This window comes from Streptomyces sp. GL_148, assembly GCF_057834205.1.
In genome coordinates this window covers 2,040,465-2,493,822 of sequence record NZ_CM174396.1, presented here as the reverse complement: position 1 = coordinate 2,493,822, position 453,358 = coordinate 2,040,465, and the positions used below count along the sequence as shown (strand labels likewise).

General features: G+C 71.8%; 402 protein-coding genes, 1 tRNA gene, 7 pseudogenes and 2 riboswitches (3 of these 412 cut by a window edge). Of the genes and pseudogenes, 239 read left to right on the top strand and 171 right to left on the bottom strand.

Annotated features, from left to right (window positions below; genetic code table 11):
* Window position 1, top strand: partial view of a metallophosphoesterase gene (locus AC3IYI_RS11390; protein WP_489410068.1) — a 1-nt sliver only. Its footprint begins 809 nt before the window's first position; a 1-nt sliver of its 810-nt coding sequence is all that appears in the window; the start codon falls outside the window, past its left edge; only part of the stop codon is in view: it crosses the left edge, with 1 base visible at window position 1.
* Window positions 1–549: the 3' portion of a hypothetical protein gene (locus AC3IYI_RS11385; RefSeq protein WP_489410067.1), read on the top strand. Its footprint begins 3 nt before the window's first position; 549 of the gene's 552 nt are visible here — the last part of the coding sequence; its start codon lies off the left edge, out of view; its stop codon occupies window positions 547–549. Before AC3IYI_RS11390 ends, AC3IYI_RS11385 begins: the two co-directional genes overlap by 4 nt.
* Window positions 546–2,540, top strand: coding sequence for a ribonucleoside-triphosphate reductase, adenosylcobalamin-dependent (gene nrdJ, locus AC3IYI_RS11380; protein ID WP_489410066.1), 1,995 nt, complete (start codon window positions 546–548; stop codon window positions 2,538–2,540). Before AC3IYI_RS11385 ends, nrdJ begins: the two co-directional genes overlap by 4 nt.
* A gap of 71 nt (window positions 2,541–2,611) precedes the next feature.
* Entirely contained in the window at window positions 2,612–3,136 is a 525-nt protein-coding gene (locus AC3IYI_RS11375; protein WP_489410065.1) for a hypothetical protein, read from the top strand.
* A gap of 75 nt (window positions 3,137–3,211) precedes the next feature.
* The gene (thyX, locus tag AC3IYI_RS11370; RefSeq protein ID WP_489410064.1) at window positions 3,212–3,919 is read left to right on the top strand and encodes an FAD-dependent thymidylate synthase; all 708 of its coding nucleotides are present in this window, start codon (window positions 3,212–3,214) and stop codon (window positions 3,917–3,919) included.
* Between the two features lie 245 nt (window positions 3,920–4,164).
* Window positions 4,165–4,659: an SAM-dependent methyltransferase gene (locus tag AC3IYI_RS11365; RefSeq protein ID WP_489410063.1), complete on the top strand. Its 495-nt coding sequence runs from the start codon at window positions 4,165–4,167 to the stop codon at window positions 4,657–4,659.
* Between the two features lie 65 nt (window positions 4,660–4,724).
* Window positions 4,725–6,464 (top strand): DNA polymerase, encoded by a 1,740-nt coding sequence (locus tag AC3IYI_RS11360; protein WP_489410062.1) that lies wholly within the window; start codon window positions 4,725–4,727, stop codon window positions 6,462–6,464.
* 9 nt (window positions 6,465–6,473) lie between these two features.
* A complete protein-coding gene (locus tag AC3IYI_RS11355) occupies window positions 6,474–6,740 on the top strand; it encodes a hypothetical protein (RefSeq protein WP_489410061.1) in 267 nt (88 codons plus the stop codon).
* The gene (locus AC3IYI_RS11350; protein ID WP_489410060.1) at window positions 6,737–7,030 is read left to right on the top strand and encodes a hypothetical protein; all 294 of its coding nucleotides are present in this window, start codon (window positions 6,737–6,739) and stop codon (window positions 7,028–7,030) included. Before AC3IYI_RS11355 ends, AC3IYI_RS11350 begins: the two co-directional genes overlap by 4 nt.
* 157 nt (window positions 7,031–7,187) lie before the next feature.
* Window positions 7,188–7,631 (top strand): deoxycytidylate deaminase, encoded by a 444-nt coding sequence (locus tag AC3IYI_RS11345; protein ID WP_489410059.1) that lies wholly within the window; start codon window positions 7,188–7,190, stop codon window positions 7,629–7,631.
* Between the two features lie 33 nt (window positions 7,632–7,664).
* Here the strand turns inward: AC3IYI_RS11345 and AC3IYI_RS11340 are convergent, their stop codons facing one another.
* Together AC3IYI_RS11340 and AC3IYI_RS11335 are read right to left on the bottom strand one after the other, a co-directional pair.
* Complete coding sequence (locus AC3IYI_RS11340) at window positions 7,665–9,194, bottom strand: recombinase family protein (RefSeq protein ID WP_489410058.1); 1,530 nt, start codon at window positions 9,192–9,194, stop codon at window positions 7,665–7,667.
* Between the two features lie 20 nt (window positions 9,195–9,214).
* Window positions 9,215–9,505 (bottom strand): annotated as a pseudogene (locus tag AC3IYI_RS11335) (hypothetical protein); the annotation flags it as partial.
* A gap of 60 nt (window positions 9,506–9,565) precedes the next feature.
* Between AC3IYI_RS11335 and AC3IYI_RS11330 the strand changes: the two are divergent.
* Window positions 9,566–13,294: an AfsR/SARP family transcriptional regulator gene (locus AC3IYI_RS11330; protein ID WP_489410057.1), complete on the top strand. Its 3,729-nt coding sequence runs from the start codon at window positions 9,566–9,568 to the stop codon at window positions 13,292–13,294.
* 69 nt (window positions 13,295–13,363) lie between these two features.
* Here AC3IYI_RS11330 and AC3IYI_RS11325 read toward each other — a convergent pair whose 3' ends face one another.
* The 3 genes from AC3IYI_RS11325 to panB all read right to left on the bottom strand — a co-directional run bounded on the left by AC3IYI_RS11325 (window position 13,364) and on the right by panB (window position 16,213).
* Window positions 13,364–14,215 (bottom strand): ABC transporter permease, encoded by an 852-nt coding sequence (locus AC3IYI_RS11325; protein ID WP_489410056.1) that lies wholly within the window; start codon window positions 14,213–14,215, stop codon window positions 13,364–13,366.
* A complete protein-coding gene (locus AC3IYI_RS11320; RefSeq protein WP_489410055.1) occupies window positions 14,212–15,243 on the bottom strand; it encodes an ATP-binding cassette domain-containing protein in 1,032 nt (343 codons plus the stop codon). Before AC3IYI_RS11320 ends, AC3IYI_RS11325 begins: the two co-directional genes overlap by 4 nt.
* Before the next feature lie 109 nt (window positions 15,244–15,352).
* A complete protein-coding gene (gene panB / locus AC3IYI_RS11315; protein ID WP_489410054.1) occupies window positions 15,353–16,213 on the bottom strand; it encodes a 3-methyl-2-oxobutanoate hydroxymethyltransferase in 861 nt (286 codons plus the stop codon).
* Window positions 16,214–16,498: 285 nt separating this feature from the next.
* Here panB and AC3IYI_RS11310 point away from each other — a divergent pair, with 285 nt between their 5' ends.
* Together AC3IYI_RS11310 and AC3IYI_RS11305 are read left to right on the top strand one after the other, a co-directional pair.
* Window positions 16,499–17,527, top strand: a complete 1,029-nt coding sequence (locus AC3IYI_RS11310) for an endonuclease/exonuclease/phosphatase family protein (protein WP_489410053.1) — start codon at window positions 16,499–16,501, stop codon at window positions 17,525–17,527.
* A gap of 65 nt (window positions 17,528–17,592) precedes the next feature.
* Window positions 17,593–18,489 carry a hypothetical protein gene (locus AC3IYI_RS11305; protein WP_489410052.1) on the top strand — a complete coding sequence of 299 codons (897 nt, stop codon included), beginning with the start codon at window positions 17,593–17,595 and terminating at the stop codon, window positions 18,487–18,489.
* Window positions 18,490–18,564: 75 nt separating this feature from the next.
* Here AC3IYI_RS11305 and AC3IYI_RS11300 read toward each other — a convergent pair whose 3' ends face one another.
* The 4 genes from AC3IYI_RS11300 to AC3IYI_RS11285 form a co-directional block, all read right to left on the bottom strand.
* Window positions 18,565–20,319, bottom strand: coding sequence for an NAD+ synthase (locus AC3IYI_RS11300; RefSeq protein WP_489410051.1), 1,755 nt, complete (start codon window positions 20,317–20,319; stop codon window positions 18,565–18,567).
* A 70-nt stretch (window positions 20,320–20,389) separates the two neighbouring features.
* Window positions 20,390–21,691: a DUF4352 domain-containing protein gene (locus tag AC3IYI_RS11295; RefSeq protein WP_489410050.1), complete on the bottom strand. Its 1,302-nt coding sequence runs from the start codon at window positions 21,689–21,691 to the stop codon at window positions 20,390–20,392.
* 175 nt (window positions 21,692–21,866) lie between these two features.
* Complete coding sequence (locus AC3IYI_RS11290) at window positions 21,867–23,546, bottom strand: multicopper oxidase family protein (protein ID WP_489410049.1); 1,680 nt, start codon at window positions 23,544–23,546, stop codon at window positions 21,867–21,869.
* Between the two features lie 90 nt (window positions 23,547–23,636).
* On the bottom strand, window positions 23,637–24,104 hold the full coding sequence (locus tag AC3IYI_RS11285) for a DUF6153 family protein (RefSeq protein WP_489410048.1): 468 nt from the start codon (window positions 24,102–24,104) through the stop codon (window positions 23,637–23,639).
* Between the two features lie 216 nt (window positions 24,105–24,320).
* Here AC3IYI_RS11285 and AC3IYI_RS11280 point away from each other — a divergent pair, with 216 nt between their 5' ends.
* Both AC3IYI_RS11280 and AC3IYI_RS11275 read left to right on the top strand, forming a co-directional pair.
* Window positions 24,321–24,983: a DUF998 domain-containing protein gene (locus AC3IYI_RS11280; protein WP_489411504.1), complete on the top strand. Its 663-nt coding sequence runs from the start codon at window positions 24,321–24,323 to the stop codon at window positions 24,981–24,983.
* Window positions 24,984–25,132: 149 nt separating this feature from the next.
* Window positions 25,133–25,975 carry an alpha/beta fold hydrolase gene (locus tag AC3IYI_RS11275; RefSeq protein ID WP_489411503.1) on the top strand — a complete coding sequence of 281 codons (843 nt, stop codon included), beginning with the start codon at window positions 25,133–25,135 and terminating at the stop codon, window positions 25,973–25,975.
* Here AC3IYI_RS11275 and AC3IYI_RS11270 read toward each other — a convergent pair.
* The 4 genes from AC3IYI_RS11270 to AC3IYI_RS11255 all read right to left on the bottom strand — a co-directional run bounded on the left by AC3IYI_RS11270 (window position 25,960) and on the right by AC3IYI_RS11255 (window position 28,590).
* Window positions 25,960–26,379, bottom strand: coding sequence for a CBS domain-containing protein (locus tag AC3IYI_RS11270; protein WP_489410047.1), 420 nt, complete (start codon window positions 26,377–26,379; stop codon window positions 25,960–25,962). The genes AC3IYI_RS11275 and AC3IYI_RS11270 overlap by 16 nt on opposite strands.
* Before the next feature lie 378 nt (window positions 26,380–26,757).
* A complete protein-coding gene (locus AC3IYI_RS11265; RefSeq protein WP_489410046.1) occupies window positions 26,758–27,423 on the bottom strand; it encodes a DUF305 domain-containing protein in 666 nt (221 codons plus the stop codon).
* 26 nt (window positions 27,424–27,449) lie between these two features.
* Window positions 27,450–28,103 (bottom strand): thioredoxin-like domain-containing protein, encoded by a 654-nt coding sequence (locus AC3IYI_RS11260; RefSeq protein ID WP_489410045.1) that lies wholly within the window; start codon window positions 28,101–28,103, stop codon window positions 27,450–27,452.
* Window positions 28,104–28,176: 73 nt separating this feature from the next.
* Window positions 28,177–28,590 carry a hypothetical protein gene (locus AC3IYI_RS11255; protein WP_489410044.1) on the bottom strand — a complete coding sequence of 138 codons (414 nt, stop codon included), beginning with the start codon at window positions 28,588–28,590 and terminating at the stop codon, window positions 28,177–28,179.
* Window positions 28,591–28,762: 172 nt separating this feature from the next.
* Here AC3IYI_RS11255 and glnA (AC3IYI_RS11250) point away from each other — a divergent pair, with 172 nt between their 5' ends.
* Entirely contained in the window at window positions 28,763–30,124 is a 1,362-nt protein-coding gene (gene glnA / locus AC3IYI_RS11250; protein WP_214952336.1) for a type I glutamate--ammonia ligase, read from the top strand.
* 81 nt (window positions 30,125–30,205) lie between these two features.
* Here the strand turns inward: glnA (AC3IYI_RS11250) and AC3IYI_RS11245 are convergent, their stop codons facing one another.
* The 3 genes from AC3IYI_RS11245 to AC3IYI_RS11235 form a co-directional block, all read right to left on the bottom strand.
* Window positions 30,206–30,448: a TM2 domain-containing protein gene (locus AC3IYI_RS11245; RefSeq protein WP_489410043.1), complete on the bottom strand. Its 243-nt coding sequence runs from the start codon at window positions 30,446–30,448 to the stop codon at window positions 30,206–30,208.
* A 127-nt stretch (window positions 30,449–30,575) separates the two neighbouring features.
* A complete protein-coding gene (locus tag AC3IYI_RS11240) occupies window positions 30,576–31,031 on the bottom strand; it encodes a DUF2752 domain-containing protein (RefSeq protein WP_489410042.1) in 456 nt (151 codons plus the stop codon).
* 92 nt (window positions 31,032–31,123) lie between these two features.
* Window positions 31,124–33,217: a PIG-L family deacetylase gene (locus AC3IYI_RS11235; RefSeq protein WP_489410041.1), complete on the bottom strand. Its 2,094-nt coding sequence runs from the start codon at window positions 33,215–33,217 to the stop codon at window positions 31,124–31,126.
* A 419-nt stretch (window positions 33,218–33,636) separates the two neighbouring features.
* Between AC3IYI_RS11235 and AC3IYI_RS11230 the strand changes: the two genes are divergently transcribed.
* Window positions 33,637–36,624, top strand: coding sequence for a bifunctional [glutamine synthetase] adenylyltransferase/[glutamine synthetase]-adenylyl-L-tyrosine phosphorylase (locus AC3IYI_RS11230; protein WP_489410040.1), 2,988 nt, complete (start codon window positions 33,637–33,639; stop codon window positions 36,622–36,624).
* Between the two features lie 63 nt (window positions 36,625–36,687).
* Here AC3IYI_RS11230 and AC3IYI_RS11225 read toward each other — a convergent pair whose 3' ends face one another.
* From AC3IYI_RS11225 to AC3IYI_RS11215, 3 genes are all read right to left on the bottom strand, one after another.
* Complete coding sequence (locus tag AC3IYI_RS11225; protein ID WP_489410039.1) at window positions 36,688–37,185, bottom strand: hypothetical protein; 498 nt, start codon at window positions 37,183–37,185, stop codon at window positions 36,688–36,690.
* A gap of 100 nt (window positions 37,186–37,285) precedes the next feature.
* Window positions 37,286–38,248, bottom strand: a complete 963-nt coding sequence (locus tag AC3IYI_RS11220) for a hypothetical protein (RefSeq protein ID WP_489410038.1) — start codon at window positions 38,246–38,248, stop codon at window positions 37,286–37,288.
* On the bottom strand, window positions 38,245–38,769 hold the full coding sequence (locus tag AC3IYI_RS11215) for a SigE family RNA polymerase sigma factor (protein WP_489410037.1): 525 nt from the start codon (window positions 38,767–38,769) through the stop codon (window positions 38,245–38,247). The genes AC3IYI_RS11220 and AC3IYI_RS11215 overlap by 4 nt, the downstream gene beginning before the upstream one ends.
* 297 nt (window positions 38,770–39,066) lie before the next feature.
* On the opposite strand from AC3IYI_RS11215, the gene AC3IYI_RS11210 reads away from it, so the two are divergent.
* Window positions 39,067–39,612 carry a hypothetical protein gene (locus tag AC3IYI_RS11210; protein WP_489410036.1) on the top strand — a complete coding sequence of 182 codons (546 nt, stop codon included), beginning with the start codon at window positions 39,067–39,069 and terminating at the stop codon, window positions 39,610–39,612.
* A gap of 22 nt (window positions 39,613–39,634) precedes the next feature.
* Here AC3IYI_RS11210 and AC3IYI_RS11205 read toward each other — a convergent pair whose 3' ends face one another.
* Window positions 39,635–39,976 (bottom strand): hypothetical protein, encoded by a 342-nt coding sequence (locus AC3IYI_RS11205; RefSeq protein ID WP_489410035.1) that lies wholly within the window; start codon window positions 39,974–39,976, stop codon window positions 39,635–39,637.
* A 214-nt stretch (window positions 39,977–40,190) separates the two neighbouring features.
* Here AC3IYI_RS11205 and AC3IYI_RS11200 point away from each other — a divergent pair, with 214 nt between their 5' ends.
* Window positions 40,191–41,885, top strand: coding sequence for a hypothetical protein (locus AC3IYI_RS11200; RefSeq protein WP_489410034.1), 1,695 nt, complete (start codon window positions 40,191–40,193; stop codon window positions 41,883–41,885).
* 23 nt (window positions 41,886–41,908) lie between these two features.
* On the opposite strand, the gene AC3IYI_RS11195 is transcribed toward AC3IYI_RS11200, so the two are convergent.
* Window positions 41,909–42,376, bottom strand: a complete 468-nt coding sequence (locus AC3IYI_RS11195; protein ID WP_489410033.1) for an ATP-binding protein — start codon at window positions 42,374–42,376, stop codon at window positions 41,909–41,911.
* 109 nt (window positions 42,377–42,485) lie between these two features.
* Here AC3IYI_RS11195 and AC3IYI_RS11190 point away from each other — a divergent pair, with 109 nt between their 5' ends.
* The 3 genes from AC3IYI_RS11190 (at window position 42,486) to AC3IYI_RS11180 (ending at window position 44,819) form a co-directional block, all read left to right on the top strand.
* On the top strand, window positions 42,486–43,343 hold the full coding sequence (locus AC3IYI_RS11190) for a helix-turn-helix domain-containing protein (RefSeq protein ID WP_489410032.1): 858 nt from the start codon (window positions 42,486–42,488) through the stop codon (window positions 43,341–43,343).
* Window positions 43,340–43,597: a DUF397 domain-containing protein gene (locus tag AC3IYI_RS11185; protein WP_489410031.1), complete on the top strand. Its 258-nt coding sequence runs from the start codon at window positions 43,340–43,342 to the stop codon at window positions 43,595–43,597. The genes AC3IYI_RS11190 and AC3IYI_RS11185 overlap by 4 nt, the downstream gene beginning before the upstream one ends.
* A gap of 157 nt (window positions 43,598–43,754) precedes the next feature.
* Window positions 43,755–44,819, top strand: a complete 1,065-nt coding sequence (locus AC3IYI_RS11180; RefSeq protein ID WP_489410030.1) for a DUF418 domain-containing protein — start codon at window positions 43,755–43,757, stop codon at window positions 44,817–44,819.
* On the opposite strand, the gene AC3IYI_RS11175 is transcribed toward AC3IYI_RS11180, so the two are convergent.
* Entirely contained in the window at window positions 44,806–45,537 is a 732-nt protein-coding gene (locus tag AC3IYI_RS11175) for a response regulator (RefSeq protein ID WP_489410029.1), read from the bottom strand. The genes AC3IYI_RS11180 and AC3IYI_RS11175 overlap by 14 nt on opposite strands.
* 28 nt (window positions 45,538–45,565) lie before the next feature.
* The gene (locus AC3IYI_RS11170) at window positions 45,566–46,735 is read right to left on the bottom strand and encodes a sensor histidine kinase (protein WP_489410028.1); all 1,170 of its coding nucleotides are present in this window, start codon (window positions 46,733–46,735) and stop codon (window positions 45,566–45,568) included.
* Window positions 46,736–46,978: 243 nt separating this feature from the next.
* Here AC3IYI_RS11170 and AC3IYI_RS11165 point away from each other — a divergent pair, with 243 nt between their 5' ends.
* Window positions 46,979–49,081 (top strand): FG-GAP repeat domain-containing protein, encoded by a 2,103-nt coding sequence (locus AC3IYI_RS11165; RefSeq protein WP_489410027.1) that lies wholly within the window; start codon window positions 46,979–46,981, stop codon window positions 49,079–49,081.
* A gap of 19 nt (window positions 49,082–49,100) precedes the next feature.
* Here the strand turns inward: AC3IYI_RS11165 and AC3IYI_RS11160 are convergent, their stop codons facing one another.
* Window positions 49,101–49,976 carry an NAD(P)H-binding protein gene (locus AC3IYI_RS11160; RefSeq protein ID WP_489410026.1) on the bottom strand — a complete coding sequence of 292 codons (876 nt, stop codon included), beginning with the start codon at window positions 49,974–49,976 and terminating at the stop codon, window positions 49,101–49,103.
* Between the two features lie 110 nt (window positions 49,977–50,086).
* Between AC3IYI_RS11160 and AC3IYI_RS11155 the strand changes: the two genes are divergently transcribed.
* Window positions 50,087–50,491 (top strand): winged helix-turn-helix transcriptional regulator, encoded by a 405-nt coding sequence (locus AC3IYI_RS11155; RefSeq protein WP_489410025.1) that lies wholly within the window; start codon window positions 50,087–50,089, stop codon window positions 50,489–50,491.
* Window positions 50,492–50,552: 61 nt separating this feature from the next.
* On the opposite strand, the gene AC3IYI_RS11150 is transcribed toward AC3IYI_RS11155, so the two are convergent.
* The 3 genes from AC3IYI_RS11150 to AC3IYI_RS11140 all read right to left on the bottom strand — a co-directional run bounded on the left by AC3IYI_RS11150 (window position 50,553) and on the right by AC3IYI_RS11140 (window position 52,757).
* The gene (locus AC3IYI_RS11150) at window positions 50,553–51,347 is read right to left on the bottom strand and encodes a PP2C family protein-serine/threonine phosphatase (protein WP_489410024.1); all 795 of its coding nucleotides are present in this window, start codon (window positions 51,345–51,347) and stop codon (window positions 50,553–50,555) included.
* A gap of 44 nt (window positions 51,348–51,391) precedes the next feature.
* Window positions 51,392–52,054, bottom strand: a complete 663-nt coding sequence (locus tag AC3IYI_RS11145) for a hypothetical protein (RefSeq protein ID WP_489410023.1) — start codon at window positions 52,052–52,054, stop codon at window positions 51,392–51,394.
* A gap of 70 nt (window positions 52,055–52,124) precedes the next feature.
* Window positions 52,125–52,757 carry a TetR/AcrR family transcriptional regulator C-terminal domain-containing protein gene (locus AC3IYI_RS11140; protein ID WP_489410022.1) on the bottom strand — a complete coding sequence of 211 codons (633 nt, stop codon included), beginning with the start codon at window positions 52,755–52,757 and terminating at the stop codon, window positions 52,125–52,127.
* A gap of 121 nt (window positions 52,758–52,878) precedes the next feature.
* On the opposite strand from AC3IYI_RS11140, the pseudogene AC3IYI_RS11135 reads away from it, so the two are divergent.
* Window positions 52,879–54,352: pseudogene (locus AC3IYI_RS11135) on the top strand (APC family permease).
* 62 nt (window positions 54,353–54,414) lie between these two features.
* Window positions 54,415–56,016, top strand: coding sequence for an amidohydrolase (locus AC3IYI_RS11130; protein ID WP_489410021.1), 1,602 nt, complete (start codon window positions 54,415–54,417; stop codon window positions 56,014–56,016).
* Window positions 56,017–56,028: 12 nt separating this feature from the next.
* Here the strand turns inward: AC3IYI_RS11130 and AC3IYI_RS11125 are convergent, their stop codons facing one another.
* From AC3IYI_RS11125 to AC3IYI_RS11115, 3 genes are all read right to left on the bottom strand, one after another.
* Entirely contained in the window at window positions 56,029–56,934 is a 906-nt protein-coding gene (locus AC3IYI_RS11125; protein WP_489410020.1) for a phosphatase PAP2 family protein, read from the bottom strand.
* A 126-nt stretch (window positions 56,935–57,060) separates the two neighbouring features.
* Window positions 57,061–58,101 carry a LacI family DNA-binding transcriptional regulator gene (locus tag AC3IYI_RS11120; protein ID WP_489410019.1) on the bottom strand — a complete coding sequence of 347 codons (1,041 nt, stop codon included), beginning with the start codon at window positions 58,099–58,101 and terminating at the stop codon, window positions 57,061–57,063.
* A 26-nt stretch (window positions 58,102–58,127) separates the two neighbouring features.
* A complete protein-coding gene (locus AC3IYI_RS11115; RefSeq protein ID WP_489410018.1) occupies window positions 58,128–59,831 on the bottom strand; it encodes a glycoside hydrolase family 13 protein in 1,704 nt (567 codons plus the stop codon).
* Between the two features lie 220 nt (window positions 59,832–60,051).
* Here AC3IYI_RS11115 and AC3IYI_RS11110 point away from each other — a divergent pair, with 220 nt between their 5' ends.
* From AC3IYI_RS11110 to AC3IYI_RS11090, 5 genes are all read left to right on the top strand, one after another.
* Complete coding sequence (locus tag AC3IYI_RS11110; RefSeq protein WP_489410017.1) at window positions 60,052–61,329, top strand: extracellular solute-binding protein; 1,278 nt, start codon at window positions 60,052–60,054, stop codon at window positions 61,327–61,329.
* A 7-nt stretch (window positions 61,330–61,336) separates the two neighbouring features.
* Complete coding sequence (locus tag AC3IYI_RS11105; protein WP_489410016.1) at window positions 61,337–62,395, top strand: carbohydrate ABC transporter permease; 1,059 nt, start codon at window positions 61,337–61,339, stop codon at window positions 62,393–62,395.
* A 41-nt stretch (window positions 62,396–62,436) separates the two neighbouring features.
* Entirely contained in the window at window positions 62,437–63,285 is an 849-nt protein-coding gene (locus AC3IYI_RS11100; RefSeq protein ID WP_489411502.1) for a sugar ABC transporter permease, read from the top strand.
* 76 nt (window positions 63,286–63,361) lie between these two features.
* A complete protein-coding gene (locus tag AC3IYI_RS11095; protein ID WP_489410015.1) occupies window positions 63,362–64,978 on the top strand; it encodes a glycoside hydrolase family 13 protein in 1,617 nt (538 codons plus the stop codon).
* Window positions 64,963–65,982, top strand: a complete 1,020-nt coding sequence (locus AC3IYI_RS11090; protein ID WP_489410014.1) for a LacI family DNA-binding transcriptional regulator — start codon at window positions 64,963–64,965, stop codon at window positions 65,980–65,982. The genes AC3IYI_RS11095 and AC3IYI_RS11090 overlap by 16 nt, the downstream gene beginning before the upstream one ends.
* A gap of 279 nt (window positions 65,983–66,261) precedes the next feature.
* On the opposite strand, the gene AC3IYI_RS11085 is transcribed toward AC3IYI_RS11090, so the two are convergent.
* Entirely contained in the window at window positions 66,262–66,813 is a 552-nt protein-coding gene (locus AC3IYI_RS11085; RefSeq protein ID WP_489410013.1) for a putative immunity protein, read from the bottom strand.
* 837 nt (window positions 66,814–67,650) lie between these two features.
* Between AC3IYI_RS11085 and AC3IYI_RS11080 the strand changes: the two genes are divergently transcribed.
* The 3 genes from AC3IYI_RS11080 (at window position 67,651) to pulA (ending at window position 76,647) form a co-directional block, all read left to right on the top strand.
* Window positions 67,651–69,210: a flavin monoamine oxidase family protein gene (locus AC3IYI_RS11080; RefSeq protein WP_489410012.1), complete on the top strand. Its 1,560-nt coding sequence runs from the start codon at window positions 67,651–67,653 to the stop codon at window positions 69,208–69,210.
* A 265-nt stretch (window positions 69,211–69,475) separates the two neighbouring features.
* Window positions 69,476–71,236 (top strand): carbohydrate-binding module family 20 domain-containing protein, encoded by a 1,761-nt coding sequence (locus AC3IYI_RS11075; protein WP_489410011.1) that lies wholly within the window; start codon window positions 69,476–69,478, stop codon window positions 71,234–71,236.
* 41 nt (window positions 71,237–71,277) lie between these two features.
* The gene (gene pulA / locus AC3IYI_RS11070) at window positions 71,278–76,647 is read left to right on the top strand and encodes a pullulanase-type alpha-1,6-glucosidase (RefSeq protein WP_489410010.1); all 5,370 of its coding nucleotides are present in this window, start codon (window positions 71,278–71,280) and stop codon (window positions 76,645–76,647) included.
* Window positions 76,648–76,668: 21 nt separating this feature from the next.
* On the opposite strand, the gene AC3IYI_RS11065 is transcribed toward pulA, so the two are convergent.
* The 7 genes from AC3IYI_RS11065 to AC3IYI_RS11035 form a co-directional block, all read right to left on the bottom strand.
* Window positions 76,669–77,214 (bottom strand): GNAT family N-acetyltransferase, encoded by a 546-nt coding sequence (locus AC3IYI_RS11065; protein ID WP_489410009.1) that lies wholly within the window; start codon window positions 77,212–77,214, stop codon window positions 76,669–76,671.
* Between the two features lie 39 nt (window positions 77,215–77,253).
* A complete protein-coding gene (locus AC3IYI_RS11060; protein ID WP_489410008.1) occupies window positions 77,254–78,012 on the bottom strand; it encodes a TetR/AcrR family transcriptional regulator in 759 nt (252 codons plus the stop codon).
* 35 nt (window positions 78,013–78,047) lie between these two features.
* The gene (locus tag AC3IYI_RS11055) at window positions 78,048–79,097 is read right to left on the bottom strand and encodes a PDR/VanB family oxidoreductase (RefSeq protein ID WP_489410007.1); all 1,050 of its coding nucleotides are present in this window, start codon (window positions 79,095–79,097) and stop codon (window positions 78,048–78,050) included.
* The gene (locus AC3IYI_RS11050; RefSeq protein WP_489410006.1) at window positions 79,094–79,996 is read right to left on the bottom strand and encodes a metal-dependent hydrolase; all 903 of its coding nucleotides are present in this window, start codon (window positions 79,994–79,996) and stop codon (window positions 79,094–79,096) included. The genes AC3IYI_RS11055 and AC3IYI_RS11050 overlap by 4 nt, the downstream gene beginning before the upstream one ends.
* A 111-nt stretch (window positions 79,997–80,107) precedes the next feature.
* Entirely contained in the window at window positions 80,108–82,036 is a 1,929-nt protein-coding gene (locus tag AC3IYI_RS11045; protein WP_489410005.1) for a hypothetical protein, read from the bottom strand.
* A 65-nt stretch (window positions 82,037–82,101) separates the two neighbouring features.
* Window positions 82,102–82,917, bottom strand: a complete 816-nt coding sequence (locus tag AC3IYI_RS11040) for a tyrosine-protein phosphatase (protein WP_489410004.1) — start codon at window positions 82,915–82,917, stop codon at window positions 82,102–82,104.
* Window positions 82,918–82,997: 80 nt separating this feature from the next.
* The gene (locus AC3IYI_RS11035) at window positions 82,998–83,630 is read right to left on the bottom strand and encodes a rhomboid-like protein (protein ID WP_489410003.1); all 633 of its coding nucleotides are present in this window, start codon (window positions 83,628–83,630) and stop codon (window positions 82,998–83,000) included.
* 66 nt (window positions 83,631–83,696) lie between these two features.
* Here AC3IYI_RS11035 and AC3IYI_RS11030 point away from each other — a divergent pair, with 66 nt between their 5' ends.
* Both AC3IYI_RS11030 and AC3IYI_RS11025 read left to right on the top strand, forming a co-directional pair.
* Window positions 83,697–84,461 carry a hypothetical protein gene (locus AC3IYI_RS11030; protein WP_489410002.1) on the top strand — a complete coding sequence of 255 codons (765 nt, stop codon included), beginning with the start codon at window positions 83,697–83,699 and terminating at the stop codon, window positions 84,459–84,461.
* 79 nt (window positions 84,462–84,540) lie between these two features.
* Window positions 84,541–86,034, top strand: coding sequence for a PepSY-associated TM helix domain-containing protein (locus AC3IYI_RS11025; RefSeq protein WP_489410001.1), 1,494 nt, complete (start codon window positions 84,541–84,543; stop codon window positions 86,032–86,034).
* Window positions 86,035–86,111: 77 nt separating this feature from the next.
* Here AC3IYI_RS11025 and AC3IYI_RS11020 read toward each other — a convergent pair whose 3' ends face one another.
* The 3 genes from AC3IYI_RS11020 to glnII form a co-directional block, all read right to left on the bottom strand.
* The gene (locus AC3IYI_RS11020; RefSeq protein WP_489410000.1) at window positions 86,112–87,923 is read right to left on the bottom strand and encodes a serine/threonine-protein kinase; all 1,812 of its coding nucleotides are present in this window, start codon (window positions 87,921–87,923) and stop codon (window positions 86,112–86,114) included.
* A gap of 154 nt (window positions 87,924–88,077) precedes the next feature.
* Window positions 88,078–88,695, bottom strand: a complete 618-nt coding sequence (locus AC3IYI_RS11015) for a winged helix-turn-helix domain-containing protein (RefSeq protein WP_489409999.1) — start codon at window positions 88,693–88,695, stop codon at window positions 88,078–88,080.
* 541 nt (window positions 88,696–89,236) lie between these two features.
* A complete protein-coding gene (gene glnII, locus AC3IYI_RS11010; protein WP_422522132.1) occupies window positions 89,237–90,256 on the bottom strand; it encodes a glutamine synthetase in 1,020 nt (339 codons plus the stop codon).
* A gap of 280 nt (window positions 90,257–90,536) precedes the next feature.
* Here glnII and AC3IYI_RS11005 point away from each other — a divergent pair, with 280 nt between their 5' ends.
* Window positions 90,537–91,466 carry a Gfo/Idh/MocA family protein gene (locus tag AC3IYI_RS11005; RefSeq protein WP_489411501.1) on the top strand — a complete coding sequence of 310 codons (930 nt, stop codon included), beginning with the start codon at window positions 90,537–90,539 and terminating at the stop codon, window positions 91,464–91,466.
* A gap of 61 nt (window positions 91,467–91,527) precedes the next feature.
* On the opposite strand, the gene AC3IYI_RS11000 is transcribed toward AC3IYI_RS11005, so the two are convergent.
* A complete protein-coding gene (locus AC3IYI_RS11000; RefSeq protein WP_489409998.1) occupies window positions 91,528–92,118 on the bottom strand; it encodes a hypothetical protein in 591 nt (196 codons plus the stop codon).
* A gap of 241 nt (window positions 92,119–92,359) precedes the next feature.
* Between AC3IYI_RS11000 and AC3IYI_RS10995 the strand changes: the two genes are divergently transcribed.
* From AC3IYI_RS10995 to AC3IYI_RS10985, 3 genes are all read left to right on the top strand, one after another.
* A complete protein-coding gene (locus AC3IYI_RS10995; protein WP_489409997.1) occupies window positions 92,360–93,067 on the top strand; it encodes an NADPH-dependent F420 reductase in 708 nt (235 codons plus the stop codon).
* Window positions 93,064–93,990: a 2-dehydropantoate 2-reductase gene (locus tag AC3IYI_RS10990; protein WP_489409996.1), complete on the top strand. Its 927-nt coding sequence runs from the start codon at window positions 93,064–93,066 to the stop codon at window positions 93,988–93,990. The genes AC3IYI_RS10995 and AC3IYI_RS10990 overlap by 4 nt, the downstream gene beginning before the upstream one ends.
* A gap of 214 nt (window positions 93,991–94,204) precedes the next feature.
* A complete protein-coding gene (locus tag AC3IYI_RS10985; protein WP_489409995.1) occupies window positions 94,205–95,320 on the top strand; it encodes a serine hydrolase domain-containing protein in 1,116 nt (371 codons plus the stop codon).
* Between the two features lie 18 nt (window positions 95,321–95,338).
* Here the strand turns inward: AC3IYI_RS10985 and AC3IYI_RS10980 are convergent, their stop codons facing one another.
* Window positions 95,339–95,710 (bottom strand): ArsC/Spx/MgsR family protein, encoded by a 372-nt coding sequence (locus AC3IYI_RS10980; RefSeq protein WP_489409994.1) that lies wholly within the window; start codon window positions 95,708–95,710, stop codon window positions 95,339–95,341.
* 106 nt (window positions 95,711–95,816) lie between these two features.
* Here AC3IYI_RS10980 and AC3IYI_RS10975 point away from each other — a divergent pair, with 106 nt between their 5' ends.
* Window positions 95,817–96,080, top strand: coding sequence for a hypothetical protein (locus tag AC3IYI_RS10975; protein WP_243329786.1), 264 nt, complete (start codon window positions 95,817–95,819; stop codon window positions 96,078–96,080).
* Here AC3IYI_RS10975 and AC3IYI_RS10970 read toward each other — a convergent pair.
* Together AC3IYI_RS10970 and AC3IYI_RS10965 are read right to left on the bottom strand one after the other, a co-directional pair.
* A complete protein-coding gene (locus AC3IYI_RS10970; protein WP_489409993.1) occupies window positions 96,061–96,324 on the bottom strand; it encodes a hypothetical protein in 264 nt (87 codons plus the stop codon). The two genes, AC3IYI_RS10975 and AC3IYI_RS10970, sit on opposite strands and share 20 nt — an antisense overlap.
* Window positions 96,321–97,502 carry a PP2C family protein-serine/threonine phosphatase gene (locus AC3IYI_RS10965; RefSeq protein ID WP_489409992.1) on the bottom strand — a complete coding sequence of 394 codons (1,182 nt, stop codon included), beginning with the start codon at window positions 97,500–97,502 and terminating at the stop codon, window positions 96,321–96,323. The genes AC3IYI_RS10970 and AC3IYI_RS10965 overlap by 4 nt, the downstream gene beginning before the upstream one ends.
* Window positions 97,503–97,578: 76 nt before the next feature.
* On the opposite strand from AC3IYI_RS10965, the gene AC3IYI_RS10960 reads away from it, so the two are divergent.
* The 3 genes from AC3IYI_RS10960 (at window position 97,579) to AC3IYI_RS10950 (ending at window position 100,883) form a co-directional block, all read left to right on the top strand.
* On the top strand, window positions 97,579–98,301 hold the full coding sequence (locus tag AC3IYI_RS10960) for a VIT1/CCC1 transporter family protein (RefSeq protein WP_489409991.1): 723 nt from the start codon (window positions 97,579–97,581) through the stop codon (window positions 98,299–98,301).
* Between the two features lie 227 nt (window positions 98,302–98,528).
* Window positions 98,529–99,422 (top strand): TIGR01777 family oxidoreductase, encoded by an 894-nt coding sequence (locus AC3IYI_RS10955; RefSeq protein WP_489409990.1) that lies wholly within the window; start codon window positions 98,529–98,531, stop codon window positions 99,420–99,422.
* Window positions 99,423–99,632: 210 nt separating this feature from the next.
* Complete coding sequence (locus tag AC3IYI_RS10950) at window positions 99,633–100,883, top strand: FAD-dependent oxidoreductase (RefSeq protein WP_489409989.1); 1,251 nt, start codon at window positions 99,633–99,635, stop codon at window positions 100,881–100,883.
* Between the two features lie 286 nt (window positions 100,884–101,169).
* On the opposite strand, the gene AC3IYI_RS10945 is transcribed toward AC3IYI_RS10950, so the two are convergent.
* Complete coding sequence (locus AC3IYI_RS10945; RefSeq protein WP_489409988.1) at window positions 101,170–102,669, bottom strand: NsdA family TPR-like regulatory protein; 1,500 nt, start codon at window positions 102,667–102,669, stop codon at window positions 101,170–101,172.
* A gap of 173 nt (window positions 102,670–102,842) precedes the next feature.
* On the opposite strand from AC3IYI_RS10945, the gene AC3IYI_RS10940 reads away from it, so the two are divergent.
* The 5 genes from AC3IYI_RS10940 (at window position 102,843) to AC3IYI_RS10920 (ending at window position 106,270) form a co-directional block, all read left to right on the top strand.
* Complete coding sequence (locus AC3IYI_RS10940) at window positions 102,843–103,184, top strand: hypothetical protein (protein ID WP_489409987.1); 342 nt, start codon at window positions 102,843–102,845, stop codon at window positions 103,182–103,184.
* Between the two features lie 88 nt (window positions 103,185–103,272).
* Entirely contained in the window at window positions 103,273–104,070 is a 798-nt protein-coding gene (gene lipB, locus AC3IYI_RS10935) for a lipoyl(octanoyl) transferase LipB (RefSeq protein WP_489409986.1), read from the top strand.
* Window positions 104,071–104,180: 110 nt separating this feature from the next.
* Window positions 104,181–105,128, top strand: a complete 948-nt coding sequence (gene lipA / locus AC3IYI_RS10930) for a lipoyl synthase (RefSeq protein ID WP_254383412.1) — start codon at window positions 104,181–104,183, stop codon at window positions 105,126–105,128.
* Window positions 105,129–105,363: 235 nt separating this feature from the next.
* Window positions 105,364–105,561 (top strand): SCO2195 family GlnR-regulated protein, encoded by a 198-nt coding sequence (locus AC3IYI_RS10925; protein WP_243329800.1) that lies wholly within the window; start codon window positions 105,364–105,366, stop codon window positions 105,559–105,561.
* Window positions 105,562–105,571: 10 nt separating this feature from the next.
* Complete coding sequence (locus tag AC3IYI_RS10920) at window positions 105,572–106,270, top strand: DUF4191 domain-containing protein (protein ID WP_489409985.1); 699 nt, start codon at window positions 105,572–105,574, stop codon at window positions 106,268–106,270.
* Between the two features lie 113 nt (window positions 106,271–106,383).
* Here the strand turns inward: AC3IYI_RS10920 and AC3IYI_RS10915 are convergent, their stop codons facing one another.
* Entirely contained in the window at window positions 106,384–106,851 is a 468-nt protein-coding gene (locus AC3IYI_RS10915; protein WP_489409984.1) for an RDD family protein, read from the bottom strand.
* 184 nt (window positions 106,852–107,035) lie between these two features.
* Here AC3IYI_RS10915 and glnA (AC3IYI_RS10910) point away from each other — a divergent pair, with 184 nt between their 5' ends.
* Window positions 107,036–108,445 carry a type I glutamate--ammonia ligase gene (glnA, locus tag AC3IYI_RS10910; protein WP_327307083.1) on the top strand — a complete coding sequence of 470 codons (1,410 nt, stop codon included), beginning with the start codon at window positions 107,036–107,038 and terminating at the stop codon, window positions 108,443–108,445.
* Between the two features lie 101 nt (window positions 108,446–108,546).
* A complete protein-coding gene (locus AC3IYI_RS10905; protein WP_489409983.1) occupies window positions 108,547–108,864 on the top strand; it encodes a MazG-like family protein in 318 nt (105 codons plus the stop codon).
* A gap of 9 nt (window positions 108,865–108,873) precedes the next feature.
* Here AC3IYI_RS10905 and AC3IYI_RS10900 read toward each other — a convergent pair whose 3' ends face one another.
* Window positions 108,874–109,527 (bottom strand): TetR/AcrR family transcriptional regulator, encoded by a 654-nt coding sequence (locus AC3IYI_RS10900; protein ID WP_489409982.1) that lies wholly within the window; start codon window positions 109,525–109,527, stop codon window positions 108,874–108,876.
* A gap of 86 nt (window positions 109,528–109,613) precedes the next feature.
* Here AC3IYI_RS10900 and AC3IYI_RS10895 point away from each other — a divergent pair, with 86 nt between their 5' ends.
* Complete coding sequence (locus tag AC3IYI_RS10895; protein ID WP_243329970.1) at window positions 109,614–110,384, top strand: SDR family NAD(P)-dependent oxidoreductase; 771 nt, start codon at window positions 109,614–109,616, stop codon at window positions 110,382–110,384.
* A 16-nt stretch (window positions 110,385–110,400) separates the two neighbouring features.
* On the opposite strand, the gene AC3IYI_RS10890 is transcribed toward AC3IYI_RS10895, so the two are convergent.
* Entirely contained in the window at window positions 110,401–110,919 is a 519-nt protein-coding gene (locus AC3IYI_RS10890) for a DUF4240 domain-containing protein (protein ID WP_405493664.1), read from the bottom strand.
* 123 nt (window positions 110,920–111,042) lie between these two features.
* Between AC3IYI_RS10890 and AC3IYI_RS10885 the strand changes: the two genes are divergently transcribed.
* Window positions 111,043–112,239, top strand: a complete 1,197-nt coding sequence (locus AC3IYI_RS10885; protein ID WP_489409981.1) for a protein kinase domain-containing protein — start codon at window positions 111,043–111,045, stop codon at window positions 112,237–112,239.
* Between the two features lie 108 nt (window positions 112,240–112,347).
* Here AC3IYI_RS10885 and aceE read toward each other — a convergent pair whose 3' ends face one another.
* From aceE to AC3IYI_RS10860, 5 genes are all read right to left on the bottom strand, one after another.
* Complete coding sequence (gene aceE / locus AC3IYI_RS10880) at window positions 112,348–115,032, bottom strand: pyruvate dehydrogenase (acetyl-transferring), homodimeric type (protein WP_489409980.1); 2,685 nt, start codon at window positions 115,030–115,032, stop codon at window positions 112,348–112,350.
* A 244-nt stretch (window positions 115,033–115,276) separates the two neighbouring features.
* A complete protein-coding gene (locus AC3IYI_RS10875; protein WP_243330441.1) occupies window positions 115,277–115,900 on the bottom strand; it encodes a GntR family transcriptional regulator in 624 nt (207 codons plus the stop codon).
* A 301-nt stretch (window positions 115,901–116,201) separates the two neighbouring features.
* Window positions 116,202–117,953 (bottom strand): 2-oxoglutarate dehydrogenase, E2 component, dihydrolipoamide succinyltransferase, encoded by a 1,752-nt coding sequence (gene sucB, locus AC3IYI_RS10870; RefSeq protein WP_489409979.1) that lies wholly within the window; start codon window positions 117,951–117,953, stop codon window positions 116,202–116,204.
* A 54-nt stretch (window positions 117,954–118,007) separates the two neighbouring features.
* Window positions 118,008–119,396 (bottom strand): dihydrolipoyl dehydrogenase, encoded by a 1,389-nt coding sequence (lpdA, locus tag AC3IYI_RS10865; protein WP_250742547.1) that lies wholly within the window; start codon window positions 119,394–119,396, stop codon window positions 118,008–118,010.
* Window positions 119,397–119,692: 296 nt separating this feature from the next.
* Window positions 119,693–121,231 (bottom strand): leucyl aminopeptidase, encoded by a 1,539-nt coding sequence (locus AC3IYI_RS10860; protein WP_489409978.1) that lies wholly within the window; start codon window positions 121,229–121,231, stop codon window positions 119,693–119,695.
* 344 nt (window positions 121,232–121,575) lie between these two features.
* Here AC3IYI_RS10860 and AC3IYI_RS10855 point away from each other — a divergent pair, with 344 nt between their 5' ends.
* The 5 genes from AC3IYI_RS10855 (at window position 121,576) to AC3IYI_RS10835 (ending at window position 128,392) form a co-directional block, all read left to right on the top strand.
* The gene (locus AC3IYI_RS10855) at window positions 121,576–123,600 is read left to right on the top strand and encodes a hypothetical protein (protein WP_489409977.1); all 2,025 of its coding nucleotides are present in this window, start codon (window positions 121,576–121,578) and stop codon (window positions 123,598–123,600) included.
* A gap of 122 nt (window positions 123,601–123,722) precedes the next feature.
* Complete coding sequence (gene pelF / locus AC3IYI_RS10850) at window positions 123,723–125,237, top strand: GT4 family glycosyltransferase PelF (protein ID WP_489409976.1); 1,515 nt, start codon at window positions 123,723–123,725, stop codon at window positions 125,235–125,237.
* The gene (locus AC3IYI_RS10845) at window positions 125,234–126,832 is read left to right on the top strand and encodes a hypothetical protein (RefSeq protein WP_489409975.1); all 1,599 of its coding nucleotides are present in this window, start codon (window positions 125,234–125,236) and stop codon (window positions 126,830–126,832) included. Before pelF ends, AC3IYI_RS10845 begins: the two co-directional genes overlap by 4 nt.
* A gap of 19 nt (window positions 126,833–126,851) precedes the next feature.
* Window positions 126,852–127,547 (top strand): spherulation-specific family 4 protein, encoded by a 696-nt coding sequence (locus tag AC3IYI_RS10840; RefSeq protein WP_489409974.1) that lies wholly within the window; start codon window positions 126,852–126,854, stop codon window positions 127,545–127,547.
* Window positions 127,544–128,392, top strand: a complete 849-nt coding sequence (locus AC3IYI_RS10835; protein ID WP_489409973.1) for an endo alpha-1,4 polygalactosaminidase — start codon at window positions 127,544–127,546, stop codon at window positions 128,390–128,392. The genes AC3IYI_RS10840 and AC3IYI_RS10835 overlap by 4 nt, the downstream gene beginning before the upstream one ends.
* A gap of 83 nt (window positions 128,393–128,475) precedes the next feature.
* Here the strand turns inward: AC3IYI_RS10835 and AC3IYI_RS10830 are convergent, their stop codons facing one another.
* The 6 genes from AC3IYI_RS10830 to AC3IYI_RS10805 all read right to left on the bottom strand — a co-directional run bounded on the left by AC3IYI_RS10830 (window position 128,476) and on the right by AC3IYI_RS10805 (window position 135,745).
* The gene (locus AC3IYI_RS10830) at window positions 128,476–129,657 is read right to left on the bottom strand and encodes a sensor histidine kinase (RefSeq protein ID WP_489411500.1); all 1,182 of its coding nucleotides are present in this window, start codon (window positions 129,655–129,657) and stop codon (window positions 128,476–128,478) included.
* A gap of 71 nt (window positions 129,658–129,728) precedes the next feature.
* Entirely contained in the window at window positions 129,729–130,472 is a 744-nt protein-coding gene (locus AC3IYI_RS10825) for a hypothetical protein (RefSeq protein ID WP_489409972.1), read from the bottom strand.
* Complete coding sequence (locus tag AC3IYI_RS10820; RefSeq protein WP_489409971.1) at window positions 130,469–132,385, bottom strand: phosphatidylglycerol lysyltransferase domain-containing protein; 1,917 nt, start codon at window positions 132,383–132,385, stop codon at window positions 130,469–130,471. The genes AC3IYI_RS10825 and AC3IYI_RS10820 overlap by 4 nt, the downstream gene beginning before the upstream one ends.
* An 81-nt stretch (window positions 132,386–132,466) precedes the next feature.
* Window positions 132,467–133,528, bottom strand: a complete 1,062-nt coding sequence (gene cobT, locus AC3IYI_RS10815; RefSeq protein WP_489409970.1) for a nicotinate-nucleotide--dimethylbenzimidazole phosphoribosyltransferase — start codon at window positions 133,526–133,528, stop codon at window positions 132,467–132,469.
* 50 nt (window positions 133,529–133,578) lie between these two features.
* The gene (locus tag AC3IYI_RS10810) at window positions 133,579–134,505 is read right to left on the bottom strand and encodes a DMT family transporter (protein WP_489409969.1); all 927 of its coding nucleotides are present in this window, start codon (window positions 134,503–134,505) and stop codon (window positions 133,579–133,581) included.
* 34 nt (window positions 134,506–134,539) lie between these two features.
* Window positions 134,540–135,745, bottom strand: a complete 1,206-nt coding sequence (locus AC3IYI_RS10805; protein ID WP_489409968.1) for a bifunctional adenosylcobinamide kinase/adenosylcobinamide-phosphate guanylyltransferase — start codon at window positions 135,743–135,745, stop codon at window positions 134,540–134,542.
* 104 nt (window positions 135,746–135,849) lie between these two features.
* Here AC3IYI_RS10805 and AC3IYI_RS10800 point away from each other — a divergent pair, with 104 nt between their 5' ends.
* Entirely contained in the window at window positions 135,850–136,062 is a 213-nt protein-coding gene (locus tag AC3IYI_RS10800; RefSeq protein WP_250742535.1) for a hypothetical protein, read from the top strand.
* Window positions 136,063–136,150: 88 nt separating this feature from the next.
* On the opposite strand, the gene AC3IYI_RS10795 is transcribed toward AC3IYI_RS10800, so the two are convergent.
* Window positions 136,151–136,873 (bottom strand): class I SAM-dependent methyltransferase, encoded by a 723-nt coding sequence (locus AC3IYI_RS10795; protein ID WP_489411499.1) that lies wholly within the window; start codon window positions 136,871–136,873, stop codon window positions 136,151–136,153.
* An 89-nt stretch (window positions 136,874–136,962) separates the two neighbouring features.
* The gene (locus AC3IYI_RS10790; RefSeq protein WP_489409967.1) at window positions 136,963–137,562 is read right to left on the bottom strand and encodes a DUF3043 domain-containing protein; all 600 of its coding nucleotides are present in this window, start codon (window positions 137,560–137,562) and stop codon (window positions 136,963–136,965) included.
* Window positions 137,563–137,803: 241 nt separating this feature from the next.
* Here AC3IYI_RS10790 and AC3IYI_RS10785 point away from each other — a divergent pair, with 241 nt between their 5' ends.
* Together AC3IYI_RS10785 and pspAA are read left to right on the top strand one after the other, a co-directional pair.
* On the top strand, window positions 137,804–138,598 hold the full coding sequence (locus tag AC3IYI_RS10785) for a PspA/IM30 family protein (protein WP_489365544.1): 795 nt from the start codon (window positions 137,804–137,806) through the stop codon (window positions 138,596–138,598).
* A 13-nt stretch (window positions 138,599–138,611) separates the two neighbouring features.
* Complete coding sequence (gene pspAA / locus AC3IYI_RS10780; RefSeq protein ID WP_351376001.1) at window positions 138,612–138,890, top strand: PspA-associated protein PspAA; 279 nt, start codon at window positions 138,612–138,614, stop codon at window positions 138,888–138,890.
* A 121-nt stretch (window positions 138,891–139,011) separates the two neighbouring features.
* Here pspAA and AC3IYI_RS10775 read toward each other — a convergent pair whose 3' ends face one another.
* Window positions 139,012–139,776: a hypothetical protein gene (locus tag AC3IYI_RS10775; RefSeq protein WP_489409966.1), complete on the bottom strand. Its 765-nt coding sequence runs from the start codon at window positions 139,774–139,776 to the stop codon at window positions 139,012–139,014.
* A gap of 70 nt (window positions 139,777–139,846) precedes the next feature.
* Here AC3IYI_RS10775 and AC3IYI_RS10770 point away from each other — a divergent pair, with 70 nt between their 5' ends.
* From AC3IYI_RS10770 to AC3IYI_RS10760, 3 genes are all read left to right on the top strand, one after another.
* Window positions 139,847–140,668 (top strand): adenosylcobinamide-GDP ribazoletransferase, encoded by an 822-nt coding sequence (locus AC3IYI_RS10770; protein ID WP_489409965.1) that lies wholly within the window; start codon window positions 139,847–139,849, stop codon window positions 140,666–140,668.
* Window positions 140,669–140,704: 36 nt separating this feature from the next.
* Window positions 140,705–141,421 carry a response regulator gene (locus AC3IYI_RS10765; protein WP_489409964.1) on the top strand — a complete coding sequence of 239 codons (717 nt, stop codon included), beginning with the start codon at window positions 140,705–140,707 and terminating at the stop codon, window positions 141,419–141,421.
* Window positions 141,422–141,640: 219 nt separating this feature from the next.
* On the top strand, window positions 141,641–144,772 hold the full coding sequence (locus tag AC3IYI_RS10760) for an efflux RND transporter permease subunit (RefSeq protein ID WP_489409963.1): 3,132 nt from the start codon (window positions 141,641–141,643) through the stop codon (window positions 144,770–144,772).
* Between the two features lie 91 nt (window positions 144,773–144,863).
* On the opposite strand, the gene nadA is transcribed toward AC3IYI_RS10760, so the two are convergent.
* Complete coding sequence (nadA, locus tag AC3IYI_RS10755; protein WP_489409962.1) at window positions 144,864–146,066, bottom strand: quinolinate synthase NadA; 1,203 nt, start codon at window positions 146,064–146,066, stop codon at window positions 144,864–144,866.
* 329 nt (window positions 146,067–146,395) lie between these two features.
* Here nadA and AC3IYI_RS10750 point away from each other — a divergent pair, with 329 nt between their 5' ends.
* On the top strand, window positions 146,396–146,752 hold the full coding sequence (locus AC3IYI_RS10750; protein ID WP_489409961.1) for a HesB/IscA family protein: 357 nt from the start codon (window positions 146,396–146,398) through the stop codon (window positions 146,750–146,752).
* 126 nt (window positions 146,753–146,878) lie between these two features.
* Here AC3IYI_RS10750 and AC3IYI_RS10745 read toward each other — a convergent pair whose 3' ends face one another.
* Window positions 146,879–148,363: a hypothetical protein gene (locus tag AC3IYI_RS10745; RefSeq protein ID WP_489409960.1), complete on the bottom strand. Its 1,485-nt coding sequence runs from the start codon at window positions 148,361–148,363 to the stop codon at window positions 146,879–146,881.
* Between the two features lie 90 nt (window positions 148,364–148,453).
* Window positions 148,454–148,648 carry a hypothetical protein gene (locus AC3IYI_RS10740; RefSeq protein ID WP_489409959.1) on the bottom strand — a complete coding sequence of 65 codons (195 nt, stop codon included), beginning with the start codon at window positions 148,646–148,648 and terminating at the stop codon, window positions 148,454–148,456.
* 131 nt (window positions 148,649–148,779) lie between these two features.
* Here AC3IYI_RS10740 and AC3IYI_RS10735 point away from each other — a divergent pair, with 131 nt between their 5' ends.
* A complete protein-coding gene (locus AC3IYI_RS10735; protein ID WP_489409958.1) occupies window positions 148,780–149,757 on the top strand; it encodes a carbohydrate kinase family protein in 978 nt (325 codons plus the stop codon).
* Window positions 149,758–149,983: 226 nt separating this feature from the next.
* On the opposite strand, the gene AC3IYI_RS10730 is transcribed toward AC3IYI_RS10735, so the two are convergent.
* On the bottom strand, window positions 149,984–151,366 hold the full coding sequence (locus AC3IYI_RS10730; RefSeq protein WP_489409957.1) for a cysteine desulfurase/sulfurtransferase TusA family protein: 1,383 nt from the start codon (window positions 151,364–151,366) through the stop codon (window positions 149,984–149,986).
* A gap of 294 nt (window positions 151,367–151,660) precedes the next feature.
* On the opposite strand from AC3IYI_RS10730, the gene ctaC reads away from it, so the two are divergent.
* The 4 genes from ctaC to AC3IYI_RS10710 all read left to right on the top strand — a co-directional run bounded on the left by ctaC (window position 151,661) and on the right by AC3IYI_RS10710 (window position 156,143).
* Window positions 151,661–152,635, top strand: coding sequence for an aa3-type cytochrome oxidase subunit II (ctaC, locus tag AC3IYI_RS10725; RefSeq protein WP_489409956.1), 975 nt, complete (start codon window positions 151,661–151,663; stop codon window positions 152,633–152,635).
* On the top strand, window positions 152,632–154,362 hold the full coding sequence (gene ctaD, locus AC3IYI_RS10720; RefSeq protein ID WP_489409955.1) for an aa3-type cytochrome oxidase subunit I: 1,731 nt from the start codon (window positions 152,632–152,634) through the stop codon (window positions 154,360–154,362). Before ctaC ends, ctaD begins: the two co-directional genes overlap by 4 nt.
* On the top strand, window positions 154,359–154,757 hold the full coding sequence (locus AC3IYI_RS10715) for a cytochrome c oxidase subunit 4 (RefSeq protein ID WP_489409954.1): 399 nt from the start codon (window positions 154,359–154,361) through the stop codon (window positions 154,755–154,757). The genes ctaD and AC3IYI_RS10715 overlap by 4 nt, the downstream gene beginning before the upstream one ends.
* Window positions 154,758–154,895: 138 nt before the next feature.
* The gene (locus tag AC3IYI_RS10710; RefSeq protein WP_489409953.1) at window positions 154,896–156,143 is read left to right on the top strand and encodes a L,D-transpeptidase; all 1,248 of its coding nucleotides are present in this window, start codon (window positions 154,896–154,898) and stop codon (window positions 156,141–156,143) included.
* A gap of 123 nt (window positions 156,144–156,266) precedes the next feature.
* On the opposite strand, the gene AC3IYI_RS10705 is transcribed toward AC3IYI_RS10710, so the two are convergent.
* Entirely contained in the window at window positions 156,267–156,668 is a 402-nt protein-coding gene (locus AC3IYI_RS10705; protein ID WP_250742508.1) for a DNA-binding transcriptional response regulator, read from the bottom strand.
* 200 nt (window positions 156,669–156,868) lie between these two features.
* Here AC3IYI_RS10705 and ctaE point away from each other — a divergent pair, with 200 nt between their 5' ends.
* The 6 genes from ctaE to AC3IYI_RS10675 all read left to right on the top strand — a co-directional run bounded on the left by ctaE (window position 156,869) and on the right by AC3IYI_RS10675 (window position 164,275).
* Window positions 156,869–157,489, top strand: coding sequence for an aa3-type cytochrome oxidase subunit III (gene ctaE, locus AC3IYI_RS10700; protein WP_179172919.1), 621 nt, complete (start codon window positions 156,869–156,871; stop codon window positions 157,487–157,489).
* 76 nt (window positions 157,490–157,565) lie between these two features.
* The gene (gene qcrC, locus AC3IYI_RS10695) at window positions 157,566–158,375 is read left to right on the top strand and encodes a cytochrome bc1 complex diheme cytochrome c subunit (protein ID WP_489409952.1); all 810 of its coding nucleotides are present in this window, start codon (window positions 157,566–157,568) and stop codon (window positions 158,373–158,375) included.
* On the top strand, window positions 158,372–159,430 hold the full coding sequence (gene qcrA / locus AC3IYI_RS10690) for a cytochrome bc1 complex Rieske iron-sulfur subunit (RefSeq protein ID WP_489409951.1): 1,059 nt from the start codon (window positions 158,372–158,374) through the stop codon (window positions 159,428–159,430). The genes qcrC and qcrA overlap by 4 nt, the downstream gene beginning before the upstream one ends.
* Complete coding sequence (gene qcrB, locus AC3IYI_RS10685; RefSeq protein WP_489409950.1) at window positions 159,427–161,055, top strand: cytochrome bc1 complex cytochrome b subunit; 1,629 nt, start codon at window positions 159,427–159,429, stop codon at window positions 161,053–161,055. Before qcrA ends, qcrB begins: the two co-directional genes overlap by 4 nt.
* 218 nt (window positions 161,056–161,273) lie before the next feature.
* The gene (trpD, locus tag AC3IYI_RS10680; RefSeq protein ID WP_489409949.1) at window positions 161,274–162,338 is read left to right on the top strand and encodes an anthranilate phosphoribosyltransferase; all 1,065 of its coding nucleotides are present in this window, start codon (window positions 161,274–161,276) and stop codon (window positions 162,336–162,338) included.
* Between the two features lie 115 nt (window positions 162,339–162,453).
* A riboswitch (SAM riboswitch) is annotated at window positions 162,454–162,570 on the top strand.
* A gap of 274 nt (window positions 162,571–162,844) precedes the next feature.
* Window positions 162,845–164,275 carry an aminotransferase class V-fold PLP-dependent enzyme gene (locus AC3IYI_RS10675; RefSeq protein WP_489409948.1) on the top strand — a complete coding sequence of 477 codons (1,431 nt, stop codon included), beginning with the start codon at window positions 162,845–162,847 and terminating at the stop codon, window positions 164,273–164,275.
* A 436-nt stretch (window positions 164,276–164,711) separates the two neighbouring features.
* Here the strand turns inward: AC3IYI_RS10675 and AC3IYI_RS10670 are convergent, their stop codons facing one another.
* Both AC3IYI_RS10670 and AC3IYI_RS10665 read right to left on the bottom strand, forming a co-directional pair.
* Window positions 164,712–164,993: an Lrp/AsnC family transcriptional regulator gene (locus tag AC3IYI_RS10670; protein ID WP_243330042.1), complete on the bottom strand. Its 282-nt coding sequence runs from the start codon at window positions 164,991–164,993 to the stop codon at window positions 164,712–164,714.
* Window positions 164,990–165,712 carry a rhomboid family intramembrane serine protease gene (locus AC3IYI_RS10665; protein ID WP_489409947.1) on the bottom strand — a complete coding sequence of 241 codons (723 nt, stop codon included), beginning with the start codon at window positions 165,710–165,712 and terminating at the stop codon, window positions 164,990–164,992. The genes AC3IYI_RS10670 and AC3IYI_RS10665 overlap by 4 nt, the downstream gene beginning before the upstream one ends.
* 147 nt (window positions 165,713–165,859) lie before the next feature.
* Here AC3IYI_RS10665 and AC3IYI_RS10660 point away from each other — a divergent pair, with 147 nt between their 5' ends.
* From AC3IYI_RS10660 to AC3IYI_RS10630, 7 genes are all read left to right on the top strand, one after another.
* A complete protein-coding gene (locus tag AC3IYI_RS10660) occupies window positions 165,860–166,099 on the top strand; it encodes a hypothetical protein (RefSeq protein ID WP_008738811.1) in 240 nt (79 codons plus the stop codon).
* Between the two features lie 40 nt (window positions 166,100–166,139).
* Entirely contained in the window at window positions 166,140–167,504 is a 1,365-nt protein-coding gene (locus AC3IYI_RS10655; RefSeq protein ID WP_489411498.1) for an NYN domain-containing protein, read from the top strand.
* Window positions 167,505–167,757: 253 nt separating this feature from the next.
* Window positions 167,758–168,789, top strand: a complete 1,032-nt coding sequence (locus tag AC3IYI_RS10650; RefSeq protein WP_489409946.1) for a C40 family peptidase — start codon at window positions 167,758–167,760, stop codon at window positions 168,787–168,789.
* 287 nt (window positions 168,790–169,076) lie between these two features.
* On the top strand, window positions 169,077–170,129 hold the full coding sequence (locus tag AC3IYI_RS10645) for a C40 family peptidase (RefSeq protein WP_489409945.1): 1,053 nt from the start codon (window positions 169,077–169,079) through the stop codon (window positions 170,127–170,129).
* 81 nt (window positions 170,130–170,210) lie between these two features.
* Window positions 170,211–171,398 (top strand): hypothetical protein, encoded by a 1,188-nt coding sequence (locus tag AC3IYI_RS10640; protein WP_489409944.1) that lies wholly within the window; start codon window positions 170,211–170,213, stop codon window positions 171,396–171,398.
* Between the two features lie 337 nt (window positions 171,399–171,735).
* The gene (locus AC3IYI_RS10635; protein WP_489409943.1) at window positions 171,736–172,878 is read left to right on the top strand and encodes a glycosyltransferase family 4 protein; all 1,143 of its coding nucleotides are present in this window, start codon (window positions 171,736–171,738) and stop codon (window positions 172,876–172,878) included.
* Between the two features lie 202 nt (window positions 172,879–173,080).
* Complete coding sequence (locus AC3IYI_RS10630; RefSeq protein ID WP_489409942.1) at window positions 173,081–174,697, top strand: GMC oxidoreductase; 1,617 nt, start codon at window positions 173,081–173,083, stop codon at window positions 174,695–174,697.
* Between the two features lie 36 nt (window positions 174,698–174,733).
* Here the strand turns inward: AC3IYI_RS10630 and AC3IYI_RS10625 are convergent, their stop codons facing one another.
* Window positions 174,734–176,530, bottom strand: a complete 1,797-nt coding sequence (locus AC3IYI_RS10625) for an AMP-dependent synthetase/ligase (protein WP_489409941.1) — start codon at window positions 176,528–176,530, stop codon at window positions 174,734–174,736.
* 227 nt (window positions 176,531–176,757) lie between these two features.
* On the opposite strand from AC3IYI_RS10625, the gene AC3IYI_RS10620 reads away from it, so the two are divergent.
* From AC3IYI_RS10620 to AC3IYI_RS10595, 6 genes are all read left to right on the top strand, one after another.
* Entirely contained in the window at window positions 176,758–177,552 is a 795-nt protein-coding gene (locus tag AC3IYI_RS10620; RefSeq protein ID WP_489409940.1) for a metallophosphoesterase family protein, read from the top strand.
* A gap of 83 nt (window positions 177,553–177,635) precedes the next feature.
* Window positions 177,636–178,088: an SRPBCC family protein gene (locus AC3IYI_RS10615; protein WP_489409939.1), complete on the top strand. Its 453-nt coding sequence runs from the start codon at window positions 177,636–177,638 to the stop codon at window positions 178,086–178,088.
* A 658-nt stretch (window positions 178,089–178,746) separates the two neighbouring features.
* Window positions 178,747–179,895, top strand: a complete 1,149-nt coding sequence (locus AC3IYI_RS10610; RefSeq protein ID WP_489409938.1) for an ArsA family ATPase — start codon at window positions 178,747–178,749, stop codon at window positions 179,893–179,895.
* 128 nt (window positions 179,896–180,023) lie between these two features.
* Window positions 180,024–180,542: a DUF5304 domain-containing protein gene (locus AC3IYI_RS10605; RefSeq protein ID WP_489409937.1), complete on the top strand. Its 519-nt coding sequence runs from the start codon at window positions 180,024–180,026 to the stop codon at window positions 180,540–180,542.
* Window positions 180,543–180,603: 61 nt separating this feature from the next.
* Window positions 180,604–181,545 carry an ROK family glucokinase gene (locus tag AC3IYI_RS10600; protein ID WP_489409936.1) on the top strand — a complete coding sequence of 314 codons (942 nt, stop codon included), beginning with the start codon at window positions 180,604–180,606 and terminating at the stop codon, window positions 181,543–181,545.
* A gap of 79 nt (window positions 181,546–181,624) precedes the next feature.
* Entirely contained in the window at window positions 181,625–182,389 is a 765-nt protein-coding gene (locus AC3IYI_RS10595; protein ID WP_489409935.1) for an endonuclease/exonuclease/phosphatase family protein, read from the top strand.
* Between the two features lie 619 nt (window positions 182,390–183,008).
* On the opposite strand, the gene AC3IYI_RS10590 is transcribed toward AC3IYI_RS10595, so the two are convergent.
* A complete protein-coding gene (locus AC3IYI_RS10590; protein ID WP_489409934.1) occupies window positions 183,009–183,623 on the bottom strand; it encodes a hypothetical protein in 615 nt (204 codons plus the stop codon).
* Window positions 183,616–184,395, bottom strand: coding sequence for an alpha/beta hydrolase (locus AC3IYI_RS10585; RefSeq protein WP_489409933.1), 780 nt, complete (start codon window positions 184,393–184,395; stop codon window positions 183,616–183,618). Before AC3IYI_RS10585 ends, AC3IYI_RS10590 begins: the two co-directional genes overlap by 8 nt.
* A gap of 163 nt (window positions 184,396–184,558) precedes the next feature.
* Between AC3IYI_RS10585 and AC3IYI_RS10580 the strand changes: the two genes are divergently transcribed.
* The 6 genes from AC3IYI_RS10580 to AC3IYI_RS10555 all read left to right on the top strand — a co-directional run bounded on the left by AC3IYI_RS10580 (window position 184,559) and on the right by AC3IYI_RS10555 (window position 189,995).
* Window positions 184,559–185,323: a lysophospholipid acyltransferase family protein gene (locus tag AC3IYI_RS10580; protein WP_489411497.1), complete on the top strand. Its 765-nt coding sequence runs from the start codon at window positions 184,559–184,561 to the stop codon at window positions 185,321–185,323.
* Between the two features lie 38 nt (window positions 185,324–185,361).
* Window positions 185,362–186,570, top strand: coding sequence for a MacS family sensor histidine kinase (gene macS / locus AC3IYI_RS10575; RefSeq protein ID WP_489409932.1), 1,209 nt, complete (start codon window positions 185,362–185,364; stop codon window positions 186,568–186,570).
* A gap of 77 nt (window positions 186,571–186,647) precedes the next feature.
* Window positions 186,648–187,292, top strand: coding sequence for a response regulator (locus tag AC3IYI_RS10570; protein ID WP_266913160.1), 645 nt, complete (start codon window positions 186,648–186,650; stop codon window positions 187,290–187,292).
* Window positions 187,293–187,464: 172 nt separating this feature from the next.
* Complete coding sequence (locus AC3IYI_RS10565; RefSeq protein WP_489409931.1) at window positions 187,465–188,493, top strand: 6-phosphofructokinase; 1,029 nt, start codon at window positions 187,465–187,467, stop codon at window positions 188,491–188,493.
* A gap of 122 nt (window positions 188,494–188,615) precedes the next feature.
* Window positions 188,616–189,617: a 2-hydroxyacid dehydrogenase gene (locus AC3IYI_RS10560; protein WP_489409930.1), complete on the top strand. Its 1,002-nt coding sequence runs from the start codon at window positions 188,616–188,618 to the stop codon at window positions 189,615–189,617.
* A 93-nt stretch (window positions 189,618–189,710) separates the two neighbouring features.
* Window positions 189,711–189,995, top strand: a complete 285-nt coding sequence (locus AC3IYI_RS10555; RefSeq protein WP_489409929.1) for a hypothetical protein — start codon at window positions 189,711–189,713, stop codon at window positions 189,993–189,995.
* Here the strand turns inward: AC3IYI_RS10555 and AC3IYI_RS10550 are convergent.
* Window positions 189,992–191,911, bottom strand: a complete 1,920-nt coding sequence (locus AC3IYI_RS10550; RefSeq protein ID WP_489409928.1) for an anthranilate synthase family protein — start codon at window positions 191,909–191,911, stop codon at window positions 189,992–189,994. The two genes, AC3IYI_RS10555 and AC3IYI_RS10550, sit on opposite strands and share 4 nt — an antisense overlap.
* A gap of 300 nt (window positions 191,912–192,211) precedes the next feature.
* On the opposite strand from AC3IYI_RS10550, the gene AC3IYI_RS10545 reads away from it, so the two are divergent.
* Entirely contained in the window at window positions 192,212–193,576 is a 1,365-nt protein-coding gene (locus AC3IYI_RS10545; RefSeq protein WP_489409927.1) for a class II 3-deoxy-7-phosphoheptulonate synthase, read from the top strand.
* A gap of 162 nt (window positions 193,577–193,738) precedes the next feature.
* Entirely contained in the window at window positions 193,739–194,005 is a 267-nt protein-coding gene (locus tag AC3IYI_RS10540) for a (2Fe-2S)-binding protein (protein WP_489409926.1), read from the top strand.
* Between the two features lie 15 nt (window positions 194,006–194,020).
* Here the strand turns inward: AC3IYI_RS10540 and bfr are convergent, their stop codons facing one another.
* On the bottom strand, window positions 194,021–194,497 hold the full coding sequence (gene bfr, locus AC3IYI_RS10535) for a bacterioferritin (protein ID WP_112446344.1): 477 nt from the start codon (window positions 194,495–194,497) through the stop codon (window positions 194,021–194,023).
* 173 nt (window positions 194,498–194,670) lie between these two features.
* On the opposite strand from bfr, the gene AC3IYI_RS10530 reads away from it, so the two are divergent.
* Window positions 194,671–195,303, top strand: coding sequence for a sulfite oxidase-like oxidoreductase (locus AC3IYI_RS10530; protein WP_243330094.1), 633 nt, complete (start codon window positions 194,671–194,673; stop codon window positions 195,301–195,303).
* An 8-nt stretch (window positions 195,304–195,311) separates the two neighbouring features.
* Here the strand turns inward: AC3IYI_RS10530 and AC3IYI_RS10525 are convergent.
* From AC3IYI_RS10525 to thiO, 6 genes and pseudogenes are all read right to left on the bottom strand, one after another.
* Window positions 195,312–195,455: pseudogene (locus AC3IYI_RS10525) on the bottom strand (DUF4396 domain-containing protein); the annotation flags it as partial.
* 17 nt (window positions 195,456–195,472) lie between these two features.
* Window positions 195,473–196,348: a deoxyribonuclease IV gene (locus AC3IYI_RS10520; RefSeq protein WP_489409925.1), complete on the bottom strand. Its 876-nt coding sequence runs from the start codon at window positions 196,346–196,348 to the stop codon at window positions 195,473–195,475.
* Window positions 196,349–196,357: 9 nt separating this feature from the next.
* Window positions 196,358–198,301, bottom strand: coding sequence for a Stk1 family PASTA domain-containing Ser/Thr kinase (gene pknB / locus AC3IYI_RS10515; RefSeq protein ID WP_489409924.1), 1,944 nt, complete (start codon window positions 198,299–198,301; stop codon window positions 196,358–196,360).
* A gap of 113 nt (window positions 198,302–198,414) precedes the next feature.
* The gene (locus AC3IYI_RS10510) at window positions 198,415–199,227 is read right to left on the bottom strand and encodes a thiazole synthase (RefSeq protein WP_489409923.1); all 813 of its coding nucleotides are present in this window, start codon (window positions 199,225–199,227) and stop codon (window positions 198,415–198,417) included.
* Window positions 199,228–199,231: 4 nt separating this feature from the next.
* Entirely contained in the window at window positions 199,232–199,432 is a 201-nt protein-coding gene (thiS, locus tag AC3IYI_RS10505) for a sulfur carrier protein ThiS (protein WP_243330100.1), read from the bottom strand.
* Window positions 199,429–200,628 (bottom strand): glycine oxidase ThiO, encoded by a 1,200-nt coding sequence (gene thiO, locus AC3IYI_RS10500; RefSeq protein WP_489409922.1) that lies wholly within the window; start codon window positions 200,626–200,628, stop codon window positions 199,429–199,431. The genes thiS and thiO overlap by 4 nt, the downstream gene beginning before the upstream one ends.
* A riboswitch (TPP riboswitch) is annotated at window positions 200,626–200,738 on the bottom strand. It overlaps the preceding gene by 3 nt.
* A gap of 158 nt (window positions 200,739–200,896) precedes the next feature.
* On the opposite strand from thiO, the gene AC3IYI_RS10495 reads away from it, so the two are divergent.
* From AC3IYI_RS10495 to AC3IYI_RS10475, 5 genes are all read left to right on the top strand, one after another.
* Window positions 200,897–202,144 carry an NAD(P)/FAD-dependent oxidoreductase gene (locus tag AC3IYI_RS10495; protein ID WP_489409921.1) on the top strand — a complete coding sequence of 416 codons (1,248 nt, stop codon included), beginning with the start codon at window positions 200,897–200,899 and terminating at the stop codon, window positions 202,142–202,144.
* Between the two features lie 318 nt (window positions 202,145–202,462).
* A complete protein-coding gene (locus tag AC3IYI_RS10490; RefSeq protein WP_327252328.1) occupies window positions 202,463–202,828 on the top strand; it encodes an Rv2175c family DNA-binding protein in 366 nt (121 codons plus the stop codon).
* An 88-nt stretch (window positions 202,829–202,916) separates the two neighbouring features.
* The gene (gene thiE, locus AC3IYI_RS10485; protein WP_489409920.1) at window positions 202,917–203,567 is read left to right on the top strand and encodes a thiamine phosphate synthase; all 651 of its coding nucleotides are present in this window, start codon (window positions 202,917–202,919) and stop codon (window positions 203,565–203,567) included.
* A 112-nt stretch (window positions 203,568–203,679) separates the two neighbouring features.
* Window positions 203,680–204,594, top strand: coding sequence for a methylenetetrahydrofolate reductase [NAD(P)H] (gene metF, locus AC3IYI_RS10480; RefSeq protein WP_489409919.1), 915 nt, complete (start codon window positions 203,680–203,682; stop codon window positions 204,592–204,594).
* A gap of 50 nt (window positions 204,595–204,644) precedes the next feature.
* The gene (locus AC3IYI_RS10475; RefSeq protein WP_489409918.1) at window positions 204,645–205,553 is read left to right on the top strand and encodes a hypothetical protein; all 909 of its coding nucleotides are present in this window, start codon (window positions 204,645–204,647) and stop codon (window positions 205,551–205,553) included.
* A 13-nt stretch (window positions 205,554–205,566) separates the two neighbouring features.
* Here the strand turns inward: AC3IYI_RS10475 and AC3IYI_RS10470 are convergent, their stop codons facing one another.
* The 5 genes from AC3IYI_RS10470 to AC3IYI_RS10450 form a co-directional block, all read right to left on the bottom strand.
* On the bottom strand, window positions 205,567–206,970 hold the full coding sequence (locus AC3IYI_RS10470; RefSeq protein ID WP_489409917.1) for a phytoene desaturase family protein: 1,404 nt from the start codon (window positions 206,968–206,970) through the stop codon (window positions 205,567–205,569).
* Window positions 206,971–206,980: 10 nt separating this feature from the next.
* Window positions 206,981–207,595, bottom strand: coding sequence for a DUF4126 domain-containing protein (locus tag AC3IYI_RS10465; protein WP_489409916.1), 615 nt, complete (start codon window positions 207,593–207,595; stop codon window positions 206,981–206,983).
* A gap of 118 nt (window positions 207,596–207,713) precedes the next feature.
* Window positions 207,714–208,115, bottom strand: coding sequence for a DUF3040 domain-containing protein (locus tag AC3IYI_RS10460; RefSeq protein WP_489409915.1), 402 nt, complete (start codon window positions 208,113–208,115; stop codon window positions 207,714–207,716).
* A gap of 283 nt (window positions 208,116–208,398) precedes the next feature.
* On the bottom strand, window positions 208,399–209,157 hold the full coding sequence (locus AC3IYI_RS10455) for a class I SAM-dependent methyltransferase (protein ID WP_243330119.1): 759 nt from the start codon (window positions 209,155–209,157) through the stop codon (window positions 208,399–208,401).
* Between the two features lie 70 nt (window positions 209,158–209,227).
* Window positions 209,228–209,725, bottom strand: a complete 498-nt coding sequence (locus tag AC3IYI_RS10450) for an SAV_6107 family HEPN domain-containing protein (RefSeq protein ID WP_489409914.1) — start codon at window positions 209,723–209,725, stop codon at window positions 209,228–209,230.
* Window positions 209,726–209,959: 234 nt separating this feature from the next.
* Between AC3IYI_RS10450 and AC3IYI_RS10445 the strand changes: the two genes are divergently transcribed.
* Genes AC3IYI_RS10445 through AC3IYI_RS10435 form a run of 3 tightly spaced genes read left to right on the top strand, consistent with a single transcriptional unit; the run spans window position 209,960 to window position 213,680 of the window.
* The gene (locus AC3IYI_RS10445) at window positions 209,960–210,955 is read left to right on the top strand and encodes an ATP-binding cassette domain-containing protein (RefSeq protein WP_489409913.1); all 996 of its coding nucleotides are present in this window, start codon (window positions 209,960–209,962) and stop codon (window positions 210,953–210,955) included.
* Window positions 210,927–213,011 (top strand): YhgE/Pip family protein, encoded by a 2,085-nt coding sequence (locus AC3IYI_RS10440; RefSeq protein WP_489409912.1) that lies wholly within the window; start codon window positions 210,927–210,929, stop codon window positions 213,009–213,011. The genes AC3IYI_RS10445 and AC3IYI_RS10440 overlap by 29 nt, the downstream gene beginning before the upstream one ends.
* Window positions 213,012–213,047: 36 nt before the next feature.
* The gene (locus tag AC3IYI_RS10435) at window positions 213,048–213,680 is read left to right on the top strand and encodes a TetR/AcrR family transcriptional regulator (protein ID WP_489409911.1); all 633 of its coding nucleotides are present in this window, start codon (window positions 213,048–213,050) and stop codon (window positions 213,678–213,680) included.
* 349 nt (window positions 213,681–214,029) lie between these two features.
* On the opposite strand, the gene AC3IYI_RS10430 is transcribed toward AC3IYI_RS10435, so the two are convergent.
* The 4 genes from AC3IYI_RS10430 to AC3IYI_RS10415 form a co-directional block, all read right to left on the bottom strand.
* Window positions 214,030–216,459, bottom strand: coding sequence for a transglutaminaseTgpA domain-containing protein (locus AC3IYI_RS10430; protein WP_489409910.1), 2,430 nt, complete (start codon window positions 216,457–216,459; stop codon window positions 214,030–214,032).
* Window positions 216,456–217,865, bottom strand: coding sequence for a DUF58 domain-containing protein (locus tag AC3IYI_RS10425; RefSeq protein ID WP_489409909.1), 1,410 nt, complete (start codon window positions 217,863–217,865; stop codon window positions 216,456–216,458). Before AC3IYI_RS10425 ends, AC3IYI_RS10430 begins: the two co-directional genes overlap by 4 nt.
* Window positions 217,865–218,875 (bottom strand): AAA family ATPase, encoded by a 1,011-nt coding sequence (locus AC3IYI_RS10420; RefSeq protein WP_489409908.1) that lies wholly within the window; start codon window positions 218,873–218,875, stop codon window positions 217,865–217,867. The genes AC3IYI_RS10425 and AC3IYI_RS10420 overlap by 1 nt, the downstream gene beginning before the upstream one ends.
* Window positions 218,876–219,031: 156 nt before the next feature.
* On the bottom strand, window positions 219,032–219,619 hold the full coding sequence (locus tag AC3IYI_RS10415; RefSeq protein WP_489409907.1) for a beta-class carbonic anhydrase: 588 nt from the start codon (window positions 219,617–219,619) through the stop codon (window positions 219,032–219,034).
* 305 nt (window positions 219,620–219,924) lie between these two features.
* On the opposite strand from AC3IYI_RS10415, the gene rsmH reads away from it, so the two are divergent.
* The 16 genes from rsmH to AC3IYI_RS10335 all read left to right on the top strand — a co-directional run bounded on the left by rsmH (window position 219,925) and on the right by AC3IYI_RS10335 (window position 238,289).
* Complete coding sequence (gene rsmH, locus AC3IYI_RS10410; RefSeq protein WP_489411496.1) at window positions 219,925–220,854, top strand: 16S rRNA (cytosine(1402)-N(4))-methyltransferase RsmH; 930 nt, start codon at window positions 219,925–219,927, stop codon at window positions 220,852–220,854.
* Window positions 220,851–221,372 (top strand): cell division protein FtsL, encoded by a 522-nt coding sequence (gene ftsL / locus AC3IYI_RS10405; RefSeq protein ID WP_489409906.1) that lies wholly within the window; start codon window positions 220,851–220,853, stop codon window positions 221,370–221,372. The genes rsmH and ftsL overlap by 4 nt, the downstream gene beginning before the upstream one ends.
* Before the next feature lie 282 nt (window positions 221,373–221,654).
* Window positions 221,655–223,667, top strand: a complete 2,013-nt coding sequence (locus AC3IYI_RS10400; RefSeq protein ID WP_489409905.1) for a peptidoglycan D,D-transpeptidase FtsI family protein — start codon at window positions 221,655–221,657, stop codon at window positions 223,665–223,667.
* 46 nt (window positions 223,668–223,713) lie between these two features.
* Window positions 223,714–225,414, top strand: coding sequence for a UDP-N-acetylmuramoyl-L-alanyl-D-glutamate--2,6-diaminopimelate ligase (locus AC3IYI_RS10395; RefSeq protein ID WP_489409904.1), 1,701 nt, complete (start codon window positions 223,714–223,716; stop codon window positions 225,412–225,414).
* Window positions 225,411–226,829 carry a UDP-N-acetylmuramoyl-tripeptide--D-alanyl-D-alanine ligase gene (locus tag AC3IYI_RS10390; protein WP_489409903.1) on the top strand — a complete coding sequence of 473 codons (1,419 nt, stop codon included), beginning with the start codon at window positions 225,411–225,413 and terminating at the stop codon, window positions 226,827–226,829. The genes AC3IYI_RS10395 and AC3IYI_RS10390 overlap by 4 nt, the downstream gene beginning before the upstream one ends.
* Window positions 226,826–227,896 carry a phospho-N-acetylmuramoyl-pentapeptide-transferase gene (gene mraY, locus AC3IYI_RS10385; protein ID WP_327252309.1) on the top strand — a complete coding sequence of 357 codons (1,071 nt, stop codon included), beginning with the start codon at window positions 226,826–226,828 and terminating at the stop codon, window positions 227,894–227,896. Before AC3IYI_RS10390 ends, mraY begins: the two co-directional genes overlap by 4 nt.
* Window positions 227,878–229,347: a UDP-N-acetylmuramoyl-L-alanine--D-glutamate ligase gene (murD, locus tag AC3IYI_RS10380; RefSeq protein ID WP_489409902.1), complete on the top strand. Its 1,470-nt coding sequence runs from the start codon at window positions 227,878–227,880 to the stop codon at window positions 229,345–229,347. Before mraY ends, murD begins: the two co-directional genes overlap by 19 nt.
* 212 nt (window positions 229,348–229,559) lie before the next feature.
* The gene (ftsW, locus tag AC3IYI_RS10375; RefSeq protein ID WP_489411495.1) at window positions 229,560–230,873 is read left to right on the top strand and encodes a putative lipid II flippase FtsW; all 1,314 of its coding nucleotides are present in this window, start codon (window positions 229,560–229,562) and stop codon (window positions 230,871–230,873) included.
* A gap of 6 nt (window positions 230,874–230,879) precedes the next feature.
* The gene (gene murG / locus AC3IYI_RS10370) at window positions 230,880–231,974 is read left to right on the top strand and encodes an undecaprenyldiphospho-muramoylpentapeptide beta-N-acetylglucosaminyltransferase (RefSeq protein ID WP_489409901.1); all 1,095 of its coding nucleotides are present in this window, start codon (window positions 230,880–230,882) and stop codon (window positions 231,972–231,974) included.
* Window positions 231,975–232,005: 31 nt separating this feature from the next.
* Window positions 232,006–232,881 (top strand): cell division protein FtsQ/DivIB, encoded by an 876-nt coding sequence (locus AC3IYI_RS10365; RefSeq protein ID WP_489409900.1) that lies wholly within the window; start codon window positions 232,006–232,008, stop codon window positions 232,879–232,881.
* 280 nt (window positions 232,882–233,161) lie between these two features.
* Window positions 233,162–234,361: a cell division protein FtsZ gene (ftsZ, locus tag AC3IYI_RS10360; protein ID WP_243330151.1), complete on the top strand. Its 1,200-nt coding sequence runs from the start codon at window positions 233,162–233,164 to the stop codon at window positions 234,359–234,361.
* On the top strand, window positions 234,358–235,089 hold the full coding sequence (gene pgeF / locus AC3IYI_RS10355) for a peptidoglycan editing factor PgeF (protein WP_489409899.1): 732 nt from the start codon (window positions 234,358–234,360) through the stop codon (window positions 235,087–235,089). The genes ftsZ and pgeF overlap by 4 nt, the downstream gene beginning before the upstream one ends.
* Window positions 235,090–235,092: 3 nt before the next feature.
* Window positions 235,093–235,812: a YggS family pyridoxal phosphate-dependent enzyme gene (locus AC3IYI_RS10350; RefSeq protein ID WP_243330180.1), complete on the top strand. Its 720-nt coding sequence runs from the start codon at window positions 235,093–235,095 to the stop codon at window positions 235,810–235,812.
* Between the two features lie 151 nt (window positions 235,813–235,963).
* Complete coding sequence (locus tag AC3IYI_RS10345) at window positions 235,964–236,575, top strand: cell division protein SepF (protein ID WP_489409898.1); 612 nt, start codon at window positions 235,964–235,966, stop codon at window positions 236,573–236,575.
* A 60-nt stretch (window positions 236,576–236,635) separates the two neighbouring features.
* On the top strand, window positions 236,636–236,932 hold the full coding sequence (locus AC3IYI_RS10340) for a YggT family protein (protein ID WP_030707331.1): 297 nt from the start codon (window positions 236,636–236,638) through the stop codon (window positions 236,930–236,932).
* Window positions 236,933–237,014: 82 nt separating this feature from the next.
* Complete coding sequence (locus tag AC3IYI_RS10335; protein ID WP_489409897.1) at window positions 237,015–238,289, top strand: DivIVA domain-containing protein; 1,275 nt, start codon at window positions 237,015–237,017, stop codon at window positions 238,287–238,289.
* Window positions 238,290–238,646: 357 nt separating this feature from the next.
* Here the strand turns inward: AC3IYI_RS10335 and ileS are convergent, their stop codons facing one another.
* Entirely contained in the window at window positions 238,647–241,793 is a 3,147-nt protein-coding gene (ileS, locus tag AC3IYI_RS10330; RefSeq protein ID WP_489409896.1) for an isoleucine--tRNA ligase, read from the bottom strand.
* A gap of 586 nt (window positions 241,794–242,379) precedes the next feature.
* Between ileS and AC3IYI_RS10325 the strand changes: the two genes are divergently transcribed.
* From AC3IYI_RS10325 to AC3IYI_RS10305, 5 genes are all read left to right on the top strand, one after another.
* A complete protein-coding gene (locus tag AC3IYI_RS10325; RefSeq protein ID WP_489409895.1) occupies window positions 242,380–243,162 on the top strand; it encodes a TraR/DksA family transcriptional regulator in 783 nt (260 codons plus the stop codon).
* Between the two features lie 218 nt (window positions 243,163–243,380).
* On the top strand, window positions 243,381–243,944 hold the full coding sequence (gene lspA / locus AC3IYI_RS10320; protein ID WP_489409894.1) for a signal peptidase II: 564 nt from the start codon (window positions 243,381–243,383) through the stop codon (window positions 243,942–243,944).
* Window positions 243,945–244,020: 76 nt separating this feature from the next.
* Window positions 244,021–244,962 carry an RluA family pseudouridine synthase gene (locus AC3IYI_RS10315; RefSeq protein WP_489409893.1) on the top strand — a complete coding sequence of 314 codons (942 nt, stop codon included), beginning with the start codon at window positions 244,021–244,023 and terminating at the stop codon, window positions 244,960–244,962.
* Window positions 244,959–245,450, top strand: a complete 492-nt coding sequence (locus AC3IYI_RS10310) for a GNAT family N-acetyltransferase (RefSeq protein WP_489409892.1) — start codon at window positions 244,959–244,961, stop codon at window positions 245,448–245,450. The genes AC3IYI_RS10315 and AC3IYI_RS10310 overlap by 4 nt, the downstream gene beginning before the upstream one ends.
* Window positions 245,451–245,683: 233 nt before the next feature.
* A complete protein-coding gene (locus AC3IYI_RS10305; RefSeq protein ID WP_489409891.1) occupies window positions 245,684–247,276 on the top strand; it encodes a Na+/H+ antiporter in 1,593 nt (530 codons plus the stop codon).
* A 214-nt stretch (window positions 247,277–247,490) separates the two neighbouring features.
* Here AC3IYI_RS10305 and AC3IYI_RS10300 read toward each other — a convergent pair.
* Window positions 247,491–248,350, bottom strand: a protein-coding gene (locus tag AC3IYI_RS10300; RefSeq protein ID WP_489409521.1) for an IS5 family transposase whose coding sequence is annotated in 2 segments (ribosomal slippage) — window positions 247,491–248,002 and window positions 248,002–248,350 — 861 coding nt in all. Because the reading frame shifts where the segments join, the coding sequence is not laid out codon by codon here.
* Between the two features lie 79 nt (window positions 248,351–248,429).
* Between AC3IYI_RS10300 and AC3IYI_RS10295 the strand changes: the two genes are divergently transcribed.
* Window positions 248,430–248,753: a hypothetical protein gene (locus AC3IYI_RS10295; RefSeq protein ID WP_489409890.1), complete on the top strand. Its 324-nt coding sequence runs from the start codon at window positions 248,430–248,432 to the stop codon at window positions 248,751–248,753.
* A gap of 16 nt (window positions 248,754–248,769) precedes the next feature.
* On the opposite strand, the gene AC3IYI_RS10290 is transcribed toward AC3IYI_RS10295, so the two are convergent.
* Entirely contained in the window at window positions 248,770–249,786 is a 1,017-nt protein-coding gene (locus tag AC3IYI_RS10290; protein WP_489411494.1) for an SDR family NAD(P)-dependent oxidoreductase, read from the bottom strand.
* A gap of 29 nt (window positions 249,787–249,815) precedes the next feature.
* Window positions 249,816–251,018 (bottom strand): UDP-N-acetylglucosamine--N-acetylmuramyl-(pentapeptide) pyrophosphoryl-undecaprenol N-acetylglucosamine transferase, encoded by a 1,203-nt coding sequence (locus AC3IYI_RS10285; protein ID WP_489409889.1) that lies wholly within the window; start codon window positions 251,016–251,018, stop codon window positions 249,816–249,818.
* A 72-nt stretch (window positions 251,019–251,090) separates the two neighbouring features.
* Here AC3IYI_RS10285 and AC3IYI_RS10280 point away from each other — a divergent pair, with 72 nt between their 5' ends.
* Both AC3IYI_RS10280 and AC3IYI_RS10275 read left to right on the top strand, forming a co-directional pair.
* A complete protein-coding gene (locus tag AC3IYI_RS10280) occupies window positions 251,091–251,777 on the top strand; it encodes a response regulator transcription factor (protein WP_489409888.1) in 687 nt (228 codons plus the stop codon).
* Window positions 251,774–253,183 carry a sensor histidine kinase gene (locus tag AC3IYI_RS10275; protein WP_489409887.1) on the top strand — a complete coding sequence of 470 codons (1,410 nt, stop codon included), beginning with the start codon at window positions 251,774–251,776 and terminating at the stop codon, window positions 253,181–253,183. Before AC3IYI_RS10280 ends, AC3IYI_RS10275 begins: the two co-directional genes overlap by 4 nt.
* A gap of 101 nt (window positions 253,184–253,284) precedes the next feature.
* On the opposite strand, the gene AC3IYI_RS10270 is transcribed toward AC3IYI_RS10275, so the two are convergent.
* Window positions 253,285–254,118 carry a PIG-L family deacetylase gene (locus tag AC3IYI_RS10270; protein ID WP_489409886.1) on the bottom strand — a complete coding sequence of 278 codons (834 nt, stop codon included), beginning with the start codon at window positions 254,116–254,118 and terminating at the stop codon, window positions 253,285–253,287.
* A gap of 246 nt (window positions 254,119–254,364) precedes the next feature.
* Entirely contained in the window at window positions 254,365–255,357 is a 993-nt protein-coding gene (locus AC3IYI_RS10265; protein WP_489409885.1) for a ScbA/BarX family gamma-butyrolactone biosynthesis protein, read from the bottom strand.
* 384 nt (window positions 255,358–255,741) lie between these two features.
* Here AC3IYI_RS10265 and AC3IYI_RS10260 point away from each other — a divergent pair, with 384 nt between their 5' ends.
* The 4 genes from AC3IYI_RS10260 (at window position 255,742) to AC3IYI_RS10245 (ending at window position 259,219) form a co-directional block, all read left to right on the top strand.
* Complete coding sequence (locus tag AC3IYI_RS10260; protein WP_489409884.1) at window positions 255,742–256,437, top strand: HAD family phosphatase; 696 nt, start codon at window positions 255,742–255,744, stop codon at window positions 256,435–256,437.
* A gap of 79 nt (window positions 256,438–256,516) precedes the next feature.
* Entirely contained in the window at window positions 256,517–257,284 is a 768-nt protein-coding gene (locus AC3IYI_RS10255; protein WP_489409883.1) for a glucose 1-dehydrogenase, read from the top strand.
* A gap of 145 nt (window positions 257,285–257,429) precedes the next feature.
* Complete coding sequence (locus tag AC3IYI_RS10250) at window positions 257,430–258,191, top strand: ScbR family autoregulator-binding transcription factor (protein ID WP_489409882.1); 762 nt, start codon at window positions 257,430–257,432, stop codon at window positions 258,189–258,191.
* 245 nt (window positions 258,192–258,436) lie between these two features.
* A complete protein-coding gene (locus AC3IYI_RS10245) occupies window positions 258,437–259,219 on the top strand; it encodes an AfsR/SARP family transcriptional regulator (RefSeq protein ID WP_489409881.1) in 783 nt (260 codons plus the stop codon).
* Between the two features lie 181 nt (window positions 259,220–259,400).
* Here AC3IYI_RS10245 and AC3IYI_RS10240 read toward each other — a convergent pair whose 3' ends face one another.
* Entirely contained in the window at window positions 259,401–259,661 is a 261-nt protein-coding gene (locus AC3IYI_RS10240) for an ArsR/SmtB family transcription factor (RefSeq protein WP_489409880.1), read from the bottom strand.
* A gap of 6 nt (window positions 259,662–259,667) precedes the next feature.
* Between AC3IYI_RS10240 and AC3IYI_RS10235 the strand changes: the two genes are divergently transcribed.
* The gene (locus AC3IYI_RS10235) at window positions 259,668–260,438 is read left to right on the top strand and encodes an FAD-dependent monooxygenase (protein ID WP_489409879.1); all 771 of its coding nucleotides are present in this window, start codon (window positions 259,668–259,670) and stop codon (window positions 260,436–260,438) included.
* Window positions 260,439–260,526: 88 nt separating this feature from the next.
* Here AC3IYI_RS10235 and AC3IYI_RS10230 read toward each other — a convergent pair whose 3' ends face one another.
* A complete protein-coding gene (locus AC3IYI_RS10230) occupies window positions 260,527–262,224 on the bottom strand; it encodes an FAD-binding oxidoreductase (RefSeq protein WP_489409878.1) in 1,698 nt (565 codons plus the stop codon).
* 141 nt (window positions 262,225–262,365) lie between these two features.
* A complete protein-coding gene (locus AC3IYI_RS10225; protein WP_489409877.1) occupies window positions 262,366–262,653 on the bottom strand; it encodes an amidohydrolase family protein in 288 nt (95 codons plus the stop codon).
* Between the two features lie 725 nt (window positions 262,654–263,378).
* On the opposite strand from AC3IYI_RS10225, the gene AC3IYI_RS10220 reads away from it, so the two are divergent.
* From AC3IYI_RS10220 to AC3IYI_RS10205, 4 genes are all read left to right on the top strand, one after another.
* Window positions 263,379–263,936 carry an isochorismatase family protein gene (locus tag AC3IYI_RS10220; protein ID WP_489409876.1) on the top strand — a complete coding sequence of 186 codons (558 nt, stop codon included), beginning with the start codon at window positions 263,379–263,381 and terminating at the stop codon, window positions 263,934–263,936.
* Entirely contained in the window at window positions 263,933–265,810 is a 1,878-nt protein-coding gene (locus tag AC3IYI_RS10215) for an anthranilate synthase family protein (RefSeq protein WP_489409875.1), read from the top strand. Before AC3IYI_RS10220 ends, AC3IYI_RS10215 begins: the two co-directional genes overlap by 4 nt.
* On the top strand, window positions 265,798–266,136 hold the full coding sequence (locus AC3IYI_RS10210) for a hypothetical protein (RefSeq protein WP_489409874.1): 339 nt from the start codon (window positions 265,798–265,800) through the stop codon (window positions 266,134–266,136). The genes AC3IYI_RS10215 and AC3IYI_RS10210 overlap by 13 nt, the downstream gene beginning before the upstream one ends.
* Window positions 266,137–266,544: 408 nt before the next feature.
* Window positions 266,545–267,675 (top strand): IS701 family transposase, encoded by a 1,131-nt coding sequence (locus tag AC3IYI_RS10205; RefSeq protein ID WP_489411493.1) that lies wholly within the window; start codon window positions 266,545–266,547, stop codon window positions 267,673–267,675.
* Window positions 267,676–267,718: 43 nt separating this feature from the next.
* On the opposite strand, the gene AC3IYI_RS10200 is transcribed toward AC3IYI_RS10205, so the two are convergent.
* Together AC3IYI_RS10200 and AC3IYI_RS10195 are read right to left on the bottom strand one after the other, a co-directional pair.
* Window positions 267,719–269,662 carry a helix-turn-helix domain-containing protein gene (locus AC3IYI_RS10200; RefSeq protein WP_489409873.1) on the bottom strand — a complete coding sequence of 648 codons (1,944 nt, stop codon included), beginning with the start codon at window positions 269,660–269,662 and terminating at the stop codon, window positions 267,719–267,721.
* A 146-nt stretch (window positions 269,663–269,808) separates the two neighbouring features.
* A complete protein-coding gene (locus tag AC3IYI_RS10195; RefSeq protein ID WP_489409872.1) occupies window positions 269,809–270,837 on the bottom strand; it encodes a mechanosensitive ion channel family protein in 1,029 nt (342 codons plus the stop codon).
* A gap of 50 nt (window positions 270,838–270,887) precedes the next feature.
* Here AC3IYI_RS10195 and AC3IYI_RS10190 point away from each other — a divergent pair, with 50 nt between their 5' ends.
* Window positions 270,888–271,457, top strand: coding sequence for a dienelactone hydrolase family protein (locus tag AC3IYI_RS10190; protein ID WP_489409871.1), 570 nt, complete (start codon window positions 270,888–270,890; stop codon window positions 271,455–271,457).
* A 101-nt stretch (window positions 271,458–271,558) separates the two neighbouring features.
* On the opposite strand, the gene AC3IYI_RS10185 is transcribed toward AC3IYI_RS10190, so the two are convergent.
* From AC3IYI_RS10185 to AC3IYI_RS10165, 5 genes are all read right to left on the bottom strand, one after another.
* A complete protein-coding gene (locus AC3IYI_RS10185; RefSeq protein ID WP_489411492.1) occupies window positions 271,559–272,497 on the bottom strand; it encodes a zinc metalloprotease in 939 nt (312 codons plus the stop codon).
* A gap of 222 nt (window positions 272,498–272,719) precedes the next feature.
* Window positions 272,720–274,405 carry an alkaline phosphatase D family protein gene (locus AC3IYI_RS10180; RefSeq protein WP_489409870.1) on the bottom strand — a complete coding sequence of 562 codons (1,686 nt, stop codon included), beginning with the start codon at window positions 274,403–274,405 and terminating at the stop codon, window positions 272,720–272,722.
* A gap of 111 nt (window positions 274,406–274,516) precedes the next feature.
* A complete protein-coding gene (locus tag AC3IYI_RS10175) occupies window positions 274,517–275,314 on the bottom strand; it encodes a DsbA family protein (RefSeq protein ID WP_489409869.1) in 798 nt (265 codons plus the stop codon).
* A 65-nt stretch (window positions 275,315–275,379) separates the two neighbouring features.
* Entirely contained in the window at window positions 275,380–276,069 is a 690-nt protein-coding gene (locus AC3IYI_RS10170) for a hypothetical protein (RefSeq protein ID WP_489409868.1), read from the bottom strand.
* Window positions 276,070–276,119: 50 nt separating this feature from the next.
* Window positions 276,120–277,445 carry a DUF2252 domain-containing protein gene (locus tag AC3IYI_RS10165; RefSeq protein ID WP_489411491.1) on the bottom strand — a complete coding sequence of 442 codons (1,326 nt, stop codon included), beginning with the start codon at window positions 277,443–277,445 and terminating at the stop codon, window positions 276,120–276,122.
* A 158-nt stretch (window positions 277,446–277,603) separates the two neighbouring features.
* On the opposite strand from AC3IYI_RS10165, the gene dnaE reads away from it, so the two are divergent.
* Window positions 277,604–281,149 carry a DNA polymerase III subunit alpha gene (dnaE, locus tag AC3IYI_RS10160; RefSeq protein ID WP_489409867.1) on the top strand — a complete coding sequence of 1,182 codons (3,546 nt, stop codon included), beginning with the start codon at window positions 277,604–277,606 and terminating at the stop codon, window positions 281,147–281,149.
* A gap of 106 nt (window positions 281,150–281,255) precedes the next feature.
* Here dnaE and AC3IYI_RS10155 read toward each other — a convergent pair whose 3' ends face one another.
* Window positions 281,256–281,426, bottom strand: coding sequence for a hypothetical protein (locus AC3IYI_RS10155; protein WP_489409866.1), 171 nt, complete (start codon window positions 281,424–281,426; stop codon window positions 281,256–281,258).
* A 228-nt stretch (window positions 281,427–281,654) separates the two neighbouring features.
* On the opposite strand from AC3IYI_RS10155, the gene AC3IYI_RS10150 reads away from it, so the two are divergent.
* The 5 genes from AC3IYI_RS10150 (at window position 281,655) to AC3IYI_RS10130 (ending at window position 286,977) form a co-directional block, all read left to right on the top strand.
* Entirely contained in the window at window positions 281,655–283,010 is a 1,356-nt protein-coding gene (locus AC3IYI_RS10150) for an NYN domain-containing protein (protein WP_489409865.1), read from the top strand.
* A 28-nt stretch (window positions 283,011–283,038) separates the two neighbouring features.
* Window positions 283,039–284,079: an ABC transporter ATP-binding protein gene (locus tag AC3IYI_RS10145; protein WP_489409864.1), complete on the top strand. Its 1,041-nt coding sequence runs from the start codon at window positions 283,039–283,041 to the stop codon at window positions 284,077–284,079.
* The gene (locus tag AC3IYI_RS10140) at window positions 284,076–284,888 is read left to right on the top strand and encodes an ABC transporter permease (protein ID WP_489409863.1); all 813 of its coding nucleotides are present in this window, start codon (window positions 284,076–284,078) and stop codon (window positions 284,886–284,888) included. Before AC3IYI_RS10145 ends, AC3IYI_RS10140 begins: the two co-directional genes overlap by 4 nt.
* A gap of 51 nt (window positions 284,889–284,939) precedes the next feature.
* On the top strand, window positions 284,940–285,635 hold the full coding sequence (locus tag AC3IYI_RS10135) for a hypothetical protein (RefSeq protein WP_489409862.1): 696 nt from the start codon (window positions 284,940–284,942) through the stop codon (window positions 285,633–285,635).
* Between the two features lie 73 nt (window positions 285,636–285,708).
* Window positions 285,709–286,977 carry an IS30 family transposase gene (locus AC3IYI_RS10130; protein ID WP_489409861.1) on the top strand — a complete coding sequence of 423 codons (1,269 nt, stop codon included), beginning with the start codon at window positions 285,709–285,711 and terminating at the stop codon, window positions 286,975–286,977.
* Between the two features lie 47 nt (window positions 286,978–287,024).
* Here AC3IYI_RS10130 and ybaK read toward each other — a convergent pair whose 3' ends face one another.
* From ybaK to AC3IYI_RS10115, 3 genes are read right to left on the bottom strand one after another with little or no spacing between them, the layout of a single operon-like run.
* Window positions 287,025–287,513 (bottom strand): Cys-tRNA(Pro) deacylase, encoded by a 489-nt coding sequence (ybaK, locus tag AC3IYI_RS10125; protein ID WP_489409860.1) that lies wholly within the window; start codon window positions 287,511–287,513, stop codon window positions 287,025–287,027.
* A gap of 13 nt (window positions 287,514–287,526) precedes the next feature.
* On the bottom strand, window positions 287,527–288,264 hold the full coding sequence (locus AC3IYI_RS10120) for an LON peptidase substrate-binding domain-containing protein (protein ID WP_489409859.1): 738 nt from the start codon (window positions 288,262–288,264) through the stop codon (window positions 287,527–287,529).
* A gap of 34 nt (window positions 288,265–288,298) precedes the next feature.
* The gene (locus AC3IYI_RS10115) at window positions 288,299–289,903 is read right to left on the bottom strand and encodes an oxidoreductase (RefSeq protein WP_489409858.1); all 1,605 of its coding nucleotides are present in this window, start codon (window positions 289,901–289,903) and stop codon (window positions 288,299–288,301) included.
* Between the two features lie 183 nt (window positions 289,904–290,086).
* Here AC3IYI_RS10115 and hisD point away from each other — a divergent pair, with 183 nt between their 5' ends.
* From hisD to hisF, 8 genes are read left to right on the top strand one after another with little or no spacing between them, the layout of a single operon-like run.
* Complete coding sequence (gene hisD / locus AC3IYI_RS10110; protein WP_489409857.1) at window positions 290,087–291,409, top strand: histidinol dehydrogenase; 1,323 nt, start codon at window positions 290,087–290,089, stop codon at window positions 291,407–291,409.
* Window positions 291,406–292,575: a histidinol-phosphate transaminase gene (locus AC3IYI_RS10105; protein WP_489409856.1), complete on the top strand. Its 1,170-nt coding sequence runs from the start codon at window positions 291,406–291,408 to the stop codon at window positions 292,573–292,575. The genes hisD and AC3IYI_RS10105 overlap by 4 nt, the downstream gene beginning before the upstream one ends.
* Window positions 292,572–293,165 carry an imidazoleglycerol-phosphate dehydratase HisB gene (gene hisB, locus AC3IYI_RS10100; protein ID WP_215035049.1) on the top strand — a complete coding sequence of 198 codons (594 nt, stop codon included), beginning with the start codon at window positions 292,572–292,574 and terminating at the stop codon, window positions 293,163–293,165. Before AC3IYI_RS10105 ends, hisB begins: the two co-directional genes overlap by 4 nt.
* 1 nt (window position 293,166) lies before the next feature.
* On the top strand, window positions 293,167–293,334 hold the full coding sequence (locus AC3IYI_RS10095) for a hypothetical protein (protein WP_250743789.1): 168 nt from the start codon (window positions 293,167–293,169) through the stop codon (window positions 293,332–293,334).
* Between the two features lie 5 nt (window positions 293,335–293,339).
* Window positions 293,340–293,999 (top strand): imidazole glycerol phosphate synthase subunit HisH, encoded by a 660-nt coding sequence (hisH, locus tag AC3IYI_RS10090; RefSeq protein WP_489411490.1) that lies wholly within the window; start codon window positions 293,340–293,342, stop codon window positions 293,997–293,999.
* A complete protein-coding gene (gene priA / locus AC3IYI_RS10085; protein WP_489409855.1) occupies window positions 293,999–294,733 on the top strand; it encodes a bifunctional 1-(5-phosphoribosyl)-5-((5-phosphoribosylamino)methylideneamino)imidazole-4-carboxamide isomerase/phosphoribosylanthranilate isomerase PriA in 735 nt (244 codons plus the stop codon). Before hisH ends, priA begins: the two co-directional genes overlap by 1 nt.
* Complete coding sequence (locus tag AC3IYI_RS10080; protein WP_489409854.1) at window positions 294,730–295,146, top strand: RidA family protein; 417 nt, start codon at window positions 294,730–294,732, stop codon at window positions 295,144–295,146. The genes priA and AC3IYI_RS10080 overlap by 4 nt, the downstream gene beginning before the upstream one ends.
* The gene (gene hisF, locus AC3IYI_RS10075; RefSeq protein WP_489409853.1) at window positions 295,143–295,898 is read left to right on the top strand and encodes an imidazole glycerol phosphate synthase subunit HisF; all 756 of its coding nucleotides are present in this window, start codon (window positions 295,143–295,145) and stop codon (window positions 295,896–295,898) included. The genes AC3IYI_RS10080 and hisF overlap by 4 nt, the downstream gene beginning before the upstream one ends.
* A gap of 563 nt (window positions 295,899–296,461) precedes the next feature.
* Here hisF and AC3IYI_RS10070 read toward each other — a convergent pair.
* Entirely contained in the window at window positions 296,462–297,094 is a 633-nt protein-coding gene (locus tag AC3IYI_RS10070) for a TIGR03085 family metal-binding protein (protein ID WP_489409852.1), read from the bottom strand.
* Window positions 297,095–297,178: 84 nt separating this feature from the next.
* On the opposite strand from AC3IYI_RS10070, the gene hisI reads away from it, so the two are divergent.
* From hisI to lgt, 11 genes and pseudogenes are all read left to right on the top strand, one after another.
* The gene (gene hisI / locus AC3IYI_RS10065) at window positions 297,179–297,568 is read left to right on the top strand and encodes a phosphoribosyl-AMP cyclohydrolase (protein WP_243330280.1); all 390 of its coding nucleotides are present in this window, start codon (window positions 297,179–297,181) and stop codon (window positions 297,566–297,568) included.
* Window positions 297,569–297,599: 31 nt separating this feature from the next.
* Complete coding sequence (locus tag AC3IYI_RS10060; protein ID WP_489409851.1) at window positions 297,600–299,090, top strand: anthranilate synthase component I; 1,491 nt, start codon at window positions 297,600–297,602, stop codon at window positions 299,088–299,090.
* Window positions 299,091–299,104: 14 nt separating this feature from the next.
* On the top strand, window positions 299,105–299,788 hold the full coding sequence (locus AC3IYI_RS10055) for a TIGR02234 family membrane protein (protein WP_489409850.1): 684 nt from the start codon (window positions 299,105–299,107) through the stop codon (window positions 299,786–299,788).
* Window positions 299,789–299,939: 151 nt separating this feature from the next.
* Window positions 299,940–300,191 (top strand): HGxxPAAW family protein, encoded by a 252-nt coding sequence (locus AC3IYI_RS10050; RefSeq protein WP_489409849.1) that lies wholly within the window; start codon window positions 299,940–299,942, stop codon window positions 300,189–300,191.
* A 63-nt stretch (window positions 300,192–300,254) separates the two neighbouring features.
* The gene (locus AC3IYI_RS10045) at window positions 300,255–300,725 is read left to right on the top strand and encodes a DUF2752 domain-containing protein (protein ID WP_489409848.1); all 471 of its coding nucleotides are present in this window, start codon (window positions 300,255–300,257) and stop codon (window positions 300,723–300,725) included.
* 162 nt (window positions 300,726–300,887) lie between these two features.
* Window positions 300,888–301,697 carry an indole-3-glycerol phosphate synthase TrpC gene (gene trpC, locus AC3IYI_RS10040; RefSeq protein WP_243330285.1) on the top strand — a complete coding sequence of 270 codons (810 nt, stop codon included), beginning with the start codon at window positions 300,888–300,890 and terminating at the stop codon, window positions 301,695–301,697.
* A 177-nt stretch (window positions 301,698–301,874) separates the two neighbouring features.
* On the top strand, window positions 301,875–302,090 hold the full coding sequence (gene trpM, locus AC3IYI_RS10035; protein ID WP_489409847.1) for a tryptophan biosynthesis modulator TrpM: 216 nt from the start codon (window positions 301,875–301,877) through the stop codon (window positions 302,088–302,090).
* Window positions 302,091–302,285: 195 nt separating this feature from the next.
* A complete protein-coding gene (gene trpB / locus AC3IYI_RS10030; protein WP_489409846.1) occupies window positions 302,286–303,542 on the top strand; it encodes a tryptophan synthase subunit beta in 1,257 nt (418 codons plus the stop codon).
* Window positions 303,539–304,351, top strand: coding sequence for a tryptophan synthase subunit alpha (trpA, locus tag AC3IYI_RS10025; RefSeq protein ID WP_489409845.1), 813 nt, complete (start codon window positions 303,539–303,541; stop codon window positions 304,349–304,351). The genes trpB and trpA overlap by 4 nt, the downstream gene beginning before the upstream one ends.
* 122 nt (window positions 304,352–304,473) lie before the next feature.
* Window positions 304,474–305,259: pseudogene (locus tag AC3IYI_RS10020) on the top strand (DsbA family protein); the annotation flags it as partial.
* A 330-nt stretch (window positions 305,260–305,589) separates the two neighbouring features.
* Window positions 305,590–306,624, top strand: a complete 1,035-nt coding sequence (gene lgt / locus AC3IYI_RS10015; protein WP_489409844.1) for a prolipoprotein diacylglyceryl transferase — start codon at window positions 305,590–305,592, stop codon at window positions 306,622–306,624.
* A 73-nt stretch (window positions 306,625–306,697) separates the two neighbouring features.
* On the opposite strand, the gene AC3IYI_RS10010 is transcribed toward lgt, so the two are convergent.
* The 7 genes from AC3IYI_RS10010 to AC3IYI_RS09980 form a co-directional block, all read right to left on the bottom strand.
* Window positions 306,698–307,519, bottom strand: coding sequence for an HpcH/HpaI aldolase/citrate lyase family protein (locus AC3IYI_RS10010; RefSeq protein WP_489409843.1), 822 nt, complete (start codon window positions 307,517–307,519; stop codon window positions 306,698–306,700).
* Window positions 307,516–308,733, bottom strand: coding sequence for a CaiB/BaiF CoA transferase family protein (locus tag AC3IYI_RS10005; RefSeq protein WP_489409842.1), 1,218 nt, complete (start codon window positions 308,731–308,733; stop codon window positions 307,516–307,518). Before AC3IYI_RS10005 ends, AC3IYI_RS10010 begins: the two co-directional genes overlap by 4 nt.
* On the bottom strand, window positions 308,730–309,758 hold the full coding sequence (rbsK, locus tag AC3IYI_RS10000) for a ribokinase (protein WP_489409841.1): 1,029 nt from the start codon (window positions 309,756–309,758) through the stop codon (window positions 308,730–308,732). The genes AC3IYI_RS10005 and rbsK overlap by 4 nt, the downstream gene beginning before the upstream one ends.
* Window positions 309,755–311,068, bottom strand: a complete 1,314-nt coding sequence (locus tag AC3IYI_RS09995) for an ADP-ribosylglycohydrolase family protein (RefSeq protein ID WP_489411489.1) — start codon at window positions 311,066–311,068, stop codon at window positions 309,755–309,757. Before AC3IYI_RS09995 ends, rbsK begins: the two co-directional genes overlap by 4 nt.
* Window positions 311,069–311,958: 890 nt before the next feature.
* On the bottom strand, window positions 311,959–313,167 hold the full coding sequence (locus AC3IYI_RS09990; protein WP_489409840.1) for an ADP-ribosylglycohydrolase family protein: 1,209 nt from the start codon (window positions 313,165–313,167) through the stop codon (window positions 311,959–311,961).
* On the bottom strand, window positions 313,164–314,909 hold the full coding sequence (locus AC3IYI_RS09985; protein WP_489409839.1) for an ADP-ribosylglycohydrolase family protein: 1,746 nt from the start codon (window positions 314,907–314,909) through the stop codon (window positions 313,164–313,166). Before AC3IYI_RS09985 ends, AC3IYI_RS09990 begins: the two co-directional genes overlap by 4 nt.
* On the bottom strand, window positions 314,906–315,892 hold the full coding sequence (locus AC3IYI_RS09980; RefSeq protein WP_356515378.1) for an ADP-ribosylglycohydrolase family protein: 987 nt from the start codon (window positions 315,890–315,892) through the stop codon (window positions 314,906–314,908). The genes AC3IYI_RS09985 and AC3IYI_RS09980 overlap by 4 nt, the downstream gene beginning before the upstream one ends.
* Window positions 315,893–316,160: 268 nt before the next feature.
* Here AC3IYI_RS09980 and AC3IYI_RS09975 point away from each other — a divergent pair, with 268 nt between their 5' ends.
* The 3 genes from AC3IYI_RS09975 (at window position 316,161) to AC3IYI_RS09965 (ending at window position 323,262) form a co-directional block, all read left to right on the top strand.
* The gene (locus AC3IYI_RS09975) at window positions 316,161–316,892 is read left to right on the top strand and encodes a VIT1/CCC1 transporter family protein (protein WP_489365761.1); all 732 of its coding nucleotides are present in this window, start codon (window positions 316,161–316,163) and stop codon (window positions 316,890–316,892) included.
* A gap of 378 nt (window positions 316,893–317,270) precedes the next feature.
* The gene (gltB, locus tag AC3IYI_RS09970; protein WP_489411488.1) at window positions 317,271–321,809 is read left to right on the top strand and encodes a glutamate synthase large subunit; all 4,539 of its coding nucleotides are present in this window, start codon (window positions 317,271–317,273) and stop codon (window positions 321,807–321,809) included.
* Window positions 321,802–323,262, top strand: a complete 1,461-nt coding sequence (locus AC3IYI_RS09965; protein WP_489409838.1) for a glutamate synthase subunit beta — start codon at window positions 321,802–321,804, stop codon at window positions 323,260–323,262. Before gltB ends, AC3IYI_RS09965 begins: the two co-directional genes overlap by 8 nt.
* A 125-nt stretch (window positions 323,263–323,387) precedes the next feature.
* Here AC3IYI_RS09965 and AC3IYI_RS09960 read toward each other — a convergent pair whose 3' ends face one another.
* Window positions 323,388–324,170, bottom strand: coding sequence for a GntR family transcriptional regulator (locus AC3IYI_RS09960; RefSeq protein ID WP_489409837.1), 783 nt, complete (start codon window positions 324,168–324,170; stop codon window positions 323,388–323,390).
* Complete coding sequence (locus AC3IYI_RS09955; RefSeq protein WP_489409836.1) at window positions 324,167–324,715, bottom strand: GntR family transcriptional regulator; 549 nt, start codon at window positions 324,713–324,715, stop codon at window positions 324,167–324,169. The genes AC3IYI_RS09960 and AC3IYI_RS09955 overlap by 4 nt, the downstream gene beginning before the upstream one ends.
* 148 nt (window positions 324,716–324,863) lie before the next feature.
* Here AC3IYI_RS09955 and AC3IYI_RS09950 point away from each other — a divergent pair, with 148 nt between their 5' ends.
* From AC3IYI_RS09950 to AC3IYI_RS09940, 3 genes are all read left to right on the top strand, one after another.
* Window positions 324,864–325,253 (top strand): ATP-binding protein, encoded by a 390-nt coding sequence (locus AC3IYI_RS09950; protein WP_489409835.1) that lies wholly within the window; start codon window positions 324,864–324,866, stop codon window positions 325,251–325,253.
* A 197-nt stretch (window positions 325,254–325,450) separates the two neighbouring features.
* Window positions 325,451–328,015, top strand: a complete 2,565-nt coding sequence (locus AC3IYI_RS09945) for a molybdopterin-dependent oxidoreductase (protein ID WP_489409834.1) — start codon at window positions 325,451–325,453, stop codon at window positions 328,013–328,015.
* Window positions 328,012–328,992 carry an FAD binding domain-containing protein gene (locus AC3IYI_RS09940; RefSeq protein WP_489409833.1) on the top strand — a complete coding sequence of 327 codons (981 nt, stop codon included), beginning with the start codon at window positions 328,012–328,014 and terminating at the stop codon, window positions 328,990–328,992. The genes AC3IYI_RS09945 and AC3IYI_RS09940 overlap by 4 nt, the downstream gene beginning before the upstream one ends.
* Window positions 328,993–329,036: 44 nt before the next feature.
* Here the strand turns inward: AC3IYI_RS09940 and AC3IYI_RS09935 are convergent, their stop codons facing one another.
* On the bottom strand, window positions 329,037–329,579 hold the full coding sequence (locus AC3IYI_RS09935; protein WP_489409832.1) for an ArsR/SmtB family transcription factor: 543 nt from the start codon (window positions 329,577–329,579) through the stop codon (window positions 329,037–329,039).
* Window positions 329,580–329,636: 57 nt separating this feature from the next.
* Here AC3IYI_RS09935 and AC3IYI_RS09930 point away from each other — a divergent pair, with 57 nt between their 5' ends.
* The 4 genes from AC3IYI_RS09930 to AC3IYI_RS09915 all read left to right on the top strand — a co-directional run bounded on the left by AC3IYI_RS09930 (window position 329,637) and on the right by AC3IYI_RS09915 (window position 333,505).
* On the top strand, window positions 329,637–330,542 hold the full coding sequence (locus tag AC3IYI_RS09930; protein WP_489409831.1) for a S41 family peptidase: 906 nt from the start codon (window positions 329,637–329,639) through the stop codon (window positions 330,540–330,542).
* Window positions 330,543–330,652: 110 nt separating this feature from the next.
* Window positions 330,653–330,859 (top strand): hypothetical protein, encoded by a 207-nt coding sequence (locus AC3IYI_RS09925; protein WP_489409830.1) that lies wholly within the window; start codon window positions 330,653–330,655, stop codon window positions 330,857–330,859.
* Window positions 330,856–331,941, top strand: a complete 1,086-nt coding sequence (locus tag AC3IYI_RS09920; RefSeq protein ID WP_489409829.1) for a hypothetical protein — start codon at window positions 330,856–330,858, stop codon at window positions 331,939–331,941. The genes AC3IYI_RS09925 and AC3IYI_RS09920 overlap by 4 nt, the downstream gene beginning before the upstream one ends.
* Window positions 331,942–332,068: 127 nt before the next feature.
* Window positions 332,069–333,505: a DUF1906 domain-containing protein gene (locus AC3IYI_RS09915; RefSeq protein WP_489409828.1), complete on the top strand. Its 1,437-nt coding sequence runs from the start codon at window positions 332,069–332,071 to the stop codon at window positions 333,503–333,505.
* A 1-nt stretch (window position 333,506) separates the two neighbouring features.
* On the opposite strand, the gene AC3IYI_RS09910 is transcribed toward AC3IYI_RS09915, so the two are convergent.
* The 3 genes and pseudogenes from AC3IYI_RS09910 to AC3IYI_RS09900 form a co-directional block, all read right to left on the bottom strand.
* Window positions 333,507–334,028, bottom strand: coding sequence for a pyridoxamine 5'-phosphate oxidase family protein (locus tag AC3IYI_RS09910; protein WP_489409827.1), 522 nt, complete (start codon window positions 334,026–334,028; stop codon window positions 333,507–333,509).
* 78 nt (window positions 334,029–334,106) lie between these two features.
* Window positions 334,107–334,914: pseudogene (locus AC3IYI_RS09905) on the bottom strand (IS5 family transposase).
* A 125-nt stretch (window positions 334,915–335,039) separates the two neighbouring features.
* Window positions 335,040–335,309 carry a transposase gene (locus AC3IYI_RS09900; protein WP_489409826.1) on the bottom strand — a complete coding sequence of 90 codons (270 nt, stop codon included), beginning with the start codon at window positions 335,307–335,309 and terminating at the stop codon, window positions 335,040–335,042.
* 29 nt (window positions 335,310–335,338) lie between these two features.
* Here AC3IYI_RS09900 and AC3IYI_RS09895 point away from each other — a divergent pair, with 29 nt between their 5' ends.
* Window positions 335,339–336,553 carry an RNA-guided endonuclease InsQ/TnpB family protein gene (locus tag AC3IYI_RS09895; protein WP_489409825.1) on the top strand — a complete coding sequence of 405 codons (1,215 nt, stop codon included), beginning with the start codon at window positions 335,339–335,341 and terminating at the stop codon, window positions 336,551–336,553.
* Between the two features lie 61 nt (window positions 336,554–336,614).
* On the opposite strand, the gene AC3IYI_RS09890 is transcribed toward AC3IYI_RS09895, so the two are convergent.
* Genes AC3IYI_RS09890 through AC3IYI_RS09880 form a run of 3 tightly spaced genes read right to left on the bottom strand, consistent with a single transcriptional unit; the run spans window position 336,615 to window position 340,170 of the window.
* Entirely contained in the window at window positions 336,615–337,343 is a 729-nt protein-coding gene (locus AC3IYI_RS09890) for a vWA domain-containing protein (protein WP_489409824.1), read from the bottom strand.
* Window positions 337,340–338,524: an acyl-CoA dehydrogenase family protein gene (locus AC3IYI_RS09885; protein WP_489409823.1), complete on the bottom strand. Its 1,185-nt coding sequence runs from the start codon at window positions 338,522–338,524 to the stop codon at window positions 337,340–337,342. The genes AC3IYI_RS09890 and AC3IYI_RS09885 overlap by 4 nt, the downstream gene beginning before the upstream one ends.
* Complete coding sequence (locus AC3IYI_RS09880) at window positions 338,521–340,170, bottom strand: FadD3 family acyl-CoA ligase (RefSeq protein WP_489409822.1); 1,650 nt, start codon at window positions 340,168–340,170, stop codon at window positions 338,521–338,523. The genes AC3IYI_RS09885 and AC3IYI_RS09880 overlap by 4 nt, the downstream gene beginning before the upstream one ends.
* 97 nt (window positions 340,171–340,267) lie before the next feature.
* Between AC3IYI_RS09880 and AC3IYI_RS09875 the strand changes: the two are divergent.
* A pseudogene (locus tag AC3IYI_RS09875) lies at window positions 340,268–340,681 on the top strand (flavin reductase family protein); the annotation flags it as partial.
* A gap of 47 nt (window positions 340,682–340,728) precedes the next feature.
* On the opposite strand, the gene AC3IYI_RS09870 reads toward AC3IYI_RS09875, so the two are convergent.
* A complete protein-coding gene (locus tag AC3IYI_RS09870) occupies window positions 340,729–341,388 on the bottom strand; it encodes a helix-turn-helix transcriptional regulator (protein ID WP_489411487.1) in 660 nt (219 codons plus the stop codon).
* Between the two features lie 128 nt (window positions 341,389–341,516).
* Here AC3IYI_RS09870 and AC3IYI_RS09865 point away from each other — a divergent pair, with 128 nt between their 5' ends.
* From AC3IYI_RS09865 to AC3IYI_RS09850, 4 genes are all read left to right on the top strand, one after another.
* Complete coding sequence (locus tag AC3IYI_RS09865; protein WP_489409821.1) at window positions 341,517–342,647, top strand: LLM class flavin-dependent oxidoreductase; 1,131 nt, start codon at window positions 341,517–341,519, stop codon at window positions 342,645–342,647.
* 3 nt (window positions 342,648–342,650) lie between these two features.
* The gene (locus AC3IYI_RS09860) at window positions 342,651–343,397 is read left to right on the top strand and encodes an SDR family NAD(P)-dependent oxidoreductase (protein ID WP_489409820.1); all 747 of its coding nucleotides are present in this window, start codon (window positions 342,651–342,653) and stop codon (window positions 343,395–343,397) included.
* Window positions 343,394–344,290, top strand: a complete 897-nt coding sequence (locus tag AC3IYI_RS09855; RefSeq protein ID WP_489409819.1) for an alpha/beta hydrolase — start codon at window positions 343,394–343,396, stop codon at window positions 344,288–344,290. Before AC3IYI_RS09860 ends, AC3IYI_RS09855 begins: the two co-directional genes overlap by 4 nt.
* Before the next feature lie 149 nt (window positions 344,291–344,439).
* Window positions 344,440–344,778: a hypothetical protein gene (locus AC3IYI_RS09850; RefSeq protein ID WP_489409818.1), complete on the top strand. Its 339-nt coding sequence runs from the start codon at window positions 344,440–344,442 to the stop codon at window positions 344,776–344,778.
* 189 nt (window positions 344,779–344,967) lie between these two features.
* Here AC3IYI_RS09850 and lepB read toward each other — a convergent pair whose 3' ends face one another.
* The 5 genes from lepB to AC3IYI_RS09825 all read right to left on the bottom strand — a co-directional run bounded on the left by lepB (window position 344,968) and on the right by AC3IYI_RS09825 (window position 349,689).
* A complete protein-coding gene (lepB, locus tag AC3IYI_RS09845; protein WP_489409817.1) occupies window positions 344,968–345,732 on the bottom strand; it encodes a signal peptidase I in 765 nt (254 codons plus the stop codon).
* Between the two features lie 113 nt (window positions 345,733–345,845).
* Window positions 345,846–347,003 (bottom strand): acetyl-CoA C-acetyltransferase, encoded by a 1,158-nt coding sequence (locus AC3IYI_RS09840; protein WP_489409816.1) that lies wholly within the window; start codon window positions 347,001–347,003, stop codon window positions 345,846–345,848.
* Between the two features lie 46 nt (window positions 347,004–347,049).
* A complete protein-coding gene (locus tag AC3IYI_RS09835) occupies window positions 347,050–347,685 on the bottom strand; it encodes a TetR/AcrR family transcriptional regulator (protein WP_489409815.1) in 636 nt (211 codons plus the stop codon).
* Window positions 347,686–347,725: 40 nt separating this feature from the next.
* Window positions 347,726–348,544: an SDR family oxidoreductase gene (locus AC3IYI_RS09830; protein ID WP_489409814.1), complete on the bottom strand. Its 819-nt coding sequence runs from the start codon at window positions 348,542–348,544 to the stop codon at window positions 347,726–347,728.
* Complete coding sequence (locus AC3IYI_RS09825) at window positions 348,541–349,689, bottom strand: acyl-CoA dehydrogenase family protein (protein ID WP_489409813.1); 1,149 nt, start codon at window positions 349,687–349,689, stop codon at window positions 348,541–348,543. Before AC3IYI_RS09825 ends, AC3IYI_RS09830 begins: the two co-directional genes overlap by 4 nt.
* A 47-nt stretch (window positions 349,690–349,736) precedes the next feature.
* Here AC3IYI_RS09825 and AC3IYI_RS09820 point away from each other — a divergent pair, with 47 nt between their 5' ends.
* From AC3IYI_RS09820 to AC3IYI_RS09810, 3 genes are read left to right on the top strand one after another with little or no spacing between them, the layout of a single operon-like run.
* On the top strand, window positions 349,737–350,618 hold the full coding sequence (locus AC3IYI_RS09820) for an enoyl-CoA hydratase (protein ID WP_489409812.1): 882 nt from the start codon (window positions 349,737–349,739) through the stop codon (window positions 350,616–350,618).
* Window positions 350,609–351,754 carry an acyl-CoA dehydrogenase family protein gene (locus tag AC3IYI_RS09815; protein WP_489409811.1) on the top strand — a complete coding sequence of 382 codons (1,146 nt, stop codon included), beginning with the start codon at window positions 350,609–350,611 and terminating at the stop codon, window positions 351,752–351,754. Before AC3IYI_RS09820 ends, AC3IYI_RS09815 begins: the two co-directional genes overlap by 10 nt.
* Window positions 351,754–352,749, top strand: coding sequence for an acyl-CoA dehydrogenase family protein (locus tag AC3IYI_RS09810; protein WP_489409810.1), 996 nt, complete (start codon window positions 351,754–351,756; stop codon window positions 352,747–352,749). The genes AC3IYI_RS09815 and AC3IYI_RS09810 overlap by 1 nt, the downstream gene beginning before the upstream one ends.
* Window positions 352,750–352,806: 57 nt before the next feature.
* Here AC3IYI_RS09810 and AC3IYI_RS09805 read toward each other — a convergent pair whose 3' ends face one another.
* Complete coding sequence (locus tag AC3IYI_RS09805; RefSeq protein ID WP_489409809.1) at window positions 352,807–353,592, bottom strand: class I SAM-dependent methyltransferase; 786 nt, start codon at window positions 353,590–353,592, stop codon at window positions 352,807–352,809.
* A 62-nt stretch (window positions 353,593–353,654) separates the two neighbouring features.
* On the bottom strand, window positions 353,655–354,308 hold the full coding sequence (locus AC3IYI_RS09800) for a response regulator (protein WP_489409808.1): 654 nt from the start codon (window positions 354,306–354,308) through the stop codon (window positions 353,655–353,657).
* A 228-nt stretch (window positions 354,309–354,536) separates the two neighbouring features.
* Here AC3IYI_RS09800 and AC3IYI_RS09795 point away from each other — a divergent pair, with 228 nt between their 5' ends.
* The 4 genes from AC3IYI_RS09795 to AC3IYI_RS09780 all read left to right on the top strand — a co-directional run bounded on the left by AC3IYI_RS09795 (window position 354,537) and on the right by AC3IYI_RS09780 (window position 359,225).
* Window positions 354,537–355,706, top strand: coding sequence for a peptidoglycan DD-metalloendopeptidase family protein (locus AC3IYI_RS09795; RefSeq protein WP_489409807.1), 1,170 nt, complete (start codon window positions 354,537–354,539; stop codon window positions 355,704–355,706).
* A 168-nt stretch (window positions 355,707–355,874) separates the two neighbouring features.
* Complete coding sequence (locus tag AC3IYI_RS09790) at window positions 355,875–357,080, top strand: sensor histidine kinase (protein ID WP_489409806.1); 1,206 nt, start codon at window positions 355,875–355,877, stop codon at window positions 357,078–357,080.
* 127 nt (window positions 357,081–357,207) lie between these two features.
* The gene (locus tag AC3IYI_RS09785; protein WP_112447913.1) at window positions 357,208–357,411 is read left to right on the top strand and encodes a cold-shock protein; all 204 of its coding nucleotides are present in this window, start codon (window positions 357,208–357,210) and stop codon (window positions 357,409–357,411) included.
* Between the two features lie 122 nt (window positions 357,412–357,533).
* On the top strand, window positions 357,534–359,225 hold the full coding sequence (locus AC3IYI_RS09780) for a DEAD/DEAH box helicase (RefSeq protein WP_489409805.1): 1,692 nt from the start codon (window positions 357,534–357,536) through the stop codon (window positions 359,223–359,225).
* A gap of 158 nt (window positions 359,226–359,383) precedes the next feature.
* On the opposite strand, the gene AC3IYI_RS09775 is transcribed toward AC3IYI_RS09780, so the two are convergent.
* From AC3IYI_RS09775 to AC3IYI_RS09755, 5 genes are read right to left on the bottom strand one after another with little or no spacing between them, the layout of a single operon-like run.
* Window positions 359,384–360,316 carry a tyrosine-protein phosphatase gene (locus tag AC3IYI_RS09775; protein ID WP_489409804.1) on the bottom strand — a complete coding sequence of 311 codons (933 nt, stop codon included), beginning with the start codon at window positions 360,314–360,316 and terminating at the stop codon, window positions 359,384–359,386.
* 31 nt (window positions 360,317–360,347) lie between these two features.
* Complete coding sequence (locus AC3IYI_RS09770; RefSeq protein ID WP_489409803.1) at window positions 360,348–361,454, bottom strand: NAD(P)H-dependent flavin oxidoreductase; 1,107 nt, start codon at window positions 361,452–361,454, stop codon at window positions 360,348–360,350.
* A gap of 4 nt (window positions 361,455–361,458) precedes the next feature.
* A complete protein-coding gene (locus tag AC3IYI_RS09765) occupies window positions 361,459–362,211 on the bottom strand; it encodes a CoA-transferase subunit beta (RefSeq protein ID WP_489409802.1) in 753 nt (250 codons plus the stop codon).
* Complete coding sequence (locus AC3IYI_RS09760; RefSeq protein WP_489409801.1) at window positions 362,208–363,059, bottom strand: CoA transferase subunit A; 852 nt, start codon at window positions 363,057–363,059, stop codon at window positions 362,208–362,210. Before AC3IYI_RS09760 ends, AC3IYI_RS09765 begins: the two co-directional genes overlap by 4 nt.
* Complete coding sequence (locus AC3IYI_RS09755; RefSeq protein WP_489409800.1) at window positions 363,056–363,835, bottom strand: enoyl-CoA hydratase family protein; 780 nt, start codon at window positions 363,833–363,835, stop codon at window positions 363,056–363,058. The genes AC3IYI_RS09760 and AC3IYI_RS09755 overlap by 4 nt, the downstream gene beginning before the upstream one ends.
* Window positions 363,836–363,891: 56 nt before the next feature.
* On the opposite strand from AC3IYI_RS09755, the gene AC3IYI_RS09750 reads away from it, so the two are divergent.
* The 9 genes from AC3IYI_RS09750 (at window position 363,892) to AC3IYI_RS09710 (ending at window position 371,938) form a co-directional block, all read left to right on the top strand.
* Window positions 363,892–364,665 (top strand): SDR family oxidoreductase, encoded by a 774-nt coding sequence (locus AC3IYI_RS09750; protein WP_489409799.1) that lies wholly within the window; start codon window positions 363,892–363,894, stop codon window positions 364,663–364,665.
* A 1-nt stretch (window position 364,666) separates the two neighbouring features.
* The gene (locus tag AC3IYI_RS09745) at window positions 364,667–365,575 is read left to right on the top strand and encodes an SDR family oxidoreductase (RefSeq protein WP_489409798.1); all 909 of its coding nucleotides are present in this window, start codon (window positions 364,667–364,669) and stop codon (window positions 365,573–365,575) included.
* A 252-nt stretch (window positions 365,576–365,827) separates the two neighbouring features.
* Window positions 365,828–366,454, top strand: coding sequence for a hypothetical protein (locus AC3IYI_RS09740; RefSeq protein WP_489409797.1), 627 nt, complete (start codon window positions 365,828–365,830; stop codon window positions 366,452–366,454).
* 183 nt (window positions 366,455–366,637) lie between these two features.
* Window positions 366,638–367,420, top strand: a complete 783-nt coding sequence (locus AC3IYI_RS09735; RefSeq protein ID WP_489409796.1) for a 2-keto-4-pentenoate hydratase — start codon at window positions 366,638–366,640, stop codon at window positions 367,418–367,420.
* 4 nt (window positions 367,421–367,424) lie between these two features.
* A complete protein-coding gene (locus AC3IYI_RS09730) occupies window positions 367,425–368,372 on the top strand; it encodes an acetaldehyde dehydrogenase (acetylating) (RefSeq protein WP_489411486.1) in 948 nt (315 codons plus the stop codon).
* A complete protein-coding gene (dmpG, locus tag AC3IYI_RS09725) occupies window positions 368,369–369,424 on the top strand; it encodes a 4-hydroxy-2-oxovalerate aldolase (RefSeq protein WP_489409795.1) in 1,056 nt (351 codons plus the stop codon). Before AC3IYI_RS09730 ends, dmpG begins: the two co-directional genes overlap by 4 nt.
* Window positions 369,425–369,475: 51 nt before the next feature.
* Window positions 369,476–370,615 (top strand): 3-ketosteroid-9-alpha-monooxygenase, oxygenase component, encoded by a 1,140-nt coding sequence (locus AC3IYI_RS09720; protein ID WP_489409794.1) that lies wholly within the window; start codon window positions 369,476–369,478, stop codon window positions 370,613–370,615.
* A complete protein-coding gene (locus tag AC3IYI_RS09715) occupies window positions 370,615–370,845 on the top strand; it encodes a ferredoxin (RefSeq protein ID WP_489409793.1) in 231 nt (76 codons plus the stop codon). The genes AC3IYI_RS09720 and AC3IYI_RS09715 overlap by 1 nt, the downstream gene beginning before the upstream one ends.
* Window positions 370,838–371,938, top strand: coding sequence for a 2Fe-2S iron-sulfur cluster-binding protein (locus tag AC3IYI_RS09710; protein WP_489409792.1), 1,101 nt, complete (start codon window positions 370,838–370,840; stop codon window positions 371,936–371,938). The genes AC3IYI_RS09715 and AC3IYI_RS09710 overlap by 8 nt, the downstream gene beginning before the upstream one ends.
* Before the next feature lie 98 nt (window positions 371,939–372,036).
* Here AC3IYI_RS09710 and AC3IYI_RS09705 read toward each other — a convergent pair whose 3' ends face one another.
* The gene (locus AC3IYI_RS09705; RefSeq protein ID WP_489409791.1) at window positions 372,037–372,918 is read right to left on the bottom strand and encodes an IclR family transcriptional regulator; all 882 of its coding nucleotides are present in this window, start codon (window positions 372,916–372,918) and stop codon (window positions 372,037–372,039) included.
* Window positions 372,919–373,173: 255 nt separating this feature from the next.
* Between AC3IYI_RS09705 and hsaA the strand changes: the two genes are divergently transcribed.
* From hsaA to AC3IYI_RS09680, 5 genes are read left to right on the top strand one after another with little or no spacing between them, the layout of a single operon-like run.
* Entirely contained in the window at window positions 373,174–374,343 is a 1,170-nt protein-coding gene (gene hsaA / locus AC3IYI_RS09700) for a 3-hydroxy-9,10-secoandrosta-1,3,5(10)-triene-9,17-dione monooxygenase oxygenase subunit (protein WP_489409790.1), read from the top strand.
* On the top strand, window positions 374,340–375,200 hold the full coding sequence (hsaD, locus tag AC3IYI_RS09695) for a 4,5:9,10-diseco-3-hydroxy-5,9,17-trioxoandrosta-1(10),2-diene-4-oate hydrolase (RefSeq protein ID WP_489409789.1): 861 nt from the start codon (window positions 374,340–374,342) through the stop codon (window positions 375,198–375,200). The genes hsaA and hsaD overlap by 4 nt, the downstream gene beginning before the upstream one ends.
* A 32-nt stretch (window positions 375,201–375,232) precedes the next feature.
* Window positions 375,233–376,138 (top strand): VOC family protein, encoded by a 906-nt coding sequence (locus AC3IYI_RS09690; RefSeq protein WP_489409788.1) that lies wholly within the window; start codon window positions 375,233–375,235, stop codon window positions 376,136–376,138.
* Window positions 376,126–376,695, top strand: a complete 570-nt coding sequence (locus AC3IYI_RS09685) for a flavin reductase family protein (RefSeq protein ID WP_489409787.1) — start codon at window positions 376,126–376,128, stop codon at window positions 376,693–376,695. Before AC3IYI_RS09690 ends, AC3IYI_RS09685 begins: the two co-directional genes overlap by 13 nt.
* A complete protein-coding gene (locus AC3IYI_RS09680) occupies window positions 376,692–378,383 on the top strand; it encodes an FAD-dependent oxidoreductase (protein ID WP_489409786.1) in 1,692 nt (563 codons plus the stop codon). Before AC3IYI_RS09685 ends, AC3IYI_RS09680 begins: the two co-directional genes overlap by 4 nt.
* 22 nt (window positions 378,384–378,405) lie before the next feature.
* Here AC3IYI_RS09680 and AC3IYI_RS09675 read toward each other — a convergent pair whose 3' ends face one another.
* Together AC3IYI_RS09675 and AC3IYI_RS09670 are read right to left on the bottom strand one after the other, a co-directional pair.
* Window positions 378,406–379,089: an HAD family acid phosphatase gene (locus tag AC3IYI_RS09675; protein WP_489409785.1), complete on the bottom strand. Its 684-nt coding sequence runs from the start codon at window positions 379,087–379,089 to the stop codon at window positions 378,406–378,408.
* Window positions 379,090–379,213: 124 nt separating this feature from the next.
* Window positions 379,214–380,041 carry a hypothetical protein gene (locus tag AC3IYI_RS09670; protein ID WP_489409784.1) on the bottom strand — a complete coding sequence of 276 codons (828 nt, stop codon included), beginning with the start codon at window positions 380,039–380,041 and terminating at the stop codon, window positions 379,214–379,216.
* A gap of 209 nt (window positions 380,042–380,250) precedes the next feature.
* Here AC3IYI_RS09670 and AC3IYI_RS09665 point away from each other — a divergent pair, with 209 nt between their 5' ends.
* From AC3IYI_RS09665 to pepN, 7 genes and pseudogenes are all read left to right on the top strand, one after another.
* Entirely contained in the window at window positions 380,251–381,033 is a 783-nt protein-coding gene (locus AC3IYI_RS09665; protein ID WP_489409783.1) for a serine protease, read from the top strand.
* A 268-nt stretch (window positions 381,034–381,301) separates the two neighbouring features.
* The gene (locus tag AC3IYI_RS09660) at window positions 381,302–381,961 is read left to right on the top strand and encodes a response regulator (RefSeq protein ID WP_489409782.1); all 660 of its coding nucleotides are present in this window, start codon (window positions 381,302–381,304) and stop codon (window positions 381,959–381,961) included.
* Between the two features lie 76 nt (window positions 381,962–382,037).
* The gene (locus AC3IYI_RS09655) at window positions 382,038–383,264 is read left to right on the top strand and encodes a sensor histidine kinase (RefSeq protein WP_489409781.1); all 1,227 of its coding nucleotides are present in this window, start codon (window positions 382,038–382,040) and stop codon (window positions 383,262–383,264) included.
* Window positions 383,265–383,347: 83 nt separating this feature from the next.
* Entirely contained in the window at window positions 383,348–383,932 is a 585-nt protein-coding gene (locus tag AC3IYI_RS09650) for a DUF2975 domain-containing protein (protein ID WP_489409780.1), read from the top strand.
* Window positions 383,932–384,153: pseudogene (locus AC3IYI_RS09645) on the top strand (helix-turn-helix domain-containing protein); the annotation flags it as partial. The gene AC3IYI_RS09650 and the pseudogene AC3IYI_RS09645, both read left to right, overlap by 1 nt.
* Before the next feature lie 109 nt (window positions 384,154–384,262).
* A complete protein-coding gene (locus tag AC3IYI_RS09640) occupies window positions 384,263–384,610 on the top strand; it encodes a chorismate mutase (RefSeq protein WP_489409779.1) in 348 nt (115 codons plus the stop codon).
* Between the two features lie 31 nt (window positions 384,611–384,641).
* Window positions 384,642–387,182: an aminopeptidase N gene (gene pepN, locus AC3IYI_RS09635; RefSeq protein ID WP_489409778.1), complete on the top strand. Its 2,541-nt coding sequence runs from the start codon at window positions 384,642–384,644 to the stop codon at window positions 387,180–387,182.
* Window positions 387,183–387,293: 111 nt separating this feature from the next.
* Here the strand turns inward: pepN and AC3IYI_RS09630 are convergent, their stop codons facing one another.
* Window positions 387,294–388,232 carry an AraC family transcriptional regulator gene (locus AC3IYI_RS09630; RefSeq protein WP_489409777.1) on the bottom strand — a complete coding sequence of 313 codons (939 nt, stop codon included), beginning with the start codon at window positions 388,230–388,232 and terminating at the stop codon, window positions 387,294–387,296.
* A gap of 89 nt (window positions 388,233–388,321) precedes the next feature.
* On the opposite strand from AC3IYI_RS09630, the gene AC3IYI_RS09625 reads away from it, so the two are divergent.
* The 3 genes from AC3IYI_RS09625 to AC3IYI_RS09615 all read left to right on the top strand — a co-directional run bounded on the left by AC3IYI_RS09625 (window position 388,322) and on the right by AC3IYI_RS09615 (window position 392,701).
* Complete coding sequence (locus AC3IYI_RS09625; RefSeq protein WP_489409776.1) at window positions 388,322–389,296, top strand: NADP-dependent oxidoreductase; 975 nt, start codon at window positions 388,322–388,324, stop codon at window positions 389,294–389,296.
* A 598-nt stretch (window positions 389,297–389,894) separates the two neighbouring features.
* Window positions 389,895–391,295 (top strand): pyridoxal phosphate-dependent decarboxylase family protein, encoded by a 1,401-nt coding sequence (locus AC3IYI_RS09620; protein ID WP_489409775.1) that lies wholly within the window; start codon window positions 389,895–389,897, stop codon window positions 391,293–391,295.
* On the top strand, window positions 391,292–392,701 hold the full coding sequence (locus AC3IYI_RS09615; RefSeq protein WP_489409774.1) for a lysine N(6)-hydroxylase/L-ornithine N(5)-oxygenase family protein: 1,410 nt from the start codon (window positions 391,292–391,294) through the stop codon (window positions 392,699–392,701). Before AC3IYI_RS09620 ends, AC3IYI_RS09615 begins: the two co-directional genes overlap by 4 nt.
* Before the next feature lie 25 nt (window positions 392,702–392,726).
* Here the strand turns inward: AC3IYI_RS09615 and AC3IYI_RS09610 are convergent, their stop codons facing one another.
* Window positions 392,727–394,538, bottom strand: coding sequence for a bifunctional metallophosphatase/5'-nucleotidase (locus AC3IYI_RS09610; protein ID WP_489411485.1), 1,812 nt, complete (start codon window positions 394,536–394,538; stop codon window positions 392,727–392,729).
* A gap of 138 nt (window positions 394,539–394,676) precedes the next feature.
* Here AC3IYI_RS09610 and AC3IYI_RS09605 point away from each other — a divergent pair, with 138 nt between their 5' ends.
* Together AC3IYI_RS09605 and pyk are read left to right on the top strand one after the other, a co-directional pair.
* Entirely contained in the window at window positions 394,677–395,378 is a 702-nt protein-coding gene (locus tag AC3IYI_RS09605) for an SIMPL domain-containing protein (RefSeq protein WP_489409773.1), read from the top strand.
* Between the two features lie 146 nt (window positions 395,379–395,524).
* On the top strand, window positions 395,525–396,952 hold the full coding sequence (gene pyk, locus AC3IYI_RS09600) for a pyruvate kinase (RefSeq protein ID WP_489409772.1): 1,428 nt from the start codon (window positions 395,525–395,527) through the stop codon (window positions 396,950–396,952).
* Window positions 396,953–396,968: 16 nt separating this feature from the next.
* Here pyk and AC3IYI_RS09595 read toward each other — a convergent pair whose 3' ends face one another.
* Entirely contained in the window at window positions 396,969–397,541 is a 573-nt protein-coding gene (locus tag AC3IYI_RS09595; RefSeq protein WP_489409771.1) for an RBBP9/YdeN family alpha/beta hydrolase, read from the bottom strand.
* Between the two features lie 94 nt (window positions 397,542–397,635).
* Here AC3IYI_RS09595 and AC3IYI_RS09590 point away from each other — a divergent pair, with 94 nt between their 5' ends.
* Window positions 397,636–398,253 carry a TetR/AcrR family transcriptional regulator gene (locus tag AC3IYI_RS09590; RefSeq protein ID WP_489409770.1) on the top strand — a complete coding sequence of 206 codons (618 nt, stop codon included), beginning with the start codon at window positions 397,636–397,638 and terminating at the stop codon, window positions 398,251–398,253.
* Between the two features lie 25 nt (window positions 398,254–398,278).
* Here the strand turns inward: AC3IYI_RS09590 and AC3IYI_RS09585 are convergent, their stop codons facing one another.
* Window positions 398,279–399,055, bottom strand: coding sequence for a helix-turn-helix domain-containing protein (locus tag AC3IYI_RS09585; protein WP_489409769.1), 777 nt, complete (start codon window positions 399,053–399,055; stop codon window positions 398,279–398,281).
* Window positions 399,056–399,141: 86 nt separating this feature from the next.
* Window positions 399,142–399,225 (bottom strand) — tRNA-Leu (locus AC3IYI_RS09580).
* 93 nt (window positions 399,226–399,318) lie between these two features.
* On the opposite strand from AC3IYI_RS09580, the gene AC3IYI_RS09575 reads away from it, so the two are divergent.
* Window positions 399,319–399,978, top strand: a complete 660-nt coding sequence (locus tag AC3IYI_RS09575) for an ANTAR domain-containing response regulator (RefSeq protein WP_250744985.1) — start codon at window positions 399,319–399,321, stop codon at window positions 399,976–399,978.
* Between the two features lie 75 nt (window positions 399,979–400,053).
* Here AC3IYI_RS09575 and AC3IYI_RS09570 read toward each other — a convergent pair whose 3' ends face one another.
* The 9 genes from AC3IYI_RS09570 to AC3IYI_RS09530 all read right to left on the bottom strand — a co-directional run bounded on the left by AC3IYI_RS09570 (window position 400,054) and on the right by AC3IYI_RS09530 (window position 410,325).
* Window positions 400,054–400,770: an ABC transporter ATP-binding protein gene (locus tag AC3IYI_RS09570; protein ID WP_250744986.1), complete on the bottom strand. Its 717-nt coding sequence runs from the start codon at window positions 400,768–400,770 to the stop codon at window positions 400,054–400,056.
* Window positions 400,767–401,681: an ABC transporter ATP-binding protein gene (locus AC3IYI_RS09565; protein WP_489409768.1), complete on the bottom strand. Its 915-nt coding sequence runs from the start codon at window positions 401,679–401,681 to the stop codon at window positions 400,767–400,769. Before AC3IYI_RS09565 ends, AC3IYI_RS09570 begins: the two co-directional genes overlap by 4 nt.
* 4 nt (window positions 401,682–401,685) lie before the next feature.
* A complete protein-coding gene (locus tag AC3IYI_RS09560) occupies window positions 401,686–403,521 on the bottom strand; it encodes a branched-chain amino acid ABC transporter permease (protein WP_489409767.1) in 1,836 nt (611 codons plus the stop codon).
* On the bottom strand, window positions 403,518–404,447 hold the full coding sequence (locus tag AC3IYI_RS09555; RefSeq protein ID WP_489409766.1) for a branched-chain amino acid ABC transporter permease: 930 nt from the start codon (window positions 404,445–404,447) through the stop codon (window positions 403,518–403,520). Before AC3IYI_RS09555 ends, AC3IYI_RS09560 begins: the two co-directional genes overlap by 4 nt.
* A 139-nt stretch (window positions 404,448–404,586) precedes the next feature.
* Window positions 404,587–405,816: a branched-chain amino acid ABC transporter substrate-binding protein gene (locus AC3IYI_RS09550; protein WP_489409765.1), complete on the bottom strand. Its 1,230-nt coding sequence runs from the start codon at window positions 405,814–405,816 to the stop codon at window positions 404,587–404,589.
* A gap of 300 nt (window positions 405,817–406,116) precedes the next feature.
* On the bottom strand, window positions 406,117–406,752 hold the full coding sequence (locus AC3IYI_RS09545; protein ID WP_489409764.1) for a Tat pathway signal sequence domain protein: 636 nt from the start codon (window positions 406,750–406,752) through the stop codon (window positions 406,117–406,119).
* Complete coding sequence (locus AC3IYI_RS09540; protein WP_489409763.1) at window positions 406,749–407,189, bottom strand: hypothetical protein; 441 nt, start codon at window positions 407,187–407,189, stop codon at window positions 406,749–406,751. Before AC3IYI_RS09540 ends, AC3IYI_RS09545 begins: the two co-directional genes overlap by 4 nt.
* A gap of 310 nt (window positions 407,190–407,499) precedes the next feature.
* Window positions 407,500–407,982: a PaaI family thioesterase gene (locus tag AC3IYI_RS09535; protein ID WP_489409762.1), complete on the bottom strand. Its 483-nt coding sequence runs from the start codon at window positions 407,980–407,982 to the stop codon at window positions 407,500–407,502.
* 54 nt (window positions 407,983–408,036) lie between these two features.
* Window positions 408,037–410,325, bottom strand: coding sequence for an FdhF/YdeP family oxidoreductase (locus AC3IYI_RS09530; protein ID WP_489409761.1), 2,289 nt, complete (start codon window positions 410,323–410,325; stop codon window positions 408,037–408,039).
* Window positions 410,326–410,508: 183 nt separating this feature from the next.
* On the opposite strand from AC3IYI_RS09530, the gene polA reads away from it, so the two are divergent.
* Window positions 410,509–413,232 carry a DNA polymerase I gene (gene polA / locus AC3IYI_RS09525; RefSeq protein ID WP_489409760.1) on the top strand — a complete coding sequence of 908 codons (2,724 nt, stop codon included), beginning with the start codon at window positions 410,509–410,511 and terminating at the stop codon, window positions 413,230–413,232.
* 38 nt (window positions 413,233–413,270) lie between these two features.
* Here the strand turns inward: polA and AC3IYI_RS09520 are convergent, their stop codons facing one another.
* Window positions 413,271–414,122, bottom strand: a complete 852-nt coding sequence (locus tag AC3IYI_RS09520) for a DUF4184 family protein (protein WP_489409759.1) — start codon at window positions 414,120–414,122, stop codon at window positions 413,271–413,273.
* A gap of 187 nt (window positions 414,123–414,309) precedes the next feature.
* On the opposite strand from AC3IYI_RS09520, the gene AC3IYI_RS09515 reads away from it, so the two are divergent.
* The 3 genes from AC3IYI_RS09515 (at window position 414,310) to pgfA (ending at window position 416,980) form a co-directional block, all read left to right on the top strand.
* Window positions 414,310–415,680, top strand: coding sequence for a lytic transglycosylase domain-containing protein (locus AC3IYI_RS09515; protein ID WP_489409758.1), 1,371 nt, complete (start codon window positions 414,310–414,312; stop codon window positions 415,678–415,680).
* 167 nt (window positions 415,681–415,847) lie between these two features.
* The gene (locus AC3IYI_RS09510) at window positions 415,848–415,988 is read left to right on the top strand and encodes an SPW_0924 family protein (RefSeq protein WP_489409757.1); all 141 of its coding nucleotides are present in this window, start codon (window positions 415,848–415,850) and stop codon (window positions 415,986–415,988) included.
* A gap of 14 nt (window positions 415,989–416,002) precedes the next feature.
* Entirely contained in the window at window positions 416,003–416,980 is a 978-nt protein-coding gene (pgfA, locus tag AC3IYI_RS09505; RefSeq protein WP_243338280.1) for a cell envelope lipid trafficking protein PgfA, read from the top strand.
* Here pgfA and AC3IYI_RS09500 read toward each other — a convergent pair.
* Both AC3IYI_RS09500 and AC3IYI_RS09495 read right to left on the bottom strand, forming a co-directional pair.
* Window positions 416,970–419,660: an ATP-dependent RNA helicase gene (locus tag AC3IYI_RS09500; protein WP_489411484.1), complete on the bottom strand. Its 2,691-nt coding sequence runs from the start codon at window positions 419,658–419,660 to the stop codon at window positions 416,970–416,972. The genes pgfA and AC3IYI_RS09500 overlap by 11 nt on opposite strands.
* Window positions 419,661–419,679: 19 nt before the next feature.
* On the bottom strand, window positions 419,680–420,528 hold the full coding sequence (locus AC3IYI_RS09495) for a class I SAM-dependent methyltransferase (protein ID WP_489409756.1): 849 nt from the start codon (window positions 420,526–420,528) through the stop codon (window positions 419,680–419,682).
* A 358-nt stretch (window positions 420,529–420,886) separates the two neighbouring features.
* Here AC3IYI_RS09495 and rpsA point away from each other — a divergent pair, with 358 nt between their 5' ends.
* The 5 genes from rpsA to AC3IYI_RS09470 all read left to right on the top strand — a co-directional run bounded on the left by rpsA (window position 420,887) and on the right by AC3IYI_RS09470 (window position 425,935).
* Window positions 420,887–422,404: a 30S ribosomal protein S1 gene (gene rpsA / locus AC3IYI_RS09490; RefSeq protein ID WP_489409755.1), complete on the top strand. Its 1,518-nt coding sequence runs from the start codon at window positions 420,887–420,889 to the stop codon at window positions 422,402–422,404.
* 203 nt (window positions 422,405–422,607) lie between these two features.
* Entirely contained in the window at window positions 422,608–423,546 is a 939-nt protein-coding gene (locus AC3IYI_RS09485; protein ID WP_266909595.1) for a PAC2 family protein, read from the top strand.
* A 106-nt stretch (window positions 423,547–423,652) separates the two neighbouring features.
* Entirely contained in the window at window positions 423,653–424,261 is a 609-nt protein-coding gene (gene coaE, locus AC3IYI_RS09480) for a dephospho-CoA kinase (RefSeq protein ID WP_489409754.1), read from the top strand.
* 284 nt (window positions 424,262–424,545) lie between these two features.
* Entirely contained in the window at window positions 424,546–425,481 is a 936-nt protein-coding gene (locus AC3IYI_RS09475; protein ID WP_489409753.1) for an alpha/beta hydrolase, read from the top strand.
* Window positions 425,482–425,539: 58 nt separating this feature from the next.
* Window positions 425,540–425,935: a tetratricopeptide repeat protein gene (locus AC3IYI_RS09470; protein ID WP_489409752.1), complete on the top strand. Its 396-nt coding sequence runs from the start codon at window positions 425,540–425,542 to the stop codon at window positions 425,933–425,935.
* 73 nt (window positions 425,936–426,008) lie between these two features.
* Here the strand turns inward: AC3IYI_RS09470 and AC3IYI_RS09465 are convergent, their stop codons facing one another.
* Together AC3IYI_RS09465 and AC3IYI_RS09460 are read right to left on the bottom strand one after the other, a co-directional pair.
* The gene (locus tag AC3IYI_RS09465) at window positions 426,009–426,266 is read right to left on the bottom strand and encodes a DUF6343 family protein (protein ID WP_489409751.1); all 258 of its coding nucleotides are present in this window, start codon (window positions 426,264–426,266) and stop codon (window positions 426,009–426,011) included.
* An 85-nt stretch (window positions 426,267–426,351) separates the two neighbouring features.
* Window positions 426,352–426,999, bottom strand: coding sequence for a hypothetical protein (locus tag AC3IYI_RS09460; protein WP_489409750.1), 648 nt, complete (start codon window positions 426,997–426,999; stop codon window positions 426,352–426,354).
* A 147-nt stretch (window positions 427,000–427,146) separates the two neighbouring features.
* Here AC3IYI_RS09460 and AC3IYI_RS09455 point away from each other — a divergent pair, with 147 nt between their 5' ends.
* The 3 genes from AC3IYI_RS09455 to AC3IYI_RS09445 all read left to right on the top strand — a co-directional run bounded on the left by AC3IYI_RS09455 (window position 427,147) and on the right by AC3IYI_RS09445 (window position 432,943).
* Window positions 427,147–428,460 (top strand): helix-turn-helix domain-containing protein, encoded by a 1,314-nt coding sequence (locus AC3IYI_RS09455; protein ID WP_489409749.1) that lies wholly within the window; start codon window positions 427,147–427,149, stop codon window positions 428,458–428,460.
* 398 nt (window positions 428,461–428,858) lie between these two features.
* Window positions 428,859–431,738, top strand: coding sequence for a DEAD/DEAH box helicase (locus tag AC3IYI_RS09450; RefSeq protein WP_489409748.1), 2,880 nt, complete (start codon window positions 428,859–428,861; stop codon window positions 431,736–431,738).
* A complete protein-coding gene (locus AC3IYI_RS09445) occupies window positions 431,735–432,943 on the top strand; it encodes an SWIM zinc finger family protein (protein WP_489409747.1) in 1,209 nt (402 codons plus the stop codon). The genes AC3IYI_RS09450 and AC3IYI_RS09445 overlap by 4 nt, the downstream gene beginning before the upstream one ends.
* Here AC3IYI_RS09445 and AC3IYI_RS09440 read toward each other — a convergent pair.
* The gene (locus tag AC3IYI_RS09440; RefSeq protein ID WP_489409746.1) at window positions 432,924–433,469 is read right to left on the bottom strand and encodes a hypothetical protein; all 546 of its coding nucleotides are present in this window, start codon (window positions 433,467–433,469) and stop codon (window positions 432,924–432,926) included. The genes AC3IYI_RS09445 and AC3IYI_RS09440 overlap by 20 nt on opposite strands.
* A 163-nt stretch (window positions 433,470–433,632) precedes the next feature.
* On the opposite strand from AC3IYI_RS09440, the gene AC3IYI_RS09435 reads away from it, so the two are divergent.
* Window positions 433,633–434,349: a chaplin gene (locus AC3IYI_RS09435; RefSeq protein ID WP_489409745.1), complete on the top strand. Its 717-nt coding sequence runs from the start codon at window positions 433,633–433,635 to the stop codon at window positions 434,347–434,349.
* On the opposite strand, the gene AC3IYI_RS09430 is transcribed toward AC3IYI_RS09435, so the two are convergent.
* The gene (locus tag AC3IYI_RS09430; RefSeq protein ID WP_489409744.1) at window positions 434,342–435,016 is read right to left on the bottom strand and encodes a DUF2293 domain-containing protein; all 675 of its coding nucleotides are present in this window, start codon (window positions 435,014–435,016) and stop codon (window positions 434,342–434,344) included. The two genes, AC3IYI_RS09435 and AC3IYI_RS09430, sit on opposite strands and share 8 nt — an antisense overlap.
* A gap of 140 nt (window positions 435,017–435,156) precedes the next feature.
* Here AC3IYI_RS09430 and AC3IYI_RS09425 point away from each other — a divergent pair, with 140 nt between their 5' ends.
* A complete protein-coding gene (locus AC3IYI_RS09425; protein ID WP_489409743.1) occupies window positions 435,157–435,546 on the top strand; it encodes a cupin domain-containing protein in 390 nt (129 codons plus the stop codon).
* Window positions 435,547–435,621: 75 nt separating this feature from the next.
* Here the strand turns inward: AC3IYI_RS09425 and AC3IYI_RS09420 are convergent, their stop codons facing one another.
* Window positions 435,622–437,067 (bottom strand): WGR domain-containing protein, encoded by a 1,446-nt coding sequence (locus AC3IYI_RS09420; RefSeq protein ID WP_489409742.1) that lies wholly within the window; start codon window positions 437,065–437,067, stop codon window positions 435,622–435,624.
* A gap of 92 nt (window positions 437,068–437,159) precedes the next feature.
* On the opposite strand from AC3IYI_RS09420, the gene AC3IYI_RS09415 reads away from it, so the two are divergent.
* Both AC3IYI_RS09415 and AC3IYI_RS09410 read left to right on the top strand, forming a co-directional pair.
* Window positions 437,160–437,846 (top strand): nucleoside/nucleotide kinase family protein, encoded by a 687-nt coding sequence (locus tag AC3IYI_RS09415; RefSeq protein WP_489409741.1) that lies wholly within the window; start codon window positions 437,160–437,162, stop codon window positions 437,844–437,846.
* 190 nt (window positions 437,847–438,036) lie between these two features.
* Window positions 438,037–438,675 (top strand): hypothetical protein, encoded by a 639-nt coding sequence (locus AC3IYI_RS09410; protein ID WP_489409740.1) that lies wholly within the window; start codon window positions 438,037–438,039, stop codon window positions 438,673–438,675.
* A 38-nt stretch (window positions 438,676–438,713) separates the two neighbouring features.
* On the opposite strand, the gene AC3IYI_RS09405 is transcribed toward AC3IYI_RS09410, so the two are convergent.
* Both AC3IYI_RS09405 and AC3IYI_RS09400 read right to left on the bottom strand, forming a co-directional pair.
* Window positions 438,714–439,661, bottom strand: a complete 948-nt coding sequence (locus tag AC3IYI_RS09405) for a carbohydrate kinase family protein (RefSeq protein ID WP_489409739.1) — start codon at window positions 439,659–439,661, stop codon at window positions 438,714–438,716.
* Window positions 439,658–440,620, bottom strand: coding sequence for a pseudouridine-5'-phosphate glycosidase (locus AC3IYI_RS09400; protein WP_489409738.1), 963 nt, complete (start codon window positions 440,618–440,620; stop codon window positions 439,658–439,660). The genes AC3IYI_RS09405 and AC3IYI_RS09400 overlap by 4 nt, the downstream gene beginning before the upstream one ends.
* 82 nt (window positions 440,621–440,702) lie before the next feature.
* Here AC3IYI_RS09400 and AC3IYI_RS09395 point away from each other — a divergent pair, with 82 nt between their 5' ends.
* Both AC3IYI_RS09395 and AC3IYI_RS09390 read left to right on the top strand, forming a co-directional pair.
* Entirely contained in the window at window positions 440,703–441,500 is a 798-nt protein-coding gene (locus tag AC3IYI_RS09395) for a class I SAM-dependent methyltransferase (RefSeq protein WP_489409737.1), read from the top strand.
* 73 nt (window positions 441,501–441,573) lie between these two features.
* On the top strand, window positions 441,574–441,963 hold the full coding sequence (locus tag AC3IYI_RS09390) for a cupin domain-containing protein (protein ID WP_327252156.1): 390 nt from the start codon (window positions 441,574–441,576) through the stop codon (window positions 441,961–441,963).
* On the opposite strand, the gene AC3IYI_RS09385 is transcribed toward AC3IYI_RS09390, so the two are convergent.
* The 3 genes from AC3IYI_RS09385 to AC3IYI_RS09375 all read right to left on the bottom strand — a co-directional run bounded on the left by AC3IYI_RS09385 (window position 441,957) and on the right by AC3IYI_RS09375 (window position 445,087).
* Entirely contained in the window at window positions 441,957–443,252 is a 1,296-nt protein-coding gene (locus AC3IYI_RS09385; RefSeq protein ID WP_489409736.1) for an MFS transporter, read from the bottom strand. The genes AC3IYI_RS09390 and AC3IYI_RS09385 overlap by 7 nt on opposite strands.
* Window positions 443,253–443,567: 315 nt before the next feature.
* Window positions 443,568–444,128, bottom strand: a complete 561-nt coding sequence (locus tag AC3IYI_RS09380) for a methylated-DNA--[protein]-cysteine S-methyltransferase (RefSeq protein WP_489409735.1) — start codon at window positions 444,126–444,128, stop codon at window positions 443,568–443,570.
* A gap of 74 nt (window positions 444,129–444,202) precedes the next feature.
* Window positions 444,203–445,087 carry a glycerophosphodiester phosphodiesterase gene (locus tag AC3IYI_RS09375; RefSeq protein ID WP_489409734.1) on the bottom strand — a complete coding sequence of 295 codons (885 nt, stop codon included), beginning with the start codon at window positions 445,085–445,087 and terminating at the stop codon, window positions 444,203–444,205.
* Between the two features lie 242 nt (window positions 445,088–445,329).
* On the opposite strand from AC3IYI_RS09375, the gene uvrB reads away from it, so the two are divergent.
* The 5 genes from uvrB to AC3IYI_RS09350 all read left to right on the top strand — a co-directional run bounded on the left by uvrB (window position 445,330) and on the right by AC3IYI_RS09350 (window position 452,846).
* The gene (gene uvrB / locus AC3IYI_RS09370; protein WP_489409733.1) at window positions 445,330–447,489 is read left to right on the top strand and encodes an excinuclease ABC subunit UvrB; all 2,160 of its coding nucleotides are present in this window, start codon (window positions 445,330–445,332) and stop codon (window positions 447,487–447,489) included.
* A gap of 87 nt (window positions 447,490–447,576) precedes the next feature.
* On the top strand, window positions 447,577–448,155 hold the full coding sequence (locus AC3IYI_RS09365) for a TerD family protein (protein WP_385369842.1): 579 nt from the start codon (window positions 447,577–447,579) through the stop codon (window positions 448,153–448,155).
* A gap of 121 nt (window positions 448,156–448,276) precedes the next feature.
* A complete protein-coding gene (locus tag AC3IYI_RS09360) occupies window positions 448,277–450,280 on the top strand; it encodes a TerD family protein (RefSeq protein WP_489409732.1) in 2,004 nt (667 codons plus the stop codon).
* Window positions 450,281–450,547: 267 nt separating this feature from the next.
* A complete protein-coding gene (locus tag AC3IYI_RS09355) occupies window positions 450,548–451,531 on the top strand; it encodes a TerC family protein (protein WP_489409731.1) in 984 nt (327 codons plus the stop codon).
* A 91-nt stretch (window positions 451,532–451,622) separates the two neighbouring features.
* Entirely contained in the window at window positions 451,623–452,846 is a 1,224-nt protein-coding gene (locus AC3IYI_RS09350; RefSeq protein ID WP_489409730.1) for a serine hydrolase domain-containing protein, read from the top strand.
* Between the two features lie 32 nt (window positions 452,847–452,878).
* Here the strand turns inward: AC3IYI_RS09350 and AC3IYI_RS09345 are convergent, their stop codons facing one another.
* Window positions 452,879–453,358 carry the 3' portion of an MFS transporter gene (locus AC3IYI_RS09345; protein WP_489411483.1) on the bottom strand. 837 nt of this gene lie beyond the right edge of the window, so only the last 480 of its 1,317 coding nucleotides appear in the window; the start codon falls outside the window, past its right edge; its stop codon occupies window positions 452,879–452,881.

Below are 453,358 nucleotides of genomic sequence, written 5' to 3'. Positions count from 1 at the left end.
ACCGTTATCGACTGGGCGCATGTTGGCGATATTGCTGACAAGGCTGCCCGTTCCATCGCTTCGGCTTGGAGTGTGGTGGAAAAGGACGACGTGAAGCAGGAGATTCTTCTTCACGCCTACGAGCGTCGCACTTACCTTGAGCAGCACTACGAGGACCAGTTCCTCTGGATGTTCTGCAAGAAGGCCGGCACTCAGTACGCCTCCAAGGAACGAGACGCTCGGGACGTAGAAGACGGGAAGTATTACTACACTCCCGAGGAGGCTAAGGCTGCTCTCTCGACCTTCCTCTATTCCGATGAGGAACTTGGTCAGATGCTCGGCCGCAGAGATGACCTCCTTGCCTGCCGCATCACCGATGCTCTGATGTCCGCTCGCATGGATGCATCGCTGGCACTGAACCGCCTGGCCAAAACACAGCGGGACATTGTGTTGCGTCGATACGTCTACGGACTTCCGCCAAAGGACGATACCGAGCGCAAGGCGAGCAACCGCGGACTGGATGCTCTGGCCCGCCAGATGAACCGGGACCTACGAAAGGTGACTGCATGACTTTTCCAACCGAGACGGCCAAGACCGTATACGAGCGCACCTACTCTCGGGTGAAGCCGACTGGTGAGCAGGAGACTTGGGCTGAGACTGTTCAGCGCGTGGTGGACGGCAACCTTGCGCTCGTAGCCGAGCGGTACGCAGAGGAGGGCGAACGCGCCGCTCTGCTAGACCTGATCGAGTCCTTTGCGGTGTTGCCGGCGGGTAGACACCTGAAGTCGAGTGGCGTGAACCCCTTCGCCCTCAATAACTGCTGGGCCGCTGGCTGGGATCCCGCACGACCAGAAGAGCACTTCACCTTCAGCCTGTTGCGGCTGGCAGAGGGGGGAGGCGTCGGAGCCAACTACAGCAGCCGGTACTTCGAAGGCTTCCCTGAGCTGGTCATCCCTGTAGAGGTGCACATCGTGTGCGACCCCTCCCACGCTGACTATCTCGACCTCGTAGAGGCCGGGCTGATCTCCACCGAGTACAGCCACGAGTGGGCAGGCGCCTATCAGGTCCAGGACAGCCGTGAGGGCTGGGCGGAAGCCCTGGGAGACCTGATCCGAACCGCACACGCCCCTGACACGCGCCATACGGCCCGGGTGTACGACGTGAGCCGCGTACGAGCCAAGGGGGCGCCGCTGAAGGCCTTCGGAGGTACAGCCAGCGGTCCGGCTCCCTTCGGCCAGATGCTCAAGGCCGTGGGCCAGGTGCTCAAGGACGGCGAAGGCCGTCCGCTCCACGGCATCGACGCCATGCGCATTGATCACGAGATTGCTCAGTGCATCGTCTCCGGAGGCGTCCGGCGATCCGCCCGCATGTCGATCATGCATTGGCGGGATCCACTCATCTGGACCTTCCTGCGAATCAAGGCGGAAGGAGGGCACTGGACAACGAATGTCTCGGTCGAGATTGACGCGGACTTCATTGACCTGCTCGGCAAGATGTCGTCACCCTCCATGCCGATCCTTCGGGAGATCGCAAAGGGCATGCTACGAAACGGCGAGCCGGGGATTTGGAACTCGTCGCTGACTGCGGTGGGTGAGGTTGACGGGACCTACACCACTAACCCGTGTGGTGAAGCCACGCTCACCCCCTGGGAGCCCTGCAACCTTGGATCGGTGAACCTTGGCGCCTTCGTGGATTCGGATGGAGTCGTTGACTACCCGGGCCTGGCGAAGGCGCACCGCTACCTGACGCGGTATCTGATCAGGGCGACGTTTGCGGAGGTAGCTGATCCGAAGTCGGCTGTAGCCATCGCCAGATTCCGGCGAATCGGCGTAGGGCATCTCGGGTTCGCTGACTTTCTGGTGAAGCAGGGAATCAGGTACTCGGAAGCTGCTGAACTCGGCTTTGTAGGTTGGGATCTTGCCGACCTGGCTTACGAGGTTGACAAGGAAGCCGCGGCGTACGCAAACCTCTTGCGTATCCCTGTCCCGATCAAGAAGCGCGTCATTGCCCCAACTGGGACGACTTCCAAGTTGGCCGGCACGTCGGGGGAGGCGGTACACGCCCCCTTCGCCGGCTACTTCAAGCGCCGGATCAGGTTCAGCGATCTGGAGCCCACAGAGCGGGCGCAGGTAGAGGAGTACCGACAGAAGGGGTACGACGTTGAGCCGGACAAGTACGCGGCAAACACGAGCGTCGTCACGATCCCGACCAAGGACCCGCTTGCTGATGTGGGGGACTCCTTCGAGCACGCAGGAGAGCTTTCCCTGACGGACATGCTCTCGGTTCAGGCGCTCTATCAGGAACATTGGGCCGATCAGGCAGTGTCTTACACGGCTAATGTCGACCCCAAGGCTTATACGGTTGACGACCTGGTCAATGCCCTGATTCCGTTCCTGCCGAAGTTGAAGGGGACCACCGTGTTCCCGGAGATGTCCTTTGAGCAGCCTCCCTATGAGCGCATCACCAGGAAGGAGTACGAGGAGCTAGCGGCAGCGGTGGGTGTTGAAACTGCTGACACCTCGTACGACGAGATCTGTTCGTCAGGCGCCTGTCCAATCTAGGCGCCTTTCTTTTTGCCCAACAACTTGCTTCCCGTGATAACGGGGTGTGGGTTCATACCGCTGGAGAGCGAATGAGCTTCCCCAATCCATTTGATGGTGCCTCCCCGTGGGGCGAAACCAACACACCAGCCCCAGAGCCTCAGGAGGCCGCCTCTATGACCAACGTTCCAGTCACGTCCCCCAATGGCTTCAAGCTCGGAATGACCCTTAAGGGTGCCGCTGGCTATGACGCTGAGTGGCTCACTCCATGCGTTTACGGAGCTACCGCAGATGAGACGGCACAGCGGGCCGTAGAGCTTATCAAGGCCCTCGCAGATCGAGGCGTGATCGAGCTGGTGTCTCACGCCGCAAAGAAGGTGCGAGAGACGCACCAGCCCACCGCCGGCAAGGGCGGGAACTTGGCGCCTAAGACCTTCCAGGGCGGCAAGGTCCAGTCCGCTTCCCCGGCGGCGCCTGCTGGGGATTCCTGCCCGCACGGTCGAACGCTTCGCTCGGGCCAGGGGTCAAAGGGCGAATGGGCGGCGATGTTCTGCAATGCCCCCAAGGGGTCCAACTGTGACCCGCTGTGGCGGCAGAAGGATGGCTCTTTCTCGTAAGAGCTAGCGGGCTTTAGTAGGCACCTCGCAGGGGGCCGGGGATTCCTCGGCCCCCTTTTTCTATGGAGTCATTCAGTGGCAGGCGTCCAGTTCAGGTCTGACGTAACCGTCAAGCTTGTAGATATTTCGGCCAACGATGCAATGGTCGCCAAGGCGGCAAGGGTCTCGACTGTCGGTAAGCAATCCGCAGTCGATGACATGCCCACCGAAGCACTTATCAACTTCCTGGTACGGGACCGCCACGGTTCCCCCTTTGAGCATACGCACTTCACTTTCCTGGTAGAGGCTCCGATCTTCGTTGCCAGAGAGCACATGAGGCACCGTGCCGGCTGGTCGTACAACGAGGAAAGCGGCAGATACAAGGAGCTTGCGGGGGTCTTTTACCAACCCGACGAGCAGCGCCCGCTAGTTCAGGTGGGAAAGCCCGGGGCGTACACCTTCGAGTCAGGTACCCCCGCCCAGTACAAGGCGCTCAAAGAGGGCTTTTACTCGGCATACACCTGGGCCTATCAAGCGTACCTATCCCTCCTGCGGCGGGGGGTTGCCCGGGAAGTTGCTCGAATGGTTCTGCCGGTCGGGACCTTCACCTCCTACTACGCAACATGTAATGCCCGGTCCCTGCTGCACTTCCTGTCGCTCCGAACGATCTCGGAAGCCTCACGCTTCCCCTCATTCCCGCAAAGGGAAATTGAGATGGTCGCAGAGCGGATGGAGCGAGAGCTTTCCGTGGTGATGCCGCACACCTATGCAGCGTTCGTCAAGAACGGGCGGGTGGCGCCGTGAACGTGAACATCGACCTGTCGAGCCCCTATTTCTGGTTTGGCCTGTGCTGGTCCATAGCCCTCTACGGATTCTTCGGCGGCTTCCGCCGTCGCCGATAAAGGGGGTGGGGGATTCTTAAGGTACTTGACCTCTACTGCTGCCAAGGAGGAGCAGGCAAGGGGTATCGAGATGCGGGATTTGACGTCGTCGGAGTCGACATTGCTCAGCAGCCCCGTTATCCATTCGAGTTCGTTCAGGCCGAAGCGATGCAGTTTCTTCTGACCTACGGCCACCGATTCGACTTCATACACGCATCACCGCCGTGCCAGCTCTACAGCAAGACGCAGCGGATTCGACAGAACGATCATCCGGACCTCTTGGGTCCAACTCGTGAAGCACTGAACGCCGTTGGCGTTCCGTGGGTCATCGAGAACGTCATGGGTGCCGAGCCTGAGATGAGGAGCCCAGTCATGCTCTGCGGCGACTACTTCGGACTCCACACTTACAGGCACCGCCTCTTTGAGGCTGGCGGCTGGACGCTTCCGCAGCCGGCGCACCCGGCTCACGTAAAACGCCAAACGAAAATGGGCCGCCGTCGACTTCCCGGAGAGATGGGAATTTACGTCGGAAACTTCATCGGGGTGGACGGCGCCAAGGAAGACCTGGGGGTGCCCTGGATGTCTCGCGAGGGCATCCGGGAGTGCATCCCTCCCGCCTACACGGAGTACGTAGGTACGGAGTACATCAAGCAACTTGAATAGATGAGGGAAGGCTCTTGCAGCATCTCAGTTACCGACTCAAGGGCCAACCGATATCGCTTCGAGTTGTGGAGACGGAGAGCGACCTGGACCAGTTCCGAGATTTCGTCTCTCGGCACCGCATCCTCGGTTTTGACACTGAGACAACCGGGCTCGACTATTGGGCAGAAGGCTTTAGGTGTCGGCTGGCTCAGTTTGGGACCGGGTCCGAGGCCTGGGTTATTCCGGTGGAGAAGGGCCCGGCCTTCGCGGAAGCGGTCCGCTGGGCTCTCCACCGCCTTGAGTGGCTAGTAGCGCACAACGCCAGCTATGACTTGCACGTTGTTGAGTCAACGCTCGGGATACCCATGGAGGAGCTTGCTCCGAAGGTATGGGATACCAAGCTTCTTGCTCACCTGGTCGATCCGCGGGCAGTCAAAGAACGTGGACCTGGCCTGAAGCTGGAAGAACTGACCAAGTTCTACATCTGCGAGACCACCGCTGAAGAGGTCAAGGGCTCGATTCGGGAGCTGGCTAAGAAGTACAAGACCACGAAGGAAAAGATCTGGAAGCTCGTTGAGCTTTTCGATCCGGACTTCTTGCTCTATGCGGGTATGGACCCGGCCCTTGCCTACCGTCTCTTTCAGCTCCTCTACCGGCTGGTGCCGGCACGCTCCAAGTCCCAGGGACTCATCGGGTGGGAGCACCAGCTAGCCCACGTCACAGCCAAGATGGAGCGTAACGGCTACCTCCTGGATGTCGAGTACGCCGAGCGTCGGTGCGAGGAGCTTTCGGCAGAGCAGCAGCGGCAGGAACTCATTGCCCGAACGTTCGGCGTTGAGAACGTCAACAGTAATCAGCAACTGATCGACGTTTTCACTGACCTCGGGGTAAGGCTGACCAAGCGGACCCCCAAGGGAAATCTGTCGATAGATGACGACGTGCTGTCAGCTATCAGCCACCCCCTAGCCGCTGCCGTGGTCCAGGCTAAAAAGGCTGGCAAGTGGCGGAAGACCTGGTTTGAGCGGGCGTTGAACGGGCGGGACGCAGACAATCGCGTACACGCCTCGGTGAATAGTCTGATGGCCAGAACATCCAGGATGTCAATTTCGGGAAGCATTCCGGCGCAGACGTTCCCGTCAGGGGACGGCTATGTACGTCACATGTTCCTAGCCGATGAGGGCCACGTCAGTTGCTCTATCGACTTCGGCAACATGGAATTGAGGTATCTGGCTGCGTTCTCTCGTGACCCCACGATGCTGAACGCATTCATCAAAGGCTTGGATCTTCACCAGATTACGGCTGATGCTGCGGACGTTGCCCGCAAGATCGGCAAGATGGCGAATTTTCTTACGGTGTACGGCGGAGGCTGGGCGGCTCTTATGGAGCAGGCCCATGTAGACGAGGCCACCGCTAGAAAGGTGCTCGAAGCCTTCGCCCGAACTTACCCGGGAGTCGGCGCCTTCGGTAAGCGCCTAGCGGACGAAGCGAAGAGAACCGGGTACATCTACACGGCTACAGGAAGGCGCCTGCCGGTTGACCCCGGTAAGTGGTTCCGGGCGCTGAATTACTTCGTCCAGGGCGGCAGTCGAGATGTAACGGCTAGGGCCATTCTGGAACTCGACAAAGCTGGGTTTACGCCCTACATGCGTCTTCCTATCCATGACGAGATCGTATTTTCCTTCCCTGAGGAGAAGGCGCCTGAGCTGGCACGCGAGGCGGCGCAACTAATGCAGTTCTCTGTCCAAGGGCTCTTGATCCCTGCTGAGGCTGAGATCGGTCAGCGTTCTTGGGGCAGCGTGTTGGAACTCGAAGCAAGCAAGCACTGAGGAGACGTGATGAGCGAGAACGAGAATGAAGAGTCCGGCTCTTTCGAGGAGCTGATTTCCGGCATCGAGACGGAGATGAACGCTGAGCGGCTTCACAAGCAGGCGGCATATGCAGTCACGGCAGCTCGCATAGCTGGAACGGTCCTCACTGAGGCTGTAGCCGCTGGGGTTCCTTACGAGCTTTCCAGGGAAATGGCTGCCGATACGTGGAACTCGCTTATGGGGTATCAGTCGATCATCCTTGACGAGACCGAGAGCGGGGAAGCAGTCGGATGACCCCCATGGAAGAGCGCTGCGAGGGGCCGCGGAAGGGCCTCGCCGGCATGCCGTACGCATCCATCGTGCCCACCCGGACTCCCGCCTTGAAGTATCACGTGGGACTTGGACGAGCTAAGGCGGCAGTCGCTTGGGAGCTGTCCAACCGGTACAACTACGAAACCCGAAGGTTCGAGTACCAAGGCGTTCGGGGCGGAGAGGTCTACAAGCGCGATGGCGACTCTTGGAAACTTCTCTACCGCGTCGAAGCGGGAACGATTCCGGAAGATCTCCCCTGGAAGGCGGAGTAGTGATGGACTGTGAGTAGGGCGAAGCAGAGCGAAGCTCAGCGGGGATTCCTGCGAGACCTGAACGACCTCGTGAAGCGGTACGGCCTCTTTGTTGAGTCTGCCGGCTGCTGCGGCGAACTCCTCCTTCTGGGAGGGAAGGTGCCGGTTGACGTCCGATATGACTACGACGACGAGGCCTATCGGGCCTTCTGAGCGCCCGACTTGGGATGAGTGGGCTCTTGGCATAGCTGACGCTGTGGCGCCACGGGGGGACTGCACCAGGTCGCGTGTCGGCGCGGTCCTCCTGGACCGCAGGCGGCGCCTGGTGATGTCCGGCATGAACGGGGTCCCCTCCGGTGAGAGAGGCTGTCTCGTGGGCGAGTGTCCGCGCGGGCGGGCAACGTACGAGGAAGTTCCCGCCGGCAGCGACTACGGGGACTGTATCGCCATTCACGCGGAGGAAAACCTTCTTATCCATGCGCGGCGTGAAGATCTCGAAGGCGGAACCGTGTATGTGACCCGTGCGCCGTGCTATCGGTGTCTTCCCCGGCTGAAGGCCGCTGGTGTCTCTCGTGTGGTGTGGCGTACGGACTCGGGTACGGATGCACTGACGTTGATATAGGAAAAGCCCCCTCCCAATGGGAGGGGGCTTTCGTTATGCCATGATCTTCGCGAATCGCTGTTTCACATCCTCGGGGACCTTTAGGATATGCCCGCCCTTGTCTCGGGGATGGCACTCCACCGTGATCCCGGCCTTTACCAGGTCATCCGTGATCTGAGGAATACCCTTCTCGAACCAGCGTTCACCGAAGGTCATGCCTAGTTCCTCATACTCCCATCGAGACTCTCCCGCAGCACCTAGGGACGACAGCCGTTCGTACTCTTCATTGAGCCCTGCCAGTGTCCGAGCGGCCTTGTCCCGAAGGATGCCCTTACTGTAGACACCTCCAGGTGTCATCTGGGCCATGTGGTAGTTGATGGACTCTTCCAACTCTTCGAGCTTGGCAGCCGTTCCGTCACCTTCCACGTACACACGTCGCACTACAGGCTCGTTACCGAGTTCTTCAAGCAGGGTTCGCATCACAGGTCCGACGATCTCGGCCTCTGGGACAAAGGCATAGCCGGGGCAGGCAGGTGACTTCGGGCGCGACAAGCAACGAATCTTGTGTGTCTCCCGGTAGGTGTCATCCTTGCGCTTCTTCTTTGTCGTGTGCCATTGAAGGTTCTTGCCGCAGCCGCCGCACTTGATCACGTCAAGAAACGGAGTCTTGGGCTCAGGTCCTCGAACTCCCGATGCCGGCGCAGCAGTTTCAATCAGGACCTTCTGAAGCTGCTTCCACTCCTCCTCTGTGATCAGAGGTTCGGCCATCTTGATCCGGTGGCCCTTCTCGTCATAGACAAGAACCGTCTTGCCGTACTTCTTGCCAGGCACGAGGTCGGTGCGAGTCTTGAAGCCCATGAGCGTAGGACTGGTCAGGATGCTCTTAAGAGTCTTGGGATACCAGGGAGCGGCTGATTCCCTCTTGCTCGTCTTGTAAGTGGACGAGGGAGAAGGGATGTTGCGCTCGTCGAGGTCCCGACAAAGGGCATTGAGGGGCTCCCCGGCAAGCACTCGCATGACGATCTCTCGCAAGGTCGGCAGCGTGGCCGGATTGGGGACCAGGTAGCGCCCGCCGTTGCGCTCCTCCGTCATGTAGCCGTACGGAGGGCTTCCGCCTCCCCAGCGGTCTGAAGTGAGGAGATGCTGACGCATAGACGTGACCCGCTCAGAAACAGCTCGGGCTTCCATGCGAGCGAAGGCCGCGATCATGGTTGCCATGACCTCTCCGAACGGGTCCGTGAGGTCGAATGGCTCCGTGGCAGAGACAAGGCCCTTGCCGCCGTGGTTTTCCGCCCATTCGATCATGGTGTGCAGGTCGCCGACCTTGCGCACGAAGCGGTCAAGGCGCCAAAACACCACGTTGTCGAACTCGGGAGCACGGTCTAGCCATGCCGCCAACTCAGGGCGCTGCCAGGGCGCGTAGCGCGTAGCTGAGATGTCAAGATCCTTAGCCACACCCACGACATCCCACCCGCGACGGTCACAGAAGGCCATGCACTCCTCAAGCTGCCGTTCGGGGCTGGTCGTGCTGTCTGTGTCTATGGACAGACGGACGGCGATGAGCACTCTCGGTCTCCTGGTCATGAGAGGAGGCTAACAGGCAGGTACTTAAGTGGGTTCAGTGTCAGGTAGCCCTTCGCGCCGACGCTGAGGTCGCCGCTGTGCAGGGCGGTGCGGGCGTGCGCGTACTCGTGCAGGCACAGGGAGACGATCCACGCCGCCGTGACGAAGAGGAACACGGCCAGCCCGGTGCTGGTGGAGTACCCCGTCCACACGGCCCACCCGGTCACCGCCATCACGGCGAAGATGCCGATGAACACGGGACTGATCTGCCGGTCGCCGCGGTCGTGAGTGCTGCGGTAACGGCTACGGTTCTGACTGCCCTGGGGACCCATACGGCGAACCTATCCCGGAGGCGGCGCCCGGGGGAGCTCCGGGCCGGAGACAATGGGCCGGTGCGTTACGCGATGCTCGGCACCACCCAGGCCATCCGCGACGACGGGAGCACCGTACCCGTCGGCGGAGCGCGGCTGCGCGCGCTCCTGACCGCGCTCGCGCTGCGGCCGGGGCGGGCGGTGCCGGTGGCCTCGCTCGTCGAAGAGGTGTGGGACGGCGACCCGCCCGCGGACGGCCCCGCGGCGCTCCAGGCGCTGGTGGGGCGGCTGCGGAGGGCGCTGGGGCGCGAGGCGGTGGGGTCCGGGGAAGGCGGCTACCGGCTCGTCGCCGCCCGGGACGACATCGACCTCTACCGCTTCGAGCGGCTCGCGCGGGCGGCGGCGCAGGCCTCCCCGGCGGAGGCGGCCGCCCTGTACGACGAGGCCCTCGCCCTGTGGCGGGGCGAGCCGCTGAGCTCCCTGCCGGGTTCCGGGCCGGAGGCCGCCCGTTGGGAGGCGCTACGGCTGGACGCGCGCCGGGGCCGCCTGCACGCGGCGCTGGCGCTGGGGGAGGCGGAGCGGGTCCTGCCGGAGCTGACCGCGCTGTGCGCGGGGCTGCCGCTGGACGAGTCCTTGCAGGCCCTGCGCATCCGCGCGCTGCGCGACGCGGGCCGCCCGGCGGAGGCGCTGGCCGCTTACGAGGAGGTCCGCCGCGACCTGGCCACCCGCCTGGGCACCACCCCGGGCCCCGCCCTCCGCGCCCTCCACAGGGTCCTGCTGACTCCGATTCCCCCCACACCCCGGGCGCCGGGCGGGCCGGGCCGGACCGGGCCGACGGCGGACCCCGGGCGCGGCGAAGCGGGGGTCGGCCCCGGGCACTCCGAGCCGGCTTCCGGGACCGGCCGGACCGGCGGCCCTACGCGGACCGGGCATCCCGGAACCGGTCCTGACGGCGTGCCCGGCCGCCCCGCCGAGCCGCACCTGTCCCTCTCGGTCCCGCCCGGTTCCGATGGGGCGGAGTCCGGTGACACCGCCGGACCTGACGAACGGGACTCCGGCCACAGCGCCGGACCTGACGGACCGGGCTCCGGCCACACCACCGGTCCGGGCGGGTCCGGTCCCGGCGGCCCCGGGAGCGGGGACCCGTACGGGGCCGGGGCGGGGTACGTGCCGCCCGGTCCGGGCACGGGCAACCTGCGGATGCGGCTGACCACCTTCGTCGGGCGGGAGGAGGACATCCGCGTCATCGGGGACGACCTCGCCCGGTCGCGGCTCGTCACCCTGCTCGGACCCGGCGGCGCCGGCAAGACCCGGCTGTCGCAGGAGGCCGCCGAGGCACACGCACGGGCCGGCCGCGGTGCTGCGGACGCACACCCCGCCACCCCGGGCACCGGCACCCCTCAGGGGAGGTTCGGCGTCGCGAGCGGCCCCGGCTCCGCCCCCGCCTGGGCCGACGGGGTGTGGTTCGTGGAGTTGGCTCCCGTGGACGATCCGGAGGATGTCGCCGAGGCCGTGCTCGCCGCGCTCGGGGCGCGGGAGACCAAGCTGCGCGGCGGCTCCGCCGAAGAGATGCGGGTACTGACCGAGCGCGGCGGGGACCACCCCCTCGACCGCCTCGCAGAGCATTGCGCGCGGCGCCGGATGCTGCTGATCCTCGACAACTGCGAGCACGTCGTCGACGCCGCCGCCCGCCTCGCCGAGGAAGTGCTCGCACGCTGCCCCGGCGTACAGATCCTGGCCACCAGCCGTGAACCCCTCGGCGTGCCCGGCGAGACGCTCCGCCCGGTGGAGACGCTGCCCGACCCCGTCGCGCTCCGGCTGCTCGGCGACCGCGGGGCCGCCGCCCGGGCGGGGTTCACCGTGGACGAGGACCCGGCCGCCGCTGTGGAGATCTGCCGCCGGCTCGACGGGATGCCGCTCGCCATCGAGCTGGCCGCCGCCCGGCTGCGGCTGCTCACACCCCGCCAGATCGCCGACCGGCTGGATGACCGGTTCAGGCTGCTGACCGGCGGCTCGCGCACGCACCTGCCCCGCCAGCAGACCCTGCGCGCGGTGGTCGACTGGTCCTGGGACCTCCTCGACGAGCCCGAACGGGCCGTCCTGCGACGGCTGTCGGTCTTCGCCGGCGGCTGCGACCTCGACGCCGCCGAGGCCGTCTGCGCGGACGGGGGATACCTCGATGGCGCGGACGTCGCCGACCTGCTCGGATCCCTCGTGGACAAGTCCCTCGTCGTCGCTGCCCCCGACGGCCCCGACGGCATGCGCTTCCGCCTCCTGGAGACCGTCGCCGAGTACGCGGCCGACCGCCTCGCCGAGGCCGGCGAGGACCGGGCGCAGACCGAGCGCCGCCACCTCACCCACTACCGCGAACTCGCCCGCACCACCGAGCCGCTGCTGCGCGGCCACGGCCAGCGCGCCGCCGCCGACCGGCTGGCCACCGAGTACGAGAACCTGCGCACCGCCCTGCGCCGCGCCGTCGCCGCCAAGGACGTGGGCGAGGTGCTCTGCCTCGTGCACTCCCTCGGCTGGTACTGGCACATGCACGATCTGCGCGCCGAGACCCGCCACTGGGCGAGTGCCGCCGCAGCCCTCGGCCCGGACCCCTTCGCCGCGCCCGTCGTCCCCGCCCCACCCGTCTACGAGCAGATCGTCGACACGCCCCCGCCCTACGAGGGCGAACTGCTCACCGAGGCCTGGCGCGGCATACAGCTGTTGTGTCTGGTCGCCCGCGACCAGATCAGCTCCACCTGGTCCACCCCCGAGGTCCGCGCCCAGGCCGAGGGCGTGGTCGCCGCCTACCGCCCGGGGCTGCCGCAGACCTGCCGGGCCCCTTCCGTCATGTGGATCTACGCCGTCATGATCTCCGGGGACGCCGAACTGCTCCACCGCGTCACCGAGGAGACCGTCGAGACGGCCCGCGCGCTCGGCTACCGCTGGGAGCTGGCCTCCGCCCTCCAGCTCCGGGCCAATGTCCTCGCCAACCGCGCCGACGGGGCCGGCAACGCGTCGCGCGACGCCGAGGAGAGCCTCGCCCTCTACGCGTCCCTCGGCGACGACTGGGGCTGCGCCGAAGCCCTCTCCGCCCGCGCCGAGGCCCGGGAGAAGCGCGGGGAGTACGCCCTGGCCGCCCAGGACTACCGCGCCGCGATCGAGTACGCCCGGCGGCTCGGGGCCAAAGCCCAGGTCATGGTGTTGCAGGTGCGGATGGCCGGGAACCTCACCGAGGACGGCCACCTGGAGGAGGCCGAGGAGCTCCTCACCGGCCTGCTCGCCGGCGCCATCCACCAGTTCGGCAACGAGGCCGTGCCCGCCGCCCAGATGTTCCTCGCCTCCATCTACGGCCGCACCGGCCGCCTCCCCGAGGCCCGCGCCCAGCTCCAGTCCCTGCGCGAGGAGTTCCCCGTCGGCGCGTTCGCCATGTTCGAAGGCTTCCTGCTCGGCATGCTGGCCTGGCTCGACAACGAGGAGGGCAAGTACGAGGACTCCCTCGTCCTGCTCCGCCAGGCGATGGAAGCCGTCCTCGACCCGCTCTCCATGATGTTCGTCCCCCACCTCCCGGCCGCGTACCTGATCACCGGGGCCCGCTCCCACGTCCAGCTCGGCGGCCGGGAACGGGAGTACGACGCCGCGCGGCTCATCGGCGCCTACCACGCGCTGCTGCCGCCCGCCCACTTTCCGGTCACCGTCGAGCGCGCGGACGCCGAGCTGGCCGAGCGCCTGGCCCGGGCCGCGCTCGGCGACGCCGCGTACGAGGCGGCGTACGCCGAAGGCGGCGGCCTCACCCTGGAGGAGGCCACCGCCCTCGTCTGACCCGGTGGTCGCCCGCATCGACGACGTGGGCCCGCCCGGGACGCGATCCGGAACGGACCGGTCCGCGGATCAGGTCTTCTGGCGGAACTTCCGCACGGCGAGCGGCATCGTCACCAGCGTGATGCCGACCGACCAGGCCAGCGTGATCCACACGGAGTTGCCGAGTGGGGTCCCGTTGATCAGGGACCGGGCCGCGTCGGCCAGGTTGGACAGCGGGTTGACGTCGGTGAAGCTCTGCAGCCAGCCGGGCATCGTCGTCGGCGGGGCGAAGATCGAGCTGCCGAACTGCAGCGGCATCAGGACCAGCATCGCCATGCCCTGGACGGCCTGGGGGGAATTCATGGTGAGACCCAGCAGGATGAAGATCCACATCAGCGAGGCGCCGAAGACCGCCGACAGCCCGATGGCGAGGAACAGGTCGAGCACCGAGGACTTGATCGACAGGCCGAGCAGGAAGCCCATGCCGAGCAGGATGGTGATGGCCACCATCATCCGGCCGAGCTCGACCACGATCTTGGCGATGAGCACCGAGGAACGGGCGATGGGCATGGACCGGAAGCGGTCCATCACGCCCTTCTTGAAGTCGTCGTTGACCCCGGTCCCCACACCCATGGCGATGTTCATGCCCATCATCGCCATCAGGCCCGGGACCACGTAGTTGACGTACTCGTCCTGGTTGCCCTTGCCGGAGATCGCGCCGCCGAAGACGAAGACGAACAGCAGCGTGAAGATGACCGGCATGAACAGGACGTCGAACATCGACTCCGGGTCCTGCTTGATCTGCAGGACGTTGCGCCGTGCCAGGGCGCCGATGTGGCGCAGGTTGCCCCGCAGGCCGATCCGGCCGTCGTCCGCGAGGACGGGCCCGCCGGCCGGGGCGGCCGCGGTGGGGCTGGGCTTCGTCGTGGTTACGGTGCTCATGCCGCGACCTCCTCGGTCTGCTGGTGGGGGATGGAGTCCTCGGGGGCGGGCTTCTGTCCGGTGATGGACAGGAACACCTCGTCCAGGCTGGGCAGGTAGGTGCTGATGTCGGAGATCGCGTACCCGCGGGCCGCCAGCAGGCCCACCACCGCGGTCAGCTGCTCGTCGGCCAGGATCGGCACCAGCAGGGCGCCCTCGTCCGGGACGGCCTGGGAACCGGCCACCCCGTCCAGACCGGCCTCGGCCAGGGAGCGGGCCATGCCCGGCAGGTCGGCCGGGTCGGTGGGACGGATCCGCAGGGTCCGGCCGCCGACGCGGGCCTTCAGCTCGTCGACCTTGCCGTTGGCGATGACCTTGCCCTTGTCGATGACCGTCAGCTCGTTGGCGAGCTGCTCGGCCTCCTCCATGTACTGGGTGGTGAGCAGGACGGTGGCCCCCTCGGCGACCATCCGCTGCACCTCGTCCCACACCTCGTTGCGGGTGCGGGGGTCCAGACCGGTGGTCGGCTCGTCCAGGTACAGCACGGCCGGGCTGCCGATCATCGAGGCGGCCAGGTCGAGCCGCCGCCGCATGCCGCCGGAGTAGGTCATCACGGCCTTCTTGGCGGCGTCCGTGAGGGAGAACCGCTCCAGCAGCTCGTCGGCGCGGCTCCGGGCGTCCTTGCGGGGCAGGTCCAGCAGCCGGCCGATCATGTAGAGGTTCTCCCAGCCGGAGAGCTTCTCGTCGACCGAGGCGTACTGGCCGGTCAGGCCTATGGTCCGGCGCAGCTGCCGCGGCTGGCGGACCACGTCGAAGCCGGCGACCCGGGCGGTGCCGGCGTCGGGGGTGATCAGGGTGGAGAGGATGCGGACCAGGGTGGTCTTGCCCGCGCCGTTGGGGCCGAGGACCCCCAGGACGGTTCCCTCGCGGACATCGAGGTCCACACCATCGAGGGCTTTGGTCTCGCCGTAGTGCTTGACCAGCCCCCGGACCTCTACGGCGTGCGAGCCGTTCAGGGGATTCTTGTCGTTTCGCGTCATGTCCACCATGGGACCAGAGGCCACTGACAAACCACCGACAAGCCGCCGACAAGCCGCCGACGGGCGACCGACAGCCCGCCCGCGGGATCCGCAGGCAGGCCGTCGGCCGGCCATCCGGCTAGTGGAAGGCGTGCGCTTCCTGCGGGAACGTTCCGCCGACCACGTCCTCGGCGAAGGCCTTCGCCGCGTCGCCCATGGTCGCGCGGAGGTTCGCGTACTGCTTGACGAACTTCGGCATCTTCCCGCCGGTCAGCCCCATCATGTCCGTCCACACCAGCACCTGCGCGTCGCACTCCGCGCCCGCGCCGATGCCGACCGTCGGAATGTGCAGCGACCGGGTGACCTCGGCGGCCAGCTCGGCCGGGACCAGCTCCAGCACCACCGCGAAGGCGCCCGCGTCCTGCGCCGCCTTCGCGTCGCGCAGCAGCTGGTGCGCGGCCTCGTCGCCGCGGCCCTGCACCCGGTAGCCCATGGCGTTCACGGACTGCGGGGTCAGGCCCAGGTGGGACATGACCGGGATGCCCGACTGCACGATCAGCTCGGTCTGGCGCAGCGAGCGCTCGCCGCCCTCCAGCTTCACCGCTCCGACCCCAGCCTCCTTGACGAGCCGGGTGGCGCTGCGCAGCGCCTGTACGGGGCCCTCCTGGTAGGAGCCGAAGGGGAGGTCCCCGATGATCAGGGCCCGGCTGGTGCCGCGCACGACGGCGGCCGACAGCATGGTCATCTCGTCCATCGTCACCGGGACGGTGGTCTCGTAGCCGAGGTGACAGTTGCCCATCGAGTCGCCGACGAGCATGACCGGGATGCCGGCCTCGTCGAACACGGACGCCGTCATGGAGTCGTAGGCGGTGAGCATGGGCCACTTCTCGCCGCGTTCCTTGGCGAGGGTGAGGTCGCGGACGGTGATGCGCCGGGTGCCCGAGCCTCCGTACAGGGTGGGGGAGGCGGCTTCGCGGGCAGGCGAAACGGCATGCGTCATTGCAACTGCTCCTTGATGTTCATCTCGAGGCGCCCTTACGGCGTCCCCGGACTCACCACCATGGTGGCACTCTCCGGGCCGTGGCGGGAAGTGGCACGAGGTCCGGTTCGTCACGGCGGCCGTGCCACGGGGCAATGTGCGCGTTTGGTGACAAGCGGAACCCCGACCGCTCGACCGTTCGTCCTCCCGGACGTACGGCCGAGACAATCGGCGCGGAACGCTCCGTGCATCGCCTAGGGTCAAGAGGCGGGGACGGAGCGCGAGCACGGCAGTGAGGGCAGTGGTATGGCACAGGCGTACATGACGGAGACGGGGAGCGACGGTTCGGAGCCCGAGCCCTCCCGAACGGGTCTCCGGCGCCGGCTGGCCGAGCTGCGCAGGGATCCGGGCATCTGGCGCCGCGGGATCCTGCTCGCCGCGCTCGCCGTGCTGATCTCGCTCGTCATGATCTTCCACGCCGAGCTGCCCAACGACATCGGCAACTTCGGCAGCCTCACCGAGACCTTCCTGCCCTGGCTGGGCCTGGCCGTCCCGGTGCTGTTCGCCGCCGCGCTGTTCCGCACGTCCGCGACCGCGCTGATCGCGATACTGCTGACCGCCGCGGTCTGGGTGAACCTCTTCGGCGGCCTGGTCACCGACAAGGCGCACACCGGTGGCAACCTCACGGTCGCCACCCACAACGTCGACGCCGACAACACCGACCCCGCCGGCACCGCCGCCTCGGTCGCCAAGGCCGGGGCCGACGTCCTGGCCCTGACCGAGCTCAAGGGCAGCGTGGTCCCCGTCTACGAGAAGGCCCTCGCGGGTACGTACAAGTACCACTCCGTCGAAGGCACCGTCGGGCTCTGGAGCAAGTACCCGCTGGTCTCCAGCAGGCCCGTCGACATCAAGATGGGCTGGACCCGGGCGATGCGCGCCACCGTCAAGACGCCCTACGGAGAGGTGGCCGCCTTCGTCGCCCACCTCCCGTCGGTCCGCGTGAAGCTCAACGCCGGATTCACCGCCAACCAGCGCGACAACAGCGCCGACGCCCTCGGCGCCGCGCTCGCCGCCGAACCGCTGCACCGGGTCATCCTGCTCGGCGACCTCAACGGAACCGTCAACGACCGGGCCCTGTCCGAGGTCACCTCGCAGCTGCGTTCCACCCAGGGCGCGTCCGGCGACGGCTTCGGCTTCAGCTGGCCCGCGCAGTTCCCGATGGCCCGCATCGACCAGATCCTGGTCCGCGGGGTCACCCCCGAGGCCTCCTGGACCCTGCCCCGCACGGGCAGCGACCACCTGCCCATCGCGGCCCGGGTCACCGTCAAGCCGTAAGGCAGCCCCTGCGATACTCCCCTGACGTTTTTCGAATCGGGGGCGGGATCATAGTGCTGACCTGGGTGGTTCGTTCGTTCACTGTGCTCTCCTGGCTGGCCTTCATGGCAGCCGGGCTCTGGGCGCTCGGGCTGCACCGCGGTGCGCTGCCGCCGTACACGGGCCTGCTGGTGCTCGGCTGGATCGGTGTGGCCGCCCTCTGGGGGCGGGCGCTGGCGGTGTGGGCGCTCCGGCGGGGGACGAGCCGGGCGGCCGAGGAGCCGGCGCCGGCCGAATTCGCGGACGCGGGCATGGTGTGGCTGCGCCAGTCGGCAGCGCTGCTCCTGCTGATCGTGGCCACGGCGGCGGTCACCGTGATCGGTTCGGCGAGCGGTGACGGCACGGTCCATGCCGTGAAGAAGGCAGGGCCGGAGGTCACCACCGGGACCGTGGTCGAGGTGACCGAGACGCGCGTCCGTTACGAGCGGAAGACGCCGAGGGGATTCAAGTCGACGCTGCTCCTCCAGACCCCGGACGGGACCATGATCACCGCCCGGGGGGTCGACACCGTCGCGGAACCGCACCCCGGCAAGACGTACGAGGTGCTCTGGGCGCCGTCGGCGCCGGAACTCGGCGGGTTCGCGGATCCCCAGTTCGGCGTGTCGAAGTACCTGGACGACCGCTTGGGGTGGACGGCCGCCTCGTGGGTGTGGCTGGGCGGGTCCGCCGTGTTCATCCTGGGCATCATGCTGCCGACCCTGTTCGTAACGGGCGCGCCCGTGTTGCACCAGCTGGCCTGGCGGCCGCTGTTCGTGTTCGTGCAGGCGGTGGTGGTGACGCTGATCTTCGTGGGCCTGCAACGGGTGTTGACCGGCGCATCGGACCTGAACCTGGCGTCCTCGCCGCTCGCGGGGCTGGCGTTGATGGCGACGGCCATGACCTCGATGTTGGCCGCCCGACGGCGGAGTCGCGCCGAGGGGTAGGCGGACGGCCGTACGAACACCGGCCCGGCCGTACGTACGGCCGGCCCCGGCGCCGCGTCACCGCGCGGGCGGGCGTTACGCCTGCTCGCGCCAGCCGTTCGTGATGGGCAGCCGGCGGTCCTTGCCGAAGCCCTTCGCGGAGATCTTCGTGCCCGGCGGGTACTGCCGGCGCTTGTACTCGGCGGTGTCCACCATGCGCAGGGTCTTCGCGACGAGCTCGCGGTCGTAGCCGGCCGCGACGACCGCCTCCAGGCCCTGGTCGCGGTCCACGTACAGCTCCAGGATCCCGTCGAGCACGGGGTAGTCCGGCAGCGAGTCCGTGTCCACCTGCCCCGGGCGCAGCTCGGCGCTCGGCGGCTTGACGATGGAGTTCTCCGGGATCGGCGGGCTCTCGCCGCGCTCGGCCGCCGCCCGGTTGCGGTATTCGGCGAGGCGGAAGACGTCCGTCTTGTACACGTCCTTGATGGGGCCGTACGCGCCCACGGAGTCCCCGTACAGGGTGGAGTAGCCGACGGCCAGCTCCGACTTGTTGCCCGGGGCCAGCACGATGTGGCCCTCCTGGTTGGAGAGCGCCATCAGCAGGGTGCCGCGCAGCCGGGACTGGAGGTTCTCCTCGGCGAGGCCGGTCAGGCCCAGCGCACCCATGCACGCGTCGAACATCGGCTCGATGGGCACGGTCCGGAAGTTCAGGCCGGTCCGCGCCGCCAGCTCGGCCGCGTCCCCCCTGGAGTGCTCCGAGGAGTACTTGGAGGGCATAGAGACGCCGTACACGTTCTGCGCGCCGATCGCGTCGCAGGCGATGGCGGCGACGAGCGCGGAGTCGATGCCGCCGGAGAGGCCGATCAGGACCGAGCGGAAGCCGTTCTTGCGTACGTACGCGCGCAGACCCACGACCAGCGCGTCGTAGATCTCCTCGTCGTCGTCCAGCCGGTCGGCGTAGCCGCCCGTCACGACCGGCTCGTACGGCTCCACCGGCTCCTCGGTGAGGATCACGCGGTCGATGCGCAGACCGTCGTCGACGGTGCCCTCGACCGGGGTGGCCGAGGCGGCCGGCAGGTCCAGGTCGACCAGGACGCAGCCCTCGGAGAACTGCGGGGCGCGGGCGATGACCTCGCCCGCGGAGTCGACGACGATCGAGTCCCCGTCGAAGACCAGCTCGTCCTGGCCGCCGATCATCGCCAGGTAGGCGAGGGTGCAGCCGGCTTCCTGGGCGCGTTTGCGCACCAGCTCCAGGCGGAGGTCGTCCTTGTTGCGCTCGTACGGGGAGGCGTTGATCGAGATCAGCAGCCCGGCCCCGGCGGAGCGGGTGGCGGGGACGCGCCCGCCCTCCTGCCAGAGGTCCTCGCAGATGGCCAGGGCCACGTCCACGCCCCGCACCCGGATCACCGGCTGGGTGTCGCCCGGCACGAAGTACCGGAACTCGTCGAAGACTCCGTAGTTGGGGAGGTGGTGCTTGCCGAAGCGCAGGACGACCTGCCCGCCGTACAGCACGGCGGCCGCGTTTTCCGGGGAGCCCGCCGGGCGGCCGAGGCGGGGCGCGGCCTTCTCCGTACGGTCGAGGTAGCCGACGACGACCGGGAGGTCCCCGAAGCCCTCGGCCGCCAGGCGCTGCGCGAGTTCCAGCAGTGCCCGGCGGGACGCTTCGACGAAGGAGCCGCGCAGGGCGAGGTCCTCGACGGGGTACCCGGTCAGCACCATTTCCGGAAACGCCACCAGGTGGGCGCCCTGTTCGGCGGAGTGCCGGGTCCAGTGGACGACCGAGTCGGCGTTGGCGGCGATGTTGCCGACCTGCGAGTCGATCTGATTCAGAGCGAGGCGTAGTTGAGGCACGCGGCCCAGTCTAATCGTCTTTCTGACGCGATGTCCTGGGAGTTGCCCGAGTCGCCGGAGTCGCGCCGGTTCAGCCGCCGATCGGGCCGCTCCAGATCGCCTCGTCGTACTCGACGCCGGGCGCGATCTCGAAACGCAGGCTCTTGGTGCCCTCGGGCACGATGAAGGCGAAGGTGCCGTTCATCGACTCGCCGGCCAGGACCGAGCCCGTGAACATCTTCGGCACGGAGCCGTCGAAGACCATCTCGGCCTCCGTGCCCTGGTCGTCGCGGGCGTGCGGCAGGGACAGGCTGACGTCGAGCGCGGACCCCGAGTTGTTGACGATCTTCACCTTCACCTTGACCACGTTGCCGTTGCGGGCCTCGTCCGGGATGGCCGTCGAGGACGGCTTGTACGGGACCGCGCTCTGCACGGTGACCTGGACCCCGTCCTCGTAGGTGTAGGGCTTGCCCCAGGCCAGGGCCGAGGTCCTGCCCGGGATGTCGGAGGGCGAGGGCTTGGGCGTCGGGGTCGCCGGGGCGCCGGGGGTGGACAGGTCGTCGCTGTCGTAGTTGTAGTCGTAGTCGCGCGAACGGTCGGAGACGTTCTCGTCGATCTTGTCGATGACGCTCGTGGTGATGAACCAGCCGCCGACGGAAGCGCCGAGCCCGAGGAGGCTGAGGGCGGTGCCGACCGCGGCCAGCGTGGCGCGGGGGGCGCCGCGGCGGGACTTGAGGACGGCGGCGATGCCGATGCCGATGCCGGTGAGGGCGAGGAGGGCGCCGGCCCAGAAGAAGAAGGGGACGAGGCCGACGAAGATGCCGAACAGGCCGAGGAGCAGGGCGGCGACCGCCAGGCCGTTTGAGGCCGCCGGGGGCGGCGGGAAGCCGGGCCCCTGCGGGCCGCCGGGGTAACCGCCGGCGTATCCGCCGGGGGGCGCGGCCCAGGGGTTGGCGGGTGCGGGGGCGCCCCATGCGGGCGCCGGGGGAGCGGTGGCGGCCACCGGGGCGGGGGTGACCGGAGCGAAGGAGCCGGTCGGGGCCGGGGCCGGGGCAGCGGGCTGCGCCGCGGGGGCGGCCTGCGGGGCCGCTGCCGGTACGGCTGCTCCGAAGCCCGCCGGGACCGCGTCGGCGGGCTCGGCCGGGGCGGCGTCCGCACGCGCGGCCGGGGCGGCTGCCAGGGGCGCGTCCGCGGGCTGCGCGGGGACCGGTGCCGGGGTGGATGCCGACGCCGTGTCCGCGGGCTCTGCCGGGGCCTCGGTCGGTGCCGGGGCCTTGTCGAGGGACAGGGGCTGGGCGGGCGCCGGTATGCGAGCCGCCTCGGGTACGGGGGTTCCCGCGGGCTCCGTCGGCGGGCCGGACGGGGTGCTGGGCGGGTTCGGCGGGGTGCTCATACCGGCGGGAATTCCTTCAGATCGCAATCGGCGCGTGACGATCACCAGCCTGTCATGGAAATCAGACTCCCCGCCGGGCATTTCGGCCCCCCTCGCGGGCCCCGCGGCAGCCCCCCCCGGGCCGGCGGCACGCGGAGGAAGGCGCGCCGCCGGCCCGGTCCGGGGCGGGATCCGGCTAGCGCCGGTAGCCGAGCACGGTCATCATCCCGGCCTCCGCGTGGAAGACGTTGTGGCAATGGACCATCCACAGACCGGGATTGTCGGCGTCGAAGTCCACCGTCAGCTTCCCGTTCGGCAACACCACCGCCGTGTCCTTGCGGGCCCCGCCCGGCCGGCCGCCGAGGGCGAAGGTGTGCCCGTGCAGGTGGAGCGGGTGCCACATCGTCGTGGAGTTGTCGAACTCCAGCCGGACCCGTTCCCCCGCCTTCACCGGGTGCCGCTGGTCCGGGGCGTACGGCTTGCCGTCGAAGGCCCAGTCGTACTTCGCCATCCCGCCGGTCAGCCTGATCCGCACCGTGCGGTCCGGTTCGCGCGAGGCCAGCGCCACCGGCTCGGCCGCCTGCAGGGCGTCCGCGGTCAGGGGCCGCCCGGTCAGCTCGGCGGGCCGGGTCGCGGCGGTCGGCGCCGCCCCCGTACCGGTGCGCAGCACCGCGAGCGCCGACGCCGAGTCCCCCTTGCCCTCGGCGAGCGCGGTCAGCGGGAACACCCCGTCGCCCGCCGTCACCAGGACGTCGTAGCGCTCGCCCATGCCCAGCAGCAGGGAGCGGGCGGTGGCGTGCTCGACGGGGAAGCCGTCGGTGTGGGTGACCGTGAGCTCGTGGCCGCCCAGGGCGATCCGGAAGGCGGTGTCCCCGCCCGCGTTGATGATCCGGAGCCGGATCCGGTCGCCGGGGCGGGCGGTGAAGACCGAAGGGTCCTCGGGGATGCGGCCGTTGACCAGGTAGTGCGGGTACGCGACATCGCCCGGGTCCTTGCCGAGGACCTCGCTGACACCGCCCATGAGGAGGCGGGACGGTCCGCCGCTCGTGGCGGGTGCGGGAGTGCCCACGGCTCCGGAACCAGAGCCAGAGCCAGAACCAGAGCCGTGGCCCGAATGGCCGCCGCCGCTCGAGCTCATGTCCATGCCCTTGCGGAGTTCGGCGAGCACGGCGTCGGGCGTGGAGCCGTCTACCCCGTCGAGCCAGTCGTCGAGTACGACCACCCACTCCTTGTCGTAGGAGAGGGGCTCCTTGGGGTCCTCGACGATCAGCGGGGCGTACAGGCCGCGGTCCTGCTGGACCCCGGAGTGCGGGTGGAACCAGTACGTCCCGGGGTGCGGGACGGCGAACTTGTACGTGAACGAGCCGCCCGGGGCGATGTCCCGCTGGGTCAGCCCCGGTACCCCGTCCATGTCGTTGCGCAGCGCCAGGCCGTGCCAGTGCAGGGAGGTGGCCTCGGGGAGGTTGTTGGCCAGGGTCAGGGCGAGGGTGCCGCCCGCGGTGACCCGTACCTCCTGGCCCGGGAGCTTGTCCCCGTACGCCCACGAGCGGACGGAGCGGCCGGCGCCGAGGTCGAGCGGGGTGGCGGTGGCCGTCAGCCGGACCTCGGTGAGCGGGCCGGTGGCCTTGCGGGCGGCCTCGGCGGCCTGCACCTCGGCGCCGGCCGGGTCCACGTAGCCGCCGGGGGCGGGGGAGGCGGCCCCCTTGCCCGTGGCGCCGGCGCCGTGGTCCATGCCGGCCATGCCGGAACCCGAGCAGGCGGCGAGCAACCCGGAGCCGGCGAGGGCGGCGCCGGCACCGAGAACGGCGCGGCGGGACGGCGAGGAGGGAGAGGGGGAGGGGGAAGGAGAGGGGGAGGGGGGAACGGAAGAGCGCATGGTGGAACACCTCGTGATGGTGTGAGGCAGGCAGGTGGGCACCGTCTGCCGCCGCCCCGAAGGCATGCGGGGGCGACGACGGAGCCCGGCCTATACGCGCAGCACCGTCAGCAGGGTGAGGAGTTCGCGGGGCGGCGGCGGGTCCGGACCGCCGGACCGGCCCGGCGCGCGTGCCGCGCCCCCGAGCGGCGCGGCACGGCGCGGGCCGGCCAGTCCGGCTCCGAGGACCAGCAGGGTGAGGGCGCCGAGCACGGCGAGACACACGGACATGGGGTCCATGCCGGTGTGCTGCGGGCGCGGGGCCTCGAAGGTGGCCACCGTGGTGGTGGTGACGGCGGTGGTGGTGGCGATCGCGGCGGCAGCGGCGTGCGCCTCCCCGGACGGCGGATGGCCGCCCCGGGGAACGAAACGGACCGACGGCACGTCCTCCATGGCGTGGGCCGGAGTCGGATGGCCCAGCGTGTGCATGCCCGCGATGCCCAGCAGCAGCGCGGCGAACAGCAGCAGCCGGGGCCACCGGACTGCTGGGCGCTGCGTGCGCGAGGCTGGGCGGGTCATGGGCGGAACCCTACCCGGGGTGGGTATCCGATCGGAGGACCGGGCCCGGCCGCGTTTAGGATTAGTCACACTATGTCCACAAAAGGCCTGCCGCTGAACCCCCGGAACCCCCTCACACACTTGAGACCCGTCGAGTCCCGGAGATCCTGGAATTCCGTGAACAGCCCCTCCACCGCGACGGGTCCCGCCGTCACGGCCGGGGCCGGGGCCCGCTTCGTGGCCCTCCTCATAGGGCTCGGCGCCGCCGCCTACACCGCGTGGGTCCTCGAAGTCGTCCTCTCCACGGGGCTGAACCCCATCGAGACGTACGTCAGCGAGCTCGCGGCCCAGGACCAGCCGCTCGGCGGCCTGTTCCGGGCCACCGACTTCACCGCCGGCCTCCTCGTCTTCTTCGGCGGCGTCCTGGCCCTGGTCCGGCTCGCCAGACACGTCGAACCCCGCCGCCTCCGGTCCGTCGCCGGCTGGTCCGGGATCACCCTCTTCGGCGCCTCCACCGCGGCGGACGCCTGGCTGCCGCTGAGCTGCACGCCGACCGTGGACCCCGAATGCGCGGCGCGGGAGACCGCCGGGCTGGTCCCCGCCACCCATCAGGCCCACGCCGTCAGCAGCAGTCTGGCGATGACGGGAGCGCTCGTCGGGATCGTGGCCCTCACACTGGCCGCCCGCCGCTACGGCCGTCTCGCCCCCCTCGCGCGGTACGGGCCCGTGCTCGTCGTACTCGAACTGCTCGCCACCGCCTGGACCCTGGTCTCCATCGCCCTGTTCACCGCCGGGCACGGCACCTGGGCGCTCGGCGCCGGGCAACGGCTCCAGGTGCTGTTCGTGGCGGTCTGGCTGGGCCTGCTCGCGTACTCCGTCCACCGGGAACGCCGCACGTGAGCGGATCCGGGGGCGGATCCGAGACCGGGGCCGGATCGGGGACCGAGGCCGGGACCGAGGCCGGGACCGCGGCCGCACCCGGGACCGAGGCCGGGACCGCGGCCGCACCCGGGAGGTTCGTACGCCTCCGGGCCTCCGATGGAGTACCGCTGCACGTCCTCGTGGAGGGTTCCGGCCCTCCGGTCGTCCTCAGCGCCGGGCTCGCCATGGCCTGGTTCGACTGGGACGCCGTCGCGGAGCTGCTCGTCGCCGCCGGCCGTACCGTCGTCCGCTTCGACCGTCCCGGGCACGGGCTGAGCGCCCCCGCCGTGCGCCCGCCGAGCGCGGCCGGGGAGGCGCACCGGATCGCCGGGCTGCTGGACGCGCTGGGGCTGGGCGCCGAGCGCGTCACCGTGGCCGGGCACTCCGTCGCCGGGTTCCACGCCGAGGCCTTCGCCCGGCTGTACCCCGGGCGCACCGCGGCCCTGGTGCTGGTCGACGGCAGCGTGGAGGAGCGGCCGCCCCGTACGGTCCTGCCCGCCGGGCTGCGCACCGGCGCCGCCCGGGTGCTCGGCCGGGCCGTGACCGCCGCCGGGCTGCCGGCCGCGCTGGGCCCCCGGGCCCGGCGGACCGCCGTACGGGCGGCATCCCGTGCGGGTGGTCGGGACCCGGCCGCGCGGGACCTCGTACGCCGCTGCTACCGGACCGGCCGGGTCTGGCGCGGAGCCCTGCTGGAGAACTCCCGCTACCCCGACACGGCCGCCGAGGTGCTGGCGCTGCGCGCGGAGCTGCCGCTGGCCGTGCCCGCCACCGTCCTGGCCGCCCACGACCCCGGCGCACGCCGCCCGGACCTGGGCTGGCTGGGCCGTCAGGCGGCGCTGGCCGAGGCGCTGGGCGCGCGGTTCGTGGTCGCGGAGCCGGCCGGGCACCTGGTCATGCTGGACCGCCCGCACCAAGTGGCGCGGGCGGTCCTTGGTGCAGCCGAATCCCCCAGAGGTCAGGCCTTCGCGTAGACGCTGGAGGTGAAGGCCGCCATCTGCTTGTCCGTGAGGTGCTGGGCCAGGTCGGCCTCGCTGATCATGCCGACGAGCCTCTTGCCCCTGATCACGGGGAGACGGCGGATCTGGTGGCTCTGCATCTCCTCCAGCACCTCGGAGACGTCGGCGCTCGCGTCGATCCAGCGCGGGGTGCCCTGGGCCATGTCGCCGGCGGTGACCTTCGCCGGATTGTGCCCCTTGGCCACACAGCCCACCACGATGTCGCGATCGGTCAGGATGCCGCAGAGCCGTTCGGTCTTGTCGCTGATGGGCAGGGCGCCCACGTTGAGCCGGGCCATCAGCTGAGCGGCCCGGTCCAGGGTTTCGGTGGCGGGGATCCACTGAGCCCCGGGGTGCATGATGTCTCCGGCGGTGGTCATCGCGTAAACCTCCTGAGCACGCCGTAGCGGCCTGGCGCGGGTGCGCCCGCCTCGGCGTCCTCATCCTCATTCGGCCGTTCGGCCCCCGCGACCCGGCAGGGGCCGGAGGGGGCCGTACGGGTGACCCCGCGCGGGCGCGGCCGTTCGGCGCGGGGGCCCTGTGGGGCTGTCCCCCACCCGCCCTTCCACCGTTCCCCGGGGCTGCGCCCCGGACCCCCTGGGGCTCCGCCCCAGACCCCGCGCCTCAAACGCCGGCGAGGCTGGATTTCGCTCGGCGGGGCTGGATTGCCCGTAGGGCAATTTCAGCCCCGCCGGCGTTTGAGGCGCGGGGGTCCGGGGGCGGAGCCCCAGGCGACGGCGCCGCACGCGGACAACGGGTTACCCTGCGGCCCGCTGCTTGAGCATGTCGGCCATCAGCTGGAGCTCCGACTGCTGGGCTTCCACCATGCCCTGGGCCAGCGCCCGCTCGGCCGGGTTCGCGCACTGGGTGGCGCACCCCTGGGCCATCCCGACGCCGCCCTTGTGGTGGTCGGTCATCAGCCGCAGGTACAGCACCTCGGCGTCCCGGCCCTCGGCGGAGCCGAGCCGCACCAGCTCCTCCTTGGTGGCCATGCCGGGCATCAGCGCGCCGGGCTTGGTGACGACCCCGCCCATGTCGTGGCCCCCGGCGCCGTGCCCGCCGCCGCCACCGCTCCCCATCCAGGACATCGGCGGTTCGTCCGCCACCGTCTTGGGCAGGCCCCACATGTCCAGCCAGCCCAGCAGCATGCCGCGCTGATTGGCCTGGGTGTTGGCGATGTCGTAGGCGAGGCTGCGTACCGCCTCGTCCTTCGTGCGGTCGCGCACGATGAAGGACATCTCCACCGCCTGCTGGTGGTGCACCGCCATGTCCCGGGCGAAGCCCGCGTCCGCGGAGTAGATCCCCGGCGTACGGGAGGACGCGGGAGCGGAATCGGCTCCCCCCGCGGTGGCGACCGTCGCCCCCACCGCGAAGAGCAGCGCGAGGCCGACGGCCGAACCCGCGACCCAGTACGTACGGGTCACGGAGCCCCTGCCGGTCGTACGGGGGGTCACTTCTCGGCCAGCCCGTTCGTGCAGGCCGCGCCCGGCTCGGGGGTCTGCGGGCCCTGCACGTACTTGGTGAAGAACTGCGCCACCCGGGCGTCGTCCGCCTTGTCCACGGTCAGCTGCTTGCCCCACGCGCTGAGCATGATCGCGCCGGACTGCTCCTTGACGGGGCTCATCAGCGTGAACGGGGTCTTGGCCACCGTGGCGGCGAGCTTCTCCACGTCGGCCGGGGCGGCCTTCTCGTTGTACGTCACCCACACGGCGCCGTGCTCGATCGAGTGGACGGCGTTCACCTCGGGGATCGGGTTCTTGTAGACGTCGCCGTTGCAGTTCATCCACCGGGGGTGGTGGTCCCCGCCGACCGGCGGGTTCATCTCGTACTTCACCGGGGTCTCGACGTGCTTGCGGCCGAGGTTCTTGGCGTCCCAGGTCTGCTCGCCGGCGACCGGCGCCTTGGCGGCGGCCTCCTTGGCTTCCTTCTTGTTCTGCTGGTCGATCATCACCCACGCGCCGAAGCCGATGAGCGCGGTGACGATGGCGGCCGACGTGGTGATCGCGATGGCCTTGTTGCGCCGGTCGCGCGACTTGTCCGCGCGGCGCATCTCGGCTATCCGCGCCTGGCGGGAGTTGTTGGTTTCGGAGTTCCTGCTGGCCATGGCCCTGAATCCTTCTTGCTGAGGGGGGTGGGGTGGAGAACGCGCTGCCTGAGCGCCGCCGGACCGGGACCGGTCAGGTCCGCAGCACTCGGAGGGCGTACAGGTCGGGGCCGCGTGCGAGCGCCGAAGGCGGCCGGATCCCCGCCGCGGGCGCGGGGCGCACGGCGGGTGCGGGCGTCCCGCCGGCCACCAGGGCCGCGGGCGGCGCCTGGGGCAGGAGTCCGGGGAGAACGTGCGAGAGCGGGGAGCAGCCGGGCCGGTCGTACGGCGCCACGCAGGCGACGTGCTGCGCGCCGGGCGCGTGGGCGGTGTGTCCGGCCCGCGCGACCGTCCCCGAAGCGGGCGGCTGCCCGGTCCCGGTCCCGGCCCCGGCCGTCCGGCACAGGAACGCCGCGCCGGCCAGCACCCCGAAGGCCATCAGGAGGACGGCATGGCGGAGCAGCGGACGTCTCCGACGTCCCTGCTCGTCCTGCGCATGGCCCCCCATGGGCGCCGATGGTAATGCTCATGACCGGCCCAAGGTCAGTCCGGGGGTGTCACCGGCTTTCCGGGGTGCGTAATCTGGCGGAAACCACCGCTGGCGATACTGGGCCGGCCCGACTGTGCCCCTGCCCTCGCGGCAGTGGTGCACAGGCCGCCTGAACTGCGAGGATGAAGCCATGGACAAGCAGCAGGAATTCGTCCTCCGGACGCTCGAGGAGCGCGACATCCGCTTCGTGCGCCTGTGGTTCACCGACGTACTGGGCTTCCTGAAGTCCGTAGCGGTCGCGCCGGCGGAGCTGGAACAGGCCTTTGACGAGGGCATCGGATTCGACGGCTCGGCGATCGAGGGGTTCGCACGGGTCTACGAGTCCGACATGATCGCCAAGCCGGACCCGAGCACCTTCCAGATACTGCCGTGGCGCGCGGAGGCCCCCGGCACGGCGCGGATGTTCTGCGACATCCTGATGCCGGACGGCTCGCCCTCCTACGCGGACCCGCGGTACGTCCTCAAGCGCATCCTGAACAAGACCTCCGACCTGGGCTTCACCTTCTACACCCACCCGGAGATCGAGTTCTTCCTGCTGAAGGACAAGCCGCTGGACGGCACCCGGCCCACCCCGGCCGACAACTCGGGCTATTTCGACCACACCCCGCAGAACGTCGGCATGGACTTCCGCCGCCAGGCGATCACGATGCTCGAATCCATGGGCATCTCGGTCGAGTTCAGCCACCACGAGGGCGCCCCCGGCCAGCAGGAGATCGACCTGCGCTACGCCGACGCCCTCTCGACGGCCGACAACATCATGACCTTCCGCCTGGTCATGAAGCAGGTCGCCCTGGAACAGGGCGTCCAGGCCACCTTCATGCCGAAGCCGTTCTCGGAGTACCCCGGTTCGGGCATGCACACCCACCTGTCCCTCTTCGAGGGCGACCGCAACGCCTTCTACGAGTCGGGCGCCGAGTACCAGCTCTCCAAGGTCGGCCGCTCCTTCATCGCGGGCCTGCTCAAGCACGCGGCGGAAACGGCCGCCGTGACCAACCAGTGGGTCAACTCCTACAAGCGCATCTGGGGCGGCTCCTCCCGCACCGCCGGCTCCGGCGGCGAGGCCCCCTCGTACATCTGCTGGGGCCACAACAACCGCTCGGCCCTGATCCGCGTCCCTATGTACAAGCCGGGCAAGACGGGCTCCTCGCGCGTGGAGGTCCGCTCGATCGACTCGGGCGCCAACCCCTACCTCACGTACGCCGTCCTGCTGGCGGCGGGCCTCAAGGGCATCGAGGAGGGCTACGAGCTCCCGGCCGGCGCCGACGACGACGTCTGGGCCCTCTCCGACGCGGAACGCCGCGCGATGGGCATCGAACCCCTCCCACAGAACCTCGGCGAGGCCATCTCCCTGATGGAGCGCAGCGAACTGGTCGCCGAAACCCTCGGTGAGCACGTCTTCGACTTCTTCCTCCGCAACAAGAAGCAGGAGTGGGAGGAGTACCGCAGCGAGGTCACGGCCTTCGAGCTGCGCAAGATGATGCCGGTCCTGTAGGGCCAGGTCGGCAGCGCGCATACGGGAACGGCCGGCCCCCTCAGTCATGAGGGGGCCGGCCGTACGGCGTTACTGGGCACGTCAGGCGCGCAGCACGCGGCCCGCCTTGTCGGTGCGGTCGTCCTTGACGAGGAACAGGATGCCGTCGATCAGGGCCCAGAAGCCGAGGCCGCCGCAGGTGAGCAGCTGGGCGATGGCCATGCCGGTGTGGCCGGTGTAGAAACGGCCGATGCCGAGACCGCCGAGGAAGATCTGCAGCAGACCGGCAACCAGCTTGGACTTGTCGGAGTACTGCTGACCGTTCGGGGCGATGTTCTGAGACATGCAAAAGCTCCTAGTGAAACTGCTGTTCAGTGGGGACGTGTGCTACGACCGTGGGTCGTAGCGGAACTACTGACCTGCGACGGTTGTGCATGGTTGCCCTGCGGCCGGCAACGTGATCAACTCGTGATCACGTGACCGCATTTCGAACCACTGCCCAGGTCAGGGCAACCCCAACGATCGCAGCCTGTCCCCGGATCCCGATCACCGGGTGGTACTTCCGCCCGCGGAGGCCTTCGGCGACCCAGCGGGCATAGAGGAAGAGGGCGAGCGGCAGCCCCAGCAGGAACAGCACCGCGTTGTCGTGGAAGGCCGCGACGAAGTCGCCGTGCAGGATGTCGAAACACATCCGGGTGGCGCCGCAGGCCGGACAGAGCACGCCCGTCAGCCAGTTGACGGGGCAGCGGGGAAGCCAGTGGCCGGGCTCATGCGGATTGGTGCCCCAGAGGTACGCGGCTCCCGCGCCCAGCACCGCGAGCGAAGCGAGCGGGGCCGCCGCCGGACGACGGAGCAGGGACGTGTGCGGCTGTGGCCCGCCGCGGGAACTCCGGTCCCGTCCGCAGGCGTCCGGCAGGTCGGCCGACATGGGTGCTTCCTCCTTGATGTACCCGCACGTGGTCGTGTGCGGGCAACCGGAGGTCATCTTCGCACCGGGGCCCCGCGCCGCCCGCGGGCGGGCTACGCCGGCGGGACCGCCCGGTGCCAGGTGGCGCGGGTGGAGGTGGGGAGGGAGGTGGCGACGTGGAGTTCGGCGTCCAGGCCCAGCACGACCGCCGTCACGGCGCCGCCTGATTCCTGGATGGCTGCGGGGGCGCCCGCGTAGAGGATCCGGGACTCCGTCCACGCCGGCGGGCCGCCGAGGCCCGTGGCGGCGACCGTGCCCGAGTCGGCGCGGCCCGCTATGAGGCGGCCCGCCACGCCCACCGCGCCGTAGCCCGACCGGCCGCCGGCCTCCGTGACGCTGGAGACCACCGGCAGCGCGCCGCCGGCCGAGGCCGTGACCACGGCGGTGCGGACGACTCCCGAATCGGGGCGCCGGAAGTAGAGGCGGACGCCCGCCCCCTCCGGGGCGGCGGTGAGGGGGACGGTGGTGGCCGGGAGCCCGGTCGGGAAGGGGCCGGCCAGCGGGGCGCCCGGGGCGGGCTGGATCCAGACCACCACCGACTTGGTGGTGGCGGCGTAGACGTGGCGCCGCCCGGCGGAGTCGGTGACCGCCACCGGGTCGGACTGGAGGTCGGTGCCCCCCAGGTGCTGCCAGCCGCCGAAGGCCCCCGAGGGCGCCTGGGTACGGGCGAGCAGCGCGCGCCGGGAGTCGCGGACGTACACCGTGAGGCGCCCGTCCGGATCGCAGACGGCCGTGGGCGCGCTGATCCGGGAGGTGCCGGGCTCGTCCCCGGTCTCCGGGGTGCCGAGCGCGACCCACGCCCCGAACGGACCGCCGGCCACGGACTGGGCGGCGTAGACGATCTCGCGCCGGTAATCCCCCGGCCGGTCGCCGAAGACGGTACGGGTGGCGAGGACGGCGACGCGCCCGTCGGGGAGGCGGGCGGTGGTCGCGCCCGAGTCGATGCCGGTGCCCGGCAGCAGGACCGGCCCCTGCCAGGCGGCGCCGGCGCCGGTGCCGGCCCCGCGGCTCCAGACGGCCATCTGGCCGTCGAGGACGGCGAAGGCGTACAGCCGGCCGGTCGTGCCCTGCACCAGCCAGGTGGAGTGGTCGCCGCGTGCGTAGCGCAGGGAGTGGGCCCAGTTGCTGGTGGCCGGGCTTCCCCCCACCTTGCGGTCGCCGCAGCCGGAGGGCGAGCCGCAGTAGTCCCGCTTGTCGTGCCAGCCGTACGTCTTCAGGTAGCCGATCTTCGTCTGGACCGTCTGGGGGTCCAGGGTGTGCGGCAGCGCGCTGTTGAGGTAGCCCAGGTAGTTCTGGACAGTGAAGCGCGGCCGCTGTCCGACCGGGACCCGCGCGGCGTACGCAGCGGCCCCGGCCTGCGCGAACCGCGCCGCGTACATGTGGTCCTGATGGTCGGTGAGGCTGCCGGAGCCGGGGTACCGGCCCGGCGTCGGGTCCTGCATCCGTATCGTCGTCGGCTTGTACCGCTCCAGGACCCCCGATATCGCCGCTATCACCTGGTCCTTGGTGAAGGTGGGCTGCTGTCTGACCGGAGTGCCTGCGGTGAGCTGCGGGGCGAGTGCCGGTATCCGGCCGTTCCACAGGCCGCGCAGGCTGTGCGGGCTGTCGGAGCGGGCGGAACGGGCCTCGCGCATCTGCAGCCAGACCAGGTTGATCTGGGGCTTCGCTATCAGGACGTTGAGCTCGGCGTGGCCGCCGCCCACGGTGGGTATGGCCGTACGACGCCACGGGCTGGTGCGGTCACCGGTGGCCATCTGCGCGTAGGCGGCGCGTATGCCGTTCTGGCGGGCTTCCGCGTAATGGCCCCGGTCGATGGGCTGCTCGGGGTCCTTGGCCTCGGGGCCGTTGGCCTGGTTGCGGCCGTCGGCCTCGCCCGAGGTGAGGTACAGGGTGGTGAGCGGGGTGCCGGACGCGAGGGAGCGGCTGAGGTCCGGGTTCATGAAGAACAGGTCGTCGTCCGGGTGGGCGACGATCTGCACGACCGAACCGGCGGCGGCGCTCACGGGGGGAACGGCCGGGGAGTCGGTTCCCGGGACGGCCTCGGCCGCGGTCTGCTGGCCGGAGGCAACGGCGAGCGCACCGGTGACCCCGATGGTCAGCATCGGGACCACGGTCGCGAGGAGGAATCGTCGGCGGGATACGGGCATCGGCTACGCCTTGAGGTCGTTCCGGCAGGAAAGGCCGCGTGAAAATGTCGGTCAGTCAGTGAGAGTCCGATCCGGGCGCGTTGGTTCACCCGATGCGCCGATGACTTCCCGATTTGGTGAAATGGCCGCCCGGGACGCCGTCTTGTGGGCGTTTCGCACGTGTCCCCGGTCACGCCGCGCGGCCTCCGGGCCCCTCCCGGCCGGTCGGCGCGGCGAAGCGCGCCCCGCCCCCGTCGCAAATCTGCCGATAATCCGGCAATCCATCCCACCGTGCTCGCGGTGAGTCGAACGCCTGCTCCGGCTAGGCTCTCCCCGGGCGGACGCGCGGACCCTCCCGACGGCGACACCGCCGAAGGCGACGTCCCGCGCAACCGCCCGGCCAGGGCAAGGGCAGGCCGACGTACGCGGGAGGCGGCGGGATGACAGTCCCGGGACGCAGGAGCAGTACCTTCAGCCGGCTGCTGCGCAGCGGGTTCACCGACCCCTCGGCCGCGGCCCGGCTGCTCGACACCGACGCGCTGGCCGCCGTACGCGCCGATCCGGTGCTCCTCGACGCCCTCGGGCACACCGCAGATCCCGACCTCGCCCTCCTCGGGCTGGTCCGGATCGCCGAAGCGCAGACCCCCGAGGAGCTGCCCGTCCTCCTCGACACCCTCGTCAGCGCCAAACCCCTGCGCGACCGCCTCCTCGGCGTCCTCGGTGCCTCCGAGGCCCTCGGCGACCACCTCGCCCGCCACCCCCGGGACTGGCAGGCCCTCGTCACCTACGAGGCCGCCGATCTGCACCCCGGGCTGCCCGAGTTCGAGCAGGGCCTGTCCGGCGCCCACGACCCCGTCACCCTGCGCGTCGCCTACCGCCGCTGCCTGCTCTCCATCGCCGCCCGCGACGTGTGCGGGACCATAGACGTAGCCCAGACCGCCGCCGAACTCGCCGACCTGGCCACCGCCACCCTCCGCGCGGCCCTGCGCATCGCGACCGCCGCCGCCCCCCAGGACGCGGCGCTCTGCCGGCTCGCCGTCATCGCCATGGGCAAGTGCGGCGGCAACGAGCTGAACTACGTCTCCGACGTCGACGTCATCTTCGTCGGCGACGCGGCCCCCGGCGCCGACGAGGGCAAGGCCGTCCAGGCCGCCGCCCGCCTCGCCTCCCACCTCATGCGGATCTGCTCCGAGACCACCGTCGAAGGCACCATCTGGCCCGTCGACGCCAACCTCCGCCCCGAGGGCAGAAACGGTCCGCTCGTCCGCACCCTCGCCTCACACCTCGCCTACTACCAGCGCTGGGCCAAGACCTGGGAGTTCCAGGCCCTCCTCAAGGCCCGCGCCGTCGCGGGCGACGAGGCGCTCGGCGCCGAGTACATCGCCGCCATAACGCCCCTCGTCTGGCAGGCCGCCGAGCGCGAGAACTTCGTCCCCGACGTCCAGAAGATGCGCCGCCGCGTCGTCGACAACATCCCCGCCGCCCAGGTCGAGCGCGAGCTGAAGCTCGGCCCCGGCGGCCTGCGCGACGTCGAGTTCGCCGTCCAGCTCCTCCAGCTCGTGCACGGCCGCTCCGACGCCACCCTGCACTCCGGAACCACCCTCGACGCGCTCACCGCCCTCGCCGCCGGCGGCTACGTCGGGCGCACCGACGCCGCCCAACTGCACGACGCGTACCGCTTCCTGCGGGCCATGGAGCACCGCATCCAGCTCTACCGGCTGCGCCGCACCCACCTCGTCCCCGAGGACGAAGCCGACCTGCGGCGCCTGGGCCGCTCGCTGGGCCTGCGCACCGAACCCGTCGCCGAGCTCAACAAGGCCTGGCGCCGGCACGCCTCCGTGGTCCGCCGCCTGCACGAGAAGATCTTCTACCGGCCGCTCCTCGACGCCGTGGCCCAGCTCGCCCCCGGCGAGACCCGGCTCTCCCCGCGCGCCGCCGGCCAGCGCCTCGAAGCCCTCGGATACGCCGATCCGGCCGCCGCCCTGCGCCACCTCGAAGCCCTCGCCTCCGGCGTCACCCGCGCCGCCGCCATCCAGCGCACCCTGCTGCCGGTGCTCCTCGGCTGGTTCGCCGACTCCGCCGACCCGGACGCGGGCCTGCTGAACTTCCGCAAGGTCTCCGACGCCCTCGGCAAGACCCCCTGGTACCTGCGCCTCCTGCGCGACGAGGGCGCCGCCGCGGAGAACCTCGCCCGGGTGCTCTCCGCCGGACGCCTCGCCCCCGACCTCCTCCTGCGCGCCCCCGAAGCGGTGGCCCTGCTGGGCGACCCCGAGGGCCTGGTTCCCCGTACCCACGAGGCCCTGGAACAGGAGGTGCTCGCCGCCGTCGGCCGCGCCGAGAACCCGGAAGCCGCCGTGGCCGCCGCCCGCGGCGTCCGCCGCCGCGAGCTGTTCCGCACCACCGCCGCCGACATCATCGGCTCCTACGGTACGGAGGACAGCCCGGCCGAGGAGGACCACGGAGCCCTGGTCGACCGGGTCGGCCGCGCCGTCTCCGAACTCACCGCCGCCACCATCGCCGGGGCCCTGCGCGCCGCCGTCCAGGGCCACTGGGGCGACACCCTGCCCACCCGCTTCGCGATCATCGGCGTGGGCCGCTTCGGCGGGCACGAGCTCGGCTACGGCTCCGACGCCGACGTCCTGTTCGTCCATGAACCGCGCGAGGGCGTCGACGAACAGGTCGCCGCCAAGGCCGCCCACAGCGTCATCGCCGAGATGCGCAGGCTCCTCCAACTCCCCACCACCGACCCGCCGCTGCTCATCGACGCGGACCTGCGCCCCGAAGGCCGCTCCGGCCCCCTGGTCCGCACCCTGCCCTCCTACGCCGCCTACTACCGACGGTGGGCCCTGACCTGGGAGTCCCAGGCCCTGCTGCGCGCCGAACCGGTGGCCGGCGACCTCGAGCTCGGGCAGCGCTTCATCGACCTGATCGACCCGCTGCGCTACCCGATGGAAGGCCTCGGCGAGGACGCCGTCCGCGAGATCCGGCGCCTGAAGGCCCGGATGGAATCCGAACGCCTGCCCAGGGGCGCCGACTCGACCCTGCACACCAAGCTGGGCCGCGGCGGCCTCAGCGACGTCGAGTGGACCGTCCAGCTGATCCAGATGCGGCACGCCTGGGCGGAACCGGGCCTGCGCACGACCCGCACCCGCGAGGCGCTGGCCGCCGCGCACGCGGCCGGCCTGATCCCGACGGAGGAGGCGCAGATCCTGGACGAGGCCTGGGTCCTGGCCACCCGGGTCCGCAACGCCGTGATGCTGGTCCGCGGCCGCGCGGGCGACACCTTCCCCTCGGAAGCCCGCGAACTGGCGGCGGTCGGCCGCTACCTCGGCTACGCGGAGGGCACGGTCGGCGACATGCTGGAGGACTACCGCCGCATCACCCGCCGCGCACGGGGCGTGGTGGACGAGCTGTTCTACGGGGGCTGACCGGCCGCGGCGCCGCCGGACCGGCCGCGGCGCCGGCCGGACCGGCCGCCCACCGGTCCCCGGTCAGGACATGTCGAGTTCCGGCAGGGAGAAGAAGCCGGAGACCGCGCTCACGATCCGTTCCTCGCTGTCATCACCGTCGACATCCCCCTGCGGCCCGGCCAGACGCGCCGCCGTGAGGGCGGGCAGCAGCAGATCGGGTTCCTCGCCCACCGGGTCGTCCGGACTCTCGAAACTGAAGCCGGTGATCAGACGTCCGTCGCGGTAGTACTCGAACCAGGGACCGTGGGCCTTCCCCCAGCAGGGCTCCGTCACGAAGACGGCCAGTTCACCGCCCTCCGGGCACAGCCGCCCGTAGTGGGTGAGGCCGTCGTCGTCGCTGTCCCAGCTGGACATGTCGTGCATCATCAGCCCCCAGCCGGTCCCCTTGCCGTAGGCGAGCGGCATGCGCTTCAGATCGAGCAGTCCCCGCGTGAGCGCGTCCAGGGACGGGCCCCTGAAGAAGACGACGTTGGTCTCCTCGTGGTGCGGGAGCGCGCGGTGTATCCAATGCCTGGTCATACGGGAACCGTAAAGGGACCCACTGACATGGCAGGCAGGCAAGCCGGTGAGTGGCGGGGCCCCGCCGCCGACCCCTGTACGGCGGCGGGGACCCACGTTCCTAGGGGAGGGACTTCTCGTACCCCTTGTCCTGGTCGGAGTCGTAGACCTGCTTGCCCTGGGCGTCGTAGCCCTTGACCCGCGGGGCCTTGGTGACGGCCCGGTCCAGGAGCCCGGTGGCGGCGAACCAGCCGTGGTCCACGGCGCCTTCGAAGGTGGCGCCGCCGTAGCTGACGGTGACCCGGGTGACACCGGGGTCGACCGTGCCGATGCTGCCCCAGCGGTAGGGCAGCTTCCAGGAGCCCTCGGAGCTCAGCTTCTGGAGGTAGAGCTTGCCCCCGTTGATGTCGGGGCGGACGGGTCCGCTGTCGGGGTTCCCGGCCTCGCCGACGGAGGTGTTGAGGCCCTGGGCACTGCCGTCCTTGATGAGGCAGATGAGCCGGGTCTGCCGCGGGGCCTCCTTGACGGCGACGATGTACCGGCCGTCCCCGGGGGAGTTGTTGTTGCCGGTGCTGCGGTGCGCCAGCAGGATCCGGTACTCGGAGGCCTTGCCGAGGTCCGACCGCTGGAACCCCGACGGATCGGGGTGCTGCCGGTCGTAGGCGAGGCACAATCCGAGCCCGTCGGCCGCCTCCTGGAGGGTGATCCCATCGGCGAGCTGCCCGGGCGTCGCGGGTGCGGCCGGTCCCGGGGGCGCCTGGGGGGTGGGCGGCGCCGCGCTCGGCGTCGGGCCGCCGCCCGCCACCGGCACGACCGCCGCACCGCCGCCGGGGCCGTTCCCGGCGAAGACCAGGGCCGTGACCGGGACGACGGCCAGCGCGACCAGGGCCGCCCCCGCCGCCGCGAGCCTGCGGTTCCGCCGCTCCGCGCGGCCCTGCCGGACGATCTCCGGATACGGCACGGCGGCGGGCCGCACCGCCTCGGTGCCCCGGGCCATCCAGTCCCGCAGGTCCCGCTCGAACTCCACGACCCCCTCGAACTCCTCGAACTCGTCGCGCTGCCCGCCGTTGTCCTGCCCGTTCACAGCACCGCCCCCTCGCTCCTCGTCGCGATCCGTCCCAGTCCGGGCCAGGCGCGCAGTTTCGCCAGCGCCTTGGAAGCCTGGCTCTTGACGGTGCCCTGGGAGCACCCGAGAACATCGGCGGTCTCGGCCTCGGAGAGGTCCTCCCAGTACCGCATCACCACCACCGCCCGCTGACGGGCGGGCAGTTGGGCCAGCGCCTCCATCAGCGCGCCGCGCTCGTCGGCCCACTCGGCGGCCCGGTCGCCCACCGAGGTGTCCGGCACGCTGTCCGTCAGGCGCTCGGCGACCCGCCGCTTGCGGAACCGGTCGCTGTTGCACGTGACCAGCATCCGGCGGACGTACGCCTCCGGGCTGTCCATGCGCGCCACGCGCCGCCAGGACCGGTACGCCTTCGCCAGCGCGGCCTGGGTCACGTCCTCCGCGTCGTGCGGATCACCCGTCAACAGGTAGGCCGTGCGCACCAGATGGTTCCAGCGCGCGGCGACGAACGACTGGAACTGAGCTTCTTCCTCGGCCTGCATCGGCACCTCCTCGCCCCCTTGACCACCACCCGCCCCGATCCGGTTGCCCGGAGGGGCGATCGAATTTTTCGCGGGCGGTCGGAGCAGGTGTCCTGTGCCGTCGAACCTTCACCGAATGTCAGCGAAGTTTGACCACTGGCAGTTAATGTCACCGCAGTTTGACCGCCATCCATCACCGGGGTGCGGGGAACGAAATCGGTCGGCATCCCACCGGGCAGAGGTGCCCCGGGTGGGCAGGGGGCGGTCGGCCGCGGAGCGATGAGCGTGCGGCATCGGGAAACTGGTCGAGGAGTAGATGTGGCTCTGTTGGATCAATTGCCCGCTCTGATGGGCGTCGTGGTCGGTTCGCTCGGCTCCTATGCCGTGCAGAGCTCGACTGAGCGTCGGAAGTGGAAGCGGCAACGGGAGGAGCGGTGGGACGAGAAGCGTTTCGAGACCTACGGCGGCTATGCCAATGCCCTCAAGGCCCAGCTTCGTCTCGCCCAGCGCATCGGCGCCGCCCTCGGATTCGCGGATGTGGCCGACCCGTTGCCGCCGGCCGACGGTCTGCCTCTGCTTGCCGACGCGGAGTCCCACCGCGCGACGGAGTGGGAGTCCGTCCTGCTCGTCGGGGACGCAGCGACGATCGCAGCGGCCCGGCGCTGGCACGAGACGATCTGGACCATCGAACTGCTGATACGCGAGGGACCGGTCGACGCGGAGAAGTGGACGAAGGTCCATCGGCTGGCGAGTGCGGCGCGTGACGCGTTCTACGAGAGCGCGCGGCGTGACCTCGGAATCAACGGAGCTCCGCCGCCGTCGGGGCAGTGGCCACGGCAGTGGCGGGCCGAGCTCTCCGGGTGAGTGCTCCAGGGCCCGTACCAGGTCAGGCGGCTTCGGCCGCCGTGCAGGAGGCGCAGTTGCCGGGTTCGGGGGCGCGGAAGACGCGGTTGCAGCCGCCTTCGCAGTTCTGGAACGGGTGGATGACCGTGTCCGGGGGCAGGACGCCGCCACCGCCGGCAGGCCGCTCCGCCAGCCGGGGCGGCCGCAGCACCCTGATCCGGTACGCCAGCAGCCCCGCGGGCGACTCGATCGGCCCGTCGGGAAGACAGCCCGCCAGCGTGGCGCTCACGGCGGCCCGGCTCAGCCCGAGCTCCAACCAGCCGGTGAGCGCGGGGGCGAGCCGGTGCACGTCCCGCTCCGACAGCATCAGCCGCGGATCGCGCACCCGCAGCCGGGCGAGCTAGCCCGTGCTCTTCCAGTTCGTTCAGGTCGGCGGCGATGCGGGCAGCCAACTGTTGACTTCGATTGTTGGTCGTAGGTGGTCATCGGATAGCTCGTATGGGTGAACGTAGGGTCCCATCGGCACGCCGTCTTGGTGGAGACGCCAGTGTCGGTGGAGAACGTTGGGCCGTTGTGGGGGATGGAGAGGGGGGGGGCTGGTGGCGCGTGATGGGGGTCGGCGGAAGCGTGCACTGCGGACGCTGGCTGTTCCGTTCACGGTGTCGGCGCCTGCGGGTGCCCGTATCCGGGATCGTCTGCGCCTGTCCGCTCCTGATGCCGAGGTTTTGCGGCTGGTCGGTGAACATCTGGGCCGGTTTGCCCGCGCCGATCTGGCTGAGCGGGTCCGTATCGGCAGGGTGTCGGTGAAGGAGAATAGGCGGGCGGATCGTAAACGTGCGCTGACGAGGGTGTCGTCGTCTCGGTGGGCGGGCGCGATGACTCGCGTGTCGGAGAATCAGTACCAGCTGTCCCTGCGGTGCCTGTTCGATGAGCGGACCTCGCTGCGCCGGGCCATCGCGAAGATCGGCAAGCGTCTGGCCGTCCCCTGCGGCCAGCGTGTGCAGGGTGTCCGGGGATATCCGAGCCGGGCCGAGCGGGCACAGAAGCAGCGCCGGTCGCAGGTCCTAACCGCGCGCCTGGCCGGGGTGGAACGACGGATCGAGGCAGGACATCCAGCGATCGTAGTCGGCGGCCGCCGCATGGCGAAGGTCCGGCACAACCTGGTCGACGCCGGGCTCACCGAGGCCCAGTGGCGAGAACGCTGGGACGCGCAGCGTATGTTCCTGACCGCCGACGGGGAGTCTGGTGCGCCGCACGGGAATTACACGATCACTGTGGACCCGGCCGACGGCACGGTCACGATCGTCCTGCCCGAACTGCTCAGGCACCTCGCCAACGCACCCCGGGGCCGCTACCAGCTCGCCTGCACTGTCAGCTTCAACCACCGCCAAGGCGAGTGGCTGGACCTGATCACCGCCAACCGGGCCGTGCGCTACGACATCGTGCGCGACCCGGAACGCGGCCGCTGGTACCTCGACGCGTCCTGGTCCACCCCGACAACGCCGCTCCCGACCCCTGCCGAACTGGCCACAACCGGTGTCCGGCTGCTGGCCGTGGACCTCAACGCCGGCCACCTCGCCGCCTGCATCGTAGACACCCACGGGAACCCCACCGGCCAGCCGATCACCGTGCCCACCGACCTGACCGGCCCCACATCCCAGCGCGACGGGCGCCTGCGGCAAGCGATCAGCGAACTCATCCGCCTCGCGACACTCCATGGCTGTGCTGGTCTGGCCATCGAGAACCTTGGCTTCAGCGATGCCCGCGCCACCGGCCGCGAGACGATGGGCCGGGGCAAACGCGGCAAGGCGTTCCGCCGCACCGTCGCAGGCTTGCCGACCGCGCGCTTCCGCGACCGGCTGTCCGGCATGGCCCACCACGCCGGACTGATCGTCGTCGCGGTCGACCCCGCCTACACCTCCCGCTGGGGTGCCCAGCACTGGAAGCAGCCACTCCAACGGCAATCCAAGACCATGATCGTTGCCGGCCACCATGCGGCCGCGGTGGCGATCGGCAGACGCGCCCTCGGACACGGGACACGGCGTCGGCCAGGTGTGACCGCACACGACCAGAGGATCGTCGCGCGGAGAGCTACCGGCCAGACCGTCACCGTACCGAGGGCACGCGGGACCGCGAGCCCGCCAAGGACCACAGGCACACCCCACCCGGGTGACGAGACCTGCCGGGACCGAAGCGACCAGCTCGCGCTGTTCCCCGTCTCCCAAGACCGTTCGGGGAGACAACCGGCCAGCCCGGTGTACAGCGATGCGGCCAGCAGTGGCCAACATCGCTAGGAACGGTTATTTCCCTAGGTTCTTTATTGGTTTACGTTCCGAGTCGCCGGACCGCCGCCCACCGGAACCCGGAAGCCCGGATCCGGTGATCCAGGTCCCGGTGGTCCGATTTCCGCCCAGACGGTCTTGATCGGAACGGGGCCGACGGAGATGCCCCAGCGGTCCGCCAGCGCCGCGACGAGTGCCAGGCCCCGGCCGGACTCCGCGTCGGGGGACGGGAAGTCGGTGACGGACGGCGGCGCGCACTCGGCCCGGGTATCGCTCACCTCGATACGGAGCGTGGCCCCTGCTGCGGTCAGTGCGAGCCGGAACCTCCTTCCCGGGACCCGACCGTGCGTGACGGCGTTGGCCGCGAGTTCGGCGACGACCTGGGCTGCATCAGGGAACGGAAGCCCCCAATCCGCGAGTTGCGCGGCGGCCAGCTGTCGCGCGGAGCGGGCGCCGTGCGGGGTGGCGGGGAGCGTGGCGACGAAGGTGATTTCGTGATTCACGTGACTGAGCGTGGCGAGCCGTGCGTAACCTGAACAGGGAAGCGCCCGTCGTGTACGGCGACTGTCCCGGGGTGTCCAACCCTGTCCCGCCTGTCCCTTGGGGGTGGTTGTGAACGCAGACAGCACCGATGAGTCGAGCGAATCCAGTTGGGAACTCGACCCGGAGGACGAAGCGGGGGCGGTAATCGCCACCGTGGGCCGCCAACTGAAAATGTGGCGGGAGGCGGCCGGTCTCGACCGAACGCAATTCGGTACGCGGATGGGATACGGGCCGAACCTCATCTACAAGATCGAGCGCGGCGCGCGAATTCCGCGCCCTGAGTACTTGGACAAGGCGGACGAGATCCTCGGCGCGAGCGGCAAGATCGCCGCGATGAAGGTGGACGTGGAGCGGGCCCGCTACCCGAAGAAGGTCCGGGACCTGGCGAAGCTGGAGTCCGACGCGGTGGAGCTGGGCGCGTACGGGAACCACAACCTGCACGGCCTGCTCCAGACCGAGGAGTACGCGCGGGCGCTGTACGAGATCCGGCGGCCGGCGTACTCGCCGGACGTGGTGGAGCGCTATGTCGCTGCGCGCATGGCGCGGCAGGAGATGTTCCACCGGCAGCCGTTGCCCGCGCTGACCTTCGTGTTGGAGCAAGGCACTTTGGAGCGTCCGATCGGAGGACGGGACGTGCTCCGCCGACAGTTGGAGCACCTGCTCGAAGTGGCAGCCTTGCGCAACGTCGAGATCCAAGTGATGCCGACGAACTGCGACGATCACGCGGGCATGGGCGGTCAGATCGACGTCTTGAAGCTCAGGGACGGATCGACCATTGGGTACCTCGAAGTCCAGTTGATCAGCCGCCTGATCACCGACCCGAAAGACATCCAACTCCTGGAACTCCGGTATGGGATCATCCGATCACAGGCCCTCAGTCCACGGCAGTCGCGGGCCTTCGTCGAGAAAGTGCTGGGAGAGACATGAGCATCAAGCCCTCGGTCGGCGACCTTTCCGCACTGATCTGGGTCAAGAGCAGTTTCAGCGCCAGCAGTAGCAACGAGTGCGTTGAGGTCGCCTGGGTCAAGAGCACTTACAGCGCCAGCAACAGCAACGACTGCGTAGAAGTGGCGGTCCCCCCCGAGTCGATCCTCATCCGGGACTCCAAGGACATCGCCCGCGCCCCCCTCGCCGTGGCCCCCGCCACCTGGGCCGGGTTCGTGCGGTACGCGGCCGGCTGAACGCGCGGACCTACTCCAGGACCCGGTCCGGGCCCCCGCACGGCCGCCCCGCGGAGCCGTACTTTAGTACGGGCGGGATACGCCCCCGGGGCGACGACCGGGCACCCGGCGGCTTCGTAGCGTGAGGGAGACCCCGTCCCCCGCTCCAGGAGCACCCTTGCACTCCCCGATCCCCCCGGCCCCCGGCGCGCTCAGCGCCCCCACCCCCCGGCGACGCATAGCCGCGCTCGACGCCCTGCGGGGCTTCGCGCTCTGCGGCATCCTGCTGGTGAACATCCCGCAGATCACCGGCATGATCGGCTACTGGGTGCCGGGGGAGCTGCTGCCCGTCCGCGAGGTGCTGGACCTGGCCGTCCAGCACCGGTTCTTCCCGCTCTTCTCCTTCCTCTTCGGGCTGAGCTTCGTCCTCTTCTACGAGAGCGCCACCGCGAAGACCGCGAGCCCCCGCCTGGTGCTGCTGCGCAGGCTCCTCGCCCTCGGGGTGCTCGGCGCCGGGCACCAACTGCTGCATCCCGGGGAGGCGCTGACCCCGTACGCGATCTTCGGGCTGCTCGTGCTGCTGCCCTCCACCTGGCTGCCGCGCTGGGCCGTCCTCACGGCCGGTCTGCTCGCCACGGGCGCCGGGGTCACCCTGGCGGGCGGCGGGATGGCCGTCATCCCCGGACTCTTCCTGCTCGGGTCCGCGACCGCCCGCTACGGCATCGCCGACACCCTGGAGGGCCGGGGCCGGCAGATCGCGGTGCTCTTCGCGGTGTCCGCGCCCGCCGCCGTCGCCGCGACGCTCTGGCAGCGGGACACATGGCTCGACACCGTTGCCACCCGCTCCGCCGCGATCGCCGGTCTGCTGGCCGCGACCGCCTACGTCTGCGGCTTCCTGCTCCTGCTGCGCAGCCCGCTCGGCCGGGCCGTGGAGTCCGTGTTCGCACCGCTCGGTCGGCTCGCGCTGACGAATTACGTCGGCGCCACCCTGGTCGTCGTCGCCCTCTCCCCGGTGCTCGGCCTGGACGGGTCCAGGCGCTGGACCGCCGCCCTGCTGCTCGCCGCCGCGATCCTCGTCCTCCAGGTGATCGTCGGCCGGATGTGGCTGAAGAGCTTCCGCTACGGGCCGCTGGAGTGGGCCTGGCGCTGCGTGACCTGGTGGGAGTTCGTCCCGATCCGCCGCTCGGGCCAGGGCGCGGGCGGTGCGCACCGGGCCGGCGCCGCGCGGGTCAGCGGGGCGTGACCAGCCCGTTGGCCCAGGCCCAGGAGGCGATCTCGACGCGGTTGCGCAGCCCGAGCTTGGCCTGCACCCCCGTCATGTGGGTCTTCACGGTCGACAGGGTGATCCGCAGCTCGTCCGCGATCTCCTGATTGGTGTGCCCGCGCGCGGCCAGGCGGACCACCTCCACCTCCCGTTCCGAGAGCTTCCCCCGGCCCGGTCCCGATGCGGGGCCGGGCCGTCCGGCGAGGGGGTTGGCGTCCTGGGCGCCCAGGTGTTTCAACAGCCGCAGCGTCACCGAGGGCGAGACCAGCGCGTCGCCCCGGGCCGCCGAACGGACGGCTTCGAGGAGCAGCTCGGGCCCGGCGTTCTTGAGCAGGAAGCCGACGGCGCCGGCGCGCAGGGCCCCGTAGAGGTAGTCGTCCTGGTCGAAGGTGGTGACGATGACGACCTTGAGCGGGTCGGCGATTCCGGGTCCGGCGAGGGCGCGGGTCACGTCGAGGCCGTCGAGCTTGGGCATCCGGACGTCGACCAGGCAGACATCGGGCCGCAGTCGCCGGGCCAGCTCCACGCAGGCGGCGCCGTCCGCGGCCTCGCCGACGACCTCCAGGTCGGGCTGGGCGTCGAGCATCAGCCGGAAGCCGAGCCGCACCATGTCCTGATCGTCCGCGATCACCACGCGGATGGGCCGTGCGACCGGGAGGGACGGGGCGGCAGGGGCCGGGGGAGGAGCACTGCTCATACGGGCCATTCTCGCGCAGGGCTCGGGCTCAGCTCCCGCCCCGGACCGGCAGGGTGGCCGTGAGCCGCCAGCCGCCCGTGGGCAGCGGTCCGGCGTGGAGGGTGCCGCCGACGGCTTCGACCCGCTCGCGCAGGCCGATCAGGCCGAAGCCGCCCCGGCGGCCGATGAGCGGCGGACGGGCGGAGGCGCCGGGGCCGTTGGAGACGGTCACGCGCAGCACCCCGGCGGCCCCGCTCTCCGCCTCCTCCGCCTCCTCCGGCTCCTCCGCATCGACCTCAACTTCGACCTCGACTTCGACGGTCGCGGCGTCCGGCGCGTGCCGTCCGACGTTGGTCAGCGACTCCTGCACCACCCGGTGGACCGTGGTCTCCACCTCGGGGTCCAGGACGGCGGCGCGGGCCCGCGCCGAGACGGTCAGTCGGGCCACCGGACCGTGGCCGTCCCGGCCGGACCGGGCGACCAGCAGGCCCAGTTCCGCGAGCAGATCACCCGGCCGGACGGTCGCGGCCCCGTCCTCGCGCAGGACCCGTACCAGGCGGTGCATCGAATCGAGGGTCTCGTTCCCGGCGGTCTCGATGGAGCGCAGCAGCGGGTCGAGCTGCTCCGGGGAGCTCTCCCGGATGATCCGGGCCGCCTGGGCCTGGACGACCATGCCGGTGACGTGGTGGGCGACGAAGTCGTGCAGGTCGCGGGCGAGCCGCAGCCGCTCCCGTTCGCGGACCTCGACCACGGTCCAGGTGCGCCGTTCGTCGAGGGTGCGCAGGTACCAGCCGAGTCCGGCGGCTCCGCCGGCCGCGAGGGTGAGCAGGAAGGCGAGCGAGGTGCGCTCGGAGGCGTGGCCCATGCGCAGCGGAGCGGTCGCGACCGCCGCGGCCAGCAGCAGGCAGAGCCCGAGGGCCGGCGGTCCGGCCCGGCCGCGGCGGGCCGTCCGGGTCAGCAGGGTCAGGAGTACGAGGACTTCGCCCAGCCCGAAGCCCACGGTCCCGCCGCGCAGCGTGAGGAAGAGGGTGGTGGCCCCGGAGAGCAGCACGGCCGCGGCGGCCCGCCCTTCGACGGGTACGCGCCTCCCGCGCGGGGCGGGCAACAGAGCCACGAGGGCCACGGCCGCGCCGGTGGCCAGCAGCAGCGGGACGCCGTAGGGGCGGGCGCTGAGCAGGTCGAGGAGCCAGAGGAGGAGGAACGCGGCGCCCGTGAGCATCACCGCACCGTGGCGCCCGAGCCGCCCGGCCGGGGGAGGTCCACCCGGTCTGCTTCCTCCCGGTTCACCTGTCGCGTCCATGAGGCGAACGTACCGGCCGGGGGCCGGTGTCCTCGGCTTTGATGCACTGCCGGCGACCTCCCTCAGCGGTGATCATGGCCTGATATACGCTGCGCGAGCGTGCATCCCGTCCATGCACCTCGCACACCTCATGCGTCTGATGCCCGGGGGGGCTCTCTCCTTATGACTTCGCATTCCCGCACCATGTTCGGCGTCGCGCTCACTCCCGTCCTCGCGCTCGCGCTCGCCGCGCCGGCCGCCTTCGCGGCGCCGACGGCGGTCGCGTCCGCGCCGGGCCCCGCCCAGGACGCGTCCACCGCCGCGGCCGCGGCCCCGCAGCTCGGTCCGTGGACCAAGCCCACCCGGCTGGACGAGTCGATCGGCGGCACGGTGACGGCCAAGAACGGCACCGTGCTGGCGGTGTCGGGCGACAGAGTGCTGCGGCGTCCCGCCGGGGCGACGGGCTGGATCACCATGAGCTTCAACCAGTCGGCGGAGTACAGCCAGGTAGGCCTCACGGCGCTGCCCGACGGCTCCGTCCAACTGTTCGCCACCACCAAGGACAGCACGTCCTGGACCGCGATGCTCGCGCCGGGTGCCACGGAGTTCTCGGCGCTGCAGATCCTCGAGAGGTACTACACCACCCGCATCGCGGGCAGCGCCTCGGGACACGTCGTCGCCGCCTGGTTCATGGACGGCAAGGTCTACGCCGTCGAGCGGACGGCGCAGGGAACCTGGTCGGCTCCGGTCGTCCTGAACGGGCCGGAGGCGCCCCCCGCGAGCGGCGACATGTCCCTCGCGGTGGCCAACGACGGTACGGCGCTGGTGTCCTGGGTCGTCGAGCACGTGGACGAGGACGGCGGCCCCACGGTCCGTCAGTACCAGACCGCGGAGAAGGCCGCCGGCGCCGCGCAGTGGAGCGCGCCGCGCGATCTCGCGCTGACCGGCGACGAGCCCCAGGCCGTGCAGCTCTTCGCGCGGGTCAAGGGCGGATTCCACCTGGTGTGGAACGGTGGGAACAAGCGCGAGCTGTCCTACGCGCGGCGGCAGGCCGGCGCCACGTCCTGGAGTCCCGCCGCGCCCGTCGGCCCGTGGGACGCCCACCGCGTCAACGCACCGATCGATCTGCCCAACGGCGATGTCTTCCTGGTCGGTGTGACGATGTTCGGGGCACCCTGGTCCAGCGTGCGCTCGGAGGCCAAGGCCACCTGGGCGGCAGGGCAGCGCTTCCCGGCCGCCCAGGTCGATTCCTGGTCGGTGCAGAGTGTGCTCGCCGCCAACGGCACTGTGGTCGTCGCCTGGAGCCGGGACGGCCGTGCCCTGGTGTCCACGTTCGCGGGCGGTACCTGGGCGGCCCCCACGGTGCTCAGCGAGTCGAATGGCGGGGGCTTCGAGATGAGCTCCGACGCCCAGGGTCGCCCGCTCGTGGTGTTCGGCCAGGACGAGCCGGACGCCGAAGGCGTCAACCGCAGGGTCAGGTACCTCACGACCACCGCTTCGCGCAAGCTTCCCGTACGGCGCGATCTCACGGGCGACGGCAAGGCCGATGTCCTCGGGCTCTCGACCGCGGGCAACCTCAAGCTCGTCTCGGGAGCCGGTCTCACCAAGGCCCCGTTCGTAGTGCCCGGCTGGGACCCGGCCGCCGAGGTGCTGCCCTTCGGGGACCTGAACGGCGACCGCTGCAACGACGTGTTCGTCCGGCTGCCCGGCGGCGAGGCCCGCATGTACACCCCGGTGTGCGGCGGACTCCCGTCGCCCGGATCGGCGTACAAGAAGATCGCCTCGGACTGGAAGGCCTACAACTCCTTCTCCGCTCCCGGCGACCTCACCGGTGACGGCCGCACCGACCTGCTGGCCCGTGATGCCGCCACCGGCAGCCTCTACCTCTACGCCGACAACGGCGCGGGCGGCTTCGCGGCCCGGGTCAAGGTCGGCACGGGCTGGAACGGGTACAAGAAGATCATCGGCGCGGGTGACCTCACCGGTGACGGCAAGGCCGACCTGCTCGGCCTCGACGCCTCCGGCGAGCTGTGGCGCTACAACGGCACCGGAATCGGCACCGGCACCGGCGTCTTCAAGAGCCGCGTCCTGGTGTTCAAGGACTGGGGCGGCAGCTACAAGGACGTCGTCGGCGCCGGGGACCTGAACGGCGACGGCAAGGCCGACCTCCTGTCCCGCGACACCGCGGGCCGGCCGTGGCTGAACCCGGGCAACGGCTCCGGCGGCTTCGGCAACCGGACCGCCATCGGCACCGAGCCGATCTGGCAGTACACGAAGATCTCCTAAGGCCCGCATGCGGTGGTTTTTAGCCCGCGCTCCGGGCGGTGGCCACCGCCTCCGCCACCGTGTGCGCCATCGGCGTCGTAGGACGGCCGATCAGGCGGGACAGGTCGCCGGAGGTGCCGGCCAGCCGGCCGCGCTCGATGGCGAGGTCCACGTCGACCAGGATCGCGGCGAACGGCGCCGGGACTCCCGCGCCGGTGAGGACCGCCTGGTGGGCCTCGGGGGTCACGGCGTTGTACGTGACCTCCTGCCCGGCGGCCTCCGCCACCGCCGCCGCGTACTCCGCGAAGGACCACGCCACGTCGCCGCTCAGCTCGTACGCCCGGCCGAGGTGGCCCTCCCCGGTCACCACGGCCGCGGCCGCCGCCGCGTAGTCGGCCCGCGCCGCCGAGGCCACCCGGCCCTCGCCCGCGTTGGAGAGGACCGCCCCGTGCGCGAGCACCGGAGCCAGGTTGCCGGTGTGGTTCTCGGTGTACCAGCCGTTGCGCAGGAAGGTGTACGGCAGGCCCGAGGCGAGGATCAGCTCCTCGGTCGCCCGGTGCTCGGCGGCCAGGTCGAAGTCCGCGTCGGGCCCGCCCAGGATGCCGGTGTACGCGAACTGCGCCACCCCGGCCGCCTTCGCCGCGTCGATCGCGGCGGAGTGCTGGGGCACCCGCCGTCCGACCTCGCTCCCGGAGATCATCAGGACGCGGTCGCCGGAGCGGAAGGCTCCGGCGAGGGTCTCGGGCGCGCTGTAGTCGGCGATGCGCAGTTCGACGCCCAGTGCGGCGAGCGGGGCGGCCTTCTCCTTGTCGCGGACGACGGCGGCGATGGCGGCGGCGGGGACGCCCTGGGCGAGCAGCTCGTCGATGACGAGACGGCCGAGGGCTCCGGTGGCTCCGGTGACGACGATGCTCATGGCGGGTTCACTCCTGGGTCTGGACCTTGCTCCCCGTTTCCGGGCTGTGCACTCACCGTACGGTGGGCGCTAACTAAACGGCAGTACCCACTTTGGAGTAAGGTACTGGCATGGGAGTAAGTGAGAAGTGGACCGTGGTCGAGGGCATGTGCCCGCAGCGGCTCGTCCTGGAGCACGTCACCAGCCGCTGGGGCGTCCTCGTACTGGACGCCCTGCTCGACCGCTCGTACCGGTTCAGCGAACTGCGCCGGGGGATCGCGACGGTCGCCAAGGTCAGCGAGAAGATGCTGGCCCAGACCCTCCAGACGCTGGAGCGCGACGGCTTCGTGCACCGCGACGCCAAGCCCGTCATCCCGCCCCGCGTCGACTACTCGCTCACCCCGCTGGGCCGCGAGGCCGCCGAGCGGGTGCGGGCGCTCGCCCACTGGACCGACCTGCGCATGGACGACGTGCAGCGGGCGCGCGAGGCGTACGACGAGTCGAAGCGGCAGGCCGCGGCCGCGGCCCTGAACTAGCGGGACCTTCCGTAGTGGGACCTTCCGTAGCGGGACCTCACGCGCCTGAACCAGCGGGACCTCATGCGCCGATGCGTACCAGCGCGAGCGAGATGTTGTCGGGGCCCCCGGCCTCGATGGCGGCCCTCCAGAGCTCGAACGCGGCCTTGCCGTCGTCGTGCGTCCGCAGCACCTCGTCGATGGCCTCTTCGGGCACCGGGTCGGTCAGTCCGTCGGTGCACACCAGGTAGCGGTCACCCGTGGACAGCGGGAAGGCCGCCACGTGCGGGGTGAGGACGTGCTCGGCGCGGCTTCCGCCGAGGGTCTGCGTGACGGCCGACGTGGTGCGGTGCCCGGGCAGCGGCGGCGGGCTGTCGTCCACGCTGACCTGGCGCAGCCCGCCATCGGCCGCGTGGAACACCTTGCTGTCGCCGACGTTGAACGACAGCAGCGACTCCGACAGGACCAGGGTGCCGGCGACCGTGGTCCCCATGGCGGTCAGCTCCGGACGGCCGTCGGTGGCGGAGTGCACCGCACGGTTGCAGAGGTTCAGCGCGTCCTCGATGGCCTCGGCACCGTCCAGCGTGGGGCCCAGCAGGGCGAGTTCGCGGACGACCAGCTCGCTGGCGACCTCGCCGGCCGGCTGCCCGCCGAGCCCGTCGGCCACGGCGACGACGAGCGGTCTGCCGAGGGGGAAGAGGAGCGTCTGAGGGCTCCGGGTCGTGGTCCCGCACAGCGTCCAGGGCCCGACGACCAGGCTGTCCTCGTTGTGCTCGCGGACCAGCCCGACATGACTCAGGGCGGTCACGGCTATGTACTCGGCCACGAGGTGCCGCCTCTCCACGACGCAGATGTGTCCCTTCCTCGTCGCCACCATTGTCCCGCCGCCGGGCGAGCGGCGCGTGTCCGCGGCTCCGGTGGTCAGTACTGCGTCCCTCCGGCCGTGAACGGGCCGGTCACGGGGGCCACGCACTTGTCCATGGCGGCGATCTCCTCGCCGCCCACCGACCCCTCCAGGCACAGCCGGCCGCCCTTCTCGCGCAGGTCGAGGAAGAACCGCGTGGTCACGCCGGACTGCTTGAGGTCGTGGATGCGCTCGTCGGGGTAGCCGAGGCCGTTCAGGATCGTCCTGACCTTGGCGGGAGTGGGGTCCACCAGCTCCCAGAGGGCCTCGGCGATGCGCTGCTCGTGGTGGTTGCTCGCGCACCAGTCGCGGGCGTTCAGCTCCACCATCGGGCCCGCCGTGGGCATGGCCGGCTCGACCGTGCCGGCCGGAGCCTCCGCGCCGGGCGGTGCCGCCTGCGGACTCGGCGGCCCCGCCTGGGGGGTGCCCGGAGCCGGGCACGTCTGCGCGATGTACTCCTGTATCTCCGCGAGGGCCGGGGAGGACAGGCTTCCCATGGGCTTCGCGGGCACGGCGGGCGCGGCGGGCGCGGCCGCCGCGGCCGGCTCGCCTCCGCCGGTCGCCTTCGCGGTGCCGCACGCGCCGAGTGCCAGGACGGCGAGGGCCGCAAGGGCGACGGTGAGCAGCGGGCGGCGCGAGGAGCGGGCGAACGTGCCGGTGGAGCCATGGGTTGGGGTCATGCGCCCAGTCTCTGATCATGCCGAGCCCGGCGCGTGAGTACGCGTACTCACCTGGGCCGGGGGTACTTGCTCAAACCTTGTCCGCCTCCACGGCCGCCCCCGCCCCGCCGCGCAGCCCCCTCGCGTACGCCAGGAACGCCGTCAGGCCCACCTCGAAGGCGGCCTCCGCGCGGCCCGGGCCCTGCGCGGCCAGGGCGCGGGCGAGCAGCGGGGTGCCCGGAGTCGGCTCCCACATGGCGTCCGGGGCCGCGAGGTCCAGGGCCGAGCCCAGGACCAGGTTCTCCAGGCCCGTGAGCAGCGGCATCACCTGCTCCGCGGCGAAGCCGGCCCGCAGGAGCAGGGCCACGGCCCGTTCGTACTGCTCGAGCACCGCGGGCGCCCGGACCGGGGTGGTCATCAGCAGCGGGATGGCCCGCGGATAGGCGGCGAAGGCGGCCCGGTACGAGCGGGCCCAGGCCTCCAGGGACCGGTCCCAGGGCTCGGGTGAGGACAGCGTGCCGCCGTCGATCCCGGCGCACACCCGCTCGCGGATCAGCTCGATCACCCCGGCCCGCCCGTCCACATGGTGATACAGCGACCCGGTCTGCACCCCGAGCGCCCGGGCGATCTGGGGGACGCTGAACTCGCCCTGCTCGGCCAGCAGTTGCAGGGCGGCAGCGCCGATCCGCTCCCGGTCGAGCAGTGGGGTGCGCGGCCGCGCCATCGTATTTCTCCCGCCGTCAGGTCTTCCCGTACGTCAAAACCGGAGGCTACATTGCCGCAAACCGAAAGCCTTTAGGTTTTTGCCTCCCCGCCGCCTGCCGTTCGCAGAAGGGTGCTCCCGCATGCCCGAAACGCCCGAGCCGCCAAGAACGAGTACCGACCTGCGCCGCGGCGCGCTCGGTACCGCCGACATCTCCTTCTTCGTCGTCTCCGCCGCCGCCCCGCTCACCGTCATGGCCGGCGTCGCCCCCGTCGCGATCCTCCTCGGCGGCATCGGCGCCCCCGCCGGCTACCTCCTCGCCGGCCTCACCCTCGCGGTCTTCGCCGTCGGCTTCACCACCATGAGCCGCCACGTCCGCAGCGGCGGCGCCTTCTACGCCTACATCGCCCGAGGCCTCGGCAAGCGCGTCGGCATCGGCGCCGCCCTGCTCGCCCTCATCGGCTACAACGGCATGGAGATCGGCGTCTACGGGCTCCTCGGCACCACCACCGCCGACACCGGGCGGGCCCTCGCCGGCCTGGACATCCCCTGGCTGCCCGTCTCCCTGGCCGGGCTCCTGCTCATCTGGTTCGGCGGCGCCAGACTGCCGGGGGGTCGCGCTCGTCGCCGATTCTCGATTGCTCGCCCTGCTCGGGAGCTTTGGCGTGGAGCTTCGCAACTCTCTGCTACCGTTTGAACACCCGGTGCCGATAACCAAGTTGCCGGAATATGGCGGGTCATCGACCTGCCCGGCGGTCGGGAGGATCGTCGCCGGACGGACATAAGTGCTGTCAAACCCACCGGGGCAACCCAGATGGGAATCTCCCGCCTTACAGGCGGGAGAGAGCTCCAAGCCTTCGTCGTCTGGACTCATCCAGGCATTCGGCGCTGGGGGTCCTGCGGCCGCAAACCCGGGACCCCGGTGGCGCTTCTTCACCGCCATCACCACCTACGTGGGCCCCTGGGCGGCCGACCTGATGCACGTCTTCATCGTCACCAGCGTCATCGCCTCCCTCCTCGCCTTCCACAACGCCATCAACCGGTACGCGCTCGCCCTCGCCGAGGAAGGCGTCCTGTCCGCCGCCCTCGGCCGGATCCACCCGCGCCACGGCTCCCCGTACGTCGCGGGTGCGGCGCAGACCGCCCTCGGCGCCGTGATCGTCCTCGGCTTCGCCCTCGCCGGAGCCGACCCGTACCAGCAGCTCCTGCTCTGGGTGAACACACCCGGCATGATCGGCCTCATGGCCCTGATGCTGCTCGCCGCCATCGCCGTACCCGTCTACTTCCGCCGCGTCCGGCACGACGAGGGGCCCTGGCGGACCCTGATCGCGCCCGTCACCGCCGCGGTGCTGCTGGCCGTCGCGATCTGCCTGGTCGTCTCCAAGGTGGCCCTCTTCACCATGGCCTCCACCACCGTCAACACCCTCCTCGTGGCCCTCGTGCCCGCCGTCTTCCTCGTGGGGCTCGCCCTCGCCCAGCGCCTGAAGACCCGCCGACCCGAGGTCTACGCCCGCTTCGCGGAGGAGCCGGCCGGGGCAGCCGCGCCCTCGGCACCCGCAGTGCCCGCAGCGCCCGCAGCGCAGGGGGAGTCCGCGGCACCCGTAGCGTCCGCATAGCCCGCAGCACCCGTACAGCCCGACCAGGCCGACCAGCCCGAAGCCCCACAAGGAGCAGAGCCGTGCCCGCTGCCGACACCGTCCTCACCGGAGCCCGCGTCCGCACCCTCGACCCCGCCCGCCCCGAGGCCCGCGCGGTAGCCGTCCTCGGCGGCGAGATCGTCGCCGTCGGCGACGAGGCCGACGTCCGCGACTGGCGCGGACCCCGCACCGAGACCGTCGACCTCGGCGAAGCCACCCTCACCCCCGGCCTCACCGACGCCCACAGCCACCCCGTCTGGGGCATCGAGATGGCAGAAGGCACCGACCTCTCCGCCGTCACCGACCTCGACCAGCTCCGCGCCGCCCTGCGCACCGCCGACCGGGGCCCCGGCGGCTGGGTCACCGGCTTCGGCCTCGACCACAACGCCTTCGGCGGCCGCCCCGTCGACAAGGCCCTGATCGAGGAGGCCCTCGCCGGAGCCCCCGCCTTCCTGCGCCTCTACGACGGCCACTCCGCCCTCGCCTCCGGCGCGGCCCTGGCCGCCGCCGGGATCACCGGACCGCGCGCCTTCGCCCAGCGCTCCGAGATCGTCTGCGACCCCGACGGGCGGCCCACCGGCCACCTCGTCGAGCACGCCGCCATGGCCCTGGTCGGCTCGCTCGCGCCGAAGCCCACGTACACCGAACGCCGCGAACGCCTCATGCGGCTGCTCGGCGACATGGCCGCCACCGGCCTGACCGGCGCCCACGTCATGGACCTCGGCGACGGGGACGTCCCCGCCCTGCTCGCGACCGCCGAGTACGAGGGCGACCTGCCGCTGCGGCTGAACCTCTCGCCCTGGTGCATGCCCGGCGCCACCGGCGAGGACCTGGAGGAGCTGATCGAGCTCCAGCGGCTCGTGGGCCGCCACTGGAAGGTCGGCGGGGTGAAGTTCTTCATGGACGGCACCGTCGAGGGGGGCACCGCCTGGCTGGAGCACGCCGACTGCCACGGCCGGGGCACCGAGGCCTTCTGGCCCGACCCGCAGGCCTACGCCGAGGCGGTACGGGTCCTCGACGCGGCCGGGGTGCGCACCGCCACCCACGCCATCGGCGACGCGGCGGTCCGGCACGTCCTGGACACCGTGGAGTCGCTGGGCCTGCGGGGCCGGATGCGGCACCGGATCGAGCACATCGAGACGGTCCCGGACGGCCAGCTGAAGCGGTTCGCGGAGCTCGGGGTGATCGCCTCGATGCAGCCGCCGCACACCGCGTACACCCGGGCCGACCACAGCGACGAGTGGTCCAAGCGGCTGGGGGAGGAGCGGGCCGGCCACGCCTGGCGCTGCCGGGACCTGCGCGAAGCCGGCGCGGTGCTCGCCCTCGGCTCGGACTGGCCCATCGCCCACTACGACGCCCGCCAGGTCCTGGCCACCGCCCGCGACCCGCGCGGCGCGGCCTCGGCCGGTACGGGGGCCTGGACCGGGGCCGCCCTGAGCGGGCTGATGGCCCTGGAGGGCATGACCTCGCACGCCGCGCTCGCGGCGGGGGAGGGAGCAGTGGCGGGCCGGATCGCGGCCGGCTTCCGGGCGGACCTGACCGCCTTCGGCCTGGACCCGGTGGACGCTCCGGCGGGCGAGCTGGCCGGGGCGCCGGTACGGCTCACCATGTCGGGGGGCCGGATCACCCACAGGGAGGGGTGAGGGGGGCCCGGCTCAGCGCTGGAAGCGGGCCAGCGCCGGATGGTTCAGGACGGCCGCCGTCACCGGGTGGCGGCCGGTCTCCTCGGGCCGGCGCGGCAGCCGGTGGGGGAGGGACCCGTACCAGGTGCGGGAGACGGCGTAGCCGAAGGCCAGGCAGAGCATGCCGCCGACGGCGTCGAGCCAGAAGTGGTTGGCGGTGGCCACGATCACGACCAGGGTCGCCGTCGGGTAGAGCAGGCCCAGGATCCGGGCCCAGGGGGCGGAGGCGACCGCGAAGATCGTCAGCCCGCACCAGAGCGACCACCCTATGTGCATGGACGGCATGGCCGCGTACTGGTTCGACATGTGCTTGAGGTTGCCCGAGGCCATCGAGCCCCAGGTGTTGTGGACCAGCACGGTGTCGACGAAGTTCTGCCCGTTCATCAGCCGGGGCGGCGCGAGCGGATAGAAGTAGTAGCCGACGAGGGCCACGCCCGTGGTGGCGAAGAGGACGAGCCGCGTCGCCGCGTAACGCCCGGGATGAAAGCGGTAGATCCAGACCAGCACGCCGATGGTCATGACGAAGTGGAGCGTGGCGTAGTAGTAGTTCATGCCCACCACGAGCCAGGTCACCGAATTGACGGCGTGGTTGACCTTCTCCTCCACGGCGATGCCGAGCGCCTGCTCCGCCTTCCAGATCCAGTCGGCGTTCGCGAGCGCGGCCGCCTTCTGCTCGGGCACGGCGTTGCGGATCAGCGAGTACGTCCAGTAGCTGACCGCGATCAGCAGGACCTCGAACCAGATCCGGGGTCGCCGGGGGGCGCGCAGCCTGGAGAGCAGTGCGCGCTCGGACGACTCCGGACGGTCCTTGCTCTCGGTCACGGGGGGTGACGAGACGTCCGTCCGGGTATCCAGTGTCTTCACGCTCGCTTCACCCATAGGAAAAGAGTCTGCCAGATGCGGACTCTCCTTCGATCATCCCTTGGGACGGTCTTGGCCGCAGCTCCTCCACCTCCGGGACGAGCAGAGGCCGTGCGCCCCTAAGGGAAACGACAGGGGCGCGCCTCAGGGGCGCGCGGCTCCGCGGCCCTGCTGCGGGCCCGAAGCGGTCGATCCGCGGACCACGAGCTCGGGGAGGAACACGAACTCGCTGTGCGGGGCCGGCGTACCGCCGATCTCCTCCAGCAGGGTCCGTACCGCGGCCTGGCCCATGGCCTGCACGGGCTGGCGGATGGTGGTCAGCGGCGGATCCGTGAACGCTATGAGCGGCGAGTCGTCGAAGCCGACCACCGACACGTCCTGCGGGACCCTGAATCCCTGCTGCCGGGCCGCCCGGATCGCGCCGAGCGCCATCATGTCGCTCGCGCACACCACCGCCGTGCAGCCGCGCGAGATCAGCGCGGCCGCGGCGGCCTGGCCGCCCTCCAGCGTGTAGAGGGAGTGCTGGATCAGCTCCTCGACCTCTTCCTCGCCGAGCCCGAGCCGCTCCTTCATGCCGAGGCGGAAGCCCTCGATCTTGCGGAGCACCGGCACGAACCGCTTGGGCCCGACGGCCAGCCCGATCCGGGTGTGCCCGAGCGCGGTCAGGTGGGTCACCGCGAGCTGCATCGCGGCCCGGTCGTCGGGGGAGACGAAGGGGGCCTGCACCTTGTCGGAGAATCCGTTGATGAGGACGTACGGGACGCCCTGTCCGCGGAGTTGGTCGTAGCGGCCCATGTCGGCCGTGGTGTCCGCGTGCAGCCCGGAGACGAAGATGATCCCGGAGACCCCGCGTTCGACGAGCATCTCCACGAGCTCGTCCTCGGTGGACCCGCCGGGCGTCTGCGTGGCCAGCACCGGGGTGTATCCCTGCCGGGTCAGCGCCTGGCCGATGACCTGGGCGAGCGCCGGGAAGATGGGGTTGTCGAGCTCGGGGGTTATCAGGCCGACGAGTCCCGCGCTGCGCTGGCGCAGGCGTACGGGGCGTTCGTAGCCGAGCACGTCGAGGGCGGCCAGCACGGATTCACGGGTGCCTGCGGCCACACCGGGCTTGCCGTTGAGCACGCGGCTGACTGTGGCTTCGCTGACCCCCGCCTGGGCTGCGATGTCGGCTAGCCGTGCGGTCACGGGATTGGACTGTACCGGTCGGACGTTCACAATGACCACCACGTGCACGAATCCGGGGGAAGCCGGACGGTGCGGCCGTCCGTCTCCACCGGGGCGCTGGACAGGACGGGGCGTCCGGGCGCGGGCAGTTCGACCACGGAGGGCCGGGTGTTGAGGGTGCAGACGAACCCGGGCCGGGTGAAGAGCAGCACCCCCTCGGGCGCGGGCAGCCACTGCATGCCGGTGGCTCCGCCGGAGGCGTCGGCCCCGGCCTCCGGCGCCCCGAGGCCCGGCAGGGCGTGGCGCAGTTCCAGCGCGGCGCGGTAGAGCTCCAGGGTCGAGTGCGGGTCGCCGGTCTGGGCGGCGACGCTGAGCCCTGCCCAGCCCGCCGGCTGCGGGAGCCAGCTGCCGGCCGGCCCGAAGTCGTACGGGGGCTCCTGCCCGGACCAGGGGATCGGCACCCGGCACCCGTCGCGCAGCCCCTCCTGCCCGGCTGCCTCGGAGGCGGCGCCGGGCGCGGCCCCGGCCCCGGCGGCTGCGACCCCCACGTCCGGCTCCCGGCGCCCACGGCGGTACGCCGGGTCCTGGCGGGCGGCGTCCGGGAGGTCGGTCACCTCGGGGAGCCCGAGCTCCTCGCCCTGGTAGACGTACGCCGAACCGGGCAGCGCCAGCATCAGCAGCGCGGCCGCCCGCGCCCGGGCCAGGCTGCCGTAGCGGGTGCGGTGGCGCACGACGTCGTGGTTGGACAGCACCCAGGTGGTCGGGGCGCCGACGGAGGCGGTGGCGGCGAGGGACTCGTCGATGACGGTGCGCAGCGCGAGGGTGTCCCACGGGCATTCCAGGAAGCGGAAGTTGAAGGCCTGGTGCAGTTCGTCGGGGCGGACGTACAGCGCGAGCCGCTCGGAGGTGGGCGCCCAGGCCTCGGCGACCCCGATGCGCGGGACCTCGTAGGAATCGAGGAGCCGCCGCCAGGAGCGGTGGATCTCGTGGACGCCGTCCTGGTCGAAGAAGGGGAGCGGCTCGGTGCCGATCAGCGTGGCCTGCGCGCCGCGGCCGATGTCCGGCATGCCCGGAGCCTTGACCATGCCGTGCGCCACGTCCACCCGGAAGCCGTCGACGCCGAGGTCGAGCCAGAACCGCAGGACGGCGGAGAACTCCTCGGCGACCTCCGGGTTCTCCCAGTTCAGGTCGGGCTGCTCGGGGGCGAAGACGTGCAGGTACCAGGCGCCGTCCGGGGTCCGGCTCCAGGCGGGCCCGCCGAAGACCGACTCCCAGTCGTTGGGCGGGAGCTCCCCGGCGGGCCCCCGGCCGGGGTGGAAGTGGTAGCGCTCGCGCGCTCCCGGCTCCCCGGCCAGCGCCGCCCGGAACCAGGAGTGCTGCTCGGAGGTGTGGTTCGGGACCACGTCCACGATGACCCGCAGCCCCAGCGCGTGGGCGGCGCGGATGAGGTCGTCGGCGTCGGAGAGGTCCCCGAAGAGCGGGTCGACGGTCCGGTAGTCGGCGACGTCGTAGCCGCCGTCGGCCTGAGGGGAGAGGTAGAAGGGGGTCAGCCACACCGCGTCGACCCCGAGCCGGGCCAGGTGGGGCAGGTGCTCGCGGACCCCGCGCAGGTCCCCGATCCCGTCGCCGTCGCTGTCCGCGAAGGAGCGTACGTACACCTGGTAGATGACGGCATCGCGCCACCAGCCGCCGCTCGCGGTGGCGTTGCTGGAAGCGCTTGCAAGCCGGGAGGCGGTCAACTCGTGGGTCATATCGGGTCAACGCGTGTACGCACCCCCTGGTTGCGGGCCCGGACACTCGAAGAAGGTTCGAACTAACAGCAAGCTGCGGCAACCGTACGGACACGCGGATGTAACGATCACCTCTTCTTGCAGAAAGTTCCCGCAAGGTCTTTCGGTCGGCTTTCAGGCTTGTTACGTTCTCGGCAACTCGGGACCGCGAGGCGCGGCCGGGATCATCGAAGGAGTTCATATGCGGCGTGGCATAGCGGCCACCGCGCTGGTCGCGGCTCTGGCGCTCGCGGCGACGGCTTGCGGCGGTGACACCAAGGACGGCGGCAACAGCGGCGCCAAGGCCGACGGGGAGCTCTCCGGCACGGTCACGTGGTGGGACACCTCGAACGACGCCGAGAAGGCGTCCTTCCAGAAGATCGCCGAGGCGTTCACCGCCAAGCACCCCAAGGTGACCGTCAAGTACGTCAACGTCCCGTACGGCGACGCGCAGAACAAGGTCAAGAACGCCTTCAGCAGCGGCTCCGAGGCCCCCGACGTGATCCGCGCCGACGTGGGCTGGGTCGCCGACTTCGCCTCCCTCGGCTACCTCGCCGAGGTCCCGGCCGACACGGCCAAGAAGGTCGAGGCCGAGTTCCTGCCCCAGGCCGCGGCCAGCGGCAAGTACGAGGGCAAGACCTACGGCGTCCCGCAGGTCATCGACACCATGGGCCTCTTCTACAACAAGAAGATGCTCGCCGACGCCGGCGTCGAGCCCCCCAAGACGCTGGAAGAGGTGAAGACCGCCGCCGCCGCCATCAAGGCCAAGACCGGCAAGGCCGGCCTCTACCTGCGCGGCGACGACTCCTACTGGTTCCTCCCGCTCATCTACGGAGAGGGCGGCGACCTCGTCGACGCGAAGACCAAGACGGTCACCGTCGACAACGCGGCGGGCGTCAAGGCCTTCAAGGCCGCCCGCGACCTGGTCACCTCGGGTGCGGCGATCACCAACGCCACCGACGGCTGGACCAACATGCAGACCGCCTTCAAGACGGGCGAGGCCGCAATGATGATCAACGGCCCCTGGGCCGTGGCCGACGCCTACGCGGGCGACCAGTTCAAGGACAAGGCCAACCTCGGCATCGCCGCGGTCCCGGCCGGCTCCGTCAAGGCGGGCGCCCCGCAGGGCGGCCACGACCTCGCCGTCTACGCGGGCTCCAAGAACATCGCCGCGGCGAACGCCTTCGTCGACTACATGACCTCGCAGGAGGTGCAGGTCCAGTCCGCCAAGGAGCTGAGCCTGCTCCCGACCCGGATCGCCGCCTACGAGCAGCCCGACGTGAAGTCCAACGAGATGGTCACCTTCTTCAAGCCGGCCGTGGACAAGGCCGTCGAGCGCGCCTGGATCCCGGAGAACGGATCCCTCTTCGAGCCGCTCAAGGTCGAATACACCAAGGCGATCACCGGGGCGTCGAGCCCGGAGGACGCGGCCAAGGCGGCCGGCGCCGAATTCCGCAAGATCCTCAAGGGCTGGAAGTAACGAAGAGATGGCTGCTCACACCAGCCAGTCGGTGGCGAAGGCCGCGGGCGGCGAGACCGGTCCTGACGCCGGTCCCGCCGCCCGCGGCCGGAGCCGCAGGACTGACAACAGGACGGGTCGCGGGACCGGCGGGAGCAACCGCCCCGGGCTGAAGCGGGCCCTGGCCACCCACTGGTACGCCTGGGCCATGATCACCCCCGTGGTGCTCGTGCTCGGCGTGATCATCGGCTGGCCGCTCGTCCGCGGCGTCTACCTGTCGCTGACCGACGCCACCGAGCGCAACGTCAGCCGGACCATCGGTGTCAACCACATCGAGGCGACGTACCAGTTCGTCGGACTCGACAACTACGCCGACGTCCTCGCCGACCCGGTGTTCCTGCAGCGGCTGGTGTGGACGGTGCTGTGGACCGTCGCCTGCGTGTCGGTCACCTTCGCGCTCGGCCTGGGCCTCGCCACCGTGCTCAACCGCGAGTTCAAGGGACGCGGCGCCTACCGGATGGCGCTCATCCTGCCCTGGGCCGTCCCCGGATTCGTCTCCGTCTTCGCCTGGCGGTTCCTCTTCAACCGCGACAACGGCATCCTCAACAAGATCCTCGAAGGCGGCGGCATCTCCGCCGTCCCGTGGCTCGACGACCCGACCTGGGCCAAGATCGCGGTCATCGCCGTCAACGTCTGGCTCGGCGTCCCCTTCATGATGGTCGCCCTGCTCGGCGGCATGCAGTCCATCCCCGGCGAGCTCTACGAGGCGGCCGAGATGGACGGGGCGAGCCCCTGGCAGCGGTTCCGCCACATCACCCTGCCGGGACTGCGCACGGTCAGCATGACCGTGATCCTGCTCTCCACCATCTGGACCTTCAACATGTTCCCGGTGATCTTCCTGCTCACCCGGGGAGGCCCGGGCGACTCCACCGAGATCCTGGTGACCCAGGCCTTCCGCGAGGCGTTCGTGACGAGCCCGCGCGACTTCGCGGTCTCGGCGACCTGGGGCGTACTGATCCTCCTGCTGCTCACGATCTTCGCGCTGGTCTACCGGCGCTCGCTGCGCAAGCAGGGAGAGGTGTGGTGACCGTGACGACCAACTCCGAGACCGTAGCCAAGGCGGGCTCCGTGAAGGCGGCCTCCGTCCGCCCCCGCGGCACGCGCTCCCCGCTCGCCTCCGCCGGGCTGCACGCCACCCTGGCCGTCGCCGCCGTGATCGCCGTCTTCCCGGTGCTGTGGGTCCTGCTGACCTCCCTGAAGCCCGCGAAGCACGCGATCTCCACGGACTTCGTCAAGGAACCGACCCTCGACAACTACAGCTACCTGCTGGAGTCGACCTCCTTCCTGACCTGGTTCGGCAACTCCGTCCTGGTCGCCGGCATCACCACCGTCCTCGGGGTGTTCATCGCCGCCACCACCGGATACGCCGTCAGCCGCTTCAAGTTCCCCGGAATGAAGCCGCTGATGTGGACCCTGCTCATCACGCAGATGTTCCCGATGGCCATCCTCATCGTCCCGCTCTACAACCTCATGGGAGACCTGGGGCTGCTGAACCAGCCGCTCGGCCTGGTGATCACGTACCTCACCATCGCCGTGCCGTTCTGCGCCTGGATGATGAAGGGCTTCTTCGACACCATCCCGGTCGAGATCGACGAATCCGGCCGCGTCGACGGGCTCAACCCCTTCGGCACCTTCTGGCGCCTCATCCTGCCGCTCGCCAAGCCCGGCCTCGCCGTCACCGGCTTCTACGCCTTCATCACCGCCTGGGGCGAGGTCGCGTACGCCTCCGCCTTCATGGTCGGCGACGAGCACCTCACGCTGGCCGGCGGCCTGCAGACCTTCGTCACCCAGTACACCTCCAACTGGGGTGCGATGAGCGCCGCTTCGATCCTCATCGCGATCCCCGCGGCCTTCTTCTTCCTCTTCGCCCAGCGTCACCTCGTCGCCGGGATGACGGCAGGCGCGACCAAGGGCTGACCCGCCCGCGCGCGCACGGGCCGACCACCCGGTGCCTGCCCCCTCTCACCCCCGGCCCGACCCATTCAAGGACGACATGACCCAGCACCTCGCCGCCGAACCCTCCCTGGACGGCCTCCCCACCTCCACCGGCACCCAGCCCGGCTGGTGGAGAGAAGCGGTGATCTACCAGGTCTATCCGCGCAGCTTCGCCGACTCCAACGGAGACGGCATGGGGGACCTCGAAGGCATCCGCAGCCGACTGCCCTACCTCAAGGAACTCGGCGTCGACGCCGTGTGGCTCAGCCCCTTCTACGCCTCCCCGCAGGCCGACGCGGGCTACGACGTCGCCGACTACCGGGCCATCGACCCGATGTTCGGCAGCCTCCACGACGCCGACGCCGTGATCCGCGAAGCACATGAGCTGGGCCTGCGGATCATCGTGGACCTGGTTCCCAACCACTGCTCCGACCAGCACGAATGGTTCAAGCAGGCACTGCGCGAAGGGCCGGGTACGCCGCTGCGCGAACGGTTCCACTTCCGCGCGGGGCGGGGCGCGGACGGGGCGGAGCCCCCGAACGACTGGGAGTCCATCTTCGGCGGACCCGCCTGGACCCGGGTCGCCGACGGGGAGTGGTACCTGCACCTCTTCGCACCCGAGCAGCCCGACTTCAACTGGGAACACCCGGCCGTGCAGGACGAGTTCCGCTCGATCCTGCGCTTCTGGCTCGACCTCGGCGCCGACGGCTTCCGCATCGACGTGGCCCACGGCCTGGTCAAGGCCCCCGGCCTGCCCGACCTCGGCCGCGGCGAACAGCTCAAGCTGCTCGGCAACCAGGTGCTCCCCTTCTTCGACCAGGACGGCGTCCACGAGATCTACCGCTCCTGGCGGAAGGTGCTGGACGAGTACGCCGGCGACCGGATCGGCGTCGCCGAAGCCTGGACGCCGAGCGCCGACCGGACGGCCATGTACCTGCGGCCCGACGAACTGCACCAGGCCTTCAACTTCCACTACCTGAACACCGGATGGGACGCGCAGGCACTGCGCGCCACCATCGACGAGTCCCTGGACGCGATGCGCCCGGTGGGCGCGCCGACGACGTGGGTGCTGTCGAACCACGACGTGGTCCGTCATGTGACGAGGTACGGGGGAGGGGTGGAGGGTCTGGCGAGGGCGCGGGCCGCCGCGCTGCTGATGCTGGCGCTTCCGGGGTCGGCGTACGTCTACCAGGGCGAGGAGCTCGGCCTCCCGGAGGTCGTCGACCTCCCGGACGCCGTCCGCCAGGACCCGGCCTTCGCCCGCGGCGCCGGGCAGGACGGGCTGCGCGACGGCTGCCGCGTACCGATCCCGTGGTCGGGCACCGAAGCCCCGTACGGCTTCGGCGACGGCGGCAGCTGGCTGCCGCAGCCGGCCGACTGGGCGGGCCTGAGCGTGGCCGCGCAGACCGGCGACCCGGCCTCCACCCTGGAGCTCTACCGCGCGGCGCTGCGCCTGCGCCGCTCGCACCCGGAGCTGGGCGCGGGCGACGCGGTGGAGTGGCTGGAGGCCCCGGCGGGCGTCCTGGCCTTCCGCCGGGGCGACTTCACCTGCACGGTCAACACCACGGCGGAGCCGGTACGGATGCCCGCGCCGGGCACCGTACTGCTGGCGAGCGGGCCCCTGCCCGACCCGTCGGAGCTGCCGGCCGACACGGCGGTGTGGTGGCGGGGGTGACCACCCCCCTGCGGCTGACGGACATCGCCGCGCAGGCCGCGGTCAGCGAGGCGACCGTCAGCCGCGTGCTCAACGGCAAGGCGGGCGTGGCGTCCGGCACCCGGCACAAGGTGCTGGCCGCCATGGACCTGCTGGGCTACGAACGCCCGGTCCGGCTGCGCCGGCGCAGCAACGGCCTGGTGGGCCTGCTGACCCCGGAGCTCACCAACCCCATCTTCCCGGCGTTCGCCCAGGTCATCGAGCAGACCCTCGCGGGCCACGGCTACACCCCGGTGCTGTGCACGCAGACCCCGGGCGGGGCCACCGAGGACGAGCTGGTGGAGCAGCTGGAGGAGCGCGGGGTCACCGGCATCGTGTTCCTGTCGGGGCTGCACGCGGACTCCTCGGCGGATCCTTCGCGCTACCAGCGGCTCGCGGCCCGGGGCGTCCCGTTCGTGCTGATCAACGGCTTCAACGAGCAGGTCCAGGCCCCCTTCATCTCCCCGGACGACCGCGCGGCGGCGGAGATGGCGGTCCGCCACCTGGAGGACCTGGGCCACCGCAGGATCGGCCTGGCCATCGGCCCGACGCGCTACGTCCCGTCGGCGCGCAAGGAGGCCGGCTTCGTCGCCGCCCTCCCGAAGGCGGCGGCCGACGGGCTCATCCAGCGCACCCTGTTCACGGTGGAGGGCGGCCACGCGGCGGGCGGAGCCCTCCTGGACCGGGGCTGCACGGGCATCGTCTGCGGCAGCGACCCGATGGCGCTCGGCGTCATACGGGCCGCCCGCGAGCGGGGCCTGCGCGTCCCGGAGGACATCTCGGTGGTCGGCTTCGACGACTCCCCGCTGATCGCCTTCACGGACCCCCCGCTGACGACGGTCCGCCAGCCGGTCCGCGCCATGGCCACGGCAGCGGTCGGCGCCCTCCTCGAGGCGGTCGCCGGCACCCCGGTCCAGCGCACGGAGTACGTCTTCCAGCCGGAGTTGGTCGTGCGGGGGTCTACTGGGCAGGGGCCGGGGGCGTAGGGGCGGGCGCGGACCGCTGTCGGGCGGGTCGGGGGGGGGGGGGGGGGGGGGGGGGGGGGGGGGGCTTGTGCTGCGGGCCGGTCCAGCGGCCTGCTCTGAGATGCGCAGCCCCCTCCGGTCGATGGTCATCTGGACACGGCCCCGGCAGGGGCGAGTGAGGGGGCGAGCGGGACCGGAAGCGAAAGCGATAAACGATCACTTCTCGGATCCTGAGGACGAGATGGTCGTCTTTCGGCGACCTCAAGGATCGGTCTGAGCGGCCGTGGTCCTCCGACGGCCTCAGGGATCGGTCTGGGCAGTGGGTCGCAGGGCGGTGTCGAGCTCGCGGATGAACTCTCCTACGCGGCCGCCTCCGGCGGGTGGGGCGGGCATGCGGCCGAGTACGTGGGAGACCGCCGGGGGTGCGTGATGGCGCGCCCATTCAAGGGTCTGGGCAGCGATCTGCTCGTTCGATCCGGATGCCAATTCTTCTGCCCGCGCTGTGTGCGCTGCGGCACCGAGAATGTGCTTGATCTGATGGGCACTTGCCTTCGGATGAAGGTACGCGGCACTGGCCGCATGGCTCGCCGCTCGTGCCGCGTCGATCGCCGCAGGCGAATCGGCTTCCTGCGCCGCCTTGTAGGCCGCCCACCCGCACTGCCGCAAAGCGGCTGTCCGCCGCCCACCCCCGGCAAATACCTCTGCGGCCTCGATGGCCTCACGAGGGCGGGCATCGCCCGGGTGGTCCTGCTCGAAGATCGACAGGACCCTACGCGCGCAATCAGCCGCGTAGCCCGTGATCTCACGCAGTTCGTCTTCGCTCAGCTCGATCTCGTCCGACTCACTTGGCATGGCCCCATCCTCCCGTCCGCTCGATCACCTCACGAATCCCATTTGCTCCTCCGCCCACTTGCCGCAGTCGCTGAGCCGAGTGGGATGGGAACTGGTCGTGTCCGGCCTATGTCCAGCCAGAGACGGTCGGTAGCCGGGAAGCTGACCCGTGAGCGGGAGGAACACTTCCGGCGCATGGATCAAGGTGTGAGCAGCCGGGAGGCGTGCCGGATCGTCGGCATCAACCGGCTACTGGCAAGCGGTGGCGCAACGGCACTGCCGCAACGAAAAACAGACCCTCTCAGCCCGCACACAGAGTGCGGGCTGAGAGGGTCGTTTCGGCGTCTCGGTACCTCATCCCTGTTCCTCCGCTGAAGGAATGGGCCGCCTTCTCGCCGCAGTATCTTCGGCGCAGTCCGAATCTGATCCAGCGCACACGAACGACCTACGAGACGGGCTCCCTGCGCCGGCATTACCCGGATCAGGTACTGGGGGTCGCCTTCCGGTCTTCCGACCTTCCGGCCTCTCAGCCCGACCGTCGACGTCGGCCCCGGCGGCCTCAAGCTCTCCGCCAAAGTCGGCTACGCCGGTTGAACTCCCTCGCTCATCCCGCAGGCCTGTTCTCCAGGATAGCGCTCCAGAGGCCGGATGGAAGGGTCATATCAACATCTTTTGCCTCCCTCGCCGGACCTGCCTCCAGGCTCTTCACGTCGTGACCATTTCGGCGAGAAGTTGCTCCGCGTGTGGTGTCGCGTACGGCTCTCGGGCGCCAAATAGGCAGAATTGCGCAGAAATATTTCGGTTCTTGCCGAATTCATCATTCTCTTTCTGTGCCACCACCGCCTAGAAGGAAGAGCCATGGCCCGCACGCCGCTTGCCCAGTCACTCCAGGATCTGGCCGCCACGCTGAGCGTTCCGCGCGGGCTGACGCGGCGGGGGCTGCTTCGAGACGCGGGGATACTCGCACTCGGCGCCGCGGGCGCGAGTTCTCTGGGGTGGCTGGCTCCGACGGCGAATGCGGCGACCGCCCCGCGGATCGTGGTGGTCGGCGCGGGGCTCGCCGGTCTGACCGCGGCCTACCGGCTGAAGCAAGCCGGCCACACCGCGCAGGTGTACGAGGCCTCGGACCGGGTGGGCGGTCGCTGCTGGACCCTGCGCGGGGCGTTCGCGGACGGACAGCTGGCCGAGCACGGCGGCGAGCTCATCGATCAGGGGCATACCGCGATCCGCCACCTCGCGCAGGAACTCGGCCTCAGGCTGGACAATCTCCTGGCTGCGGAGCAGAACGGCACCGAGTCGCTCGGCTTCTTCGACGGCGCCCCCTACACCTTCGCGCAGGCGGCCGCCGACCTGCGGCGGGTCTGGAGGAAGCTGCACTCGGACGTCGTGGCGGCCGGCTATCCGACGCTCTACACGAGCAGTACCCCGCGCGGGCGCCAGCTGGACCAGATGTCGGTCGTCGACTGGATCAACGAAAGCGTGCCCGGTGGAGTCGGTTCGAAGCTCGGGCAACTGCTGGACGTCGCCTACACCATCGAGTACGGGGGCGATTCGACCCAGCAGAGCGCGCTCAACCTGCTCTATCTGCTCGGCTATCACGGGCAGGGGCAGCTGCACATCTTCGGCGCCTCGAACGAGAAGTACCACGTGTCAGGGGGCAATGATCAGATCCCGGACCGCCTCGCGCAGGCCTTGCCGGGGCAGATCACGCTCGGCTCCGAGCTCATCGCCATCAAGCTGAACACGGATGGCACCTACACGCTCTCCTTCCAGCAGGGGATCGGCGTCCAGGACGTCACGGCCGACAAGGTCGTACTCACGCTGCCGTTCTCGATCCTCCGCTCCTCGGTCGACGTGACGCAGGCCGGGTTCAAGGCCCTCAAGCAGACGGCGATCGCGGAGCTGGGCATGGGCACGAACTCGAAGCTCCACCTCCAGTTCAGGACGAGGCACTGGGAAGGTCTCGGTTCCAACGGCGAGACGTTCGCCGACACCGGCTACCAGAGCAGCTGGGACGTGAGCCGCGGCCAGACGGGGGCCTCCGGCATCCTGGTCGACTACACAGGCGGCATGATCGGGGCGAGCTTCGGCGCCGGCACGCCCCAGAACCGGGCGCGTCGGTTCCTGCGCCAGATCGAACCCGTCCTGCCAGGGATCGGCGCGCAGTGGAACGGTCTCGCGACGATCGACTTCTGGCTCGGCCACCCGTGGACGAAGGGGTCGTACTCGTACTGGCAGGTGGGTCAGTACACGAAGTTCGCGGGGGTCGAGCGCGAGCGGGAGGGGAACTGTCACTTCGCCGGCGAGCACACCTCGGTCGATTTTCAGGGCTACCTGAACGGGGCCGTCGAAACGGGGGAGCGAGCCGCCGCTGAGGTCCTGGCGGACTTGGTCAGCCTGGGTAGCCCGATCGCGTAGGGCTTCCGGCGTTGTGTGGGCTCCCACGGCGTGGGAGCCCACACGCATGTGACGAGCACCAACGCGGGCTGTGGGTCGTCGCCCGCGAAGATCTGGGCGCCGGTCCGGCGAGGGGTTCGGCAAGACACCTGACGGAAACGATTCTGCAATCTCTTGCGCAAGGTCTTGCAGTGGTCCCGCCGGGGACCTACGGTCGCTGCAATCCCCAACTCGGCCGTGACCGGCCCCACCCGGTCCTGTGCCTCTCCGCCAGGAGGAACACCGCATGCCCACCCGTGCCCGCGCCGCCAGAGCCGCCGCCGCGCTGCTTTCCGTATCCGCCGTCACCGCCGTGGCCGCCTTCGCCGTCGTCGGCGGGCCCGCCCCCGAGGCGCGTGCCGCCGCCCCAGGTGAGAAGGACGTCACCGCCGTCATGTTCGAGTGGCGGTTCGATGCCGTGGGCAAGGCCTGCGGGGAGAGCCTCGGGCCCGCCGGGTACGGCTACGTCCAGGTGTCGCCCCCGCAGGAGCACGTCCAGGGGGCCCAGTGGTGGACCTCGTACCAGCCCGTCAGCTACAAGATCGCCGGGCGGCTGGGTGACCGTACCGCCTTCAAGGCCATGGTCGACGCCTGTCACGCCGCCGGCGTGAAGGTCGTCGCCGACTCCGTCGTCAACCACATGGCGGCGGGGGATGGGGTGGGGACGGGGGGTAGTTCGTACACGAAGTACAACTACCCGGGCGTCTACTCCGGCGGCGACATGGACGACTGCCGGTCCTCGATATCGAACTACGGCGATCGCGGGAACGTCCAGAACTGCGAGCTCGTACAGCTCGCCGACCTGGATACGAGTGAGGACTACGTGCGTGGCCGCATCGCCGGTTACCTCAACGACCTGCTCTCCCTCGGTGTCGACGGCTTCCGGATCGATGCCGCCAAGCACATGCCGGCCGCCGACCTCGCCAACATCAAGTCGCGGATGTCGAACCCGAATGCCTACTGGAAGCAGGAGGCGATCCACGGCGCGGGGGAGGCGGTCTCGCCGAGCGAGTACCTCGGCAACGGCGACGTGCAGGAGTTCCGGTACGCGCGGGACCTGAAGCGGGTCTTCCAGAGCGAGAACCTCGCCTACCTGAAGAACTTCGGGGAGGCGTGGGGGCACATGCCCTCCGGGCAGTCCGCCGTCTTCGTCGACAACCACGACACCGAGCGCGGCGGCGACACCCTCAGCTACAAGGACGGGTCCTCCTACACGCTCGCCAGTGTCTTCATGCTCGCGTGGCCCTACGGTTCGCCCGACGTGCACTCCGGCTACGAGTGGACCGACCGGGATGCCGGACCGCCCAACGGCGGCGCCGTGAGCGCCTGTTACGCCGACGGGTGGAAGTGCCAGCACGCCTGGCGGGAGATCTCCTCCATGGTCGGCTTCCACAACTCCGCGCGCGGCCAGGCCGTCACCGACTGGTGGGACAACGGGGGAGACCAGATCGCCTTCGGTCGCGGGGCCAAGGCGTACGTGGCGATCAACCACGAGGGTTCGGCGCTGACCCGGACGTTCCAGACCTCCCTCGCGGGCGGCGACTACTGCGACGTGCAGAGCGGCCGCACGGTGAGCGTGGACTCCGCCGGGCGGTTCACCGCCACCCTCGGGGCCGGGACGGCCGTCGCCCTGCACGTCGGCGCCCGCGGGTGCGGCGCCACCTCCACCCCGAGCCCGACTCCGACCTCGACGCCCACCCCGACTCCCACCGCCACCGCCGGTGCTTCCTTCGCCGTCAGCGCCACCACCGTCGTCGGCCAGAACATCTACGTCACCGGCGACCGCGCCGAGCTCGGCAGTTGGAACACCGCCGCCGCGCTCAAGCTCGACCCGGCCGCCTATCCCGTCTGGAAGCTCGACGTCACGCTCCCGCCCGGCACGGTCTTCGCGTACAAGTACGTCCGCAAGGACGCCGCCGGGAACGTCACCTGGGAGAGCGGAGCCAACCGCTCCGCCACGGTCCCCGCCAACGGCAAGGTCACGCTGACCGACACCTGGCGCAACTGACCCGCCCGCCCCACCCCGTCCCGCACCCGAGGAGATCCGCCTTGATACGCCCCGCCCTCGCCGGCGCCGCGGGAGTGCTCGCCGCCACCCTGGCCGTGACGCTCCTGCCCGCCCTGCCAGCCGCCGCGGCGGCCGCCGCCAAGGCGCCACCGGCCCCGCCGTCCGACGCCAAGCTGGCCGCCGAGTCCGCGCGGCACGACCTGACCCGGGAGCAGTTCTACTTCGTGCTCCCGGACCGGTTCGCGAACGGCGACCCGCGCAACGACCGGGGCGGGCTGACCGGCTCCCGGCTGGAGACCGGCCTGGACCCGACGGACAAGGGCTTCTACCAGGGCGGTGACCTCAAGGGGATCACCGACCGGCTGGACTACATCAAGGGGCTCGGCACCACCGCCATCTGGATGGCGCCGATCTTCAAGAACCAGCCGGTGCAGGGGACGGGCAAGGACGTCTCGGCCGGCTACCACGGCTACTGGATCACCGACTTCACCCAGGTCGACCCGCACTTCGGGACCAACGCCGATCTGGAGCGGCTGATCGACAAGGCGCACGGGAAGGGAATGAAGGTCTTCTTCGACGTCATCACCAACCACACCGCCGACGTCGTCGACTACCGGGAGGCGTCCTACGGGTACCTGTCGAAGGGCGCCTTCCCCTACCTGACCAAGGGCGCAGAGCCGTTCGACGACTCGGACTACAGCGACGGAAAGGGGAAGTTCCCGAAGACCGACGGCGACTCCTTCCCCCGCACCCCCTTCGTCCCGGCGGCGAAGAAGAACCTGAAGGTCCCCGCCTGGCTCAACGACCCGACGATGTACCACAACCGGGGCGACTCCACCTTCGCCGGGGAATCCTCCGACCAGGGCGACTTCTTCGGCCTCGACGACCTGTGGACCGAGCGTCCCGAGGTGGTGGAGGGGATGGAGAAGATCTACGAGAAGTGGGTCGAGGAGTTCGACGTCGACGGCTTCCGGATCGACACCGTGAAGCACGTCGACACCGGCTTCTGGACCCAGTGGGCCACCGCCCTCGACGCGTACGCCGCCCGGCAGGGCCGCAAGGACTTCTTCATGTTCGGCGAGGTCTACTCCGCCGACACCGCGATCACCTCCCCGTACGTGACGCGGGGCCGACTGGACGCCACCCTCGACTTCCCGCTCCAGGAGGCGATCCGCTCGTACGCCGCCCAGGGCGCGGAGGCCGGGCGGCTGGCCTCCGTCTTCGGCGACGACTACCGCTACACCACCGACAAGGCAAACGCCTACGAACAGGTCACCTTCCTCGGCAACCACGACATGGGCCGATTCGCTCACTTCCTGAAGCAGGACCGGCCGGGGGCGGGGGAACAGGAGCTGCTGGACCGGTACCGGCTGGCCAACGAGCTGATGTTCCTCTCCCGGGGCAATCCGGTGATCTACTCCGGAGACGAGCAGGGCTTCACCGGCGCGGGCGGGGACAAGGACGCCCGCCAGCCCCTCTTCGCCTCCCGGGCGGCCGACTACCTGGACGACGACCAGCTCGGAACAGTGCGCACACATGCGAGCGATGCTTACGATCCGGAGCACCCGCTCTACGAGCAGATCAGTGCTCTCGCGAAGCTGACCAAGGACCACCCGGCCCTCCGGGACGGCGTCCAGAGTGAACGTTTCTCCGACGGTTCGGCCTACGCCTTCGCCCGCACCGACACCCGCACGCGCACCGAATACCTGGTCGCGGCCAACAACGCCACCGAGCCCCGCACCATCGACCTCGACGCCCCGGCCGGCGTCCAGTACGCCGCCCTCTACGGCGGCACGGCCACGCTGATCCGCTCCTCCGCAGCCGGCAAGCTCACCGTCACCCTCCCGGCCCTCGGCTCCGTGGTCCTCCAGGCCACCACCCCTACCGCCAAGCCCACCACCAAGCCCGCCCTCACCCTCAAGGCCCCGGCCCCCGGCGCCACCGGCACCGTCGAGCTCTCGGCCGAGGTCACCGGCGACCCCCTGAGCCGGGTCGTCTTCGCCGCCCAGACCGGCACCGGCACGTGGCAGGTCCTCGGCTCCGCCGACCACGCCCCGTACAAGGTCACCCAGTTCATCGGCGCCGACGTGGCCGCCGGCACCCCGCTGCGCTACAAGGCCGTGGTCGTCGACTCCGCCGGCCGCACCGCGAGCGCCCTCGCCGCATCGGCCACCGGCCAGACCCCGCCCGCCGAGGTCCCCACCGCCACCCAGCGCGACTACGCGATCGTCCACTACAACCGCCCCGACGGCGACTACACGAACTGGCGCCTCTACGCCTGGGGCGACCTCGCCGAGGGCGAAGCCACCCCCTGGCCCGCCGGCCACGACTTCACCGGCCGCGACGCCTACGGCGCCTTCGCCCACGTCAAGCTGAAGCCCGGGGCGAGCAGCGTCGGTTACCTCGTCATCGACAAGGACGGCACCAAGGACGTCGCCGCCGACCGCACCATCGACGTGACGAAGACCGGCGAGATCTGGCTGGAACAGGGCAAGGAGCCCGCCCGCACCGAGCGCCCCGCCTACCCGCCGCAGGACCAGTCGAAGGCCGTCCTGCACTACCAGCGCCCCGACGGCGCCTACGAGGGCTGGGGCCTGCACGTCTGGACCGGAGCGGCCACGCCCACCGACTGGTCCAAGCCGGTGCTCCCCACCCGCACCGATTCCTACGGCGCCGTCTACGAGGTCCCCCTCGCCGCCGGAGCCACCAGCCTCAGCTACATCCTCCACAAGGGCGACGAGAAGGACCTCCCCTCCGACCAGTCCCTCGACCTGAAGAGCAACGGGCACGAGGTGTGGATGCTGGGCGGCAAGGAGAAGTACCTCCTTCCGCAGCCCGCCGGCAGCGCCGCCGCCCTGGACCTCACCAAGGCCCAGGCCGTGTGGATCGACCGCGACACCGTCGCCTGGAACGCCCCGCCCGCCGCTGCCTCCCTCCAGCTCCTCGCCTCCCGCGAAGGCGCCGTCAAGGCGGAGAACGGCACCCTGACCGGCCGGGCCCAGTGGCTCCGGCTGGCGAAGACCGAGCTGAGCGCCGCCCAGAAGCAGAAGTACCCGCACCTGGCCGCGTACGCCGCCTACACGGTCGACCCGCGCGACCGGGACCGCGTCCGCGACGCCCTGCGCGGCCAGCTCGTGGCCAGTGCCCGCGCCGCCAACGGCGCCGTCCTCGCCGCCACCGGGGTGCAGCTCGCCGGGGTCCTCGACGACCTGTACACGACCGGCTCCGCGCTCGGCCCCGTCTTCAAGGACGGCCGCCCCACCCTGTCCGTATGGGCCCCGACCGCCCAGCAGGTCGCCCTCGAACTCGACGGCCGCACCGTCCCGATGCGCCGCGACGACGCCACCGGCGTCTGGTCGGTGCGCGGCGACCGCGACTGGACCGGCAAGCGCTACCGCTACGCCGTCACCGTCTGGGCCCCCAGCACCGGCCAGGTGGTCCGCAACCTGGTCACCGACCCGTACTCCACCGCCCTGACCACGGACTCCGCGTACAGCCTGGCCGTGGACCTCGCCGATCCGAAGCTCGCCCCGCCCGGCTGGCGCGAGCTGAAGAAGCCCGCGCCCGTCCCCTTCACCTCCGCGCAGATCCAAGAGCTGCACATCCGCGACTTCTCGGTCGCCGACCGCACCACCACCCACCCCGGCCAGTACCTGGCCTTCTCGGACACCGGCTCGGCGGGCATGCGCCACCTGCGCGACCTGGCCGCCGCCGGCACCTCGTACGTCCACCTGCTGCCCGCCTTCGACATCGGCACGATCCCCGAGAAGCCCGGGGACCGCACCGAACCCGCCTGCGACCTGTTGGTCTACGCCCCCGACTCCGAGGAGCAGCAGGCCTGCGTGGCCGCCGCGGCCGCGAAGGACGCGTACAACTGGGGCTACGACCCGCTGCACTACACGGTCCCCGAGGGCTCGTACGCGAGCGACCCGAACGGCACGGCCCGCACGGTGGAGTTCCGCCGCATGGTGCAGTCCCTGAACGGCGCGGGCCTGCGCACGGTCATGGACGTGGTCTACAACCACACCGTGGCCGCCGGCCAGTCCGACAAGTCGGTGCTCGACCGCATCGTCCCCGGCTACTACCAGCGGCTGCTGGCCGACGGCTCCGTCGCCACCTCCACCTGCTGCGCCAACACCGCCCCCGAGAACGCCATGATGGGCCGCCTCGTCGTCGACTCGGTGGTCACCTGGGCCAAGCAGTACAAGGTCGACGGCTTCCGCTTCGACCTCATGGGCCACCACCCGAAGGCCAACATCCTGGCCGTGCGCGCCGCCCTCGACGCGCTGACGCCGCAGAAGGACGGGGTCGACGGGAAGAACATCGTCCTCTACGGGGAGGGCTGGAACTTCGGCGAGGTCGCGAACGACGCCCGCTTCGTGCAGGCCTCGCAGCAGAACATGGCCGGCACCGGGATCGCCACCTTCTCCGACCGCGCCCGCGATGCGGTCCGCGGCGGCGGCCCCTTCGACGAGGACCCGCGCGTCCAGGGCTTCGCCTCCGGCTTGTTCACCGCCCCCAACGCCTCCCCGGCGAACGGCACCCCGGAGCAGCAGCGCGTCCGGCTCCTCCACGACCAGGACCTGATCAAGGTCGGGCTGACCGGCAACCTCGCCGCGTACGCCTTCACGGACTCCACCGGCCGCAAGGTCAAGGGCGCCGAGGTGGACTACAACGGGGCCCCGGCCGGGTACGCGGCGGCCCCCGGCGACGCGCTCGCGTACGTCGACGCCCACGACAACGAGACGCTCTTCGACGCCCTGGCGTTCAAGCTCCCGGAGGGCACCCCGGCGGCCGACCGGTCCCGCACGCAGGTCCTGGCCATGTCCGTGGCCGCCCTCTCCCAGGGCCCGGCCCTCTCCCAGGCGGGCACGGACCTGCTCCGCTCCAAGTCCCTGGACCGCAACTCCTACGACAGCGGGGACTGGTTCAACGCCATCCACTGGGACTGCAAGGACGGCAACGGCTTCGGCCGCGGCCTGCCCCCGGCGGCCGACAACCGCTCGAAGTGGCTTTACGCGAAGCCCCTGCTGGCCGCGCCCGCACCCGGCTGCGCCGAGATCGGCGGCGCCTCGGCCGCGTACCGGGACCTGCTGAAGATCCGTACGACGGAACCGGCCTTCGCCCTCACCACCACCGAGGCGGTCCAGGCGAAGCTGGCCTTCCCCCTCTCGGGATCCGAGGAGACCCCGGGCGTGATCACGATGACCCTGGGCGACCTGGTGGTGGTCTTCAACGCCGCTCCCACCGCCCTGACCCAGCGGGTCCCGGCCCTCGCGGGCACGGCCTACGCCCTGCACCCGGTCCAGGCCTCGGGCGCGGACCCGGTGGTCCGGCAGGCGGCCTACGACCCGGCGAAGGGGGAGTTCGCCGTCCCGGCCCGCACGGCGGCGGTCTTCAAGCGGGGGTGACCCGTCAGGGCGGGGTGCGGGTCAGGCCGAGTTGACCAGAGTGAGCTGGTCCAGCCGCTTCTCCAGCAGGATCACCCCGTACACCCGCCCGTCCTTGCCCTCCTTGTGGGGGAACTCCCCGACCACCCGGTAGCCCGCGGACTGGTAGTACGCGACCAGCCGGGGGTTCGTGGAGACGCAGTCCAGCCGCGCCCGTTCGCGGCCGGCCTTGGCGATGCGCCGCTCGAAGTGTTCGAGCAGCCGCCGGCCGGCCCCGGCGGGCGCGGCCTCGCGTTCGACCATGAGCCGGTGCACGTAGCCGGCCACGGGCGGCTGGACGCCCCAGGCGTCCTCGTCGGACCACCACAGCTCGTACGCCCCGACGGCGTGCCCGTTGCCGTCCGAGGCGATCCACACCTCGCCCCCGCGCATGACCGCCCGGAAGTGCGCGGGGTCCTTCTCGCCGGGCTTCCACTGCTCGATCCCGTGCGCGGCCATCCAGCGGGCGGCCTGGTCGTAAAGCGCCACCAGCGTGCCGGCGTCCTTCTCCTCGGCCTGCCGGAACACGATCCCGTCGTCAATGATCACGCGGGCATTATTGCGCACCATTCGATCAAGGACGGTCCGTCACCGCGGACCGGGCACCGAGGGGCCGGATCCCGTGTGGCCGGATCCCGTGGGGCCGGGTCCTTGGGGGACGAGGGCCACCAGCCGCCCCACCAGTTCCCCGAACGGCCCGTCGGCCGGCTCGTCCACGAGGATCCGTACGAGGATCCCCGCCATCTCCGCGTCGTAGGCGGCGCTCACCGCGGCCAGCGCCGCGAAATCGTGCACCAGCTGCAACTCCAGCTCGGCGCGCGGGATCCGCCGGCCGTCCAGCCAGATCAGCGCCGTCGACTCGGCCAGCGACACCCACGAGCGCACCACGAGCTCCAGCCGGGCGGGCGGAGCCTTCAGGCCGACGCCCAGGTGCGTGAGGATCTGCTCGTACGCCGCCTGGCGCACCTCGTCGATCATCGCGTTGGCCCGGCTGCTGCCGACCGCAGGACCGCCCCGCATCAGCGCCGAGAAACCGGGCCCGTGCTCGTCGACGAAGGCGAAGAACCGCCCCATGACCCGGAGCAACCGCGCCCCGAGCGGCCCCTCCCGGGGCTCCACGAACCGCAGCGCGAGCTCGTCGGCCGCCCGCCGCAGCGCAGCCTCGTAGAGGCTCAGCTTGCCGGGAAAGTAGTGGTAGACGAGCGGCCGCGATATCCCCGCGGCCGCCGCGATCTCGTCGATGGACACATCGTCGGGCGACCGGTGGCTGAACAGCTCCAGCGCCACCCCGATCAGCTGCTGCCGCCGCTCCTCGACACCCATCCTGCGCCGCACCCCGGTTGTCATGCGGACACCCTACTGCGCACCCCCGCAGGGGCCCCCTACAGGTCCAGGACGAGGCGGTCCGAGGCCGCGCGGGAGACGCACAGGAGCATGGAGTCCTCGCGTTCGCCATCCGTGAGGAGGGTGTCGCGGTGGTCGACGTCCCCCGCCAGGACCCGGTGTTGGCACGTGCCGCAGAAGCCCTGCTCGCAGGAGTACGGGGTGTTGGGGAGCTCCCGCCGCACGGCGGTCAGCGCGGATTCCGTCGCCGCCACCTCCACGACCCGGCCCGATCGGCGGAGTTCCACCGTGAAGGGCTTCGCGTCCCCGCCCGCGGCCGCCGGGGCGAACCGCTCCAAGTGGACCGGGGTGCCCGACGGCGCGGCCGCTTCGACCGCCGCCATCAGGGGGGCCGGGCCGCAGCAGTAGACCGGGGTCTGCGGGCCGAGCGCGCCGAGCACGCTCAGGTCGGGGAGGCCCGCCTCGTCCTCGGGGACGACCGTGACCCGGTCCCCGTACCGCGCGAGTTCGGCCAGGAAGGGCATCGAGGCCCGCGAGCGGCCCCCGTAGAGCAGGGTCCAGTCCGCGCCGGCCGCCGTCGCCGCCCGGAGCATCGGGAGGACCGGGGTGATGCCGATCCCGCCCGCGACGAACGCGTAGGACGGGGCCGGGACGAGGGGGAAGCGGTTGCGGGGCGGGCGGACCGGGAGCTCCGCGCCCTCCACCAGCTGGGCGTGCACCTCGCGCGAGCCGCCGCGGCCGTCCTCCACGAGCCGGACCGCGATCGTGTAGCGGCCCCGGTCGGAGGGGTCGCCGCACAGGGAGTACTGGCGGACCAGCCCCGAGGGGAGCTGCACGTCCAGGTGCGCGCCCGGGGCCCACTCCGGGAGTTCCGCCGATTCCAGCGTCAGGGACAGCACCCCGTCCGCCGGCTCGGTACGGGAGACGATCAGCGCCGGGATCCACCGGCGCGGCGAGTACCCCGAGACCGGGGTCTCCAGCGCGGGCAGCGGCCACAGCGGCGATCCGGAGTCGATGCGCCGGCCGATCGCCCGCTTCGCCAGCCATGCGGCGCCCGCGAGCGCGGTCACCGTGAGGGCGCGCCTCATCGGTGGCCACCGCCGTTCGCGCCGGGGGAGGAGGCCAGGTAGGCGACGGCCTGCGCCGTGGAGCCCTCCTGCGAGGGGTGGTAGGTGCGCGAGAGGTACGTCGGGATCGACTTCAGCATCGCGCCCGTGGACGGCAGGGTCCCCTTGCGGCCCGAGCGGTAGAACTGGCGCACCGATGCCTTGGACCCGGGCGGGAGTCCGGGATCGTGTTCCATGAAGTAGCGCGATCCGCGCTGCCACAGGAAGACCAGCGCCGTGAAGGCGGTGGCCCAGGTGCGCGCCCGGCGGCGGTAGTTGCCGTCCAGGTGCATGAACAGGTCGAAGGCCACCGACCGGTGCTCGACCTCCTCCGCGCCGTGCCAGCGCAGCAGGTCCAGCATCACCGGGTCCGCGCCGCGCCGGTCCAGCTCGTCGGCGTTGAGCACCCAGTTGCCCAGGAAGGCCGTGTAGTGCTCGATCGCGGCGATCATCGCCACGCGCTCCATCAGCCACCACTTGCGGGCCGCGCCCGGCGGCAGCGTCCGGTCGCCGAGCAGCTTCTCGAAGAGCCAGTCGATCTGCGCCGTGTAGGGCGTCGGGTCCAGACCCAGCCGCTTGAGGTGGGGGAGCACGTCGTCGTGCGCGCTCGCGTGCATGGCCTCCTGGCCGATGAACCCGACGACGTCCTCGCGCAGCCGCTCGTCCGTGATGTACGGGAGCACCTGCTTGTAGACGTGCACGAACCAGCGCTCGCCCGCCGGGAGCAGCAGGTGCAGCACGTTGATGGTGTGGTTGGCGAAGGGGTCGCCGGGCAGCCAGTGGAGCGGGGTGTCCTCCCAGGAGAAGGACACGTTCCGGGCCTTCAGATCTATGTGCTCCGACGCCACGGGGGCGGGCGACGCGGGCGGCGTATTAGACATGGCGTCAATGTACTGATGGGTAGAGGGGAGGGAAACCCCTCTACCACCACTTCCTGCGGGCCCTGTGCGGGCCGGCCGGGCCGGGTCAGGCCGGGTCGGGCGGGGCCGGGGCTACCTCAACACCCCTGCCTTCGAGCCGTCCGTGAGCTTGCCCGTCAGCTCCACCTGCGCCCCCGCCGGAGCCTTCACCGCCAGCCGGTTGCCCACCGCGACCCCGCTCACCTGGCCGCCGCCCACGGTCAGCGAAGCGAACTGCGCGCTGCCCGCAGCCAGTACGTACCACTGCCCGGCCTTCGACTTCCACAGCACCCCGGCCAGCACCCGCGGCTCCCGCGGCCCGCACGCCGGCGAGCCCTCGGCCTTCGCCGCCTGCGCCGCCAGCGGCGCGCCCGGCGCCAGGAACTGCGCCTGCACCCGGTCCGCCGTGCCCTGCCAGGTCTCCGCCCGGGTGCACAGCCAGGTCGCCGTGCCGTCGCCCTCGGGCAGCGGCTGCTTCGCGTACGTCCACGCGTTCACCGTGCGCACCCCGTGCGAGCGCACCGAAGGCAGCAGGCACGCGATCCGCGACCAGTCGCCCAGCTCCGCGCCCTCCGTCACGTTCCGCTCGGCGCCCGGCGCCCCCGAGGTCAGCCGGGCCGGGGTCAGCTCGCCCAGGTCGGTGATCAGCCGGGTCGCGCCGTCACCGGTCAGGGCCAGGGCGTTCCAGCTCGTACACGTGCCGTCCGGGGCGGGACTCGGCACCGGCGGAGTGACCCCCTCCGCCGTCAGCTCGAGTCCCGTCGGGGCGTCCCCCGGCTTCAGCAGGTCCCGCCGCGTCGCGCCCGTCACCCACGGCGCCGCCAGGTAGCGGACGTTGCCGTCGACCCGGCTGAGCACCAGGGCCGCCGCCGTGTCCGCCGAGGCGCCGTCGGTCCGGGCGAAGTCGAGGGCGGCGATGTCGGTGCCGGAGCGCGGTTCGGCGTACCGCGCCACGCGCAGGCCGTCGTAGAGCAGGACCACGACGGCCTGGTCCACGGTCCCGGCGAACAGCAGCTGCGGGGGCCCCATCGGCGGCCCGGACGGGGTGCCGGGGGTGGCCGAGACCACGACCGAGCGGCCCGGCCGGGCCCAGACGGCCAGCGCCCGCCGCAGCAGCGCGGCATCGTCGACGCGGTCCCCGCGCGCGGGCCAGCCGGAGTAGTCGGTCCGCGAGGACGTGCCCCAGACCGTGGGCGCGACCCGGACCAGCTGCCCGGGATCCAGGGCCTGCTCCGCCGCCGCGTTCCTCGCGTAGAGCGGAGCGGCGGCCCCGTCGGCCCCCCACCCGCCGCCGGGCAGCGCGAGCAGCACCCCGCACACGGCGAGGGCGGCCCCGGCGGCGATCCCGGCCCGCACGAGCCGGCGGCGGCGCAGCAGGTCGGTGGGCCGGGCCTGCAGCACGCAGGGGTCGAACTCGGGGGAGGCGAACAGCTCGTCGGTCGACGGATCCCCCGACTCCGCGACGGCGGCGGCCGGATTGGCCACCCCCGCCTCGGTCAGCACCCGCAGCACCTCCGGCTCGGGCAGCCGCTCCAGCGCCCGCAGGACGCACGCGGCCCGGCCCGGCCCGTCGAGGGTGGCCAGCCACTGGTCGAGCGCCAGCTCCTCGGCCCCGCCCGAGCGCGGGAACAGCCGCAGCCCCCACACCTGGGGCAGCAGCGGCGGCAGCTGGGCCCGCCGGGGCAGCGCGCGGAACGTCACCGGGATCCCGGCTTCCAGGGCGGACCGCAGCACGCGCAGCCGCACGTACGCATACCCGGACTCGGCCCCCGCCCCGCCCCGCTGCCCCGGAACCCCGCCCTGCACCGCGGCCTGCGCGGCGGCCGTGCCGTCCCGCCGCCCGCGCGGCAGGGCGCGCTGGGCCAGCGAGTGGGCGGTGAGCACCCGCCGATGGCGGCCGAGGGCGGGCGGCAGCACCAGATAGGCCAGCCGCACCAGCCGGGGATAGTGCTCGACGATGGCGGCCTCGGCCTGCTCGACATCGGGCGGGAGGGGGCGGGTGGCGGTATCCGGCGCAGTCACGTTCAGCAGAACGAGCGAATGGTCGGATGGTCACCCGGTCCCAGCGCGCGCGTTCGGATCAATCCCTACGCGATCAGGCGGGCGCGCAGCGCCTCGACCGTTTCGTCCGGGACGCCGAGGCCCTCGCGGACGTACTTCTCCATCGAGCCGTAGCGCGTGTTCACCTCGTCCAGCGCGGCCTCCAGGTAGGAGGGGAAGACGCCGATCAGCGCCAGCGCGATGTCCGGGTCGCCGCCGGCCGCCGTGAAGCCCTCGATCATCGGGGCGAAGGCGATCCGCACCGCCGGGTTGACCGACAGGTACTCGCTCATCAGCGTCTCGTCGTCGGCGCCGAGCAGCGACAGGACCACGGTCGCGCCCCAGCCCGTACGGTCCTTGCCCGCCGTGCAGTGGAAGAGCACCGGCCCGGACTGCGGGTCGGCGAGCTCGGTGAGCAGCAGCCGGTACGCGGCCTGCGCCGAGGCGGAGCTCACCAGCGAGCGGTAGATGCCGGCGAACAGGGCCTGCGCCTTGCCGCCGCCCAGGTGCTCCTCGGCGACCACCGGGTCGGACAGGAGGTCCTTGAGCTGGGCGGCGGGGATCTTCCCCGGGCCGCCGTTGCCCGGGCTGTCGGCGGACATCTTGTCGGCCAGGGCGTCGGCTATGAGCAGCCGGGCGCCGGCCGGTACGCGGTCGGGGTGGTCGCCGCGCTCGGCGCCGGAACGGAAATCGATGACGGTCCCGATGCCCAGCGCGGCCACCGCGCGGTCGACGTCGAGGTCGAGCCGGTCGAGCTGGCCGGAGCGCAGCGCCAGGCCCGTGCGGACGCGGCGGCCGTCGGCGAGCGGGGTACCGCCGAGGTCCCGGAGGTTGGCGACGGTCGTGGCGGGGGTGGCGGTCATCGTGGCGGCTCCAACGTGCTCAGAGAAGTGTGCTCAGAGAAGTGTGATCAGAGAATCGAATGATCCGAGAAGGGGACGGATCAGGACGAAGCACGCTGGATGACGCGTGTCATCCCTATGATTTTCGGAGATTTCGCTCCGGAAAGGTAATCGGCGGCCAGCGAGACCCCGAGGCCGAGCCCCAGGGCCACCAGGTGCCCGGCGTCGGTGAAGGTCCGCTCCCGCCGCAGCACCGGCCGGACGGCGAGTGCCAGCAGCCCGACCCGGGCGGTGGTGCGCACCGGCCCGCGCGGGAGCGCCGAGGTCAGCGCGCCGAGCACGGTGTTGAACCCGTAGCTGGTGCCCACGTCCACCGCCCGCCGGGTCCGGGGGTCGGCCGTCCGGCGGAGCACCCCGTAGACCAGAAGGGTGGCCGTCACGTGCCCGAAGAGGAAGGCCGCCGCCGTCCACCAGGCCCCGTAGGCGTACTCGGCGTACCCGAGGACGGCCGCCAGCAGGAGCGCGTACGGCAGCGGCATCGGCTCCTCGACGAGGAAGGCGCTGGCCGGCAGGGTCTCCCAGCGGCCGGCGTCCAGGTTGTCGGCGTTGGTGGAGCAGCGGCGCAGCAGCCGCTCCCGCACCGCAGGATCCAGCCGCTCCAGGGCGTGGGCCCCGAGCTGGACCGTGCCCGCGTACACCGCGCTCAACGGGACCGTCAACGGCAGGGGGCTCATCGGACCATGATCGGCCACGGGGGCGCCGTTCGGCGAGGCGGGGGGCCGTGGCAGCATTCCCAGGTCATGACACACAGCCCCGCGCCGATGCGCGCCACGCGGGCCGCGCTCTTCGCGGCGGTGGCCGTCGCACTGGGTGCGGTGGGGCATTCGTACATGTCCGGTACGGACCTTCCGGCATTGGTGCTTCTGTCCGCATTCGGGCTGACCGGAGGGCTCGCCTGGCTCTCCGCCGGGCGCCGGCGCGGACCGCTCTCCATCGCAGCGGCGCTGCTCGCCGTACAGGCGGTCCTGCACCTCCTCTTCTCCGCCTCGGCGGGCGGCCGTCATCAGGCGGGTGCGGGGGCGGGTGCGGGCATGGGCATGGGCGCGGATGCCGGCATGGAGGGCGCGGCCGCCGACGCCGTGCACGGCATGCACGCCATGGACGGCATGAGCGGCATGGAGGGCATGCGCGCCATGGACGGCTTGGCCGGGATGGGTGAGATGGCCGCCGGTCACGCCCATGACGGGCTCGGCATGGTCGCCGCGCACGCCCTCGCCGGGCTGTTCTGCGCGCTCTGGCTGGCCTGGGGCGAGGCCGCCGTCTTCCGGCTCGCCGCCGCCCTCGCGGCCGGGGCGCTGCTCGCCGCCCGGCCGCTCTCCCGGGTCCTCGCCCTGCTCCGGGCGCGCGGGATCCCCGTACCGCCGTCGAGGGCGCTGCGGCCCGCCCGGTACGAGCGACCGCGCACCCTGCGCGGTGCCGTGCACGCGCACACCGCCGAGCGGCGCGGGCCGCCCGCGCGCGGACGGATCCGTATCACGGCCCCCGGCCGTCCTGCCCGCGCCTGACCGAACGGCGCACTCCCCGGAAAGGGGGGCGAGACCTGGGGCCGCTCACCCATGTCTTCGCCAACACCTAGGAACACCCATGTCTCTCGACGAGGCCGTCGTCCGCGCAGCGGACCCCGACGCACCCGAAACCGAAACCGAAACCGAAACCGAAACCGGAACCGATTCCGGGTCCGCCCCCGCCCACGCGCCCGGCACCTGGGCCGCCCTGCGGCCGCTGCTCCTGCGCCTGCACTTCTACGCCGGGCTGCTGATCGCCCCGCTCCTGCTCGTCGCCGCCACCACCGGGCTGCTCTACGCGGGCTCCTGGCAGGCCGAGAAGATCCTCTACGCCGACCAGCTGACGGTCGACCGCGTCGGCGCGAGCGCGCAGCCGCTCAGCGCCCAGGTCGGCGCGGCCGCGAAGGCCGCGCCCCAGGGCACGGTGACGGCCGTCTGGCCCGCGCCCGAGGCGGATGCCACCACCCGGGTGATCATGGAGAGCCCGGGACTCGCCGAGGGCGAGACCCTCACCGTGTTCGTCGATCCGTATACGGCCGAGGTCCGCGGGAAGCTCACCACCGTCGGGGACGCGCTGCCGTTGCGGGCCTGGCTGAGCGAGTTCCACGCCAGCCTCCACCTGGGGGAGTTCGGCCGGAACTACAGCGAGCTCGCCGCGAGCTGGCTGTGGGTGGTCGCGCTCGGCGGGCTCGCGCTGTGGACCGGCCGCAAGCGCGCCCGTAAGGCCGCCCTCGTCGTGCCGGAACGCACGGCGACGGGCCGCCGCAAGACCCTGTCCTGGCACGGCTCCGTCGGCGTCTGGATCGCGGTCGGCCTCGTCGGCCTCTCCGCCACCGGCCTGACCTGGTCGAGGTACGCCGGCGAGAACATCGGCGAACTCAAGGACGGCCTCGGCGGGGGCACCCCGGCCGTGGCCGCCAAGCTCCCCGGCGCCCCCGCCGCCGACGCGGGCGGCGAGCACGCCGGGCACGGCGCGGCCGGCGGAACCCAGCAGGCGGTGCCCGCCCCGGCGGCGCCGGTCGATGTAATCGGCCTCGACGGAGCGGTGGCGGCGGCCCGGTCCGCCGGGGTCACCGAGTCGCTGCGGATCACCCTGCCCGCGCAGGGCAAGGGGTACGTGGTCAAGGAGCAGGACAAGCAGGTGCCGGTGCACCTGGACGCGGTCGCCGTGGACCCCGCCGACGGCCGGGTCATGGACGAACTCCGCTTCGCCGACCACCCGATGCTCGCCCAGCTGACCCGCTTCGGCATCGACCTGCACATGGGCCTGACCTTCGGGCTCGCCAACCAGCTGGCCCTGGCCGCGCTGGCGGTCCTGGTGATGTTCATGGTCGTCTGGGGCTACCGCATGTGGTGGCTGCGCCGCCCGACCAAGGAGCGCGCCCTCTCGGCCGGCCGCCCCCAGCCGCGCGGTGCGTGGCGGAAGCTGCCGGTGACGCTGCTGCTCCCGCTGGCCGCGGCGACGGCCGTCGTGGGCTGGTTCCTGCCGATGCTCGGCATCAGCCTGCTGGTGTTCCTGGCGGGCGACCTGGTGCTGGGCTTCGCCGCGTCGCGGCGCACGGCGAAGGCCTAGGAGCCAGCGCCGGCGCCGAGGTCTGGATCACCGTCCGTGGGCCCGGGCCTCCTCCTGAGGAGCCCGGGCCCACGGCGTCAGCCGATCTTCCAGAGGGTGAGTGCGGTGACGTAGTCGGGTACGGGGCGGAAGCCCCCCTTGTGGGGCACCACCTCGGTGATGCGGAGCATCGCCAGGTTCCCGTCGCTGGTGACCGTGCACAGCACGGTGCCCTTCGTGAGCTCCTTGCCCTGCTCGAGCTGGTCACTTGTCAGCTTGGAGGCCAGGGCGTTGGTGGCGACGGCGTCCTTGCACTCCTCCGGCGTGCTGCCCGGGCTCTTGCCCGTGGCCGTCTGGAAGACCAGGCCCGCGTCGCTCCAGTCGTGGTAGGTGAGCTCCATGTCCCGGTCCTCGCCGATCTCCCCGTTGGGAACGACCTTCGGAGCGTCCAGGTCGACGTGGGTTCCGGTGCTGGAGGAGGGCGCGCGCAGGGTCAGGGGCTTGTCCTGGAAGACCACCGTGTACGCGGCCTTCGGCGCGGCGGAGGCCGAGGCCGAGGTCTTCGGCGCGGAGGAGGCCTTGGCCGGGTCCGGTGATCCGGACGCGGGCGCGGCCGGCGTCTCCTGCCGGGCGGCGGGCGCCTTCGCGTCGTCCTTGGAGTCGTCCTCGTCCAGCAGCCAGACCGTGCCGGCTCCCGCGAGGACGGCCGCGACGAGGGAGGCGGCGACGAGCCCGCCCCGGAACCCCTTCGGAGCCGGAGCCGGGGCCGAGACCGGCGGTACGGACGTCGGGTGGCTCGGCCGCGGCGGCTGCGGCTGAGGCTGCGGCTGCCCCGGCGGCCCGGCGGGCCGGGGCGGTGCGAACGCCGTGTCCGCGTCGTGGACCCGGGCGGCGGCGCCGGATGAGACCCCGGTCCCCGCTCCCGTACCGGCCGGGCCGAACCCGCCGCCGGCCGCTGCGGCACCGGTGTCCGCGACCGTGGGCGCCGGCGGGTTCGCCGCGGCCCGTACCCGGCGGGCGATCTCCTGCCCGACCGGCTCCGGAAGCCAGTCCGAGAAGTCGCCCAGCGGCCGTCCGGCGGCCAATTCACACAGTGCGGCGAGCTCGTCCGTGCCGATCCGCTCCGCCGGGTCCGCCGTCAGGCAGCGCTCCAGCAGCGGCCGCAGTTCGGCCGGGTAGCCGCTCAGGTCCGGAGGCAGCCGGTCGGTGTTGGCGATCCGCACGCCGAGGGCCGTGGCTCCGCCGGTCCCGTAGGGATGCCGCCCGGTGGCCGCGACCGCGGCGATGAGCCCGACCGCGAACAGGTCGCTCGCGGTGGTGACCTCGGCGCCCAGAGCGTGTTCGGGGGACATGTACTGCGGGGTGCCGATGACACCGCCGGTGCGGGTGAGCTGCGTACTGTCGGCGGCCCGGGCGATCCCGAAGTCGATGACGTACGGCCCGGCCGCGCCGAGCAGCAGGTTGGCGGGCTTCAGGTCCCGGTGCACGACCCCCGCGGCGTGGATGGAGCCGAGGGCCCGGGCCGTGCAACCGATCAACTGGAAGACCGTGCTCAGCGGAAGCGGACCGTAGGCGCTGAGGGCGTCGTGCAGCGACAGCCCGGGTACGAACTCCGAGGCGAGCCAGGGCAGGGCGCCCGTGGTGTCGTGGTCGAGGACCGGTACGAGGTGGTAGCCCTGCACCCGGCGCGCGGCCCGCACCTCCTGCTCGAACCGGCTGCGGAAGTCCGGGTCCTGCCCGAACTCCCGGCGGATCAGCTTCAGTGCGACCGGCTGCCCGCCGCGCGTGTGCGAGAGGTAGACGGTGCCCATGCCGCCCTCGCCGATCCGGGCGATCAGCCGGTATCCGGCGGTCTCGCGGGGGTCCTGGGGCTCAAGTGGGGCAAGTACGCTGCCGGTTCCGATGGTCACGACGGAAAAGCCTACGACAGGAACGGGGCCTGATCAGCACGGATGTGCGAGGAAGTCCCCTTTGCGGCAGGTCGAGTTGATCAATCCGTCCACCCGCCGCCCGGACGGGCCCGCACTCCCACTCCCTCGCGTGAGCACGGGCCCGCCGTCCCGGTCAGGGGGCGTACTTGTACCCCACCCGGCGTACGGTCTGGATGGCTCCGCGGTGGGCGGCGCCCAGCTTGCGGCGCAGCCGCGCGACGTGGACGTCGACCGTGCGGCCGTCGCCGACGTGGCCGTAGCCCCAGACGGTGGTCACCAACTGGTCGCGGCTGTGCACCCGGTGCGGGTGCGCGACCAGGTGGGCCAGCAGCTCGAACTCCAGGTAGGTCAGGTCCAGGACCTCGCCGTCCACCTCGGCCGTGCGCTGCGCGGGGTCGATGCGGACCAGGGCGTCGCCGGTGACGGCCGCCGCGCCGGGCGCGGGGGCGGAGGGGGCGGAGGGGACGGAGGCGGCGGGAACGGACCGCGGGGAGAAGGCGGTCGGCGGCTGCTGATCGGCCGGTACGAGCACCAGGTAGCCGATCATCGGAGGCTGGCCCGGCAGGGTCGGCAGGGTGTGCGGGGGAGCGGGCAGCCAGGTGGCGCCGGGCGGCAGGAAGTCAACGACGCGGGCCACCTCGTCGCGGTCCACGGCCCGCAGGCGGTGGCGCGGACTGGGCGGGAACGCCGGGTAGGTCAGGGGAGGGGTCGCAGCGGAGGCGGCAGAAGCGTAGGAACGGGTGTTCGCCATGAGTGGTCAGCTCTTTCACGCGGAGTGGTCGGCAGGAGACGTACGTAAAGGCGTCGTCTTGTGTCGTACCGCGCAGACCGAAGGCCTCGGGGAAGGTCGGTTGGAGTCCCGGAGGCTTTAGAGGGCCGGCGCGTTCTTCGCGCGGCAACACACCCGGTCGAAATCATGATCCTGACGGGAAGGCCAGAACGGCTCGAGGTCGCTGCGACCGGTCGAGGTGTGCGGGTAGCTGGCCATGACCCCATTCAAGCAGATGCGGGGGCGCCGGGGCAGGCCCCGTCTCACCTGATGGAGCGGAATCCCATATTCCGTGATCATGCCCTGAACGCACCATGGCAATCCCGACAAACCGTCACCCGCCCGGCCGCCTCCTCCAGTCCGTCTCCATCGCCCGTATTGCATCGTGGGCGGATCCGTCCCACAGATCCGTCCCACGGATCCGTCCCACGGAAGCGCCGTCGGGCGCCACCGACAGCACGGCGCCCGCCCTCCCGAGGGGGAGGACGGGCGCCGGGATGGTGTCAGGGGCGGCCGGCCGGGATCAGACCAGGCCGTCCTTCTCCAGGGCGGTGCAGCAGGTGTCCGTGATGAGGCGGGTCACCACGTACGGGTCCACGTTCGCGTTCGGGCGGCGGTCCTCGATGTAGCCCTTGCCGTCCTTCTCGACCTGCCACGGGATGCGGACGGAGGCGCCGCGGTCCGAGACGCCGTAGCTGTACTCGTTCCACGGGGCGGTCTCGTGCAGGCCCGTCAGGCGCTCGTCGATGCCGGCGCCGTAGTTCTTGACGTGGTCCAGCGGCTTGCTGCCCTCACCGAGGGACTCGGCCGCGGAGATGATCGCGCGGTAGTCCTCGCGCATCGCCTTCGTGGAGAAGTTGGTGTGCGCGCCCGCGCCGTTCCAGTCGCCCTTGACCGGCTTCGGGTTCAGCGTCGCGGAGACGTTGAAGTCCTCGGCGGTGCGGTAGAGCAGCCAGCGCGCGATCCACAGCTGGTCGGAGACCTCCAGCGGGCCGACGGGGCCGACCTGGAACTCCCACTGGCCGGGCATGACCTCGGCGTTGATGCCGGAGATCGCCAGGCCCGCCGCGAGGCAGTGGTCCAGGTGCTTCTCGACGATGTCGCGGCCGAAGATCTCGTCCGAGCCGACGCCGCAGTAGTAGCCGCCCTGCGCGGCCGGGAAGCCGTTGACCGGGAAGCCGAGCGGGCGGGCGCCGTCGAAGAAGGTGTACTCCTGCTCGATGCCGTAGATCGGCTCCTGAGCGGCGAACTTCTCGGCGATCGGACGCAGCAGGGCGCGGGTGTTCGACTCGTGCGGGGTCATGTCGATGTTCAGGACCTCGCACAGGACGAGGACGTTGTCGCCGCCGCGGATCGGGTCCGGGCAGGTGAACACCGGCTGCAGTACGCGGTCGGAGGCGTGGCCCTCGGCCTGGTTGGTGCTCGAACCGTCGAAGCCCCAGATCGGCAGCGCGTCGCCATCCGCCATGATCTTGGTCTTGGAACGCAGCTTCGCCGTCGGCTCGGTTCCGTCGATCCAGATGTACTCAGCCTTGTAGCTCACGGGCCCCATCCTTCGGTGCGTCGCTCCGGCGCAGACTCTGCGGGTGCTGCGCTGCGTCCTGCGGATCGCGTACGGCGGTTCACGTCCCTGTGGCTCGCGTACTGCGAAATTCGTTCTGCGGTGTAGACCGCAGCGTGCACGCTCGCGATTTCTCTTCCGTTGCCCGTGTGTGAACCCCGTGTTACCGAGGTTTGCGCCGCAGGTGGGCGTGGTCGAGAGGGTTGGCGTCGGGACACCCGTCCGGGTGGGGCAGACTGGGCGGGTGAGCATTTCGTACGATTTGACGTCCGCCGGAGATGCCGCCGCAGAGGCCGCTCCCGGGCCCCGCCCCCGGGTCGGGCTGCTGGGCACCGGCCCCTGGGCCCGCCGCACGCACGCCCCCGCCCTCGCCGCGCACCCCGGCTCCGAGTTCGCCGGAGTCTGGGGCCGGCGCCCCGAAGCCGCGGCCGAACTGGCGCGCGAGTTCGGTGTGAAGGTGTACGAAGACCCCGACGCGCTGTTCGCCGACTGTGACGCCGTGGCCTTCGCGCTCCCGCCCGACGTGCAGGCCCCGCTCGCCGTGCGGGCCGCCGCCGCCGGCTGCCATCTGCTGCTCGACAAACCCGTCGCCACCACACCGGCCGACGCCCGCGCGGTCGCCGAGGCCGTGGCCGAGCACCGGGTCGCCTCCGTCGTCTTCCTCACCCTGCGCTTCGCCGAGCCGACCGCCGGCTGGGTCGTGGAGCAGGCGGAGCGCACGGGCTGGTTCACCGCCGCCGCACACTGGCTCGGCGCGGTCTTCCCGCCCGACGGCGAACCGAGCGCCTACGCCGACTCGCCCTGGCGCAAGGCCAAGGGCGGGCTGTGGGACGTGGGGCCGCACGCCCTGTCCGTACTCATTCCGGTCCTCGGCGACGTCACCGAGGTGAGCGCCACCCGCGGCCCCGCCGACGTGGTCCAGCTGGCCCTGCGCCACAGCTCCGGCGCGGCCAGCACCGCCGTGCTCAGCCTCAGCTCCCCGCGCGCGGCCGCCGGGGTCGGGCTGGAACTGCGCGGGACCGCCGGTGTCTTCGGCCTGCCGGACTGGAACGACGTCCAGGGCGCCTACGGGCGCGCCCTGGACGCGCTCCTCACCTCGGCCCGCACCGGGGTGCCGGACGTACGGGGGGCGGAGTTCGGGGCCCGGCTTACGGAGATCCTGGCGGAGGCGGAGGGCCAGCTGCTGGAGTGAGGCGGGCGGGCGTGGGCCCGTATGCGCTCCCGCTCCGTGGTCCCTGAGGCTGCGGTCACCGTCACTTGATGACCGCGTTGGCAGCGATGATGGCCAGCCCGATCGTGGCGTCGGCGACCCCGATGAGCAGCGCCGAGGCGAGCTTGTAGCCGACCCGGAGGGCCACGAAGGCACCCCAGGCGAACAGCATCGCGGTGTTCACGCCGAGCCCGACGGCCGTCACCCCGTGCGAGTCCCAGTCGGTGAGCCCGGCGACGAGCAGGAGCAGCACCGTGGGCAGGGTGGCCGCGATCATGGGCCACTCGTTCCACAGCGCCCGCCCCAGGATCCGCCACCGATGGCCCGCGGAGCCGGCCTGATGGGTGCTCATGTGGTGCGAGTACCCGTGCGCGAGCCCGGCCGTGGCGGCGGTGACGAGCACCCAGCTGGCGTCGTAGAAGGGGGTGTACTCCCCGCCCTTCTGGTCGAGCGCGGCCAGCAGCCCGGACGCGAGGACGGTCCCGTACACCCCGCCGAACATCCAGTCGGCGCCGCGCCGGGGCGGGGGGAGCGGGGGGAGCACGGACACCGGGAGGCCCGGCGGAGCCGGAGGTGTCGGCGGCACCTCCGGCTCGCCGGGCGTGGTGGGCCTCGGGTGCTGCTGCTCGTTCACGACGGATCCTTTGGTGCGGTACGTCCCCTTTGCGCTGGCCCCACCCTACGAGGCGCGGGGTGGGGCCGAGGTGAAGGCCCGTGGCGGGGGCGGTGACGGCGAAGGGCGGCGAGGGGGCGGTGAGGGGGCGGCGAGGGTGAGGTGAGGGTGAGGTGAGGGTGCGGCGACGGCGGTGGGGTGGCCTCGTCCCCCGGTGGCGCAGCGGCGGAATACCGTGGATCGCGGGCGACTTGAACCCCGCATGGCAACTCTTGGACTCATCGGAAGCGGCAACATCGGAAGCACCCTCGCGCGGCTCGCCGTGGACGCGGGGCTGGACGTGGTCCTCAGCAATTCCCGGGGACCGGAGACACTGGACGCCCTCGTCGCCGAGCTCGGCCCGCCGGCCCGGGCCGCCACCCCGGCCGAAGCGGCCGCGGCCGGCGACTGGGTCGTGGCCACCATCCCCCTCAAGAACTACCGAGAGCTGCCCGCCGACGCGCTGGCGGGCAAGGTCGTCCTGGACACGCTCAACTACTACCCGCAGCGGGACGGGATCTTCCCCGCCCTGGAGGCGGAGGAGACCACCACCAGCGAGCTCGTCCAGGAACACCTGGCCGGGGCGCAGGTCGTCAAGGCGTTCAACAACATCTACTTCAAGCACCTGCTCTCCCTCGCCCGCCCGGCCGGCTCCCCGGACCGCTCGGCCCTGCCGATCGCGGCCGAGGACCCGGCCGCCCGCGCGTCCGCCACCCGCCTCCTGGACCTGCTCGGCTACGACGCGGTCGACGCGGGGACGCTCGCCGAGAGCTGGCGCTTCCAGCGCGACACACCCGTCTACGTCCTCCCGTACGCCGAGGACACGGCCGGTCCGGGGGGCTTCTCCGAAGCCCCGGGGGCCGTCGCCGGCGCCGCGGCCGTCCGCGCCGCCCTGGCGAAGGCCGTCCGACCGGCGGGATCGGCCGGATGAGGATCCTGACGGTCGGGGCCGGCGCCGCGGGCGGCTACTTCGGAGCGCGCCTCGCCCGGGCCGGCCGGGACGTCACCTTCCTGGTGCGCCCGCGGCGCGCCGAGGCCCTGCGGGCGCGCGGGCTGCGGGTGAGCGGGCCGGGGGAGGAGATCGCCCTCGCCCCGCAGCTCGTCACCGCCGACGCGCTGGCGGAGACGTACGACCTCGTCCTGCTGTCCGTGAAGTCCACGTCCCTCGAAGCGGCCACCCGGGACCTCGCCCCGGCGGTCGGCCCCGGGACGGCGATCCTGCCCCTGCTCAACGGCATGGCCCACCTCGACCACCTCGCGGACCGGTTCGGGGACGCGGCGGTGCTCGGCGGGGTGGCCAAGGTGGTCACGACGCTGAACGAGCACGGCGACATCCTCCGGCTGGCCCCGCCCGCCGTGGTGCTCACCGGCGAACGCGACGGCCGTCCCTCGGCGCGGGTGGACACCGTGCGCGAGGTGCTGGCCGGGGCGGGGATCGACACCCCCGAAGTGCCCGACATCATCGGCGCCATGTGGCACAAGTGGGTCTTCATCACCACCCTGGCGGCGGTGACCTCCCTGGCGCGCGGAGCTGTCGGCGAGGTCAACGCCGTGCCCGGCGGGACCGAATTCGGCCTCGCGGTCCTCGCGGAGGCGGCCGCCGTGTCGGCCGCCGCCGGGTACCCCGTACCGGAGTCCGAAGTCGCCTTCACCGCCCGGACGCTGGCCGCGCCGGACTCGCCGCTGACCCCGTCGATGTACCGGGACCTGGTCGCCGGTCACCCGACCGAGGTCGAGCACGTGCTCGGCGACCTGTCCGCCCGGGCCCGCGGCCTCGCCGTCCCCACCCCGCTCCTCGATCTCGCCGCCCTTCAACTGCGGGTCCACCAGCGGCGGGTGGTGGTGGGGGAGTAGGGCGGCTGCCGGCGGCTGCCGTCCCCTTTCCGGCTGCCTCGGGCGGGCGGCGGCGGGAAGGTGACGGCAGGCCTCGGGGTTCGCCCCCAGGCCCCTTCGGGGTGGCCTCGGGGTCCGGTCAGGGTGATCACCGATGGGCAACGCGCGGTGGGTGGCGGAGTGTTGGTGTCAGAGCCCAGACCGCCCACCGAGTCGCCTTCTCCAGGAGCCACCGATGAACGCACGCCCCCGCACCTTCCGCCGGATCGCCGTCACCGGCATCGCCCTGGCGGTCCTCGCCGTGGGTGCGGGCGCCCCGGCCGCACTGGCCTCGACCGGCGGGTCCGGCGGGTCCGGCGCGTCCGACGGCTCCGCCGCGACGACGTTCCACGCCCAGTGGGCGGCCGCCCACGACCCCGCCGCGCTGCGGTCCTTGCTGGCCTCCCTGCCCGACGGCGTTTCGACGGGGGCCCTGGCGCGGCTGTCCGGCGAGGGGCTGCGCACGCCGTGGACCGGGACCGGGGGGCCGGTCGCCGCGGACGCGGAAGTCCCGATCGGCAGCGTCACCAAGCTGTTCACGAACGCCCTGGTGCTGCGGCTCGTCGCGGAGCACCGGATCGAGATCGACGCGCCGGTGCGCCGCTACCTGCCCGACCTGATACCCGGCGCCTACGCCGAAGTGACGGTCCGGCAGCTCATGGACCACACCGCCGACCTGCCGGTGGTCACCAGCGAGTCCGCTGATCCACGTACCGTCGTGCTCGAGACGTTCGCGGCGGACGCGGACGCCCGCCCCGGCCGCATACCCGCCCCGGGCACGGCCCAGCAGTACAACGGGACGAACACCCTCGTCGCCGGCCTGCTCGTGGAGCGGATAACCGGCCGGACCTACGTGGAGGAGCTGCAGCGCCGCATCGTGCACCCCCTGGGGCTGCGTCAGACGCGGATGTCGACGGATCCGCGGATGGCCAGGTTCTGGGCGGAGGGCGGCCTGGTCTCCACCGCGGCCGACCTGGACCGCTTCATGGCGGCGCTGCTGGGCGGCCGGCTGCTGCCGCCCGCACAGCAGCGGCACCTGTACGAGGTCCCGGACGTGCCCAACGCGAAGGAGAACGCCTGCCTGTCGCCGAGGGCCTGCTTCAGCGCGGCCGGCCTGATGCGCCACGAGACGGCCGGCACCGTGGTCTGGGGCAAGACGGGCTCCGGCCCCGGCTGGTCGACCGGGGTGTTCGCCACCGAGCAGGCCGGCCGCCGGCTCGTCTACGCCCACAACCCGGTGCCCGGCACGACCAAGAAGCAGCAGATCGGGCGCGTCGTGGAGTTCGTGAACGCGGGCGTCGCGACCCGGTGAACCTTTCCGGTCACAGCACTAGACCGTGCGGGAGAGGGCTTCGCGGACGGCCTCCTCCGAGCGGGCCACCACCGCCGTGCCGTCCTCGGCCGTGATGATCGGGCGCTGGATCAGCTTCGGGTGGGCCGCCAGGTGGCTGATCCAGGCCCCGCGGGCCTCCTCGGTCTCCTCGCGCGGCAGGTCCGGTACGCCGGTCTCCTTGGCCAGCGGGTCCGAGGTGCGGGTGATGTCCCAGGGCTCCAGGCCCAGCCGGCCCAGGACCTCGCGGATCTCGGCCTCGGAGGGCACGTCCTCCAGGTAGCGGCGGACGGTGTACTCGGCGCCCTCCGCATCCAGCAGGGTCAGGGCGCTGCGGCACTTCGAGCAGGCGGGATTGATCCAGATCTCCATGCCCGAAAGCTTAGCGAGGTGCTGTCTGGCCAGGTCCTTTGTCAGTGGTCGCCGGTAAAATTCAAGGAGAAGGACAGGACGCCAACTTGCCTTTGGGAGGCTGTAGATGGCCACTGCCATGACCCTGCACACCATCGGGCCCGTCAAGAAGAAGCCGCTGCCGGCGGGGCTGCCCCGCGAGTGGTACGAGAGCCACAACCGGCGGCTGAAGGCGATGCGGCTGGCGATATCGCTGCTCGACTCGGGCACGTATGACGCTCAGCGCGCCACCAACCGCAAGATCCGCACGATGGCCGTCCGGACGGGCATCCGGCGGCCGTCGAACGTGACCTGCAAGCTGGTCCGTTCCTTCATCCGCGACGCCGGGTAGGCCTCAGCCCGCCTCGGGGACCTTCGGGAAGCTGAAGCCGTAGCCCTTGCTCCTTGAGCCACGGCAGCAGCTTTTCGAGGGCCTCGACGGACTGGGAGCGTTCGCCGCCCCCGTCGTGCATGAGGATCGTCGGAGTCGCCGGGTCCGGGCCGTCGTCGAGGGTGAGGGTGACGACCTTGCCCCCGTCCTCGGCGGCGCGCGTCAGGGCCGAGTCCACCTGGAGCGGGGCCGGGAGCATGGTCACCGCGCGCCGGGGCCGGCCTTCTTCCCGCCGCGCGCCCCGCCGTGCGCACCGGCCTGCGCTCCGCCCCGCGCCCCCTCCCATGCCCCGTCCCGCTCCGGGGACAGGGACAGGGACAACACCAGCAGGGCCACGTCGTCGCGCGGCCCGCCCCCGGTGAAGGAGCGCAAGTCGCGCCACACCGCCGGGGCCAGGCCCGCCGGATCCGTCGCCAGGACGGGCACGCGCGCGGCCAGCGGGTAGAAGTTCCCCGCCGCGTCGCGGGCCTCGGTCACACCGTCCGTGTACATCACCAGCCGGTCCCCGGGGAGGATCCGCAGCTCGGCCGGCGCCGCCGGGGTGGGGCCGGCCAGGCCCAGGCCCAGCGGAGGCCCCGGGTCCACGTCGACTTCCGAGACCGTGAAACCCCGTAGCAGCAGGGGCGGGGGATGCCCGCACGACACGATCCGTACGAGGTCCAGTCCGGGCGGGAACTCCAGCAGCACCGCCGTCGCGAAGAGCTCCGGGTGCGCCACCGACTCGGCCGCCGAGTCCGCGAGCAGCCGCCGGTCCAGCCGGGCCGCCACCGTCGTGAGCTCCGCGTCGTCCAGGACCCCCTCCCGGAAGGCGCCGAGCAGCGAGGCCACGGTGCCGACGGCGGCCAGGCCGTGGCCCTGGACGTCGCCGACCAGCGCGCGCACGCCGTAGGGGCCGATCCGTACGTCGTACAGGTCGCCGCCGACCAGGGTGCCGTGCTGCGCCGCCCGGTAGAGGCCCGCGCAGCCGACCGCGCCGACCCGTTCGGGGACGGGCGGCAGGACCGCGAGCTGCGCCGCCTCCGCGACGGTGCGCACGCTCACCAGCTGGGCGTCGCGGCGTTTTCGGACCCAGGCGACCACCACGCTGAGCAGGCCGATCACCGCGACGGTCGCGAGGTCGGAGCCCCGGGCGTGGGCGATCCCGAGCGAGGGCAGACCGATGAGGACCAGCACCACTCCGGCGAAGACGGCCGTCCCGGCGGCCCCGTAGGCGAAGGCGGCCACCGGGGGGAGCCCGGCCAGGAAGTAGCCCAGCTCGACGTCGCCCGGGGTGATGCGCTGCACGAACACCAGCACGACAAGGGCCACCGCGGGCGCGAGGCGTGCCCAGCGCGGCGGCGGCGCCCCGCGCAGCCAGCCCGGCTCCTCGCGTCGGCGTCTCACCCCTCCACCCTGATCCCGGCGCCGAAGGCGCGCACGCCGGGTGGCTCCTTCCGGCGGCTGCCGCGACAGTGGTGGCGTGACGGAAGCGGACGGTACGGCGGAGCGCGGCGCGGCGGAGCAGAGCGCTGCGATCAGTACCCGGCTGAACTGGCTGCGCGCGGGGGTGCTCGGCGCGAACGACGGGATCATCTCCACGGCGGGCCTGGTCGTCGGCGTCGCGGGGGCCACGACCTCGCGGACGGCGATCCTGGCGGCGGGCGTCGCCGGGCTGCTGGCGGGCGCGCTGTCGATGGCGGCGGGGGAGTACGTGTCGGTCAGCTCCCAGCGGGACTCGGAGAAGGCCGCGCTGGACGTGGAGCGGCGCGAGCTGGAGGAGTCGCCGCAGGAGGAGCTGGAGGAACTGACGGGGCTGCTGGTGGGCAGGGGGCTGAGCGAGTCCGTGGCCCGGGAGGCGGCCGAGCAGCTGACGGAGCGGGACGCGCTGCGGGCGCACGCGCGGGTGGAGCTGGGGATCAACCCCGACGAGCTGGCCAACCCCTGGCACGCGGCGGCGGCGAGCCTGGTGGCGTTCACGGTCGGGGCGCTGCTGCCGCTGCTGGCGATCGTCCTGCCGGGGGCGTCGGAGCGGGTCCCGGTGACCGTGGTCGCGGTCCTGCTGTCCCTGACCCTGTGCGGGGTGCTCAGCGCACGGCTGGGCGGGGCGCCCGCGGCCCGCGCGATCCTGCGCAACGTCGCCGGCGGGGCCCTGGCGATGGCGGTGACCTACGCGGTCGGCACGTGGCTGGGCGCAACCACCTGACGCGGCCGCCGCCTTTGGGCCCACCGGGTGAGGGGTCTGCCGCCTGACTGGCTGTCCGGCCTCCTGACGGGGGCTCGCCATCTGACGGCCTGCCGCCGCCGGAGGGGCTTGCCGCAGACTCCGGCCCGCTGCCGGTGCCCCGGCCCGCCGCCGCCCCCCCCGGCGTGCCCCCGCGCCCGCGTGGTCCGGCGCCCCCGTCGTCGTGGGCCCGCTGCCAAGATGGGGCCATGCGTATCGCAGTCACCGGTGCCACCGGGCTCATCGGCAGCGCCCTCGGGCGGTCACTGAAGGCCGACGGACACGAGCTCGTCCGCTTCGTGCGGCGCGAGCCGGCCGGACCCGGCGAGGCGCGGTGGGACCCCGCGCGGGGGTACGTGGACCCGGCCGGGCTCGCCGGGTGCGAAGCCGTCGTGCACCTCGCCGGGGCCGGGGTCGGGGACCACCGCTGGACGGCCGCCTACAAGCGGGAGATCCGCGACAGCCGGGTCAAGGGCACGGCCGCCATCGCCTCGGCCGTCGCCGCCATGGACGAGCCGCCCGCGACACTCGTCTGCGGATCCGCCGTCGGGTACTACGGAGACACGGGAGACCGGGCGGTCGACGAGGGCTCCCCGGCCGGCGAGGGGTTCCTCCCCGAGGTCTGCGTGCAGTGGGAGGCCGCCGCAGCGCCCGCCCGCGACGCCGGGGTCCGGACCGTGTTCGCCCGTACCGGACTGGTCGTCGCCGCCGAGGGCGGGGCCTGGGGGAAGCTGTTCCCGATCTTCAAGGCGGGCATCGGCGGCCGCCTCGGCAACGGCCGCCAGTACTGGTCGTACATCTCGATGCACGACGAGATCGCGGCCCTGCGCCACATCATCGACACCCCCGCCCTGGCCGGGCCGGTGAACCTGACCGCCCCCGAGCCCCTGACCAACCGCGAGGTCACCGCCGCGATGGGCCGGGTCCTGCACCGCCCGACGGTGTTCGCCGTGCCCGCGCCGGTCATGCGCGTGGTGCTCGGGGAGTTCGCCCAGGACGTGCTGGGCAGTCAGCGGGCGCGTCCCGCCCGGCTGCTGGAGTCCGGGTTCGTCTTCCGGTACCCGGGGATCGAGGAGTCGATCAGGGCCGCGCTGGAGGCCTGAAACGGCCCGGGCCGCCGGGCCTGAAACGGCCCGGGGCTCTAGGGGGAGCGCCCCGGCGCACACGTGCGACCATCCGTGAGCCGAATGCGACCGCCGTGCGACCGGAGTTGACCGCATTACCCGTAATGGCACACCCAACTCGGGTTCCGCTGGAGCCGGTTGGGGGAAGGAGGTTCCCCACACAGCCGGGCCGACCTCGGGGAGGGGCACGTGCTCAACAGCGCACACGCACACCATGCGGACGTGGTCATCGTAGGAGCCGGAGTCTCCGGACTCGCGGCAGCGCACCACCTGATCGCGGCCGGAGTCACGGTCATCGTCCTGGAGGGCGCCGACGACCCCGGCGGCCGGATGGCCACCGAGACCGTGGACGGCTTCCGGCTCGACCGGATCGGCCAGCTCCTCAACACCGCCTACACCGAACCGGCCCGCACCCCGGGCCTGGAAGGCCTGGTCCTCAAGGCCTTCGCACCCGGCGCCCTCGTGCACAGCGACGGCAGAACGCTGCGCGCCGGCGCCCTCACCCGCGCCCGCGCCCTGACCAGCGGCTCCCTCGACCAGGCCCGGATCGGCGCGGCACTCGCGCGCCTCGCCGCACTGCCCGAGGAACGCCTCCTGGCCCGCCCCGAGCGCACCGCGCACGCCGCGCTGAGCTCCAGGAGCCTCGGTACGACGCTGCGCCCGCTCCTCGCCGCGCTCCTGCGCGACCCCGCACTCACCACCTCCAGCCGGGTCGCCGACCTGGCCCTGCGCACCTTCGCGCGCGGCCGCCTCGCCGTACCCGAGGGCGGCGCCGCCACCCTGCCCGGCCTGCTCGCCGCCGCGCTGCCGCCCGGCACGGTACGCACCGGGGTCCGGGTCCGCTCCGTCGCCACCAACCTGGTCACCACCGAGGAACACGGCGACTTCAGCTGCCGCTCCGCGGTCCTGGCCACCGGAGCCCGGGCCGCCGCCGAACTGCTCCCGGGCCTGCGCGTGCCCGCCTTCCACCAGGTGACCGTGATGCACCACGCCACCACCACCCCGCTCGCCTGGGACGGCTCGCTGCTCCTGGACGGGGACCCGGACTGGCCCGTCGCCTACACCGCGGTGATGAGCGCGGTCGACCCGACGCGCGCCCCCGCCGGCCGCAGCCTGGTCACCACCACCGTGCTCGGCCCGCCGCCGCCCACCCGGACGGTCGCCTCGCGCCTGGCCCGGCTCTACGAGACCGCGACCCGGGACTGGGAGCTGCTCGCCGTCCACCACACCCCCGAGGCCGTCCCCGCCATGCCGCCGCCGCAGGACACCCGGCGCACCGTCCGGGTCCTGGCCGGGCTGTACGTGTGCGGCGACCACCGGGACACCAACACCGTCGAGGGGGCCCTGCGCTCGGCCCGCCGCGCCGCGGCCGCCCTCCTGCGCGACTTCGGCATCCCCGTCCCGTCCCCCCGGGAAGCAGCCCTCCCGGTGGCGGCCTGAGCCAACCACCCACCGAGCCCGCGGGGCCGCGCCGCCCCGCGGGTCACAACCCACCTCGGAGTCGCCCCGCGGGTCACAACCCACCTCGGGGCTGGTTGCCCGCAGGGCAAAATCAGCCCCTCCGGCGTTTGAGGAGCGGGGTCCGGGGCGGAGCCCCGGGAGCCGACCCGCGGGGACACCACGGCGCAGCCACCGCCGGGCCCCGGGGGCACAGCCCGGGGGCACAGCCCGGGGGCACAGCCCGGGGCCACAGCCCGGGGCCACAGCCCCCGGCCGACCCGCAGGGTCAGGACAAGGCGGCCACCCGGTCCCGATACCCCCGCACCGCCGACGCGTCCCGGTACGGCTCCAGCCGCCGCTCGAAGTCCCGTACGTACTCCACCGCCCGCACCGACCGCATCTCACTCGCCTGCTGCGCCGCCTCCGCGCCCAGCGCGCACGCCTGGTCCAGCTCGCCCAGCCCCAGCCGCGCCGTGGCCAGCACCACCCGGCAGAACAGCCGTGAGCGCGCGTACGAGGGCGCCCGCAACTGCAAGGACCGCTCCGCGTGCTGCGCCGAGGCCCGGTACTGCTGCAGGTCCCGGTGGCAGTGCCCGAACTCGTCCGCGAGCTGCGCCTCGTCGTAGTCCCGCGCCCAGTGCGGTACGTCGTCCCCCGGCCGGGCCGCGCCCAGCGCCCGCTCGGCCCGCACCAGCGAGGCCGTCGACGCCCTGACCTCCCCGAGCACCGCGTGCCCGCGCGCCTCCGCCGAGTGCAGCAGCGCCTGAACCACCGGCGGCGGCCCGGAGCCCACGCCCTGCTGGGCCACCCGGGCCAACTGCACCGCCTCCCGGCCGTGGCCCAGGTAGACCGCCTGCCGACTCATCGTGATCAGCACGTACGCCCCGTACGGCCGGTCCCCGGCGGCCTGGGCCAGGCGCAGCGCCTGGACGAAGTACCGCTGGGCGAGCCCGTGCGCGGCGATGTCGTACGAGGTCCAGCCCGCGAGCCGGGTCAGATCGGCGGCGGCGGAGAACAGCCGGCGCCCGGTGGTCTCCCCGTAGGTGCCGCGCAGCATCGGCTCGGCCTCGTGTTCCAGGTACCGGACCAGGGCCTGGCGGGCATGGCCGCCCCCGTAGGCGTGGTCCAGGGTGCGGAACAGCTCGCCCACCGATCTGAGCGCCGCGATGTCGCCGCCCGTCACCCGTTGCCCGGGCCCGCGGTCGATCTGCCGCTGCCGGGGCACCGAGGCCCGGCCGGGCAGGGGACGGTTCTGCTCGGGACGGCTCTGTTCGTGGCGGCCCTGCTCGGGACGGCCCTGTTCGGGAACGCGCGCGCCGGCCTGCTCCGCGCCCCGGCCGACCCGCTCGTCGGCGCGCCCGATCAGCCAGTCGCGGCTGGGCACCACCAGCCCGGCGGGGGTGAAGGCGATCTTGCGCAGCTCGGCGTGCGAACCGGAGTCCTTGCGCCAGAGCCCGCTCGCGATGTCGACGGCCTCCTCGGGGGTGGCCGCGAACTCCAGCCCCGCGTACACCGGGGCACACGCGTCCAGGCCCAGGTCCTGGGCCGAAAGCCGCCGCCCCAGGCGCCGGGTGAACACCTCCGCGATCAGCGCCGGCGTGGTGCCGCGCGGCTGCTGCCCGCGCAGCCAGCGAGTCACGGAGGTCTTGTCGTACCGCAGATCGAGACCGTGCTCCAGACCGAGCTGGTCGACACGGCGGGCGAGCCCGGCGTTGGAGAACCCGGCCTCGGCGATCAGTGCCGAGAGCTGCCGGTTGGGGACACGCTGGGCAGGTCGTTCCGTCATCGGCTCCACGGTCTCCTGACGCGACGGACCGGAGTCCCGGCCCTGTGAACGGCGTGAATGTAGCGGCGAACCTCGCCCGTACCGCCCTCTCTGTCCCACATTCATCCGATCGTGTGCAGAACCGGTGGGTCTCTTTACGGACCGACCCCCTCCACCCGCGTACGCTGCGGCCCATGACCCGCCGGCACACCGGGGAGCCTCACCCCGGCAGCTGCGAGCGCCCCGACGGCGACGGCAGCCACGCAGAGTCCACGGACCCGCCGCACGTACCCGAGCTGGCCGCGCCCGAACTCACCGAGGCGGAGTGCCGGCGGTGCGGGACCTACATCGCGGGTCTCGACGGGCGCTACGCGTGCGGGGTCTGCGGCTGGGTGAACGACCACTCCGAGGGCCACCGCCGGCTGCCCCGGGCGGATGAGGACCCGGACCGGCCGCCGAAGGGCCGCAGGCGGCCGAAACAGCTCCCGGGACCCCCGGATCCCGGGCCTTTGGCGGTGTCCGGGACGGGCGGCTGACGGGGCCCGCGGGGGCCGCCGTACCCTTGCCTGGTGCGATAGGTGCACACAGCAAGTTCGTCGGCAGGTTCAACGAGGAGGCGCCGCGGTGGCTGAGCTTGGGTTTGTCCGCATGGGCTTCGGCCCGGAGGCCGTCGAGTACACGGTGGCCTGGGAAGAGCAGCGCCGGGTGCACGCGGCCCGCTTCGCGGACGAGATCGAGGACACCTGCCTGCTGCTGGAGCACCTGCCGGTCTACACGGCCGGCCGGCGCACCGCCGACAGCGAGCGCCCGCTCGACGGCACGCCCGTCGTGGACGTGGACCGCGGCGGCAAGATCACCTGGCACGGACCGGGCCAGCTGGTCGGCTACCCGATCATGAAGCTGCCCCGCCCCGTGGACGTGGTCGCCCATGTCCGCCGCCTGGAGGACGCGCTGATCCGCACGGCCGCCGAGTTCGGCCTGGAGACCACCCGCGTCGAGGGGCGCAGCGGGGTCTGGGTGCTCGGAGACCCCGTGGAGGAGCGCCCGAAGATCGGCGGCCTCTCGCTGGACTTCGACCCGAGGCTGCACGACGAGGAGTTCGACCCCCGGCTGAACGGCCCCGAGTACGCCCCGTCCAACGCCGGCCAGCGCCGCGAGGACCGCAAGCTCGCCGCCATCGGCATCCGGGTCGCCAAGGGCGTCACGATGCACGGCTTCGCGATCAACGTGAACCCCGACAACACCTGGTTCGACCGGATCGTCCCCTGCGGGATCCGCGACGCCGGTGTGACCTCGCTCTCCTACGAGCTGGGCCGCGAGATCACCATCGCAGAGGTGCTGCCGGTGATCGAAGGACACCTGAAGGACGTACTGGAGCAGGCGGAGCCGAAGCCACGGGCGATAGAGCCCGCCGCGGGCTAGTACGCGGGGGAATGGGTCGGACCGCCCGCAGGTTGGCCGACGTAAGAGCGTATGAAATTACGGGCGTACCCTGGTGGGCGCCGAAGAATCGAAGTCACAGGGAGCCGGTCGTGTCCGCAGTCGCACCCGACGGACGCAAGATGCTGCGCCTAGAGGTCCGTAACGCCCAGACGCCCATCGAGCGCAAGCCCGAGTGGATCAAGACGCGGGCGAAGATGGGCCCCGAGTACACCAAGATGCAGGCCCTGGTGAAGGGCGAAGGACTGCACACGGTGTGCCAGGAAGCCGGCTGTCCGAACATCTACGAATGCTGGGAGGACCGCGAAGCCACCTTCCTCATCGGTGGCGACCAGTGCACCCGGCGCTGTGACTTCTGCCAGATCGACACGGGCAAGCCCGAGGCGCTGGACCGCGACGAGCCCCGCCGCGTCGGCGAGTCCGTCGTCACGATGGACCTGAACTACGCCACCATCACGGGCGTCGCGCGCGACGACCTGGCGGACGGCGGAGCCTGGTTGTACGCGGAGACCGTGCGCCAGATCCACCAGCAGACGGCGGGCCGCGAGAGCGGGCACACCAAGGTCGAGCTGCTCGCCCCGGACTTCAACGCGGTCCCGGAGCTGCTGGAAGAGGTCTTCGCCTCCCGGCCCGAGGTCTTCGCCCACAACATCGAGACGGTGCCGCGCATCTTCAAGCGCATCCGCCCCGGCTTCCGCTACGAGCGCTCGATGGACGTCATCACGCGGGCGCGGGCCTACGGCCTCGTCACCAAGTCCAACCTGATCCTGGGCATGGGCGAGGAGCGCGAGGAGGTCAGCCAGGCGCTGAAGGACCTCCACGAGGCGGGCTGCGAGCTCATCACCATCACGCAGTACCTGCGGCCCTCGCCGCGCCACCACCCCGTCGAGCGCTGGGTGAAGCCGGCCGAGTTCGTGGAGCTGGCGCAGGAGGCCGAGGAGATCGGTTTCTCCGGAGTCATGTCCGGCCCGCTGGTCCGCTCCTCGTACCGCGCGGGGCGCCTCTACCAGCAGGCGATGGAGAAGCGCGCGACCGTCTGAGGCGCGTGATGCGGGAGGTATGTGAACTCGCGCACAAAGTCTTACTTACGGGTAACACCGCACCGATGCGGCCCCTAGGCTCTTTCTAGCGAGAGTCCTGGTGGGCCGCATCAAGGTTTCATCACTGTTTGACGAGCCGGTCATGCCCTGGTAACACCAGTCAGTGACGATTGTTCGACGCACCGCACACACGCTTGGCAACCCCCGACGTGAGCTCCGTGAAAGGGTCGACACCATGCAGGCCGCGCCCGTACGCGCCATCGCCATTCCGTCCCTCACCGACGCCGTCCGCGGCCTGGAGTCGCTGCTCATGAGCGGCGCCCGCCGGAACGCCTGGACGGCGGTCCTCGAAGACCGCCGCAGGGCCCAGGACCGGGTCGAAACCGAGCACGTACTCGAGGCCGCGGCGACCCGGACCGAGAAGGCCACGTAAACTTCGCTGCATGGCGAGGAAGTCAAACGCAGAGACTGCTGCGAACCCCGGGCGACTGAAGCAGATCGCCCTGACGTACAAGATGACGCGCAAGGCCGACCCGAAGGTCGGTCTGATCGTCGCGGGCGTGGGAATCGTCACCTTTGGTGTCTTTCTTGCGATCGGCTTCCTGATCGACCACCCGGTCTACCTGGGCATCCTGGGCTTCCTGGTGGCGTTCCTGGCGATGGCGGTCATCTTCGGACGGCGAGCCGAGACGGCCGCCTTCGGACAGATGGAGGGACAGCCGGGCGCGGCCGCGGCCGTACTGGACAACGTGGGCCGGGGCTGGACCACCACCCCCGCCGTCGCGATGAGCAAGCAGCAGGACATCGTCCACCGTGCCGTGGGCAAGGCCGGCGTGGTCCTGATCGCCGAGGGCAACCCGAACCGGGTGAAGCCGATGCTCGCGAACGAGAAGAAGAAGCTGGCCCGGATCATGCCCGACATCCCGGTCCACGACTTCATCGTGGGCACGGGCGAGGGCGAGGTGCCGCTCAAGAAGGTCCGTACGACCTTGATGAAGCTGCCCCGCGTGCTCTCCGGACCCCAGATCACCCAGGTCAACGACAAACTGCGGGCCATGGGCGACTTGCTGAGCAACATGCCGATCCCGAAGGGCCCGATGCCCAAGGGGATGCGCATGCCGCGCGGCGGGAAGATGCGCTGATCCGCTTTTCGTATACGACACAGAGGGGCGCCCCGGGCCGATGGCCCGGGGCGCCCCTCTGTTCTTGATCCGCTGTCCGATCCGGTCTGCGACCCGGTCTTCGATCCTTCGTCTCAGATCCTGACCTGTACGGCGCGGCTGAGACGGTCGTGCAGCCCGCGGCCGTCGCGGTCCCAGACGAGGGCCGGGATCAGGAGGGCGAGCAGCGCGGTGCGCACCACCACGCGGCCGAAGCCGAGCCGGCCGCCGTCCTGCGAAACGACCCGGAGGCCCAGGATCCGCTTCCCGGGGGTAAAGCCCACGGTGCCGACGGTCAGGACCACCAGGGTGACGAACACCGCCAGCGTCCAGTTCCCCGCGCCGTTCCAGTCACGGCCCGTGATCAGGCCGTACGCGATCAGCTGGCAGCCCATCCAGTCGATGGCCACGGCGCCGAGCCGACGGCCGAAACGGGCCACCGAGCCGGGCCCCTGCTGCGGCAGGCCCAGCTGTTTGCCGGGGTACCCGAAGTCGGCACCCATCTCCTCGGCGGCCTCGCGGGGGCCGGAGAGCCAGGATCCGATTGCTTGCCTCTTGTCCACGCGAACACGGTACCCGTGCCGCTCGACGCCGTTCCGGCGGGACCCTGGTTAACTTGTGCGAAACAAATGGGTCATGCTTGAGAAACCCCGTCTGCTTATGGTCGGGTCAGCGTGCGGCACCGCACTGACGCACCACTAGCTATAAAGCCCGCCCTGCCCCGGGGTCGGGAGTAGGAGGAGTTGGATGTTCAAGAACGCCGACGAAGTGACGCAGTACATCCAGGACAACGACGTCAAGTTCGTAGACGTCCGCTTCTGCGACCTGCCTGGTGTGATGCAGCACTTCACCATCCCGGGGCGCGTCTTCGACCCGAACGAGGAGCTGGCGTTCGACGGCTCCTCGATCCGCGGCTTCCAGGCGATCCACGAGTCCGACATGGCGCTGCGTGCCGACATCACCACCGCGCGCCTGGACCCGTTCCGCAAGGACAAGACGCTCAACATCAACTTCTTCATCCACGACCCGATCACGGGCGAGGCCTACAGCCGTGACCCGCGCAACGTCGCGAAGAAGGCCGAGGCGTACCTGGCCTCGACCGGCATCGCCGACACCGCGTTCTTCGGCCCCGAGGCCGAGTTCTACGTGTTCGACAGCGTGCGCTTCGCGACCACCGCGAACGAGAGCTTCTACCACATCGACTCCGAGGCCGGCGCCTGGAACACCGGTTCCGAGGAGAACAACCGTGGTTACAAGGTCCGCTACAAGGGTGGTTACTTCCCCGTAGCCCCGGTCGACCACTTCGCCGACCTGCGCGCCGAGATCTCCCTCGAGCTGGACGCCCAGGGCCTCCAGGTCGAGCGTCAGCACCACGAGGTCGGCACCGGTGGCCAGGCCGAGATCAACTACAAGTTCAACACGCTGCTCGCCGCGGCCGACGACCTGATGCTCTTCAAGTACATCGTGAAGAACGTCGCGTGGAAGAACGGCAAGACCGCGACCTTCATGCCGAAGCCGATCTTCGGTGACAACGGCTCGGGCATGCACGTGCACCAGTCGCTGTGGGCGAACGGCGACCCGCTGTTCTACGACGAGACCGGTTACGCGGGCCTGTCGGACATGGCGCGCTACTACATCGGCGGCATCCTCAAGCACGCCCCGTCGCTGCTGGCGTTCACCAACCCGACGGTGAACTCCTACCACCGCCTGGTCCCGGGCTTCGAGGCGCCGGTCAACATGGTGTACTCGCAGCGCAACCGCTCCGCCGCGATGCGCATCCCGATCACGGGCTCGAACCCGAAGGCCAAGCGCGTCGAGTTCCGCGCCCCGGACCCGTCCTCGAACCCGTACCTGGCGTTCTCGGCCCTCCTGCTGGCCGGCCTCGACGGCATCAAGAACAAGATCGAGCCGATGGAGCCGATCGACAAGGACCTCTACGAGCTCTCCCCGGACGAGCACGCGAGCGTCCCGCAGGTCCCGACCAGCCTCGAGGACGTCCTCAAGGCCCTGGAAGAGGACCACGAGTACCTCCTGGCCGGCGGTGTCTTCACCCCCGACCTGATCGAGACCTGGATCGACTACAAGCGCACCCACGAGATCGCCCCGATCGCGCTGCGCCCGCACCCGCACGAGTTCGAGCTCTACTTCGACCTCTAAGCCGTGCCGTGCTGACGCACTGATCGAACGAAGCCCCGTCCCCTTCTCCAAGAGGGGGGCGGGGCTTCTGCGTTGCGGCGGCCCCGCGCTAGCTTCGGGGGATGGACGACACGTGGAAGACCATCGGCGCGCTCGTGGCGCGGTTCGACGCGCATGACCGGGAGCGCGGGGTGGCGCACGAGGAGAGCGTGACGCTGCAGATCCTGAAGATCGGGGAGGAGTTCGGGGAGGCCGCGCAGGCCGTCATCGGGGCCAAGGGCACGAATCCCCGCAAGGGGAACTCGCACACCTGGGGGGACGTGGAGGCGGAGGTCGCCGACGTCATCGTGACGGCGATGGTCGCGCTGGCCCGGATGCGGCCCGACGCCCCCGCCTTCTTCGCGGAGCACTTGAAGGAGAAGTCCGCCCGGTTCCTCTGACGGGTGTGCTCAGCGCATCAGGGGCATCGCGCCCGTGAGGTCGCGCAGGCAGCGGACCGCCAGTTCCGCGGGGGAGCCGGGGCCCGAGGGCGGGGTGTCCGTGGTGGACCAGAGTTCCAGGGAGATGCGGATCGAGTCCGTGGCCGCCGCCGCGAGGAGCCGGACGGCGAGGGGTTCGGCGTCGGGGCCGGCGAGCCGGGCGACGACCGGGACCAGGCGCTCCTCGGAGTCCTGGTTGACCCGGTACCAGACGGCCCGCAGGGCCTCGTCGGTCGCGGCGGCGCGCAGCAGGCCGCGGGTGACCTCCAGGCCCTCGTCGAGGGCCTGGGGGCCGGCGAGGGAGCGGGTGACGGCGCGCTCCAGGGCCTCGGTGAGGGGGGTGCCGGGATCCTCCTCGGCGAGCAGCGCGCGCCAGGCGTCGCCGCCGCCCGCGAGCAGGGGGGCGACGGCCTCCTGCTTGTTGCGGAAGTAGCGGTAGAACGTGCGCAGTGCCACGCCCGCGCGGTGGGCGATGTCCTCGGCGGTGGTGCCGTCGGGGCCGTGCTCGGCGAAGAGTTCGCAGGCGGCGCGGGCGATGTCGAGCTGGGTGGCCGCCTTGCGGCGCTCGTTCAGCGACTGGGCTCCGGGGCCGGCCTGGGGAGAGTACGGACGAGGGGATCTCACCGGGGAAGGATACCTCGCCCCTCAGGTGCAAATGCATGTTTTGACAGGGTGGCAAAACGTGTCATCGCGGGAGTACGCTCCCCCTCATGAACCGTTACGAAGGACGTCGCGTCCTCATCACCGGCGGCGGCTCCGGCATCGGCCAGGCCACCGTCCACCGCATCCTCTCCGAGGGCGGCCGCGTCCACACCGTGGACGTCAACGAAGCCGGCCTCAAGGCCACCGCCGACCAGGCGGCAGCCGACGGGCACGCGGACCGCCTCACCACCGCGGTCCTCGACATATCCGACGAGGCCGCCGTCAAGGCGGGCGTGGCCGCCGCGGTCGACGCCCTCACCGGGATCGACGTACTGGTCAACGCGGCGGGGATCCTGCGCTCCGCGCACACCCACCAGACCACGCTCGAGTTCTGGAACAAGATCATCGCGGTGAACCTGACCGGTACGTTCCTGGTCATCCGCGAGTCGCTCCCGGCGCTGCTGGCGGGCGACCAGCCGGTCGTCGTCAACTTCAGCTCCACCTCGGCGTCCTTCGCCCACCCCTACATGAGCGCCTACGCGGCCAGCAAGGGCGGCATCCAGTCCATGACCCACGCGCTGGCCGCCGAGTACAGCAAGCAGGGGCTGCGCTTCGTCGCCGTCGCGCCCGGCTCCATCGAGAGCGGCATGACCACCGGCACCGGCCCCGGCCTGCCCGAGGACACCGACTGGAGCCTGTTCGCCAAGCTCGCCCCGGCCCTCGGCCAGGGCTTCGCCGGCCCGCAGACGGTCGCCGGCGTCGTCGCCATGCTGGGCTCCGAGGACGGCGCCTTCATCACCGGCACGGAGATCCGTATCGACGGCGGCACGCACTACTGACGCAACGGCGGGGCCGTCAGCCCCTGAAGCGGTCCCACAGCCGGGGGAAGCGCTCCGCGAGCACGGCTTCGTTCTCGAAGTCCAGCGCAGCGCCCTCCGGCTCCGCCGCCTGCAGCGGGATCCCCAGATCCGGCGCGACCGACCCGGTCAGCTGCTCGTACGCCTCGTCAGCCGCGTACCCCAGCTCCTCGCCGTCCCCGTCGATCTCCTCGTCGAACTCGTCGAGGAGCTCCGCGAGCTGGTCCGGATCGTGCACCCCACCCTCGAAGACCTCCCGGCCCTGGCCGATCAGCCAGCACCGGAAGTAGTCGAACGCGTCGTCGCTGGCCCCGTCGAGCAGCACCCACGCCGCACCCCACAGGTCCCAGGTGTACGCCCGGTTGTACCGCGACTCGAAGTGCCGGGCGAAGTCCAGGACGGAGTCCGGGTCGAGCTGCGCCAGCCGCTCCACGAGCAACTCGGCGTGTTCCTCGGGGTCGCCATCGGCGGCCTCGCGGGTACGGTCGACCATCTCCCAGAACTCCGTCTCGTCCATCACCGCTCAAGCATCACGGGTACACCCCCTCGCCGCCACCGCGCGTGCCGCGAAAGGCCGGTCCGAGACCCCCGCACGGCCGCATACTCAGACTGGGAACGGGCGGAGGGAAGGGGCACGGGGATGCGGGGGGAATTACTCGGGGGCCGTTACCGGCTCGGGGAGCGCCTCGGCGGGGGCGGCATGGGCGAGGTCTGGGCCGCGCAGGACGTGCGCATGCGCCGGCCCGTCGCCGCCAAACTCGTCGACGCCGTACCCGGCCGGTACGCGGACCAGGTCGAGCGGCGCTTCGTCCACGAGGTGCGCTCCGCGGCCAACCTCCCGCACCGGCACACCGTGACCGTCCACGACTGCGGCGAGGACGTGGTGGCGGGCCGCCGGACCCTCTACCTGGTCATGGAACACGTCGACGGCCGGGACCTGCGGGCCGTCTTCCACTCCGGCCCGCGCCCGGCCTGGCACGAGGTCGCCGACTGGGCCGGCCAGATCGGTTTCGCGCTCGTCGCCGCGCACGCGCACGGCATCCTGCACCGGGACATCAAGCCCCAGAACGCCATGCTCACCGGCGAGGGCGTGGTCAAGGTGCTCGACTTCGGCCTCGCCAAGATCCTCCGCGACAGCCTGCGCCTCGGCGAACTCACCGCGAGCGGCACCGCGCTGGGCACGCTCCCCTACATGTCTCCCGAGCAGTGCCGCGGGGACCGGGGCATCGACCACCGCACCGACCTCTACAGCCTCGGCTGCCTGCTCTACGAAGGCTTCACCGGGAGCCCGCCCTTCACGAACCCGGCCCCGCACGCCCTGCTCCGGCAGCAGCTCTACGAGGCTCCGCGCCCGCTCACCGCCCACAACGCGCCCGGTGTCCCGCCCGGCATCGCGGACCTGGTGGCGAGCCTGCTCGCCAAGGACCCCGCGCACCGCCCGCCGGACGCCGCCACGGTGGTGGCCCGGCTGCGCGCGGAGCTCCCGGGCGCGCGTCCGGGGGCGAGCACGCGGCCCCGTACGGCCCCGGCCGACGAGGAGGCCGCCGCCGAGCTGCTCCGCCGGACCGAGCAAAGGGCCGGGGAGCTGCGCGCGCAGATCGAGCGGGACGTCCGGCACGTGCGCGAGCAGGCCGCCGAGGACGTGACCAGGGCCCGGGCGGCCGCCCAGAGACTGCTCGACGAGACCCGGGCGGCTGCCCGGACGGTGCTGGACGATGCGAAGGCGCGGGCCGACGTGATCGTGCGGGAGGCGGAGGAGGAGGCCCTGCGCCTGCTCGACGAGGCCCGGGCACGCGCCGACCGGCTCGCGTCCTCCCCGGCCCGGCCGCAGCCCTAGGGTCGCAGCCGTAGAGCAGGAGCCGTAGAACGCCGAAGGCGGCCCGCCCCCGAAGGAGCGGACCGCCTCACGGTCGTTCAGAGAGCCGGCCGTCCGGGCCGCCGGGGCCTACAGGCCGTAGCGCTCCCGGGCCTCCTTGATGGAGGACGCCGGGACCTCGCCGCGGCGGGCGAGCTGGGCCAGCGCGGCCACCACGATCGACTGGGCGTCGACACCGAAGTGGCGGCGGGCGCCCGCACGGGTGTCGGAGAGGCCGAAGCCGTCCGTGCCCAGCGAGGTGTAGTCCTGCTCGACCCACTGGCTGATCTGGTCCGGGACCTGACGCATCCAGTCGGAGACGGCGAGCACCGGGCTGGTGACGCCCTCCAGGGCGCGGGTGACGAACGGGGTGCGCATCTCCCCGCGCAGCAGCGCCTCGTCGCACTCCAGCGCGTCGCGGCGCAGCTCGCCCCAGGAGGTGGCGGACCAGACGTCGGCGGCCACGTTCCAGTCGGCGGCGAGCAGCTTCTGCGCGTCCAGCACCCAGTGGATGGCCGTACCGGAGGCCATCAGCTGGATCTTCGGGGCGTCGGCGGCCGGGGCCGCCTCCGCGAGGTCCGCCGCCGTGTTGAAGCGGTAGAGACCGCGCAGGATGCCCTCTTCCACGCCCTCGGGCATGGCCGGCTGCGGCTTCGGCTCGTTGTAGACCGTCAGGTAGTAGAAGACGTCTTCCGGCTTCTCGCCGTACATCCGGCGCAGACCGTCCTTGACGATCACCGCGATCTCGTACGCGAAGGCCGGGTCGTAGTTGAGCGACGCCGGGTTCGTGGACGCGATCAGGTGCGAGTGGCCGTCCGCGTGCTGCAGGCCCTCACCCGTCAGGGTGGTGCGGCCGGCGGTGGCGCCGACGATGAAGCCCTTGCCGAGCTGGTCGGCGAGCTGCCACATCTGGTCGGCGGTGCGCTGCCAGCCGAACATCGAGTAGAAGATGTAGAACGGGATCATCGGCTCGCCGTGCGTCGCGTACGACGTACAGGCGGCGATGAAGTCGGCCATGGCGCCGGCCTCGGTGATCCCCTCGTTGAGGATCTGGCCGTCCTTGGCTTCCTTGTAGTACATGAGCTGGTCGCGGTCGACCGGCTCGTACGTCTGGCCCAGCGGCGAGTAGATGCCGGCCGACGGGAAGAGGGACTCCATACCGAAGGTACGGGCCTCGTCCGGGACGATCGGAACCCAGCGCTTGCCGGTCTCCTTGTCCCGCATCAGGTCCTTGACGAGCCGGACGAAGGCCATGGTGGTGGCCATCTCCTGCTTGCCGGAGCCCTTGAGCAGCGGGGCGAAGGAACGGTCCGCCGGAGCGGGCAGGGCCACGTGCTTGACCTTGCGGGCCGGGGCCGGGCCGCCGAGCGCCGCGCGGCGCTCGTTCAGGTACTGCACCTCGGGGCTGTTCGCGCCCGGGTGGCCGTACGGGACCTGGCCGTCGGCGAAGGCGCTGTCCGGGATCGGGAGGCCAAGGAGGTCACGCATGTCCTTGAACTCGTCGATCGTCAGCTTCTTCATCTGGTGGTTCGCGTTCTTCGACTCGAACCCGGCGCCCAGCGTGTAGCCCTTGACGGTCTGCGCGAGGATGACCGTCGGAGCACCCTTGTGCTCCAGCGCGGCCTTGTACGCGGCGTAGACCTTGCGGGGCTCGTGGCCGCCGCGGGAGGTGTGGAAGCACTCGGCGATCTTCGCGTCGGAGAGCACGCCGGCCAGCTGCACGAGCTCGGCGTTGGCGCCGAAGAAGTGCTGGCGGATGTAGGCCACGTCGCGGGTCGCGTACGTCTGGAACTGCGCGTCGGGTACCTCGCGCAGGCGGCGCACCAGGGCGCCCGTGGTGTCGAGCTGGAACAGCTCGTCCCAGGCGGAGCCCCACAGCGACTTGATGACGTTCCAGCCGGCGCCGCGGAACTGGGCTTCCAGCTCCTGCACCACGCGGAAGTTCGCGCGGACCGGACCGTCGAGGCGCTGCAGGTTGCAGTTGATGACGAAGGTCAGGTTGTCGAGCTGCTCGCGGGAGGCCAGGGCCAGGGCGGCGGTCGACTCGGGCTCGTCCATCTCGCCGTCGCCCAGGAAGGCCCAGACGTGCGAGTTGGCGGTGTCCTTGATGCTCCGGTTCTGCAGGTAGCGGTTGAAGCGCGCCTGGTAGATCGCGGAGAGCGGGCCGAGGCCCATGGAGACCGTGGGGAACTCCCACAGCCACGGCAGGCGCCGCGGGTGGGGGTAGGACGGGAGGCCGTTGCCGCCGGCCTCCTGGCGGAAGTTGTCGAGCTGCTGCTCGGAGATCCGGCCGTCGAGGAAGGCGCGGGCGTAGATGCCGGGGGAGGCGTGGCCCTGGATGTAGAGCTGGTCGCCCGATCCGTCGGCCTCCTTCCCGCGGAAGAAGTGCTGGAAGCCGGTCTCGTACAGCCACGCGGCGGAGGCGAAGGTGGCGATGTGGCCGCCGACGCCGTACTTGGAGCCGCGGGTCACCATGGCGGCCGCGTTCCAGCGGTTCCACGCGGTGATCCTGGCTTCCATCGCCTCGTCGCCGGGGAACTCCGGCTCGGCGGCGGTGGGGATGGTGTTGACGTAGTCCGTCTCGAGCAGCTTCGGCAGCGCGAGACCGGCGGCCTCGGCGTGCTGAAGGGTGCGACGGAGCAGGTACTCGGCGCGGCGCGTACCGGCGGCCTTGGCGACGGCGTCGAGCGAGGCCGCCCATTCGGCGGTCTCCTCGGTGTCGCGGTCCGGGAGCTGGTCGAGCTCGCTCGGAAGCTTTCCTACGGGGTCGGACATCGGTGTGCGCCGCCTTCCGGACAAAGGAGAGGTGGTGAAGAAATCCCTGACGGGCAGGACAGGGTCGTTGGACCCGGGTGGGGTCCGCGGATGACTGTAAGGCGCTGATCGATGATCGATCAAATGAAAGTGACGAAGAAACGTCAATCTGACAAAAGTCGGCACCGGGTGCCATGAATATGGGCACCCAGTGCCGGGCAAATCGGGACGAGACGGGCGGTCGAGCACGTCTCGAAGGGCGAGATCAAGCCCGCGGCGCGCACCCCAGAACGTGCCGCTTCACGAGCAGACCGATGTCGGGGTCCTGATTGCGGAAGGCGTCCACCAGGGCTTCGTGCTCTTCGGCGTAGGACTTCTGGACGGTTCCCAGCCAGCGGATGGACAGGGCCGTGAAGACCTCGATGCCCAGGGACTCCCAGGTGTGCAGCAGCACGCTGTTCCCGGCGGCCCGCACCATCTCCCGGTGGAAGCCCACGGTGTGCCGCACCTGGGCCGTGCCGTCCGCGCTGCGGTCGGCCTCCCACAGGGCCGCCACGTGCGGTTCCAGGGCCGAGCAGTCGGCCGCCAGCCGGGGCGCGGCCAGCTCGGCCGCGATCTGCTCCAGGCCCGCCCGGACCGGGTAGATCTCCTCCAGGTCCGCCGCCGACAGGTTCCGTACGCGCACGCCCTTGTTCGGCGCCGACTCGATCAGCCGCAGCGTCTCCAGCTCGCGCAGGGCCTCGCGCACGGGTGTCTGGCTTACCTCCAGCTCCACCGCGATCCGGCGCTCCACGATCCGCTCGCCGGGCTTCCAGCGCCCGCTGACGATCCCCTCCACGATGTGCTCGCGGATCTGCTCGCGCAGCGAGTGCACGACGGGTGGGGTGATCATCGGGGCTTCATCTCCTGGGGAGTGTGCAGGGGCATGCGGGGCCTTGATGCGTAGACAATACGGCGGAGCCGCTCGTCGCGATGCGTTCCTGGTCAGAGGCGCAGCGTGAGGCTGGTTACAGGCGTGGCGCGAGGCGGGGCGCGGGCGCGGCGCGAGGCCGGGAGCGAGCGTCCGTGGGCGGCTTCCGCGGCGGCGTCCGGGGCAGGGCCCAGCGTACGACGACGGCGCCCCCGCCCGGGACGTGCATCCCGGGCGGGGGCGCCGTGGCGACAGTGGTGAACCGCTGTCGCAGAGGGCCTTACAGGCCGAGCTCGACCTCGAACTCGCCGGCCTCGAGGATCGCCTTGACGGCCGAGAGGTACCGGGCCGCGTCCGCGCCGTCCACCAGGCGGTGGTCGTAGGACAGGGTCAGGTACGTCATGTCGCGGATGCCGATGTTCGTGCCCTCGGCGGTCTCGATGACCACCGGGCGCTTGACCGTCGCGCCGATGCCCAGGATGGCGACCTGGTTCGGGGGCACGATGACCGTGTCGAACAGCGCACCGCGCGAGCCGGTGTTGCTGATGGTGAAGGTCGCGCCCGACAGCTCGTCCGGCGTGATCTTGTTGCCGCGGACCTTGGAGGCCAGGTCGGCGGTCGCCTTGGAGATGCCCGCCAGGTTGAGGTCACCGGCACCCTTGATGACCGGGGTCATCAGGCCCTTCTCGGAGTCCACGGCGATGCCGATGTTCTCCGAGTCGAAGTAGGTGATGGTGCCCTCGTCCTCGTTGATCCGGGCGTTGACGACCGCGTGGGCCTTCAGCGCCTGGGCCGCGGCCTTGACGAAGAACGGCATCGGGGACAGCTTGACGCCCTCGCGGGCGAGGAAGCCGGCCTTGGCCTTCTCGCGCAGCTTCATGATCTTGGTGATGTCCACCTCGACCACGGAGCTGAGCTGCGCCTGCGAGTGCAGGGCCTTCATCATGTTGTCGCCGATGACCTTGCGCATGCGGGTCATCTTGACGGTCTGGCCACGCAGCTCGGAGACCGCGGCGGCCGAAGCCTTGGCGGCCGGAGCGGCAGCAGCCGGCGCCGGGGCGGCAGCGGCGGCCTTGGCGGCCTCGGCGGCGGCCAGGACGTCCTGCTTGCGGATGCGGCCACCGACACCGGTGCCCGAGACCGCGGACAGGTTGACGCCGGACTCCGTGGCGAGCTTGCGCACCAGCGGGGTCACGTAGGCACCCTCGTCACCGGCGGAAACCGGGGCGGCGGGGGCGGCGGGGGCGACCGGAGCCGGAGCGGCGACCGGAGCCGGAGCGGCCACGGGAGCCGGAGCGGCAACCGGGGCGGCGACGGGCGCCGGAGCGGCCACGACCGGAGCCGGGGCGGCCACGGGAGCCGGAGCGGCAACCGGGGCGGCCACCGGAGCCGGAGCAGCGGCGGCCGGAGCGGCCGCGGGAGCCGCGCCCGCCGCGCCGATGACGGCCAGACGTGCGCCGACCTCGGCGTTCTCGTCCTCGGCGACCAGGATCTCCAGCAGGACGCCGGCGACCGGGGCGGGGATCTCGGTGTCGACCTTGTCGGTCGAGACCTCGAGCAGCGGCTCGTCGGCCTCGACCGACTCGCCGACCTGCTTCAGCCAGCGGGTGACGGTGCCCTCGGTGACGGACTCGCCCAGGGCGGGGAGCACGACGTCCGTGCCGGCGGCGGCCGGAGCGGCAGCGGCCGGAGCCGCGGGGGCCTCGGCGACGGGGGCCGGAGCGGCCGGAGCCTCGGCGACCGGGGCCGCGGGGGCCTCGGCGGCCGGAGCGGCGACCGGGGCCGGCGCGCCCGAGCCGTCGTCGATGACGGCCAGCTCGGCGCCGACCTCGACGGTCTCGTCCTCGGCGACCTTGATGGAGGCCAGGATGCCCGACACGGGGGACGGGATCTCGGTGTCGACCTTGTCGGTCGAGACCTCGAGCAGCGGCTCGTCGGCCTCGACGCGCTCGCCCTCGGCCTTCAGCCAACGGGTGACAGTGCCCTCAGTGACGCTCTCACCGAGCGCCGGAAGGGTTACGGAAACCGACATGGTTTCAGTTGCTCCTAACGAATGTGCGGAAGTGGTCGTCGCGCCCAGTGACGATTAGTCGTGTGCGTGCAGGGGCTTGCCGGCGAGCGCCAGGTGAGCCTCGCCCATCGCCTCGTTCTGCGTGGGGTGCGCGTGGATGAGCTGCGCGACCTCGGCCGGCAGTGCTTCCCAGTTGTAGATCAGCTGGGCCTCGCCGACCTGCTCGCCCATCCGGTCACCGACCATGTGGACGCCGACCACGGCACCGTCCTTGACCTGGACGAGCTTGATCTCGCCCGCGGTCTTCAGGATCTTGCTCTTGCCGTTGCCCGCCAGGTTGTACTTGAGGGCCACGACCTTGTCCGCGCCGTAGATCTCCTTGGCCTTGGCCTCGGTGATGCCGACGGAGGCGACCTCGGGGTGGCAGTACGTGACGCGCGGCACACCGTCATAGTCGATCGGCACGGCCTTGAGGCCGGCCAGACGCTCCGCGACCAGGATGCCCTCGGCGAAGCCGACGTGCGCGAGCTGGAGGGTCGGGGCGAGGTCACCGACGGCCGAGATGGTCGGCACGTTGGTCTGCATGTACTCGTCGACCACGACGTAGCCGCGGTCCATCGCGACGCCCTGCTCCTCGTAGCCCAGACCCTGGGAGACGGGGCCGCGGCCGATCGCGACCAGCAGCACCTCCGCCTCGAAGGTCTTGCCGTCGGCCAGGGTGACCCGCACACCGTTCTCGGTGTACTCGGCCTTGTCGAAGAAGGTGCCGAGGTTGAACTTGATGCCCCGCTTGCGGAACGCGCGCTCCAGCAGCTTGGAGCTGTTCTCGTCCTCGACCGGCACGAGGTGCTTGAGGCCCTCGACGATGGTGACGTCGGTGCCGAAGGACTTCCAGGCCGAGGCGAACTCGACGCCGATGACGCCGCCGCCCAGGACGATGGCGGACTCCGGCACGCGGTCCAGGACCAGCGCGTGGTCCGAGGAGATGATGCGGTTGCCGTCGATGTTCAGGCCCGGCAGCGAGCGCGGCACGGAGCCGGTCGCCAGGAGCACGTGGCGGCCCTGGATGCGCTGGCCGTTCACGTCGACGGACGTCGGCGAGGAGAGGCGGCCCTCACCCTCGATGTAGGTCAGCTTGCGGGAGGCGACCAGACCCTGCAGGCCCTTGTACAGGCCCGCGATGATGTCGTCCTTGTACTTGTGCACACCCGCGATGTCGATGCCCTCGAAGGTGGCCTTGACACCGAACTGAGCGGCCTCGCGAGCCTGGTCCGCGATCTCACCGGCGTGCAGCAGAGCCTTCGTGGGGATGCAGCCGTTGTGCAGGCAGGTGCCGCCGAGCTTGTTCTTCTCGATCAGGGCAACGTCCAGACCCAGCTGGGATGCGCGCAGTGCCGCGGCGTAACCGCCACTGCCGCCGCCGAGGATCACTAGGTCGAAAACGGTGCTGGCGTCGTTCGCCACGTCACGTCCTCCATGCATGTGCGCCGAGCACCGGTCCTCTGTGACCGGGCGGCGGCTGGTATACGGCCGCTTTTTCTTCGGCCCTGTGGTGGGGGCCCTGTCCTGCCGAGAACCCATCTTCGCATTTGTCGGCGCAGCGCGGGACGCCGGGCCTGCCCTGGGGCAGGTCGTTCTGCCCGAACCGGGGGTTACCGCAGCGTAGAAACCTACGGATTTCGTTGTCAGTGAACAGGCCCCGGCCATGATCAGAAAATCTGATCATGGCCGGGGCCTGCGTGGAGCCCGTCTGCGAGGCGTCAGCCCAGGTCGCCCGTGGCCGTGCGCTCGGCCAGGCGGACCAGGGTGCGGACGGCGGAGCCGGTGCCGCCCTTGGGGGTGTAGCCGTACGGGGCGCCCTCGTGGAAGGCGGGGCCCGCGATGTCGAGGTGGGCCCAGGTGATGCCCTCGCCGACGAACTCCCGGAGGAAGAGGCCGGCCACCAGGCCGCCGCCCATCCGGACACCCATGTTGGCGATGTCGGCGGTGGGGGAGTCCATGGACTTGCGCAGGTCCTCGGGGAGCGGCATCGGCCAGGAGGCCTCGCCGACCTCCTCGGCGATCTCGTGGATGGTGGTGCGGAAGGCGTCGTCGTTGGCCATGATGCCGAAGGTGCGGTCGCCCAGCGCCATCATCATGGCGCCGGTCAGGGTCGCCACGTCGACGATCGCGTCCGGGTTCTCCTCGGAGGCCTTGGTCAGCGCGTCGCCCAGGACCAGGCGGCCCTCGGCGTCCGTGTTGAGCACCTCGACGGTCTTGCCGCTGTACATGCGCAGCACGTCGCCGGGCTTGGTGGCCGAGCCCGAGGGCATGTTCTCGGCGAGCGCGAGCCAGCCGGTCACGTTGACCTGGAGGCCGAGCTTGGCGGCCGCGACGACGGCGGCGAAGACGGCGGCGGCGCCGGCCATGTCGCACTTCATCGTCTCGTTGTGGCCGGCCGGCTTCAGGGAGATGCCGCCGGAGTCGTAGGTGATGCCCTTGCCGACGAAGGCGAGGGTCTTCTCCGCCTTGGCGTGGGTGTAGGAGAGCTTCACCAGGCGCGGCGGGTTCTCGGAGCCCTTGCCGACGCCCATGATGCCGCCGTAGCCACCCTTGATCAGGGCCTTCTCGTCCAGGACCTGGACCTTGATGCCGTTCTCCTTCGCGGTCGCGCTCGCGACGGCGGAGAAGGCCTCGGGGGTGAGGTCGTTCGGCGGGGTGTTGACGAGGTCACGGGCGATGTTGATCTCGGTCGCGACGATCACGGCGCGCTCGGCCGCGGCCTTGTGCTCCTTGTCGCGTGGCTTGGCGCCGAGCAGGGCGATCTCGGCGAGCGGCTGCTTCGGGCCGCTGTTCTTGCCGCCGTCCGAGGCCTTCTTCTCGCCGCCCTGGTACGCGGTGAACGCGTACGCGCCCAGCAGTGCGCCCTCGGCCACGGCCGTGACGGCGGAGGCGTCGTCCAGGGGGAGTGCGAAGGCGGCCTTCTTGGCGCCGTGCAGGGCACGGGCGGCGGCGCCGGCGGCGCGGCGCAGCGCCTCCTCGTCGTAGGACTCGTCCGCGTCGGGAAGGGCGCCCAGTCCGACCGCCAGTACGACCGGGACCTTGAGGCCGTCCGGGGCCGGCAGCTTGGTGGTCTCGCCTTCGGCGCCCGAGGCACCGAGCGCGTCGAGCACGGCGGCGAGCTTGCCGTCGTACGCCTTGTCCACGGCCTCGGCGCCCGCGGCGACGACGGGGCCCTTGGGGCCCTTCGCCACGCCGACGACGAGGGCGTCGGCGCGCAGCGTCGCCGGTCCGGCAGTGCTGAGAGTCAGAGCAGTCACGGTGGTGAATTCTCGCTTCCGTTTTGATGATGTGGGCCGAGTGGGTGGACGGCCATCCGTAGCGATCGTATTCGGGCCCGCTGGCCGCCGGAAATGAGCCTACGCGCACGCACTCGTCCGCACGCCACTCGAAGGTTTGGCAAGTTGTTCGATCGCGAGCCGGGCAGGTTCACCCATCTGTGGCTTCTGCTCCAGGTTTGCCTCTTCGACCTGACGAGGTCCGAAACACTCGGACCACTCACGCAAGGGGACGCGGGGTTCCTTTGCATCATTTCCACAGAGCCTCCCCGGTGTGGCCCAACGCCACAGGCCGAAGTCGAGGATCTGCGGGGGGAAAGGCCGAAATGGTCCACAAGAACCGGATGAACAGGCTCGCCGCCGTCTGCCTCGCGGCCGCCATAGCATCCGTCGCGGTACCCGGAGCGGCCGCGCAGGCGGCTCTCACTCCGCGCATCGACCTGCGGGTCCTCGTCGTCGACGACGGCGGGAGCTCGGTCGAGGCGATCACGGCGGAACTCCGCGACACGGGGGTTCCGTACACCCGCGTCGACCTGGGCAGCGGCAGCCGTCCGGTCGTCAACGCGGCGTTCCTCGCCGACACGGTCGACGGCCGGCCGCGCGCCAAGTTCCAGAGCGTGGTGCTGCCGAACGAGAACCCGTTCGGGGCGGGCTCGGCCGAGATGGCCGCGCTCACCGCGTACGAGACGACGTACGGGATCCGCCAGGTCGACGCGTACACCTGGGCGCACCCGGGCGTCGGGCTGGAATACACCGACAACGGCGGCTACAGCGGCACCCTGGACGGCACCCAGGCCGCCGTCACCGCCGCCGGCAAGGCGGGCCCCTTCGCCTACCTCGGGGGGCAGGTGGCCTTCGAGGACAACTCGGCGCTGATCCCCGAGAGCTACGGGTACATGGCCAAGCCGCGGACGGGCTACACCAGCTACCTCGACGCCCCGGTCGGCTCCGGACGGGCCTCGCTCGTCGGCGAGTACACCCACGACGGGCGCAGCGAACTGGTCGTCACCTTCGGCTACAACCAGTACCAGCAGCAGTTCCGGCTGCTCGCCCGGGGCATCGTCGAGTGGATGACCCAGGGCGTCCACCTCGGCCAGGAGCGCAACTACTTCGCGGTCCACGTCGACGACGTCTTCGCCCCGGACGCCCGCTGGGACAAGGAGCTCAACTGCACCCCGGGCGACTACGCCTGCGCCGGCGGCGAGGGCCAGGAGTCCACGATCCGGATGACGGCCGCCGACGCCGTGTACGCGGCGCAGTGGCAGACGTCCAAGAACTTCAAGCTCGACATGCTCTTCAACGGCGGCGCCGGTGAGGAGTGGAAGGCGGAAAACGGCGGCGTCGACGCCCTGACCGCCCAGCTCGTCGCCGACCGGGCGAAGTACCGGTGGATGAACCACACCTACACCCACCCGTTCCTCGGCTGTGTCCAGGACACCACCACCGTCCCGTGGACCTGTACGAAGAACACCGCCGGCGCGATCAACTGGATGAGCCGTGCCGAGATCTCGGCGCAGATCCGGGACAACAACAACTGGGCGGCCTCCAAGGGCATCACCACCGACCGCACCGAGCTCGTCACCGGTGAGCACTCCGGCCTGAAGACCAACCCGCAGCAGGCCCAGGACAACCCCAACCTGGCCGGCGCGTTCGCCGACAACGGCGTGAAGTGGGCGGGCAGCGACAACTCCCGCGAGCCCGCGCAGCGGGTGGTCGGCGCCGCGCTGACCGTGCCCCGGCACCCGATGAACGTGTACTACAACACGGGCACCAACGCCGAGATGGCCGACGAGTACAACTGGATCTACACCAGCCGGGCCGACGGCGGCAGCGGCATCTGCGAGGACAACCCCGCCACCTCCACCTGCCTGCCGGCCCCGCTCGACGCGCAGACGGGCTACCTGGACCACATCGTCCCGGCCGAGGCCAGGACCGCCATGCGGCACGTCCTGAACAACGACCCGCGCCCGCACTACGTCCACCAGACCAACCTCGCCGAGGACCGCACCCTCTACCCGGTGCTGAACCAGGTCCTCGACACCTACCGCACCCTCTACGCGCCCTCCGCGCCGATCGTGAACCAGAGCATGAAGGACACCGGCGTCGAGCTCCAGCGCCGCGCGGCCTGGAACGCCGCGGTCGCCGCCAACCAGGTCACCGCCTACCGCATCGGCAAGGTCGTCACCGTCAAGGCGCCCTCCGGAGTCGTGGCCCCGGTCACCGCGCCCGCCGGCACCAAGAAGCAGTTCCTGCTGGGCACCGCGGACTTCGGCACCGCCTACGCCGGCTCCCGCTCCACCTGGACGGCTCCCGAACTGCTCCAGAGCGCCGTCACGCTGAACATGCCCTGACGCTCCGCCTGCCCTGATCAGCCGGGCACGCACGTACAAGACAGCCACGCGCACCACCTAGCGCCGGCGCTCCGCGAACCACGGGCGCCGGCCCCTTTTCCGTCCTTGGGGGGACACACCGCATGAGCCATGGGCGCCATGTCACCATGCTCACCGAAGGCACGTACCCGCACGTCCACGGGGGCGTCAGCACATGGTGCGACCAACTGGTCCGCGGCATGCCGGAGGTCGACTTCAACGTCATAGCCTTGACCGGCTCCGGACGTGAGCCGGTCACCTGGGAGTTGCCGCGCAACGTCTACCGCCACACCAGCGTTCCCCTCTGGGGTGCTCCGCCGGCCCGCAGACTCCGCTCCGGTCTGCGGGGCAAGGCCCGGCGCGGTTTCGCCGAGACCTACGAGACCTTCCTGCTCTCCCTGCTCGACCCCGCGCGCGGCGGATTCTCCGAATCCCTGCGCGAGCTGGCCGCTCTGGCCCGCGCCGGGCGGCTCGCCGCGGCCCTGCGCTCGGAATCGGTGCTGCGCCTGCTGATGACCGTCTGGACCCGCCCCGGCCTGGTCACCGCCGCCGCCGAGCCCACCATCCACGACGCGCTCACCGCCACCGACCTGCTGGAACACGCACTGCGCCCGCTGTCCGTGCGGATCCCGCCCGACAGCGTCGCGCACGCCGTCAGCAGCGGACTGGCCACCCTCCCGGCGCTCGCCGCCAAGTACCTCGACGAGGTGCCCTTCCTCCTCACCGAGCACGGCATCTACCTCCGCGAGCGCTACCTCGGCTACCGCAGCGCCGAACAGCGCTGGCCCGTCAAGGCGCTCATGCTCGGCTTCTACCGCGAGCTCAACAGCGAGGGCTACCGGCAGGCCGACCTGATCACCCCCTGCAACCAGTACAACCGCCGCTGGGAGGAGCGCGGGGGCGCCGACTCCGAGCGGATCCGCACCGTCTACAACGGCGTCGACCCGCACGCCTTCCCCGAGGCCGGTCCCGAACCGGAGGTCCCCACCCTCAGCTGGTGCGGCCGCATCGACCCCATCAAGGACCTCGAAACCCTCGTCCGCGCCTACGCGTTCATGCGCGAGGAGCTCCCCGCCCTGCGGCTGCGCCTCTTCGGCCCGGTCCCGGCGGGCTGCGAGGAGTACAAGCTCAAGCTGGAGAAGCTCGCCGCCGAGCTGGGGGTGAGCGACGGGATCTCCTACGAGGGCCGCATCACCGAGGTCGCCAAGGCCTACGCGGCCGGCTCCATCGTGATGCTCTCCTCCATCAGCGAGGGCTTCCCCTTCTCCATCATCGAGGCCATGTCCTGCGGCCGCACCACCGTCTCCACCGACGTGGGCGGGGTCCGCGAGGCCGTCGGCGACACCGGCCTCGTCGTCCCGCCGCGCGAGCCCGAGACCATGGCCCGCGCCACCCTCGCCCTGCTCCGCGACGACGAACGCCGCGCGGAACTGGGCCGGATGTCCCGCAAGCGGGTGGTGGAGAAGTTCACGCTCCACCAGTCCGTGGACGGCTTCCGCCACATCTACCGCGAGCTCGCCGGCCAGCCCGTCCTGCCCGTGCACGTGGGCGACGAGTGGACCCAGCGCCTCGCCGACCCCTGGTACAAGGAACTCGCCGCCGACGGGAGCCTGTGGTGAGCGGATCCCTCTGGCTCAAGCCGCCCGGCCCGGACGGGACCTGGGTGGCCGTCGCCCACGCCGCGGCCGCCGGGCGCGGTACGGCGCCCGCCGCGGACGCCGCCGACGCCCTGCCCGGCATTCCCCGGCCGCGCCGCGAAGGCCCGGCCGCCGACCCGATGGACGAACTCGCCGAGCGCCTCGACGTGTTCATCGCCGCCGCCGTCCACCCCGACGAGATCGCCGCCGTCCTGGAATCCGACGGCATGACCGACGAGCACATCCGCCTCGCCTACGGGCGCCAGGACTCCTTCGGCCTCGCCGAGGAGCTCTACGCCCGGGTGCCGCGCTCCTTCCCGGAGCCCGAACGGGTCCCCGACCCCTGGAAGGTCCCCCTCACCGCCTGCCTCCTGCGCGGGGTGATCTTCGCCCTCCCCGGGCTCGCCTATCTGCTGGGCGCGCCGCTGCTGGACGGCCCCAAGGACCGGCTGGGGCTGCCCGCCGGGACGCTCACCCTGCTCGCCGGGGCGCTCATCGGCTGGGTCTGGGACCAGACCCTGTCCCACCGGGCGTACTCCTGGCTCGGCCTCGGCGACCGGGCCGCCGCCGGGCGGACCCTGCTCGCCGGAGCCCCCGCGGGGGCCCTCCTGGGCACCGCCGCCGCGCTGGCGGTACCCGGCGGGCCCCCCTTCTCCTACGCCTTCGCCGCCGGTCAGGCCCTGTACGTCGGGGCCGCCACCGTGCTGCTCGTCCTCGGGCGGGAGCGGCTGCTGCTGGCCGCGCTCGCACCGATGGCCGCCGGGGCGCTGCTCACGCTCCTCGTGGAACTGCCCGTCCCGGTCCGGGTGTTCCTGCTGACGGTCTCCCTGCTGGCCGCCTGCGCCCTGGCCGTACGGGAACTGCCGCTGGCCGACGGCGTACGGGCCCTCGTGCTCCGCGTCCGCGGCTGGACGGAGCACCGGCCGGGCGAACGGGGTCCGGTGCGCTGGCAGATGCTGCGGGGCGCCGAGGAGGAGTACGGGCCGCGCGGACCCCGGCTCGGGGACTCCGTCCCGTACGGGGTGTTCGGCCTGGGCACCGGGCTGCTCGTGCTGTACGCCGCCCTGGGGGAGGTGCTCGCCGGAGGCCCCGCCGAGGCGGTCGCGGCCCCCTCCGCGGTGGCGCTCACCCTCAGCATGGGCCCCGCCGAATGGCTGCTCCACCGGTTCCGCAGCGGCAGCCTCGCCGGCCTGCGCGCGGCCCGCTCGCCCCGGCAGTTCTGGCTGCGGATGTTCTCCACCCTGGCCCGGTGCCTCGCCGTCTACCTGGTGGTGCTGCTGGCCCTCGGCGTCACCGGAACCCTGCTCTGGCCCGGCGCGCCCGGCCTGACCGGGGTCCGGGTCGCCACCCTGCTGCTGCTCGGGGCCGTGATGTGGACCGGGCTGCTCCTGCAGTCTTTCGGGGCGGTCCGGCCCGCCGCGGTCGTCTGCGCCTCGGCCGCCGTCGCGCAGAGCCTGGCCCTGCTCCTGGGACTCGGCGAGCCGCGCGCCGTGCAACTGGCCGTCGCCGGAGCCGCCGCCCTCGCGCTGGGCACGCTGGTCTGCCTGCTCCTCGGCCGCGCCACCGCCCACCGCTGACCCCCGCCCCTCATCGCCGATGCACGTGACCCCGTACGAGAAGAAGGACCTCATGCTCCTGGTGCCCCTCTACGAGCACCCCGCCGACCGCCCCGAGTACTGGGAGCGGCTCATCCGCTCCGCGGGCCGGCTGCACTCCGTGGTGCTCAACCCCGCCAGCGGGCCGGGCGAGGCCCCCGACGAGCGGTTCGCCGCCGTCGCGGAAAGGCTGCGCGGGGCCGGGGTGCCCGTCCTGGGGTACGCCGACACCGACTACGGGCGGCGCCCGCACGCCGCCGTGGTCCAGGACCTGCTGCGCCACCGGGACTGGTACGGCACCGACGGGACCTTCCTGGACCAGGCCGCGTCGGGCCCGGAGTTCCTGCCGCACTACCGGCGGCTCGTCGTCGCGGCGCGGGCCGCCGGGGCCCGTACCGTCGTCCTCAACCACGGAGTGCACCCGCACCCGGGCTACGCCGAACTCGCCGACCTGCTCGTCACCTTCGAGGGGCCCTGGGACGCCTACCGGGACGCGGCCGCCGTTCCCCCGTGGACCGCGGACCACCCCGCCCACCGGTTCTGCCACCTCGTCTACGCCGTCCCGCCGGGCGCCTCTGCCGCCGAACTCGCCGAGCGGCTGGCGGCCCAGCGGGGGGCGGGGGTGCACTGCGCGGTCCCGGGGACCGGCGCGCACCCGTGGGGGACCCTGCCGTACGCCCTGGAGGCCGCCGGATGAGACGCCCGCCCACCCGCCCGGCGGGCCGCCGCCTGCTGCTGGTCCTCCTGCCCGTGCTGCTGCTCGCGGCCTGCACCTCCGGACCGGACCCGGACGAGGACGAAGAAGCCCGGCCCGACGACCTCTCGCCCGCCCCCGCGCCCGGGGAGCGCTGGCAGCCGGCGCCCGGGGTGAGCTGGCAGTGGCAGCTCACCGGGAAGCTCGACACCTCGGTGAGGGCGGCGGTCTACGACATCGACGGGTTCACCACCACCAAGGAGCAGGTCGCCGAGCTGAAGGCGGCCGGCCGGCGGACCATCTGCTACCTCTCCACCGGCGCCTGGGAGGACTTCCGGCCGGACGCCGGGGCCTTCCCGCCGTCGATGCGGGGGGAAGGCAACGGCTGGGAGGGCGAGCGCTGGCTCGACATCCGGAGGCTCACCGAACTGGAACCGCTGATCGCCAAGCGGTTCGACATGTGCCGGGACAAGGGCTTCGACGCGGTGGAGCCGGACAACATGGACGCCTACCGCAACAGGTCCGGCTTCCCGCTCACCGGCGGCGACCAGCTGAACTACAACCGGCTGATCGTGCGGCTCGCACACGACCGGGGGCTGTCGGTCGGGCTGAAGAACGACCTGGACCAGATCCCGGAGCTGGTGGGGGACTTCGACTTCGCGGTCAACGAGCAGTGTGCCCAGTACGACGAGTGCGAGCGGCTGACGCCGTTCATCGCGGCCGGGAAGGCGGTCTTCCACGTGGAGTACGAGCTCCCGACGAGCCGCTTCTGCGCGGGTACGCGTGCGCTGGGGCTGAGCTCGCTGGAGAAGAAGCCCGAACTGGGGGCCTGGCGCCGCTCCTGCTGACCCCCCCCCAGGAAACCCGGCTCCGCCGGGCACCGGGCTCTGCCCGGACCCCCGTCTCAAACGCCGGACGAGGCTGAAATCGCTCAGCCCACCGGGAGGATCGCGTGCACCCGGTAGCCGCCCCCGAAGCGGGGCCCGGCGAAGCAGGAGCCGCCCAGGGCCACGGCCCGCTCGCGCATGCCGAGCAGGCCGTGCCCGCCGCCGGGATCGCGGGGCTCCGCCGAGGGATCCGCCCCGGAGCCGCCGTCGTCCAGCACGGTCACCTCCACCGAGCCGCCCACCCGCACCACGCTGACCTCGGCGCCGGCCCCCGGACCCGCGTGCTTGCGGACGTTGGTCAGCGCCTCCTGGATCACCCGGTACGCCGCCAGGTCCACGGCGGCGGGCAGCGGCACCGCGGCGCCCGGGCCCAGCTGGAGCATCACCTTCACCGGGAGCCCGGCGTGCTGGAAGGTGCCCACCAGGTCGTCGAGGACGGCCAGACCGGGCGCCGGTTCGGTCGGCGCCTCCGGGTCGCCGGACTGGCGCAGCAGCCCGACGGTGGCCCGCAGCTCGTTCAGGGCCGAGCGGCTGGCGTCCCGTACGTGCGCCAGGGCCTCCTTGGCCTGGTCCGGGCGCTTGTCCATGACGTGCGCGGCCACCCCCGCCTGCACGTTGACCAGGGCGATGTGATGGGCCACCACGTCGTGGAGGTCCCGGGCGATCCGTAGCCGCTCCTCGGCGACCCGGCGCCGGGCCTCCTCCTCGCGGGTCCGCTCGGCGCGCTCGGCCCGCTCCTGGATGGCGTCGATGAACGCCCGCCGGCTGCGCACCGCGTCCCCGGCGGCCGCGGCCATGCCGGTCCAGGCGAAGATGCCGAGGTTCTCCTGCGCGTACCAGGGCAGCGGTCCCGCCAGCATGGCCACCCCCGTCAGCCCGGCCATGGTGAGCAGGCCGAGCTTCCAGGTGGTGGGCCGGTCGGTGCGGGAGGCCACCGTGTACAGCGCGATCACCGTGCACATGGCGACGGGCGTCCGCGGCTCCCCGGTGGTGAGTTCCAGCAGCGAGAGCCCGACGGTCACGGCCAGCACGGCACGGGGCCGCCGGCGCCGCAGCACCAGGGCGCCCGCGCCGAGCACCATGAGGACCAGCGAGAACGGCTCGGGGGTGCGGGTTCCGAAGGTCGGCCCGTGCGGCCCGTGCGGGTCGGCGAAGGAGCCGACGACCATGGCGACGAGCGCCCCGAGCGCCAGTGCGGCGTCGGTGGCGAGCGGATGGTCCCGCATCCACTGCCGCGTGGGAGCGAGCGGCCCGAGGTGTGTCGTCACCCCGATACGGTACGGCCCCGAGCGCGTTCTCAGACCCGGGGCGGCGGGACGGGAGGCGTCCCGGGCGGGGCCGGGGGCGGCGTCGCGGCCGGGGGCCCGCTGAGCGGGGCGCGGGAGCGCTCCGGGCCCAACTTGGCGCGGACCAGGCAGATCAGCATCACCGAGGCGATGGCGGCCAGGTGTTCCTTGCCCGCGAGGTTGTCCTTGAAGAGCAGCTCGCCGATCATGACCAGGATCACGACGGAGCCGGTCACGTACGCCCGGTAGCGCCAGCAGACGTACACGGCGAGCCCCACCACCGCCGCCGAGGGCCCGGTGTCGTTGACGATCCTGTCCGACGTGGGCAGGCCGAAGGGGTGGTCCGGGCCCAGCGCGAGCCCGATCCGCGCGTACGTGGTCCCGGCCAGGGTGGCCACGTAGCCGATGACCAGCGTGCGCCACCAGCCGATGCAGATCTCCGCGATCCCGAAGACGAGCAGGATCTGCGCGAGCGCGCCCCACACCGGCAGGTCCAGCGCCGGGACGAACAGCGACAGCGGGGTCCGCAGCAGGGCCAGCCACAGCGGGTCGACGGCCTTGACCGACCCGAGGTCCTGCACCGGCTGGAAGCCCCACGAGGTCTGCTGCACGATCTGGAAGACCGCGGTCAGGCAGACCGCGCCGAGGGTCATCGGGATCGCCCGCCACGTGTCGCGGACGAGCGCGTCCCGAACCGTGCGGTACAGGGGCCCCCACTCGCGGCGGGCGAACCGCCGCAGTGAGCCAGTGCTCAACGCTTGCTCTCCAGATGTCTGCGGTGCATCCACTTCGGCAGCCCGGGTGCTTCCAGGAAGCCCTCGGCCCGGCCCGCCGCGATCCCGATCCGCAGCAGGTCCGAACTCTTCTCGAAGAGCATGAACCGCGGTTCCCAGATCGGCCGGTATTTGGCGTTGGCCCGGTAGAGGGACTCGATCTGCCACCACCGCGAGAAGAAGCTCAGCAGCGAGCGCCACAGACGCAGCACCGGACCGGCGCCGAGCTTCGACCCGCGCTCGAAGACGGACCTGAACATCGCGAAGTTCAGCGAGACCTGTGTGACCCCGATCTCCTTTGCGCGCTCCAGGAGTTCGATGACCATGAACTCCATCAGACCGTTCTCGGAATCCCGGTCACGGCGCATCAGGTCCAGCGACAGGCCCTTGGGCCCCCAGGGCACGAAGGACAGCACGGCGCGCAGATCGCCGTCGCCGTCGAAGCACTCCAGCATCACGCACTGGCCGTCGTCGGGATCGCCCAGGCGGCCCAGTGCCATGGAGAAGCCGCGCTCGGTCGCGCCGTCGCGCCAGTCGTCGGCGCGCAGCAGGAGCACGTCCATCTCCTCGGCCGGGATGTCGGCGTGGCGGCGGATGCGGACGGTGTACCCGGCCCGCTTGACCCGGTTGTACGCCTGGCGGACGGTCCGCATGGCGCGGCCCTCCAGGGTGAACTCGTCGGTCTCGACGATGGCCTCGTCGCCCAGCTCCAGCGCGTCCAGTCCGTGCCGGGCGTAGATCTGCCCGGCCTCCTCGCTCGCGCCCATCACGGCCGGGACCCAGCCGTGCTCGCGGGCCTCGGCCAGCCAGGGCTCGATGGCGCCGGGCCAGGCCTCGGGGTCGCCGATCGGGTCGCCGGAGGCCAGCGAGACCCCGCCGACGACGCGGTAGGTGACCGCGGCCTTGCCGGTGGGGGACCAGATGACGGACTTCTCGCGGCGCAGCGCGAAGTAGCCCAGCGAGTCGCGGTCGCCGTGCCGGGCGAGCAGCAGGCGCAGCTTCTCCTCGTCCTCCTCGCCGATCGGGTCCACGGCGCGGCGCGAGCGGAAGGCCGCGAACAGCACGGCGAGCAGCAGCAGCGTCGACATGACGTTGATCGTGACGTCCACCCAGCCCGGGGTGGTGATCGTGTGGTACGCCTTGTCGCCCGGAGCCAGGGTGACCAGCCGCATCACGCCGTACCGCCAGCGGGCCAGGAAGGTGGCGTCCGCGGCGTCCGGGGCGGTGTTGGTCGCGCCGACGAGCAGGGCGGCGACCAGCGAGGTGACCAGCAGGCCGACGGAGGCGACCAGGCTGGCCAGCAGCGGGTTGGAGCGGTCGCCCTTGGCGTAGAACTCCCGGCGGCCCAGCAGCAGCGAGCCGACGAAGAGCGCGGTCAGCCCGAAGGCCACCCAGTTCTGGGCGTGGACGCGGAACTCCGGGTAGCAGAACTCGTACGAGCTCCCCGAGCACGGTGTGAAGGAGGCGACGGCGGCCATGGCGAAGGCCGCCAGGAGCAGCCCGCTGAGCACGAGGTTCAGGATCCAGGCCGCGCGTTTGCGGCGGCCCATGGTGACGGTGAGCAGCAGCGAGAACGCCGCGGAGGCGAAGCCCGCCGTGAGCAGGTACGGAGTGTAGAAATCGGCGGTGCTGTGCCGGCGCAGGTCCTGGCCGAGCGAGAACCACACCGCGCTGAGCAGGTTGACGAAGGTGACGGCGCGCAAGTACCACACCGCGAAGGTGGCGCTGCGCCGCGAGCGGACGCTTCCCCGGCCGGTTCCCTGGGTGCTGGCCTGAGGGTTGGCCTGGGCGTTCCCCCGCCCGCCCCCCGGATTGTTTCTGCCGTTCGGATCCCCACCGGTTCCTCGGTCGGTCTTCCGATCGGTCTCTGCGCTGGTCAAACGGACCTCTCCCATAAAAAGCGATGATATGGGGCATCGCGGTCCGTGCTTCGCTCCGGAGAACCGCGGCCTGGTCAGGCGCGGACCTCAGGTGACTCAGCCGGTGGGCTCGGCCGCCCGCTCGGGGAGTTCCGCCGCGAGTGCGGCGGCCGCCTGGACGAGGGGAAGAGCCAGCAGCGCCCCGGTTCCTTCTCCCACAGTGACGCCGTGGTCGAGCACGGGGTTGAGTGCCATCCGGTCCAGTGCTTTCGCCTGGCCGGGCTCCCCGCTGGCCTGTCCGGCCAGCCACCAGTCCGGGGCCCGGAAAGCGGCCCGCTGGGCCACCAGCCCGCAGGCCGCCGAGACGACCCCGTCGAGGATCACGGGGGTGCGGCGCACCGCGCACTGGAGCAGGAAGCCGGTGATCGCGGCGACGTCGGCGCCGCCGACGGCGGCGAGCAGCGCGACCTGGTCCCCGAGGACGGGCCGGGCGCGTCGCAGCGCGTCGCGGATCGCCGCGCACTTGCGCATCCAGGTCAGGTCGTCGATCGGCATGCCGCCGCGGCCGGTGACCACGGAGGCGTCCGTGCCGCACAGGGCGGCGACGAGGGTCGCGGCGACGGTGGTCCCGCCGACGCTCAGGTCGCCGAGGACGACCAGGTCGGTCCCGGAGTCGGCCTCCTCGTCCGCGATCCGCATGCCGAGCCGCAGCGCGTCGGCGGCCTCCTCGGCGGTGAGCGCGTCCTCCACGTCGATCCGCCCGCTGCCACTGCGGATCCGGTGCCGGGTGATCTCCTCCGGCAGCAGCGCCGGATCGCACGCCAGGCCGGCGTCCACGATCCGTACGGAGGCACCGAGCCGCCCGGCCAGGACGGCCACCGGGCTCCGTCCGTCCAGGACGGCCCGCACCAGCTCGTGGGCGCTGCCGGCGGGACGTACGGAGACTCCCTCGGAGGCCACCCCGTGGTCGGCGGCGAACAGTACGACGCGGGGCCGCTCGATCGGCTTGACCGGCACCCGCCCCTGCGCGGCGGCGAGCCACTCGGCGAGTTCGTCGAGCCGTCCCAGCGCCCCGACCGGCACGGCCAGCCGTTCACGGCGTTCCTCGGCGTCACGCCGGACGCCCCCGTCGGGGCGCTCGATCAGATCGGAGAAGTCGTCGAGATTCAGCGTGGTCATTTGCCAGAGGGTACAGCGGGTGATGCCCTGCCCAAGCTCCTCCCAGCCCCCTATCCATGGTCCGCGGGGGCCTTGGGCGGCCTCTCCAGGCCCGGCCGCAAGGCGCCGAGATGGACGCCGAGGAAGACGAGCGGGGCACCCAGCAGCAGACTCGCCGTCAGCTGCTCCTCGTCGAGCCAGGCGGAGAGCACGATCGTGATCACCGGGATGACGACGAAGACGTACGCCGCCCGCGACCCGCCCCAGCGCCGGACCACCATCAGATAGAGGACGAAGGTCAGCACCGAGCCCGCCACGACCAGGTAGGCCAACGCCCACCAGGTCGCCGCCCGCTCCGGCATCCGCCAGGTGTCGCCCGCGGCGAACGAGCCCGCGAACAGCAGCACCGAAGCGGCCGTCATGCCCACCGCGTTCATCGTCACCGGGTGGACCGGCGGCAGGCGGTGCACGAGTACGGCCGCCTCGGCGAAGGACAGTACGGCGCCCAGCACCGCCAGCAGGGACAGCAGCGGCACATCGTCCTGCAGCGGTGCCCGCGAGGCCAGGGCGACCCCGGCGGCCGCGAGGAGCGAGCCCGCCAGCGCGGACTTCCGGAAGGGTTCCTGACGCTGCGCCACCACCAGCAGGAGCGCCACCAAGGGGACCAGGGCCAGCAGGGTCTGCCCCAGACCCGCGTGGATGCGGACCAGCGCGTAGTAGGCCAGGGCGAAGGTCACCCCGAAGTTGAGCACCCCGTACAGCACCGCGCCGGCCAGGGCCCGCCCGCGGGGCAGCGCCAGGCGCATGACGGCCATGACCGCCAGCAGCACCGCGGCCGCCGCGCCGAACCGCAGCGCGGCGCCCCACAGCGGATCCAGCTCGCGGTTGCTGAACCTGACCCCGACCGCGTTGCCGCCGCCCAGGAGCGAACAGCAGACGAAGGTGGTCAGCCCGGCCCGATCCCGGCTCGGATTGCCGGAAGCGCTTGAGGATTCCACGGGATCACCTCGTCCGTTCCCCGGCTGTGCCCGGCTATTCCTTGAGGATCACGGCCTGACCCGCGACGACGAGGAGGACGTGTTCGCACTCGCCCGCGACCTGCGCGTTCAGCCGCCCCAGCTCGTCCCGGAACCGGCGGCCCGACGCGGTCGCGGGGACCACGCCCGAGCCGACCTCGTTGCTGACCAGCACCACCGGCCTGCGGGTCGCGCGGACGGCGGCCACGAGCTCCTCGGTCCGTTCCCGCAGCTCCGTGGCGCCCTTCTCCGCCCAGACCGCGTCGTCCCAGGCCCCGGCCCGGTCCATCGCGTCCGTGAGCCACAGCGCCAGACAGTCGATGAGCAGCGCCGGGCCCTCCTGCTCCAGCAGCGGCACCAGATCGCAGGTCTCCACCGTCCGCCAGGACGCGGACCTGCGCTCGCGGTGGAGCCCGACCCGCGCGGCCCATTCCGCATCGCCCTCGCGCGTACCGCCCGTGGCCACGTAGACGACCTCCGGGTAGCCGGTCAGCCGGCGCTCGGCCTCGTACGACTTGCCCGACCGGGCCCCGCCCAGGACCAGGGTCCGCCGCGGCAGCTCCGGCGCCGGCCGGTACTCCCCGGCCGCCACCGTGGTCCCGTCCGCCACCGTCCGGGCGCCCGCGGCCGCGCACCGGCGCTCCAGCTCCGCTCCCGGCGGGGTGTCGTGGTCCAGGTGGACGGCGATCACGTCCGTCGCCGGGCCGACCGCCCCGCTGGCCCGCAGCCGCGCCAGCGCCTCCGGCCGGCCGAGCACGTCCGCGAGGACCACGTCGTACGTGCGCCGCCCGCTGGTGCCCGAGGTCCCGGCCGGGGCGCCGCCCGGCGGCAGGTACAGCATCCGGGCGCCGTCCGGCCCGGTCACCTCGTACCCGGTGCCCGGCGCGTCCATCGGCACGGCCCGCACCCGGTGCCCGGAGATCACCGCGAGCTCCCGCCCGTCCGGCACCCGCCCTGCTGCCGGCAGCCCCGGCGGCAGCTCGACGGCGGGACCGTCGTGCGGGTGGGTCAGCAGGACCTGCCGTACGGCGGCCAGCGAATGCCCCGCCCGGGCGCCGGCGAGCACCGCCCCGGGGGTCAGGTCCAGCAGCAGCGCCCCGTCCACGAGCACGGAGGTGGCGGCGCGCGCCCGGGGCCCCACGGAGAGCGCGCAGGCGGCGCAGGGACAGCCGGGGCGGGGCAGTCCTTCGGGTGTGCCGGTGCCGAGCAGAGTGAGTTCCACAGGATGATCCTCCCGCGTCGCCGGGACTGCTGCGCGCCCGGTTAGTCTGCGGGCACACTCAAGGCGAGAAGCGTGTGAGAAGCGGACGAGCAACGGAGGCGGACATGGCGTGGACGTGGCGGTTCGAGACGGCCGACGGCAGTGAGACGAGCCCGTCGGTGGTGCCGGAGGAGTTCACCACGCAGGGGGACGCCGAATCCTGGATCGGCGAGTACTGGAAGGACCTGCTGGAGGGCGGCACCGAACAGGTGAAGCTGTCCGACGACAACGGGGTCCAGCTCTACACGATGAGCCTGCGCGAGGCCGCCGAACTCTAACCGGCGCCGACCGGCTCGGCCCGGGTACGCGGAAGCCCGGACCCCTCAGGGGGTCCGGGCTCTGCCGTGCACAGGGGTGCTCGGGCGCTCAGCCCCGTACGCCGCACAGGTGCAACAGCGCGGCGACCCCGCGGTAGGGGTCGGTCCGCCCGGCGCGGTCCTCGGCGGCGAGCAGCGCCTCCAGTTCCGCGTCGGAGGGGAGCTTGTCCCCGGCCTCGGTGCCGTCGGTGAAGACGCGTACGCCGTACCAGGTCTGCAGCGGGGCGCCGATCCCCGACAGGGTCGCGGTCAGTGCGGCCAGCCGGTCGGCGCGTACGTCCAGGCCCAGCCGGTTCGTGTAGTCGACGCCGTCGAAGGCCGCCAGCGCGGCCGTCCAGTCGCCGTGCAGGCCGGGCCGCATCGCGAGGGCGTCGCCGTTGCGCACCAGCAGGGACAGCAGTCCGCCGGGGGCCAGCATCCGGGCGAGCCCGGCGAGCATGGCGTCCGGCTCGGGCACGTACATGAGGACGCCGTGGCAGAGCACGACGTCGAAGCTGCCCGGCAGGAAGTGCGCGCCGGTCTCCCGGCCGTCGCCCTCCATGAGGCGGACGCGGTCCTGGATCCCGGGGGGCTCGGCGGCCAGCACCTCACGGGCGACGGCCAGCATGGCCGGGTCCTGCTCCAGCCCGGTCACCATGTGCCCGGCGCGGGCCAGGCGCAGCGCCTGGGTGCCCTGGCCCATGCCGACGTCGAGGACGCGCAGCCGCTGCCCCACGGGGAAGTGGTGCGCGATCTGCTCGTCGACCTGACGGCCGACGAGCTCTTGGCGCACCACGTTGCGGAGCCCGCCCAGGCCTTCCAGCCACAGGCGGGCCCCGTCCGCGAAGCCACCCCCGCCGAACGCTCCGGGCGTTCCTCGGCTCAGGGCCGTTCCCCGCGCTTGACCTGCGGCTTCGGCAGACGCAGCCGGCGCATCTGGAGGGTGCGCATCAGACCGTACGCGACGGCGCCGCGCTTGGGCTCGTCCGGGAAGCGCAGGTTCAGGGCCTTGCGCAGGCGGATGAACATGCCGACGGAGTCGACGATGATCAGTGCGATCACGCCGAGCCACAGCAGGAGCGCGATGTTCTGGATGGACGGAACCCGCACCATGCTCAGCACCAGGATGATCACGGCCAGCGGCAGGAACATCTCCGCGACGGAGAAGCGGGAGTCCACGAAATCGCGTACGTACCGGCGCACGGGACCCTTGTCGCGGTTGGGCAGATAACGCTCGTCGCCATTGGCGAGAGCCTCGCGCTGCTTGGTCATCTCGACCCGGCGGCGCTCACGAGCTCGTTTGGCATCCTCCTTGCGGTTGCCGGTCGAGGCCACCACGGCCTTGCGCTGCGACTGGGCCACAGCACGCTTCGGCGTCGGGCGGCCCTTCGGGGCCTGAGGGTCACGGGACTGCGAGAGGTCGGCGCTCACCTTGTCGGTGGCGGCGTCCTTCTCTTCCTTGGAGGATCGGCTACCAAACACAAACCCAAGGGTACGTGGTTGAGGGCACGCGCCCCATCCCGCCGGGGAACGATCCGGCAACGGCGGGCGTCCTTCCTGAGGGGAGCACCTACTCCTTACGCCTGACACGGCGGACGAGCAGTCGTCCTGGAGGAGGAGCGCATCCCCGCTCGAACAGTGCGGTAATAGAGACAGGGCCCGTACTGTGGGTCTTGTTGGTGACCTGGAGCACAGTCCGTCTAGAAGGGGGCGCGCGAAGCCCATGAGCGGTGTCATGAAGCGTATGGGGATGATCTTCCGCGCGAAGGCGAACAAGGCCCTGGACCGGGCCGAGGACCCGCGCGAGACCCTCGACTACTCGTACCAGAAGCAGCTCGAACTGCTTCAGAAGGTGCGCCGCGGCGTCGCCGACGTGGCGACGTCCCGCAAGCGCCTGGAGCTGCAGCTGAACCAGCTCCAGGGCCAGTCCAGCAAGCTGGAGGACCAGGGCCGCAAGGCGCTGGCCCTGGGCCGCGAGGACCTGGCCCGCGAGGCCCTGTCCCGTCGCGCCTCGCTGCAGCAGCAGGTCAGCGACCTGGAGGTGCAGCACCAGACCCTCCAGGGCGAGGAGGAGAAGCTGACCCTCGCCGCGCAGCGGCTGCAGGCCAAGGTGGACGCCTTCCGTACGAAGAAGGAGACCATCAAGGCCACGTACACGGCCGCCCAGGCGCAGACGCGGATCGCCGAGTCCTTCTCCGGCATCTCCGAGGAGATGAGCGACGTCGGCCTCGCCATCCAGCGCGCCGAGGACAAGACGGCGCAGCTCCAGGCCCGCGCCGGCGCGATCGACGAGCTGCTCGCCTCCGGCGCGCTCGACGACCGGAGCGGCCTCGGCTCCAAGGACGACATCCAGGCCGAGCTCGACCGCCTCTCCGGCGGGACGGACGTGGAGCTGGAGCTCCAGCGCATGAAGGCCGAGCTGGCGGGCGGCCCCTCCGCCCAGCAGTCGGCCATCGAGGGCGGCGCCCCGGGCGCCGGCCAGCAGCCGCAGACCCAGCACCGGTTCGACAAGCAGTAGGACGGGGCCCGTCGTGATTGTCCGCATCATGGGGGAAGGTCAGGTGGAGCTGGCGGACAGCCACTTCACCGAGCTCAACAAGCTGGACGACGAACTGCTCGCGGAGATGGAGAGCGGTGACGAGGAGGGCTTCCGGCGCACGCTGGGCGAGCTGCTCGCCGCCGTGCGGCGGCTCGGCGAGCCGCTGCCCGACGAGGCGCTGGAGCCGTCCGAGCTGATCCTGCCCGCCCCCGACGCCTCGCTCGACGAGGTGCGGGAGATGCTCCGCGACGACGGGCTGATCCCGGGCTGACCCGGGCTGACTGCGAACAGGCGTAAGGGAGAGGGCCCGCCCCCCACGGGGGCGGGCCCTCTTCGCCGTCAGTGCAGCTCCTTGGTGCAGCTCCTTGGTGCAGCTCCTTGGTGCAGCTCCTTCAGTGCGGTTCCTTCGCAGGGATCTGTTCCTCGTCCGGGGTCCCGCCGATGAAGTTCTCGAACCTGCGCCGCGGCGAGGACCACCGGCGGTCGTGGTGGAAGGCGCGCAGCTTGGCCTTGGCCCGTGCCTTCGGGCGGTTCGCGTAGAACTTCTTCGCGTACGGGGAGCCGGGCCGGGCGAGGCGGATCGCGCCGATCAGCGCGACGAAGGGGATGACCGTGCCGAAGAAGGCGGTGCGCGCCTTGCCCTTCCACAGGGCGATCAGGGCGAGGAAGAAGTTGGTCGCCGTGTTCATGGCGACCAGTCCGCGGTTGTGCCGCTCGTCCTCGGTGAGGTCGTTGACCCCGAACGGCAGGAAACCGCCCAGCACCAGCGCCACGACCGCCGCCGTCAGGACGACGATCTCCACGCTCTTGCGCCCCTGCTCGCTCCAGTAGACGTCGTCCAGGTGCAGGATCAGCGCGAACTCGTCCATCACCAGCCCCGCCCCCAGCCCGAAGATCACGGCTGACAACCCCGCCCCGAAGCTGTGCCTTGCGCTGCCGATCGCTCCGAAGCCGCCGATGATCACGAGGATCACACCGGGGACCACGTGGTGGATGTGCATCCCGCCCGGGGTGACGTTCTTGAAGGGCCCCCGGCCCGCCCGGATCATGCGGGTGATCATGCGGGTGACCAGGAAGGACAGGACGAAGGCGACCAGCGCGAGGAGCAGCGGGAGCTTCCCCGGCTCCACAATGTTGCGATACCACCAGTGACCCATGCCACCACCTCCCGGTTTGGGGCGTTATCGGTAACTTACCGGTCCCGACGAGCGGGTAGCGTTCGCGCCGATGACAGATTCGTACGACGGCCCGCCCCTGACCCCGCCCCCGGACCGGGCCTCCCTGCTCGACGGGGTCCGATTCGCCTTCGGCACGCTCACCGCGCTGCCCGCGCGGATCACCCGCTGGGACCGTCCCGCCGCCCGCACCGGCATGGCCTGCGCCCCGCTCGCCGGGCTCGTCGTGGGCCTCCTCGCCGCCGTGCCCGGGGTGCTCCTGCTGCTGTGCGGCGGCGGTCCGCTGCTCGCCGCGGCCGTCACCGTCGCCGTCCCGGCGGCCCTGACCCGCGCCCTGCACCTGGACGGCCTCGCCGACACGGTGGACGGACTGGGCAGCGCCAAGCCCGCCGACGCCGCGCTGCGCATCATGAAGCAGTCCGACATCGGCCCCTTCGGGGTGGTGGCGCTGGTGTTCGTGCTGCTGGTCCAGGTCGCGGCGCTGGCCGACGTGTACGCCGACAGCTGGAACCGGGGTGCGCTGGCCGCCGTGGCCGCCGCCGTCACCGCGCGCCTCGCCATGACCCTGGCCTCCCGCGACGGGGTTCCCCCGGCCCGCCCCGAGGGGCTGGGCGCGGCGGTCGCCGGAGTCGTCCCGCGCCGGGCGGCCGCCGTGGTCGCCGGACTCGTGGTGGTCCTGTCCGCCGCCGCCGCGCTGCCCCTGGGCCTGCCGGCCGCCGCGCAGCACGCGGTGGCGGTCCTGGCCGCCCTGCTGGCGTCGGAGGCCCTGCTCCGCCGCTGCGTACGCCGCTTCGACGGGGTCACGGGCGATGTCTTCGGAGCCCTGGCCGAGGTCTCGGCGACGACGGCCCTCGTCGTACTGGCCCTGGGCTAGGCCCCCCCGCTGCGCGGGGCGACGTAGGGTCAGGGCGTGGAAACGACCCCGAACCAGGCCCCGACGCCCATCCGGGTGCTCCTCGCCGACGATCAAGCCCTGCTGCGCAGCGCGTTCAAGGTGCTCGTCGACTCCGAGGCCGACATGCGTGTCGTCGGGGAGGCCTCCGACGGGGCGCAGGCCTTCGAGCTGGCCCGCACGGAGCGGCCCGACGTCGTGCTCATGGACATCCGGATGCCCGGCACCGACGGCCTCGCCGCCACCCGGCTGATCAGTGCCGACCCCGAACTGGCCGACGTGCGCGTGGTGATGCTGACGACCTTCGAGGTGGACGAGTACGTGGCGGCGGCCCTGCGGGCGGGCGCCTCCGGGTTCCTCGGCAAGGGCGCCGAGCCCGAGGAGCTGCTCAACGCCATCCGCGTCGCGGCCGCCGGCGACGCACTGCTCTCCCCGGCCGCCACCAAGGGGCTCATCGCCACCTTCCTCGCGCAGGGCGGCGGCGAGGGGGACACCCCCGCCGCGGGCGCCGCCCACGTACAGCGCCTGTCCGCGCTGACCGGACGCGAGCGCGAGGTCCTCGTCCTCGTGGCGGCGGGCCTGTCCAACGACGAGATCGCCCGCCGGCTGGAAGTCAGCCCGCTCACCGTCAAGACCCACGTGAACCGGGCCATGTCCAAACTCGGCGCCCGCGACAGGGCGCAATTGGTGGTCATCGCCTACGAATCGGGACTGGTCCGGCCCAGGGCCGAGTAGGCGCAGCGGGTTGGCAGTGGGTTGGCTGTGGGTTCGCAGCAGTTCGGAGTAGCCCCGTCTACTGCGGACGCGGTATGCCCCGGATAAGGACGGGACCTGGGGGCGACGTCGGCGTGCCCCTGCGCAGGAGAGGCTGAGGGGCCCCGCGCGTGCCCGAAGGCACGGCTCCGTCATGCCTCGTAGACGTCACCGCGTCCCTGCAGAGAGATCCCCATAGCCATGTTCCGGCTGTCCCGCTTCAGCCTCGCCCAAAGGGCGCTGGTCGGCCTCGTGTCGCTCGTCGCGCTCCTCTTCGGCGCCATTGCCATCCCGCAGCTCAAGCAGCAGCTGCTGCCCTCCATCGACCTGCCGATGGTGTCCGTCCTCGCGCCGTACCAGGGCGCCTCGCCCGACGTGGTGGAGAAGCAGGTCGTCGAACCGATCGAAGCCATGCTCAAGGGCGTCGACGGGATCACCGGCATCACCTCCACCGCCAGCGAGGGCAACGCCCTCATCATGGCGACCTTCGACTACGGCGACGACGGCACCAAGCAGCTCGTCGCCGACGTCCAGCAGGCCGTCAACCGGGCCCGCGTACGGCTGCCCGCCGAGGTGGACCCGCAGGTGATCGCCGGTTCCACCGACGACATGCCGACCGTGGTCCTCGCCGTCACCTCCGACAAGGACCAGCAGGCGCTGGCCGACCAGCTGACCCAGTCCGTGGTCCCCGTACTGGAGGACATCGCGGGCGTCGGCCAGGTCACCGTCGACGGGGTCCGGGACCTCCAGGTCACCGTCACCCCCGACGACGCCAAGCTCGCCGCCGCCGGCCTCGACGGCGCGGCCCTGGCCCAGGGCCTCCAGGCGGGCGGCGCCACGATCCCCGCCGGCTCCTTCGACGAGGCGGGCAAGAACCGCACCGTGCGCGTCGGTTCGGGCTACACCTCGCTCGCCCAGCTGGAGGGCCTGCGCCTCACCGCCGGACCGGGCAAGCCCGCCGTCCGCCTCGGCGACGTGGCGAGCGTGAAGCAGGAGCCCGCCAAGGCCGACTCCCTCACCCGCACCAACGGCAAGCCCAGCCTCGCCCTGGTCCTCACCATGGACAAGGACGGCAGCGCCGTCGCCATCTCGGACGCGGTCAAGGACAAGCTGCCCGAGCTCCGCTCCACCCTCGGCTCCGGCGCCGACCTGGCCGTGGTCAGCGACCAGGGCCCGGCCGTCGCCAAGTCCATCTCGGGCCTGACCACCGAGGGCCTGCTCGGCCTGGTCTTCGCGGTCGTCGTGATCCTGGTCTTCCTCGGCTCGCTGCGCTCGACGCTGGTCACCGCGGTCTCCATCCCGCTGTCCGTCGTCCTCGCGCTGATCGTGCTGTGGACCCGCGACCTCTCCCTCAACATGCTGACGCTGGGCGCGCTCACCATCGCCATCGGCCGGGTCGTCGACGACTCGATCGTGGTCCTGGAGAACATCAAGCGCCACCTCGGCTACGGCGAGGAGCGACAGCACGCGATCATCACCGCGGTCAAGGAGGTGGCCGGCGCGGTCACCTCCTCCACGCTCACCACCGTCGCCGTCTTCCTGCCGATCGCCTTCGTCGGCGGCATGGTGGGCCAGTTCTTCGGCCCGTTCTCCATCACCGTCACCGCGGCCCTGATGGCCTCGCTGCTCGTCTCCCTGACGGTCGTCCCGGTGCTCTCGTACTGGTTCCTGCGCGCGCCGAAGGGCGTCAGCGAGGGGGACGCCGCGAGCATCGAGAAGGCCCGCCGCGAGGCCGAGGAGAAGGAGTCCCGCAGCAAGCTCCAGCAGTTCTACGTACGGGCGCTGGGCCTGGTCACCCGCCGCCGGGTCGCCACCCTGATCGTCGCCGTCGTGGTGTTCGTCGCGACGCTGGGCATGACCCCGCTGCTCAAGACGAACTTCTTCGACCAGGGCGAGCAGGAAGTCCTGAGCATCAAGCAGCAGCTCCCGCCCGGCACCTCGCTGGCGGCCGCCGACGAGGCCAGCCGCAAGGTCGAGAAGGTTCTGGACGGGACCGACGGGGTCAAGGACTACCAGGTCACCGTCGGCTCCTCCGGCTTCATGGCCGCCTTCGGCGGCGGTACGGGCTCCAACCAGGCCTCGTACCAGGTCACGCTGGAGAGCTCGGAGAAGACCGAGCCCGCCAAGAAGCACATCGAGACCGCCCTGAAGGGGATCGACGGCATAGGCGAGACCACCATCGCGGCCGGTGACGGCTTCGGCAGCCAGAACCTCAGCGTCGTCGTCAAGGCCGGTGACGGGGCCGTCCTCGCCCAGGCCGCCGAGCAGGTCCGCGCCGAGGTGGCGAAGATCGAGGACGTCACCGACGTCCAGAGCGACCTGTCGCAGTCCGTGCCCCGGATCTCGGTCACCGCCACCCCCAAGGCCGCGGAGTTCGGCCTGAACCAGGCCGCGCTCGGCGCCATCGTCGGCCAGGCCGTACGCGGCAACCCGGCGGGCAAGGCCGTACTGGACGACACCGAGCGGGACATCGTCATCAGGTCCGCGCAGCCGGCCGCCACCCTGGCCCAGCTGCAGGCGCTGCCCGTCGGCCCGGTGAAGCTCGGCGACATCGCCGAGGTCAAGGAGGTCCCCGGCCCCGTCGCGATGACCCGGATCGACGGCGCCCGCGCCGCGACCATCAGCGCGAAGCCGGTCGGCGACAACACCGGCGCCGTCAGCTCGACCCTGCAGTCGAAGATCAAGGCCCTGGACCTGCCCGCGGGCGCCACGGCCACCATCGGCGGCGTCGGACAGGACCAGAGCGAGGCCTTCGGCCAGCTGGGCCTGGCCATGCTCGCGGCCATCGCGATCGTGTTCATGCTGCTCGTCGCGACGTTCCGCTCGCTGGTCCAGCCGCTGATCCTGCTGGTCTCGATCCCCTTCGCGGCGACCGGCGCGCTCGGCCTGCTCCTGGTCACCGGCACCCCGCTCGGCGTCCCGGCGCTGATCGGCATGCTGATGCTCATCGGCATCGTCGTGACCAACGCGATCGTCCTGATCGACCTGGTCAACCAGTACCGGGCCCAGGGCTACGGCGTGATCGAGGCGGTCGTCGAGGGCGGCCGCCACCGTCTGCGCCCGATCCTGATGACGGCACTGGCGACGATCTTCGCGCTGCTCCCGATGGCGCTGGGCGTCACCGGCGAGGGCGGCTTCATCTCGCAGCCGCTCGCGGTGGTCGTCATCGGCGGTCTGATCAGCTCCACGCTGCTGACCCTGCTCCTGGTGCCGACCCTCTACACGATGCTGGAGCTCCGCAAGGAGCGCCGCAGCGCGAAGAAGACGGCCCGCCTGACCGTGGTCCCGGCCCCGTCCGCCCCGGCGCAGGACGAGAGCCCGGTCAAGGTCTGACCCGCGGGGGAACCCGTACAACCCGTACACGCCGAAGGGCCGCCCCTCGCAGGAGGGGCGGCCCTTCGGTCGTCGTGGCTGTGGGACCGGGTTACGGAAGCGCGAGCATCCGCTCCAGGGCGAGCTTGGCGAAGCTCTCGGTCTCCTTGTCGACCTGGATCTGGTTGACGAGGTTGCCCTCGGCCAGGGACTCCAGGGTCCACACCAGGTGGGGGAGGTCGATGCGGTTCATGGTCGAGCAGAAGCAGACCGTCTTGTCGAGGAAGACGACCTCCTTGTCCTCCGAGGCGAAACGGTTCGCCAGGCGCTGGACGAGGTTCAGCTCGGTGCCGATGGCCCACTTGGAGCCGGCCGGGGCCGCCTCCAGCGCCTTGATGATGTACTCGGTGGAGCCGACGTAGTCAGCGGCCGCCACGACCTCGTGCTTGCACTCGGGGTGGACCAGCACGTTCACGCCGGGGATGCGGGCGCGCACGTCGTTGACGGAGTCGACCGAGAAGCGGCCGTGCACCGAGCAGTGGCCGCGCCACAGGATCATCTTGGCGTTCCGCAGCTGCTCGACGGTCAGGCCGCCGTTCGGCTTGTGCGGGTTGTACAGCACGCAGTCGTCGAGGGTCATGCCCATGTCGCGGACGGCGGTGTTGCGGCCCAGGTGCTGGTCCGGGAGGAAGAGCACCTTCTCGCCCTGCTCGAACGCCCACTCCAGGGCCTTCTTCGCGTTGGACGAGGTACAGATCGTGCCGCCGTGCTTGCCGGTGAAGGCCTTGATGTCGGCCGAGGAGTTCATGTACGAGACGGGGACCGTGGCTCCGGCGATACCGGCCTCGGTCAGCACGTCCCAGCACTCCGCAACCTGCTCGGCGGTGGCCATGTCGGCCATCGAACAGCCCGCGGCGAGGTCCGGCAGGACCACCTTCTGGGCGTCCGAGGTGAGGATGTCCGCGGACTCGGCCATGAAGTGGACGCCGCAGAAGACGATGTACTCGGCCTCCGGCCTGGCGGCCGCGTCCTTGGCGAGCTTGAAGGAGTCACCGGTGACGTCGGCGAACTCGATGACCTCGTCACGCTGGTAGTGGTGGCCGAGGATGAAGACCTTGTCCCCGAGCTTCTCCTTGGCGGCGCGGGCGCGCGCCACGAGGTCCGGGTCCGACGGCGAGGGCAGGTCGCCGGGGCACTCCACCCCGCGCTCGCTCTTGGGGTCGGCTTCGCGGCCGAGCAGCAGCAAGGCAAGGGGCGTCGGCTGGACGTCCAAAGGCTGGTTGTCCAAAGGCTGGGCGGTGGTCACGACACGCACCCTTTCTGTTCTGCGACAAGGGACTTCTGAAGCCATCGCTTCGACTTCTCGTCTATTTGACGCTATCTATCATAACTGCTTCATGTCACTTTGACGATGCCGATAGTGTCGATGTGACGCATTCGCCCGCCGGGCACCGGGACCTCGCGGGGATCTCGCGCAGACCTCGCGGGGACCCACCACCGCGCAGCGGTGTGCGAGCATGGAATTTCTGAAAGACGCGTCGGGTCCCGGAATGAATCCGCGGTCCCGCTCGTTGCCACCGACGGCAAGAGTCCGACGTTTCCCCGCTCCCGGCGGGGAGCCGCCCACTTCGGGAGTGAATGCAGATGTCCGTACAGGACGAAAAGACCACCGTGAGCGACGGCATCCTCCTGTCCGACGCCGCCGCCGAAAAGGTCAGGACCCTGCTGGGGCAGGAAGGCCGCGATGACCTGGCGCTGCGCGTCGCCGTCCAGCCCGGTGGCTGCTCGGGCCTGCGCTACCAGCTCTTCTTCGACGAGCGCTCCCTCGACGGCGACGTCGTGAAGGACTTCGACGGTGTGAAGGTCGTCACCGACCGGATGAGCTCCCCGTACCTGCACGGTGCGTCCATCGACTTCGTCGACACCATCGAGAAGCAGGGCTTCACGATCGACAACCCGAACGCCACGGGCTCCTGCGCCTGCGGCGACTCGTTCAACTAAGCCCCGACGGCCCGGCCGGCTCGTAAGGGCCGGCCGAGCTCGCAGGGCACACGAGAGGGGCCCGCCCGCGGACATCCGCGGACGGGCCCCTCTCGCGCGTCCCGGCGCCTGCCGGCGTCCCGGCGCCTACTGGCGGGGGACGGCCTTGCCCGTGGTGGCGTCGATCACCTTGCGGTCGCCGAGCGGCTGCTGGAGCGCACCCGTCACCGTCATCTCCTGCGCCAGCATGATGCAGGCCTGCCCCGGCTTGTTCGGGGTGTCCGTGATCCTCACCATCACCGACTCCGGCTGCTCACGGACCTCCAGGGCGTACGTGCTGCACACCCCGCCCCAGAAGTTCACGGTCAGCGTCCGGTCGGCCGAGGAGTACGAGAAACCGGGCACGGTCTGTCCCTTCGCGGGCGGGTCGACCGGGGTGGGCAGGTCGACCGGGGGAGTCTCCTCGGTCAGCCCCGCCGGCTGGGCCACCGTGTGGCCCGGGCCGCCGCCCTTGCCGGCCACCTCGAACAGCCAGGCCGGCACGAGGCCGCGGGCCCCGTCGACCGTGCCAGGGACCAGCCCGAGCTCGGCGGCCCGCACCGACTCCGTCCGCGGCGGCTTCATCGGCCGGGGCTCCGGGTTGCACGGCAGCGTGTCCGTGGCGCCGTCCGGGGTGTCCGGGGTCAGCGGGACGCTCGTGGCGCAGCCGCTCGGGCCCGGGTCCGTGGCGCCGGAGCCCCGGGACTTGTCGTTCAGCCGGGCCAGCGCGTCCACGGCGCCGATCACCGGCTGCTCGGCGGCCCGCACCGGAACCTTCAGCTCGCCACTGCCCGACACCACCCGGGAGTCCGTCCCGACGCCGATCCTGGTGGACCAGCCCTGCGTGTGCAGGCCGCCGACCACCGGGTCGGCCGTCACCAGGCGTACGGAGCCCTGGGCGATCCGGGCGTCGAGCGCGGCCGAGCCCTGGCCCACGGCCGCCAGCACGGGCGCGGCGGCGGCCTTGGCGGCCTCCTCGGAGACGGGTGTCCCGGCGGTGCCACCGTGCTCCTGACCCAGGTCCTGGGGGAGGGTGGCGGGGCCGCAGGTGTCCTTGCCGCGCACGCAGTCGTCCCCGGTGCCGCCGACCTGGAAGCGGGAGAAGTTCCAGGTCCCGGGAGCCTTGAGGTTCACCGTGAGCCGGGGCCCGGAGCCGTCCGCGCTCTCCCCGGCCTGCCAGGTCTCCCCGGCGAGCCGGGGCGCGCCGGAGATCCCGAGCGCCGCCGCGAGCCGCGCCACCTCGGCGGAGGTCACCTCACCGCTCGCTCGGAAGGCCGGCGCCTTGGCCGGGCCGTCCGGGAGCGGGACATCGGCGGTGTACGTGACCCCGCCGCCGGAGGGGTCGGGCTCGCCGGGGGCGATGCCGGGCCCGGGCGGAGTGGGCAGCGCGCGGGGCGCGGAGGCCGCGCTGTCGCCCGTACGGCCCTCTCCGTGGGCGGTGGACGCCCAGTACGCGGTGCCGCCGCCGGTCAGCAGGACGGCGGCCGCGATCGAACCGACGACCCAGACCGGCCGCCGTCGTGTGGCACGTGACGCACCGGGGGTGCTCAGCGCCTCGGGTGTCTCGGGTGCATCGGGTTGTTCGCTGGTCACCGCATCGCTCCTTTGCCCGTCCCGCATGGGGTGATGCGGGTGTGACGGAACAGACGCGGATCCGGTTCCGCCGGGCCCTGATCAGACGGCCTAATAGCCGTAGACCGCCGTGGAGGCGATGAGCCGGGCCGAGGCCGCCGGGACGCGGATCCCGTTGATCTGGGAGGGGGCAACCCGATCCGGCCGCGGATCCGCGGGAACCGGCCAGTGCGGGGCCATCCGGGCGCAGTCACCCAGCAGCTGCTCGAACTCGGTGCCCGCCGTGAAGCGATCGGTGTAGGTCATGGGGCACGGTAGGCACGGCGCCGCGGGTGAAGAAAGAGCTACTACGGGGTAGTTTCTGCCGGTCGGCCACGGCCCGCCGACCGGGTAGTTTTGAATGTCCCCTTGCCGTCCCTCGCAGGAGCATCCACGCCGTGCGTATCGCAGTCACCGGCTCCATCGCCACCGACCACCTCATGACCTTCCCCGGCCGCTTCGCCGACCAGTTGGTCGCGGACCAGCTGCACACGGTCTCCCTCTCCTTCCTCGTCGACAACCTCGACGTACGGCGCGGCGGCGTCGGCCCGAACATCTGCTTCGGAATGGGGCAGCTCGGCGCCCGGCCGATCCTCGTCGGAGCGGCCGGCTCCGACTTCGACGAGTACCGCGCCTGGCTCGACCGGCACGGCGTCGACACCCAGTCCGTGCGGATCTCCGAGGTCCTGCACACCGCGCGCTTCGTCTGCACGACGGACGCCGACCACAACCAGATCGGCTCCTTCTACACGGGCGCGATGAGCGAGGCCCGCCTGATCGAGCTGAAGTCGGTCGCGGACCGGGTCGGCGGCCTGGACCTCGTCCTGATCGGCGCGGACGACCCCGAGGCGATGCTGCGCCACACGGAGGAGTGCCGCACGCGGGCGATCCCCTTCGCCGCGGACTTCTCGCAGCAGATCGCCCGGATGGACGGCGACAACATCCGCACCCTGATGGAGGGCGCGACGTACCTCTTCTCGAACGAGTACGAGAAGGGCCTCATCGAGGCGAAGTCCGGCTGGACCGACGCGGAGATCCTGGCGAAGGTCGGCACCCGGGTCACCACGCTCGGCTCGAACGGCGTCCGCATCGAGCGGGTCGGCCACGACCCGATCGTGGTCGGCTGCCCGGAGGAGAACGCGAAGGTCGACCCGACGGGTGTCGGCGACGCGTTCCGCGCGGGCTTCCTGACCGGTCTGGGCTGGGGCGTCGGCCTGGAGCGGGCCGCTCAGGTCGGCTGCATGCTGGCCACGCTCGTCATCGAGACCCTGGGCACCCAGGAGTACACCCTGGGCCGGGCCCACTTCATGGAGCGCTTCACGAAGGCCTACGGCGACGAGGCGGCGGCGGAAGTCCAGTCCCACCTCCCGGCGTAGCCCCTCGCGGCGCCCGGCTCCGTCCCCGTCCGTGGGCGGGACCAGGTCCTCAAACGCCGGACGGGCTGGATTTGCCGCGCAGCGGCAAATCCAGCCCCGCCGGCGTTTGAGGCGCGGGGTCCGGGGCGGAGCCCCAGGGGGTCCGGGGCGCAGCCCCGGGGAACGGTGGAAGGGCGGGTAGGGGACAGCCCCGCAGGGCCGCCCCGCCCCCGGGCCGCAGGACGGGTCAGACCGCCCGGCGGACCGTGTACGCAGTACCGAGGGGACGCGGGGCTTCGCCCACGTAGACCTGCCCGCGCATCGCGCACCACGCCGGGATGTCCAGCCGCGCCACCTCGTCGTCCGACAGGACGGTCACCGTGCCACCCACCGGGACCCGGCCGATGGCCCGGGCCAGCTCGATCACCGGCTGCGGACACCGCAGGCCGAGGGTGTCCAGTTCCAGGGACTGCGCCTCCGGATCGGCGGCCACCACCGCTTCCACCACGCCGAGTTGCTCGCGGACCCCCGCCACCAGCCCCGGCAGGACCTCCAGGAAGCCGTTGACCTCCGCCGCCGTCGTACCGGCCGGCAGGGACACCCGTACGTTTCCCTCCGACAGCACCCCCATCGCCCGCAGGACATGGGACGGCGTCAGGGTCGAGCTGGTGCACGAGGAGCCGGAGGAGACGGAGTAGCCCGCCCGGTCCAGCCCGTGGAGCAGGGTCTCCCCGTCCACGTACAGGCAGGAGAAGGTGACCAGGTGCGGGAGCCGGAGGTCGGGATGGCCCACCACCTCCACGTCCGGCACCAGACGGGCAACCCGCCGCCGCAGCCGGTCCACCAGGATCCGCAGGCGGGCCGCCTCCGCGTCCGCCTCGGCGCGCACCGCCCGCAGGGAGGCCGCCGCGGCGACGGCCGCGGGGAGGTTGACGAAGCCGGGGGAGCGCCCCGACTCCCTTTCGTCGGCGGGGCCTTGGGGGGAGAAGCGCACTCCCTTGCGGACCGCCAGCAGGCCGACTCCGGCCGGGCCGCCCCATTTGTGGGCGCTGGCGCACAGCACGGACCAGCCTCCGGGGACCGGCCCCCAGCCCAGCGACTGCGCGGCGTCCACCAGCAGCGGCACCCCGGCGGCGGCGCACACCTCGGCCACCTCCGCCACGGGCTGGACGGTGCCGACCTCGTGGTTGGCCGACTGGAGGCAGGCCAGCGCGGTGGAGGGCCCCAGGAGTTCCGCGTAGGAGGAGGCGGCGACCCGGCCGAACCGGTCCACCGGGACCTCCTCGACCCGCCCGCCGCCCGCCACGTGGACCTCCGCCGCGTGGAGTACGGAACTGTGTTCCACCGCTGATACGACCAGATGCCCGCCGACGCGCCGACGCCCCGCCAGGACACCGGCCATGCCCGAGTGAACCGCGTGCGTCCCCGAAGGAGTGAACACGAGCTCGTCGGGGCGGCAGCCCACCGCCTCCGCCGCCGCCTCCCGCGCCGCGTCCAGCAGCAGCCGGGCCCGCCGCCCTTCGCGGTACAGCCGGGCCGGGTCGGCCCAGCCCTCGTCAAGGGAGGCCTGGAGCGCCTGCCGGGCCACGGGGTGCAGCGGGGCGGCGGACGCGGTGTCGAAGTACGGCATCCGGCCACGCTAACCGCCCGCCACGCCGGCGCCGCGATCGGGCGAGGTCAGGGCCCGTCAGATGTCGCCGGGACCCCGCCATTCGGGGCCCGTTGGGCCGTCCCCCGTACGGCGGATCCATCCCTTCGGGGTCAGTAACGGCGCGTTGGGCACCCTCCCCGCGCGACCCCAAATAGCGTCCAGTAGGGTTTGGTCCGCATAAACATCCAAACCCCTGCCTGCGTCAGGGCCGGCGACCGACCCGAATGCGGCCGCGGCCGGCCGCGCGGGCCGAGACTCTCGGGAAGGCGCTACGTGAGTCCCTACGGCTCCGACCGCTCGCCGCGGCGCCCGATGCGGCGGAAGCTGCTGCAGGCGCTGACTGCGGGCGTGGTCCTGGCGACCGCCACTGGTTGCTCGTATACATGGAAAGACTTCCCCCGCCTCGGATTGCCCACTCCGGTCACTGAAGAGGCGCCTCGCATCCTCTCCCTGTGGCAGGGGTCCTGGGCGGCCGCTCTGATCACCGGCATCCTCGTGTGGGGCCTGATCGTGTGGAGCGTCATCTTCCACCGGCGCAGCCGGACCAAGGTCGAGGTTCCCCCGCAGACCCGGTACAACATGCCCATCGAGGCGCTGTACACCGTGGTCCCGCTCATCATCGTCTCGGTGCTCTTCTACTTCACCGCGCGTGACGAGTCGAAGCTGCTCGCCCTCACCCCGAAGCCGCCGCACACGATCAACGTGATCGGCTACCAGTGGAGCTGGGGCTTCAACTACGTCGAGGACGTCGACGGCGATCCGGCGACTCCGAAGGCGGGCGAGGTTCCCAAGGAACTCGCCGCCATTCCGGACCGCTTCACCAAGGACTTCCCCGCGGGCGCCGAAGGCGTCTACACCAAGGGCGTCCCGAGCGACCGGAACGCGGAGACCGGCAACCCGGGCCCGACGCTCTGGCTGCCGAAGGGTGAGAAGGTCCGCTTCATCCTGTCGTCCAACGACGTCATCCACTCCTTCTGGGTGGTCCCCTTCCTGTTCAAGCAGGACGTCATTCCGGGGCACACCAACGTCTTCGAGGTCACCCCGACCGAAGAGGGCGTCTTCATGGGCAAGTGCGCCGAGCTCTGCGGTGTCGACCACTCCCGAATGCTCTTCAACGTCAAGGTCGTCTCCCCGGAGGCGTACAAGGCGCACCTGAAGGAGCTCGCGGAGAAGGGTCAGACCGGCTTCCTCCCGGCCGGTATCCAGCAGACCGACCCGGCCCGCAATGCTGAGGTGAACAAACTGTGAGCATCCTCAACCAGCCTCAGGGTGCCGAGGCCGACTCGTACGAGAACGAGTTGCCGGTACGGAGCAAGCAGCCGGGCAATGTCGTCGTGAAGTGGTTGACCACTACCGACCACAAGACCATCGGCACGATGTACCTGCTCACGTCGTTCGTGTTCTTCCTCATCGGCGGTCTCCTGGCGCTCGTCATGCGCGCCGAGCTGGCCCGTCCGGGTTCGCAGATCATGTCGAACGAGCAGTTCAACCAGGCGTTCACCATGCATGGCACGATCATGCTGCTGATGTTCGCCACCCCGCTGTTCGCGGGCTTCGCGAACTGGATCATGCCGCTGCAGATCGGCGCGCCCGACGTGGCGTTCCCGCGGCTGAACATGTTCGCGTACTGGCTGTACCTCTTCGGTTCGACCATCGCGGTGGCCGGCTTCGTCACCCCTTCGGGTGCCGCCGACTTCGGCTGGTTCGCCTACTCCCCGCTGTCGGACGCCGTCCGCTCGCCGGGCATCGGCGCCGACATGTGGATCATGGGTCTGGCCTTCTCGGGCTTCGGCACGATCCTCGGTTCGGTCAACTTCATCACCACGATCATCTGCATGCGCGCCCCCGGCATGACCATGTTCCGCATGCCGATCTTCACCTGGAACGTGCTGCTGACCGGTGTTCTGGTCCTGCTCGCCTTCCCGGTGCTGGCCGCCGCGCTCTTCGCGCTGGAGGCCGACCGCAAGTTCGGTTCGCACGTCTTCGACGCCGCGAACGGCGGCGCCCTGCTATGGCAACACCTCTTCTGGTTCTTCGGACACCCAGAGGTGTACATCATCGCGCTGCCGTTCTTCGGAATCGTTTCCGAGATCATTCCGGTCTTCTCGCGCAAGCCGATGTTCGGTTACATCGGCCTGATCGCCGCGACGATCTCGATCGCCGGCCTTTCGGTGACCGTGTGGGCCCACCACATGTACGTCACCGGCGGTGTGCTGCTGCCGTTCTTCTCCTTCATGACGTTCCTCATCGCGGTTCCGACCGGTGTGAAGTTCTTCAACTGGATCGGCACGATGTGGAAGGGCTCGTTGTCCTTCGAGACCCCGATGCTCTGGACGATCGGCTTCCTGGTCACCTTCACCTTCGGTGGCCTGACCGGCGTCATCCTGGCCTCGCCCCCGATGGACTTCCACGTCTCCGACTCGTACTTCGTCGTCGCGCACTTCCACTACGTCGTCTTCGGCACCGTGGTCTTCGCGATGTTCGCGGGCTTCCACTTCTGGTGGCCGAAGTTCACGGGCAAGATGCTGGACGAGCGCCTCGGCAAGATCACCTTCTGGACGCTGTTCATCGGCTTCCACGGCACCTTCCTGGTGCAGCACTGGCTGGGTGCCGAGGGCATGCCGCGTCGTTACGCGGACTACCTCGCGGCGGACGGCTTCACGCTGCTGAACACCATCTCGACGATCAGCTCGTTCCTGCTGGGCCTGTCGATGCTGCCGTTCATGTACAACGTCTGGAAGACGGCGAAGTACGGCAAGAAGGTCGAGGTCGACGACCCGTGGGGCTACGGCCGTTCGCTCGAATGGGCGACGTCTTGCCCGCCGCCGCGGCACAACTTCCTCACCCTGCCGAGGATCCGGTCCGAATCCCCGGCATTCGATCTGCACCACCCCGAGATCGCGGCCCTCGACCACCTTGAGGACCACGCCGTGGCCGCCAAGGCCGTCGCTGGTGGCAAGGAGGCCGGCAAGTGAAGATCCAGGGCAGGATGTTCCTGTGGCTCGCCGCCTTCATCCTCGTCATCACCGTCGTGTACGGCGTGTGGTCCAAGGAGCCGGTCGGCACCACCGCGCTCGCACTGGCCTTCGGCCTGAGCGCCATGATCGGCTACTACCTGGCCTTCACGGCCGCGCGCGTGGACGAGATGGCCCAGGACAACCTGGAGGCCGACGTCGCCGACGAGGCGGGCGAGCTGGGGTTCTTCTCCCCGCACAGCTGGCAGCCGCTCTCGCTGGCCATCGGTGGCGCCTTCGCCTTCATGGGCGTCATCTTCGGCTGGTGGCTGATGTACTTCTCGGCGCCGCTGATCCTGGTCGGTCTGTGGGGCTGGGTGTACGAGTACTACCGCGGCGAGAACCAGAACCAGTAGCCGCACCCGTGTCACCGCCCCCCGGGGCGGCCACAGCGTGAGACCAGGGGCCCGGACACCTCCAATGGAGGAGTCCGGGCCCCTCGTTTGCAGTCACCCCGCGCGCCGTAATTGTCATATCTTCATAGCGTTGGCTTCATGAACCAGTCACCGCGTCTTTGGACGGTTATCGGCTGCTCCCTGCTGGTCGCGTCCCTCGGGGCCGGCGCCACCGCATGCGGGTCGGGCGACGACAACCCGCTGTCCGCCCGCCCCTACGACGCGGGCGACCAAGTCGCCCTCAACCAGTCCTCCGGCAGTCGCCCGGTCGACCCGGACCGGCCCCTGGAAGTCACCGCCAAGAGCGGCGACGGCCGGATCACCGACGTGAGCGCCGTGGACACCCACGGACGGCGCCTGGCGGGCGAGTTGTCCGCCTCGGGCGACCGCTGGCACAGCACCGTCCCGATGGCCGCCGGCGTCCGCTACACCGTCCTCGTGAGCACCGAGGACGAACGCGGCGCCCCCGGGCAGCGCACGCTCACCTTCGACACCACTCCGGCCCAGAAGGTCCTCAAGGTCGAATTCGGCCCGGACGAGGGCAAGTACGGCGTCGGACAGCCCCTCACGGCCGAACTCAACGAACCCGTCAAGGACAAGGCCGCCCGCGCCGTCATCGAGCGGGGCCTGGTCGTCGACGCCCCGGCGGAAGCCGTGGGCGCCTGGCACTGGGTGGACGACAAGAAGCTGCACTACCGGCCCAAGGAGTACTGGCCCGCCAACACCACCGTCTCCGTCCGGAGCAACCTGGAGGGCATCAAGATCTCCGACGACCTGCACGGCGCCGCCTCCAAGCCGTTGAAGCTGGAGATCGGCGACCGCGTCGAGGTCACCACGGACGCCTCCTCGCACTGGCTCACGTTCCGGCGCAACGGAGAAGTGATCAATTCCATCCCGGTGACCACCGGAAAGCCGGGATTCTCCACCCGCAACGGCGTCAAGGTGGTCCTCGGCAAGCAGTACTACGTCCAGATGCGCGGAGACACCGTGGGCATCGGCGGCAGCGAGTACTACAACCTGCCCGTCTACTACGCCACCCGTGTCACCTGGAGCGGTGAATACGTCCACGCCGCGCCGTGGTCCGTCGGCTCCCAGGGCTACGAGAACGTCAGCCACGGCTGCACCGGCATGAGCACCGGCAACGCCGCCTGGTTCTACGAGAACATCACCGAAGGCGACATCGTCCGCGTCATCAACAGCATCGGCGACGACATGGACACCTTCGGCAACGGCTTCGGCGACTGGAACATGGACTGGAAGGACTGGCGCGAGGGCAGCGCCCTCCTCAAGGGCACCCAGGACGGCCGCAGCCCGGTCGACCAGGCCCGCCTGCGCCCGCAGGTGTAACCACCGGGCCAGGAGCGCCGGGAGGGGCCACAGCCGGGGCACGGGTGCCCGTACGGACCGTACGGGCACCCGCGTGGGCCCGGTATGCGCCGGTAAGGGGCTCTGCGGGGCGCACAGACCCCGTTACGCCGCCGGGGAGAGCCGCGCGCGCAGCAGACCTGCCAGGGCCTGCGCGAAGTCCACCGGATCAACCGGAAGGGTGACCGCGGCGTCCGCGCGGCTCCAGGTGGCCAGCCAGGCGTCCTGCGGACGGCCCATCAGGAGCAGTACGGGCGGGCACTGGAAGATCTCGTCCTTGATCTGCCGGCACACCCCCATGCCCCCGGCCGGAACCGCCTCGCCGTCCAGCACGCACACGTCGATGCCGCCCGCGTCCAGTTCCTTCAGGACGGCCGGCAGCGTGGCGCACTCCAGGAACTCCACCGGCGGCAGGTCGGCGGCCGGCCTGCGCCCGGCCGCCAGCCGCACCTGCTCCCGGGTGCCCGCGTCGTCGCTGTAGACCAGAACCCGCGCAGTCGCCCGCATTTCGTTCCTCCACGTGTCCCGTGAATCACGTTGATGTTGCGCGGGATGCTACTCCGTCCGACCCGGTGTCAACATCGGTTCGCACAGGCTGCTGATCAGACCTCCGAGGGGCGATCTGATGGGCCGTTCGGGCCTTGCACACGCCCCGGACACTCCGAACGGCACCCCCCGGGGTGAGGGCGGGATAAGGGACCGACATAATGTCGGTCGTGGCGACAGCAACGACAGTAGATACCGGGCACGCGCACCCGACGGTCAACAGGCCGAACCTCGTCAGCGTGGGAACCATCATCTGGTTGAGTTCCGAGCTGATGTTCTTCGCGGCCCTCTTCGCGATGTACTTCACCCTGCGATCCGTGACAGGCACCGAGTACTGGACAGAACAGGCTTCGGCCTTGAATCTGCCCTTCTCGGCGACGAACACGACGATCCTGGTGCTTTCCTCGCTCACCTGCCAGCTCGGCGTATTCGCCGCCGAGCGCGGTGACGTGAAGAAGCTCAGGACGTGGTTCATCATCACGTTCGTCATGGGTGCGATCTTCATTGGCGGCCAGGTGTTCGAGTACACCGAGCTGGTCAAGCACGAGGGCATGAGCCTCTCGTCCGGTCCGTACGGCTCGGTCTTCTACCTGACCACCGGCTTCCACGGTCTGCACGTGACGGGCGGTCTCATCGCCTTCCTGCTGGTCCTCGGCCGGACGTACGCGGCCAAGAGGTTCACCCACGAACAGGCCACGTCGGCCATCGTCGTGTCCTACTACTGGCACTTCGTCGATGTCGTCTGGATCGGCCTCTTCGCAACGATCTACCTGATCAAGTAGCGAACACGTCGCCGGGCCCGCCCCGGCACTCCATCCAGACACACCGACGCAGAAGATCCTGACACCGGGGTAATCCGTGAAAAAGCTCTCCGCACGACGACGCCATCCCCTGGCGGCGGTCGTCGTTCTACTCTTCGCGCTGGCGGTTACCGGGGGGCTGTACTCCGCCTTCGCGCCCGCGGGCAATGCGAAGGCCGACGAAACCGTCCAGTCCCTCGCCATCGAGGAGGGCCAGAAGCTCTACGCCGTCGGCTGCGCAAGCTGCCACGGAACCGGCGGTCAGGGTTCCTCTGACGGCCCCAGCCTGGTTGGCGTCGGCTCCGCTGCCGTCGACTTCCAGGTGATGACGGGCCGTATGCCCGCCCAGCAGCCCGGCGCCCAGGTGCCGAAGAAGCCCGTCATCTACACCCAGGCGCAGGCCGACCAGCTCGCCGCGTACATCGCGTCCCTCGGAGCCGGCCCGATCGTGCCGACCGAGAGGCAGTACGACCCGGCGGGTGCCGACATCGCGAAGGGTGGCGAGCTGTTCCGCAACAACTGCGCGCAGTGCCACAACTTCACGGGCGAGGGCGGCGCACTGACGAACGGCAAGTACGCCCCCAACCTTGAGGGTGTCGAGCCGAAGCACGTCTACGAGGCCATGCTCACCGGCCCGCAGAACATGCCCTCCTTCCCCGACACGACCATGCCGGAGAAGCAGAAGAAGGACATCATCGCGTACATCCAGCACGTCAACGGCGATAAGTCGACCAGCCCCGGTGGCCTCAAGCTCGGTGGCCTCGGCCCCGTCTCCGAGGGTCTCTTCGGCTGGATCTTCGGACTGGGTGCGCTGATCGCTGTCGCCGTCTGGGTCGCGGCCCACACCGCTAAGGCCAAGAAGTCATGAGTAGCCAAGACATTCCCGAAGAGAAGCACCTGCCGAGCGAGCAGGGCGACGCGCACCACGGTGCCGTGACAGTGGCGGACGACCCGTTCGCCGACCCCGGTCTGCCGGTCCACCGGCCGCGGATCCAGGACATCGACGAGCGGGCCGCGAAGCGCTCCGAGCGCACGGTGGCCTTCCTGTTCACGCTGTCGATGCTGGCGACGATCGGCTTCATCGCCTCGTTCGTGATCCTGCCGGTCGACAAGATCGTCTACATCTTCCCCATCGGGAAGGTGAGCGCTCTCAACTTCGCCCTGGGCGTGACCCTCGGCGTGGCCCTCTTCGCCATCGGCGCGGGCGCGGTCCACTGGGCCCGCACCCTGATGTCCGACGTGGAGGTCGCCGCCGAGCGCCACGAGATCGCGGCCCCGGCCGAGGTCAAGGCGCAGGTCCTGCAGGACTTCGCGGACGGCGCGCGCGAGTCGGCCATCGGCCGCCGCCCGCTCATCCGCAACACGATGTTCGGTGCGCTGGCCCTGCTGCCGCTCTCCGCCGTCGTGATCCTGCGCGACCTGGGCCCGCTGCCCGAGGACAAGCTGCGCAAGACCATCTGGGCGCGGGGCAAGATGCTCATCAACCAGAACACGATGGAGCCGCTCCGTCCCGAGGACATCGTGGTCGGCTCGCTGACCTTCGCCATGCCGGAAGGCCTGGAGGAGGACGCGCACGACTTCCAGACGCAGATCGCCAAGGCCGCCCTGATGATCGTCCGCATCCAGCCGGAAGACATCAAGGACAAGAAGGAACTGGAGTGGTCCCACGACGGGATCGTGGCCTACTCCAAGATCTGCACCCACGTCGGCTGCCCGATCAGCCTGTACGAGCAGCAGTCGCACCACGTGCTCTGCCCGTGCCACCAGTCCACCTTCGACCTCTCCGACGGCGCCCGAGTCATCTTCGGCCCGGCTGGTCACGCGCTCCCGCAGCTGCGGATCGGCGTCAATGACGAAGGTTTCCTCGAGGCGCTCGGCGACTTCGAAGAGCCCGTCGGTCCCTCATTCTGGGAGCGCGGATGAGCACTGCCACTCAAACCAAAGAGCGCAAGGCTCCGGCCGGCGAGCGCGTAGCCGACTGGGCCGACGGCCGGCTGGGCATCTACAGCCTCGCCAAGGCCAACATGCGCAAGATCTTCCCGGACCACTGGTCCTTCATGCTGGGCGAGATCTGCCTCTACAGCTTCATCATCCTCATCCTCACGGGTGTGTACCTGACGCTGTTCTTCCACCCGAGCATGAACGAAGTGCACTACGACGGTTCGTACATCCCCATGCAGGGTGTCGCGATGTCGGAGGCCTTCAAGTCGACCCTGGAAATCAGCTTCGACGTCCGTGGCGGTCTGCTCATCCGGCAGATCCACCACTGGTCGGCGCTGATCTTCATCGCGGCGATGCTCGTGCACATGATGCGCGTGTTCTTCACCGGCGCGTTCCGCAAGCCGCGTGAGGTCAACTGGGTCTTCGGCTTCCTGCTGCTGGTCCTCGGCATGTTCACCGGTTTCACCGGTTACTCCCTGCCGGACGACCTGCTCTCGGGCACCGGTGTCCGCTTCATGGAAGGCGCGATGCTGTCCGTGCCGATCGTGGGCACGTACCTGTCGTTCTTCTTCTTCGGTGGGGAGTTCCCCGGCGGCGACTTCGTGGGCCGGCTCTACTCGGTGCACATCCTGCTGCTGCCCGGCATCATGATGGGCCTGCTGGTGGCCCACCTGATCCTGGTCTTCTACCACAAGCACACCCAGTTCGCGGGCCCCGGCAAGACGGAGAAGAACGTCGTCGGCATGCCGCTGCTCCCGGTCTACATGGCCAAGGCCGGAGGCTTCTTCTTCCTGGTCTTCGGTGTCATCGCGCTGATCGCGGGCATCGCCTCGATCAACCCGATCTGGGCGCTCGGCCCGTACCGCCCGGACCACGTGTCCACCGGTGCGCAGCCCGACTGGTACATGGGCTTCTCCGAGGGCCTGATCCGTGCCATGCCCGGCTGGGAGATCAACCTGTGGGGCCACACCCTGGCCCTGGGCGTGTTCATTCCGTTCACGATCTTCCCGCTGGTCCTGGCGACCATCGCGGTCTACCCGTTCATCGAGTCCTGGGTCACCGGGGACAAGCGCGAGCACCACATCCTGGACCGCCCGCGCAACGCCCCGACCCGTACGGGCTTCGGTGTGGCATGGCTGACGTGGTACGTCATCCTGCTGATCGCCGGTGGAAACGACATGTTCGCGCAGTACTTCCACCTGTCGATCAACTCGATCACCTGGTTCGCCCGCATCGGGTTCTTCGTCGGTCCGGTCATCGCGTTCATCATCACCAAGCGGATCTGCCTCGGCCTCCAGCGCCGGGACCGGGACAAGGTGCTGCACGGTCGCGAGACCGGCATCATCAAGCGCCTGCCGCACGGTGAGTTCGTCGAGGTCCACGAGCCGCTCTCGCAGGGCAAGCTGCACACGCTCACCTCGTACGAGCAGTACGAGCCCGCCGAGATCGGCCCCACGGTCGACGAGAACGGTGTCGAGCGCAAGGTGAAGATGCTGGAGAAGCTCCGCGCCAAGCTCAGCAAGGGCTACTACGGGGAGAACAACCAGATCCCGAAGCCCACGGTCGAGGAGTACAAGGAGATCCAGAACGGCCACGGCCACCACTGATCTCCCGCATCACGGCTTCACGGCTTCAGAGCTTCACGATTCACGCAGTACGCATGACGCATGACTGCTTGAGGGACTGATTTCGGTCAGTCCTGGTGTCGCCACGGCGAGAGCCCCGTCCAGTGTCTGGACGGGGCTCTTTGCCGTCCCCGGGGCTGGATAGGCTGAAGCCCTTCCCCATTCGACGTGGAATCCTCGACGAGCAGCAGGAGCGGACCATGAACCTGGTGACCCCGGCAGGCGGCGACAGCGCGGCGGCCCGCGGTTGGCCGGGCGTTCTGGAGGCCCTGCTGACCGGCCGTGACCTCGGCGCCGACGACACGGCCTGGGCCATGGACCGGATCATGCGCGGGGAGGCCACCGACGCCCAGATCGCCGGCTTCGCGGTCGCGCTGCGGGCCAAGGGGGAGACCGTCTCCGAGATCAACGGCCTGGTCCGCGCCATGTACGAACACGCCAACCTGATCGAGGTGCCCGGCCGGACGGTGGACATCGTCGGCACCGGGGGCGACGGGGCCAAGACGGTCAACATCTCCACGATGTCGGCCATCGTGGTGGCCGGTACGGGCGCCAAGGTGGTCAAGCACGGCAACCGGGCCTCGTCCTCCGCGAGCGGCTCCTCGGACGTCCTGGAGAAGCTGGGCGTCAACCTCGACCTCACCCCCGCGCGGGTGGTGGAGGTGGCCGAGGAAGCCGGGATCACCTTCTGCTTCGCGGTCAAGTTCCACCCCGCGCTGCGGCACGTGGCGGCGGCCCGCCGGGAGCTCGGCATCCGGACCACCTTCAACTTCCTCGGCCCGCTGACCAACCCGGCGAGGGTCCGGGCGCAGGCCACCGGCGTGGCCGACGCGCGGGTGGCCCCGATCGTCGCGGGCGTCCTGGCGGAGCGGGGCTCCTCGGCGCTGGTCTTCCGCGGTGACGACGGGCTCGACGAGCTCACCACCACGGCGACCTCCCGGGTCTGGTGGGTCCGCGACGGCGAGGTCAGGGAGCAGGGCTTCGACCCGCGCGACATCGGCATCCCGCTGGTGGACGTCTCCGCGCTGGCCGGCGCGGACGCCTCGTTCAACGCGGACGTCGCCCGCCGCCTGCTGGCCGGCGAGACCGGCCCGGTCCGCGACGCGGTGCTCCTGAACTCGGCGGCGGCCCTGGTCGCGCTGGACCCGGGCCCGGGCACCCTGGAGGAGCAGCTCGCCGCCGGTGTCCTCCGGGCGGCGGAGTCGGTGGACTCGGGCGCGGCCCGGGCCGCGCTGGCCCGCTGGGTGGCGGCGAGCAACGCGTAGCCGCTACGGCGTCTGGCCGATCCGACGGGATCCGGCCAAGATCCAGCACTGACCCCGGTCCGCCATGTGGACCGGGGTCTTGCGTTCGGAAGATCGTGTGGCAGGATGCTCCTCAGGTCACGAGTGACAGCGTTTAGGCCCCGGCTTGCTGTCCGGCAACCCTCCTTCCGTGGCGGGGTGCCCCGGGTGATGACCAGGCCGTAGGCAGTGAGGTCTACGGCAAGCGCGGATCCCTCACACCTCCTATTGGGGTGTCGGGCCAGGGATCCTGGTCTTCTGAGGAGCGTTTTCCGTGAGCAAGCGAATGCGATAGGGCGACTCCGCCCCTTCTTCACCCCTCGGAACAGGGTCACTTCCGCGTACCCGCAGCACGCCTGCGGCAGCACATCTGCGCGCGGCGGCCGATCCGCATTCCGGGGCACTCCCGTACCCCGAACGGCCGCAGCGCCGTATCCGCGTACGGGCACACCGAAGCCATTCACACCTGCCTGCCGGGAGATACCGCCATGTCCGCAACCCTGTCTGCGTCCCTTAACTCTGGCACTGCTGCCGCCGTCACCGCCGCCGTCACCTCTGTGGCCGGGGGCCCTGCCTGTGCCGAGCCGCTGGCGGTCCTCGGCCGTGAGGTCACCGTGCCGCTCGTCACCGGCGGCGAGGTCACCTACGCCGCCCTCGACTACGCGGCCAGCGCTCCCGCGCTGCAGCGGGTCTGGGACGACGTGGCCGCGTACGCCCCGTACTACGGCAGCGTCCACCGCGGCGCCGGGTACCTCTCGCAGCTCTCCACCGACCTGTTCGAGCAGAGCCGGGTCACGGTCGCCCAGTTCCTCGACTGCCGCCCCTCCGACCAGGTGATCTTCACCCGGTCCACCACCGACTCCCTCAACCTGCTGGCCGCCGTGCTCCCGGCCGACTGCCAGGTCTTCGTCTTCGAGACCGAGCACCACGCCTCGCTGCTCCCGTGGACGAACGCCCAGGTCACCTACCTCAACGCCCCCCGCACCCCGGACGAGGCCGTCGCCACCCTGGAGCGCGCACTCGCCGACCGCACGGCATCAATTGAAGAGGGCTACGGCCCGGCGCTGGTCTGCGTCACCGGCGCCTCCAACGTCACCGGCGAGCTGTGGCCCGTCAAGGAACTCGCCGCCGCCGCGCACGCCCAAGGCGCCCGCATCGTCCTGGACGCCGCCCAGCTGGCCCCGCACCACCCCGTCTCCGTCCAGGACCTCGACGTGGACTGGGTCGCCTTCTCCGGACACAAGCTCTACGCCCCCTTCGGCTCGGGCGTGCTCGCCGGCCGCGCGGACTGGCTCCAGGAGGCCGACCCGTACCTCGCGGGCGGCGGCGCCTCGCGCAAGGTGGCCCGCCGTGAGGACGGCGGCGTGGACGTCGAGTGGCACACCACGGCCGCGCGCCACGAGGCCGGCTCCCCGAACGTCATCGGCGTCTACTCCATCGCCTCCGCCTGCAAGGCGCTGAAGGAAGCCGGCTTCGAGACCCTCGTCGCCCGCGAGCAGCGCCTCATCACCAAGGTCCGGGCTGGCCTCGCCGAGGTCCCGGCGGTCCGCGTCCTGTCCCTCTTCGGCGACGACGCCCCCCGCGTCGGCGTCATCTCCTTCGTCGTCGACGGCTGGAACAGCTCGCACTTCGCGGCCGCGCTCTCCGCCGAGTACGGCATCGGCGTCCGCGACGGCCTGTTCTGTGCGCACCCGCTGGTCCGCACCCTGCTCGGCAGCGAGCCGCAGGCCCAGGGCGAGTGCGGAGCCCCGGAGGCGGCCCCGGGGGAGCGGTCCCTGAACGCGATCCGCGTCAGCTTCGGCGCCGGCACCCCCGACGAGCACGTGGAGCGCTTCGTCCGCGCGGTGAAGGAGCTCGTCGCGGACGGCGCCAAGTGGCAGTACCGCACCGAAGAGGGCCGCTGCGTCCCCGCGGTCTGAGAGGTGACGGGGCATGACCTAATGGGACCCGATCCCGACTGGCCGCGCCCTGGTGGGCGAACCGCCAGCCCATGACACCCGCGCAGGCCCGGCCCACGCCCTCATCTGCGCGGCCGACTGCGAACCGTTCAAGGGGTACGGGGGCGACGGCGATGTCCACTGGAGCCCGTCGGCGGCCCGGGACTGGTGGCGGGACCGTGCCCGGGTCCGGGAACGGGCGATGGCCGGACCGCGGGGGCCGGCTGCCCTGCGGGGGCTGTCCCCTACCCGCCCTTCCACCATCCCCCAGACTCCGTCCGGGGGGACCCCCAGCAGGGCTCCGCCCTGACCCGGTCCTCAAACGCCGGACGGCTGGATTGGCGCGCCCGGGCTCGGTGCCGGCTGAAGCCCGGGACGGTCGCCCGAGACCTGCTGACGTTCCCCGGCCGGCCAGGCCCTACGCGTCGAGGCCGATCGCGAAGGCTGCTTCCAGGTCGTGCTGGGAGTACGTGCGGAACGCCACGTGCGTGTCCGTCGCCTCGACGCCCGGGATCTTGCTGATGCGGCCGGGGATGATGTCGGCCAGGTCCTCGTGCCGGGACACCCGGACCAGCGCGATGAGGTCGTAGGTGCCCGTGACCGAGTAGACCTCGCTGACGCTGTCCAGCGCGGCGATGGCCTCGGCGATCTCGGGGATCCGGTCCACGCTGGTCTTGATGAGCACGAGTGCGGTGATCACGGTTGGCTCTCTCCCTCGACGGCAGTCACTGGTCGGCTCACTCTAGTCCCACCCCGGTAGCGGGCCCACGCGTAGAGGAAGCCCACCGAGAAGCCCACCACGTGGGCCAGATAGGCGACTCCCGGCCCGCTCGCCGCCCGGTGCGCCGCCAGCCACTGCAGGCCGAACCAGAACATCAGCACGATCCACGAGGGGAAGCGCAGCGGCAGGAAGAAGAGGAACGGGAACAGGCTCGTCACCCGCGCCTTGGGGAAGAGGTACAGGAAGGCGCCCAGGACCGCGGAGATCGCCCCGGAGGCCCCGACCAGGGTCTGGTCCGAGGAGGCGTAGGCCGCGGCGTACGCCGCCAGGGCCAGGTAGCCCGTACAGACGTAGAAGCAGAGGAACCCGGCCCGGCCCATGCGCCGCTCCGTCATCGCCCCGAAGACGTAGAGGAAGAGCATGTTGCCCAGCAGGTGCAGCCAGCTCCCGTGGACGAACAGGGCCGTGAGGGGAGTGAGCGCCACCCGGCCCGAGCCGGTGAAGAGCTCGTCGGGGACCACGCCCCAGCGCCGGAAGTACGCCGTGCCCGTGGCCAGGAGCTGATCGCCCGTCCCGTAGACCGGGTTCAGCCCCGACGCCGGGCTCAGCACGAACACCACGCAGCAGCCGGCGATCAGCGCATGGGTGATCACCGGGCCCCGGGCGGCGTCGCGTACGGCCTGCCACCTTACGATCATGCGAACGAGCATGACCCAGCCGGGCCCACCAGCGGGCGCGGCAGGCCGTAGGGTTACGAGCTACGCGCGCACGCGCGCACCACCCGTGACGACACGGGAGGGTGCGGCGCTTGCGCCATGTGAGCGATAGAAGGAGAGAGCGGCCTGATGACGGTTCCCCTGCCGACCGACACCACCCGGTGGCGCTGCACCCTGTGCGGCAACCTCACGCGCTTCGACGTCACCCGTTCGTCGAAGGTAGTGGAGTACGTCCACCTGGACCTCGCCGGGGAGCCCAAGGTCGAGGAGCGCGAGGTGGTCAATGAGACCATCGAGTCGGTCCGCTGTCGCTGGTGCAACGCGGTGGACCAGATCGAGCTCGTCGACAGGCCGGGCGCGGACTCCTGACGGAGCCCCGCCCACAGGTGAATGACGGTAGGGGTGACGGATTGTGGAGCCAGCAAGCGGCGCTGAGCCGGCCGACGCGGCCGGCGACGCCGCCGAGGTGCTCGACCGCCCGCTGCCGGAAGGCGTGCGGCGCCGGGTCGTCGCACTCGTCTCGGACGCCTTCGGCGGGCTGACGGTCGCGGACCTCCCGGCGCAGTTGCGCCAGTACGCCCGTTTCACCCCGACCCGGCGCGCCAAGTTCGCGGGCAACGCCATGGCCACGGCCGTGGAGAGCGACCCCGTCTTCCGGGGCCGGGTCGCCGAGAAGCTCCGCGAGGCGCAGGCCGGCCTGGCCTCCGCGCTGGAGTCGGGCGCGCCGCCCGCCGCCGCCGATCCGCTGGACGTGGCGGCCGCCGCGTACGTGCTGCGGCCGGCCGGCTGGGTCAAGCTGGTCGCCGCCGCGGGCGAGGAGGCGCAGCGCGCCGACGCCGAGCGGGTCGACGAGGAGGCCCGCCGCGAGATGGAGCGGCTCCGCGAGGAGCTGGCCCACGTACGGGAACTGCAGCGCACGGGCGTCGACCAGGTGCGGGCCGAGCTGGAAGCGGCGCGCAAGGAAGCGGAATCGCTTCAGCGCAAGCTGCGCAGCGCGCTGAGCGACGTCAAGCGGGGCGACGCGGCCCTGCGCAAGATCAACGCGGAGGTCGACGGCATCCGTGCCGAGGCGGCCGCCCAGGTGACCACCGCCGAGAGCGAGACCCGGCGGCTCAAGTCCCGCCTCGCGGAGGTGGAATCGGCGCTGGAGACCTCGCGCCGGGCCACCCGCGAGGGGCGCAGCATCGAGGACATGCGGCTGCGGCTGCTGCTGGACACCGTGCTGGACGCGGCCGCGGGACTGCGCCGGGAGCTCGCGCTGCCGCCGGTCTCCACACGGCCCGCCGACACGGTGGAGGCGGTGGAGCCGGGCCGGATGACCCCGAAGGACATCGCTGCGCGCGCCCTGTCGGAGACCGACCCGGCGCTGCTGGACCAGCTGCTGGCGCTACCCCAGGCCCATCTGGTGGTCGACGGCTACAACGTCACCAAGACCGGTTACCCGACGATGCCGCTGGAGAAGCAGCGCCTGCGGTTGCTGGGCGGGCTGTCGATGCTCGCCGCGCAGACGGGCGCCGAGATGACCTGTGTCTTCGACGGGGCGGAGCTGGCGGCCCCCGTGCTGCTCGCGCCGCCGCGCGGGGTGCGGGTGCTGTTCTCCAAGGCCGGGGTGACGGCGGACGAGCTGATCCGCCAGCTGGTGCGCGCCGAACCGTCGGGCCGTCCGGTGGTGGTGGTCTCCACCGACCGCGAGGTCGCCGACGGGGTGGCCAAGGCCGGGGCGCGGCCGGTGGCGTCCGCCTTGTTGCTGAAGCGGCTTTCGCGCGTTTCGTAACTGCTGGGCCCAATGCCGGAATTGGCAGGGCCTTGTGGGAACGTACCGTCAAGTCATCGACACAGAGCGTGCGCTGTAGGTAAAGAACCTGGTCGGACAGCGAATTTTTTGCCGACAGGATTTGAACTGATCACAGAAGGGTCACTAGGGTCAGTCAAACCTTCGTGCGGTAGTTCACTCATTCGGGGTGGCAGCGAGGGTGTCGCCGAGTCTTGCGTTCTTCGGCGGCTCTAGGAAGAAGGAGATCGCCTTCGTGGCGTCCCACCGTCGACCCAAGCAGCCGACCCGCATGCGCACGACCGTGCTCGGCGTCACCGCGGCAGCCGCCGTGGTCCTCTCGGGGCAGGCCGCTCACGCCGCCCCCGCCAAGCCGAGCAAGGACGAGGTCAAGGCCAAGGTCGACGCCCTCTACGAAGAGGCGGAGCAGGCCACCGAGAAGTTCAACGGGGCCAAGGAGCGCCAGGACAAGCTCGAGACCGAGATCGGGCAGCTCCAGGACCAGGTCGCCCGCGGCCAGCAGGACCTCAACGCGCTGCGCGGCACGCTCGGTTCGATGGCCAGCGCCCAGTACCGCAGCGGCGGCATCGACCAGTCCCTCGCGCTCTTCCTCTCGGCCGACCCGGACAGCTACCTCGACAAGGCCTCCACGCTGGAGCAGCTGAGCGGTCAGCAGGTCGAAGCGGTCCAGAAGATCCAGGCCAAGCAGCGCACCCTCGCGCAGCAGCGCCAGGAGGCCGCGGGCAAGCTCACCGACCTCGAGGCCACCCGCAAGGAGCTCGGCGAGAAGAAGAAGGCCTCCTCGGACAAGCTCGCCGAGGCTCAGGCCCTCCTCAACACCCTGACCGCCCAGGAGCGGGCGGCGATCAAGGACGAGGACAGTCGCGCCAGCCGCGGCGCCGGCCAGCGCGTCCCCAACCTCGGCAACGTGAAGCCGTCCGGCCGGGCCGGCGCCGCCCTCGCCGCCGCGCAGACCAAGATCGGCAGCGCGTACATATCGGGTCACGAAGGCCCCAACTCGTTCGACTGCTCGGGTCTGACCCAGTGGGCGTACAAGCAGGCGGGCGTGAACATATCGCGCGTCACGTACACACAGGCCAACGACGGCACCCGTATCGGCAGGAGCCAGCTCCAGCCCGGTGACCTGGTGCTCTTCTACGGCGACCTGCACCACATCGGCCTGTACGCGGGCAACGGCATGGTGCTGCACGCGTCGAACCCGCGCGGCGGCGTCAAGTACGAATCCATCAACAACATGCCGTTCCAGTTCGGCGTCCGCATCGGCTGACGCCCCGGGCCCGCCCGCTCCGGGCCCGCACCGCCTCGCACCGCCTCGCTCCACGCCCGTCCGGACGCGCCGTACGCCGCCCATCCGGGCGAATTCCGAGGCCCCGCTCTGACCACACGCCCCGCCGGTGACCTGCGTCTCCGACGGGGCGTCACTGTGCGTGCCCACCGCCGGTCGTTGGCCGGTGCCCTCGCGCGCGGCTACTGTCTGCCAGCGCGGAACCCCGGCACACGGCCGTCCACGGAGGGCGGACCCGGGTCCCGCTCAGCAGGAGGGAGCGGTTTCACGTGGCGTCCCATCGCCGGTCCGGGCCCAGCGCCCTCGACCGGAACACCAAGGTCACCGTCCTCACCGCCGCCGCGGCGGGAGCAGCGGCTCTCATGTCGGGCGCACCCGCCGGTGCGGCCCCCGGCCTCCCGCAGGAGCCCTCCGCGGGCACCCGCGCCCAGGTCGACCGGCTCTTCGAAGAGGCCGAACAGGCCACCGAGCGCTTCAACCAGGCGGGCGAGCGCGCCGGCCGGCTCCGCGCCGAAGTCGACCGGGTCCAGGACGCGGTGGCCCGCGGGCAGGACCGCATCAACACCATGCGCGGGGTGCTCGGCGCCTACGCCGGAGCCCAGTACCGGGCCGGCGGCATCGACCCCGCCGTCGAGCTGATGCTCTCCGACGACCCGGACGACTACCTCGCCAAGGCCGCGGCCCTCGACCGGCTGTCCGGCCGCCAGGCCCGCCAGCTCGACGACCTGCGCTCCGAGCAGCGCCGCCTCGGCCAGGAACGCCAGGAGGGCTCCCGCAAGCTCGCCGAACTGGACGCCCTGCGCGCCGAGGTGGCGAAGGAGAAGCGCGCCGTCACCGCCAAACTCGCCGCCGCCCGCCGGCTGCTGAACGCGATGCCCACGCAGGAGCGCGCCGACTTCGACCGGGCCTCGCGCTCCGGCGGCCGCCCCGACGCCCTGCCCGAGCTCCCCGACGCCGCGGCCTCCGGACCCTCCTCCGGCCGCGCCATGACCGCCGTGATGGCGGCCCGGTCCGCCGTCGGACGGCCCTACGTCTGGGGGTCCACCGGCCCCTCCGGCTTCGACTGCTCCGGACTGATGGTGTGGTCGTACCGGCAGGCGGGCGTCGCCCTGCCGCGCACCTCGCAGGCGCAGCGGCACGCGGGGCGGCGGGTGCCGCTGTCGGAGGCGCGCCCCGGGGACCTGGTGACGTACCGCTCGGACGCCAGCCACGTCGGCATGTACGTCGGCAACGGCCAGGTGGTGCACGCCCCGTACCCGGGGGCGCGCGTGCGGTACGACCCGGTCGGGATGATGCCGGTGTCCTCGGTGACCCGGCCCTAGGGGCTGTCGTCACATTCCCGTCGTCGCCCGCAGACGGGAATGTGACGACAGCCCCCTGAGCGCGCTGCGTACGATCGGGTGATGCTCCCGGTCCTGGGCCGTACCCCTCGCCGTACCCCTCGTCGGCGTTCGCGCGCACTGCCGCTGGTGCTGCTCTGCCTGCTGCTGCTCTGGGTGCCGCTCGCCGGATGCGGCTCGGGTTCTCCTTCCGGTTCCGTTTCGGGAGTCCGTGCGGCGGACCCCGTCGAACGGGAGGTCCGGCGGGCCGTCGCCGACTGGGCGGCGGCCCCGCCGGCGGCCCTCGCGGCGATCCCGCTGGAGGGATGGTCGTACGAGGTCTCCGCGGTCCGGATGGAAGGCGAACGGGCCTTCGTGCGCGCCGAGCTGCGCTACCGGCTCACCGGCTACGACGCCGCCCCGGCCGGCTCCGCCCGCGAGGTGGAGCTCACCCGCGACGGCGGCGCCTGGGCGGTGACCGCCGACCGCCCCGCCCCGGGAGCCCTGCCGCAGCTGTGGGACCAGGGCCCGGTGTCCGTGGAGCGCGGGGCGCACGCCCTGGTGCTCGGCGGCGCCGGCCAGAGCTCCGGCTCCCTCTCCGAGATCGCCGCCGAGGCCGACAAGGCGGTGCCCGCGGCGAGCGCGGCCTGGCCGCGGCCCTGGGCGGGCCGGGTGGTGGTGCTGGTCCCCGGCTCGCTGGACGCCATGGCGGCGCTGCTGGGGCGGCCCGCGGACGAGTACCGGGGCCTGGGCGCCGTCACCACCGGGCGGACCGGGGCGGGCCCCGCCCCCGCAGACCGGGTCGTGGTGAACCCGGAGGGGTACGGGCAGCTCACGGCGGAGGGCCGCCAGGTGATCCTGACCCACGAGACCACCCACGTGGCCACCCGGGCGGCGACCACCGCCCGGACCCCGCTCTGGCTCTCCGAGGGCTTCGCCGACTGGGCCGCGTACCGCGACAGCGGCCGCACCCCGGCCGAAGCCGCGCCGTCCCTGGCGCGCGCGGTGCGGCGGGGCGACGTGCCGGGGGAGCTACCCGCGGCCGGGGCCTTCGCCTTCGGCGGGGACCCGGACGCACTGGCGCGGGCCTACGAGGGCTCCTGGCTGGCCTGCCGGCTCGTCGCCCACCGGTGGGGAGACGCTGCCCTGGTCTCCCTGTACGAGAAGTCGGGCCGGGAGTCCCTCCCGACAGCGATGGAGGACACCCTGGGGACGGACCCCGCGGGGCTGACGGCGGCCTGGCAGCAGGAACTGCGCCGGGAGTTCCGCTAGCCGCACGGTTCGGGGGCCGCGTGCGGCGCCGTTCCCGGGGGCCAGCCCCCGGACCCCCGCTCCTCAAACGCCGGAGGGGCTGCATTTTGGCCGGCGTCGGCTCACAGGTGCACGCAGCGGATCGTGCGCGCGGCGGGTCCGGATTCTTCCCGGAGCGGGCCTGCACGTGTGGGCTGGGGCAGGCCAAAATCCAGCCCCGCCGGCGTTTGAGGCGCGGGGTCTGGGGCGGAGCCCCAGGAGGCCTCGGGCGCAGCCCCGGCTCCGCCGGTCCGGCCCGTCCCGCAGGGCCTCGCTCCGCAGGTCCAAGCCCCGCAGGGTCCGGTAGGGTCGGCAGGCGATGGACAAGACGCTGATCGTGACCAACGACTTCCCGCCGCGGCCGGGGGGCATCCAGGCCTTCCTGCACAACATGGCGCTGCGCCTGGACCCGGACCAGGTCGTGGTCTATGCCTCCACCTGGAAGCACTCGGCAGAGGCCCGCGCCGCCACCGCCGCCTTCGACGCGGAGCAGCCCTTCCAGGTGGTCCGCGACCGCACGACGATGCTGCTGCCGACCCCCAGGGTCACCCGCCGGGCCGTGGGCCTGCTGCGCGAGCACGGCTGCTCGTCGGTGTGGTTCGGCGCCGCGGCCCCGCTGGGCCTGATGGGTCCCGCGCTGCGCCGCGCCGGCGCGCGCCGGATCGTGGCGACCACGCACGGGCACGAGGCGGGCTGGGCGCAGCTCCCGGTCGCGCGCCAACTGCTGCGGCGCATCGGCGAGGGCACGGACACCCTGACCTACCTGGGGGAGTACACCCGTTCGCGGATCGCCCCGGCCCTGACGGACCGGGCGACGGCGCGGATGACGCAGCTCCCGCCGGGGGTGGACGAGAAGACCTTCCATCCGGAGTCGGGTGGCGCGGAGGTCCGGGCGAGGCTGGGCCTGACGGACCGGCCGGTGGTCGTCTGCGTCTCGCGGCTCGTCCCCCGCAAGGGCCAGGACACGCTGATCGAGGCGATGCCGCGGATCCTGGCGGCGCTGCCGGACGCCGTCCTGCTGATCGTGGGCGGCGGCCCCTACGAGGCCGACCTGCGGGCACTGGCCGGATCGACCGGGGTCGCGGAGTCCGTCGTCTTCACGGGAGCGGTCCCGTGGTCCGAACTGCCCGCCCACTACGGGGCCGGGGACGTCTTCGCGATGCCCTGCCGGACCCGCCGCGGCGGCCTCGACGTGGAGGGCCTCGGCATCGTCTACCTGGAGGCCTCCGCCACGGGCCTGCCGGTGATCGCAGGCGACTCCGGCGGCGCCCCGGACGCCGTGCTGGACGGGGAGACGGGCTGGGTGGTTCCCGGCGGAGCCCCGGCCGAGACCGCGGAGCGGGTCGTCGCCCTGCTCCGGGACCCGGCCCTGCGCGCGCGCATGGGCGAGCGCGGCCGTGCCTGGGTCGAGGAGAAGTGGCGCTGGGACCTGCTGGCGGAGCGCCTGCGCGAGCTGCTGTAGCGCGCCGCGCGCGCCGGCCGGGGGTCCCCTTTCCGTACGGAGGGGGGATTATCGCCCCCCAGGGCCCGATCGCGGGCAGAGTCGATCAAATCGCACGGGCCGCGGCGGGGCCCGCCTACGGTCGAGCCATGTCTGACTGTTACTCAGAAGCGTGTCAGTGCGGGTTATGGCCGGTTGAGCGGAATCCGCTCATGATGCGGCCATGACACCAAACCTGACACGCCGTCATGTTCTCGGTCTCGGCGCCCTCCAGACCGCGGCGGCCCTCGGCTTCACCCGGATCGGCCTGCAGTCCGCGGCCGCCGCCGAGCCCGCGGCCGCGACGTACGCCCCGGCCATCGTCGTCGGGTCCGGCTACGGATCCGCCGTCGCCGCGCTCCGCCTCGGGCAGGCCGGCGTGCGGACCGTCGTTCTGGAGATGGGCCGGCTCTGGGACACCCCGGGCGCCGACGGGAAGATCTTCCCGGCCACCTCCGCCCCCGACCAGCGCTCGATGTGGTTCCGCAACCGCACCGAGGCCCCGCTCGCCCAGTTCCTCTGGCTGGACGTGGTCAACCGCAACATCAGCCCGTACCCCGGCGTCCTGGACCGCGTGAACTACGGCGACATGTCGGTGTACGTGGGCCGCGGCGTCGGCGGCGGCTCCCTCGTCAACGGCGGTATGGCGCCCACCCCGAAGCGCTCGTACTTCACCGAGGTCATGCCCCGGGTCGACGCCGACGAGATGTACGGCACCTACTACCCCCGGGCCCGCGCCATGCTCGGGGTCAACGACATCGACCCGGCCTGGTTCGAGTCCACGGAGTGGTACCGCTTCGCCCGGATCTCCCGCAAGCACGCCCAGAAGACCGGCCTGAAGACCACCTTCGTCCCCAACGTCTACGACTTCGAGTACATGAAGCGCGAGGCCGCCGGGACCGCCACCAGGTCGGCCCTCGCCGGGGAGGTCATCTACGGGAACAACCACGGCAAGAAGAGCGTGGACAAGACCTACCTCGCCGCCGCCCTGGGGACCGGGAACGTCACCATCGAGACCATGCAGCGCGTGGTCGGCGTACGGCAGGACCCGGCCGGCGGCTACGTCCTGACCGTCCAGACCAGCGACCTCACCGGCCACGTCACCCAGGTCCGCGAACTGGGCTGCAAGCAGCTCTTCCTCGGCGCCGGCAGCCTCGGCACCACCGAGATCCTGCTGCGCGCCCGCGAGACGGGCACCCTGCCCGCCCTGAACGACAAGGTGGGCCTCGGCTGGGGCCACAACGGCAACGTCATGACCGCCCGTGCCAACCACCTGTGGGACACGGTCGGCGCCAACCAGGCCACCATGCCCGCCCTCGGCATCGACGACTGGGACAACGCCTCGAACCCGGTCTTCGCCGAGATCGCCCCGCTCCCGATGGGATTCGAGCACTGGATCTCGATGTACCTGGCCATCACCAAGAACCCGGAGCGCGGGCACTTCACCTACGACGCCGCCAGCGATTCGGCGAAGCTCCAGTGGACCCGGGACCAGAACACCCCGTCCGTCCAGGCCGCCAAACGGCTCTTCGACCGGATCAACCGGGCCAACTTCACCATCTACCGCTACGACCTCTTCGGCGACAACAAGAACTTCGCCGACAACTTCACCTACCACCCGCTGGGCGGCTGCGTCCTCGGAGACGCGACCGACGACTTCGGCCGCGTCAAGGGCTACCAGGGCCTCTACGTCACCGACAGCTCGCTGATCCCCGGATCGCTCGGCGTGAACCCCTTCGTGACCGTCACCGCCTTGGCGGAGCGGAACATGGCGAGGGTCCTCGCCGAGGACCCTCGCTAGCTCCGGGGGATACGCACTAGCCCCGGGGGATGGGCACTAGCCCCGGTAGAGGGCTTCGATCTCGTCCGCGAAGTCCTTCGCCACCACATTCCGCTTCAGCTTCAGCGAAGGCGTGATGTGCCCGGACTCCTCCGTGAACTGGGAGGGCAGAATGCGGAATTTCCGCACCGATTCCGCCTTGGAAACCGCCGCGTTGCCGTCGTCCACGGCCTTCTGGACGGCGGCGATCAGCTCCGCGTCCTCGCGCAGCTGGGCCGCCGTCGAACCGGCCGGCTTGCCGTTCTCCGCGGCCCACCGGCCCAGGAACTCCTCGTCGATGGTGACCAGCGCCGCCACGAACGGCCGCGCGTCGCCGACCACCATGCACTCCGCGACCAGCGCGTGCGCCCGGATCCGGTCCTCGATCACCGCGGGCGCCACGTTCTTGCCGCCCGCCGTGACGATGAGTTCCTTCTTGCGCCCGGTGATCGCCAGGTAGCCGTCCTCGTCGAGCGTGCCGACGTCACCGGTGTGGAACCAGCCGTCGGTGAGCGCGTCGGCGGTGGCCGTCGGGTTGTTCCAGTACTCCTTGAAGATGTGCTCGCCGTGCAGCAGCACCTCGCCGTCGTCGGCGATACGCACCACGGAGCCCGGGAGCGGCTGGCCGACCGTACCGATCTTCGTCTTGTCCCACGGGTTGAAGGCCGTGGCGGCGCAGGACTCGGTCAGGCCGTAGCCCTCCAGCACCGTGAAGCCGATGCCGCGGAAGAAGTGGCCGAGCCGCTCGCCCAGCGGGGCGCCGCCGGAGATCGCGTACTCGCCGCGCCCGCCGAGGACCGTGTGCAGCTTGCTGTAGACCAGCTTGGAGAAGACCTTGTGCTTCAGCTTGAGCTTCAGGGACGGCCCGCCCGGCAGGTCCCGCGCACGGCTGTACGCGATCGCCGTCTCGGCTGCCGCGTCGAAGATCTTGCCCTTGCCGTCGGCCTGGGCTTTCGCGCGGGCCGAGTTGTAGACCTTCTCGAAGACGCGCGGCACACCGAGGATCAGCGTGGGCCGGAAGGACTGCAGCTCGTCGGTGAGGTTCTTGATGTCCGGTACGCAGCCCAGCCGGATCGGCGCCAGCACGGCCGCCACCTCCACCAGGCGGCCGAACACGTGCGCGGCCGGCAGGAAGAGCAGCACGGAGCACTCGCCGGTCCGGAAGAGCGGACGCAGCCGGGCCACGATGTTCCCGCACTCGGCGAAGAAGCTGCGGTGGGTCAGCACGCAGCCCTTGGGGCGGCCGGTGGTGCCGGAGGTGTAGACGATGGTGGCCGGGTCGTCGGCGCCCGCGAGAGCGCTGCGCTCGTCGACCTCGGCGTCGGAGACCTCGGTGCCGGCCGCCTTCAGCGCCTCCAGGGCGCCCTGCTCGATCTCCCAGACCTCGCGCAGCTCCGGCAGCCGGTCGCGCAGGGCGGCCACGGCCGCGGCGTGCCCGGGGGACTCCACGACGACGGCGACGGCGCCGGAGTCGCCGAGGATCCACTGGATCTGCTCGGGGGAGCTGGTCTCGTACACGGGGACCGCGACGGCGCCCGCGCTCCAGATCGCGAAGTCGATCAGCACCCACTCGTAGCGGGTGCGGGAAATCAGGGCGACCCGGTCGCCGGGCTTGATGCCGGCCGCGATCAGGCCCTTCGCCGCGGTGCGGACCTCGGCGAGGAACTGCGTCGCGGAGACGTCCTGCCACGCGCCGTCGACCTTGCGGGCCATGACGGCGGTGTCGGGATGCTGCGCGGCATTGCGGCGGATGAGATCCGTCAGGTTCCCGTCCGACGGGACCTCGTACAGGGCCGGAAGGCTGAACTCGCGCAAGACTGCTGCTCCTCTGGGCGCCATCGCCACCATGTGGACCGACCGGACGTTACCCACCGGTAGTGGGTTCCGGATAGAGGGAACCGGCCAGATGTTCCATGCGTCACAGTCGCGGCCGTGTCCTACCGAGAGTAGTCGACCCGGTTTGCGACTCGGAAGTAACCGCAGGTCCGGCCGCCTGGCCCGAATCGCTACCCACGGTGGCCAAGCGCCCCTAGGGTGGCCGCATGGGTGGCTCTATGGGTGGAACGAAGAACCGGACACGAATCCACGTCGTCAGCGACGTCCACGGCAACACCGAGGCCCTGGCGCGGGCCGGGGAAGGCGCCGACGCGCTGATCTGCCTCGGCGACCTCGTCCTCTTCCTCGACTACGCCGACCACTCGCGCGGCATCTTCCCCGACATCTTCGGCGTGGAGAACGCCGACCACATCGTCGAACTGCGCACCGCCCGCCGTTTCGAGGAGGCCCGGGACTTCGCCCGCGGACTCTGGACCGGCCTGGACCGGGAACGGCTCGTCGAGGGCGCGGTCCGGCGCCAGTACGCCGAGATGTTCGCCGCCTTCCCCCGGCCCACGTACGCCACGTACGGAAACGTGGACGTCCCCGGGCTCTGGCCCGAGTACGCCGGCCCCGGCCTCACCGTTCTCGACGGGCAGCGGGCCGAGATCGGGGGCCGGGTCTTCGGCTTCGTCGGGGGCGGACTGCCCTCGCCGATGCGCACGCCCTACGAGGTGCCCGAAGAGGAGTACGCGGCCAAGGTGGAGGCGCTGGGCGAGGTCGACGTGCTGTGCTCGCACATCCCGCCGGAGGTGCCGGAGCTCTGCTACGACACCGTGGCGCGGCGCTTCGAGCGGGGGAGCGGGGCGCTGCTCGCCGCGATCCGCCGGATGAAGCCCCGGTACGCGCTCTTCGGCCACGTGCACCAGCCCCTCGCCCGGCGGATGCGGATCGGCGCCACCGAGTGCGTGAACGTCGGGCACTTCGCGGCCACGGGAAGGCCGTGGGCCCTGGAGTGGTGAGGTCTTGACGCGCGATAGCCTTCACGCGGCGGCCCCGAACCGTCCGCACACTTCCTCGAACTCCCCCCGGAGGAGCGACCGCGATGGCGGAACACACCAGCTCGAGCATCATGATCGAGGCGTCCCCGGCCGACGTCATGGCCGTGATCGCCGACTTCGCCCGCTACCCGGAGTGGACCGGCGAGGTGAAGGAGGCCGAGGTACTGGCGAAGGACGACGCCGGCCGGGCCTCCCTCGTCCGTCTGCTGCTTGACGCGGGCGCGATCAAGGACGACCACACGCTGGCATACACCTGGCCGGCCGAGAACACGGTCAGCTGGACGCTGGACAAGTCCCAGATGCTCAGGCAGCTCGACGGGTCCTACCAGCTGGCGCCGGTCGCGGGGGGTGCGCGCACCGAGGTGACGTACTCGCTGACGGTGGACGTCAAGATCCCGATGCTCGGCATGATCAAGCGCAAGGCGGAGAAGGTCATCATCGACCGGGCGCTGGCCGGCCTGAAGAAGCGCGTGGAGAGCGGCCGCACGCCTTCTTGACGCACCCCTCGCACCGCTGCGCCGGACTCCGTCCGGCGGTGGCTGGGCGGTGCTGGCGCGACGGCCGCCTGTCGCTGGGGCCGGTGGGCGTGTGCGGCTGGGTCGGCCCTGCGGGGCTGGGTCCCCTACCCGCCCTTCGCCCGTTCCCCGGGCTGCGCCCGGACCCTTGCCGTGTGCGGCGCCGTTGCCGGGGACCAGTCCCCGGACCCCTGCGCCTCAAGCGCCGGCGAGGCTGAAGTTTCCAGCCCGCGGGCGTTCACGTTCAGGCTGACGCCGGCCAAATCCAGCCTCGCCGGCGTTTGAGGCGCGGGGGTCCGGGCGCAGCCCGGTACCCCCTCCCAGCCCGTCCGGCGTTTGAGGACCGGGGTCCGGGCGGAGCCCGGGGAACGGGCGAGGGTCGCTGCGGGGACTTCGCCCCGCGCAGCGGCGAGGGTCGCTGCGGGGACTTCGCCCCGCGCAGCGGCGAGGGTTGCTGCGGGGACTTCGCCCCGCGCAGCGGCACACCGCAGCCAGGGTTGCGCGTACCGGGCCGGCGCCGGCACGGGGGCCCGGGGTCCGGGGGGGGGGGCTCCAGGGGCGTGGCAGGCTGGCCGCGGCCAGCATCCTCAGCCCCGCCGGGGATCAGGGGCCACGCACACGCGGAGCTAGGAGCAGCAGCATGCACACCCTTCTCGTCACCGGCCCCGGCGGCGCCGGGCGGAGCACCGTCGCCGCGGCCACCGCACTCGCCGCCGCACGGCAGGGCCACCGGGTGCTCCTGCTCTGCGCCGGCCCCGGCGACCCGCCCGTCGCCCCGGAAGGCACGCTGAGGGTGGCCCGCGTCGACTCCGGCGAGGAGTTCCGCCAGGAGCTCGTCTCGCTCCAGGAGCGCGGCTCCGCGGTGCTCGGGATGCTCGGCGCCCGCCCCCTGCACGCCGACGAGATCACCGAGCTGCCCGGCGCCGAGCAGTTCGCCCTGCTCCGCGCCCTGCGGCGGGCCGCGGACGAGCCCGGCACCGACCTCGTGGTGGTCGACCTGCCCCCGCTGCACCAGGCGATCACCACCCTCGCCCTCCCCGCCCAGCTCCGCCGGTACCTCGCCCGGCTGCTTCCCGCGGAACGCCAGGCGGCCCGCGCCCTGCGCCCCGTACTCGCCCAGCTCGCCGGTGTCCCCATGCCCGCGCAGTGGCTGTACGAGGCCGCCGCCCGCTGGGACGAGCACCTCGCGGCCGTCCAGGACGTCCTGGAGGCCCCCACCACCTCCGTACGGCTCGTCGCCGAGCCGGGACCCGCCGCCGACGCCGCGCTGCGCCTGGGCAGGCTCGGGCTCGCCCTGTACCGGCTGCCCGTCTCGGCGCTCGTCGCCAACCGGATGCTGCCCGCCGGATCCACCGACCCGTGGCTGGCGGGACTCGCCGCCCAGCAGGAGAAGTACGCCGCCCAGTGGGCCGGGGACGAGAGCCGTCCGGTGCTCCCCGTACCCCACCTGGGCCGGGACCCGCACGGCCCCGAGGACCTCGCGGAGCTCGCCCCGGCCCCCGCCCCGGCGATCGCGCCCCGCCCCGCCTGGGCCGTCGAGGACCGGCTCGCCGAGGACGGGGTGCTGCTCTGGCGGGTCCCGCTGCCCGGCGCCGAGAAGCGCGAGCTCGGCCTGGTCCGGCGCGGTGACGAGCTGCTGCTCACGGTGGGCCCGTACCGCAGGATCGTTCCCCTGCCCGCCGCGCTGCGCCGCTGCACGGTCTCCGGGGCCGCCCTCGCCGACGGCGAGCTCCGCATCCGGTTCACCCCGGACCCGGACCTGTGGCCCCGGAGCGGCGAGAAGGCGTAGCCGGCGGCCCGGAGGGCTCCGGGCCCTGGGGGGCGTACCACCGTTCGGGTAACGTCGGAGGTAGTAGGAGTCCGCACCGTGCAGGAGTCCGTACCGCACGCCCAGCCGCCGCCGCAGGAGAGTCCGCCATGAGCGAGGCCACCGACCGCCCCACCGATGCCTCCGCCGATCCCGCCGGGGACGACGCCTGGGCCGAGGCATGCGCCGAGGACCTCGCCGCCGAGCGGGAGCGCCGCAGGTCCGAACAGGGCGCCTCCGCGGGCGCCGGCACCGGGACCGCCGCCGAGGAGCTGTTCAAGCTCTTCGAGGCCGTCGCGGACAAGGTGTCCGACAAGGTCTCCGCGCTGAACAACCCGCTGTTCGGCGCCGCAGCGCAGGGCGCCGTACGGCAGTTCGTCAACCAGGCGAAGACCGCCGCCAAACCCGTCGTCGAGCGCAACCCCGAAGTCTTCGACCACCTCGCGGCGGCCGGCTCGGAGCTGCTCGCCGCCTACCGCTCCGCGGTCGAGGGCCACGAGCGCCGCTGGACGCGCGACGAGCCGGCCCCCGGGCGGGGGAGCGGGACCACCGGGAAGGCCGCCGGGAACACCAAGGACCCCCGTGACGAGGGAGACGGCGGCCCGGCCGAGCGGATCGATCTCGACTGAACCCCGCCCTCCCTCGGGTACGGTTGACAGCGGCGGGGTTTGACCGGAAACCGAGGGACTAATGGGACTCACCATCGGCGTCGATATCGGCGGCACGAAGATCGCGGCCGGCGTGGTCGACGAAGACGGCACCATCCTTGAGACGTACAAGGTGCCCACCCCGCCGACCCCGGACGGAGTGACGGACGCGATCTGCGCCGCCGTTTCCGAGGTCAGCGCCAGCCACACCATCGACGCGGTCGGCATCGGCGCCGCCGGATACGTCGACGACAAGCGCGCGACCGTACTCTTCGCGCCGAACATCAACTGGCGGCACGAGCCGCTGAAGGACAAGGTCGAGCAGCGCATCGGCCTGCCCGTGGTCGTCGAGAACGACGCGAACTGCGCCGCCTGGGGCGAGTACCGCTTCGGCGCCGGCCAGGGCCACGAGGACGTCATCTGCATCACGCTCGGCACGGGCCTGGGCGGCGGCATCATCATCGGCAACAAGCTCCGGCGCGGACGCTTCGGCGTGGCCGCCGAGTTCGGCCACATCCGGGTCGTCCCGGACGGCCTGCTGTGCGGCTGTGGCAGCCAGGGGTGCTGGGAGCAGTACGCCTCCGGGCGCGCCCTCGTCCGGTACGCCAAGCAGCGCGCCAACGCCACCCCCGAGAACGCGAAGGCGCTGCTCGCACTCGGCGACGGCACCCCCGACGGCATCGAGGGCAAGCACATCAGCGAGGCGGCCCGGGCCGGCGACCTGGTGGCCATCGACTCCTTCCGCGAGCTGGCCCGCTGGGCGGGCGCCGGCCTCGCGGACCTGGCCTCGCTCTTCGACCCGTCGGCCTTCATCGTCGGCGGCGGCGTCTCGGACGAGGGCGACCTGGTCCTCGACCCGATCCGCAAGTCCTTCAAGCGCTGGCTGATCGGCGGCGCGTGGCGCCCGCACGCGCAGGTGCTCGCGGCACAGCTGGGCAGCAAGGCCGGCCTGGTCGGCGCGGCGGACCTGGCGCGCCAGGGCTGAGCCCCGCGGCAACCCGTATCGACGGACTGCCCGCCGCGCCCCCTGGGGTGCGGCGGGCAGTCTCGTTATGTTGCCGGGTATGGAACTGGAACTGGAACGCGCCGAGCTGCCGAACTCCCGTACCGAAGCCGATGGTTCCGCCGTGATCCGGGTGCTCTCCTACAACGTCCGCTCGCTGCGCGACGACGAGGACGCGCTGGCGCGGGTGATCCGCGCCTGCGCGCCGGACCTGGTGTGCATCCAGGAAGCACCGAGGTTCTTCCGGTGGCGCAAGCACGCGGCGCGGCTGGCCGCGAAGTGCGACCTGGTCGTCCTGTCGGGCGGCGCGACGGCGGCGGGACCGCTCCTCCTGTGTTCCCTACGGGCCTTCGTGGAGCGGACCGAGGACATCCTGCTGCCGTTGACGCCGGGCCGCCACCGGCGCGGCTTCGCCACGGCGGTCGTACGCCTGGGCGGGGTCCGGGTCGGGGTGCTGAGCGCGCACCTGTCCCTGGACGGGCCCGAACGGCTGGCCCAGTCAGAGCTGCTCCTGGAGCGGCTGGCCGGGATGGACGTGCCGTACGCGATCGCGGCGGGGGACATCAACGAGGGGCCGTCGGGGGCGGCCTTCCGCCGGCTGGCGGGGGCCCTGCAGGACTGCCGGGTGGTGGCGCCGTGGGGTGGGGAGCACACGTGGGTGCGGTCGTCGCCGCCGCGGCGGATCGACGCCGTCTTCGCCAGTGCGGGGGTGGAGGTCCTCGCCTGCGGTGTCCCTTCGGGGCTGCCCGGAGTCACCTCCGCGGACCTCGCCCGCGCGACGGACCACCTCCCGGTCCTGGCCGCCCTCCGGCTGGCACCTTCTTAACGCGCGGCTCGCGCGGTGCGGCCCCTTGGGGGCCTTACCGGCTTCGCCGCGCTGCGCCGGACTCCGTCCGACGGGGGCCGGTCGGGGCTGCCACCACTGCCGGCCCGGCTTGGGGTCCGGTGGGCGGGTGCGGCTGGGTCGGCCCTGCGGGGCAAGCTCCCCTACCCGCCCTTCGCCCGTTCCCCGGGCTTAGCCCGGACCCGTTGCCGCGTGCGGCGCCGTGGCCGGGGGCCGGCCCCCGGACCCCCGCTCCTCAAACGCCGGAGGGGCTGGATGTGGCCGGTGCGGGTTGGATGGCGCGGAGCGCCATTTCAGCCTCGCCGGCGTTTGAGGCGCGGGGTCTGGGGCGGAGCCCCAGGGGGTCCGGGCGCAGCCCGGTACCCCTCCAGCCCGTCTGGCGTTTGAGGACCGGGTCAGGGCAGAGCCCTGGGAACGGTGGAAGGGCGGGTAGGGGACTTCGCCCCGCAGGGCAGTCCACCCGCACCCGCCCACCGGGCCCGCGCCGGGACGGCAGTGGTGGCAGCCCCGCCCGGCCACCGCCGGACGGAGTCCGGCGCAGCGGCGCGAAGCCGGTAAGGCCCCCAAGGGGCCGCACCGCGCGAGCGGCGCGTCGAGAAGGTCAGACCACCGCGCCCCGACCGGGGTCGTCGTCCTCGTCATCGCCCGTGGACATCCGCGCGACCAGCGTGGCGAAGCCGCCCAGGAAGCCGCCGACGCCCAGCGTCGTCAGCCACCAGGTCATCTCCCACTGGAGCAGCACCGCCAGGAGCAGCAGGACCGGTCCGCCCACCACCGCCAGCCAGGCGAACTTCGACGTCGTGTCCGCCTCCGGCAGCTCCGGCTCCGGGGGCACGAAGTGCCCCTCGTCCTTCGCCGTCTCGGGGGAGTCGTCGGGGTCGGCCAGCGAGTGGTCCCGCGGCCCGGCCCCCGCGCCGCCCACGCCCGGGGCGAACACCACCGAGCTGCCCAGAGCCGCCGACGGCGGTTCCGGGGAGGCCGGGTTGGGCGGGCCGGCCGGACCGGCCGGAGCCGCCGGGTCGGCCGGGTCGGCTGGGGGCGCCGCGGCGGCCGGTTTCACGTCCTCCTCCGGCAGGAGGAGGTTCTCGATCGGCCGGAACGGTCTCGCGCCCGGCGGATCCGCCGGCTCCTGGCCGTAGCCGGCCACGATCGCCGCCCACGCCGCTTCCTCGTCCAGCGGGGGAACACCCCCGGAGGACTCCTCGTGCTCAGCCACCGCTGGCCGCCCCCTCCCTGCCCAAGCTCTCCGACAGCCGTCCGACGAACGCGTAGCTGTCCGCGAAGATCCGCTCCGCGTCATGGTCCAACGTCGCGACGTGGTAACTCTGTTCCAGCAGCGTCTCGGTGACGTCCGTGGAGGACACCCGCGCCAGGATCCGCGTCGAGTCCGTCGGCCGCACCACGTGGTCCTGCGGGCTGTGCAGCAGCAGCAGCGGCTGTGTCACCTGCGGCAGTTCGGTGTCCAGCATCTGCAGGAACTTCCGCAGCGAGTGCGCGGCCCGGGTCGGGACCCGGTCGTAGCCGACCTCGTCCGCACCGGCCTTCGCGATGTCGCTCGCGATGCCCGGCGTCGACCGGATGAAGTGCTTGACCACCGGCAGGGCCACGGCCAGCGGGTCGTGGATCTTGTTGACCGGGTTGACGAGGACGATCCCGCTGATGCTGTCCCCGTGCTTCGCCGCCAGTCGCAGCGTCAGCGCGCCGCCCATCGACAGCCCGAAGACGAACACCTGATCGCAGCTGTCGAGCAGCTCACGCAGCGCGCGGTCCACCTCGGCGTACCAGTCCTGCCAGCCGGTGAGCTGCATGTCCTGCCAGCGCGTCCCGTGCCCGGGGAGCAGGGGCAGCGACACCGTCAGTCCCTGCGCGGCCAGATGGTCGGCCCAGGGCCGCATCGACTGGGGGGAACCGGTGAAGCCGTGGCAGAGGAGGACGCCGACCTTTCCGCCCTCGTGGCGGAACGGCTCGGCTCCAGGGAGGACGGGCACCAGGGTCTCCTTCGAGGGGGGCGTGGGGTGCGTAGCGCTGTGTGACTTCACCGTACGCGACGGGGGTGGCACCGACCAGGGTCGTCGGACGGCTCGGGGGACGACCAGGGGATAAGGTCTGTTCGACAGACACAGGAAGGCTTTCGAGTTGATCTACGGCGCAATGAAGTTCTCGATCGGCGGTTCTCTGAAGCTCGCCTTCAGGCCGTGGGTGGAGGGCCTCGAGAACATTCCCGCAGAGGGGCCGGCGATCCTCGCGAGCAACCACCTGTCCTTCTCCGACTCCTTCTTCCTCCCGGCCGTGCTGGACCGGAAGGTGACCTTCATCGCGAAGGCGGAGTACTTCACCTCCCCGGGCGTCAAGGGCAGGCTGACGGCCGCCTTCTTCAAGGGCGTCGGCCAGCTCCCGGTGGACCGTTCGGGTGCGCGCGGGGCCGGCGAGGCCGCCATCAAGAGCGGCATCGACGTCATCGAGCGCGGAGAGCTGTTCGGTATTTACCCCGAGGGGACGCGTTCACCCGACGGCCGGCTGTACCGAGGCAAGCCCGGCGGTCTGGCCCGGGTGGCGCTGGCCACCGGAGCGCCCGTGATCCCCGTCGCGATGATCGACACGGAGAAGATCCAGCCGCCCGGCAAGGTGGTGCCCAAGCTGATGCGCCCGGGCATCCGGATCGGCAAGCCGCTGGACTTCAGCCGCTACCACGGCATGGACGGGGACCGCTTCATCCTCCGCTCGGTGACCGACGAGGTCATGTACGAGATCATGAAGCTCTCCGGCCAGGAGTACGTCGACATCTACGCGACGGCCGCCAAGCGCCAGATCGCCGACGCGGAGAAGGCCGCCGCCCGGAGCGAGAAGGACGAGAAGGCGGACAGCGCCGAAAGCACCGCGAAGGCCGACCCGGCCGCCGCGGACAGCGACAAGTAGCAGCACACGGGCGGGACCGCCCGTACGGGGTGGGGGAGATGGCGAAGCGCGAGCGCGTCGTACGCATGTCGGTCGAGCAGCCGCTGTGGCGTGCCCTGACGGCCTATCGGCTGCTCACCATGATCTACGCGGCGCTGCTGTTCGCCTCCGCCTACAAGCAGTTCGACCGCCCCTGGATCGCGGCCTCCTACCTCGCCTTCCTGGCGGGCTGGACCCTGGTCACCCTCCCGAAGGTGGCCAACGCCGCCAGCTGCACCAAGCGGTTCCTGGGCGCCGACCTCACCGTCGCCTGCGTCGGGATCCTGCTCACCCCGCTCGCGGACACCCACGCGCGGATCGTGGACGGCGCCCCCACGCTCCCCTCCATATGGACCGCGGGCTCCGTCCTGGCCTTCGCCATCAAGGGCGGCTGGCGCTGGGCCTGTTTCGCCTCCAGCTTCGTCGCCGCGGCCAACCTCGTGCAGCGCGGCGAGCCCACCCGGGACACCCTGCACAACGTGCTGCTGGTCTGGGTGGCTTCCATCGCCATCGGCTACGTCGTCGAGGTGGCCCGGGCCAGTGAGGCGACCCTCGCCCGCGCCCTGGAGATCGAGGCCGCCACCCGCGAGCGCGAACGCCTCGCCCGCGACATCCACGACGGGGTCCTCCAGGTCCTCGCGATGGTCCAGCGGCGCGGCACCGAACTGGGCGGGGAGGCCGCCGAGCTGGGCCGGATGGCGGGCGAACAGGAGGTCGCGCTGCGCACCCTGGTCTCCAGCGGACTGGCGCGCCCCTCCCGGATCTCCCGCGACGAGGCGCTCGGTGCGATCGTGGCCGCCTTCGAGGTGGACGAACCCGGCGAGGAGGAGGGCGAGCTCGATCTGCGGACCCTCCTCGCCCCGCACGCCGGCTCGCGGGTGAGCTTCGCCGAACCGGGCACCCCGGTGCCGTTGCCGGTGCCCGCGGCGCGGGAGCTGGCCGCCGCGGTCGGGGCCGCCCTCGACAACGTGCGCAAGCACGCGGGCGAGGGGGCCAGCGCCTGGATCCTGGTCGAGGACTGGGGCGACGAGGTGATCGTGACCGTCCGCGACGACGGCCCGGGCATCCCGGCCGGCCGGCTCGACCAGGCCGAGGGCGAGGGCCGGATGGGAGTGGCCCTGTCCATCCGGGGCCGGCTCCGCGACCTCGGCGGCAGCGCCGAGCTGGTGTCCGTCCCGGGGCAGGGCACCGAAGTGGAACTGAAAGTACCGAGGGGGAGCACCCAGTGAACGAGTCGAGCGGGCAGAACCGGCCGAGCGGGCAGAACGGGCCGGGCGGGCAGAGCGACCTGGCCGGGATCAAGGTCATGGTCGTGGACGACCATCCGATGTGGCGGGACGCGGTGGCCCGCGACCTGTCCGCCGCCGGCTTCGACCTGGTGGCCACCGCGGGCGACGGACCCGAGGCCGTACGCAGGGCCCGCGCGGCGGCCCCGCACGTCCTGGTCCTCGACCTCAACCTGCCCGGCATGCCCGGGGTCCAGGTCTGCAAGGAGCTGGTCGGCGCCAACCCGGCGCTGCGGGTCCTCGTGCTCTCCGCGAGCGGCGAGCACGCCGACGTGCTGGAAGCGGTGAAGTCCGGCGCGACCGGCTACCTGCTGAAGTCCGCGGGCGCCCAGGAGCTCATCGACGCCGTGCGCCGCACGGCGGCCGGCGACCCCGTCTTCACCCCGGGCCTGGCCGGCCTGGTCCTCGGCGAGTACCGGCGCCTGGCCACCGACCCGGCGCCGGCCGCCTCCGACGAGCCGAAGGCCCCGCAGCTCACCGACCGGGAGACCGAGGTGCTGCGGCTGGTGGCCAAGGGGCTCTCGTACAAGCAGATCGCGGAGCGGCTGGTCATCTCCCACCGCACGGTGCAGAACCACGTGCAGAACACCCTGGGCAAGCTCCAACTGCACAACCGGGTGGAGCTCGTCCGGTACGCGATAGAGCGGGGCCTCGACGACGCGTAAGGCGGGCACGGGGCGGGGCAGCCGCTCGTACGAGTGAACGGGCGTACGCAACGCCCCGCGAATCCCCCGGAATTGACCCTTCCCGGCATCTTGCTGTGACCTGAGTCACCACTAGCGTGATGGTCATGCGGGCCCCGCGGCCTCAGCGGGCCCTGTGGCGAAGGGAAATTCCATGAAGGTCGGAGTGCTGACGGGCGGCGGCGACTGCCCCGGGCTCAACGCGGTGATCCGCAGCGTCGTGCGCAAGGGCGTGCAGGAGTACGCCTACGATTTCGTCGGTTTCCGGGACGGCTGGCGCGGCGCGGTCGAAGGCCGCACCGTCCCCCTCGACATCCCCGCCGTCCGCGGGATCCTGCCGCGCGGCGGGACCATCCTCGGCTCCTCGCGCACCAACCCGTTCAAGCTGGACGACGGCGTCCGCCAGATCAAGGAGAACCTCGCCAAGTGCGAGGTCGACGCCCTCGTCGCGATCGGCGGCGAGGACACCCTGGGCGTGGCCGCGAAGCTCTACGAGGAGTACGGCATCCCCTGTGTCGGGGTCCCGAAGACCATCGACAACGACCTGTCGGCCACCGACTACACCTTCGGCTTCGACACCGCCGTCGGCATCGCCACCGAGGCCATCGACCGGCTGCACACCACCGCCGAATCGCACATGCGGGTGCTGGTCGTCGAGGTGATGGGCCGGCACGCCGGCTGGATCGCCCTGCACTCGGGGCTCGCGGGCGGCGCCAACGTCATCCTCATCCCGGAACAGCGCTTCGACGTGGACCAGGTCTGCGACTGGGTGAGCTCGCGGTTCAAGGCGAGCTACGCGCCGATCGTGTGCGTCGCCGAGGGTGCGATGCCCAAGGACGGCGACATGGTGCTGAAGGACGGGACGAAGGACTCCTTCGGGCACGTCCGGCTGTCGGGCGTGGGCGAGTGGCTGGCCAAGGAGATCGAGGCGCGGACCGGCAAGGAGGCCCGTACGACCGTACTCGGACACGTCCAGCGGGGCGGCACCCCGAGCGCGTTCGACCGGTGGCTGGCCACCCGCTTCGGGCTGCACGCGATCGACGCGGTGCGCGACGGGGACTTCGGGAAGATGGTCGCGCTGAAGGGGACGGACATCGTGCGGGTGCCGATCGCCGAGGCGACGGCGAAGCTGAAGACGGTGGACCCGGCGCTGTACGAGGAGGCCGGAGTGTTCTTCGGCTGAGTTCCTTGGCTGGGTTCCTCGGCCGGGTGCTTCGGCTGGGCCGGGAGCGCGGGTGCGGACCATGGGTCGTAAGGTGACAAACGACCCATGGTCCGATTCTTTGGCGCAGTACGGGAGCGAACGTGGAAATCCTGGCATTCGGGGTGCAGGGGGACGAGAAGCCGCTCATCGAGAAGGCCTTCGCGGGACAGCACGAGGTGCGCTGCCTGGACGTCTTCCTCAGCGAGGACACCGCCCCCATCGCGGCCGGGTACGAGATCGTGTCGTCGAGCGTCAACGCGGACCTGAACGGCCGGGTGCTGCGGACCCTGGCGGCGGGCGGGACGAAGATGATCGCCCAGCGCTCCACCGGCTTCAACAACATCGACCTGGAGGTCGCGCGGCAGCTCGGCCTGACGGTCAGCCGGGTCTCGTACTACTCCCCGTACTCGGTGGCCGAGTTCGCGTGGACCCTGGCCATGGCGGTGAACCGGCGGATCGTCCGCGCCTCGAACCGGACGCGGGACTTCGACTTCCGGCTGAACGGCCTGATGGGCCGCGACATGCGCGGCCGCACGGTGGGCGTGCTCGGCACCGGCAAGATCGGCGAGGCGTTCACCCGGATCGCGCACGGGTTCGGCATGAACCTGCTGGGCTGGGACGTGGCGCAGAACCCGGCGTGCGTGGAGCTGGGCATGAAGTACGTGGACAAGGACACGCTGTTCGCGTCCTCGGACCTGATCAGCCTGCACGTTCCGCTGCTGGAGTCCACGCACCACATCATCGGCGCCGACGCGCTGAAGGCGATGAAGGACGACGCGATCCTGGTGAATTCCAGCCGCGGCGGGCTCGTGGACACGGACGCGCTGGTCACGGAGCTGCGGTCCGGTCGCTTCGCGGGGGTGGGCCTCGACGTGTACGAGGCGGAGGCCGGGCTCTTCTTCCTGGACAAGTCCCTGGAGGCGGTCGAGGACGACACCCTGGCCCGGCTGATCACCTTCCCGAACGTGGTCGTCACCTCCCACCAGGCGTACTACACCCACGACGCGGTGGGCCAGATCATCGACACCACGGTCGCCAACGTCGCGGACTACCTGGCGGGCCGCCACTCGGAGAACACCCTCAGCCCCGCCGTTCTTTCCTGACGCGCCCCGAGCCGTGGCTTCGGCCCTCCGCGCAGCGCCCCGGGTCGGGGGGCCCTGCGCGGAGGGGCGCGGGCAGGGCCTAGATTCGGCCGCGTGACCATACCTGCCGTCGTCTTCTGGATCCTGCTGGCCCTCGCGGCCGTACAGCTCGTCTACGCCGCCCGGGCGCTGCCGCGCGCGCTCCGGGCCGGACCCGGCGCCCGGACCGACCCGTGGCTGGCCTTCACCGACCACGTGCTGTCGATCCCGCTCACCGTCGCCCTCGCGCTGGGCGAGATGGAGGCGGCGTTCTACGCGACGCTCCTGCTGGGCCCCGTCCTCACCTGGAGCCTGGTCCGTTCCTTCCGCTCGGCCGTCGCGTCGAAGGCGGCGGGCTAGGCCTCGGCCGGGGCCCGGAGCCCGGCGACCAGCTCGCGGACCAGTTCCGCGCCGCGCAGGGTCAGGACCGACTCCGGGTGGAACTGGACCCCCGCGAAGCCGCCGGAGGCGGACCGCAGCGCGTGGACCTCACCGGTGGCGGGGTCCCGGGAGACCTCGATGCCCCGCAGGGCCAGGGACCGCTCCCGCTCCGCGGAGCAGTGCGCCGCGTACGTGTTGTAGAAGCCGACGACCTCCTCGGCCCCGAACAGCGGGATCCGCGTCTGCGCCCCCTGCGCCGGCTCCGCCTTGCGGACCAGCGGGAGCCCCAGCTCGGCCGCCATCAGCTGGTGGCTGAGGCAGACCCCGAGCAGCCCGCCCCGGTGCGAGGTCAGGAGCTCGGCCGTCAGCTCGCGCATCGTCCGGATCTTCGGATCGCCGAAGTCGGCCGGGTCGCCCGGGCCGGGGCCGAGCACGACCGGCCCGTCCCAGGCCAGGGCGGCCGCCCGCAGCCCCGGGTCGTCGTAGCGGCGTACGGTCACCTCCAGCCCGGCCACCCGCAGCACGTGGCCCAGCATCGAGGTGAAGGTGTCCTCCCCGTCCACCACCAGCGCGTGGCCCGTCACCTCCGCCGGCCGCTCCTGCATCCGCAGCCAGAACGGCGCCAGGTCCTCGCGCCGCGCGGCCAGGGCCGCCTGCACCCGGGGGTCGTCGGCCAGCCGCGGCCCGGCCGCCCCGGTCGCCGAGCGCCGTACCGCCGCCGGGCGCACGCCCAGCGCCGCCAGCACCCCCGCCGCCTTCGCGTGCGTCTCCGCCACCTCGCCCGCCGGGTCGGAGTGGCGTACGAGGGTGGCCCCGACGGGCACCCGCAGCGCGCCGTCCGGGGCGATGTCCGCCGTGCGGATGAGGATGGGGGAGTCGAGGGTCTGGGCGCCCGAGGCGTCGAGGCCCAGCAGGGCCAGCGCGCCCGCGTAGTAGCCGCGGCCGCCCGTCTCGTACCGCTCGATGACCCGGCAGGCGTTCTGCACCGGCGATCCGGTCACCGTCGCCGCGAACATCGTCTCCTTCAGGACCTCGCGGACGTCCAGCGAGGAGCGGCCGCGCAGCTCGTACTCGGTGTGCGCGAGGTGTGCCATCTCCTTGAGCCGGGGACCGACGACCACCCCGCCCATGTCCCCGACCGTGCACATCATCTTGAGCTCCTCGTCCACCACCATGGACAGCTCCTCGGTCTCCTTGCGGTCCCCGAGGAAGGTGAGGAGGGAGTCGGCCGTGGGCCCCCCGGCCGGATAGCGGTACGTGCCGCTGATCGGGTTCATCACGACCGTGCCCCCGGACATCCGCACGTGCACCTCGGGGCTGGCCCCGACGAGGGTGCGGTCCCCGGTGTGGACCACGTACGTCCAGTACGCGCCCCGCTCGCCCTCCAGCAGCCGCCGGAACAACGCCAGCGCGTCGGCGCGGCCGAAGCCCTCGATCCGGCCCTGGTAGGTGCGCCGGATGACGAAGTTCGCGCCCTCGCCCCGGCCGATCTCGTCCTCGATGACCCGCCGGACGGTGTCCGCGTACTCCTCGTCGGGGACGTCGAAGCCGCCGTCGTCGACCCGTACCTCGTGGGCGGGCAGCGCGGCCAGCGCCTCGGCGAGCGGGATCTCGTACGCCTCGTCGGCGACCAGCACGCTCAGCGGCGTGCCGTCGTCGCGCACGTCGAACCCGCGCTCCCGCATCTGCCGGAAGGGGACGAGCGCCAGGGCGGGCCGCTCGCCGACGGGCAGGTCGGCCAGGTGCCGGGCCTCGTGGACCGGGCCGATCAGCACCTCGACGGTGTCGTGGTCGCGGCCGGGCGTGCGGCGGCGCAGCAGCGCGAAGGGCGGGCAGCTGTCGTCGAGCAGGCGGCTCAGGTGCGGGTGCGATTGCGGGTGCGAGTGCGCATGCATGGAGTGGGCGTCCTATCCGGTTTCGGAGGGTGGGACGGCCCGGTGTTCCAGCGACTGTGTTGACTCACAGAATGCGAAAGGCCGCCCCTCGGGGCGGCCTTCGTTTCGCTCGTGTCTTCAGGTACGCGCGAGAAGTGGGCCGCCGGGAGCGGGCCACCAGTTCTGGTTCGAGTGCGCGTACATGCCCTGAACCCTAGCCCACCGGTCCGGTCAGGGCAGGTAAACGGGTCAGTAACACAGTGAGAGACATCCGTCTCACGTAGTGGTCAGCGACCGGGACGCGCGGTGTGACGCCGTAATGTGTATGGGGTGACCGTGAACGCAGAAACCCAAGCCCCCGCCTCCAAGGCGACCTGGCGAGACCTTCCCGCGGCGCAGCAGCCTTCGTACCCCGATGCCGAGGCCCTGCGCGCTGTTGTCGCGGACCTCGAGTCGTATCCTCCCCTCGTTTTCGCGGGCGAATGCGACCAGCTGCGCGCCCGTCTGGGAGCCGTCGCCAAGGGCGAGGCGTTCCTGCTGCAGGGTGGCGACTGCGCCGAGGCCTTCGATGCCGTCTCCGCCGACCACATCCGCGCCAAGCTGAAGACGCTGCTCCAGATGAGTGCCGTCCTGACGTACGCGGCCTCCGTGCCGGTGGTCAAGGTCGGCCGCATCGCGGGCCAGTACTCCAAGCCGCGCTCCAAGGACACCGAGACCCGCGACGGCATCACCCTGCCGACCTACCGCGGCGACTCCGTGAACGGCTTCGCCTTCACCGAGGGGTCCCGCGTCCCGGACCCCGAGCGCCTGAAGCGCATGTACCACGCGTCGGCCTCCACGCTGAACCTGGTGCGCGCCTTCACCACCGGCGGCTACGCCGACCTGCGCCAGGTGCACGCCTGGAACCAGGACTTCGTGAAGAACTCCCCGTCCGGGCAGCGCTACGAGCAGCTCGCGCGGGAGATCGACAACGCGCTGAACTTCATGAAGGCCTGTGGCACCGACCCGGCGGAGTTCAAGGCCGTCGAGTTCTACGCCTCCCACGAGGCGCTGCTCCTCGACTACGAGGGCGCCCTCACCCGTACGGACTCCCGCACGGGGCGGCTGTACGACACCTCGGGCCACATGGTCTGGATCGGTGAGCGCACCCGCCAGCTCGACCACGCGCACATCGAGTTCTGCTCGCAGATCGCCAACCCGATCGGCATCAAGCTCGGCCCCACCACCACGGTGGACGAGGCGCTCACCTACATCGACCGCCTCGACCCCGACCGCGAGCCGGGCCGGCTGACCTTCGTCGTCCGCATGGGCGCCGACAAGGTCCGCGACAAGCTCCCCGAGCTCGTCGAGAAGGTCACCGCTTCCGGTGCGACCGTCGCCTGGGTCACCGACCCGATGCACGGAAACACCTTCGAGGCGGCCTCCGGCCACAAGACGCGCCGTTTCGACGACGTGCTCGACGAGGTCAAGGGCTTCTTCGAGGTCCACAAGGGCCTCGGCACCCACCCGGGCGGCATCCACGTCGAGCTCACCGGTGACGATGTCACCGAGTGCGTGGGCGGCGGCGACGAGATCTTCGTCGACGACCTGCACCAGCGCTACGAGACGGCCTGCGACCCGCGCCTCAACCGCAGCCAGTCCCTGGACCTGGCCTTCCTCGTCGCCGAGATGTACCGCGACCAGTAGGCGCCAGCGCAGTGTGAGCACCTCATGACGATGGGGCGCGGATCGAATGTGATCCGCGCCCCATCGTCGTTCCCGGCTCTTTTAGGGAACCCTAAGTTTGGGTATCGTTAGGTAAGCCTCACCGAATAGGGGATGGCTCGCCGAACCATTCCTGCCAGGGAGGTGAACCGCGTGTACGTCTGCTCTTGTTTCGGGATCACCGACAAGCAGGTCAAGGACCACGCGGCCGCCGGGGCCTGCACCCCCCGCCAGATCGCTTCGGCCACGAAGGCCGGCACCGACTGCGGGTCCTGCGTGCGGACCATCCAGGGCCTCCTCGGCCGCGGGGCCTGCCCGCGCCGTGAGCTGCTGGAGAAGGGCGCCGCCGCCGCCGTGCTCGCGGCCGATCCGCTCGTGCCCGCGGGCGCGGAGCTCGCCGAAGCCGCGTAGGACCCCCCGTACCGACTAGCTCGGCTGCTCGATGAGCTGCGCGATGTAGAGCGCCTCGCCGATGGACTCGATGAGCTCCAGCTGGGTGTCGAGGTAGTCGATGTGGTGCTCCTCGTCCTCCAGGATCTCCTCGAAGAGCCGCGCCGAGGTGACGTCACCCTTGCCGCGCATGACCTCGATGCCGCGCTTGAGGCGGTCGATCGCCTCGACCTCGACCTGCCGGTCGGCCTGGAACATCTCCGTCAGCGTCTGGCCCACGCGGACGTGGAAGAGGCGCTGGTAGTTCGGCAGACCGTCGAGCATCAGGATGCGCTCGGTGATCTTGTCCGCGTGCTTCATCTCATCGATGGACTCTTCGCGCGTGTACTTGGCGAGCTTCGTCCAGCCCTTGTTGTCCTGGATCCGGTAGTGGAGCCAGTACTGGTTGATGGCCGTAAGTTCGCCGGTCAGCTGCTCGTTGAGAAACTCGAGGACCTCGGGGTCGCCCTGCATCGCAGAGGCTCCTTCCAAGCAATGTCAGCAATGTGACGGGGCAGGTGCGCGCATCCTTGCACCGCCACAGGAGGCCGTCCAGTAAGTGCCTCCTTAGTGGGAGTTACCGTGACTTGCCCGAATCCGGGCGAAGCTGGTCATGACCACCCCGCCAAGTCTGTCACCATGGAGACATGGGTCAGCCGGAAAGCCGGGAATCTCCGGGATCAGAGCAACTGGAGCTTCCCCCGGGGCAGCGGTTGCAGCGAGGCTGGCCGGTCACCCACTACGGACCGGTACCCAAGTTCAAGCCCGAGCGCTGGGAGTTCCGCGTCTTCGGCGCGACGGCCGACGGTGAGAAGCACTGCTGGAACCACGAGGAGTTCGCGGCCCTGCCGTTCGACTCCGTCGAGGCGGACCTGCACTGCGTGACGAAGTTCAGCATGACCGGCGCCGAATGGGGCGGCGTGCTCACCCGCACGATCCTCGCCCTCGCTCCGCCGTCCCCGCAGGTCACGCACGTGATGGTGTGGGCCGAGTACGGCTTCAGCTCCAACATGCGCCTCGCGGACTTCGCCTCCGAGCGGGCCGTCTTCGCCACCCATCAGGGCGGTGAACTGCTCACCGCCGAGCACGGGTTCCCGCTCCGGCTGGTCGTGCCGCACCTCTACGCGTGGAAGGGCCCCAAGTGGGTCCGCGGCATCGAGTACATGACCGCCGACCGCCGCGGCTTCTGGGAGGAGCGCGGCTACCACAACATCGGCGACCCCTGGCGCGAGCAGCGCTACTCGTACCAGGAGGAGCCGGGGGACGGCCCCGAGCTGTAGTCCCGCAGGTTGTCGATCACTTCCCCGACGGCGATCGAAAGGGTGTCCGCCGCCAACGCCACCCGGATGGCCGTACGGAAGTCCAGGCCGGCGGAGCGGATCCCGCGCAGGGTGAGCGCGTAGCCGAAGAAGAACGCGAGGGTGATCCCCAGGGGTATTCCTCAGCAGATCAGCCGAGCTCGCGCAGCTCCTTCAGCAGCGCCACGTCCGCCGCGTGCCCTTCCTTGCCGCCGGGCGTCTCGGTGATCAGGGGCACGCCCTCCATCGCCGGATGCATGAACAGTTCCGCGAAGGCGTCCCGGCCGATGTGGCCCCGCCCGATGTTCTCGTGCCGGTCCTTGTGGGCGCCCACGCCCTCCTTGGAGTCGTTGGCGTGCACCAGCTTCAGCCGGCCCTCGCCCACCGTGTCCACCAGCAGGTCCAGCGTCTGCTTCGTCCCGCCCGGCTCCGCCAGATCGTGCCCGGCCGCGAAGATGTGGCACGTGTCGAGGCAGATCCCGAGCATCGGATGGCGGTCGAGGGCGTCGAAGTACGGGCCGAACTCCTCGGCGGTCGAGCACAGCGAGGAACCCTGCCCGGCCGTGGACTCCAGCAGCAGGAAGGGGTCGTCGTCATGCGTGAGTTCGTCCAGCAGGGGCAGCATGTGCTCCCTGACCTGCGCGTACGCCGCCTCGCGCGGCCGCCCGCCGGTCGCCGAACCGGTGTGCACGACCACCCCGAGCGCGCCGATCGCACGGGCCCGGCGCAGTGAGTGGCGCAGCGATTCCACGGATTTCTCGACGGTCGCCTCGGTGTGTGAGCCGAAGTTGATCAGGTACGGCGCGTGGACGTAGGCCGGGATCCCGCCGGCCGCACAGGCCTCGCGGAACAGCTCGTCCTGCACCGGATTGCCGAGGGGGGTGGCCCAGCCGCGGGGATTGGCGACGAAGACCTGGACGGCCTCGGCACCCATCTCGCGGGCGTACGCCAGCCCGACCGAGGCGAGCCCGCCCGCGACGGGCACGTGCCCGCCCACTGGATTGCGGCTCATTGAATTGGTGTTCATGACGTGCTGTTACAGCCCCTTGGTCCTGATGGTGATCGTGCTGCCCTCGGCGGCGTTCTGGCCCGCGGGGACCGACTGGGAGTCGACGGTGTTGCTGAAGGAGAGGAAGGGCTTGTCGACCTTCACCTTGAAGCCCAGGCCCTCCAGGGTCGCGCGGGCCGCGTCGGCCTCATGGCCGGTGACGTCCGGGACCGGGATCTGGCGTGGGCCCTTGGACACGGTGAGGGTGACCGTGTCGCCCGTGGCGGCCTGGGTGCCCGCGCCGATCGACTGGTTGGCGACCGTACCGGCGGGGGAGGGGGAGTTGACCTCCTCGGGGGCCGTCTCCACCTTCAGGCCGAGGCCCTCCAGGGTGGAGCGGGCCTGGTCGAGGGAGGTGCCCGTGACGCGGGGGACCGGCACCGGGCGGCCCTTGCTGACCACCATCGCGACCAGGGTGTCCAGGGCCCGCTTCTGGCCGCCCGTCGGGTCCGTGCTGATCACCGAACCCTGCGCGACGTCCTGGCTGAAGGCCTGCGTGACGGCGCCCGGCGTCAGGCCGGCCGAGGTCAGCTCGGCCTTCGCGGCCTCCAGGGGCTTGCCCTTGAGGTCGGGAACCAAGACGACCTCGGGGCCGCGCGAGATGGTGAGCGTCACCGCGCCGTTGCCGCGGATGCGCTTGCCGCCGGAGGGGTCCGTGTTCATCACGGTCCCCTTGTCGAAGGCCGCGCTGAACTTCCGGTCGATCCGCTTCACCCCGAGCCCGGCCGCCGACAGCTGGGACTTGGCCTCCGCCTCGGTCTTGCCGAGCAGGTTCGGGACCTTGGTGAACTGGCCGGAGCTGATGTACCAGACCCCCGTACCGAGGCCGAGGAAGAGCAGGACGCCGAGCACGGTCAGCAGCACGCCGGGACGGCGGATCCGGGCGGCGGCCGGCGCCGGCGCCGGGGGGAGGGGAGGAGCCGCGAGCCGGGAGGTGTGGGACACGGGCTCGGCGTGCGAGGCGTGCACGGCGTGCGTGCCGTGCGTGCCGTGCGTGGTCACCGGGCGGGGGATCACGCTGGTGCGGTCCTCGGCGGCGGTCCGCTCCGCGGCCCGGGCCTGCGGCGGTACGGCATCCAGCTCGGAGTCGCCGAGCTGCGCGCGGGCGTCCATGGCCAGCCCGAGGAGGGCGGCAGCGTCGTAGGGGCGCAGATCGGGGTTGCGCGCGGTGGCCTGGGCGACGAGCTCGTCCAGCGCGGCGGGCAGCCCGGGGACGGCGGCCGAAGGGGGCGGGACGTCCTCGTTGAGGTGCTGGTAGAGCACCTGGGCGGGGTTGGCGCCGGTGTGCGGCTTGGAGCCGGTGAGCATCTCGTAGAAGACGACGCCGCAGGCGTAGACGTCCACGCGGGTGTCGGTGACGCCGTTCTCGATCTGCTCGGGGGCGAGGTAGGAGACGGTGCCGAGGACGGACCCGGTGGTGTTGGTCACGGAGTCCACGGACCGGACCAGCCCGAAGTCGGCCACCTTGACCCGGCCGTCGTCGCCGATCAGCACGTTCTCGGGCTTCATGTCCCGGTGCACGAAGCCGGCCCGGTGCGCGGCGCCGAGGGCGGCGAGCACCGGTTCGAGGATGTCGAGGGCCGCGCGGGGCTGGAGGGCGCCGCGCTCGCGGAGCACGTCGCGCAGGGTGCAGCCGGAGACGTACTCCATGGCGAGGTACGTGTACGGGCCGTGCGTGCCCTGGTCGAAGACGGCCACGACGTTGGGATGGGCCAGGCGGGCCACGGACTTCGCCTCACGGATGAACCGGTCGACGAAGCCGGGGTCGGCGGCGAGGGCCGGGTGCATCACCTTCAGCGCGAGGACCCGGTCCAGCCGGGTGTCGACGGCCCGGTAGACCGTGGCCATGCCGCCGGCCGCGATACGGGCGTCCACGCGGTAGCGGCCGTCGAGCGTCTGCCCGACGAGGGGGTCATCCAGGGTCGTGTCCACCCGGCGATTCTACGAGGGCCGGGCGGGGCGCGGTCCCGGGTGCCCGGTGGTTGCAGCCCAGCTGTGACGTGGGCGGGGGCCCCGCGCGCGCAGGGCCCCGTACAGCCGACCCCTCAGAACGCCGGGCGTTCCGGGTCGAGGGTCGCGCGGCCCTCCACCGGGGAGGAGGCTTCCGCGAAGCGGCGTTGGGGGATGCGGCCCGCGCGGTGGGCCAGGCGGCCCGCCGATACCGCGTCCCGCATGGCCGCTGCCATCAGGACGGGGAGCTGCGCCCGGGTCACCGCCGAGGCGAGCATGACCGCCGCGCAGCCCAGTTCCATGGCCAGGGCCACGTCCGAGGCCGTTCCGGCCCCCGCGTCCAGGATGACCGGGACCCCGGCCCGCTCGGTGATCAGCTCGAAGTTGTGCGGGTTGCGGATGCCCATGCCGGAGCCGATGGGGGAGCCGAGCGGCATGATCGCCGCACAGCCCACGTCCTCCAGTTTGCGCGCGAGGACCGGGTCGTCGTTCGTGTAGGGGAGGACCGTGAAGCCCTCGTCGACCAGGATCTCCGCCGCGTCGAGCAGTTCGACCCCGTCCGGGAGGAGGGTGCGTTCGTCCGCGACGACTTCCAGCTTGATCCAGTCCGTGCCGAGGGCCTCGCGGGCCAGCCGGGCGGTCAGTACGGCCTCGCCCGCCGTGAAGCAGCCCGCGGTGTTGGGGAGGACCGCGATGCCGAGGCGGTTCAGGACGGACAGGACCGAGCCCTGGACCGTCGGGTCGAGGCGCCGCATCGCGACCGTGGTGAGTTCCGTGCCGGACGCGACCAGCGCCCGTTCCAGGATGTCCAGGCTCGGCGCCCCGCCGGTGCCCATGATCAGGCGGGAGGAGAAGGTCCGGCCGGCGAGGGTGAAGGCGTCGTCGGAGATGTCGGGCGTGTCCGCCATGTGCTCAGCCTCCCTGGACCGCGGTGAGGACCTCGACGCGGTCGCCGTCGGTCACGGAGGTGTAGGGCCACTGGCCGCGCGGCACCACGGTCTCGTTGAGGGCGGCCGCGACCCCCTTGGTGGCCTCGGTGAGGGTGGCGACCACCGTGGCGAGCATGGTCCCGTCCGCGATCTCGCGCGGCTCGCCGTTGACGGAAATGGTCATGCGAACGACTCCTGTCGCGTGAGGGTGGGCGTGAGGGCGAAACGGCGCGGGGTGAAGGGGCGGGCGATCTCCGGCAGTTCGCCGGTGGTCAGCAGGTCCGCCATCACGTCCCCGGTCAGCGGGGTCAGCAGGACCCCGTTGCGGTAGTGCCCGGTGGCCAGGTGCAGGCCGGGGAGTTCGGTCGGGCCGAGGAGGGGGGCGTTGTCCGGCGATCCGGGCCGCAGCCCGGCCCGGGTCTCCACCAGGGGGAGTTCGGTGATCCCGGGCACCAGTTCGTGGGCGTCGCGCAGGAGTTCGTAGACCCCGCCCGCGGTGACGGTGGTGTCCCAGCCGAGTTCCTCGCTGGTGGCGCCGAGGACGAGTTCGCCGTTCTCGCGCGGCACCAGGTAGACGTGGCTGCCGCGCACCACGGCCCGTACGGTCCGCGACAGGAACGGCGCGTAGGACTGTGGCACCGCGAGGCGTAGCACCTGGCCCTTGACCGGCCGTACGGGGGCCACGGCCTCGGGCGGTACGCCGTCCAGCCGGCCGCTGAGCGAGCCCGCCGCCAGCACCACCTGGTCGGCGCGCAGCTCCGTACCGTCCGCGTCGTCGAGGACCGCGCCGCCAGCCCGGTCGGCGGTGGTCAGCAGCCGCGCCGCCCCGGCGCGGTGCAGGGCGACCCCGGCCCGTTCGCAGGCGGCCAGCAGGGCGGCCGCGAGGCGGCGGGGATCGACCTGGTGGTCGCCGTCCACGCGCAGGCCGCCGCGTACGCCCGGAGCCAGCATCGGTTCCAGGCGGCGGCACTCGCGGCCGGTCAGCCACTCGGACTCCAGGCCGCAGCGGCGCTGGAGGGCGTGCAGTTCGCGCAGGTGCAGCCGGTCGTCGGCGTCGAGGGCGACGGCGAGGGTGCCGCAGGCGCGGTAGCCGATGTCCATGCCGCCGCTGGCTTCGGCGAGCTCGGCGGCGAATTCGGGGTAGCGGGCGGCGGAGGCGAGGTTGAGCCCGAGCAGGGTCTCCTCGCCGTAGTGCAGCTCGGTGACGGCGGCCAGCATGCCGGCCGCGACCTGGGCGGCGCCACCGCCGGGGGCCGGATCGGCCAGCGCGGTGCGCAGCCCGCGCCGGGCCGCCCGCCAGGCGGTGACCAGGCCGATGATGCCGCCCCCGATGACGAGGACGTCGTAGCCGGGACTCCGGCCGTTCCTGGATGAATGCATGGGCGTCCAGCCCCTCCCTTCGCCGGCATGACCCGGATCAGGTTCGTACGGTCGGAGGCCGGCCAGCCTCCCTCTCAGCCCGGTGCGCCCGGACTCCCGCGATAGGTTCGGTGCCAGAGTAACGCCGAGGCCGACGGCCGGTAAGGCTGCCTCCCCGGTGCCGGTCCTCGCACGGCCCTCGAGACGTCCTCGCGCGCTCCCCGTTCGCTCCCCGGTAGGTCCCCGCCCGCTATTCCTGGCGGATCGTCAGTTGATTAGGGTGTGCCGCGTGAGCGAGCAGACGCAACAGCAGACGCAGCAGGCGGAGATCACTCGGCGCGGCGTGGTGATCGTCGGCGCCGGGATGGCCGGGGTCCAGACCGCGGTCGCCCTCCGGGAACAGGGCTGGACCGGCCCCGTCACCCTGCTGGGAGCCGAACCCCACCAGCCCTACGACCGGCCCCCGCTGTCCAAGGCGGTGCTCCTCGGCAAGGCCGAGGATTCGGCCTTCGACGTCGATTTCGAGGAGCTCGGCATCGAGCTCCGGCTGGGGGTCGAGGTCACCGGGCTGCGGGCCGCCGACCGGGAGGTGGACACCGAGGCGGGCCCGGTCCCGTACGAGTTCCTCGTGCTGGCCACCGGAGCCCTCCCGCTGACCCTGCCCGGCGCGGAGGGCGTCCCCGGGGTGCACCTGCTGCGCACCCTGGACGACGCGGCCCGGCTGCGGCCCGTACTGGCGGCCGGCTCGGCGGTGGTGGTGGTCGGCGCCGGGTGGATCGGCGCCGAATTCGCCACCGCCGCCCGCGAGGCGGGCTGCGCGGTGACCGTTGTCGAGGCGGCCGACCGGGTGCTGGCGGGCGCGCTGCCGGCCGAGGTCGCCGAGCCGATGGGACGCTGGTACGCCCAGGAGGGCGCCGAGCTGCTGACGGGCGTACGGGTCGCTTCAGTGGAGCCGGGCCGGGTCCTGCTGGCCGACGGGCGGGAGCTGCCGGCCGAGGCGGTGGTGGTGGGCATCGGCGCCCGCCCGGCCACCGGATGGCTGGCCGGGTCCGGCGTGGAGCTCGGCCCGGACGGCGCGGTCACCGCCGACGAGTGGCTGCGTACCTCGGTGCCCGGGGTGTACGCCGTGGGGGACTGCGCCTCCTTCCCGTCGGGGCGCTACGGGGCCCGGCTGCTGGTGCACCACTGGGACAACGCGCTCCAGGGGCCCCGGGTGGTGGCGGCGGACATCCTGGCCGGGGGCTCCGGTGAGCAGGTCTACGACCCGGTCCCGTACTTCTGGTCGGAGCAGTTCGGCCGCTTCGTGCAGTACGCGGGCCACCACGCCGGCGCGGACGCCCCGCTGTGGCGCGGCGACCCGGAGGCCGACACCTGGTCGGTGTGCTGGCTGCGGGAGGGCCGGCTGGCCGCGGTCCTCGCGGTGGGCCGCCCGCGTGACCTGGCCCAAGGGCGCCGCCTCATCGAAACGGGCGCCCTCGTGGACCCGGCGAAGGTCGCCGACCCGGCGATCGCGCTGAAGTCGACGCTCCTCGGCTGACCCGCCGGGGGCGGAGGCCGGGGCGGGGCCCGGCCCAGGCGGGCGAAGTCCCCTACCCCCCCTTCGCCCGTTCCCCGGGCTGCGCCCGGACCCGCCCCGGGGCTGTGCCCCGGACTCCGTGCGGGCTGCGCCCGCACCCGCCCCGCCCCAACCCCGCTCAGGGTTCCCCGGGCTGCGCCCGGACCCGTCCGGGGGCTGCGCCCGGCCCGCTCTGGCCTCCCGCCCGGCCCCGTCTTCGGCCCCGGAAACTGGGCCCCCGCGCCCCGGACGGGGTCGCTCGGGTACCGGCAGTCAGTCCGAGATGGCAGGCTTGTGCTCGTGACCGAGATTGACGCAAAGATCGATGCCCTTGTTCCCGCCTGGCTGTACCTCCCCGACATCGCGGAGATGCTCGACATCGAAGTGACCAAGGTTCGCCAGCTGGTCAAGGAGGGGCAGCTGCTCGCAGTGCGCCGCGGCGAGAACCGCTCCCTCCAGGTCCCCGCGGCCTTCATCGACGGAGACAAGATCGTCAAGGGCCTGGTCGGCCTGCTGACCGTCCTCCGCGACGACCGCTTCACCGACGCGGAGATCCTGGAGTGGCTCTTCACCGCCGACGAGACCCTGCCCGGCACCCCCGTGCAGGCACTGAGCGAGAATCGCGGCACGGAGGTGAAGCGCCGCGCTCAGGCGCTCGCCCTCTGACCTGATTCCGTCTCAAGCGCGGTGTGCGGGCCCCGGCCGGGGCCCGCACACCGCGTACGTACGTACGACACACCACCCGGGGGTACCCATGTCCGCCATCGCCGCCCAGCTGTCCGATGCCCGGCTCTACCTGTGCACGGACGCCCGCAAGCGGCAGGGCGACCTCCCCGAGTTCCTGGACGCCGTCCTCGCCGGCGGGGTGGACATCGTCCAGCTCCGCGACAAGGGCATGGAGGCGGGCGAGGAGCTGGAGCACCTCCAGGTCTTCGCCGAAGCGGCCCGCCGCCACGGCAAGCTGCTCGCCGTCAACGACCGGGCCGACGTCGCGCACGCCATCGGCTCGGACGTGCTGCACCTCGGGCAGGGCGACATCCCGGTACCCGCCGCCCGCGCCATCCTGGGCCGGGAGGTCCTCATCGGACGCTCCTGCCACTCCGAGGCGGAGGTCGACGCCGCCGCCGCCGAGCCCGGCGTGGACTACTTCTGCACCGGCCCCTGCTGGCCCACCCCCACCAAGCCCGGCCGGTTCGCCCCCGGACTCGGCCTCGTCCGCCACGCGGCCTCCCTCGCCCAGGACCGGCCGTGGTTCGCCATCGGCGGGATCGACGCGGGGAACCTGGACGAAGTGCTGGACGCGGGCGCCTCCCGCGTCGTGGTCGTACGGGCCCTCACCGAGGCCTCCGACCCCGGCGCCGCCGCCTCCGACCTCGCCAAGCGGGTCCGCGCCCGGCTCGGCTAGCAGGTCCCGGGCGGCCCCGGCCGCCCGCACCACGGCGCCCCGGCGTCTCATTTCCGCGTCCAGTCCGTGGACAACGCTTCGAGGGACACCGGACCGCGTCTAACCTCCCCGTATGGCCCTTGGTACCTCTTCCACCTGGTCGGACCGTGCACACACGGTCCGCGACCTCATCGCGTCCGGGCGCTCGTACTCCTTCGAGTTCTGGGCCCCCAAGACGGAGAAGGGCGAGCGCAACCTCTGGAACGCGCTGCGCCGGGTCGAGGCGGTGGCCCCGAGTTTCGTCTCCGTCACCTACGGGGCCGGCGGCTCCACCCGCGGCGGCACCGTCCGGGCCACCGAGCAGATCGCCGCGGACACCACGCTGACCCCGGTCGCGCACCTCACCGCCGTCGACCACTCGATCGCCGAGCTGCGCAACGTCATCGGGCAGTTCGCCGACGCGGGCATCCGCAACATGCTCGTCGTGCGCGGAGACCCGCCGGGCAACCCCATGGGCGAGTGGGTGCCGCACCCCGAGGGCGTGCACTACGCGGCCGACCTGGTCCGGCTGGTCAAGGAGTCCGGCGACTTCTGCGTCGGCGTCGCGGCCTTCCCCGAGATGCACCCGCGCTCCACGGAGTGGGACACGGACATCCGGCACTTCGTGGACAAGTGCCGCGCGGGCGCCGACTACGCGATCACCCAGATGTTCTTCGATCCGGAGCACTATCTCCGGATGCGCGACAGCGTCGAGAGGGCGGGCTGCGACACCCCGATCATCCCCGAGGTTATGCCTGTTGTGAACATCAAGCAGCTCGACCGGCTCCCGCAACTCAGCAACGCAATCTTCCCCGCGGCCGTGAAAGAGCGCATGCTCGCGGTCAAGGACGACGCGGCCGCTGTACGCTCCATTGGCATCGAGTTCGCCACGGAGTTCTGCGCGCGGCTGCTGTCCGAGGGTGTCCCGGGGCTGCACTTCATCACGCTGAACAATTCCACGGCGACGCTGGAGATCTACGAGAACTTGGGCCTGCACCAGCGGGCCTGACCGGCCGGCCCCGTTCCCCGCGCGGGCGGCCGTACCGAGAGGGGCCCCGCATGGGAATGACGGTCCTCTACATCGCGTTCGGTTTCGTCGCGCTGTGGCTGCTTGCCGAGGTCCTGATGCAGTACAAGGCCCGGCTGCGCTGGCGCCTGCTCGCCTTCGCCGGGTTCGCCGGCGTGGTCGCCGGCGTCGTGCTGCCGTCGGTGCTCGTCATAGGGACCGGCGCCGTCGCGTTCGCGCTGGGCCAGACGCTGGTGACCCTCTCCTTCCGCAAGGGCTTCGTGTCCGGCTGGGCGCTGCGCCGCGGCAAGGCCCCCGAGCCCGAGCTCCCGCAGAGCCGGCGCCGCCGGGCCGGGGGCGCACCGCGCCCGGAACCGGCCCTCGAGGTGACGGCCCTGGAGTACGGGTCCGACCCGGCCGAGGACGAGGACTCCGACGAGGAACCCGGTGCGTTCACCCCGGGGCCCGTCCGCGAACAGGTCCAGGAGTACTACCCCGCGCAGCCGGCCGCCGACGCGGCCGCTTCGTACGGGGTTCCCGGCGAGACCGCCGCCTTCGCCTCCCCGTTCGTCCAGGCCGAGCAGGACGCCCACCAGTACGCGGCGTACTACGACCCGCAGACCCAGGGCGGCTACGACTACACCACCGGCTATCCGGTCCCGGGCGAGCAGCAGGTCTACGCCGCCTACTCGGACCCGTACATCGGCACCGGCGGAGCCGTCGCCCCGCAGCAGCCGTACGGCTACGCGCCCCCGTACGGCGGCTACGCCCCGGACCCCTACGCCCCCGACCCGTACGCGACCGGGCAGCAGGAGCAGTACTCCATGGACACCCCGCCCGGCGGGGTCTGGGTCCCGCAGCAGCGCGACGTGAGCCAGCCCTACCCGGCGGAGGAGCTGCAGCAGCAGCCGTACCCGTATCCGTACCAGGGCACGGGCGAGTACGAGCAGTACCGCTACTGAGGCCTGATCCGGCCTACCGCGAACCGCGGAAGTCCGCGCCCTCCACGATCAGCCCGGCCACCAGGGCCCCCGTCATCCCGGCGTGGGCCAGCCCGCCGCCCGGGTGCGCCCAGCCGCCGGCCAGGTACAGCCCGGGCACGGCGGTGACGTTCGCCGGGCGCAGCAGCCGGCCCCCGGCCCCGGCCAGCGCGGGCGCGGGCACCCGGCCCTCCACCGAACCCGTCGCCGCCTCGACGTCGGCCGGGGTGCGCAGCTCGTGCCACAGCAGCCGCTCCCGCAGCCCGGGAACGGCCCGCGCGGCCGCCGTCAGCAGTTCCTCGGCGGACGGAGCGGGCGCGCCCGCCTCGGCCAGCACGGCGTGCACGGTGACCGCCTCGTGCTCGGCGTCCGGCCGGGTGGCCGGGTCGTCGGGGCGCAGCACGGTCACCGGGCCCAGCAGCGTGCGGTGCGCGGCGTCGGCGTCACGGGCCCCGCGCAGCGCGGCGAACAGGGTGTACCAGCGGGCGGGTTCCACCGTGCGGGCGGACGCGGAGTCCGGGGCGAGCGGGATCCGCAGCCGGCCGGGGTCGGCCGCGCAGACCACGTGGTCGGCCGCGACCTCGGTGCCGTCAGCCGTCACCAGCCCGGCCGCGCGGCCCTCGCGCAGGAGCACCTCGCGCACCTCGGCGCCGAACTCGAAGACGACCTTCCGCTCCAGGCACCGTTCGTACACGGCGGTGGCCAGCTCCCGGACCCCGCCGCGCACGTACCAACTGCCGAAGGTCTGCTCCATGTAGGGCAGCACCGCCGCCGAGGCGGGCGCGGTCGCCGGATCGACCCCGTACGCCCGTACGCGGGAGGTGAGCAGTTCGTCGAAGCCGCCGCCGCCGAGCTCGCGGGCGGCGACCTCGGCCAGCGTGGGCGGGCGGCGGCGCAGCAGGCCGCTCCCGCGCAGCGCGGGGTACGGATCGCGGCCCAGCGCGGAGCGGTCCGGGTGCAGCGGCTCCTCCAGGAGCGGCCGGCGGGTGGCGTCCCAGGCGTCGCGGGCACGGCCCAGGACCGCGCTCCAGCGGTCCCCGGAGCCGGGTCCGAAGGCCGCGTCGACGGCTGCGGCGGCGCCGCCGTGCGAGCCGCCGGGGAAGGTGAGCGTACGGCCGTCCGGGAGGAGGTAGCGGACGGCGGGGTCGATCTGGACCAGCTCCGCGCACTCCTCCAGCGGACGCTTGCCGGTCTTGACGAACAGATCGCGGTAGACGGCGGGCAGGTGCACCAGCCCGGGGCCGGTGTCGAAGACGAAGCCGTCGCGGGCGTACCGGCCGACGGCTCCGCCGTAGGTCGTCCCGCGCTCGTACACCGTCACTTGATGTCCGGCCACGGCCAGCCGTGCCGCCGTCGCCATCGCGCCCATGCCGGCGCCGATCACCGCAATGCGTGCCATGCCGCTGAGCCTATCGAGCGACGCGGGCGAGCTCGGCGGCGAGCCTCTTCTCCTCGCGGCGCTGGGCCCGGCGGCGCCGGAAGCGGCGGATCCGGGCCCAGAGGTAGATCAGCAGGGCGAGGCCGATGATCAGCAGAGCGGCGCAGATGATCGCGGCGGCCTCCGGATTGAACATCGCGAAGGTGACGATCCCGCCCACACCGAGGTCCTCGGCGGTGCTCATGGCGACGTTGCTGAACGGCTCGGGCGAGGTGTTGATCGCCATGCGGGTGCCGGCCTTGACGAAATGGCTGGCCAGGGCGGTGGAGCCGCCGACCGCGCCGGCCGTGATGTCGGAGAGCGAGCCGCTCTGCCCGGCCAGCAGTGCGCCGACCACCGCTCCGGACACCGGGCGGATCACGGTGTGGACGGTGTCCCAGAGGGAGTCGACGTACGGGATCTTGTCGGCGACCGCCTCGCAGAGGAAGAGCACTGCCGCCACGATCAGCACGTCGGTGCGTTGCAGGGACGCGGGGACCTCGTCGGTCAGGCCGGTCCTGCCGAAGATGCCGAGCAGCAGGACCACGGCGTATGCGTTGATCCCACTGGCCCAGCCGCTGGTGAAGACCAAGGGGAGCACACTCATCTGGTCATCAGGTCCCAGAAGCCGTGATCCGGCGCGGCCCCTCAGAATCCTTCCGGGGAACAGCGAAGGGACGGCCGCCTTCCGGCGGCCGTCCCTTCACCCGAGTCTGTCGGTGGGGCTACTGCCCCTGTTCGTCACGGCGGCGCTGCCACCGTTCCTCGATACGGGTCATCATCGACCGACGCTGCCGGTTCTGCCCTCGGGGCGAACCGCCTGCACTGTCGGAGGCGGGTTGCTCACCAGGCTTGGGTGCCTTGCGCCAACCGGTGACCACGAGCACCGTACAGCCCAGCATGACGAGGAATCCCACCACGCTGATCCACAGTACGTTCGGCACGATCACACCGGTCATGAGGAGCGCGATACCCACCACAATGCCTGCGACTGCCTGGTAAACCCGTCGCCGGGTGTACGTGCGCAGTCCGCTTCCCTCAAGCGCTGTAGCGAATTTGGGATCTTCGGCGTACAGCGCTCGCTCCATCTGCTCGAGCATTCGCTGCTCGTGCTCCGAGAGCGGCACGGGAGTCCTCCTCATCCGTCGGTCGCGGGGGGTAGCGACCAGGGGTCCCCTTCAGGATAGGCGGGGAATCGCCCCCGTGATACCCGCCCTCTACGCCACGTTCTAAAAACACTGCCCGTAAAAAGTACCGCTTGGGGAATGCTCAGCGCCGTCTTGAACGGCCCACTGAGGGCGTTATTCCCCAGAGGTCCGCTCGGCATGCCGGGCGCTGACCCCGATCATACGGGTCACGACGCCGGTTCGGAGGGTGAGTGGCGCACCGCGTTCCCCTCTGCTCCGCAGATCAGGCGGGCTTCTCGCCGAGGACGTGCAGCTGCGTGGCGACCGCGTGGAACGCGGGGAGCTCGGCGGCGGCCTCTTCCAGGCGCAGCAGGGCCTCGACGGCGCCCGGCTCGGTGTCGACCAGAACGCCCGGGACGAGGTCGGCGAAGATCCGGACGCCGTGCACCGCGCCCACGGCAAGACCGGCCTCGGAGACCAGGGCCGAGAGCTGCTCGGCGGTGAAGCGGCGCGGTACCGGATCGCCCGCACCCCAGCGTCCGGCCGGGTCGGCCAGGGCCGTACGGGCCTCCGTGAAGTGCCCGGCCAGGGCGCGGGCCAGGACGGCCCCGCCGAGTCCGGCGCCGAGCAGGCTGAGGATGCCGCCGGGGCGCAGGGCGGCCACCGCGTTGGCCACGCCCTCGGCCGGGTCGTCCACGTACTCCAGCACGCCGTGGCAGATCACCACGTCGTAGGACTCCCGCTCGACGACATCGAGCAGGCCCTGGGCGTCGCCCTGCACCCCGCGGACCAGATCGGCCACGCCGGCTTCGGCGACCCGGCGCTCCAGACCGAACAGCGCGTTGGGGCTCGGGTCGACCACGGTGACCCGGTGGCCGAGGTGGGCCACCGGCACGGCGAACTTGCCGGTACCGCCACCCGTGTCGAGCACGTCCAGCACGTCCCGCCCGGTCGCCTTCACCCGGCGGTCGAGCGCCTCCTTGAGGACCTCCCACACCACGGCGGTGCGGAGGGAGGCGCGGGGGCGGGAAGTGTCCGACACGGCTGATGGCTCCTCGGCACGTTGGTTGAGCGGTCGCTGCCCACCCTATTGCCTCTGGCTGCCGGGCAGGTCATCCCACGTCCGGATGCTCCGTACGCGGCAGCGGCAGGCCCTGGGCCGGGCCGGCCGGCGCCGGCGGGCGGAGCGCGAGCATCCGCTCCACCAGGCGCAGGAACATCGCGACGGCACGCACCAGATCGTCCGCGTCCCGGCCGGTGGCCGCGGCCGCTATGCCCGCCTCCGCCCGCGCCCGGCGGGCCGCTCCGGAGGCGAAGAGCGCGCTCCACTCGGTCAGTTCGGGCGCTATCTCCGGGAGCACCTCCCACGCGCTGCGGATCCGCGGCCTGCGCCGCGGGTGCACCGGCTCGGGCCGCCCGCGCGCGGCGAGCACGGCCGCGGCGGCGCGCAGCGCCGCGAGATGGGCGGTGGCGTACCGCTCGTGGGGCCGGGTCAGCCGGGCGGCTTCGGCCAGGCCCTCGTGGGCCTTGGCGAGCAGGTCGAGGGCGGCCGGTGGTGCGGCCGACTTCCGGGGGACGGGGTGGACAGGGGACGGGGACGGTGTGGCCATGACGAACCTCCTGTCGTTGCGTGCGCTTCGCGCTGCCTGGTGTAGCTGCTCCTACGAGTTGAGCTGTTCTTGCGTGTCCCCATCGTGACGGCCCCCACTGACAATCGCGCTGACCTGCGGTTTCGTGCCCGAGCCCGGGCTCGCGGCCGGGCAACTGCCGCCCTCTGTGCAGCGGATGCGGCCGGGGATGCTAGTTTTTGAACTGACTGGTCAGTTCAAAAGAAGGGGGAGGGCGTGGACAGCCCGCACGGCGCGGCCGTCAAAGCCGAGGACTTCGGAGTCAAGGGCCCGCGCGGCTGGGTGTTCCGGGGCGTCGGGATCGACGCGGCGCCCGGCTCGCTCATCGCGGTCGAAGGCCCCTCCGGGAGCGGCAGGACCTGCCTGCTCCTCGCCCTCACCGGCCGGATGAAGCCCACCGAGGGCCACGCCGAGATCGGCCGCCACCGGCTGCCGAAGAAGATGGCCGCGGTCCGCCGCATCGCCGCCCTCGGCCCGGTGCCCGGGGTCAACGACCTCGACCAGGCCCTGACCGTCGCCGAGCAACTGCGCGAGGGAGCACTCCTCCAGCGGCGCTACGACGGACCCGTCCGTGCCCTGCTCCGTCCGCGCGAGGAGCGCCGCGCCTCCACCGCGGCCCGGATCGACGCTGCGCTGGACGCCGCCGGACTGGACGTCGCCGCGCTGCCGAAGGGGCCGCGCACCTCCGTACGGGACCTGGAACGGCTGGAATCCGTACGGCTGTCGGTGGCCATCGCACTGCTCGGCTCGCCGCGCCTGCTGGCCCTGGACGACCTGGACCTCAAGCTCTCGGACGCCGAGCGCGCCGAGGCCTGGGACCTGCTGCGCTCACTCGCCGCCCGCGGGACCACCGTCCTCGCAGTGTGCAGCGAGGCCCCGTCCGACGCGACGGTCCTGCGCACCGGGCCGGCGGCCGCCACCGCCGACCCGGCCGCGGCACCGGTCGCGGGATCCGCCAAGGTGCCCCGCCCCACGGACTCCAAGGTCACCTGGGGCGTCCAGGCCACCGCCCCGCACGACTCCGACGACTCCGACGGCACAGACGGAACAGACGGCACCGACGCCGACGCCGCCGACTCTGACGACTCCGACGGCACCGACGCCACCGCTGACAGCGACGGCACCGCCGACGCCGGCATCACGGCCGCCGCCCACGACCCGCACGACACGAAGGGGGACGACGATGCGCTCGCCGAAGCTGGCCGCGCTTGAGCTGAAGCGGTTCGGGCGGGGGAAGCTGCCCCGGGCCGCCCTCGTCGCGCTGCTCCTGCTGCCGCTGCTCTACGGAGCCCTGTACCTCTGGTCCTTCTGGGACCCCTACAGCCGCCTCGACAAGGTGCCGGTCGCCCTCGTCAACTCCGACCGCGGCGCCACCGTCGACGGAAAGCAGATCGACGCCGGCGGCGAGATCACCCGCAAGCTGCACGACAGCAAGACCTTCGACTGGCGCGAGGTGAGCGCCGAAGAGGCGGCCGAGGGGCTGGAGAACGGCACGTACTACCTCTCCCTCACCATGCCCGCCGACTTCAGCGCGAAGATCGCCTCCAGCTCCGGTGAGGACCCCGCCACCGGAGCCCTCCAGGTCAAAACCAACGACGCGAACAACTACATCGTCGGCTCGATCTCGCGCACCGTCTTCTCCGAGGTCCGCTCGGCGGCGTCCACCAACGCCTCCCGCGGCTTCCTCGACAAGATCTTCGTGAACTTCTCCGACCTCCACGGCAAGACCGCCGAGGCCGCCGACGGAGCCGACAAGCTCACGGACGGCGCGGACAAGGCGCAGAAGGGCGCCAAGGACCTCGCCGACGGCCTGGACACGGCGAAGGAGAAGAACGGCGAGCTCACCGGCGGACTGAAGAAGCTGAACGTGGCGGCCGGACAGCTGGAAACGGGTACGAAGGACGTCGCGGCCGGCACCCAGAAGCTCGCCGACAAGGTCGGCGGCGTCGCCGAAAAGGCCCGCCCCTTCCTCAAGGACCCCAAGAGTCTCGCGGACAGCGCCGAACTCGTCGCCGACACCGCACGGGTCGTCAACAAGCACCTCGAAGCCTTCGCCAAGGCGGCCCCGGCCGCCGCCACCGTCACCCAGCGCGTCTCCACCGGCGCCGCCGACGTCTACACGAAGACCTGCACCACCGGTGCCAAGCCGCTCCCCGACACCTGCCCGCAGCTGAAGAGGCTCAAGGAGGACGCCGCCGAAGCAGCCGAACTCGCCGGTGACGTCAACACCCTGATCAAGGACGCGAACGGCGACCTCGGCACCCTCCACAGGCAGCTCGCAGACCTGGAGCGCGAAGCCCGCCTCCTCGTCACGAAGGCCCCCGGCCTCTCCGCGGACCTCGAAGCCGCGGTCACCCAGGTGAACGCCCTCAACGACGGCGCCCACAAGGTCTCCGACGGCATGGCCCGACTGCACACCGGCATCGGTTCCGCCACCAAGGGCTCCGGCGAACTCGGCACGGGCGTCGGCAAGCTCGGCGCCGGCGCGCACGACCTCGACGGCGGTCTGGTCAAGCTCGTCGACGGCAACGGCGAACTCGCCGGAGGCCTGCACGACGGCGCGGCCAAGATCCCGGCCTACGACCAGCAGCAGCGCGACGCCCGGACCGAGGTCATGGCCGACCCGGTACGGCTGGCCAACCAGTCCCTGCACAAGGCGCCCAACTACGGCACCGGCTTCGCCCCGTACTTCATCCCGCTCTCCCTCTGGGTCGGCGCGATGGTCGCCTACATGCTGATCGCACCCCTGAACCGGCGGGCGCTCGCCGCCGGGGCCTCGCCCTGGCGGATCGCCCTCGCGGGCTGGCTGCCCGTGGCCGGGATCGGCGCCGCGCAGGTGGGCGCACTGATGTCCGTACTGCACTGGGGACTCGGCCTGGAGATGGCCCGGCCCGCGCTGACCGTCGCCTTCCTGATGCTGGTGACCGGCTGCTTCGCCGCGATCGTCCAGTGGCTGAACGCCAAGTTCGGCGCGGCCGGGCGGATCCTGGTCCTGGCCGTCCTGATGCTCCAGCTGACCTCGGCGGGCGGCACCTATCCCGTCCAGACCAGCCCCGGCTTCTTCAACGCCATCCACCCCTACCTGCCGATGTCGTACGTGGTCGAGAGCCTGCGCCGGCTCATCACCGGCGGCGACCTCGCCCCGGTCTGGCAGGGCTGCGCGGTCCTCACCGCCTTCACGGCCGGCGCCCTCGCCCTCACCGCCCTGGCCGCCCGCGGCAAGCAGGTGTGGACGATGGACCGGCTGCGCCCGGAACTGAGCCTGTAGCCCGAAGGGACGGGTTGACCTGTGAGAATCAGCGCCATGGAAAGCAGCAGCACCGGTACGGCCGGGGGCGGCGCCCGCCGCCAGGCCACACGGCAGAAGCTCTACGAAGCGGCCGTCACCCTCATAGCGGAGCAGGGCTTCTCGGCGACCACGGTCGACGAGATCGCCGAGCGGGCGGGGGTGGCGAAGGGCACCGTCTACTACAACTTCGCCAGCAAGAACGACCTCTTCGAGGAGCTGCTGCGGCACGGGGTCGGCCTTCTGACCGAGTCCCTGCGGACGGCGGCGGAATCGACCGAGGCCAGGGGCGGGACCCGGGTCGAGGCGCTCGACGAGATGATCCGGGCCGGACTGGTCTTCATCGACCGCTACCCCGCCTTCACCCAGCTCTACGTCGCCGAGCTGTGGCGCACCAACCGGACCTGGCAGTCCACGCTGATGGTCGTCCGGCGGGAGGCCGTCGCCGTCGTGGAGACGGTGCTCCACGAAGGCGTGGAACGGGGTGAGCTCAGCGCGGAGATCGACGTGCCGCTGACGGCCGCGGCGCTGGTGGGAATGGTGCTGGTGGCCGCGCTGGACTGGCAGTCCTTCCAGAGCGAGCGGTCGCTGGACGACGTGCACTCGGCGCTGTCGCTGCTGTTGCGGGGCCGGGTGAGCGGGAACCGCTGACGGTTCCCGCTCCCGGTGACCCCCGATCGGCGGTGCCGCGGGGGTGGCGGGGCCGCGTAGAACTGGTGGGGCGGGTGAGTATCCGTACCTAGGCGCGGAAATGAGTACCTGCGCGGATGGGGTGCGGCATGTCGCCGCGCCAGACTGGGGGCAACGGACAGGGACCCGGTGCGCACCGCCGACACGGGGCGGCAGGTGCGGACCGGGTCTCTCTGGCCGACGGGGTGGGAACATGGCAGAGGCCGGGGCTCGGGGGGATCGAGCCCCGGCCTCGGCCGTGTTCCCGTTCCGGGTGGGATGCCCGGGGGGTAGGGGACAGCCCCGCAGGGCGCCGGCCTCCGCCCCGCCGTCAGCCGCGGCCGCGCAGGGGGAGCCGGGTGCGGAGGCGGGCCGTGGCCGAGGCCGCGCGGTCGGTCAGCGCCGACCAGCGGGCCGAGGCGGCCCAGCGCACGCGCACCGCCGAGCGGGGGAGGAACAGGGCCCGCAGCCGGGACCATCGGGAGACCCCCGCGAGGAGCCCCGCACGGGCCAGCCCCACGTCCTGCGCCAGGTCCCCGTACGAGGGCTCCGACCCCGGCGGGGCGTAGAGCGCTCGCTCCACCGAGCCCGCGACCCGGCGTACGGCATCGGCCGCCGCCGGATCCAGCCGGCCCAGGGACACCACCCGGTCCGCCGCCCCCCGGGGGGACAGCGCCTCGTCCGGGACGATCCCGACGTCCCACGCCGCGTCGCCCAGCTCCCGCCAGGCGGCCAGGACCTGCCCCGAACCGAGCCGCCGCGCGCGCAGCCGCCCGCGCCAAAGGAACGGCAGGAGCGGCAGGGCGAGGAGCAGGATGCCGGCGGCCGTCCAGGCGAGCACGGTGCCCGCCGAGGGCCCGTCGCCCCCCGCGCCCGTGTTCCGCTGCGCCGCGGCCGGACCGCACTCGCCCAGCTTCCTCAGGTCGGCGGGGCAGTCGTCCGCCGTCGTGGGCCTGGCCGAAGGCTGCGCCGCACTCGCGGACGGGGCCGACGTCGGCGCGTTCGGCAGCGTCTGCGGGGTCGTGGACCGGCTGTAGTCCGGGACCGTGATGCCCGAGCGGGGCGTCGGCTCGAAGCGGGTCCAGCCCACGCCCTCGAAGTACAGCTCCGGCCAGGCGTGCGCGTCCTGCATCGAGACGTTGACGACGCCGTCGGACTGCTTGACCCCGGGCGTGAACCCGACCGCGACCCGCGCCGGGATCCCGAGCGTGCGCGCCATCGAGGCCATCGAGAAGGCGAAGTGGACGCAGAAGCCCTCCTTGTCGGCGAGGAACTTGGCGATGGCCTGCGAACCCGTACCCGAGGACACCTTCGTGTCGTAGCGGAAGCCGCCGCTCACCGCGAAGTAGTCCTGGAGTTTGACCGCCGCCGAGTAGTCGTCCTTCGTGCCGCGCGTCACCTCGCGGGCCGTCTGGACGACGACCGCCGGCAGGTTGTCCGGCACCTTCGTGTACTCGGCCGCGATCTCGGGATTCGCCGCCGGCGCGCTGCGCAGCTGCTCCGCCGTCGGGTTCAGCAGCAGGCTGCGCACCGAGTACTGCACGCCCTGGGCGTTCTGGAACTTGTCCTTGCCCAGCTGGTCCCCGACGAGCGTCCGCCCGGCCGGCTCGAACCGCCACTTCCCGGCGATGTCCACCCCCGTCGCCGGATACGGCATCGGCAGGTAGCGCTGCGCGTACGTCTGCGCCGAGGAGATGAAGGTCTGGACCTCGGTCGCGCCGTTCAGCACTCTGTCGCTCACCCCGGGCGGACTCGGCATCCGCTTCGGGACGTCCGTCAGGGCACGCCCCGAGGCCTCCCACTTGACGCCGTTGAACTCGTCCAGCGCCAGGATCCGCAGGTACTGCTCGCTGAGCTGCGGGCTGTCCGTGCGGTACCGCAGCACCACCCGGTTGTCCTGGGTGTTCAGGCTGCTCTGCAGGGAGACCAGCGGATTGACCGCCTGGATCGACGGGCCGAGTCCGTTGCCCGCGCCCTCGCCCGCGCCGCCGCCCGGGCCCAGTACTCCGCTGCCCATCGAGGGCAGCACCACCGGCACCGCCAGCGCCAGACCCAGCGCGACCGCGCCGATCCGCCGCCCGGTGCGCACCGGGGCGAGCGCCTGTTGTCCGCCGCCGGAGGATCCGGCGGACACCTTCCCGCGCGGGGCAGCGCCGAAGACCCGGCCCCACTGCGCCAGCCGGTCGCGGCCCTCGGCCAGCAGGAGGAGGAGGTAGCCGCAGCCGGCCAGCAGGAAGGAGACCCAGGAGGCGCCGCCGGAGCCGGTGGCCGCGCCCGAAAGGCCCGCCGCCACCGAGTACAGCGCGAGCAGCGGCAGCCCGGCCGCGGCGGCCGTGCGTACGGTCACCGCCAGCAGGTCGACCAGCAGCCCGATCAGCAGCACCCCGGACACCAGCAGCAGCCGGATCCCGTCCGTCAGCGGCGCCGGCATCGAAAACTCGTTCACGTCCTGCACGCCCTGGCGGAACAGCGCGCCGAAGTCCGTCACGAGATAGTCCATCAGCCCGTCGCCGGCGACGGACTGCATCTTCCCGCCGAACAGCAGCATCAGCGCCAGCAGCGATACGAGGACCTGCGCCGCCACGGTCAGCGTCCGGGCCAGCGGCACCCGCCGCGCCCCCGCGCCCACCGCGCTCTGCAGCGCCAGCAGCGCCGCCGCCTGCGGCAGCCAGCCGGCCGATTCCACCAGCGGGTTCAGCGACCAGGCGGTGAACAGCGTCGCCAGAGCCGCGAAGACCGTCAGTCTCGCCCGCCCGCTCATCCCCAGCCCCCCGCCGAACCCGAACCGCCCGCCGCGGCGATCGGCGCGTTGCCCGCCTGTCGCCACAGTTCCCCGAAGGCCACCCCGGGCGGGGCGGCCAGCGCCGTCCAGCCCGCGTCGCGCAGCCCGCCCAGGCGCTCCGCCAGCGGAGGCAGCCCCTGCGCCATCACCGAAGCCAGCCCCGGCGGACGCCCGGACCAGTCGGCGGAGTCCAGCACGAAGGCGACGGCGCCTCCGCCGCGGCGGCACATCTTGGCCGCCATCCCCGTCTGTACGTCGTCCAGGTCTCCGAAGAAGGCGATGAGGAGCCCGTCCCCGCCGGCTCCGCCGAGACCACTGCCGGCGCCGTTGCTCCGTACCGCGTCGCAGGCCCGCGAGAGGCCCGCGCCGTCGGAGTGGCCGATCACCGCGAGGGTGTCCATCAACAGGCCCGCGGCCTCCGCGGACTCCTGCCCGCCGGAGGTGAAGCCGCCGCCCTCACGGGGCACGCAGTCACCGGTGTCGGTCAGCAGCCGCACGGAGAAGCCCTGCTCCAGCAGGTGCACCAGGGCCGACGCGGCGGCGGAGACGGCCCACTCGAAGGCGGAGTCGGGGCCGGCGCCCTCGTAGGCGAGGCGCCGGGTGTCCAGCACGACGGTGGCCCGGCTGCGCTGCGGCTGCTCCTCGCGGCGCACCATCAGCTCGCCGTAGCGGGCGGTGGAGCGCCAGTGCACGCGGCGCAGGTCGTCGCCGCGCCGGTAGCCGCGCGGGATCACGTCGTCCTCGCCCGCCAGGGCCAGCGAGCGGCGGCTGCCGTCGCCGTAGCCCGAGGATTCGCCGGTGAAGCGGACCACGGGCAGCGCCTCGGTGCGCGGGATGACGGTGAGGGTGTCGTAGGCGGAGAAGGAGCGGGTCAGCTCGACCAGCCCGAAGGGGTCGGTGAGGCGCAGCTGGAGCGGGCCCAGCGGGTAGCGGCCGCGCAGATCGGAGCGGACCCGGTAGGAGACCTCGCGGCGGCCGCCCGGCTCCACCCGGTCCAGGACGAAGCGCGGCCGGGGGCCCAGTACGTACGGCACCCGGTCCTGGAGCATCAGCAGCCCGGTCGGCATCCGGGAGGTGTTGTCGAGCCGGAGCTGCACCCGGGCCTCGGAGCCGGCGGGCACCCGCATCGGGGTCAGCCGCCGGGTGCCGGAGACCCGGTGGCGGGTGCGGTGCAGGGCCAGGACGCAGAGCAGCGGCAGCACGGCGAGCAGCAGCCCGACCCGGAGCAGCTCGGACTGCCCGAGGACGTACGCGCACAGCCCGGCGGCGATCCCGGCGGCCAGGAAGGACCGGCCGCGGGTGGTCAGCCCGGACAGCGACGCGCGCAGCCCGCCACCGTCCTGCGGACCCCGGCCGCCCGCGCCGTGCGGGGCGCCGGCGCTCATCAGAAGCCCCGGATGCCCGCGCCGGGCGGGATCTCGCCGCGCGAGGGCGCGGCCGGTACGGGGGTGCGCTGAAGGATGTCGGCGACGACCTGCTCGGCGGTGCGACGGCTCAGCTGGGCCTGTGCGGTGGGCAGCAGCCGGTGCGCGAGCACCGGTCCGGCCAGGGCCTGGACGTCGTCGGGCAGGACGTAGTCCCGTCCGGCCAGGGCGGCGGAGGCCTTCACGGCGCGCAGCAGGTGCAGGGTGGCGCGGGGCGAGGCGCCCAGGCGCAGGTCCGGGTGGCTGCGGGTGGCGGAGACCAGGTCCACGACGTAGCGCCGGACGGGCGGGGCCACGTACACCTCGCGGACGGCTTCGATGAGCTTGCCGATGTCGTGGGCGTGCGCGACGGCCGTCAGGTCGTCGAGCGGGGAGAGCCCGCCGTGCACGTCGAGCATCCGGAGCTCGGCCTCGGGGCTGGGGTAGCCCACCGAGACCCGGGCCATGAAGCGGTCGCGCTGGGCCTCGGGGAGGGGATAGGTGCCCTCCATCTCCACCGGGTTCTGGGTGGCGACCACCATGAAGGGGCTCGGCAGCGCGTAGGTGGTGCCGTCGATGGTGACCTGGCGCTCCTCCATCGACTCCAGCAGCGCGGACTGGGTCTTGGGGGAGGCGCGGTTGATCTCGTCGCCGATGACGATCTGCGCGAAGATCGCACCGGGCTTGAACTCGAACTCCCGGCGCTGCTGGTCGTAGATGCTGACGCCGGTGATGTCCGAGGGCAGCAGGTCCGGAGTGAACTGGATCCGCTGGACCGAGCAGTCGATGGACTTGGCGAGCGCCTTGGCCAGCATCGTCTTGCCGACGCCGGGAACGTCCTCGATCAGCAGGTGGCCTTCGGCCAGCAGGACGGTCAGCGCGAGCCGGACCACCTCCGGCTTGCCCTCGATCACGCTTTCGATCGATTCCCGCACCTGCTGCGCCGTGCTGGTCAGATCCGCGAGGCTCGCTCGGTCGTCATACGTGGTCACCTGGTTCTCCTCGACCCTTTCCCAGGGCCGGCGCCCCATGGCGCATGACCGGCCCACCCCGAAACACCTCAGAAATCAAGAGCACGGACACCGGCCCGGAAGTGTTTCCGGGTGACGTCTCCCCGCATTCTTGACGGCGCTTGGCCCTGGTGTCACTCAAGAGGTGGGATCGATCTCCCGCAGGAGCCCGGTGTGCACGTCGAAGACGAAGCCTCGCACATCGTCCTTGTGGGGCAGGAAGGGGTTCGTGCGGACCCGCTGCATGGACTGGCGGACGTCCTGGTCCACGTCACGGAAGGCCTCGACGGCCCAGGCGGGGCGCTGGCCGACCTCGTCCTCCAGCTCGTGCCGGAAGTCCTCGGTCAGGCTTTCGAGACCGCATCCGGTGTGGTGGATGAGTATCACCGTGCGGGTGCCGAGCGCCCGCTGGCTGATGGTGAGGGAGCGGATGGTGTCGTCGGTGACCACCCCGCCGGCGTTGCGGATCGTGTGACAGTCGCCCAGCTCCAGGCCGAGGGCGGCGTGAAGGTCGAGGCGGGCGTCCATACAGGCCACGACGGCCACCTGGAGGACCGGGCGGGCATCCATGCCGGGGTCGGCGAACTTCGCGGCGTAGGCGCGGTTCGACGACACCAGACGGTCGGTGACGGAGTGGTCCTCGGCGGCCTTGGGCGCGGAGGCGGCGGGCACGGGTACGGAAGTCGTCATGGATACGACGTTAGTGGTCACAGGACGTATGAGCATCGAGTGAGGGTGGACAAAGAAGGTCACCTGATCCTGTTGTGAGCTAACCCACAGGGGTGAGGCGCACGCGGCCGTCCGGGTGATTCGCGGCATTTGCCGCTTCGGTCGCAGCGGAGCGCACGGCGCGCGGGGCGGTTCGTTGACCGCGGCGACCGTTGCACTAAAGTGACGCGAACCGGCCGGAGCCCGGCCCTGACCGGCCGCCCGGCCCTTTGGTAAGACTCCGCGTGCGCGGCGCGGCGTATGCCTGCCGCGCCGTTATCTGAGAGGGCGCTTTGACTAGCGAGTCCCGACACGTCCCGGTGATGCTCCAGCGGTGCCTGGACCTGTTGGCCCCGGCACTGGAGAGGCCCGGGGCCGTCGTCGTCGACTGCACCCTCGGCCTCGGCGGCCACAGCGAGGCCCTGCTCACCCGGTTCCCCGAGGCCCACCTGATCGGCCTGGACCGCGACAAGGAAGCCCTGCGCCTCTCCGGGGAGCGCCTCGCGCCCTTCGGGGACCGGGCCACCCTCGTCCACGCCATCTACGCCGACCTCGCCGAGGTACTGGACAGCCTGCGCATCCCCACCGTGCAGGGCATCCTCTTCGACCTCGGCGTCTCCTCCATGCAGCTGGACGAGGCCGACCGCGGCTTCGCCTACGCGCAGGACGCCCCGCTCGACATGCGGATGGACCAGACGACGGGCATCAGCGCGGCCGAGGTCCTCAACACCTACGCCCCCGGTGAGCTGGTCCGGATCCTGCGCCAGTACGGCGAGGAGAAGCAGGCCAAGCGGATCGTGTCCGCGGTGGTGCGCGAGCGGGACAAGGAGCCCTTCACCAACAGCGCGCGCCTCGTCGAACTGATCCGCGACTCCCTGCCGCAGGCCGCGAAGCGGACCGGCGGCAACCCGGCCAAGCGCACCTTCCAGGCGCTGCGCATCGAGGTCAACGGCGAGCTGTCCGGACTGGAGCGGGCCATCCCCGCCGCGGTGGACCGGATCGCGGTCGGCGGCCGGATCGTGGTGCTCTCGTACCAGTCGCTGGAGGACCGCCTGGTCAAGCAGGTCTTCGCAGCCGGCGCGACCTCGACGGCACCGGCCGGGCTGCCGGTCGTACCGGAGAAGTACCAGCCGAAGCTGAAGCTGCTGACGCGCGGTGCGGAGCTGCCGACCGAGGAGGAGATCGCGCAGAACCGGCGTGCGGCCCCCGCCCGCTGCCGCGGGGTGGAACGCATCCGGGAGGCGCGGCTGTGAAACGCCTGGGGCGGGTGCTGGGGGGACCGGTCGCCGGACAGGCGGCGCGGACCCCGTTCGTCCTGCTGGTCGTGGCGCTGCTCGGCGGCGGGCTGATCAGCCTGCTGCTGCTGAACTCGGCGCTCAACGAGGGCTCCTTCCAGCTGAGCAAGCTGAAGCGGGAGACCACGGCGCTCACGGACGAGGAACAGGCGCTGCAGCGGGACGTGGACGGCTACTCGGCGCCCGACGCGTTGCAGCGGCGGGCGCACGAGCTGGGTCTGGTGCCCGGTGGCAGCCCGGTCTTCATCGGGTCCGACGGCAAGGTCGCCGGGACCGCGTCGCCGGCCGCCGAGCCGCCACCCCCGTCGCCGCCGGCCTCCGCCCCGCCGGTCTCGCCCTCCCCGGGCGGGGCCGTCCCCAGCCCGGCCGGCTCCCCGGCCCCGGCCCCCTCGGGCGCAGCCGCCCCGGCCGCCCCGGCCCCCTCCACCGCGCCGTCGGGCGGCGCCCCCCAGCCCTCCCAGACCCCTGGACGGTGACGTCGTGACGCGTACCCCTGCGGGACATGTCCCCTACCCGCCCTTCCACCATCCCCCAGACTCCGTCCGGGGGGGCCCCCAGCCGGGCCTGCCCGGACCCGTGGCCGAGTGCGGCGCCGTTCCCGGGGGCCAGCCCCCGGACCCCCGCTCCTCAAACGCCGGAGGGGCTGGAACGGGCCGGCGTCGGCCTGGATTGCCCGCAGGGCAATATCAGCCCCTCCGGCGTTTGAGGAGCGGGGTCTGGGGCGGCGCCCCAGGAGCCCCGGCGCAGGGAGGCTGCGCGTGAGCCCGCAGGAGCCGCCGCGCCGGCGGGTGCCCGGGCCCGGGCGGCCCCGGCCCGCAGGGGACCGGGCGCGGCCCGCGGCCCGGCCGGGTGGGACCAGGCCCGCCACCCGCCGCCCCGCCCCCGCGAGGAAGCCGCACACGATCCGGCTCGGCGCCCCCAAGCCCCGCCTGCGGCTGGTCAGCGTCGGGCTGACGCTGGTGATGCTGGCGTTCGTCGTACGGCTGCTCCAGGTGCAGGCCGTCGACGCGTCCGCGTACTCCGCCAAGGCTTCCGAGAACCGCTTCACCAGCTACACCCTGGCCGCCGAGCGCGGGGAGATCACCGACCGCAAGGGCGTGGCGCTCGCCACCAGCGTGGACGCGTACGACATCACCGCCGACCCGCACATGTTCACCGTGCAGGAGAGCAAGGCTCCCGACGCCCCCGAGCAGGCGGCCGCGCTCCTCGCGCCGATCCTCGGCAAGGACGTCAAGGAGCTCACCGCGCGCCTGAAGACGAAGAACACCCGCTACGTCGTCCTCGCCCGCCGCCAGACCCCGCAGGTCTGGAACCAGATCAAGGACCTCAAGAAGGTCTTCGCCGAGAAGGCGACCGCCGACAAGAGGAAGAACGGCCCCGGCGCCAACGTCCTGGCCGGCGTGTTCAACGAGAACAGCAGCAAGCGCGTGTACCCGAACGGCGACCTCGCCGCCGGGATACTGGGTTACGTCAACGCCGAGGGCAAGGGCGGCGGCGGCCTGGAGTCCTCCCTCGACAAGAAGCTGGCCGGCAAGGACGGCGAGCTCACGTACGCCCAGTCGGGCGGCCGCCGCGTGCCGACCGCCGGGTCCAGCGAGAAGCCCGCCGTGCCCGGCGAGGACATCGAGCTGACCATCGACCGCGACATCCAGTGGGCCGCGCAGAGCGCCATCACCGAGCAGGTCGCCAAGTCGGAGGCCGACCGCGGGTACGTCATCGTCCAGGACACCCGCACCGGCGAGGTCCTCGCCATGGCCAACGCCCCCGGCTTCGACCCCAACGACCTGTCCAAGGCCAGCTCCGCCGCCATGGGCAACGCGGCGCTCCAGGACGTGTACGAGCCCGGCTCCACCGCCAAGGTGATGTCCATGGCGGCCGTCCTGGAGGAGAAGAAGGCGGGGCCCGACACCCACGTCGAGGTCCCCAACCGGCTGCACCGCGGCGACCGGCTCTTCAAGGACGACATCGACCACATCACCTGGTACCTGACCCTCAACGGGGTCCTGGCCAAGTCCTCCAACATCGGCACCATCCTGGCCACCGGCCAGCTCGGACCGACGCAGCCCGAAGCCAACAAGGTCCTGTTCTCGTACCTGGACAAGTTCGGCATCGGCCGGCCCACCGGCCTGAACTACCCGGGCGAGTCCCGCGGCATCCTCGCCCCGCCCGAGAAGTGGTCCACTTCCCAGCAGTACACGATCCCCTTCGGCCAGGGCCTGTCCCTCAACGCCATGCAGGCGGCCTCCGTGTACTCGACGATCGCCAACGGCGGGGTCCGCATCGCCCCGACCCTGGTCCGCGGCACCAGGGGCCCCGACGGCCGCTTCACCCCGGCCCCGGCGCCCGCGAAGAACCAGGTGGTCAGCAAGGAGACCGCCAAGACCCTCGCGGAAATGCTGGAGTCGGTGGTCGACGACCAGGAGGGCACCGGCACCAAGGCCCGGATTCCCGGCTACCGGGTCGGCGGCAAGACCGGCACCTCCAACCGGGTGGATCCGGCCACCGGCCGCTACAAGGGCTACACCGCCTCGTTCGCAGGCTTCGCACCCGCGGACAACCCCCGCATCACCGTGTACTGCGCCATCCAGAACCCCACCAAGGGCAGTTACTTCGGTGGCCAGATCTGCGGGCCCATCTACAAGAAGGTCATGGAGTTCGCCCTCAAAACCCTCCAGGTCGCTCCCACCGGAACCGCCCCCGCCGGACTCCCGGTCACCTACGAACCCGGCGCGCAGCCCGGCCCCCGGCCGAGCCGGCAGCCGGGCCAGTGACCGCGGCCCCGGCCGGCCCGCCCCAGAAAAGCGTGAGGCACCATCAGTGACAACGATCACCCCCGAATCCGGGAACCACGCGTCCGCCGCCCCCGAGGCCGGGCCCTCGCTTCGCGAGCGGCCCGCCGGGCCCGGTACGCTCACCGCCGTGCCCCACGCTGATCAGCCCAGAACCGCCCAGAACGACGCACCGGCAGCGCCGCCGGGAGCGCCACGCCCCCTGTCCGTCCAGCCGACCCCCCTCGGCGAGCTGGCGGAGCTGCTGGGAGTGGAAGTCCCCGGCGCGCGGACGCGGATCACCGGCATCACGCACGATTCCCGTGCCGTGCGCCCCGGAGACCTGTACGCGGCCCTGCCGGGCGCCAAGCTGCACGGCGCGGACTTCGCCGCGCAGGCGGCCGCCCTCGGCGCCGCCGCCGTGCTGACCGACCCGGCGGGCGCGGAGCGCGCCGCGGCCACCGGACTCCCGGTCCTCGCCGTCGCCGACCCGCGCGGCCGGATGGGCGAACTGGCCGCCGCGGTCTACGGACGGCCGGGCGGGGCCCTGCTCCAGATCGGCATCACCGGCACCTCCGGCAAGACCACCACGGCGTACCTCGTCGAGGGCGGACTGCGCGGCGCCGGACGCAAGACGGGGCTCATCGGCACCGTCGAGATGCGCGTCGGCGACGAGTGCATCAAGTCCGAGCGCACCACCCCCGAGGCCACCGACCTGCAAGCGCTCTTCGCGGTCATGCGCGAACGCGGCGTCGAGGCGGTCGCCATGGAGGTCTCCAGTCACGCCCTGGTGCTCGGCCGGGTCGACGGCTGCGTCTTCGACGTGGCCGTCTTCAACAACCTGAGCCCGGAGCACATGGAGTTCCACTCCGACATGGAGGACTACTTCCAGGCCAAGGCGCAGCTCTTCACCGAGCGCCGCGCCCGCCTCGGCGTGGTCAACGTCGACGACGAGTACGGGCGCCGCCTCGCCAAGGAGTCGCCGATCCCGGTCGTCACCTTCTCCGCCGCGGGCGACCCGGCCGCCGACTGGCGGGCCGAGGACGTGGTCTCGCGCCACATGGACTCGACCCTGACCCTGGTGGGTCCCGCGGGGGAGCGGGTCCGGGCCACCGCCCCGCTGCCCGGTCCGTTCAACGTGGCCAACACCGTCGCCGCGATCGTCACGCTCGCCGCCGCCGGCCTCGACCCGCAGACCGCCGCCGACGGCGTCGCCGCGGTCCCCGGGGTGCCGGGCCGCCTGGAGCGGGTCGACGCGGGACAGCCGTACCTGGCCGTCGTGGACTACGCGCACAAGACGGACGCCGTCGAATCGGTCCTGCGGGCCCTGCGCGAGGTCACCACAGGCAAGCTGCACGTCGTACTCGGCTGCGGCGGCGACCGCGACACCACCAAGCGGGCCCCGATGGGCGCCGCGGCCGCCCGGCTCGCCGACACCGCCGTACTGACCTCCGACAACCCGCGCTCCGAGGACCCCCTCGCGATCCTCGCCGCGATGTTTTGCGGCGCCGTGTCCGTGCCGCCCGCCGAGCGGGGCACCGTCCTCGTCGACGCCGACCGGGCGGCGGCCATCGCCGCCGCCGTCGCGCGCGCCGAGGCCGGCGACACCGTGCTGGTGGCCGGCAAGGGCCACGAGCAGGGCCAGGACACCGCGGGCGTCGTACGCCCCTTCGACGACCGTGCGGTCCTGCGCGCGGCTATCGAGACCCAAGCACGCCAGCGTCCCCGACAGGCCGAGGTCAACCAGTGATCGCCCTTTCCCTCGCCGAGATCGCCGACATCACCGGCGGGCAGCCCCACGACATACCGGATCCGTCCGTCATGGTCACCGGTCCCGTGGTCTACGACTCCCGCGAGGTCGAGGCCGGCAGTCTGTTCGCCGCCTTCGTCGGGGAGCGGGTGGACGGCCACGACTATGCCGAACGCGCCCTGGCCGCCGGAGCGGTGGCCGTCCTCGCGATCCGGCCCGTCGGCGTCCCGGCCATCGTCGTCCCCGACGTGGTGGCCGCCCTCGGCGCGCTCGCCCGAGCCGTCGTCGAACGCCTGGGCACCGACGTCGTGGCCCTCACCGGCTCCGCCGGCAAGACCTCCACCAAGGACCTGATCGCCCAGGTCCTGCAGCACCACGCGCCGACCGTGTGGACCCCCGGGAACCTCAACAACGAGATCGGCCTGCCGATCACGACGCTGCGGGTCACCGAGGAGACGCAGCACCTGGTCCTGGAGATGGGCGCCCGGGGCATCAGCCACATCGCCTACCTCACCGGACTGACGCCCCCGCGCATCGGCGTGGTCCTCAACGTCGGCACCGCGCACATCGGAGAGTTCGGCGGCCGCGAGCAGATCGCGCAGGCCAAGGGCGAGCTCGTCGAGGCCCTGCCGTCCGAGGCGGAGGGCGGCATCGCCGTCCTCAACGCCGATGACCTGCTGGTCCGTGCCATGGCCGGGCGCACGAAGGCCCGTACGGTGCTCTTCGGCGAGGCCGAGGACGCCGACATCAGGGCCACCGAAGTCCGGATGACGGACAGGGGACAGCCTTCCTTCACATTGCGAACACCGACCGGGTGCAGCGACGTGACCTTGCGGCTGTACGGTGAGCACCACGTGTCGAACGCGCTCGCCGCGGCCGCCGTCGCCCACGTACTGGGCATGTCCGCCGAGGAGATCGCCACCGCGCTCTCCGGGGCGGGCAGCCTTTCCCGGTGGCGGATGGAGGTCACCGAGCGGGCGGACGGTGTGACGATCGTCAACGACGCCTACAACGCAAACCCCGAGTCCATGCGGGCCGCACTGCGCGCACTCGCCGCGATGGGCGGTGCCGGCAAGGCGAACGGGGGCCGCACGTGGGCGGTGCTCGGCCCGATGGCCGAGCTCGGAGACGACGCGCTCGCCGAGCACGACGCGGTCGGACGACTTGTCGTCCGGCTCAACGTGAGCAAGCTGGTCGCGGTCGGGGGCAGGGAAGCCTCCTGGCTGCAACTGGGCGCATATAACGAGGGTTCGTGGGGTGAGGAGTCGGTGCTCGTGTCCGACGCGCAGGCGGCGGTCGACCTGTTGCGCAGTGAACTGCGCCCGGGGGACGTCGTGCTGGTGAAGGCTTCCAGGTCAGCCGGCCTGGAGCGGGTGGCCCAGGCCCTGCTCGACGGCGAGGTCGCGGGCCGATGAGGCAGATCCTGTTCTCCGGAGTCATCGGACTCTTCCTCACGCTCATCGGCACCCCGCTGCTGATCAAGGGTCTGGCCCGCAAGGGCTACGGCCAGTTCATCCGCGACGACGGGCCGCGCGGTCACGCCGGGAAGAAGGGCACGCCCACCATGGGCGGCATCTCCTTCATCCTGGCCACGCTGATCGCGTACGCCCTCACCAAGGTGATCACCGGAAGCCAGCCGACCTTCTCGGGCGTGCTCGTGCTCATGCTGATGGCGGGCATGGGCGTGGTGGGCTTCCTCGACGACTACATCAAGATCGTCAAGCAGCGTTCGCTCGGTCTGCGGGCCAAGGCCAAGATGGCCGGCCAGCTGATCGTCGGCATCGCCTTCGCGGTGCTCTCCCTGCAGTTCAAGGACGCGCGCGACCTCGCCCCGGCCTCCACCAAGCTGTCGTTCGTCACGGACTTCGGCTGGTCGATCGGCCCGGTGCTGTTCGTGGTCTGGGCGCTGTTCATGATCCTGGCGATGTCCAACGGCGTGAACCTGACCGACGGTCTCGACGGCCTGGCCACCGGCGCCGCCGTGATGGTCTTCGGCGCCTACACCTTCATCGGCGTCTGGCAGTACCAGGAGTCCTGCGCCAACGCGCAGACCCTGACCAACCCGAACGCCTGTTTCGAAGTGCGCGACCCACTGGACCTGGCGGTCGTCGCCGCCGCCCTGATGGGCGCCTGCTTCGGCTTCCTGTGGTGGAACACCTCGCCCGCCAAGATCTTCATGGGTGACACCGGTTCGCTGGCCCTCGGCGGCGCGCTCGCCGGCCTCGCGATCTGCTCCCGCACGGAGTTCCTGATGGCGCTCCTCGGCGGCCTCTTCGTCCTGATCACCATGTCGGTCGTCATCCAGGTCGGCTCCTTCAAGCTGACCGGCAAGCGCGTCTTCCGGATGGCACCGCTACAGCACCACTTCGAACTCAAGGGGTGGTCGGAGGTCCTGGTCGTCGTCCGGTTCTGGATCATCCAGGGCATGTGCGTGATCGTGGGCCTCGGAGTCTTCTACGCGGGATGGGCAGCCGACAAGTGACCGCCTGGCACGGCAAGAACATCACCGTTGCCGGCCTCGGCGTGAGCGGCATCAGTGCCGCGCGTGCCCTGGCCGGGCTGGGTGCGGTCGTCACCGTCGTGGACGGCGGCGACAGCGAGGGCCACCACGCACGGGCCGCGGAGCTGGAGGCGGCGGGCATCTCCGTACGCCTCGCGGACGCGCAGACCCTGCCCGAGGGGACCGACCTGGTCGTCACCTCGCCGGGCTGGAAGCCCGACAGCCCGTTGTTCGCGGCAGCCGCCGCGGCCGGCGTGGACGTCGTGGGCGACGTCGAGATCGCCTGGCTCCTGCGCGAGGTCGCCGAGGACCGGCGTGCCGCCCGGTCCGGCGAATCCCGCAGGGAACCGGCTCCCTGGCTCGCCATCACCGGTACCAACGGCAAGACGACCACCACCCAGATGCTCGCCTCGATCTTGAAGGCCGCAGGCCTCAGGACCGCGGCCGTCGGCAACATCGGCACCCCGATCATCGACGTGGTGCTCGGCGAGGAGCAGTACGACGTGCTCGCCGTCGAGCTCTCCAGCTACCAGCTGCACTGGGCGCCCTCGGTGCGCCCCCACTCCGCGGCCGTCCTGAACCTGGCCCCGGACCACCTCGACTGGCACGGCTCCATGGAGGCGTACGCCGCCGACAAGGGCCGGATCTACGAGGGCAACACGGTGGCCTGCGTCTACAACGCTGCGGACAAGGCCACCGAGGACCTGGTCGTCGAGGCCGACGTGGAAGAGGGCTGCCGGGCCATCGGCTTCACCCTCGGCGCCCCCGGCCCCTCCATGTTCGGCGTCGTCGACGGCATCCTGGTCGACCGGGCCTTCGTGGAGAACCGGCAGAAGAACGCCCAGGAACTCGCCGAGGTCGCGGACGTCAACCCGCCGGCCCCGCACAACATCGCCAACGCCCTCGCCGCGGCGGCCCTGGCCCGCGCCTTCGGCGTCGAGCCGCGCGCCGTCCGCGACGGACTGCGCGACTTCCGGCCGGACGCCCACCGGGTCAGCCACGTGGACGAGGTGGACGGGGTCACGTACGTCGACGACTCCAAGGCCACCAACACCCACGCCGCGGAAGCCTCCCTGGCGGCCTTCGAGCCGGTCGTCTGGATCGCCGGCGGCCTCGCCAAGGGCGCGACCTTCGACGAGCTCGTGCAGAAGGCGGCGAAGCGGCTGCGGGGCGTGGTGCTGATCGGCGCCGACCGGGCCCTGATCGCCGAGGCACTGGCGCGACACGCCCCGGAGGTCCCGGTCGTGGACCTCGCACGGACCGACACTGGGGCGATGCTCGCGGCGGTCCGGGAAGCGGCCCGGCTCGCGGAGCCCGGCGACACGGTTCTGCTGGCACCTGCCTGTGCCTCGATGGACATGTTCGCGAACTACAGCAAGCGTGGGGACGCGTTCGCCGACGCGGTGCGCGAACTGGCCGCCGAGCAGGCCTAGGTCCGGCTCGATCCAGGGCAGGTTCCCTCCGGCCGACCGGCTGCTCGCCTCGTACGAGTGGGAGGGGAAGATCACAGATGCCGGCCAAGCAAGTGCTGCCGGGGCGGCGGCCGTCCGCCGACAGGACCGCCAAGGCTGCCCAGACTGCTAAAGAGGGCAAGGGCGCCAAGGGAGCCAAACCCGGCGCGCCCCGGGCGCCCAGGGCTGGCCGGATGCTGGGCCGGGGGCGCCCGGCGCCGCGTCCCGGGCGGTCCGCCGGGGGCGGACCGCTGACCCGGCTGAGGCGCACCCAACGGCAGTTGCGCCGGGCCTGGGACCGGCCCCTCACGGCGTATTACCTGATCTTCGGCAGCTCGCTGCTCATCACCGTGCTCGGCCTGGTGATGGTCTACTCGGCCTCCATGATCAAGGCGCTCCAGCTCGGCCTGGGCGACGCGTACTTCTTCAAGAAGCAGTTCCTGGCGGCCGCGATCGGCACCGGACTGCTGCTGATCGCCTCGCGGATGCCCGTCAAACTCCACCGGGCCCTGTCCTATCCGGTGCTCACCGGCACGCTCTTCCTGATGGTCCTGGTGCAGGTGCCCGGGATAGGAGTGTCGATCAACGGCAACCAGAATTGGATCTCCCTTGGCGGTCCGTTCATGCTCCAGCCCAGTGAGTTCGGCAAACTGGCCCTGATCCTCTGGGGAGCCGACCTGCTGGCACGCAAGGGCGACAAGGACCTGCTGAGCCAGTGGAAACACCTGCTGGTGCCGCTGGTCCCGGTCACCTTCCTGCTGCTCGGGCTCATCATGCTGGGCGGGGACATGGGCACCGCGATGATCCTCGGAGCCATCCTGTTCGGCCTGCTGTGGCTGGCCGGGGCGCCGACGCGGATGTTCGCGGCGGTCCTGGCCTTCGTGGGCGTGCTCGTCGCACTGCTCATCAAGACCACCCCGCACCGGATGGAACGGCTCCAGTGCATCGGCGTGACCGAGATCCCCGCGAACGGCGGGTGCTGGCAGGCGGTCCACGGAATCTACGCCCTCGCATCGGGCGGATGGTTCGGTTCCGGGCTGGGTGCCAGTGTGGAAAAATGGGGGCAACTGCCAGAGGCCCACACCGACTTCATCTTCGCCATCACCGGCGAGGAACTGGGGCTGGCGGGGACGCTGTCGGTGCTCGCCCTGTTCGCGGCCCTAGGCTATGCGGGTATCCGCGTGGCCGGACGCACGGAGGACCCCTTCGTACGGTTTGCCGCGGGAGGCGTGACCACCTGGATCACGGCGCAAGCCGTGATCAACATCGGTGCGGTGCTCGGTCTGCTGCCGATCGCCGGGGTCCCGCTCCCGCTGTTCTCCTACGGTGGGTCAGCCTTGCTGCCGACCATGTTCGCGGTCGGACTGCTCATCGCCTTCGCGCGTGAGGAGCCGGCGGCACGGGCGGCGCTCGCGATGCGGAGGCCCAAGAACGGCCGGCCGCGGACCGGGCAGAGATGGAAGTCGATGAGACGGCGCGTCAAGAAGCGTCCGTCCGGAGAGCGGTGAATTTCGGTGCATGTCGTACTCGCCGGTGGGGGGACCGCCGGCCACATCGAGCCGGCGCTGGCCCTCGCGGACGCCCTGCGCAGGCAGGACCCTTCCGTGGGCATCACCGCCCTCGGCACCGAACGCGGACTCGAAACCCGCCTGGTGCCCGAGCGCGGCTACGAGCTGGGACTGATCCCGGCCGTCCCGTTGCCCCGTAGGCCCACACCCGAGCTGATCACCGTCCCAGGACGGCTGCGCGGCACCATCAAGGCCGCGGAGGAGATCCTCCTGCGCACCAAGGCCGACTGCGTCGTCGGCTTCGGCGGCTACGTGGCCCTGCCCGGCTACCTCGCGGCCAAGCGCCTCGGAGTGCCGATCATCGTCCACGAGGCCAATGCGCGGCCCGGACTGGCCAACAAGATCGGCTCCCGGTACGCGTTCGCCGTCGCGGTCTCCACCCCCGACAGCAAGCTGCGCGGCGCCCGCTACGTGGGCATCCCGCTGCGCCGCTCCATCTCCACCCTCGACCGGGCACTGGTCCGCCCGGAGGCGCGCGCCGCCTTCGGCCTGGACCCCAACCTGCCGACGCTGCTGGTCTCCGGCGGTTCGCAGGGCGCCCGCCGCCTCAACGAGGTGATCGAGCAGGTCGCGCCGACCCTCCAGCGCTCCGGGGTCCAGATCCTGCACGCGGTCGGCCCGAAGAACGAACTGCCGCGTGTCGACAACATGCCCGGGATGCCGCCGTATGTGCCGGTACCGTACGTGGACCGGATGGATCTCGCGTACGCCGCCGCCGACATGATGCTCTGCCGCGCGGGCGCGATGACCGTCGCCGAACTGTCCGCCGTGGGGCTGCCCGCCGCCTACGTCCCGCTGCCGATCGGCAACGGCGAACAGCGGCTCAACGCCCAGCCGGTGGTCAAGGCCGGCGGCGGCCTGCTCGTGGACGACGCGGAACTGACGCCCCAGTGGGTGCTCAGCCAGGTCCTCCCGGTCCTCGCCGACCCGCACCGCCTGTACGAGATGTCCCGCGCCGCCGCCGAGTTCGGCCGCCGGGACGCCGACGATCTGCTCGTCGGCATGGTGTACGAGGCGATCGCAGCCAACAGAGCCCGCTGACGCGGGAAGCACCGACGCAGGAGGCACAGGAGTGGCCGGAGCGAGCACCGCGCAGCGTGGCGGTCCGGGAGCCGCCGGGAAGGGCTCCGGCCCCCTCAAGCGGCTGGGGACCCCGAAGGCTCCCAAGCCGCCGAAGCCGCCCAAGGGCTCCGGCCCCGGGGGACCCCGCGGGCCGCGCCCCGGCGGGCGGCTCCCGGGAGGACTGCGCCGGGGGCCCCTCGTGGTCGCCGGCCTGGTCCTCGCGCTGCTCCTGGCCGCCGGCTGCACCTGGATCCTCTACGGGTCCTCCTGGCTCCGGGTCGAGAAGGTCACCGCCGCCGGCACCGAGGTCCTGACCCGGGAGCAGGTGCTGGCGGCGGCGGCCGTTCCCGTCGGAGCGCCCCTGGTGTCCGTGGACACCGATGAGATCGAAGCCCGGATCCGCGGCCGCCTGCCCCGCATCGATTCGGTCGATGTGGTGCGGGCCTGGCCGCACGGAATCGGGTTGAAGGTGACGGAACGCAAGCCCGTTCTGCTCATCAAGAAGGACGCGCGGTTCGTGGAAGTGGACGCTTCCGGTGTGCGATTCGACACGGTCGGACACGCGCCGACGGGTGTTCCGCTCCTCGAACTGAGCTCCCGGCAGTCTCCGAGCGGCCGCCGTTTCGACGAGGAACGGCTGCTGCACGAGGCCGTCGGCATCGCCGGCGTCCTCCCGGAAGCGATCCGCAAGGAGACCGTGCAGGTCAAGGTCCGGTCCTACGACTCGGTCGTACTGGAGTTGACCGGCGGCCGGACGGTGGTCTGGGGGAGCGACGAACAGGGCGCGGCGAAGGGCCGCGCGCTGACGGCGCTCCTGAAGGCCTCGCCCAAGGCTGACCGATTCGACGTGAGCGTCCCCACCGCCCCCGCGGTGTCCGGTAGTTGACGTCTGGTCGAACAGCGTCGCACCCTGGTTGGCCACCGATACGGGTGATCACATAGGGTGAAAAGAAAAACGGGAGGTTCGGCGTGTTCGTTGAACACGCGCTACTTGTCGACTTAGTGTCCTGTTCGGAAGAGTCCAAGGAACAGACACACTCATAACCCTAAACTTCAGGGTTAGGGTTCGGGTCGGCGTGTACGGACCGTCCCAATTTCGGCATCAGTCGTCGCACCGCAGGCCCGCGAGGCGAACGACACGTAACTCGAGGCGAGAGGCCTTCGACGTGGCAGCACCGCAGAACTACCTCGCAGTCATCAAGGTCATCGGTGTCGGCGGCGGTGGTGTCAATGCCATCAACCGAATGATCGAGGTCGGTCTCAAGGGCGTCGAGTTCATCGCCATCAACACAGACGCCCAGGCGCTGTTGATGAGCGACGCCGACGTCAAGCTCGACGTCGGCCGGGAACTCACCCGGGGTCTCGGCGCCGGCGCCAACCCGGATGTCGGTCGCAAGGCGGCAGAGGACCACCGCGAGGAGATCGAGGAGGTCCTCAAGGGGGCCGACATGGTCTTCGTGACCGCCGGCGAAGGCGGCGGCACCGGAACGGGTGGCGCACCCGTCGTCGCCAACATCGCGCGCTCGCTGGGCGCCCTGACGATCGGTGTGGTCACCCGGCCGTTCACCTTCGAGGGCCGGCGCCGCGCGAACCAGGCCGAGGACGGCATCGCCCAGCTCCGCGAGCAGGTCGACACCCTCATCGTCATCCCCAACGACCGCCTGCTGTCCATCTCGGACCGCCAGGTCAGCGTGCTGGACGCCTTCAAGTCGGCGGACCAGGTCCTGCTGTCCGGCGTCCAGGGCATCACCGACCTCATCACCACCCCGGGTCTGATCAACCTCGACTTCGCGGACGTCAAGTCCGTGATGTCCGAGGCGGGCTCGGCCCTCATGGGCATCGGCTCGGCCCGCGGCGACGACCGCGCGGTGGCCGCGGCCGAGATGGCGATCTCCTCGCCGCTGCTGGAGGCGTCCATCGACGGCGCCCGCGGCGTGCTGCTCTCCATCTCCGGTGGCTCGGACCTCGGTCTCTTCGAGATCAACGAGGCCGCGCAGCTGGTGAGCGAGGCCGCGCACCCTGAGGCGAACATCATCTTCGGAGCCGTCATCGACGACGCGCTCGGCGACGAGGTACGGGTCACCGTCATCGCGGCCGGGTTCGACGGCGGACAGCCTCCGGCCCGCCGCGACAACGTCATCGGCGCGGCCTCCACCAAGCGCGAGGAGCCGGCCCCGGCTCCGGTCCGTGCCGCCGAGCCGGCCCGCCCGGCCTTCGGCGGACTCGGCTCGGTCACCCCGCGCGAGGAGCCGGTCCGCAGCGAGCCGGTCCCGGTCGCCGAGGCTCCGGCCCCGCAGGTCCCGACGGCCCGGCCGTACCAGGACAGCCCGGCCGAGGAACTGGACGTCCCGGACTTCTTGAAGTGACCTTGGAGCAGTACAGCGAGAGCGGCGCCCACTTCGCCTTCACCGACCGGTGGGGCGGGGTGAGCGCCGTTCCGTACGAGGAGCTCAATCTCGGCGGCGCGGTCGGAGACGACCCGGCCGCCGTTCGTGCGAACCGGGCCGCCGCGGCGAAGGCGCTGGGCATCGCGCCGGACCTGGTGGTCTGGATGAACCAGGTGCACGGCCGGGACGTGATGGTGGTCGACGGCCCGTGGGGGCCGGACGAGCCGGTCCCCGCGGTGGACGCGGTGGTGACCGCCCGTCGGGGGCTCGCCCTCGCGGTCCTCACCGCCGACTGCACGCCCGTCCTGCTCGCCGATCCCGTCGCCGGCATCGCGGGGGCCGCCCACGCCGGGCGGCCCGGGCTGGTGGCCGGAGTCGTGGGCGCCGCCGTCGAGGCGATGGTCTCGCTCGGGGCCGACCCCGCGCGCATGGTGGCCCGTACCGGACCGGCGGTGTGCGGGCGCTGCTACGAGGTTCCGGCCGAGATGCGGGCGGCGGTCGCCGAGGTGGTGCCGGCCGCGTACGCCGAGACGAGCTGGGGGACACCGGCCGTCGACGTGGTCGCCGGAGTGCACGCGCAGCTCGCTGAGGTGGGGGTGGCCGACGTCGGCCGTTCCCCGGTCTGCACACTGGAGTCGCGGGACCACTTCTCGTACCGCCGCGACCGGATGACCGGGCGGCTTGCCGGATATGTCTGGTTGGACTGAAGAATGACGGATCGTAAGTCCGAGCTCGCCGAGAACCTGGCGCGGGTGGAGGAGCGGATCGGGGCCGCCTGCGCGGCCGCCGGGCGCAAGCGGGAAGAGGTGACCCTCATCGTGGTCACCAAGACCTACCCGGCGAGTGACGTACGACTGCTGGCGGACCTGGGGGTCCGTCACGTGGCGGAAAATCGGGACCAGGACGCGGCCCCCAAGGCCGAGGCCTGTGCGGATCTGCCGCTCACCTGGCACTTCGTCGGCCAGTTGCAGACGAACAAAGTCCGTTCCGTGGCGGGATACGCGCACCTCGTGCAGTCCGTCGACCGCCCCAAGCTCGTCGCGGCCCTCTCGGCGGCCGCGGAAGGCGCCGGACGGGAACTGGGCTGCCTGGTGCAGATCGCCCTCGACGCGGAGGCGGGCGAACGGGGGGCCCGCGGCGGCGCGGCGCCCGAGCAGCTCGCCGAGTTGGCGGACCTCGTGGCCGCGGCCCCCGGACTGCGCATCGACGGCCTCATGACGGTCGCTCCGCTGGCCGGGCGCTACGCGGGACGCGAACAAGCGGCCTTCGAGCGGCTGGTGGAATTGTCATCCCGCCTGCGCGCGGACCATCCGGCTGCCACGATGGTGTCGGCCGGGATGAGCGCAGACCTGGAACAGGCCGTTGCGGCCGGTGCGACACATGTACGCGTCGGCACTGCGGTACTCGGCGCGAGACCCCGGCTCGGGTAACGTCGCGAAGAAAGTCGGACCACAGCAGAAAATATGGTCATTTCCGCTGATGAGCGGACAGGCCACGTGGATCGCGGGCAGTTGGTGACATTCGTGACACGGCGATACACCTGCGACAGGGCGATCCACCACAGAGCGGAGGACTCAGAGAATGGCCGGCGCGATGCGCAAGATGGCGGTCTACCTCGGCCTCGTGGAGGACGACCGGTACGACAACCCGGGGTACGACCCCGACGACGAGTTCGAACCCGAGCCGGAGCCGGAGCGGGAGCGTCGGCGACAGCAACCCGTTTCGCATCAAACGCCCGTATCGGACGAACCGGTACGAATTGCCCAGCCTCCGGCACCAAGGGAACCCATCCCAATGCCGGTTGAAAACGGACGTCCTGCGCGAATCGCCCCCGTGGCGTCCATCACACCCGAACGCTCGAATCTGGAGAAGAACGCCCCCGTGATCATGCCCAAGGTCGTCTCCGAGCGGGAGCCGTACCGCATCACGACGCTGCACCCCCGGACCTACAACGAGGCCCGTACCATCGGGGAACACTTCCGTGAGGGCACTCCGGTGATCATGAATCTCACGGAGATGGACGACACGGACGCGAAGCGTCTGGTCGACTTCGCCGCAGGACTCGTCTTCGGTCTGCACGGCAGCATTGAACGCGTGACACAGAAGGTGTTCCTGCTGTCTCCTGCTAACGTCGATGTCACGGCGGAGGACAAGGCCCGCATCGCGGAGGGCGGGTTCTTCAACCAAAGCTAGACCGATCCGTCAGATACGGGACCGGGTACAGGGCGGAAGTAGGGGAGAGGGAAGCGCGGGATGGGCGTAGCACTGCAAGTGGTTTACATCGCGCTGATGTGCTTCCTCATCGTGCTGATCTTCCGACTGGTCATGGACTACGTGTTCCAGTTCGCACGTTCATGGGCACCCGGCAAGGCGATGGTGGTCGTTCTGGAGGCCACCTACACTGTCACCGATCCACCGCTCAAGCTCCTTCGGCGGCTCATCCCGCCGTTGCGTCTCGGGGGCGTGGCACTCGACCTGTCCTTCTTCGTTCTGATGATCATCGTTTACATCCTCATCAGTTTCGTGAGCACCGCTGCGAGAAGCGTGTGAACGATGAGCTTCCCCGCAGGCGCGGGGACAGTCCCGATACGGTCCTGCCGACTGCCGACGACTACGTAGAGGTGAAGAAGACATGCCGCTGACTCCCGAGGACGTGCGGAACAAGCAGTTCACGACCGTCCGCCTGCGAGAGGGCTATGACGAGGACGAGGTCGATGCCTTCCTCGACGAGGTCGAGTCCGAGCTGACGCGCCTGCTGCGCGAGAACGAGGACCTGCGCGCCAAGCTGGCGGCCGCCACGCGTGCCGCCGCGCAGAACCAGCAGCAGGGCAGCATGCGCAAGCCCGAGCCCCAGGACCAGCGTGGCCCCGGCGCCCCCGTGCCCGCGGCCATATCCGGCCCCCCGCAGCAGCAGCCCCAGATGGGTCAGCCGCAGCTTCCGGGTGGCCCGCCCCAGCTTCCGGCCGGCCCCGGTGGGCACGGTCAGCAGGGTCCCGGCCCGATGGGCAACCCCATGCAGCAGCACACCATGGGTGGGCAGCAGCAGATGGGCCAGCAGGGCATGGGCCAGCAGGGCATGGGCCAGCAGGGCATGGGTCAGCAGGGCATGGGCCAGCAGGGTCCCGGCCCGATGGGCAACCCCATGCAGCAGCAGTCCATGGGTGGCCAGAACCCGCTCGGCCAGCAGATGGGCCAGCCCATGGGCCAGCAGATGCAGCCCATGGGGCAGCAGATGCAGCCGATGGGCCAGCAGATGCACCAGCAGCCGCAGCAGCTTCCGCAGCAGGGTCCCGGTGGCGACAGCGCCGCCCGCGTCCTGTCGCTCGCGCAGCAGACCGCCGACCAGGCGATCGCGGAGGCCCGCTCCGAGGCCAACAAGATCGTCGGCGAGGCCCGGTCGCGCGCCGAGGGCCTGGAGCGGGACGCCCGCGCCAAGGCCGACGCGCTGGAGCGGGACGCGCAGGAGAAGCACCGCGTCGCGATGGGCTCCCTGGAGTCCGCCCGCGCCACGCTGGAGCGCAAGGTCGAGGACCTGCGGGGCTTCGAGCGCGAGTACCGCACCCGTCTGAAGTCCTACCTGGAATCGCAGCTGCGCCAGCTGGAGACGCAGGCCGACGACTCGCTGGCTCCGCCGCGGAACCCCGCCGGTCCCGCGCTGCCGCCGTCGCCGACCCCGTCGATGGCTCCGGCCGGTGCGATGCACTCCATGGGCGGTCCGTCCATGGGTGGCGGCCCCTCCCCGATGGGTGGTCCGTCCCCGATGGCCCCCTCCTACGGTGGCGGCCAGCAGCAGATGTCCCCGGCGATGACGCAGCCGATGGCTCCGGTGCGGCCGACTGGTCCGCAGCCGATGCAGCAGGCGCCGTCTCCCATGCGGGGCTTCCTGATCGACGAGGACGACAACTAAGCGGTAGCCGTCGGCAGACGGTTCGGGCCGGGCCCGGTTCCCCTTCGGGGGCACCGGGCCCGGCCCGTTTCCGTACCCCCGGCCCGGTGGCGGGTGGCCGCTGCGCGGGGCGAGGCCCCCTACCCGCCCTTCCACCGTTCCCTGGGGCTCCGCCCCAGACCCCGCGCCTCAAACGCCGACGAGGCTGGATGTGCCGCTGCGCGGCAAACCAGCCCGCCCGGCGTTTGAGGGCACGGGCGCGGAGCGCACGTAGGGGCCGGGGCGCAGCTCCGGGAAACGGTGAAAGGGCGGGGCGGGGAGAGGAAACAGCTGTGGCCCGGCACCCTCAGGAGGGGTCCGGGCCACAGGCCGAGGAGGCTACGCCTTGCGGAGGCGGAACGTGAGGCCGAGGGGCTCGTCCTCGAAGGGGTCGCCGTACGACGCGTCGGCCTCGCCGGAGGCGTAGTCCGTGGCCAGGACCTCGTCCGCGATCAGGGTCGCGTGGTCGGTCAGGGCCGTCACGACCTCCGGGTCCGGCGAGGACCAGCGCAGGGCGATGCGGTCCGCGACGTCCAGGCCGGAGTTCTTCCGGGCCTCCTGGATCAGGCGGATCGCGTCACGGGCCAGGCCCGCGAGCCGCAGCTCCGGAGTGATCTCCAGGTCCAGGGCGACCGTCGCGCCGGAGTCGGACGCCACCGACCAGCCCTCGCGGGGGGTCTCCGTGATGATGACCTCCTCGGGGGTGAGGGTGACGGGCTCGCCGTTCACCTCCACCGAGGCCTCGCCCGAGCGCAGGGCCAGCGACAGCGCCGCCGCGTCGGCCGCGGCCACCGCCTTCGCCACGTCCTGCACGCCCTTGCCGAAGCGCTTGCCGAGCGCGCGGAAGTTCGCCTTGGCCGTGGTGTCGACCAGGGAACCGCCGACCTCCGAGAGGGAGGCCAGCGAGGAGACGTTCAGCTCCTCCGTGATCTGGGAGTGCAGCTCGGGGGAGAGGGTCTCGAAGCCCGATACGGCGACCAGCGCGCGGGACAGCGGCTGGCGGGTCTTCACGCCCGACTCGGCCCGCGTCGCGCGGCCCAGCTCCACGAGGCGGCGTACCAGCTGCATCTGCTGGGACAGGGCCGGGTCGATCGCGGAGGCGTCCGGGACCGGCCACGTGGTCAGGTGCACCGACTCCGGGGCGTCCGGGGTGACCGGGACGATCATGTCCTGCCAGACCCGCTCCGTGATGAAGGGGGTGAGCGGGGCGAGGAGGCGGGTGACCGTCTCCACGACCTCGTGCAGCGTGCGCAGCGCGGCCGCGTCGCCCTGCCAGAAGCGGCGCCGCGAGCGGCGGACGTACCAGTTGGAGAGGTCGTCCACGAAGGCGGAGAGGAGCTTGCCGGCGCGCTGGGTGTCGTAGGACTCCATCGCCTCCGTGACCTCGGTGGTGAGGGTGTGGAGCTCCGAGAGCAGCCAGCGGTCGAGGACCGTGCGGTCCGCGGGCGCCGGGTCGGAGGCCGACGGGGCCCAGTTCGACGTGCGGGCGTACAGGGCCTGGAAGGCGACCGTGTTCCAGTACGTGAGGAGCGTCTTGCGGACGACCTCCTGGATCGTGCCGTGGCCGACGCGGCGCGCCGCCCACGGGGAGCCGCCCGCCGCCATGAACCAGCGGACGGCGTCCGCACCGTGAGTGTCCATCAGCTGGATCGGCTCGAGGGTGTTGCCCAGGTGCTTGGACATCTTGCGGCCGTCCTCGGCGAGGATGTGGCCCAGGCAGACCACGTTCTCGTAGGAGGACTTGTCGAAGACGAGGGTGCCGACCGCCATCAGCGTGTAGAACCACCCGCGCGTCTGGTCGATGGCCTCCGAGATGAACTGCGCCGGGTAGCGCTTCTCGAAGATCTCCTTGTTCTTGTGCGGGTAGCCCCACTGCGCGAACGGCATCGAACCCGAGTCGTACCAGGCGTCGATGACCTCCGGCACGCGCACCGAGGTGAGGGAGCAGCCCTCGGCCGTGCAGGGGAAGGTGACCTCGTCGATGTACGGGCGGTGCGGGTCCAAGTTCGACTGGTCCGTGCCCGTCAGGTCGCTCAGCTCCGCGAGGGAGCCGACGCAGGTGAGGTGGTTCTCCTCGCAGCGCCAGATGGGCAGCGGGGTGCCCCAGTAGCGGTTGCGCGACAGCGCCCAGTCGATGTTGTTGTTCAGCCAGTCGCCGAAGCGGCCCTGCTTGACGGAGTCCGGGAACCAGTTGGTCTTCTCGTTCTCCCGCAGCATCGCGTCCTTGACGGCGGTGGTGCGGACGTACCAGGACGGCTGCGCGTAGTAGAGCAGGGCGGTGTGGCAGCGCCAGCAGTGCGGGTAGCTGTGCTCGTAGGCGATGTGCTTGAACAGCAGGCCGCGCGCGTCGAGGTCGGCGGTCAGCTTCTCGTCGGCCTTCTTGAAGAAGACCCCGCCGACCAGCGGGACGTCCTCCTCGAAGGTGCCGTCGGGGCGGACCGGGTTCACGACGGGCAGGCCGTACGCGCGGCAGACCGCGAGGTCGTCGGCGCCGAAGGCGGGGGACTGGTGGACCAGACCGGTGCCGTCCTCGGTCGTGACGTACTCGGCGTTCACGACGTAGTGGGCGGGGGCGGGGAACTCGACCAGGTCGAAGGGGCGCTGGTACGTCCAGCGCTCCATCTCCTTGCCCGTGAAGGACTCGCCGGTGGCCTCCCAGCCCTCGCCGAGGGACTTCTCCAGCAGGGGCTGGGCGACGACCAGCTTCTCGGTCCCGTTCGTGGCCACCACGTACGTGACGTCGGGGTGCGCGGCCACCGCGGTGTTGGAGACCAGGGTCCAGGGGGTGGTCGTCCAGACGAGGAGCGCGGCCTCGCCCGCGAGGGGGCCGGAGGTCAGCGGGAAGCGGACGTAGACCGAGGGGTCGACGACCGTCTCGTAGCCCTGGGCCAGCTCGTGGTCCGAGAGGCCGGTGCCGCAGCGGGGGCACCAGGGGGCGACGCGGTGGTCCTGGGTGAGCAGGCCCTTGTTGAAGATCTCCTTCAGCGACCACCACACGGACTCGACGTACTCGGGGTCCATGGTGCGGTAGGCGTCGTCGAGGTCGACCCAGTAGCCCATCCGGTTCGTGAGCTCGGTGAACGCGTCGGTGTGGCGGGTCACCGACTCGCGGCACTTGGCGTTGAACTCGGCGATGCCGTACGCCTCGATGTCCTTCTTGCCGTTGAAGCCCAGTTCCTTCTCGACGGCGAGCTCGACGGGCAGGCCGTGGCAGTCCCAGCCGGCCTTGCGGGCCACGTGGTAGCCGCGCATGGTGCGGAAGCGGGGGAAGACGTCCTTGAAGACGCGGGCCTCGATGTGGTGCGCGCCGGGCATGCCGTTCGCGGTGGGCGGGCCCTCGTAGAAGACCCACTCGGGGCGTCCCTCGGACTGCTCCAGGGTCTTGGCGAAGGTCTTGCTCTCGCGCCAGAAGTCGAGGACCGCGTGCTCGAGGGCAGGCAGGTCGACCTGGGCGGGTACCGGGCGGTACTGCGGCGGTGTGGTCATGAGGCTGAACTCTTCCTCCGGCGGGGTGTCACTTCCGTCCGGAGGGACGAGGGCCGCCTCCCCTGAATCAGGGACGAGCTGCTCCCGCGGTACCACCCTCCTTGGCCTGCGGACCTGTGGTCCGTCGGCCCCCTCATTGGGGTGCGAAGCCGGTTCTACTCGCCCTACGGGAATCCCGTGGGCTTTCTTCCGGCGGCTCCGGGGTGATCCTTCGCATCGCGCTCGCCCCCGGGCTCTCACCGTCCCCGGGTCGCTCCTGGCTGCGTCCGACGCTACTCGTCCCCATCCATGCTTCTCGCTGGGCCCAGTGTACGGGCCGGGGGGCTGGTCGGCAGACCGGTTTACGGGGCGTGGCGCGGGGGTCCGGGCGGGACGCGGACCGGGGCCTGGAATGACCCGAATGGGCCGACGGGCCGCTCCGGGGTGCGGTGGGGCGGGTGGGGCGGATTACCGGGCTCCCTGCTGGGCACAACGGATGCAGGTTGACCTCGATGGACGCGTGCCCCGTTGCCGCGGGGCCGGAGTCGATTTATCGTTCCGGCACGATTCGCGAGCAATGATCACAGTATGTGAAGGGGCCGCGGCCATGGTGGCGAAGAAGACCGCCGGGAGTACTGCCAAGAAGGCTGTCGGGAAGGCTGCGGAGAAGCCGGCGCAGGAGCCGGCGATGGAGGTGGCGGCCCCGGATCCGCAGGCCGGACCGGTGGAAGGGGCTGCCGCCGGGAAGAAGGCCACCGGAACGAGGAAGGCGGCCGCCGGGAAGGCGCCTGCCGGGAAGGCGGCCGCCGTCAAGAAGACGGCCGCGAAGAAGGCCACGGCCAAGTCGGCCGGGGCCGAGGGGGCGGCGCAGGCCGCGCACGAGACGGGAGCCCGGAAAGTGGTTGCCAAGAAGAGCACCGGCACGGCCAGGAAGACGGCCACTGCCGCGACCAGCGGGCTGCCCAAGGCGCGGGGCACGGCGGGCCTGGCGCCCGGCGAGCTCGCCGTACGGCCCGGCGAGGACCCCTGGACCCCGGAGGAGGTCGCCGAGGCGCGGGCCGAGCTGGAGAGCGAGGTGCTGCGGCTGCGCGCCGAGCTCCAGGCCTCCGACGCGGCCATTTCCGGGCTGATGCGGGACTCCGGAGACGGCGCGGGCGACGACCAGGCCGATACCGGGACCAAGAACATCACCCGGGAGTCCGAGCTCGCCCTCGCCGCGAACGCCAACTCGATGCTGGAGCAGACCGAGCGCGCGCTGGAACGGCTGGAGGCGGGCACGTACGGCCTCTGCGAGAACTGCGGCCAGCCCATCGGCAAGGCGCGGATGCAGGCCTTCCCGCGGGCCACGCTGTGCGTGGACTGCAAGCAGAAGCAGGAGCGGCGGCACTGAGCGCGGGCTGAACGCGGGCAGAGTGGGCCCGGGAGGCCGCCTGACGGGCGCCGGAGGGCCGCGGGCCGGCGCGGGCGGGCTCCCTCGGGGTCCGGCCGGGGCGGCGGCCCAGGGGTGCCCTGACGTACTCTCGTGTCTCGTCAGGGTCCAGGAACCTGGCGGGTCGGTCGGCGCCGTGCCGTCCAACAACCTGGTTCGAGCTAGTTCGAGGGACTCACGTGGCAGAGGCGGAGCGCATCATCGGTACGCCGGAGGTCGGGGAAGACGGCACCCAGCCCGAATCCGCGGCGCCCAAGGGGCGGCGGAGGATCGTCGCGCTGCTCGTCGTGGCTGTTCTCGCCTATCTGGTCGACCTGGGCAGCAAGATGCTGGTCGTCGCGAAGCTGGAGCACCAGCCGTCGATCCAGGTGATCGGCGACATGCTGAAGTTCGACGCGATCCGCAACCCCGGCGCCGCCTTCGGCTTCGGCGAGGCCTTCACGATCATCTTCACCTGCATCGCCGCCACCGTCATCGTGGTGATCGTGCGGCTCGCGCGGAAGCTGTACAGCCTCCCCTGGGCGATCGCGCTGGGCCTGCTGCTGGGCGGGGCGCTGGGCAACCTGACCGACCGGATCTTCCGCTCGCCGGGCGTCTTCCGCGGGGCGGTCGTCGACTTCATCGCACCCGCCCACTTCGCCGTCTTCAACCTCGCGGACTCGGCGATCGTGTGCGGCGGGATCCTGATCGTCCTGCTGTCCTTCAAGGGCCTGGACCCGGACGGCACCGTCCACAAGGACTGAGCCGGCAAGGGGTCCGCGGACCGATCGCGGGCTGATCGCGGGAATGGTCTTCTGTCGAGTCCTGCATACTCGACGGGTGAGTACGATTCCCGAGATCCGCACCCTGCCCGTACCCGATGGCCTCGAGGGCGAGCGCGTCGACGCCGCCATTGCCCGTATGTTCGGTTTTTCCCGGACGAAGGCGGCCGAACTCGCGGCCGCGGGAAAGGTGCTGGTCGACGGCAGTGTCGTCGGGAAGTCCGAGCGTGTGCACGGTGGCGCCTGGCTCGAAGTCGAGATTCCGGCCCCGCCGCGCAAGGTCGAGCTCGTCGCCGAGCCCGTTCCCGGCATGGAGATCGTCCATGACGACGACGACATCGTCGTCATCATGAAGCCGGTCGGCGTCGCCGCCCACCCCAGCCCCGGCTGGACCGGCACCACCGTCATCGGCGGACTCGCCGCCGCCGGCTACCGCATCTCCACCTCCGGTGCCTCCGAGCGCCAGGGCATCGTGCACCGGCTCGACGTCGGCACCTCCGGCCTGATGGCCGTCGCGAAGTCGGAGCGCGCGTACACCTCGCTGAAGAACCAGTTCCGCGAGCGGATCGTCGACAAGCGCTACCACGCGCTGGTGCAGGGCCACCCCGACCCGATGAGCGGCACGATCGACGCGCCGATCGGGCGGCACCCCAGCGCCGACTACAAGTGGGCCGTGACCCAGGAGGGCAAGCCCTCCGTCACCCACTACGACCTGATCGAGGCCTTCCGCGCCGCCTCGCTGCTGGACATCAAGCTGGAGACCGGGCGCACGCACCAGATCCGCGTGCACATGGCCGCCCACAAGCACCCCTGTGTCGGCGACCTGACCTACGGCGCCGACCCGACCGTCGCGAAGCGCCTCGGGCTCACCCGGCAGTGGCTGCACGCGGTGCGGCTCGGGTTCGAGCACCCGTCGGACGGGCAGTGGGTCGAGTTCGCGAGCACCTACCCGGCGGACCTGCAGAACGCGCTGGACGTGATCCGCAAGGAGAGCGAGTGACCGCGGGCGGCGGGGCCGGCCCCGGCGCCGGCGTCGCCGTACGGGTCGCCGTCGGCGAGGCGGACCTGAAGGCCTGCTTCGCCGTGCGGACCGAGGTCTTCGTGGTCGAGCAGTCGGTGCCGGAGACGATCGAGTACGACGCGTACGACGAGATCGCGCTGCACGTGCTGGCCGAGGGGGCGGACGGGGTCGCGCTGGGCACCGGCCGGCTGCTGTACGGGCCGCGGGCCCTGGGCAAGACCGGCTCCCCGGAGGTCGGCTCGCTCGGGCGGCTGGCCGTCACCAAGTCCGCGCGCGGACTCGGGGTGGGGGTCGCGCTGGTCCGGGCGATCGAGGCGGAGGCGGTTCGGCTGGGCCTTTCCGCCGTTGACTTGGGCGCGCAGACCCATGCGATGGGGTTCTACGAGCGGCTCGGGTACGTGGCCTACGGGCCGGAGTTCGAGGACGCGGGGATTCCGCACCGGTCCATGCGGCGCGCTCTGCCGTAGCCCCGGCCGGGGTGCAGTCAGCCCTGCGGGGCTGTCCCCTACCCGCCCTTCCACCATCCCCCAGACTCCGTCCGGGGGGACCCCCAGCCGGGCTCCGCCCAGACCCGGTCCTCACACGCCGGACGGGCTGAAAAGATCGCCTCAAACGCCGGCGGGGCTGGATTCCTCCAGCCCCGGCGCGGCACGTGCGCTGGAGCGCGTCGCCGAGCGCAGCGGACTGGCAGTGTGTGGGAGTGGATCAGCTCCTGCTGTTGTTCGTGTTGTTGCTCGGGGCCGTGGTGACGGTGCCGCTCGGGGACCGGTTGGGGCTGCCCGCGCCCGTGTTGATGACGCTCGGCGGAGTGGTGCTCGCCCTGGTGCCCGTGGTGCCCAACGTCGACATCCCGCCCGAGTACATCCTGCCGCTGGTGCTGCCCCCGCTGCTGTACGCCTCCGTGCAGCGGACCTCCTGGCGGCAGTTCGCCGCCAACGTGCGGCCCATCCTGCTGCTGGCCGTCGCTCTTGTCTTCGTGACCACCGCGGCCGTCGCCTTCACCGCGCACGCCCTGGTGCCGGGGCTCTCGATCGCCGCGGCCGTCGCGCTCGGCGCGCTCGTCGCCCCGCCCGACCCCGTGGCCGCCACCGCCGTGGCCGGATCGCTCGGGCTGCCCCGGCGCATGGTGTCGATCCTGGAGGGCGAGGGGCTCTTCAACGACGTCACCGCCATCGTGCTCTACCACGTGGCCATCGCCGCCGCCGTCAGCGGCAGCTTCTCGTGGCCCGAGGCGCTCGGGGAGTTCGTGCTGTCGGCCGTCGTGGCCGTCGCGGTGGGGCTCGGGCTCGGCTGGGCCGCCAACCGGCTCATGGGACGGCTCGGCGATGCCACGCTCCAGATCGGGCTGACGCTGCTCGTGCCGTTCGTGGCGTACGTGCTGGCGGAGGAGTTCCGGGGCTCCGGCGTGCTGGCCGTGCTGACCACCGCGCTGTTCCTCGCCGAGTACGCGACCGACGCCGACGACGTGCTGGGCCGGCTCGCCGGGCACACGTTCTGGGAGGTCGTCGACATGCTGGTCACCGGTGTCGCCTTCGGGCTGATCGGGCTGGAGCTGCACAACGTGTTCGGGGCCGCGAGCGGCCGGGCCGGGGAGATGGCCGGGTGGGCGGTGGGCGTGGTCGCGGTGGTGGTCGGCGTACGGCTGGTGTGGCTGCTGCCGGCGGGCTGGCTCGCGAAGCGGCTCCACTCGCGGCGCGACTACGACGAGGAGATCCCGCTGAGCTGGCGGGAGTCCGTGGTCATGTGGTGGGCGGGGATGCGGGGCGTGGCGTCCGTGGCGCTGGCGCTCGCCATCCCGTTCGAGACGGACGCGGGGGATCCCTTCCCCGCCCGGCAGGAGATCGTCTTCATCGCCTTCGCCGTGATCATGACCACCCTGGTGGTCCAGGGACTGACCCTGCCGTGGCTGGTCCGCCGGCTCGGCGTGGAGGCCGACCCGGACGCGGAGGCGGAGATCGCCCGCGCGCTGGCGATCCGCGCCGCGAAGGCCGCGAAGCGGCGGCTGAAGGAGATCGAGGAGGTGGAGGACCTGCCCGAGGACCTGGTGGAGGTGCTCTACCGCAGGGCGTACGACGTGGGCGCCAGGATCAGCCCCGACATGGTCGACGAGGAGCGGCGGGAGGCGTACGCGAAGCGGGTGGAGCGGATCCGCGACGTGCAGCGCATCCAGCGGGAGATGATGTCCGCCGCCCGGCACGAGGTGCTGGCCGCGCGCAGCGAACCGGGCGCCGATCCGGAGATCGTCGACCGGGTGCTGCGGCACCTGGACGTCCGCAGTCTGCGCAGTCCGTAGGGTCCGGCTCCGACACCGGGCGCGGGCCATCCGGGCGGGGTGCGGGGCCCGCACGGCATGGCGCCCGGGGCCGTGGCAGGCTCCTCGCCGTGATGCTCGCCTTCCAGCGACGGGCGCAGTGGTCGCCCGGCCTCCGCTCGGCGTACCTGCGCGGCCTGGTCGCGTACGCGCTGATCGTCGGCCTGTGCGTGACGACAGGCCCTAGGGAGTGTCTTCAAAGGGGTTTTAGCCAGAGGAACAGGGACGCGATGGTGACGGCTGCCTGGTAGGACTCGCGGGTTTTGTCATAGCGAGTGGCGATCGCGCGGAACTGCTTAAGGCGATTGAAGCAGCGCTCGACCACGTTGCGCTTCTTGTAAAGCAGCCTGTCGAAGGCACACGGTCTGCCTCCGGCACGGCCTCGACGGGATCGGTTGGCGCGCTGGTCACGGCGTTCCGGGATCGTGTGGCCGATGCCGCGTTTACGCAGGTAGGCGCGTATTTTGCGGGAGCTGTAGCCCTTGTCGCCCAGAACATGGTCAGGGCGGGTTCGAGGTCGGCCGGGCCCGGCCCGGCCGACCTTGATGGTGCGCATGACTTCCTCGAAGCGCGTGCAGTCGGCGGCGTTGCCGCCGGTGAGGACGAAGCCGAGCGGACGGCCGCGACCGTCGCAGGCGAGGTGGATCTTCGTGGTCAGTCCGCCTCGGGATCGACCGAGGGCGTGATCACACACTTCGTCCCCCCGCCCTGCCCCTTTTTGCGGGCACCGGCGGCATGCTGATGGGCCCGCGCGACCGTGGAGTCGACCGATACCAGCCAGTCGATGTCACCGGCCGCATCTCTCTCTGCCTGGACCGCGGCCAGCATCCGCGTGAACGTTCCGTCCAGCGCCCACCTGCGGAAACGTGTGTACAGAGTCTGCCAAGACCCGTACCGTGCCGGCACATCACGCCACGCCGTACCCGTCCGAAGCTTCCACACGATCCCGTTCAGCACCCGCCGGTCATCCAGCCGCGGCCGCCCCGACGACGACCGCGGCAACAGCGCGGACAACGCTTCCCACTCCAGATCCGACAGCTCATGACGACGCACCATGCAACACATGATCCCCATCAGAACCCTTTGAAGACAGTCCCTAGCCCCCCTGCTCCAGCGCCGGGCCTGGCTGTTCCCGATGCCGGGCACCCGCGGCGAGTGCGGGCTGCTGGGCAGGTACGAGGCGCTCCAGACGGAGGCCGCCCTCGGGAACCTGGCCGGCCGTGACGCGGCGGCGCTGGCGTTCGCGCAGGAGACCCACGCCCGTACGGCGGTCGCCGAATGCCTGGCGGCCACGACGACCCTGTGGCTGCCGCTGTACGGGGTGGGGGTGGCGGCGCTGGTGGGAACGGCCGTCTGGTTCCGCGACCGGGCCCGGACCAGGGACCGGGATCGGGATCGGGACCGGGACCGGGCCAGGGACCGGGACGGGGACCGGGCCGGCCTTCCGGACCAGGCCTGACCCGGAGGGGAGCGGTCTACACCTGGTAGCGGTCCGGGGCGAAGAGGTGGAGGTGGCCGGCTATCCACTCCGAGGTGCGGGTCAGGCCCTCCTGGAGGGAGACCTCGGGCTTCCAGCCGGCCCAGTCGCGGGCCCGGGTGTTGTCCGACAGCAGGCGCTGGACCTCACTGCCCGAGGGACGCAGCCGGGCGGGGTCGACGACCACCTCCGCGTCCCGGCCCGACGCCGCGATCAGGGCCCGGGCCAGGTCGCCGATGGAGATCTCCTCTCCGGTGCCGAGGTTGACCACCTCGCCCAGGGCCCGGTCGCACTCCGCGACGGCGAGGAAGCCCGCCGCGGTGTCGGTCACGTAGGTGAAGTCCCGGGTCGGGGTCAGGGAGCCCAGCCGGACCTCCCGGGATCCCGAGTGGAGCTGGGCGAGGATGGTGGGGATGACCGCCCGGGCCGACTGGCGCGGGCCGTAGGTGTTGAACGGCCGGACCACCGTCACAGGCAGCTCGAACGCGTGGTGGAAGGAGAGCGCCGTCATGTCGGCGCCGATCTTCGAAGCGGAGTACGGGGACTGCGGCTGGAGCGGGTGGCTCTCGGAGATCGGGACCGTCAGGGCCGTCCCGTAGACCTCGCTGGTGGAGGTGTGGACGAGGCGGCGCACGCCGTGGCGGCGGCAGGCCTCGGCCATGTTCTCGGTACCGGTGACGTTGGTCTGGACGTACGCGCCGGGCGAGGCGTAGCTGTACGGGATCCCGATCAGGGCCGCCAGGTGGAAGACCGTGTCGCAGCCGGCCACCGCGTCGCTGACCCGGCCCGCGTCGCGGACGTCGCCGGCCCACATCTCCACCGGGCCGCCCGGGTCGGCCAGGTACCGGGCCAGGTGGCCCTTCTCCGCGTACGGCTTGTAGTGCACGAAGGCGCGCACCTTCGCGCCCCGCGCGACCAGCAGGTCGACGAGCGTGGAGCCGATGAAGCCCTCGGCGCCCGTGACGAGGACCGTACGGCCGCTCCAGTCGGCGGGAGTGCGCGCCGGGGTGGGCATCGGCGCGGGCGTGGGGGCGTGCGTCGTGGTCATACGAGCTCCAGGGGAGTGGGGGAGAAGGAGGGGAAGCCGGCGACCCGCAGGACCTGCGAGGCCAGCAGTTCGGCGGCCTGTGCGTGCGGGCCGGGGTCGGCGGCGCCGGCCATCGCCGCCAGCCGCGCCGGGTCGGCCAGCAGCGGGGCGAGCAGCTCCGCGAGGCGGCCGGCCGTCGCCTCGGCGTCCGCCAGCAGCAGGCCGGCGCCCGCGTCGGACAGCACCCGGGCGTTGTGGGTCTGGTGGTCGCCCGGGGCGTACGGGTAGGGGACCAGCACCGCGGGGACGCCGGTCGCCGCGAGCTCCGCCACCGTCGCCGAGCCCGCCCGGCACACCACGAGGTCGGCTGCCGCGTAGACCAGGTCCATCCGGTCCAGGTAGGGCACGGCCCGTGCGATCCGCCGCCCGCCCGAGGAGGACAGCGCGGCCACCGTGTCCGCGAGCGCCGCCGGCCCCGTCTTGATCAGCAGCTGTACGTCCTCACGGGCCTGCCAGGCGGTCGCCAGCCCGGCCGCGGCCGACGTCAGGCGTACGGCGCCCAGGCTGCCGCCGTTGAACACCACCAGCCGCCGCCCGTCCGGCACCCCGAGCTCCCGCCGGGCCCCGGCGCGCAACGCCGCCCGCTCGGGGCGGGACAGTCCGGCGAGGCCCGACAGCGCTGCGGAGATGGGCATTCCGGTGGTCAGCGCCCGCGCCCCGCCCGCCAGGTGCTCCCGGCTGCGGTCGAAGGCCACCGCCATGTGCGGGGTGAGGCGGGCCGCGAACTGGTTGGCCCGGCCCGGTACCGCGTTGGACTCGTGGATGACCGCAGGCAGTCCGGCCAGCCGGGCCCCGAGCACGGCGGGCGCGCTCGGATAGCCGCCCATGCCGACGGCCACCTGCGCGCCCTGCGCCCGGATCACGGCCCGCGCCTGCCCGGCCGAGCGGAGCAGCGCTGCCGGAAGGAGGTAGCGCTTGGCGCCCAGCGCCGGGTCGAAGGGGATCATGTCCACGGTGTGCAGGCGGTAGCCGGCGGCCGGGATCAGCTCGGTCTCCAGGCCGCGTTCGGTGCCGATGAACGAGACCACGGCGTCCGGGACGGCGGCGCGCAGCGCCTGGGCCAAGGCGAGCCCGGGATAGATGTGGCCGCCGGTGCCGCCCGCGCCGATCACGACGGAGAGCGGCCAGCGTGAGGAGGAGGGAGGGGATGAGGAGGTCATGGACGCAGACTTCCGGTGCGTCCTAAGAACGTTCTAAGAGGTTCTCCCGGAGCATTTGGGAGGCTTTGCCGCATGCAGCGGATTCTGGTGGTGGACGACGAGCCCGAGGTGCGGGCCGCCGTCGAGGACGGCCTCGCCGTCGAGGGGTACGAGGTGCGCGGCGCGGCCGACGGGCTGGCAGCACTGTCCGAGGTGGCGCTCTGGCAGCCGGACGCCGTGGTCCTCGACGTGATGATGCCGGTGCTGGACGGGCTCGCCGTGTGCAGGCAACTGCGCGCGGTGGGCGACCGTACGCCCGTCCTCGTCCTCACGGCCCTGGACGCGGTGAGCGACCGCGTGGACGGGCTGGAGGCGGGCGCCGACGACTACCTGGTCAAACCGTTCGCGCTCGACGAGCTGGTGGCCCGGGTACGGGCCCTGCTGCGGCGGGCCGCCCCCGACGATCCGGCCGGGGGAGCGCCCGTGCTCGCGTACGGGGACCTCGTCCTCGACCCCGCCACCCGTACGGGGCGGCGCGGCGAGCGGCCGCTGGAGTTCAGCCGCACCGAGGCGGTACTGCTCGAACTGCTCCTGCGCCACCCCGGGCAGGTGCTGCCGCGCGAGCTGGTCCTGGAACTGGTGTGGGGCCGGGACTTCGGGCCGGACTCCAACTCCCTGGCCGTCTACGTCGGCTACCTGCGCCGCAAGCTGGAGGCCGGCGGCGAGCCCCGGCTCGTGCACACCGTGCACGGGGTCGGCTACCGGCTGGACGCCGCGTGAGCCGGCGGGGGAACGGAGCGCGGTGGCGGCGCAGGCGGCCGCTGCGGACCCGGCTGGCGCTGGCCGTCACGGCGGCGGTGGCCCTCGTCGCGCTCGGCGTGTGCGCGGCGGCCTTCCTCGTCGTGCGCGGGGCGCTGTACCGGCAGCTCGACCTCAGCCTGACCCAGTCCGCCCGCCTCGCCGCCCAGCGCGACCCGGACTCCGGACCCGGGACCCTGGCCGGGGAGTGCCGCTTCCGGGCGGCGCCCGCCTGCGCCGAGGTGGTGCCGGCGGATCCGGGGCGCGACCCCCGGGCGCCGTACCTGCTGCCGGTCACCCCGGCCGCGCGGGCCGTCGCGGCGGGCACGCGGGCCCCGTACTACACCGCCATCGTGCACGCAGGGCATCCGGCGCGGATGCTCACCACCGACTACGCCAAGGGGCGGGCGCTCCAGGTGGCGCTGCGGGCGGACACCGTGGAGGACGGCATCGAGCAGGCCGCGTGGTGGCTGGCGCTGACGGCTGCGGCGGGGGTGCTCCTGGCCGCGCTGCTCGGCTACTGGGTCGCGCGGACGGGTCTGGCACCGGTCACCCGGCTCACCGCCACCGCCGAGCGGATCGCCGCCACCCGCGACCCGAGGCACCGGATCGAGCTGCCGCCTCCGGGGCGCGGCCGTGAGGACGAGGTCACGCGGCTGGCCGGGAGCTTCAACACCATGCTGGGGGAGCTGGAACAGTCCGTCACCGCGCAGCGCCGGCTCGTCGCGGACGCCTCGCACGAGCTGCGGACCCCGCTGACCGCGCTGCGGACGAACGCGGAGCTGCTGGCGCGGGGGGACCGGCTGACGGCGGAGCAGCGGGAGCGGGCCTCGCTGGCGCTCGGGCGGCAGCTGCGGGAGGTGACCGGGCTGGTCAACGACCTGATCGAGCTGGCCCGCGAGGAGGAACCGCAGCTGCTGGTGGAACAGGTGCGGCTGGCTCCGCTGGTGGAGTACTGCGTGGGGGCCGCGCGGGCGCACTGGCCGGGGGTGGCCTTCCGGGTACTGGCGCCGTCGCCGTCCCGGGGGGAGGGGGAGGTGGTGGTGGCGGGGGTGCCGGCCCGGCTCAGCCGGCTGCTGGGGAACCTGCTGGACAACGCGGCGAAGTTCAGCCCGGCGGGGGCCGAGGTGGAGGTGGCGCTGGCCGTTCGGGGGGACGGCTCCGCGCAGGTGACCGTACGGGATCACGGGCCGGGGATCTCGGAGGCGGATCTGCCGTACGTCTTCGACCGGTTCTACCGGGCGGGGGCGGCGCGGGCGCTGCCCGGGTCGGGGCTCGGGCTGGCGATGGCCCGGCAGATCGCGCGGGCGCACGAGGCGGAGGTGGTGGCCGAGGCCGCCCCGGGCGGGGGCGCGCTGTTCCGGCTGACGTTCGCGGCCCCGGCCTGATCGGCACGACATGCCCGGGGCCGTCCTTCCGGATCTTGTCTGGCAGACGAGATCCGGAAGGGACGGACCGGGTGCTGTGACCCGCGGGGTTGCCGGGAGGATCAGCGCAGTCCGGCGAAGAGGTCGTTCTCCGGTACGGCCGCGCCGGTGGAGTCCTGGACGCGTAGGAAGGTCTCCGTGCCCATCAGCTCGCCGAACCTCTCCTTGCCCATCTTGAGGAAGAAGATGTTCTCGCCCTGACTGGCGTGTGCGGCCAGCGCGTCGAACTTCTGACCGCTGAAGGCGAGGGTGTCCACCCACGTGGTGATCTCATCGTCGGGGAGGCCGATCTCGGCCAGCGCGGCGGCCTCGGCGGGATCCGGCTCCGGCATGTCCCCGGCGAACTCGCGCATGATCTCGCCGAACCGCTGCATCCCCGAGCGGGGCATCGTCGTCCAGTACACCTTCGGTGTCAGCGCGGTCATCTCCAGCGCCGCCATCGTGATCCGGTGCGCCTGGATGTGGTCGGGGTGGCCGTAGAAGCCGTTCTCGTCATAGGTGACGACCACGTCGGGCCGGTAGTGCCGCATGAGTTCCGCGAGCCGGGCGGCGCCCTCCTCCACGGGGGTCTGCCAGAAGGATCCGGGGGCGTCGTTGCTCGGCCAGCCCATCATCCCGGAGTCGGCGTAGTCCAGCGTCTCCAGGTGGCCGACCTCCAGGACGTCGCAGCTCGCTTCGAGTTCCTTGCGGCGCATGGAGGCGACGGCCGCGGGATCGTGCCCGGGACCGCCCGGCTTGACACCTTCCGGTCCGTCACCGCAACGGCCGTCGGTACACGTCACGAGCACCGTACGGATGCCTTCCGCCGCGTACCGGGCGAGGACCCCGCCGGTTCCGGTGGCCTCGTCATCGGGGTGGGCGTGCACTGCCATGAGCGTCAAGGGCCGGTCGGCCATGGAACAGTCCTCCTGCGGACATCCGTCTCGGTCCGAGTGCGCGGCGGACGTGCCGCGATCCCGGGGACCGGATCCCGGTGGGGCGGACGACCTAGTGGTCTCCGTGATCCCCGCCCGTACGGCGCCGGTCCCTCGGTCGGTACAACCATGACGGCCGTACCGGGTGTTCCCGGTACGGCCGCTCGGCCTTGCCGGCGCCGCGTTCACCGCGAACGAGGCGGGTCGACGCGAGCCGTGGATCCGGGCTCAGAACTGCGGCGGAACGGACCCGGCCGGCTCGGTGACGACGACGACCTCGAAGACCTGCTCGCCGTCCTGGTGGCCCGTGACCCGGACCGACCGGGCCGCGCCGCCGTCCAGTTCCGCCGAGGCGGGTTCCGCGCGGATCCACAGCGGGCTGCCGAACTCGGCGTAGCGCTGGTAGGTGCTCATGACGGAGACCGGCATGACGCCGGCTTCGGCGTCGATGGTCACGGCCTGGCGGGCGGCCTCCAGGAGGACCATGCCGGGCACGTGGTCGCCGACGTGGTCGAAGAGCACGGGGTGGCGGATGTCGTAGCGCAGTTCCCACACCCTCGGGGCGGAGGTCGCGGAGAGGACGACGTCGAAGGGGGAGAGCCGGCCCACCTCGGCGGGCGCGACCGGGGCGGACCCGGGCACCGAGTCCGGCTGCGTGGCCAGCTGCTTGGCGCGCAGCCGCTGGTACACGGCGGGGGAGGTGACGGTGTACCCGACGCGCCCGGTGGCGACGACGCGGTCCTCCTGACGGACCACCACCTCGTAGGTGAGCGCCGTGAGCCGGTTGCCCCGGCGTCGTATCTCGGGGCAGGTGACGGTGAGGTCGAGGTCCGCAGGGGCCCGGCCCATGACGAGTTGCTCGGGGACGGTGGAGTACTCCAGCGACCAGAGCAGGAACTGGTGCCCGATCGGTACGTCGAAGGCCTCGTGAGCCAGGTACGCACCGACCTGCCGGATGGTCTCGGCGATCAGCATCGGGTCGTAGTGGGTGCCCGCCACGGGTGCGAAGAAGCTGTGCCCGCGGGGCCACTGGGCCTTGATGTGGAAGCGGTCCTCGGTGATGCGGCACATGCCGGTCAGGAAGACCTCGGCGACTGCCGCCCGGTGGACGAGTGCCCTTGGAACCGTGGCGGCCAGCCTGTTGTCCGTCTGGGCCTGACACGCGCAGTGCTCGGCCGGAGTAGGCGTGGTGAAGTCCGTCGGTTCCAGGGTCGTGATCATGAAGTCCCTCATCGTGGACGAGTACAGCAAACCTCTACGGGGTTCAGAGTACGTACTTCCGAGTTTGGTTAATGATTCGATCTTCACCGAGGGGCGCCCTCACGTCCGCACTGAGTGACGTAAGGCACATGCCAAGCTGGTTTCAGGGCGCATGAGTTGCGGCAAATGCCCGCTCAGGAGCCGCTTTGCGGGGTGAGTTGAGGCGTGTCACCGTGATCATCCGGCCTGGCGAGAAACAGCCGACGTCCGGTATCTTTCCCGGTGCAGAGCAACGCGGATACTGCTAGGTATTTTTCGGGGGGCTATCGAGTACGCCCGCGTCGCGGGCTGATTCGGAGTCCGGAAAACGTCTGCGCCGGCCCTCCCCCGCGTGATCGGAGCGCCATGCGCCCCCTGCAGCACCTGCGGCTCGCCGCCCTGAACATCGACGGTGTCCTGCTCAACGACACCTTCAGCCCGGTCATTCACGGGTTCATCACCCGCAGGGGCGGAACCTACGACGGCGAGGTGGAGCGCTCGATCTTCTCCCAGCCCCGGGCGCTCGCGGCCCCGGCCCTGGCCCGGGCCGCAGGGCTCGACTGGACGCCGGAGCGCGTGCTGGAGGCGTACTTCGAGGAGCGGGCCGCCTATCTGGCCGAGCACCCGCTGCACGTGATGGAGGGGGTCGAGGAACTCCTGCTCCGGCTCCGGGGCCTCGGGCTGCAGACCGTCTGTTACGGCGGCCTCGACAAGGAGCATTTCGACCACTACCTGGGGCACCTCGCACACCTCTTCGACGGCCCCGGCTACATCAGCACGGACACGTTCCGCCCGGGCGTCCACGAGATCACCGTCGACTGGTTCGGCCTCGAGCACTCCCAGGCGCTGTTCGTGGACGACGTGGCACGTGTCGCCGCGGTGGCCCTCGGCCTGGGTGTGCCGTTCATCGGGCACCCCAGTACCTTCGAACACGGCTTCCAAGGGCGCCAGATGCGCGAAGCCGGCGTGCGGAACCTGGTCGGCTCGCTCGGCGAAATCGACGAGGAACTCCTGCGCGCCGTGGACGCGGAGGCCGGTGCGGGCATCGGCGGCGCGGCCTGAACCCGCGGCCGTGCCGGACGGTGCGGAGCGGTACGCCGAGTGCGAGGACGCGGAACGAGTGGAAACGAAGGGAACGGCAATGCAGGGGCACGGTCTACTGGAGGGCAAGGTCGCGCTGATCACCGGGGCGAGCAGTGGCATCGGAGCCGCGGCCGCCCGGGTGTTCGCGCGGGAGGGTGCGCGGGTGGTGCTCGCCGCCCGGCGTGAGCAGCGGATCAAGGAGCTCTCCGAGGAGCTGCGGGCGCAGGGCGCGCAGGCGGCGTACGTGGTGACGGACGTGACCCGGCGCGGTGACGCGGAGGCTGCCGTCGCCCGCGCGGTCGAGGAGTTCGGCCGCCTGGACTGCGCCTTCAACAACGCGGGCTGGGGCGTGGGGCGGAGCCCGCTGCACGAGATGGACGACAAGCTGTACGACGAGATCATGGAAGTCAACGTGCGCGGGGTGTGGAACTGCCTGCGCCCGGAGATCGCCGCGATGCTGGAGACCGGCGGCGGGGCGATCGTCAACAACAGCAGCGTCGGCGGGCTGCTCGCCACCCCGGTGGCGGCCCCGTACGTCGCGGCCAAACACGCGGTCATCGGCCTGACCAAGGCGGCCGCGGCCGAGTACGGGGCCCAGGGCATCCGGGTAAACTCGGTGGCGCCCGGCACCACCCGTACCGAGGTGGTCGAGCAGTGGTTCGCGGCCGTGCCCGGCATCGAGGCGCAGCTGCACGCGGGGACGCCTCAGCCCCGTACCGCGGAGCCCGCGGAGATCGCCGAGGCCGCCGCCTGGCTCTGCAGTGCGAGGTCCTCATTCGTCACCGGGGTGACCATGCCGGTGGACGGCGGGTTCTCCATGGTGTGAAACTGCCCTAAGCAAGAACGTACCCGAGGGCATGTAAAGCGCCGGTGTACGAGGGATGGCGGGGGAGACAAAGACTTCATCCGCTGCTTGCCCCGGAAGGTGGGCGCAGCGGCATGACGGATGGGGGCGGGAGAGGTCGCATCACATGAGGACAGAACGACCACAGGTCAAACAGGACCGTGCGGTACGCACCCGCCGGGCGATCCTGGAGGCCGCCGCCGTGGTGTTCGAAGAGCGAGGCTATGAATCGGCCAAGCTCTCGGACATCGTCAACATCGCCAAGGTGACCAAAGGCGCGCTCTACTTCCACTTCGACTCGAAGGAGCACCTCGCCCAGGCGGTGATCGACGCCCAGGTGGCCTCGGCCCCGCGCGCGATGCCCCAGCCGTTCAAGGTGCAGGAGTTCGTGGACACCGGGATGATCTTCTCGCACCGGCTGCGGCACGACGTCCTGATGCGGGCGAGCGCGCGGCTCACGCTGGACCAGACCGGCCTGAGCCTGGACCGGGCCTCACCCTACGAGGCGTGGATAGAGCTCCACGTCTCGTTGATGACGGAGGCCAAGGCCCGTGGCGAGCTGTTGACGACCGTGGACCCGATCGTGCCGGCACGGCTGATCGTCGGGTCCTACGCGGGGCTCAACATGATGTCCCACATGCTCGGAATGGACATGGACGAGCAGGTTTCGGCCCTCTACACCCATGTCATGCCGAACCTGGTGGTGCCGTCCCTGGCGATCCGGCTGGACACGGCCCCGGGCCGCGGGGCGAGGGCGCTGTACGGGCCCCAGGGGACGCACCCGTGTGATTACGGCTGCGCCTCGGGCGTGCGCCGGCCGGTGGCAGCCCTCGACGGTGAGCCGTGGACCTCGGTGGCCGGCGTGCAGGAGGAAAGCCGCGCGGGTTGAGCGCGCCGCTGACGGCGGCCTGCCGTGCGGCGTGCCGTAGACGGCGGCGACGGATGGTGCTGATGCCCGGACGGGGCCCGGAAAACGGGTCTCTCGTCCGGGCGTCCGCATGTCCGCGTCCGCGCCTTCAGGGGCCTCGCTGCGCCCCTCCGAACCCCGGTCACAAGTGGCTTGCAAAAAATCCTTCCGGGTATTATTTTTCCTGACGTCCAGTGTCGCTGTGTCTTGCCTCCAGGGAGGGAACCGTGGACATTGACGTACTCGGAGGGCTGCGTGTCACCGAAAACGGGGTCCCGATCGCGGCGCCCACCCCGGAGGCCCGCCACGTACTGGCCGTCCTCGCGGCCCATGCCGATCAGGTCGTACCCGTGTCAGTACTGGCCGACGAGCTGACCAGCTGCGCTCCGCCCGAGCACACCCGGGCCGTCGCCCACGCCGCGGTCCGCATGCTGCGCGAGCAGTTCGCGGGGGCCCTGCAGCCCGGTCCGGGTGCGGCACGGACTCCCGACACGGTGCTGTCGGCCGTGCCCGGCGGGTATCTTCTCGACACCGGTGGGGGCCGCTGCGACTTCCGCGACTTCGAGCGCGAGGCGGGCGCCGGTTACCGGGCCATCTCCTGCGGGGACTTCGAGAAGGCGGCCCGCCGGCTGCGCGGCGCCCTGGACCTGTGGTCCGGCCCGGCCTTCGCCGGGATCGACGCGGGCGCCTGGCTCGGCGAGCGCATCGCGGCCCTGGAGGAGACCCGGTACGCCGTGCTCGGCCAGTGGGTGGAAGCCGGGCTGGCGCTCGGCCTCCACTGCGAGCTGGACGCCGAGCTCTCGGCCCTGCTCGTCCGGCACAGCGGCCACGGGCACCTCGACGCGCAACGCTTCGCGGCCCTGCGCCGCTCCCGGCGGCGCGTCGGACCGCAGCGCGGTCACTCGCTCGCGGCGGAGCGGCGCCCGAACGGCGGACCCGCGACGGTGGTCTGGGCCGCCGACCGCACCGCCCTGCTGAGCGCCGCCGCCACGGCCCCCCGGGCGGCCTGACCGGGGCATCCGGAGCATCCGGCTCCGGGTCGGTTCGACACGTACGGCTCCGGACCTGTTCGACGCGTACGGGCCCGTTGGATATGTACGGCTCCGGGCCGTTTCGGCGCGTCCGACCCCGGGCCGGCGATGTCTCCGCGCGTCCGGCCCGCGACGGCGCGGACCGGACGCGCGGTGGTGATCAGCCCGTGGGGCGGGCGCTGCCCGCGCGGGGGAGTGTGTCGACCGAGATCGCACCGAGGACCGCGTCGAGCAGTCCGGGGAAGCGCGCGTCGAGATCCTCGCGCCGCAGGGACAGGAGCAGCTCCCTGCCGGACGGGCGCTGCCAGATGAGGCCGCCCTCGCGCAGCACCCGCCAATGGTGGGTGAGCGTCGATTTGGAGACGCCTTCGAGCAGGCTGCCGCACGGGTACTCGCCGCCGGCCGCCAGGGCGCGGACCACGACGAGATGCGGGACGAGGTCGAGCGCATCGCCGGGTACCCCGTGCCCATGGCCAGCCCCCGCTGGCTGACCCGCTTCAGCGACGCGGCCCTCCAGGCCGAGCGCTACCGCACCGGACGGGTCCTGCTCGCCGGCGACGCCGCGCACGTCCACTTCCCGGCCGGCGGCCAGGGCTTGAACCTGGGACTCCAGGACGCGGTCAACCTGGGGTGGAAGCTCGCCGCACAGGTGCAGGGCTGGGCCCCCGAGGCGCTGCTCGACACCTACCACGCGGAGCGCCACCCGGTGGCGGCCAAGGTGCTCTACAACGTCCGCGCGCAGGTCGCGCTGATGAACCCCGATCCGCGCACCGACGCGCTGCGCGAGCTCTTCACCGAGCTGATGCACATGCCCCAGGTCAACGAGTACCTCAGTGGAATGATCAGCGGCACCGCGGTGCGGTACGACATCGGCGCCCCGGCCGACCCCATGGCGGGGCTGCTCGCCCCCGATCTCCCGCTCAAGACCGGCGACGCCGAGACGGGCCTGGCCGAGCTGCTGCACGGCGGGCGTCCGCTGCTGCTCGACCTCGGCGGGCGCGATGACCTGCTCGACGCGGCCCGGCCCTGGGCCGACCGTGTCACCACGCTCTCCGCGGTGACCGACGTCCGGACGCCCGGCGCGCTCCTGGTCCGTCCCGACGGCTACACGGCGTGGAGCGCGGCCGGCGTCCCGGAGGACGCGCGGACCCTGACGGCGGCGCTGCGCGCCTGGTTCGGCTCGCCGCTCCCGCGGTGAGCCACGGGCTCGAGCGGTGAACCGGAGAACGCGAAGGGCCCGCCCGGCACGTGAGGTGCCGGGCGGGCCCGCCGCCCGGCCGCTCGTCCTACGGGAGCCGGATGGACTGCCCGTGACTGAAGCGGTTCGCCGGGTCGTACCTGGCCTTGATCTGCTGCAGGCGCGGGTAGTTGGAACCGTAGTACAGCGTGTACCAGGGCACGCCCGACGTGTTGTGGGCCGGGTCGCCCAGGTCGATGTCGCAGTAGTTGATGTAGCAGCCGTCGGTGACGTCGTTCAGCACGGGGACGCCGCCGGTCGTGGCGTACGTCTCCTCGTAGAGATCGCGCAGCCAGGAGATGCTGACCGCGTCGTCGGCCGCGGACGGCCAGTAGCTCTGGAAGAGCAGCTTGAAGACCGAGTCCCGGTGCACGGTGGCCGTGGCGCCGGGGCTGACCGCGTTCACGTTGCCGCCGTAGGAGCTGAGCAGCACCATCGCGCCGGGGTTGTCCAGGTCGGTGCGGTTGAGGTGCTTCCAGAAGGCGCCGATCTGCGCGTCGGTCACGTTCTTCTTGTGGAAGGCCGACTTGTAGTCGCCGCGCAGCGTCGGGTCCATCAGGGTGCTGTTGGTGGTGCCCAGGTAACGGGTGGCCTGCAGCCAGCCCATGCGCTGCGGGGTGAAGTACTCCGGCATCGGGCCGTGCTCGCCCATGGCCTTGGTGACCGGACCGTGCGGGATGTCGACGCCTTCGGTGACCGCCGCGAGGAAGTCCTCCAGGAGTTGCCGCGCGTTCGCCGCGGTGGCGTCCATCTGGGTGAGCAGGCCTATCTCACCATTGGACTTGTGGTTCAGCAGCAGGAAGCTCATCAGGCTTCCGTACGTCCCGCCGGGCGCCCCGTTGGCGACGTGCCAGGCGCCGAAGTTGCGGGTGAGGCGGGTGAAGGCCGCCTCGGTGATCTGGTCCCACTTCCAGGAGACGGCGCTGATGAAGACCTCGGCCGGCGGCTTGACGAGCGACTGCTCGGGCGCCGTGCCCGTGGCGTTCGGCGACCGGAACCAGTAGCGGGTGATGACGCCGTAGTTGCCGCCGCCCCCTCCCGTATGCGCCCACCACAGGTCGCGGTGGGGGTCGGTCGCCTCGCGGGTCGCGAGGACGGTGCGGGCGGTGCCCGCCGCGTCCACGGTGACGACCTCGACCGCGTACAGGTGGTCGACGATCAGGCCGTGCTCGCGGGCGAGCATGCCCCAGCCGCCGCCGCTGACGTGGCCGCCGGCGCCCACGGAGTAGCACATGCCGCCGGGCACGGTCACGCCCCAGACCTTGAACAGCCGCTCGTAGACGTCCAGCAGGGTGGCGCCCGCCTCCACGGCGAAGGCCTTGTACGTGGCGTCCCAGTAGACGGAGGTCATCTCGGACATGTCGAGGACGATCTGCGTGTCCGCGTTGAAGACGAAGTCCTCGTAACAGTGGCCGCCACTGCGCACGGTGAGCTTCTTCTTGGCCCTGGCGGCCTCCTGGACGACCGCGAGGACCTGAGCGGTGGAGTCCACCACCCGCACGCTCTCGGGACGGCCGGTCCAGCGCTGGTTCATGCCGCGCACGAGGTCCTGGTAGCGCGGGTCGGTCGCGGAGACCTTCGCCGCGGGGAACTCCGCGGCCGGTCCGGCCGCGGGGCCCGTCGCGGACTCGGCGGCCCGCGCCGTGACGGCGCCGCCCGCGGTGATCGCCGCGCTCGCGCCGACGACCGCCGCCGCGTTGCCCAGCAGCCGCCTGCGACTCCACTGGCCGTTCGATACGTCTGTCATTGCTGTTGGCGAACCTTTCGTGGAGTGTGCGTGGTCCCGCGGCGCCCTGAGGCGTCAGGAGGCCTTTTCGATCCGTTCGGACAGGCGGGGCAGGAGGCCCAGCGCGTTGGTCCGGCCGATGGCCGCGCGCTCCTCGTCGGATCACCCCGGGAAGGCGTGGAAGCCCTCGGTGTTCTCCGTGGTGTGAGCGGCGGGCATGAAGGGGAAGTCGCTGCCGAACAGGATGTTCCCGGTGCCCGCGAACTTGGTGAGCGCCGGAAGGGCGTATTCGGTGGCGGACATCGCGATGTCGTAGTGCAGGCGTCCGAGCGAACCGATGAGGTCATCGGGGTCGCCGAGGTAGCGGCCCTCGTAGCTGGTGAGCAGTCCGACACCGTCGAGTCCCAGCTCGTCGATGGCGTAGGCCAGTTCCTCCCGCGCCGCGGCCACGTCGGGCAGCGGCAGGATCGCGAAGGCGCCGAAGCAGCCGGGGTGCCGTCACGCCCGGAGCGGTGACGGACGGTACGGCCGCGTCGATGCCGTGCCGGTCCATGACCATGAAATTTACGAAGGGTATTCGTCGCAGTACTCCGGGGCCACCCTGAGTGCACGCTCCACGACCAGCGCGTATTGGTCGGCCGGCGGCATCGATGCATTGTCGTCCGCCGATACACCGGCGCCCAAAAAGAATCCGTCTTTGCCCCCGGGCGTGAACATGATGAGAAGTTTCGCGGGCTCATCGCTGACGTTCTTGAACGAATGCACACTGCCGCGTGGTCCAGCGCTTCCATCATGCAGAAATGCTTTCCGGTGTTGTGCTCGCCCGATTAGATCGCTACTTGTCTCCGAATGCCCAGCGGCTCGTACCCTCGCCCGGGGGTGCCTGCACGATCTTGCGCGACCACTGTTCCTCGAAACTCAAGGCGCCGCTCCGTCCTCTGCCTTTTCTGGGCGCCCCGTCCTGTCCCGGAATGACCCAGAAGAGTGTCCGACGGGTGACAGACCGGGACAACCGCGAACGCGACAGTAAGTCATGTCCCAACGGATGTCCGTCGCCATCTGACATAGTCCCGCGATCTCCTTTGAACCTCTCCGACGCTTTCGGACAGAGTCGGCCGCGGCCGCTTTCCCGAAGCAGATCGGAGGCGGCATCACTTCACCCCAGGAGGTGCCAGGTGAACGGTGTCCACGAATTCCTCCGCTCTTTACCCGCCGCGCAGCAGCCGGACTGGGCGGGACACGCGGAGCTCGGGCGAGTACAGGAGGAACTGGCACGGTGCGCCGCCCTCGGCATCCCGGTGGCGTACAGCGCGCAGCCCGGTGGCATGTCGGAGCAGGAGCGCGGGCTGCTCAAGGACTTCTGGGGCGCCGGCATGAAGGTGTCCCCCGAGGACCGCCGGGTGGTCGACCCCATCGAACCGGGCCCCTCCGACTGGGTGTTCACCAAGTGGTGCTACAGCGCCTTCTTCAAGTCGGACCTGCTGGAGCGCATGCGCTCCGAGGGCCGCGACCAGCTCGTCGTCTGTGGTGTGTACGCCCACGTGGGCGTGATGGCGACGGCCGTCGAGGCCTTCACCAACGACATCCAGACCTTCCTCGTCGCGGACGCCGTGGCCGATTTCTCCGAGGCGCAGCACCGGCTCGCCCTGGACTGCGTCGCCCAGCGCGCCGGGGCCGTCAAGACCACCAAGTCCGTGCTCGCCGAGCTCACCACGACAGGCGGTGCCCCGTGACCCCCGACCTGCTGAACCGGGTGCTGACCGGCCACGCGCCGGCGTACGCCCTGCTGCACCGGCCCGAGACGACCGGTCGGGAGCTCCTGGAGGTGCTGCTCGGCGAGGTGTCGCACGTGGACACCCTCGCCGATGTCCCCGTGCCGGAGGGCTCCGTCACGGGCCCGCGGCACGACACCCTGGCCGTCGTCCCCTACCGGCAGATCACCGAGCGGGGATTCGCCGGTACCGACGACGGCGAACCGCTGATCACCATGGCGGTCGGCGAGCAGGCGGTGTTCCCGCTGGCCGATGCGCTGCGCAGGCTCCCCGACGAGCCCGTCACCCTCACCGGCGGCCACTTCGACGTGGACGACGACGCGTACGCCGGAAACGTCCGCGAGGTCATCGAGCGCGAGATCGGCAATGGCGAGGGCGCGAACTTCGTCATCAAACGCTCGTTCGTCGCGGAGATCACCCACTACACCCCGACCAGCGCGCTCTCCTTCTTCCGGCGGCTGCTGGAGCGGGAGTCGGGCGCCTACTGGACCTTCCTCGTCCACACCGGGGACCGCACCTTCGTCGGGGCCAGCCCCGAGCGGCACGTCAGCCTGCATGACGGCACCGCCGTGATGAACCCGATCAGCGGCACCTACCGCTACCCGGCCGCGGGCCCCGACCTGCCCGGCGTGCTGGCGTTCCTCGCCGACCGCAAGGAGGCCGACGAGCTGTACATGGTCGTGGACGAAGAACTCAAGATGATGGCCCGGATCTGCGAGGGAGGCGGCCGCGTCGTCGGCCCGTACCTCAAGGAGATGGCCCGCCTCGCCCACACCGAGTACTTCATCGAGGGGCAGACCTCCCGCGACGTACGGGAGCTCCTGCGCGAGACGATGTTCGCCCCCACCGTCACGGGCAGCCCGCTGGAGAGCGCCTGCAAGGTGATCAGCCGGTACGAGCCGGAGGGCCGCGGCTACTACAGCGGCGTCATGGCCCTCATCGGCCGGGACGCCGACGGCGGCCGCACGATGGACTCCGCGATCCTCATCCGCACCGCCGACATCGCGGCCGACGGCCGGGTGCGCATCGGCGTCGGCGCGACGCTCGTACGGCACTCCGACCCGCTGAGCGAGGTCGCCGAAACCCGGGTGAAGGCGGCCGGACTGCTGTCCGCGCTCGAAGGGGGCGGCGCGAGCCGCTTCGCCCGGCACGCCGACGTCCTCGAGGCCCTGGAGGAGCGCAACGAGGGCATCGCCGGATTCTGGCTGCGGGGGACCGCCGACCGGTCCCGGCCGGTGCCGGAGCTGGACGGCCGCAGCGTGCTCATCATCGACGCCGAGGACACCTTCACCTCGATGATCGGCCACCAGCTGGCCTCCATGGGCCTGAAGGTGACGGTCAGCCGTTTCGACGAACCGTACGACACCGGCGCACACGACCTGGTCGTCATGGGACCGGGTCCCGGCGACCCGGGTGACACCGCGCACCCCAAGATCGCGCACCTGCGGGCGGCGGTATCCCGGCTGCTGGACGAGCGGCGGCCGTTCCTCGCGGTCTGCCTCAGCCACCAGGTCCTCTCCACCCTGCTCGGCCTCGACCTGGTCCGCAGGACCGTGCCCAACCAGGGTCTCCAGCGGCAGATCGACCTCTTCGGCGCGCCGGAGCGGGTCGGCTTCTACAACACGTTCGCGGCGCGGCTGGCCGAGGACAAGTTCGAGCACCCGCAGGCGGGCATCGTCGAGGTCAGCCGCGACACCGAGACCGGTGAGGTGCACGCCCTGCGCGGGCAGGGCTTCGCCTCGATGCAGTTCCACGCCGAGTCGGTGCTCACCGAGGACGGCGTACGGATCACTCGTGACCTGCTGATCGGAGTGTTGCGCTCGTGCGAGCAGTAGTCGTCTGGTGGGACCTGAAGGACTCCGCGCAGACCATCGACTCGCTGCGCGGGTTCCTGCGCGACGAGGCGGTCGACCGGTTCAGCCAACTGGCCGGCCTGCGACTGAAGTTCTGGATATCCGACCGGGAGACCGACCGCTGGGGCGCGGTTCTCCTGTGGGAGTCCGCCGAGTCGGCCGCGCTCGCCGCGGCGCTGCCCAACCGGGCCGCGGAACTCATCGGCTACCCGCCCACCGAGCGTTCCTCCTTCGACGTCGAAGCCACCGCCGAGGGCGTCTTCTCGCTCGACCGGCTCGTCGGCCGCGGCCTGGCCCTGGAGAGCTGAGCGATGCCGCCCGGACCGGGGGAGGGGCCGCCCCGGCCGCCGCCCCCACCGGCCCGGCCGTTCCCGACGACAGAAGGAGAACGAGGATGACGCACGTGCTCGTCGCCGGCGGCGGCATCGGCGGACTGGCGACGTAACCTCCGGTACGCCTGACCCGGCCGCCCCCTGCGCCCCTTGTGCCGCACGGGGTGTGGGGTCCCGTCACCACCCCCGGCCACAGGCAGGTGGCCTGCGCACCTCCCCCGCGCGAGGGTCTTGGGGCGACCGTATGACTGCACTCGACGCAGCCAAGGGGGGCCCGTGGTGACCACCGTCATGAACACCATCGTCCGAAGGGAACTGTCCGTCGTGGGTCCGAAGGAGGTCCGGGCCACCGCGGTCCAGATCCGACGCGACCCGATCCGGGAAATGACCGAGGACCTGTGCGACACGGTCTTCGCCTCGCTCCGCCGCAAGGACCAGCGGGAGAAGGCCCTGCGGTACGTACGGGGCCTGCTCGCCACCTCGGGGCGCAAGTCCATCCGCAGCATCGCCGCCCACGTCGAGGGGGACGCCGCCGAACAGAGCCTGCACCACTTCATCTTCAGCTCCACCTGGGACTGGCAGCCCCTGCGCACCGCACTGTCGGGTTACCTGGAGAGCACCACCCCGCTGACGGCGTGGGTCGCCCAGCCGATGGCGATCCCCAAGGGCGGCGAGCACTCGGTCGGAGTGGGCCACCACTTCGACCCGCACCAGGGCCAGATGTTCCGCGGCCAGCAGGCGTTCGGCACGTGGTTCACCTCACCCGAGGTGGCCACGCCGGCCGGCTGGCGGCTGTTCGTACCGGACGGCGAGAACAACGCCGGGGCCGCCGCCAACTCGATGCGGCGCAGCACCGGCAGCAGCCCCGAACCCGCACACCACACGTCCTACGAGGAGTGCGCGGCCAGCGGTGTCATCGAGACCGTCAAGGCCGCCGCGATGCCCGCCCGCCCGGTCGTCCTCGACGTCAGCAACATCGGCACCCGTGCGACCATGAACCGCTTCGCCGAGGCCAAGATCCCCGTCCTGGCCCGGATCAGCCCGATCAGCCGGCTGCTCGTCACCGACCCGGCACTGCCCGGCTACGGCGCCGGCCCGCTGAACGCCGAAGACATCCTCCAGTCCCTCAAGGGCCTGCGCGCGCCCGTCGAGTGGGTCGACCCGGTCAGCGCCTCGGTGCGCCGCAGCACCCTCGCCGTCGCCATCGGCGTGATGATGCCCGACCCGTCGGCGGCCCGGCGCCGCCAGCTCGTGCTGGTCGGCGAGTGGACCGACCCGCACGGGCTGCCGACCCAGCTGTGGATCACCGACCTGACACGGATGCCGGTGGCCCGCCTGCTGCGGCTGACCAAGCAGGCCACGCGGGTGGCGCTCACCTCCCAGCGCAGCGGCCAGGAACTGGGACTGCGCGACTACGCCGGACGTTCCCTGCACGGCTGGCACCGGCACGTCACCCTGGCGTCCATCGCCCACGCCGCCCACAGCCTCGCCGCGGCGCGGCAGCTGCGGACCTAGTGCTGTGGCCGGAAAGGCTCGGTGAACCTTTCCGGTCACAGCACTAGGCTCCGGGATGCGCGGCCCCGGACTCGGTGCGCCGTTCGTGCAGGACGTCGCGGGCCTTGCGCAGCCGCAGCGCCATCTGGATCTCCAGGGCCCGGTCCGGCCTCTGCCAGTGCGGGCCGAGCAGTTCCGTGATGCGCGCCATGCGGCGCGAGACGGTGTTGGCGTGGACGTGCAGCGCCTCGGCCGCACGGGTGGGGCTGCCCCCCGACTCGAAGTACGAGTCCAGGGTGCGGGTCAGCTCCGTGAAGCGGGTCTCGTCGTAGTCCAGGACCGGGCCGATCGTCGACCCGATGAACGCGTCGACATCATGATCGGTGGACAACAGCAGTCCCAGGAAGCCCAGTTCGCTCAGCGAGGCCGTTCCGCCGGCGCCGTCGAGTGCCGTCAGGGCGTCCAGGCAGCGCACGGCCTCCGCGTACACCTGGGCCACTTCGCGGGCGCTGCGCGAGGGCCCGGCCGCCCCGGTGGACACCGGGTGCCCGAGCAGCGGTGACAGATCGGCCGAGACCTGGCGGGCGGCGGAAGAGGCGTCGGAGCCGGGGACCACGAGCACGATGCACCCGCGGCGCACGCCCTTGAGTCCGTTCATCCGGTGGGCGTACGAGGACGCCCAGGCCACTGCCCTGCCCAGTTCCCCGCCCTCCGGCCGGGCCACCACCACCACGTGGGGGCGGTCCAGCTCGATGCCCAGGCGCCGGACGCGCTCCAGCAGGTGCCGGTCGGAGCGGGTCGGCCGGTCCAGCAGCTCCTGGAGCAGCTCCTCGTGGACCGGGCCCTCGGCCGCGGCGGTACCACGCTGGATCAGGATCAGCGAGGCCACGGTCTGGGCGGCCATCCGCAGGAGCCGTACGTCCTCGACCGTCAGCGGCGCCGAGGCGTGCAGCACCAGGACGCCGAGCTCCTCGGCGCCCGCCAGGACCGGGGCCAGCCACACGTCGCCGGGCAGTTCCACGGGCCGCAGCCCTTGGGCCGCCAGGGCCGCCCTCGCGACGGCCTCCTCGTCGAGCTCCGTCGGCAGCTCACCGGTGGAGACCAGCAGCCGCCCACCGGGATCCCGGACCTGCACGACCCCGTCCAGCGCGTCCGCGGTCGCCCGCGCCAGCGCCGACAGGCTCGCCCCGTCCAGCACCAGACCGGCCAGCCGGGCGTGGCACTCCCACAGGTAACGGACCCGGGTCAGGGTGGAGTTGGTCTGGGAGCCGAACCGCTCCAGCTCGGCGACCTCCTCCTGGGTCTGCTCCAGCAGGCGTGCCTTCTCGATGGCGACGGCCGCCAGGTCGGCGAGCGAGAGCAGCAGCCCTATCTCGTCCGGGGTGAAGCGGCGTACGTCCCGGCTGGCGCCGTACAGGGCGCCCAGCGTGGAGTCCCCGTTGCGCAGCGGCACCGCGATGATCGCGTGCAGTCCCTCGGCCCGGGCCACGGTGTCGATGCCGGGGCCGTGCGGGACGGTGTCGTCGTTGAGGTAGTCGGCGCTCCACAGGGGAGCCCGGTGGGTCTGGGCGGCGCTGCCCAGGCCCGAGCCCAGTTCGAGCCCGACGTTCTGTGTGGTGGTCTCGCCTTCGGAGGTGCGTACGTAACCCGTGCCGTCGGGGCGGTTGAGGGACACCCAGGCCATGTCGAGGCAGAGCAGCCGCCGGGCCCTGCGGTTGATCACCCGGAGCAGGCCGTCCAGGTCGTACGGCGAGGTCAGGTCGTGCGCGGTGTCCAGCAGCGCGGCCAGGGACGTCTGTCGCTGCCGGCCGAGCACGGCGTTTGCGCGGACGGTCCGGGCCAGCTCCAGGGCCCGCGTCAGCTCGGCAACCTCCGCCGCTCCGGCCCCGGCTCTTCGGGCTTCGTGCAGCAGGTTCTCGAAGAGGCCGGGCGGGGCTTCCTGTGCGAGGAGCTCCAGCACGGCCAGCGCGCCGGACCCTCCCCGGTGGGAACCGCTCTCCGGTCCCATGCGTGTCTCCCCTCGTCTGACCAGCGCATTCAAGCCAGCTCCCCGAACCTAGGTTCCGTCCGCCGAAGGGTCAAGCGGGGCCCGTTCCCTGTGGCCGGGGACGTGGTGCGGCGGGAGTCAACACCCTTACCCGGCCCGCGTGTACGTCAGGGTCCGGGCGGGGGCACCGCCTCCGTCGTGATGATGTGAGGCAAAGCGTACGGGTGGTTGGTCGTCAGCCAGGTGATCATGCGTTCGCGCACCGCGCAGCGGACGGTCCAGACGGCGTCGCCGTCCTTCGCCGTGACCACCGCGCGGATCTGGATGGTGTGCGGGGTGGTGTCGGTGACGGCCAGGGAGCCGGTGCGGCCGTCCCATTCCGGGACGTCCTGCAGGATCCGCTGGAGCTGCTCGCGCATCAGCTCCACCGGGGCGCTGTGGTCCAGGTGCCAGAACACGGTGCCCGTCATCTGCGCGCCACCGCGCGACCAGTTCTCGTACGGCTTGCTCGTGAAGTACGAGACCGGCATCGTGATCCGGCGCTCGTCCCAGGTGCGGACCGTGAGGAAGGTGAGGGTGATCTCCTCCACCGTGCCCCACTCCTTGTCCACCACCACCGTGTCGCCGATCCGGACGGTGTCGCCGAAGGCGATCTGCAGTCCGGCGAAGAGGTTGCCGAGGGCGGCCTGCGCCGCGATGCCCGCCACGATGCCGAGTACGCCCGCCGAGGCCAGCATCGAGGCGCCCACGGTCCGCATCTCGGGGAACGTCAGGAGCATCGCACCGAGGGCCACCACGATCACCACCGCCGTGACGACCCGCTGGATCAGCGTGACTTGCGTGCGGACCCGGCGGACCCTGGCCTGGTCGGAGGCGTCGGCCGCGTAGCGCGCGTACGTGGAGTCCACGATCGCCGTCGTGATGCGGATCAGCAGCCACGCGGCCGCGGCGATCAGGACCAGGGTCAGCGCGTGCCCGGGGCCGTCCGCGCGCCGCCGCACGGCCTGGAGCAGGGAGGCGGCCAGGACCACCAGGAACGGCGGGCGGCAGCGGCGCAGCAGCCCCCACAGCGGGGTCTCGCTGTGCCGGGCGTCGGCGCGGCGGAGCAGCAGGTCCAGCAGCCAGCCCGCGAGCAGGGTGATGGCCAGGGTGCCGGCGACGGCCGCGATCGGGCGCAGGAAGGAGTCCGTGTCCATGCAGGTCAACGTAACCGGAGGGGATCGCTCGAAACTGGCACGATGGGGGCATGAACATCATGCTTTTCCATTCGACCTACGGGCTGCGGCCCGCAGTGCGGGAGGCGGCCGACCGGCTGCGCGCGGCAGGGCACCAGGTCCAGGTGCCGGACCTCTTCGAGGGACGCACCTTCGAGACCGTCGAGGAGGGCATGGCCCACCAGGAGGAGATCGGCCGCGACGAACTGCTCAAGCGGGCGGTACTGGCCTCGGCCCCCTACTCCGACCAGGGCCTGGTCTATGCCGGCTTCTCCTTCGGAGGCTCGATCGCCCAGCACCTGGCGCTCGCCGACGAGAAGGCGCGCGGGCTGCTGCTCCTGCACGGGACGGCCGACCTGGAGGAGAACGCCTACGTCGACGAGCTGCCGGTGCAGCTGCACATCGCCGACCCGGACCCCTTCGAGCCGCACGACTGGCTCACGGCCTGGTACCTGCGGATGCGCAAGGCCGGGGCGGACGTGGAGGTCCACGGCTATCCGGGAGCCGGGCACCTGTTCACCGACCCGGGACTGGACGACTACGACGCCGAGGCCGCGGAGCAGGCCTGGGCGGTCGCCCTCGCCTTCCTCGACGGGCTGTAGGACGCAGCGGTCCGGCCGCAGAGGCGCGGAACACGAGGATGGGGCCCCGCGTGCGGGGCCCCATCGTCATGAGTGCGTCACATCGTCACAGTGCCGGAGCGTCAGGCGCGGTAGGCCGTCCACATGCTCTTCATGCGGGTCACCTGGCCCGCGGTGAACTGGTACATGCAGTTGTCGTACGTGTAGTCCATGAAGTTGTGGATCGGGTCGACGCCCGCCTTGCTGGCGCAGGTGTCACGGCCGGTCGGGCACTCGAAGGCCGCGCTCTTCTCGGCCGGGGTGTCCGAGACGGAGTCGCCGGCGCCGTTACAGCCGCCCTGGAAGGTGTGGTACAGACCCATCCAGTGGCCGACCTCGTGGGTCGCGGTGTCGCCCTCGTTGTAGTTGGCGGCGGAGCCGCCCGGCAGCGAGGTGTCCAGGACGACCACGCCGTCCATCGACGGCTGGGAGGCGTAGGAGCTGGGGAAGGTGGCCCAGCCCAGCAGCCCGCCGGAGAGGTTGGCGGTGTAGAAGTTGAGGGCGTTCGCGCCGCCCTTGCGCAGGGTGCTCTTCATGGTCTTCTCGGCGGTGGAGCCGGAAGCCAGGTTGTACCAGCTGGCGTTGTCCGTGTAGTCGGTGCTCGCCAGGGTGAACTGGTAGCTGCTGTCCACGTTTCCGGTGCCCTGGCCGGCGTAGGCCGAGTTGAGGACCGCCAGCTGGTTGCTGATGTCGGTGGCCGTCAGCTTTCCGGTGGTGCCGGAGTGGATGACGTGGAAGTACACGGGGATGCTCGTGACTGCCTCGGCGACGCGCAGGCTGCGCGGCTCCTTCGAGATCTTGTCCAGCTTCGCCTTGAGGTCGGCGTCCATGGCCTTGGACTGGGCCTCGGTGATCTCGTTCGGCTCGGCCGCGTGCTGGTCCTTCGGGCGCGCCACGCGGGCGTTGGCCGCGGTGCCCGCGTCCTCGGCGCACACCTCGGCGCCGGTCTTGGCGGCGGCGACCGTGGTGGGGGCGGCGAGCGGGGTGAAGGCCAGGGTGCCGGTGAGTACGGCGGCGCCCATCAGGCGGCGGCGAAGAAGGGGGGATATGCGGGCAAGAGCGCGCACGTGTGCTCCTCGCGAGTGGGGGGTTGAGCGGGAGGGATCTCCTCAGCTGGCGGGAATCTTACGTGCGCATGTCATAAACAGGTCAAGTGTTCTACGTAAAAGATTTGTTGCTTCTGATGACGAAGGGGCGCTTGGTCTACGCCAAGCGCCCCCTCGGACGGGAAATCTGGCGGAGTGTCAGCGCACCGGCCGGTCCGCCCGCTCGACCTTCTGGGTCCCGTTCAGCGTGCGGTACGAGCGGGTCCAGGCGGCCGTGGCGTCCTGGCGCCGCTTGTCCGAGACCACGTAGTAGTCCATCTGGGAACGCTCGGCCGTCACGTCCAGCACGCCGTAGCCGTGGACGTCCATGTCCAGCCATTTCACGTGCCGGTTGGCGGCCTTGATGGCCGTTTCCGCCACCAGTGAGGCCGTGTCGGCGGGCACGTGCAGCAGGTCGTCGATGTTGTCGGAGGTCACCGACGTCACTACGAACTCCACGCCCGCCGACCGCGACCACGGGTAGGTGGCCGCCGTCACCGGCACGTCGTTCGCCCAGGCCATGTGGATGTCACCGGTCAGGAAGACGGTGTTGCGGACGGAACGGTCCGTCAGGTGCCCCAGCAGCTCCCGGCGGTCGTCCGTGTACCCGTCCCACTGGTCCACGTTGACCGCGAGACCGCCCGCGGGCAGGCCGAGCAGCTCGGCGAGGGGCCCCAGCAGGTGCGCCGGCAGCGAGCCGAAGGCCACCGGCGAGATCATCACCGAGGTGCCCACCAGCTTCCAGGTGGCCTGAGAGCCGGCCAGCCCGGCCTTCAGCCAGTCCAGCTGGGCCCGCCCGGTGAGGGTGCGCTCCGGGTCGTCCACCGCACCGCTGCCGATGCTCGCCTGCTGCGAGCGGAAGGTGCGCAGGTCCAGCAGGTGCAGGTCGGCGAGGGTGCCGAAGCGCAGCCGGCGGTAGACGGTGCCCTCGGTGGAGGTGCGGACCGGCATCCACTCGAAGTACGCCTGCCGGGCGGCCGCCGCGCGGGCCGCGAAGGAGCCCTCGGCGGCGGGATCGTGGTTCTCGGCTCCGCCGGACCAGGTGTCGTTGGCGATCTCGTGGTCGTCCCAGATCGCTATGACCGGGTGGGCCTGGTGCAGGGCCTGCAGGTCGGGGTCGGTCTTGTACTTCCCGTGCCGGGTGCGGTAGTCGGCCAGGGTGAGGATCTCGTGCAGCGGCTCGTGCTGACGTACGACGTACTTCGCCTCGGGGTAGCCGCCGCTCTGGTACTCGTAGATGTAGTCGCCCAGGTGCAGTACGGCGTCCAGATCGGCCCGCGCGGCCAGGTGGCGGTACGCGGAGAAGTAGCCGGACTCCCAGTTGGCGCAGGAGACCACGCCGAAGCGGACCCCGGCGGGCGCGGTCGCGGCGGCGGGGGCGGTACGGGTGCGCCCGGCCGGGGAGACGGCGCTGCCGGCGGTGAACCGGTACCAGTAGGCCGTCTGCGGCCGCAGGCCCCGTACGTCGGCCTTGACGGTGTGGTCCGAGGCCGCGCTCGCGGTGACGGTGCCGCTCGCGACGACCCGGGAGAAGGCCTTGTCCTCGGCGACCTCCCAGCCCACCGCGACGGCCGGGCCCGCGCCGGAGCCCGGTACGGCCCCCGCGGTCGGGGTGACGCGGGTCCACAGCAGGACCCCGTCGGGGAGCGGGTCGCCCGAGGCGACGCCGTGCAGGAAAGAGGGGGCGTCGGTGGTGCCCGTGGTGGCGGCGTGGGCGGCTTCGGCGCCCAGCGCGGCGATCGGGACGAGTGCCGCCGTGGCCGCCGCGGCCAGGACGACCGTACGGCGGCGGGGGGTCGACGGAAGCGTCGATTCCGGGGCGGAGGGGGAGAGTTGACTGGTCACGGATGATCATATTACCGACGGGTATTCGATCTGTGCCAGACCCTTGAAAGCAACGGACGGGCGAACTCTGGGAGTTCGCCCGTCCGTTGGGGTGCTGCGAGGGGGAGGGGATCAGCCGGCGATGGCCTTGTCGATCGCCGTCGTGAACGCCTCGGGCGACTGCGGCAGCGGGTCGATCTTCTTGCCGTCCATCTTCAGGCTCGGCGTGCCCTTCACACCGCTCTTGTCGAAGGTCTTGGACATCTCCAGCGCCCACCGGTCGTAGGTGCCGTCGTCGAGCGCCTTCTTGAACTCCGCGTTGCCCTTGAGCGCCGGGACCTGGTCCGCGATCGACAGCAGGTAGTCGTCCTTGGCGAACTTGTCGTCCTTCTCCTCCGGGTGGTTCGCCGCGGAGTAGAGGGCCGTCTTGTACTCCAGGAACGCCTCGGGGCTGACGTTGAGGGCGGCGCCGAGCGCGCTCAGGGCGTTCTTCGAGCCGCTGCCGGGGAAGCCGTTGTCCAGGAAGGTGGCGCCGATGTACTGGATCTTGTACTTGCCGGCGTCGAGGTCCTTCTTGAGCTGCGGGCCGACCGCCTGCTCGAAGCTCGCGCAGACCGGGCAGCGCGCGTCCTCGTACAGCTCCAGGGTCTTCTTGGCGTCGGCCTTGCCGATGACCACCGTCGTGCCGTTCTCGCCCGAGGTGTTCTTCGGCGCGACCACGGGAGCGTCGGCGGCCTTCTCCCAGGCGCTCGGCTTGCCGGACTGGACGACGGCGTAACCGACGCCGCCGGCCAGCGCGAGGGCGGCCACGACGCCGCCCGCCACGAACACCTGCCGGCGGATCTTGGCCTTCTTGGCCTGCTGCTCGCGCTCGATGCGCAGCTTCTCGCGGGCCGCCGCCTTGTTCGCCTGGCTGTTGCGTGCGCTCATCGTTCTCTCCATGGGGGTGTGACTCCGCGGTGGAGCCGGCTGGAAGGGGGGACTGTCCTCGTACGTCAGGCGCGAGCGAACGCGCCGGGTACGCGAGGAGGTCCCCGCCGTCCCACGGAGTGCACGGGGAAACGGGTACGGGCCACCGTGCTCCGCAGCGCAGCCCGCGACGAGCGCCCCACCGGAGCGAGGGCCCGCGCCGCGCGGGCCGAGGCCATCCGCAGCGGCCGGAAGGCGCAGGCGGACGCGGCGCGCAGCAGCCGGCCGAGCGCCCGCTCCCCGCGGTGCAGCCACAGCGAGGCGAGCAGTCCGACCGATACGTGCGCCCCCAGCAGCAGCCAGGGCGCCCACGGTCCGGGTGCGGCCAGCAGCGCGGCCGGGTCGGCGGGCCCGCCCACCTCGGCCAGCGCCCCGCCCACCGGGCTGCCCCCACAGAAGTCGGCCAGCCCCAGGGCGCGCAGCGGACCCGCGACGGGGCCGCCCGCGGGGCCGTAGCAGAGGTGCTGGCCGGAGGTCAGGACGGTGTCGGCGGCCAGCTCCAGGGGGACGAGCAGCCCGGCGATGTGACCGAGGCCGCGCTCGCGGCCGGCCAGGGCGAAGGCGATCGCGAAGACCGCGGCGAAGGCCCCTCCCACCAGGGCGGGAGGCAGCGGCACCCGGGACATCAGGACGTGCGAGCCGGTCGAGAGCAGCACGACGACCGCGCTGAACAGCGCGGCCCGCAGCCCTCGGAGACCCACCCCTGATATGTCCATCGTCGCGAGTGTGCCATGCGTCCCTGTGGGGACGGGCCCGAGGTCCCGTGCTAAGCCAGGATCCGGCCGTTGCGGAAGAGGTCCACGAAGATCTGGTGGTCGGCGCGGGCACGGGCGCCGTAGGCGTGCGCGAAGTCCACCAGCAGGTCCGCGAAGCCCTCCTCGTCGGCGGCGATGGCCGCGTCGATGGCCCGCTCGGTGGAGAACGGGACCAGCGTCTGACCGCTCTCCTGCTCGTCCGCCGCGCCGTGCATGGTCGCGGTCGCCCGGCCCAGGTCGGCGACGACGGCCGCGATCTCCTCCGGGTCGTCCAGGTCCGACCAGTCCAGGTCCACGGCGTACGGGGAGACCTCCGCGACCAGCTGACCGGCCCCGTCCAGCTCCGTCCAGCCGAGCCACGGGTCGGCGTGCGCCTGCAGGGCCCGCTGCGAGATCACGGTGCGGTGCCCCTCGTGCCGGAAGTACTCGCGCACCGACCGGTCGGTGACGTGCCGGGACACGGCCGGGGTCTGAGCCTGCTTGAGGTAGATCACGACGTCGTTCTCCAGGGCGTCGCTGTGCCCCTCCAGCAGGATGTTGTACGAGGGCAGGCCCGCCGAGCCGATCCCGATGCCCCGGCGGCCCACCACGTCCTTGACCCGGTAGGAGTCCGGGCGGACCAGGGACTCGTCGGGAAGGGTCTCCAGGTACCCGTCGAAGGCGGCGAGCACCTTGTACCGGGTGGCCGCGTCCAGCTCGATGGTCCCCGGGCCGGGGGAGAAGCGGCGCTCGAAGTCGCGGATCTCGGTCATCGAGTCGAGGAGCGAGAAACGGGTGCGGCGGCGGGCCGCGCGCAGGGCCTCCAGCAGCGGGCCGTCGGCGGTGTCCATTGTGAAGGCCGGGACCTCCTCGTTCTTCGCCCCGGTCGCCAGCGCGTGGATGCGCTCCCGGTAGGCCGCCGCGTAGATCCGGACCAGCTCGCTGATCTGGTCGTCGCTGAGCGCCTTGGTGTAGCCGAGCAGGGCGACGGAGGCGCAGAACCGCTTCAGGTCCCAGGTGAAGGGGCCGACATAGGCCTCGTCGAAGTCGTTGACGTTGAAGACCAGCCGGCCCTGCGCGTTCATGTAGGTGCCGAAGTTCTCGGCGTGCAGATCGCCGTGGATCCACACCCGGCCGGTGCGCTCGTCCAGGTACGGGCCGCCGTGCCGCTCGCGCTCCAGGTCGGCGTAGAAGAGGCAGGCGGTGCCCCGGTAGAAGGCGAAGGCCGAGGCCGCCATCTTGCGGAACTTGACCCGGAAGGCCGCGGGGTCGGCGGTGATCAGCTCGCCGAAGGCGATGTCGAACACGTCGAGTATCTGCTCGGCGCGCTGCTCGTCGGTCGTCTCGGGAACCGCCATGGCGGGTGCCTCCTGGTGGTACGGGGTGGAGCGCTTTTCGGACACGCGTCCTTGGGTCTGCAACGGATGAAGGTACCCGTCGGTGCCCGTGTTCTGTCACTGGGGCCACGTAGGATTCATAGCTGCCGCCCCTCTCTCCCCGCCCGGAGGCCCCCACCGTGACCAAGACGCCGTTCACGCACCTGCACGTCCACACCCAGTACTCCCTGCTGGACGGTGCCGCGCGGCTGAAGGACATGTTCAACGCGTGCAACGAGATGGGCATGACGCACATCGCCATGTCCGACCACGGCAATCTGCACGGGGCGTATGACTTCTTCCACACGGCGAAGAAGGCCGGGGTCACGCCGATCATCGGCATCGAGGCCTACGTCGCCCCGGAGTCCCGGCGCAACAAGCGGCGCATCCAGTGGGGCCAGCCGCACCAGAAGCGCGACGACGTGTCCGGTTCGGGCGGTTACACCCACAAGACGATCTGGGCGGCGAACTCCACCGGGCTGCACAACCTCTTCCGGCTGTCCTCCGACGCGTACGCCGAGGGCTGGCTGACCAAGTGGCCGCGCATGGACAAGGAGACCATCTCCCAGTGGTCCGAAGGCCTGATCGCCTCCACCGGCTGCCCCTCCGGTGAGCTGCAGACCAGGCTGCGCCTCGGCCAGTTCGACGAGGCCCTGAAGGCCGCCTCCGAATACCAGGACATCTTCGGCAAGGACCGGTACTTCCTGGAGCTGATGGACCACGGCATCGAGATCGAGCGCCGGGTCCGCGACGGGCTGCTGGAAGTCGGCAAGAAGCTCGGCATCCCGCCGCTCGTGACGAACGACTCGCACTACACGTACGCGCACGAGTCCGCCGTGCACGACGCCCTGCTGTGCATCCAGACCGGCAAGAACCTCTCGGACCCCGACCGCTTCCGCTTCGACGGCACCGGCTACTACCTGAAGTCCACGGAGGAGATGTACGCCGTCGACTCCTCGGACGCCTGGCAGGAGGGGTGCCGCAACACCCTCCTGGTGGCCGAGCAGATCGACACCACCGGCATGTTCGAGGCCAAGAACCTCATGCCGAAGTTCGAGATCCCCGAAGAGGGCTACACCGAGATCACCTGGTTCAAGGAGGAAGTGCGGCGCGGCATGGCCCGCCGCTACCCGGGAGGGGTCCCCGACGACCGGCAGAAGCAGGCCGATTACGAGCTGGACGTCATCATCCAGATGGGGTTCCCCGGCTACTTCCTCGTCGTCGCCGACTTCATCATGTGGGCGAAGAACCAGGGCATCGCGGTGGGCCCCGGCCGTGGCTCCGCCGCCGGCTCGATCGTCGCCTACGCCATGGGCATCACCGACCTCGACCCGATCACCCACGGCCTGATCTTCGAGCGCTTCCTCAACCCCGAGCGCGTCTCCATGCCCGATGTCGACATCGACTTCGACGAGCGCAGGCGCGTCGAAGTGATCCGGTACGTGACCGACAAGTACGGCGACGACAAGGTCGCCATGATCGGCACGTACGGAAAGATCAAGGCGAAGAACGCCATCAAGGACTCGGCCCGCGTCCTCGGCTACCCGTACGCCATGGGCGACCGGCTCACCAAGGCCATGCCCGCCGACGTCCTCGGCAAGGGCATCGACCTCAACGGCATCACCGACCCCTCGCACCCGCGCTACGGCGAGGCCGGCGAGATCCGGGCGATGTACGAGAACGAGCCGGACGTGAAGAAGGTCATCGACACCGCCCGCGGTGTGGAGGGCCTGGTCCGCCAGATGGGCGTGCACGCCGCCGGCGTGATCATGTCCAGCGAGCCGATCGTCGACCACGCCCCGGTCTGGGTGCGGCACACGGACGGCGTGACCATCACGCAGTGGGACTACCCCCAGTGCGAGTCGCTCGGCCTGATCAAGATGGACTTCCTGGGCCTGCGCAACCTCACGATCATGGACGACGCCGTCAAGATGGTGAAGGCCAACAAGGGGATCGACCTCGATCTCCTGGGCCTGCCGCTCGACGACCCCAAGACCTTCGAACTGCTCGGCCGCGGCGACACCCTCGGCGTCTTCCAGTTCGACGGCGGGCCCATGCGCTCCCTGCTGCGCCTGATGAAGCCCGACAACTTCGAGGACATCTCCGCCGTCTCGGCCCTGTACCGGCCGGGCCCGATGGGCATGAACTCGCACACGAACTACGCCCTGCGCAAGAACAAGCAGCAGGAGATCACCCCGATCCACCCGGAGCTCGAGGAGCCCCTGAGGGAGATCCTCGGTGTCACCTACGGCCTCATCGTGTACCAGGAGCAGGTGCAGAAGGCCGCCCAGATCATCGCCGGGTACTCGCTCGGCGAGGCCGACATCCTGCGCCGCGTGATGGGCAAGAAGAAGCCCGAGGAACTGGCGAAGAACTTCGTCATCTTCGAGGCGGGTGCCAAGGAGAAGGGCTTCAGCGACCAGGCGATCAAGGCGCTGTGGGACGTCCTGGTCCCCTTCGCCGGCTACGCCTTCAACAAGGCCCACTCGGCCGCGTACGGCCTGGTCTCCTACTGGACCGCCTACCTCAAGGCCAATTTCCCGGCCGAGTACATGGCGGGCCTGCTCACCTCGGTCAAGGACGACAAGGACAAGTCCGCGATCTACCTGAACGAGTGCCGCCGGATGGGCATCAAGGTGCTCCCGCCGAACGTGAACGAGTCGGAGCCCAACTTCGCCGCCCAGGGCGACGACGTGATCCTCTTCGGCCTCACCGCCGTGCGCAACGTCGGCCAGAACGTCGTCGAGTCGATCATCAAGACCAGGAAGGCCAAGGGGAAGTACTCCACCTTCCCCGACTTCCTGGACAAGGTCGAAGCCGTCGTCTGCAACAAGCGCACCGTCGAGTCCCTGATCAAGGCCGGCGCCTTCGACGAGATGGGCCACACCCGCAAGGGCCTGGTCGCCCACCACGAACCGATGATCGACAACGTGGTCGCCGTCAAGCGCAAGGAGGCCGAGGGGCAGTTCGACCTCTTCGGCGGAATGGGCGACGAGAGCGCGAGCGACGAGCCGGGATTCGGGCTCGACGTGGAGTTCTCCGACGTCGAATGGGAGAAGTCCTACCTGCTCGCCCAGGAGCGCGAGATGCTCGGCCTCTACGTCTCCGACCACCCGCTCTTCGGTCTGGAGCACGTGCTCTCCGACAAGACCGACGCCGGCATCTCCCAGCTCACCGGCGGGGAGCACGGCGACGGCGCGGTCGTCACCATCGGCGGCATCATCTCGGGCCTCCAGCGCAAGATGACCAAGCAGGGCAACGCCTGGGCCATCGCCACCGTCGAGGACCTGGCCGGCTCCATCGAATGCATGTTCTTCCCCGCGACCTACCAGCTCGTCTCCACCCAGCTGGTCGAGGACACCGTCGTCTTCGTCAAGGGCCGCCTGGACAAGCGCGAGGACGTCCCCCGGCTGGTCGCCATGGAGATGATGGTCCCCGACGTGTCCAACGCCGGCACCAACGCCCCCGTCGTCCTCACCATCCCGACCGTCAAGGTCACCCCGCCGATGGTGACCCGGCTCGGCGAGATCCTGCGCCACCACCAGGGCAACAGCGAGGTGCGGATCAAGCTCCAGGGGCCGCGCACCACCACCGTGCTCCGGCTCGACAAGCACCGGGTCAAGCCCGACCCGGCGCTCTTCGGCGACCTCAAGGTGCTGCTCGGCCCGTCCTGCCTGGCCGGCTAGGCACCACCCGTTCCGGCACCGCTGCCTCATGCGTGGGAAGGCCCGCCCCTGTCGACAGGGGCGGGCCTTCCCACGTACGGAACGGGTGGTGCCGGGGGTGGAGGCGTCAGTTGTGGCCGAACTTCTTTTCCTTGCGCTTCCCGGCCATCTGCAGTGGGCTCGGGGCAGCCGGGGTCGAGCTCGAGGACGAGGAGTCCATCGAGCTCTTCACCGGATCCTGCGAAGCCGAGCGCTCTTCGGACTTGGCGGGCTGCTGGCGGTTCTTGTTCTTGGCCATGGGATGCCTCCGTGGGGGGTTTAGGGGCCAGGGCCGCCTTCACACTCACACAGGGCCGTAAACGGCGCATTTTGGATCATTACCGCGCGTAGTCGGGGCGCCTGCCGGGGGCTCTGAGAGATACGCCACGCCGATGATCGAGTTCCGGCCGTCAAGGCCGTCGCCGTCGGGCAGACTCGGGGAAACCGCGAAAGACACAGAGGACCCCCAGGGAAGAGGGTGGTACGCGTGGACCGCTGCGTCGTCCTGGTGGACGCCGGCTATCTGCTGGGCGCCGCCGCGAGCCTCCTCGCAGGAGAGCCGTCCCGCTCCCGGATCACCGTCGACCACGCCGCCCTCATCCAGGGCCTGCGCGAGCGCGCCGAAGCCGACACCGAGCAGCCGCTCCTGCGGATCTACTGGTTCGACGGCGCACCCGACCGGGTGCCCCAGCCCGAGCACCGCCGGCTGCGCGTGATGCCCCGCGTCACCGTCCGCCTCGGCGCCCTGACCCGCAGCGACGGCCGCTGGGCCCAGAAGGGCGTCGACGCGGCCATGCACGCCGAGCTCACCGAGCTCGCCCGCAACCGGGCCTGCTCGGACGTCGTGCTCGTCACCGGCGACGGGGACCTGCTGCCCGGCCTGATGTCCGCCAAGGAACACGGAGTCGCCGTCCACCTGTGGGCCGTCCAGGCCGCCGACGGGGACTACAACCAGTCCGAGGACCTCGTCGCTGAAGCCGACGAACGCCGCGTCCTGGACCGCACCTGGATCACCCGCGCCGTCCGCGCCCGCGACCTCACCGGACTCTGCGCCCCGGCGCCGGCCCCGCGCCCCGAGATCGCCGCCATCCTCTCCGCGCCGCTGCCCGAGGCCGCCCTCGCCGAAGCCGCCCGCGGCAACGGCAACGGACCCCGGCCCGCGGCCCCCATGGAGCCCGAGGAGGGCGGCGCCGCGGCCACCACCGCGGCCACCACCGCCAACGGCAAGACGGTCCCCACCCCGAAGGACCTCGCGGGCGCCCTGCGCGCCCCCGGCACCGCTGCGGCCGCCCCCGGGCCCGCCCAGGCCCTCGGCGCTGCGGCCCCGGCCGGCAGCGCCCTGCGGTGGTCCTCCGACAAGGGGTGGATCGACCGCGCCGGACCGCTCGGCGAGTCCGCCGAGACCGCCTCGCTGCCCACGCTCGCCCAGCTCACCTCCGCCGAACAGCGCTGGGCGGACCGCGAGGAGGACATCACCACCGTCGGCGGCGACCCCTTCGAGGTCGGCCAGGTGTTCGCCCGGCGCTGGATGGAACGGCTCCCGGAGACCGTGCACCTGCAGAAGCTCGCCACCATGTACCCGCGGGTCCCGCACCGGATCGACGGGGAGCTGCTGCGCTACGCCGCCCGCTTCGGGCTCCTCGCGCACAAGGACGACCAGATCGACGAGCACGACCGCTACGCCATCCGGGCCGGCTTCTGGCGCGAGATCGACGTACGGGCGGCAGCGGAGCACGTGGCCGGCGCCGGATCGGCGGCCGGCCCGGCCGCCACCCCCGGTGCCCCCGTGGCCCCCGCCGCGGAGGCCGTCGCGGCGGCCCCCGAGGCCCCGGCAGCCGAGTAGGGGCCGCAACCCCGTAGGCTGCTCCCTCGTGAGTACGGGGACAGCACAGGCGGATACGGACACGGCAGGGGCCGCGGGACCGGCCCCCGACGTGGTCTGCGCGGTACGCGACCTGGTCAAGACGTATCCCGCGGTACGAGGACGGCGCGGGGCCCCGGCCCTGCCCGAGACCCGTGCCACCGACGGGATCTCCCTGGACGTGCGGCGCGGCGAGATCTTCGGCCTGCTCGGCCCCAACGGCGCCGGCAAATCGACCCTGGTCCGCCAGCTCACCGGCCTGCTGCGGCCCGACTCCGGCTCGGTGAACCTGCTCGGCCACGACCTCGTGCGCCACCCCGACCGGTCGGCCCGGCTGCTCTCCTACCTCGGCCAGGAATCCACCGCCCTCGACGAGCTCACGGTCTCGCTGGCCGCCGAGACGACCGGCCGGCTGCGCGGGCTCGGCCTGCGCGAGGCGCGGACCGTACGGGACTCGGTACTGGAGGAGCTCGGACTGACCGGGATCGCCGGACGCCCCCTGAAGAAGCTGTCCGGCGGACAGCGGCGCCTCGCGTGCTTCGCCGCCGCACTGGTGGGGGAGCGCCCCGTCCTGGTGCTCGACGAGCCCACGACCGGCATGGACCCGGTGGCCCGGCGGGCCGTCTGGGCCGCCGTCGACCGGCGCCGCGCCGAGACCGGGGCCACCGTGCTGCTGGTCACCCACAACGTCATCGAGGCCGAGACCGTCCTCGACCGGGTCGCAGTCATCGACCAGGGCCGGGTCATCGCCTGCGACACCCCGGCCGGGCTCAAGGCCCAGGTGTCCGGAGAGGTCCGGCTCGAACTGGTCTGGCGCACCGCGCCGCCGCTGGAGCTCCCGGAGGTCGCCGCGCTCGCCGGGGCCGCCACCGAATCCGGGCGGCGCTGGGTGCTGCGGCTCGGACCCGACGAGGCGCGGACTGCGGTGGCGGCCGTGACCGGCGGCCCGGCCTTCGCCGCCCTCGACGATTTCACGCTGGCCACGCCGAGCCTGGAGGACGTGTACCTCGCCCTGGGCGGACGCACCTCGAAGGGACTGGTGAAGGCGTGAGCCCCACCGCCATCACCGCCACGGCTGCCGCCGCGGACGCACCCGTCACCGCCGTCGGCGTACTGGCGCCGCGCGCCCGGTTCTTCCCGGCGCTGGCCGCCGTCTACCGGGCCCAGCTGTCCCGCGCGCGGGTCTCGCGGATCCCGCTGCTGTTCGTGGCCACCTTCCAGTCCGTCGGGATCATGATCCTGATGCGGGGCGTGGTCGACGGGGGCTCCGAGGCGCGGGCCGTCGTCGCCGGTTCCTCCGTGCTGGTCATCGCCTTCGTCGCACTGAACCTGCTCGCGCAGTACTTCGGGCAGCTCCGGGCCGGCGGCGGGCTCGACCACTACGCCACCCTGCCGGTGCCGCCCGCGTCCGTGGTGCTGGGCGCGGCGGCCGCGTACGCCTCCTTCACGCTGCCCGGCACGCTGGTGACGGCCGTCTTCGGCAGCGTGCTGTTCGGACTGCCGATGGGCGGCCTGTGGATCCTGGCCGCCGTGGTGCCGCTGGCCGGGGCCGCCCTCGCCGGGCTCGGCGCGGCGCTGGGCCTGCTCGCCCCCCGGCAGGAGCTGGCCACCCTCGCCGGACAGCTCGGCATGTCCGCGGCCCTGCTGCTGGGCGTACTGCCGCCCGAGCGGATGCCGGACGTGATCGTCTGGGCACGGGACCTGCTGCCGTCCACGTACGGCGTGGAGGCGTTCGCCCGGACCTTCGAGCCGCACCCCGACTGGGCGGCGGTCCTGCTCGACCTCGGCATCTGCGCGGGGGTGGGGGTGCTGTCCCTCGCGCTCGCGACCTGGGCCTACCGGCGGGCAGCGGTCCGCTGAAGCCCGCCGGCGCCGATCGTTAAATCAAACACTTCCTGGCACGATGTGGGGGTGACCGAAGCCGTGACCCCTTATGACAAGCCCGACCAGCCGCCGTCGGAGTCCCCTTCGGCTGCGACAGCGGCTGCGGCCGCGCCTGCGTCCGAGCCCGCCTTTTCCCCGTCCGACATCCGCGACGGGGCCGCCATCGCCCTCCTGACCGGCGTGGCCGGCGTGCTCCTCGGGCTGCTGTGGGTCTGGCTCGCACCGCGCGTGCAGTTCGTCTCCAACGGCGAGGCCGTGTTCCTGCGGGACACCGAGAGCGAGGCCCGCATCGGGGCCGACGGCACCTTCCTGCTGCTGTCGGTGGGATTCGGCGTGCTGAGCGCGCTGGGCGTCTTCCTGTGGCGCCGCGGCGGGGGCGCCGCGCAGGTGGTCGGGCTCGCGGTCGGATCGGTCTTCGCCGCGCTGGTGGGCTGGCGCGTGGGCCTGTGGCTGGGCCCGTCCTCGGACCTGGTGGCGGCCGCCCGGAAGGCGGGCAAGGGAGTCCCCTTCGATGCCCCGCTGGAGCTGCTCGCGCACGGGGCGCTGCTCGGGTGGCCGATGGCCGCGGTGATCGTGCACCTGGCGTTGACGGCGCTGTGGGGCACGCGGGATCCCGCCCCGGAGCTTTCGGTTTGGCCGTCGGGGTATTACCAGGCCCCTGCGGGCCCTGCCGACTCCGCGGGTTCCCCGGACCCGTCCGGTACGGAGCCTCCGCGGCCGTAGCCCCGGCCGGGGGAGCGGCCCCGCAGCGCTTAGGTTCTAGTGGTCGTTGCAACACCCCAGTTCAAGGGGTGCGATGGACTTCGAGATCCGTAAGAGCAGGAAGCCTCAGGGGGCCCGGAAACTGACCCGCGAGCGGGCCGCATACTTCCAGCTCATGGAGCAGGGCTGCAGCACCCGGGAAGCGGCCCGCATCGTGGGCATCGATCTCCGCACGGGCAAGAAGTGGCGTAACGGCCAGAGCTCGCCCGGCAAGGGTCGCAGGGCGACTCCCCCGATCTACCAGGACCACGGACAGGCGTCCGGACTCCCGGCAGATCCCGGGGAGCCGCCCTTCCGGCCGTCGCGGTACTTGCAGGAGCACGACCGCGTCCACATCGCTGATCGGCTGCGCGAGAAGGCGTCGATCCGGCAGATCGCGGCAGAACTGGGCCGCAGTCCCTCCACGGTCAGCCGCGAGATACACCGCAACCGGCGCACCATGCCGAACGGCGGCTGGTACTACCGGCCCCACACCGCTCAGGCCCGTGCTGATGCTCGCCGGCCCCGTCCGAAGTCCGGCAAGATCGGCCAGAACATCGAGCTGCGGGACTTCGTCCAGGACCACCTCACGATGCGGTGGAGCCCCGAGCAGATCTGCCAGGCTCTGCGGGCACGGTTCCCCGACCGGCCGGAAATGCACGTGACCCACGAGACGGTCTACCAGGCCCTCTACGTCCAGGACCGCGGTGAACTGCGCCGGGAACTGACCCGGGCCCTCCGCACCGGCCGGGCCCGACGCCGTCCCAACCGCCACGCTCACAAGCGCGTCTCCCGCCCGGTCAAGGACATGGTCATGATCAGCGACCGGCCCGCCGAAGCCGAGGACCGGGCCGTCCCCGGCCACTGGGAAGGCGACCTCATCATCGGCAAGGACAGCCGGTCCGCCATCGGAACGCTGGTCGAGCGGTCCACGCGCTACGTGATGCTCGTGCACCTGCCCCGCGGCCACAGCGCCCTCGCGACCCGCAACGCTCTCGCCGCCACCGTCCAGACTCTCCCGCCGCATCTGTGGCGTTCCCTGACCTGGGACCAGGGCTCGGAGATGGCTGCCCACCGGGCATTCACCGTCGCCACCGACATCCCGGTCTACTTCTGCGACCCGGCAAGCCCCTGGCAGCGCGGGTCGAACGAGAACACGAACGGCCTGCTACGGCAGTACTTCCCAAAGAGCACCGACCTGAGCGGACACACGCCCGTGCACCTGGAGGCCGTCGCCGCCGAACTCAACAGCCGCCCACGCAAAACGCTCGACTGGGAAACCCCAGCCGAGCGCCTCGCTAAGCTACTCGATCTAGCCAGCTGACCAGCAGTGTTGCAACGACCCCTCGAATTCGCCGCGTTCCGGGGGCGTTACGCGCGGGCGATCGGGGCCGGAGTGGCTGCGGTCAGGGCGGTCAGGGTGGCCGGGGCGAGCTCGACCTCCAGGCCGCGGCGGCCAGCCGAGACGCAGATCGTGGGGAAGAGCGACGCCGAGGCGTCCAGGACCGTGCGCAGGCGCTTGCGCTGGCCCAGGGGGGAGATGCCGCCCAGGACGTAGCCCGTGGTGCGCTCCGCCAGGGCCGGATCGGCCATCGCCGCGCGCTTGCCGCCCACCGCCGCGGCCAGGGCCTTCAGGTCGAGGCTGCCCGAGACCGGGACCACCGCGACCACCAGCGAGCCGTCGACGTCGGCGAGGAGCGTCTTGAAGACCTGGGAGGGGGAGACCCCGAGGGCCTGGGCCGCCTCCTCGCCGTACGACGGGTGGGCCGGGTCGTGCTCGTAGGCGTGCACCGTGAAATCGGCGCCGGCCGCCGTCAGCGCCACGATCGCCGGGGTGCCCGTCGGCTTCTTCTTCGCCATCGTGCGCCGTCCGTCAGTTCGGGCTCGTCGGGGAGCGGGTGAGGTCCACGGCCGGGAGCGAGGGGAGGTGGCGGATGACGGCCGTCTCGGTGCGCAGCAGCTTCAGCTCCTCCGCGAGGCGGGTCGCCGTGTCCGGGGCCTGGAGCAGCCGCTGCTTCGCCGGGATGTCCAGCACCGCGGCCGCCGCGACCAGGTACGAGACCACCGACGGCTCGTCGGGGAGGTCCATGCCGGTCAGGGACCGCTCGCGGGCTCCCGCCAGGCGCTTCTGGTAGGTGCGGAACGCCCGCAGCACGCCCTCCGCCAGCGCGCCCGCGCCGTCGCCCGCGTCCTCCGGGAGCTCCTCCAGCTCCGCCACGAGGAAGGGGCCGGACGCGTCCACCGACAGCAGCCGGACCCGGACCGTGCCGGTCGCCATCACCTCGAAGCTGCCGTCCTCCCGCTCCCGGATCGATGCCGCGTCCGCGATGCAGCCCACCCGGTGGAAGGCCTGGACCGGGTCCGCGCCGAAACCGGCTGCCGGCCCGCGCTCGGGCACGGCCGTCTGGTCCGGCAGACCGGGTGCGGTCGGGGCGACCTCACGGCCGTCACGGATCGCGACGACCGCGAAGCGGCGGGGCTCGTCCTCTCCCGCCTTCAGCAGCTCGCGCATCATGGCGCGATAACGCTCCTCGAAGATGTTCAGCGGCAGGACGAGTCCCGGGAACAGCACCGAGTTCAGCGGGAAGAGGGGCAGGCGAACGGTGGTCACGAGGCACAGGGTAGTGGCCGTGGGCCGAGGATCGTTATCCCCGCCTCAGGACGCGGGAGGCTCCCGCCGCGACCGTCGTGGCCAGGATCCAGCCCAGGATGACCAGGGCCGCCGTGCCCCACTGCCAGCCGCCCCGCAGGATCCACTGGTCCTGCTGGCCGAGGTCGATCACCGGCAGCAGCAGGTCCAGCGCGAACAGCGCCGCGTTCCAGTCCGGGTGCTCCTCCGCCTTGAGCGGCGGCGGCTCGCCGTGCACCGCGAAGAGCGCGGCCCCGGCCGCCCACAGCACGGCCATCCACAGCGCCGCCCGCCCCGGCCGGTAGCCGTAGACCACCGTCCAGTCCTGGAGGTACCCCCACGCGCGCAGCGCCGGCGGCAGCGTCGCCCGTCGGCGCCGCTGTTTGGCCAGCAGCACCTCGCGGGCGTCCGCGTCCTCCCCGGAGGCCCGCAGGACCGCGGCGAGCCGCTCGTACGGTTCCGGGGAGTACTCGGGGGTGGCCGCCTCGACCCACTCCAGCCGGCGGGCCGGCGGGAAATGGCCCCGGGGCGCGAGGTTCTCGTACCCGAAGCCCTCGATGGACAGCCGGCCCGGGCGGGCCGGCCAGCTCGTGGCGGTGTCCACGAGCTTGACCACCTGTGAGCCCGACAGCACCACCCGGCCCCGCTCCGGCCGCTCGCCGACGAACCGCAGCTCCGGGGTGTGGATGCGGCGCAGCGAGACCTCCTGGTCCTCCGTGAGGGTGAACCGGGCCCCGTAGAAGTCCACGGCGTCCCCGAAGCGGCCGTCGTCCAGCCGCAGGCCGCCCCGGCACTCGAAGTGCTGCGCGGGCTCGCCCCGCAGCGGGGTGTAGCCCTGCCCGTAGGGGGGAGTGGAGGAGCCGGAGTCGCCCGAGGTGTAGTCCAGGGCGATGGAGGTCAGGTAGAGCGTGCGCTCCACGGTGAGCTGCGGGGCGTTCAGCGCCCGCTTCCCGGCCGGATTGCTCAGGCGGGCCCCGCGCAGGCTCATCGACACGCCGACCTTGGCGCCGCGCAGGCTCAGCTCCCCGTAGGTCCGCAGCAGCTCGCCCTGGAAGTCCTGCGCGACCGACATCCCGTCGGCGGCCAGGGCCCGCCCCTTGCCGTCGCGCTGCACGACCGCCTCGCTGATCAGCAGGTCGGTGCCGATCTGCGCGTCGGTCAGCCGGATCCCGCGCGCCACCCGGCAGCGCGGCAGGTGCAGGTCGCCCTCCGTCTGCAGGCGGGCCGCGTCGAGCCGGGGTATCGCGCAGTTGACCAGGCGCAGCGTGCCGAAGCGGGTCTCCGAGAGCTGCACCTCCCCGTCGAAGCGGCAGGACTGGAGCTCCACGTACGGGGTGACCGTGCCCCCGGAGAGGTCGAGGCGGCCGGTGATCCGGACGCCGCGCAGCTTCAGGGAGGCCACCCGGCCCGGCACCGGGCCCGGCCCGTGGAGCAGCAGCAGGGCCACCACGGCCGCGCGCACGCTGCGCTCGGGGCCCCAGACCCGGTCGGCGTGCGGATCGTCCCGCTCGGCGGTGCGGGTGCTGAGATCGCAGACGCTGCCGGTCCGGTACGCGTCCCACATGAGCCGCTCGGGGCCGGTGAGATCGGCCGGTTCCCCGTCCGGGCGTGCTTCGGCCATGGCGGCCCCCCTCCGCTCGTCCGCGCGGACGAGCGCCGCGCGGCCCCTCCCGCTTGTACGCGCGGACGAGCCGCGCGTACCTGCACGCTAGAGCGCCGCTGTGACATCGGGAAACGTCCGTGGCCTGTATCAGCCAGTGATACGGACGAACGGTGGCGCGAGGCGGTCTGAGAGAATTGCCAGGTGATCTCTCGTATCGACCTGCGCGGCGACACCCTCCCCGAGGGTGGCGCCCTGCGCGATCTGCTGCCCCGTGCCGAGTTCGACGTAGAAGCCGCCCTGGAGAAGGTGCGGCCCATCTGCGAGGACGTCCACCATCGTGGAACGGCGGCGCTGATCGAGTACGCGCGGAAGTTCGACGGGGTCGAGCTCGAGCAGGTCAGGGTGCCCGTCGAGGCGCTCAAGACCGCTCTGGACCAGCTCGACCCGGCCGTCCGCGCCGCCCTGGAGGAGTCGATCCGGCGCGCGCGGATCGTGCACCGCAGCCAGCGCCGCTCCGAGCACGTCACCCAGGTGGTCCCCGGCGGCACGGTGACCGAGAAATGGGTTCCGGTGGAGCGCGTGGGGCTGTACGCCCCGGGCGGCCGCTCGGTGTACCCGTCCTCGGTCGTCATGAACGTCGTCCCGGCCCAGGAGGCGGGCGTCGAGTCCATCGCGCTCGCGTCCCCGCCCCAGGCGGACTTCGGCGGCCTGCCGCACCCGACGATCCTGGCCGCGTGCGCGCTGCTCGGCGTCGACGAGGTGTACGCCGCGGGCGGTGCCCAGGCCGTCGCGATGTTCGCGTACGGCACCGAGGAGTGCGCCCCCGCGAACATGGTGACCGGCCCCGGCAACATCTGGGTCGCCGCCGCCAAGCGCTACTTCACCGGCAAGATCGGCATCGACACCGAGGCGGGCCCGACCGAGATCGCGGTCCTCGCGGACTCCACGGCCGACCCGGTGCACGTCGCCGCCGACCTGATCAGCCAGGCCGAGCACGACCCGCTGGCCGCCGCCGTACTGGTGACGGACAGCGAGGAGCTCGCCGTCGCAGTCGAGAAGGAGCTGGAGCCGCAGGTCGCGGCCACCAAGCACATCGAGGACCGGATCAAGCCCGCGCTGGCCGGCCGCCAGTCCGCGATCGTGCTGGTCGACAGCCTGGAGGACGGCCTCAAGGTCGTCGACGCGTACGGCGCCGAGCACCTGGAGATCCAGACCGCCGACGCGGCCGCCTGGGCCGCCCGCGTGCGCAACGCCGGCGCGATCTTCGTCGGCCCCTGGTCCCCGGTCTCGCTGGGCGACTACTGCGCGGGCTCCAACCACGTGCTGCCCACCGGCGGCTGCGCCTGCCACTCCTCGGGCCTGTCCGTGCAGTCCTTCCTGCGCGGCATCCACATCGTCGACTACACGCGCGACGCCCTCGCCGAGGTCACCCACCACGTGGTGACGCTGGCCGAGGCCGAGGACCTGCCCGCGCACGGCGCGGCTCTGAAGGCACGTTTCGGGTGGAAGGTTCCCCAGGCATGACCGGCACCACAGACACCACAGTCACCGCGGGCGCCACGGACGGCACTGACACCGCGGCCGTCATCGGCATCGACGACCTCCCCATCCGGGACGAGCTGCGCGGCAAGACCCCGTACGGCGCCCCGCAGCTGGACGTGCCCGTCCAGCTCAACACCAACGAGAACCCGTACGGGCTGCCCGAGCCGCTCGTCGCGCGCATCGCCGAGCGGGTCGCCGAGGCCGCCCGCACCCTCAACCGGTACCCCGACCGGGACGCCGTCGAGCTGCGCACCGAGCTCGCCGCCTACCTCACCCGTACCGGCAAGCACCCGGTCGCGCGGGAGAACGTGTGGGCCGCCAACGGCTCCAACGAGGTCCTCCAGCAACTGCTGCAGACCTTCGGCGGGCCCGGCCGCACCGCGATCGGCTTCGAGCCCTCGTACTCGATGCACGCGCTGATCGCGCGCGGCACTGGGACCGACTGGATCTCCGGCCCGCGCAACGAGGACTTCACCATCGACGTGGAGGCCGCCGAGCAGGCGATCACCGCGCACGCGCCCAACGTCGTCTTCATCACCTCGCCCAACAACCCCACGGGCACCGCGGTCGGGGCGGAGACGGTCCTGGCCCTCTACGAGGCCGCGCAGGCGGCCGGGCCCAGCCTGGTCGTCGTGGACGAGGCCTACGTGGAGTTCAGCCACCGGGACTCGCTGCTGCCGCTGATCGAGGGCCGCCCGAACCTGGTGGTCTCCCGGACCATGTCCAAGGCCTTCGGCGCCGCCGGCCTGCGCCTGGGCTACCTGGCCGCGCACCCCGCCGTGGTCGACGCCGTACAGCTCGTACGCCTGCCGTACCACCTGTCGGCCGTCACCCAGGCGACCGCGCTGGCCGCCCTGGAATTCACCGACACCCTGCTCGGCTACGTCGAGCAGCTCAAGGCCGAGCGCGACCGCCTGGTCACCGAGCTGCGGGGGATCGGCTTCGAGGTCACCGACTCCGACTCGAACTTCGTACAGTTCGGCCGGTTCGAGAACTCCCACACCGCCTGGCAGAAGATCCTCGACCAGGGCGTCCTGGTCCGGGACAACGGCGTACCGGGATGGCTGCGGGTCACCGCGGGCACCCCGGCCGAGAACGACGCGTTCCTGGAAGCGGTTCGCGCACTGAAGAAGGAGCAGCACGCATGAGCCGCATCGGACGGGTCGAACGGACCACGAAGGAGACCTCGGTCCTCGTCGAGATAAACCTTGACGGCACGGGCAAGGTCGACGTCTCGACGGGCGTGGGCTTCTACGACCACATGCTCGACCAGCTCGGCCGCCACGGCCTCTTCGACCTCACGGTCAAGACCGAGGGCGACCTGCACATCGACAGCCACCACACCATCGAGGACAGCGCGCTCGCGCTGGGCGCCGCCTTCAAGCAGGCCCTCGGCGACAAGGTCGGCATCTACCGCTTCGGCAACTGCACCGTGCCGCTCGACGAGTCCCTCGCCCAGGTGACCGTCGACCTGTCCGGCCGCCCCTACCTCGTGCACACCGAGCCCGAGAACATGGCGCCGATGATCGGCTCGTACGACACGACGATGACCCGGCACATCTTCGAGTCCTTCGTCGCGCAGGCCCAGATCGCCCTGCACATCCACGTGCCGTACGGCCGCAACGCCCACCACATCGTGGAGTGCCAGTTCAAGGCGCTGGCCCGGGCCCTGCGCTACGCCGCCGAGTTCGACCCGCGCGCCGCCGGGATCCTGCCTTCCACGAAGGGCGCCCTCTAGCGTGAACGGGCTCAACACGATCCTGATCGTCCTCGGCCTGTTCCTGGCCGGCGGCGTCTACTCCTTCAAGAAGCAGGAGATGCCCGCCTCGGTCATCGTCCTGCTCGCCATCGGCTCCGTGATGTGCCTGGTCGCCGGAGTGCTGCGGATCCAGGGAATTTGGGAGTGAGCACCATACGCCCCTCATCTGGCAAAAGGGCCACCAAGAAGGTCGTGGTCTTCGACTACGGCTTCGGCAACGTCCGCTCCGCCGAGCGCGCCCTCGCGCGCGCCGGCGCGGACGTGGAGATCACCCGCGACTACGACAAGGCCATGGACGCCGACGGACTCCTCGTCCCCGGCGTCGGAGCCTTCTCCGCCTGCATGCAGGGGCTCAAGGACGCGCGCGGCGACTGGATCATCGGCCGCCGCCTCTCCGGCGGCCGCCCGGTCATGGGCATCTGCGTCGGCATGCAGATCCTCTTCGAGCGCGGCATCGAGCACGGCGTGGAGACCGAGGGACTCGACGAGTGGCCCGGCACGGTCGGCCCGCTCCAGGCCCCGATCGTCCCCCACATGGGCTGGAACACCGTGGACGCGCCGGCCGACAGCCAGGCCTTCGCCGGCCTGGACGAGGACGCCCGCTTCTACTTCGTGCACTCCTACGCGGCCCACGACTGGTCGCTGGAGGTCACCAACCCGCTGATCAAGGCCCCCAAGGTCACCTGGGCCACGCACGGCGAGCGGTTCGTCGCGGCGGTGGAGAACGGGGCCCTGTGGGCCACCCAGTTCCACCCCGAGAAGTCCGGGGACGCCGGCGCCCAGCTCCTCACCAACTGGATCGAGACCCTGTGATGACGACGTCGAAGAAGCTCGAACTGCTCCCCGCCGTCGACGTCCGCGACGGCCAGGCCGTCCGCCTCGTGCACGGCGTGTCCGGCAGCGAGACCTCCTACGGCTCCCCGCTCCAGGCCGCCCTGGCCTGGCAGGCCGCCGGCGCCGAATGGCTGCACCTGGTCGACCTGGACGCCGCCTTCGGCACCGGTGACAACCGCTCGCTCGTCGCCGAGATCACCGGCGCCATGGACATCAAGGTCGAGCTGTCCGGCGGCATCCGCGACGACGCCACGCTCGCCGCGGCCCTCGCCACCGGCTGCACCCGCGTCAACCTCGGCACCGCCGCCCTGGAGACCCCCGAGTGGGCCGCCAAGGCCATCGCCGAGCACGGCGACAAGATCGCCGTCGGCCTCGACGTACGCGGCACCACCCTCAAGGGCCGCGGCTGGACCAGCGAGGGCGGGGACCTCTACGAGACCCTCGCGCGCCTGGACTCCGAGGGCTGCGCCCGGTACGTCGTGACCGACATCGGCAAGGACGGCACCCTCACCGGCCCCAACCTGGAGCTGCTGAAGAACGTCTGCGCCGCCACCGACCGGCCCGTCGTCGCCTCCGGCGGCATCTCCTCCCTCGACGACCTGCGCGCACTGGCCGGGCTCGTCGGGGCCGGCGTCGAGGGCGCCATCGTAGGCAAGGCCCTGTACGCCAAGGCGTTCACGCTCGAAGAAGCCCTGAAGGTGGTCTCCGCATGAGTTCCGAGAACAGCTCCACGAACCCTTTCGAGGGCCGACGCATCTCTTCCGGCGGCGCCTACGAGGACGTACTCGGCTACTCCCGTGCCGTGCAGCTCTCCAACGGGCTGGTCCTGGTCTCCGGCTGCACCGGGGCCGACGCGGGCGGCCCGTACGACCAGACCATGAAGGCCTTCAGCGTGGCCTTCAAGGCGCTGGAGCAGGCCGGGCTCGGCCCCGAGCACGTGGTCCGCACCCGCCTCTACCTCACGCACGCCCGTGACGTGGACGAGGTCGGCCGCGCCCACAGCGAGCTCTTCGACAAGATCCGCCCCGCCTCGACGCTGATCATCGTCAACGGGTTCGTGGACCCGAGCATGGTCGTCGAGGTGGAGGTCGAGGCCTTCGGCCCCGTCGCGGGAGGCTCGGCATGACCCTCGCCGTACGGGTGATCCCCTGCCTGGACGTGGACAACGGCCGCGTGGTCAAGGGCGTCAACTTCCAGAACCTGCGCGACGCCGGCGACCCCGTCGAGATGGCCAAGCTCTACGACGCCGAAGGCGCCGACGAGCTGACCTTCCTCGACATCACCGCCTCCTCCGGGAACCGGGAGACCACCTACGACGTGGTGCGCCGCACCGCCGAGCAGGTCTTCATCCCGCTGACCGTGGGCGGCGGCGTCCGCACCGCGGACGACGTGGACAAGCTGCTGCGGGCCGGCGCCGACAAGGTCGGCGTGAACACCGCCGCCATCGCCCGGCCCGAGCTGATCCAGGAGATCGCGGAGCGTTTCGGCCGCCAGGTCCTCGTCCTGTCGGTCGACGCCCGCCGGACCGCCTCCGGTTCCTTCGAGGTGACCACCCACGGCGGCCGGCAGAGCGCCGGCATCGACGCCGTCGAGTGGGCGCACCGGGCGGCCGAGCTGGGCGCCGGGGAAATCCTGTTGAACTCGATGGACGCGGACGGTACCAAGGACGGCTACGACACCGAGATGATCGCGGCCGTGCGCAAGCACGTCACGGTCCCGGTGATCGCCTCGGGCGGCGCGGGCAAGCTCGCGCACTTCGCGCCGGCGATCGCGGCGGGCGCCGACGCGGTGCTCGCGGCGTCGGTGTTCCACTTCGGAGACCTGCGCATCGGCCAGGTCAAGGACGCGCTGAGGGAAGCGGGCCACCCGGTCCGCTGAGGTTCACTTCGCCCGTGGGGGGCCGGTTCGTGAACGGGAACGTCTGGCGGGACGCCAATGTCTTGCGCTGGAGATAGTCGGCACCTCGGCCTCCGCGGTCCGCCGCGCGGAACTTGCTTTTGCCTGAGAGCACCTCCTGCCCCGTGGGCGCGTGCGGGTGGTCGGCCCTGCGGGGCGAGTCCCCTACCCGCCCTTCCACCGTTCCCCGGGCTGCGCCCGGACCGCCCTGGGGCTCCGCCCCAGACCCCGGTCCTCAAACGCCGGCGAGGCTGATGTGCCGCTGCGCGGCAAAATCCAGCCCGTCCGGCGTTTGAGGACCGGGTCCGGGCGGAGCCCGGGGAACGGGCGAAGGGCGGGTAGGGGACCTCGCCCCGCAGGGCCCACTCAGCCGCACCCGCCCACCGGACCCCGCGCCGGGACGGCGGTGGCAAGCACCCCGCCCGGCCACCGCCGGACGGAGTCCGGCGCAGCGGGGCGAAGCCCGCGTAGCGGTGCGAGCTCCGCGTCAAGAAGGTGTGCGGCGCGTCAAGAAGGTGTGCTCCGCGTCAAGAAGGTGCGCGGGGCTACATGCCGAGCCGGGCCACCGTGAGCTTCGCGATGGCTTCCTTCGGGCCGTCGAGCTCCACCGCGGCAGCGTCCTGGCGGCCGAAGCAGAACAGGGTCAGCTCTCCAGGCTCGCCGGTCACCGTCACCACCGGCGCGCCCTTGTGGGCCACCGCCGTCTGGCCGTTCGGGCGGCGCAGGACCAGGCCCACCGGGGAGCGGCGGCCCGTCAGGCGGGCCAGCTTCTCCAGGCGGGACCAGAGGGAGTCGGAGAAGACCGGGTCCAGGGGGCGCGGGGACCAGTCCGGCTGGGCCCGGCGGACGTCCTCGGAGTGGACGTAGAACTCCACCGCGTTCGCCAGCTCGTCGATCTGCTTCAGCGAGTACACGGACATCTTCGGCGGGCCCGTGCGGATCAGCTGGATGAGCTCCTCGTACGGCTTGGCCCCGTACTCCTCCATCGCCTGGTCCAGGCGGGCCTTCAGGACGTTCAGCAGTAGTCCGCCCGCCGCGTCCGGGCGACGTTCCCGGACCACCACGTGCGCGGCGAGCTCCCGCGTCCGCCAGCCGTCGCACAGCGTCGGCGCCTCGGGGCCGGCCGACTCCAACAGGTCGGCCAGCAGCAGTCGTTCACGCTTCGCATGGGTAGACATGCTGGCCAGCCTACGGCTGGAACCCGCCCCGTGCCTGCCCATCAGGCGGACAGGGATCCTTGATCGTCGCCCCGGCCCGGCACAATGGCTCCCATGAGTACGTCCTCCCTCGATCCCGCCATCGCCGCCCGCCTCAAGCGCTCCGCGGACGGTCTGGTCCCGGCCATCGCCCAGCAGTACGACACCGGTGAGGTGCTCATGCTCGGCTGGATGGACGACGAGGCCCTGCACCGCACCCTGACCACCGGCCGCTGCACGTACTGGTCGCGCAGCCGTCAGGAGTACTGGGTGAAGGGGGACACTTCCGGCCACTTCCAGCACGTGAAGTCCGTCGCGCTCGACTGCGACGCCGACACCGTGCTCGTCCAGGTGGACCAGGTCGGCGCGGCCTGCCACACCGGTGCCCGGACGTGTTTCGATGCCGACGTCCTCCCCCTGGCCGGTCCCTCCGGCCCCACCGCCGAAGCCGAATAGCCGACGCCGATCACAAGTAAGGTCCCACGCCATGGATCTTGAGACGTTCCGCAAGCTTGCGGCCGACCGCCGCGTCATCCCCGTCAGCCGCAAGCTGCTGGCGGACGGTGACACGCCCGTCGGGCTCTACCGCAAGCTGGCCGCAGAACGCCCCGGGACATTCCTCCTGGAGTCCGCGGAGAACGGCCGCTCCTGGTCGCGCTACTCCTTCGTCGGTGTCCGCAGCGCCTCCACCCTCACCGTCCAAGGCGGCCAGGCCCATTGGATCGGCACGCCGCCCGTCGGCGTCCCGACCTCCGGTGACCCCCTGGAGGCCCTGCGGCAGACCGTGGAGGCCCTGCACACCCCCCGTGACCTGGCCTCCGGCATGCCGCCCTTCACCGGCGGCATGGTCGGCTACCTCGGCTACGACATCGTGCGCCGGCTGGAGCGCATCGGCGAGCACACCGAGGACGACCTGCAGCTGCCCGAGCTGACGATGCTGCTCACCTCCGACCTGGCGGTCCTGGACCACTGGGACGGCACCGTCCAGCTCATCGCCAACGCCATCAACCACAACGACCTCGCCGCGGGCGTGGACGAGGCGTACGCGGACGCGGTGGCGCGCCTCGACGCCATGGAGGCCGATCTCGCGCGGCCCGCCCCGTACGTGCCGATGGCGCTGCCCGACTCCGAACTGCCCGATTATGCGGCGCTGTGGGGCGGCGAGAAGTACCAGGCCGCCGTGGAGGACGTGAAGGAGCGGATCCGGGCCGGCGAGGCGTTCCAGGTGGTGCCCTCGCAGCGGTTCGAGACTCCGTGCAGCGCCTCCGCGCTCGACGTCTACCGGGTCCTGCGGGCCACCAACCCCTCCCCGTACATGTACCTCTTCCGCTTCGAGAACGGCTTCGACGTCGTCGGCTCCAGCCCCGAGGCCCTGGTCAAGGTCGAGGACGGGCGGGCCATGGTCCACCCCATCGCCGGGACCCGGCACCGGGGCGCCACCCCGCAGCAGGACAACGAGCTCGCCGACGAGCTGCTGGCCGACCCCAAGGAGCGCGCCGAGCACCTCATGCTCGTCGACCTCGGCCGCAACGACCTCGGCCGGGTCTGCGAGCCGGGATCGGTGGAGGTCGTCGACTTCATGAGCATCGAGCGGTACTCGCACGTCATGCACATCGTCTCCACCGTCACCGGGCGCGTCGCCGAGGGCAAGACCGCCTTCGACGTGCTCACCGCCTGCTTCCCGGCCGGCACCCTGTCCGGAGCGCCCAAGCCGCGCGCCATGCAGATCATCGAGGAGCTGGAGCCCACCCGCCGCGGGCTCTACGGCGGCTGCGTCGGCTACCTCGACTTCGCCGGGGACTCCGACACCGCCATCGCCATCCGCACCGCGCTGCTGCGCGACGGGAAGGCGTACGTCCAGGCCGGCGCTGGGGTCGTCGCCGACTCGGTGCCCGAGCTGGAGGACGCCGAGTGCCGCAACAAGGCCGCCGCAGTGCTGCGCGCGGTGGCAGCGGCGAACCGCCTCCACGGCGCCTGAGCCCGTAGGGGATAGTGGGGTACGTGAGTGCCGTACCCCCGCCCCGAACCGAACACGCCGATGCCGCCGCCGAGCCCGAGGCCCCCTCGGGCCGCGGCGGCCGCCGCAGCGTGGCCGTCGCCCTGCTGCTCGGCGCGCTCGGCGCCACCGTCGTCCTGCTCGCCTCCGGCCGCGTCTGGGCCCGGGGCGTCGCCGCCATCGGCGGCGGCTCGCTGCCGGTGACCGCCGACGGGCGGGCCGTCACCGGCCTGCCCGCCGCCCTGGCCATCGTCGGGCTCGCCGCCCTGGTCGCCGTCTTCGCCGTCCGCGGCAGGAGCCGGCTGCTGGTCTCGGCGCTGCTCGCGCTGAGCGGCCTGGGCGCGGGGGCGGCCGCCCTGGCCAACGCGGACGGCCGGCGTGCCCTGGACGCGCAGGCGGCCCGTACGACGGCCGACACCGCGGCCCACGTGATCGGCCTGACCCATACGGCATGGCCCTACGTGACGGCGGCCGGCGGGGCGCTGATCCTGCTGGCGGGACTGCTCGCGCTGCGCTTCGGGAGCGCCTGGCCCGCGATGGGCGGCCGCTACGAGCGTGACGGCGGGCCCGGCGGGTCACAGCCGCGCAAGGCGGCCGTGCTGGACCCGGACCGGCCGGAGGACTTGTGGAAGGCTCTGGACCGGGGCGAGGACCCCACCGGCCCGGACCCGACTCCGTGAAACCGGGACCGACCCCGTGAACCAGGAGCCGACCCCGTGAACGAGGCCGGTTCCTGGTACGGGACAATGACCATCGAGCGTTCGGCACAGCACCGTTCGACACAGCACGTGCGGCGTGCGACAGAGCACACCCGAGTACGAGGAGCAACTCATGGCGGGCACTAGCCACGGACACACCCCGGCCGCCTGGACCGGTGTCATCATCGCGGTCATCGGTTTCTGCATCTCCGGCGCCTTCATGGTGCTGGCGAACCCGCTGGGCTTCTACGCGGGCCTCGTCGTCGTCGCCATCGGCGGTGTCGTGGGCATGGCGATGAGCGCTGCGGGCATGGGCGCGCCGAAGGCCGCGCACCACGACCTCGCCGAGGTCATCGCCGCGAACCGCGTCGCCGCCAAGGTCTGACCGGGCGGTAGCCGGTACGCGGGTTTTCGAAAGGCGCGGCCCTGTCGGGCTGCGCCTTTTGTCATGAGCGGAGAGAATCAGCGGGTGGACGCCTCCTCTGGAACGACCGACCTCGCACCGCCTCCCGCGCCCGTGTCCCGGGCCGGCCGGCTGGCGCGTCCGGCGCTCACGCTGGCAGCGGCCGCCGCGGCCCTCGCGTACGTGGGGACCGTGGATCCGAACGAACCCGGGCACTATCCGGCCTGCCCGCTGTTCCGGCTGACCGGGGTCCTCTGCCCCGGCTGCGGCGGGCTGCGCAGCGCACACGCGTTCGCCCACGGCGATCTCGTGACAGCTATCGGGGCAAATGCACTGGCGGTCGCCGGCTACTTCTTCTTCGCCGGCTTCATGGTCCTGTGGCTGGTTCGCGCCTACCGGGGGGTGCCGGCTCCGAGGCTCGCCGTACGGCCGTTGTACTGGTGGGGAATCGGCGCGGTGGCCCTGATCTTCTCCGTTGTCCGGAACTTGCCCGTGGGCTCTTTCCTGGCGCCCTGAGGTATAGCTGAAGTAAATATTCCGGATGTCCATTTAATGGGACGCCGTCAACCGCGTGCGGAGGGCAAGGCGTCCTGCGGATACCATTTGAACTGCTGACCTTGCAGTTGTACGTGTCTGCAAGGCGGCCGACCGTCATCGACCCGGAAGGGGGCCGCTCGCGTGAGTGTGCTCGACGAGATCATCGAAGGGGTCCGCGAAGACCTTGCCGAACGGCAGGCGCGCGTCAGCCTCGACGAGCTCAAGGAGCGTGCCGCCAAGGCGCCCCAGGCCAAGGACGGCGTCGCTGCCCTGCGCGGCGACAGCGTCAAGGTGATCTGCGAGGTCAAGCGTTCCAGCCCCTCCAAGGGTGCGCTGGCCGCCATCGCCGATCCGGCCGGGCTCGCCGCCGACTACGAAGCGGGCGGTGCGGCGGTCATTTCCGTCCTCACCGAGCAGCGTCGTTTCGGTGGCTCGCTGGCCGACCTGGAGGCCGTCCGCGCCCGCGTGGACATCCCGATCCTGCGCAAGGACTTCATCGTCACGGCGTACCAGCTGTGGGAGGCCCGCGCCTACGGCGCCGACCTCGTGCTGCTGATCGTCGCGGCCCTGGAGCAGGAGGCCCTCGTCTCCCTCATCGAGCGGGCCGAGTCCATCGGCCTCACCCCGCTCGTCGAGGTCCACGACGAGGAGGAAGTGGAGCGCGCGGTCGCCGCCGGCGCCAAGATCATCGGCGTCAACGCCCGCAACCTCAAGGACCTCAAGGTCGACCGCTCCACCTTCGAGCGCGTCGTCGGAGAGATCCCGGCCCACATCGTCAAGGTTGCCGAGTCCGGCATCCGCGGGCCGCACGACCTGATCGCCTATGCGAACGAGGGCGCGGACGCCGTCCTCGTCGGGGAGTCCCTGGTGACCGGCCGCGACCCGAAGTCGGCCGTGGCCGACCTCGTCGCCGCCGGCGCCCACCCCGCCCTGCGCCACGGGCGGAGCTGACCCGCACCCATGGCCCCTAGGGAGTGTCGTCAAAGTAGCGTCTGGCCGGCGGGGCCTGGCACGCACGCTCGCCGCGTTGTCGTCGGTCGCCGACGCTCCGCGTCGGCTCCCTCCTCCGCCTTGCGATCGCACGCACCAGGCCCCGCCGGCACCGCCCTGCGGGCGGCCGACGCTACTTTGACGACACTCCCCAACCGCCCCTCCGTCCGCACCCGGCCGGGCTCTGCCCTGGCCGGCGTGCCGACGGCGCACGCGCCCCTGGCGCGCGGCTGCCGCCCTCGCGGCTGCCGCGCCCCGGCCCGGCGCGTGCGCGGGCGGCGGGTCCGGTACGTGATCGGCTCCGAGCCCGGTCAGGTCAACGGCATGCGATGGCGACCGGGAGTCGCGTCGTAACGAGGCCCGCCGGACGGTGTACGTCGTACACCGCGTCGTCGGCGTCCCCGTACGGTCCCTCCCCCCGAGCCGCCGGCTCCGGGGCGGGCCGCTCCGCACCCTCGTACGCCCATGCCCCAGCGGGGTGTGCGCGTCGCGGGCGGACGGCGCAATACGGTGAAGACATCCGCGTCGCATCCGTAGGAGTACCTGGGCATGTCCAGCGCCAGCAGTTTCTTCATCCCGGACCCCGAGGGTCACATCCCGAATGCCGAGGGTTACTTCGGTGAGTTCGGCGGCAAGTTCATTCCGGAGGCGCTCGTGGCCGCCGTGGACGAGGTCGCCGTGGAGTACGAGAAGGCGAAGGGCGACCCGGCCTTCGCGGCCGAGCTCGACGACCTGATGGTCAACTACACGGGCCGTCCCAGCTCCCTGACCGAGGTGCCCCGGTTCGCCGAGCACGCGGGCGGGGCGCGGATCTTCCTCAAGCGCGAGGACCTGAACCACACCGGCTCACACAAGATCAACAATGTGCTGGGTCAGGCGCTGCTCACCAAGCGCATGGGCAAGACCCGCGTCATCGCCGAGACCGGCGCCGGCCAGCACGGCGTGGCCACCGCCACCGCCTGCGCCCTGTTCGGCCTCGAGTGCACCATCTACATGGGCGAGATCGACACCCGGCGCCAGGCCCTGAACGTGGCCCGGATGCGCATCCTGGGCGCCGAGGTCATCGCGGTGAAGTCCGGCTCCCGGACACTGAAGGACGCCATCAACGAGGCGTTTCGCGACTGGGTCGCCAACGTGGACCGCACCCACTACCTCTTCGGCACGGTCGCGGGCCCCCACCCCTTCCCCGCCATGGTCCGCGACTTCCACCGCGTCATCGGTGTCGAGGCCCGCCGCCAGATCCTGGAGCGCGCCGGACGCCTGCCCGACGCCGTCGCGGCGTGCGTGGGCGGCGGCTCGAACGCCATCGGTCTCTTCCACGCCTTCATCCCGGACGCCGGCGTGCGCCTGGTCGGCTTCGAGCCCGCCGGACACGGCGTGGAAAGCGGTGAGCACGCCGCGACGCTGACCGCGGGCGAGCCGGGCATCCTGCACGGATCGCGTTCCTACGTCCTGCAGGACGAGGAGGGCCAGATCACCGAGCCGTACTCCATCTCCGCCGGTCTGGACTACCCCGGCATCGGCCCCGAGCACTCCTACCTCAAGGACGCCGGCCGCGCCGAGTACCGGGCGGTCACCGACGACCAGGCGATGCAGGCCCTGCGCCTCCTCTCGCGCACCGAGGGCATCATCCCGGCCATCGAGTCGGCGCACGCCCTCGCGGGCGCCCTGGACCTCGGCAGGGAACTGGGCAAGGACGGCCTGCTCGTCGTCAACCTGTCCGGCCGCGGCGACAAGGACATGGACACCGCCGCCCGCTACTTCGACCTGTACGACGCAGAAGCCTCCGAGGGGAAGACCAAGTGAGCGGCACCATCGAACTCCTGTCGGCGACCCTCGCCAAGGCGAAGGCCGAGGACCGTGCGGCCCTGGTCGCCTACCTCCCGGCCGGCTTCCCGACCGTCGACGGCGCCATCGAAGCCGTCAAGGCCGTCATCGCCGGCGGCGCGGACGTCGTCGAGATCGGCCTCCCCCACAGCGACCCGGTCCTGGACGGCGCGATCATCCAGACCGCCGACGACATCGCCCTGCGCGGCGGCGTCAAGATCGCCGACACGCTGCGGACCGTCCGCGAGGCATACGAGGCGACCGGCGCCCCGATCCTGGTCATGACCTACTGGAACCCCATCGACCGCTACGGCGTCGAGCGGTTCACCGCCGAGCTCGCCGCAGCCGGCGGCGCCGGCTGCATCCTGCCCGACCTCCCGGTCCAGGAATCCGCCCTGTGGCGCGAGCACGCGGCCAAGCACGGCCTGGCGACCGTCTTCGTCGTGGCCCCCAGCAGCAAGGACGAACGCCTCGCCACCATCACGAAGGCCGGCTCCGGCTTCGTCTACGCCGCATCCCTCATGGGCGTCACCGGCACCCGCGAATCCGTCGGCGACCAGGCCGCCGATCTCGTGCGCCGCACCCGCGCCACCAGCGACCTGCCGGTCTGCGTGGGACTGGGCGTCTCCAACGCCACCCAGGCCAAAGAAGTCGCCTCCTTCGCCGACGGCGTGATCGTCGGCTCCGCCTTCGTCAAGCTGCTGCTCGACGCACCGGACCTCCCCGCCGGCCTCGCCGCCGTCAAGGCACTGGCGGGCGAGCTCGCCGAAGGCGTACGCCGGAGCTGACGGGCGGAGCGTTCGATCGGGCAGCCGGACCCCTGAGCGGGTTCTGTAGCCCGATCGGGTGGAAGTAGGGGCAGGGAGGCACGAGAGTGCCTCCCTGCTTCGTTTGGCCGAACGTGAGCGACATGAACGACGGTGCGAACCGCGATGCGACGAAACGATCGGCCCGCGAGCGACTCCAGGTGGAGCGCGAGAAGCAGAAGGCTAGGGACAAGCGCCGGCGGACCCTCGTCGTGTCGGCGGCGGTGGTCGGCGTACTCGGACTGGCGGCCGTCGTCGGCCTGATCGCGGCGAACGCGGGCAAGGGCGGATCCTCCGCCAAGGGCGGCCCGCTGGTCGCCCCGTCCGGGGCCACGGGCAAGGACGCACTCGCCATCCAGACCGGCAAGGACGGGGCCCCCTCCACGCTGACCGTGTGGGAGGACTTCCGCTGCCCGGCCTGCAAGGCCTTCGAGACCAACTACCGGGACACCGTCCACGAGCTGGAGGCCAAGGGCCTCCTCAAGGTCGAGTACCACCTCGTCACCCTGATCGACGGGAACATGGGCGGCACCGGCTCGCTCAAGAGCGCCAACGCGGCCGCCTGCGCACAGGACTCCGGGAAGTTCGCCCCGTACCACGACGTGCTCTTCGACAACCAGCCCCAGGAGACCGACGACGCCTACGGCAAGAACGCCAAGCTGCTGGAACTGGCCGGGAAGGTCGACGGACTGGACACCGCCGCGTTCCGCACGTGCGTCGAGGACGGAACGCACGACAGCTGGGTGAACAAGTCGCAGGACGCCTTCCGCGCGGGCAAGTTCCGCGGGACCCCGACCGTGCTGCTCGACGGCACGGACATCTTCGCGGACCAGGCCAACCCGCTGACCCCGCAGAAGCTGAAGGAGAAGGTGGAGGCCGCGGGCAAGGGCGGCCCGGGCGGCGTGAAGGGCTCCCCGTCCCCGTCGGCGTCCGGCTCCCCGGCCAAGTCCACGTCCGGATCCGGGTCCGCGGCGCCGTCGCCGTCCGCGTCGGGCTCGGCGAAGGCCTCCTCCGCCCGCTCGGGCACCGCCTCGGGCTCCTCCTCGTCCCCGGCCGCGCGCTCGGCGGGCCGGTCGGGCACCAGCGGGCCGGGCTCCGCCGACGCCTCCCCGGACCACGCGGGCATGCCCATGGGGCACTGACGGCAGTCTCGATTCGGGAGCAGCTTGCCGGGCGGGTTGCGGTCCCCACCGTCCGGCAAGGTAGCGTCGGCTCTTGCCATGAACCTTGCCTTCATTCCCAGTCCGTCGACGGGCGTGCTCCATCTCGGGCCGATCCCGCTGCGCGGCTACGCGTTCTGCATCATCATCGGCGTCTTCGTCGCCGTCTGGCTCGGCAACAAGCGCTGGGTCGCGCGCGGCGGTAAGCCGGGCACGGTCGCGGACATCGCCGTGTGGGCGGTGCCGTTCGGCCTGGTCGGCGGCCGCCTCTACCACGTGATCACCGACTACCAGCTCTACTTCGGCGAGGGCCGTAACTGGGTCGACGCCTTCAAGATCTGGGAGGGCGGCCTCGGCATCTGGGGCGCCATCGCGCTCGGCGCGGTCGGTGCCTGGATCGGCTGTCGCCGGCGCGGCATCCCGCTGCCGGCCTGGGCCGACGCCCTGGCCCCCGGCATCGCGCTGGCCCAGGCCTGCGGACGCTGGGGCAACTGGTTCAACCAGGAGCTGTACGGCCGCGCCACCGATCTGCCGTGGGCAGTGGAGATCACCGACGGCCCGAACCGGGTCGCCGGGACCTACCACCCGACCTTCCTCTACGAGTCCCTCTGGTGCGTCGGTGTCGCCCTGCTGGTGATCTGGGCCGACCGCCGCTTCACGCTCGGACACGGGCGGGCCTTCGCGCTGTACGTCGCCGCGTACTGCGTGGGGCGCGGCTGGATCGAGTACATGCGGGTCGACGAGGCCCACCACATCCTCGGCCTGCGGCTCAACGTCTGGACCTCGATCGTCGTCTTCGTGCTCGCCGTGATCTACCTGGTGCTGTCGGCGAAGCTGCGGCCGGGCCGCGAGGACGTCGTCGAACCCGACACTGCTGTCGACGCCGTGACCGGCGCCAAGGGCGGGGACACCCCGGCCGGGGACGGTGAGGCAGCGGGCGACGGGGCCAAGGTCGAGGACAAGGCCGGTGCCAAGGCTGAGGACAAGCCCGCGGGCGACGTCGCCGCAGAGGCCGGGGACGACGTCACGGCCGACGCCGAGGGCGAAGCCGACGGCAAGGACAAGGCCGAGGCCCCCGGGGCCAAGAAGCTCTGACCGGAGCACCGGTCGAAACGGGAGGGGCGCCGCGCACACCGCGCGGCGCCCCTCCCGTTTCGCGTTCACCGGGTCAGGAGAGCACCGGGGCGTCCCGGCGGGACAGGGTCATGATCCGTTCCGCGCCCGCCAGCATCGCGGGGTCGACGAAGCGGCCGTCGGGCAGGGCCACCGCGCCCGGGGTGCGGCGGGCCGCGGCCACGATCTCCTCGGCGGCGCTGACCTCCGCCGGGCCGGGCAGGTAGGCCCGCTCGATCACCGGGAGCTGGCGCGGGTGGATCGCCGCGCGTCCCAGGAAGCCGAGGGCCCGGCCCCGGGCGCAGGAGACCGCCAGTGCCTCCAGGTTGCGGATGTCCGGGAACACCGACTGGGCCGGCGGCGCCAGCCCGGCCGCGCGGGCCGCGACCACCACCCGCGAGCGCGGCCAGTCCAGGCCCGACTCCGCGGTGACGCCCAGGTCGGCCCGCAGGTCGGCCTCGCCCAGGGACAGCCCGCGCAGGGCGGGGTGCGCGCGGGCGATCTCGTAGGCCCGTTCCACGCCGAGCGCCGACTCCAGCAGGGCGTACAGGGCCACCCCGGCGGCGCGGTCGGCGGTGGCGGCGATCTGCTCCGGCGAGGAGATCTTGGGCAGGCGCAGTCCGGCGAGACCGTGGAGCCCGCCCAGCGCGCTGAGGTCGGCGCCGCCCCAGGGGGAGTCCAGCGCGTTGACGCGGACGTGGACCGGAACCGGGTGCCGGTCGCCGAGCAGTTCGGCGGTGGCGCGGCGGGCGTACTCCTTGCGGGAGGCCGACACCGCGTCCTCCAGGTCCACGATGACGGCGTCGGCCCCGGCGCGCAGGGCCTTGGACACCACCTCGGGGCGGTCGCCGGGTACGTAGAGCCAGGTCAGGATCACAGGGCTCCTTCCGTGCGGAGTGCGGTGATCTCGGCCGGGGAGAGGCCGATCTCGGCGAGGACGGCATCGGTGTCCGCGCCGTGCGGGCGGCCCGCCCAGCGGATCGACCCCGGGGTCCCGGAGAGCCGGAAGAGGACGTTCTGCATGCGGATCGGGCCCAGCTCCGGGTCCTCGACCTCGGTGATCGTGTCCAGGGCCGCGTACTGCGGATCGGCCATGACGTCCCGTACGTCGTAGACCAGCGCGACCGCGGCCTCGGCCTCCTCGAAGGCGGCCGTCACCTCGTCCGCCTTGTGGCGGGCGATCCAGCCGCCGACCGCCCCGTCGAGCACGTCCGCGTGCCCGGCCCGGCCGGAACCCGACGCGAACCACGGCTCGGAGATCAGCTCGGGCCGGCCCACGAGTCGCATCACGCGCTCGGCGATGGACTGGGCGGAGGTGGAGACCGCCAGCCAGCGGCCGTCCAGGCTGCGGTACGTGTTGCGGGGGGCGTTGTTGGTGGAACGGTTGCCGGTGCGCGGCTGGACGTAGCCGAGCTGGTCGTACCAGAGCGGGTGCGGGCCGAGGACGGTCAGGATCGGCTCGATGATCGCCAGGTCCACCACCTGCCCGTGCCCGGTGCGGTCGCGCCCGGCGAGCGCCGCCATCACGGCGTACGCGGTGGTCAGCGCGGCGATCGAGTCCGCGAGCCCGAACGGCGGCAGGGTCGGCGGCCCCTCCGGCTCCCCGGTGATCGCCGCGAAGCCGCTCATCGCCTCCGCGAGGGTGCCGAAGCCGGGGCGGTGGGCGTACGGGCCCTCCTGGCCGAAGGCCGTGACGCGGGTCAGGATCAGCCGCGGGTTCGCGGCGGACAGCTCGGGCCAGCCCAGCCCCCAGCGCTCCAGGGTCCCGGGGCGGAAGTTCTCGATCACCACGTCGGCGGTGGCGACCAGGCGCAGCAAGGTGTCCCGGCCGCCGGGAGTGGACAGATCGAGCGTCATCGTCCGCTTGTTGCGGCCGAGCAGCTTCCACCAGAGGCCGATGCCGTCCTTGGCGGGGCCGTGGCCGCGCGAGGGGTCGGGGCGGGTCGGGTGCTCGACCTTGACGACCTCGGCGCCGAAGTCGCCGAGGAGGGTGGCGGCGAGGGGACCGGCGAAGAGGGTGGCGAGGTCGAGGACGCGGAGCCCTCGCAGGGGCGGAGCGGTGGCGGTGGCGTCCTGGCCGATGGGGGTCACGAGGCGGCTCCGGAGCCGCCGCCGGGCCGCGGCGCGGGGCCGTTGCCGCCGGGACCGGGCGGGGCGCCGGCCCCGGGGTCCGGCCCGGCGGCGGGTTCGGGCTCGGGGCCGGGGTCGGTCGTGGGGCCGGAAGCGGAGACGGCGAAGGCGTCGGTTTCCGCGCGGGTGGGCATCGAGTCCTGGGCGCCGGGGCGCTGCACGGACAGGGCGGCGGCCGCCGAGGCCCAGCGCAGGGCTTCGGGCATCGGCCGGCCCTCGCCCAGGGCGACGGCGAGCGCGCCGACGAAGGTGTCTCCGGCGGCGGTGGTGTCCACGGCCCGTACGCGCGGCGCGGGCAGGGTCAGCGGCTCGCGGCCGCGGGCGGCGTACAGGACCCCGGCCGCGCCGAGGGTGACGACCACCTCCGGCACGTCCTGGAGCAGGGCCGCCGCGGCGAGGTGAACGTCGGTGAGCCCGGTGAGTGCGGCGGCCTCGTGTTCGTTGGGGACCAACAGGTCGGTGGAGGCGAGGAGTTCGGCGGGCAGCGGCTGGGCGGGGGCCGGGGTGAGGATGGTCCGGACGCCGTGGGCGCGGGCGGCGAGGGCGCCCGCGAGCACGGCCTCCAGGGGCAGTTCGAGCTGGAGGAGCAGGGAGTCGGCGGCGCCGATGCGGGCGGCGTCGCCCGGCTCCAGGGAGGTGACGCGGGCGTTGGCGCCGGGGATGACGATGATGCTGTTGCCGCCCTCGTCGTCCACGGTGATGTGCGCGGTGCCGCTGGCGCCCTCGACGGTGCGCAGGGCCGCCGTCTCGACCCCGGCGCCGGTGAGGGCGGAGCGCAGCCGTACGCCGAACTCGTCGGCCCCGACCGCGCCGATCATCACCACCTCCGCGCCCGAACGGGCTGCGGCGACGGCCTGGTTGGCGCCCTTGCCGCCGGGGACGGTGCGGAAGGAGCGGCCGGTGACGGTCTCCCCGAGGCGGGGGGCCTTGGCCACGTAGGCGACGAGGTCCATGTTGGTACTGCCGAGCACGGCGATGGCCGTCATGAGCGGGCTGCCTCCTGTGCGGTGAGGTGGGCGAGGGTGTCGAAGCCGATGCCGTCGAAGCCGGGGACGGTGGTGGCGAGGCGGTTCTTCAGCGGGGCGGTCCAGCGGTGCGGGATGGCGTCGGGGGAGCCGGCGATGAGTCCGGCGAGGGCGCCCGCGGTGGCGCCGTTGGAGTCGGTGTCCCAGCCGCCGGAGACGGCGCGGCAGACGGAGTGGGTGAAGTCCCCGTCGGCGTGGGTGAGGGCGGCGGCGATCACGGCGGTGTTGGGCACGGCGTGGACCCAGTGGTAGTGGCCGTAGCGGGCGTGGAGCAGGTCGACGACGGTATCGAATCCGGCGGCGGTGTCCCGCGCGTCCGCGGCCGCCCGGATCCCGAAGCGCACGGCCTCGGCGAGGCGCGAACGGGGCGGTACGACGGCCAGTCCGGCCCGGAGCGCGGTGTGCACGTCGGCCCGGCCGGTGGCCGCGGTGGCGGTGGCGGCGGCCACGAACGTGGCGGCGTGGGCGCCGTTGCCGGTGTGGGTGAGGGCGGCGTCCCGGGACGCCTGGGCCGCGGCGGCGGCCGGGGCGCCCGGGTTGGTCCAGCCGTGGACGTCGGCGCGGATCAGGGCGCCGATCCATTCGCGGAACGGGTTGTGGTGGGTGGCGGTGGCGGGGGGCTCCAGCCCTTGCAGCAGATTGCGGTACGCGACGCGCTCGGCCGTGAACGTACGGCCGGCCGGGAGCTCGTCGAGCCAGAGCCGGCCGACGTCGGCGGTGGTGAAGCCCTTGCCGTGGCGCTGGAGGAGGAGCAGGCCGAGGAGGGGGTAGTTGAGGTCGTCGTCCTCGGGGGCGCCGTCGATGTTCTCGGCGAGGGAAGTGAGCGCGGAGCGGCGGTTCCAGGGGTGGGCGGCGAGCACCTCCGGTGGTACGCCGCGCTCGGTGAACCAGTCGGCGAGCGGCCAGTTCCCGGCGGCCCGGGCCAGGGCCCGGATCCCGTGCAGGGGCAACTTCTCCACGGGCTTCCCGAGCACGCACCCCACGGCGCGGCCGAGCCAGGCGGCCTCCAGCCTGCGCCGCAGGGCGGGGCCGCCTGCGGCGCCGTCCGCCCGGGCCCCTACGAAGCGGCCCCGGGCCCCGGCCCCGGCCCCGGGCACGACCCCGGCCCGGGCCTCAGTCCCGGCTCCGGCCTCGGCTCCGGCTCCGGCCTTGGCTCCGGCTTCGGCTCCGGGCACGGCCCCGGCCCGGGCCTCCGTCCCGGCTTCGGCTTCGGCTCCGGGCTCGACCCCGGCCCGGGCCTCCGTCCCGGCCCTTGCTTCGGCCCCGGGCACGGCTTCGGCGCCGGGCACGGCCCTGGCCTCGGCCTCGGGTACGACCTCGGCCCGGTCCTCCGTCCCGGCCCCGGCCCCGGCTCCGGCCTCGGGCACGGCCCCGGCTCCGGCTCCGGGCACGGCCTCGGCCCCGGGAACGGCCCCGGCCCCGGCCCCGGCCTCGGTTTCTGGGTGGCGGGGCGGGGTGGGGGTGGGGAGTTTCCCCACCCCGCCCCTTCCCGGAACCAGGGGCAGGCCCCTGGACCCCGGCGCGCGGGCGGCGCCGTGACCCGCCGGCTCGGGCCAAGCGGCCGGTTCGGCGGGTGCGGGGAGGGCCGCGAGGGCCGTCAGGAGGTCCGTGGCCAGGGCGCGGAGCGCCGGTGGGGCCGGTGTGGGGGAGGCGCCCGCCCGGGCCGGGGCGAGGTGGCCGCCCGCCGCGAGCCAGACGCGCAGCAGCGGCTCCGCGGCTTCCCCGCGACCGTCCTCGGCGGCCTGCCGGAACTCGTGGCCGACCAGGTCCTCGGGCTGGACCCAGGTCAGCCGGACGGGCCCGGCTCCGCCGCCCGGGGCCACTTCGCCGTCCCGGGCGGGCAGGCTCGTTCCGGGGGTGGGGCCCGTTTGGCCGTCCGGGGTGGGTAGCACCCGTCCGGGGGCGGGGTCTGTCTCGCCGTCCGGGGCCGTTTCGCCGTCCCGGGCGGGCTGGCCCGGGCGGCCGGGGTCCAGGGGTGCGCCCCTGGTTTCGGGAAGGGGCGGGGTGGGGGAAGTCTCGCCCCCGGCCCGGGCCGGGCCGCGGGCCGCCGGTCCGGGGGCGGGCGTGGGCGGGGCCGCGCCAAGGGTCCCTGCTCCCGTGGCTCCGTGGGTGCCCGGGGCCGGTCTCGGGGAAGCAGGCGGGGGCGCCGGCCGGGTGGAGGTCATCGGGGAGCCGCCAGAGCCACGAAAGCGGCCTCGTGGGCGCGGCGGCGGGAGCGGTCGCGGGCGAAGACCTCCCGGGTGACCGAGGCCAGGGCGGACGCCGGGGCGCGCAGGTCCAGGCGGCTGGCCTCCGCGACCCGGTCCGCCCAGGCGGGCGGGACCGCCGCCCCGCCCGACAGGGCGCCCGCGATCGCACCGGCCATGGTCGCGATGGAGTCGCAGTCGCGGCCGTAGTTGACCGCGCCGAGCACGGAGGTCTCGTAGCAGCCGTCGGCGACGAGCAACATGCCGAGCGCGATGGGGAGTTCCTCGATGGAGTGCAGGCGCGAGGGGCGCCGCGCGCCCAGGGAGGGCGTGCGGTAGTCCGGCCCGACCGAGTCGTACGGGGCCACCGCCGCCCGGAGGGGGGCCAGCGCCGACTCGAAGTCCCGGTGGCCGGCGGCGACTTCGCAGACCGCCGCGATGGCCGCGCGGGTGCCGTCCTTGGCCAGGGAGAGGGCCGTGTCGACGACACTGGCAGCCGTGGCACCCGGTAGGCACGCCGCCGCGACCGCCGCCGCGAACACGCCCGCCGCTTCCCGCCCGTACGAGGACTGGTGCGCGCCGGTGACGTCCAGCGCCTCCGCGTACGCCCCGGCAGGATTGCCCGCGTTGACGAGGCCGACCGGCGCCATGTACATAGCCGCGCCGCAGTTGACGATGTTGCCGTTGCCCGCCTCCCTCGGGTCCGCGTGTGCGTAGTGCAGCCGAGTCACGATCCACTTCTCGGCGAGGAAGATCCGCTGCAGGGGGAGGGCGTCCGCCTCCAGTTCCGGGATCCAGCGGGGGGTCGTCATCAGGTCCGGGACCAGGTGCTCGGCGATCGCGTACGCGTCCAGGTGGTCCCGTACGGCCTCGTAAACCCGGACCAGTGCGTGCGTCATCAGGGTGTCGTCGGTGACGTGGCCGTCGCCCTTGTGGTACGGGGCGATCGGGCGGGCCGTACGCCAGTCCTCGTGCCACGGGCCGACGACGCCGCGCACGCGGCCGCCGTGCCGCTCGACGATCTGTTCCGGGGTCCAGCCCTCCACCGGGCCGCCCAGCGCGTCGCCGACGGCCGCGCCGACGAGGGCGCCGGTGATCCGGTCGTCCAGGGTGGGGGAGGTGGAGGTGGAGGTGGAGGTGGAGGTGGTGTCGGGGGTGGGGTCCGCGGGGGTCAGGGTCGTCATGTCCGGGGCTTTCCTTGGGGCTTGGGTGAGGTGAGTTCCGTACGGGTGAGCAGCGCGGCCAGTTCGACGAGGTCGGTGCCCGCGAGGCGGGGGAGGGCGCAGCCGGAGAGGGTGCGGCACGCTTCGCGCCAGGCGGCGGGGAGCGAGTCGCCGCCGCCGAGCGCGCCGGTCAGCGCGCCGGCGAGGGCGGGGGCGGAGTCCGCGACGCGCGACAGGCAGGCGGCGGCCGGGACCGCCTCGCCGACCCGGCCGCGGGCGGCGGTGGCGAGGGCGAGGGCCACGGGGACGGTTTCCGCGGCGGCGATCCCGTAGCTGTAGACGTGGTCGACGATCTGGTGCTCCAGGAGCGGGACGATGGCGAAGGCTCCGCCGGTCGTCTCGGCGCGGGCGAGTTTCACCGCGTGCCGGGCGTTGCGGCCGATCTCGGTGGACTCCGGGAGCTGCGCCAGGGCGGCGTCGACGGCGGCGTCGGTGTCCGCGGCCGTGCAGGTCCCGGCGGCGGCGAGGGCGGTGGCGATGGCGGCGGCCATGGCGCGGGCGCCGTGGACCCCGTCGCCGTCCTGGGTGTAGCGGGCGTCGAACTCGGCGAGGTCCGCGGCGGCTTCGGGGTCCCCGGGATGGACGACGGCCAGGACGCAGGCCCGGATGCAGGCGGCGTCGTCGAAGTAGTGCGGGTTGTCGTGGCCGGTGGCGGGCGGGCGCAGGCCGGCGGCGAGGTTGCCGAGGCCGGCGCGGACGGAGATCCGGGCGCGGAGGGGGAGGACGGCGGACTCGACCTCGGGCGCGCGTTCCGCTGCCGCGGCGACCTCGCTGGCGAGCGCGTTCCAGGCGAGGTCGATGGCGGCGCGCATGCGGCGGGACCGGGAGAGGTCGCTGAGCAGCACGCCGGCGGCGGTGAGGACGGACTCGGCGGCGAAGGCGGCCCACTCGGCGTCGTCGGAGGGGCCGAGGCGGAGCGGTTCCGGGGGCTGGTTGAGGGCGATGGGGACGGGGAGGGTGGTGGTGGCGTTCTGCTCGGCGAAGGTGTCGAGCTCGCGGGTGAGGCGGCGGGTCCACTCGGGCATCCGGCTGGCCCGGTGACGGGCCGCGGGCCACCCGGCGGCGTCGCCCGCGGCGAGCCCGAGCAGCAGCCCCTCGATCCGGCGGGGCCCCGCGGGGGCGGCCTCGGGGGCCGCCTCGGTCAGGGGCCTGGCCTTGGCCGTGGCCGTGGCCATACGGGACTGCGCGTCCCGTGGGGCGGGTCCCGACGGGGACGGGTGGGGCGGGGCGTCCGGTGCGGCGGGCCCCGACGGGGCGGTGAGCGGGCCGCCGGTGGCCTCCGCCGGGGCGGTACGGGCCTGCGTGTGCGGCGGGGCGTCGTGCGCGGCGGGGGGCGGCTCCGGGGCGGGGGGCCTTTCCCCGTACCCGCCCCTTCCCGAAACCGGGGGCAGGCCCCCGGGCCCCCGGACCGGCGCGGCCGGGGCTGTCACCTCCGTGGGGCCGGGGGCGGTGTCGCCCTGTACCGGGGTCGGGGCTTGAAGGGAATCGGGCTGCGGTCGCGCGGCCGGGGCTGTCACCTCCGTGGGGCCGGGGGCGGTGTCGCCCTGTACCGGGGTCGGGGCTCGGAGGAACTCCGGCACCGGCGTGCCGGCGGCCCCCGGGGCCCCGGCCGCCGCCTCCTCCTGGGGCGGGGTGTCCGGCTGTGGGGACGGCTTGGTCGGGGACGGGTTCGTCGGGGGCGGGGTGGTCGGGGTCAGGGTCATCGGGGGGTCTCGGTTTCCGGGGTGAGGAGGTCCGCGATGTCCAGGACGTGGTAGCCGCGCATCGAGGGGAGGCAGCTTCCGCGGACCGGGCCGATCGCCGAGGACCAGGCGGCCGGGATGGCGGGGGCGCCGGACATCGCACCGGCGAGCGCGCCGGCCACGGCCGCCGTGGTGTCCGCGTCGCGGCCCATGTTGACCGCCATGAGGACGGAGGAGGGGAAGTCGCCGCCGCATGCGGCGAACGCGCCGAAGGCCAGGCCGACCGCCTCCGGGGCCAGGTCCGTCCAGGGGTAGCCGCCGATGACCACCGCCGAGCGCACCGCCCGCTCGCCGCGCGGGGCGGCCGTCACGGCCCGGCGCAGGGAGCGGGCCGTCCAGGAGTCCGAGGGGATGACGGAGAGGGCCGCCGAGATGACGGAGGCCGCGGAGCCCCCGGCCATCGCCGCCGCGACCCCGGCCGCGACGGCCTGGCCGCCGTAGATGCCCTCGCCGTCGTGGCTGACGCAGCCGTCGATGGCGACGAGCCGTGCGGCTTCGGCCGGGCGGCCCGCCGCGAAGACGCCGAAGGGCGCCGCCCGCATGGCCAGACCGTCCGACCAGGCGTGCCGGTGCTGGGCGGAGATCGGGGCCGCCAGGCCCCGGCGGAGGTTCTCCAGGGTGCCGCGTTCCGAGAAGCCCGCGCCGCGGAACGGGCCTTCGTCCAGGTCCGCGATCCAGTGGTGCCACGCCCGTTCGACGTGGGCGACCGTCAGCGCCGACCCGTGGCGGGCCAGCAGCAGGCCCGAGAAGATCGCGTACTCCGTATCGTCCGTGCCCGCCGGGTCGTCCGAGACGAAGCCCTCGATCCGGCCCCATTTCGCCCGGATCTCCGAGGGCTTCATGTTCTCCGCGGGGGCGCCCAGCGCGTCACCCACCGCGAGTCCGAGAAGAGCGCCCCGGGCCCGTTCGAGGAGGACCTGCGGATTGCATGCAATCAGCTCCATGGCGCGCCTCTCCACTTGATGGGACTCATATTGAGCCCTTGGGGGATTTGTGCCATGGCATGTGGTTTGTCGCTCGTCGCGAAACACCCGCCGCGGGCCGCCGTCACCCGGTCGCCGATCCCCAAAACCCCAGGTAAGTACGGCCTTCCTTGCTGGCGGGCGGCAAAAATCGTGCGTAGTTTCGAGGTGTTCCGGGGGAGTGGGTGTCCGCGCGTCGTCCATGGCACAGCTCTGTGCACCCATTCGTACAAAAGGGGAGATACTCGGCATGTCCATCATCGATATCGAAGCACCGCTTCACACCGCCCACCGCGACAACCACACCCACCGTGACGTCAACGGCGGATGGCTGCGCCCGGCGGTCTTCGGTGCGATGGACGGGCTGGTCTCGAACCTCGCGCTGATGACCGGCGTGGCCGGCGGCGCCGTCGCCCCGCACGTGATCGTCGTCACCGGCCTGGCCGGCCTCGCCGCCGGAGCCTTCTCCATGGCGGCGGGGGAGTACACCTCGGTCGCCTCGCAGCGCGAGCTCGTGCTCGCCGAACTGGACATAGAGCGCCAGCAGTTGCGCAAGCACCCCATCGACGAGATGGAGGAGCTGGCCGAGCTCTACGTCTCGCGCGGTGTCGAGCCGGCGCTGGCCCGCGAGGTCGCCATGCAGCTCTCCCGCGACCCGGAGCAGGCGCTGGAGATCCACGCCCGCGAGGAGCTCGGGATCGACCCGGACGACCTGCCGTCGCCGATGGTCGCCGCGGTGTCCTCCTTCGGATCGTTCTCGCTCGGCGCGCTGATCCCGCTGCTCCCCTACCTGCTCGGCGCGGTCACCCTGTGGCCGGCGGTCCTGCTGGCACTGCTGGGGCTCTTCGCCTGCGGCGCGGTGGTCTCCCGGGTCACGGCCCGGTCCTGGTGGTACAGCGGGCTGCGCCAGCTCGTCCTGGGTGGCGCGGCCGCGGGTGTGACGTACATCCTGGGAACCTGGATCGGTGGAGCCGTAGGCTGACCGCGCAGGGAGTGAGACACTATGCAGTAGGCAACATAAGTAGTCAGTTACTCGGCGGTTTCGATCCTGTGTCCGCCGGGCATCAGACCCCCTGGGCGCCGGGCAATGAGGCCCGCCCCGTACCGGGACCTTCGTCCCGTGTCCCGAGAGCCGGACACCTGCGAAAGTCCCCTCTTGTCTGCTCCGTGCAGTGTCCGCATGCTGGAATGACATATCCGCTTCGCGGGATTGTCGTCATCATGTAATCTGCACGAAATTTCGCAGAGGGCCAACGTCGTCCCTCGGCTATGCACATATGCCACGACGACGACGGGAGAGCCGATGCGTTCCGCATCCACGCACTCCGCGACCGGCCTCAGCAACACCGCCTGGTCGCCCATGGACGGTCGCCCCGCCCAGCAGGGCATGTACGACCCGCGCAACGAGCACGACGCCTGTGGCGTCGGCTTTGTGGCCAACCTCACCGGCGAGGCCAGCCACACGCTGGTCGAGCAGGCGCTGACCGTATTGCGGAACCTCGAGCACCGAGGCGCCACCGGATCCGAGCCCGACTCGGGCGACGGCGCCGGCATCCTCTCCCAGGTCCCGGACGCGTTCCTGCGCGACGTGGCCGGTTTCAACCTCCCCGAGGCCGGCGCGTACGCCGTCGGCATCGCCTTCCTCCCCGCCGACGGCACCGCACAGGCCGTCGCCGTGGAGCAGATCGAGGCCATCGCCGCCGAGGAGAACCTGGCGGTTCTCGGCTGGCGCGAGGTTCCGGTCACCCCCGACCTGCTCGGCAACGGCGCCCGCGCCACCATGCCGGCCTTCTCGCAGCTGTTCGTCAGCAACGGGACCTCGGGCATCGAGCTGGACCGCAAGGCCTTCGTGCTGCGCAAGCGCGCCGAGCGCGAGGCCGGGGTCTACTTCCCGTCGCTCTCCGCCCGCACGATCGTCTACAAGGGCATGCTGACCACCGGCCAGCTGGAGCCCTTCTTCCCGGACCTCTCGGACCGCCGCTTCGCCTCCGCGATCGCCCTGGTCCACTCCCGGTTCTCGACGAACACCTTCCCGTCGTGGCCGCTGGCCCACCCGTACCGCTTCGTCGCGCACAACGGCGAGATCAACACGGTCAAGGGCAACCGGAACTGGATGCGGGCCCGCGAGTCCCAGCTGGCCTCCGGCCTCTTCGGCGAGGGCGCCCTCGAGCGGATCTTCCCGATCTGCACCCCGGACGCCTCCGACTCGGCCTCCTTCGACGAGGTCCTGGAGCTGCTCCACCTCGGCGGCCGTTCCCTCCCGCACAGCGTGCTGATGATGATCCCGGAGGCGTGGGAGAACCACACCTCCATGTCGCCGGCCCGCCGCGCGTTCTACAAGTACCACTCCACGCAGATGGAGCCGTGGGACGGCCCCGCCTGCGTCACCTTCACCGACGGCACCCAGGTCGGCGCGGTCCTCGACCGCAACGGTCTGCGCCCCGGCCGCTACTGGGTCACCGACGACGACTTCGTCGTGCTCTCCTCCGAGGTCGGCGTCCTGGACATCGACCCGGCCAAGGTCGTCCGCAAGGGCCGCCTGCAGCCCGGCAAGATGTTCCTCGTCGACACCGCCCAGAAGCGGATCATCGAAGACGACGAGATCAAGGACGCGCTGGCCGCCGAGCACCCGTACGCCGAATGGCTGGAGACGGGCGAGATCGAGCTGACGGACCTGCCCGAGCGTGAGCACATCGTGCACACCCACGCCTCGGTCACCCGCCGCCAGCAGACCTTCGGCTACACCGAGGAAGAGCTCCGCGTCATCCTCGCGCCGATGGCCCGCAGCGCCGGCGAGCCGCTCGGCTCCATGGGCACGGACTCCCCGATCGCGGCCCTGTCCGAGCGCCCCCGGCTGCTCTTCGACTACTTCACCCAGCTCTTCGCGCAGGTCACCAACCCGCCGCTGGACGCCATCCGCGAGGAGCTCGTCACCTCGCTGCTGTCCTCGCTCGGCCCGCAGGGCAACCTGCTGGAGCCGACCGCCGCGTCCTGCCGCAGCGTCACGCTGCCGTTCCCGGTGATCGACAACGACGAGCTGGCCAAGCTCATCCACGTCAACGCCGACGGCGACATGCCGGGCATGAAGGCCGCCACCCTCTCGGGCCTTTACCGGGTCTCGGGCGGCGGCGCGGCGCTGGCCGCCCGCATCGAGGAGATCCGCGGCGAGGTCGACGCGGCCATCGAGAACGGCGCGCACCTGATCGTCCTCTCGGACCGTCACTCCGACGCCGAGCACGCGCCGATCCCGTCGCTGCTGCTCACCTCCGCCGTGCACCACCACCTCATCGCCACCAAGCAGCGCACCCAGGTGGGCCTGCTGGTCGAGGCCGGCGACGTCCGCGAGGTCCACCACGTCGCGCTGCTCATCGGTTACGGCGCGGCCGCGGTCAACCCGTACCTCGCCATGGAGTCCGTCGAGGACCTGCTCGCCGCAGGCACCTTCCTGTCCGGCCTGGAGCCGGAGCAGGCCATCAAGAACCTGATCTACGCGCTCGGCAAGGGCGTCCTGAAGGTCATGTCCAAGATGGGCATCTCCACCGTCGCCTCCTACCGCGGCGCGCAGGTCTTCGAGGCCGTCGGCCTGAACGACGAGTTCGTCGCGGCGTACTTCGCGGGCACCGCCACCAAGATCGGCGGCGCAGGCCTGGACGTCATCGCCAAGGAGGTGGCCGCGCGCCACACCAAGGCGTACCCGGCCTCCGGCATCGCGGCCACGCACCGCGCGCTGGAGATCGGCGGCGAGTACCAGTGGCGCCGCGAGGGCGAGCCGCACCTGTTCGACCCGGACACGGTCTTCCGCCTGCAGCACGCTACGCGGGGCCGCCGGTACGACATCTTCAAGCAGTACACGGACCGGGTGAACGAGCAGTCCGAGCGCCTGATGACGCTCCGCGGGCTCTTCGGCTTCAAGTCCGACCGCGAAGCCATCTCCATCGACGAGGTCGAGTCGGTCGCCGACATCGTCAAGCGCTTCTCCACCGGCGCCATGTCGTACGGCTCCATCTCCAAGGAGGCGCACGAGACCCTCGCCATCGCCATGAACCAGTTGGGCGCCAAGTCCAACACCGGTGAGGGCGGCGAGGACCCGGACCGCCTGTACGACCCGGCGCGCCGCTCCTCCATCAAGCAGGTCGCCTCCGGCCGCTTCGGTGTCACGAGCGAGTACCTGGTCAACGCGGACGACATCCAGATCAAGATGGCGCAGGGTGCCAAGCCCGGCGAGGGCGGCCAGCTGCCCGGCCACAAGGTCTACCCGTGGGTCGCCAAGACCCGGCACTCCACCCCGGGTGTCGGCCTGATCTCCCCGCCGCCGCACCACGACATCTACTCCATCGAGGACCTGGCTCAGCTGATCCACGACCTCAAGAACGCCAACCCGGTCGCCCGCATCCACGTGAAGCTGGTCTCCGAGGTCGGCGTGGGTACGGTCGCGGCCGGTGTCTCCAAGGCCCACGCGGACGTCGTCCTCATCTCCGGCCACGACGGCGGTACGGGCGCGTCTCCTTTGACGTCCCTGAAGCACGCGGGCGGTCCCTGGGAGCTCGGCCTCGCCGAGACCCAGCAGACCCTGCTGCTCAACGGGCTGCGCGACCGCATCGTGGTCCAGACGGACGGCCAGCTCAAGACCGGCCGCGACGTCATCATCGCCGCGCTGCTCGGCGCCGAGGAGTTCGGTTTCGCGACCGCGCCGCTCGTCGTCTCCGGCTGCGTCATGATGCGCGTCTGCCACCTGGACACCTGCCCGGTCGGCATCGCCACCCAGAACCCGGTCCTTCGGAGCCGTTTCTCCGGCAAGCCCGAGTTCGTCGTCAACTTCTTCGAGTTCATCGCGGAGGAGGTGCGCGAGCTCCTCGCCGAGCTGGGCTTCCGCACCATCGAGGAGGCCGTCGGTCACGCCGAGCTCCTCGACACCAGCAAGGCCGTCACGCACTGGAAGGCGCAGGGTCTCGACCTGGAGCCGCTCTTCTACGTGCCGGAGCTGCCCGAGGGCGCGGTCCGCCACGCCCTGATCGAGCAGGACCACGGCCTGGAGAAGGCGCTCGACAACGAGCTCATCCGCCTCGCGGCGGACGCGCTGAACGCCGACTCGGCCGAGACCGCCCAGCCGGTCCGCGCCCAGGTCGCGATCCGCAACATCAACCGCACGGTCGGCACCATGCTCGGCCACGAGGTCACGAAGAAGTTCGGTGGCGCGGGCCTGCCCGACAACACCATCGACCTGACCTTCACCGGCTCCGCCGGCCAGTCCTTCGGCGCCTTCCTCCCCAAGGGCGTGACCCTGCGCCTGGAGGGCGACGCCAACGACTACGTCGGCAAGGGCCTCTCCGGCGGCCGCGTCGTGGTCCGTCCCGACCGCGGAGCCGACCACCTGGCCGAGTACTCGACCATCGCGGGCAACACGATCGGCTACGGCGCCACCGGCGGCGAGCTGTTCCTGCGCGGCCGCACCGGCGAGCGCTTCTGCGTCCGCAACTCCGGCGCCCTGGTCGTCTCGGAAGGCGTGGGCGACCACGGCTGCGAGTACATGACCGGCGGCACGGCGGTCGTCCTCGGCGAGACGGGCCGCAACTTCGCGGCGGGCATGTCGGGCGGCGTCGCGTACGTCATCGACCTGGACCCGGACAACGTCAACGTCGGCAACGCGAGCGCGCTCGAAGCCCTCTCCGACACCGACTCCCAGTGGCTGCACGATGTGGTGCGCCGCCACGAGGAGGAGACCGGCTCGACCGTGGCCGCGAAGCTCCTGGCTGACTGGACCGCCTCGGCGGCCCGCTTCAGCAAGATCATCCCGACCACGTACAAGGCAGTGCTCGCCGCCAAGGACGCCGCTGAGCTCGCCGGACTCTCCGAGTCCGAGACCACGGAGAAGATGATGGAGGCGGCGACCAATGGCTGACCCGAAGGGCTTCCTCACCACCCCCCGCGAGACCGCCTGCACCCGTCCTGTGGCCGAGCGCCTCAAGGACTGGAACGAGGTCTACGTTCCGGGCTCGCTGCTGCCGATCATCAGCAAGCAGGCCGGCCGCTGCATGGACTGCGGCATCCCGTTCTGCCACAACGGCTGCCCGCTCGGGAACCTGATCCCCGAGTGGAACGACTTCGCGTACCGCGAGGACTGGACCGCCGCTTCCGAGCGGCTGCACGCGACGAACAACTTCCCGGAGTTCACCGGGCGGCTGTGCCCGGCGCCGTGCGAGTCCGCCTGCGTGCTCGGCATCAACCAGCCTGCCGTCACCATCAAGAACGTCGAAGTCTCGATCATCGACAAGGCGTGGGACAACGGCGACGTCACCCCGCAGGCGCCCGAGCGCCTCTCGGGCAAGACGGCCGCGGTCATCGGCTCCGGCCCGGCGGGTCTCGCCGCGGCCCAGCAGCTGACCCGGGCCGGCCACACCGTGGTGGTGTACGAGCGCGCCGACCGCATCGGCGGGCTGCTGCGCTACGGCATCCCCGAGTTCAAGATGGAGAAGGTGCACATCAACCGCCGCATCGAGCAGATGCGCGCGGAGGGCACCAAGTTCCGTACCGGCGTCGAGGTCGGCCGCGACATCACCGCCACCGACCTGCGCAAGCGGTTCGACGCGGTCGTCATCGCGGCGGGCGCGACGATCTCCCGCGACCTGCCGGTCCCGGGCCGCGACCTGAACGGCATCCACTTCGCGATGGAGTACCTCCCCCTCGCGAACAAGGTCCAGGAGGGCGACTTCATGGCGCCCCCCATCACGGCCGAGGGCAAGCACGTGGTCGTCATCGGCGGCGGCGACACCGGCGCGGACTGCGTGGGCACCGCCCACCGCCAGGGCGCGGCCTCGGTCACGCAGCTGGAGATCATGCCGCGTCCGTCCGAGGACCGGCCGGCCGGCCAGCCCTGGCCGACCTTCCCCATGCTGTACAAGGTCACCTCTGCTCACGAGGAGGGCGGCGAGCGGATCTACTCCGTCTCCACCACCCACTTCGAGGGCGACGAGGACGGCAACGTCCAGGCCCTCCACCTGGTCGAGGTCGCCTTCGAGGACGGCAAGCTCGTCCAGAAGCCCGGCACCGAGCGCGTCCTCCCCGCGCAGCTGGTCACCCTGGCGATGGGCTTCACCGGCACCGACCAGGAGAACGGCCTCACGGCGCAGTTCGGCCTGGCGATGGACGCCCGCGGCAACATCGAGCGCGACGCCTCCTACGCGACCAACGTCGACGGCGTCTTCGTCGCCGGTGACGCCGGCCGCGGCCAGTCGCTCATCGTCTGGGCCATCGCGGAAGGCCGCTCGGCCGCCCGCGGCGTGGACCGCTTCCTGACCGGCACCAGCGCCCTCCCGTACCCGGTCAAGCCGACGGACCGCTCGATCACCGTCTGACCCGCAGCACCCCCGGCCCCGGCCGGGACCCCTCATACGGCCCGCACAACGAAGTGCGGCACCCCGACACAACGCCCGCCACGTCCCCGACCAGGGGTGGCGGGCGTTGTGGCGTTCCGGGGCGGTCAGGCTTCGGGTGTGAACTCGTACTGGAGCTCATACAGGTGGCCTGCCTTCACCATCACGGTGACCTCGATCGGCTGTCCCGCCGTGCCGTACACCGTACGGAGGGTCCGCAGGACGGGCAGGTCGCCGGGCAGCCGCAGGGCGGTGTACTGCTCCTGCGTCGCGACCCGGGCGGAGAGCCGGTCCACGCTGCGCTGGGGCGGGAAGCCGAGCTCGGTCAGGAGGGTCGGAGTGCCGCCCCGGATCAGTCGGGGTTCCGTGAGGGCTGTGCCGCGTGCCAGGTCCGGCGGGTAGTACGAGCTCACCAGCTCGGCGGGTTCGCCGTCGATGCTCAGGAGCTGGCGCCTGCATACGGCGGGACTGCCCTCCGGGATGCCGAGCGCGGCAGCCACCTCGCCGCCGACCGGGACCTCTTCCACCGCCAGCAGGGTGCTGTGCGCTGTGCGGGCCGGCTCCGATGCTTCGGCGAGCCACGGGTAGGCCGCCCCGTCCACGGCCTGCGTCAGGGAGCCGGCAGGGCGAACGGTCCGCTGCCGTGTGTCCCGTACGGTCACAGACGAGCCCGCACGGCCCAGGGCCAGTCCCTCGTCCTTGAGGAGCTGGACGGCCTTCTGGATCGTGGCGTTGGAGGCGTCGAACCGGGTCTTCAGCCGCGCGGTCGAAGGCAGCTTCGATCCGGGCGCGAGGCCGCCGTTCATGATCTCGTCACGCAGATCGGCGGCGATGCGGGCGTGGAGCGGCCGGGGGTCAAAGCCCGAGGATTCGGAACTGGACAGGGTCATGCGACCTCGATGTCGATCTCGTATCGCAGCTGCTGGCGTCCGGCTGGCATGACCATCACGTCGGCCTGGATCGGTCGGCCCGTCGAGTCGTAGGTGGTCCGGGCGAGTTGGAGGACCGGCTCGACCGGTCCGAGGCGCAGGTGCTCCCGCTCCTCGGGGCCGGGCATGCGCGCCGTCACGTTCTCGACGACCCGTACGCCGATGTGTCCCAGCCCGGCCAGCAGGGTCACCGCGCCGCCTCGGATCTTTGCCGTGCCGGCCAGCGGGGTGCCTGCGGCGATGTCGGCAGGGTAGTAGGTGTCGGTCAACTCGGTTGGCTCGTCGTCGAGTTCGATGATCCGGCGGCGGATGATGGCGGTCTCCCCGGTCGCGAGGCCGAGCATCCGGGCGACTTCGGCCGGGGTGTCGGCCTCGCCGGCGTGCAGGATGCGCTGCGCGCCGCGCCGGCCTGCGGCCTTGGCCTCGGCGGTCCAGGCGTCCGGCTCCCCGTCGGCGCGAGGGGTCAGGTACGGCATCGACGTGCTGGTCCATCCGCTGCCGCTCACGCTGCCTCCTGAGTGTCCGTCGCTCTCTGCCGGTGCCCACGTTAAGCGACACCTCTGCGCGATCCCACCCTGCAACCTTGCTGCTTTTCGCGAATAGCGATACGTTCTGTGCGGCCTTGGAAGCTCAGCGTTAAGTCGGTGGGATGCTATGTCCTTGTCTCGGCAGCAGCGGTTCCCTCGGGCCCGTGCCTCGGTGCGCGCGGCCCGTCAGTTCGTAGGTGACACGCTTGGCGATTGGGGCGTGTGCGAGCGGCGCGACGACATACGGCTCTGCGTGTCCGAGCTCGCCACGAATGCCGTTCTGCACGGGGTCCCGCTGGGACGGGAGTTCTCCGTGCGTCTGGAGCGGGAGGGCGGGATCGTGACGATCGAGGTGCGCGACAGCGGCCCCGGTTCCCCCATCGTGCAGCAGCCCGACCTCGGTGCCCTGAGCGGCCGGGGGCTGTGGTTGGTGGTCGAGCTCGCGGACGAGTTCCAGGTCCGTGACGAACGGGTGGGCAAGACGATCCGGGCCGGGTTCAAGCTGGCCTCGCCATGAGGTGAGTGACTGTGACACGACGCCCGCCACGTCCCCGACCAGGGGTGGCGGGCGTTGTGGCGTTTCGGGGTGGGGCCATCCGTGGGGGCGGCGGGTGTGCCGAGCTGCGGGGAGGGTGGGGGCGGGTTATCAAGGGGGGTGAAGGCGAGCCCGGGTGGTGTGGGGGTCGTCGCCCCCACGGTTGAGGAGTGCGTCTCGTGGAGTTCGAGGTCAATGGCGTCCTGTGTGCGGTGGACGTGGACGACGATCCGGCCGCCGTGGAGGTGGTGCGGGAGCAGTTGGGGCTGACCGGGACCAAGCTGGTCTGCTCCGGCGGGGTGTGCGGGGCGTGCACGGTGCAGGTCGACGGTGAGCCGCAGGTGGCGTGCCTGACGCCGGCGGTACGGCTGGCCGGGCGGCGGGTGACGACGGTGGAGGGGCTGGCGGGTCACCCGGTCGGGCGTGCCTTCGCCGGTGAGGACGCGCTCCAGTGCGGTTACTGCACCCCAGGGTTCGTGGTCGAGGCGGCCGCGTTCTTCGAGCGGTGGCGGGCCGCGCACGGACGGAGCAGGCCGGGGCGGGAGGAGATCGCGGAGGCGCTGGCGGGCCACCTGTGCCGGTGCGGCGCCTACGAGGGGATCTTCAGCGCCGTGGCGGCGGCCTGCGCGGGTGAGTACGACGGGGAGGCGGCCGCCGTCGTTCCGCGCGCCGAGGCTCCCGAGAAGGTCGACGGGTCCGCCCGGTACACCACCGATCAGCGGCCCGAGGGGCTGCTGGAGGGGGTGATCATCCGCTCGCCGCACGCGCATGCGTACGTACGGTCCCTGGAGGCGGGGGATCTGCCGCTGGTGCCGCTGCTGCCGCCCGACGGCGTGGTGCGGTACGTCGGGCAGCCGGTGGCCGCGGTCGCGGCGCCGGACCGAGCCTCCGCGCGGGCGGCCGCCGAGCGGGTCACGGTGGACTACGAGGTGCTGCCGGCCGCCCTGGACGTCGACCGGGCCCGGGCCGGAGAGGGGCCGCTGGTCTACGAGGACAAGGCGGCGCGCAAGCTGGCGCCCGGGTCCGGTGAGGCTCCTCAGCTGGTGCCCGCCCGCTGGCGCGGCAACCGGCGGGGACCCTCCGCGATGAGCAAGCGGCCGGCCACGGCCGTGCGTCGGATCACCGAGGCACGGGAGCGCAGCCCCGAGCGGGTCGTCGAGGGCCTGTTCACGACCGCCGCCCAGACCCACACCCCGCTCGAACCGCACGCCTGCCTGGCCCGCTGGGACGAAGGCACCCTCCACCTGGAGGTGTCCACGCAGTCCGTCAAGCAGGTGGCCGTACTCGCCGCCGAGCGCTTCGGCGTGCCCCTCGAACGGGTGGTGGCCCGCGCCGTCCACGTGGGCGGCGGCTTCGGCTGCAAGATGGGGCTGACCTCCGACATCGTGGCCGCGGCGGAGCTGGCCCGGCTGCACGGCGCCCCGGTGCGGGTGGTGCTGGACCGGGACGAGGAGCTCACCGACGGCGGGTACCGGCCCGGCACACGGATCCGGCTGGCGATGGCCGCGGACGCCGCCGGAGAGCTGAGCGCGCTGGCCCTGGACGTGGACACCGACGGCGGGGTCTCGGTGGGCGGCACCGTCGCGGCGCTGGCCCGGTTCATGTACGGCAAGGCGCCCCGTCGGCTACGGGACTTCGACACCGTCACCCACCGGCCTCCCGGTGCGCCCTTCCGCGGCCCCGGCGGGCCCACGATGTGCTGGGCCCTGGAACAGGCCGTCGACGAGATGGCCCAACGGCTCGGCCAGGACCCCATCGCCCTGCGCCGCCGCTGGGACGGCAACCCGAAACGCCATGCGCTGTACGACCGGGCCGCGACCCTCCCGGCCTGGTCGGGCACCCGCGGCGGCACCGGGCGGTTCCGCCGGGGCGTGGGCGTCGCCGCGGCCAACTGGCTGTACTTCCTCGATCCCGTCACCGAGGTCGAGCTCACCGTCGAGGACGGGATCGTCGTCGCCCGCTGCGCCGTGCAGGACATGGGCACGGGCTCGCGCACCGTACTGCGCCGGGCCGTCGCCGAAGGACTCGGCGTGCCGCAGGAGCGGGTGCGTGCCGAGGTCGGGCACAGCGACACCGTCCACGGGCCCACCTCCGGCGGCAGCCGCACCACGCCGTCGATCGTGCCCGCCGCCGCGGACGCCGCCGCACGGCTGCGCGACGCGCTCGGCGCCGGTGACGGTGACCTGGGCACCCGGCTGGACGGGGCGCACGGCGTACGGGTCACCGGCCGGCGCCCCCGCGACCGCCGGGGCTACGTGACCCCCTTCAACCTGACCACCGGCGGTGTGGCGATCGGCCGCGGCTTCACCGGATCGGTGCAGGTCGCCGAGGTGGAGGTGGACACCCGGCTCGGCCGGATCCGCCCGCTGCGCGTGTGGAGCGGCATCTCGGCGGGCCGCATCCACGAGGAGCGTCTCGCCCGGAGCCAGTGCGAGGGCGCCGTCGTCCAGGGCGTCGGCTACGCCCTGTTCGAGGAGCGGCGCACCGACCCGGCCACCGGCCGGGTGTTGACCGACAACCTGGAGGACTACCGCATCCCCGGCATCGCAGACACCCCCGAGATCACCGTCCACTTCCATCAGGAGGGCTTCGAACACGTCCCCGGCGGCGGAGTCGGCCTCGGCGAGATCGCCACCCTGCCGACCGCCGCGGCCCTCGCCAACGCGGTCCACGACGCCACCGGCTGGCGCCCCTACGACATGCCCATCCGCCCCGACCGGCTCCTGGAAGGACTGGCCACGTGAGCACCGAGCCCTCCCTCACCGACCTCTCGGCCGCCGTCCTGGCGCGCGGCGGGGAGCTGCGCGCCGGTGGCACCGACACCACCGCCCGGCAGCGATCCGGCATCGCCCCGGGCCCGTTCACCGACCTCGACGGCGCAGGCGGCGCGGGCGGCGCGGGCAGCCTGCGCGGCTGCACGCCGCTGCCCGGCGGCGGGCTGCGGATCGGCGCCCTGACCACGCTCGCCACGCTCGCCGCCGATCCGCTGGTGCGCTCCGGCTGGCCCGCCCTGGCGGCGTCGGCCGGGACCGCGGCGACCCCGCAGATCCGCGCCGCCGGCACGCTGGGCGGCAACCTGCTCCAGCGCAACCGCTGCTGGTACTACCGCAATCCGCACTTCAGCTGCCTCCAGAAGGGCGGCTCCGGCTGCCCCGCGCGCGAGGGAGACCACCACTTCGGCGTGGTCAGCGGCGACGGCCCGTGCGTCGCCCCGCACCCGTCGACCCTCGCGATGGCCCTGCTCACCTACGACGCCGGGGCCGAGATCCACGGCGACTCGCCGCGCACCGTAGCCGAGTTGTACGGGGACGGCGACCGGCTCCACCAAGCCGACCACCTGCTGGCACCGGACCGCATCCTCACCGCGGTCCTGCTGCCGCCGCCCCTCCCGGGCGAGCGGGCCGCCTGCCACCGGGCCACCAGCCGCGCCCACGGCGAATGGCCCCTGGTCGAGGCCACCGCCCGGCTCGCGCTGGACGGCGCCACCGTCACGCACGCCGCCGTCGCGGCGGGCGGGGTGGCACGGGTTCCGCTGCGGCTGCCGGAGGTGGAGGCCGCCCTGATCGGCCGTAAGGCCACGCCCGAGTCCTTCGCGGCCGCGGCCGCGACGGTACTCGCCCGCTGCCGGCCGCTGCCGCAGACCGGCTACAAGGCCACCCTCTTCCGCGACACCGTGCTGGAGGTACTGGAACGGGCCGCAGTTCCTGCCCCCACCGGTTAGCGCCCGGTCCCGGCCCCGGCGACGGCGACGGCGACGGCGACGGCCTAGGCGGAACCGGTGGTGCCCGTGGGCAGGGGCTGCTGGTAGAGCGCTACCAGCACGCCGTGCAGGGGCTGGTCTTCCGCATCTTCCTCGGCCTCGTCGACCAGTTTGGCGAGGGTCTCGCCGAGTTCTCTTGCCTTCGTGGGGCCCAGACGCAGGTGGCGCAGTGTCAGGTGGGTCTCGGCGGGTGAGCGGTCCAGCTCCTGAGCGAACGCGGCGAGCATCGCGGCGGTGCCTGCCGCTTGGGGTTCGGCGACGACCATGCGGCGGGCCGTGCGCTGGTAGTACTGCTCGGTGCCGCCGCGGACCTGGCGGGTCTCGGCGATGTGGACCAGCCCGGCTTCGCGGAGCACTTTGAGGTGGTGGGCCACGGTGCCCTTCTTCGCTTCGAGCTGCGCCGCAAGCTGCCTGACGGCGGCAGGCCGGTGGCCCAGGGCGAAGAGCAACCGCTGACGCAACGGGTGGGCGAGTGCTGCGAACTGCTCAGGCGCACCGATCTCCAGAACATCCTCAGGAGGTGGCAGGAAGGGAGGCTGATCACGCATACCGAAAGTGTCTAAATTCTTTGACGCTTTCGCAAGAGCGGTGCTCTACTCCCTGCCATGACGACTTCAACGAAGCTTCCGCCGGCTCCTGTCATCGACGAGACGGTCCGGCTCCTGACCGAGCACTACGTCTTCCCCGAGATAGCCGAGCAGCTCGCCGGCCTGCTGCAACGACGCCTCGCCGAGGGCGCCTACGAAGTAGACGGCGCCGAGGAGCTCGCCCGTCTGGTCACCGCGGACCTGCAGTCCGTCAACGGCGACCGACACCTGAGGCTGAAGCACCACGCCGACCCGGTGCCCCCGAAGCAGGACGCGGCCACCCTGCAGGCCATACGCGGAGACTTCGACACCTCGCTGGGCGGTGCGCCCCGGGTGCAGTTGCTCGACGGAGGGGTCGCCGTGGTGGAGCTGGCGCCGATGCTGTTTCCGCTGGAGTGGGCCGCCGAACCGCTGGGCGCCGCGCTCACCCTGGCCTCCCGCGCCCAGGCGCTGATCGTCGACCTCCGCGGCAACCGGGGCGGCGACCCGGACACGGTCGCCTTCGTCTGCAGTTACCTGCTCGACGAGCGCACCCACCTCAACACCATGCACTGGCGCGGCGACGAGCGCAGGGAGCAGTCCTGGAGCCTGCCGCACGTTCCCGGCGCGCGCTTCGGCGGCAGCAAGCCGTTGTACGTGCTGTCCAGCGACAGCACCTTCTCTGCCGCTGAAGAGCTGGCGTACGACCTCCAGCAGCTCGGTCGCGCCGTAGTCGTCGGCGAGCGCACCCGCGGCGGCGCACACCCGTGCAGGGGCTGGACGGTGCACCCGCACCTGGAAGTCACCGTCCCCCTCGGCCGCGCCGTCAACCCCGTCTCCGGCACGAACTGGGAGGGCACCGGTGTGCAGCCGGACATCCCTTGCGCTGCCGCTGACGCCCTCGCCCACGCACACGCGCTGGCCCTCGCCCGACTGGCGGCCTGACCCGGCCCTACCCGCGAGTATTGACTATTAGTCAATTCGGGCCCACGCTCGACGCGAGCCGTCGTGTCGTCTTTGGTGTGGGAGGTCGTCCCGTGCGTACAGATGAGGAAATGGGCCGTCTGAGTGGGGAGTTGGGGGGCATCCGGCCTCCCGCGTCGTTCGCGGAGCTGGACGCCGGGGAGCTCGTACGGCTCGCCGAGGCGCTCACAGCGGAGCGGGCGCGGCAGGCCGAGGGCCTGAACCAGGCCGCCGAGGAGGCGCTGGGGCTGGTCCCGGCCCTCGCGCGCGGGGCCGTGCGCAAGGTGCTGTTCCGGTGAGCCGCGCCGAAGTGGAGAAGATCGCCCGGCTGGTGGGCACGGACGCCGGGGAGCTCGGCTTCCTGCGCGGGCTGCCGGACGAGGACGTACGGGCGTTCCGGGAGCAGGTCAGCGGCGTACTGAACGACGGCGCACCCGAGATGCTCGACCGGATCGCCGCCGCGACCAAGCTGGTGCCGGCCGGGGTGGCGGCCGCCATCTCGCAGAAGGCGCTCGGGCCCCGGCTGGCCGCCGGCGTGGCCGGCCGGCTGGAGGCGGGCCGGGCCGCCGCCATCATCGAGAAGCTGCCGGTCTCCTTCACCGCCGAGGCCTGCGCACACCTGGACCCGCGGAAGATCTCCGGGATCGTCGACCGGCTCGACGAGGGGCTCGTCGTCCGCATCGCCACCACCCTCGCCGAGAACCGCGACCACCTCACCATGGGCCGGTTCGTCGGCCACATGCGCGACCAGGTGCTCCGCCGGATCCTGGACCAGGTCGACGACGCGGCGGTGCTGCGCGCCGGCTTCTACGTGGACCTGCCCGAGCGGCTGCCCCGGATCCTGGAGCTCATGGGCGACGACCGCCTGGGCGCGGTCGTACGGGCCGCTGCCGCCCAGGGGCTCTGGGAGGAAGCCCTGGGCGTCGCCGCGATGGTCGGCGGCGACCAGCGGCTGCGGATCGCCGAGCTCACCGCCCGCCTCGACGCCGCCGAACTCGACTCGCTCGTCCGGGTGACGCACGCCGAGGGCCTGTGGGAGTCGCTGCTCCCGCTCGTGGCGCTGCTCGGCGAGGAGGACCGGCTCGCGGTGGCCCGGCTGGACTCCCTGCGGGACCCGCTCGTGCTGGCCGGGGTGGTGCGCGCCGTCGTGGCGACCGCACTCTGGGGCGCCTTCCTTCCGCTGGTCGGCGTACTGCCCGAGGAGGCGCGCAAGGTGGTGGCCGATGCCGCCGCCGAACTGGGCGACGCGGAGCTCGACGGCCTCGTCCGCGAGGTCGACAAGCAGGATCTGTGGGAGCTGGTGCTGCCGCTCGTCGAGCTGATGGAGGAGGCGGGGAAGGAACGGATCTTCGCCCTGCCCGCCTTCCAAGAGCAGGAGTAGGGGGAGCGGGGGATCGGGGGAGCGAAGGGGGGCGTCCGCGGTGCGGTGCGGCCCTCCCGTCAACAGGTGAGCGCGGGCTCTCGTGCCTCAGCGTCAACCCCGAGGCCTTCTGGTAACAGTGGGTCACATGCTCCCCTCCCACATGATGTTGAGCTGCCTGCTGGGCGCCGCGCTGCTCGCCCCCGTCCCCCTCGGGGCCGCCGACGGTCCCACCTCCGACGGCCGCACCTCCGACGGCCGCACCGTCGACTACCGCGGGCTGCGCCTCACCGTCCCCGCCGACTGGCGGGTCGTCGACCTCGACCGGAACCCCGACGCCTGCCTGCGCCTCGACCTGCCCACCCTCTACCTCGGGCACGCCGGCACCCAGGGCGAATGCGGAGCAGCCCGAGCCGCCGCCCCCCGCTCCGACACCCTGCACCTGGAGCCCCTCGACGGGGCCCCGCCGCGCGCCGACGTCCCCACCGTCGGAGGCGATGAGGGCGACCCCCTGCTCAAGGTCCGGGGCGACAGCAACGAGATCCGCTACGCCCTGCGCCGCGCCGGGGTGATGGCCACCGTCTCCTACGGGTCCACCCCCGAGGCCGTCCGCGCGCTCCTCACCCGGGCCCGCGCCCTCGCACCCCCGGCCGCCCCCGGCCCGGTCCCCGTCGATCCGGTCGGCGTCGTCGGCGGGGGTCCCCGTACCACCGTCCAGGGGCCCTTCACCGGCGAGGGCTTCGACGCGTGCACGGCCCCCACCCAGCGCACCATGAACGCCTGGCGGGCCGACTCGCCCTTCGGCGCCGTCGGCGTCTACATCGGCGGCCGCGCCCGCGCCTGCGCCCAGCCGCAGCTCACCGCCGGATGGATGAGCCGGCAGGCCGAGGCGGGCTGGCACCTCATGCCGATCTGGGTCGGCCCCCAGCCCTGGAACAGCTCCTCCACGGGTCTCTCCACCGACCCCTCGGAGGCCAACGAGCAGGGCCGGGCCGAGGCCGAGGGCGCGGCCCACGCGGCCGCGGCACTGGGCCTGGCCGAGGGCACGCTCCTCTACAACGACCTGGAGCACTACACGGACCGGGCCACCTGGGACGCCCCGGTCGTCGCCTACCTCACCGCCTGGACGGTCCGCCTGCACGAACTGGGCTACGGCGCCGCCGCCTACGTCGCGGCGAGCTCCGGGGCCAAGGCGCTGAGCGCCCACTACGCCCAGGCCCCGGATGCCATGCCCGACGTGCTGTGGGTGGCCCGCTGGAACGGCGCGGCCTCCGTGACCGACGCCGACCTGGGGCTGCCCGCCGGTACGAGCCAGTGGACGGGGGGCCGCCGCGCCCACCAGTTCCGGGGTGACCACGACGCCACGTACGGGGGCGTGACGCTCAACATCGACCGGAGCTGGGTGGACGTCGCCGCCCAGACCCCGGCCCAGACCCCGGACGGGGCCCCGAAGGCACCGAAGGCCCCCGGCAAGGCACAGAAGGCTCCCGCCAAGTCGCCCGCCAAGTCCCCCGCGAAGTCCCCGGCCAAGGCGCCCGCCAAGGTGCCGGCGGTCCTCCCGGCGAAGACCCCGGCCAGGGTCTAGCTCAGCCCGCCGCAGGCTCCTCGCGGGCCGGCTCGTCGTCATTGCCCCGGCGCAGGGTGCGCAGTCCGTGCTCCGGGGTCCACGAGCGGATCACCAGGTCGTCGCCCTCGACGCCGACGTGGACCACCTCCGTCAGCTCGGCGCGGAACAGGTCGAAGGGGTGCGGGGTGTCGTTCTCCTCGGCCTCCTCCGCGTACCGGTGGAGCTCGGGCTGTTCCACGATCTCCACCGCCCGCCCGGAGATCCGTACGTCCCCGTCGGGCATCGTCTCGCCCGCGCCCGGGTTGGTGTGGAGGGCGAAGCGCGGATCGCGCCGCAGGTCCTTGCCCTTCATCGAGCCCGGCATCATGCCCAGCCACAGCTCACCGCCGCGGATCTCGACGTTCAGCCCGGTCGCACGCGGCGAGCCGTCCTTGCGAAGGGTCGCCAGGACGTGGTGCGGGAACTGTGCGAAGCGGGCCTGCACGGCCGCCGCGAATCCCGGTTCCGCCTTTTCGAATACGGCCCAGTTGTTCGTCGTCATACGTCCATCCCTTATCTTGCGTGGATACCCCCGGCTTCGGTGGGGGAGGAAAGCTCATCCTAAGAGCTCGTAACACGATTATGAGTCGGGCTTGTTGAGGCGTCGCCAGCAGATGAGGCTGCAGGCGAGGGAGACGAAGGCGTCGTGGAGTTCGGTGCGGCGTTCCCATCGGACGCCAGTCGTTTGAACTGGTGGAGCAGGGCGAAGGTCTGTTCCACGACGTAGCGGAGCTTGCCCATGCCCTTGATGTTCGGGGCTCCTTTGCGGGAGATGACGGGCAGGATACGGCATTTGCGCAGCTCATCGCGGTTGGGGTTGGAGTCGTAACCCTTGTCTCCGAGCAGGGCCTCGGGCCTCCGGCGGGGCCGGCCGGGACGGCCTGCCACGGGTGGGATGCCGTCGACCAGGGCGAGGGTCTGGGTGACGTCGTTGACGTTCGCCGCTGTCGTGATGACTTTGAGCGGGGTGCCGCGTCCGTCGCAGATCAGGTGGTGCTTGCTGCCCGTCTTCCGCCGGTCGACCGGCGACGGACCGGTGTCGGCGCCCCCTTTTTCGCCCGGATGTGGGAGCCGTCCACGCAGGCTCTGGACCAGTCGAGGCGGCCGGCCGCGTGCAGCTCCGCGAGCAGGATGCGGTGCAGTTGTTCGAAAACCCCGGCCTGCTGCCACCGCTCCAGTCTTCTCCAGCACGTCTGCCCGGACCCGAACCCCAACTCAGGCGGCAGAAGTTGCCAGGCGATGTCGTTGCAGAGCACGTACAGGATGCCCTGCAGGCACAGCCGGTCAGCCACCGGCCGCGGCCCTGGTGACCTCGTCGGCCAGGGCGGCAGCAGCGGCTCGATCAGCGCCCACAAGTCGTCGTCCACGATCCACGGCCGAGTGCTCACACCATCACGAACGGTCGAATCGTCACACCGGTCACGCCCGACCAGGACTTCTCATCAAGATCCTGTTACGAGCTCTAAGAACTCCTAACGGAATGAGGCTGAGGCCGGGCCAGCCGGGTTGTGACTCAACAGCTCGGCGCAGAGGTTCTCATCGCGAGCAGCTTCGTCAACGGTCGCCTTGACACGTCCCTGTTCCTTTCCTCCTTAAACTTCTCGCACACCTCCCGAATGACCTCCTCGCATCGCTTGAGCGTGGCGTTATCGAAGGCATTGCTCCGGTATTTGGTGACGAATGCCAAGTGTGCGTGAAGGGTGCAGTCGACGTGGCCGCCGGTGTGAATATCGGAGTGTTTGGTTCCCGGGGTGGTGGCATACCCCAAGCGCAGTATGCTCACCGAGCTGACCAGTAATGGGGGTGGGCCCGGTGATCCGTGCGTACAAATTCCTCATGCGGCCCACCGTGGGCCAGGCGATCGCGCTCGGCGAGATGCTGGCCGATCACTGCTCGCTCTACAACGGAGCCTTGCAGGAACGCCGTGACGCCTACCGGCACGTGTCGAAGACGAGCGTCAAATACGGGCAGCAGTCCGCGCAGCTCAAAGAAATCCGGGCGTTCGACACGGAACGGCAAGGGCGCTGGTCGTTCTCCAGCCAGCAGTCCACCTTGCGCCGTCTCGACAAGGCGTTCGCCGCGTTCTTCCGACGGATCAAGTCCGGCGACGCCCCGGGATACCCTCGCTTCCGGGGTGTCAACTGGTTCGACACGGTCGACTTCCCCAAGGACGGCGACGGCTGCCGCTGGGACTCCACCCCACACGACCGGGTCACCCGCGTCCGCTTCCAAGGCGTCGGGCACGTCAAGGTCAACCAGCACCGGCCGGTCGTCGGCAAGGTTAAAACCGTCTCCGTCAAGCGCGAGGGCAAGCGGTGGTACGTGATCCTGACCGCCGTGCAGACCGATCCGGATCCGCTGCCCGTGACCGGCAGCATGGTCGGCATCGACATGGGCCTAGCCAGCTTCCTCGCCGACTCCAACGGCGAGTTCGTGGCCAACCCCCGCCATGGACGGCGCGCCGCAGCAAAGCTCGAAGCCGCGCAACAAGCGCTCTCCGGGTTCCCGCGCTGCCACCGGGACAAGCGCACGAAGAATCACCAGCGGTCCGTCGAAAGGATTGCCGATCTTCACCGTAAGGTCCGACGCCAGCGTCTGGAGCACGCACACAAGACCGCCTTGGACCTGGTCCGGCAGCACGACTTCATCGCGCATGAAGACCTCAAGATCCGCAACATGGTCAAGACCCCCGCGTCGAAGCCCGACCCCGAGACGCCGGGAGGCTTCCTGCCCAACGGGGCCGCCGCGAAGGCCGGACTCAACCGCTCGATCTCGGATGCCGGATGGGGGGTGTTCCTGACGATCCTGCACGCCAAGGCTGAGAGCGCCGGACGGGAAGTGATTGCCGTGGACCCCCGCAACACCTCCCGCACATGCCCCGAATGCGGGCATGTCGGCAAGGAGAACCGGCCTACCCAGGAGAAGTTCCACTGCCAATCCTGCGGCCACTCGGCGCAGGCGGACACGGTGGGCGCCCTGAACGTTCTACGGGCCGGGCTGGTCCGTCGCGAAGCCCAACCGGCATAGCGAGAAGCCCCAGGCAGTCGGGGGAGGAGTCACCAAAGCGCGAGGTGCTGACACCCGCCGCTCAGGCGCGCACGATTCCCGCCGCCCGGGCCGCCGCCAGCCACATCGGGAACTCCCCGACCAGCCGGTCGTACAGCTCCGAATCGGGGACGGTCCGCGGGTCCAGGCCGGCGTGGAAGTAGCCGGCATTGTCCACGACCCGCTTGGCCGGGACGGGCAGTTCGTCCAGCCGCCGCAGGAAGTCGAACTGCGAGCTCCGGGTGTTGCCGAAGCCGACGAACTGCCAGAAGAGGGGCAGCCGGGCCGCTTTGCACAGGTACCTCTCGGCGGCCGGCTTACTGGTGGGACCGCCGTCGGTCTGGAAGACGACGAGCGCCGGGGCGGTCGACCCCGAGTCCAGGTAATGGTCGATCACCGCGTCCATCGCCGCGTGGTAGGCCGTCTTGCCCATGTGGCCGAGACCGGCGGCGATCGCCGTGACCCGCCCCTCGTGGCCGGCGAGTGAGATCTCCTCCAGCGCGTCGACCTCCGTGGAGAAGAACACGACGGGTACGCGGGCGTCGTCGTCCAGGTGCGCAGACAGCCCCAGCACCCGGTCGGCGAGGGCTTGCACGCTGCCGTCCTCGTAGTACGGGCGCATCGAGCCGGAGTAGTCGAGGACGAGGTAGACCGCGGCGCGTCCGCCCTCCAGGCCGTGTTTGCGGAGTGAGACCCCGGCGCTTTTGTAGAGGCTCACAAGCGCCGGAGCGGTCCGTTCGATCTTCCGGAGGTCTATCGCGCTGCCGGTCATTGGCCGAGGGTACGACAGTCCGCGGTCCCCACGCCGTCGTTCGGGAGGAACCCCAGCCGGGCCGCCAGCCGTTCACGGTGGGCGGCGGGGGAACCGAAGAGCAGGGCAGAGCCGTGCGCCCGTTTGAAGTACTCGTGCGCTTCGTGCTCCCAGGTGATTCCGATGCCGCCGTGCAGCTGGATCATCTCGCCCGCCACGTACGCGTAGGCCTCCGAGCAGGCCGACTTGGCGGCGGCCGCCGGCTCCGGGGCCGCGTCGGCGGCGGCCGCCGCGAGGGCGAGCGAGCGGGCTCCCTCCACCGCGGTGTGCAGGTCGGCGAGCCGGTGCTTCACCGCCTGGAAGGAGCCGATGGGCCGCCCGAACTGCACCCGCTGCTTCGCGTACCGGACCGTCGCCTCCAGTGCCCGCGCCGCCGCCCCCGTCTGCTCGGCGGCGAGGGCCGTGCAGGCCAGGTCCCGGACCCGGGCGAGGACCCCGGCGCCGTCGGCCGAGAGCAGCCGGGCCGGGGTGCGGTCCAGGGTCAGCTCCGCGAGCGGGCGGGTGCGGTCCATCGTGGACCGTACGGTGAAGGCCGCCGGCGCGGCGAGGAGCTCGAAGAGGCCGAGCGGGCCATGGCCCTGGCCGGGCTCGGTACCGGGTCCGGGGGCTGCGCCCGGGGCCGGGTCCATCCTGGCGAAGGCCAGCAGCAGGGACGGTTGCGCCGGCCCGGCCAGGACGTACCGCTTGCTGCCCGTGAGCAGCCAGTCGGCCCCTGCCGGCTCGGCCCGGGCCGCGAGCTCGTGGGCCTCCCAGCCCCCGCGCGGGACGCCGGACGCGGGCGCCGGCCCGTCGTCCGCGGCCTCCGCCCAGGCCAGGGCGCCCACGACCGTGCCCTCCGCCAGGTCCGGCAGGTGCTTCGCGCAGGCCTCCCGGTCGCCGGACGCGAGCAGGGCCCCCGCGGTCAGCACCGCCGAGCCCAGGTACGGTACGGGGCTCAGTGCGCGCCCCAGTTCCGCCATGACCACCCCGACTTCGCCCTGCCCGCAGCCCAGCCCGCCGTACTCCTCGGGGACCGCCAGCGCGGCCGCGCCGATCTGCGCCGTCAGCGGAGCCCAGGCCGTGTGGCCGGGGTGGCGGGCCAGGACCGCCCGTACCGCGTCCCGGAGTTCCTCCTGCTCGCGCGTCAGCTCCAGCGGCCTCACGCCGACTCCCCTCGCGCCGTGCGGCGCAGCTCCGTCTTCAGCAGCTTGCCGCCCGCGTTGCGCGGGAGCTCCTCCAGCCGGGTGAACCGGCGCGGCACCTTGAAGTTGGCCAGCCGTTCCCGGGTCCAGGCGGTCAGCTCCTCGGAGGTGACCGGCCCGGTGGTGACGACGTAGGCCACGCCGACCTCGCCGAGCCGCTCGTCGGGGGCGCCGACGACCGCCGCGTCGGTGATGGCGGGATGGGTGAGCAGCACGTTCTCCACTTCCGCCGGGTAGGCGTTGAACCCGCCGACCACGTACATGTCCTTCAGCCGGTCGGTGATGGCGAGGTAGCCCCGCCCGTCGAGCACGCCGATGTCCCCGGTGCGCAGCCAGCCGCCGGGCAGCACGGCTTCGGCGGTGCTCGCCGGGTCGTCCAGGTAGCCGGGGGTGACGTGGTAGCCGCGGACCTGCACCTCGCCCGGTTCCCCGGCGGGCAGCACCGCGCCGAGCGGGTCGGTGATCCGTACCTCGGTGTCCGGCAGCGGCACGCCCACGGTGTGCGCGAGGGTCCAGGCGTCGGCGTCGGTGGGACAGACGGACACGACGCCGCCGGACTCGGTGAGTCCGTACGCGGTGAACACGTCGGGCGCCCCCAGCTCGCCGCGGATCTCCTCGACGAGGGAGGTGGGCACCGAGGCGGCTCCGGTACCGGCGAGGCGCAGCGCGGACAGGTCGTGCGCGGCCCGCGCCGGGTGGCGGATCAGGCCGTGGAAGACGGTCGGCGGGCCCATCAGGCAGGTGACGCGCTCGGCGGCCATGCGGTGCAGGATGCGGTCGGTGTCGTAGACGGCCTCGGGGAGCATGGTGACCCCGCGCAGCAGGCAGGCGAGCACCCCGGCCTTGTAGCCGAAGGTGTGGAAGAAGGGGTTCACCAGCAGGTACCGGTCGCCGGGGCGCAGGGTGACGAGGCCGGACCAGGAGGCGTAGAGCCGGACGGTCTGGCCGTGCGTGGTCATGACGCCCTTGGAGCGGCCGGTGGTGCCGGAGGTGTAGAGGATGTCGCTGAGGTCCTCGGGACGCACGGCGGCCGCCCGGGCGGCGCGCTCCGCGTCGGGAACGGCCTCGCCGGCGTGCAGGTACGCCTCCCAGGAGACACCCGCGCCGTCGTCACCCGGGCCGCGCTCCTCGCGCCCGTCCCGCAGGATCACCGTCGAGGCGAGCGCCCCGAGGTCCTCGCCGGAGGCGTGCAGGTCACGGGCGTAGTCGGTACCGAGGAACCCGCGCTCGGTGAACAGAACGCGGGCGCCGCTGCGCCGGATGATGTCGGCCGCCTCGGCGGGCTTGTAGCGGGTGTTGACCGGTACGAGGACCGCTCCGGCGCCGACCGCGCCGAGGGCGGCGGTGATCCACCGGCGGCTGTTGGGGGCCCAGATCGCGACCCGGTCGCCGGGGCGGATGCCGTGGGCGATGGCGGCGCGGGCGGCCGCGGCGATCTCGGCGGCGAGGCGGGCGAAGGTCCAGCGGACCTCTCCGTCGGCGAGCGCCTCGCGGTCCCCGTACGCGGCGGCGGCGTACTCGGGGAGCCGGGCGAGCGTGGCGGGCGGCTGGGGCTGCGGCTTCCGCTGTGGCTGTGGCTGTGGCTGAGGCGGGGGTGGTGGTGGCATCGGACCCTCCCTACTTGACGAGCGAGCGTGGGCGGTATCCAATCACAGGTGTTTCGGTTAGGCATATACCTAGTAGAAATAATCAGGGAGGGTTCTCATGAGGGAGGAAGCCATGTCCGACATGAAGTCGGTCCTGTCCAGCTTCTGCACCGGCGTCGCCGTCATCACGGCACGCGGAGCCGACGGCCGTCCCGTGGGGATGGCCGTCCAGTCCTTCTCGTCCGTGTCCCTGGACCCGCCGCTGGTCTGCTTCTGCCCGGCGCGCACGTCCACCACCTGGCCCCGGATCCAGGCGGCGGGGTCCTTCGCCGTCAACATCCTCGCCGCCGACCAGCAGGGGCTGTGCCGTCGGTTCGCCGTCACCGGCGGCGACAAGTTCGCCGGCGTCCCCTGGCGGGCCGGCGGCAACGGCGCGCCCCTGCTCGACGGGGTCCTCGCCACCGTCGAGTGCGATCTGGAGGCGGTCCTGGACGGCGGCGACCACGCCATCGCGCTGGGCAGGGTCACCGCCCTGACGGCGCACCGCGAAGGCGAGCCGCTGCTCTACTTCCGGCGCACCTACGGGCGCTTGCCCGGCGCCGGCTCGGAGTCGGAGTCCGGTCCCGGGGTCGCGCCGCGCCTGCTCTCCCGTGCCGTGACCTCGGCGAGGTCGTCGAGCATGGCCGCGGCCAGGTCGCGCTCGGAGGCGTAGTACCGCTCCGCCCACTTGAGGGTGAGCGTCGGGTACGCCCACGAGGCCTCTTCCTTGGCCCCGTCCGCGTCGGCCACCGCGCGCCGCCGCATCTTCTCCGCGAACTCCTGGTGCTGCACGAGGACTTCGCGCATCTGCTCCGGCTCCAGCAGGTGGCCGAGCCACAGCCGCAGCATCGGCCCGTGCTTGAGCACCGGCGGGTCGACGGGCGCCTCGCGCGCCCAGCGCCGTACGGCCGTCATGCCCTCGTCCGTGATCCGGTACACCCGCTTGTCGCGGCTGCCGGTCTCCTGGGCGACCATCCGCGAAGAGGCGTAGCCGGCCTTCTCCAGCCGCTTGAGCTCGCTGTAGATCTGGCTGAAGGACGGGCTCCAGTAGAAGAAGCGCAGTGACCAGTCCGACCACTTCTTCAGGTCGTAACCGGAGAGCTCCTCTCCGAAGGAGAGCAGCCCGAGCACCGCCCAGCTGGTCGCGGGGAGCGTGCGCCCGTTCGTCTCTTCTGCCGCCTCGTTGGTCACGCAGCGCAGTCTACGACCGGTCTTCGGGGCGGCCCTTCCCTCGGCGGGGTATGACTGCTAGAAGTATTCCTATTCGAAATACATGTCGAAATACATCACCGACGTGCCGTGCGCAGCGCACGGCTGGGAGGTTCCCCGTGAAGTTCTCGATGATCTTCGAGGCGCAGCTCGTCGACCCGACGCCCGAACGCGAGCGCCAGGTCATCCACGACTGCGTCGAACAGGCCGTGTACGCCGAGGAGATGGGCTTCGACCGGATCTGGGCCGTGGAACACCACGCCCTCACCCAGTACGCCCACATGAGCGCCTCCGAGATCTTCCTGACCTGGGTCGCCGCCCGGACCGAGAAGATCCGCATCGGCCACGGCGTCGTCACCATGCCCTTCGGCTACCAGCACCCCGTGCGCGTGGCCGAACGCGCCGCCATGCTCGACGTGCTCTCCGGCGGTCGCGTGGACATCGGCGCCGGCCGCGGCGCCACCCGCCAGGAGATGTCCATGTACGGGGTCCGCCCCGAGGACACCTACCCGCAGATGGAGGAGGCGCTGCGGATCTTCTCCTCCGCGTGGCGCGAGGAGAAGTTCGAGTGGCACGGCTCCATCGACATCGGCCCCGGCGCGATCCTGCCCCGCCCGGTCCAGGACCCGCACCCGCCGCTCTTCATGGCCTGCTCCAAGCACGACACCCTCAAGCTCGCCGCCGAACTGGGCATCGGAGCCCTCGTGATGGGCTTCGCCGGCGCCGACGACGTCCGCACCATGCGCAAGGTCTACGACGAGGCCATCGCCACCCGCAGCGGCGACCGCTTCGTCTCCACCGAGGTCAACGACCACCTCTCCGCGCTCTGCCCCACCATCGTCCTCGACGACGCCGAACGCGCCCTGCGCCTGGGCACCCGGGGCCAGCGCTTCTTCGCCGAGTCCATCGCCCACTGGTACGGCAACGCCCCAGAGCCGACCGGCTACTCCGAGGACGAGACCGCCGAGCAGCACGTGGCCGCGCTGGACAAGGGCCGCGAGGAACTGGTCGCCAAGCTCCACGAGGCGAACATCCCGGCCCGCCCCGTAGACACCGGCACCTACAACGCCGAGCATGCCTACGGCAACGCCCAGACGGCCATCGCCTACGTCGAGCAGCTGCGCGAGATCGGCGTCGACGAGGTCATGTGCCTGATCCAGATGGGCACCGTCCCGCAGGAGGCCTGCATGGAGACCATCCGCCAGTGGGGCGAGAGCGTCATCCCGCACTTCCGCGCCCTGGAGGGCTGATCGGTGAACCCCTCCCTCAACGGCAAGGTCCTCGACGGCAAGGTCGTCGTCATCACCGGCGCCGGACGCGGCCAGGGCGCGGCCGAGGCCAGGCTGTGCGCCGAGGCCGGAGCGCGGGTCGTGGTCACCGACATCCGGGAGGAGGAGGGCCGCGCCGTCGCCGCCTCCCTCGGCGACCAGGGAATCTACGTACGCCACGACGTGGCCGACGCCGACAGCTGGGCGGAGGTGGTCCGCGAGGCCGTACGCGCCTTCGGCACGGTCTCCGCCCTGGTCAACAACGCCGCGCTGTGGCGCACGGCCCACGTCGAGCGCCAGGGCCTCGACGACTTCGAAGCCCTGCTCCGGGTCAATCTGCTCGGCCCGTTCCTCGGCATCCAGGCGGTGGCCCCGGTGCTGCGCGCCGGCGGAGGCGGCTCGATCGTCAACGTCTCCTCCACGGCCGGGCTGGTCGGCATCCCGGGCCACGCGGCGTACGGATCCAGCAAGTTCGCCCTGCGCGGGCTGACGAAGTCGGCCGCACTGGACCTGGCGGGGGACCGGATCAGGATCAACTCCGTGCATCCCGGGGCGATCGACACCCCGATGGTCAGCGAGGCCGTCGCGGGACGGGACTGGTCGCACCTGCCGCTGGGGCGGATCGGGCGGCCCGAGGAGGTCGGGGAGCTGGTCCTCTTCCTCTGCTCGGAGGGGTCCTCGTACATCACGGGCGCGGAGTTCACGGTCGACGGCGGGATGACGGCGCGATGAGCGGTACCGGTACCGGTTCCCTGTCCCCGGCGGCCCGCGGGCTGTGCGACGCGATGTCGGCCTTCTTCCCCGGCCCGGGGGACCTGGCCGCGCTGCGGGCGGCCGCCTCCGGCTCCCCGGGCGGCGGCGTGGAGGTGGCCTCCGTACGGGACGTGGACGCGGACGGAGTCCCCGTCCGGATCTACGACCCGGCGCCGGGCACCGGGGGCCGCCCTCTGACGGTGTTCTTCCACGGCGGGGGCTGGGTGATGTGCGGCCTGGACACCCACGACGCGCTGTGCCGGGCGCTGGCCGTGGCCTCGGGCGCGGTGGTGGTCTCCGCGGACTACCGCCTCGCGCCCGAACACCCGTGGCCGGCGGCGCCCGACGACGCGCTGACGGTGCTGCTGTGGGCCCGGGCGCGGGCGGCCGGACTGGGCTGCGACCCCGCGCGGCTGGTCGTCGCCGGAGACTCCAGCGGAGGCAACCTCGCAGCCGTGACGGCCCTGCGGGCCCCCGAGCTCGTCGCCGGCCAACTCCTCTTCTACCCGCCGCTGGACGCCTCGATGGAGCAGCCCTCGGTGACGGAGTTCGGAGAGGGGTACTTCCACACGGCCGCGCACATGGCCTGGTACTGGGACCAGTACGGCGCCGACCCGGCCCACCCGCACGTCTCCCCGCTGCGGGCCCCCGACCTCGCGGGGCTGCCGCGCACGCTGCTGGTCCTGGCCGACTGCGACGTCCTGCGGGACGAGGGCCTGGTCTACGGGCGCCGGTTGGGCGAAGCGGGAGTCGACTGCGGGATCCACCTGGTCCCCGGGGTCTTCCACGGCTTCCTCGGCCTGCCGCTGCCCGCGGCTGCGTCGGCGATCGGGGCGGCGGGGGCGTGGGTGGCGGCGACGGGTACGCCGTAGAGGAGAGGGGGCGGGGCGGCCGGATTCGAACCGGCGTCCTCCTGAGCTGGGTCAGGTGCGCTGCCTCTGTGCTACGGCCCCGCCCTGCGGCGGATCATAGGTGCGGCCCCGCCGGACGCGCACGCGAATATCCCCGGCATGATGTGCGCATGTCGATATCGGTCCCGGGGGCGTTGGCGCGCAACTCCCTCGCCCTCGCCGCGGAGTTCGCCGCCGCCCTGCTGATGCGCGGCTCCCAGCCGCACTGGCTGCCGGTCATGCTGGCGTTGGTCGCCCTCGTGTCCGGACTCCCGCACGGCACGGACGCCGGCTTCGTCCACCGGATCGTGCTCGCGCTCGGCGCGGTGGCGATCGCCCTGTCCGCGGCCCAGGCCCTGGACGCCCCCGACCCGCTCCTCTGGCAGGCCCTGACCGGAGCCCTCGCCCTGCCCCAGACGGTCTCCCTGACCCGCCTATCCCGCCGCACCGCAGCCCGCGGCCCCGCCTAGTGCTGTGACCGGAAAGGTTCACCGGGTCGCGACGCCCGGCACGGCACCTCGCCGCGTTGTCGGACCACGCCGGTACGTCCAGTACGAGGCGCGGTCCTCCGCCTTGCGATGCGTCCCCTCGGCCCTTCGGGCCTGGGGAGACCCCATGCACCGAACGCCGCGACCCGGCAAACCTTTCCGGCCACAGCACTAGCGCTTGACCTGGTCGCCGATTCCGGGCTGCCCGAAGGTCTCCGGGACCGGCAGTGCCGCCCAGCGGGTGACGGGCCAGCCGACGACGACGGCGCGGCCGACGACGTCCTCGACCGGCACGAATCCGTGGGTCTTCGGGTCGTCCAGGTGATAGCGGGAGTCGGATGACTTCTGCCGGTGGTCCCCCATGACCCAGAGCTTTCCCTCGGGCACGGTGACAGGCCCGAACGGCTTGTCGTCGCAAGGGGTGTTCCCCTTGAACACGTACGGCTCGTCCAGGGCCTTGCCGTTGACCTCGACCGGTCCGTTCAGGCGGCATTCGACCGTGTCGCCGCCGACCGCGATGACGCGTTTGATCAGGTCCTTCTCATCGGCCGAGGGCATCAGGCCGATGGTGCCGAGGAAGTTCTGGACGACGTTGCGCTCCGGGGTGGGCTCGCCTTCCAGCCAGTTGCTCGGGTCGTGGAAGACGACGACCTCGCCGCGTTCGGGCTCCGAGCCGAACCAGGGGGTGAGCTTGTCGACCAGGACCCGGTCCCCGCGCTGGAGGGTGTTCTGCATCGAGACGGAAGGGATGGAGAATGCCTGGAACAGAAAGGTCTTGATCAAGAACGCCAGCACGAGGGCGATGGCGACGAGCAGCGGCAGCTCCTTCCAGAGGGGGCGCTGCCTGGACCCGGACTCGGTCCCTTCGCCCGCGGTCAGCGTGCTGGCGGCGCCCGGATCCCGGGAACCGCCCCGCGCGTCGGCTGGGTCGCTCATGTGGGCCTCCGATGATTTCTCGACTAGGCCCAAGAATCACCATGAGGCGGTTTGCCGGCGGTAAAGACGGCTCCCCGGGAGCAGTGCCCCCGGGGGCCGGGCTCCGCCGGAGGCTACAGCCGCTCGATGATCGTGACGTTGGCCTGGCCGCCGCCCTCGCACATGGTCTGGAGGCCGAAGCGGCCGCCCGTGCGCTCCAGTTCGTGGAGGAGGGTGGTCATGAGTTTGACGCCCGTCGCGCCCAGGGGGTGGCCCAGGGCGATCGCGCCGCCGTTGACGTTGACGCGCTCCGGGTCCGCGCCCGTCTCCTTGAGCCAGGCCAGGGCCACCGGGGCGAAGGCCTCGTTGATCTCGACCAGGTCGATGTCCGCCAGGGACATGCCCGTCTTCTTCAGCGCGTACGCCGTCGCCGGGATCGGCGCCGACAGCATGCGGATCGGGTCCTCACCGCGCACCGACAGGTGGTGGATGCGGGCCCGCGGGCGCAGCCCGTGTTCCCGTACCGCCCGCTCCGAGGCCAGGAGCATCGCCGCCGCGCCGTCCGAGACCTGCGAGGAGACTGCCGCCGTGATCGTGCCGCCCTCCATGACCGGCTTGAGGCGTGCCATCTTCTCCAGGGAGGTGTCCCGGCGCGGGCCCTCGTCCACCGACACCGACCCGTACGGCACGATCTCCCGCTCGAAGCGGCCCTCGTCGATCGCGCGCAGCGCCCGCTGGTGGGAGCGCAGGGCGAACTCCTCCATGTCGAGGCGGGAGATGCCCCACTTCTCGGCGATCAGCTGGGCCCCGTAGAACTGGTTGACGGGGGAGTCCCCGTACCGGGCCCGCCACCCCGCCGAGCCCAGGTAGGGGCCCTCGGTGAAGCCCAGCGGTTCCGCCGCCTGCCGCGAGGCGAAGGCGATCGGGATCATCGACATGTTCTGGGTGCCGCCCGCGACCACCAGGTCCTGCGTGCCGGACATGACGCCCTGCGCCGCGAAGTGCACGGCCTGCTGTGAGGATCCGCACTGGCGGTCGATGGTGACGCCCGGGACCTCCTCGGGGAGCCCCGCCGCCAGCCAGGCCGTCCGGGCGATGTCGCCGGCCTGCGGCCCCACCGTGTCGAGGCAGCCGAAGACCACGTCCTCCACGGCCGACGGGTCGATCCCGGACCGTTCGACGAGGGCCCCCAGGACGTGCGCGCCCAGGTCGGCCGGGTGGACCTCGGACAGGCCCCCCTTGCGCCGCCCCACGGGGGTGCGTACCGCTTCGACTATGTAGGCCTCGGGCATCGGAACTCCTCAGGGATATCCAGGCATGTGCCGGGGATGTGCGGGATTACGTTCGTGTGGCGATGCCGTCCAGGACCATCGACAGGTACTGGCGGGCGATCTCCTCGGGGCTGTGCTGGCCGCCCGGCCGGTACCAGGACGCCGCCACCCACACCGTGTCGCGCACGAAGCGGTAGGTGAGGCGGATGTCCAGGTCGGCGCGGAAGACCCCGTCCGCGACCCCGCGCTCCAGCGTCCCCAGCCAGGCCTTCTCGAACTTGACCTGCGAGTCGGAGAGGTAGTGGAAGCGGGGCTGGACCGACAGGTGCCGGGACTCCTTCTGGTAGATGGCGACCGCGGCGCGGTGCCGGTCGATCTCCCGGAACGATTCGGTGACGAGGGCCTCGATGGTCTCCCTGGGGCCGAGACCGGAGGCGAGGACGGTGTCGTACCCCTCCCACAGCTCGGTCAGGAAGGCGGAGAGGATCTCGTCGAGCATCGATTCCTTGGAATCGAAGTGGTAGTAGAGGCTGCCGGCGAGCATGCCGGCGGCGTCGGCGATCTTGCGGACGGTGGTGGCGTTGTAGCCCTGCGCGGCGAAGACCTCGGCGGCGGTGTCGAGGAGTTCGCGGCGGCGTTCGGGCGACGCCGTCACCTGGGGCTTCTTCTTGGCCGTCGGTGCGATCGGCTTGTTCGTTGGCACGCGTCCATTCTGGTCCCACGCCGGCCGGTCATCCGACGGCCTACGCGTGCTGACTGCTGACCGACACGGTCTCGCCCGTCATGTACGACGAGTAGCCGCTGGCCAGGAACACGATGACGTTGGCGACCTCCCAGGGCTCGGCGTACCGGCCGAAGGCCTCGCGGGCGGTGAGTTCGGCGAGCAGCTCCTCGCTGGTGACCTTCACCAGGTGCGGGTGCATCGCCAGGCTCGGCGCGACCGCGTTGATCCGTACGCCGAACTCCGCGGCCTCCAGCGCCGCGCAGCGGGTCAGCGCCATCACCCCGGCCTTGGCGGCGGCGTAGTGGGCCTGCCCGGTCTGGGCGCGCCAGCCGATGACGGAGGCGTTGTTGACGATCACCCCGCCCCTCCCCGAGGCCTGCATCGAGCGCATCGCGGCGCGGGTGCAGCGGAAGGTGCCGTTCAGCGTGACGTCGAGGACGCGGGACCACTGGTCGTCGGTCATGTCGACGAGGTTCGCCGTGCCGCCGAGCCCGGCGTTGTTGACGACGAGGTCGAGGCGGCCGTGGAGCCGTTCGGCGAGCGCGAAGAAGGCGCCCACCTGCTCCTCGTCGGTGACGTCGCAGGGCAGGGAGGCGACCCGGTCCGCGCCGAACTCCGCGGCCAGCGCCTCCTCGCTCTCCTTGAGCCGCCGCGCGTGCGCGTCGCCTATGAGGACGCGCGCGCCCTCCTCCAGGAAGCGCCGTGCGGTCGCCCCGCCGATACCGGCCCCGGCGGCCGCGGTGATCACGGCGCTCCGGCCGGTCAGCAGTCCGTGCCCCGCCACGTACTCGGGTGCGTTGCGGAGCACGTTGCCGGACCGGTCTTCCGGTGCGTTCATGCCCGGACCTCCTTGGGAAGGCCGAGGATGCGCTCGGCGACGATGGTGCGCTGGATCTCGTCGGAGCCCGCGTAGATGGTGTCGGAGCGGGAGAAGAGGAAGAGCCGCTGCCAGTCGTCGAGGTCGTACGGGTCCCCGTGCGCCCCCGCCGCCAGGAGCGAGGCGGCTCCGCAGACGTCCATGGCGAGCTCGCCGAGGTCCCGGTGCCAGCGGGCCCAGTACAGCTTGGCCGTGGACGGGGCGACCCCGGGCCGCAGCGCGGAGGCGCGCATGGTCTCCAGGCCGATCCAGGCCCGGACGAGCCGGTCGCGGATCAGCGGATCGGCCATCGTGCCGCCCAGCCTCGCCAGCGCGGCCAGCTCTTCGAGCTCGCGGCGGAAGCCGACCTGCTGGCCGAGGGTGGAGACGCCGCGCTCGAAGCCGAGGGTGGCCATGGCGACGGCCCAGCCCTCGCCGGGCGCGCCGACCACGTGGGCGGCGTCGGTGCGGGCCCCGTCGAAGAAGACCTCGTTGAACTCGGAGGTTCCGGTCAGCTGCACGATGGGCCGGACCTCCACCCCGGGCTGGTCCATCGGGACCAGGAGGTAGGACAGCCCCGCGTGGCGGCGGGAGCCCGGCTCGGTGCGGGCGACGACGAAGCACCACTGCGAGGCGTGGGCCAGGGAGGTCCAGATCTTCTGGCCGTCCACCACCCACGCGCCGTCCACCAGCGCGGCCCGGGTGCGGATGTTGGCCAGGTCCGAGCCGGCGTCGGGCTCGCTGTAGCCCTGGCACCACAGCTCCTCCACGGCCCGGATGGGCGGCAGGAAGCGCCGCCGCTGCTCCTCGATGCCGTGCGCGATGAGGGTGGGGCCGAGGAGCTGCTCGCCTATGTGGTTCACGCGCGCGGGCGCGTCGGCCAGCGCGTACTCCTCGTGGAAGGCGATCTGCTGCTCGGTGCTCGCACCGCGGCCGCCGTACTCGACGGGCCAGCCCACGCAGGTCCAGCCGTGCGCCGCCATGTGCCGCTCCCACGCGAGGCGTTCGGCGAAGGCCTCGTGCTCCCGGCCCGGTCCGCCGCGGCCCTTGAGGGCGGCGAACTCACCGGTGAGGTGGGTCCGTAGCCAACTCCGAACCTCGGTGCGGAACTCCTCGACGCTGCTCATGGCCGTACGTTAACCTACCAAACACTTGTTAGGGAAGGATCCAGGGAATGCCCGATGACACCCCCGTGCTCTATGAGCGCCGCGGCCCGGTCGCGTACGTGACCATGAACCGCCCCCGGTACCGCAACGCCCAGAACAGCGCGATGACCTACGCCCTCGACGACGCCTTCTACCGGGCCGCCGACGACCCCGCGGTCAAGGTCGTCGTCCTGGCCGGGGCCGGTGAGCACTTCTCGGCGGGCCACGACATCGGCACCCCCGAGCGCGACGCCCACCTGCCCTTCGAACGCCGGGCGGGCCTGTGGTGGGACCACTCCCAGCGCTCCGGCGCCGAATCCCGCTTCGCCCGCGAATCCGAGGTCTACCTCGGCATGTGCCGGCGCTGGCGCGAACTGCCCAAGCCCGTCATCGCCTCCGTCCACGGCGCGTGCGTGGCCGGCGGGCTGATGCTCGCCTGGGTCTGCGACCTGATCGTGGCCAGCGAGGACGCCTTCTTCGCCGACCCCGTCGTCCGCATGGGCATCCCGGGCGTCGAGTACTTCGCCCACCCGTGGGCCATGCCCCCGCGCATCGCCAAGGAATTCCTCTACACCGGCGACCGGATGCCGGCCCGCCGCGCCTACGAGATCGGCATGGTCAACCGGGTCGTCGAGCGGGCCGAACTGGCCGGAACCACCGACCGGCTCGCCCTGCGGATCGCCGAGATGCCCTCCTTCGGCCTCGCCCTCACCAAGCGGGCCGTCAACCAGGCCGAGGACCTCCAGGGCCTGCACACCGGCATGGACTCCGTCTTCGGCCTGCACCACCTCGCCCACGCCCACAACGCCGAGACGACGGCGGACTCGCTCGGCGGCATGGACATATCGGGAATGAAAGGTGCCGCGATGAAGGGCGCCGCGATGAAGGAGGCGAACAGCCGATGGACCTGAACCATGCGGCGGACGTGGAGGCCTTCCGGGCCGAGGCACGCGACTGGCTGGCCGCCCACGTGCCCGCCACCCCCCTGCCCTCCCTGGAGACCCGCGAGGGCTTCGCCGCCCACCGGGAATGGGAGGCGCTCCTGCACTCCGCCCGCTGGGCGGTGGTGTCCTGGCCCCAGGAGTACGGCGGCCGCGGCGTGGACATCGAGCACTGGCTGGTCTTCGAGGAGGAGTACTGGGCCGCCGGCGCGCCCGGCCGGGTCTCGCAGAACGGCATCAACCTGCTCGCCCCCACCCTCTTCGACCACGCCACCGACGAACAGCGCGCCCGCGTCCTGCCCTCCATGGCGAGCGGCGAGACGATCTGGGCCCAGGCCTGGTCAGAGCCCGAATCCGGCTCCGACCTCGCCTCCCTGAAGTCCCGCGCCGTGCGCACCGAAGGCGGCTGGCTGCTGTCCGGGCAGAAGACCTGGTCCTCCCGGGCCGCCTTCGCCGACCGCGCCTTCGGCATCTTCCGCACCGACCCCGAAGCCCCCAAACCCCACCAGGGCCTCACCTACCTGATGTTCGACCTGCACGCCCCCGGGGTCACCGTGCGGCCCATCGGCCGCCTCGACGGCAAGCCCGCCTTCGCGGAGCTCTTCCTCGACGAGGTCTTCGTCCCCGACGCGGACGTCATCGGGGAGCCCGGACAGGGCTGGCGGATCGCCATGTCCACCACCGGCAACGAACGCGGGCTCACCCTGCGCGCCCCCGGCCGCTTCCTCGCCGCCGCCGACCGCCTCGTGGAGCTGTGGCAGAGCCACGGGGACCCCGCCGACACCGCCCTGCGCGACCGGGTCGCCGACGCGGTCGTCGGAGCCCGCGCCTACCAGCTGTTCACCTGGGCCAACGCCTCCCGCTTCGCCGCCGGAGAGACGATCGGCGCCGAGTCCAGCCTGAACAAGGTGTTCTGGTCCCAGTACGACATCGCCCTGCACGAGAGCGCCCTCGACCTGCTGGGCCCCGACGCGGAACTCGCCGACGGTGAATGGGCCGAGCCGTGGATCTTCTCCCTCGCCGGTCCCATCTACGCGGGGACCAACGAGATCCAGCGCGACATCATCGCCGAGCGGCTGCTCGGCCTCCCGAAGGGCCGCCGCTGATGCGCTTCCTGCCGACCGAAGAACAGTCGGACTTCGCCCGCACCCTGCACGGCCTGCTCGCCGCCTCGGACGTCCCGGCGGCGGTACGGGCCTGGGGCGCGGGCGACCACACGCCGGGCAAGACCCTGTGGGCGCGGCTCGCCGCCACCGGGCTGTTCGCCCTCGCGGCCGACGAGGCCCACCAGGGCATGGGCCTGATGCCGCTGGAGATGGCGGGCGGTTTCGTGGAGCTGGGCCGCGCCGGGGTCCCGGGCCCGGTGGTGGAGACGGCCGCCGCGGCGGTACTCCTCACCCGGCTCGGCGACGAGGCACTGGCCAAGCGGTTCCTCCCCGGACTGGCGGCGGGGGAGACCTCGGCCACCCTCACCCTGCCCGGCGGGAGCCCGTACGCCCTGGACGCCGACGCGGCCACCCACCTCTTCACGGTGTCCCAGGCCGGGGAGCTCCGCCTGGCCGTCGGCTCCGGCGCCGGACCGCTCCGCACCTCCACCGACCCCGCCCGCCGCCTGGCCCTCCCGGGCGGCGACGGCGAACTCCTCGCCGCCGGCCCGGCGGTCACCGCGGCGGCCCGGGACGCCGCGGACTGGGCCCGGCTGCTGACCGCCGCCCAGTGCCTCGGGGTCGGCGAGGCCCTCCTCGCGCGCACGGTGGAGTACGCGAAGCAGCGCACCCAGTTCGGCACGGCGATCGGCGGCTTCCAGGCGGTGAAGCACCGGCTGGCCGACACCCTGATCGGCCTGGAGTTCGCCCGGCCGCTGCTGTGGGCGGCCGCGCTCTCCCTGGCCCCCGGCGAGGTCGCCGCGGCGAAGCTGACCGCGGGCGAGGCGGCGTACGCGGCCGCCATGACCGCGCTCCAGCTGCACGGCGCCGTCGGCTACACCGAGGAACTCGACCTCTCCCTGTGGCTGCGCAAGGCCCGCCCGCTGCGCGACGCGTGGGGGAGCCCCGCGCAGTGCCGGGCGGCGGTGCTCCGGGGGCGGGAGCGGGCGTTGTAGATCCGAAGCGGGGAGGCCGGGCCCGGGGCGGAGCGGTCCGCTCCGCGGCGGGCCGTCTCACATGACGGCCACGCTGACGGTCACCACGTAGGGCTCCTGCACCATCCCGTCCGGAAAGAGCGGGTTCAGCCGCTCCCGCTCGGCGTCCAGGAACTCCCGCGTCCCCGCCTCGCCCAGCAGCAGGAACGCGGAGTGGCTGGCCAGGTTCGCCAGGTGCGCCTCCAGCGGGATCCGCCGGGACCAGGGGACGGTCCGCGTGGCGAAACCGGAATCGAGGCCGCGCGGGAGCGTGCGGTAGCCCAGGGCCCGGGCGGTCCCGCCGACCGCGCCGGCCCCGCCGCCGACCGGGCCGCCGCCCTCGAAGAAGGCACGGATCCGCTCGCCCTGGGCGGCGACCCAGCCGGCCGACTCGTCCAGGTCGTTCCACCAGATCGCGAGCGCCCCGCCGGGCTTCAGCACCCGGTGGGCCTCGGGCACGGACCGTGCCGGATCCGTCCAGTGCCAGGCCTGGGCGTACGTCAGGAAGTCGAAGGCGGCCCCGGCCAGCGGCAGCCGGTCCCCGTCCCCGCGCACGATCGGGATCCCCGGCCGGGTGCGCCGGAACTTGGCGGCCATCCCGTCCCCGGGCTCCACCGCCACCACCTCGGCTCCCCGGGCGCGCATCGGCGCCGTCCCGATCCCGGTCCCCGCGCCCACGTCGGCCACCCGGGCCCCGGCGAACCGGCGCCCGGCCAGCTCCTCGACGGCGTCGTACAGCGCCTCGGGATAGCCGGGGCGGTGCTGCCCGTAGAGAGCGGCGGCGCTGTCGAAGGACCGGGCCCGGGATCGGGGAGTCGTCGTCATGGCGCCATTGTTTTCGATCACGCCCGTCCCGGCCAGCCCTCGCAGCTCCTTCCGGGCAGTGCTCACGCGGCGCGGACCAGCCCCGCTTCGTAGGCGAGGATCGCGGCCTGGGTCCGGTTCGAGAGGTCGAGCTGCGTCAGGATCCGCGAGACGTAGGTCTTCACGCTCGCCGGGGACAGGTGCAGCGCCTCCGCTATCTGCAGGTTCGTCCGCCCCTCGCCGACCAGCGCGAGGACGTCCCGCTCGCCGGGGGACAGGGTGGAGAGCTGCTCCGCGTGGTCGGGCGCCTCGGTGCGGGTGTCCGCCCGTTCCAGCAGCACCCGCATCACCCCGGGAGCCAGGGCGCTGCCGCCCGCCGCGACCGTGCGGATACCGGCGAAGAGCTCCTCGGGGCGCAGGTCCTTCAGCAGGAACCCGGCGGCTCCGGCCCGCAGCGCGTCCAGGACCAGGTCGTCCGCCGTGTAGCCGGTGAGGACGAGGACGCGCGGCGGGTCGGGCAGCCGCAGCACCTGCAAGGTCGCCTGCAAGCCGTCGACCTTCGGCATGACCAGGTCCATCAGCACCACATCGGGCCGGTGCGTCCGCGCCAGCGGCACGGCCTCCGCCCCGTCGGCGGCTTCCGCGACGACCTCGATGTCGGGCGCGCTCGCGAGCAGGGTCACCAGGCCCGACCGTATGAGGCTCTGGTCGTCGACCACCATCACGCGGATCGTCATGTGACCCACCTCCCCTGAATCCCCGTCTTATTGCGGACATTACCGGCATATAAGGACTTAAGTCCGCCCAACCTTCCCTTCCCAGTCCCCTTTTGCTGTCCCGCTTGTCCTCTTTCGGCGACTTCGGGGACCCCCCGTCCTCCCGGACGGTGGTTACCGAGGCAGAACGCACCACCGCTTCACCGGGTGCACCGGCCTCCGCAATGTCCCCGAAGTCAGGAACTCCGCATGTCTTTCCCGTCTGCTCGTACCCTCGCCGGTCTCGTTGTCGCCGGTATCGCCGCACCCGCCGCCGTGGGTCTCGTGGCACAGCCCGCGTCCGCCGCGTCGGTCGGCACGTGGGACAAGGTCGCCCAGTGTGAGTCGACCAACGACTGGAGCATCAACACCGGCAACGGCTATTACGGCGGCCTGCAGTTCTCCTCCAGCACGTGGGCGGAGTTCGGCGGCCGGCAGTACGCCCCCCAGGCCGACCAGGCCACCAAGGCGCAGCAGATCGCCGTCGCCGAGAAGGTCCTGGCGACCCAGGGCCCCGGCGCCTGGCCCTCCTGCGGCAAGCTCGCCGGCCTGCAGCGCGGCGGACCGGCCCCCGAGGCCCCCGCCCGGGGCACCGGCACCTCGACCGCGGACAAGCACATCGAGGCCCCGGCGACCCCGGCCGCCCCGAAGCGCGCCCAGGGCGGCGACAGCTACACCGTGGTCAGCGGCGACACCCTCGGTACCATCGGTTCCGAACTGGGCGTCAGCTGGCAGACCCTCTACTCCGAGAACCGCTCGGTGATCGGGTCCGACCCGGACATGATCCTCCCGGGCCAGCGCCTCGCGTACGGCTCCGGTTCCGGCGGCTCCTCCGACTCCGGCAGCAGCACCCCGGCCGCACCGAAGTCCTCCAGCTCCTCCAACTCGTCGAGCTCGTCCAGCTCCTCCAGCTCGTCCGACTCCTCGGAGTCCTCCGACTCTTCCGACTCCTCCGAGAGCAGCTCCCGCAGCAGCGCCGAGGGTGCCCTGCCCGTCTCGGGCGGCAGCATCTCCGCGCGCTACCACCAGGCGGGCGGCTGGGCCGCCGGCTACCACACCGGCATCGACTTCGCGGTGTCCACCGGAACCCCGGTCCGGGCCGCGGCCGCGGGCACCGTCGTCTCCTCCGGCTGGCAGGGCGCGTACGGCAACGCCGTGGTCATCAAGCACGACGACGGCCGCTACACCCTGTCCGCCCACCTCTCCTCGGCGACCGCCTCCGAAGGCGAGCGCGTCTCCGCCGGTGAACAGATCGGCCGCTCCGGCAACACCGGCAACTCCACCGGCCCGCACCTCCACTTCGAGGTCCGCTCCAGCAACAGCTACGGCGCCGACGTCAACCCGGTCACCTGGCTGAACGGGCTCGGCGTCTCCCTGTAACGACGAGCCGGTTCACCACAAGCCGGTTCACCACAAGCCGGTTCACCAAGACCGGTTGACCAAGAACGTGTCCCCCCGGGATGCCCCTTCGGCGGAAGAAGGGCAACCTGGGGGGACGTTTTGGCATGTTCTGCGCACTTCTGTGCGCCGGTGGGGGGTGGTGGAGTCATGCAGGCCGTGCCCGGTCGCGCCGGACAGCTACTGGAGCGGGGTCTGCGGGCCCTGACCGGGGAGAGCGGCGGGGCGCCGGACCCGGTGCGCGCCCGCCGCACCGACGTCTGGCTCGCCCTGGTCTGCGGACTGCTCACCACCCTCAACCTCCACGACGTCCACCGCTTCGGCCTCGTTGCCGACTACCCCACGAGCCTGGCCGCCGGCTGGCTCGCGGCCCTCTCCCTGCTCTGGCGCCGCTCCCACCCCTGGATCCCGGCCCTCGCGGCCACCGCCGCCACCGTGATCTCCGACGACCGCGGCCCCCTCGTCTTCGCCGCCTACGCCCTGGCCGCGTACGGCCGCACCCACCGCTGGGGCGGGGTCCTGCTGATGGCCGTCGTCTACGCCGCCACCCGCGACCTGTTCCTGCCGCTCGGCTACGCCGGGCGCGACCCCGCCTCCTTCGTCCTCGGCTCCATCCTCGTGCCCGCCCTGTACGGGGAGACCGTGCGCCGCAACCGGCACGTGATGACCGCGCTGCGCGAGCGGGCCCGCCAGGCCCACGCCGCCGTGGACCAGGCGGCCGACCTGGCCGTCGTCCAGGAGCGCACCCGTTTGGCCCAGCGCACCCACGACGGCCTCGGCCACCGCCTCACCGCCCTCACGATGCAGGCCGCCGCCCTGCGCCTGGACGCCGAGGCGGACCCCCGGGTCCGGGAGGCCGCCGGCGCCGTGGAGGAATCGGCGCGGGCCGCGATGGCCGAGGTCAGGGAGGTGCTGGACATGCTGACCGACCCCGCGGGCAGCCGTGCGTACACCTCGCCCGTGGACGTGGGCCGCTTCCTCGGCTCCCTGGCCCGGAACATGCGGGCCACCGGCATGGAGATCGCCCACCACACCCAGCCCGGCCTGGGATCCTTCCCGGCTGCCGACGGGCGGCTGCTGCTGCGGATCGCCCGCGAGGGGCTCACCAACGCGGCGAAGTACGCCCCCGGCTCCGCCGTTCGGATGAATCTTTACGCCGAGGACGGGGAGGTTCGCCTCGATGTGGTCAACACCGCCCCGGAGGGGGAACGGATCGTCCTCGACTCCGGCGGGATGGGCATTCCGGGGCTCCGGAGCGCCCTCGCGGAGGTGGGCGGGAAGCTGCGCGCCGGACCCACTCGGGACGGAGGTCACATGCTCGCGGCGACACTCCCCGACCGACGTGTGCTAGCTTAGAGCTCGTTGCAGTTGTGGTACCCATGAACTTTATGTGCGCCTGACGGGAATGCTCCGACAGGCGCTTTTATTGTTTTGCCGGAATCTCCGGATGGGGCCCTTTGCCGCCTATTCAGGAGATTCAAAAATGGCACTTGGCACCGTGAAGTGGTTCAACTCGGAAAAGGGCTTCGGCTTCATCGAGCAGGACGGTGGCGGCCCGGACGTCTTCGCCCACTACTCGAACATCGCCACCCAGGGCTTCCGTGAGCTCAACGAGGGCCAGCGCGTGTCCTTCGACGTCACCCAGGGCCAGAAGGGCCCCCAGGCGGAGAACATCCTCCCCGCCTAAGGCAGTCAGCACGCCGGGGTCCGCACCGAGTAGGTGCGGGCCCCGGCTTGTCTGCTGTTTCGAACCATTTGATGGCAGTGCCGTTTGTGTAATACCTGCCGGTTTCAGGAGGGCTTTCTCGCATGACCAGCTCCAGCTCCGCACGACCCAGCCGCCGCCCCACCCGGGGTCGAGGTGCGGCCCAGGGACGTCCGAAGGCTGGCGCGGGACGGCAGAAGTCCGCCCCCGTAGCCAGGCCCCAAGAATTCACCATGCCCGAACCGCTGACCCCGGCCCTGCCGCCGGTGGACTCGTTCGGGGACATGGACATGCCCGAGGCGCTGCTGAAGACCCTCGCCGCCCAGGGCGTCACCGAGCCGTTCCCGATCCAGGCCGCGACCCTGCCGAACTCGCTCGTCGGCCGTGACCTGCTCGGCCGTGGCCGTACCGGCTCCGGCAAGACGCTGGCCTTCGGCCTGGCCCTGCTGGCCCGCACCGCCGGCCGCCGCGCACAGCCGAAGCAGCCGCTCGCACTGGTCCTCGTACCGACCCGTGAGCTCGCGCAGCAGGTCACCGACGCGATGGCCCCGTACGCCACGGCCGTCAACCTGCGGATCACGACCGTCGTCGGCGGCATGTCGATCAACCGGCAGTCCGGCGCCCTGCGCCGCGGCGCCGAGGTGCTCGTCGCCACCCCCGGCCGCCTGAAGGACCTCATCGACCGCGGTGACGCGGACCTCTCCCAGGTCTCCATCACGGTCCTCGACGAGGCCGACCAGATGACCGACATGGGCTTCATGCCGCAGGTCACCGCCCTGCTCAAGCAGGTCCAGCCCGAGGGCCAGACCATGCTGTTCTCGGCGACCCTCGACAAGAACATCGACAAGCTCGTCAAGATGTTCCTCACCGACCCGGTCGCCTTCTCCGTCGACCCGTCCGCCGGTGCGGTCAGCACGATGGAGCACCACGTCCTGTACGTCATGGACGAGACCGACAAGAAGGCCGTGGCCACGCGCATAGCCGCTCGCGACGGCCGGGTGATCATGTTCGTCGACACCAAGCGCGGGGTCGACCGCATGGTCAAGAAGCTCCTCGCCGACGGCGTCCGCGCCTCCGGCCTGCACGGCGGCCGCTCGCAGCCGCAGCGCAACCGGACCCTCGACTGGTTCAAGACGGGCGAGGTCACCGCGCTGGTCGCCACCAACGTGGCCGCGCGAGGCATCCACATCGACGACCTCGACCTCGTCGTCAACGTGGACCCGCCGGTCGACCACAAGGACTACCTGCACCGCGGCGGCCGTACCGCCCGCGCCGGCGAGTCCGGCAGCGTCGTCACCCTGGTCCTGCCCGACCAGAAGCGCGAGATGACCCGCCTGATGTCGGACGCCGGGATCTCCCCGCACACCGCGCAGATCAAGTCCTCCGACGAGGAGCTCACCCGCATCACCGGCGCCAAGGAGCCCTCGGGCATCCCGGTCGTCATGGAGGTGCCGCAGGCGACCCCGCCGCGTCAGCGTTCCGCCGGCCAGGCCGGCGGGGGCTCGGGCTCCGGCGCGCGCCGCCGCTCGGGCGGACCGCGTACGGGCTCCGGCACGGGCGCGGCTCCGGCCGCCGGGGGCGGCCGCGGCCGTCGCACCGGTGGCGGCGCCGCCGGGCAGGCTCCGGCCTCCGGCTCCGGCCAGGCCCGCCGTGGCCAGGGCGGACAGGGCGGCTCCACGGGCGGCTCCGGCGAGCGCGGCCGGCGTACCGGAGGCGCTCCCTCCGGTGGTGCCGCCGCCGCTTCGGCCCGCAGCCGCGTGGGTGGCGCCGGCCAGGGCCGTCGCCGCTCCGCCTGATCCGGAGAATCACTGCACGTAACAACCACTGCATGTAACAACCACTGCACGTGACAACCACTGCACGTGACAACCACTGCACGTGACAACCACTGCGCCGGGCGGCATCTGCCGCCCGGCGCAGTGGTGTTTTCCGAGGCCGGAGGCCCGGCCGGTGCCTAGCGGACCATCTTCACCTGGAGCTTCGCCAGGGTTCTCAGGTCCAGGCCGAGGCCGTCGGTGAGGTAGCCGTAGAGGCTGCCGTAGTCAGCCTCCATCTGCGTGGTCGCCGCGTCCAGGTAGTCCTGGCGGACCTCCTGGAGCGGGATCAGCAGATCGGGGTTCTGCATCCGGCCGGATGCCTTGACGCCCGCCCGCACCTGGGCGTCGTACGCCGCGCGGAAGGTGTTCGAGGCCAGGTAGTCGCGCTCGGCCGTGGCCTTCGGGACGGCCAGGGCGTTCAGCAGGACGTAGCTCATCCAGCCCGTCCGGTCCTTGCCCGAGGTGCAGTGGTACAGCAGCGGGCCCTGGTTGCCGTCGGCGATCTCGCGGAGGGTGGTCGCGAACTGCGCCCGGTTCTCGGGATTGGTCACGAACGCGCGGTAGACGTCGCGCATGTACGCCTCGGCGCGGCCGCCGCCGAGCATCTGCTCCTGCTTCACGGGATCACTGCTGCCTATCGCCGACATCAGCAGCCCGTACAGGCCGTTGTCGTTGACCGGGCGTGCGGTGGAGGTCAGACCGGCGGGCAGCTTGTCGGCCCCGTCGTACTGGACCTCCATGGGGATGCGGAAATCGAGGACCTTCGTGAGGCCCAGACCGCCCACGGTGGTGATGTCCGAGGCGGTCAGCTTGCCCAGTGCGTCCGAGCGGTAGACCAGTCCCTGGCGAACGTGGCCTCCCGTCCAGGTGCGGTAGCCACCGAGGTCGCGGACGTTGACCGCGCCCTGCAGGGGGATCTGGCGGATCGTTTCCGTCGACTGCGCGGGCCAGTGGTGACGCGAGGCGGCGGCACTGTCGGCCGGCGCGGCGTACGCGGCGGCGGGCAGGGTCCCGATGGCGAGGGCGGAAGCGAGCACCGCGGTCGCCAGGCGGATTCGGGCACGGCTCATCTGGGGCAACTCCTGTAACGGAGAAGGGGAATCACCCTGGTGGTGGCAGGGTGCCGAGCGGGTGCGGTGGGAGGGGGAGATGCTGTGGGGGAGTGAGGCCGTGCAGCCGGTCCAGCACCGCGTGTGCCTCGGCCATGACACGGGTGACGAGCTCCGCACAGGACGGAAGGTCCTCGATCACGCCCGCGACCTGGCCCGATGCCATGACGCCGAGGTCCGTACGGCCCTCGACCATGGACGCCTTGAGGAGCATGGGGGTGTTCGCGGCGAGCAGCACCTGGCTCCAGGACAGGTCCTTGCCGTGTTTCATCGCGAGGCCGTCCCGGACCATCTCCGTCCAGGTCAGACCCGAAAGCTTCTTGAAGCCGGCCGCGTGCCGCACCGCCTTGGCCAGCGCCTTCGTCCGCCCGGCCCGCTCCAGGGCAGAGACCAGCTCGCTGCGCAGCATCCGGTGCGGGAGCCCGTCCACGGCCGTGGTGACCGTGACGTCCTTCACCGTCGCCTTCAGGTACTCGGCCTTCACCGCGTCCGGGACCGTCGAGTCGGAGGTCAGCAGGAACCGGGTGCCCATGGCGATGCCCGCAGCCCCGTAGGCGAGGGCCGCCACCAGACCGCGGCCGTCGCTGAACCCGCCCGCCGCGATCACCGGGATGTCCACCGCGTCGACCACCTGCGGCAGCAGCACGGTCGTGGCCACGTCACCGGTGTGCCCGCCGCCCTCGCCGCCCTGCACGATCACCGCGTCGGCGCCCCACGCCGCGACCTTCTCGGCGTGCCGGCGAGCCCCGATCGAGGGGATCACGACCACGCCCGCGTCCTTGAGCCGCGCGATCAGCTCCTTGGACGGGGCCAGCGCGAAGGAGGCCACCCGGACGCCCTCGTCGATGATCAGCTGCGCCCGCTCGGCCGCGTCCCCGGCGTCCGCGCGCAGATTGACCCCGAAGGGGGCATCCGTGCGGGACTTGACCTCGTGGACCGCCGCCCGCAGCTGCTCCATCGTCATGGTCGCCGAGGCCAGGATGCCCAGCGCGCCCGCGTTGGCCGCCCCCGACACCAGGCGCGGACCGGCCACCCAGCCCATGCCCGTCTGCACGATCGGATGCTCGACCCCGACCAGCTTGGTGAATGCCGTCTCCATCGGCTCAGACCCGCACTTCCCGGTCGCGCAGCCCCTTGGGGTCGATGACCTCGCGGATCAGCCGCAGCTCCTCCGCCGTCGGCTCCCGCGTGTACGGGACCTCCTCGGGCAGGTCCAGCTCGAAGCCGGTCGCCGCCCGGACCTGCTCCACCGTGACCCCCGGGTGCAGCGAGACCAGGCGCATGGCGTGGGCGGGGCCGCTGAAGTCGAAGACGCCGAGATCGCTGACCACGCGGGGGAGCCGGTGGAACCGGGTCACCCCGGCCGCCTCCGCACGGTCGTAGCCCACGCCGCTCACCATGTCGACGCGCTCGACGAACACCCGGGTGGAGTGCTTGGGGATCCAGTAGCTCACCGGATTGTTCAGGGTGTTCACCGGGGCGCCGCGCACCCCGAGGAGCTGGCGGACCGGCTGCTCCCAGTCCCCGATGCAGGAGATGTTCTGGTTGCCGAACCGGTCGATCTGGCTGGCGCCCATCATCACGTGCCGGCGGCCCCCGGTGACCATCGTCAGGTGCCGGCGGTACGGGAGCCAGCCCTCGGCCGAGCCGTCGAGCCCGACCAGCATGGCTTCGCCGTCGGTCAGCAGCAGGTCGGGCGAGAAGGTCCGCTTCGCCAGCCGGGCCCCGAAGGAGGGCACCAGGCCCATCGGGCTGGCCAGCACCTCGCCGTTGTCCCGCCAGGCCTCGGCGCAGGCGATCACGCAGTACTCGGCGCGGGTGACCGCGGCCGTGGTCGTCGTGGAGGGCGTGCTCATTTCTGCTCCTCGTGCCAGGCCTGGACGGCCGACTGGTAGGCGTGCTCGCTGCCGCCCGAGAGGAAGCGCTCGGCGAACTCGGGCCAGGGGGTGGTCGCGTACAGCTTCTGGAAGGCCTCGTCGCGGTCGTAGTCCGGGGCGCAGGAGGTGAAGTGCGCGCCGTTCGGGGTCTCCACGACCCCGGTGACCGAGTGCCGGCTGACGAGCAGGGACTGCGGCGGCCCGGACTTGGCGAGCTCCGCGGTCTCCACGAGCTGCTCGCAGGAGACGTAGGCGGCGTCGGCGGCCTCGCAGAAGAGGTCGTCGAAATACGGGTCGGGGCCCAGGTACTGGGCGTTGCCGAGCCGGTCGGCCCGGCCCAGGTGGACCAGCGCGGCGTCCATGCGCAGCGCGGGGACCGCGACGAACTCCTCGCCGTCGGCGTACGGGGAGGTGACCGTGCGCAGCTCGGGGTTGACGCGCATGACGTCGGAGCCGAGGCCGGCGCGGACGGGCAGGAAGGGCATCCGGTTGGCGGCTGCCTGCAGTCCCCACATGAACATGGCCTCGTCGAGCTCGGTGAGCGCGAAGGCGCGGCTCTCGCGGGCGGCCCGGTAGTGCGGCTCCAGCGGGATGGAGTCGAGGGTGACGAAGGGGGTGACCAGCTTGCGGATCCGGCCGGCAGCGGCGAGCAGGCCGACGTCGGGGCCGCCGTACGAGATCACGGTGAGATCGGTGATCTCGGAGCGGAGCAGTGCGCGCACCAGGGCCATGGGCTTGCGGCGCGAACCCCAGCCGCCGATGCCGATGGTCATCCCGCTGCTCAGCCGGCCGACCGCCTCTTCGGGGGTCATGCTCTTGTCGGTCATGCCGATTCCGCCTTTGCTCCGCTGGTTGTGCCGGTCCCGTTGCCGCCGAAGGTGTCGCGGACCCGGTCGGCCACGCCGCTGAGGTTGGCCTCGAAGGTGAAGCCCTGCTCGAAGCGGTAGCTGCGGCGCACGTCCACGGGGTCGATTCCGTTGATGGCCGCTTTGGCGAGCCGGATGAGGTAGCCGTCCTTCTTCGCGATCTCGGCGGCCAGCTCCAGGGCGGCCGCCCGCAGTTCGCCCCGCGGGACCACCTTCCACACCGAGCCGTGCGCGTGCAGTTCGGCGGCGGTGGCGGTGCGCGAGGTGTAGTACAGGGTCCGCATGAGGTGTTGCGGGACGAGCCGGGCCAGGTGGGTGGCGGCCCCGAGGGCGCCCCGGTCCAGCTCCGGCAGTCCGAAGGTCGCGTCTTCGGAGGCGACGATGGCGTCGGCGTTGCCGACCAGGCCGATCCCGCCGCCGAGGCAGAAGCCGTTCACGGCCGCCACGACCGGGACCTCGCACTCGTAGACGGCGGCGAAGGCCTCGTAGCAGCCTCGGTTGGCGCCGATGAGCGAGGCGTGGCCGGTGTCGCGCTGCATCTCCTTGATGTCGACGCCGGCGTTGAAGCCGCGGCCCTCGGCGGCCAGGACCACGCACCGGACCTCCGGGTCGCGGCCGGCCGCGCGCAGGGCGTCGGCCAGGTCGTACCAGCCCTGCACGGGTAGTGCGTTGACCGGCGGGTAGTCGACTGTGACGAGTGCGATGCCCTTGTCGGGGCTTGAGGTGGAGACACCCATGAGCGGATCAGCTACCTTTCCACCAAACATTTGTTAGGTGAGGAAGGTAGCAGTCGATGGAGCTCAACGGGAGGGTTGTCGTCGTCACCGGCGGAACCCGGGGCGTCGGCGCCGGGATCGCGCGGTCGTTCCTCGCGGCGGGGGCCGAAGTCGTCGTCTGCGCACGCCGGCCACCGGAGGAACCGGTCGCGGCGGCGGGCCGCACTGCGGGCTTCACCGCCCTGGACCTGCGCGATCCGGCCGCCGTACAGGAGTTCTTCGCATCGGTCGCCGCACGCCACGGGCGCCTCGACGCTCTGGTGAACAACGCCGGCGGGACCCCGTACCGGCTGCTGGGGGAAGGCGAGGCCGAGCGCCACGCGCGCGTCGTCGAGCTCAACCTGATCGCCCCGATGACCGCCTCGGTCGCCGCGTACCCCTGGCTCCGGGAGACCCGGGGCTCGATCGTGATGATCGGCAGCGTCAGCGGGACCCGGCCCTCGCCGGGCACCGCGGCCTACGGGGCGGCGAAGGCGGGCCTGGAGAACCTGGCCCGTTCCATGGCCGTGGAATGGGCCCCCGAGGTACGGGTCAACTCGCTGGTCCTGGGCATGGTGCGGACCGAGCTGTCGCACCTGCACTACGGCGACGAGAGCGGGATCGCGGCGGTCGGCGCGACCGTACCGCTGGGACGGCTGGCGGAGCCCTCGGACGTGGGCGAGGCGGCCGTCTTCCTGGCCTCCGACCGGGCCGGGTACGTGAGCGGGGCGAGCCTGCTCGTGCACGGGGGCGGCGAGCGGCCGGCGTTTTTGGATGCGGCAACTGCGAACAAGTCGAACAAGGAGAGCTGACATGGGACTTGCCGAAGGCCGTGTGGTCATCGTGACGGGCGCCGGGCGGGGGCTGGGCCGGGCCCACGCGCTGGCCTTCGCCGAGGAAGGGGCGCGGGTCGTCGTGAACGACCTCGGCGTCGGCCTCGACGGGCTGCCGGGGCCGGAAAGCCCGGCGGCTCAGGTCGTCGCCGAGATCCGGGCAATGGGCGGGGAGGCCGTCGCGCACGGCGGTGACATCGCGACGACGGAGGGCGCGGCGTCACTGGTCGAGACGGCCGTCTCGGCCTTCGGGCGGCTGGACACCCTCGTCAACAACGCGGGGTTCCTGCGCGACCGGATGCTCGTGAACCTGGACGAGGACGACTGGGACGCCGTGATACGGGTCCACCTGAAGGGGCACTTCCTGCCGCTGAAGCACGCTGCGGCCTACTGGCGGGCCGAGGCGAAGGAGGGCCGGCAGGTCGCCGCCCGGGTCGTCAACACCTCCTCGGGGGCGGGGCTGCTCGGGTCCGTGGGCCAGGGCAACTACAGCGCGGCCAAGGCCGGGATCCTGGGGCTGACCCTGGTGTCGGCGGCGGAGATGGGCCGCTACGGGGTCCAGGTCAACGCGATCGCCCCCGCGGCGCGGACCCGGATGACGGAGCAGACCTTCGCCGACACCATGGCCGCCCCGGAAGCCGGGGCCTTCGACGCGATGGCCCCGGAGAACGTGTCCCCGCTGGTGGTGTGGCTCGGCTCCGACGCCTCGGCCGGAGTCACGGGCCGCGTCTTCGAGACGGAGGGCGGCCGCATCACGGTCATGGAGGGCTGGCGGCCCGGCCCCACGGCCGACTGCGCAGCACGGTGGACTCCGTCGGACGCGGGGGAGGCTACGACGAAGCTCCTGGCCCAGTCGGAGCCGCCGCAGCCGGTGTACGGGGCGCGGTAGCGCGCGGGGCGGGGTCGGTCCCTGATCACCGCGCTCGGGGAAGCCGCCGCGGGGACGATCTGGTACCCCCCAGTGATGCGCCGCGGAAGTTCCGCTTTGACGCCCCGCCGCGCGGGCATGGTCCTCAGGACCTACGGAAAGATCAGCCGCGCGGGGTAGGGGCCCCATCCTCACGGCGGACGTTCGCTGCGGCGGGTCCGGGGAATCTGGGTGTGCCCAGGTTTCCCCGCCCGCGCCCGCACGGAGACGACCATGACCCTCCTGACCGCCCGGACCCCCGCCCCTGCCCCCGCCCCCTGGACCGTCCGGGCGGCTCATGCCGTGCCGTTATGCGTGCTGCCGTCCGCGCTGTGGCGGATCCCCCTGGTTCTGGGGTGGTTCCCGGCCCTGTACTCGAACAACACCCTGGAGCCGTGGGAGCACCCATACATCCTCTCCCTCACCGTGGTCTCGGAGTGCCTCGCGCTGCTCACGCTCGGCCTGGTCCGGCCCTGGGGCGAGGTGGTGCCGCGCTGGGTTCCGGTCGCCGGCGCAAAGCCCGTCCCGGTTCTCGCGGCCGTGATCCCCGCCGCGTTCGGCGCCTGCGCGGTCACCGCTCTCAATCTCTACGCCTGGCTCAACCAGATCTTCCACTTCGTACCCCCGCTGGAAGAGCCGAACACGACGGAGCCCGCGACCACCCTGCAAACGGCGTGGCTGCTCGTCTGCTACGTCCCGCTCATCGCCTGGGGGCCGCTGCTCGCGGTGGTGACCCTCGCCTACTACCGCCGCCGCACCGGCGGCAGCGCCCCGGCGGGGCGGCTCGCCGAAGAGGCCGACGGCGCTGCGCACGCCCTCGGGAGAGGTCGCCGGCGCGCTGACCGGGAGGACCTCGACTGATCGCCCCACCACCTTCGCAGCCCTTGTCGGAGCACGGTGGGCGCCGGCAGTACACGCGGGCCGGGACCCGGAAAGGTCCCGGCCCGCACCCATTCCCGCTCAGCGGGAACACGGCCTCCCATCCGCGCCCGGCTCCCGCCTACCGTCTGCCGCACCACACACCACCGCAGCCGGGAGGACCCCATGCTGAACGACCGGCGCCGGCGCGAAGCCGCCGAAGTGCTGCGCGCGGCGGAACTGCGGCGGGCCCCCGTACGGCCGCTGACCGAGCTCTGCGAGGGCATCGACGTACGGGACGCGTACGAGATCCAGCTCCTCAACATCCGCCACCGCCTCGCGGCCGGCGACCGCGTCACCGGGCACAAGGTCGGGCTGTCGTCCCCCGTCATGCAGGCCATGATGGGCGTCGGCGAACCCGACTACGGGCACCTGCTGCACTCCATGGAGCTGCGCGAGGACACCCCGGTCCCCGCAGCCGCGTACTGCGCGCCGCGCATCGAGGTCGAGGTCGGCTTCGTGCTCGGCGATGACCTCCCCGGAGAGGGCTGCACCGTCGCCGACGTACTGGCCGCCACCGAGCGGGTCGTCCCGGCCCTGGAGCTCATCGACAGCCGGATAGCCGACTGGCGGATCACCATCGCCGACACCATCGCCGACAACGCCTCCTCCGCCGGATACGTCATCGGCGAGGGCCGGTGCCCCCGCGAGCTGGACCTGAAGGCCGTCGACGCCACCCTGACCAGCGGATCCGACACTCTGGCGAGCGGCCGCAGCGACGCCGTGCTCGGCGATCCGGCCGCCTCCGTCGCCTGGCTGGCCCGCACCGTCGCCCGCTTCGGGGTCCAGCTCCGCAAGGGGCACCTGATCCTGCCCGGGTCCTGCACCCGCGCCGTGGACGTGGCCGCCGGGCGGACGTACACCGCCGACTTCACCGGGCTCGGCCCGGTGTCCCTCTCCTTCTCCTGAGGTGATCACGATCAGTATCGAGTCGAAGTCGAAGTCGACGTCGAAGGCGAAGCCCAAGACGAAAAAAGCGACCGCTGCCATCGTCGGCTCCGGGAACATCGGGACCGACCTGCTCTACAAGCTCCTGCGCTCCCCGCACATAGAACCCCGCTGGATGATCGGCGTGGACCCCGCCAGCGAGGGCCTCGCCCGCGCCCGCCGCGCCGGAGTCGAAGCCTCCCACGCGGGCGTGGACTGGCTGCTGGCCCAGGACGAGCTGCCGGACCTGGTCTTCGAGGCCACCTCCGCCTACGTGCACCGCGCCAACGCCCCGCGCTACGCCGAACTCGGCATCAAGGCCGTCGACCTGACCCCCGCCGCCGTCGGCCCCGCCGTCGTCCCGCCCGCGAACCTGACCGCCCACCTCGACCGGGCCAACGTCAACATGATCACCTGCGGCGGCCAGGCCACCATCCCCATGGTGTACGCCGTCTCCCGCGTGGTCCCCGTCGCCTACGCGGAGATCGTCGCCTCGGTCGCCTCCGCCTCGGCCGGCCCCGGCACCCGCGCCAACATCGACGAGTTCACCCGTACCACCGCCCGTGGCATCGAGGAGATCGGCGGCGCCGCCCGCGGCAAGGCCATCATCATCCTCAACCCCGCCGATCCATCGGTGATCATGCGCGACACCGTCTTCTGCGCGATCCCGGCCGACGCCGACCGCGAGGCCATCACCGCCTCCGTCAAGCAGGTCGCCGAGGACGTGGCCTCGTACGTACCCGGCTACCGGCTGCGCACCGAGCCGCAGTTCGACGACCCCTCCCCGCTCAACGGGGGCATGGCCCGGGTCGCGATCTTCCTGGAGGTGGAGGGCGCCGGCGACTACCTGCCGCCCTACGCCGGAAACCTCGACATCATGACCGCCGCCGCCACCAAGGTCGGCGAGGAGTTCGCGAAGGGACTGCAGAAATGACGGACCACTCGAGCCACTCGAGCCACCCGAGCTACTCCGACACCCTCGACATCCGGATCACCGACTCCTCCCTGCGCGACGGCTCGCACGCCAAGCGCCACCAGTTCACGGGCGAGGACGTACGGTCGATCGTCTCCGCGCTCGACGGCGCGGGAGTCCCCGTCATCGAGGTCACGCACGGCGACGGACTCGGCGGGTCCTCCTTCAACTACGGCTTCTCCAAGACCCCCGAGCAGGAGCTCATCAAGATCGCCGCCGATACGGCGCGCCACGCGAAGATCGCCTTCCTGATGCTTCCGGGCCTCGGCGTGAAGGACGACATCCGCGCCGCCCACGGCAACGGCGGACAGATCTGCCGGATCGCCACCCACTGCACCGAGGCGGACATCTCCGTCCAGCACTTCGGGCTCGCCCGCGAGATGGGCCTGGAGACCGTCGGCTTCCTGATGATGGCCCACTCCACCACCCCCGAGAACCTGGCCCGCCAAGCCCGGATCATGGCCGACGCCGGCTGCCAGTGCGTGTACGTCGTCGACTCCGCGGGCGCCATGGTCATGGACGAGGTCACCGACCGGGTCGCCGCGCTCGTCGCCGAGCTGGGCTCCGATGCCCAGGTCGGCTTCCACGGACACGAGAACCTCGGCCTGGGCGTGGGCAATTCGGTCGCCGCCGTCCGCGCGGGCGCCCTCCAGATCGACGGTTCCACCCGGCGCCTCGGCGCGGGCGCCGGGAACACGCCCGTCGAGGCCTTCGCCGCCGTCTGTCAGAAGATGGGCATCCGTACCGGCATCGACGTCCTGAAGATCATCGACGCGGCCGAGGACGTGGTGCGCCCCGTCATGGAAGACGAGTGCACCCTCGACCGCATGGCCCTGCTCATGGGACACGCCGGCGTCTACTCCAGCTTCCTCAAGCACGCCTACCGGCAGGCCGAGCGCTACGGGGTCTCCGGCGCGCAGATCCTCCTGCGCGCGGGCGAACGCCGCCTCGTCGGCGGCCAGGAGGACCAGCTCATCGACATCGCGATCGAGCTCGCCGGCGAAGCCCGCTAGTCACTCCCCATCCCAGCGCAGCACACCCACAACGAAGTGGAGGGCCACCCCGTGACCGCAATCGAAGAAGAAGCCCGTGTCATCGAAGCCGCCGCCGTGCCCGCGAGGTTCGCCCGCGGCTGGCACTGCCTGGGACTCGCCGCCCCGTTCCGGGACGGAACCCCGCACGAGATCGCGGCCTTCGGTACGAAACTCGTCGTCTTCCAGGGGGCCGACAACGGAGAGCTGAGCGTCCTGAACGCCTACTGCCCCCACATGGGCGGCAACCTCGCCCACGGCACCGTCAAGGGCGACACCGTCGCCTGCCCCTTCCACGACTGGCGCTGGTCCGCAGACGGCCGCTGCGCCGCCATCCCCTACGCCCGCCGCGTCCCGCCGCGCGCCAGGACCCGCGCCTGGACCACCCTGGAGCGCAATGGCCAGCTCTACGTCTGGCACGACCCGGAGGGCAACCCGCCGCCGCCCGAGGTCACGATCCCCGTCATCGAGGGCGTCGGCGACCCCGAGTGGAGCGACTGGAGCTGGAACTTCCTGCGCGTCGAGAACTCCAACTGCCGCGAGATCGTCGACAACGTCGTCGACATGGCGCACTTCTACTACGTGCACTACGCCTTCCCGCACTACTTCAAGAACGTCTTCGACGGCCACGTCGCCACCCAGTACATGGAGTCCACCCCGCGCGGCGACGTGGACCTCGGCACCCTCTCCACCGGCGGCGGCCTGCGCTCGGACGCCTCGTACTACGGCCCCTCGTACATGATCGACAAGCTGTGGAGCGACATCGGCGGCGGCGTCGAACTGGAATCGGTCCTCATCAACTGCCATTACCCGATCGACGAGAACAGCTTCATGCTCATGTACGGGACCATCGTCAAGAAGCTCCCCGGCATGAGCGACGAACAGGCCGCCGAAGCGGCCCGCCTCACCTCCGAGGGCCTCGCCGTCGGCTTCGAGCAGGACGTAGAGATCTGGAAGAACAAGACCCGCATCGACAACCCCCTCCTCACCGAGGAGGACGGCCCCGTCTACCAGCTCCGCCGCTGGTACGAGCAGTTCTACGTGGACGCCGCCGACGTCAAGGACGAGATGGTCCACCGCTTCGAGTTCGAGATCGACACCGCCCGCGCCACCGCCGCCTGGAAGGCAGAGGTCGCCGAGAACCTCGCCCGCCGCGCGGCCGGGACCCCGTGATGACCCCCGTGGTGTGCGGGGAGTGCGGCACGCAGGTGCTGTGCGAGAAGTTCAGCCCCGCCCACACCCAGGTCCAGTGGACCGAGGAGGCGGCCGCGGCCTGCCCGCGCATCGCCGCCGAGACCGGGGCGGCCCGCCCCAGCGCCCGCGTCCGCTCCTGCGAGGCCCTGCGCGCGGGCATCGAGGCCGCCGTCCTGGCGGGCCGCCTGGAGGTGCCGGCCGATGTCTGACACCGACAGCCGTACGAAGGACCGCGCCGCGGGGGTACGGAGCCCGGCCCCGGCTGCCGCCCGGGGCGGAGCCACCGGCAGGCTGCTGGTCCGCGTCACGGACCGGATCCAGGAGACCCCCGAGGCGGTCTCCCTCGTACTCGACGCGGAACTCCCGTACCGCCCCGGACAGTTCCTCACCCTCCGGCTTCCCCCATCGACCGGGGCCGGCGGCGCGGCCCGCTGCTACTCGCTGGCCGGCTCCCCGCACGCCGGGGACCCGCTGCGCATCACCGTCAAACGGGTCCCCGGCGGCGTCGCCTCCGGCTGGCTGTGCCAGGACGTGGCCATCGGCGACGAACTGGAGATCCTGCCCCCCGCGGGCACCTTCACCCCGCCCGACCTGGACCGGGACCTGCTGCTGGTGGCGGGCGGCAGCGGCATCACCCCGGTGCTCTCCGTCGCGAAGTCGGCGCTCGTGGCGGGCGGGGGCCACGTCGCCCTGGTGTACGCCAACCGCGACCCCGGCTCGGTGATCTTCCGCGACGAGCTGTGGGGGCTCGCCGAGGAACACCCCGGGCGGCTCACCGTCGTGCACTGGCTGGAGACCCTCCAGGGACTGCCGACCGCCCCGCAGCTGGCCCCGCTCGTGGCCCCGTACGCGGGCCGCGAGGCCTACCTGTGCGGGCCCGCTCCGCTGATGGACGCGGCGGAGGCGGCCGTCCGCTCCACGGGGGGACAGGGCCGGTCGATCCACCGGGAGCGGTACTTCTCGCTGAGCGGCGACGTCTTCGCCCGGACGGCCCCCGACCCGGCTCCCGCCGCGACCGGGGCGGGCGACGCCACCGCCGAAGTGGAGTTCGAGGGGGCCGTGCACACCGTGGACTGGCCCGCCGGAACCCCGCTGCTCGACGCCCTGCTCGCCTCAGGAGTCCCCGCCCCGTACTCCTGCCGCGAAGGCGCCTGCAGCGCCTGCTGCTGCCGGGTGGTGGAGGGCGAGGTCACGATGGTCCGCAACGAGGTCCTGGACCGCGAGGACGTGGCCGACGGCTACGTCCTGGCCTGCCAGGCCCTGCCGCTCGGCGACCGGATCCGCATCAGCTACGACGGCTGAACGAGGCCGCCGGGCCCGCCGTACGACTCCGGGCCCGGCCCCCTGGCGGGGGGTCGGGCCCGGACTCGTTCACTCGTGCGTTGGGGTACCACTACCCACTACATCCACTCGCTGAACCGCAGCCATCCCATCATGTTGTCCATCGCCTGCGCCGAGACCGCCGGCTCCAGGTCCCGCGCCGGCGCGGCCGCGGCCCGCCCCGGCCGGCCCGGCCCGTACAGCTCGCGCCACACCGATCGCGCGCAGGCCAGTACCGCCGGCGCGAGGCGGGCCGTCTCCCGGTCGCCCCGGCAGGAGGACACCGAGACCGCGGCCACGGCCCGCCCGGCGCCCCGCAGCGGAGCGGCCACGCAGCAGATGCCCCGGAAGCTCTCCTCCCGGTCGTACGCCAGCCCGCGCTCGCGGACCGCCGCGAGCTCCGAACGCAGAGCGAGCGGCCGGATCAGGGTGCGCGCGGTGCGCGGCCGCAGCCCCTGCGCGAGGACGTGTTCCACCGCGGCGGGATCACTGAACGCGAGGATCGCCTTGCCGGCGGCCGTGCAGTACGCCGGCATCCGGCCGCCGACCCGCGAGGGCACCGTGGTGGCCTCCGAACCGCCGATCCGCTCCAGGCACACCACCTCGGCCCCGTCGAGCACCGACAGGTGCACCACCCGGCCCGTCTGCTCGTGCAGCGCGTGCAGCAGCGGCAGCGCGGCCCGGCGCAGCCGGTTGTGGTGGGAGGCGAGCGCGCCCAGCTCCAGCATGCGCATGCCCATGCGATAGTCCCGGCCCTCGCGGTCCAGCCAGCGCAGCTGCACCAGCTGGTCGAGGATCCGGTGGGCGGAAGAACGTGGGATTCCGGAGCGGCGTACGACCTCGGTGAGCGACAGCCGCGGCTGTGGACCCTCGAAGGCGCCCAGCACTTTCGCGGCCTTCTCCAGCAGCGAAAGCGGTGCGAGCCCGGTCTCCGCGACCTGCTCCATGGCCTGGTCAAGCACGAGAAAACCCCCTGCGTGAGGCGTTGGGGCGACACTGCCACGCGCCCCCGGCCGGAGGGAAGCACCCGGAGGGGGCTATTTCGTTCAGTAATACTTCAAGTAGTCGTTTCGAGGAGTTCTGAAGAGTTTCCGAGGAGTTCCGAGGAGCTTCCCGCTCAGCGGGAACAGCTCGTTCCGCGCCCCGGACCACCCGGCGTACGTTCCTCGCCATCGATCCCGAACACCCGAAGATCCTTGATCTGAGAAGGGGACACCATGAGTGACGAAGAGGTCCTCGCAGCGGTCCGCGCCCTCGCCCCCGCCCTCCGCGAGCGCAGCGCAGAGGCCGAAAGCCAGCGCAAAGTCCCCGAGGCGAGCATCAAGGAACTCGCCGCCACCGGCTTCTTCCGGCTGCTCCAGCCCAAGGCCCACGGCGGGTACGCCGCCGACCCCGCCCTCTTCTACGCCGCCGTCAAGGACATCGCCAAGGCCTGCGGCTCCACCGGCTGGGTCGCCTCCGTCGTCGGCGTCCACCCCTGGCACGTCGCCCTCTACGACCCCCGCGCCCAGGAAGAGGTCTGGGGCCAGGACCGCGACACGCGGATCTGCTCCTCCTACGCCCCCACCGGCAAGGTCACCCCGGTCGACGGAGGCTTCACCCTCAGCGGCCGCTGGCACTTCTCCTCCGGCTGCGACCACGCCGACTGGGCCCTGCTCGGCGGACTGGTCACCGACGCCGAAGGCCGCCCCGTCGACATGCGGACCTTCCTGATCCCGCGCTCCCAGTACCGCATCGACGAGGTCTGGGACACCGTCGGCCTGCGAGGCTCCGGCTCCAACGACATCGTCGTCGAGGAGGTGTTCGTCCCCGAACACCGCGCCCTCAGCTTCGGCCCCGTCACCGCCCTCCAGGTACCCGGCCACCGCCTCAACCCCGAGCCGCTCTACCGGCTCCCCTACGCCTCCGTCTTCACCACCACCATCTCCACCCCCATCGTCGGCATCGCCGAAGGCGCCTACGAGGACTACGTCGCCGCGACCCGCGAGCGCTTCCGCATCTCCTACGGCCAGCAGGTCGCCGAAGACCCCTTCGCCCAGGTCCGCATCGCCCGCGCCGCCAGCGACATCGACGCCTCCTGGCTCCAGCTCCAGCGCAACATCTCCGAGCTCTACGCCCTCGCCGAACGCGGCGAGGAACTCCCCACGCCGCTGCGCACCCGGGCCCGCCGCGACCAGGTCCTCGCCACCGAGCGCTGCGTCGCCGCCGTCGACCTCCTCATGGAGAACGCGGGCGGCAGCGCCATGCGCACCGGCCCCCACCCCGTCCAGCGCGCCTGGCGCGACGTCCACACCGGCCGCGGCCACGCCGCCAACGACCCGGAGCGGGCCCTGGTCCTGTTCGGGCAGGGCGCACTCGGCCTCGACATCCAGGACACGATGTTGTGAGCGCGCAGGTACTCACGTACGAGAACACCTCCCGCACCGCCAAGGCCGGCGCCCTGCACCTGCACTACCACGTGGCAGGTCCCCTGGACGCGCCCGTCGTGATCATGCTGCACGGCGGCGGTCCCGGCGCCTCCGGCTGGTCCAACTTCGGCGGCAACCTGCCCCACTTCGCCGAGCGCTTCCGCACCTTGCTCGTCGACCAGCCCTGCTACGGCCGCTCCGACAAGCCGGAACCCGACCGCGACTACTTCAGCTTCAGCGCGAACGCCGTCCTCGCCCTCATGGACGAACTCGGCATCGAGCGGGCGCACTTCATCGGCAACTCCCTCGGCGGAGGCACCGCCACCCGGCTCGTCCTGGACCACCCCGAACGCGTCGACAAGCTCCTGCTCATGGGCCCCGGCGGGATCTCGCTCAACCTCTTCTCCGCCGACCCCACCGAAGGCATCAAGCGGCTCTTCGAGTTCAGCCTCGCCCCCGAGCCCACCCGCGAGCAGATGCGGATCTTCCTCACCACCCTCGCCCACGACCCGGCGATCGTCACCGACGCCCTCGTCGAGGAGCGCTACACCCAGGCCACCGACCCCGAAGCCAGGCTCGGCAACGCCCGCATGGGCGCCTCCTTCGCCAAGTGGCCCGAGGCCGCCATGCTCTGGCGCGAAGCGCACCGCATCAGCCGCCCCGTCCTGCTGACCTGGGGCCGCGAGGACCGCGTCAACCCGGTCGACGGCGCCTTCCTCGCGCTGAAGACCATCCCCGACGCCCGCCTGCACGTCTTCCCGCACTGCGGGCACTGGGCGCAGACCGAGGCCGCCGACGAGTTCAACCGCCTCGCCACCGACTTCTTCCTCCACTGATGCCACCACTGATCCCACCGAGGAGTTCCCCCATGGACATCCGCGCACTCGGCTACCTCCGCATCGAGACCGCAGACCTCGCCGCCTGGCGCACCTACGTCCTCGACATCCTCGGCATGGCCGAAGCCGCCGGCACCACGGACACCCGTCTCAATGTCCGCATCGACGACCGCACGCACCGCTTCCAGTTCGTCGCCGGCACCCAGGACCGCCTCCTCGCCGCCGGCTTCGAAGTCGCCAACGCCCGCGCCCTCGAAGACGCCGCCGCCGAGCTGGAGAGCGCCGGACACCCCGTCAAGCAGGGCGACGCCGAAACCCTCGCCGACCGCCGCGTCCAGGGCCTGATCCACTGCGAGGACCCCAGCGGAAACCCCCTGGAGATCTACTGGGGCCAGGCCCAGGACCACACCCCGCTCGCAGCCCGCTACGGCAACCGGTTCGTCACCGGCGGCCGCGAAGGCGGCCTCGGCCTCGGCCACGTCGTCCTGCCCGCCGCCGACACCGAGGCCACCCTCGACTTCTACGAGAACCTCCTCGGCTTCCAGCTGCGCGACTCGATGCGGCTGCCCCCGGTCGCCGTCCCCACCGGCAAGCCCGGCCAGGACTTCTACTGGATGCACTTCCTCAGCCCCAACCGCCGCCACCACAGCCTCGGGCTCTACCCCGGCGCGCTGCCGCCCGGCATCGTCCACTTCATGGTCGAGCTGGAGACCCTCGACGACGTCGGCTACTGCCTCGACCGCATGAACGAGGCGGGCATCCCCATCGCCTCCACCCTCGGCCGGCACTCCAACGACCACATGGTCTCCTTCTACGCCCAGGCCCCCGGCGGCTTCCAGGTCGAGTACGGCTGGGACGGCCTGCTCGTCGACCCCGCCACCTGGACCGCGAAGGAGATCACCGCGGACAGCTTCTGGGGCCACCAGTGGAACGGCTGACCGGCCCCGCCGCGGGCGTCGGCGCGGTCGCCCCAGCAGTCCCGGTCGACCCCGCAGTCCCGGTCGCCCCTGGAGTCCCGGTCGACCCCGCCCGGTTCCGCGAGGTCCTCGGCGCCTTCGCCTCCGGCATCACCGTCGTCGCGGCCGTCGCGGACGACGGCCGCCCGGCCGGACTGGCCTGCCAGTCCTTCGCCTCCCTCTCCGTCGACCCGCCGCTGGTCCTGCTCTGCGTGGGCAAGGGCTCCTCCAGCTGGCCCAAGGTGCGGGCCGCCGGCCGCTTCGGCGTCAGCATCCTCGCCGAGGAGCAGCGCGCCGTGTGCGAGGCACTCGGCCGCCGCGGCGAGGACAAGTTCGCGGGCGTCGACTGGGAACGCTCCGCCCACGGAGCCGTCCGCGTCACCGGCGCCCTCGCCACCGTCGACTGCGCCCTGGAAGAGGTCCACGAGGCGGGCGACCACTACCTCGTCACCGCCCGGGTCCTCGAACTGAACGCCCGCGACGGCGGATCACCCCTGCTGTACTACCGCAGCGACTACGCCACGGGAGCCTTCGGATGACAACCGAGCACACCGCCGAGCACACCGCCGAGCACGTCACCGAGTACGCCTACGACGTGGTGGTCGTCGGCTCCGGCGCCGCCGGATTCGCCGCCGCCGTCACCGCCCGGCTCCGGGGGCTGAGCGTCCTCGTCGTGGAGAAGGCCGACGTCTACGGGGGTTCCACCGCCCTGTCCGGCGGTGCGATCTGGGTCCCCGGCAACTTCCACCTCGACCGCGCCGGCCTCGCCGACACCCGCGAGAAGGCCCGTGCCTACCTCGACGCCACCGTCGGCGACCGGGTCCCGGCCGCGCGCAAGGACGCGTACCTGCACCACGGGCCGCGCATGGTCAGGGAGTTCCACGACCGCACCGAGATCCGCTTCATGTACACCCCCGGCTACTCGGACTACTTCCCCGAAGCCCAGGGCGGCATGGCGCAGGGCCGCTCCATCGAGCCGTGCATCGTCGACTTCAAACGGCTCGGCGGGCTCGGCGCCTCCATGCGCCGGGCCGGACTGCCCACGTACGGGCTGACGATGACCTCGTACGACTTCCGCTTCCTGAACATGGTCAGCCGCACCTGGGCGGGCAAGAAGACCTCCGTCAAGGTCGGCCTGCGCGCGGTCAAGGCCCTGGCCACCCGCCGCAAGCTGCTCTCCCTCGGCGAGGCGCTCATCGCCCGCATGCGGCTCTCCCTGGACGCGCTCGGCGGCGAACTGTGGCTGTCGGCGCCCCTGACCGGCCTGATCACGGACCCGGCCGGCCGGGTGACGGGCGTACGGGTCCTGCGCGCCGGGCGCGAAGTGACCGTAGCGGCGCGGGGCGGGGTGGTGCTGGCCTCGGGCGGGTTCTCGCACGACCAGGCCCTGCGCGAGAAGCACCTGCCCGCACCCACGTCCACGGCCTGGACGCACGCCTCGCAGGGTCAGACCGGCGACGCCCTGACGCTCGGTGAGGAACTGGGGGCCGCCACCGATCTGCTGGACAAGGTCTGGGGCGCGCCGTCGGTGTGCCCGCCGGGGGAGAAGCCCTTCTTCCTCGTCGCCGACCGGGGCATCCCCGGCATGGTCATCGTCAACGAGGCGGGGGAGCGCTACGCCAACGAGGCCCTGCCGTACCACGCGTTCGTGGACCGGATGTACGCCGCCGACCGGCCCGGGGCGTCGACCGTGCCGTCCTGGCTGATCCTGGACGCCCGCTCCAAGGCCCGGTACATCTTCGCCGGCCTCTTCCCCGGCCAGCCCTTCCCCAAGACGTGGCTGGAGAGCGGCTTCCTGAAGAAGGCCGACACCGTGGAGGAACTGGCCCGGCAGATCTCCGCGCCCCGCCTGCCCGCCGCGATCGCCCGCTTCAACTCCTTCGCCGAGGTGGGCACCGACAAGGACTACGGGCGCGGCGAGAGCGTCTACGACCGCTACTACGGCGACCCGACGCTGCCCAACCCGAACCTGGCGCCGATCGAGAAGGGCCCCTTCTACGCGGTCCCCGTGCACCCGGGGGACATCGGCACCAAGGGCGGCCTCGTCACCGACACCGACGGCAGGGTGCTCCGCGAGGACTCCACGCCGATCCCGGGGCTCTACGCCTCCGGCAACTGCTCGGCGGCGGTGATGGGGGAGACCTACCCCGGACCGGGCGCGACGATCGGCCCCGCCATGGCCTTCAGCTGGGCCGCCGTCAACGCGATCGCCGCCGGGCTGGACTAGCGTCCTCGACCGGCGGGCCGGACTAGGAGAGCTTGCCGTCGTAGTCCGGCAGCTTGACGGTGCGCTCGGCGTGGCCGCCGACCAGGTCGCTCTGGTTGTTGCCGATGTTGGCGATGATCGTGTAGCCGCGCGCTTCGATCTCCGCCCGCTTGGCCGTCTTGTAGGCGCTGACCTCGCCGAACAGTGCGGGCAGGTCGCGGACGTAGAGGCCCGAGACCGGGTAGCCGACCGCCTTGAGGTTGCGCTCCGTGAGGGAGTAGATGATCCCCGGGCGGGCGGTGACGAAGAAGATGGCGACTCCGCGGTCGTTCGCGTATCGGGTCAGGTCGCGGACCTGGGCGATCGCGGGGGTCGGGAAGGTCCAGAACCAGTGGAAGTCCGTCTCCAGCGACGAGTTGTCGATGTCGAGGACGATCGCCGGCTTCTCACCGGCCGGCGAGGCGGCGATGCGCTGCTCGATCCCGGGGCGGGCCGCGTCGATGACGGCGGACACGTCGCGCTGCCAGGTGGCGTAGTCGATGCCGAGGAACACCGCGTTGCCGCCGGGGGCGGACGCGGTGACGGCCGTGGCGGCGGTGACGGCCTGGGAGGCCTTGGCAGGGGCCGCCGTGGCGGCGGTGGCCGGAACCAGGGCCAGTACGGCTGCGGCTACGGCCACTGCGGCCGCAGTGGTACGAGTACGGGTGCGGGTGCGGGTGCTGCGCATGGGGGACGCTCCTCGATCACGTGTTGGCATGTACGTGACCAGGCTGGAGATCGTCCGCCCTCATGTCTACTGGCTGGTAAGTAACTTTTCATGGCGGTGCGGTGAACCTCCGTCACGCGGCGCGTCAGGTGTCGCAGTCCAGCACCGTGCGGCACAGCCCGCACCGGGCCCGGACCGGCCCGCGACCGGCAGGCAGCCGCAGCCGCTGTCCGCACACCGGGCACGGGAAGCTCACCCGCAGCCCGCCCGGGTGCTCCTCGAAGCCGTACGGGACCCCGGGCGGGGCGGCCCCGCTCCGGCGGGCCGCCGCGTACCGGAGCCGCTCCGGGCGGCCCGCGGCCGCGAGGGGGGCCCGGCGCAGGTCCCGGTCGGCCAGGGCGCGGCCGCGCACGTACGCCTCGTAGGCCTGCGGACTGGTGAACCACGCGGAGAGGTCCTCGCCGCCGAGGAACCGGCCGCGCTTGGCGAGGACGTAGCCGAACTCCTCCGGGGTGAGGTAGCCGAGCTTCTGGTGGGTGAGCTCGTCCTCCCGGTAGGCGTCGAGCAGCAGCCAGCCGGCGCCCAGCCAGGCGGCGGCGGTGTCGGTGAGGATCTCGTTGTCGGCGGTGGTGGAGAAGTGCAGGTCCAGGCGGTGCAGCAGCACGTGCGTGACCTCGTGGGCGAGGGCGGCCGCCAGGTCGCGGCGGTGGACGCGGAAACGGTCGTTGACCTCGACGAAGTACTCGGGACCGGCGGCCAGTTCCACGGTGGCCGCCTCCTCCATCGCCCGGAAGCCCACGATCAGGCGCGCGTCCGGCAGCCGCAGCGCGCGGACCATCGCGGAAGCCACCCGGTGGGCGCCGAGGTGGAGGTCCTCGGAGGCGGGGAAGGCCGCGTCGGCGGGGGCGAAGGCGGTGTCGTAGGCGCGGATCCCGTCGGCGGACAGCCGCCGGAACAGGGCGGTGACGGCCACGCGGACCGTCTCCAGATGAGGAAATCCGTGCTCGATGGGGCTGTTCCGCCGACCGTTTTGCGTCACGGGGCGCCTCCGGCGGGAAGTTGTCCGAAAACGCGTTCTTGATGGGCCCGGCGCGACCGGTGTGTCATGTCCCCGTCACCCATGCGGTCTGTCCCACCCGTCATGCGGTGACGCGCACGGCCCAACCCCCCACGAAAGGCAGTGTGTCGACTGTGTCCAGCCTCGTCACCACCCTCAAGCGCGCCCTCGCCGTCGGAGCCGTGGCCCTCGCGGCCGTCAGCCTCCAGCCCGGCACCGCCACCGCCGGCACGGCGCCCGTCGTCGGCGGAACGCGCGCCGCCCAGGGCGAGTTCCCCTTCATGGTCCGGCTCTCCATGGGCTGCGGCGGCGCCCTCTACACCCAGCAGATCGTCCTCACCGCCGCCCACTGCGTGAGCGGCTCCGGCAACAACACCACCATCACCGCCACCGCCGGAGTCGTCGATCTGCGCAGCTCCAGCGCCATCAAGGTCAAGTCCACCAAGGTCCTCCAGGCCCCCGGCTACAACGGCACGGGCAAGGACTGGGCGCTGATCAAGCTCGCGCAGCCCATCAACCTGCCCACCCTCAAGATCGCCGAGACCAAGGCCTACGACAACGGCACCTTCACCGTCGCCGGCTGGGGCGCCACCCGGGAAGGCGGCAGCCAGCAGCGCCACCTGTACAAGGCCACCGTCCCCTTCGTCTCCGACGCCTCCTGCCAGGAGTCCTACGGCAGCTCGCTCGTGCCCGCCGAAGAGATCTGCGCCGGATTCGACGCGGGTGGCGTCGACACCTGCCAGGGCGACTCCGGCGGCCCCATGTTCCGCCGGGACGACACCAACGCCTGGATCCAGGTCGGCATAGTCAGCTGGGGCGAGGGCTGCGCCCGCCCCGACTACCCCGGCGTCTACACGGAGGTCTCCACCTTCGCGGCGGCGATCAAGAGCGCGGCCGCCACGCTCTGACCGCCCCCCGCTCCCGTCGCCCTCCTCCTCCCGGCCCATCCGACAGGGGCCGGAAGAATGAGGCGCAATGCCCCACATGTCCGTAAGGTCGACCGCACTACCGTGAGGCCGGAACGACGCCGTTCCGGCCTTGCGGCATGCTCCCGGCGGTCTGCTGTGCGGTTGCGGGCCGAGGCGCCCGCAGGTCCCATGGAGAGATCCCGCCGGGTGGGAATGCCGGGGAAACCGGGACGGCACAGGCAACGGGCGACAGTGGGGCAGGCGGCGCATGACGATCAGAGTGATCATCGCGGACGACCAGGAGATGGTCAGGACCGGCTTCCGGATGATCCTCGAAAGCCAGCCGGACATCGAGGTGGTCGCCGACGTCGTCGACGGCGAAGCGGCCCTCGCGGCCGTCGCCGAACACCGGCCCGACGTCCTGCTCCTCGACATCCGCATGCCCAAGCTCGACGGGCTCGAAGTCACCCGCCGGCTCTCCGGCCGCGGAACCCCCCGCATCGTCATCGTCACCACCTTCGACCTCGACGAGTACGTCCACGCGGCGCTCCGGGGCGGAGCGTCCGGCTTCCTCCTCAAGGACGCGAGCCCGGCCATGCTGGTTGAAGCGGTGCGGGCGGCAGCCGTCGGGGACTCCCTCGTCTCACCCGCCATCACCGTACGGTTGCTGCGCGAAATGGCCCACCGCACCCCGGCGGCCGCCGCGGCCGCCCGCCGCCCGGCGGAGCCCCTGACGGACCGGGAACGCGAAGTCGTACGCTGCCTCGCGCGCGGGCTGACCAACGCCGAGATCGCGGGAGAGCTCTTCGTCTCCCTCTCCACGGTCAAGACCCACCTGGCCAACGTCCAGGCCAAACTGGACGCCCGCAACCGCGTGGAAATCGCCGCCTGGGCCTGGGAAAGCGGCCTGGCAGGCACCCCGGCGTGAGCTGCCCCGCCGGGCGATATCAGCCCCGCCGGCGTTCGAGGCGCGGGGCCCGGGGCAGCGCCCCCGAGGCCAACCGGTGAGCCCCCTGGGGTCATGGGCCCGCCGTCACCCCTACGCCGCGGACTGGATCCGCATCACCCTCTCCGTCACCCTCCTCGCCCTCGTCACCTTCGAAGGCGTCGTCCTCGCCCGCCAGCCCAGCACCCCGCACGCCGCCGTCTGGGTGTCCGGCATCCTCGTCTGCCTCAGCGCCGTGCCCTGGCCGGGCATCCCGCTCCTCGTCCGCGCCTGGTTCGCCGCCGCCGTCACCTGGACCGTCACCCTCTCCCTGATCTTCGGCAACCACCCCCTCGTCGTCTGGGGCGGCGGCGAAGCCATCGCCCTGCTCGTCCTGCTCGCCCAGGTCCTGCTCCGCGCCCCCGCCCGCACCGCCGCCGTCCTCGGCCCCCTCCTCGCCCTCGGCTGCATGTCGGTGCCCGTGCGCGACGCGGACCCGGGCCGCTTCACGCTGCTCTTCTCCGTGCTCGCCGCCGTCGTCACCGCGTACTCCCTGCTCCTGCGCCTGCAGTCCGTCCAGCGCGTCCGCGAGCTGCGCGCCGTACGCAGCGCCGAGCGCCTGGAGCTGGCACGCGAGCTGCACGACCTCGTCGCCCACCACGTGACGGGGATCGTCGTCGAGGCGCGCGCCGCCCGCTACACCAAGGTCTCCGCCGAACGCGCCGCCGAGATCTTCGGCCGCATCGAGACCGCCGGGGACGAGGCACTCGGCTCCATGCGCCGCCTGGTCAAGATCCTCCGCGAGGGCGCCGCGGACACCCACCCGGAGACGGGCAAGGGCACCGGCAAGGGCGCAGGCATGGGCGCAGGCAAGGGCGCCGGCCAGGCAGGCGGCTCCGCCGGCACGGCCCCCGTCGCCGGCCTCCGGGAGATCCGCGAGCTGACGGAACGGTTCGCCGCCACCGGCCCGCCCGTCGTCCTCTACGTGGAGGAGGGCCTGGAGGCCCGGCTCCCCGCCGACATCGCCGCCACCGCCCACCGCATCGTCCTTGAAGCCCTCACCAACATCGGCAAGCACGCCGCCACCGCCACCGCCGTCCGGGTCGGCCTGCGCACCGTCCCGGCCGGCCTGGAAGTCCGGATCGCCGACGACGGCGGCCGCCCCGCGAAACTCTCCGAGAACGCCCGCGGCGGCGGCTACGGCCTCGTCGGCATGGCCGAACGCGCCGAAGCCCTCGGCGGCTCCCTCGCCGCCGGCCCCGCCCCCGAGGGCGGCTGGCTGGTCACGGCGCTCCTCCCTCTCTGACCTCTCCGACCCTCACCCACTTGTCGATTATCGATATGGTCCGCTAGGCTCGGGCATATCGAAAATCGATAGGGGGACATGCGGTGAACACGCGATTCACGAAGATTCTGGCCACGCTGACCTTTGGGCTGGCGATGCTCTGGGGGCTCACCTTCATCGGCACGGCCGTCTCGCACCTGACCGACGACGGGGCGGTCTGCGTGCAAACCGGCTTCTGGGCCAACGCCACGCTGGAAGGCGGCCTGCCGGTCGGCCAGGGTGTCGACGCCTCCAGCACCACCGCGCGGCTCTGCCAGAACGACCCCTCGGCGGCGCAGCGCGCCGCCGACCTCGGAGGCCGGCTGCCCTGGATGCTGTTCGCCTCGCTCGCCCTGCTGCTCTTCTCCCGGCTGCTCGATGCCGTCGTGTCCCAAGGGCCGTTCACCGACAAGGTGGCGCGACGGCTCACCGTCCTCGGCTGGTTCGTCACGGCCGGCACACCGCTCGCGGGCCTCGTCGCAGGCTGGTCGCAATCCTGGCTCGCCGCCAGCATGGTGCCCATGCTGGACTCCGGGCCGACGGTCGCCGAGCCGCAGGTACTCATCCTCGCCGGCCTCGCAGCCGTCATCATGGGGAAGATCATGCGCGAGGGCGTGCGCATGCGAGAGGACCTCGAAGGGACCATCTGATGCCCGAAGAGGAAATCCACGCGATCCGGATCCACCTCGACCGGGTCCTCGCCGAGCGCGGCATGACGCTCACCGAACTGTCCGCGCAGGTGGGCATCACCGTCGTCAACCTGTCCGTGCTCAAGAACGGCCGGGCCAAGGCCATCCGCTTCTCCACCCTGTCCAGGATCTGCGACGTCCTCCAGTGCCAGCCGGGAGACCTGATCACCCACGACCCCGCCGCCGAGCCCGCCGAGCCCGCCGAGGGCGACCCAGACCGGCCCGGGTCCGCCGTCTCAGTGGGCGATCGGCCGAAGAATCGACGACGTGCGCCACGTATTCTCGATGACCATGAACACCAGGGACATCGATGAGAACGTCACCGCCGAGCTGGCCCGGCTCAGGGACAGCATCGACAACATCGACGCGGCCGTGGTCCACATGCTCGCCGAGCGGTTCAAGTGCACGCAGCAGGTCGGCCACCTCAAGGCCCGCCACCAGCTGCCCCCGGCCGACCCGGGCCGCGAGGCCAGCCAGATCGCCCGGCTGCGCCAGCTCGCGGAGAACGCCAAACTCGACCCCGCCTTCGCCGAGAAGCTCCTCAACTTCATCATCGCCGAGGTCATCCGCCACCACGAGACGATCGCCGCAGGCGAGGGCGACGACGCAGGCGAGGGCGACGACGCAGGCGAGGAATAGGAGCTGGGGCCCGGCGCCGCCATCCGGCAGCATGGGCCCCATGTCCGCACTGACGCGCAACGAAGCGCAGCTCCGAGCCCGGCTCCTCGACGTCCGGCACTACGAGGTCGCCCTCGACCTCACCACCGGCGACGAGACCTTCGAGTCCACGACCGTCATCCGGTTCACCGCCCGCGCCGCCGGCGACACCTTCGTCGAGCTGAAGCCGGACGAACTGCGCTCCGCCGCCCTCGACGGACACCCCCTGGACCCGGCCGCCCTCACCGACGGCCGCCTCCCCCTCACCGGCCTCACCCAGGGCCCCCACGAGCTCCGCATCGCCGCCCGCATGCGCTACTCCCGCACCGGCGAAGGCCTGCACCGCTTCACCGACCCCGCGGACGGGGAGACGTACGTCTACACCCAGATGTTCCTCGACGACGTCCAGCGCGTCTTCCCGGCCTTCGACCAGCCCGACCTCAAGGCCGTGTTCGCGTTCACCGTCACCGCCCCCGCGCACTGGACCGTCCTCGCCAACGGCATCACCACCCGCATCGGCGAACGCCTCGGCGACAGCGGCGGCGGCTCGGGCGACGGCTCCGCCTCCGAGGCCGGCATCTGGGCATCGGCCCCCACGCCCGTCATCTCCACCTACCTCGCCGCCGTCGCCGCAGGCCCCTGGCACAGCATCCGCACCGAACACGCCGGCCTCCCCTTCGGCATCCACTGCCGCCGCTCCCTCGCCCCCCACCTCGACGCCGACGCCAAGGAGATCCTCGACCTCACCACCGCCTGCTACGACCGCTTCCACCAGAAGTTCACCGAGCCCTACCCCTTCGACTCCTACGACCAGGCCTTCGTACCCGAGTTCAACGCCGGCGCCATGGAGAACCCGGGACTCGTCACCTTCCGCGACGACTACGTCTTCCGCTCCGCCGTCACCGACGCCGAACGCCAGCGCCGCGCCGTCACCATCGCGCACGAGATGGCCCACATGTGGTTCGGCGACCTCGTCACCCTCAGCTGGTGGGACGACATCTGGCTGAACGAATCCTTCGCCGAGTTCATGGGCTACCAGACCCTCATCGAAGCCACCCGCTTCACCGAGACCTGGACCGGATTCGCCATGGAACGCAAACCCTGGGGCTACGACGCCGACCAGCGCCCCTCCACCCACCCCGTCGCCCCGGACGCCACATCCGTCCCCGACACCGCCTCCGCCCTCCTCAACTTCGACGGCATCTCCTACGCCAAGGGCGCCTCCGCCCTGCGCCAACTCGTCGCCTGGCTCGGCGAAAAGGACTTCCTGGCCGGCATCAACACCCACTTCGCCCGCCACAAGTTCGCCAACGCCTCCCTCGCCGACTTCGTGGACTCCCTCGCCGCCCACACCGACCGCGACGTCCACACCTGGGCCGAGACCTGGCTGCGCACCACCGGCGTCGACACCCTCACCCCCCGCCTCGAAGAGAGCCACGGAGGCTGGACCCTCACCGTCGACCGCACCGGCAACCGCCCCCACCACATCGCCGTCGGCCTCTACGACCGCGCCCCGGACCGCGCCATCGAACCCCGCGAGGTCCTCGCCCTCGACGTCCCCTCCGACGAGGTCCTCTCCGTGAGCGGCCCGCGCCCCGCCCTCCTCGTCCTCAACGACGGCGACCTCACCTACGCCAAGGTCCGCCTCGACGACACCTCACTCGAAACCGCCCTGCGCGGCATCTCCCGCATCCCCGACCCGCTCACCCGCGCCGTCGTCTGGAACTCCCTGCGCGACATGGTCCGCGACGGCGAACTGGCCGCCGCCGACTACCTGGCGACCGCCGAAGCCCACGTCCCCGACGAAACCGACCTCGCGATCGTCCAGGGCGTCCTCGGCTTCACCCGCGCCCAGATCGCCGACCGGTACGTCACCCCCGACCGCCGCACCGACGCCCTCACCACCCTCACCACCATCGCCCGCGGCCTGCTGCGGCGCACCGAGGAGGGCTCCGACCCCGGCCTGCGGCTCGTCGCCGTCCGCACCCTCGTCGACAGCGCCACCCAGCCCGACACCATCGCCGGCTGGCTCGCCGACGGCACCGTCCCCGGCGGCCCCGCACTCGACCCCGAACTGCGCTGGCGCATCCTGGCCCGCCTGTCCGTCCTCGGCGCGGCCGGCGAAACCGAGATCGACGAAGCCCTCGCAGCCGACCCCAGCGCCACCGGCCGCGAAGGCGCCGCCCGCTGCCGGGCCGCCCTCCCGACGGCCGCGGCCAAGGCCGCCGCCTGGGAGCGCCTCTTCCACGACGACTCCCTGTCCAACTACCTCTTCACCGCCACCGCCCAAGGCTTCTGGCAGCCCGAACAGACCGACCTGCTCCGCGACTACGTACCCCGCGCCTACTCCGAGGCCGTCACCCTCGCAGCCCGCCGCGGCCCCGCCATCGCCGACGCCGCAGGCCGCTGGGCCCTCCCCGGACACGAAATCACCGAAGCCAACCTCCAGTCCGGCCACGAAGCCCTGACCGCCCCCGACATCACCCCGCTCCTCCACCGCAAACTCGTAGACCACCTCGACGACCTGACCCGAGCCCAGCGCGCCCGCCGCTGAACCCGCCTCCAGGCCGTGACGGCCCCACCCCACGGTTCGGCCGGGGGGCGGGGCCGCCACGTGCCGACGTAAACCGGCTGTCTTCCGGTGACGCGGATCGGCGGACCGAATTCAGCTCTTCTGCCGCCGGTACGCACCGGGCGGCGTCCCGTACGCGCGCTTGAACGCGCCGGCGAACGCGAACTCCGAGGCGTAGCCCACCTGGGCGGCGATGGACCTCAACGAGGCATCCGAAGCCCGCAGCAGACGCGCCGCCGTGGCCATCCGCCACCAGGTCAGATAGCCGAGGGGCGGCCGGCCCACCAGCGCCGCGAAGCGCCTGGCGAACGGCGCCCGGGAGAGCCCCCCTTCGGAGGCGAGTTTCGCCACGGTCCAGGGCGCCGCCGGGTCCCGGTGGACGGCATCGAGAGCGGCGGTGACATACGGGTCGTTGAGCGCGGCCGCCCAGCCCGTGGTGTTGCCCAGGGCGGGCTGTTCGCTGAACCAGATGCGCAGGATGTACAGCAGCAGCGTGTCCAGGAGCGCGGGGACCACCGCGTCCGTACCCGGACGCGGATCGTCCAGCTCGGCGGCCAGCAGCTCCACGGCCGCGCGCAGTTCCCGGTGGCGGCCCGCCTGCGCGGGCAGGCGGATCCGGCCCGGCAGGTCGCGCAACAGCGGGTGGGCGCGGTGCGGGTCGAGCTCGTAGGTCCCGCAGAGCACCGTGGTGACCGGCCCGTCGCCGCCGGTCCGGTCGACGCTGTCGGACGCGTAGGCCTGCGGCGACCGGAGGTCATCGGGGCCGCAGGCCGGCGCGATCACCGGCGTGTGGGGGCTGTCGGCCAGGGTGTGCCCGCTGCCGTGCGGCATGAACAGCACGTCGCCGGGGTGGAGTTGGACGGGCTCTTCGCCGGGAGGGAGCAGCCAGCAGGAGCCCCGCAACACCACCTGGAACCCCGCGGACCCCGGGACGGCGGCGAACTCCTGGCCCCACGGCGCATGCCACCGCACATGGGCCGACCGGGGCCGGCCGGTCCGCATCACGGCGATGACGTCACTGAGTACATCCACACCGAGAGTGTACGCAGGCGAGACGATCGAGTAGGAATCAGGTTCTTTGACACATGGATCGTCTCTGTGCGCGGGCCTAGATTCACGGCATGACGAAGACGACGACGAAGACGACGACGACGGCCATGACGAAGACGCTGATGAAGAGCGCACGCATCCACGAGTTCGGAGACGCGTCCGTCATCCGCTACGAGGACGCTCCCCGGCCGCTGCCGGGCCCCGGCGAGGCCCTGATCCAGGTCGCCGCGACCTCGTTCAATCCCTCCGAGACCGCCCTGCGCGGCGGGCTGTTGCAAGTCTTCCTGCCCGTGGAACTGCCCTACGTGCTCGGATGGGACGTCGCCGGGACGGTCACCGAGGTCGGCGCGGGCGTCACGGAGTTCGCCGTCGGCGACCGGGTCATCGGCCGGCTCGACGGCGCGGGCGGGGCCGCACAGTACGTACGGGCACCCGTCGCCGAACTGGTCACGGCACCCGCCGCCATCCCCCTCGCGCACGCCGCCGCCCTTCCCGTGGCCGGACTCTCCGCCTGGCAGGCGGTGTTCGAACACGGCAAGGTGGCCGCCGGCCAGCGTGTGCTGGTCAACGGCGCCGGCGGAGGCGTCGGAGGCTTCGTGACGCAGCTCGCCAAGTACGCCGGAGCCGAGGTGATCGCCACCGCCAGCGCCCGCAGCACCGAAGCCGTCCGGCTCCATGGGGCCGACCAGGTGATCGACTACACCCTCGCGCCGGTGAGCCACGCCCTCGACGGCCCGGTAGACGTCCTGCTGAACCTGGTCGCGCTCAGCCCGCACGCAGCAGCGGACCTGGCGGGGCTCGTGCGGCCGGGCGGGCGGATCGTCTCCATCGCAACCCCGGTCGAACCGCCCTCCGACGCCGAAGTGACCGCGATGCACATGGTCGCCCGCAACGACGTGGCGCACCTGGCCGCGCTCGTCGAACTCGTCGACGCGGGCGCGGTCACCGTGGACATCAGCGCGTCACGGCCGCTGTCCGAACTCGCGGACGTCCACCGCCTCGGCGAGGCCGGCCGGACCCGGGGCAAGATCGTCATCATTCCCTGACTCCCTGACTCCCTGACTCCCTGACTCCCTGACGCCCCGGCGGCGCCTTGGGCTCCGCCGGGCGGACACCTCCCCACGAGTGAGGAGGCCCGGTTCAGCGCCCGGCCAGGGCGAAGACGGCTGGAAACCGACCCTCCATAAACCCGGGCGGTTACCCCATTCGGGTCGGATCGTTGTACCGCCCGGGTGCCCGACCCCGCCAGTGCGGCAACGCCCGCCGCCGAACAGTTCCGTGAGGACAACCGCGCAACGGGATCCCCTTCCTGAAGGAGGGGACCTTCAGCTGTCCTGCTTGCGGACCGCCGTTACCAGCACCAGCCAACAGTCCATGTGTGGAGGTGAACGAAGTTGGCTAAAAGACCCACACGCTGGACGCTCTGTGCGTCGGCCACCTCGTCGCTGTCACCCGTACCCCGGCCCGGGTCCTCGCCGCCGCCGCGACCGGGCGCGGCGCCTACACCCTCACCCGTACCGATAAGTACGGCTTCCCCCCTCCGCGTTTGCCCAGGCAGAAGCAGTTCTCCGGCACTCCCCGTCTCCGGCCCAAGGATTCGTTTCCTCCCCCGGCTAAAGCAGCGGTCACCACGAAGGACGTCCGATGACAGCGCCCCCCGGCACAGGCAGACGCGACACCGCCCCGCTCGCCGGCGGACCCCACGGCCCCGACGCCCTGCAACCCCTTCTCGCCACCGTCCTCGACGCCCTGCGCACCGGAGCCCGCGCCCGCGGCGGACCGCTCCCGGCCGGCGGACCCGAGGCCGTCACCGCCCGCGTCACCGCCGCACTCGGCAACGTGCTCCCCGACCACGGGCACGGCGACCACGAAGCACTACGGACCCTCGTCCACACCCTCACCACCGGCGCGGCCGACCCCGCCGACCCCCTGTGCGCAGCCCACCTGCACTGCCCACCCCTCGCCGTCGCGGCCGCCGCCGACCTCGCCGCCAGCGCCCTCAACGCCTCCCTCGACTCCTGGGACCAGGCCCCCGCCGCCTCCGCCCTCGAAGCCCTCCTCACCCGCACGCTCGCCGCGGAGTTCCACGACACCCCCCACCCCGACGCCGTCCTCACCACCGGCGGCACCGAGGCCAACCACCTCGCCCTCCTCCTCGCCCGCGAACGCCACGGCCCCCACCTCACCGTCCTGCACGGCGCCAACGCCCACCACTCCATCCCGCGCGCCGCCTGGCTCCTCGGCCTGCCCCCCGCCCGCAGCCTCCCCACCCCCACCGGAACCCTCACCCCCGCCACCCTCGCCGAGGCCCTCGCCACCACCACCGGCCCCGTCCTCGTCACCGCCACCGCCGGCACCACCGACGCCGGACTCATCGACCCCCTCGACGCCCTCGCCGACCTCTGCGACCACCACGGCGCCGACCTCCACATCGACGCCGCCTACGGCGGCCTCCTCCACCTCAGCCCCCGCCACCGCCCCAAACTCGCCGGCCTGCACCGCGCCCGGTCGATCACCATCGACCTCCACAAACTCGGCTGGCAACCCATCGCCGCCGGACTCCTCACCGTCCCCGACACCACCCTGCTCGCCCCCCTCACCCACCAGGCCGACTACCTCAACGCCCCCGACGACACCCAAGCCGGCCTCCCCGACCTCCTCGGCCGCTCCCTGCGCACCACCCGCCGCGCAGACGCCCTCAAGATCGCCGCCACCCTGCGCTCCCTCGGCCGAGACGGCCTCATCCACCTCATCGACCGCACCTGCGCCCACGCCGACCAGCTCGCCCGACTCCTCGAAGCACACCCCGCCTTCGAACTCCACGCGGCGCCCACCATCAGCACCGTCCTGTTCCGGCCCACCCACGCCGACGACACCGCACTCGCCACCCTGCGCCGCACCCTCCTCCAGGGCGGCACCGCCGTACTGGGCCGGGCCACCGCCGACGGCCGCCTCTGGCTCAAGGCCACCCTGCTCAACCCCCACACCACGGCGGGGGACCTGGACGCCCTCGTGAACCTCCTGGAAGGCAGCACCCACCGATGACCGCCCAGCACGATGCACCCCACGACCTCGTCGGAATCGGCATCGGCCCCTTCAACCTCTCCCTCGCGGCCCTCGCCCACGGCCTGCCCCAACAAGGCGCCGGAGAACTCGCCACCGCCTTCTACGACCAGCGCCGCGACTTCCGCTGGCACCCCGGACTCCTCATCGACGGAGCCACCCTCCAAGTCCCCTTCCTCGCCGACCTCGTCACCCTCGCCGACCCCACCAGCCCCTGGTCATTCCTCAGCTACCTCAAGCACAAGGAACGCCTCTTCCCCTTCTACTTCGCCGAGAGCTTCCACATCCAGCGCGCCGAATACGACGCCTACTGCCGCTGGGTCGCCGGCCGCCTGCCCGGACTCCACTTCGGCCACCAGGTCGACGCCGTCCGCTGGAACCCCGAACGCAACCTCTTCGAAGTCGACTTCACCCAAGTCGACGCCGACGGCGAAGCCGAAGCCCTCGGCCGCACCTACACCCGCAACCTCGCCCTCGGCATCGGCACCGCCCCCTACGTCCCCGAACCGCTGCGCCCCCTCGCCGAAGCACCCACCGTCCCGGTGATCCACTCCTCCGAGTACCTCGACAACCGGCAGCGCATCCTCGGCGCCGACCACGTCACCGTCATCGGATCGGGCCAGTCCGGAGCCGAGGTCTTCCTCGACCTGCTCCGCTCCCGCCCCGCCGGCCGCGAACGCCTCACCTGGCTCGCCCGCACCGCCTCCTTCGCCCCCATGGAGTACTCCAAGCTCGGCCTGGAACACTTCACCCCCGACTACACCCGCTACTTCCACTCCCTCCCCGAACCGGTACGCGACCGCCTCGTCCCCGCCCAATGGCAACTCCACAAGGGCATCGACGCCGCCACCATCGCCGCCATCCACGAGGAGCTCTACCGCCGCACCCTCGACGGAGGCTGGCCCGACGCCGTCCTCACCCCCGGAGTCAGCGTCCGCACCGCCGGCCGCGTCGCCACCACCAAGGTCGAACTCCACCTCGAACACGTGGACCAAGGCGCCCGCTCCCGCCTCACCACCGACGCCGTCGTCCTCGCCACCGGCTACCGCGAACGCCCCCTCGCCCGCCTCCTCGCCGGACTCGACCCCTACCTGCGCAAGGACTCCTCCGGCCGCCCCCGCATCGACGACCGCTACCGGATGATCACCGACCCCGCCGTCACCGGCAGCATCTTCGTCCAGAACGGCGAACGCCACACCCACGGCGTCGGAGCCCCCGACCTCGGCCTCGCCGCCTGGCGCAGCGCCGCCATCCTGAACACCCTGACGGGCAAAGAGCCCTACCCCCAGCCCACCCGCACGGCCTTCACCACCTTCGGCCTCGAACAGCGGGAGCACACCCGGCCCCAACCCGCCGGCGAACTGCTCCCACTGGTCGAGCACCCGTAAGGAGAAACGTTTAGAGCACCATCGGCTAGAAGACAGGTGCCCCGGCGCGGGTCAGCCGCCAGTCCACGGACGCGAACTGCGCCGGGTCCACCGTCCCCTTCGCCTTCACCCACTGGATGATCGTGTTGCGTATTTCATCCGAGTTCGCCCACAACTGCTTCGACTGCGGCACGTGCGGGAAGTTCCCGCCACCCGCAGCCCGGTAGTTGTTCACCGCCAGCACGAACTGCGCCGCCGGATCCACCGGCTTCCCCTGGAACGACAGCCCCGAGATCCGCGAACCCACCGGCTCGGAGACATCGATGTCGTACGTCAACCCGTACACGGCGTCGTAGTTGTAGTCCGGCGTAGCCTCCGCGTTCGTCAGCTTCGCCGGATCCACCACCTCACCGGGCGCCGTCCGCACGTAGTACTTCGCCGAATACTCCAGGTAGTCCTTGATCTGCGCGCCCGTCAGCAGCCGCGCCTCCAGCGTGTTCTCGAACGGATACAGACCCGCCGCATCCCTGATCGTCACCTGCCCGGCCGGAATCGCCGCCGTCCGCGAGAAGCACGAAGCCTGCGACAGCACCGGCAGCGCCCCCCACTCCGTCCCCGCCAGCGCACCCTTCACCGTCTCCGCCTGCACGTGATTGATCAGGTCGATGATCGCCACGTCCTTGACCGGACCGTCCACCGAGGACATCGCCTGCGTCGACGTACCGATCACCTGGTTCACATACGCCACGACCTTGCGGTGCTCGTCCGACAGCAGCCCCACTATCTCCGGGTCCTCCACCGCCGTATTCGAATTCAGCACCCGGGCCGACACCTTCGACACCGACCAGCAGCCCTTCGCCCACGTCAGCTCGAAGTCGAACAGCGTCAGCCGCTGCCCCCACTTCAGCGGCTCGGACAACACCACGTCCTTGCCCGTCGCCTTGTTCCGCACCCGGTACTCCGGGATCTCCGTATGCGCGTGCCCCACCAGGATCGCGTCGATCCCCGGCACCTGCTCCGCCACCAGACCCGCCGCGTTCTCGATGTACGGCAGCTGGTCCCCGTAACTCGACGTACCGCTCGAACCCGAATGCGCCGACACGATCACCACATCCGCACCCAGCGACCGCAGCCGCGGCACGTACTTCGCCGCCTGCTCCTCAAGGCCCGGGAACGTCATCTTCCCCTGCACGTTCGCCTTGTCCCAGATCGCGATCCCCGGATTCGTCAGACCCAGCACCGCGACCTTCACGTCCCGCCCGTGCGGAGTACGCAGACGGTGCATGCTGTACGGCGGGAACGCCGGCCGCAGCGTCTTCGCATCCAGCGCGTTCGCCCCCAGCAGCGGGAACTCGCACTGCTCCTCGAACTTCCGCAGCACCGGAATGCCGTAATTGAACTCGTGGTTCCCCAGCGCCGCGGCGTCATAACCGATCGCGTTCATCGCCTGCGCCATCGGATGAACCGGACCACGCCGCGCGGTGATCGGATCCACCTTCGCGTAGTAGTACGAAAGCTGCGTCCCCTGAATGGTGTCCCCGGCATCGATCAGCAGCGTGTTATGCCGCCCCTTCTCCTCCCGCACCTGGTTCACCAGCGTGGAGATCTTCGCCAGACCGACGTCGTTGTGCGCCTTGTCGTCGAACTCCTTGTCCGTGAAGTAGTCCCAGTTGAAGACGTTCCCGTGCAGGTCCGTCGTCCCCATCACCGTGAACGCGTACGTCTTCGCCCCCGCGGCCGAAGCGCCGCCGGCCACCGCCTCGGCCGCGGCGGCCGGGGTGCTCGTCGCCCCCGCCAACGCCACGGCCGCACCCGTCGCAGCCGAAGTGCCCAGGAATGTCCTACGGTCCAAAGCCATGCCATCTCCCCTTGTGAGGTGCGTGCGCAGATAAGCAACGCGCGTAGATTCTGACCCAGCAGTAACAAGCCGCAACACCCCCACCAGGTTTCGATCCGATGACCACCCCCGTACGAGCAGCAGTGCGAGAGTGAATCCATGACCCACGACGCATCGCACCAGCCCTACGGAACCCCCGAAGTCCCCCGCGTCGCAGTCCGCGGCGAAGCCACCCTCGAAGTCGACCCCGAAATCGCCCGCATCGGCATCACCGTCAGCGCCCGCGGCACCGACCGGCGCACCGCCCTCGAAGACCTCACCCGCCGCAACAACGCCGTCCTCGACCTCGTCAAAAGCTACGGCGACCCCGTCGAAAAACTCGAAACCGGCGCCTTCTCCATCACCCCCGAACTCACCCGCCACGGCCGCGGCGAACGCATCCGCGCCTACCACGGACGCGTCCACCTCACCGCCGAACTCAACGACTTCACCACCCTCGGCGAACTCACCACCCGCCTCGCCGACCTCGAACTCACCCAAGTCGACGGACCCTGGTGGGCCCTGCGCCCCACCTCACCCGCCCACGGCGAAGCCCGCCGCCAAGCCGTACTCGAAGCCGTCCAGCGCGCCCGCGAATACGCCGCCGCCCTCGGAGCCGACCTCGCCGCCCTCGTCGAACTCGCCGACCTCGGAGCCGAGAACGCACCCGCCCCCTTCCAGACAGCCGGCGCCGGCATGCGCACCATGGCCTTCAGCACCGCCGAAGACGCAGGCGCCCCCGCCCTCGACCTCGAACCCCAGCGCCAGACCGTCTACGCGCAGGTGAACGCACGCTTCACGATGACCCCTCCCCAGCTCTGAAAACCCGAACTTTCGCCGCCCCGGGGGTGCTCATCAGAGCACCCCCATGCACATTCAACAATTGTCAACAACCTTTTGCTCAAAGGTTGTTGAGTGGACACTCGGAACCAATTTCCTACTCCCTGGTAGGGGCATACGCTCGCCTCATGCGCCGAGCGAAAATCGTATGTACCCTGGGCCCCGCCACCGACTCATACGACCAGATCAAAGCCCTGGTCGAAGCCGGAATGGACATCGCCCGCTTCAATCTCAGCCACGGCACCTACGCCGAACACGAGGACCGCTACCAGCGCGTCCGCAAGGCTGCCGACGAAACCGGCCGCAGCGTCGGCATCCTCGCGGACCTTCAAGGCCCGAAGATCCGCCTGGGCCGCTTCCGCGAAGGCCCCGTACTCCTTGAACGCGGCGACGAATTCACCATCACCGTCGAAGACCACCAAGGCGACCGCCACACCTGCGGCACCACCTACAAGGGCCTCGCCGCCGACGTCACCACCGGCGAACGCATCCTCGTCGACGACGGCCGCGTCACCCTCGAAGTCACCGCCGTCGACGGCCCCCGCGTCCACACCCGCGTCATCGAAGGCGGCATGGTCTCCGACAACAAGGGACTCAACCTCCCCGGCGTCGCAGTCTCCGTACCCGCCCTCTCCGAAAAAGACATCGAAGACCTCCGCTGGGCCCTGCGCATCGGCGCCGACATCATCGCCCTCTCCTTCGTCCGCAGCGGAAGCGACATCGAAGACGTCCACCGCATCATGGACGAAGAAGGCCGACGCCTCCCCGTCATCGCCAAGGTCGAAAAGCCCCAGGCAGTCGAAAACATCGACGACATCGTCGCCGCCTTCGACGGCATCATGGTCGCCCGCGGAGACCTCGGCGTCGAAATGCCCCTCGAGCAGGTCCCCATCGTCCAGAAGCGCGCCGTCAAACTCGCCAAGCGCAACGCCAAGCCCGTCATCGTCGCAACCCAAATGCTCGACTCGATGATCGACAACTCCCGGCCCACCCGCGCCGAAGCCTCCGACGTCGCCAACGCCGTCATCGACGGCACCGACGCCGTCATGCTCTCCGGCGAAACCAGCGTCGGCAAATACGCCATCGAAACCGTCCGCACCATGGCCCGCATCGTCGAAGCCGCCGAAGAAGACATCCTCGCCAAGGGCCTCCCCCCGCTCACCGACCGCAACAAGCCCCGCACCCAAGGCGGAGCAGTCGCCCGCGCCGCCGCCGAAATGGGCGACTTCCTCGGCGCGAAATTCCTCGTCGCCTTCACCCAGAGCGGAGACACCGTCCGCCGGCTCTCCCGCTACCGCTCACCCATCCCCCTCCTCGCCTTCACCCCCGACCCCGCCACCCGCTCCCAACTCAACCTCACCTGGGGCGTGGAAACCTTCCTCGGCCCCCACGTCGACTCCACCGACGCCATGGTCGCCCAAGTCGAAGAAGAACTCCTGCGCATCGGCCGCTGCGTACCCGGCGACGTCGTCGTCATCACCGCCGGCTCACCCCCCGGCGTCAGCGGATCCACCAACCTCGTCCGCATCCACCACATCGGCGACGCAGTCCGCTGACACCGCCCGCAGGCGACTACAGCACCTCACGTATAAGACGCACCGCGTCGGGCAACACCAACCGGCTCTCACCCGTACTAGGGAAGTGCCCGCCCGACGCGGTCACCCGCGCCTCGGCGCCCAGCTCCCGCACGAACCGCAACACGTGCTCACCCGTCGCCTCCCCGGTCACCGGGTCATCCGCCGCATGCAGCACACGGAACTCCCGCGCAGCCTTGCGGATCCGCTGCCAGTCGAACTCCGGCGAGAAGAACGGCGCCAACGCGTCATACCCCACCTCGCCGGACATCGACGCCACGAACACCACCCCCGCGAACGCCCCCTCGGCCTCCGTTTCGTGCTCCTGCAGCAGCCGCAGCACATTCACCCCGCCCAGACTGTGACCCACCAGCACCGTCTCACCGGCCGGCGCACCCACCGTCTCCTCCCGCAGCCCCTTCAGCCACGCATCGGGCTCCGGAGCGAACGGCTCGGGGAAATTCGGGATCCGCACCTCGTGCCCCTCGGCAGCGAACTCCTCACCCGTCGCCGTGTACCAGTGCTCCCCGGCGCTCATCCCGTACCCGTGCGCGATCACGATCTTGCCCATGGCTCCACCCCTCGCATCCCTCGACCCCTCGGTCGACCCTTCAATCGAAACGCTACGCCGCGTTTCGATAAAACGCTAGGGCTATCGTGAAGCCGTGTCAATCACTCCTTCGAGCAACTCTTCGAGCACCCCGCCCCGCACCGGCGGCCGCCTCCGCAACGAAGACGCCCACCACTCCGTCCTCGAAGCCACCGCCGCACTCCTCGTCGAGAACGGCTACGGCGCCCTCACCATCGAAGGCGTCGCCAAACGCGCCAACGTCGCCAAGAGCACCGTCTACCGCTGGTGGAAGTCCAAGCCCGCCCTCGTCATGGACGCCTACGCCCATGAAACCGCCGCCCGCGTCCCCGAACCCGACACCGGCACCCTCACCGGCGACCTCACCGCCTTCGTCACCGACCTCTACCGCATCGGCCGCGACCCCGTCCGCGCGAAGGCCCTGACCGGGCTGATGGCCGAAGCCCAGCTCGACCCCGCCTTCGCGGAGCCCTTCCGCGCCTGGGTCGCCACCCGCCGCGAGGTCGTTGCCACTCTCTTGACGCGGGCGGTAACCCGCGAGGAGCTCCCCGCCGGCACGGACCTCGACCACGCGGTCGATCTGGTCTTCGGCCCGTTCTGGTACCGCCTCCTCATCGCCCACGCCGCCCTCGACCCCGCCGACGCGGAAGCCCACGTGAGGACCGTCTTGCACGGCCTGGCGGGCCCTGAGTGAGGCGCCGACGCGGTGACCTGCTGGGCTAGTGCTTCGGCCCGATGTGCTCGTCCATGAGCGCGACGGACGCCTTGCGGGCGATGGACACGTTGAAGGGGTCGCTGCCGCGCGCGAGGATCGTCCACTGGACGCCGACCTTGGCGAGGGTGTCCGTACAGAGCTTCCGGATGTCGTCGGACTTGTTCGTGAAGAAGTACCGCGGGTACTCGTAGCGCTTGCCGTTGCGGACGGTCCAGTTGGTGACCCGGCACCCATCGGAGTGGATCAGCCCCCGGATGAACTCCCACGGGTGGGCGTCGACGATGGCCTGCTGCCAGTCCTCGAGGGCGATGCGCCGCTCATGCTTTTTCCCAGGCCCGTGCTGCGGAAACAGACACTTCAGGTGCTTCGAGTACACCTTGACGTCGTGGCACCCGACCTTCCTTGCCCGGCACACCCGGTTGAAGGGGAACACGCGCCGTATTGACTGTTCCGCGCAGTTCATGAGGCCGGGCCACTTGTTGTCGCAGGTGATCCTGAGGCTTGGAACGCGGTGACCCGCATAGTGACTTATGTGGCCGTCGCCGAGATAGACACCCAGCAGGTACGAGTAGGCCTGTGGGTCGAGCGCGCTTCCGTCGCATCGGGGACACTCCGGATTGTGAGCCCTGGGGTATTCGCCCTGCTTTGCGCGGGCCGCGTGCTTCCAAGAGCTGATCGTGCCGACGGGCACGTTCAAGCGCCGAGCCACTTCGGCGTTGCGCGTTCCCACGCGCAGCAGAGAGAGGGCTGTCTGTCGCACTTCGGGGCTGTGAAACTTCATGGCCCCACCCTGGGTGACGGGCCATGGCGGTACGTAGCAAAAAGCGAACGTTCACACGAAAGTGAACGTTCGCTTTTCGGATTTTGTGCCGGGTATGGGATTCGAACCCACATGCCCTTTCGGGCAGAGGTGTTTGAGACCTCCGCGTCAGCCAATTGCGCCAACCCGGCTAGGTTGCACGTCAGGAGTGTACCGGGTGACCATGCTGCGCCGCTGCTAGGTAGGCTCATCTAAGCAGCACAGCCCCGCAAAGAGGAGCCGCAGTGACCGCCGAGCACGAGTCGACGCCCACGCCCGACGCCGACCAGTCGCACGTTCCGCCGCTGACGACGCGCGTCGTCATCGCCGAGGACGAGGCGCTCATCCGTCTCGACCTCAAGGAGATGCTCGAAGAGGAGGGCTACGCCGTCGTCGGTGAGGCCGGAGACGGCCAGACCGCCGTCGAGCTGGCCCGGGAGCACCGTCCCGACCTGGTGATCCTTGATGTGAAGATGCCCGTACTGGATGGCATCTCCGCCGCCGAGAAGATCGCGGAGGAGTCCATCGCCCCCGTGCTGATGCTCACCGCGTTCTCGCAGCGGGATCTCGTCGAGCGCGCCCGCGACGCCGGGGCCATGGCGTACCTCGTGAAGCCCTTCAGCAAGAGCGATGTCGTCCCCGCCATCGAAATGGCCGTGTCGCGCTTCGCCGAGCTCCGCGCGCTGGAGAAGGAGGTCGCCGACCTCTCCCTCCGTCTGGAGACGCGCAAGCTCGTGGACCGGGCCAAGAGCATCCTGCAGACGCAGTACGGGCTCTCCGAGCCGGCCGCCTTCCGGTGGATCCAGAAGACCTCCATGGACCGCCGCATGTCCATGCAGCAGGTCGCCGAGGCCGTCATCGAGGACGCCGAGGAGAAGAAGGCCGCCGCCGGCAAGGGCGAGTAAGACGCAGCAGGGAACGAACGAGGCCCGCCTCCGGATCCAGGATCCGGAGGCGGGCCTCACTCGTAAAAAGAGGGCTTAGTCCTCGCCGAGGTACGCCTTGCGGACGTCCTCGTTGACCAGGAGCTCGCGGCCCGGGCCCGACAGGACGACCTTGCCGATCTCCATCACGTGGCCCTGGTCGGCCAGGGAGAGCGCCGCCTGGGCGTTCTGCTCGACCAGCAGGATGGTGGTGCCCTGTGACTTGAGCTCGGCGATGGTCGCCATGATCTTCTGCATCATGATCGGCGAGAGGCCCATGGAGGGCTCGTCGAGCATCAGCAGCTTCGGGCGGGACATGAGCGCGCGGCCCATGGCGAGCATCTGCTGCTCGCCGCCCGAGAGGGTGCCGGCGGCCTGCTTGCGGCGCTCTCCCAGGATCGGGAAGAGGTCGTAGGCGCGCTGGACGTCCTTCTGGATGCCGTCCTTGTCCTTGCGGAGGAAGGCGCCCAGGAGGAGGTTGTCCTCGATGGTCATGCGCGGGAAGATGTGCCGCCCCTCGGGGGAGTGGGCGAGTCCGAGCGCGACGATGTCGTGCGCGGGGATCTTCTTGAGGGACTTGCCCTGGAACTTGATCTGGCCGCCGCGCGGCTTGATCAGGCCCGACAGGGTGCGCAGGGTCGTCGTCTTGCCGGCGCCGTTGGTGCCGATGAGGGTGACGATCTGGCCGGCGTCGACGCTGAACGAGATGCCCTTGACGGCTTCGATCTTGCCGTAGGCGACGCGGAGGTCCTCGACCTCCAGGAGTGCGGTCACCGGTCTTCTCCGTCCGTGCTGGTCGTGCTGTCCGTCGCCTCGTCGTGTGCGGCTTCGCTGTGTGCTTCGGCTGCTTCGACTTCGGCGAGTTCTTCGGCGCCGGGGGCGCCTTCGAAGGGTTCGCCGAGGTAGGCGGCGATGACGCGCTCGTCGCCCTGGACTTCGGCGGCGGTGCCTTCGATGAGCTTTTCGCCCTGGACGAGGCAGGCGACGCGGTCGCAGAGGTTGAAGATGAAGCGCATGTCGTGCTCGATGACGAGGACGGCGATGCCCTGGTCCCGGATGGCGAAGATGAGCTCTTCGGTGGCGCGGGTCTCCTGCGGGTTCATGCCGGCGGTGGGCTCGTCCAGGAGGATGAGGCCGGGGTCGCTGGCGAGCGCGCGGGCGATTTCGAGCTTGCGCTGCTCTCCGTAGGGGAGGTTGCGGGCGAGGTGTTCGGCCTTGTGGGCGAGGCCGATGAACTCGAGGAGTTCCATGGCCTTCTCGCGGCTCGCCGCTTCTTCCCGGCCGAAGCTGGGGAGGCGCAGGAGGGAGGCCCAGAGGCCGACCTTGGTGCGGGTGTGGCGTCCGACGAGGACGTTTTCCAGGACCGTCATGTTGTTGAACAGACGGATGTTCTGGAAGGTACGGGCGACGCCGGCGGCGGTGACCTTGTACGACTTGGGGGGCAGGACCTTGTCCTTGTACCGGACTTCACCCTCGGTGGGGATGTAGAGGCCGGTGAGGCAGTTGAAGAAGGTGGTCTTGCCAGCGCCGTTGGGGCCGATGAGGCCGACGATCTCGCCGCTGCGCACGGTGAGGTCGACGTTCTTGACGGCGGTGAGGCCGCCGAAGCGCATCGTGACGCCGCGTGCGTCGAGGACGGTCTCCGCCGTGGTGGCGGGGGGCGTGTCGGTGGTGGTGGTCGTCATGGGTTCAGACCCCTGCCTTGCCGAGGACCGTGGGCGCTTCCATGTCCTCGTGGAGTTCGAGCTGGTTGCGCCGGTTGGGGATGATGCCTTCGGGGCGCAGGCGCATCAGGACGATGAGGGCGAAGCCGAAGACGAGGAGCTGGTATTCGCCGAGGAACTGGAGCTTGTTGGGGATCAGGAAGAGCAGTGATCCGCCGACGAGGGGTCCGGCGATGGTGCCCATGCCGCCGAGGACGACCGCGGCGAGCAGGAACGCGGAGTTCGGGGGCACGGCGTTGGCGAAGGTGTACTGGTCGGGGGTGACCGTGTAGCTGACGTGTGCCTGGACGGCTCCGGCGAGGCCGGCGAGGGTGGCGCCGAGGGCGAAGGCGATGAGTTTGACGCGGAAGCCGTTGATGCCCATGGCTTCGGCGGCGGTCTCGTCCTCGCGGATGGCGACCCAGGCGCGGCCGATGCGGGATTCCGCGCTGCGGCGGAAGACGAGGATCACGATGAGGGTGATCAGCAGCATCAGCAGGAAGTAGTTGGCGAAGCGGCCGATGGTGAATCCGGCGATGGTGTGTGTGGCGCCGAAGTCGAATCCGAAGAGGTTGACGTTCGGGATGCCCGCGATGCCGTTGGGGCCGTTGGTGATGTCGGGGCCGGAGGTGCCGTCGAGGTTGTTCATGGAGATGCGGAAGATCTCACCGAAGCCGAGCGTCACGATGGCGAGGTAGTCGCCGCGCAGGCGCAGGGTGGGTGCTCCGATGAGGACACCGAAGACCATGGAGGCGGCGGCGCCGAGCAGGAGTGCGGCCCAGAAGGGGAAGTGCACGCCGAAGGGGGAGTTGGGGGAGCCGGAGACCAGGGCCGCGGTGTAGGCGCCGACGCCGAGGAAGGCGACGTAGCCGAGGTCGAGGAGGCCGGTGAGGCCGACGACGATGTTCAGGCCGAGTGCGACGGTGGCGAAGATCAGGATGTTGACGCCGAGGTTCGCGTACTGGTCGTCGGTCTGGGTGAGGGGGAAGGCGGCCGCGGCGGCGAAGGCGCCGACGAGGGCGACGTTGCGGTGGCGGGTGGTGAGGGCGGTGACGCGGGCGAAGAGGCCCGCCTTGTTGAGCGCTGCGGCACCGAATGAGGTGGTGATCAGGAAGCCGACGAAGAGTTCCTGGTACGCGGTGGTGATGCCGTAGGTGAAGACGGTGAGCGCGAGGCCGAGGACGGCGGCGATCAGGAGGATCTCGGCCCAGGCCGGGAGGGTGCGGGCGGGCTTGACGGGGCCGGAGGCGAAGGCGGCCTTGAAGGTCGTCCAGCGGTTGCCGGCTTCGTGCTTGAACTTCTCGAAGCTGGTGTCGTCGGGGTCGGGGCCTTCGAGCGCGGGGCGCTTGAAGGGGAGTCCGAAGGCGCCGATGACGGCGAGGAGGCTGACCAGGGCGGCGATGCCGGCTCCGGGTTCGAGGTCTACGAGGAGTCCGAGTTTGAGGACGATCGAGACGACGGTGTACCAGGTGGTGGCGAACGCGGCGAGGGCGGCGAGTTTGATCGCTGCGTCGGCGCCGGCGGGGGTGAGCCAGCGCAGGCCCTTGGTGCCGTAGGAGGCGAGGCCGAAGAGGGCTGTGAGGGCGCCGCCGATGAGGACGAGCCACTGGAGGCCGGCGGGGGAGCCGTAGTAGGTGAGGTCCCCGGGGAAGGCGGTGCTCCAGGTCCAGGAGAGGAACGCGGAGACGACGGTGAGTGCGCCGCCGGCGGTGGCGAGGGCGCGGGCCGTCTTCTCGGGGAGGGGGATGAGTCCCTTGGCCGGTGCGGTGGTGGTCTTCACGGGGGTCGCGGTGTCCGCGGTGATGTTCGTCATGGAGGTCACACCCTGTCCGCCACGCGCTGGCCCAGCAGGCCTTGTGGCCGGAAGAGGAGCACGAGGATGAGAAGTACGAACGCCCAGGTGTTACCCCAGGACTGGCCGCCGAGCTGTTCGAAGCCGGGGATGTCGGCTACGTAGACGGTGGTCAGGGTTTCGGCGAGGCCGAGGACGAGGCCGCCGACCATGGCGCCGTAGATGTTGCCGATGCCTCCGAGGACGGCGGCGGTGAAGGCCTTGAGGCCGAGGAGGAAGCCCATCTTGAACTGGACTTCGCCGTACTTGAGGCCGTAGGCGACGGCTCCGATGGCGGCGAAGACGGCTCCGAGCGCGAACGCGGTGGTGATGATGCGGTCGGTGTTGATGCCCATGAGCTTGGCGGTGTCGGGGTCCTGGGCGGTTGCCTGCATGCCGCGGCCGGTGCGGGTCTTCTTGACGAAGAAGCCGAGGAAGGCCATGGAGATGGGGGCTGCGATCAGGAGGAAGACGTCACCGGTCTGGATGGTGACGCTGCCGATGTTGAAGGGTCCGCCGGGGATCTCGGGGAAGATCAGGGAGGATTCCGCTCCGGGGTACCAGGCCCATACCGCCTGCTGGAGGGCGATGGAGAGGCCGATGGCGGTGATGAGCGGGGCGAGCCTGGGAGCGTTGCGCAGGGGTCGGTAGGCGAAGCGTTCGGCACCGACGGCGATGAGGGTGGCGACGACTATCGCGCCAATGATCATGAGCGGAAGGGCGATCCACATGGTGGTGCCCCCGGGGAGCATCAGCCAGACGGTGAGCGCTCCGAATCCTCCGGTCATGAAGATCTCGCCATGCGCGAAGTTGATGAGCTGGACGATGCCATAGACCATCGTGTAGCCGATGGCGACGAGCCCGTACATGGATCCCAGTAGCAGGCCGTTGACCAGCTGTTGCGGCAGTTCGTGCACCGCAGGTCCTCCGAGTCTTTCGACGGATGTGACTCCGCGCGGGGCGCTTTTTGTGCGCGCCCCGCGCGGCAGGTTGGTGGTGCTCCGGTGGCCGGCCGTTCGAGCGGACTACCGGCTACCGGTGGGTGGCTGGTGGAGATCAGCCGCCGAAGGTGCCGGACTCGACGGACTTCCAGTCGGTGCCCTCGACCTTGTAGACGGTGAGCTGCTTGTTGGTGGCGTCACCGAACTCGTCGAAGGAGACCTTGCCGGTCACACCGTCGAAGGAGACGCCCTGGACGGCCGCGAGGACCTTGGCGCGGGCGTCGGTGGGGAGCTTGCCGTTGTTGGCGTCGACGGCGGCCTTGACGGCCTCGATGATCGCCCAGGCGGAGTCGTAGGAGTAGCCGCCGTAGGCAGCGAAGGGCTCCTTGTATCCGGCCTTGGTGTAGTTGGCGACGAAGTCCTTGGCGGAGGGCAGGCTCTCCACCGGGGCGCCGACCGAGGTGGCGAGGTCGCCCACGGACTCGGCGCCGGCGAGCTCGACGAACTTCTTGTCGTAGATGCCGTCGCCGCCGACGAGCGGGATCTTGGTGCCGGAGGCCTTGATCTGCTTGCTGAGCGGGCCGGCCGCCGGGTACTCGCCGCCGTAGTAGACCACGTCGGCGCCGGAGCTCTTGACCTCGGTCACGATCGCGGAGAAGTCCTTGCTCTCCGGGTCGATGTGGCCTTCGCCGACGACCTGGCCGCCGAGCTTGGTGAACTCGCCCTTGAAGGTGCCGGCGAGGCCTGCGCCGTAGGTCTTCTTGTCGTCGATCAGGAAGACCTTCTTCTTGCCCGCCTTGTTGAAGAGGTACTGCGCCGCGAACGGGCCCTGGATGGCGTCCGTGGTGGCGGTGCGGAAGTAGCTCTTGTAGGTGCGGACCTTCTCGCCGGTGGCCCACTTCGGCCCCTGGGTGAGGGAGGGGCTGGTGTTGGCCGGGGAGATCTGGGCGAGCTTGGCGTCGTCGAAGACCTTCTGCATGGACTCCGAGACGGAGGAGTTCAGCGGGCCGACGACACCGAGGACGTCCTTGTCGGCGACGAGCTTGGTGGCGTTCTGCTGGCCGGAGGAGGCCTGTGCCTGGTCGTCGAGGGCCTGGATCTTGAAGGTGACGCCCTTGACGTACTTCTTCTCGTTGGCCGTCTTGGCGGCGAGGTCGGCGGAGTTCTTGATGCCGAGGCCGAGGGCGGAGAGGTCGCCGGTCAGCGGGGCGTCGACGCCGATGACCACCGTGGTGTCGCCGCTGCCGGCGTCGTTGGTCTTTTCTCCGCGCGATCCGCAGGCGGTGAGAGTGAGGGCGCCCGCGGCGAGCGCGGCGGTCACGGCAATGAGAGAACGCTGACGCACGATCAGTCCTTTCCTGGCACTGCGTCCCCCGTGGGACGCACCGTGTCGAACGCGGGGTACCGAACTGAAGGAATCCGGCTGGTCGCGGTGACTGGCCGTGACTCTAAGCGGGTCTTGGGACGTTATGGAGGGCTGAGGCCAATGATGTGACTCTCTTGTTATGCCACGGCGTAATACATAGCGGATCTCTGCGGGTGGAAAGGGGGAAATCCGGCCGGTTCGTCTTGTCCGCATGCTGAGATCGGTGAGGACCGTCGGGTGGTTTGAGTACTGTCGCGCCAGGACTCTGGGGCCTTTTGGTCATGACGGCGCAGGAGTGGTCGCGTCTCGATCTTCGGGACAGGCCCTGGTCAGGGCGGTGGAGAGATCGGCCGCATAACGGTCACCGGGGATGTAGCTGTGATCCTCTTTCTCAAACCCATTACTTAGGGTTACTTCGAGGAAAGGGAGTCCGGAATTCCGTGCCACATGCACGCAGTCTGTGACCCGAATCCGTACGGCGAGGTCACGGGCTTCGCCCGGGGCGAGAGTGGCCGGAAGTGGTGGCTGGACCTCCACCGCCAGAGCCCGCGAGGGCTGCGTCAGCCGCTCCAGAGTGATGGCCGGACCGGACGCGGCGCGCACACGGACGGTGAACGCGAAGGCCGTGCCGGAGGGGGCCTGCTCGGCCGGACCGGCGTAGACGAAGGAGAACACCTGCGAGGGCGCGGGCGGCGTGTAGGGGGCGGGGCGCGGCCGGGCCGCGTACAGCGCGGCCCCACCGGCGATCACGGCGGACGCGCAGGTCAGAGCCCCGAGGGCCAGGACGGCCCGCCGGTGGCCCTCGTAGGCCTCGCGGACCCTGCGGACGGCCGGGGGCGTACGGGGGGCGGGGCGCGGGTCCTCGTGGGCCTCCGTGCCCTCCCCGGGCTCGACGGGGCCGATGCCCGCGCTCACTGCCAGGGCCCGCCGGTCGGGGCGCCGGAGCGGTAGCGCTCGGCGCAGCGGCGCTCGGCCTCGCGGGCGGTGAGCTCGCGGGCGGCGGCCGGGCCCTTGGCGGCCTGCTCGGTGCGGGCGTCGGCGAGGACGGCGCGCAGGATGTCGTTCTGGCCGCCGGACAGGCCCATGGACTGGTAGTCGAGGCGGACGGCGTCCTGGCCCTCGCCGGCGTCGAGGATCACGCCGGCCCAGTGGGTGATCAGGCGGGTGCAGAGCTGCTGGGGCGGGACGGACTCCGGTGCGGCCGACGGCGTGGTCGCCGGTGAGGCCGGTGCTCCCGGGGAGGTGGCCGCGGAGGGGGCGCCGGAGGAGCAGCCGAGCAGTGCGGCGGTCAGCAGTGCCGTCGCCGTCACCGCCGCGGCCGAGGCGCGCCGCGGCGCCGGTCCGGATCCCATGCGGGAACGCTAGACCGGCGCCGCTGCGAGGGCAACGGCTAAGAGGCGTTCCGTAATTCCGCTAGGATCGCCAAGTCCCGTAAGGGTAGGGCGAGAAGACGCCCTGTGGGAGTCAACCGCATCGTGTCCGTCCCCGGCTTGCCGGTACGGATCACGCGGCAGCGCGACGTTTGAGCTGTGCCTCTGCTCCCCGAATGCCGGACCAGCGCCCTGAGCGACCCCGGATGAGCCGCCCCCGGGCGACCACGCCGGACAGCCCAGGAACCGCCCCGGCTGCAATCCGTCATCCCCACCGGATACGGATCAAGTCTTAGTTGTTGCCGTCCTGTTGCTGCGGGTTAACGTCGCGCAGCAGGCAGGTGAGGCGGGCCGTGCAGACCCGGCGGTCCTGGTCGTCGCTGATGACGACCTCGTAGGTGGCGGTGGAGCGGCCCCGGTGCACGGGGGTCGCGACGCCGGTGACCAGGCCGGAGCGGGCGCCGCGGTGGTGGGTGCAGTTCAGGTCGACGCCGACGGCGACCTTGGTGATGCCGCCGTGCATCATCGCGCCGACCGAGCCGAGGGTCTCGGCGAGCACGGCGGAGGCGCCGCCGTGGAGGAGTCCGTAGGGCTGGGTGTTGCCCTCGACGGGCATGGTGGCCACGACGCGCTCGGCGGAGGCCTCCAGGATGCGGATGTCCATCCGCTTGCCGAGGTCGCCCGCCGAGAACAGCGCGGGCAGGTCGATGCCCAGGGCCGTGTACTCGTCGAGGACCTCTTGCGGGAACTTCACCGCGTGCTGCTGCTCGCCCATGGGTCGACTCCGTTCGTCAACGCTCGTTAACCATCTTGTCCTCGAGTCGTTCTATCAGGCCGGCTCGAAGCGCACGACGACGGACTTGCTCGCCGGTGTATTGCTGGTGTCCGCCGTGGAGTCGAGGGGGACCAGCACGTTGGTCTCGGGGTAGTAGGCGGCGGCGCAGCCGCGGGCGGTCGGATAGTGGACGACGCGGAAGCCGGGGGCGCGCCGCTCCACGCCGTCGCGCCACTCGCCGACGAGGTCGGTGTACGAGCCGTCGGCGAGCCCGAGCTCGGCGGCGTCCTCGGGGTTGACCATGACGACGCGGCGGCCGCCGGTGATCCCGCGGTAGCGGTCGTCGAGGCCGTAGATGGTGGTGTTGTACTGGTCGTGGCTGCGCAGGGTCTGCAGGAGCAGGCGTCCCGGCGGGAGGTGCGGGTACTCCACGGGCGCGGCGGTGAAGTTCGCCTTGCCGGTCTTGGTGGGGAAGCGGCGCTCGTCGCGCGGGGCGTGCGGGAGCTGGAAGCCGCCGGGGCGGGCGACGCGGGCGTTGAAGTCCTCGAAGCCGGGGACGACGCGGGAGATTCGGTCGCGGATGGCCGCGTAGTCGCGTTCGAACTGCTCCCACGGGGTCGCGGAGGCCTCGCCGAGGACGGCGCGGGCCATGCGGGCCACGATCGCGGGCTCGGAGAGCAGGTGCGGGGAGGCGGGGGCGAGGTTGCCGCGGGAGGAGTGGACCATGCCCATGGAGTCCTCGACGGTCACGAACTGCGCTGTGCCCTTTTTACCGAGACCGGTGGCCTGGACGTCCTTGTCGGTGCGGCCGAGGGTGGGCAGGATCAGGGCGCGCTTGCCGGTGACCGCGTGCGAGCGGTTGAGCTTGGTGGAGACGTGCACGGTCAGGGAGGCGCGGCGGATCGCGGCCTCGGTGACCTCGGTGTCGGGGGTGGCGCCGACGAAGTTGCCGCCCATGGCGAAGAGGACCTTGGCCTCGCCGTCGCGCAGGGCCTGGATGGAGCGGACCACGTCGAAGCCGTGCTCGCGGGGCGAGGTGATGCCGAATTCCTTGTCGAGGGCGTCGAGGAAGGCGGGCGCGGGGCGCTCGAAGATCCCCATGGTGCGGTCGCCCTGCACGTTGGAGTGGCCGCGGACGGGGCAGACGCCGGCGCCGGGGCGGCCGATGTTGCCGCGCAGGAGCAGCAGGTTGACGACCTCGCGGATCGTGGCGACGGAGTGCTTGTGCTGGGTCAGGCCCATGGCCCAGCAGATGATGGTGCGCTTCGAGGCCAGGATCATGGCCAGCGCGCGCTCGATGTCGGGGCGGGTCAGGCCGGTGGCGGTGAGGGTCTCGTCCCAGTCGGTGTCCTTGGCGGCGGCCGCGAACTGCTCGTAGCCGTGGGTGTGTTCGCGGATGAACTCCTCGTCGGTGGCGCCGCCCGCCTCGATGACCAGTTTGTTCAGGAGGCGGAAGAGGGCCTGGTCGCCGCCGATGCGGATCTGGAGGAACAGGTCGTTGAGGGCGGTGCCCTTGAGCATGCCGAGGGGCGTCTGCGGGTTCTTGAACCGCTCCATGCCGGCCTCGGGCAGCGGATTCACCGAGATGATCTTCGCGCCGGCGGACTTGGCCTTCTCCAGGGCGGAGAGCATGCGCGGGTGGTTGGTGCCCGGGTTCTGCCCGGCGACGATGATCAGGTCGGCCTGGTGGAGGTCTTCGAGGGAGACGCTGCCCTTGCCGATGCCGATCGTCTCGTTCAGTGCGGAGCCCGAGGACTCGTGGCACATGTTCGAGCAGTCGGGGAGGTTGTTGGTGCCGAACTCGCGGACGAACAGCTGGAAGAGGAAGGCCGCTTCGTTGCTGGTGCGGCCCGAGGTGTAGAAGAGGGCCTCGTCGGGGGAGTCCAGGGCGCGCAGCTCCTGCGCGATGATCTCGAAGGCGCGCTCCCAGCTGACCGGCTCGTAGCGGTCGCCGCCCGCCTCCATGAGCATCGGCTGGGTGATCCGCCCCTGCTGGCCCAGCCAGTAGCCGGAGCGGCCTGCGAGGTCGGCCAGCGGGTGCGCGGCGAAGAACGCGGGGGTGACCCGGCGCAGGGTGGCTTCCTCGGCGACGGCCTTGGCGCCGTTCTCGCAGAACTCGGCGGTGTGCCGCTTGTCGCCCTCGGGCCAGGCGCAGCCCGGGCAGTCGAAGCCGTTCTTCTGGTTGACCTTGAGGAGGGTGCGGGCGGTACGGGCCAGGCCCATCTGCTCCTGCGCGATCTTCAGGGTGTGCCCGATCGCGGGCAGGCCGGCGGCCGCGTGCTGGGGAGGCGCTACCTGTGGAGCGTCCTGTACCGGATCACCTGTGGGCGGCTTGGTGGCCATGTCGCTCCCCTTTGAGCAGTCTTCTTCGTACGCATCCGATCCTGTCACGCCCCGTCCGCGGCGCCGACCCCGGATTTTGACCGGCGCTCCGGGCGGCCGGTGCGAGGGGCGCTCCGGCCGGCCTCCCCGCCCGGCCGCGCAGCCCGTCCGGATTTGTCATTGGGGGCGCCTAGGATCGGGGGCGTGGCAGATTCAGCATCGAAGAAGACCGACCAGCCGACCGCAGCGGACCGCCCCCGCCTGATGCTCATGGACGGGCACTCCCTGGCGTACCGGGCGTTCTTCGCGCTGCCCGCGGAGAATTTCACCACCGCGACGGGGCAGCCGACCAACGCCATCTACGGGTTCGCGTCGATGCTGGCGAACACGCTGCGCGACGAGGCGCCCACGCACTTCGCGGTGGCGTTCGACGTGTCCCGCAAGACGTGGCGCTCGGCGGAGTTCCCCGAGTACAAGGCGAACCGCTCCAAGACCCCCGACGAGTTCAAGGGGCAGGTGGAGCTGATCGGCGAGCTCCTCGACGCGATGAGCGTGCCGCGCTTCGCGGTCGACGGCTTCGAGGCCGACGACGTGATCGCGACGCTCGCCACGCAGGCCGAGGCCCTCGGCTTCGACGTGCTGATCGTCACCGGTGACCGCGACTCCTTCCAGCTCGTCTCCGAGCACACCACCGTGCTCTACCCGACCAAGGGCGTCTCCGAGCTGACCCGCTTCACCCCCGAGAAGGTCGAGGAGAAGTACGGGCTCACCCCCCAGCAGTACCCGGACTTCGCGGCGCTGCGCGGCGACCCGTCCGACAACCTCCCCGGCATCCCGGGCGTCGGCGAGAAGACCGCAGCCAAGTGGATCACCCAGTTCGGGTCGTTCGCGGAGCTCGTGGAGCGCGCCGAGGAGGTCAAGGGCAAGGCCGGGCAGAACTTCCGCGACCACCTGGACGCCGTGAAGCTCAACCGGGTCCTGACCGAGATGGTCAAGGACGTCGCCCTGCCCAAGACCCCCGCCGACCTGGCCCGAGCCCCCTACGACCGGAGCGCCGTCACCGGTGTCCTGGACGTACTGGAGATCCGCAACGCCTCCCTGCGCGAGCGGCTGCTCGCCGTGGACCCGGGCGCCGCCGAGGAAGAGGCCCCCGCACCGGCCGCGGCCGCCGTCGAGCTGGACGGCTCCGTGCTGGGCGCCGGCGAGCTCGCGCCGTGGCTGGCGAGCCACGCGGGCAGCCCGCTCGGCATCTCCACCGTCGACAGCTGGGCGCTGGGCACCGGCAACGTCTCCGAGATCGCGCTGGCCTCGGCCGGGGGAGCCGCCGCCTGGTTCGAGCCGTCCGCGCTGGACGAGGCCGACGAGCAGGCCTTCGCCGCCTGGGCCGCCGACGCCGCGAAGCCCAAGGTGGTGCACAACGCCAAGGCCCTGATGCGGGTCTTCCCCGAGCACGGCTGGACCCTGGCCGGGGTCGCCACGGACACCGCGCTCGCCGCCTACCTGATCAAGCCGGGCCGCCGCTCCTTCGCGCTGGACGTGCTCTCCCAGGAGTACCTGCACCGGGAGCTGGCGCCCGCCGCCGCCGACGGGCAGCTCGCCTTCGGCGCCGACGACACCGCCGAGGCCGAAGCCCTGATGGCGCAGGCCCGCGCCGTCCTGGACCTCGGCGACGCCTTCGCGGTGAAGCTGCCCGAGGTGGGCGCGGCCGAGCTGCTCCACGACATGGAGCTGCCCACCTCCGAGCTGCTGGCCCGCCTGGAGCGGGCCGGCATCGCCGTCGACCGGAGCCACCTGGAGGGCATGGAGCTGCAGTTCGCGGGCGCCGTGCAGCAGGCGGTGAAGGAGGCGCACGCGGCGGTGGGCCACGAGTTCAACCTCGGCTCGCCCAAGCAGCTCCAGGAGGTCTTCTTCGGCGAGCTGGACCTGCCGAAGACGAAGAAGACCAAGACCGGCTACACCACGGACGCCGACGCGCTCGCCTGGCTGGCCACCCAGACCGACCACGAACTGCCCGTGATCATGCTCCGTCACCGGGAGCAGGCCAAGCTGCGCGTCACCGTCGAGGGCCTGGTCAAGATGATCGCCGCCGACGGCCGGGTGCACACCAGCTTCAGCCAGACCGTCGCCGCGACCGGACGGCTGTCCTCCACCGACCCCAACCTGCAGAACGTGCCGGTGCGCACCGACGAGGGCCGGGCCATCCGCCGCGGCTTCGTCGTCGGCGAGGGCTACGAATCCCTCATGACCGCGGACTACAGCCAGATCGAGCTGCGCGTCATGGCCCACCTCTCCGAGGACGAGGGCCTGCTCGAAGCCTTCCAGTCGGGCGAGGACCTGCACACCACCGTCGCCTCCCAGGTGTTCGGCGTCGAGCGCTCCGAGGTCGACGCCGAGATGCGGCGCAAGATCAAGGCCATGTCCTACGGTCTTGCCTACGGGCTCTCCGCGTTCGGCCTCGCCCAGCAGCTGAACATCGAGCCCGGTGAGGCCCGCGGCCTGATGGAGACCTTCTTCGAGCGCTTCGGCGGAGTCCGGGACTACCTGGGCCGCGTCGTCGAGGAGGCCCGCGCCACCGGCTACACGGCCACGATCCTCGGCCGCCGCCGCTACCTCCCGGACCTCAACAGCGACAACCGCCAGCGCCGCGAGGCCGCCGAGCGGATGGCCCTGAACGCGCCGATCCAGGGCACCGCCGCCGACATCGTCAAGGTCGCGATGCTGCGCGTGGACAAGGCGATCACCGGGGCCGGGCTGACCTCGCGGATGCTGCTCCAGGTCCACGACGAAATCGTGCTGGAGATCGCGCCCGGAGAGCGAGAGCAGGTGGAGGAGCTGGTGCGCCGCGAGATGGCCGCCGCCGTCGACCTGCGGGCCCCGCTGGACGTGTCCGTGGGCGTCGGTCCCGACTGGGAGTCCGCCGCGCACTGACCGCCCGAGCCTGTGGTCCGGGCAGCGCCCGTCCCCGCCTACGCGGTGGGGACGGGCGTTCTCGCGTCCTCCTCCGAGCGGTCGCGGACCCGCCGGTGGAGCAGGCGCACGAGGACCCCGTACAGCAGCAGCCCCACGGCGAGTCCGCCGCCCGCGCCGAAACAGACGGTCGGGATGATGTCGAGCGGAGTGCGGATCCGGTCGAAGAAGGTGAAGAAGCGCAGCACGCGCAGGGTGACCCCGACCGTCACGCACACGAGGACCAGGGCGAGCGCGCCCCACACCTCCGCCCGGCCGAGCACCGGGACGGACGCGGGGGCCGGCGAGTCCGGCAGCCGGCGCAGCGCGGTCGCCGTGAACCAGACCAGGCAGTAGGCCGCGAGCGCCGAAGTCCCGTACTGCAGGTACGAGTAGAGGGGCAGCCCGAGGGCGAGCGGCTCGCCCAGCTCCGGCAGGGTGCGCGTTCCGAAGCGGTCGACGTGCGTGAAGGCGTCCCACACCACGTGCGTGAGGGAGCCGATGACCGCCGAGAGGTAGAACCAGAGGGCCAGTGCGGGCAGTCGGCGCCCGCGCCACTCCTCGCCTCGGACGAAGGCGTGCACCCTGCCGCGGCGGCCGCGGGGCAGGAGCGCGAGCAGCGGTTCGCGCAGCAGCAGCCAGCACGCTGCGAGGACGGCGGTCAAGGCCGCGTCGGCGGTCAGGACGCCGGGCAGGGAATGCGTGAAGGTGCCGTACGGCTTGAGGCCCGAGACCACCGTGTCGGCGAAGTAGAAGGTGTCCGGAGCGAACGACCCGAGGACCAGGGCCGATCCGACGAGGGGGCCCCGCGCACGACCGGACCGGCGGACGGCCGGAAGCACGGCGGCCGCGTGGCTGAGAGTGAACGGCATGGGACCTTGTCTCGGGGGCTCGGCTCATCGACCGGTGCGGTCCGGTGCGATCGGGTGCCTCCAGTATCGGTGGCCTGGGAACTCGTGAGGACATGAGGAAATCGTGAATTCCCGCCCACGATGCGTGCCCTGTTCAGCCAGTTGACGTAGGGTCACGCGGACGTCTAGGGGGAGGGGGGTCCGGCTCATGACGGCTCGGATTCGGATACCGGCACGCGCGGCCGCGGGGATATCGACCCGGTTCGGCCGGGTGGTGCGCAAGGGCGGGGCCGCCGTGTTCGTCTCCGCTCTCGTGGCCGCCGTGCTGACCGCCTCGCAGGGACCGGTCGCGGCCGGCACGGACGCGGCTGCGGGGCCCGCGCCCGTGCCCGACGGCTCCGCGGGGGACGGCTCCTACTACACCGCGCTGCCGCCGCTGGTGAGCCCCGAGCCGCCGGCCGTGCTGCTGCCCGAGGACGGGGCGGCGCCGCCCGTGGTGCCGGCCGCCGCGGATCCGGGGCCGCGCACCGAACCCGTGGCCACGGGCGGGGCCGAGGGCGCGCAGGGCATACCGGCGACCGTGCTCGCCGCGTACCGGGGTGCGGAGCAGGCGGTCGGCAGGAACGACCCCGGATGCGGACTGCGCTGGCAGCTCCTCGCGGCGATCGGCAAGGTCGAGTCCGGGCAGGCGCGCGGCGGCCAGGTCGACGCCTCCGGTACGACGCTGCGGCCGATCCGGGGGCCCGTGCTCGACGGCAACGGCTTCGCGAACATCTCGGACACCGACGGCGGGGTCTTCGACGGGGACTCCCGCTACGACCGTGCGGTCGGGCCGATGCAGTTCATCCCGTCCACGTGGGCCTCGTGGGGCCAGGACGCCAACGGCGACGGCCGGCGCGACCCCAACAACGTGCACGACGCCGCGCTCGCGGCGGGCCGCTACCTGTGCGCCGGTACGCGTGACCTGCGGGTGGACGCGGATCTGGACCGGGCCGTGCTGTCGTACAACCACTCCTCCGCGTACCTGCGGACGGTCCGGTCGTGGTTCACGTACTACCTCAAGGGCGCGCACGAGGTCCCGGACGGCCGTGGCGGTGGTGCCGGTACGGGTACGGGTACCGGTGGCAGTGGCGACCCGGTGGTGACACCCCCGAAGCCGAGCCCGAGCCCGACGCCGACTCCGACGCCTAAGCCCACGCCTTCGCCGAAGCCGACACCTACGCCTACGCCGAGCCCGACGCCGCCCCCCAGCCCGACTCCGACGCCGACGCCGAGCCCGAAGCCGACGCCTACCCCGAGCCCCACACCTACTCCGACTCCGACGCCGAGCCCGACGCCGAGCCCGACTCCGACGCCGAGCCCGACTCCTACGCCGAGCCCGACTCCTACGCCTAGCCCCACCCCGAGCCCGAAGCCCACCCCGAGCCCGACGCCGACCACGTCGACGACGCCCGAGCCCGCTCCGAAGCCCACGGCTTCGGCCTCCCCGTCGCCGCAGCCCAAGCCGTCGCCCAAGCCGTCGCCCAAGCCGTCACCGTCCGCGTCCGCCGCCGCTCCGGCGCCCACGCCGGCCCCCTGACGCCCCTGGCACGCCGGGGCCCCGCCCCCTGAACGGGGGCGGGGCCCCGGCGTGCCCCCGTGCGGTCCGGGTCCCCGCGCGAGCAGTGGCGCAAACGGTTCTCATCTGTCACCCGCATTGCTACGGTGCCACCGCCCTGACGACCAATCAGATTCCGGAGGCCCGGCATGCGCGCATTCGTCGCCGCCGCCAGCGGTCTCGTCCTCGCGGTGCTCCTCGTCTTCGCCATCACGGCGACGGGTGCGCCGGAAGGCAAGACCTCACCGAAGCCCCTGCTCACCATCGCGCCCGCCGCGCCCGGAAAGTAGAGGAGGGCCCGGCCATGCGACGCAGAGCAAGCCTCGTCCTGCTAGCCGTAGCCGTGTTCTGTGCAGCCCTCGCACCGCTGCTGCGCTGGTACGCGTACCCCAGGCTCGCGAAGATCCCGCCGAGCCAGTATCAGGAGATGGTGCTGGAGGCGAAGGACGCGACCCTCGTCGACTACTCCACCCTGCAGCCGAAGAAGGTCGACAAGGTCACCATCATCCAGACCCTCAAGGGCAACGTCGAGGCCTCGAAGTCGATCGAGGCCAGCGCCGGCAAGGACGTCGTGGTCTGGGACACGCTGACCTACATCATGGGACCGGACGGGAAGATGGTCTCCCAGATCCCCGAGCGCTACATCTTCGACGCCCACAGCCAGGACCCGGTGCACGCCACCGGCGAGGCCGTGGACGGCGACCCGGTCAAGCGCGAGGGCATCGAGTTCAAGTGGCCGTTCTTCACCGAGCCGCGCGACTACCTCTACTTCGACGCACAGACCCGCACCTCCTCGCCCATCCACTACGTCGGGCCGCGCAAGTTCAAGGGCATGGACGTCTACTACTTCGAGCAGACCGTGCCGTGGACGAAGGTCGGGCTGCCGAAGAAGATGCCGATCGAGGCCATCGACCCGGCGACGTTCGAGCAGACCACCGGAACCAGCCTCTGGTACACGACCAAGGCGATGTTCTGGGTCGACCCGGTGACCGGGGCTCCCGTCAACGCCGAGCAGGAGATCCAGCAGGAGATGCGCGGCGGGAGCATCGCGGGCAGCGCGCCCGACGGGAAGCTCACCGTCTTCGCCGGGCACGTGAAGATCCGCGAGGACTACAGCGACTACACCGTCGACCTGGTCAAGTCGAACCGGATCATGGTCCTGGCGCTGCACACGTACGCCCCGATCGGGCTCGCGGCCGGCGGGCTCGCGCTCTTCGGACTGGCCCTGCTGCTCGAGGCGCGCAGCCGGCGCCCCGAGCGGGAGGGGCCGCTCAGCGCTTGAGCCGGGCGTTGGTGTGCCGGGTGGGCTCGGCGGTCGCCGGGTCCTCGGGCCACGGGTGCTTGGGGTAGCGGCCGCGGAGCTCGGCGCGGACGGCGCGGTAGCCGCCCCGCCAGAAGGAAGCCAGGTCGGCGGTGACGGCGGCGGGCCGGCCGGCGGGCGACAGGAGATGGACGAGTACGGGGACCCCCGCGACCCGGGGGGTCTCGGCCAGCCCGAACAGTTCCTGCAGCTTGACCGCGAGGACGGGCTGCCCGTGCTCGGCGGCGTAGTCGACGCGGATCCGGGATCCGCTGGGGACCTCGATGCGCTCCGGGGCCAGCTCGTCGAGCCGGGCGGCCTCCCCGGTGGCCCAGGGGAGCAGCCGGTTCAGCGCCTGCCCCGCATCGATCCGCGCGAGGTCGCCGCGGCGGCGGGCCCGCGACAGCTCGGGCTCCAGCCAGTCGTCGGCCCGCTCCAGCAGCTCCCCGTCGTCCGCTACGCCGGGCCAGGGCGGGCCGAGCGTGCGGTGCAGGAAGCCGAGCCGGGCCCGGAGTGCCTGCGAGTCCGGGGTCCAGCGCAGGAGCCCCAGCCCCTCGGTCCGGAGTCCGTCGAGGAGCGCGGCCCTGACGAGGTCCCGGTCGGGGTCGCGCAGGGGGCGTGCGGCGAGCTCGATGGCACCGAGCCGGGTGACCCTGCGGGCCACGAGGTCGCCGTCCTCCCAGTGCACCTCTTCGCCCTCGCGGAACAGGTGGCCCGCCGCCGCTCGGGCGGTGTCCTCGTCGAGGAGGGCCCCGAGGCGGATGCGGGCGGACGCGGAGTGCGGGGGCCTGTCGGCGACGGCGATCGCCAGCCAGGGCGCGCTGCGCAGCCCCGAACTCTCGCCGAGCTCGGCCCCGGTGCCGGAGGCCATGAGGAAGGCCCCTTGGCCCTTGGCCTTGGCGACCCGTTCCGGGAACGCGAGCGCGGAGACCAGTCCGGCGGCGGCGTCGTGGGGGACGGGCCCTGCGGGGCCTTCCCCCACCCCGCCCCTTCCCGAAACCGGGGCTCGGCCCCGGGCCCCATACGTGCGCTGCGCGCCCGTGCCCTCAAACGCCGGGCGGGCTGGATCTTCCAGCCTCGCCGGCGTTTGAGGCGCGGGGTCTGGGGCGGAGCCCCAGGAATCGGGAAGGGGCGGGGTGGGGGAATGCCCCGCAGGGCCGCCTTCCGTCGCGGCGCGCTCCAGGCGCCTGGCCTCCGCGCGCCAGCGCGATGCGTACGGGTCGCCGCCCGCCAGGGCCCGCCGCCAGGCCGCGGCCAGGTCGTCCCCGTACTCCCGCGGCGGCTCTTCGCTCAGCAGGGCCACCAGTTCCGCCGCCCGCCGGGGCCCCAGCGCGGCGGAGCCGTCGAGCAGCGCCCGGGCGAGGCGCGGGTGCAGGCCCAGCCGGGCCATCCGAAGCCCCCGCGGGGTCGGCCGCCCCGCCGGGGACACCGCGCCCACCGCGAGCAGCACCTCCCGGGCCGCGGCCATCGCTCCGGCCGGCGGCGGATCGAGCAGGGCCAGGCCGGTCGCGTCCGGGTCGCCCCAGCAGGCGGCCTGGAGGGCGAACTGCGCGAGGTCCGCGATCCGGATCTCGGGGGAGGGGTAGGCGGGCAGCCGCCCGTCCTCCGCTTCGGCCCAGCAGCGGTACACCGTGCCCGGGGCCTCGCGCCCGGCCCGGCCCGCGCGCTGACGGCCGGCCGCACGGGACGCCCGTACGGTGGCCAGCGCCCCCAGGCCCCGGGCGTGGTCGACCCGGGGTTCGCGGGCCAGCCCCGAGTCCACGACGATCCGTACGCCGGGCACGGTCAGGCTGGATTCCGCGACGGCGGTGGAGAGGATGACCCGGCGGTGCGGCGCGGGGGACAGCGCCGCGTCCTGGACGGAGGCCGGGGCCCGGCCGTGTATCTGGAGGACCTCCGCGTCGGCCGCGCCGAGCTGCCCGGCGACCCGGGCGATCTCGCCGACGCCGGGCAGGAAGCAGAGGATGTCGCCGGAACGTTCCGCCAGCGCCCGCCGCACCACCGAGGCCACGTGCGTGAGCTGCGCCGGGTCCACCCGCATCCCGTGCGGCGGCCGTACCGGGCGGGCCGGCGGGGCCCACACCGTCTCCACCGGGTAGGAGACGCCGGCCGCCTCCACGACCGGGGCGCCGCCGAGGAGCCGTGCCCAGCCGTCGGCGTCGGTGGTCGCCGAGGCCGCGAGGAGCCGTAGCTCCGGGCGCAGGGTCTCCCGTACGTCCAGGAGGAAGGCGGCGACCGTGTCGGCGTCGAGGTGCCGCTCGTGGCACTCGTCCAGGATCACCAGATCGGTCCCGGACAGCTCCTGGTCGCGCTGGAGCCGCTGGAGCAGCACCCCGGTGGTGACCACCTCGACCACGGTGGACGGCCCCACCACCCGCTCCCCGCGCACCGTGAAGCCCACGGACGCGCCGACCTGCTCGCCGAGCAGCCAGGCCATTCGCCGGGCCGCCGCGCGGGCGGCGATCCGGCGGGGTTCGGCGACCACGACCCGGCGGCGCGGCCCACCCCCCACCAGCCCCGCCAGCACCAGAGGCACCAGCGTGGTCTTGCCGGTGCCGGGCGGGGCGCACAGCACGGCGGCGCCGTGGGCGTCCAGCGCCGAGACGAGCGCGGGCAGGGCTTCCCGTACGGGAAGGGCGTCGAGCTCGGCCGTACGGATCACGCGCTGTCCCGTCACCGGCTCAGTCCCGCTCGCACACGAAGATCGCCGTACCGGGGATGAGGTTGCCGCGCAGCGGGGACCAGCCGCCCCACTCCTGGCTGTTCCAGGCGGGCCACTCCGGCTCGACCAGGTCGACGAGGCGGAAGCCGCCCGCGACCACGTCCCGTACCCGGTCGCCGAGGGTGCGGTGGTGCTCCACGTACACGGCGCGGCCCTCCTCGTCCTGCTCCACGTAAGGGGTGCGGTCGAAGTAGGAGGCGGCGACGGAGAGCCCCTCGGGACCGGGTTCGTCGGGGAAGGCCCAGCGGATCGGGTGGGTGACGGAGAAGACCCAGCGGCCGCCGGGGCGCAGGACTCGGCGGACCTCGCGCATGACGTTCACGGGGTCGGCGACGAAGGGGACGGCGCCGTAGGCGGAGCAGGCGAGGTCGAAGGAGCCGTCGCGGAAAGGGAGGCGCCCGGCGTCGGCCTCGACCAGCGGGACGTCATCGCCGATCCGCAGGGCGTGCTGGAGCTGGCGGTGGGAGAGGTCCAGGGCGACGGGGCGGGCGCCCCGGGCGGCCAGCCAGCGCGAGCACTGGGCGGCGCCGGCGCCGATCTCCAGGACGTCCTTGCCCTTGAGGGCGGCGACGGGCCCGAGGAGGGCCGCCTCCGCCTCGTCCAGGCCCTCGGGTCCCCAGACGAAGCGGTCGTCGCCGAGGAAGGCGCCGTGCTCGCTCTGGTACTCGTCGGCGTTGCGGTCCCACCAGCCCCGGCTCGCCCGGCTGCTCTCCGCTTCCCCCGCGTCACGCCGCGTGGCCTCGGAATCGTCTTCGGCGGCCGATCCGGCTTCGTACGCCTCTTCGGGGGCGTAGTCCTCTTGGTTCATGGGGCCCGTCGTCGTAGTCTGCGAATGTCTGCGGAAAGCGGGCGGGAAGGGCCATTGGCGCCTGCCTGCCCACTAATTGTGCCGGTTGTGCGGTGATCCGCCCGGGGTGTGCGCCTTCGCGCATTGACCCTGTCCGGCTGCCCCCGTATGCTACAAGTTGCGCTGCGAGCCTGTGCTCCTCAGACCTAGCAGGCTGCGCTTGTATCTGTTGATGACCCCTCGGTTTTCGAGGCCCCCACCCCGCACTTCGCGGAACTGGGGCTTCCTTGGCTGTCCGGCTTCTTCGGCAGATGCCGATAAGGGCTCCCGGCGTAGCAGTACCTACGACTTTCTGTCCGTAACCGGAGCCCTTACCCACATGACGAGCAGCACCGAGACCACCGCCACCACCCCGCAGGTTGCGGTCAACGACATCGGTGACGAGGCAGCGTTCCTCGCCGCGATCGACGAGACGATCAAGTACTTCAACGACGGCGACATCGTCGACGGCGTCATCGTGAAGGTCGACCGTGACGAGGTCCTCCTCGACATCGGTTACAAGACCGAGGGCGTCATCCCGAGCCGCGAGCTCTCGATCAAGCACGATGTCGACCCGAACGACGTCGTCAAGGTCGGCGACGAGATCGAGGCCCTTGTTCTCCAGAAGGAGGACAAGGAAGGCCGTCTGATCCTGTCCAAGAAGCGTGCGCAGTACGAGCGCGCCTGGGGCACGATCGAGAAGATCAAGGAAGAAGACGGCATCGTCACCGGTACCGTCATCGAGGTCGTCAAGGGTGGACTCATCCTCGACATCGGCCTCCGTGGCTTCCTGCCGGCCTCCCTCGTCGAGATGCGTCGCGTCCGCGACCTCCAGCCCTACGTGGGCAAGGAGCTCGAGGCGAAGATCATCGAGCTGGACAAGAACCGCAACAACGTGGTCCTGTCCCGCCGTGCCTGGCTCGAGCAGACCCAGTCCGAGGTTCGCCAGACGTTCCTCACCACCCTGCAGAAGGGTCAGGTCCGCTCCGGCGTCGTTTCCTCGATCGTCAACTTCGGTGCCTTCGTGGACCTGGGTGGCGTCGACGGTCTCGTCCACGTCTCCGAGCTGTCCTGGAAGCACATCGACCACCCGTCCGAGGTTGTCGAGGTCGGCCAGGAAGTCACCGTCGAGGTCCTCGACGTCGACATGGACCGCGAGCGTGTCTCCCTGTCGCTGAAGGCGACGCAGGAAGACCCGTGGCAGCAGTTCGCCCGGACGCACCAGATCGGTCAGGTCGTCCCGGGTAAGGTCACCAAGCTGGTTCCGTTCGGTGCGTTCGTCCGTGTGGACGAGGGCATCGAGGGTCTGGTCCACATCTCCGAGCTGGCCGAGCGCCACGTGGAGATCCCGGAGCAGGTCGTCCAGGTCAACGACGAGATCTTCGTCAAGGTCATCGACATCGACCTCGAGCGTCGCCGGATCTCGCTGTCCCTGAAGCAGGCCAACGAGTCCTTCGGTGCCGACCCGGCCTCGGTCGAGTTCGACCCGACCCTCTACGGTATGGCTGCCTCGTACGACGACGCGGGCAACTACATCTACCCCGAGGGCTTCGACCCCGAGACCAACGACTGGCTCGAGGGCTTCGACAAGCAGCGCGAAGCCTGGGAGGGCCAGTACGCCGAGGCGCAGACGCGCTTCGAGCAGCACCAGGCTCAGGTCATCAAGAGCCGCGAGGCCGACGAGGCCGCCGCTGCCGAGGGTGCGGCCGCTCCGGCCGCGGGCAGCAGCAGCAGCGCCGGTGCGGGCATCTCGGGCGGTTCGTACTCCTCCGAGGGTGCGGACGAGACCTCTGGCGCCCTGGCGTCGGACGAGGCCCTGGCCGCGCTCCGCGAGAAGCTGGCCGGCGGCCAGAGCTGATCGCAGCAGCACAGCGTGAGCTGAGCTGATCTTCACCGGTAAGGCCCGTCCCCTCAGGGGGGCGGGCCTTACCGCGTTGTGCGGCCGTGCCGCCGTGCCGCCGTTTCCTGTGAACACCGCCTCGTGAAAACCGTCAACTGGGGAATGGTCACGAGTCCTTGGACGTTCTTGCCAGAGAACGCGGCGGAGGAGGAGTGGTGGCGGTGCTTGATCCACAGGGGTTGTACGAATGGGACGCCAAGGGCCTGGCGGTGGCCGACCTGGCGCTTGCCCAGGACTCGGCCGGGCTGGTCATGCTCTACCACTTCGAGGGGTACATAGACGCGGGTGAAACCGGCGAGCAGATCGTCGAGCGGCTGCTCGACACGCTGCCCCACCAGGTCGTGGCCCGGTTCGACGCGGACCGCCTGGTGGACTACCGGGCGCGCCGTCCGCTGCTGACCTTCCAGCGCGACCACTGGACGGAGTTCGAGGAGCCCCTGCTCGAGGTGCGCCTCGTCCAGGACGCCACGGGCGCGCCGTTCCTGCTGCTGTCCGGCCCCGAGCCGGACGTGGAGTGGGAGCGCTTCTGCGTCGCCGTCCGGCAGATCGTCGAGCGCCTGGGCGTGCGGCTCTCCGTCAACTTCCACGGCATCCCCATGGGCGTCCCGCACACCCGGCCCGTCGGGATCACCCCGCACGGCAACCGGACCGACCTCATGCCGGGACACCGCAGCCCCTTCGACGAGGCCCAGGTACCCGGCAGCGCCGAGTCACTGGTCGAGTTCCGCCTCGGCCAGGCCGGGCACGACGTGCTGGGCGTCGCCGCCCACGTACCGCACTACGTGGCGCGCTCCCCGTATCCCGACGCCGCGCTGACCGCCCTGGAGGCGATCACCGCCGCGACGGGGCTGGTCCTGCCGTCGGTCGCGCACGCGCTGCGCACCGAGGCGCACCGCACGCAGACGGAGATCGACCGGCAGATCCGGGAGGGCGACGAGGAGCTGGTCAGCCTGGTGCAGGGGCTGGAGCACCAGTACGACGCGGCGGCTGGGGCCGAGACCCGGGGCAACATGATCGCGGAGCCCGCGGAGATTCCGTCGGCGGACGAGATCGGCCTCGAATTCGAGCGGTTCCTGGCGGAGCGCGAGGGCGAAGGCTGAGGGGCTGGGAGCCGAGGGGCTGAGGCCGAGGAGCCGAGGAGCCGAGGAACCGCCTCAGGCCGGGGGTCTGTACGGGGCCCAGGACGCGGGGGCTAGTCTGCCGAGCATGTTGAAAGTTGGCCTGACAGGCGGAATCGGCGCCGGCAAGAGCGAGGTCTCGCGGCTGCTGGCGGGGTACGGAGCGGTCGTCGTGGACGCCGACCGGATCGCGCGGGAGGTCGTGGAGCCGGGTACGCCCGGGCTCGCGGCGGTGGTGGAGGCCTTCGGGGAGTCGGTACTGAATCCGCAGGGCGGGCTGGACCGGCCGAAGCTGGGGTCGATCGTGTTCGCCGACCCGGCGAAGCTGCGGATCCTCAACGCGATCGTGCACCCGCTGGTCGGGGCCCGGTCCGCGGAACTGGAAGCGGCCGCGGGGCCCGACGCGATCGTGGTGCACGACGTACCGCTGCTCGCGGAGAACGGGCTCGCTCCGCTGTACGACCTGGTCGTCGTCGTGGACGCGGCGCCGGCCACCCAGCTCGCCCGGCTCACGGGGCTGCGGGGCATGGAGGAGTCGGAGGCCCGGGCCCGGATGGCGGCGCAGGCCACACGGGAACAGCGGCTGGCCGTGGCCACGCTCGTGATCGACAACGACGGGCCGCTGGAGGCGCTGGAGCCGCAGGTGCGCAAGGTGTGGGAGGAACTCACGGCGCGGGCGGCGGGCGGCGGGGCCTGACGGGTGCTTGCGTGAGGCTGATCGTGACGGGTGACGGGTGACGGGTGACGGGTGACCGAGCGCATGTCCCTGGGCCGCCTCAGGTCCTGCGCGGGGCTCGGCACGCGGGGGAGGTGCCGGGCAGGTTCCGTTTCCCGCCCGCCCGCGAGGGCAGGGTGGCCGCTGCTCGTCGGCCGGACTCCGGTGGCGGCATCCGCGGTGTGACCGCACGATGCGAGACACGGAGCCGAACCGCCGCTCCCTCGAGCGCTTTGGGCACGTCCCGCCGAAGAAGGGTGCCGCGCATGCCCGTCGACCCGTCCATCGCCGCCGTGCTCGAGCAGGTCAACGCTCACCCGGCCCCCCGGGTCAGCGACACCGATCCCGAGGTGCTGCGCGAGCTGAACCGCCGGATGGGCGCAGGCCTCGCGCCGCCGGAGCCGATCGAGGTCGGCTCGGTGCAGGACACCGCCGTCCCCGGACCCGCCGGGCGGATCCCCGTCCGCGTCTACCGGCCCGACAGGGGCGGACCCGTTCCCACGGTGGTCTTCTTCCACGGCGGCGGCTGGCTCACCGGCGACCTCGACACCCATGACGACGTCACCCGGCGGATGTGCCGCGACGTGCACGCCGTGGTCGTGGCCGTCGACTACCGTCTGGCTCCCGAGCACCCCTTCCCCGCCGCCTACGACGACTGTCTCGCCGTCGCCCACCACGTCGTCGACCACATCGACGACTACGGCGGCCGACGCGACCGCCTCGCCGTGGCCGGTGACAGTGCCGGAGGCAACCTGGCCGCCGTCGTCGCCCTCACCTTCCGCGACGAAGGCCGACCGCTCGCCGCGCAACTCCTGGTCTACCCCGCCACCGACTTCGTCGGCGACCACTCCTCACGCACCGAGAACGCCACCGGCTACGTCCTCAGCGCCCAGGACGTCCTGGACCTCCAACACCTCTACGCGGGCGACGACCCCGCCGTCCGCGGCTCCTTCCGGGTCTCCCCGCTGCGCGCCGAGAGGTTCACCGACCTCGCCCCCGCGGTCATCGGCACCGCCCAGTACGACCCCCTGCGCGACGAGGGCAACGCCTACGCCGAAGCCCTCACCGACGCCGGCGTGGACGTCTTCGCCCGTACCTACGACGGACTGATCCACACCTTCCTCAACCTCTTCCCCGTCTCGCCGGCCGCCGACGCCGCCGTCACCGAGCTGTACGGCCAGCTCAAGGAGCGACTCGGCTGACGGAATAGCGGGCGGTGCGCGGGGCGTTGAACGCGCCTGTAGAGGGAAGGAACAGACCGTGTCCGATACCACGCCGCAGCTCCCGCCGCCCCCTCGGTCCGCCTCGCCCGAGACGCACGTGATCGACTACCGGGCCGCTGAGCAGCTCCTCGCCGCGCGCGACCCGCGCGGTGCGGTGAAGCTGCTCGACTCGGTCATAGCCGCCCACCCGGAGAACACGGCGGCCCGGCTGCTGCGCGCCCGGGCCTTCTTCGCCGCCGCCCAGTTGCGGCCGGCGGAGCTGGAGTTCGAGATCGTGCTGGAGCGGGAGCCGGACAACGCGTTCGCCCACTTCGCGCTGGCCCGCACCTACGAGCGCGCCGGCCGGCCGGACCGGGCCCGCAAGCACTTCCGCCTCGCGGCCGCCCTGGACCCCCAGCCGGACTACCTGGCGGCGGCCCGCTTCGAGAAGTAGCCCGGCCGGGCCCCAGGCCGGGCAAGATCCGCGAGGCCGCCCTTCGGGCGACGACGGGAGTTTGACGACAGCCCTAGTGGCCCGGGGGCTCGTACGGGGGGACGTCGCGGCCCGGCTGGTAGTGCGGGCCCTGGTGGATGTGGCGGAGCACCACGGCCAGGTCCACGGCCGTGAGCACGGCGACGGCGGCGCAGGCCGCCGCCCACCCGGGCCGGGCGGCGAGCGAGAACGCCGCCGCCCCGGCACCGGACCAGATCAGGCCCCACAGGCTCAGCCAGAAGCGCAGCCGCAGCGCGCTGCGGGCGGTCACCGGCTCGTTTCCGCTGCGCATGGCCATCGCCGCCTCGACGTCGTCGCCCGCCCCGGCTCCCCTGTCCCTTCCATGGTCCCACCGGGGTCTCGTGGCGCGTCGCGCGTCAGGGGTTGAGCTTGTTCACGGCCCTGACGGTCGTCTTCTTGAAGGCCGGGACGGGCGCCTCGTGCAGGTACCCCATCTGCCCCCACCTCACGAACGTCACCGTGGAGCCGTCGCGCCCGATGCCGAAGAGGTGGACGCCGGGCTCGGATTCCGGCATGGAGGTGTGCACCCCGTAGACGTGCGCGCCCTCCTCGACGCTGAGCTTCCCGTAGTCCTGCCAGGAGGCCGTACCGCCCGGGGTCTTGCGCAGCCAGTCGGCGGCGCAGGCCGCCACCTTGCGCTCCAGGGCCGCCTTGAGGTTGATGGCCGCGGTGCTGGAGGACGTGCGTACGGACACCTGTACCGCGTTCGTGTCGAACTCGGTGCCGAAGTCGCGGTACCAGCTCCCGGTGGCGGGGAGCACGCCGTCCGCGCAGAACGGCGGGAACTCGGGCAGCCCCTTGGTGACCTTCCCGGCGTACCAGGCGGAGGTGGGGTGCGGGGGCAGGTCGGTACCGGACAGGAAACCGGGTGCGGTGACGGCGGCCGTGGAGGTGGTGGAGGCGGCGAGGACGAGGGCGGTGGCGGCGGCCGCGGTGGCCGCGAGGACGGCGGTGGTCCGGGCGGTCGTGGCGGATCGGGTGGATCGGGCGGTGCGTCGGAACATGGTCGCTTCTCCCCGTGTGGTCCGTGATGGTGCGGCGGTGTCTCTGGAGAAGGCTGTACCCCGGCTCCGGCCCACACCGACGGTTCGGGACGAATTCGGGACGGTGGAACGGCCGTACGCACCGTCAGCTGCGGGAACATCCTTGGCATGGAACGGAACTCCGGGACGGGGAGATCGGCCGAGGCGCAGGCGTTCGCGCGGTCGATGAGGGAACTGAAGGAGCGGAGCGGGCGGAGCTACGGGGCGCTCGCGCGAGGGCTCCACACGAGCACGTCGACCCTGCACCGGTACTGCAGCGGTGAGGCGCTGCCCGCGGAGTTCGTGGTGGTCGACCGCTTCGCGCGGGCCTGCGGGGCGACGCCGGCGGAGGCGGTGGAACTGCACCGGGCCTGGCTGCTGGCGGACGCGCGGCGGCGGGCGGTCTCGGTGGTGGAGGCGTCGCCCGTGGGCGAGGGGGGCGGCCGGGCGGCCCCGGAAACCGAGCCGGAGGCGGCGGCCCCGGATCCCGATGTTCCGGGGGCGCCGCTGCCGCGCCGGTCCGGGCGCCGGCTGCTGCTGGCCGGGGCGGTGGCGGCCGCGGTCGTGGCCCTCGCGGTGGGCGTCGGATGGCTTGCGCAGACGGGTCAGGACCACCGGGCAGCACCCCAGGCCGGACCGACGGCGCCGGTGGCGGCCACGGGTACGGCAGGGCCGTCTCCGTCGGCGACCGCGCCGGGAGGCACCCGGCCCGCGGCGACGCCGACGGGCCCGGCGGCGGGCGCCTCTACGGGTGCTCCCACGGGCGCTTCGACGGGCGCGACGGGATCGCCGACCGGACCCGCGGCGACGGGCGGCCCCTCACCGGCCTCCCCGCCCCTGCGCGCGGCCGTACGGTCGCACGTGTGGGCGGCGGCCTGCGACCACGCGTACCTCGCCGAGCCGGCGCCCTCGGCGGTGCCCCCGCCGCCGGTGGAGGCGGACGCACCCGCGTGGGCGGCGGGGCGCGGGGCCGTCCACGCGGGGACGCAGATCGTGGAGGTCACCCTGCTGGGCACGGGTCCGGACGCGGTGGTCCTGGAGGACTTGGAGGTACGGGTGGCCGGGCGGCGGTCCCCGCTGCCGTGGAACGTCTACGAGATGTCGCAGGGCTGCGGCGGAGGGCTCACCCCGGCCGGTTTCGCGGTCAACCTGGACGCGCCGCGCCCACTCGCCCGGCCGGTGGCCGGCAACAACGAGGGGGAGGAGATCGCGGCACCCGCCTTCCCGCTCCGTGTCTCGGCCACCGAACCGGCCGTCCTGCGGGTGGTGGCGAGCAGCACCGGATGCGACTGCGACTGGTCCCTGGATCTCCGCTGGAGCGGCCCCACCGGCTCCGGCACCCTCCGCCTGGACGAGGGCGGCCGGCCCTGGCGCATCTCCGCCGTCTCCTCGGACCGTCCGGTCTACGGCTACGCCCACGAGCGGGGCCGCTGGGCCCGGTGAACGCCGAGCCGCCGAGTGCCGGGCCGCGGCAGCACCGTACCGCCGTGCTGCCCTGCCGCCGGGCTCCGAGGCTGCCCGGCCGCCGTACCGCCGTACCGCCGGCCACCGGGCTGCGAGGTGCCGTACCGCCGGGCCACGGGGGTGCGGGCCACCGGGCCGCCAGCCGCCGGGCTGCGAGGTGCCGTAGCGCCGCACCAGGGGGACGTCGGGGTGCGGGGCTGCCCGGCACCCGTGCCGCCGGGCCGGTGGGTTCCTGGTTCTCCGGATCGCCGGATCTCCGGGGAACGCGCAGCTCAGCGGCATTGTCAGTGCTCCCGCCTAGACTCGACGGCAGACGGGATCCGTCTGACCGCGAAGGTGACGACGGAGACCGCGCAGAGCGCGAGAGGGGGGACACGATGGCCACGCCGACGACGCGGCACGCACCGGCGCAGCCGCCCGCGCCCGGGTCCGCCCTGCCGCGGCACGCCGCCGTGTTCCTCCCCGCCGCCGTGCCCCGCGAGAGCCGCATCGCGTTCTGGGCCCCCGACGGGGACCCCCTGCCCACCGAAGGCACGCCGGCCACGCTCCAGGTGGTCCGCCCCCATGGCGAGGGCGGCATCCGTACCCGCACGGTGCCCGCCGTCACCCTGACGGTCACCGCGGCACTGCCCGTGCTCGTCCGCGCGGTCCGCAGACCCGCCACGCATCCCGCGACCCGCGCCTGGGGGACCGCCGCCGTCCAGGCGCTGTCCCTCGTCGCGCGGGGCCGGCTGCTCCCGGGGGTGACCCCTGAGGGTGTCGACGCCTGGCGGGCCGGGCCCCTGGACGCCGAGGACATCGGGCACCTGCGCGCGGTCGCCGCCGCCCTGCCCCACGAGGGGTACGCCACCCCGCTCGCCGGACGCCGCCCGCTCCACCTGCCCGAACCGGAGGCGCTGGTCAGGGCGTTCCTCGACGCCGTCGCCGACAGCCTGCCCCGGACTCCGGCGGCGCCCTTCGCCGCGGGCCGGCCGTTCGCCGCCCGCGAGCCGCAGCAGGTCCCGGGGATACGGGACTGGGCCGCGCAGGTCGCCTCGGGCGCGGACACCGGAGTCGGGATCTCGCTCCGCCTCGACCTGTCCTCCTTCCGCCTCTTCGACGAGGCCGAGACCGGTACGGAACCGGGGGAGGACGTGCGCCGCGCCGGTGCCGCCGTCGTCCAGGTGCACAGCCTCGCCGACCCGACCCTGATCACGGACGCCGCGATGCTCTGGGCGGGTGCCGCCGCGGCCGGCTTCGGACCCCGCGCCCGGATCGACGCCGTCCTCGCGCTGCGCCGGGCGGCCCGGGTCTGGCCGCCGCTGCTGCGGCTGCTGGACCAGCCGGTCCCCGATGTCCTGGCCCTGTCGGACCCCGAGCTCGAAGACCTGCTGGGCCGGGCCGCCACGAGGCTGGGGGAGGCCGGAGTCCTGGTCCACTGGCCGCGCGAGCTGGCTCGTACGCTGTCCGCGACCGCGGTCGTACGGTCCACCGCGCCCGGTTCCGCCACCGACGGCACCGCCTTCTTCGACGCCGAGCACCTCTTCGCCTTCTCCTGGGAGCTGGCGCTCGGCGGGGACCGGCTCACCCCGGGGGAGATGGACGCGCTCGCGCAGGCCCACCGGCCCGTGGTGCGGCTGCGCGACCAGTGGGTGCGGGTCGATCCGGAGCTGGTGCGCAAGGCGCGCAAGCGGGAGCTCGGTCTGCTCGACCCGGTGGACGCGCTGGCCGCCGTACTGACGGGGACGGCCGAGGTCGAGGGGGAGCCGGTGGCCGCGGTGCCCGTGGGGGCGCTGGCCGCCCTGCGGGACCGGCTGACCGGGGAGCTGGCGCCGTTGCCCCAGCCGGCCGGGCTCAAGGCCACCCTGCGCGACTACCAGGCCCGCGGGCTCGCCTGGCTGGACCTGATGACCTCGCTCGGACTCGGCGGCTGCCTCGCCGACGACATGGGCCTGGGCAAGACCGTCACCCTGATCGCGCTTCACCTGCACCGCGACCGTCCCGAGCCGACGCTGGTGGTCTGCCCGGCCTCGCTGCTGGGCAACTGGCAGCGGGAGATCGAGAGGTTCGCCCCCGGCACGCCGGTGCGCCGCTTCCACGGCGCCGGCCGCAGCCTCGAAGGGCTGGCCGACCAGCCCGCCGGGGGATTCGTCCTCACCACCTACGGAACCATGCGGGCGGGAGCGGCCCGGCTGGCGGAGCAGCCCTGGGGCATGGTCGTCGCGGACGAGGCCCAGCACGTCAAGAACCCGCACTCGGCGACCGCGAAGGCGCTGCGCACGATCCCGGCGCCCGCCCGGGTGGCACTGACCGGCACCCCGGTGGAGAACAACCTCTCCGAGCTGTGGGCGCTCCTCGACTGGACCACGCCCGGACTGCTCGGCCCGCTCACCGCGTTCCGGGCCCGGCACGCCCGGCCCGTGGAGCACCAGACGGAGGAGGACGGGGGCAACGAGGCGGCGGTCGCCCGACTGGCCGCGCTGGTGCGGCCCTTCCTGCTGCGGCGCAAGAAGTCCGATCCCGGTATCGCGCCCGAGCTGCCGCCGAAGACGGAGACCGACCACCCCGTGTCCCTCACCCGCGAACAGGCCTCCCTCTACCAGGCGGCGGTCGACGAGGCGATGGCCGTGATCGGCGCGAGCGAGGGCATCGAGCGGCGCGGCATGATCATGAAGCTGCTGGCCTCGCTCAAGCAGATCTGCAACCACCCGGCGCAGTATCTGAAGGAAGAAGAGCCGCGGATCGCGCACCGCTCCGGGAAGCTGGCCCTCCTCGACGAGCTGCTCGACACGATCCTGGCCGAGGGCGGCTCGGTGCTGGTCTTCACGCAGTACGTGACGATGGCCCGGCTCCTGGAGCGCCACCTGACGGCGCGCGGGATCTCCCACCAACTGCTGCACGGGGGCACGCCCGTTCCGCGCCGCGAGGAGCTCGTGGACCGCTTCCAGGCGGGCGAGGTCCCCGTGTTCCTGCTCTCCCTCAAGGCCGCCGGCACCGGCCTCAACCTCACCCGCGCCGGCCACGTCATCCACTACGACCGCTGGTGGAACCCGGCCGTCGAGGAACAGGCCACCGACCGCGCCTACCGGATCGGCCAGACCCAGCCCGTCCAGGTCCACCGCATCATCGCCGAAGGCACCGTCGAGGACCGGATCGCCGAAATGCTGGAGGCGAAGCGGGCGCTGGCCGATGCCGTGCTCGGCTCCGGCGAGACGGCGCTGACCGAGCTCACCGACCGCGAGCTGGCCGATCTCGTCTCCCTGCGCAGGCCCGTATGATCACCGCGCGCGACGACCGCCGCCGCACCTTCGAGACCGTGCCGCCGGGGGTGGAAGCCGTCAGCTGGTGGGGCCGGGCCTGGGTGTCCGCCCTGGAGACGGTGGCCCGCGACGGAGCCCGTCTGACCCGGGGGCGGACGTATGCCGCCGAGGGCCACGTCGACGCCGTCACCATCACCCCTGGCCGGATCGTGGCCTACGTACGGGGCAGCCGGCCGCGGCCCTACCGCACCGAGCTGTCCCTGCCCGCCTTCTCGGACACCGAGTGGAGCGAGCTGCTGGAATCGGTGGTGGCCGATCCGACGGCGCTCGCCGCGCTGCTGGAGCGGGAGGTTCCGGAGTCCCTCGCCGAGTCGGTGCTGCCCGGTGCGGGAGAGCTCGTGCCGCGCTGCTCCTGCCCCGACGTCGCCCGCCCGCCCTGCAAGCACGCCGCCGCCCTGTGCTACCGCGCGGCCCGGCTCCTGGACTCCGACCCCTTCGTCCTGCTCCTGCTGCGCGGCCGCGGCGAGCGGGAGCTGCTGGAGGAGCTCACCCGCCGCAATGCCGCCCACGCCGCGCGCGAACAGCCCGACGGGACACCGGACTTCCCCGGCGTACCGGCCCGTGGCGCGCTCGCCCGTACCGTCCTGCCGCCGCTGCCCGCTCCCCTGGCGGCGCCCTCCGCCGTCGGGCTGCCGCCCGCGTATCCGGCCGACCCGGCGGCACCGGACCCGCTCGCCCTGGACCAGCTCGCCGGGGACGCGGCCGCCCGCGCCCTGGCTCTGCTGCGCACCGCCGAGGATCCGATGGCCGGGCTGAGCCGCTGGCAGGACGCCGTCCGGCTGGCCTCGGCCCACCCCACGGCCGGGCTCACCGGCGCCGCCCGCGCCCTCTACCGGGAGCTGGCCCGCGCCACGGGGCGCAGCACGACCGACCTGGCGCGGGGCGCGGCCGCCTGGAGGCAGGGCGGTCTGCCCGCCCTGCTCGCCCTCGAAGAGCCGTGGGACCCGCCCGCCGGCCCCTTCGACCGGGCCCGCCCTGCGCTCCTCGCCGCCGCCCAGGGCTCTTTCCGCCCCGACCGCAACCGGCTCACCGGTTCCTACCGCCAGCTCCGGCTCGGCCGGGACGGCCTCTGGTACGCGTACGAGAACCGCCTGGGCGACGACGACTGGTGGCCAACGGGCCGCCGCCCCTCCCCGGACCCGGTCACGGCCCTGCTGGACTGAGCCCGGCCGCCCAGCGGTCGAGGGTGGCGAAGTCCTGGGGGCGCAGCCCGTGGCGGGGGTGGATGCGCAGGAGCAGGGCAGGGGCCGGGTGGTGGGCGGCGACCCAGGAGCGGTCCCGGGGCGTGATCAAGTCGTCGACCCAGGCGAAGGGGCGGCCGGCCGCCCATTCCACGAGCGGGCGGGTCTTCCAGAAGAGGCCGTCGGGGTCGCGGGTGAAGAGTTCCGGCCACTCGATGACAGGAAGATCAGCGGGTAGTCCGATGTGCGGGGAGATCAGCGTGTTGGCCTCGTGCGTCCAGGCCGTGGCCCAGGCGAGTTCGTAGGGCAGGGCCAGCAGCCGGGCGCCGTGGGCCGGGTGCAGGCGTACCCGCAGACCGCGCCTGGTGCTGCGGGATTCCGGTGCGCGGTAGGACAGCCAGATGCTCGGACACATCCGGTGACTGGTGTATCCGCGGAGACCTGCGAGGCGGGACCGGAACGGATTGAGGGGGCCGTCCACGTCGAGGAGGAGCAGCGGGCGAGTCATGAAGTAGGGATTACCCAGTACACGATGGAGTGAAATGCATACCGGCCCTATAACCCGAATGGGGTTACGGCGTTGTTTCCGGTACGGGTGCAAGGCCCGTGGACCCTTCCGGAAGGCAGGAAAACTGATGCGTCACAGTCGTCGGAATGGCTTGATCGCTGCGGTGGTTGCGGGGGGTGGACTCGCGGTCGCGGGTGTGGGCGGCTTCGCCTACGCCTACGCCGACGCGGAGGCGGGCGGGCAGGCCGTGCGTTCGCCGGGGGTGCTGTCGGGGAATCTGCTGCAACTGCCGGTGAGCGCCCCGGTGAACGTGTGCGGGAACACCGTGAGCGTGGTCGGCGTGCTCAACTCGGCGGCCGGTAACCGGTGCGTCAACGCGGACCAGGGCGGTGGGAGGCCGGGCGAGCCGGGGCATCACGGGCCGCGGCCGTCCGACCTCTCGCACCCTTCGAAACCCGGCGCCGGAAACGGTGCGGGGAACGGCGGGCAGAGCGGCCACGACCGAGACGGCGGGCACGGCGGGCCCGGCCGGGGTGCGGTGGCCGATGGGCGCGGAAAGGATTCTCCGGGGCTGCTGTCCGGCAACGGGCTCCAGCTCCCGGTCGAGGTGCCGGTCAACATCAGCGGCAACGCGGTGAGCGTCGTCGGCGTCGGCAACTCCTCCGTGGGCAACACCTCCGTCAACGGCCCGGCCCCGGTCGTCGGCAAGCCCGTCCAGCCGCCCGCGGCCGTGCGGCCGGTCACCCCGCCGGCCCCGCCGCGCAGCCACCCCTCGGCGCTCGCCCACACCGGGGCCGAGAACGTCGGCTACCTGCTGTCCGGCGGCGGCGCCATGCTGCTCGGCGGAGTGCTGCTCTACCGCCGGTTCCGGCTCAACTAGCCTGCGCGGGTGCCTGGGAAGCCGCCCGCCAGCCGTCCAGGATCGCGTCGATCCGGGGCGCCAGCCGGGCCCGGGCCGCGAACCGGGGCAGGCCGCCCATCAGCAGGGAGTCGTACTCGGTGTCGAGGTGCCGCACGGCCGCCCGTACCGCCGCGTACACGGCCGGCGGGTCCAGGGCCCGGCCGGCCGCGCTGCGGCCCACCCGGCCGCTGCCGCGCACCGAGGCGTGCGCGGCGATGGCCTGGGCCCGGCCGGCGGGGCACCCGGGGAACAGCCGCAGGATCTCGGCGGCGAAGGCCGCCGTGAACTGGGTGTCCTCGGCCGCGCGGCGCAGCCGGTCGCGCTCCCGGCGGCGGGCCCGCGCCTCGGCGTCCGCGAGGCAGGCCCGCTCGGCGCGGGCCAGGGCCGCGTCCTCGACGAGGATCCCCAGGCGCTCGTAGCGGCGGCGGCGCCGGTGGAAGCGGACGACGACGGCGGACAGCGAACTGGCCTCGTGGGCCCGCCGGGTGAGGGCCGTGTCGCCGCGCGGCAGGTAGACGAGGTGTCCGAGGTCGGCGCAGTCCAGGCAACGGGGCACACCGGCCTCGCGGACGAGGCGGCGCAGCGGGCCCTGCCTGCACTCCGCGCAGTGGATCTGCTTCGTCGACTCGAAAACGACCAGGCTCATGTCGAAGTGATACCGCCGTTCAGGCCGTATATCACCTTGTACGTATGGGCACTTGCGGTTTCACAGAGTCTTCCCTGACCTCATGGTGTCCTCCTACCGTGAGTCGAGTGGGCCGCGTCCGGTCCATGGAGGAGGGAAACATGGCTGGACGGCAGGCGACGGCCGGGCGCCCGAGGGTTGCGGGCCGGCGTCCGAAAGCGGAGGTGGCCTCCGACCTCGTGGTGAGAGAGGTCGAGATAGAGCCCGGAGGCTGCACCGGCTGGCACTACCACCGCGTCCCGCTGATAGCGGTGGTCAAGTCCGGCACCCTGACCCGGATCCTGCGCGACGGCACGGTCGAGGTGCATCACACCGGCACCAGCTTCGTCGAGCCCGCCGGCCGCCGCCACGTCCACCTCGGCCGCAACCTCGGAACCGAGACGGTCGTGCTCTGCGTGACCGCCGCCCTCGCCGAGGGCGACCCCTTCGCGCTGCCCGCCGAGGCCCCGCCCGGGGCCATGTCCTGCGCGTGCCCCACGCGGACGCGGTGAGCTCCGGCCCGTCGACCTCGCCCCCGTCGACCTTGCCCCCGTCGACCTCGCCCCCGTGAAGCTTCCGGTTACCGCTCAGACGAGTCGGCGGATCTCCCCGCGCACGCGGTAGAAGCCCCCGGCCGCCGGGTGCAGGCCGTCCACCACGTACCGGGCGCCGGCCTCCCGTATCCCGCGCGGGAACTGCACGTTCCAGGAGGGCTCGAACCCGCCCGACACCACCTGTACGCGCATCCGCTGGCCCTGCTGCACGCACTCCACGACCACACCGCCCGCGGGCATCGAGGACACGGACACCGTCGCCACCGCGGCGGGGGTGGCGGCCGGGGTGAAGACGGGCAGGGCGGCCGCAGACTTCACGTCCACGGGTGTCGGCACCGACCCCTCCCGGGCGGCCGCGATCGCAGCCTCGCTCGCGTCCACGCACACCAGCGAACCGTCCGTGGTCACCAAGTACAGCCGCTCGTCCAGATACTGCATGGACAGCGCGGCCCCGCTGCCGGTGCCCAGCTTCCACAGCCGCCGCCCGTCGGCGTCGAAGCAGTACACGGACGACGCCAGGTCGCCGGCGAAGACGTGCCGGCCGTCCGGCGAGGTCGCGCACGAGTAGACCGCCGCGTCGCACCGGTACGTGGCCTCCAGCGCGCCCGTCGCCTTCGACAGCCGCTGCACGGTGTTGCGGCCGGTCCCCGCGTACACCGCGTGGTCCTCCTGCCAGCCGAACAGCACCGCCCCGTCGGTCTGCGTGTGCCACAACTCCCGCCCGCCGTCCGGGGCGTAGGCCGTGACCCCCTTGCCGTGGCCGTGGTAGACCGCCCGCTCGTCCGCGCGCACCATCCACGCGTTCGTACCGGCCGAGCGCCGCGACCACTGGAACTCGTCCTCGTGGTCGATGACCGTCAGCCCGCCGTTGCGGTCGGACACGTTCAGCACGCCCTCGCGGATGTCGAGCCAGAAGATGTCCACGTCGGCCGCGATGTCGTACGCCCCGAACGGCACCTTCGAGGACAGGTCGTAGACCGTGCCGTCGTCACAGCCCGCGTAGATCCAGAAATCGTCCGCCACCAGGCACTTCACCCCGTCCGGCAGCGAGTACCGGGCCAGCACCTCACCGTCGTGGCTCACCGTGTAGACGTCTCCGGCCTGGTTGCCGACCCAGCAGCGGTCCTCGTCCACGTGGATCCCGAAGGCGGAGGAGCCCGTACGCAGCCGCCACAGCACGGGGGCCGTCGCGCGTGCGGTGGACGGGGTCGCGGTCACCTGGCGGCGCGTCACCGACCGGGCCGCGCGAGCCCCTTGCACCGCCGGGGCGTAGCCCTTGCGGACCTTCTCCCCGACCTTCTTGGCGGCGGCCGCCCGCGCCTTCTCGGCGGTCGGGAAGGAGGAGTTCTGCAGCTGGCCGTCCGCGCCGATGCGTCCGTACCGCACCGAGACGGCGGTGCCGTCGACGGTGACCTCGTAGAACTTGTGGGCTCCGCCGTCCTCCTGGGACAGCTCCAGATACGTCGTCTCCCGAGCCATGACAGACCCCTCCCCAAGGCCGGGCCACCGGCCCCCTGTGCGCCGGTGATCCCTCCTGAAAAACGTTAGGGGCCACCACTGACAATGGGCTGGTGCAGCTGGAAGCGATCACATGGCAGCGGATGGCCGAGCGGCTCGCCGGTCACCTCGACGACGACGAGAAGGGCAGCGGCGAGAGCGGGAGCGGGAGCGAGACCGGTCCGGAGGACCGATGGCAGCGCGTGGGCATCGACGGGGCGCCCGCCGCCCGCACCGGCGTCCTCGCGGCGGAGCTCGCCGACGCGCTGCGCCTGCGCGGGCGTTCGGTCCTGGTGGTGGCGGCCGAGGGCTTCCTGCGCCCGGCCTCCCTGCGCTTCGAGTTCGGCCGTGAGGACGTGGACTCCTACCTCGACGGCTGGTACGACACGGCGGCGCTCTGGCGGGAGGTCTTCGGCCCGACCGATCCCGGCGGCACCGGCCGGGTGCTGCCCGACCTCTGGGACCCTGCCACCGACCGGGCGACCCGCAGCCCCTACGCCGAACTCCCGCCCGGCGGCGTGCTCATCGTGCACGGCCCGCTGCTGCTGGGCCACTGGTTCCCCTTCGACCTCAGCGTCCACATCGGCCTGTCCCCGGGCGCGCTCGCCCGCCGCACCGAGGAGTCCGCCCGCTGGACCCTCCCCGCCTTCGCGCGCTACGAGGCCGAGACCGCCCCGGCGGACCGGGCCGACGCCCTGGTCCGCGCCGACGATCCGCGCCACCCGGCCTGGACGGGCCTGCGCGCGGGACGCACCGGCTGACTCCGCGGGGGCCGCCGCGCGTACGTCCGCGTACCCCCGCCCCGTCACGGAGGTCCGGGAACCGCAACAGGAGGATTCCGGCACGGTGACGATCGGTTCCGGCCATCGCTCCGGCCGGAACCGCACGCTACGTTGACGGCACGCTTCGACGGCGGCCACCCCGGTGGCGCCTTGGCAGAGGGAGAAGGCGATGCGCGGACACGGCACGGCGGTTCGGGGCGCGAGACGGGTGCGCACGCAGGCGGCGCTCGCCGCGCTGGCCCTGTGCGGGACCCTGGCCCTCACGGCTTGCAACGGCGACGAGGAGGCCGGCGCGCCGGGAACCCCCGCGAGCCCCGCCACCAGCGCGGCGGCCACGGGCACCGCCTCGCCGTCGGCCTCGCCGTCGCCCTCCTCGGCCCCGTCGAAGAAGCCCACCCCGGCCGCCACTTCGACCGTCACCCCGGCCGGCACGAAGAAGGCGCCGACGCCCGGTCCCACTTGCGACCACAAGATGCCGATCTCGCCCGACGAGGTCGCCGTCTACCGCTACACCCCCGAGGGCGGGGTCCACAGCCTGATCGTCAAGCACGGCAACTGGGGCTGCGCCGCTCCCGGCAAGGACGCCGCCCCCTTCGAGACCACCGGCAAGGAAACCTTCCTCAACATCGCCGAGGACGCCAAGATCACGGCCGTCACTCCCATCATCGCCAGCCCGGTGAGCAAGCCGATCACGCTCCAGCAGCTCATCGACTGGCTGATCGCCCACCCGAACCAGGGCCGTGTCTTCCGCTACCACCTGGACAGCGCGGGCGTGATCGACTGGATGGACCAGCAGTACACGTCGTAACACCCACAGGCGCGGCCGTACGGTCTTCCCCGTTCTCCCTACGGCCGCCCGCCCAGCCGGGTCACCGCCAGCGCGGCCGCCCGGCAGCCGGCCCCCGCGGCCCACGCCGAACCCGCTCCGGCCAGCCGGGCCGCGAGGAACGCGCCCGTGAAGGCGTCCCCGGCGCCCGTGGAATCCACCGCCTCGGCGCTCTCCGCGGCGACCTCGGCCGTCACCCGGCCGTCCTCGGCGATGAGCGCCCCGGCCCCGCCCCGGGTGACCACCACCAACGGCACCCGCCGGCTCAGCTCCGCCGCCGCCCGCGCGACCGCGGCCGCCCCGGTCGCCCCATCAGTCCCACCCGCCCCGTGCGGCCCCGCGAGCAGCAGTGCCTCGTCCTCGTTCGGCAGCAGTACGCCGGCCCCCGCCGCGGCGGCCAGGAAGCGCTCCGGACCCAGCGCGGCCAGGAACCCCGCCGAGGCCGGATCCACGCTCACCGGTACGTTCCGGGCACGGGCCGCCCGTAGCGCGATCAGGGCCAGCTCCCGGCTCGCGTCGGCGAAGAACAGGTAGCCCGACAGGTGGAGATGGGCGACCCCGTCCAGCAGTCCGGGCTCCCAGTCGGCGGCGGAGAGCCGCAGCGAGGCCCCGCTGTCGGTCAGGAAGGTCCGCTCCGCGTCCTCGCCGACCAGCGCGACCACCGTCCCGGTCGGCTCGACGGGATCGACCACCAGTCTCGGCCGCACCCCCGCGTCGAGCAGCGCCCGCTCGTGCCACCCGGCCGAGTCGGCGCCGACCCGCGCGAGGAGGCGTACCTCCGCGGCGCCCGCATGGGCGGCCCAGCAGGCCGCGTTGGCCCCGGCGCCGCCCGGCAGGGTGCGGATCCGGGCCGGGGTATCGGTACCCGGAGCCAATGGCTCCGCATGCACCGCCACGACATCCGTCACCACGTCCCCCACGACGAGCAGCGCCCCCGGCCCGGCGGGAGCGGCCGGCGCCGCGGTCACGGCCGCGCCGCCCAGGCCCGCGCGATCCGGGCCCCGAGGCGCACGTTGCCCCGTACCGCCGCGAGGTTGGCCTCCAGGGAGGCGCCGCCCGTCGCGCGCACCAGGAACCCCAGCAGGAACGGCGTCACCGCCTGTCCCGTGATGCCCCGCTCCCGGCACTCCGACAGCGCCTCGGCCAGGACCCGGTCGTGGAGCTCCGGATCGAGCTGGTGCTCCCGCGCGACCGGGTTGGCGACGAGCAGCGCCGACTCCGCGCCGCCGAGGAGGTCCTGAGCGGCCATCACGGCCGCGACCTCCTCCGGGCGGTGCACCGTCCAGTCGACCGGCTCGCCGGAATCGGCCAGGTAGAACCCGGGGAAACGATCCGTCCCGTAGCCGAGGACCGCCACCCCCAGCGTCTCCAGCCGCTGGAGCGTCGCGGGCACGTCCAGGATCGACTTCACCCCCGCGCACACCACGGTGATCCGGGTCCGGGCCAGCAGCGCGAGGTCCGCCGACTCGTCCTGCGATCGCGTCCAGTCCCGGTGGACGCCGCCCAGCCCGCCGGTGGCGAAGACCCGCAGTCCCGCCCGCGCGGCGAGGAAGGCCGTGGCCGAGACCGTGGTCGCGCCCGTCGCCCCCGTGGCGAGGGCGGGGGCCAGATCCCGGTGGCCGAGCTTGCGCACGCCCTGGCCGCCGGCGATCCGCTCCAGCCGGGCCTTGTCCAGCCCGGCGTGGGCCACCCCGTCGATGACCGCGATCGTCGCCGGGACGGCTCCCTCCGCCCGGACCAGCTCCTCCAGTTCCAGACCGACCGCCAGGTTGCGGGGGCGGGGCAGGCCGTGGGCGAGGATCGTGGACTCCAGCGCCACGACGGGCTGCCGGCGCTCCAGCGCCTCACGCACCTCCTCCGACAGGACCGGGACCGCGGCCGGGAGGGGGGACGGCGCCGTGTGCTCAGATGCTGTGTGCTGTGGCATGTCCCCATCCCTGGCACGCGATCCGGCACCCCAAACGCCCGGACATCGCACCGGCGCGAACCCGCCCCGGTAGCGTGCCTGCATGAGCCCTCAGGACGCACCCGCCTCCCGGGACCCGCGCGCCTTCTACGACGAACTCGCCGACCGCTACGACCTGCTGTACGCCGACTGGCGCGCGAGCACCGCCCGCCAGGGCCGCGCCCTGGACGCCCTGATCGGCGCCGCCCTCGGCCCCGGACCCCACCGGGTCCTCGACACTGCCTGCGGCATCGGCACCCAGGCCCTGGGGCTGGCCGCCCTGGGGCACCGGGTCACCGGCACCGACCTGAGCCCCGGCTCCGCCTCCCGCGCCGCCCGCGAGGCGGGTGCGCGCGGACTCGTCCTGCCCGTGGCCGCCGCCGACATGCGGGCGCTGCCGTTCCCCGACGGCTCCTTCGACGCGGTGGTCTGCGCCGACAACGCCCTGCCGCACCTGCTGACGGCCGCGGACGTACGGGCCGCCCTGGCCGAGATGCTGCGGGTGCTGCGCCCCGGCGGCCTGCTCCTCCTGTCCACCCGGCCGTACGGGGAACTGCGCGCGGCGCGGCCGCTGAGCGAGGCCCCGCACGTGCACGAGGGCCCCGAGGGGCGGACCATCACCTTCCAGCTGTGGCACTGGCACCCCGACGGGACCCGCTACGACCTGGAGTTCTTCCAGCTGCTGCCCACCGGGGACACCTGGACGACCCGGGTCGCGCGCACCACGTATTGGGCGATGGCGGAGGAGGAGACGGCCGCCTTCGCGGCGGCCGCCGGTTTCACCGGGACGGTGTGGCACGCCCCGGCGGACACCGGGTTCCACCAGCCGGTGCTCGCCGCGCGGCGCCGCTCGACAGGGTGACGGGTGGGGCGGGCGCGCGCTGGACGCTCTGGTCACCCCGGCGCGCCGGGCGCCCCGATTAGGCTCCCGGAGCATGAGCACAAGTGATCACCGTGATGCCCCCGCCCCCGCCCCCGCCTCCTTCGCCGTCTCCGTCCCCGACTTCCCCGACTCCGAGCTGGAAGTGGACGAGCTCGACCCCGCGCAGATCGTCTCCGGGAACCCCGTCGTGACGGGCAAGGTGCTGTGGGAGGCGCCGGACGGCTCGCAGGTCCGCGGGATCTGGCAGATCACCCCGGGCGTGGTCACCGACACCGAGGCGAACGAGCTGTTCGTGGTGGTGAGCGGCCGCGCCACCGTCGAGGTGGAGGGCGGCGAGACCCTGGAGGTCGGCCCCGGCTCCGCTTGCGTCCTGCGGGAGGGCGACAAGACCACCTGGACTGTCCACGAGACCCTCCGCAAGGCCTACCACATCAGCTACTGATCGGTAGGGGAGGCCTTCGCCGAACGGCGGCGCGAAGTGAACAGGGCGAGCGCCGCCATCGGCAGCAGCAGCGCGGCGGCGGCCGCGTTGAGCCAGCCGTAGCCCGCCTGGGACATGACCAGCCCGGCGGCGGCGCCGCCGACCCCGGCGGCCGTGTTCATGGTGAGGTCGCCCAGCCCCTGTACGGCGGCACGCGCGGGCTGCGGCACCGAGTCGGTCAGCAGCGCCGAGCCGGACACCATGCCGGCGGACCAGCCCAGGCCGAGCAGGAAGAGGCCGACGCCGCTCTGCGTGTGGTTCCCGTCGGCGGTGCCGGCGAGCAGCGCGGCGATGGACAGCAGCCCGGCGGCGAGCCCGATGACGGACAGCCGGCCGATCCGGTCCGCGAGCCAGCCCATCACCGGCGAGAAGCCGAACATGCCGGCGATGTGCCCGCTGATGACGAGCCCGATGAGCTGGAGCCCGGCTCCGTGGTGCCCGAGGTCGACCGGGGTCATCACCATGATCGAGACCATGGTGGTGTGTGACACCGCGATGGTGAGCAGCGCGAGCCGGGCCCGGGGGGAGGCCTTGACGGCCGCGAACCCGGCGCGCAGCGAACGCCCGGCGCGGGTCTGGTCCTCGGCCGGGGCGAGCGCGCGGGCCGTCAGCAGCGGGTCCGGGCGCAGGAGTACGCCGATCAGCGTGGCGGTGAGCAGGAAGACGGCGCCGGCCCATATGAAGGGCCCCGCCGTCGGGGGTATCGAGGTGCCGGTGAAGCTGCGGCTGGCCGGGGCGGAGAGGTTGGGGCCGAGCACGGCGCCGATGGTGGAGGCCCAGACGACGACGGAGATCGCCCGTGCCCGGTGGTCCGGCTCGGCGAGGTCGGCGGCGGCGAAGCGGGCCTGGAGGTTGGCGGAGGAGGCGGCTCCGAAGGCGGCCATGCCGAGCATCAGCAGCGGGAAGCTCTTGATCGAGGCGGCGAGGACGACGAGGGCGGCACCGGCCGCGCCGATGACGTAGGCCACGACCAGGCCGGGCCGGCGGCCGCGCGCGGTCATCAGCGCGGCGAGCGGCAGGGAGACGGCCGCGGTGCCGATCACGGAGGCGGTAGAGGCGAAGCCGGAGAGCGACTCCGTGCCGCTGACCTCGGTGGCCAGGACCGGGGCCAGGGCGATGCTGATGGGCACGCCGATCCCGCCCAGCACCTGGCCGGCGATCAGGACCCCGGAGGTGCGGCGCCGCAGTCTGGGCAGGTCGGCGGCGGTGAAGGTGACGGCGGGCCGGGCGGTGCCGGGCGCGGTGCTCACGCCGTCCACCTCCGACACGGGTGCGGAGGGGCTGCGGGTGCGGCGCAAGGTATGGTCACCGCCGCAGTTTCGCACCCCTGACCGGACGGGCGGAACAGGGTTTCAGGGAGCAGGGGGAGCACCGGGAGCACGGCCAGGCCCTAGGGCCTGTCGTCAAACTCCCGTCTGCCTCGCGACGCCTGGCACGCGCTCTCGCCGCACCGGGCGAAAGCCCGAGTACGTCCAGTACGCGTACTTTCGCCCGGCGCGCCGAGAGCACGCACCAGACGCCGCGCGGCCGCCCTTCGGGCGACGACGGGAGTTTGACGACAGGCCCTAGAACAGCGGCTGGGGGAGTACCCCCTCCAGGGCCAGGAGGCGGCGCTTGGTCTCCACGCCGCCGCCGAAGCCGCCGATGCCCCCGTCGTTCTCCACGACCCGGTGGCAGGCCACCACCAGGGGCAGCGGGTTCGAGCCCATGGCGTTGCCGACGGCCTGGGCCGCGCCCGGGGCCCCGGCCCGGGCGGCCAGCTCGCCGTACCCCACGACCGCCCCGTAGGGCACGGTGCGGTCCAGCTCCAGCAGGACCTGCCGGTTGAAGCCGGAGCTCAGCCGCCAGTCCAGCGGCAGCTCGAAGCGGCGCAGCGTACCGGCGAAGTAGGCGTCCAGCTGGCGTATCGGCTCGGCCAGCAGGACCTCCTCGCCCGGCGGCGGGCGCCGTGCGTCGGCGCCGAGGCGGGAGATCAGCGCCCCGATCATCTTCTCGGCCCGGTCCGGTCCGGCATGGAACTCGACCTTGACCAGGCCCTCGGGGGTGGCGGCGAGGAGCAGCGGCCCGATGTCGCTGTCGACGACGGTCCATTCGAGGTACGGCCCGCGGGGCTCAGGAGTGTCCACCCCTTCACGGTACGGCGCCCCACTGACGACGCCGACAACGCTGACAACGCCGTCAGCGCTGGCAGCCCCGCCCGTCAGTAGCCGCCGACCGCTTCCCGTACGACGTCGGGATTGTCGGTGATGATCCCGTCCACGCCCATGTCCTGGACCTTCCGGGCGGTCGTGGCGTCGTCCACGATCCAGGTGTCCACTTCCAGCGCCTTGCCGTGGGCGCCGAGCAGCCCGTGCACCGCGGCGACCCAGTCGCTGTTGATGGTGGTGTGCCAGGGGTTGATCCGGTCGGTGAACTCGGCGTACCGCGGCAGGTCGGCGAGGGCCGGGGTGCCGAGGAAGGCCGTGACCAGGTCGGGGCGCAGTTCGTGCACGGTGCGGACCGAGGTGGCGCTGAAGCTCTGGACCACCAGCCGGCGGGCCACGTGGTCCTCTTCGAGCCAGCCGGTCTCGCCCAGCACGTCCAGGATCTGCCCCTCGATCCCCGGGTAGAGCTCCGGCTTCTTGATCTCCAGGAGCAGCCGCTGCCGGTTGCGGTGGACCCGGTTCATGTACACCCGCAGGGTCGGTACGCGGGCGCCCGCGAACTCCTGTCCGAACCAGCTGCCCGCGTCCAGCCGGGCGATCTCCGCCGCGGTGAAGTCCTTCACCCGCCAGGGCTTGCGGTCGGGGAACGCCTCCTCGACGTCGGTCGTCCGGGTCAGGGTCTCGTCGTGGATGACCACGAGCTCCCCGTCCTTGGTGCGCTGGACGTCGTTCTCCACCCAGTCGAACCCCATCTCCATGGCGAGGTCGATCGCCTCCAGGGTGTTCTCCGGGGCGTACGCCGAAGCCCCCCGGTGGGCGTACACGATCGGGTTGGACAGCCAGTCCGGACCGGATGCGGCCGAGGCGGAGCCCGCAGCGCACACGGTCAGGGTGAGTCCAAGGAAGGCGGCGGTGGCCGCGGCGGCGGATCGGACGTACATGCGCGTTCTCCTCGGGTCATGGGCCCTGCTCCTGCCGTCAAACGGGCGCGGAGCGGCATTCGTTGCGGCGAGGCACTGGCGGCGTGCGTTTCCGACGCACTTTCAGGGAGAGCCGCGTACGGCGATCATGGGGTTGACGATCACCGGGCCGCCACCGAACTACGACAAACGGACCAGGCCCGCACGGCTCCGCCCGGGGCGGGCGGGCCTCGCGTGTCAGTGGGTGGTCGTACGGTTGACCCATGCGGCCCGTATCGAAGATCGAACGCACGGTGGCGCCTTTCGAGGTCGTCAGCTCCTACACGCCCAGCGGCGACCAACCGGCGGCCATCGCCGAGCTGGAGAAGCGCATCCGTGCAGGTGAGAAGGATGTCGTGCTGCTCGGCGCGACCGGAACCGGCAAGTCGGCGACGACCGCCTGGATGATCGAGAAGCTCCAGCGGCCCACCCTGGTGATGGCGCCGAACAAGACGCTCGCCGCCCAGCTGGCGAACGAGTTCCGCGAGCTCCTGCCGAACAACGCGGTCGAGTACTTCGTCTCGTACTACGACTACTACCAGCCCGAGGCGTACGTACCGCAGTCGGACACCTACATCGAGAAGGACTCCTCGATCAACGAGGAGGTGGAGCGGCTGCGCCACTCCGCGACCAATTCCCTCCTCACCCGGCGCGACGTCATCGTCGTCGCCTCCGTGTCCTGCATCTACGGCCTCGGCACCCCGCAGGAGTACGTGGACCGGATGGTCCCCCTCAAGGTCGGTGAGGAGATGGACCGGGACCAGCTCCTGCGCCGCTTCGTCGACATCCAGTACACCCGCAACGACGTGGCCTTCACCCGGGGCACCTTCCGCGTGCGCGGCGACACCATCGAGATCTTCCCGGTCTACGAGGAACTGGCCGTCCGCATCGAGATGTTCGGCGACGAGATCGAGGCCCTGTCCACCCTGCACCCGCTGACCGGCGAGGTGATCAGCGAGGACCGCGAGCTCTACGTCTTCCCCGCCAGCCACTACGTCGCCGGCCCCGAGCGCATGGAGAAGGCGGTCCGCGGCATCGAGGCCGAGCTCGCCGAGCGCCTCGCCGAGCTGGAGAAGCAGGGCAAGATGCTGGAGGCGCAGCGCCTGCGCATGCGCACCACCTACGACCTGGAGATGATGCGCCAGATCGGCTCCTGCTCCGGCATCGAGAACTACTCGCTGCACATGGACGACCGGGAGCGCGGCTCCGCCCCGAACACCCTCATCGACTACTTCCCCGAGGACTTCCTCCTCGTCATCGACGAATCGCACGTCACCGTGCCCCAGATCGGCGCGATGTACGAGGGCGACGCCTCCCGCAAGCGGACCCTGGTCGACCACGGCTTCCGGCTCCCGTCGGCCCTCGACAACCGGCCGCTGAAGTGGGAGGAGTTCCAGGAGCGGATCGGCCAGACCGTCTACCTGTCGGCCACTCCGGGGAAGTACGAGCTCTCGCGCGGCGACGGCTTCGTCGAGCAGATCATCCGCCCGACCGGTCTCATCGACCCGGAGGTCGTGGTCAAGCCCACCGAGGGCCAGATCGACGACCTGGTGCACGAGATCCGCCAGAGGGTGGAGAAGGACGAGCGGGTCCTGGTCACCACCCTCACCAAGAAGATGGCCGAGGACCTGACCGACTACTTCCTGGAGCTCGGCATCCAGGTCCGCTACCTGCACAGCGACGTGGACACCCTGCGCCGCATCGAGCTGCTGCGCGAGCTGCGGGCCGGCGAGTACGACGTCCTGGTCGGCATCAACCTGCTCCGCGAAGGCCTCGACCTGCCCGAGGTGTCGCTGGTGGCCATCCTCGACGCCGACAAGCAGGGCTTCCTGAGGTCGGGAACCTCGCTGATCCAGACCATCGGCCGCGCGGCGCGCAACGTCTCCGGCCAAGTCCACATGTACGCGGACGTCATCACCCCGGCGATGGCCCAGGCGATCGACGAGACGAACCGGCGCCGCGAGAAGCAGGTCGCCTACAACACGGCCCACGGGATCGACCCGCAGCCGCTGCGCAAGAAGATCAACGACATCGTGGCCACGATCGCCCGCGAGGAGCTCGACACCGAGGAGCTCCTCGGCACCGGCTACCGGCAGACGAAGGACGGCAAGGCCCTCAAGGCACCCGTCCCGGCGCTGGGCGGCAAGGCATTGCAGGCCGCGTCGGGCGGCAAGGCCGGGGCCAAGGGCGCCAAGGGAGCGAAGGGCCCCGTGGTCGCGACCGACCGTCCCGCCGCCGAACTGGCAGCACTCATCGAGCAGATGACCGAACGGATGCGGGGCGCGGCCGCGGAGCTGCAGTTCGAGGTCGCGGCCCGGATCCGGGACGAGGTCGGCGAGCTGAAGAAGGAGCTGCGACAGATGAAGGAAGCGGGCCTCGCCTGACCCGGAGGCGGTCAGTAGGGTTGGCACCAGCCGCAGGTACACGCTGCGCACCCCCATCGGGGGAGGGCTATGGAGAGGGGACAGCGCGTGACGGTCAACATGACCAAGGGTCAGGCCATCAATCTGCAGAAGGCGGACGGAGGCACGCTGACCGCGGTCCGGATGGGCCTCGGCTGGCAGGCGGCCAAGCGCCGTGGGCTGTTCGGCTCGCGGACCCGGGAGATCGACCTCGACGCTTCGGCGGTGCTCTTCGCCGACAAGCAGCCCGTGGACGTGGTTTTCTTCCGGCACCTGCAGAGCGACGACGGCTCGGTCAAGCACACCGGTGACAACCTCGTCGGCGGCGTCGGCCAGGGCGGGGACGACGAGTCGATCCTCGTCGACCTGCAGCGCGTGCCGGTGCACATCGACCAGATCGTCTTCACGGTGAACTCCTTCACCGGTCAGACGTTCCAGGAGGTGGAGAACGCCTTCTGCCGCATCGTCGACGAGACCAACGGCCAGGAGCTGGCCCGCTACACGCTGGACGGTGGCGGCCAGTACACCGCTCAGATCATGGCGAAGGTGTCGCGCGTCGGCGCCGGCTGGCAGATGACGGCCCTCGGGAACCCGGCCAACGGCCGTACCTTCCAGGACCTGATGCCGTCGATCCTGCCGCACCTGTAAGCAGGACCGGCGGCTCGTCAGAGCACGGCAGCACGGCAAAACAGCAGCACAGCACAGCACAGCACGACCGGGCACGATCGAGGGCCCGGCGGAAGAACGGGTACGGGGGAGGGGCTGCACGATGACGGCCGAACTGGTCCGGGGGCAGAACCACCCCTTGTCCCGGAGCCGGGTGGAGGTCAGGGTCTCGGCGGGCACACCCGTGCTCGCCCTGGCCCAGCTCGGCGACGACGCGGGCCGGCTCGCCGGCCCCGGTGCGGTCGCCCACCCGGGCGCCCGCACCCTCCCCGGGCTGGAAGTGCCCGGGGCGGCCTCCGGGCAGCACCGCATTGCGGTCGACCTCGACGCGGTCGCACCGGCCGTCCACCGGGTCGGCTTCGTCCTGGTCCTGCCGCCCGGCGGACCGGGGCACTTCGGCGCGGTCCCCGCCTCCTACGTGTCCGTGGCCGACCCGGAGGGCGCGGAGCTCGCCGGGTACACGCTGACCGGACTGGAGACGGAGACCGCCGTCGTGGCCCTGGAGCTGTACCGGCGCCAGGGCGCCTGGAAGGTGCGCGCCGTCGGCCAGGGGTACGCCGCCGGCCTCGGCGCGCTCCTGGCCGACGCCGGGCTGCCCGCCCCGGCCGCAGCCGAGCTGGCCGCCGCCGCCCTGGGCACGGCGCCGGCCGGGGACATCAACCTGGCCGCCCTGCCCGGCGGTCCGGCCCCGACCGTCCCGCGCGGGCTCCGGGCTCCCGCCCCGGCGCCGGCGCCGGCGCCGACTCCGGCCCCGCAGGACGTTCCGCCCGCGCCGGCCGCCGCCACGCCCCCGGAGCCGGTCGTCCCCGTCTCCGGAGCCCCGTACGCCGGTAGCCCGGGCCCCGTGCCCGCTCAGGGCGCCGACACCGCGGGCGGCCCGCCCACCATCAGCTACGCCCACCCGCGCCGCCGCACCAGCACCGAGCCGCCCGAGCCCGCGCCGCGCCCGGCCGCGCCGACGGGGCCGGGCGAGGCGCCCCGCCCCGTCGCCGGGGACGCGAGCGGCTGGTCCATGGAGGAGCGGCTCTACAACCAGGTCTGGGGCATGTTCGAGGACCTGGCCCGCGCCGTCGCCGCCTACCGCGGCGCCGTCGAGTTCGCCGACTCCCGGATGGACCGCGAGCTCGACGAGGCGCTGTCCGACCCCCGCCACCGGCTCGGCGGCTCCGGCAACGCCGCGCGGGACGCGGCCCGGGCCCGCCGCGAGGAACTGGTCGCGCGGGCGCAGGAAGTCCTCGACCGGGACCTGGTCCAGCTCACTGCCGAGTCCGAGGTGGTCGAGCCCGCGCTGCCCGCCGCGTACGCGCGCTGGGACAACCCGGTCTGGCAAGCGCACTCCGTGCCCGCCGAGGCGCCCCTCGCCCTGCGCCTGGGCGACCTCCACCTGCCCGAGCGGCCCGGCCTGCGCATCCCCATGCTGGTCCGGGTCCCGCTGGAGCGCGGGCTGTGGATCGACAACGGCCGTACCGGCTCCGAAGCGGCCATGGCGATGGACACCGACCGGCTGCGCCGGGCCGCCATGGACATGGCCGTCGCGCACGCGGCGCGGATGCTGGCCGCCCACCCCGCCGACCGGTTCGCCGTCCACGTCATCGACGCGGCCGGAGCCGGAGCCGCGTCGCTGGCACCGCTGGTGCGCGCCGGAGTGCTGGCCGGGGCGCCCGCCGCCGGGGCCGCGGGGGTCACCGAGACCCTGGAGCGGCTGACCCGCAGGGTGGACCTCGTACAGATGGCGGTGCGGGCCGGGGCTCCCGAGGACCTGCCGCCCGATGTGGACACCTCCGACCAGCTGCTGATCGTGCACGACTTCCCGCACGGCTTCGACGACCGCGCCGTCACCCGTTTGCGCTACCTCGCCGACGAGGGTCCGGCGGTCGGCGTGCACCTCCTGATGGTCGCGGACCGTGACGAGGCCTCGGCCTACGGGCCGCTGCTGGATCCGCTGTGGCGCTCGCTGATGCGGCTGTCGCCGGTACCGGACAACCACCTCGCCGACCCCTGGGTCCACCACGCCTGGATCTTCGAGCCGGACGTGCCCCCGCAGGGCAGCCGGGTCCTCGACCAGGCGCTGGAGCGGGTCGCGGCGGCCCGGGGCGGCGCGCGGTAGCGGCGGCGGGGCGGTCCGCCGCCCGCCCTCGATGACCGGCCGCTGACCAGCTCTTGGGGTCCCCTTTACCTAAAGCGCCTACGACGGGTACCCTGATGAGTGCGGAGGGGAGTATTCCTGCTTTCCTGCTACGGCGTGCCCGTCAATACGGACTGCAATCGGTCCCGGGGCGCCGGCCCGTGGCCTCCTGGCCGTCCGGGTGGAAGAGACCTCCGGCAGCGATGACGCTGACAAAGTTCTGAGCCATCTGCCGGAGGCGTGTTAATAGTGGACGTTTCGTTGACCCTCTGGGTGCTGACCATTCTTGGTCTGGGCATCCTCATCGGCGCCGATTTCTTCATCGGCCGCAAGCCGCACGACGTCTCCATGAAGGAAGCGGGCATCTGGACGGTCGTCTGGATCGTCCTCGCGGTGCTCTTCGGCCTCGGCCTGCTGGTGTTCGGAAACGGCCAGGCCTCGCAGGAGTTCTTCGCCGGCTTCATCACCGAGAAGTCCCTGAGCGTGGACAACCTCTTCGTCTTCGTCCTGATCATGGCGAAGTTCGCGGTCCCCTCACAGCTCCAGCAGCGCGTCCTGCTGATCGGCGTACTGATCGCCCTGGTCCTGCGCGCCATCTTCATCGCCGCCGGCGCCGCGATCATCACCAACTTCTCGTGGGTCTTCTACATCTTCGGCGCGTTCCTCATCTACACCGCGTGGAAGCTGATCCAGGAAGCCCGCAAGGACGAGGACGACGAGGAGTTCGAGGAGAACCGTCTCCTCAAGTCCATCGAGAAGAAGTTCGGCGTCGCCGACCGCTACCACGGCACCAAGCTCTTCATCCAGAACAACGGCAAGCGCGTCCTGACCCCGCTGATGGTCGTCATGCTCGCCATCGGCACCACCGACGTGCTGTTCGCCCTGGACTCGATCCCCGCGATCTTCGGCCTCACCCAGGACCCGTACATCGTCTTCACCGCGAACGCCTTCGCGCTGATGGGTCTGCGCCAGCTGTACTTCCTCATCGGCGGCCTGCTCAAGAAGCTGGTCCACCTCAGCTACGGCCTCTCCGTCATCCTCGGCTTCATCGGCATCAAGCTCGTGCTGCACGCCCTGCACGAGTCGGGCCTGCACGTCCCGCAGATCTCCATCCCGGTCTCCCTGGGCGTCATCTGCGGTGTCCTGGTGATCACCACGATCACCAGCCTGATCGCCTCGAAGAAGCAGGCCGAGGCCGAGGCCGCCGCCGGCCCGGAGCGCATCGACGCCTGATCCTGTGTCACCCCGGTCGCCGCGCGACCGGGGTGACCCGGGCCTAGGCTGAGGATGTTGCCTTGGCCGTCGTACGACAGGAGGCCCTGCAATGAGGGCGACCCGAATACGCATGCGCAGGGCCTGTGTGGCCGTCTCGGCCGCAGGCGCACTCCTGGTCCCGGTCGTCGTGGGTACCGCCTACGGGGCCACTGCCCCGGCGCGGTCCGTGTCCGCCGCTCCGTCCCCGGACGGCGAATTCCCCCAGCTCACGCCGGCCGTCGCGGCCCGACTGGACGCGGCCGTGCGTGAGGTGATGGACCTGGCGAAGGTGCCGGGCGTGACCGTGGGCCTGTGGGCTCCCGGCAAGGGCAGCTACGTGAAGTCCTTCGGCGTGGCCGACAAGGCGACCGGCGCGCCCATGAAGCCCGGTCTCGGGGTCCGGATCGGCAGCGAGACCAAGACGTTCACGGTCACCGCCCTCCTCCAGTTGGTCGACCAGGGCAAGCTCGCCCTGGACGACCCGATCGGCAAGTACATCAGCGGCGTCCCGAACGGGGACCGCATCACCCTGCGCGAACTCGCGGGCATGCGCAGCGGGCTCTTCAACTACAGCGAGGACCCGGGGTTCGACAAGGAGCTCTCCGGCACGTCCACCTTCACGCCGCAGCAGCTGCTCGACATCTCCTTCAAGCACCCGGTGAACTTCGAGCCGGGCGCGCAGTTCGAGTACTCCAACACCAACCTGATCCTGCTCGGCCTGCTGGTGGAGAAGATCACCGGCCGGCCGATCCATGAGGTCATCGGGCAGAACGTGGTGAAGCCCGCCGGGCTGAGCAGCCGCACGCTCTTCCCCGTCGGCAAGGAGTTCCCCGAGCCGCACGCGCACGGCTACACCAACGACCTGCCCGGCGGGGAGATCGTGGACGCGACCGACTTCGACCCGTCCTGGGCCTGGGCCGCCGGAGCGATGGTCTCCGACCTGGAGGACCTGCGCAGCTGGGCGAAGACGCTCGCCACCGGCACCCTGCTGACCCCCGCGACCCAGGCCGAGCGGCTGAAGACCCAGCCGATCGGCATCATCCCCGGCGCGGGCTACGGGCTCGGCATCTTCAACGTCCAGGGCTGGATCGGCCACAACGGCTCGCTGCCCGGGTACGAGACGCTGACCGTCTACCTGCCGCAGGAGCAGGCCACGATGGTCATCGTGCTGAACACCGACGACCTGTACAAGGGCCAGGAGCCCAGCACCCTCTTCGGGGAGGCCGTCACCAGCATCGTGACCCCCAGCCACGTGTACCCGGGACACAAGCCGACCGTGGACAAGAGAGGCTGAGCGGTTGCGCGGCTAGGCCGTCTCTTTCGGGTCTAGACGGGGGCGGCCGCTTCGGCCGCCCCCTTCTCGGACTCCGCGTCCGCGCCCGTCCGCTGCCGTACGACCACCGGGTTGGTCTCCGGCAGCAGCGCGAAGCAGGCCAGCGAGACCAGGGAGATCGCCGTCAGATACACGGCGACGGCCCACGGCGGGCCGGAGCCGTCAGCCAGCGCCGTCGCCACGATCGGGGTCAGCGCACCGCCCAGCACCCCGCCGAGGTTGTAGCCCACGGCCGCGCCCGTGCAGCGGATCCGCGGGGCGTACAGCTCGGGCAGGTAGGCACCCACCACCGCGAACATCGTCACCATGCCGAGCAGGGCGCCGAACAGGCCCACCGTCATCAGCAGCGGGTCCGCGGTGCGCAGCAGCGCCACGAACGGGAACATCCACAGCGCGGACGCCGCGCAGCCGGCCAGGCACAGCGGGCGCCGGCCGTAGCGGTCGCCGAGCACCGCGATCACCGGGGTGGCCAC

What these genes read in the sequence shown, in the direction of transcription:
- panB (WP_489410054.1), bottom strand. Translation starts at nt 16,213, where the DNA reads ATGACGCATGCCGTTTCGCCTGCCCGCGAAGCCGCCTCCCCCACCCTG.
- glnA (WP_327307083.1), top strand. Translation starts at nt 107,036, where the DNA reads ATGTTCAAGAACGCCGACGAAGTGACGCAGTACATCCAGGACAACGAC.
- AC3IYI_RS10990 (WP_489409996.1), top strand. Translation starts at nt 93,064, where the DNA reads ATGAGGATCCTGACGGTCGGGGCCGGCGCCGCGGGCGGCTACTTCGGA.
- AC3IYI_RS09750 (WP_489409799.1), top strand. Translation starts at nt 363,892, where the DNA reads ATGGAGCTCAACGGGAGGGTTGTCGTCGTCACCGGCGGAACCCGGGGC.
- AC3IYI_RS09595 (WP_489409771.1), bottom strand. Translation starts at nt 397,541, where the DNA reads ATGGGCAAGATCGTGATCGCGCACGGGTACGGGATGAGCGCCGGGGAG.
- AC3IYI_RS09520 (WP_489409759.1), bottom strand. Translation starts at nt 414,122, where the DNA reads ATGCCGTTCACTCTCAGCCACGCGGCCGCCGTGCTTCCGGCCGTCCGC.
- AC3IYI_RS09615 (WP_489409774.1), top strand. Translation starts at nt 391,292, where the DNA reads ATGACCGCCCAGCACGATGCACCCCACGACCTCGTCGGAATCGGCATC.
- AC3IYI_RS09925 (WP_489409830.1), top strand. Translation starts at nt 330,653, where the DNA reads ATGGGCCGTCTGAGTGGGGAGTTGGGGGGCATCCGGCCTCCCGCGTCG.
- ftsW (WP_489411495.1), top strand. Translation starts at nt 229,560, where the DNA reads ATGCTGGGCCGGGGGCGCCCGGCGCCGCGTCCCGGGCGGTCCGCCGGG.
- AC3IYI_RS11185 (WP_489410031.1), top strand. Translation starts at nt 43,340, where the DNA reads ATGAGCATCAAGCCCTCGGTCGGCGACCTTTCCGCACTGATCTGGGTC.
- AC3IYI_RS11060 (WP_489410008.1), bottom strand. Translation starts at nt 78,012, where the DNA reads ATGACAACCGGGGTGCGGCGCAGGATGGGTGTCGAGGAGCGGCGGCAG.
- AC3IYI_RS09395 (WP_489409737.1), top strand. Translation starts at nt 440,703, where the DNA reads ATGAGCCCTCAGGACGCACCCGCCTCCCGGGACCCGCGCGCCTTCTAC.
- ybaK (WP_489409860.1), bottom strand. Translation starts at nt 287,513, where the DNA reads ATGGCGAAGAAGAAGCCGACGGGCACCCCGGCGATCGTGGCGCTGACG.
- AC3IYI_RS10345 (WP_489409898.1), top strand. Translation starts at nt 235,964, where the DNA reads ATGGCCGGCGCGATGCGCAAGATGGCGGTCTACCTCGGCCTCGTGGAG.
- rbsK (WP_489409841.1), bottom strand. Translation starts at nt 309,758, where the DNA reads ATGACGGCCATCGCCGTGCTCGGCAGTACCAACATGGACCTCGTCGCC.
- AC3IYI_RS10980 (WP_489409994.1), bottom strand. Translation starts at nt 95,710, where the DNA reads ATGGAGATCTGGATCAATCCCGCCTGCTCGAAGTGCCGCAGCGCCCTG.
- AC3IYI_RS09510 (WP_489409757.1), top strand. Translation starts at nt 415,848, where the DNA reads ATGCGCGCATTCGTCGCCGCCGCCAGCGGTCTCGTCCTCGCGGTGCTC.
- AC3IYI_RS11085 (WP_489410013.1), bottom strand. Translation starts at nt 66,813, where the DNA reads ATGCCAAGTGAGTCGGACGAGATCGAGCTGAGCGAAGACGAACTGCGT.
- AC3IYI_RS09815 (WP_489409811.1), top strand. Translation starts at nt 350,609, where the DNA reads ATGGACCTGAACCATGCGGCGGACGTGGAGGCCTTCCGGGCCGAGGCA.
- AC3IYI_RS10955 (WP_489409990.1), top strand. Translation starts at nt 98,529, where the DNA reads ATGCGTATCGCAGTCACCGGTGCCACCGGGCTCATCGGCAGCGCCCTC.
- AC3IYI_RS10855 (WP_489409977.1), top strand. Translation starts at nt 121,576, where the DNA reads ATGGTCCACAAGAACCGGATGAACAGGCTCGCCGCCGTCTGCCTCGCG.
- AC3IYI_RS10835 (WP_489409973.1), top strand. Translation starts at nt 127,544, where the DNA reads ATGAGACGCCCGCCCACCCGCCCGGCGGGCCGCCGCCTGCTGCTGGTC.
- AC3IYI_RS09585 (WP_489409769.1), bottom strand. Translation starts at nt 399,055, where the DNA reads ATGAAGTTTCACAGCCCCGAAGTGCGACAGACAGCCCTCTCTCTGCTG.
- AC3IYI_RS10080 (WP_489409854.1), top strand. Translation starts at nt 294,730, where the DNA reads ATGAGTTCCGAGAACAGCTCCACGAACCCTTTCGAGGGCCGACGCATC.
- AC3IYI_RS11230 (WP_489410040.1), top strand. Translation starts at nt 33,637, where the DNA reads ATGACAGTCCCGGGACGCAGGAGCAGTACCTTCAGCCGGCTGCTGCGC.
- AC3IYI_RS11235 (WP_489410041.1), bottom strand. Translation starts at nt 33,217, where the DNA reads ATGCCCGTATCCCGCCGACGATTCCTCCTCGCGACCGTGGTCCCGATG.
- AC3IYI_RS10610 (WP_489409938.1), top strand. Translation starts at nt 178,747, where the DNA reads ATGCACACCCTTCTCGTCACCGGCCCCGGCGGCGCCGGGCGGAGCACC.
- AC3IYI_RS11165 (WP_489410027.1), top strand. Translation starts at nt 46,979, where the DNA reads ATGACTTCGCATTCCCGCACCATGTTCGGCGTCGCGCTCACTCCCGTC.
- AC3IYI_RS10270 (WP_489409886.1), bottom strand. Translation starts at nt 254,118, where the DNA reads ATGGCCGACCGGCCCTTGACGCTCATGGCAGTGCACGCCCACCCCGAT.
- AC3IYI_RS09825 (WP_489409813.1), bottom strand. Translation starts at nt 349,689, where the DNA reads ATGAGCAGCGTCGAGGAGTTCCGCACCGAGGTTCGGAGTTGGCTACGG.
- AC3IYI_RS10945 (WP_489409988.1), bottom strand. Translation starts at nt 102,669, where the DNA reads ATGACGGAACGACCTGCCCAGCGTGTCCCCAACCGGCAGCTCTCGGCA.
- priA (WP_489409855.1), top strand. Translation starts at nt 293,999, where the DNA reads ATGACGACGTCGAAGAAGCTCGAACTGCTCCCCGCCGTCGACGTCCGC.
- AC3IYI_RS10290 (WP_489411494.1), bottom strand. Translation starts at nt 249,786, where the DNA reads ATGCCCACCCCGGCGCGCACTCCCGCCGACTGGAGCGGCCGTACGGTC.
- AC3IYI_RS10705 (WP_250742508.1), bottom strand. Translation starts at nt 156,668, where the DNA reads ATGCGGGCGACTGCGCGGGTTCTGGTCTACAGCGACGACGCGGGCACC.
- murD (WP_489409902.1), top strand. Translation starts at nt 227,878, where the DNA reads ATGGGCAGCCGACAAGTGACCGCCTGGCACGGCAAGAACATCACCGTT.
- AC3IYI_RS09565 (WP_489409768.1), bottom strand. Translation starts at nt 401,681, where the DNA reads ATGACGACCACCACCACCGACACGCCCCCCGCCACCACGGCGGAGACC.
- AC3IYI_RS10600 (WP_489409936.1), top strand. Translation starts at nt 180,604, where the DNA reads ATGGGACTCACCATCGGCGTCGATATCGGCGGCACGAAGATCGCGGCC.
- dmpG (WP_489409795.1), top strand. Translation starts at nt 368,369, where the DNA reads ATGACGGACCACTCGAGCCACTCGAGCCACCCGAGCTACTCCGACACC.
- AC3IYI_RS09475 (WP_489409753.1), top strand. Translation starts at nt 424,546, where the DNA reads ATGCCCGTCGACCCGTCCATCGCCGCCGTGCTCGAGCAGGTCAACGCT.
- AC3IYI_RS10170 (WP_489409868.1), bottom strand. Translation starts at nt 276,069, where the DNA reads ATGGACATATCAGGGGTGGGTCTCCGAGGGCTGCGGGCCGCGCTGTTC.
- AC3IYI_RS09950 (WP_489409835.1), top strand. Translation starts at nt 324,864, where the DNA reads ATGTCCTTGTCTCGGCAGCAGCGGTTCCCTCGGGCCCGTGCCTCGGTG.
- AC3IYI_RS10925 (WP_243329800.1), top strand. Translation starts at nt 105,364, where the DNA reads ATGCAGGCCGCGCCCGTACGCGCCATCGCCATTCCGTCCCTCACCGAC.
- AC3IYI_RS09820 (WP_489409812.1), top strand. Translation starts at nt 349,737, where the DNA reads ATGCCCGATGACACCCCCGTGCTCTATGAGCGCCGCGGCCCGGTCGCG.
- AC3IYI_RS11260 (WP_489410045.1), bottom strand. Translation starts at nt 28,103, where the DNA reads ATGGCCAGCAGGAACTCCGAAACCAACAACTCCCGCCAGGCGCGGATA.
- AC3IYI_RS09985 (WP_489409839.1), bottom strand. Translation starts at nt 314,909, where the DNA reads ATGACCCTGACCCCGACCACCCCGCCCCCGACGAACCCGTCCCCGACC.
- AC3IYI_RS09410 (WP_489409740.1), top strand. Translation starts at nt 438,037, where the DNA reads ATGCGCGGACACGGCACGGCGGTTCGGGGCGCGAGACGGGTGCGCACG.
- AC3IYI_RS09400 (WP_489409738.1), bottom strand. Translation starts at nt 440,620, where the DNA reads ATGCCACAGCACACAGCATCTGAGCACACGGCGCCGTCCCCCCTCCCG.
- AC3IYI_RS10940 (WP_489409987.1), top strand. Translation starts at nt 102,843, where the DNA reads ATGACCCGCCGGCACACCGGGGAGCCTCACCCCGGCAGCTGCGAGCGC.
- AC3IYI_RS10675 (WP_489409948.1), top strand. Translation starts at nt 162,845, where the DNA reads ATGTCCGCAACCCTGTCTGCGTCCCTTAACTCTGGCACTGCTGCCGCC.
- AC3IYI_RS10665 (WP_489409947.1), bottom strand. Translation starts at nt 165,712, where the DNA reads ATGATCGTAAGGTGGCAGGCCGTACGCGACGCCGCCCGGGGCCCGGTG.
- AC3IYI_RS09745 (WP_489409798.1), top strand. Translation starts at nt 364,667, where the DNA reads ATGGGACTTGCCGAAGGCCGTGTGGTCATCGTGACGGGCGCCGGGCGG.
- AC3IYI_RS09740 (WP_489409797.1), top strand. Translation starts at nt 365,828, where the DNA reads ATGACCCTCCTGACCGCCCGGACCCCCGCCCCTGCCCCCGCCCCCTGG.
- hisB (WP_215035049.1), top strand. Translation starts at nt 292,572, where the DNA reads ATGAGCCGCATCGGACGGGTCGAACGGACCACGAAGGAGACCTCGGTC.
- AC3IYI_RS10260 (WP_489409884.1), top strand. Translation starts at nt 255,742, where the DNA reads ATGCGCCCCCTGCAGCACCTGCGGCTCGCCGCCCTGAACATCGACGGT.
- sucB (WP_489409979.1), bottom strand. Translation starts at nt 117,953, where the DNA reads ATGTCGGTTTCCGTAACCCTTCCGGCGCTCGGTGAGAGCGTCACTGAG.
- AC3IYI_RS11080 (WP_489410012.1), top strand. Translation starts at nt 67,651, where the DNA reads ATGGCCCGCACGCCGCTTGCCCAGTCACTCCAGGATCTGGCCGCCACG.
- AC3IYI_RS10840 (WP_489409974.1), top strand. Translation starts at nt 126,852, where the DNA reads ATGCACGTGACCCCGTACGAGAAGAAGGACCTCATGCTCCTGGTGCCC.
- AC3IYI_RS09450 (WP_489409748.1), top strand. Translation starts at nt 428,859, where the DNA reads ATGGCCACGCCGACGACGCGGCACGCACCGGCGCAGCCGCCCGCGCCC.
- AC3IYI_RS10775 (WP_489409966.1), bottom strand. Translation starts at nt 139,776, where the DNA reads ATGGGTCACTGGTGGTATCGCAACATTGTGGAGCCGGGGAAGCTCCCG.
- glnA (WP_214952336.1), top strand. Translation starts at nt 28,763, where the DNA reads ATGGACAAGCAGCAGGAATTCGTCCTCCGGACGCTCGAGGAGCGCGAC.
- AC3IYI_RS11340 (WP_489410058.1), bottom strand. Translation starts at nt 9,194, where the DNA reads ATGACCAGGAGACCGAGAGTGCTCATCGCCGTCCGTCTGTCCATAGAC.
- AC3IYI_RS11285 (WP_489410048.1), bottom strand. Translation starts at nt 24,104, where the DNA reads ATGACCCGCCCAGCCTCGCGCACGCAGCGCCCAGCAGTCCGGTGGCCC.
- ileS (WP_489409896.1), bottom strand. Translation starts at nt 241,793, where the DNA reads ATGACCACACCGCCGCAGTACCGCCCGGTACCCGCCCAGGTCGACCTG.
- AC3IYI_RS11320 (WP_489410055.1), bottom strand. Translation starts at nt 15,243, where the DNA reads ATGGTGGACATGACGCGAAACGACAAGAATCCCCTGAACGGCTCGCAC.
- AC3IYI_RS10730 (WP_489409957.1), bottom strand. Translation starts at nt 151,366, where the DNA reads ATGCCGTACTTCGACACCGCGTCCGCCGCCCCGCTGCACCCCGTGGCC.
- AC3IYI_RS11150 (WP_489410024.1), bottom strand. Translation starts at nt 51,347, where the DNA reads ATGGTGGCGACGAGGAAGGGACACATCTGCGTCGTGGAGAGGCGGCAC.
- AC3IYI_RS09715 (WP_489409793.1), top strand. Translation starts at nt 370,615, where the DNA reads ATGACCCCCGTGGTGTGCGGGGAGTGCGGCACGCAGGTGCTGTGCGAG.
- AC3IYI_RS10115 (WP_489409858.1), bottom strand. Translation starts at nt 289,903, where the DNA reads ATGGCCGAAGCACGCCCGGACGGGGAACCGGCCGATCTCACCGGCCCC.
- AC3IYI_RS10045 (WP_489409848.1), top strand. Translation starts at nt 300,255, where the DNA reads ATGAGCGGAGAGAATCAGCGGGTGGACGCCTCCTCTGGAACGACCGAC.
- pgfA (WP_243338280.1), top strand. Translation starts at nt 416,003, where the DNA reads ATGCGACGCAGAGCAAGCCTCGTCCTGCTAGCCGTAGCCGTGTTCTGT.
- AC3IYI_RS09640 (WP_489409779.1), top strand. Translation starts at nt 384,263, where the DNA reads ATGAACACCAGGGACATCGATGAGAACGTCACCGCCGAGCTGGCCCGG.
- AC3IYI_RS10615 (WP_489409939.1), top strand. Translation starts at nt 177,636, where the DNA reads ATGGCGGAACACACCAGCTCGAGCATCATGATCGAGGCGTCCCCGGCC.
- AC3IYI_RS10520 (WP_489409925.1), bottom strand. Translation starts at nt 196,348, where the DNA reads ATGAACACCAATTCAATGAGCCGCAATCCAGTGGGCGGGCACGTGCCC.
- AC3IYI_RS11155 (WP_489410025.1), top strand. Translation starts at nt 50,087, where the DNA reads ATGGGAGTAAGTGAGAAGTGGACCGTGGTCGAGGGCATGTGCCCGCAG.
- AC3IYI_RS09850 (WP_489409818.1), top strand. Translation starts at nt 344,440, where the DNA reads ATGTCGATATCGGTCCCGGGGGCGTTGGCGCGCAACTCCCTCGCCCTC.
- cobT (WP_489409970.1), bottom strand. Translation starts at nt 133,528, where the DNA reads ATGACCACGCTGAATCTCGACGACTTCTCCGATCTGATCGAGCGCCCC.
- AC3IYI_RS10565 (WP_489409931.1), top strand. Translation starts at nt 187,465, where the DNA reads ATGAAGGTCGGAGTGCTGACGGGCGGCGGCGACTGCCCCGGGCTCAAC.
- AC3IYI_RS10820 (WP_489409971.1), bottom strand. Translation starts at nt 132,385, where the DNA reads ATGGGAGAGGTCCGTTTGACCAGCGCAGAGACCGATCGGAAGACCGAC.
- AC3IYI_RS10155 (WP_489409866.1), bottom strand. Translation starts at nt 281,426, where the DNA reads ATGGCCAAGAACAAGAACCGCCAGCAGCCCGCCAAGTCCGAAGAGCGC.
- AC3IYI_RS09990 (WP_489409840.1), bottom strand. Translation starts at nt 313,167, where the DNA reads ATGACGACCCTGACCCCCGCGGACCCCACCCCCGACACCACCTCCACC.
- AC3IYI_RS11175 (WP_489410029.1), bottom strand. Translation starts at nt 45,537, where the DNA reads ATGAGCAGTGCTCCTCCCCCGGCCCCTGCCGCCCCGTCCCTCCCGGTC.
- AC3IYI_RS09690 (WP_489409788.1), top strand. Translation starts at nt 375,233, where the DNA reads ATGGACATCCGCGCACTCGGCTACCTCCGCATCGAGACCGCAGACCTC.
- AC3IYI_RS10605 (WP_489409937.1), top strand. Translation starts at nt 180,024, where the DNA reads ATGAGCGAGGCCACCGACCGCCCCACCGATGCCTCCGCCGATCCCGCC.
- AC3IYI_RS09360 (WP_489409732.1), top strand. Translation starts at nt 448,277, where the DNA reads ATGACGGCCGAACTGGTCCGGGGGCAGAACCACCCCTTGTCCCGGAGC.
- macS (WP_489409932.1), top strand. Translation starts at nt 185,362, where the DNA reads ATGGCGAAGCGCGAGCGCGTCGTACGCATGTCGGTCGAGCAGCCGCTG.
- AC3IYI_RS10995 (WP_489409997.1), top strand. Translation starts at nt 92,360, where the DNA reads ATGGCAACTCTTGGACTCATCGGAAGCGGCAACATCGGAAGCACCCTC.
- AC3IYI_RS09440 (WP_489409746.1), bottom strand. Translation starts at nt 433,469, where the DNA reads ATGACTCGCCCGCTGCTCCTCCTCGACGTGGACGGCCCCCTCAATCCG.
- metF (WP_489409919.1), top strand. Translation starts at nt 203,680, where the DNA reads ATGGCCCTTGGTACCTCTTCCACCTGGTCGGACCGTGCACACACGGTC.
- AC3IYI_RS09910 (WP_489409827.1), bottom strand. Translation starts at nt 334,028, where the DNA reads ATGACGACGAACAACTGGGCCGTATTCGAAAAGGCGGAACCGGGATTC.
- AC3IYI_RS09980 (WP_356515378.1), bottom strand. Translation starts at nt 315,892, where the DNA reads ATGGAGCTGATTGCATGCAATCCGCAGGTCCTCCTCGAACGGGCCCGG.
- qcrA (WP_489409951.1), top strand. Translation starts at nt 158,372, where the DNA reads ATGAGTAGCCAAGACATTCCCGAAGAGAAGCACCTGCCGAGCGAGCAG.
- AC3IYI_RS09755 (WP_489409800.1), bottom strand. Translation starts at nt 363,835, where the DNA reads ATGGGTGTCTCCACCTCAAGCCCCGACAAGGGCATCGCACTCGTCACA.
- AC3IYI_RS10440 (WP_489409912.1), top strand. Translation starts at nt 210,927, where the DNA reads ATGCGCTCGCCGAAGCTGGCCGCGCTTGAGCTGAAGCGGTTCGGGCGG.
- AC3IYI_RS10255 (WP_489409883.1), top strand. Translation starts at nt 256,517, where the DNA reads ATGCAGGGGCACGGTCTACTGGAGGGCAAGGTCGCGCTGATCACCGGG.
- AC3IYI_RS10430 (WP_489409910.1), bottom strand. Translation starts at nt 216,459, where the DNA reads ATGAGCGGGCGGGCGAGACTGACGGTCTTCGCGGCTCTGGCGACGCTG.
- AC3IYI_RS10175 (WP_489409869.1), bottom strand. Translation starts at nt 275,314, where the DNA reads ATGAGCGCACGCAACAGCCAGGCGAACAAGGCGGCGGCCCGCGAGAAG.
- AC3IYI_RS10740 (WP_489409959.1), bottom strand. Translation starts at nt 148,648, where the DNA reads ATGACCTACACCGATCGCTTCACGGCGGGCACCGAGTTCGAGCAGCTG.
- AC3IYI_RS10130 (WP_489409861.1), top strand. Translation starts at nt 285,709, where the DNA reads ATGGACTTCGAGATCCGTAAGAGCAGGAAGCCTCAGGGGGCCCGGAAA.
- AC3IYI_RS09625 (WP_489409776.1), top strand. Translation starts at nt 388,322, where the DNA reads ATGACGAAGACGACGACGAAGACGACGACGACGGCCATGACGAAGACG.
- AC3IYI_RS11355 (WP_489410061.1), top strand. Translation starts at nt 6,474, where the DNA reads ATGAGCGAGAACGAGAATGAAGAGTCCGGCTCTTTCGAGGAGCTGATT.
- AC3IYI_RS10475 (WP_489409918.1), top strand. Translation starts at nt 204,645, where the DNA reads ATGGGAATGACGGTCCTCTACATCGCGTTCGGTTTCGTCGCGCTGTGG.
- AC3IYI_RS11095 (WP_489410015.1), top strand. Translation starts at nt 63,362, where the DNA reads ATGACCCAGCACCTCGCCGCCGAACCCTCCCTGGACGGCCTCCCCACC.
- AC3IYI_RS11245 (WP_489410043.1), bottom strand. Translation starts at nt 30,448, where the DNA reads ATGTCTCAGAACATCGCCCCGAACGGTCAGCAGTACTCCGACAAGTCC.
- AC3IYI_RS09675 (WP_489409785.1), bottom strand. Translation starts at nt 379,089, where the DNA reads ATGCGCAGCACCCGCACCCGCACCCGTACTCGTACCACTGCGGCCGCA.
- AC3IYI_RS09790 (WP_489409806.1), top strand. Translation starts at nt 355,875, where the DNA reads ATGCAGGCCGTGCCCGGTCGCGCCGGACAGCTACTGGAGCGGGGTCTG.
- AC3IYI_RS11145 (WP_489410023.1), bottom strand. Translation starts at nt 52,054, where the DNA reads ATGACCCCAACCCATGGCTCCACCGGCACGTTCGCCCGCTCCTCGCGC.
- AC3IYI_RS10630 (WP_489409942.1), top strand. Translation starts at nt 173,081, where the DNA reads ATGACACCAAACCTGACACGCCGTCATGTTCTCGGTCTCGGCGCCCTC.
- bfr (WP_112446344.1), bottom strand. Translation starts at nt 194,497, where the DNA reads ATGCAGGGCGACCCCGAGGTCCTCGAGTTTCTCAACGAGCAGCTGACC.
- AC3IYI_RS09915 (WP_489409828.1), top strand. Translation starts at nt 332,069, where the DNA reads ATGCTCCCCTCCCACATGATGTTGAGCTGCCTGCTGGGCGCCGCGCTG.
- AC3IYI_RS11170 (WP_489410028.1), bottom strand. Translation starts at nt 46,735, where the DNA reads ATGCTCACGGGCGCCGCGTTCCTCCTCCTCTGGCTCCTCGACCTGCTC.
- AC3IYI_RS09375 (WP_489409734.1), bottom strand. Translation starts at nt 445,087, where the DNA reads ATGTACGTCCGATCCGCCGCCGCGGCCACCGCCGCCTTCCTTGGACTC.
- ctaE (WP_179172919.1), top strand. Translation starts at nt 156,869, where the DNA reads ATGTCGGTCGTGGCGACAGCAACGACAGTAGATACCGGGCACGCGCAC.
- AC3IYI_RS10530 (WP_243330094.1), top strand. Translation starts at nt 194,671, where the DNA reads ATGGGTCAGCCGGAAAGCCGGGAATCTCCGGGATCAGAGCAACTGGAG.
- AC3IYI_RS11055 (WP_489410007.1), bottom strand. Translation starts at nt 79,097, where the DNA reads ATGAGGCGCGCCCTCACGGTGACCGCGCTCGCGGGCGCCGCATGGCTG.
- AC3IYI_RS10185 (WP_489411492.1), bottom strand. Translation starts at nt 272,497, where the DNA reads ATGGGCGCCGCCGTACTCACCGGCACCCTGGCCTTCACCCCGCTCGCC.
- AC3IYI_RS11310 (WP_489410053.1), top strand. Translation starts at nt 16,499, where the DNA reads ATGGCACAGGCGTACATGACGGAGACGGGGAGCGACGGTTCGGAGCCC.
- AC3IYI_RS11115 (WP_489410018.1), bottom strand. Translation starts at nt 59,831, where the DNA reads ATGACCCACGAGTTGACCGCCTCCCGGCTTGCAAGCGCTTCCAGCAAC.
- AC3IYI_RS09800 (WP_489409808.1), bottom strand. Translation starts at nt 354,308, where the DNA reads ATGACGATCCGCGTGATGGTGGTCGACGACCAGAGCCTCATACGGTCG.
- mraY (WP_327252309.1), top strand. Translation starts at nt 226,826, where the DNA reads ATGAGGCAGATCCTGTTCTCCGGAGTCATCGGACTCTTCCTCACGCTC.
- AC3IYI_RS09775 (WP_489409804.1), bottom strand. Translation starts at nt 360,316, where the DNA reads ATGAGCCGTGCCCGAATCCGCCTGGCGACCGCGGTGCTCGCTTCCGCC.
- AC3IYI_RS10570 (WP_266913160.1), top strand. Translation starts at nt 186,648, where the DNA reads ATGGTCGTGGACGACCATCCGATGTGGCGGGACGCGGTGGCCCGCGAC.
- AC3IYI_RS09935 (WP_489409832.1), bottom strand. Translation starts at nt 329,579, where the DNA reads ATGCGTGATCAGCCTCCCTTCCTGCCACCTCCTGAGGATGTTCTGGAG.
- rsmH (WP_489411496.1), top strand. Translation starts at nt 219,925, where the DNA reads ATGCTCCAGCGGTGCCTGGACCTGTTGGCCCCGGCACTGGAGAGGCCC.
- AC3IYI_RS09605 (WP_489409773.1), top strand. Translation starts at nt 394,677, where the DNA reads ATGACCCACGACGCATCGCACCAGCCCTACGGAACCCCCGAAGTCCCC.
- AC3IYI_RS10770 (WP_489409965.1), top strand. Translation starts at nt 139,847, where the DNA reads ATGACAGATTCGTACGACGGCCCGCCCCTGACCCCGCCCCCGGACCGG.
- AC3IYI_RS10885 (WP_489409981.1), top strand. Translation starts at nt 111,043, where the DNA reads ATGCGGGGGGAATTACTCGGGGGCCGTTACCGGCTCGGGGAGCGCCTC.
- AC3IYI_RS09660 (WP_489409782.1), top strand. Translation starts at nt 381,302, where the DNA reads ATGACGATCAGAGTGATCATCGCGGACGACCAGGAGATGGTCAGGACC.
- hisI (WP_243330280.1), top strand. Translation starts at nt 297,179, where the DNA reads ATGGCTCCCATGAGTACGTCCTCCCTCGATCCCGCCATCGCCGCCCGC.
- AC3IYI_RS09760 (WP_489409801.1), bottom strand. Translation starts at nt 363,059, where the DNA reads ATGACCGACAAGAGCATGACCCCCGAAGAGGCGGTCGGCCGGCTGAGC.
- AC3IYI_RS10335 (WP_489409897.1), top strand. Translation starts at nt 237,015, where the DNA reads ATGCCGCTGACTCCCGAGGACGTGCGGAACAAGCAGTTCACGACCGTC.
- AC3IYI_RS11105 (WP_489410016.1), top strand. Translation starts at nt 61,337, where the DNA reads ATGGCTGCTCACACCAGCCAGTCGGTGGCGAAGGCCGCGGGCGGCGAG.
- aceE (WP_489409980.1), bottom strand. Translation starts at nt 115,032, where the DNA reads ATGTCCGACCCCGTAGGAAAGCTTCCGAGCGAGCTCGACCAGCTCCCG.
- AC3IYI_RS11015 (WP_489409999.1), bottom strand. Translation starts at nt 88,695, where the DNA reads ATGGCGAACACCCGTTCCTACGCTTCTGCCGCCTCCGCTGCGACCCCT.
- AC3IYI_RS09530 (WP_489409761.1), bottom strand. Translation starts at nt 410,325, where the DNA reads ATGGCCACCAAGCCGCCCACAGGTGATCCGGTACAGGACGCTCCACAG.
- AC3IYI_RS10830 (WP_489411500.1), bottom strand. Translation starts at nt 129,657, where the DNA reads ATGCGGGACCATCCGCTCGCCACCGACGCCGCACTGGCGCTCGGGGCG.
- AC3IYI_RS11160 (WP_489410026.1), bottom strand. Translation starts at nt 49,976, where the DNA reads ATGAGCATCGTCGTCACCGGAGCCACCGGAGCCCTCGGCCGTCTCGTC.
- AC3IYI_RS10660 (WP_008738811.1), top strand. Translation starts at nt 165,860, where the DNA reads ATGACGGTTCCCCTGCCGACCGACACCACCCGGTGGCGCTGCACCCTG.
- qcrB (WP_489409950.1), top strand. Translation starts at nt 159,427, where the DNA reads ATGAGCACTGCCACTCAAACCAAAGAGCGCAAGGCTCCGGCCGGCGAG.
- AC3IYI_RS10895 (WP_243329970.1), top strand. Translation starts at nt 109,614, where the DNA reads ATGAACCGTTACGAAGGACGTCGCGTCCTCATCACCGGCGGCGGCTCC.
- AC3IYI_RS09515 (WP_489409758.1), top strand. Translation starts at nt 414,310, where the DNA reads ATGACGGCTCGGATTCGGATACCGGCACGCGCGGCCGCGGGGATATCG.
- AC3IYI_RS10710 (WP_489409953.1), top strand. Translation starts at nt 154,896, where the DNA reads ATGAACCAGTCACCGCGTCTTTGGACGGTTATCGGCTGCTCCCTGCTG.
- AC3IYI_RS11035 (WP_489410003.1), bottom strand. Translation starts at nt 83,630, where the DNA reads ATGAGCCCCCTGCCGTTGACGGTCCCGTTGAGCGCGGTGTACGCGGGC.
- AC3IYI_RS09465 (WP_489409751.1), bottom strand. Translation starts at nt 426,266, where the DNA reads ATGCGCAGCGGAAACGAGCCGGTGACCGCCCGCAGCGCGCTGCGGCTG.
- AC3IYI_RS11050 (WP_489410006.1), bottom strand. Translation starts at nt 79,996, where the DNA reads ATGTCTAATACGCCGCCCGCGTCGCCCGCCCCCGTGGCGTCGGAGCAC.
- AC3IYI_RS11215 (WP_489410037.1), bottom strand. Translation starts at nt 38,769, where the DNA reads ATGCAGGCCGAGGAAGAAGCTCAGTTCCAGTCGTTCGTCGCCGCGCGC.
- lepB (WP_489409817.1), bottom strand. Translation starts at nt 345,732, where the DNA reads ATGAGCGACCCAGCCGACGCGCGGGGCGGTTCCCGGGATCCGGGCGCC.
- AC3IYI_RS09930 (WP_489409831.1), top strand. Translation starts at nt 329,637, where the DNA reads ATGACGACTTCAACGAAGCTTCCGCCGGCTCCTGTCATCGACGAGACG.
- AC3IYI_RS09965 (WP_489409838.1), top strand. Translation starts at nt 321,802, where the DNA reads ATGGCTGACCCGAAGGGCTTCCTCACCACCCCCCGCGAGACCGCCTGC.
- AC3IYI_RS11040 (WP_489410004.1), bottom strand. Translation starts at nt 82,917, where the DNA reads ATGACCGCCACCCCCGCCACGACCGTCGCCAACCTCCGGGACCTCGGC.
- AC3IYI_RS09960 (WP_489409837.1), bottom strand. Translation starts at nt 324,170, where the DNA reads ATGACCCTGTCCAGTTCCGAATCCTCGGGCTTTGACCCCCGGCCGCTC.
- AC3IYI_RS10580 (WP_489411497.1), top strand. Translation starts at nt 184,559, where the DNA reads ATGAAGTTCTCGATCGGCGGTTCTCTGAAGCTCGCCTTCAGGCCGTGG.
- AC3IYI_RS10640 (WP_489409944.1), top strand. Translation starts at nt 170,211, where the DNA reads ATGCTCCCGGTCCTGGGCCGTACCCCTCGCCGTACCCCTCGTCGGCGT.
- AC3IYI_RS09780 (WP_489409805.1), top strand. Translation starts at nt 357,534, where the DNA reads ATGACCAGCTCCAGCTCCGCACGACCCAGCCGCCGCCCCACCCGGGGT.
- AC3IYI_RS09785 (WP_112447913.1), top strand. Translation starts at nt 357,208, where the DNA reads ATGGCACTTGGCACCGTGAAGTGGTTCAACTCGGAAAAGGGCTTCGGC.
- gltB (WP_489411488.1), top strand. Translation starts at nt 317,271, where the DNA reads ATGGACGGTCGCCCCGCCCAGCAGGGCATGTACGACCCGCGCAACGAG.
- AC3IYI_RS09770 (WP_489409803.1), bottom strand. Translation starts at nt 361,454, where the DNA reads ATGGAGACGGCATTCACCAAGCTGGTCGGGGTCGAGCATCCGATCGTG.
- AC3IYI_RS10190 (WP_489409871.1), top strand. Translation starts at nt 270,888, where the DNA reads ATGAACATCATGCTTTTCCATTCGACCTACGGGCTGCGGCCCGCAGTG.
- AC3IYI_RS11375 (WP_489410065.1), top strand. Translation starts at nt 2,612, where the DNA reads ATGAGCTTCCCCAATCCATTTGATGGTGCCTCCCCGTGGGGCGAAACC.
- AC3IYI_RS10550 (WP_489409928.1), bottom strand. Translation starts at nt 191,911, where the DNA reads ATGCATGCGCACTCGCACCCGCAATCGCACCCGCACCTGAGCCGCCTG.
- AC3IYI_RS10235 (WP_489409879.1), top strand. Translation starts at nt 259,668, where the DNA reads ATGCGGGACGAGGTCGAGCGCATCGCCGGGTACCCCGTGCCCATGGCC.
- AC3IYI_RS10465 (WP_489409916.1), bottom strand. Translation starts at nt 207,595, where the DNA reads ATGAGTGTGCTCCCCTTGGTCTTCACCAGCGGCTGGGCCAGTGGGATC.
- AC3IYI_RS10070 (WP_489409852.1), bottom strand. Translation starts at nt 297,094, where the DNA reads ATGTCTACCCATGCGAAGCGTGAACGACTGCTGCTGGCCGACCTGTTG.
- AC3IYI_RS09430 (WP_489409744.1), bottom strand. Translation starts at nt 435,016, where the DNA reads ATGAGCCTGGTCGTTTTCGAGTCGACGAAGCAGATCCACTGCGCGGAG.
- hisF (WP_489409853.1), top strand. Translation starts at nt 295,143, where the DNA reads ATGACCCTCGCCGTACGGGTGATCCCCTGCCTGGACGTGGACAACGGC.
- AC3IYI_RS09975 (WP_489365761.1), top strand. Translation starts at nt 316,161, where the DNA reads ATGTCCATCATCGATATCGAAGCACCGCTTCACACCGCCCACCGCGAC.
- AC3IYI_RS10050 (WP_489409849.1), top strand. Translation starts at nt 299,940, where the DNA reads ATGGCGGGCACTAGCCACGGACACACCCCGGCCGCCTGGACCGGTGTC.
- AC3IYI_RS11345 (WP_489410059.1), top strand. Translation starts at nt 7,188, where the DNA reads ATGACTACGACGACGAGGCCTATCGGGCCTTCTGAGCGCCCGACTTGG.
- AC3IYI_RS10105 (WP_489409856.1), top strand. Translation starts at nt 291,406, where the DNA reads ATGACCGGCACCACAGACACCACAGTCACCGCGGGCGCCACGGACGGC.
- thiS (WP_243330100.1), bottom strand. Translation starts at nt 199,432, where the DNA reads ATGACCATTTCCGTCAACGGCGAGCCGCGCGAGATCGCGGACGGGACC.
- AC3IYI_RS10595 (WP_489409935.1), top strand. Translation starts at nt 181,625, where the DNA reads ATGGAACTGGAACTGGAACGCGCCGAGCTGCCGAACTCCCGTACCGAA.
- AC3IYI_RS09765 (WP_489409802.1), bottom strand. Translation starts at nt 362,211, where the DNA reads ATGAGCACGCCCTCCACGACGACCACGGCCGCGGTCACCCGCGCCGAG.
- AC3IYI_RS10205 (WP_489411493.1), top strand. Translation starts at nt 266,545, where the DNA reads ATGACCGAGGACCTGTGCGACACGGTCTTCGCCTCGCTCCGCCGCAAG.
- AC3IYI_RS09840 (WP_489409816.1), bottom strand. Translation starts at nt 347,003, where the DNA reads ATGCCCGAGGCCTACATAGTCGAAGCGGTACGCACCCCCGTGGGGCGG.
- AC3IYI_RS10325 (WP_489409895.1), top strand. Translation starts at nt 242,380, where the DNA reads ATGGTGGCGAAGAAGACCGCCGGGAGTACTGCCAAGAAGGCTGTCGGG.
- AC3IYI_RS09445 (WP_489409747.1), top strand. Translation starts at nt 431,735, where the DNA reads ATGATCACCGCGCGCGACGACCGCCGCCGCACCTTCGAGACCGTGCCG.
- AC3IYI_RS11075 (WP_489410011.1), top strand. Translation starts at nt 69,476, where the DNA reads ATGCCCACCCGTGCCCGCGCCGCCAGAGCCGCCGCCGCGCTGCTTTCC.
- AC3IYI_RS10620 (WP_489409940.1), top strand. Translation starts at nt 176,758, where the DNA reads ATGGGTGGCTCTATGGGTGGAACGAAGAACCGGACACGAATCCACGTC.
- AC3IYI_RS10905 (WP_489409983.1), top strand. Translation starts at nt 108,547, where the DNA reads ATGGACGACACGTGGAAGACCATCGGCGCGCTCGTGGCGCGGTTCGAC.
- AC3IYI_RS10975 (WP_243329786.1), top strand. Translation starts at nt 95,817, where the DNA reads ATGGCCACTGCCATGACCCTGCACACCATCGGGCCCGTCAAGAAGAAG.
- rpsA (WP_489409755.1), top strand. Translation starts at nt 420,887, where the DNA reads ATGACGAGCAGCACCGAGACCACCGCCACCACCCCGCAGGTTGCGGTC.
- AC3IYI_RS09805 (WP_489409809.1), bottom strand. Translation starts at nt 353,592, where the DNA reads ATGACGACGACTCCCCGATCCCGGGCCCGGTCCTTCGACAGCGCCGCC.
- AC3IYI_RS10200 (WP_489409873.1), bottom strand. Translation starts at nt 269,662, where the DNA reads ATGGGACCGGAGAGCGGTTCCCACCGGGGAGGGTCCGGCGCGCTGGCC.
- AC3IYI_RS09350 (WP_489409730.1), top strand. Translation starts at nt 451,623, where the DNA reads ATGAGGGCGACCCGAATACGCATGCGCAGGGCCTGTGTGGCCGTCTCG.
- AC3IYI_RS09710 (WP_489409792.1), top strand. Translation starts at nt 370,838, where the DNA reads ATGTCTGACACCGACAGCCGTACGAAGGACCGCGCCGCGGGGGTACGG.
- AC3IYI_RS10510 (WP_489409923.1), bottom strand. Translation starts at nt 199,227, where the DNA reads ATGGCGGACACGCCCGACATCTCCGACGACGCCTTCACCCTCGCCGGC.
- AC3IYI_RS10295 (WP_489409890.1), top strand. Translation starts at nt 248,430, where the DNA reads ATGCCGGGCACCCGCGGCGAGTGCGGGCTGCTGGGCAGGTACGAGGCG.
- lgt (WP_489409844.1), top strand. Translation starts at nt 305,590, where the DNA reads ATGAACCTTGCCTTCATTCCCAGTCCGTCGACGGGCGTGCTCCATCTC.
- AC3IYI_RS10280 (WP_489409888.1), top strand. Translation starts at nt 251,091, where the DNA reads ATGCAGCGGATTCTGGTGGTGGACGACGAGCCCGAGGTGCGGGCCGCC.
- AC3IYI_RS10890 (WP_405493664.1), bottom strand. Translation starts at nt 110,919, where the DNA reads ATGGACGAGACGGAGTTCTGGGAGATGGTCGACCGTACCCGCGAGGCC.
- AC3IYI_RS09540 (WP_489409763.1), bottom strand. Translation starts at nt 407,189, where the DNA reads ATGGGATCCGGACCGGCGCCGCGGCGCGCCTCGGCCGCGGCGGTGACG.
- thiO (WP_489409922.1), bottom strand. Translation starts at nt 200,628, where the DNA reads ATGCATTCATCCAGGAACGGCCGGAGTCCCGGCTACGACGTCCTCGTC.
- AC3IYI_RS09535 (WP_489409762.1), bottom strand. Translation starts at nt 407,982, where the DNA reads ATGGGCGAGCAGCAGCACGCGGTGAAGTTCCCGCAAGAGGTCCTCGAC.
- AC3IYI_RS11290 (WP_489410049.1), bottom strand. Translation starts at nt 23,546, where the DNA reads ATGCGCTCTTCCGTTCCCCCCTCCCCCTCTCCTTCCCCCTCCCCCTCT.
- pelF (WP_489409976.1), top strand. Translation starts at nt 123,723, where the DNA reads ATGAGCCATGGGCGCCATGTCACCATGCTCACCGAAGGCACGTACCCG.
- AC3IYI_RS10165 (WP_489411491.1), bottom strand. Translation starts at nt 277,445, where the DNA reads ATGGCGGTTCCCGAGACGACCGACGAGCAGCGCGCCGAGCAGATACTC.
- AC3IYI_RS10340 (WP_030707331.1), top strand. Translation starts at nt 236,636, where the DNA reads ATGGGCGTAGCACTGCAAGTGGTTTACATCGCGCTGATGTGCTTCCTC.
- AC3IYI_RS09810 (WP_489409810.1), top strand. Translation starts at nt 351,754, where the DNA reads ATGCGCTTCCTGCCGACCGAAGAACAGTCGGACTTCGCCCGCACCCTG.
- AC3IYI_RS11140 (WP_489410022.1), bottom strand. Translation starts at nt 52,757, where the DNA reads ATGGCGCGGCCGCGCACCCCACTGCTCGACCGGGAGCGGATCGGCGCT.
- AC3IYI_RS10285 (WP_489409889.1), bottom strand. Translation starts at nt 251,018, where the DNA reads ATGACCTCCTCATCCCCTCCCTCCTCCTCACGCTGGCCGCTCTCCGTC.
- thiE (WP_489409920.1), top strand. Translation starts at nt 202,917, where the DNA reads ATGTCCGCCATCGCCGCCCAGCTGTCCGATGCCCGGCTCTACCTGTGC.
- AC3IYI_RS10195 (WP_489409872.1), bottom strand. Translation starts at nt 270,837, where the DNA reads ATGGACACGGACTCCTTCCTGCGCCCGATCGCGGCCGTCGCCGGCACC.
- AC3IYI_RS09620 (WP_489409775.1), top strand. Translation starts at nt 389,895, where the DNA reads ATGACAGCGCCCCCCGGCACAGGCAGACGCGACACCGCCCCGCTCGCC.
- AC3IYI_RS09795 (WP_489409807.1), top strand. Translation starts at nt 354,537, where the DNA reads ATGTCTTTCCCGTCTGCTCGTACCCTCGCCGGTCTCGTTGTCGCCGGT.
- AC3IYI_RS10470 (WP_489409917.1), bottom strand. Translation starts at nt 206,970, where the DNA reads ATGGCACGCATTGCGGTGATCGGCGCCGGCATGGGCGCGATGGCGACG.
- AC3IYI_RS11030 (WP_489410002.1), top strand. Translation starts at nt 83,697, where the DNA reads ATGACACACAGCCCCGCGCCGATGCGCGCCACGCGGGCCGCGCTCTTC.
- hsaA (WP_489409790.1), top strand. Translation starts at nt 373,174, where the DNA reads ATGAGTGACGAAGAGGTCCTCGCAGCGGTCCGCGCCCTCGCCCCCGCC.
- AC3IYI_RS11025 (WP_489410001.1), top strand. Translation starts at nt 84,541, where the DNA reads ATGTCTCTCGACGAGGCCGTCGTCCGCGCAGCGGACCCCGACGCACCC.
- AC3IYI_RS10265 (WP_489409885.1), bottom strand. Translation starts at nt 255,357, where the DNA reads ATGATCACGACCCTGGAACCGACGGACTTCACCACGCCTACTCCGGCC.
- AC3IYI_RS10750 (WP_489409961.1), top strand. Translation starts at nt 146,396, where the DNA reads ATGTCCGTACAGGACGAAAAGACCACCGTGAGCGACGGCATCCTCCTG.
- AC3IYI_RS09735 (WP_489409796.1), top strand. Translation starts at nt 366,638, where the DNA reads ATGCTGAACGACCGGCGCCGGCGCGAAGCCGCCGAAGTGCTGCGCGCG.
- AC3IYI_RS10060 (WP_489409851.1), top strand. Translation starts at nt 297,600, where the DNA reads ATGGATCTTGAGACGTTCCGCAAGCTTGCGGCCGACCGCCGCGTCATC.
- AC3IYI_RS10230 (WP_489409878.1), bottom strand. Translation starts at nt 262,224, where the DNA reads ATGACAGACGTATCGAACGGCCAGTGGAGTCGCAGGCGGCTGCTGGGC.
- AC3IYI_RS10920 (WP_489409985.1), top strand. Translation starts at nt 105,572, where the DNA reads ATGGCGAGGAAGTCAAACGCAGAGACTGCTGCGAACCCCGGGCGACTG.
- AC3IYI_RS10800 (WP_250742535.1), top strand. Translation starts at nt 135,850, where the DNA reads ATGGCGTGGACGTGGCGGTTCGAGACGGCCGACGGCAGTGAGACGAGC.
- AC3IYI_RS10435 (WP_489409911.1), top strand. Translation starts at nt 213,048, where the DNA reads ATGGAAAGCAGCAGCACCGGTACGGCCGGGGGCGGCGCCCGCCGCCAG.
- AC3IYI_RS11110 (WP_489410017.1), top strand. Translation starts at nt 60,052, where the DNA reads ATGCGGCGTGGCATAGCGGCCACCGCGCTGGTCGCGGCTCTGGCGCTC.
- AC3IYI_RS09880 (WP_489409822.1), bottom strand. Translation starts at nt 340,170, where the DNA reads ATGCCACCACCACCCCCGCCTCAGCCACAGCCACAGCCACAGCGGAAG.
- coaE (WP_489409754.1), top strand. Translation starts at nt 423,653, where the DNA reads ATGTTGAAAGTTGGCCTGACAGGCGGAATCGGCGCCGGCAAGAGCGAG.
- AC3IYI_RS09610 (WP_489411485.1), bottom strand. Translation starts at nt 394,538, where the DNA reads ATGGCTTTGGACCGTAGGACATTCCTGGGCACTTCGGCTGCGACGGGT.
- AC3IYI_RS09680 (WP_489409786.1), top strand. Translation starts at nt 376,692, where the DNA reads ATGACAACCGAGCACACCGCCGAGCACACCGCCGAGCACGTCACCGAG.
- AC3IYI_RS11350 (WP_489410060.1), top strand. Translation starts at nt 6,737, where the DNA reads ATGACCCCCATGGAAGAGCGCTGCGAGGGGCCGCGGAAGGGCCTCGCC.
- pyk (WP_489409772.1), top strand. Translation starts at nt 395,525, where the DNA reads ATGCGCCGAGCGAAAATCGTATGTACCCTGGGCCCCGCCACCGACTCA.
- AC3IYI_RS09455 (WP_489409749.1), top strand. Translation starts at nt 427,147, where the DNA reads ATGGAACGGAACTCCGGGACGGGGAGATCGGCCGAGGCGCAGGCGTTC.
- AC3IYI_RS11270 (WP_489410047.1), bottom strand. Translation starts at nt 26,379, where the DNA reads ATGACCACCGCCGGAGACATCATGCACCCCGGGGCTCAGTGGATCCCC.
- AC3IYI_RS10985 (WP_489409995.1), top strand. Translation starts at nt 94,205, where the DNA reads ATGAACGCACGCCCCCGCACCTTCCGCCGGATCGCCGTCACCGGCATC.
- AC3IYI_RS09425 (WP_489409743.1), top strand. Translation starts at nt 435,157, where the DNA reads ATGGCTGGACGGCAGGCGACGGCCGGGCGCCCGAGGGTTGCGGGCCGG.
- AC3IYI_RS11125 (WP_489410020.1), bottom strand. Translation starts at nt 56,934, where the DNA reads ATGGGTGAAGCGAGCGTGAAGACACTGGATACCCGGACGGACGTCTCG.
- AC3IYI_RS10760 (WP_489409963.1), top strand. Translation starts at nt 141,641, where the DNA reads ATGTTCCGGCTGTCCCGCTTCAGCCTCGCCCAAAGGGCGCTGGTCGGC.
- AC3IYI_RS11225 (WP_489410039.1), bottom strand. Translation starts at nt 37,185, where the DNA reads ATGACCAGGCATTGGATACACCGCGCGCTCCCGCACCACGAGGAGACC.
- trpB (WP_489409846.1), top strand. Translation starts at nt 302,286, where the DNA reads ATGTCCAGCGCCAGCAGTTTCTTCATCCCGGACCCCGAGGGTCACATC.
- AC3IYI_RS09890 (WP_489409824.1), bottom strand. Translation starts at nt 337,343, where the DNA reads ATGACCGGCAGCGCGATAGACCTCCGGAAGATCGAACGGACCGCTCCG.
- AC3IYI_RS11255 (WP_489410044.1), bottom strand. Translation starts at nt 28,590, where the DNA reads ATGGGGGGCCATGCGCAGGACGAGCAGGGACGTCGGAGACGTCCGCTG.
- AC3IYI_RS09830 (WP_489409814.1), bottom strand. Translation starts at nt 348,544, where the DNA reads ATGAACGCACCGGAAGACCGGTCCGGCAACGTGCTCCGCAACGCACCC.
- AC3IYI_RS10350 (WP_243330180.1), top strand. Translation starts at nt 235,093, where the DNA reads ATGACGGATCGTAAGTCCGAGCTCGCCGAGAACCTGGCGCGGGTGGAG.
- trpD (WP_489409949.1), top strand. Translation starts at nt 161,274, where the DNA reads ATGAACCTGGTGACCCCGGCAGGCGGCGACAGCGCGGCGGCCCGCGGT.
- AC3IYI_RS09420 (WP_489409742.1), bottom strand. Translation starts at nt 437,067, where the DNA reads ATGGCTCGGGAGACGACGTATCTGGAGCTGTCCCAGGAGGACGGCGGA.
- AC3IYI_RS09495 (WP_489409756.1), bottom strand. Translation starts at nt 420,528, where the DNA reads ATGAACCAAGAGGACTACGCCCCCGAAGAGGCGTACGAAGCCGGATCG.
- AC3IYI_RS09855 (WP_489409819.1), top strand. Translation starts at nt 343,394, where the DNA reads ATGAGCGGTACCGGTACCGGTTCCCTGTCCCCGGCGGCCCGCGGGCTG.
- AC3IYI_RS11325 (WP_489410056.1), bottom strand. Translation starts at nt 14,215, where the DNA reads ATGAGCACCGTAACCACGACGAAGCCCAGCCCCACCGCGGCCGCCCCG.
- AC3IYI_RS10415 (WP_489409907.1), bottom strand. Translation starts at nt 219,619, where the DNA reads ATGCTCATACGTCCTGTGACCACTAACGTCGTATCCATGACGACTTCC.
- AC3IYI_RS10425 (WP_489409909.1), bottom strand. Translation starts at nt 217,865, where the DNA reads ATGAGCGCCGGCGCCCCGCACGGCGCGGGCGGCCGGGGTCCGCAGGAC.
- AC3IYI_RS10250 (WP_489409882.1), top strand. Translation starts at nt 257,430, where the DNA reads ATGAGGACAGAACGACCACAGGTCAAACAGGACCGTGCGGTACGCACC.
- AC3IYI_RS09460 (WP_489409750.1), bottom strand. Translation starts at nt 426,999, where the DNA reads ATGTTCCGACGCACCGCCCGATCCACCCGATCCGCCACGACCGCCCGG.
- AC3IYI_RS11240 (WP_489410042.1), bottom strand. Translation starts at nt 31,031, where the DNA reads ATGTCGGCCGACCTGCCGGACGCCTGCGGACGGGACCGGAGTTCCCGC.
- AC3IYI_RS11295 (WP_489410050.1), bottom strand. Translation starts at nt 21,691, where the DNA reads ATGAGCACCCCGCCGAACCCGCCCAGCACCCCGTCCGGCCCGCCGACG.
- pepN (WP_489409778.1), top strand. Translation starts at nt 384,642, where the DNA reads ATGGGCCCCATGTCCGCACTGACGCGCAACGAAGCGCAGCTCCGAGCC.
- nrdJ (WP_489410066.1), top strand. Translation starts at nt 546, where the DNA reads ATGACTTTTCCAACCGAGACGGCCAAGACCGTATACGAGCGCACCTAC.
- uvrB (WP_489409733.1), top strand. Translation starts at nt 445,330, where the DNA reads ATGCGGCCCGTATCGAAGATCGAACGCACGGTGGCGCCTTTCGAGGTC.
- AC3IYI_RS10785 (WP_489365544.1), top strand. Translation starts at nt 137,804, where the DNA reads ATGAGCGGTGTCATGAAGCGTATGGGGATGATCTTCCGCGCGAAGGCG.
- AC3IYI_RS09390 (WP_327252156.1), top strand. Translation starts at nt 441,574, where the DNA reads ATGAGCACAAGTGATCACCGTGATGCCCCCGCCCCCGCCCCCGCCTCC.
- AC3IYI_RS11365 (WP_489410063.1), top strand. Translation starts at nt 4,165, where the DNA reads ATGCAGTTTCTTCTGACCTACGGCCACCGATTCGACTTCATACACGCA.
- AC3IYI_RS10635 (WP_489409943.1), top strand. Translation starts at nt 171,736, where the DNA reads ATGGACAAGACGCTGATCGTGACCAACGACTTCCCGCCGCGGCCGGGG.
- AC3IYI_RS10450 (WP_489409914.1), bottom strand. Translation starts at nt 209,725, where the DNA reads ATGGCCACACCGTCCCCGTCCCCTGTCCACCCCGTCCCCCGGAAGTCG.